This is a genomic window from Pararhizobium sp. LjRoot238 (assembly GCF_964252955.1).
Lineage (GTDB): Bacteria > Pseudomonadota > Alphaproteobacteria > Rhizobiales > Rhizobiaceae > Pararhizobium.
The window spans coordinates 2,681,098-3,132,820 of record NZ_CAXUPP020000001.1; the positions used below are offsets into that span (position 1 = coordinate 2,681,098).

Sequence of the window (451,723 nt, forward strand, 5' to 3'; positions counted from 1 at the left end):
CGTCATGCACATCGGCCTCGCTCATGCCCATGCGCAGGGCCTGGGCAACCATCCGCAGGCGGTCCGGCGTCGGCGTACCGATCGCGGCGCGGATGGCGTTGTGGTTGTCGCCATTGTCCTTTTCGAGGCCGGGGATCTCGATTTCGTCGAGGCCGGTCAAGCCCGTTTCGAGGCCGCGCAGTGCCTTCTGCAGCGATTCGGCAAAGGTGCGGCCGATCGCCATGACCTCGCCGACCGACTTCATCGCCGTCGTCAGCGTCGTACCGGCGCCCGGGAATTTCTCGAAGGCAAAACGCGGGATCTTGGTGACGACATAGTCAATCGATGGTTCGAAGGACGCGGGTGTCGCTCCGCCTGTAATGTCGTTGTCGAGTTCGTCCAGCGTATAGCCGACGGCGAGCTTGGCGGCGACCTTGGCGATCGGGAAGCCGGTTGCCTTCGAGGCAAGCGCCGACGAGCGCGACACGCGCGGGTTCATCTCGATGACGACGAGGCGGCCATTCTCGGGATTGACGGCGAACTGCACGTTCGAGCCGCCGGTCTCGACGCCGATCTCGCGCAGCACCGCGATCGAGGCGTTGCGCATGATCTGGTATTCCTTGTCGGTGAGCGTCAGAGCCGGGGCGACGGTGATCGAATCGCCGGTGTGCACGCCCATCGGATCGATGTTCTCGATCGAGCAGATGATGATGCAGTTGTCCGCCGTGTCGCGGACCACTTCCATCTCGTATTCCTTCCAGCCGAGCACCGATTCCTCAATCAGCACTTCGGTCGTCGGCGAGGCATCGAGGCCCGAATTGACGATCTCGAAGAATTCCGAGCGGTTGTAGGCGATGCCGCCGCCGGTACCGCCCATGGTGAAGGAGGGGCGGATGATCGTCGGCAGGCCGATTTCGTCGAGCGCCTGCGCGGCCACCGCCATCGCATGGCTCATATAGCGCTGCTTGCGGTCGGTCTCGCCGAGGTTCCAGTGGTTTTCGAGTTCGTCCAGCGCCTTGTCGAGTTCGGCGCCCGTAAGCTGCGCCTTCACCTTGGCGCGTTCGGCCTCGTGAACCTTGCGATCGTGATCCTTGATCTCGGTGGCGTTGGCGAGCATCGACTTCGGCGTTTCGAGCCCGATGCGCTTCATCGCCTCGCGAAACAGCGCCCGGTCTTCCGCCATGTCGATCGCGGCGGGCTTGGCGCCGATCATCTCGACATTGTAGCGGTCGAGAACGCCCATTCTTTTGAGGGAAAGCGCGGTGTTCAGCGCCGTCTGGCCGCCCATGGTCGGAAGCAGGGCGTCCGGCCGTTCCTTGGCGATGATCTTGGCAACGACCTCCGGGGTGATCGGCTCGACATAGGTCGCGTCGGCCAGGTTCGGATCGGTCATGATCGTCGCCGGATTGGAGTTGACCAGGATGACCCGGTAGCCTTCTTCCTTCAGCGCCTTGCAGGCCTGGGTGCCGGAATAGTCGAATTCGCAAGCCTGGCCGATGACGATCGGACCCGCGCCGATGATGAGGATCGATTTGATGTCTTGGCGCTTTGGCATGGTCTCTATCCGCTTTTCGGCTGCGCGAAAAACCGGCCAGGGTGGGAGATCACCGGCCGGGGCGCGCATGCTTGGTCTTTTCAGGCTAGAAGCGGCTTATAGGGAAATGTGAGCGGGAGCGGAACCCCGAAAATGTGTCAATGGACAGGAAAAGTGTTCTCCTTGCGCTGCTCCGCTTCAGCTCGATAGTATCGACGATCAGGAGGAGGCTTACATGACCAACCCCTCGGCATCCATTTCGTTGCGCATCCCCACATTCGACGATGTCCGGATCGCGCAGACGCGCATTTCCGGTGCCGCGCACCGCACGCCTGTGCTGACGTCGCGAACGGCGGATGGGATAGCGAAGGCCACTCTGTTCTTTAAAGCGGAGAATATGCAGCGGGCCGGCGCCTTCAAATTCCGTGGCGCTTACAACGCCATCGCTGCCTTGGACGCATCTTCGCGGCAAAACGGCGTCGTTGCGTACTCGTCTGGCAATCACGCGCAGGCACTCGCCTACGCTGCAAAGCTCCAGGGTGTTTCAGCGGTAATCGTCATGCCGTGGGACGCGCCGGATATTAAAGTGGCGGCTACCAAGGGGTATGGCGCCGAGGTGATCTTTTATGACCGGTACACGGACGATCGCGAAGAAATAAGCCGTCGCCTTGCCGCCGGGCGGGGGGCGGCGCTCATTCCACCTTATGACCATCCGGATGTGATCGCCGGACAAGGCACGGCCGCGCTCGAACTGATCGAGGAGGTTGGAGAGATCGATATGCTCGTCGTGCCGCTGGGCGGCGGCGGCTTGCTTGCCGGCAGTGCGCTGAGTGCTGCCGCGCTATCGCCCGGTTGCGCTATTGTCGGCGTCGAGCCGGAAGCCGGCAATGACGGTCAGCAATCATTGCGCAAAGGTGAGATCGTCCATATTCCCGTGCCGAAATCCATCGCGGACGGTGCGATCGTCACCCACATCGGTGTCCGGAACTTTGCCATCCTGAAAGACACGGTTGATCAGATCGTGACGGTTACCGATGCGCAACTGGTCGACGCCATGCGGTTCTTCGCGGAGCGCATGAAGATCATTGTCGAGCCGACCGGCTGTCTGGCCGCGGCGGCCGTCATGCATGGGGCCATCGCCTGTGCCGGCAAGCGCGTCGGCATCCTGTTGAGCGGAGGCAATGTCGATTTGAAAACGTTCAACATGCTCCTGGGCAGCGGCTGAGCGTCGGCGTTTACGGGAGGTCTACGGCACGGGAGAGCCGGCCAGCTATCGAAATGCTCTGGCCGAACAACCGCGATTGCTCACGGGATCGTAAAGATATTGATCTGGTCGGTAATGCCGCGCAGCGCCACGTTGTGCGATGTCGGCTTCACTCCGCGCTGCGTCAGGAGGTGGAAGGCGCGGGGATCGTCAAGGACGGAACCCGTGGCGAAGATCTCGCGGGACGTGGCGAGATGCTGCACCCGTGAGGCAATGTTCACGGTCTGGCCAAAATAGTCCTGTCGCTCGTTGAGGCTTACCGCGATGCATGGTCCTTCGTGGATGCCGATTTTCAGAAGCAGGTCCTCGTTGCCGTGCTCTTCATTCAGCTTGCGCATCGCATCGCGCATCCGCATCGCCGCCGCAACCGCGCGGTCGGGGGTTGGAAAGGTAGCCATCACGGCGTCGCCGATCGTCTTCACGACGGCACCCGCCTCAGCGCTGACAATCTCGTTCAAGATGCTGAAATGCGTCTTCACCAGATCGAAGGCCGCGAGGTCGCCGACCCGCTCGTAGAGTTCGGTCGAGCCGCGCAGGTCGGTGAAGAGGAAGGTGAGGCTGGTGATCTTCAGCCGCTGGTCCACGTCGATCGTGTCGGTGCGGTAGATGTCGCGGAACGTCTGGTTGGTGAGCAGGCGCTTCGCTGTCAGAAACGGGCGGCGGCGGCCAAGCAGATCGTGCAGCGCATCGTTTGCCAGGCACACGGACGGCAGCGTGCGAACCTCGGTGTGATTTTCCACCATGATCCGCACGGGGCCGGGCCGCAGCTCCAGCGTCTCGCGGTGCTGGAAGCCGCGGTCGAAGACGAGCGAAAGGCTCGTTCGTTCCTTCGTCGGTTCGCCCTTCACGTCGAGGAATTGCGCTGCATGGGTCACCGGTTCGAAGACCATCACGAACCCCTCCGGCAACTGCAGCGAGATGACGGCCTTTTCCCCCGGCGGCAGTTCGAGCGCTTCGAGAACGAACTCGTCGACCTTTGCCTCGTAACCTTCCTCAGGCATGTCGATGCCCGAGCCCCAGTAGATCTGGCGGAAATACTCGAGCGGCGGCAGTTCGTGGGGATTATGGGCTTGGATGTGACGCACGCGCGGATTGACCGTGAAGGTCACTTCGACCATCTCGTCGAGCGTCGGCTCGTAACCGGCGGCACAGAGCGCACAGGTATATTCGTCATTCTGCACCGTCTTCAGCGAGGTATTGGCATCGAGCACGCCACCACATCCGGGACAAAGCACGTTCCACGACATCTCGAACAGGCCGAGCCGCGACGCATGCAGGAACGCCTTGATCGCCTGCTCCTCGTCGAGCCCCTCACTGGCGGCGAACGCCAGCGCGTTCACACGGCCGAGCTTGCGGTCCGGCGCGTCATGGACGAGCCGCTCGATGGCATCGACGATATCTGGCCTTGCCGATTGGCGCAGCGCTGCGAACAGGGGCTGGGCTTCACTCATCCGCACAGTCTACACCAAATCCGAAGTGCGGACAGCGTTTGCTTTCGGATTGTCGCGGCTATTTGACGACGCGGTGTTCCGACGTTGGGTAGATCGAACGCGCCCGATCTCAATCCTGTGCCGTCGTTAAGCAAGTGGAGTGCGCTCCAACGAAGGCCGGCCTCCCAGCGCAGGTTCGGAACGACTGTTCTGCTTTCACCGTGTGAGCGGCACAGAAATACAACCAGCGGAAACGGACGCCGCCAAAATTCAGCGCGCCTTCGCGGGCGGCGCGTATATTAAATTCATGTTTTACCTTATAATATCATCGTTGACCGAGCAGATTGAGCGGCGGGCTTGGTGCCATTTTGGGGGAGTTGAGAAATGTCAGGTAATTTCTGGGAGAAGATCCACGCCCTGTTCATCCGCGGTGCCCACGTGGTCTATTCTGGCGATACGGCTGCTCCCGGCGCGTGACAATCCTCGGTCATTCCGAGGCAGGGTTGCGCGGGGCCAAGCTCTGCTTCACCGTTCAATGAACACACCGTCCTGTTAGCTGGTCTTCTTCAAAGGAAAACGACGTGGCGTCCGACGAGCAAGCAACCGAGCCCGCAGCGGCTGAACCAACCGGCAATCCCCTGCGCAAGGTGGCGCTGATCATCGTCCTGGTGGCGGCCTTCCTGTTCGTCCTTTCGATTTTCATGGAACGACGGACGCCGTCGTCTTCCCAGGCCCTCGTTCAGGCTTATGTCGTCGGTATCGCGTCCGAAGTGGCGGGACGGGTCGTCGAGGTCAATGTGACCGACAATTCCCGCGTCGAGCCGGATCAGGTCCTGTTCCGCATCGATCCGAGCCGCTACCAGATCGCGGTTGCCGAAGCGGAAGCTGCCCTTGCCCAGGTTGGCCAGACGATCGGCGCTTCGACTGCGACCGTCGATGCCGTTCAGGCACAGCTTGTCGAGGCGAAAGCCAACCGCGACAATCTGGGCGATATCGCGGCGCGCGCTGATACGCTGTGGAAACGCGGCGTCTATGCAAAAGCGCAGTACGACGAAGCGAAATCCGAGTTCGATCAGGCCGAAGCATCGGTCAAGGCGGCCGAGGCGGAACTCGTCCGGGCTCAGGAAGAGCTGGGTCCGGCGGGCAAGGACAATCCGCAGCTCAGGGAGGCTCTGGCCGCGCTGGAGCGGGCTCAGCTCGATCTCTTGCGGACCACCGTCCGCGCGCCCTCTGCGGGCGTCGTCACCAACCTCCAGCTATCGATCGGCAAGGTCGTCAGCGTCGGACAGGCGGCGATGACGTTCATCGATATCGGGACGGTCTGGATCGCAGCGGCGTTCAAGGAAAACAGCCTCGAGAATGTGGCAGTCGACAACAGCGCGGAAGTCCTTTTCGATGCCTTGCCCGGGAAACTGTTCCCAGCCAAGGTCGAAAGCGTCGGCCTCGGTGTATCGCAGAGCAACACCGACCCGAACACCGGCCTTCCGACGATCCGGGAGGACAGTGGCTGGATCAGGGAGCCGCAGCTTTTCCCCGTCCGTCTGATCCTCGATGACCCTCGTCCCAAGGGCGTGCGCTACGGCTCGCAGGCGACTGTCGTCATCTATACCGGCGATAATCCCGTGACGAACGCCTGGGGATACTTCTGGATTCGCGTTCTCTCGGTCCTGACCTATGCCGGCTGACGGACGCCCCGAAACGGATCACGCCGAAGCGGTAGCCGAGCAGTGGCGCAAGGGCATGCGGGTTGCCCTTGCGGTCTCGTTCGGCTTCACGGCTTCGGTGGCGCTCGGGGCGATCATCCCGTTTCTCGGGCCGCTGTTTGCCGCCCAGTTCCTGCTGTCGAGTTCCAGGCCCATGCCGCTTGGCAAGACGGTGGGAATGGCCGTGCTGATCCTCGTGGCCGGCGCGTTCTTCATGGTCGTGACGGGCTTGTTCCAGGATCGGCCGTTCACCTTTCTCATGTTGCTCGGACTGATCTATTTCTGCTGCTTCCTGGCGCAGGCAAGCGGCAAGGGCGGGCCGGCCAGCTTCCTCGTGCTGGTGGTGGCAATCATCGTGCCACTGCTTCGCGTCCTCAACATCGAACTTGCGAGTTCCATCCTGTCCATCCTCGTCACCGGCGTCCTGACCGGCGCAGGCCTGACGTGGCTTGCGCATGCGATTGTGCCGGAAACAGCGGTTGAAACACCTCAACCGCAACAGGGGAGTGCGCAGGCGCATCCCTATCTGCGCGCCCTTGCCAATGCGGCGATCCTGCTCTCGACCGTTGCGATCTGCCTGGCCAGTGATGAGTTGGGTGCCGCCATGGTCATCCCGATCACCGTGACGTCGCTGCTCGGCCAGCTTGATATCGTTTCAAGCGGCCGCGCAGCACTTGGCCTCGTCATCGTCAACCTGTTCGGCGGCATCGTGGCATCCGTCGCCTATGCCGTTTTGAATGTCCGCCCCAACCTGTTGTTCATGTTCGTCATCGTGCTTGTCGTAGCACTCCTCATCGGCGGGCGCGCAGCCGCGCGGTCGCGCGACGCAAAGATATATGCCGGCGCGCTGACGACGTTCCTCATCCTGTTCGGCCTTGGCGTGTCGCCGCTGCCGGGAAGTGCCGCGGAATCCTTTGCGACACGCATTCTCTATGTCGCCGCCGCAATCCTCTACACGTTCGTTACGGCAGGCCTGCTCTGGACGCGAGCAGAGGGAAAGCTGAGCCGTGCCCGTTGAACAGGCCCGCAATCGTTGCTGGAGACCTGTGCTCGCCACCGCCGGATCGATTTTCCCTGACGCCTGCACCTTTATCGTTTTGATCTTGTACAAAACCGCGCCCGGCGCGTTATATGGTCGCCAACAAGGCTTGACGGCCGCTTAGCAGAGACTGGGAGATCGCATCATGGAATGGAAGGGCCGCCGCCAATCGGACAATGTCGAGGACGTTCGCGGATCGAGCCCCTCCCGTGGCGGCTTGGGCAGCAATCCCTTCGGCCGCGGCGGCGGCTTTCGCATCCCGACCGGCGGTGGCGGCCGCCGCGGCGGCGGCATGAGCATCGGCACGATCATCTTCCTCGTCGTCATCTATTTCGTCTTGAAGATGATGGGCATCGACCTGCTGCAGGTGATGGAAGGCGGTTCCGTCAGCCCCTCCGGCTACGAGCAGACGGACAGTTCGTCGACGCCGCGCGGCACGGCCGAAGAGGAAGAGACCAAGGCCTTCGTCTCGACGGTGCTGGCCGAGACCGAGGACACCTGGAACGGCATCTTCCAGGCAAGCGGCGAGACCTATCAGGAGCCGAAACTGGTGCTCTTCCGCGACGGCATCAATTCGGCCTGCGGCATGGCTTCGTCCGCCAGCGGCCCGTTCTATTGCCCGGGTGACCGGAAGGTCTATCTCGACATGGCCTTTTTCGACGAACTGGCGCAGCGCTTCGAAGCGTCGGGCGATTTCGCCGAGGCCTATGTGATCGCCCACGAGGTCGGCCACCACGTCCAGAACCTGCTCGGCATCCTGCCGAAGGTCAATGCGCAGCGCCAGCGCATGAGCGAGGTCGATTCCAACCAGACGTCGATCCGCGTCGAACTGCAGGCGGATTGCTTCGCCGGCATCTGGGGCAAGTACACGGAGCAGAAAGGCCTTCTGGAGCAGGGCGACCTCGAAGAGGCGCTGAACGCCGCCACCCAGATCGGCGACGACACGCTGCAGAAGCGCACCCAGGGGTACGTCGTTCCCGAAAGCTTCAACCACGGCACCTCGGCCCAGCGCTCCAAATGGTTCAAGCGCGGCTTCGACAGCGGCAAGCTTTCGGCTTGTGATACGTTCAACAGCGATATCTGAGCGGCGGTGACAGCGGGTCTTTAGCCGGTCCCCGGGCGGGAGGAGTTCCTGCGCTCAAAAAATTGTGTTCGCGCATTGCACCTGATCGCAAAACGAGCAGGCGCGACCTATATCTCCTTCTATTGAACGGCGCGCCATGCGGATTGCCGCTGAAGGAGAATAGACATGAGGAAATTTGTCGCACTTGTATTTACCGCGGGCGCACTGGCCCTGCCGGTCGCGCCTCCCGCCGGCGCGGAATCGCTCGGCACCATTCTTTTTGGCCGGCCCCTGGAGCCCGGATTGCTCGTGATCGTCATGCGGCCAAGCTATCATGGTGACGAAGATCGTATTCCCTCGATCTATCGCTATCCCTCTCCCGAAACCGTCGCCCGCGCGCAGAATGAAATCGCATCCAATCCTGTTCTCAGGGAGGCTCTGGAACGCCGGAATATCCAGCCGCAGAACGTCGTTGCCGTTCAGACCGCTGCGAGCGGCGGCAAGATCATTTATGCGCGCTGATCGTCAAACTCCGTTCCCGCCGGCCTATGGCAATCGTACTGTCGGCAGTGACGGATACGTCCTTGCGAAACTATCAGGAGGTTTCGCGCGTATCTGGCATTGAGCCGTTCGCTCGTCCATGAGGAAACAAGGAGAAAGAGAGTGAAAAACGCCCTGCTCGTGACGCTTTCCGCCGCACTCGCAATAACCGTCGCAAGCGCCGTCATGCCCGCCTACGCCCAGCGAGCCCCCGGCATCACGATCGTCATGATCCGCGACTATTACAGTCCTGACGATTTCCAGCAGGTATCGCCGATCTACCGGCATCCTTCGCCGCAGACCCTGGCGAAAGCGCAGGAGGAGATCAGGTCGAATCCGAATATCCGCGCCCTCCTGCAAAGGAGAGGCATTTCCTTTCGAAACGTCGTCGGCGTCCAGACCGCCCTCAACGGCGGCAAGGTCGTCTATGTGAGGTGACGCGTCCGCGTCGAAACAGCAGCAGGCTTCTCGCTGACAGCGCGGCGCCCGTCATTCACGGGGGCGGAATGGCAGATTTACGCCGCCAACCCTACGCCCGAATAGGGCGCGGGGCGTCGGGAGCAAGGCTGCTTACTTCTCGCTGTCCATATGCGCGAGCATGGCTTCCGGGTAACGCCCGCCCGCTGCCGCATCCTTCGGTACGGCGGCCTCGATCGCCGCAAGATCGGCGGCGGAGAGATGCACGGCCTGCGATCCCAGCGCTTCCTCCAGCCGCTCGACCTTCCGCGCCCCGATCAGCGGAACAATGTCGCTGCCCTGCGCCGCCACCCAGGCAATGGCGATCTGCGCGACCGACACGCCCTTTGCATCGGCGATCTTGCGCAATGCCTCGACGAGCGCCAGGTTCCTGTCGACATTCTCGCCCTGGAAGCGCGGGCTGTGGCCGCGAAAATCGCCAGCGCTCGAACCCTGACCCTTTTGCCAATGACCGCTGATCAGGCCGCGCGACAGCACGCCATAGGCGGTGATGCCGATGCCCAGTTTGCGGCAGACGGGCAGGATCTTGTCCTCGATGCCGCGCGAGATCAGCGAATATTCGATCTGCAGATCGGCGATCGGATGGACGGCCGCCGCTCGGCGGATGATCTCGGCGCCGACTTCCGAAAGGCCGATATGCCGGACATACCCGGCCTCAATCATCTCAGCGATGGCGCCGACCGTTTCCTCGATCGGCACGTTCGGGTCGAGCCGGGCAGGGCGGTAGATGTCGATGTAATCGACGCCGAGCCGCTGGAGCGTATAGGCGACAAAATTTTTCAGGGCCGCTGGCCGGTTGTCCATGCCGTTAAAGCCGCCGGCGACGTCGCGCAGGGCGCCGGTCTTGACGCTGATGATCACCTTGTCGCGGGAAACACCATTCAGCGCCTCGCCGATCAGCATCTCGTTGTGGCCCATGCCGTAAAAGTCGCCGGTATCGAGGAGGTTGATGCCGGCATCGAGCGCCGCATGGATGGTGGCGATGCTTGTCCCCCGGTCGGAAGGGCCATACATGCCGGACATGCCCATGCAGCCGAGGCCGAGGGGTGCGACGGAGGGGCCGGTCCTGCCGAGTTGAACATGTTTCATGTCACTTCTCCTGTTTCTGCCGCAGCGGCGGCGTCTTGCCTGGAAGCGGTTTTATCGCGATATGCTTTGTGCGATAATCGGTATCAACGCGCACAAGCTGTTTGGAAAATCGTACAATGACCGATTTGCCGCTCGCCGATCTCGATGCTTTTACCGCCGTCGCGCGCGAGCGCAACTTTCGCGCCGCCGCCCGCAAGCGCGGCGTGTCGGCCTCCTCGCTCAGCGAGGCGCTGCGCAGGCTGGAGGAACGGCTTGGCGTTCGCCTGCTTAACCGCACGACCCGTAGCGTCACTTTGACGGAGGCGGGCGAGCGGCTGATGGAACGCCTCTCTCCAGCGCTGGGAGAGGTTGCTTCCGCACTCGACCAGGTCAGCAGTTTTCGCGACAGCGCCACCGGCACGCTGCGCCTCAATGTGGCAACCGTCGTTGCCCGCGCCGTCCTGCCGGATATCGCCGCCGACTTTCTGAAAACCTATCCCGGCATCACGCTGGAGGTCAGCGGCGACGACAGCTTCATCGACGTCCTAGCCGCCGGTTTCGATGCGGGCGTGCGCTATGGCGAAAAACTGGAAAAGGACATGATCGCCGTGCCGATCGGTCCGCGCACGCAGCGCTTCATCACCGCCGCTACCCCCGCTTACCTCGCCGCGAACGGCGAACCTCGCCATCCCCGCGACGTGCTTGACCACCCGTGCATCCGCCACCGTTTCGCCAGCGGCTCGGCTCCCGCGTGGGAGTTCGAGCGGGGCGACGAGGTGATCCGCATCTCGCCGCCCGCCCGCATAACGACAAATACCCTCGAACTGCAGATCGCCGCCGCCATAGCCGGGCTTGGCATCATCGCCACCTTCGAGGAATTCCTGGCGCCTGCCATCGCCCGCGGCGAGCTCGTGCCGATCCTGGAGGACTGGACGCCGGACTTTCCCGGCCCCTATCTCTACTATGCCAGCCGCAAGCATATGCCGCCGCCGCTCAGGGCCTTCATCGATTTCCTCAAGAGCCGGCCGCGCGGCTGAGGCGCTCCGGCACCCTCATCAATGTTCCAGCATTACCCATCAAGAACATTGAAATGTTCACGTATTGTTTCCGTCGAAAAATTTCGATAGAGACGGTGTGCCAGTTTCTGTTCGCGTTCCGTATCCGATTGCCGCCGCCAGCCAGAAGAGGTTTGTTCGATGATCGATGCCAGATCTGCGCGGCGCGGCCTGTCCCTCGTCTTCCTCATTCTGTTCCTCGATATCATGGGCATCGCCATCATCGTGCCGGTGCTGCCCAGCTATCTGAAGGAACTGACGGGCGACACTATCAGCGAAGCGGCGGTCGATGGCGGCTGGCTGCTGCTCGTTTATTCCGGCATGCAATTCATCTTCGCGCCGCTCATTGGAAACCTGTCCGACCGTTTCGGCCGCCGGCCGATCCTGCTCGCCTCGGTGCTGACATTTGCGCTCGACAACCTGATCTGCGCGCTCGCCGTCAGCTACTGGATGCTGTTCGTCGGCCGAGTGCTGGCCGGCATCAGCGGCGCCAGCTTTTCCACTGCCGCCGCCTATATCGCCGATGTCAGCGACGACACCAACCGGGCGAAGAATTTCGGCCTGATCGGCATCGCCTTCGGCACGGGGTTTGCGCTCGGACCAGTGCTTGGCGGCCTGCTTGGCGAATTCGGGCCACGTATTCCCTTCTATGGCGCGGCGGCACTCTCTTTCGTCAATTTCGCCATAGCCTTTTTCCTGCTGCCGGAGACGCTGGAAAGCCACAACCGCCGCCGCTTCGAATGGAAGCGCGCCAACCCGCTCGGCGCCCTGAAACAGATGCGCAGCTATCCCGGCATCGGCTGGGTGCTGCTCGTCTTCTTCCTGTTCTGGCAGGCGCATGCGGTCTATCCCGCCGTCTGGTCCTTCGTCGCCTCCTATCGCTACAACTGGAGCGAAGGGCAGATCGGCCTGTCGCTCGGCATTTTCGGCATTTGCGGCGCGCTCGTCATGGCGTTCGTGCTGCCGAAAGCGATCCCGCTGCTCGGCGAATGGAAGACCGGTGCAGTCGGCCTGATCTTCACCGGGCTCGGCCTCGTCGGCTACGCGCTGGCGGTCGAGGGCTGGATGATCTATGCCGTCATCCTCACCACCTGCCTCGAAGCGCTCGCCGATCCACCGCTGCGCAGCATCGCGTCCGCCAGCGTGCCACCGTCGGCGCAGGGTGAACTGCAGGGCGCGCTATCCAGCATCTCGAGCTTCACCACCATTCTCGGCCCGCTGATCTTCGCGTACATCTTCAGTGTCTTCACCGCGCCGCAAGCGCCCGTGACCTTCGCCGGCGCTCCCCATGTCCTCGCGGCCGTCTTCGTCGCCGCAGCTGTTGCGATCTATCTTCTGAGGGTGCGACCGACAGCCGTCCCGGTGGATGGAACTCAAGAGGCAGCGCAATCGGCCTGACGCCGGTTCCGCCCTCGCAGCCCGAAAAACGATCAATTTTTGTGATGTTTAGATGAAAAAATAAGCACTTTGGTGTTTGTTGCTGGTGCTTTACCGGTGGTTGATCTATTTCGGTTTCATCCGTCATGCGGCCCATACCGGCTGCGACGAAGCCAAAGGCTCAAATCTCGTCATGCTGACTTCGACCCAAAACCAAACGGGCGTCCGCACCGATAATTCATGGTCTTCGCATTATCGCGCCAGCATCGTGCTCGGCGTGCCCTTCGTCGGCGCGCAGTTGGCGCAATTCGCAATCCACGCCACGGATGTTCTGATGGTCGGCAGGCTCGGGACGACCGAGCTTGCCGCGATGGTTCTTGCCGCGCAGACCTTCTTCACCGTCTTCATCTTCGGTTCCGGCTTTGCCAATGCCGTCATCCCGATGGTGGCGCAAGCGCAAGGGCGGGGCGACCGTATCGCTGTCCGCCGCGCCGTGCGCATGGGCATGTGGGCCGTGCTCGGCTACGGCGTGCTGACCACGCCGCTGTTGTGGCATGCGGAGGCGGTCCTCAGAGCAATGGGCCAGCAGCCCGCGGTGGCGGCTCTCGCGGGCAGTTATCTGCGGGTTGCTCTCTGGGGCATATTCCCGGCGCTGTTGTTTATGGTCTTGCGCGGATTCTTGAGCTCGCTCGAACGAGCCGGTATCATCCTTTATGTGACGATCGCCGTGCTGCTCGCCAATGCGTTGCTTTGCTACGTCTTCATCTATGGCCATTTCGGCGCACCGGCTCTCGGCATCGTCGGCGCGGCCATCTCGGCGCTGGCGGTCAATACGCTGAGCTTCGTGCTGCTCTACGCCTATATCCAACTGAAACCGGAAACTCATGCTTACGAGATCTTCGTGCGCTTCTGGCGGCCCGACTGGCCGGTGCTGAAGGAGGTCGTCAAGCTCGGCCTCCCCATCGCCGTTACCATCCTTGCCGAAGTCAGCCTGTTCACCGTCGCCTCGCTGCTGATGGGCATGATCGGCACCGTCGAGCTCGCCGCCCACGGCATCGCGCTGCAATTCGCCTCGATCGCCTTCATGGTGCCGCTCGGCCTGGCGCAGGTGGCGACGGTCAGGATCGGGCTCGCCCATGGCCGCCGCGACGCCGAGGGCATCAAGCGGGCGGCGATCGCCGTTCTGATGCTCGGCTGTGCCTTCGCCCTCATCGGCAGCGTCGTCTTTTCACTCTTTTCGCATGAGTTGGCCGCCCTCTATCTCGATACGCGGCGTCCGGACGCGGCGCAGGTGCTCGCCTATGCCGGGCCGCTGATCGTCATTGCCGGCGCCTTCCAGCTCGTCGACGGCGTGCAGGCGCTGGCGGCTGGCATGCTGCGCGGCCTGAAAGATACGACCGTGCCGATGATCCTGGCGCTGGTCTCCTATTGGGCGATCGGCTTCGTCGCGGCCTATGTGCTTGCCTTCCACGCCGGTTTCGGCGGCGTCGGCGTCTGGTACGGCTTCGTCCTCGGCCTTGCCGCCGCCAGCATTTCGCTCACCTGGCGCTTCTTCCGCTTCCTGTCGCAGGAAAGGAAGACCCTGGCCTTGCCGGCATAAGGCCGGCGAGCTGGAAGAGTATCAACGGTACGAATTTTTGTTCTTGATATGTTCCATTTCCTACCGTATCACTTGCTGATCGAACGGAGGGCAAAATGAGCGCCTATGCGACTGTCGGAACACTGGATCATGCGAAATCGACAAGCTTCTACGACGCGGCTTTGGCGACGATCGGCTGGGGCGTGCACGCGGACTATCCGGGCTGGCGCGGTTACTCGCTAGGCGGCACCGGGGAGGGCTTCATCCTCTGGGTCTGCGAACCCTTCAACAACGAACCAGCCGCACCCGGCAACGGCACGATGGTCGGCTTCATGGCGAAGTACCATGCCGAGGTCGCGGCCTTCCACGCGACGGCCCTGGCGAATGGCGGCACGGATGAGGGCGCTCCCGGTGCGCGTCCCCAATACGGCCCGAACTGGTACTCCGCCTATATGCGCGATCCGGCAGGCAACAAGCTCGCCGTGGTCTTCAACGGATAAACGGACAAAACCCCGGCGCATCCTTTGGGACGGGCCGGGGCTTTGTAATTTTCTGAAGGCTTTAAAATCTCAGCGCTCGGCCAGAACCGGCTCGCCCTTCTTCTCGCGCACCAGATTGATGAAGCGGCGGAAGAGGTAGTGGCTGTCCTGCGGACCGGGCGAGGCTTCCGGGTGGTGCTGCACGGAGAAGACCGGCTTGCCGGTGACGCGCAGGCCGCAATTGGTGCCGTCGAACAGCGAAACGTGAGTCTCCTCAACGCCTTCCGGCAGCGACTTGGAGTCGACTGCGAAGCCGTGGTTCATCGAGACGATCTCGACCTTGCCCGTCGTGTGGTCCTTGACCGGATGGTTGGCGCCGTGATGGCCCTGGTGCATCTTCTCGGTCTTGGCGCCGAGCGCCAGGCCCAGCATCTGGTGGCCGAGGCAGATGCCGAACAGCGGGATATCGCTCTTGATGAGGTCCTTGATCACTGGAACCGCATATTCGCCGGTCGCCGCCGGGTCGCCCGGGCCGTTCGACAGGAAAATGCCGTCCGGCTTCTGCGCAAGGACTTCCTCGGCGCTGGTTGTTGCCGGCATGACGGTGACCTTGCAGCCGAGCCCGGCGAACAGACGCAGGATGTTGCGCTTGACGCCGAAATCGAGCGCCACGACGTGATGCGTCGTCTCGGTTTCCGCGAGCGTGCTATAGCCCTCGTTCCAGACCCAGGGCTTCTCGCTCCAGCGCGACGACTGGCCGGAGGAGGCGACCTTGGCAAGATCGAGGCCTTCGAGACCGCTCCAGGCCTTCGCTTCCGCCTTCAGTTCATCGAGGTTGAAGACGCCGTTCGGATCATGGGCGATCACCGCGTTCGGCGCGCCGTTCTCGCGGATCCAGGCGGTCAGCGCCCGCGTATCAATGCCGCAGAGCCCGATGATGCCGCGTGCCTTCAGCCAGGCGTCGAGATGTTTTGCCGCGCGGTAGCTCGACGGGTCGGTGATGTCTGCCTTGAAGATGACGCCGACCGCGCCGTGGCGGGCCGCCGGCGTCAGGTCCTCGATGTCCTCGTCATTGGCGCCGATATTGCCGATATGCGGGAAGGTGAAGGTGACGATCTGGCCGAGATAGGAAGGGTCGGTCATGATCTCTTCGTAACCGGTCAGCGCCGTGTTGAAGACCACTTCGGCCTGCACCTTGCCGGTGGCGCCGATGCCCTTGCCTTCGATGACGGTGCCGTCGGCCAGAACGAGCAGGGCGGTTGGTTTTGCGGTGGTCCAGGGCGCGGTGCCGGTCATTGTCTTCATCCCGTTCAGGCGGCGCGTGGCAGACGTTCAACGGAACGCCGACCGGCCGTTTTGGTTCGCAGGCGGGCAGATACGGGCGATGGGCGCGCGCTGTCAGGCCTGGTCACGATGTTGGTGCAGGTGACGGTAAATAGCTGCCGCTTCAAACAAGGTCAATCTTGAAGACGGACGGATGTGGCTTTTCCTTCGGCTTTTACCGGAGATTCACGCAATTCGTTTGCTCCCTGCTGTTCGGCTGGTTTATGTAGCGCCATTCAACAGGAGTAAGGACAATGATGCGCGATCAACTCGCCGCCGCCCTCAAGGATGCGATGAAATCGAAGAATGCCGAGCGGCTTTCCACCATCCGCCTGGTTCAGGCCGAGATCAAGAGCCGTGACATCGCCAATCGCGGCACCGGCAAGGGCGACGCCAGCGACGACGAAATCCTGCAGATCCTGGCAAAGATGGTCAAGCAGCGCGAGGAATCGGCGAAGATCTACGAAGAGAACGCCCGTCCCGAACTCGCTGCCAAGGAACGCGCCGAGATCGTCGTCGTGCAGGAGTTCATGCCGAAGCAACTGTCGGAAGCCGAAGTGCGGGCCAATGTCGCCGCGGCGATCGCCGAAGCCGGTGCAGGCGGCCCGAAGGACATGGGCAAGGTCATGGCGGTGCTGAAGGAGCGTTATGCCGGCCAGATGGATTTTGCCAAGGCGTCGGCCGTCCTCAAGGAACTGCTGTCAGCTCTCTGACCGGCGGCACTGACGCGGTCTCCCGATGGAAGACCGCGTCGATGATCGCGAATTTCTCGGCCTGGTAGATCAGGTATTCCTCGACGAAGCCCTGCGACAGCCAGAGCGCATTCCTGCCGGAGATGTTCTCGAAGCCAAGGCTGCCCATCTCGGCCGCCTTGCTCATCAGCCGCTTCAGATGCGTCTTCGAAATCATGTAGCGCTGGCAGATTTCCGCCGATGAAATCGGGCCAACCAGGATTCGCGGCGCTTGCGGATCGAAATCTTCGATCATGGCGATGAAGCAATCCATCACCACGCCGCCGGAATTTGCCCAGGTGAACAGGTTGAAGGTCTCGCCGGGGTTGCGCACCTGCGGGCTTTCCAGAATCCCCTGCGCTATGGCGGGCTGAAGCCGGGCAAAAAGCGCCGGCTCGACAGCCAGAGCCGCAACTCTTGCGCCGCCGTCCAGATGGTCGAGGATGGCGAGATGGGCATAGAGCCACTTCACCACCGATTGCACGGCCACATCCGTCGGCTCCAGCGGCCGCATGCGGTTGTCGGGCGGGTTGTCGCTGTAGCGGGCGAAGCGATAGGCGAGCATTTCCTGGATGAAGGCGGCGGCGGTGTTGCGGCTGGCAATGCCGTGTTCCACCGCGGCCGCGACGAAACGTCCGGCATAAAGCCCCTTGGCGGGGTCGCTCGGATCGCGCCGGTAGTGCAGCGACAGTCCAAGCTGCGCCATCAGCCAGCGCTGATGTGAGGCAAAGATCGACATCAGCCGCGGATTTTCGTCGAACATCGCCGTCAGTTCGGTGGCGAGCCGGCGCATAGCCGCGAAAAATGCGCTGCTGGAAACAAGATCATGGGCTGCGAAAGTCATCAGGCGGGTTCCGGGGAGGAAAGTTGACAATTCATGTCTTGCCTGACGTCTTCTATCAACTTTTTATTCGCGCGGTCGGTCAGTCTTTCTGCCGGCGAGTTCGCGTGCCTAGCCGTTCTTGGGCTTCTTTTGCTCGGTCATGAAATGACGCAGCACCGCGTTCATCCGGGTCTGATAGCCCTTGCCGCTCTTCTTGAAGAAATCGAGGATGTCTTCGTCCAGCCGGATGGAGACAGCCTTCTTCGCGGTGGGATAGACGATTGCCGCCTGAGACCAGTCGATATCCATGAACTCCGCCCAGTCGGGGTCGTCCCGCATGGCGGCCTTGATATCCTCGTCTGTCAGCGCATCGACACGCGCCCAGTCCGTACGATCCTCGCCTTTGGCGATTTTTTCCCGGATTTCATCCAGCGAATATCTCACGATATTTTCTTTGCCCATGTTTGTTAGCCGCACGGGCAGATATGATCCGGCACGTTTCCTCCCGCATCGTATAGACGATTGCGATTAGAACTCCTGACAACGGGCAAATTGCCAATGTACGGACTTCTCCGTTCCGGTCCGACCGACTTTCGACGTGTGGTTCGTTGAGTGCGACCGCTGCCTTCAGAAAGTCGATACCGTGTTTCTCTATATTTCTCGTACGCTTATCGTCGTCCCAATCGACGATGAAAATCGCAAATCAGAACGATCCATGGATGTTCCCAAAGGTGTATTCCTTCAGGCACATCATGCGCCTTGCTGATCTTGTGTATATAAACGTATATACACTCCGGTCTCTCGTCAACCTGTGAATTGCGGGTATGATGCGCAGCCTTGCTGGCGTGGGCCGCGATTGCCGCCTATATGGAAGCCAGCCCAGAGGTATTCATGCGTTTTTCCAACTCCTTCCTCGACGAGATCCGCGACCGCGTCCCGATATCGGACGTGATCGGCAAGCGCGTCACCTGGGATCGCAAGAAGACCAACGCCTCGCGCGGTGATTACTGGGCCTGCTGCCCCTTCCACGGTGAAAAATCCCCGAGCTTCCACTGCGAGGACCGCAAGGGCCGCTACCATTGCTTCGGCTGCGGGGTATCGGGCGATCATTTCCGCTTCCTGACCGATCTCGACGGCATGGCTTTTCCCGAAGCCGTGCAGCAGATCGCCGACCTTGCCGGCATCGCCATGCCGCAGCCGGATGTCGAGGCCGAGAAGCGCGACCGCCAGCGCACCGGCCTGCAGGACGTCATGGAAATGGCGACGCAATTCTTTGAAGGTCAATTGCAGACCGCCAATGGTGCCAAGGCGCGGGCCTATCTGCGCGACCGTGGCCTGACCGGCCGCACGATCGAAACCTTCCGGCTGGGCTACGCGCCGGAAAGCCGCAATGCGCTCAAGGAATATCTGGCCGGAAAGGGTATCCCGAAGGACCAGATCGAGGCCTGCGGCCTCGTCGTGCACGGACCCGACATCCCGGTTTCCTACGATCGCTTCCGCGACCGCATCATGTTCCCGATCCTGTCGTCGCGGGAAAAGGTCATCGCCTTTGGCGGCCGGGCCATGTCGCCGGATGCGCCGGCCAAGTATCTCAATTCCAACGAGACCGAGCTCTTCCACAAGGGCAACGTGCTCTACAATTTCGCCCGCGCGCGTAGGGCGATGTCTGGAGCCGACGGCGCGGGGACGATCATAGCCGTTGAAGGCTATATGGACGTGATCGCGCTGCATCAGGCCGGCATCGAGAATGCCGTAGCACCACTCGGCACTGCGCTCACAGAAAACCAGATGGCTCTGCTCTGGAAGCTGACGCAGCAGCCCGTCCTTTGCTTTGACGGCGACGGTGCCGGCATCCGCGCCGCCAACCGGGCGGTCGATCTGGCGCTGCCGCATCTGAAGCCCGGTTTTTCCGTGCGCTTCGCCATGCTGCCGGATGGCAAGGACCCCGACGATCTCGTCCGCCACGAGGGCCGCGCGCCCTTCGACAAGGTGCTCGCCTCGGCGCGGTCGCTGTCGGAGATGGTCTGGCTGCGCGAGGCACAGGCCGGAAACTTCGATACGCCGGAGCAGCGGGCGCAGCTGGAAGCGACGCTGAAGCAGGTGGTCTCCGTCATCGCCGACGAAAACGTCCGCCGCCACTACGGCCAGGATGTCCGCGACCGGCTCAATCAGTTCTTCCAAGGCGCCTCACGCCAGCAGAACGGCCAGCGCGGTTTCGATCGCAACCAGCGCCAGGGTGGCGGACGCAATGGCGGCCAAGGGCAGGGGCGTGGCGCGCCGCAGGGGTCTCGCACCTCCGAGCGCAGCGGCATCTCCGACCGGCTCGCCCGCTCGTCGCTCGTCAGCGGCCATCAGGCCCTGCCGCCGCTCAGAGAGAGCGTGCTGGCGCTCACCATCGTCAACCACCCGCAACTGCTGTTCGAGGAATATGACGAGATTTCCGCGATCGACTACGACAACCGCGATCTGCAGCGCTTCTGGTCGTCCGTGCTCAATGCCGCCGCTGCCAGGGGGCCGCGTTTATCGCGTGAAAACCTCGTCGAGCAGTTGGAGGCCGAAGGTTTTGGCGACATCCTGAAGTCGCTCGACCAGCAGATCCGCTTCGCCCGCCTCTGGACCGCAACGACGGCTGCAGCCCCCGAGGATGCGCGGGAAGGCTATATCCAGGCGCTGTCCCTGCACAAGCGCACCAAGGCGCTGCTCTGGCAGCGCCGCGAACTCGAAAGCGAACTCGCCTACGCCACCGAAGAAGGCGACGACGACGCTGTCAGCCAGATCCTGCGCAACCTGCAGGAGGTCCAGCTGGAGGTGACCCGGCTGGAAAACCAGGAAGCCATCATCGACGGCTTCGGCGTGTTGTCGGGACGGGTGAAGGGGCCGGCGGGGAAGTAGGCGGCAAAGAGCTGCAATGCTCAGGCGGGAGAAATGATGCTCATTGTTCTGGGCGGGCTGCCTGGTACTGGCAAGACCACGATCGCGCGCTTGCTGGCGCAAAGATTGAACGCGGTCCATCTGCGTGTCGATACGATCGAGCAAGCTTTGCGTTCCTCCGGCATGCTCAAAGCGGATGTCGGGCCGGCCGGATATATCGTCGCCTATCGCCTCGCCGAGGACAATCTGCGTCTCGGCCGAACCGTCGTCGCCGACTGTGTCAATCCGCTGGCCGTCACGCGGGACGCCTGGCTTTCGGTGGGACAATCGCATTCGACCAATATCATGGAAGTCGAAGTCATCTGCTCCGACACGACGGAACATCGCCGCCGTGTGGAAGCGCGGACAGCCGATATCGAGGGCCTGCAACAGCCCTCGTGGCAAGATGTGGTGGACCGTCACTACGAAAGCTGGAGCCGATCGCCGATAAGGATCGATACGGCGATCAGCAGCGCGGAGCAGGCGGTGGATGACCTTGTCGATTTGCTGGCCGGCCGAGGATTGCGCGCCTGAATGCGTGCCCGCCGTCTTTGGTAAAACCCACCACCCCCTTGCCACCATGCGTGACAATTGCAAAAGTCCCAGCAACAACCGGCGATGATTATTGGCCGGCCCGGAGGAGGCAATCATGACTGAAATCACTTTGCTGGCTTTTGCACTCGTCTCGTTCATCGGCATCGCCACGCCCGGCCCGACGGTGCTTCTGGCGCTGACCAACGGTTCGCGCTTCGGCGTCCGTCGCGCCCTCGTCGGCATGATCGGCGCTGTCCTGTCCGATTTCGTCCTGATCGGTGCCGTCGCCGTCGGCCTTGGGGCGCTGCTGGCCGCCTCCGAATTCTGGTTCTCCGTCGTCAAATGGATCGGTGCCGGTTATCTCGCCTTCCTCGGCATCATGCTTTTGCGCTCGAAGGGCTCGTTGAATGAGACACTGCACGGCACGGCGGAGAACGGCTCCGGAACGCCGCGCTCGATCTTCCTGAAAAGTTTCCTGGTCGCCGTCACCAATCCCAAAGGTTACCTGTTCTTCTCGGCCTTCCTGCCGCAGTTCATCGCCCCATCCGAACCGCAGGTCCCGCAATATGCCGTTCTCGCCCTCGTTTTCGCGGCGATCGATTTTCTCGTCATGTTCGGCTATGCGGCGCTCGGCTCGCAGGCCGTGCGCGTGCTGAAGACGTCCGGCGCGCTCTGGCTCGACCGCATCTGCGGCGGCGCCCTCCTGGCGCTCGCAGGTTCGCTCGCCTTCTACCGTCGCGCAACCGCCTGACGGCCCTATCTGCAAATAGCCGGGGCACAGGGTCGCGGCGAGCACTGGAACTGTGCCATACTCCCGCTCTCCCCACGAAAGCGATTCCATGCCGCAGAACCAATCCCGCATCGATCCCCAGTTCGAAGACCAAGGCGCGAAAAACCCGCTCGCTGTCCTGAAACGGGTCTACGGCTATTCCGCCTTCCGCGGAAAGCAGGCTGCCGTCGTTGAAAGGGTGGTGTCGGGCGGCGATGCCGTCGTCCTGTTTCCGACTGGTGCCGGGAAATCGCTCTGCTTCCAGATACCAGCCCTTTGCAGAGACGGCGTCGGCATCGTTGTCTCGCCGCTGATTGCGCTCATGCGCGATCAGGTGGAAGCGCTGAAACAGCTCGGCGTCAGGGCAGCCGCGCTCAACTCGTCGCTGACGCGCGAGGAATTCCTCGATGTCCGCCGGGCGATCGCGGGCGGCGATCTCGATCTTCTCTACGTGACGCCCGAACGCATCGTCACGCCGGCCTTCAAGGAGATGATCGGTACTGCGCGGATCGCCCTCTTCGCCATCGACGAAGCGCACTGCGTCTCCCAATGGGGTCATGATTTTCGCCCGGAATACCGGGAGTTGGGCCAGCTTGCCGAGCATTATCCCGGCGTGCCGCGCATGGCGCTGACGGCAACGGCCGATCCGCATACCCGCGAAGACATCATCGACAGGCTCGGCCTGCGCGGGGCTGAAGTCTTCACCACCTCGTTCGACCGCCCCAACATCGCCTATGAGATCGTCGAGCGCGACCAGCCGCGCCAGCAGCTCTTAAGGTTCCTGTCGCGCCACAAGGGCTCAAGCGGCATCGTCTATTGCCTGTCGCGCGCCAAGGTCGAGGATACGGCCGAATGGCTGAACGGGCAGGGCATCCGCTCGCTCGCCTATCATGCCGGCATGGACCGCACTGTCCGCGATGCCAATCAGGATGCGTTCCTGAAGGAGGAAGACCTCTGCCTCGTCGCCACCGTCGCCTTCGGCATGGGCATCGACAAGCCGGACGTGCGCTATGTCGCCCATCTTGACCTGCCGGGCTCGGTCGAGGCCTATTATCAGGAAACCGGCCGTGCCGGACGCGACGGCTTGGCCTCCGATGTCTGGATGGCCTATGGCATGGCGGATGTCATCCAGCGCGGCCGGATGATCGACGAGGGCGGCTCCACCGACGATATCAAGCGGGTCGAGCGCGCCAAGCTCAACGCGCTGCTTGCCATCTGCGAGACCCCGACCTGCCGAAGACAAGCCATCCTTGCCCATTTCGGCGAGGCCCATGGCGGCAATTGCGGCAATTGCGACACCTGCATCAAGCCCGTCGAGACCTGGGACGGCACGGATGCCGCCATCAAGGCTCTCGCCGCCATCTACCGCACCGGCGAACGCTTCGGCACCGGCCATCTGATCGACGTGCTCATCGGCAATATCAACGAGAAGACGACGCGCTTCGGCCATGCCGACATGCCGGTCTTCGGCGCCGGCAAGGATATCCCGTCGAAGACCTGGCAGTCGGTCTATCGGCAATTGCTCGCGGCGGGTTTCGTCAGCGTCGATCATGAGGCCTTCGGTGCCCTGAAACTGCAGGAGGAGGCCCGCGCCGTCTTCAAGCGCGAACGCGAAGTCCGCTTCCGCAAGGACCGCCCGACGACCGGCAAGGCGCAGCGCAACGGCAAATCCGCGGGCAGCACCGCTGCCCGGACGGATATGTCCGAGCGCGATCACCACCTCTTCCAGAAACTGCGGGCGCTGCGCGCCTCGATCGCCAAGGACATGAACGTCCCGCCCTACGTCATCTTTCCGGATACGACGCTGATGGCGCTCGCCAAGGAACGCCCGACAAGGGGCGACGACCTCCTCGGCATCCCCGGCATCGGCGCAACCAAGCGCGAGCGCTATGGCGACATCTTCCTCGAAGCGATCCGCAACGACGGCTGAGGCGTGTCGCCCAAAAGTGTTCTGCGGTTTTGGGATAACGACACGCGTCGCGGCGGATTCCCGTCTACATCCTGACCGTCATGCCGCCATCGACGGTCAGCACATGGCCGTTGACGAAGGAGGCGGCGTCGCTGGCGAGGAAGAGGGCCGCGCCGGCGATCTCGTCCGGCCGGCCCCAGCGCTCAACCGGGATGCGCTGGCGCACGAAGGGCATCAGATCCTCATCAGCCGCCATTGCCGCATTGGTCTCGGTGGCAAACCAGCCCGGCGCGATGGCATTGCTGGTGATGCCAAAGCGCCCGTATTCGACGGCCATCGCCCGCATCAGCCCGGTCAGCCCGTGTTTGGCGACGGGGTAGATGCCGTCGCCCGGCATCGCCACGTGTCCGTTGATCGAGGTGATCGAAATCAGCCTGCCGTGCCCCTGGCGCTTCATGATAGCGGCCGTGTCCCGCGACAGCGTCGTGGCGGCGATGAGATCGGTGCGGATCAGGTCGACGATCGCATCGTCATCGAACTCTGCCAGCGGCCGCCGGTCGCGGGCGCCGACATTGTTGACGAGGATGTCGAGCCGACCGTGACTGCGTTCGATGTCAGCGAGGGCGGCGCGCTGCGCTTGCCCGTCAGCGATGTCGAAGGCCGCGGTTTCCGCGCTGCCACCCGCAGCGCGGATCGTCTTCACCGCGTCTTCGAGCGTCGACGCCGTGCGGCCATTGATGACGACATGCGCCCCGGCCTCGGCGAGCGCCCGAGCGATCTCCAGTCCAAGCCCGCGCCCGCCGCCGGTCACAAGCGCCACCCGATTCTTCAAGGAAAATCTGTCGAATATGGTCATGACTCCCTCATCGCATTAAATACACGACCCATCGACACTAAAATAATGGACTCAGTCAAATAGTTTTTGTGGTGCCTCCGTCTCTTCGGAGCGGAAATGCGAGGGGGGCGTGTCTCCGGCCGGCATGCTCTTTTGAAACAGATTGTGTCGTGTCTGCACAAAGGTCGTCCGACCGGCCTGTCGCGTCAACGCCGCGCCCTGCCGCTGTCTTCTGCTGTCGCGCGCGCAGGAATATGATAGGTCTCCGTCACACTCGATCTCTCGTTTGGAAAGTGCAGTCATGACATCAGCGTTTATCCAGCATCTCTCGTCCGAACTCGAAGGCCTGAAATCCGCCGGTCTCTATAAATCCGAGCGGGTGATCACCTCCAAGCAGGCGGGCGAGATCGAGGTCGCATCGGGCGCCAAGGTCCTGAATTTCTGCGCCAACAACTATCTCGGCCTCGCCAACAACGAGGAACTCGCAGAAGCCGGCAAACGGGCGCTCGACCGCTACGGCTACGGCATGGCCTCCGTGCGCTTCATCTGCGGCACGCAGGAGGAGCACAAGCAGCTCGAAGCGCGCATCTCCTCGTTTCTCGGCATGGAGGACACGATCCTCTATTCCTCTTGCTTCGATGCCAATGGCGGCCTGTTCGAGACCCTGCTTGGCGAGGACGACGCGATCATCTCCGATGCGCTCAATCACGCTTCGATCATCGACGGCGTGCGCCTCTCCAAGGCTAGGCGCTTCCGCTACGCCAACAACGATATGGCCGCACTTGAAGAGGAACTGAAGAAGGCCGAGGGTTCGCGCTTCAAGCTGGTCGCCACCGACGGCGTCTTTTCGATGGACGGCATCATCGCCAATCTGGGAGGCGTGTGCGATCTCGCCGAGAAATACGGCGCCATGGTGATGGTCGATGACAGCCACGCCGTCGGCTTCGTCGGTAAGCATGGCCGCGGCTCGGCCGAATATTGCGGCGTCGAGGGCAGGGTCGATATCATCACCGGCACGCTCGGCAAGGCGCTCGGCGGTGCCTCGGGCGGCTATACCTCGGCGAAGAAAGAAGTCGTCGACTGGCTGCGCCAGCGCTCGCGCCCCTATCTGTTCTCCAACACGCTTGCCCCGGTCATCGCCAGCGCCTCGCTCAAGGTCTTCGATCTGATCGACAACGGCGACGCCCTGCGCGCGCGCCTCGAAGCCAACGCCGCGCTGTTCCGCGCCGAAATGGGCAAGCTTGGCTTCAAACTGGCCGGTGAAGGCCATCCGATCATCCCGGTCATGCTGGGCGATGCGACGCTGGCGCAGGAGATGGCGGCAAGGATGCTGGAAAAGGGCGTCTACGTCGTCGGCTTCTCCTTCCCCGTCGTCCCCAAGGGCCAGGCCCGCATCCGCACCCAGATGTCGGCGGCCCACAGCGAGGCGGATGTGCGCCGGGCGATCGCGGTGTTCGAGGAAGTCGGCAGGGAACTGGGCGTTATCGGGTAGTTCGGCGATTGCCGCGTTTACCCCCCCCTCTGTCGGCGACGCCGACATCTCCCCCTCAAGGGGGGAGATTGGCCGCGGGCTTTGTGCCCTTTTAGACTAGAGAGCTCAGGGGAAATAAATGATCTCCCCCTTGAGGGGGAGATGTCACGAAGTGACAGAGGGGGGTGAGGCGTCATTCTCCAAGGGTAACCATCTTCGAATCCAAGGAACCACCCATGACAAACATGATGAAGGCGCTCGTTAAAGCAAAACCGGAAGTCGGCCTCTGGATGGAGCATGTGCCGGTGCCGGAACCAGGCCCGAACGACGTGCTGATCAAGGTAAAGAAATCCGCCATCTGCGGCACCGACGTGCACATCTGGAACTGGGATCAGTGGGCGCAGAAGACCATTCCGGTGCCGATGGTCGTCGGTCATGAGTTCGTCGGCGAGATTGCCGAGATCGGCTCGGCGGTCACCAAGTACCATGTCGGCGAGCGGGTCTCGGGCGAGGGCCATATCGTTTGCGGCAAGTGCCGCAACTGCCGCGCGGGCAGGGGGCATCTCTGCCGCAACACGCTCGGCGTCGGCGTCCATCGTCCCGGCTCCTTCGGCGAGTTCGTCTGCATTCCGGAATACAATGTCGTGGCGATCCCCGACGAGGTTCCGGACGAGATCGCCGCGATCTTCGATCCCTTCGGCAACGCCGTGCACACCGCGCTCTCCTTCGATCTGGTCGGCGAGGATGTGCTGGTCACCGGCGCCGGCCCGATCGGCATCATGGGAGCCATGGTCGCCAAGCGCTCCGGCGCCCGCAAGGTCGTGATCACCGACATCAACCCGGTGCGGCTTGCACTCGCCGAAAAGGTCGGCATCGATTATGTCGTCGATGCCTCCAAGGAAAACCTGGCCGACGTGATGACCCGCATCGGCATGACCGAGGGTTTTGACGTCGGGCTCGAAATGTCCGGTGCAGCACCTGCCTTCAGGGACATGATCGACAAGATGAACAATGGCGGCAAGATCGCCATTCTCGGCATCGCGCCGACCGGCTTCGAGATCGACTGGAACAAGGTCATCTTCAAGATGCTCAACCTCAAGGGCATCTATGGCCGCGAGATGTTCGAGACCTGGTACAAGATGATCGCCTTCGTCCAGGGCGGGCTCGACCTCTCGCCGATCATCACCCACCGCATCGGCATCGACGATTTCCGCGATGGTTTCGAGGCGATGCGCTCGGGCAATTCCGGCAAGGTGGTGATGGACTGGTAGGATCTTGAAATCGCGTTCGGCTGCGTCATCTCCCGGAGCGGGATGAGGAAAAGTGCGATGTGAAGGCGGCTGTCGTTGGTTCAATTCGATCGGTTATCGCTCTGCGGAGATTCGCCGGACCCTTGTCTTTTTAGGAACAGCTCCTACATTTCCGGCATGGAACTGAATCTTTGAAGCGATGAGCTTGATTCAGCCTTTTTTGCCGTTTTGAACGGTTTTTCGCCGGAAATGCTTGACGGGACCGAAAATTGTGGGAATCACCATTTCTAATACAGTAGGTGAAATGGGCACGGCGGATACGATCATCATGCAAATGATGTCTAACCGGCGACGCTGTCGCAGCTGGCCGGTCTAACCTCGGTGTGACTATCGTGGTTAAGCAGGAATTAAAGGTCATCCCGTTACGTCAGGGGTAATGATTCGCGGTGGGGCGATTGACGCGCCCGAGCCTCGAAAAAGTTTTGCACCGCTCACGCGTTGAATGCTGTCCAAGGAAAGCGACGAATACATGGCAACCAAAGTCAAAGAGAACGAAGAAGCAGAAGGCGAACGCGAAGGCGCACCCGACGGCCCGCTTCTCGATCTCTCGGATGACGCGGTCAAGAAGATGATCAAGGCCGCCAAGAAGCGCGGCTACGTCACCATGGACGAACTGAATGAAGTTCTGCCGTCCGATCAGGTCGATCCCGACCGGATCGAGGACATCATGGCGATGCTCAACGAAATGGGCATCAATGTCGTCGAGGACGAGGAAACCGAAGAGGGCGCTGCGGCGGCCGAGGAGGAAGACGGCGAAGCCGACGCCGACAGCGAAGGCGGCGAACTTGCGCCGTCCGGCGGCACTGCCGTTGCGACGACGAAGAAAAAGGAACCGACCGATCGCACCGACGATCCGGTCCGCATGTACCTGCGCGAAATGGGCTCGGTCGAGCTTCTGTCGCGCGAGGGCGAAATCGCCATTGCCAAGCGCATCGAGGCTGGCCGCGAAACCATGATCGCCGGTCTCTGCGAGAGCCCGCTGACCTTCCAGGCGATCATCATCTGGCGCGACGAGCTCAACGAAGGCAACACGCTCTTGCGTGAGATCATCGATCTCGAAACCACCTATTCCGGTCCGGAAGCGAAGGCTGCCCCGCAGTTCCAGAGCCCGGAAAAGATCGAGGCCGATCGCAAGGCGGCCGAAGAGAAGGAAAAGAACCGCAGGCCGCGTGGTGGCGACGACGACATCACCAATGTCGGCGGCGAAGGCCTGCCGCCGGAGGAAGAGGAAGAGGACGACGACGAATCGAACCTCTCGCTCGCTGCCATGGAAGCGGAACTGCGCCCGCAGGTCATGGAAACCCTCGACATCATCGCCGAGACCTACAAGAAGCTCAGGAAGCTGCAGGACCAGCAGGTGGAAGCCCGTCTTGCCGCCACCGGCACGCTGTCGCCCGCCCAGGAGCGCCGCTACAAGGAGCTGAAGGACGAGCTGATCACGGCGGTCAAGTCGCTGTCGCTCAACCAGAACCGCGTCGACAGCCTCGTCGAGCAGCTTTACGACATCAACAAGCGCCTCGTGCAGAACGAAGGCCGCCTCTTGCGTCTGGCTGAATCCTACGGCGTCAAGCGTGACTCGTTCCTGGAGCAGTATTCCGGCGCCGAACTTGATCCGAACTGGATGAAGTCGATCGCCAATCTGGCGGCCAAGGGCTGGAAGGAATTCGCCAAGAACGAGAACACGATGATCCGCAACATCCGCGCCGAGATCCAGAATCTCGCCACGGAAACCGGCATCTCCATCTCCGAATTCCGCCGCATCGTGCACATGGTGCAGAAGGGCGAGCGCGAAGCGCGCATCGCAAAGAAGGAAATGGTCGAGGCAAACCTGCGCCTCGTCATCTCCATCGCCAAGAAATATACGAACCGCGGCCTGCAGTTCCTCGATCTGATCCAGGAAGGCAATATCGGCCTGATGAAGGCGGTCGACAAGTTCGAGTACCGTCGTGGCTACAAGTTCTCGACCTATGCGACCTGGTGGATCCGGCAGGCGATCACCCGCTCGATCGCCGACCAGGCGCGCACGATCCGTATTCCGGTGCACATGATCGAAACGATCAACAAGATCGTTCGTACATCGCGCCAGATGCTGCACGAGATCGGCCGCGAGCCGACGCCGGAGGAACTGGCCGAAAAGCTCGCCATGCCGCTCGAAAAGGTCCGCAAGGTCCTGAAGATCGCCAAGGAGCCGATCTCGCTCGAAACGCCGGTGGGTGACGAAGAGGATTCGCATCTCGGCGATTTCATCGAGGACAAGAACGCGCTGCTGCCGATCGACGCCGCCATCCAGGCGAACCTGCGCGAAACGACGACCCGCGTTCTCGCTTCGCTCACCCCGCGCGAAGAACGCGTGCTGCGCATGCGCTTCGGCATCGGCATGAACACCGACCACACGCTCGAAGAAGTCGGCCAGCAGTTCTCGGTCACCCGCGAACGTATCCGCCAGATCGAAGCCAAGGCGCTCAGGAAGCTCAAGCACCCGAGCCGCAGCCGCAAGCTGCGGAGCTTCCTGGACAGCTGAGTGCGGACGAAGGTCGATTGAAAAATTGAAGCCCGGTCAGCGAGAGCTGGTCGGGTTTTTTGTGGCCGGCAGGCTTATCGTGTTCGCGCCTCGTGGTCCGGTGGTTGTGCGCCGTGCGTCTAAGCGGACGCGTATTATGCAATGGGGCTTTGCCGCTCTGTTTTTAGCTCGCTGTGCCTCCTGATTGCCTCTACGCTTTCTTGTTCAGTTCGGCCGACAGGACTATACTTCGCAGCTTGCTAAAACCTCGAGCCTTTCATCGTACGCGTTCTGTTGAGTGAAATCGGCCGTCCGCTTTCTCGGATGGCCAGTCCGATGAGGGCGGGGCGGAGGCGTCAATCGCGGCGTCATCTTCAAGATTGTGCCGCATGGGAGGTGTGCTATGACCATGTACATCATGCTGATCAACTGGACGGAACAGGGTGTCAAGAATGTGCGCGAGTCGCCAAAACGTCTCGACGCGGCGAAGAAGTTGCTCGCCGACATGGGCGGCTCTTTCAAGGATTTCTATCTGACCATGGGCGAACATGACATGGTGGCGGTGTGCGAGGCGCCCGACGACGCGGTTGCCGCCCGTTTCGCTCTGTCCCTCGGTTCGGCCGGCAATGTGCGCACCCGCACGTTGAAGGCGTTCCCCGAGGCCGCCTATCGCGAGCTTATCAATTCGCTGGGCTAGGCACGTCGCCTGGATCCCGTCCGGACAAGACCACGATGACGAAGCCTTTGCCGGGTGAGGAGAACCATATGCCCGCGAAACCGATCAAAATCCCCGGTCCGGATCATCCGATCACCATCACGCGGAACCCGGGCCGCGTGGTGGTGAAGGCGGACGGAAAGACCGTTGCCGACAGCCGCAATGCCTTGACAATGCACGAATCCTCCTATCCGGCGGTGCAGTATATTCCGCGCGCCGATGTCGATATGAGGCTGCTCGAGCGGACCGATCACGCCAGCTATTGCCCCTACAAAGGCGATTGTTCCTATTTCAGCGTGCCCTCCGGCGGCGAGCGGCTGGTGAATGCCATCTGGTCCTACGAGGCGCCCTACGATGCGGTCAGCGCCATCAAGGATCATCTGGCCTTCTATGCCGGCCGGGTCGAGATATCCGAACACGAGGCTTGAGCGGGCAGGGCGACGTTGTACGTCGATGCGTTTCGCGCTCGCTAGGAACGCGTGAAGCCGCGTGGTACTGAACACCACGCCGGCCAGTCGGGCCGGCTGAATTTCGTCTTTCCATCTCCTGCCGGTCATGCTCCGGTCAGTATCCGGCCGTATCCACCAATTCATGCAGCAGAAACTGGAAAAACGGCGGGGAAGTTTTGGCGCGGGGCTTTTCGCCTCCGTCGCGCTGCATGTCGCCATCGCGGCGCTGCTCCTCTTCCGCCTGCCGCCTGCCGCGCCGGAGCCCCAGAAGGAAGAGATCGTCAAGGTCGAGATGGTGCCCGAACCCGAGAAGAAGCCCAAACCCGAGAAGAAACCGGAGCAGAAGCCGGAACCTCAGGCGAAGCCGCAGGCCGAACCAAGGCAGCAGGCCGAGATGAAGCCGGCGGAAAAACCGGTGACCCCGGCCAAGGCCGAGCAGCGCCCGGCGGAGAAGCAGGCCGAGACGCAGAAAAACCAGCCGCAGGCCTTCGAATCCGCCGTGAAAGAGGGCGGCAAGGAAGCGGGCGGCGACAGACCGGCGGAGCCGTCACTGAGGCCCGAAGTCGAGCCGCGCGCCGACCGCGCCACACCGCCGGTCGAAAGCAGAGTGACGGAGAAAGCTGAGGAGGAGATCCAAAAACCGGACGACACCTCCGATGAGACGCCGAAGGCTGCCAAACCGCCCGAACTCGATCTCCCCGAAACCGCGAATGCCAGCCAGCCCCTGAACGAAGGCGAGGCGGACATACGGACGGTGCCGAAGCCGGTGTCGAAACCCGAGCAAAAACCGACCGACGTCACGGTGGCAAACCGGGAACAATCCGCGTCGGCCGACAGCAAATCAGCCGATGCAAGGTCGCTGCTGCCGCCGTCCGATCTGCCGAAGGTCAAGGAATTGTTCACCGCCGACGCACTCTCGAACCCGCGGGCGCGTCAGGCGCTCGGCAAACTGCCGCCAAACCGGCGGATCGTACAGATTTGTAATTTTGAGGCCTTGGAGCAAATACGCCACGCACGGCCGGAAACCCTGCCTGAAGGTCTGGTTCCCTTTTCCGACGGCGGCGGCCTGATCTCCGGTCAGGTGTTGCGTGCCACCGGCGGAGCCTTTGTCAGCCGGCGGGTTTGGCGCGATATCGAGTTCGAATGTACCGTCGACGAGGAGTTTCGTAGCGTGACATCATTCCGCTTCGCGATCGGTAAGGTCGTTTCGGAGAGCGAGAGCAAGGCGCGGCAACTACCGAACGATTGACCCGCCGCCCCCCTCCAATCCGCTACTTATAGAACCCCTGGCGCAGATTGATGCCGTGCTCCAGCCAAACCTTCATGGCGCAGAGCGCCCCCGTCCAGCCTTCGCAATTGCCGTAGGATGCCTTGAGGGCGCCTTCCGTCTCGCGCCAGCCTTCCTCCGATATCGTCACCAGCGTCCGGTTGCCGTCGACCGGTTCGAAGGTCATCGTCACCGTCGTGTCGTAGCCGGCGCCCGCGTTGTCGGCCTCCATCCGGTTGGCCTCATTGGCAGCCCATTGCAGCACGATCTTCTTGTCCTTCACGACATCGACCACCTTCACCGGGAAGGCGCCGGGAAAATCGTGAAAATCCCATGTGACGGTGGCGCCGGTCTCGATCCGGCCCTTGGCGCCGCCGGTGGTGAAATAACGCGACAATTGCGCGGGGTCGATCACCGCCTCGAAAACCTCCGAGACCGGCTTGGCGATCCTGCCGGCGACCCTGAACTTCAGTTCCATGATCTTTCCTCCTGTTTTCTGCCTGATTTCTGCTTGTCCTCGGCCCCATTATGTTATAAAAATATAACATGTCAACCGACGATAAAAACGATAGAATCTTCAAGGCCTTGGCGGCCTCCAGCCGGCGCAGCATGCTCGATATGCTGAAGGATCATCCGCAGACGACGGGGGAATTGTGCACGCGGTTTCCAGCCCTTGATCGCTGCACGGTGATGCAGCATCTGAAGGTTCTGGAAGAGGCGGACCTCGTCATCGTCCGCCGCGAGGGCCGCGAGCGCTGGAACTATCTCAATCCGCTGCCGATCAAACAGATCCACGACCGCTGGATCGGCCCCTATGCCGCCCAGGCGGTGGACCTGCTCGGGCGGCTCAAAGGCGATCTGGAGGGGTGAGGCCGGTTACCGGCCCGCTGCCGCCTTCTCCAATCCGGCCACGTCGATCTTCACCATCCGCATCATCGCGTCGCGCACCCGCCCGGCCCGGGCGTGGTCCGGATCGCTCATCAGCTGCATCAGCGCATCGGGAATGATCTGCCAGCTGAGGCCGAAACGGTCGGTCAGCCAGCCGCATTGCTGCGCATGCCCGCCCTCGAGCAGCCGCTCCCAATAATAGTCCACCTCCGTTTGGTCGGTGCATTTGACGAAGAAGGAGACGGCCGGCGTGAAATGATAATGCGGCCCGCCGTTCAGCCCCATGAATTCCTGGCCTTCCAGTTCGAAGGCGGCGGTGAAGGTTTTGCCGTCCGGCCCGCGCTGGTGATAGGTCACCTTGGCATTTTTGAAAATCGACGTGTAGAACTCCAGCGCCTCGTCGAGCCGGTCGTCGAACCAGAGAAACGGCGTGATCTTTTGCATGCTCTTCTCCCTCCCTTTGAGCTATGTCCGGCGCGCCTTGGCTGAACCAGCGCAATCGCCGGTGTATGGTCTCAAGGTCCAGTCAACGCCCATTCACTCGAAAATGCCAGTCGAAAACGGCGGGTTCGTCTCTTGCTGTGTCAAAAGTTATATCGTAAGATATATCTATCGTTATGTCTTACGAAAGGAAATCCCATGCGCGGTCGACACGAAGGTTTCGGGGGGCGTCACGGGCATGATCGCCAGGAGCGTGAGCGCTCGGCTCACGAGCGCGGACGCCACGGCCATGGACGCTTCGAAGGCGGCTTTGCCTCGCCGGGCGGCTTTCGCGCCGGGCGCAAGCTCTCCTCCGGCGATCTGCAACTGCTGATCCTGGCCCTTCTCGCCCGCCAGCCGGCGCATGGATACGAGCTGATCCGCACGATCGAGGAACTGTCCGGCGGCTTCTATGTCCCGAGCCCCGGAATGATCTATCCGGCGCTCACCTACCTCGATGAAATCGGCCATGCGATGGCGCAGGCCGAGGGCAACAAGAAGCTCTTCAGCATCACCGATGCCGGCCGCGCGGCGCTCGAGGCCGACCGGGCAGGGGCAGACCGCATCCTGGAGGATCTCACCCGCATCGGCGCCAAGATGGATGCGGTGCGCGATGTCATCGAGGGACGGGGGCCGGCCTTTGGCGAGGATCCGGAAGCCCATGGCTACGATGCGCTGGAGATCGCCCGCCAGGCGATCAAGGCCGCCTTGTTCCACAAGCGGGGCTGTTCGCCGCAGGAGGCAGCCCGGCTGGCGGACATTCTTCGCCGGGCTGTCGAAGAGATCAATCGCGGTTAGCACCGCACCCGATAAAAGGATATCCCATGACCGAACGACACGCCGTCGCGCGCGTCCGCCACGAACTGCGCCGCCGCCTCCTGACCGTGAAAACGGCAGAGCGGCTGACCCCGAACATGGCGCGCGTCACCCTCACCGGCGATGACCTCGCCGGTTTCGTCAGCGCCGGCTATGACGATCACGTCAAGCTGTGCCTGCCCTTGGCCGGACAGCAGCTTCCCGTCTGGCCGGCCATCGGCCCGGACGCACTCGCTCTTCCCGAGGGAGCCGTCGCCTCGCCGATGCGCGATTTCACCCCGCGGCGTCATGATCCGGTGAGCGGTGAACTGGTGCTCGACTTTGCCATCCACGAGGCCGGTCCCGCCACCGAATGGGCCGTCGCCGCAAGACCCGGCTCCCGGCTCGGCATCGGCGGCCCGCGCGGCTCCTTCGTCGTCACCGATGATTTCGACTGGTATCTCCTGATCGGCGACGAGACGGCGCTGCCGGCAATCGGCCGGCGGCTGGAGGAACTGCGCCCCGGCGTCCTCGCCATCGTGATTGCCGCCGTTGCCGGAAGCGAGGAGGAACAGACCTTCGAAACCGAAACCGCGCTTGAAACCCATTGGCTCCATCGCCCGCTAAGCCAGGCAAGCGACCCCTCCGCACTGCTTGCCGCCGTCACCGGCCTGACCTTGCCGCAAGGCGACGGCTACATCTGGATCGCCGGCGAAAACGACACGGTCAAGCTGCTGCGCAAACATCTCGTCGAAGAGCGCGGCCACAACCGCACCTGGATCAAGGCCGCCGGCTACTGGCGCCGCGGCAGCGCCGGGTTTCACGAAAACCACAACGAGGGGTGAGGAGGCCCGCACCGCCGCGATCGACGGCGCGGGAACGCCAGCGTTCCCGCGCCGTCGTCGCCGCCGTGTCGTCCCATCGCGCGGATCATAATTCGCTGTTTTCCGCTTGCTCGTCAGCCAATGTGAGGCCATTCTCAGGTCGGCAAGGCGAGAGGTCAGGCCTTGCGGCGCACAATCTCGATCTCGGCGACATGGCGGAGGCCGAGCGCTATGTTGCCTTTGCGCAGGACGTTTGCGCCCAGTACGGGCTCGACCTCGAAGCGCTTGTCGTTCTGCCTTTTCTCGACGATCCCTGGGGCGAGGAGGTTGCCCATGTCCACGCTTACTGTCGACCATCCCTTACAACCGGGCGACCGAGTCCCGAACATTGTGCTGGATGCGATCTCACGCGAGGGGAAGATCGCACTTGATGATTTTCGCGGCCGCAGCCCGTTGCTGATCGGTTTGTTTCGAGGCCTGCATTGTCCGTTCTGCCGGCGTTATGTCGCGGCGATGGCACAACTCAACCCGGCCCTGCGCGAAAAAGGCGTCGAATCTCTGGCGGTGGTCAACACCCCGGTCGAGCGCGCGCGCCTCTATTTCCGTTACCATCCGATACCCGATCTTCTTGCCGCCTCCGATCCGGTGCGGGCTTCGCACCGCGCCTTCGGCTTGCCCATCATCGAGTTCACGCAGAATGACACCGACTGGCCATACAAGGTCGGGATGGACGAGGTCATGACCATGCGGGTCGATTGGCCGGAGGAGTTGCCTGGACCGATGGACCCGCCCACGGCAGGCGACCTTCTCAGCGAAAAGGACGGGTACGAAATCACGGAAGCCGACCAGCAGATGCGGATAGCCGGCCATATGCAGCTTGTCGGCCACTTCCTGCTCGATCGCGAAGGCGTCGTGCGCTGGAGTTTTACGGAAGTTGAAGATGAAGGCCGAAACGTCTGCCGGGCGCTCAATCCCGAAGAACTGATGTCGGCAGCTTCCCAAGTCGGATATTGATAGCGAAAACCGCGACCACTTACGCGGCGGCGGGCATAGCTGCTTGCGGCCGCTGTTCTGGTGCTCGGTGTTCGGTCGCGTCGGCGACTGCTCGTCGAGTACGTCTGACCGAGAAGCCTGCGTAAGCACGTGCCGTCAGGCACGCCGCATGTAACCCTTGAAGCTCAGGAAAGCGCCCAGCGTACCGATTATCAGCGCCGGCACGATGGTAGAGGCGCTGCCGCTATAGATGGTCGAACCCGTCGCAATTGCGACCTGCGGCAAGACGATGCGGATGATGCCACCGATTGTCATCAGCCAGCCCAGCACTGTGATGATCACGCGCCAGTCCATCTGCCATCTATTGTGCAGGTTGACGATTGCGAGGCCGGCAAGCAGCGACAGTAAACCGGACAGATAGAACAGGATGCCAAAGTGCAGCGCCTCCGCGATCATGCTCTCATACATGCCGAGATTGATCAGCATTCCGAGCGCGACCGCGACGAATGTCGGCCCCACGAGTCTGGCCAGAAATAACGATCGATCCAAGAGGCACCTCCGCCTCGCGCTGACCATCAATATGTGGGTGCAGGAGCCAGCGCGTCAAATGTGGTGAGCGCCGCCGCAGCGGAAACTTCGCTCGACCCTCCTTAAAATCCGCAGACCACCGGCTCGCGAACCTACTTCTGCCGCGCGTCTCCCTGGGTTCAACGTGCCGGGCCCAGAAGTGGATCGGCATCCGGCATCGGTGTGATGTCCCGTCGCAGCTTTGATTTAGCATCGGCCATTGGTTCAACGCCTGCCAATACATGCCGTCCCGCCGAAAGGGCGGTGATCCGATAAGCTAACCGAGTATACACCAGCTCCATTCCTGCGCGAGCCGTAAGAAAATACAAATTCTATGGCCCATGCCTCTCCTACTGCATAATTCCTTAAATCGGAATCGATATAAGGATAAAATTGTGCAGTATTTCAAAGTGTTACAGCGACCTTTGCTCGTCTGAAAAGACGCGCGGCGCGGTAGTACCGTCGATCTGAAATCCTCCCGGCGAGGAAGTGGAACGGGCGGCCGACGCCTCGTGGGCATAATTGACGAGGTCCGGATGTGGTGCAAGAGAGCCATGACGAGCTACCTTGGCGAGCGACCGCTTACCGCCCCATTTCAGTCGTTCTCTGACCCCCAAAAAATATCCCCGTTCATCCCCGCCTTCTGCGCCTGTGCCATACTCCTTTCGTCCCGCCATCGGATACACCGGAAAGCGTTGCCGGCGAGGCGGGATCGGTGCCCGGACGGTTTGGCGAAACGCGCGCGAAATCCCCGGGGCTGCGTGAAAGGCGGTTCTCCTCCGGTTCGAAAATGAACCGGGCGTGCCGGGCATGCCCCACCACGGGCGGTTCACCCCGCTGGACGGCTTTGCCGTCGAGGGGTCCAGGGCATGCCCCACCTATTGAAAGGCCTGGCGGATAAGCGGCCGGGCTGGGGCATTGGAGGCTTCTCCTCAAAAGGAGAAGCGCAGAAGAACCTGAGAAACGCGGCAAAAGACACCGAAGCGGGGCACATCGCGTGTCACCTTACTACTTTTACCTGAGGCACCCGATGTGCCCCGGCCGATCCCGCCGTGCTTCTGGCCGGCAAACTGAAGAAGATGTCAAGCCGCGGGCGAAAAACGCCGCGTGAACGAGAAGGTGTGTCCGCATGGAAGAGCAGACAAAAAAGGAAGAGCCGGTTCAGCGTAAAATCCTGTGGGGCAAGCAGATGCCGTTTCTGCAGTTCGTCGTGCTGTCGCGCATAGCCGTGAACAAGATGGAGATATCCCCCTTCTGCGGCTTGCGCCGCTGCGCCCGCAAGGGGCGCTGCGCCGGCAAGCTGATGCGGCGAAAAATCCCGCGGGTTCTCAGCAATAGCGACGATCTTACCGTCTGGCTGCCGCTTTGCATTGCCGGTGCCGACGATCAGTGGCTGGAGGGCTTCACCGCTTATTGGGAAGCTTGCCGCAACGAGTATTTCGAGCGCCCCATTCGTCCGCCGGAGGCTGAGCCCGAGATTCTGCCGCTGTGCGAGGAGTGGCCCCATGCCGATGCGTGCGAGCCGGAGACACTGCCGCCTTTTCTCTATCCCCTCGGTTGACGATCCGGCTTGCCGCGCCATTTCGCTTGGAATGGTCCCCTGTGGAGGAAACAGAAATGCCCTATGTCGATGGTTTCGTTCTCGCCGTCCCGAAGGACAATATCGAAGCCTACAAGGATATGGCCCGCACCGCCGGCGACGTCTGGAAGGAACATGGCGCGCTGTCCTTTGTCGAGTGCATCGGCGACGATGTGCCCTATGGCGAGCTCACCTCCTTCCCGCGCGCCGTCCAGGCGAAGGACGACGAGGTGGTGGTCTTTTCCTGGATCACCTATCCCTCGCGCGAGGCGCGCGATCAGATCAACGCCAAGGTCATGGCCGATCCGCGGCTTTCGCGCGACAAATGGACCATGCCCTTCGATGGCAAGCGCATGATCTACGGTGGCTTCAGGAGCTTCCTGGAGCTATGACAGCTGCCTGACGAACGAAAAACTGTGACCCTGCCTGACGAACGAAATGCGGGCAGGGCCCGGAAAAGGACGCCATGCCGCAGACGATCATCAGCCTGTCCACGCGTGGAGCCGGTCTCTACGAATTCACGAACGAGGCGCAGGCCTTCGTTCGCAAGGCGGGTCCGGAGGAGGGGCTATTGACCGTCTTCGTGCGCCACACCTCCTGTTCGCTCCTCATCCAGGAGAATGCCGACCCCGACGTCAGGCGTGATCTCGACCAGTTCTTCAAGCGCCTGGTTCCGCCCTCCGACGATCCGTCGATGCGCTGGATCATCCATACGGCGGAAGGACCGGACGACATGCCGGCCCATATCAAGGCGGCGCTGACGCAGGTGTCGATCGGCATTCCCGTCAGCGGCGGCCGCTTGACGCTCGGCACTTGGCAGGGGCTTTATTTGTTCGAACACCGCGACCGGCCGCATCGGCGCGAGATCGTTCTGCATCTCGGGCGGTGATCTTGGCTTTGTGCTGGACAAGCGGGCATCGACCGGTGCAGTCTTGGCGCTGCTTCTGTTTCACTTTCCATTCCCGGAACAAAATCAGGGCTTTGGTGTTATTTCCCGCCGGTTGCGCTTGGCAGCGCCGGTTCCACGTTAAGGGGGAAGTTCATTGACCGACGCGCAGACGATTGCCAGTCGCTTCATGGAAGCCCTGAACGAGCGGGATTTCGAAACGCTCGCCACTTTCCTCGATGAGGACGTGGCGCTCGATTCCATGACGGGACAGCGCACCATCGGCGCCGGCCCGCTGCGCATGAGCGTCATGAGTTATTTCCGGCATTTCGACGAAACCTTCAGCGATATGGTCATCATGCATGACGGCATGGGCCAGCGCGTCGCCATCGATGCAACCGCCCGTGGGCGCTACCGCGAAACCATGCCCGGTTTCCCTGCGGCCAGCGGCCAGTCCTATTCGATACCAAGCGTCTTCGTCTTCGAATTCGAAAACGGCGCCGTCACCCGGCTCAGCCACTACCGTAACATCCGGGTCTTCGAAAAAGCGCTCTCTCGCTAACCTCCACGCTCCTCTTCCCGCGATTCTTCCCTCAAACCGGCCGCCTGAACCGCCGATGAACGGCGGATTCTGGTTCCGTTCAGCCGCGCCGGCTTACCTTTCCCTCAATGCCCAGAAACGAAAACTACGGGCGGATGTCTGCAGTTTGCACCCAATACGGAGAAACACTCATGAGACAGATTTTTGCAAAACTGGCGCTCGCCGGCTTCATCGGTCTGACCGGTTTCGGCGCAACGGTTGCGCCGGCCAGCGCCGACACGCTGACTTTCGGTATCCATTCCGGCGGCGTCGTCGATGTTCACTACCGCGACCGCGACCGCGACCGTTATGGCGACGAGCGCGACTGGGAGGGTGATCGCCGGCACCGCCCGGGCCGGGGCCATGGTTGGGGTCACGAGCGCCGCGGCCGCTGCGCCCCTTGGCTCGCTGTCGACAAGGCGCGCTATTTCGGCCTGCGCCGCGCCTATGTCGCTGACGTCTCGTGGCGCCGGGTCGTCGTCGAAGGCCGTCGCCATGGCGACTACCGCCGGGTGGTGTTCGCCAATGTGCGCGGTTGCCCGATGATCGGCCGCTAACGGAAAATAGCCGCCCGACCTTGCGACCCGGCAAAGCAGGCCGGGATCGCAACGCCAAAATTCTTTCCGCCTTGTCTCCCCCGGCCGCCGGAAAGTCTCGCCCCTCGCGGTTCACCGCGGGGGCGTCTTTGTTTCGTGCCGGGCACTGGAGGAAATTTTCTTCGGAGGCGCACTTCATTTCCCTCACGACCGGCCCTGTGCCGGCAGTCCAGCCACGCGATGGACATCGCGTCAAGGAGCCTTCCGCGCCCAAGGACCTGGGCGCACTGGATACCCGCCACAAGGGACCACAAGGGCGGGCATGAGGGGAGAAAGGACGGATCCGCCTTTCGCATGCTTAAGCCCCAAACACCCTGCACCAAAAACAAAACCCCGCCGAAGCGGGGCCGAAGCGGGGTCAGTTTTTCCACGGCCGTTCGCGATCTGATATTATTGCTTGATCGCGAAGGTGACGTTGACGGTGACGTTGTAGCTGTTTTCGCCCGTCGCGATCGGCACGGCATCCGCGGCATATTCTTTTGCCATGGTGCGCATCATCGGCATCGGTTCGGGCCGGGATGAGTTCTCTGAAATCTCGACGATGCGGCCGAGCGAAACGCCGGCGGCCTCAGAAAGCACCTTTGCCTTCGATACGGCATCGGCCACCGCCTGCTTGCGGGCCTCGGTGATCGTCGCTTCCGGCTTGTCGTTGGTGAACTGGATCGAGCCGCCCTGGTTGACGCCGAGTGTCACCGACTGGTCGATGATCTCGCCGAGCTTGGCAAGATCGCGCACCTTGATGGTCAGCGAATTGGCGACCTGGTAGCCGGTGAGAACCGGCGGCCGGTTGCCGCCGTCATTGTTGTCCGGATACTGGTATTGCGGATTGACCGCAAAGCCCGAGGTCTGCAGGTCGCGCTCGGCGATGCCGCCGCTCTTCAGCGCGTTCAGCACGTCCGCCATCGCCTTGTTGTTGGCGTCGAGCGCCTCGCGGGCGGTTTTTGCATCCTTGACGACGCTGAACGACAGGATCGCCATGTCGGGGGCGGTCGCCGAGCGACCTTCGCCGAAAACGGTGATCACCGCTTCGCGCGGCGTGTTGTCCTGGGCGAAGGCAGCCGTGCCGGCGATACCCGCAAAGGCGGCCGCCAGAACGACAGTCTTGAGGCGGCGGGGGAAATAGGCTGAGGTCATGGAAGGGTTCTCTCCGGTTGTGTCTCGTCCCTGCCACCCTTCTTGATGATTGATTGTGTAGGGATTGCGGCGACGTCTTGTGGGAAAATCCGTTTTCCGCTAGAGCCAGTCCCATCCGCGGTCTGCCATTGGTCCGCGGGATACCGGATGCAACCGGGGCAGGGCCTGTAGCTCAATGGTTAGAGCCGGCGGCTCATAACCGCTTGGTTGGGGGTTCGAGTCCCTCCGGGCCCACCACTCCTATCTCGCGCATGATATTTCACGGCCCGCCGTGGCTCGATCCGGAATGCCACCTCGGGCCATCCGCATACGCGAAGTTCACCGAATGATCGTTTCGCCATGATAGCGGCGGCTTGGACGGCTTCGACACGCCAAAACCGACATCATCAGGCGCGGGAGTTTGCCGAACATCGATGACGCAGCGTTCCTTCGATAAAGTAGCGGGCTTGAGCCTGTCGCAAAAGTCCTTCGCGACAACCGGCGTTTCGCGTCCAAGATTTGCGACAGAGATCGGTGCAGGATTTCAGTCGGTCACGATGGACGTCGAAAAGTCAGGAATTTCGCGAAGCTCAAAGCTGCTTCTTTATGGTATTGGCGTTTGCAGAGCTTAACCGTCCGTGCCGCGCTGCTGGGCGATGGCCATGGCGAACACGCCATTTCCAACGCTCCAGTCCGAATAGTCGTTCTCATGCATGAAAATAAAAACGTCTTTGGGCGACACTGCTGCATTCGCTTCTAAATTGCTTGTAATGGCAGCATAGAGTGCGCGCTTCATTGCGTCGCTTCGTCCTCTGCGCATGGTGATCTCGACCACAATCAGATTGCCTGAACGGGCAATGCCGTTGAAGCTTCGGTCGAAAAAGAAATCTCCGTCCCGATATTCGGTCACGAGGTTGAACAATTCATCCTTTGGCATTCCGATGCCTTCGACCAGGGCATCGTGAATGCCCTGCACGATATTGTGCTTGCGGGTAGGTTCGGTTCCGGAGGGCAGGGCGGTTCTGACAAATGGCATGGTTCAACCTCATAAGTTGGATGATGATGCCATTTATCACAGAGGATCCACTGTATATATTGACATTCTAGCTCGTTCAATGTGACTCATGATCACATGAGAAACCGCAAAAACTTGCCTGTCGCAGCGATGCGTGCCTTTGAAGCTGCCGCTCGCCATGGCAAGCTTACGGCAGCAGCCGAAGAACTCGCCGTGACGCATGGTGCAATCAGTCGCCATGTCAGTCATCTTGAGGCGTTCATTGGTACGCCGCTTTTCGAAGGCGCTCGAAATCGCCCAACGCTGACGGCGGAAGGTCGCGTGTTCGGCTTTGCGCTGACAGCCGCGTTCGACCAGATCGAGGACGCGCTTCGGATTATAGCTAGGGGCGACGACAGCATCTTAGACGTGGCATGCCTGAGCACATTCGCGATGCGGTGGCTCATTCCGCGTCTTCACGACTTCACCGCGAAATATCCGCACTATGATGTGCGCATCGCGACCGATGATCGGCCACCGCGCACGCAGATCGATATTCAGATTTTGGTGGTCCCGCCGGATGCCCCGATCCTGGATAATTGTTCGCTTTTGTTTCGGGAGCAGTTGGGAATAATTGTTGCGCCATCCGTCGAGAAAGGAGAGCTCGATTGCGTTCGAGCCGATGTGGTCAAGTTGCCCCGACTCGAAACGCGAACGCGCCCTCACGTCTGGCGGGAATGGTCACGCCTTACGAGCGAGGATTGGCTGGATACAGCCCGTGCAACCAGAACTTTTGACCACTATCATCTCACCATTGAGGCCGCGCTGAGTGGTCTCGGTGCGGCGATAGCACCATGGCATCTGGTTGCGAGAGATGTGGCATGCGGGCGGTTGGTCGCGCCCTACGGGTTCCTAGATAGCGATTATCGATATGTTGTGAAGGTAGAGCGACCCGGGCGACGGAAGACCGAGCATTTTGTGGGATGGTTAAGGGAGGCGATCGCGGCATTTCCAGCGCCAACGCTTTGAGTGGTATCTATCCAAGGTTATCGCAATCCCGTCAGGATTCTTGTCAGTTCTAGTGCTTTTGATAGAAACCATGGGCATCCCGCGAGAATCCAGCCCGTGATGCCGGCGCCGTGTAAAACATATGTCCGCCCCGATAGAGCTTAAGCTCCACCCGGTTCGCGCCAAGATCCGGCGGCAGATGGTCGAGAACGTACTTGCTGAAACCGTAGGGTGTCAGCACGTCGCTGTATCCATGCGCCACCATCACCCGAAACTGGGGAATCACCGATAGGAGGTCGCGGATATCGGACACTGCGGTGGCGGTAATGCGGCTGTCGCCCCCCCGATCACCTTTCCATTCCCAGCGGCGGTTCACATCCTCGTTCAGCAGGGTGTAGGTCATATCGGTTTTGAAGGCGAGTTCATCACGGGCGTAAGCGGCAAAGGCAGCTCCGTAGGCCCGCGTATAGCCATCGAGCACCGGATCTTCGTTCTGGTCGGCGGCCGCTTCGGGATAGGCATCGACCACCGAATGTGCCGCGTCATAGGGGCTGACAACCCGGCGATCTCCCGCCGATTTCTTCTTGTAGGTGTCGCCGATGAAGCCGCGTGTTTGCCGGATTGCCTCCTGCGGGATACCCGTGAGTTCCGAGACGCGAGAGTAGAGCGCATCGGCTGGAGCTCCTTGGGGAGACGGACCTGCGAGCGAGGCGAGATAGTCGGTCATGGCAAAACGTTCGGCCTCCATCACGAGGTTCTGATCGAACTTATTTTTCCTCTCAAGCTCTGCAGCGGCAAGCGATGGCAAGCGCAGGGCAGCGGTGAGTGGATCGTCACTAGCGCTCCACAGAAACCGGCCCTCGATCATCGGTGAGACCATGACGATGCCTGAAACAAGCATTCCCTGGATTTCTTTAAGGGCAGAAGCGACCTTCACGGCGCGAAATCCGCCGTAACTTTCGCCAACGAGATATTTCGGAGAAGGCACGCGTCCGTTCTTCTGCGCGTAGAGGGCGATAACCTTGGCGAGGCTCTCGGCGTCCTTTCGAACCCCGTAGAAGCTTGTGGCAATATCGTTGCTGGCCGCACGGCTCCAGCCGGTCCCTACGGGATCGATCAGGACGAGATCGGTGAACGCCAGCCAGCTATCCGGATTGTCGTTGAGAGATGGCCGAGTGCCATCGTCCTGACCTTCCCCGAACTCAAGCGCGCGTGGACCGACCAGACCGAGATGAAGATAGGCCGAAGCAGCGCCTGGCCCGCCGTTGAACACGAAGGTGAGCGGGCGGTCGATAGGGCGATCCTTCGCGACGTAGGCCGTATAGTAGATTTTGGCGGAGCGTTCACCGTTCTGCCCTAACACGTCGAGGGTGCCTGCTGTCGCAGTATAGGGCAGCGTTTCAGTGCTGAGCTTCAGGCTATGCCGCGTGACAGAGTCCGGCGGAATGAGGCTGAAAATTCCGCCCGGTGCGATTTGCTCCGGCGACGGACGATCGTCCGGCCCCTGTGCCGACGCTGCCGCGACGAGAAGCGCGAACAACAGCGCGACGATTTGGGTAATGTGAAACACACGCAAGATCCAGCTCCTCCATGGTCGTGCCATGCAGAGGACTGTAATGCGGCCGGTACTGTCCGGAGAACTCAACTCATGTTGATCAGCAATAAGCCCGCCGCGTCTGGGCAGAGAAAATGGCGTCCTGCGGGACCAGGCAGTAAAGTGCTTCCAGTCGGTGGCATGGGCGCGTCTTGCGTCGCGTGTGGTTGAACTGGCAATTTCGATCTACTGCATAATTCCTTAGAGTCGGTCCGGAAAGTTATTCATTTTGAACAGAGCCTTCGCAGCATGAGGCGGATAGACGCCAGCTTGAGGAAGGCGAGCGCGTTGCGCGACAGATTTTCGAAATCCTTGGCCAGCCTGCGGCATCGACCCAGCCATGCGAACGTCCGTTCGACCACCCAGCGCCTCGGCAGAACCTCAAAACCCTTGGCGGTGTCGGAGCGCTTGACGATCGCGGTCGCAAGTCCTGGCATTGCCTTCTTTTGTCCCTTGGCGAAGACAGGCCCCTGATAGCCACCATCGGCGAACAGTTTCTTCAAGAACGGATAGCGCCCGAACAGCGTCTTCAGAACCAGCACGCCACCGTCGCGGTCCTGGATGTCGGCCGGATGAACCAGCGCATGCAGCAGAAGGCCTACCGTATCGACAAGGATATGGCGTTTCTTGCCTTTGATCTTTTTCCCCGCATCATACCCGCCCGGGTCAATGCAGCGCCCCCTTTTTCAGCGCCTTTGACGCTCTGGCTGTCCATGATTGCCGCCGTCGGACTGGCCTCGCGGCCCATCGCCTCACGGCATTTCACGTAGAGTTCCTCATGAATGCGGCCGAGCGTGCCGTCCCAGTTCCACAGGTCGAAATAGCTGAACAGCGTGCTCTTCGGCGGCAGGTCCTTCGGCACTGCCCGCCATTGGCAACCCGTGCTGAGAACATAAAGCAGGCCGTTGAGAACCTCCCGGACATCGACCTCACGCCTGCGACCGCCGTGCTTGGCAGGCGGAATCAAGGGTTCAGCCAGCGCCCATTCCGCATCCGTCAAATCGCTCGGATAGCGCAGACAATCTCGATTGTATTTCCCTCGGTTAGCCTTCGTCCACATCGCGTCCATGCCCTCATCGAATCAATTCAACTGCATGGAATCACAAACGATTCATATCATTCAACTTCTTTATGGACCGACACTTAAATCGGAATCGATTTAAGGAATTATGCAGCAGATCAAAGTGTTACAGCGTCCTTTGTGCGTCATGTTTGACGCGCGGCGCTGTAAGCGGCGCGCGGTGCGCGGTTCGAGTGGGCGGGAAGAGACCGTTCGGGCTCTGCTGACGGTCGGCCGGGACTCCAGCCCCGGAATGCAGATTTTGCACGCGGCAGGGGAGGGCTGTTCTTTGTCATGCGACCGCAATGTCCGTGCGAGAGAAATCGTCCCCCTTAAACAGCAGCGGCTCGCCACGGCTTGCAGCCAGCGCATAAGAAAAGCAGTCGCCATAGTTCAGGCCGGCCGGGTGGCGGCCCTTGCCGAATTTGCGCCAGGCCCGTCGAGCGACATCGACCTGTTCGACGTCAACGGGAACGATCTCCGCGCCGGCCTTGTACAGCCATAGATCCAATTCGGCGGCGCCTGCCTCACCGAGACGAGATTCGATGACCATGGCGAGCTCCAGCAGGGTTGCTGCGGAGAACAGGCGCAGTGGGTCGTCAACGATCTTTTGCTCGAGAGCTTCCGCTTCCGGCTCGCTAAGGACAATCGCGACAACGGCCGAGGTGTCGATGACCATCAGTTGGCAAGCCCATTCTCGTCATAGCCCAGGATCTCGTCGGCCGATCGATGGTCGAGAACGGGGAGGGCGGCAAAACGCCTGCGGCTGGCGGCGAGGTCTTCCAGGAGCGCATCACGACGCGCCATGTTTCCGAGACGCCGCAACCGGTCCTCGAGTGCGCGGCGGGTGGCCATGGTGATGGTTTCTCCGGTCTTTTCCGCGAGCGTCTTGGCGAGGCGTTCGGTTTCTGGATCTTTGATGCTGAGCGCCATGGTCGGTTCCTTAGTACCTATTTTGCCATATTCTACCTAGTTTCTGTGCGCTGACAAGCAGGCGGCATGCCGCGTGGCCTCATCTCATTGAGCAGAATGATGAGAAACGCCTCTTGGTCCGTCTGGGTATGCGGCGGTGGACCCGCAATTCGGCGCAGTGATCACTTCGATCACCGTGAAACTGCCTCGTCATGCGCGATATCTGTGAGCTGGAACCCAAAGAGGCCGAGGAGGTTCTCAGATGGGCAGCAAAGATGCTGCTTGCCGGAGCGCTCGCCGAAAATTCATAGAGACACAATGGCGCAGCGAATGATTTGTGACAGTGTCCGGTAGCGCTGCGGCCACTCACCACGGATGAAACCGCTTCCTGACAGTCGGTCCGGATGGATGCTGACGAGAGAGCGGCGGACACAAGGGATTTGCTGTCTTTGGTTGATAAAGGCGGCGTGTGAATTTCGAACAGCTCTTGTTCTGACCCCAGCACGGGATACCGCACCCGGCGACGGCCTTGGTGCTCGGAAAACTACTGCATAATTCCTTAAATCGGCATCGATTTAAGGACAAAATTATGCAGCAGATCAAAGCGTTACAGCGACCTTTGCGCGTCTGAAAAGACGCGCGGCGCTGTAATTCGGCAACACGCGTTACGACCGCCTCTCTCGCAGATTTGAGTGCACAAGAGTCATTGTTCGGAGAAGGCCCTCGACATACTGTCTGTAATTGGTTTTGCGATATAACTGAAGAAAGTTCTTTCCGTTGTCTGAATCATTACTTCGACTGGCATGCCAGGCGTTGGGGAGAAACCACGGACCCTTGCGATTTCTTCAGAGGAAATATTGATGCGAGCAAGATAGACGTCATGGTCTGCCGTGCTCGTCTTGTTGTCTTGCAGGGCGTCGGCCGAAATATAGAATACGGTTCCTTGCAGCACCGGTGTTGTTCGCTGGTTTAATGCGACCAAACGTATGGTGGCGGTCTGTCCGAGCTTCACGCTGTCGATGTCGTTGCGGGGTATCTGCGCTTCAATGATCAAAGGCACGCCCGCAGGAAGTATTTCGAGAATTGCCTTGCCGCTCTCGATTACGCCGCCGGTCGTATGGTAATAGGTGCGGACCACAGTACCGGAAACGGGCGCGTTGATAGTTGCGCGCTGGAGGACGTTTTCGGCTTCGCGCAATTGTTCGCGAACCGCATCGCGTTCACTTTGTATGGATTGCAGTTGGTCGAGAGCGTCTTCTCGGTAGACGCCTTCCGCGCGGAGGACTTCTTGTTGTCCCTTCACCAGCTGTGCTTGTGTTTCGGCTATTTCTGCCTCAAGTCGTCCGATCTGTCCCTCAGCCTCGGCAATCGCCCTTTGTATGGCCTTCACCTCATTGGCACGCACCAGTCCTTTGGCTAGCAAGCCTGTCTTGCTTTGATACTCATCCTCGAGCAGTTCCATCTGCCGTACGGTCGCATCACGTTGCCGTGTGTAACCTACCTCGCGAAATTGCAGAGCTTTGATGTTTTGCTCAATCAGCGAGAGTTCGCTGGAGAGCTTATGCTGCTGGGCTTTGAAGTTGAGTTGCTGGCTGACGAGGATCGACCAGACATCTTGGTCGGCACGATGCTCGTTCAGCAAGCTCGATATATCGAGAATCTCGTCGCGCGCAAATTGTGCCGTCAAACGCGCCGCTGTAACATCCAATCTTATGCGGCGCAGAAACAGCTCCCGCTTTTTTGCCTTCGCTGCGGTCTCATCGAGCCGTACAAGTGGCTGATTTTCCACCACCTGATCCCCCTCGCTCACGAGAAGTTGCTTGATGATGCCTCCCTCCAGGTGCTGCAAAATCTTGTTTTGGCCTGTGGCAACGAAACTGCCCTGAGTGATGACAGCTGCCGCGAGGGGGGCTGTGGACGCCCAGATGCCGAATCCACCGAATGACACACCCAACAGGACCAACCCGACCGTCGTCTGCTTCCAGATCGATCTTGGAACGTCAGCATACCATTCTATATCGTGGACCTTGGCGATGTCAGACATTTGGGCCGTCTCCTACTGCAGTTGATGACCGAAAGCACCGGACTCGATATTTATTCCACGGCTCTCCAACGCTTTCAAAACGTCTGTGCGCATGCCAAACAGCGCCACCGTTCCGTTCACCAGCAGGAGTATCTTGTCGACGCCCTTGAGAAGCGCGGGCCGCTGGGTGATGGTTATCACGGTGATCTTTTGCTCCTTCGCATGCTGGAGGGCCCGAACGAGTGCAGCATCGCCTGCGTTGTCGAGGTTCGAGTTGGGCTCATCCAGCACCACGAGATGGGGATCTCCGAAGAAAGCGCGGGCAAGGGCGATACGTTGCTTCTGGCCGCCGGAAAGGGGCGAACCGTCGGCGGCGACCACCGTCTCATACCCGTGCGGCAGGGTCGCGATCATCTCGTGAACGTCAGCCAGCATGGCTGCCCGATAGACCTGCTCATCTTCGGCGTCCATCCTCATCCGGGCAATATTGGCCTTGATTGTGCCGGGGAAGAGTTGCACGTCCTGCGGCAGGTAGCCGATATTCTCGCCGAACTGGCGCTGGTCCCAGTTGCGGAGATCCATCAGATCCAGCCTGACATTTCCAGAGGTTGGCAGGATCGACCCCACCAGCATCTTGCCAAGCGTGGTCTTTCCGGCGCCGGAATTGCCGATGACAGCAAGAGAATCCCCGGGCTGCAGGGCGAATGAGATTCCGTTGAGCACGACACGCTTCGTTCCGTGCGGCACGTAGAGCAGCCGTTCGACGTCAAGGCGTCCTTCGGGCTTGGGCAGATTGAGACGTTCGAAATTGAAAGGCGAAGCCTTCAGCAAGGCCGCTATCCGGCCATAGGCGGCGCGCGACTGGCTGAATTGATTCCATCCCTCGATTGCGCCTTCAATCGGCGCGAGTGCGCGACCGGCGATTATCGACGAGGCGATTACCATGCCGCCGGTCAATTCGCCCTCAACCGCGAGATAGGCACCCCAACCGAGCATCGTAACCTGAGTTAAAAGCCGCGTACCCCTTGAAATCGCTGATATCGCGATATTCCTGTCCTGAGCAACGACTTGCGCTTTCAGGGAGGTGGCGGTGTCCTTTCCCCAGATCTGCACGGCTTCCGGTATCATCGCCAGCGCATTGATGATCTGCGAGTTACGCGTCATCGAATCCAGGTGAAGATTGGCCTTCACCTGGGCCGTGTTTGCCTCCGCGAAGGGTGTGGCCGTCAGGCGCTGGTTTATTTGGGTGAGAATCAAAAGCAGGATTGCCGTTGTCACGACGATAAAGCCGAGATGCGGATGAATGAGGAAAACAGCGAGGAGAAAAACGGGTGCGATCGGCGCATCAAGAAATGACAGCAGCGTTCTCGATACTAGAAAGGAGCGAACCTGTTGAAGATCCCCGAGGGTTTGGTATTCCCGGCCATTGCCTTGTAGCGAAGCGCGGGCTGCGGCGCTCAGGATCGGTGCGCCAAGTTGGGCGGCAACCTCCACGGCCGTACGCATCAGCACGAAACGCCGCAATGCGTCGAAACTAGATTGCAGAATGATCGCACCGACGATCACGACCGTCAGCATGATCAGAGTGTCGATCGACCGGCTTGTCAGAACGCGATCGGAAATCTGGAACAGGTAGATCGGGATCGCCAGGACGAGCACGTTGCTCGCGATCGTGAACAACATGACGATCATCAGGTTGTGCCGCACGGCATTGATGCCTGCCTTGAGACTGGCAGTGAAATCGACCGGCCCCAGACGCTTGTGGAACGTGCCGCGCCCGTTGCCCGATCCTTTGCCGCTTCCACCGGAAAACGGCTTGCCAGCCAAAGGAGGATCGACCGTCACGGGACCGCAGTCGCCCTCTACGATCTTCATGCCATCGACTGCCTTGGCCTCCGGCACCTCGCGTGCGGACGGCCCTGGCTGGGTCTTGCCAACCGGCTCAAAGGGGGCGCGGTCTTCGCCCTGAGGTGGGGCAAAGGTGTTGCGGATCCTATGTGGCGGCTCCATCGGCTCACTCGCCATCGTGGATTGCTGGCGGGATATGCCCGCTTGTGGCGAGGGGCTGCCCGAGCTGGCGCTCAGGCATTCCTCCACAGCCCGCTCGAATTTCGCATATACGTCCTCCATATCGTCACAGGCGTTCCGCGGCGGGTTTGTGTTCTCTGTCTGGGCCTCCATCGGTCCGGTCGGGACAGGCAGGCGATCGCGGATATCAAACATTCATCCCCCTAATGTCCAAGCACGCTGTTCACCCCATCATCCGGGTGCGCATCGTATTCTGGTGCAATGTCGGGCTGGAACGCCGCCGCATCGGTCGGATCCAGCATTGAATCGTCGAGGAAAAGTACGGCCTCGGTGACGAGTGCGTCCGGGTCGGGACTGCCAAAGTCAGGCTGGCGCGATATCAGCTCGGCTTGATAGAGTGTCTCTTGAGAATATTGGTCACCGCCGACATAGGTCCTTCCGAAGGAATCGAGGTCGACAATGGCGGCATTGTTCAAGAGTGCGTTGGAACCCGTCGAGATTGACCATCCGGCATCGAGATGGGGGACTATCGCATCCATCGCGAGTGCGATCTGATCACTGTCGCCCAGAATGTTTGTCTGCTGGATGGACTGAAGTTTGATGAGGTCGCCACTGATATAGAGGACGTGCAGCCCTTCCAGGCCTGCAAACGCGGCATCCGACAGCACGTTATGGGACATATCCCCGTTACCACCCGCAAGGGCGTTGGCGGCATCCAGATACTGTTGCGGTAGCGCATCAAACCGATCCGGATTTCCGATATTGGAGATGTACGCCTGATTCCAGAGCAGGTTCGCCGACGAAGAGACAGTGGCCTGTCCGGTGGTCTGGAAACCGGACACGGCGCCCACGACGTCGTTGTCGAACAAGATGTTGATCTGGTGAATGATGTTGGCATCGTAAACCGAGCCCCCAACGATAATCAGGTCGTAGGCAAAGCCCAGTTCGAAGATGGACGTATGGTTCACGCCGAGATTGTCGCCGCTCACAACGCTTGTCGTGACACCGGACGACGAGAGAATGCCGACGTCGTTGTCGCTCATGAAGATGAACTGCTCGAGCCAGTTCACGATCATGAGGTCTCCCTCGACCTCCGTGATTGACCAGTATTTTGGATAGTCGCCGGCGCTGGCGGCGTCTGTATCTGGTTCATTGGAGGCGTCCAAACGTTCGAACGTTGCGCTGTTGAACAGTTCGTTGGCGTCAGCGTTCGTCGCGTCGCCGACCGCAGATGTGATCGCATCGACGTCCCACAATGCGTTGATCTGGACAATCGCATTCAGCTCGACATGGTCACCGACGACTGCGGTCACTGTCCCGCCGGTCCAGAAGCTCTTCAAGACGGCGTCGTTGACCAAGGTGTTTCCGCCGGCTTCGAGTTCGACCGAAGCCTCGATGGCGACTGTCCCGTCCTCCATCGTCCAGGTGTTGGACCCTAGATCGTCTTCGGATTCCTCCTCCTCGCCATCGAACGAATGGTAGTCCTCAAGCTTGGGCGCCTCGGCAACCAGTTCACCGTTGACATACACACCTTCGATGGTCTCTGCCGTAGTGAACACTTGCACAGAGTCGCCTGCACCGGATTCGGCGGCGTCAAGCTGGCTAATGCTTGTCTTGATGACCGCGATGATTTCCGCGCTCGAACCGGGTCGCTCCAGATCGCCGATGGGCGATAGCGCGGCTGTGGCTTCTGCGCCTTCAAACAACTCGGAATTGTCAATGGGGTCTGGGGAAAAGACGAGGCTGTGACCGCCAACACCAAAGTAGTCATCGTCGGAGAGGGCGATGGCCTGATTGAGATGATTGACGACCGATCCGGGGGGCTCGATCTCCGGCGGAATGAATTTCGTCGTCCCGTGTGAGGGAGCAGCGGCCTCATGTTTCGGCCAGTCGTACTCTGTATTGCCAGGGACGGGTCCATCAACGCTTTGGGGATGTGGTGTGTCCTCGAACGCTGCCGGCCGCAGATAGGGATGCCAGGGCGCGGGCCCGGGGGACCGGTAGTCGAGTCCGGGCTCGTAACCCAGCAACTGATAGGGCGCCGCGAAATCAGTATCGATGACCGGAAGCGGATCCAGTTCGGACTGGACCGGATCGAAGGAGAATTCGGGATGCGCCTCCCTGAAGCGAGCGTCTTCGACGCTGATATGGAAGACGCCAATGAAGTGGGCGATCTCTTCGGTGATCTTGTCCATGATCGTCATGACACAAAACTCCTTGCCGACGCTGGCTATTCGGAGAGCGCTCCAATTGTGCTGCTAGGAAAGTGCTCCAATCCGGAGTGAACTGCGCAGCCCGGCTGCGCAGTTCGAATGAAGGTGGTTTCGCTCAAAGTGAGCGAAACTGCTTCATGGCGTCACGCTGCGTCGTCGTCTTCGCCGACAACGGAGCTCGTCAGGTCGCCGCCGACCACGGTCATGTCGATCGCGTTCTGCTGCAGATTGGCACCCATGACGATGTTCTGGTTGAAGGCGCTGATATCGACAGCGGCATCAGCCGACGCAGAGCTCGTACCGGTGACATAACCGTCATCGCCGTTGTTCGAACCCCAGGAACCGCCGTCACCGCCGACGCCGCCATAACCGGTGATCGCCGTTCCACCGTTACCACCGGCACCGCCGTTGCCGCCATAGGCGTCTCCGCCGTAGCCATCGCCGCCGAAGCCATCGGCCCAAGCGCCACTCAGAGCGGTACCGCCTTCACCCGCGGACCAGGCGTCTCCGCCATAGCCGTCGCCCGAAGTGGCACTGCCACTGGTGGCATCACCACCATATCCTTCACCGCCGGCTGCGCCGTCACCGCCGAGGCCCGCGCCGATGCCGGCGCCAACGCCTACACCGAGACCTGCTCCAAGAGCGCCGCCGCCGTCACCGCCGTAGCCGGCATCCGATGCGTTTCCGCCGTTACCGCCAGTGCCGCCGCTTCCAGCCGAACCGCCGGCACCGCCGTTGCTGTCACCGCCATCGGCGTTTCCGCCGTCGCCGCCTTCGGTTTCGGTAATGACCGGGTCAATCAGGCCGAAGACGCCACCGACCAGGCTTCCGGCATCGCCGCCGTCCGCGTCGCCGCCTTCGCCGCCTTCATCGGCCTCACCGCCATCGGCATTGCCGCCGTCACCGCCTTCGTCGCCGTCGCCGGCCACATTGTCGCCGCCTTCGTCGCCGTCACCGGCAAATGCAAGGCCGGCACCAAGACCCAGACCAAGACCGAGGCCGATGCCGAGAGCGTCACCGCCTCTGCCACCTTCGCCACCTTCGCCTTCGCCACCTTCGGCTTCACCGGATTCGGCGTCGCCGCTCTCGCCTTCGCCGCCTTCTGCTTCGCCACCTTCACCCTCGCCGCCAAATGCCAGGCTCGCCGCGAAACCGCCGTAGCCTTCGCCGCCGTCGCCGTCGCCGCCTTCGGCTTCGCCATCACCGCCGTCGCCGCCGTCGGCATCGGCATCGTCACCGCCTTCGCCGCCCGCGCCGCCGGCGGAGATGCCGTCATCCGCTTCAGCATCGCCGCCATTGGCGTTGATGTTGAAGTTCACGGGAGCTTGGTTATAGACTTCGGCATTCTCGAGTGTGTCGTTGTCCTGAATGTTCGCGACTTGATTGAACACGTTCGCGACATCATTGCCTTCGCCCGTGAGCGCATTGTTCAGGATGTTTTCGAACTTGATGTTGAACATGCCTTCGATCGAGTTTTCGCCGTGCATGTCAATGTCGGCGAAGTCATCGTCACTGGGCAGGTAGCCTTCCAACCCAACATCGACGGTAACGCCGACGTCAACGGTCGTGGTGTTGACGTTTTCATTGACATTCTCACTGGCGTTGAAATTGCCGTTCAGGTTCCCGTTACCATTAAGATTGAGGTTCCCATTGCCGTTGAGATTGCCGTTGCCGTTAAGGTTGTAGTTTTCCGATTCACTGCTCTGCTCCTGCTCCTGCTCCTGCTCCTGCTCCTGCTCTTGCTCTTGCTCTTGTTCTTGTTCTTGTTCTTGTTCCTGGTCGTCGTAGTCGTCATAGAAATTATTCTTGAACTTGTCCGACATTGTCGTGTCCTTTGACTGGATCCGCGACAGCTTGACCGTTGTTCATCTTCTATACGGTCTTGGCCACGCAGATGTTGAAGTTGAACTATTGCTCGAAAAGCGGACGTGCATCGCAAGACCGCTCACTCCTGCTTCCATTGTGCCGTGATCTGAATGGTCCTCCCGAAAATGTTGGTGAGAGGGCTCGTCTGATTGAGGCTCACTACACTGAGCCGACGCAGCCCCATAAGCGGCCCTCTAGACGCAAGCCGCACCGCAAAGACTGTGCCTATTGCCCGGAGAAGGTAAGCTGCTAGTTAGAGCTAGTACCCGTCATGCTTGCGCTCCAGGATGGGGTGAGGCGCGATGGGGCTGCCTTACAGACGGCAACTTCCACCCAAGGGAGGTGAGAGTTGCCAGTGGCGGATAGTCGAAACGTTGAGCGTGCGCACGCACATGACGCCTTTTCCTGATCAGATACTTTAGTGTTTCGATGGATGAGGTGCCGTGCCACGATCCGCGTCCGCGATATCTTTGTCATGGATATTGGTGCGACACGGCGGTCGATGCTTTTGGTCAAGTATTTTGGAAAAGTGGTACCAAAAGAGGTGGATCATATTCCCGGCTACCTCTTAGTATGTAGATGGTCTCTGCTTCAGTCCCTCAGAATGGTGCACCAACACGTCTTGCGGGCGATTTCTGCCTCTTTTGTTCGCTTTCTCGAGGCTCGAGGCCTACTCGTGTAGCTCCTTCGGTCTATTCCCAACCGAGGCTCTTTGGTTTACGTTTTTCTAAAACAGAGGGCGGAGCGAGCACCTGTTGGCTCATTCCGCGATATCACATTCGGGGAGGCATGCTTAATGACGCATACTGCGCCTCGTTCACAAGATGTCAGCGCGGATCGAGTGGCGTCCTTGGAGGCTATGCCCTATCTGCGCACACTCTTATATGTCGGTCCTCCTGATGTCATATCTGGAGCCATGGCGGCGGCTATCGAGCGGGAATTTCCTTGTTTGAGTGTGAAGTATGCCGCCGAACTGAAATCTGCATTGGGCGAATTTGAAATACCTCTGCAGCTTTTGTTGGTCGACCTGCACCTTGCGTATGAACTGAGCAGTTGCGCTGGCGAGGTGCTGAAGCGACACCCCTCTGTCGCAGTCGTCATTGTGACTGATGGGGATCTGCGAGGAACTGCTGGATGGCTTCCTGCAATAGATACCCGCCTTGTTCGGGGTGTCCTGCCTCTTAACGTTAGCCTCGACGTCCTGCTTTCGATGTTGAGGATCATCCTGAAAGGCGGGACGTATTTTCCGTCTACCGCCTATCGCAACCAAGACAGCGTGTCCTGGGAGGGAAACAGCCCTCATCCGTTCGATGAGGTGAGATCGCACGTTGCGCGAGAAATCCAGGGCAAAACAATGGACCAATTGACGAAACGTGAGAACGAGATCTTGGCCAGAATAGCATTGGGCAATCAGAACAAGATCATCGCGGCCACCTTGGGATTGTCCGAACATACGGTGAAAATTCATATCCACAACATCATAACCAAGCTCGGCGTCCACAATCGAACAGAAGCTGTCGCGCTCTATTTCGAGCAAAAGGAAAAGGAGGCTGGCGAAGTTTCGCCAGACGACCACCTTCGTTCGAGCGATGGTCCGGTGCCAAGCGGCGATGCATAAGTTCCAGGACATCCTGCTACTGCTGGGGCAATTGAATTATACCTGGACAAATACTGAAAGCCTCTTGATTCACATGATCGCCGGGCTCGCCTTGTCGGACAAGGAGACGGCAATCGTCATCTTTCTGACGCTGAACACTCCGCGTGCGCGGATTGATCTCGTGGAGCGTCTGGCAAAGATGCAAAAAACCCCAGCTGGTTGCAGAAGCGAGATCCTGGAAGCGACAAGGCGCCTGTCCGAAGAGGCCAAACTCCGAAACAAGTATAACCACTGTATCTATTCGTTCGATCCGGACAGTGGCCGGGGGCTCACGCAGTCGATGCGGATTTTCGAGGGCAGGGACGAGATAAAATACGGCAAGATCGAAGAGCTTGATGATCAGGAAATCAACCGGATCAAGGCGAGCATAAAGTCCTTGATTGACATCAATCAATGCTTTTGGAGAATTACTGAAAAATATGGATTTCCCAAATAGAACGTGGGGAATAAACGCAAAATGAGAGCGCCGGGGCTGGCGCCTGGATGACGCCGTCCTCGTGCTTGAAAGCCCACAGCGGGTGCGTGACAATCACGCTGGCTAAGCTACGTTAATCGCCCTTCGTCTTCAGCGTCTACTGCATAACTTAAATCGGAATCGATTTAAGGATAAAATTATGCAGCATTCCAAAGCATTACAGCGACCTTTGCGCGTCTGAAAAGACGCGCGGCGCTGTAGCAGGCGGAAGCCCAGTCCGACTTCTCGACAAAAGATGCGGCGCCGGGCGGGGAGTACCGCGGGTGCACGGGTGAGCTCGTGGGTCGGCGTGCGGATGTCCATGTGGGCGTCGTGGAGGACGAGGTCTTCCCGGTAAAGGAGCTCGCCCTCGAGACCCGGCGCATCAGCCGCGTCGCGGAAGGCCGAAGCGCCTGCCGCAGTCGCGGCCCTGAAAGATGCGCTGACTGTCATAGACTGCGAGCTGGAAACGGCGATCCATCACCATTCCCACGCGATTCTTATCGGGCGTGTTCGTGCAATAACCCTTCGGGAGGAATGGAAAAACGTGAATCAAGATTCCCCGTCGGTTCTGGAAACGGTTAGCCGGTCACAGCGTTTTGGCGAGTTGGCGACAAGCGCGGACAGTAAGCGCCATGACGGTGAGTGTCGTGCCGACCGTGCCGCTGCTGCAAAACGCGCTGGCATCGGTAACGAGGAGGTTTGGTACATCCCAGCTCTGGTTCCAGCTATTGAGAACGGCACTGTCGGCGAAGGCCCCCATTCTCGCGCCGCCGCTTTCGTGAATCGCTGCACCCATGCACATGGTCTTTCGAAACCATATGCGGAACATGAAGCGGCTGAACATGTCGGCGTTGGGGAAAGCGCCGGGTCCCATTTCGGTAAGCCCTCTGGGTGAGCCTATAAATTCCATCTCGCCACCGACGGCTTGCAGCATGTCGACCAGCGTCTGCTCCATGCTGCCGAGGAGAGCCTGTTCGCGTTCATGCATGACGCAGCGGATGTGCGGGACGGGAATGCCCCAGGCGTCTTTTTGCCGCGCGTCCAGCGTGATGCGATTGTCTTCATAGGGCAGCATCTGCCCAAAACCGAAAAAGGACATACGCGACGGAGTATCGTCGTCGATCGCTGAACGGCCGACACTTCCTTGATATGTGAAAGCCTCGGACGGTGTGCCGTCCGCTGCCGCGTCGAAGCGCGCCACAAAGATACCGCCGGATGGATCATAAAACGGGTCCCTGGGTGCCGAGTCGTCGGAAAAACATCCGCGTACTTGCGGGAACGCACCAGAGGTCAGGCAGGGAAGCTGGTCCATAAAATAGCGTCCCAGTGTTCCCGAACTGTTACCAAGCCCCTGCGGATGTTTGGCGTTGGCGGAGTTTAAAAGCAGACGGACACTCTCGATCGGAGAGGCGCAGAGCACGACCGAAGCGGCGCGCACCGCGCTGCGCGCTCCCGTCAGCCGGTCGATTACCTCCGCGCCGGTCGCAAGACCAGTCGTCTCATCCGTTGTGATCCGGCAGGCGACAGCGTTGTTTCGGATCGTCAGGCGCCCGCTTGCGATCGCATCCTTCAAGGGTTGCGGCAAACGATTCTGTTCCGGTTCGGGCGCAATATAGCGCCAGGAGACCACATGCCGGTCCGGCCAGCGCGCTTCCACAGCCTCTTTGAATGTTTGTTCTGCAGGCGTCAGTTTGGCCGGGTGGGCAAACTTGCCATCCGGCATGGTCGCGACATGATCCTCGTTGCCATAAAGGCCGAGGCAGGTTTCCACCTCCTCGTAGTAGGGCGCAAGCTCATCGTAGGACACCGGCCAATCGACCCCTTCGCCCGTGCGCGATTTGACTTTGAAGTCCTCATCCGACCAGCGCAAAAGTACCCTTCCAAAACTGTGCAGCCGGCCGCCGCTTTGGTGCCCACGAATCCAGAGAAAGGGTGCATCCGACGGCGTTGTATAAGGGTTCTTCCGGTCGTTGACGAAAAAATGGCTGAACCGTTCGCTGAAAAAGGCCGCTCGCGCCTGAATGGGCTGACCCTTGAGCGTTGCCCTCACGCGTTCCCAGATATTGATCTCTTTTGATTGCGCTTTCGTGCGGGAAGGGTCGAAGTCCTTATCACTGATGGCCGGACCCGCCTCGAGCAGAAGCACGGACATGCCTTGCGCCGTCAACTCCTTCGCTGCGAAGGACCCCGCAGCACCGGATCCGATCACCAATGCATTATAGATTGTTTCAGACATGTGTTTCCCAAATCCCGGTATTTGGTCGCTTGACAGGTTTAAAGACGCGATCCGTCCGCCCCGAAAAGAGACGCTTTTGTTATATCGAAGCCCGGTTGAATGGGGTCGCCCGGCTTGACCGCCGTTTCTCCCATGAGTCTTAACGAAAAGCTTTCGCCATTGACGTCAAACCACACGACGGAATCAGCTCCCATCGGCTCGACCACTGAAACCTCACCGGCAATCACAGGCAGGCCCACTGCAATGCCGTCGAGGACCAGATGTTCCGGACGGAACCCGAGCGTGGCTGGGCCGGACTGGGGTGGAGCCGTGAAGTCATAGCCGCTCAGGCCCAGGCTCAACCCGCTGCCTGAGAACACCGGTCCGCTGGCAGTAAACGTGATCTCGCCCTCGATACGGTTCATGGACGGCGCGCCGATGAAACCGGCGACGAAGAGGTTGGCTGGTCGATGATAGATTTTCGATGGCGATGCCAGTTGCTGGATCACGCCGTCCTTCATGATGGCAATGCGGTCGGCAAGCGTCATTGCCTCGACTTGATCATGGGTCACGTAGATCATCGTATTGCCGAGTTGCTGGTGCAGCCTCTTGATTTCCACGCGCAGCTCATTGCGCAACTTTGCATCGAGGTTGGAAAGCGGCTCGTCGAAGAGAAAGACATCCACCTCACGGGTCAGGGCGCGGCCGATAGCGACGCGCTGACGCTGCCCGCCGGAAAGCTGGGCGGGCCGCCTGTCGAGCAGGTTTTCCAAATGCAGCAATGCCGCCGTCTTTTCGATGCGGCGGTCAACTTCATCCTTGGGCAGGCCGGACACGCGCAGGCCGAAAGACAGGTTCTTGCGCACAGTCATATGCGGATAGAGCGCGTAAGACTGAAACACCATGCCGATGCCGCGGTTCTTTGGCTCTTCCCAGGTGACATTGCGGCCTGAAATCCAGATTTCGCCAGCGGAGACATCGTTGAAGCCGGCAAGCGAGTTCAAAAGCGTGGACTTGCCACAGCCGGAAGGGCCGAGCAGGACCAAAAATTCTCCCGGTTCGATGTTCAGGGACAATCGATCGATGACGGTGTGATGACCATAGCCGATCTTCAGATCGCGAATGGAAATGGCAGAATCCATGGGGTTATCCTTTGACGGAGCCGGCTGTAATGCCGCGCACGAACCAGCGACCGGAGAAGAAGTAGATGGCGAGAGGTACAAGCGCCGTGAGGATCGTTGCCGCCATGTTCACATTGTAATTTTTCTCGCCCATCGTCGTGTTGACGATATTGTTGAGCTGAACCGTCATCGGCAGATTGTCGCGGCCCGCAAAAACCAGACCGAGCAGAAAGTCGTTCCAGATACCGGTGAACTGGAACAGCGATGCGACCACGATCATCGGCACCGACATCGGCAGCATGATTTCGATGAAGATGCGCCAGAATCCGGCTCCATCAATGCGTGCCGCCCGGCAGAGCTCATCGGGAATATTGACGAAATAGTTGCGGAACAGCAGCGTCACCAGCGGCAGGCCGAAGATGACATGGACGAAAATGATACCCGCAAGCGAGTTGTAAAGGCCGATATTCGCCAGAATGCGGACCAGCGGGTAAAGGAAAATCTGGTAAGGGATCAGCCCGCCCGCCATCAAAAGCGCAAAGAGCAGTTTTGAGCCCGGCGCGCGCCAGAATGACAGCGCATAACCGTTCAATGCGCCGATGAACACCGAAATGATAACGGCTGGAACCGTTATCATCACCGAGTTCAAGAAACCGGTGCGTACGCCGGTGCATTCAATGCCCATGCAGGCCCCCGACCAGGCGGTTTTCCAGGCCGTGAGATCAAAATGCAAGGGCAGGGCAAAGATTTCACCCAGCCGGATCTGGTCCATGGTTTTGAGCGAGGTTACGAGCATGACATAAAGCGGCAACAGAAAGAATGCGGCGGCCACCGTAAGAAAGGCATAAAGGCCGATGCGTCCGATTGTTAAGTGTCTGGGCTTCGGCATGTGGGGATGTGAGCCCGCCATTATTTGCCCCCTTGACGTTTTGTACGCATGTAGAGCGCATAGCGGAACGGTGCTGCCGCCGCGACGACGCTGAGAACCAGAACGGTTGCGCCCGCCGCCGCAAGACCCAGATTTTGCCGCTGGAACATATTGTCCATGATGAACTTCGCCGGCACTTCCGTGGCGTTACCCGGCCCGCCATTGGTCATGGCGACAATCAGGTCGTAGGTTCTGATGACCCCCATGGCAAGCAGCAGTCCGGCAGAGGCGAGGGCCGAACCGAGCTGTGGCAGGATGATGGACACATAAATGCGCCAGACAGGAATGCCGTCGATCTGGGCGGCCCGCCATTGTTCTTCTTCAATGCCGCGCATGCCGGCAAGTACAATCACCATGACAAGCCCCGCGCCCTGCCAGAGGCCTGCCAGAACAACGCCGTAGATTGCTGTTTCACGATGCACCAGCAGGTCAAATGTGAAGCTTTCCCAGCCAATGGCGTGCATGCTTGCCTGAATGCCGAGCGTCGGATTCATCATCCACTGCCAGATGAGACCCGTCACCACGAAGGACATTGCATAGGGATAGAGAAAAATTGTTCGAAACGCGCTTTCAAAACGGACCTTGCGGTCCAGCGCGGCTGCCAATAGCGAACCCAGAACGAGACAGCCGATAACATAAAGAACGCCCAAAACGACGACATTTTGCAGCGAAGCAAGCCATTTCGACGTCGCGAACAGCTTCTCATATTGCTCGAAACCTACGAATTTCCAGGAGGGGAAAAGCGCTGAGTTGGTGAATGACAGCGTTACAGACCACACCATCGTGCCGATATAAATCACGATGACGGCAAGCCATGTGGGGTACAACGCAACGCTTGCGGCATTTGGATAGGTTCTGTTTCGGGCCATAGGTCTGGTCGCATTCGTGTGAATTGTAACCGCCCGCCCAAGCCTGGGCGGGCGGTGGTCTGTAGAATGGACCCTTATTTAATGGTGCCGTAGAATGCGCTGACCGCCTCATCGAGGTCTGCCGGCGGATTGCTCCAGAACTCATCAACAAAATCCGACAACGCACCCTTTTGCTGCGGCGTGATGATGATGGCTGTATCGGGCACGATCTTGCCTTCGCTCATCAGTTTCAGCCCCTTTTGCGCACAAGAGTCGAGTGCGGAATTGTCGATGTCTGTGCGGATTGGGATAGAACCCTTCTTGATGCTGAACTCGACCTGGACCTTTGGATCCATGATGACTTCGGCGAGTAGTGCCTGTCCCTTGGCTTCTGCCGGATCGTTTTTCTTCGGGAAATCGAAGGAGTCGGCGATAAACACCATACCGGGTGTTTCCGGCACGAGCATGCAGCCGTATTCCTTGCCCGGCGTCATGCCTGCTACGACAAATTCACCCTTCGCCCAGTCGCCATGAAACTGCACGCCGGCCTTGCCGGTGATAAGCATGGCGGTCGCATCGTTCCAGTTGCGTCCGGGTGAACCCTCGTCGACGTAGTCGCGCATTTTGGCGAGGATTTTCAGCGACGACTTGATACCCGCCTTCAATTCGGCGCTCTCATCTTTTTTGGTATAGATCTTCATGTAGCCATCAAGGCCGACCTGCGTGACCAGAACCATGTTGAAAACAATCGCCTCCTGCCAGGACTGGCCGCCCCAGGCAATCGGCACGATGCCGGCGGCTTTCAGCTTGTCCATATCGGCAAAGAACGTGTCCCAATCCTTCGGCTCTTCCGTAATTCCGGCTTTTTCAAAAGCTGCCTTGGAATAAAAGGCCCAGCTTTCGCCATGCGCTCCGGTCGGTGCCAGATAGACTTTGCCGTCATAGGTGATGTAATTTTTCAGCATCGCGGGCATCGCATCGGCCCATTTTCCAGCCGTCGCGACTTCGTCCACCGAGTTCATGAGACCCTGTTCAATAAAGCCGGCGGGATCCAGACCGACAACAACCTGTTTGGCCGTCGGCGGATCGCCTGCAACGATACGGTTTGCGAAAGCCGCATCCGCTGCACCGAAGCCGGCGATGGAAGAATCCTTCCATTCTCCGCCGCGCTTGGTGAATTCGTCACGAATGACGTTAAGCGCCGCCGATTCCCCGCCGGAGGTCCAGGAGGTCATGACCTCGGCCTTCGGCGCGTCTTCTGCCTGAGCCATTCCGAATGCGGCAGCAAGCGCCGTACCGGCAAGAAACAGTTTCATTGCATTTCTCATTGTTCCACCTCTTCAGTTGAGCCCTCTTTACGGGGCTTGGTTCCGATGTTGAAAGTCAGCAATAGATTGGCAAAAGCGACTGCCTCACCAGTTTCAGCCCGGTCGTCAGATCGGCAACGGGATCGGGCGCGGCATCCAGTTCGAGAATGGCCCACCCCTCATAGGCGCGGTCTCTCAAAAGGCGCACCCATGCGGGCCAGTCGACGCGGCCAAGTCCAAAGCCGCAGAAATAGGCCTGATGGCGCGCATGGATATCTTCGCCGATCGGCGTATCCGCGGGCATGGGGCCGAGCGCGTCCTTCCAGTGTGCAATGATGACGCGCTCATGGTGGCGGTCTACGAGCTGGACCGGATCGGAACCGGCGACAATGATATGGGCTGTGTCCGGGCACATATGCACATAGGCGGGATCGGTGAGCAGCATGAGCAAGTCGACGTCGCGCGCAGCGGCAAAGACAGAGTGGGCCTCGGTGTGAAGCGCCAGCCGCACACCTTTGGCGTAAAGAATCGCGCCGAGCCGGTTGAGGAAATCGGCAATCTTGCGAGCGAGATCAAAATCGAAGAAGGCAACGGGCTTGGCCCCAAGGGTTTGACGCATCGGCGCACCGACAACCATGATGTCGGCACCACAAGCTTTCAGGAAATCGGCATATTTTTCCGCCTTTGCGATGAAGGCCGCCTGATCCGCCGGGTCGGTGATGTCGCCACCTGCTTCAAGCTCGGCAAAAAAACCACCGGTCAGTTGCAGGTTGCGTCTGCACAGTTCTGCCGCAAAGCCCCCGACCGAGCCAAAACTTTCGACCGCGTGCTGCCAGTTATAGGGCGCAAACGTCAGTTCAATACCGGTCAAGCCGGTCGCCTGCACGCCGTCGAGAATGCGTGTCCAAAATTCAACGGGAGAGTTCGCCGCGAACTCGGCTATCTGCGCTTCAGTTTCAACACGCCAGAATCCGGGGTGCGAAAAGGTAACAAGATCGACACCAAAGCGAAGCCTATGGTCTGAAGACATGCTCGTTCCGTCTTTGCGCATGGAGTATCGCCCGCGGGGTCAATATCCCGCGAAAATATCCCAATAATTTCAATTCATTAAAGATGGCAATCGTTTGCCATGGCTAAATAATAGCCAAGTCGATTTTTTATGCAAGCGGTTTTTGGCAATCGTTTGCTAAACGCCATCGATTGCCGTAGCATTCACACCCAGGTTGCGTGGAGAGAATAAAAAAATTGAAAAAAAACAAAAACTTGCCAACTGGAGAATCAGGTGGTCCGTTAATGGCGGATGTCGCAGCACTGGCGGGTGTGGCGATATCAACGGTCAGCCGGGCACTTGCCAATCCTGGTCGTGTGAATGAGAAGACACGTGTCAAAATCGCGGCCGCAGCCGACAAGCTCGGCTACACCCCCAATGCGATGGCCCGCAGCTTGAGGATCGGCAAATCCGATATCATTATGATCGTTCTGCCTGGATCGCTCCAATATGGCGCTTCCCAGATCATCCCGCAGGCGCTGCAAAGCATCAATCAAGCGCTGATCCAGAACGGCTACACGCTCCTGATCGCCAACCTCGATCGCGACGAAATTTCGGAACGGCACGTTCTCAATCTCGCTTTCGGCGGCTCGGTTCGCGGGACAATCATCCTGTCCTCCGAACTGCCGGAGATCGGTGGCCGGTCGCTTGCGGATGCCGGCCTGCCGATCGTCTCAATGCTTTTCGATTTGAGCAGCGCCTCCATTCCCAGCGTTGTCACCAATGATCGGCAGGCAATGAGGGAAGCGACCGGCGAACTGATCGCGCTGGGTCACCGGAGCTTTCTTTATATCGCAGGCCCGGCAGGCAATTATCACGACGTTGAACGATACAAGGGTGTTGTCGACGCGCTGCATGATGGCGGACTGACGGAACAGAACGTGGTGCGTTCCGGGGGGCGGCTCAGCTATCAACGCGGCTTTCAGATCGGTATCGAAGCGGCAGAGGATTTCGACCAGCTGACCACGAAGCCGACGGCGGTGATCGCAACCGAAGACGACATGGCCATCGCTTTCATCAGCCGTATCCGCGAAAAAAGCTGGCGTGTTCCGGAGGACTTGTCGATCATCGGCTTCGACTGTGCGCCGGTGAGCGAGTTCTGCGAGCCGCCGCTTTCAAGCATCCGGCAGCCGGTTGAAGAAATGGGTGCGCTGGCGGCCGAAAATTTGCTGCGCCGCCTGTCTGATCCTGCCTGGAATATCCCGCTAAAATCGGTTCTACCCAGCGCTTTCGTCAAGCGCCGCAGCATCGGCCCCGTGAAGGCGGCATGAAGTCGAGTTTCTGGCCCAATGGCGAAGCAAAAAAAAGTCGAGCCCTTGGTACACGGCTCAGCACCAAAGGTCGCCCTGCGGGAGATCCGCGACAACGATCTGAAGCGCCGCAAAAATTGAAAAGCAATGGGGTCGCGACCAGCGCGGGTCGTGACCCCACATCCGCGTCGAATTGCGCCTGAAAAGGGTGACAACACGCTGCGCCTCGCCGCCGACGAAGATTCTCATCGGCCGAACGGTATCGCCGATCGAACAGGTTCTACTGCGTCGCGAGGTCGTTCGCTGCCGGAGAACCGTCGTCCGCTCCCGCTTTGACAAGCCCTTCGCGGAGGTGCTCCACGTCGGATTGCTGAGCGTAGTGCAAGGTGGCGAGGAAGGATTCGACGCCGAATTTGGGGAGGAGCGTTCTAACCTTCTTCATATGCGCTGCAGCAGCGATCTCATCGCCAAGCCAGCCGTAACATGCAGCGACGAATGCGTGCTGGACGTCATCCATGACGGACAGGTGCATGAATGCTTCGATCGCCTCGCCATACTGATGCGCAGCGAAGTGTGCTTTTCCAAGATGACTCCAAAATCTTTCAGGGTGATGGGGATTCAGCCGCATTGCCTTGCGGATCCATTCGATTCCCTCTTCGGGCCGCCCCAGCCAGGTCAACAGTTCCCCTTGCTGAACCACCACAAGGTCGTAGTTGGGATTGAGGGAAAGGGCACGCTCCTGGTGATAACGCGCTGTGGTCAGCTCGTTGTTGTTCACGCTCACCGCGGCCAGAATGCGATGCACGTCGGCATCGTTGTCATCCAGCGCCAGCGCCCGATCCAGCGCAGCAACGATTTCGCTCCAGACGGCATCCTTGTCTTCGCACCAGCCGTGGACCCAGGCCTGGCCGAGAATGCACGCCCGCCAAGCATGGGCGTGGGCATAATCCGGGTCGAGCGCGACGGCCCGATCTATCAGGGACTGCGCCTGCTTATTGTCCGCAACGGTGCCTCTGTGATGCAGCACCTTGGCGGCCAGGGCGCACTCGTATGCGGCCATGTTTGCAGGTTTCGTCCGCGCAAGCTGGTCGCGCTGGGCCGCCTCGACGCGCCCGGGCAAGGTTGCGGCTATCGCCGCTGTTATTTCATCCTGGATCGCAAATATATCGTCCAACCTCCGGTCGTATCTATCTGCCCAGATATGAGCATCATTGGCCGCGTCGATGAGCTGGACCGTTACGCGCACCCTATCGCCGATCTTGCGGACGCTTCCCTCCACCAGGTATTGAGCCCCGAGTTTCTCGGCGATTTCGCGCACGTTTACGGCTCGGTTCTTGTACACGAAACTGGAGTTGCGTGAGATGACGAACAACTCGTGGCGGCGAGACAATTCGGTGAGGATGTCTTCGGTCAGACCATCCGCGAAAAACTCCTGATCGGGATCGCCGCTCATGTTGTTGAACGGCAGAACCACTATCGAGGGTTTGGAGACAGATCGCTTTGCATCGAAATCCGCCGGCTGAGCGGGCAAGGCGGAGTGCTCAACCCCGATACGAAACAGACGAACAGGACGGCTTATATTTTTCAGCGTCTTCTCCCCCAGATCCTCGATGGAGACTTCGAGACGATCGGCAACTTGTATTGCCACCGCGGCGGTGACACAGATACCGCCTACGTCGGCCAGCTGCTCAATACGAGAAGCAATATTCACACCATCGCCGAAAATGTCCTCGTCTTCGAAAATAATGTCGCCAAGATTGATGCCGATCCTGAATTCGATCCGCCGATCCTGAGGCACGTCCGCATTTCGCCGCTGCATGCGCTGCTGGATCTCCACGGCGCACTTTACTGCATCAGTCACGCTCTGGAACTCCACGAGCATGCCGTCGCCCGTCGTCTTGATGATCCGGCCCTTGTTCTTTGCGATGGCGGGATCGATCAATTCTATCCGGTGCGTTCTGAGGCGGGCGAGCGTGCCTGCTTCATCGGCCTCCATCAGCCGGCTATAGCCTGCCATATCGGCCGCTAGGACTGCTGCTAGTCTCTGTTCCATTGATTTGCCAACATAACGATAAAAAGGATGCGCCTTCTTCCGGACTGGGCGATCAAAGCGGTCCGGGACGATTCTATAGCACCCCAATGGAATCGCCTATCTAATTTAGCGCCGTCTTCTGAAAGAAGCTCGGCGCACGGTCGAGAGAGGCGGGTGCGCAATTTCGGCGATCGGGTGCCCCAACAACTCGGCGACGGTTCAAAGGGTAATGTCAGGTTAAATTCGCAGGCGCGTTTTTGGACAGATGCCTGGATCAGACGACCACGCCGGCAACGGCCTTCCAATGAGCGATCGCCCTAAGGCGATGCAGATGGACGGCGATGGCTGAGTTTTTCGAGCGAGGCGGAACGAAGAGATTTCGGACCGCCGAAAAGACGGACGAGAAGCGTTGCAGCCCGCCCGGCGACCGCGGGTTACCATGCTGTGCGGTTTTAAACAATTCTGTGGTGCAAAGCGATCTCTTGACCTAAGCTCCCCCGATGTCGAAGTCCGATTCCCAGACTGCCCCGCCAGACCGAATGCCCGTTGTTCCGGCGTGGGCGGTCCCGCGCGGACCCGTTACCAGCGACGCGGACGCCGCCTTCCTGGCAGGCGCAGCATTGAATGCTCTCGACACGCTGGTGCGGATGCAACCGGATTGGGCCGGTGTCTGGCGTCAGCGCCTGGCGCTGAAATGTGCCGTATCCGCTGTGCGGCTTGCCGGCCGATCCGAGGACGAGGCGGCCTTGCGCGATGTCTGGGTCCTGCGCGGTTCCGCCGATGATTTGGGGCCGGCCGGCCGCATCTTCGCGGCCTACAAACGGCTGGCGGCCCGGATGGCGACGATCGATACGAAGGTGCTGCGCGAACTCGCCGACCTCTTCGCTATCCGCTGGGGCGATGAACTCGCCACCATCCCGGCGATGATCGATGACGTCAATCAAGCGGGAAGGACGGCCCCCTTTGCCGCTGCCGCGATCGTCACGGAGCTTTGCACCATCCGTCCGGATGCCGAAGTGCTCGCCTGGTGGCTGGCCGACTGGATGCTGGCGCAAAGACTGCGCTGGGACCGTCCGGTCCCGCTCTTGATGGCGCAGCGTGCTTCGACCGCGTTTCGTGTTGAGACGGGCAGGGGCCGTATGCGTCCGGGCGAGCTGGGATTTGAGCGGGCGGTGTGTCTGGCTCTGGCGCAGGCGTCGGCCGAGGCGTGCCGGCTGGCCGCGGAGGTTGCCAGGCGTGCCGATCGGCTGGCGGCGGTTGCGCCGAAGCTGCGGGCCAAGGGGGCAGGCGAGGCAATCCGCCTCTTGCTCGACGAGGACGCCGTTTCCGGCGCGCTACGAACCGCAAAGCTGTCGCGCTGGGCCAGCCGCCGACTGTTCGAGCGCCTGATCGAATTCGACGCTGTGCGCGAATTGTCCGGGCGATCGACGTTCCGGATCTACGGGTTGTGAACGTGGCAAGACAAGCAAACGCGGCCAGGGTCGGACGGGCGGATCGTCAGCGTAGACGTTCGGACAACGTGCTGCTCGACACCGAGCTCGCCGACCTGCCGCCAGAATTGCGCTGGCGCGAATGGATGCAGCGCGTCGAGGCGGTCATCTTTGCTTCGGCGACGCCGGTGCGCCGCGAAACGCTGGCCGGGGTCGTCGGCCGCAATTGCAGCATTGACCTTTTGATCGACGATCTGCGTGAGGAGCTGCGCAGCCGGCCGTATGATCTGGTATCCGTCGCCGGCGGCTGGCAGCATCGTACCAAACCCGCCTATGCCGGCGTGATCCGTGCATCCGGCGCGCCAACTCGGGCAACCGCCGATCTCAGTGCTGATGAGGCGGCGGTGTTGATGGCGATCGGCTATTTACAGCCGGTGACGCGCGCAGAACTTTCGAAGATTTTCGGCAAAGAGATCAGCCGCGACCTGATCGGCAGCCTGCGTTCGCTTGAGCTCATTGTTTCGGGCCCACGCAGCCCGCTGCCAGGGGCGCCGTATACGTACGTCACGACGCCGGTATTCCTGTCCGCCTTCGGCTTCGACACCCTGCGCGATCTGCCTGATATCGAGATGCTCGAGGACGCAGGACTGCTCAGCCGTGACAGGACGATGGCCGCGGAAATCGACACGACAATGTCTGAAGAAAGTGGCGAGGAATGAGCAGACGCGGCTGCTGCATAATTCCTTAAATCGAAATCGATTTAAGGAATTATGCAGCGGATTTAAAGTGTTACAGCGTCCTTTGCGCGTCATGTTTGACGTAGCGGCGCTGCAATGCGGATTTCAGCGAGACATCCTCCTACACCGTCGGATATTCGTTCGCCGTGAAAACATGGTGATGGACGCGCCCAGAGAACATCTCAAGCAGTCCGCCGGTGACAGCGCGGCTTTCGAAACGCACGTCGGACTGCAGCGCCCTGTTGCAGGTCTCGATATCGGGATAGCGGATGGCGAGCGCCATGGCGAAGGCTGGTGCTCCCTCGTCGCGATCGGCTCCGTCCAGCACGCGCACCTCCTCGGCGCCCGGAAACCGGGTCCAGAGCGGCACGAGCCTTTCCTTCACATAGGCACGGAATTCGGCTTCCTTGCCTGGATGAATTTCCCCTTCGAAGAGGGCATAGCGAATGATCATGATACTGCTTTCGGCTGGCGGGATTTCACAAGGCTGAAGAAAAGAGGCTGAAGAAAAAGGGGCACCATTCGCGGTGCCCAGCTCCTGGGAGGTCGTCGTTACATCTTGCCCCAGATTTTCTTGTATTCGTCGCGGTAGCCATTGTCCGGGTCGAAGCTGTTCTTCGGTCCGCCGTCGAACTCGACATTATCAGCCGTGACGACGTGGAGGGGCGAGAGGTAGCCTGACCACTGTTCGCCCGCGAAGGCGCGGTTCAGCTCGTCGACGAGCTGCCAGCCCTGCAGGTTCAGCGGTTCGGCGACCGTTACCTTCTGGAACTGGCCGGCGCGGATGCGCTGATAGGCCGATTCCGAGCCGTCGCCGGCGGCGACGTTGATCGGCGCGTCCGTGCCGCCCTTGCCGGCGGCCGCGAGAGAGGGGCCCATGAAGTCGAAATAGAGATCGTTGATGGCAAGCGAGTGGGTCCACTGGTCACCGTATTTCTGCAACAGCGACGTCGTCAGCTGCGGCATGCGCTGCGAGGTTTCGGCAATCGGCGTATCCACATATTCGAGCACCGTGCCGCCGAGCGCCTCTATCTCGGCCTTCATCTTGTCGGCCTTGGCAATGGCGATGGCGTAGGTGCTGTCAGTGAAGATGATCACGCCCGGTTTGCCACCGGCATCGGTATAGGCCCAGTTGGCCGCAGCCTTGGAAACTTCCATCGCGTCCGTGCTGACATTGGCGAAGAGGCCGGTTTTTTCATCCGGGCCGATGACCGGACCCGCATGCCAGGCAACCAGCGGAATGCCCGCGGCCTTGGCCTGTTCCAGCGCCGGACCCTGCTCGACGGCATCGAAGCCGTTGATGATGATGCCGGCGGGCTTCAGCGCCATGGCCTGGCCGAAGGCTGCCGTGCGGCCGCCGATCGAGCCAGCGCCGTCGAGAACCTTGACTTCCCAGCCGATTGCTTTGGCTGCTTCCTCGACGCCGGTGGTGACCCCCAGAATGCCGCCATTCTTCAGGTCGCCGGCGAGCACGACGATCGTCTTGCCCTCCTGCGCCTTCGGGCTTGCCTTCGGGCCGTCCCAGGCCGTGACGCGGGTGGCGTATTTGTCGACCATCGCCTTGGCGTCCGCCGTGGCATCGGCCAGTGCCGGGCCGGCCAGCATCAGCGCCAGCATGGCGACCGAGCCCTGGATCAGTGTTCTGCGTTTCATGGTTCTTCCTCCCTGTGAAGATGGTGCGTTTTGCACGATCGGTGTTTCCGTCAGTTCTTTGGTGGTCTTGCTTGCAGCGGACCGGGTGCCGCCGCCTTGCCGGCGGCGCCGCGTTTGCGCTGGGCGTAGCCGGCGATGCCGATGGCAACGAGCAGGGTGACGCCATTGAAGAGGGGCTCGACGAAGAACGAGCCGCCGATCTGCTGGATGCCCGAGATGCCGACGGCCAGAATGATGACGCCGGTCATCGTGCCCCAGACATTGACGCGGCCGGGCTTGATGGTTGTGGAGCCGAGAAAGGCGCCGACGAGTGCCGGAAGCAGATATTCAAGCCCAACGCTTGCCTGGCCGATGCGCAGCTTCGAGGCGAGCAGCACGCCGGCAAGTGCCGCGAGCGTTCCGGACGAGACAAAGGCGCCAATGACGAAACGGCGGACCGGGATGCCGTTCAGCGCTGCCGCCTTGGGATTGGCGCCGATAGCATAGACGTAGCGGCCGATCGGCAGGTATTCGAGAATGATCCAGAGGGCGGCCGCCAGCAACAGCACGTAGAAGCCGGTGATCGGCAGGCCGAGGACCATGGTGCCATTGAGCGCGTAAAAACCGTCCGGCAGGACGCCGACCACCTGCCGGCCACCCGTGTGCCAGAGCGCCAGCGCATAAAGGATCGTGCCGGTGCCGAGCGTGGCGATGAAACTGTCGATCCGCGCCACCTCGACGAGAAGGCCATTCAGGAAGCCGGTGAAGGCGCCGAGGGCAAGCACGATAACGACGGCGACCGGCCACGGCACGCCGAACATGGTCTGCAGGCTGATTGCCAGAATGTGCCAGAGCACGATGCCGTAGCCGACCGTGAGGTCGATCCTACCGGACGCCATCGGGATCATCGCCGCCAGCGACAGGAGGGCGATGATCGCCTTGTCGGAAACGATCGAGCGCAGGTTGAGAAGCGTCGGGAAGGTCTGCGGCAGCAGCAGCGAGAACAGGACGATCAGAAGAACTGTCAGGATGACCAGACCGTAGACCGGGATATAGCGGGCGATCCTCTGGCCTGTGGTCAGTCCCGCCAGTTCGCTGCGCGTCGGTTCAAGCGCGGTGGATTCGATCGATTGCATGGTTCTAGGCTCCCGTGGTCTCTCAGTCTTTTCAGGCTCAGGCGGCTTCCGACGCTGAAGCGGCGGAAATGACGGCGGATGTGGTGAGGACGTCGCCCTGAAGTTCGGCGACGATGCGGCCGCGTGAAAACACCAGGGCGCGATGGCAGATATGGGCGATTTCCTCGAAGTCGGTCGAGACGACGACGACGGCAAGGCCCGCTTCGAGCGCCCGGGCGATCAGCTTATAGATCTCGGCCTTGGCGCCGATATCGACACCGGCCGTAGGGTCTTCGGCAACGAGCAGTTTGCGGCCCGTTGCCAGCCAACGGCCAACGACCACCTTTTGCTGGTTGCCGCCCGACAGCGCCTCGATCGGCAGGCTCTGGTCGTTCGGACGAAGGCCGACGGTCTCGCCGATCGTGCGGGCCTGCTCGGCTTCGCTGGCCGGAGACAGGAACGAGAACAGGCCACGGCCGGATGCGCCCGGATTGAGGAAAGTGTTTTCCCGAAGCGACAGCGACATCGCGACGGATTCCTCGGTACGATCGCGCGCGATCAGGCCGATGCCGGATTTCATCGCCGCGACGGGGTTTGCCAGATCCGGTTCTTCGCCGTTCAGGCGAATGGAACCTGCGAAGGCCTCGCAACCGAACAAGGCCCGGCCGATCAATTCCTGGCCGGCGCCGCGCAGGCCAACGAGGCCGAGAAGTTCGTTCTGGCGGACGTCGAATGATACCGGGCCGGTGCCGGTGCAGATGAGGTCGCGGGCGGCCAGAACAGCCTTGCCCGGCTTGCATGGTGCTTTCACGAAAAGCTGGTTGGCGGGACGGCCGACGATCATCTCGATCAGATCGTCCGGCCTTGTCTCGGCGACCGGGCGCTGCCCCACCAACCGGCCGTCGCGCAGCACGGCCACCCGGTCGGCAATGCGGAAGATCTCGTCCAGGCGATGCGACACATAGATCATGCCGACACCGCGTTCCTTGAGCGGGCGGATGGCATTGAAGAGCCGTTCCACCTCGTCGGCGGGCAAGCTGGCGGTCGGCTCGTCGAGCACCAACACGTCAGCTTCGACGGCGAGTGCGCGAGCAATCGCCACCAGCGATTTTTCGGTGCGGGTCAGGTCCTGAACCCGGGTGCTCGGATCGAAGTTGCAGCCGACAAGTTCGAGTGCTTCCCGGGCGCGATCTTCCGTCCGGCGCCAGTCGATCAACCGCGAACGCATCGAAAAGCCCTGCGCCAGGCCGACATTCTCGCCAACGGTCATCCATTCGACAAGACCCAGGTCCTGGTGGATGAAGGCGACCGGCTGGCGCTCATTCGGTTTGGGCGGGCGGTGACTGTAGGGCTCGCCGCGAAACAGGATCTGGCCGCCATCCGGCTTGTAGATACCGGCAAGCGTCTTGATGAGTGTCGACTTGCCGGCGCCATTTTCACCGAGAAGGGCGAGGATTTCACCGGGGAGCAGGTCGATGGAGACATTTTCGAGCGCGCGGGTGCCACCAAAGACCTTGGTAATCCCCCTGAACTCGATGAGTTTGCGATTGTCCATCCCTGCTCCTCCCAAAGCATCGATTGATGTATGTTATCGATAACATATCCGGATAGTCAAGGACCGAAGTCACTTCGGTCCGAATTTTCTCAGGCGAGGGTGCCGTCGAGCAGGCGCATCATTTCGGCGGAATCGCGCGCGCCGAGCCCCGCGGCGCAGAGCAGACGGTGGATTTCGACGACCTGGCCGGTTATCGGCAGAGGCGTCTTCGTCTTCAAAGCGAAGGCCTGCAGCGAATCCAGATCCTTCAGCATATTGTCGATCCGGCCGGTCGGCGTGTAGTCGCGGGCGGCGAACTTGCCCATGAATTCCTGCATTATACTGCTGTCGGCACGGCCGCCAGCAAGGGCGGCCGGAATGGATGCGGCATCGACGCCTCCCGCCTCGGCGAGTTTCGTCGCTTCCGCCACGGCCTGGAAGATCACCGCGCAGAAGAGTTGGTTGATGAGTTTCGTCGTCTGGCCTGCGCCGCTGCCGCCCATCAGCGTATAGTTGCGGGCGAGGTGCTGCATCACGGTACGAGCCCGCTCGAAATCGGCTTCCTCACCGCCTGCCATGATTGTCAGCCGGCCACCGAGCGCACCGGGGACGCCGCCGGACAGTGGGCAATCGACCCATTTCATGCCGGTCGCGCTTGCCAGTCTTGCAGCCATTTCCGCCGTATCGGCGGGGTCGATCGAGGACATGTCGATCAAAATCTTGGTTGCATCTGCGCCCGCGCTGACACCTTCGGCACCGAACACGACGGCGCGCACGATATTGGCGTGGTTGAGGCTAAGGATGACGAAGTCGCTGGCCCGCGTCGCCTCGTACACCGACGCGGCTGCCGACGCCCCCTTGTCCGTCAGCGCCGTGACCTTGGCCTTGTCGAGATCAAAGACGGTGACGGTCTGTCCCGTCTCGATCAATCTTGTGGCAATCGCCGACCCCATGATCCCGGCGCCGATGACGGCGACCTTGCAGGCTTGCGTGTCGGTCATGGTTCAACTCCGTTCAGGGCGGCAAGGCCTTCGAGGGCCATGACGGTAATGACATCCGGCGAGGGGGCGATATCGACGATCACAACGTGGTCCTCGCCTTCGGGGCTTTCCAGTGTCGCCAACTGGCTGTCGAGCAGCGAGGCCTTGAAAAAATGGCCCGGACGCTCGGTCGTCCGGTCCAGCAGAATGTCTCTTGTGCCCTTGAGATAGACGAAGGCTAGGGGGGCGCCTGCCGCCTGCCGCAGACGGTCGCGGTAGGCACGCTTCAACGCCGAGCAGGAAATGACAATGCCTGTCGCACGTGCTTGTTCGAGCTGATTTCCGATGATCTCCAGCCAGGGCCAGCGATCGTCATCGTCAAGAGGAATGCCGGCCGACATCTTGGCGATGTTTTCGGCCGGATGCAGGCTGTCGCCCTCGACGAAGGGCAGGCCGAGATGATCCGCCAGCCGCTCGCCGATCGACGACTTGCCGCAACCGCTGACGCCCATGACGACGATCAGGTCCTTAAAGGCAGGTGGTGATGCCGCCATCGACATAGAGCGTGTGTCCGTTCACGAAAGAGGATGCCTTGCCGGCAAGAAAGACCGCCGATCCGACCAGTTCATCGACATTGCCCCAGCGGCCCGCCGGGGTGCGCTTTTCCAGCCAGCCGGAAAATTCGGCGCTATCGACCAGCGCCTGGTTGAGCGGGGTCTTGAAATAGCCGGGGGCGATTGCGTTGATCTGCAGACCATGTTTCGCCCAGTCGGCGCACATGCCGCGCGTGAGGTTGCGCACGGCGCCCTTGGTCGCGGTATAGGGCGCGATGCCCGGCCGCGCCATTTCGCTCTGCACCGAGGCGATGTTGATGATCTTGCCGGCGCCACGGGGGATCATGTACCTTGCCACGGCCTGTCCGACATAAAAGACGCTGGAAATATTGGTGGCGAGCAGGAGTTCCCACTTGTCGGCCGGAAAGTCTTCGAGCGGTGTGCGAAACTGCATGCCGGCATTGTTGATGAGAATGTCGATCGGGCCAATGTTTGCCTCGATTGCGGCGACGCCCGCCGTCACGGACTCCTTGTTCGTCACGTCGAAGACCGCCGCATGGGTGGTGTAGCCGCCTCGGCGCAGCGTTTCGACCGCGCCTTCGACCTTTTCAGCCGAGCGGCCGTTGATGATCACCTCGGCACCATGTGCTGCCAGGCCTTCGGCGAGCGCGTAGCCGATCCCTTGGCTCGAGCCGGTAACGAGCGCCCGGTGTCCGCTCAGATCGAACAGTGGAAATCCCATGAATGAACAGCCTCCCAGCATTCCGGATCATTTTCTTTCGCGCTGACGTTTTACAGCGGCCGGTTTCTATTGACACATATGTTATCGATAACATATCAAGTCAAGCAAGAAAATTCGGGAGGAAGATATGTCGAAACCAGAGGTGCTGATGATCGGGCCCTATCCGTCCTGGGATATGGAGGACCTCGAAACCCGCTACACTATCCATCGGCTTTGGGAGGTCGAGGATCGGGAGACGTTCCTGGCTCGGCAGGGGGGCAGCATCCGTGCGGTGGCGACGCGAGGTGAGCTCGGCGCTTCGGCGGAGCTTCTGAAAAAACTACCGAAGCTGGAAATCGTCAGCTGTTACGGCGTCGGCACGGACGCGATCGAACTCAACTTCGCCCGTGAAAACGGTATTCGCGTCACCAATACGCCGGACGTCCTGACTGAGGACGTCGCCGATCTTGGCATGGCCCTGATGCTTGCCGTCGCGCGGCAACTGCCCGAGGGGGACGCCCATGTCCGTGACGGAGGCTGGTCCAAGGGTAACATGCACCTGACGACGCGGGTCTGCGGCAAGCGCGTCGGGGTTGTCGGCATGGGAAGGATCGGCGCCGCCTTTGCCCGGCGTGCGGCGGCCTTCGATTGTACCATCTCCTATTTTGCCCGGTCCCCGAAACCGAACCTTCCCTATGCCTTCGTCAGCGATCTGGTGGAGCTTGCCCGGCGATCGGATTTTCTGGTCGTAACCCTTGCCGGCGGCGAGGGCACGCGTGGTATCGTTACGGCGGAGGTGATCGAGGCGCTCGGGCCTGATGGCATCTTTATCAACATCTCGCGGGGTACGACCGTGGACGAGGCTGCGCTGCTCGATGCGCTTGAGCATGGCCGTATTCGCGGCGCAGGCCTCGACGTGTTCCTGAACGAACCCGCCATCAATCCGCGGGTTTCCCAGCTCAAAAACGTTGTTCTGCAACCGCATCACGGCAGCGGCACGGTGGAAACGCGTCAGGCGATGGGCAAACTGGTGCGCGACAATCTGGCGGCGCATTTTTCCGGCCAGCCGCTGCTGACGCCGGTTGCCTGAAAGCGGAGGGGGAGCCATGAAATCCATCGTCATCCACGCAGCCCGTGACTTGCGCATCGAGGATACCGTCACGGGAGAGGCCGGTCCCGGTCAGGTCGAGATCGCCATCGAGGCGGGCGGCATCTGCGGTTCCGATCTGCACTATTACAATCACGGCGGCTTCGGCGCGATCCGGCTGCGGGAACCGATGATCCTCGGCCACGAGGTCGCCGGCACGATCAAGGCTCTGGGCAGCGGCGTGTCGGGGCTCGCCATCGGCGACCGGGTTGCGGTTTCGCCGAGCCGGCCGTGCAATGCCTGCGACTACTGCCTGAAGGGCCAGCAGAACCATTGCCTCAACATGCGCTTTTACGGCAGCGCCATGCCGATGCCGCATATTCAGGGCGCCTTTCGCCAGCGTCTGGTCGCCGAGGGCTGGCAGTGCCACAAAGTAGCCGACGGCGTCTCCATCAACGAAGCGGCCTTTGCCGAGCCGTTCGCCGTAACGCTGCACGCCGTCAACCGGGCGGGCTCGCTTCTCGGCAAGCGCGTGCTGGTCACCGGCTGCGGTCCGATCGGGGCGCTCTGCATTCTCGCCGCCCGCGCCCATGGTGCCGAGGAGATCGTCGCCACCGACGTGATGGACGCAGTGCTTGCGAAAGCGTTGGACATCGGCGTCGATCGTACCATCAATGTCGCGACCGACGGCGACAAGCTGTCGGCCTATTCGGCCAACAAGGGGTATTTCGACGTGATGTTCGAGGCGTCCGGCAACGAGCGCGCCGTTCGCTCCGGCCTCGAAGTCTTGAAACCGCGCGGCATCCTGATGCAGCTCGGGCTTGGCGGTGACGTCTCCATTCCGCAAAACCTCGTGGTGTCGAAGGAAATCGACATGCGCGGCACCTTCCGGTTCCACGAGGAGTTCGCGCTTGCCGTCGATCTCATCAATCGCCGCCGTGTCGATGTAAAACCGCTTCTGACCGGCGTCTTCGGTCTCGACGATGCGGTGGCGGCGTTCGACATCGCCGGCGACCGCAGCCGGTCGATGAAGGTACAGATCGCGTTTTAGCAGCCTGTTCTTAGGCTTCGTATCACGTGCTCTCGCGCTCGATGACGCGAAAGCCCGTCACGGTGATGGGGTCCGGCATTCCGACCCCCTGGATGGTCTGGATCAGTTTGAGCGCCGCCAGGCGGCCGATGCCGTAGCAATCGACGTTGATGGTCGTCATGCGCGGGTGACAGCAGGCGGCGATTTCGTAGTCACCGAAACCGGCAATGGCAATGTCCTCCGGGACTTTCATGCCCCGGCGCTGACATTCCATCAGCGCGCCGAAGGCCGAAAGATCGGAAACGCAAAGGGCCACCTGCGTATCCGGCCAGCGCTCCAGCATGCTGACGACCGCCTGCGCGCCCTGTTCCATGGAGATTGGCGGGACGCCGAAGGAAATCACCCGATCGAACGGAAGGCCCAGTCTTTCCAGAGCGCGAACAAATCCTGCCCGGCGCTGGCTGCCGCGTGTATCGCGCGCCGTGGTGCCGCCGATATAGCCGAAGCGCTGGTAACCCTTGGCCGCGAGCGTTTCAACAAGCAGCTCCATCGCCTCGCCATTGGAGAAGCCCACGACCTTGTCGATCGGTTGAGCCGGCCTGTCCCAGGTCTCGATGACCGGGATGGCGGCCTGTTCGAGCATGCGCCTGCCCTTCGGCGTGTGGGAGCCGCCGGTCAGGATGATGCCCTCGGGTCGGCGTCGCAACATGGCTTCGATCAGTTCCTCTTCCCGTTCGACAGAATAATCGGTGTAGCCCAGCAGTAGCTGCAGGCCGGTTCCCTCGAGCGCATCGGTGATGCCGCGCGCCGTGTCGGAGAAGTTCGAATTGTTGATCGAAGGGATGATCGCCGCGACAAACCCCGTGCGCCGGGATGAAAGGCTGCCGGCCGACTGATCGAGAACATAGCCGAGCTCGTTGATCGCCTGCGTTATCCGCTCGCGTGTCGCCTTGGAAACATGGCTGCCTTCTTTCAGCGCGCGCGACACGGTCATCGCCGAAACGCCGGCCCGACGGGCCACATCGCTCATGGTCGGGGCTTCGGTCGTCTTGCCGTCGGGTATCTTTGTCATTGCTGTTTCCGCATGGGCGATTGCTGCAAAAAACTTGTTTGTGCATGCATATGTTATCGCTATCATCCGAAAGAAACAACGGGCCCGCGGGCAGTCGCCACGCGGCGAATTTAGCATTGGAAAGGGAGAGGACATGTTCGGGGAGATCGAGGGAACGGGGTTCGAAGTTCTGGATACGCGCTTTGCCGCGTGCTTTGTCGGTCATGCCCGTGTGGAGCGATTGTGGACAGGCGGGCGGTGGCTGGAGGGACCGGCGTGGTTTGCTCCCGGCCGTTTTCTCGTCTGGTCGGACATTCCGAACAATCGCATGATGCGGTTCGACGAAACCAGCGGTTCCGTGTCCGTCTTCCGGCAGCCTTCGAACAATTCCAATGGCAATACGGTGGACAACCAGGGTCGCTTGATAACCTGCGAACACCTGACAAGGCGGGTGACGCGCACGGACTTCGACGGAACCGTTGAGGTCATCGCCGACAGGTTTGAAGGCAAGCGCTTCAACTCGCCGAACGACGTCGTCGTCAAATCCGACGGCTCGATCTGGTTTACCGATCCATCCTACGGGATCATGCATGACTACGAAGGCGAATACGGTGAGGAAGAGATCGGCGGCTGCCACGTCTATCGCGCCGATCCGCAATCGGGCGCCGTTACAAAAGTTGCCGGCGATTTCGAGAAGCCGAACGGTCTTGCCTTCTCGCCGGACGAGCGGCTTTTCTATGTCGCCGACACCGGCGCCAGCCACCTGGAAAACGGGCCGCGCCATATCCTGCGGTTTTCGGTTTCAGATGGTGGGACGCTCTCAGGTGGTGAGGTCTTCGCAACCTGCACACGCGGGCTGTTCGATGGTTTCAGGGTCGATCGGATGGGCCGGGTCTGGGCAAGTGCTGAGGACGGCGTCCATTGCCATGATCCGGACGGAACGCTGATCGGCAAAATCCGCATTCCCGAAATCGTCTCGAACCTGACCTTCGGCGGCGCCAAACGCAACCGGCTGTTCATCACGGCGACGAGTTCGCTCTATGCCGTTTACCTGACGGCAAATGGTTGCAAACTCGGCTGAGCCGCCCGCCGGATTCCCATGGGTTTGCTTGCTCTCACCGTGACAGCCAGCCACCGTCGACCGGAATTGTCGTTGCGGTGACGTAGCCCGAAGCCGGTGAAGCCAGGAAAAGGATGGCGGTTGCAAGATCGTCCGGCGTGCCCCATCGGCCCATCGGGATACGCGCCAGAATATCGCGCGAGCGGTTCGCATCTTGCCGAAGCGCCGATGTGTTGTCGGTTGCCATGTATCCCGGCGCGATTGCATTGACCGTTATGCCATGAGCGGCCAGTTCGTTTGCCATGGCTTTCGTCAGTCCGACGATACCGTGCTTGGCTGCCGTGTATGCGACGACGCGGATACCGCCCTGATAGGAGAGCATCGAGGCGATGTTGATGATGCGGCCGCCGCGCGCCGCGCGCGCCATCTCGGCCGCGGCCGCCTGTGACAACTGAAAGACGGCGCGCAGGTTGACGGCGTTGACGGCATCCCAGTCTTCAAGGGAATAGTCGGCAAGGTCGTTGCGCCGGATAATGCCGGCATTGTTGACGAGAATGTCGATCCGGCCGAGAGTATTCGTCACCGCTTGGAGCAGTTCGGCGGCCTCGAAGGGCAATCCGAGATCCTGCTTTACCGCGAAAAATCGCCGTCCAAGGGCTGCGATCCGCTCGGCCGTTTCAGGCATCTCCTGCGACCCGATCGCGGCGATATCGGCTCCGGCCCGGGCAAGGGCGATTGCCGCAGCCTGGCCAAGCCCTGTCCGGGCGCCGGTCACGAGCGCCACCTGTCCTGTCAGGTCAAACATCGATCACCTCAGGTCCTGCGGCCGCACCATGTCCATGTCTTCGAAGACCTGGTTCTCGCCGGACATCGCCCAGATGAAGGTATAGTTACCGGTTCCGCAGCCGGAATGAATTGACCAGGGTGGCGAAATGACTGCTTCCTCATTGCGCATGACGATGTGGCGGGTTTCCTGCGGCTTTCCCATCATATGGAAAACCACCGCTTCCGGTGCCATGTCGAAATAGAAGTAGACCTCCATCCGCCGGTCATGCAGATGGGCGGGCATCGTATTCCAGTTGCTGCCGGGCGCCAGTTTGGTCAGCCCCATCAAGAGCTGGCAGGTGGGCATGACATTGGGGTGGAGATAGCGGTAGATCGTGCGCTCGTTGTTGGTCTCACGTGCGCCGAGCGTCACGGGAGAGGCTTCCTCCAGCGTCACATGTTTGTTGGGATAGTTTTTATGCGCGGGCGCGCAATTGCCGTAGAATTTCGCCGGATGCGCCGCGTCGTCGCTCGAAAACGCGATGTTCCGCGCGCCGGCGCCAATATAAAGCCCTTCCTGCGGCCCTAGTCTGAAGACATCGCCGTCAACGCTGACCTTGCCCGCCCCACCAATATTGATGATCCCCATTTCCCGGCGTTGCAGCAGGAAATCGGTGCCGGTCACGCCGGAAACGTCGTCTGGTGCCTCGACTGGTCCGGCGACCGGGCAGACACCGAACACGATCACCCGGTCATAGTGCGTATACGCCATGTTCATGGCGTCAGGCACAAAGAGGCCCGAAATGTGAAAATGGGCGCGCAGGCCGTCCGTGTCGAGCGTTCTGGCATGCTCGGGATGAATTGTGTCGCGAATGTCCATGGTCGTTCCTTGATGCTTTTCATTCGGGCGAAGCGCCATGCTGCCTTTCGGCGCACGGTGCTTAATCGTGTCGAGAATAGACGTATAGATTCGAATTGGATGCCGATTTTGAGATGCTGAAACGCAAATCGGCGCCACAGCCTGATGTGGCGCCGATCGTATCCGCCGATGCTACTTGGCGGCAGCGGCATACTTGGCAAGTTCGACATTCGCCCCGGCTGCATCGGCTGCCAACTGAGCGTAGGTCTCCTCAAGCGTCAATTCGCCGACGATCAGCTGGCTCATGCGTTGAACGATGGAGCCATAGACGGCGCTTGCCCCTTGCGTCCTTTCGATCGTCCGCGCTTCTTCCGGAACGTTGCCGACATTGCGGGCGAAGGCCTCCATCGAGGATTTGGCATTCTGGCTGTCGGACTTGTATTGCGGGTTGTCGATCTGGGCTCCAGGCAGAATCAGGAACTGCTCGGCAATGTCGCGCTGAGCCTTTTCCGAACCCAGGAATTCGATGAGCTTGGCAGCGGCTTCAGGCGCCTTGGTATGCTGGAAGGCGACGATGAAAGTCGATCCCGGCATCGGCACGCAACCGGCGTCACCGCAGGGCGGATCGATCGCCGTCCAGTCGAAAGCGTCGCCGATCTTCGTGACGAATGGATTGACCATCCAGTTTCCGGCCAGATACGTCACGACGTTGCCGCTGGCGAACTCGTCTCCCATGTTCTTGTAACGCGTTCCGCCCGCCGCACCCCACATTTCCTTGGGAAACGCGCCGGACTGGGTCCATTTATAGAGATCGGCGATATAGCGCTTGGCAGCGTGATCGGGGAATATCAGCTGTCCGTCCTTCAGGAAGTGCGCCCCATAGGAAAATGCCGGTCCGGAGAAGCGATGACCGGAGCGGTCCATCGTGAAGGGAATCTCGACGCCCGTTGCCTTGGCAACCTTGACGGATGCATCGACGATTTCAGTGAGCGTCGCCCCCTTGGCAGGTAGCGGAACGCCGGCCTGCTCGAACAGCGTCACGTTGACGAACGGCTGGTTGAGCGTCTGCGAGGCGACATAGCCGCCGATCTTGTCGGCTGCCGCACCCGGCGTGCGGATCAGTTCCAGCGACTTTCCGTGAAGCTTCGCAAAACCATCCGGATCCTTCATGTGGGGCCGCAGGTCGGCGGTGAATCGGAGAAGATCGGTGGCGGTTATCTTCGCCACATCCGGCCCCTTGCCGACCGACAGCTGAAGCGGCAGCTGCTCCATCATCTGCGCATAGCCGGCGGTGACAAAATCGACGGTGATGTCTTTGTTCTCCGCCTCGAATTGATCGACCAGCTTTTCCATCATGGCGATATAATTCGGATCGTCATCGGTGAAGGCGAAAGTGATCGTCTCGGCGAAGGCCGGCGCGGCAGCCGTGGTCAAGGCGAGTGCGAGCGCGGTAATTTTCAGCGTTTTCAAGGTCATGCATTCCTCCCGTTGTAGGCCCTTAAGGCGCCAATGAAAATATTTTCATTGATGAACCGTTCGAATTTCATTGCCTCGTGATGATTTAATGGCTATTTTTGCCCATAAGTCAAACAAAAATGAAAATTTCGAAGGTGGAGGAGACGAAAACTAATGAAAATTATTTCATTAAAGTCTCACGATGATCAAGCGGATGAGGGTGGGCCATTGGATGGGGCGACGCTATGGCCGATTGCGCCCGGCGAGGCGCTTAGCCGCTGGCATGTCAGCGAGGCGGAGGTTGAGTATTTTCCCGGAGCGGCCCGTCCAATGCCGGATGCGATCGATTACCGCTTCATCAACGGATGGGTCGCAACCGGCGATCTGCCCTGCCGCCAAGCGCTACGCGCCCGGCTTCTGATCCGCGACGTCCAGCTGCCGACGTCTATCGATTTTTCGAATATCTATCTCGGCGGGGAAGATCCCCGCGTCGATTTTTCCACCTTCTGCTTTCGCCCCCTCCTCATCCGCCGCTGGATGCGGTGCGTCGTCACGGCGGATACGGCGCAGGCCGTACGCTTTGCCGCTGAAGCCTGTGGCGGCATGCATGTGTGGCTCGATGAGACGAAGGTGTTGGCGCACGAGCCCTATGATCGCAATATCGCTCATTCGGCCACGTTTTCGGCGGATATTCCGCAGGGCGAGAGCGTCCTGACCGTGTTTCTTGAGGACCTGCACGAGCGCGACACAAGCTGTTTCTTCAAGCTGACGCTGCTGGAAGGGGAGGGCCTTGCCGCCGGTATCCAGGCTGAGATCGACAGTCATTCCATGCGCGAGGTGGAGGCAACGCTGAACGGTCTGCGGACGGACCGCCTGTTCTACGACAAAGGCACGGTGCGGGTGGTCGCCGACTATCTGCCCGATCGCCCGGTGGAGATCGAGCTCGGACCCGATTGGCATCCGTCCGAAACGGTGACGATGAACGTGCTGCCGGACGGGGTAGGCAAGACGGCGCAGCCGATCCGCTTCACGATCTCCAAGGACAACCCGACGGCCGAGTTGTTCGACATCGCGGGCCTCAGGGCCGGGTGCATTTCTCTGACATTTGTCGTTCAGGTTGGCGGCGTGCGGATCGAGCGCGGGCTTGGCACCTCCATCCTGCCGCCGCCGCTGTCGCTCAATCAGGACCACCTATCCGGCCGCAAACGGGCCGCCCTCAATGTCATGGTCGCCGGCGGCAAGAACGAGCCGTCGCGCGCCCTCGTACTGTTGGCGCTCGGTAAGGAGCCGGAGCAAGCAATACGGTTGATCGAGAGCGCGCTGCCGCCGGTCATCGAGCGCCATGATTGCGCCGATTTCTGGCTGCTGCCGCTTCTGTGGATCTATCGCGCGCATGCCTGGACCCAACTGCCGGACGAACTCTGGGAGAGGCTGCGCGGCACCATCCTCAACTTCCGTTATTGGCTGGACGAGCCGGGCGACGATGTGATGTGGTACTGGAGCGAGAACCACGTCCTCTGCTTTCATATCGCCCAATATCTGGCGGGCGACCTTTTTCCCAACGATGTCTTTCCCAACAGCGGCAAGACCGGCCTGGAGCATCGGGCGCAGGCAGAGGCGCGGCTGCACCGCTGGTTCGATGCAATCGACGAGCACGGCCTCGCGGAATGGAATTCAGCCGCCTACTACCCGATCGACTTCCTCGGCCTGTACACGCTGTTCGAAAACACCGATGATCCGCGCCTGAAGGAACGGACCGGCAAGCTGCTGGACGAGATCTTCGTCATGACCGCTCTGCATACGCTTAAAGGCGTTCCATCCGGATCGCAGGGCCGCATCTACGAAAAGGAGCTCTTTGCCGGATCGGCGACCGAACTTGCCTCGGTTGCGGCAATCGCCTTTGGCGGCAACTGGTACGCTGGTCATGATCGCGCGGCCGCTCTCTTTGCGCTGTCGGACTACGAGCCGCCGACGCTGGCAACCGACCTTGCGTTCCCGCCGAAAGGCAAGCGGCTGGCTGCCCGCTATACGCAAGGGCTGAACATGAACGCCAAGCTCTCGCTCTGGAAATGCGCGGACGCGCAATTGTCCAGCGTCGCGGAGTACAAGACAGGCGCGCTTGGCCATCAGCAGCACATGGCCGATATCCAGCTTTCCGGCCACATGCTGGCGCGTTTCTGGATCAATCATCCGGGCGACCTCAAGGTCTGGGGCGGCAGTCGGCCATCCTACTGGGCCGGCAACGGCATCAATCCGCGCGTCGCCCAATACGACAACGTGGCACTCATGCTGTTCGACCTGACGGTCCAACCCCACGCCATCCGCTTTACCCATGTTTTCGTGCCCGTCGAGCTTTGCGACGAAGTCGTCGTCGAGACACACTGGATTTTTACGCGGGTCGCGGACGGCTATGTCGGCATTTACGGATCGTCTGCGCTCGAGGCTCTCCAGCAAGGCCTGTTTGCCGGTATGGAATGGCGCATGCATGTCGAAAAAGCGGGCTGGCTGATGATTGCCGGCAGCGCGGATATGCATGGCGGGTTCTCCGCATTCCGGGAAAGCTGCCTTGCCCTTGCTCCGCATTTCGACGCGGATGCGGTGAGCCTGACGCTCGATCACCCCGACGGCAAGCTGCTGCTGCCATTCGAGGGGGATTTGCGGCGCGCCGGAACATCCCTGCCTTTCGCGCCGCTTTCCACCGTCCCGCATATCGGCGTTGATGGTGGTGTGCTTCATCCCTGGACTGAAATGAAGGAGCTTTCCGCATGATCCCGGCCGCGGACATCACATCAGCCATTTCGCAGATATCCCGAGGCTTTCGCCGTTTGAAGGGCATCGGCGACGCTGCCGACGCCGATACGGGCGAGATCATCTTCGATGAGTGGGACTGGGAGGTCGGCGTCGGGCTATACGGCTATTTTCGCGACGCCGAAGAACGCGACGATCAGGCCGCCTTCGGCAGGCTGATCCGTTGGTACGAAAATCAGCTCGCCCGCGGCCTGCCACGCCGTCAGGTCAACTCCACGTCACCCATGCTGGTATTTTCCCTGCTGACTGAGAAGTTCCAGCGCGAAGACTGGAAAGTGATCGTCAAGGACTGGGCGCAGTGGATTTTCGAAGAGATGCCCCGCACAGAGGAAGGCGGCTACCAGCATCTTGTCAAGGAGCGCGACAACGAGGGCCAGCTCTGGGACGATACGCTGTTCATGGCCGTGCTGTTCATGACGACAGCCGGCCGGCTGTGCCAGCGACCCGATTGGATCGAGGATGCGCACTACCAGTTTCTCTGCCATATCCGGTTTCTGGGCGATCCGCCGAGCGGACTGTTCTTCCATGGGTGGACCTTTCTTGGCCGGCACAATTATGCGCGCGCACTATGGGCGAGGGGCAATGCCTGGATCACCATCGCTATTCCCGAACTGTTCCGCCTCGCCCCGCCGGAAGGCGCCATTGCCCGCTATCTGAGGGAAGTCTATCGCACCCAGGTCGCAGCGCTTCAGGCGCTCCAGAACGAGCAAGGCATGTTCCATACGCTGCTCGACGATGTCGGAAGCCCCATCGAGGCCTCGGCCACCGCAGGTATCGGTTACGGTATTCTTGCCGGCATCCGGGAAGGGCTGATCGACGAAAGCTTCAGGGGCACGGCGGAACGATCGCTCAGCGCCATCTTGTCGCGGATCGACGAGACCGGCCTTTTGATGGATGTCTCGGACGGCACGCCGATGGGCGAGGATCTCGATTTCTATCGCCGGATCAAAAATCTGCCGACACCATATGGTCAGGCGCTTGGAGGGCTGTTCTTGATGGAATCGAGACGGCACGCGCGCTGACGGACGGGACGCGCCCTTGCTTCGCCTGGGTTGCGCGTCCACCACGGAGATTGGGAGGAAAACACAATGACCGCAATATCCATGAAGGATCTGCGCAAGTCCTACGGATCGCTGGAAGTCATCCACGGCATCGATATCGACGTGGAATCCGGCGAGTTCGTCGCTCTGGTCGGGCCGTCAGGCTGTGGCAAGTCCACGCTTTTGCGGATGATCTCCGGGCTCGAGCCTATCTCGGCCGGGCAAATGAGCTTCGATGACCAGCGCGTGAACGAGCTTTCGCCGGCCCAACGCCAGATCGCAATGGTGTTCCAGTCCTATGCGCTCTATCCGCATATGAGCGTGCGCAAGAACCTGTCCTTCGGGCTTGAGAACCTGCGCATGGACAGGGCGGAGATCAATCGCCGCGTCGATGCCGCCGCAAGGATGCTGGCGATCGAGGGGTATCTCGATCGAAGGCCGAAGGCGCTTTCCGGCGGCCAGCGTCAGCGGGTTGCGATCGGCCGCGCCATCGTGCGTCAACCGCGCGTCTTTCTGTTCGACGAGCCGCTCTCCAATCTCGATGCGAAGCTGAGGGTCCAGACCCGCTCGGAAATCACCAAGCTGCATAAGCAACTGAAAACGACGATGATCTACGTGACCCATGATCAGGTCGAAGCCATGACCATGGCGCAGAAGATCGTCGTTCTCAACAAGGGCAAGGTCGAGCAGATCGGCCGTCCGCTCGACCTGTTCGAACGACCCGCCAATCTCTTCGTCGCCGGCTTCATCGGCTCGCCGCGGATGAACCTTTATCCGGGCAAGGTCATTTCTACCGGCAGCGAGGGTGTGACGCTGGACAGCGCCCAGCTTGGCCGTTTCGTCGTGCCCGCTGCCGGGATCAACGTGCAGTCCGGCAATGACGTCACCATCGGTCTGCGCCCGTCGCATTTGAGGCTCGGTTCCGCTGAGGCCGGATCGGGCGGCGGCACCATGACCGTGGAACAGGTCGAGAGCATGGGTCATGAAACCTTCGTCTACGGCCGCACCGGTCAAAGCGACGAGTTGACGATCGTCCACGTGCCGGGGCATTTCGAAGCGGAGCCGGGAGCCAGCCTCGCCTTCACCTTCGATTCCGCCTTTGCTCACCTGTTTTCATCCGTGGATGGCCGGTCGCCCAAGGGAGCGCGGATATGAGCGCGCCCACGAGTGTAGCGCCTGCCGTCGTTGCGCGTGGCGAACGCATTGGCGATGGGCTTGACGCGGTGATGAGGATTGTGGAGGTGCCGATGGCCGGGCTGCAGCGGCTTTTGGGGCCTGCGCGCATGCCCTATGTCTTCATCCTGCCCAATATGCTGCTGTTTACCGTTTTCGTCTTCGTTCCGGTCGGTCTCGCCATCGCCTATGCGTTTACCGGCGGCACCAATCTCCTGATCTGGGACCGGCCTTTCGTCGGGCTTGAAAATTTCAGGGCGCTGCTCGACTGCGGCAGCTATCTGGAGCCTTCCACCTGCCGCTACAATCTCTTCTGGACCGCCGTCCACAATACCTGGTGGTATACTCTCCTCAATACGCTCGGCACCCTCTTCTTTGCGCTGGTGACGGCGCTGGTGCTCAACCGGCTGACGCGGGGACGCGGCTTTTTCCGGGCCGTCTTTTTCTATCCGGTGCTTCTGTCTCCCGTCGTCGTCGGCCTCATCTGGCAATGGTTCCTGGCGCGCGAAGGCCTGCTCAATGGCTTTCTGACGGACTGGTTCGACACGCGGATCATCTTCCTGCTGGAAGTCGGCTGGTCGCGTGCCTGGGTTGTCTATGTCTCCATCTGGTTCCACATGGGCTTCTACATGCTGATCATCCTTGCGGGGCTGCAGGCGATCCCGCGCGACATTTACGAAGCTGCCGAAATCGACGGAACCTCGCAATGGCGCCAATTCTGGTGCCTGACCTTGCCGCTGCTGATGCCCAACCTGCTGGTGGTCACGGTGCTGCTTTTGATCCGCTCCGTACAGGTCTTTGACGAGGCCTGGGTGCTGACCAATGGCGGCGGCCCCGGTACGGCGAACACCTTCATCGTCCAGTTCATCTATCAGACGGCGTTCGCGCAGGAGGTGCGGCTCTATGGCCTGGCGTCCGCCGCTTCCGTTCTGATGGGGATCGCACTGCTCATCCTTACACTCTCGCAGCTCTGGCTCGCCAAGAAAGCGGAGGTCTGACATGATTGCCTTTCTCACACGCACCCGCCATCCTGGCCGGACGGACATGACAGACTGGCTAGCCTGGGGCTGGGCCATTCTCGGCACGCTGGTCGTTGCTATCCCAATCGCCTGGGCGGTCATTTCCTCCCTGAAGACGGAAGCCGAGATCAATTCCTTTCCGCCGGCGCTCGTGCCGCGCGCCGCCCAGACGATCACCGTCGAGGGCCAGACAAAACCGTTGTCGATGTGGATACGGACGATGCCGGATGGCAGCGAGCAGACGGTGGCGCTTGTGCGCCGCATCGGGCTGTCCGCGACGGTGCTCGACCCGTCCAAGCCGGAGGAAACCTTCCGTGTTCCGGTGACTGAGTTGCGCCAGCTCAAGGAACTCCACCTGCAATGGTCGAACTACAGCGAGCCGATGAAGCAGTTCAATTTCCTGCGCTATCTCTGGAACACGGTGTTCGTCACGGTGGTTGCCACGGTCTTGACGCTGCTCTTGAATTCCATGGCGGCCTTTGCGCTGTCAAAATACCGTTTTGCCGGCCGCAACGCCATGTTCGCGCTCATCCTGTCGACCATGATGATCCCGCTTTCGGTGATCATGGTGCCGGCCTTCATGGTGATCGTCGGACTGAACCTTGCCGACAATCTGTGGGGCGTGATCCTGTCGACAGTTTCGACACCCACCGGCGTCTTTCTGCTGCGTCAATATATGCTGACCATTCCGGACGACCTGATCGAGGCGGCAAGGGTGGACGCTGCCTCGGAATTCCGGATCTACTGGCGCATCGTTCTGCCGCTCTGCGCTCCAGCGCTGGCGGTGCTCGCGATCTTCTCTGTCATCTGGCGCTGGAACGATTTCCTCTGGCCGCTGATCGTTCTGTCGAGCCCCGACAACTATACGCTGCAGATCGGGCTCAGTTCCCTGCAAGGGCAATTCAACGTGCAATGGCACTACATTCTCGCCATGACGGTCGTTACATTGCTGCCGGTAACCGTGGTATTCCTCTTCCTGCAGAAATATATCACCGAAGGTGTAGCCAGCAGCGGAGTGAAATGACCTCGTGAGCATCAAGAAGATAGCGGAACAGAGCGGCGTCTCCGTCAGCACGGTCAGCCATGTGCTGAACGGCACTGCGAAGATCTCCGAAGGCGTGCGCGACCGCGTCATGGCGATCGCGCGCGAAAGCGGCTATCTCGATTCACGCATCCGCCGGGCCATGCAGCCGACGCTTAAGTCCGTCATGCTCGTGGCCTCGGCCGACATGCTGCCTCAGAACGATACCAACTACGTCTCCTGGACCATTCTCGAAAGCCTGAGAAAGGAATGCGTAGCGCGTGGCGTCCAGATCAAGCCGCTGGTGACGGAGGGAAAGCGGCTTGTGCCCGGGCCGGTGTTGAGCCGGATCAAGGAGACGCCGTCCGATGGGATCATCGTTTATTTCGATGAGAACCCGGAACTGCTCGAGGCCGTGTCACGGCTCGACCGGCCGGCATTGCTTCTGGCCGGGCAGGATCCGACGATGCGGGTCGGTTCCGTCGGGATCGGCAACCGCTACGGCGCGCGCCTCGGCGTGCAGCACCTTCTTGATCTGGGGCATCGCAATATCGCGCTGGTCGGCTGGCCGGGGCGCTACACGATCCGCCAGCGGCAGGATGGCTATAGCGAGGCCATCCGTGACCACGAGGCGATCGGCGCGCGCGGCTCCATCATCATGATCGATAGTTTCGAGCCGGAGGAGGCGGCGCGCAGCATGCGGCGCTGGCTGGAGGACAATGGCGGGCTTGGGGACCTGACGGCAATGTTCTGTCTCGCCGACAACATCGCCATCGGCGTTATCCAGGCCCTCAAAGAACGGGGCTACCGGGTTCCGCAGGATGTCTCGGTGCTTGGTTTCGATGACATTCTGCGCGGCCAGATGATGGATCCGCCGCTTTCCACGGTCCATGCGCCGCTCGCTCAAATCGGTCGCACGGCGCTCGATGAAATGGAATACTGCCTGCGCACCCTTGGCGAGCAACTGCCCGCGCGCCGCGTCGAACTTGGCTGCACGATCGTCGAGCGGGGTTCATGCGCGCCGACGGCTCGGTAGCCAGCGAAGAGGTGATGGCGTTGGCAAGATCAGGTCAGTCCGGCGTTCGTGCAGCCCACAAGGCGCCACGTTCGAAAATCGTGCGCATTTGCGGCACCTCGAATTCGTCGGCCGTGTGTCCGAGCGCGCTATAGAAGACGCGACCCGCGCCGTACCGGCGCTTCCAGACAACCGGCATGACGACGCCTTCGATGAAGTCGAGATGTTCGCCGGTAAAGGTCGTCGTCGCCAGCACGTCGTTCGTCGGATCGACGTGCAGGTAATATTGCTCGGACCGGTAGGGGAAGCTGGCGATCCCTTCGACAATGGGATCCAGCGGCTTGGTGATGTCGATCCGGTAGTCGATGATATTGCCGGGATGGGCGACCCATTGTCCGCCCGTCATGAACTGGTATTCCGGTTCATTTCGGAAACTATCGCCCATGGTGCCGTGAAAGCCGGCGAGCCCGGTGCCATTTCGCACAGCGCGCGTCAGGTTATCGAGCTCTGGCTTCTCGATCGTCGACATCGTCACCATCGGTACGATGAGATCGAGATCGGCTATGGCTGGATCGGCAAGAGCCGAGGTGCCCTGCTCGATCCGGATCTCGAAGCCGTTGCGCGACAGGATGTCCTTGACGATATTTCCGCTTCGCTCCGGAGTGTGGCCTTCCCAGCCGCCCCAGAAGATCAGGGCCTTCTTGCTCATGTTGTGCTCCTATTCGAGAACACTGAATGGCAGGTCCGGTTGTGGGGCGTCGTGAGGTCCGGAATGATTTCGATCCTCCGGTCCGCGAGCAGCACCTCCAACGGCATGGCGCTCAGGCCATAGGCCGCAGCCTTGGCCTCCGCGGCAGAAGTGTTGACGTCGGCGACGCCGATCATGTCGAGAACCGGAAAGCCCGCGTGCAGCCTTGAGATATGCATCCGAGCTATTGCCGCAGCCAATGATGCCGATACCTATTTCCCGCATTGCCTTTTCCTAAGTCGGATTGCATCCGAATGAATATTCGAGATTGCAACGAATGTGAAACAGATGAACGCCGTCGTTTCTGCACGGCTATCCGCGCGGCGTCAAGTGGATGCCCGCAAGGGTGCAACGGACCGATCCACCGGCTCTTTCGATAGTCCGAATATCGAGTGCGACGGGCCTGGCGCTTTCTTCGATGACGCCGAGCTGATACTGGTCGAGGGCGGCAAGGGCGGTGGTCGAGAGCGCCAGGATACGGCTCTCCTTTCCTTGAAGCTCCAGAGCGTTGCCGGCGAATTGCGAAATCTGTTCGTTTGTCAGCGCGATGACGTGTCGGCCGGAGCGTTCAAGTCTTGTGACGACCTCCTGCCGTCTTGCCGGGTCGGTCATCATGTCGAGACCGATCATGGCGAAGTCTGTGGCGATGCACATCAGCACATTGGTGTGATAGATCGGAACGCCGCTTCCGTCCCGGGCATCGAACACCATCGGCTCGAAGTTGAAGTGGGTCGAGAAGCGTTCGAGCGTAATCGGGTCGGTCCGGTCGGAGCGCACCGCATAGGCGACCCTGTCGATATGGTCGAGTACCATCGCGCCTGTGCCCTCAAGAAAGAGCCCGTCAGGTTCAAGGCCGGAATAGTCGATCACTTCCTGCACCCGATAACGGGTCTTCAGCATTTCGATGACGTCGCCACGCCGCTCGCGCCGGCGGCTGACGGCCTTCATCGGATAGATCGCCACGTGACCGCCGGCATGCGTGGAGAACCAATTGTTGGGGAAGACTGAATCCGGCGTTTCCGTGCCGGTGTCCTCGAAAAGATGCACCTCTACGCCATGGCTTCTGAGCGTCTCGGCCGCCCTGGTGATTTCGTTATAAGCCGCAGACGAGAGGTCATCTCTTGTGTCCACGCTGGCCTGAAACCGGTTGTCGATCGCCGTTTCCGTGTTCACCGTGAAATGGTGCGGCCGCACCATGATCACTGCGGAGGGTGCCTGGATGGAATATGCGAAATGTCCTGGCATCGTTCTGCTCCTGTGCCTACTTCGCCCGCTGCAGCATACCAAACAGGTCGCGCGGATCGTCCGGATCGGCGATGATGTCGAGTTCCTGGTAAAGTCCAGTCCCCTCGAGTTTGTCGCGGACATACCGAAGGGCGGAAAAATCCTCGATCGCAAAGCCGACGCTGTCGAAGAGGGTGATCTGCCTGGCCTCGCGGCGGCCTGTGGCCTGACCCGTGAGAACCCGCCAGAATTCGGTGACGGGATAGTCTGGATCCATCTGCTGAATTTCGCCCTCGATGCGGGTCTGAGGCGGATATTCGACAAAAGTGTCAGCGCGCAGCAGGATATCGCGATGCAGTTCTGTCTTGCCGGGGCAGTCACCGCCGATGGCGTTGATGTGGACCCCGGCGCCAACCATGTTGTCGCTCAGGATCGTGGCATACTGCTTGTCCGCGGTGCAGGTGGTGATGATCTCGGCACCTTCAATCGCCGATTGGGACGAGGTGCAGGCGGTCACCGTCAATCCCGTGCCGGAGAGGTTGCGGGCCGTCTTTGCTGTCGCCAGCGGATCGATGTCGTAAAGCCGGAGGTGGTCGATGCCGCACACAGCTTTCATGGCGAGCGCCTGAAACTCCGCCTGCGCGCCATTGCCGATCATAGCCATCGTGCGGGCACCCTTCGGCGCGAGGTGCCGTGCAGCCATTGCCGACGTGGCCGCAGTCCGAAGCGCTGTCAGCAGTGTCATTTCCGTCAAAAGCACCGGATAGCCGGTCGAAACTTCCGCCAAAAGGCCAAAAGCGGTGACGGTCTGCAGGCCCTGCGCCATGTTTTTCGGGTGGCCGTTCACATATTTGAAGCTGTAGATCTCGCCATCCGAGGTCGGCATCAGCTCGATCACACCTTCGCGGGAATGGGAGGCCACCCGAGGCGTCTTGTCGAACCGCTCCCAGCGGCGGAAATCGGCCTCGATAACGTCGGTGAGTTCGGTCAGCATGGTTTCGATGCCAATGCGATGCACGAGGTGCATCATGTTCTCGACGCTGACGAATGGTACGAGCGCTTTTTCTGACGGAAGGGGTGACGGCATCATGGGTTCCTCCTGCATATGCTTGGTCAGGAAATGCTAGCGATCGGACATGTTGGCCGAAAGGTCAAATCTGTGCTAAATCCGGCATAAAATTGCGCAACTTGATCAGTTAATATGTACGAATTTATCACCTCGGAGGAGATAACATGGAGATCGCGAAATACTCGCCCGACCATCTCGATCGCCGCATCATCGCCCATCTTCGAGCCGACGGACGCGCCTCGCTGACGAAGCTCTCCGATGCACTCGGCGTTGCGCGCGGTACGGTGCAAAACCGGCTCGATCGCCTGATCGAGACAGGCACGCTGCTCGGGTTTACCGTACGGGTGAGGGAGGATTACGATGTCAATGCAGTGCATGCGGTGATGATGATCGAGGTCGTCGGCAAGTCGACGACGCAGGTCATCCGCAAGCTGCGCGGTCTGACGGAAATCTCCGCTTTGCACACGACCAACGGCAACTGGGATCTTGTCGCCAACATTCGGGCGGCGAGCCTCGCGGATTTCGACCGGGTTCTGCGTGAAGTGCGGGTGATCGACGGCGTCGCGAACAGCGAAACCAGCCTCCTTCTCAGCAGTGTTTGAAACCGATCAACGGGCGTTGCCGCGCTGCGCGATTACGGCGCAGCGGCCGATTTTGCTGCGATCGGACCGCGAGCATTGGCACAGGCGATCTCTGTCTCCTCAAGCCAGCGGATAATCGCTTCGAAGCCGTGCTGCGCGACCCGTTTTGCGACCCGAAGGCTTTCGCTGTTGAGATCGCAAGCCACTGCAATTTCCTTCCAGTCGAGCTTGCCGGCGTTCTGCGGCGGCCTCGCTCGCCGCGTGACGAAGCCAAGCATGTAACTGCGGAGATTTTCGTGGTCGTGGCGCGATAGCGCGCAGGCGAGACGCATATCGCAAAAGGATGAAATTTTCTGGCGAAAAACGGAAGAAGAGGCGGGGAGGCGGGGCATGTCATTTACAACTCAAATTAGCTTGCTCAGCCGGCAAGGTGCCGGGGCACGGCCAGCTAATTGAATTGCGTTAACGAAAGGTTGCGGTCGGTGCTATTGCGTTGATTTCTCTATACCCGTCATACCCGTCGACCGGTTGGCATCCCCACCAAACACCAATTCATACTCACCCGAGACCGGAGCGTCATCCGTCGGGTTGCAGGCTTTCAATCGCAGTCCGCACCCGCCGCGCTCTATGCGGCGGGCCTTGTCGTGTTAGCCCCGGCGTCCGGGCTTAGGCGTGAGCGTGGGGATGATGATGATCCCAAACTGCCCAGAGCGATACGACGGCGACGAGCAATCCAAGCACCACGTTGGTCCACATCACGTTCACATTGGCCGCAAAGCCAAGCAGCCAAGGCGACGCGGCCAGCCAGAGACCGAGCACCAGATTGACCCATTCTTCCCATTCGGCGAAGGCCGAAATCGCCGCGACCGCCAGCGCGCCGAGAATGACCCCGACGATCCACGCGTTCCAAGTTGGAACCGGTTCGGCCGCAAAGCCGATGACCCACGGCGAGATGAACACGCATACCGCCAGGACCACATTGGCCCAATCCTGCGGCTTCTTTCCTTCCATCAGAGCGTTTGGCATGTCAGACCTCCAAGTCTGAAGTTTAACTAAAGTATTATATCGCGTTAACGGCACCCATAACAATAAAAATAATTTTGAGCGGGGCGAGCCTCAAGAGATGGCGGGGGAGGAACCTCGCCGTCGCGCAGTCACGAGTTGTCTTGAACAGTTCTTTCAAATGAACAATTTTTAACATGGCGAAGATTTAAACTGGATCCTCCATGTGACGCGAGCGGCACAAGCGAAAAGGTTGTTTCATCATATCCGCTGCGCTGTCGTTCATCTGCCAGCTGAAGATCATTTGTTCTTGAAGCGCGCTGCTTCCTCGGAGCCGCCCGTCGCATTGCCTGCGCTGTAGGAGTGGGCGCCGGTGCCTGCGAGTTTTCCGCCGTCGACGATCAGGTATTCCTCGCGAATGGGCCGTCCTTCGAACCAGCATTCAAGAATTTCCCGTGTCCCGGCCGCGTAACGCGCCTGGGCGGACAAGGATGTTCCTGCAATGTGCGGTGTCATCCCGTGATGGGGCATGGTTCGCCATGGATGTTCCTTCGGTGCCGGCTGTGGAAACCAGACATCGCCCGCATACCCAGCCAACTGGCCGCTTTCCAATGCCCTGGCGACAGCATCGCGATCGCAAATCTTGCCGCGGGCAGTGTTCACCAGATAGGCGCCGTGTTTCATCTGCGAGAGCATTTTTTCGTTGAACAGGTTTTCCGTCTCTGGATGAAGCGGGCAGTTGATGGTCACGACATCGCAAACCTTGACCATATCTTCGACAGTGGCATGCCACATAACGCCCAGCTCTTTTTCGACCGCTTCGGGAAGCCGGTGCCGATCATGATAGTGAAGATGCACGTCGAAGGGTTTGAGGCGGCGCAGCACGGCAAGGCCGATACGCCCGGCGGCGACCGTTCCGACATGCATGCCCTCGACGTCATAAGAACGGGCGACGCAATCGGCGATGTTCCAGCCGCCCTTGACGACCCATTGATAAGAAGGAATGTAGTTTCTCACCAACCCCAGGATCATCATCACGACGTGTTCCGAGACGCTGATGGAATTGCAGTAGGTGACTTCTGCAACGGTCATGCCACGGTCGATCGCAGCCTGAAGATCGACGTGGTCCGATCCGATGCCCGCCGTGATCGCCAATTTGAGCCTTGGTGCCTTGGCCATTCGTTCCGCAGTCAGATATGCAGGCCAGAAGGGCTGCGAAATCACGATTTCGGCGTCCTGCAGCTCTCTTTCGAAGACGGAGTCGGGGCCATCCTTGTCGGACGTGACGACGAGCGTGTGGCCAAGCGATTCAAGATATTGTCGCAGACCGAGTTCACCCGAAACACTTCCAAGCAATATTCCAGGCTGAAAGTCGATCGCCTGTGGTGTGGGGAGCGTCTGGCCGCCTGGATAGTGGTCGATCTTTGGCAGGCCGCCGCGTGCATAGGATGTCGGATATCCATCGACCGGATCGTCATAGAGAACACAAACTATTTTGGCCATGGCCGTTTCCTTTCTGATGCTGACAACAGAAAACGCCGCTGACAAAGCCCTGAGCAAAGTCAGTGTATGGATCGTCATAGGTGAGCGAGACGTTCTCGGGTCGAGCCCGAGAGACCCCGGCTCTTTGTGTTCCCCGTCCCTGGATCGCCAGCCTTACGAAGCTGCTCTTGCGGGGCGTCGTCATTCTCTCACGATAGCTGGATGCGTACAAATCAAAGATTTGGAATGGGTGATGAGCACCTGGGCCTAGTTGCGCCTTCCACCGGGTTTATCGCAGGTAATGGCCTTGCGGCGCGCTTTCTTTGGCAGCCTACAACAGTGGACCCCTGTCAGGACGACCCTCCAGCAGGCCGCCAACGGTTTTCCTCGGCAATCCCACGACCGCGCGCTTTCCCGCAGCCGTGTGCGCTGACAACCGCCAGGCTGGCCGCGATATCACCGAATGCGCAAAAACTAAGCGTTCTGCCTGACCCACTGAAAAAATCGCCGCTCGGCGATCCGTGGTCGGCTGCGCGCATGTCTGCCTCGGAACGCTTATTGGCATATTGGGACCGAAGGCCTAGACTGCCAATGCGGCCGAAACCATGGCGGGGAGGAGCCCGGGCGCGTTTCGGATTGTTTGACAGATGTTTGCCGGGGTTTTCCGCTGGTCGCTTGTTTCTGGAACCAGGGAAAGCGGCCCGGACGCCGGACGCTCGGCTGTTCAAATTGGGGGGTACCGATGTTCTATCGATCACGCCTGCTGGTTTTTCTCTTTCTCACCCTTTCGCTTGGCGGTCTGACAGCGCCCGACGCCTATGCGCAGACACAGGCATCCGCGGACGCAACCACGCCGGACGATGCGCAGGCACCTGCACCGCTTACCGAGGACGAGCTGGAAGTGCTTGTCGCGCGGATCGCGCTTTACCCCGACGAGCTTGTGGCCGTGGTGACTTCGGCCTCGCTGTTTCCGTTGCAGATCGTCGAAGCGGCGCGCTTTCTCAACAACAAAAAGACCGACGCCAGCCTGAAGCCGAAGGACAGCTGGGATGGCAGTGTCATTTCGCTTCTGAACTATCCGGACATCGTCAAAATGATGAATGATGATCTGGAGTGGACGCAGTCGCTCGGCCAGGCGCTCGCCTACCAGCAGAAGGAAGTGCTCGTTGCGATCCAGCAGTTGCGCGAAAAGGCGGTTGCCGACGGGGTCATCAAGTCCGACGACAAGATGAAAGTCGAGACCAAGAACGACAATATCGTCATCCAGTCGGCCAGCACGGAAACGATCTACATACCGAAGTACGAGCCGCAAATGCTCTACGATCCGGCCTATGAGCCGGTACCGGTCAGCTACTATTCGGATTCCTATCCTTACTATTACTACCCGACCGCGACATTCTTTGCCGGCGCCGTCACAGGCGCGATTTTCGGCGCCGTCGTGGATTGGGACGACTGGGGCGTCTGGGGCGGGCGCTGGGACGGCGGCGACGTCGATATTGACTGCAACAAGTGCTTCAACAATGTCGATATCGACGGCAAGCTGAATTTCAAGGACGTCGACTGGAAGAATGTCGACCGCAGCAAGATCAATTTTGACAGGAACCAGTTCGCAAACATCGACCGCGACAAGCTCACCAACAATTTCAAATCGTTCAAGGACAACAATGTCGCCAACCGCGCGAAGTCGATCCGCACCGAGGGCGCCGGCGCGATCAGCGGCAAGGCCAACAAGATCTCGGTCGATGACGTGCGCAAGAGCAAGGTTGAAGCCAATCGCAAGGCTCAGGCGAACCGCGGCGATGTTCGGCCTAAACAGAACGTGAATGTCGGCGACCGTAGCAAGGCCAGCGCGTCCGCATCTAGGAAGGCGTCCAATGTCGGCAACAAGGCGCGGCCTTCCTCCAAGATCAGCAAGCCGAGACCAGGCGGCAAGGTCGAACGCCGGGGTGGGGGCAACCGCTCGGCACTCGGCAAGGTGCAGAGCGGCAAGCACACGCAGGTTCAGTCGCGCCGTGGGCAGCAGTCCCTTGGTGGTGGTCACCGCGGCGGCGGCAAAGCGCAAGTCCGCCGCGGCGGTGGTGGTGGTGGCGGCGGCGGCGGTCGCGGCGGTCGTCGTTAACTCTGGAGCGGGAGCAACATCATGTCCAAGTACATTCGTAACGTGCTTCTGAACTCGCTCCGCGGAGCGGTCCTATCGGCAGGCCTTGTTTTTCCGGCCATGGCGCAAGATGCCGCAACGGCTGTGGAAACGCCGCTTTCGGAATATGCCGCAAGCGAAGACCCGCCGATCTTTGATACACCTGAAGCGGCCGTCGATGCTTTCAAGGCCACGGTCGGGTCGGGCGACTTCGACAAGCTCGCCGCGCTGCTCGGCCTTGACGCAGCCAAGACGAAGGCGAGCGAGGGTGTCATGGACACCTACGCCGATATCCAGGCCGGCGTGAAGGAGAAGGTCGTCGTCAAGGATGTCGAGGGAAGGAAAGTGCTGGAGATCGGCGACGAACTCTGGCCGCTGCCTTTCCCGATTTCCAAGGGTGACGACGGCAAGTGGGCCTTCGACACCTATACGGGCCTAGAGGAGATCGCCAACCGCCGCGTGGGCGAGAACGAACTCCAGGCGATCGAAACCGTCAGGGCCTATGTCGATGCCCAGCGGGACTACGCATCCGAGGACCACGATGGCGACGGCGTTCTGGAATATGCCCAGAAGCTGATCAGCAGCGAGGGGCAGCAGGATGGGCTCTATTGGCCGACCGAGGAAGGCGGTGAGGAAAGCCCCGCCGGCGAGGCGCTTGCCGACGGAGAGGTGCTCGCCAAGGCCAAGGCCGGCCAAGGCTATTTCGGTTATCGCTACCGTATCCTGACGAACCAGGGCGAAAACATCGCTGGCGGCAAATATGACTACGTCATCAACGGCAACATGATCGCCGGTTACGCGCTGGTCGCCTGGCCGGTCAAATATGGCGTCAGCGGTGTCAACACCTTCGTGGTGAGCAAGGACGGCATCGTCTATCAAGCCGATCTTGGCGATGACACGGAAAAGATCGCCGCTGATATCCGGCAGTTCAATCCGAACGATAATTGGCAGACGGTCACGGACTAACAGCCTTCCAGAGCGATATGCGGCCGCGCATCCGCCGTTTCGTGCACCAGCGCGATGGGTGGTGGCGCGGTTGCGGATTCCGGAACGCACCGTTCGTCCAGCGCGGTTGCCGCATGTTCCGGGTTGATCGCCTGGCGAAACGACACGACGATGGGAACCTGCGGATAGGCGCGTACATATTGCTCGGGGGGATGATATTCGAAACGAGAGTTGTGCTGAGCTGATTCAATAAAAATCTGTTTGTTCCAGTTTTACCCTGATAAATTTTGCTCAATGTCATCTGTGTGTGTGAGTATCATTCATTATACTTCTAACATGTGTCATTTTCATTCAGAATAGATTGTTGTTTTGTTTTGGGCAGCAATCATGAATTGCTTAAATTGCAAATGCAACCTAATTTTGTTTGAATTTTATTTCGGTTAACTATTGCGCTTTACCACCGTTTAGAATTTCACGGCTATTGTCCCGCCCAACGAGTGTAAATGCGTGGGCAGTCGGCCGCGCAGTGAGGACGGGGTGGACACAGTGCGTATAGTGAAAAAACTCTTTGCGGACCGGTCTGGCAATTTTGCCATCATGGGCGCCATCGTCATCGTGCCCATTCTTGGTTGTGCCGGCATGGCCATCGACTTCGCCCGCGCCATGGAACTCAAGGCACAGCTTCAGAACGCTGCCGACGCCGCCGTGGTGGGCGCGATCGCGGAAAAATCCGCCGGTGTCGAGCAGGCGATCAACATGTCGCAGGACGGCCCGGTTCCGCTCAGCGAAGAGGAAGCCGAGGCTTTGTTCGAAGCGCAAATGGACCCGGAAAACGCCATATATGATCCAGCTGCGGCGGCGGATCTCAAGATCGACACCGTGAACGCTTCGGTCAGAAAAAGCGGCAAGGACATCAATGCCGAACTGACCTATCAGGCGACCTTGAACACGTCCTTCCTGCGCGTCATCGGCAAGGAGAGCATCACGGTCTCCGGCAAGGCCACGGCCACTTACCAGTCGCAGTCCTTCATGGACTTCTACATGCTGCTCGATAACACGCCATCCATGGGGGTTGCCGCGACGCCGACGGATGTCGACAACATGATCAAGGCGACGGCGAAAGTGTCGGACAGCGGCTCGAGAAATTGTGCCTTCGCCTGTCATATCGTTTCGGAAAAGGGCGTGATCAACACCAGCAGCAACTATTTCGTCGCCCGCAATAATGGCATCACCATCCGCATCGACGTGGTAGCAAAGGCTGTCGCGGCGCTGACGCTCGAGGCCGAGCGGACGCAGAGCTATTCCAACCAGTTCCGCATGGCTGCCTATACCTTCGGCGAAACGGCAGTGGACGTGAAGCTCTTGAAGGTCGCGGCACTGACCGCCGACCTGACGAAGGTGAAGGCCGGCACGGCGAACATCAAGCTGATGAGCATCCCCTACCAGGGATACAACAACGACCAGCAGACGAGTTTCGACAACGCGCTGACCAAGATCGACGCCGAAATCGGCACGCCGGGCAACGGCACGAGTTCGGCCAACCCGGAGAAGATTGTGTTTTTCGTTTCCGACGGCGTCGGCGACAGCAACAAGCCGAAGGGATGCACGAAGAAGCTGACGGGCACGCGCTGCCAGGAGCCGATCGATATTACCTATTGCCAGACGCTCAAGGACCGCGGGATCAAGATCGCCGTTCTCTACACCACCTATCTGCCGCTGCCGAACAACAGTTGGTACAATAGCTGGATCAAGCCCTTCCAGTCGGAAATCGGAACGCGCATGCAGGCCTGCGCTTCGCCCGGCTTCTACTTCGAAGTGAGCCCGACGGAGGGCATCGAGGCGGCCATGAAGACCCTGTTCAACAAGGTGGTGCGGTCACCACGCCTGACGAGTTAAGTTTCCAACCTCGACAGAGGCGGATAAACCCAAGCGCCGCATAGAACAGCCATGCATCCACACGATGCATCGCTGTTCTTGCATTGGGCATTTTGCCGGGCCTTGCCTTATCGGGTTTTCCCGGGCCGCCGCGTTCCGCTCTGTACAATTCGCCCCGGGCACAGTAAGACGGCGCGCATGTATTGGCCTGCGACGTGCTGGCCGCGGGGACTGCGCTCTTCCTCATCGACCGAGACGCGCACGGCATCCGAATTCCGAAAGACAAACAGATGACAGAGTTCGACAGCATCGCTCCGGCGATCGCTCAGGCGTTGACGAAGCGCGGCTATTCCGAGTTGACCCCGGTGCAGAAGGCGGTTCTTGGCGCCGAACTGGAAGGCCGCGACGCCCTCGTTTCGGCGCAGACCGGATCGGGAAAGACGGTGGCCTTTGGGCTGGCGCTCGCCTCGACCCTGCTCGACGGCAAGGAGCGCTTCGCCCAGGCCGGCGCGCCTCTGGCGCTAGCCGTGGCGCCGACCCGCGAGCTGGCCCTGCAGGTCAAGCGCGAGCTGGAATGGCTGTACGAGTTGACCGGCGCGACGGTTGCTTCCTGCGTCGGCGGCATGGACATGCGCACCGAGCGCCGCGCACTCGATCGTGGTGCCCACATTGTCGTTGGAACGCCGGGCAGGCTCTGCGATCACATCCGCCGCAATGGCCTGGATATGTCGGCGCTGAAGGCCGTCGTTCTTGACGAAGCCGACGAGATGCTTGATCTCGGCTTCCGTGAAGATCTTGAATTCATCCTCGAGGAAGCTCCGGCCGAGCGGCGCACCTTGATGTTTTCGGCGACCGTGCCGCGCTCGATTGCCAATCTTGCCAAGAGCTACCAGCGCGACGCCGTTCGTATCTCGACACAGGCCGAGCAGAAACAGCATCTCGACATCGAATACCGCGCGCTCACCGTTGCGCCGTCGGATCGGGAGAATGCGATCATCAACGTGCTGCGTTTCTACGAGGCGCGCAATGCACTGGTGTTCTGTTCGACCCGTGCGGCTGTCAACCATCTGACGGCCCGCTTCAACAATCGCGGTTTCTCGGTCGTCGCCATGTCGGGCGAGCTCAGCCAGAACGAGCGAACCCACGCGCTGCAGGCGATGCGCGACGGGCGCGCCCGGGTCTGCATCGCGACCGATGTTGCGGCGCGCGGCATCGATCTGCCCGGCCTCGAACTGGTCATCCACGCCGACCTGCCGACCAATCCCGAAACGCTGCTGCATCGCAGCGGCCGCACCGGCCGGGCCGGCCGCAAGGGCGTCAGTGCGCTGATCGTGCCGAACAGCGCCCGCCGCAAGGCCGAGCGGCTGTTGCGCGACGCCAATATCACGCCCACCTGGGCAAAACCCCCGTCGGCCGACGAGGTGACCCGCCGCGACGACGAGCGCATCCTGGCCGATCCGGCCTTCGAGGAGGCAATCCGCGAGGAAGAGCAGGATTTCGTTCGCGAGCTTCTCCAAAAACACGGTGCCGAACAGGTTGCGGCCGCTTTCGTGCGCTTGTCGCGTACCGGACGCTCGGCGCCGGAGGATCTGATGGACACGCCATCGTTCACGCCGTCAGCAGATCGCGGCGATCGGAGCGATCGTCCGGAGCGTGGTGAACCGAGGGCGCCGCGTGGCGATTTCGGCGACAGCATCTGGTTTTCGCTGTCGGCCGGCCGCAAGCAGAATGTCGAGCCGCGCTGGCTGATCCCGATGCTTTGCCGAATCGGCCGCATCACCAAGCAGGAAATCGGCGCCATCAAGATGCAGGCCGAGGAAACCTATGTCGAGATCGCCCGCGACTGGGTGGATCGTTTCGTCGAAGCGGTCGGGCCGAAGCGGGCGCTGGAAAAGGGCATCCAGGTCAGGCAGCTCGACGGCATGCCGGATCTCTCCGGCGGTTCGCGCGGTGCGCCCTATGCGGGCAAGAAGGCCGGCAAGCCCGACTGGAAGAGCGACGGCAAGCCGGACTGGAAGGGCGAAGGCAAGCCGAAGCGCAAGTTCGATGCAAAGCCGGAATTTGCCGGTGCCGACAATCGCTCATCGGAAAAGACGGATAGCAAGCCGTGGAGCAAGAAGCCCGGCAAGCCCGGTTTCGACAAGCCGAAATTCGACAAGCCGAAGTTCGACAAGCCAGGCGCCGAGGGCGCCAAGCGCAAGCCGTTCAAGAACAAGGCGAATTGAAGTTTGTCTGCCTGCTGCATAAATCATTATGCAGCAGATCAAAGTGTTACGGCGACCTTTGCGCGTCTGAACACAGTCAACGACAGCGGCCGCCTCACCCCCCTCTGCCCTGCCGGGCATCTCCCTCAAGGGGGGAGATTGGCGTGGGGTTGGCCTCTTGCTCCCCATCTCCCCCCGTGAGGGGGAGATGTCACGAAGTGACAGAGAGGGGGTATTCCCGATGCTGTCGTGTATGTCGCGTCTGAACTGACGCGCGGCGTGCAAAGGCCCGGTTGTTCACCGCGACTAACCCTTCGCCGTACCAAGCCGCTTGATCTGGCCAACGAGCGTCGAAGCCAACCGCAGGCTGGCACCACAGGCGATGGCCATCTGGGGCAGGATCATCCATTCGAGCGTCCAGGCGGAGCCTGAGCGTTCCTGCTCGTGAACCATCGATTGGTGGATACCCGAAAGCTGCACGGCGTTGAAGCGGGCAAGGGACACCAGCGCTTCGGCGGCCACCGGATTCTGCTTGTGCGGCATGGCCGAAGAGCCGCCACCGCCTGACAGCTCGATCTCGTCGCCGGTCTGCGCGAGCAGAGCAATGTCCTGGCCGAATTTTCCGAGGCTGCCGGAAATCAGCGACACGATGTGGGCGAGGTCAGCGATCGTTGTGCGCTGGCTCTGCCACTGCGGATGATCGGCGAGACCGAGATGTTCGGCAAGGGCTGCGCGGACAGTGCCGGCCTTGTCGCCCAGCTTTTCGAGCGTGCCGGCGGCGCCGCCGAACTGCAGCGGGAAAGACACGACCGCCATTCGCTCCAGCCGGTCCTCATAGCTGGCGAGCGGTGTACGCCACGCGCTGACGCGATCCGAAACCCTGATGGCAATCGCCGCCTGCATGCGCGTCTGCGCTATCAGCGAGTTTGTGCCCCATTGCCGGTTGATCTCCTCGAAAGCCGCGCGAAGCTTATCCAAGCGGCCGCACAGGAGCCTGCAAACCGATGTCAGGCGCAGCATCAGGCTGGTGTCGATGACATCCTGGCTCGTCGCGGCGAAATGCAGCTTCTCTGCGGCGTCTCCGCCGATCACCTTGCGCAATTGGCGGACAAGCTCGGGGACCACCACGCCGTCCGTTCCTGTCGCGCGGCGCAAGGCCAGAACATCCGGCAGGAAGTTGCCACAGACGTCGGCAATGCGCGCCGCCTCGTCCTTCGAAACGATGCCATGCTCCGCCTGCGCCTTCGCCAATGCGGCTTCGAAGGAGAGCATGGCGCGGATATCCACCTCCGCGGAGAAGAAGGCGGCAATTTCCTCGTCGCCCAGCAGGCCCGAGAGAAACGGATGATCGAAGACGGAGGCGGTCATGTCTGTCCCGGGGTTCCTGGACCTAAAGCGCCGATGCGCTTTAGGCCTTTGTTTTTATACATGTCACCGCCCAAAACCATTGCACACTTTTGGGCGACACGCATCAGATGTCGAGAAAGACGGTTTCCTTCTCGCCCTGCAGCTGAATGTCGAACGTATAGATAGAGCCCTCGCGCGGCGCGACCAGTGTCGCGACACGATGGCGGTGTTCGATGCGGCCGAGCAGCGGGTCTTCGGCGTTGGCTTGCGCTTCGTCGGCGAAATACATGCGGGTGTGCAGCCCGATATTGATGCCGCGCGCGACGATCCAGAAGGTGATGTGCGGTGCCATTTTCCGCCCGTCCTTGTAGGGCGCGCGTCCTGGCTTGATTGTTTCGAACGAGAAGACGCCCTCGTCCGCGCTGGTCGGGCAGCGGCCCCAGCCGGTAAAGTTGGGGTCGCCGGCGCCGCGCAATTCGGATGGGCTGTTGTAGAGGCCGGCCGCGTCGGCCTGCCAGATTTCGACGAGCGCGTCTTTGAGCGGCGTTCCGGCGCCGTCGATCACCCGGCCGCGCACGGTTATGCGTTCGCCGAGGGTCTTGTCGTTGACCATCGTCGAGCCGAGGTCCGTTTCATAGACGCCGGTGATGCCAGCGAAGTTCGGGGTGCATCCGATATGGACGTAGGGGCCGGCGGTCTGCGACGGCGATTCCTTGAGGTATCCGAGATCCTGGACCATCAGTTGCCCTCCAGCCGGTTTTCGAACAGCGTCGAACGGCGGCCCCTGAGCACGATGTCGAACTTGTAGGCGCGCGCGTCCATGGGAATGGTGTTGGCCCAGTCGAGCGGGGCGATCAGTTGCTCGATGGCCCGGCGGTCCGGAATGGTGGTTACGATCGGACATTTCCAGATCATCGGATCCCCCTCGAAATACATCTGCGTGACCAGCCGCTGGGCGAAACCGTGGCCGAAGATGGAGAAATGGATATGCGCCGGGCGCCAGTCGTTGACGCCGTTCGGCCACGGGTAGGGGCCGGGCTTGATGGTGCGGAAGCGATAGGCGCCATCCTTGTCGGTGATGGTGCGGCCGCAGCCGCCGAAATTCGGGTCGAGCGGCGCGAGGTATGTTTCCTTTTTGTGGCGATAGCGGCCGCCGGCATTGGCCTGCCAGAATTCGAGCAGCGCGCCGGGAACCGGCTTGCCCCGCTCGTCAAGGACACGGCCATGGACAATGATCCGCTCGCCGATGGCGCTCTCGCCGGGCTTGGCGAAATTGTTGATGAGATCGTTGTCGAGTTCGCCGAGGATGGAATGGCCGAAGACCGGGCCGGTGATCTCGGAAATCGTGCCGTCGAGCGAGAGCAGCGCCTTTTGCGGCGAGCGCAGCACGGAGGTTTTGTAGCCCGGCGTCAAGGCTGGCGCATGCCAGGCGCGGTCGCGCTGGAAAAAGGCACCGGTCTCGGGTTTCTTGTTGGAAAGATCGGACATTTCGCTTTTCCTCAGGCCGCCTGTTCGGCGTCCATCTGTTCGAAAACCTGCTTGGCGATCTTGATCGCGCGATTGGCTGCGGGCACGCCGGCATAGATTGCTACGTGCAACAGCGCTTCGCCGATGTCGGCGCGGCTGGCGCCGGTATTGGCGGTGGCGCGCACGTGCATCGCCACTTCTTCGTCGTGGCCAAGGGCGGCGAGAAGGGCGATCGTCACCATCGAGCGCTCGCGCTTCGTCCAGGTCGGCCGCGACCAGAGGTTGCCCCAGGCGGCTTCGGTGATCAACTCCTGAAAGGGCTGGTCGAAATCCGTGGTGGCGGACTGGGCCCGGTCGACATGACGGTCGCCCAGCACGGCACGGCGGGTGATCATGCCCTGACGGTAGCGTTCGGTCGGCGCGGTCGCGTCATTCATGGCCTTTTTCTCCAGACAGGACGATATCGATGAAGGCGCGCAGTACGGCCGTCAGCGCCTCCGGCTGTTCGACGCAGGGAATATGACCTGCGTCGCGGATCACTTCGTAGCGCGCACCGGGGACAAGCTTTGCGGTCGAGAGAACGAGATCGGGCGGTGTCGAGCCGTCCTGATCGCCGACGACGCACAGGGTGGGCACCGCGATGCGCTTTGCGGCCTCGGTGAAGTCGGCATCGCGGATTGCGGCACAGGTGCCGGTGTAACCAGTCACAGGCTGGCGCACCAGCATGTTGCGGTAGCCGTGATAGGCGTTGTTTTCCGGCCGGCGAAAAGCGGGGGTGAACCATTTCTCGAGGACGCTATCGGCGATGCTCGCGATGCCGCTCTGCTCGACGGTCGCAATGCGCGCGTCCCATGATTCCACGGTGCCGATCTTGTGGGCGGTGTCGCAGAGAATGAGCGCACGCAACAGATCCGGCCGCGCTGCATAGAGGCCCTGCGCGATCAGGCCGCCGACCGACAGGCCGCAGACGATCGCCTGCTTCACCGACAGCAGATCGAGCAGGCCGGCGAGATCCGAGACGTGCAGGTCCATTGAATACGGGACATCGCCGATGTCGGAGAGGCCGTGGCCGCGCTTGTCATAGAGGACGATGGCGAAGTCCCCGGCGAACCGCACGATCACATCCCGCCAGATGCGGAAATCGGTGCCGAGCGAATTGGCAAAGACAAGCACGGGCTTGTCATTGGCGGCACCAATGACCTGGTAGTGAAGCGTGATGTCGTTGATGCGGGCAAACTGCACTGGAATTCTCCTCCACCGCCAGATTGGCGCTTTAATCTGATTATGTAAAATTACATTTTATTGCCTATCATTAACTCATGAGTTATGAATTCTTATGATCGACGCCCGTGTAAAGTTCCGCCATTTGCAAACCTTTGTCGAGGTCGCACGCCAGAAGAGCGTGATGAAGGCGGCAGGCCTCCTGCATGTCAGCCAGCCCGCCGTGACCAAGACGATCCGTGAGCTGGAGGAGGTGCTGGGCGTCGCGGTGTTCGAGCGCGACGGCCGCGGCATCAAGATCACCCGTTACGGCGAAGCTTTCCTGCGGCATGCGGGGGCGGCATTGACGGCCATCCGGCAGGGGCTGGATTCGGTTTCGCAGGAGCGCGCCGGCGAGGGGCCTCCGGTCAGGGTGGGCGCGCTTCCGACCGTGTCGACGCGGATCATGCCGCGGGCGATGGCGCAATTCCTGAAGGAAGAGACCGGCAGCCGCATCAAGATCGTCACCGGCGAGAATGCCGTGCTGCTCGAACAGTTGCGGGTCGGCGACCTCGATCTGGTGGTCGGGCGGCTGGCGGCACCCGACAAAATGACGGGGTTTTCCTTCGAGCATCTCTATTCCGAGCAGGTTGTTTTCGTCGTGCGCAAGGGGCATCCGCTGCTTTCGGAGAAAGGATCGGTGTTCGACAATCTGGGAACCTATCCGGTGTTGATGCCGACGCGCGCCTCGATCATCCGGCCGTTTGTCGAGCGCTATCTGATCGCCAACGGCATTGCCAGCTTGCCGAACCAGATCGAGACCGTCTCCGATTCCTTTGGCCGTGCCTTCGTCAGGGCAAGCGACGCCATCTGGATCATCTCGACGGGCGTCGTCGCCGGCGATATCGAGGACGGGATGCTGGCGACGTTGCCGATCGATACCAGCGAGACGAAGGGGCCGGTCGGGTTGACGATGCGAGCCAATGCCATTCCCTCCATGCCGCTGGCAATCCTGATGCAGACGATCCGCGAGGCTGCCGCCGAAGTCTCGGGCAGGAAAATGGAAGGCGCTGGGCTGCGATAGCCGAACAGAGAGAGCGTCGCCGTTTTTCTGTACGGATTTGCGACCCGCTGATATTCTTCTTCAACTGCAAGCTTTGCGCCGTGGTTGCGCGATGCAGCGACACGATTGCCTTCCGCCCGCTCGGAGAGGCGCAGGTCAAGGGCAGGGCGACGGCACTGGAGCTTTACGAGGTTGTTGGCGAGAAGGCGCAAAGCGGCTGGCTGCCGGACTGTCCGGAACCACAGGAGGCGCGGCAGATTTAGTGATCAATCGCCGGAGTAGCGCTGCTCGCGCCAGGGATCGCCGAGCATGTGATAGCCGTTCCTTTCCCAGAAGCCGGCCTGATCGCCGATCAGGAATTCGATGCGGCGCAGCCATTTGGCGCTTTTCCAGAAATAGAGATGCGGGATGACGAGGCGCATCGGGCCGCCATGGTCGCGCGTCAGCGGCTCGCCCTCCCAGGCGGTCGCGAGAATGCCCTCCTCGGAGGCGAAATCGTCAAGCGGCAGGTTCGTGGTGTAGCCGTCATAGCTTGTCAGCATCACGAATTTCGCTTCCGGCTTCGGCATCACCAGATCAAGCAGGTCGTGGGTGGAGACGCCCTGCCAGCGATTGTCGTAGCGCGACCAGGTTGTCACGCAATGGATGTCGGACAGCCTGTTGCTTTGCGGCAGGCGGTGGAAAGCGTCCCAGTCGAGTTTCATCGGATTTTCGACGGCACCGATGATCTGCAGCGTCCATTCCGCTGTCTGGATACGCGGCCGCTGGCCGAGATCGAGAACCGGCCAGTTCTTGACCAGATGCTGGCCGGGCGGCAGGCGGTCGGTATCCGAGCGAGTGATTTTCCCCGTCAGGAACTTGCCTTCCTCGGCCCAGCGCCGTTTGGATGCGGTGAGTTTCGTTTCCGGGGTCTCATCAGTCATGAAGGGTAACTCACTGCTTACGCCAAGCCGGTGGGGAAGGAGGTAGCGAAATTACAGGTTGAATCGCCCGCGATGTCAAGCGCGGGCGAAATCGGCCCCGTCAAAGGGGATCAGAAGGGATAATGCTGGGCGGAATCCTCAATCGTGATCCAGCGCAAGTCGGTGAATTCGTTGATCGCAGCCTTGCCGCCGAAGCGGCCATAGCCGCTGCCCTTGACGCCGCCGAAGGGCATTTGCGCCTCGTCGTGGAGCGTCGGGCCGTTGATGTGGCAGATGCCGGATTCAATCCGTGCCGCAACCGCCATCGCGCGCTGGACGTTGCGGCTGAAGACGGCTGAGGACAGGCCGTATTCGGTGTCGTTGGCGACGCGGATCGCTTCTTCCTCACCGGAGACGCGGACGATCGGCTTGACCGGGCCGAAGGATTCTTCCGAATAGACGCGCATGTCGGGCGTCACATGATCGAGCAGCGTTGCCTCGACCACGGTGCCGGAGCGCTTGCCGCCGGCGACCAGCTTGGCGCCCTTCGCTGTTGCGTCGGCGATCAGTTCCTCCATTTTCCTGGCTGCATCGAGGCTGATCAGCGAGCCGAGCACAACGTGGCCACGCGGGTCGCCGGCGGGAAGCTGGTTGGCGCGGGCGGCCAATTTGGTGACGAACTGATCGGCGATCGCCTCGTCGACGATGATCCGCTCGGTCGACATGCAGATCTGGCCCTGGTTCATGAAGGCGCCGAAGATGGCGGCATTGACGGCGCCGTCGATATCGGCGTCATCGAGGATGACCAGCGGCGCCTTGCCGCCGAGTTCGAGCAAAGCGGGCTTCAGATGCTTGCCGCAGGTCTCGGCGATGATCTTGCCGACCTTGGTCGAGCCGGTGAAGTTCACACGCTTGACCGCCGGATGGGCGATCAGGGCGGCAACAATTTCGGGTGCGTCCTCCGGCGCGTTGGTGACGACGTTGATCACCCCGGCGGGCAGGCCGGCCTCAGACAGCGCGGTGGCGATCAGCCGGTGCGTGCCGGGGCATTGTTCGGATGCCTTGAGGATGACGGTGTTGCCGCAGGCGATCGGCATGGCGACGGCGCGGGTGCCAAGGATGACCGGTGCGTTCCAGGGCGCTATGGCAAGGCAGACGCCGGCCGCCTGCCGCACGCCCATGGCGAGCGTGCCCGGCTTGTCGGAGGGGATGATCTCGCCGGAAATCTGCGTCGTCATCGAGGCCGCCTCTCGCAGGATATTGGCGGCGAGCATGACGTTGAAACCGGCCCAGGGTGCGGTGGCTCCCGTCTCCTCGATCATCAGTTTCGTGAACTCGCCGACCTTGGAATCCATGATGTCGGCGGCCTTCATCAGGATCGCGCGGCGCTGGCCGGGGCCGGTCTTCGACCAGGTGGGGAAAGCGGCGGAGGCGGCATCGATGGCGGCTTCAACATCCTCCAGACCGGCGGCGGCGGCGCGGCTTGCGAGTTTTTCGGTGAAGGGGTCGATCCGGTCATAGGTCCTGCCGCTTGCCGCTGCTCGGTCTGTGCCGTTGATGAGGAGGGAAATGTTCATGGACGTCTCCAGGGGAATGAACTAGAAGCCGAGGACTTCGGCGTTGATCGAGGCTTCGAGGCCGCCATCGGCGGCAAGATTGGCGCCGTTGACCCAACGGGCGCCGTCGGAGCAGAGGAAGAGGATCGCGGGTGCGATATCGGCGGATGTGCCGGCACGGCCGACGCGGGTGATGTCGCTGTCGACCCGGGCATCGCCGAGCACCGCGCGGAACTGTCTGAGGATCGGCGTCTCGACCGGACCGGGGCTCACGGCATTGACCCGGATGCCGCGTTCCTTGAACAGCGGCTGATGGGCGGCGCGCATGGTCCAGAGCAAAAGCAGTTCCTTGGAGAGCGGGTAGCCTTCCTCGTCCCTGAGGTCGTGTTTGGCCGCAACCGCTGACACGTCCGGAAAGCCCTCGATGCCGGTCAGCGTCTTTGCCCGCTCGAGATGGGCACGCCAGCCGTAGCCGGCGATCGAGGCGACATTGACGATGGCGCCGCCTTCGCGCAGGCGCGGGGCCACGGCTTCGGACAGGGCCCGCGGGCCGTAGAAATTGACTGATAGCGTCGAGACAACGCCGGTATTACCGGAGAGGCCGGCGACATTGGCGAGCGCGTCGAGGCGCGCCGGAAGCTGCGCGACGATGTCGGCGACGCCGGCTGCGGTCGAGAGGTCGCCTTTGATGAAGGCGGCACTTCCACTGGCCGGTTCGCGGACGTCGACGCCGACGACGTCGGCGCCCATCTGGCCGGCCAGTTCGGCCGTGCGCGCGCCGATGCCGGAGGCCACGCCGGTTACCAGGATGGCTTTACCGAAAAGCATGAAGTTCACCTTTCACAAGAGAGTCCGGACTGCCGGACATGTCATTGTTTCCATTGAATTTTGGTCGGACCTGGTAGCTTCAGCCGGTAGCCGACGGGAAGCAGTTGCAGGTCGAAGCGGCGCTCGATTTCGCCCCAGAGACCACGTGGCAGATACAGCGAGAAGATCACGGCGGTTGCGCCAAGGCTGATCAGGTACCAGACGCCGAGCGCGCCGAAGAAGGTTTCGATGATGAAGAACAGCACAGCGCCGAGGATCGCGCCCTCGAACTTGCCGATGCCGCCGACCAGCACCATGAAAATCATGTAGGCCGTCCATTGAACGCTGAAATAGGTCTTCGGCTGGAAGGTCGTGGCCGAGGCCAGCCACAGCCCGCCGGCAACGGCGATGCCGAAGGCGGCGAGCACGAACAGCAGACGCTTGGTGCCGATGACATGCACGCCCACGGCGGCGGCGGCGTCCTCGTTGTCGCGGATCGCCTGGATTGCGGCGCCCGTGCGGCTGCGCAGGAGGGTAAAGAGAGCGCCGAGGAGAGCGGCCATCGAGGCGAGCGTCAGCCAGTAGATGACGGCGCGGCGGGTACCGCCGTCATAGGCGTTCAGCGAGATCAGCGAGGTGCCGGTCTCGCCCTGGATCAGCCGGTCGAGATTGACGAGCATATGGGTCAGCGCCGAGATCACCCACATGCCGATGGCGAACTCGCCGCCCTTCAGCCGCAGCATGAAGAGCGAAAGGGGCAGGGAGATTGCGCCGGTGATGAGGGCGGCGGCAAACAGCGAAAGGAACGGGTTCAGCCCGGCATCGGCAAGGCGGATGGTGAAATAGGCGCCGAGGCCGAAGAAGACCTGTTGCCCGACGGACACAAGGCCGCCGAAGCCGGCAAGCGCGTTCCACATGGCGGCGAGGATGACGTAGACGAACAGCGCCGTCATCCGGTCGACCGCACCGGCGCCGAGAACAAGCGGCGCAAGGGCGAGGAGGCAGAGGACTGCCGCCATGGTCGACAGGGCAAGGCGGGATGACCGGGTCCAGCGTTCGATGGAAATGTCGTTGGCGAGAGCTGTCATGTCTTGCTCCGAAGCGGAAGGCGGATTTTTCCGATGCTGGCCCGGCTGACGATGGGCACGCCGGTCAGGAACAGCCGCGCGAAGAGCGCCAAGAGGAAAGCGATGTGGCCGCCGATCAGGAAGCCCTGCGGGTGGAATTGCGCGCCGAGCGATTGGGCAAGGCCGAGCACGACGCCGCCGATGAGGGTGCCCCAGAGCGAGCCTGCGCCGCCGATGACCGCCGCCTCGAAGGCGAAGAGCAGTTGCGGGCCGCCGGAATAGGGATCGAAGGTCGCCCGCATGCCGAGGAAGGCACCGGCGATGCCAACCGTGACCATGGCGATCGCCGCGGCAAGTGCATTGACCTTGCGGGCGTCGATGCCAACGAGACCGGCGGTGTCGGGATCCTCCGCCGTGGCGCGGATGGCGCGGCCGAGGGCAAAACGGCTGAGGAAGAGCTGCAGGCCGCCAAGCAGGGCAATGGCTGTTGCCATCATCAGGATGGCGAGCTTGCCGACATAGATGCCGCCGGGCAGTTCCCAGCTGTCATAGGACAGGCTGCCGATGAACGGGGCCAGCGAGCGCGTGTCGGCGCCGAACTGCTCGAACAGCAGGTTGTCGATGACGATGGCGAGACCGAAGGTGGTGAGGATCGGCAGGAGCGCACCGCCGCGGGCGCTGCGCTCGAGCAGATAGCGCTGCAGCAGCCAGCCGACGGCCGCCATGAAGGGCAGCACGATCAGCAGCCCGGCAAAGGGCGGGATGCCGAACTTGGAGGCGAGCAGCCACAGACCATAGCCCGAGGCGACCGCCAGGCTGCCATGCGCGAGATTGATGATCCGCATGACGGAGAACATGAAGGATAGGCCGCAGGCGATGACCGCATAATAGCCGCCAAGCAGGATGCCCTGGATCAGGGTGTCGATCACGATGCCGTCCTCCCGGTATTCGTCCGATGTAGCCCGAAATAGGCCTCGGTGATTTGGTCGCGGGTGACGCCGCGCGTCGGCTTGTCGAGCACGATGCGGCCTTCCAGCATACAGATGACGCGGTTGGCGACCGCCATCGCGCGGCCGAGGTCCTGCTCGACCAGCACGATCGTGGTGCCGGAGGTGAGCAGGGTCTGGAGTTGGGCGTAAACGCGCTCGACGACCAGCGGCGAAAGGCCGAGCGAGACTTCGTCGAGCAGAAGAATATCGGGGTTGCTCATCAGTGCCCGGCCGATCGCCGTCGCCTGTTGCTCGCCGCCGGAGAGATGTCCGGTCTTGGCATGGCGGCGGGGGACGAGGTTGGGGAAGGCATCGAAGACGCGGTCGATGGTCCAGTCGCCCTGCCGGCCGGCGGCTTTCCCGAGCAGCAGGTTTTCCTCGACCGTCATCTGCGAGAAAAGGCGGCGGCCTTCCGGCACCAGCGCGATGCCCATGGCGATGCGCTTGTGCGAGGGGAGGGAGGCGAGGTCTTCATCGCCGAGCAGAATGCGGCCGGAGGCCGGCAGATGCGCGCCGGCGATGGAGCGCAGAAGCGTCGTCTTGCCGGCGCCGTTGGCGCCGATCAAGGCGAGGACGTCGCCCTTGGCAAGATCGAAGCTGACGTCGCGCACGGCCTGGAGCAGGCCGTGGCGGACTTCGAGATTGCGGACGGAGATGAGGCTCATGCGGGTGCGCCTCCGAGATAGGCCTTGACCACGGCGGCGTCGCTCATGACGGCTTTGGGGGCGCCATCGGCGATGATCCGGCCGGCATCCATGCAGATCAGCCGTTCGGCGACCTGCAGCAGGATATGGACGATATGCTCGATCCAGACGATGCCGATGCCGCGGCGGCGCAGTTCGAGGATCGTGCCGACCAGTTCCTGTGCCTCGCCATCGGTCAGGCCGCCACCGATCTCGTCGAGCAGCATCAGCTTCGGCCTCGTTGCCAGCGCCCGGGCAAGCTCCAGACGTTTTCGATCGAGCAGGCCGAGCGTATCGGCCTGACGGTTGGCGACGCCGCGCATGCCGCAGAGCGTCAGCGAGTCGACCGAGCGCTCATAAGCCTCGTCGCGGCTGGCCGCGCCGCCATGGGACGCGGCGACAAGGACGTTTTCGAATGCCGTCATGCCGCTGAAGGGTTTTGGAACCTGATGGGTGCGCACGAGGCCGAGGCGGCAGCGGTTCGCCGCTGTTTGCGCGGTGACGTCGCTGCCGTCGAAACGGATCGTTCCGGCGCTCGGCGGGACGGCGCCTGCGAGCACGCTCAGCAGCGTCGTCTTGCCGGCACCATTCGGACCGACAATGCCGACCGCATCGGCCTGGCCCACGGAGAAATGGACGTTATCGAGAACCACAAGCGCCCCGAAGCGCTTGTGGATGCCTGCGGCCGAGAGAAAGGCTTCTCCCGGCGGTGTCTTCCTGACTTGCTGCCGCACGGAACTGTTATCCATTGTAGGGAACAGTTTTGACCCCCACCGGCACATTCGGGTCGGTGGCATTTTCCGTAACGACGTAGTCGAGCGTGAATTTGCTGCCTTCCGGCGCCTTGACCCACTGCGCTCCGATGATAGGGCCGGGCGAGACATTGGCCACTGGTCCGCTGGTGAAATCCACCTTTCCGGCAATCGTGGTCGTCTGCAAGGTATTCAGCGCCTTGGCGACGGCTTCCTTGCTCTTCGCGTCGCTTGCCGCTTTCAGGGCGTCGAAGCCGGCGTCGAGCAGCGACAGGCTGGCGCCAAGTTGCTGCGTCCATTGCTTGCCGCTCGTCTCCTCATAACCATCGGCAAGTTCGGTGCCGGAGACACCGGTCAGCGAGGACTTGTAAGGGAACGCCTTGTGCCAATAGGCAGCGCTGCAGATGTTGAAGCCGAGATCGCCCAGCGCCTCGATGTCGGAGGGGAAGAGGCCGGTCTTGGCCACCTGGCAGATCTTGATCTGGCGGGTGAGGCCCTGCTGGGCCGCCTGACGCCAGAAGGCGGCAAAATCCGGAGGGATCGGGAAGGAGTTGAAGATCTCGACGCCTTCCTGCTTGAACAGGGCGATCTGGGCGGAGAAGTCCGTGGTGCCGGTCTCATAGGCGCCGGGGTCGACGATCGTAAAACCTTCCTTGGCGAGCAGCGGCGCCAGATTGGCGCGGATGGCGTTGCCATCGGCGTCGTTCGGATACATGACGCCGACCTTCTTGTTGGTCTCGATCAGATTCCATTGCGAGACATAGGTCTTGAAGAACTCGTGGACGCCGAAGCCGAAATGATAGGTCCATTTGAACGGCGAGGGTGCGCCCGGCTTGGCGCCGCGGCCGAAATACCAGGCCTCCCAGGGCATGACGGTGGAGAGGCAGGGGATACCGGCCGCCTCGCAGGCATCAGCCACCGGGTTGATCGTTTCCGGGGTCGAGACGGCGAGCATCAGGTCGATCGCCTGGTTGTTGATGAGGTCCTTCGCCAGTTGGCCGGCGCGGGACGGATCGGACTGGGTATCCTGATCGAGGATTTCCACCTGGAATGTCTTGCCGCCAGCCTGGAAGCCGGATGCCAGGGCCTTGCGGGCGAGGTCGAGCACGTAGCCGTCGGTCTGGCCGAAGCCGGCGAGCGGGCCGGTGCGGGGGCTGATGAAACCGACCTTCAGCGTATCGCCGCTCTGGGCGAAGGCTGTGCGACCCGAGAGTGCGAGCGCCGCGCCGCCTGCTGCGGTCGCGGCAATGAAAGAGCGGCGGGTCAAAGATGCCGGATCGAATTTTCCGTTGCGGACGTTCATGAAATTTTCCTCCCTGTTGCGGGGCCTCCCAGCCCGTTCGTGTGTTCATTCCCGCCGATCCGGTACCATCCTCCGGATGCCTAGATCGGATAGTCCCGTTTGCCGGATGCCAAGGTGATCCAGCGCAGTTCGGTGAATTCGTCGATTGCCGCCTTGCCGCCGAAGCGGCCATAGCCGCTCGACTTGACGCCGCCGAAGGGCATTTGCGGCTCGTCGGAAACCGTCGCCTCGTTGATGTGGCAGATGCCGGATTCGAGCCGCTTGGCGACGGCGAGGGCCGCATTGATGTCGCGACTGAAGACGGCCGATGAGAGGCCGTATTCATTGTCGTTGGCGACCGTCACCGCTTCATCGGCGCTGCCGACGCGGATGATGGCGGCGACCGGCCCGAAACTCTCCTCGCGATAGATGCGCATGGCCGGCGTCACGTGATCGACCACGGTCGCGTCCATCAGCGTGCCGTTGGTCGGGCTGCCGCAGACGAGGACCGCGCCTTTCTGCAATGCATCGTCGATCAGACCCTTCACCCGCCGGACGGCTTCGGCGTTGATCAGCGTGCCGAGCGGCGTATTGCCATCCTGCGGGCTGCCGGCGATGAGGGTTTCGGCCTTCGCCTGGAACTTGCCGACGAATTCGTCGGCGATCTCGTCCATGAGAATGATCCGTTCCGTCGACATGCAGATCTGGCCCTGGTTCATGAAGGCGCCGAAGGCGGCTGCGCCGACGGCCCCGTCGATATCCGCATCGGCAAGCACGATGAACGGCGCCTTGCCGCCGAGTTCGAGCAGGCAGCGCTTCAGATGCCGGGCGCAGGTTTCGGCGATGATGCGGCCGACACGGGTCGAGCCGGTGAAGTTGACGCGGCGGACGGCGGGATGGGCGATCAGCGCTTCGACCACGGCGGCCGCGTCCTTCGGCGCATTGGTGACGACATTGACGACGCCACGAGGAAAACCGGCCGCGCGCATGACGTCGCCGATCAAACTATGGGTTTTCGGGCAGAGTTCGGAGGCCTTGAGAACCACGGTGTTGCCGCAGGCGAGCGGCATGGCGATGGCACGGGTGCCAAGGATGATCGGCGCGTTCCAGGGCGCGATGCCGACGCAGACGCCGGCCGGCTGGCGCACCGCCATGGCGAGGCTGCCCGGGACGCCGGAGGGGATGATTTCGCCGGTGACTTGCGTCGTCATCGCCGCGGCTTCCCGAAGGATATCGGCGCCAAGGCCGCAGTTGATCGCGGCCCATTGCGCGGTTGCGCCGGTCTCGCCGGTCATGGCGGCGATGAAATCCGGCGTGCGGGCGGCCAGGATATCTGCGGCTGTATTCAGGAGCCTGCGCCGTTCGCCGGGGCCGGTTTCCGACCAGGCGGGGAAGGCAGCGGCTGCGGCATTGGCGGCCTTTGCCATATCGGCAATCGACCCCGCCGGGGCGATCGTCGCGACATCGCCGGTCAGCGGATCGACGCGTTCGAAGGTGGACGCATCGGACGCATCCATCGCCTCGTCGTTGATCATCAGCTTTGCCACAAACACCGTCTTCACCCATCTGCCTGCAGGCTGCGCCTGCGTTGATCTTGAAGGGAGATGCACGCACGCAAGGGCCGGGCCGAGAAGGCCGCGTGTCCTGCATGGGTCTGTTGAGGTGCCTCCTCCCAAAGGCTGATGACGGAAGACTACGCCGATGTTTAAGGGATGGAATGTGTTTTATTGGGTTAATATTGTTATTATCTGGTATTCATGGCTTCAATTGGGTGTTCGGGAGGAAGAATGCGATGGCGACAGATGGTGGCATCCATCATCACGCGCGCGGCGAGCGGCGGGAACCGTCGCTCTCGCATCGGCGCATCCGCTTTCAAAAAGGCCTTTATGCCGATTTTCATCATTTCTTCCTTTTGACCGAGGGAGAGGCCGAGCTTGATTTCGACGATGGCGAGCATCGGCGGCTACAAGGTCCGGCGCTCGCCTTCCTGCCACCGCAGGCGCAGTGCGAGGTTTCGATCGCCGCCGGAGCCGACGCCTATCTGATCGGCGCGTCGCCGCAGATCATGGTCGATGCGATCGGCGACAAGGTGGAATCCTATTCTCTACGCATTTTCATCGAGCAGCCGAAGTTGATCGAAGAACCGGACGCCGCGTCGGTCAATGAGATCAATCCGCTGATTTCCGGCTTCGTGCGGGAACTCGGCGATCCGTCCCGCGCCTCCTGGATGGTCGTGTCCGCCTATATGCGGCTGATCCTGATGGCCGTGTGGCGCACATCCGGCGGCGAGAAGGCCGAGCAGCGTGGGCGCGGTGAAAGCGGCTCGATCCTGCAGAGATACCGGCAACTGGTCGAGGTGTGGTTTCGCCAGCACCGGCCGATCAGCGACTATGCCGCGGAGCTGGGTGTCACAGCCGATCGGCTGCATTCGATCTGCCAGAGGGCGCTCGGGCGCTCGCCGATCCAGCTCCTGCACGAGCGGGTGGTGCAGGAGGCGAAGCTCAGGCTGGAGCGCTCGGCCCGCAATATCCAGGAAATCTCCGACAGCCTCGGCTTTCGTGATCCGACCTATTTCAGCCATTTCTTCAAGCGCAAGACCGGGCTTTCGCCGGCTGGTTATCGTGAAGTCGCCCGCGTTTCGGCAGGATCGGAAAACAGCGTGCTGTCCTCGGGCTACGCCGACTGGCCGTGAGACATTATTTCGGCATGTATTTATGGAGCGATATTCTGAATGGAGTGGATTTGGTGGCGCGAAGCTCCCCGCGAGCGGGGCTGCAAATCAGAGTTTGAAGGCTTCGCGAAGGTCGCTGCCCTTGTTTTCACGCATATCGAGGTCGGCCTCGATATGGTCGATGTGGTGGATCATCAGATGGCAGGCGCGGTCGAGATCGCCGCTCTCGATCGCCGTGACGATGCCCTGATGTTCCTGATGGCCGCAGCTTGAAATGGCAGACTGGCCGTAGAGGGCGATGACCAGCGATGAGCGCGCTACCAGTTCGTCCATGAATCGCTGCATGACGGCATTGCCGGTCATCGAGGCGAGCATCAGATGAAAATCGCCGGAGGCCTTGATCTCGGCGCGGCGGGCCGTCTGGCCGCGCTCTGCCATAAGCCGGCCTTCTTCCATCAGCAACTGCCGCAGGTGCTGAAGATGCGAGGGACCCATATGTTTTGCGGCTTCGCGCAGAATGCCCGGCTCGATCAGCCGGCGCGTGGCGAAGATCTGCCGCGCTTCTTCGGGCGAGGGGTAGGCAACGAAGGCGCCGCGATTTTTCTCGACACTGACGAGGCCCTCATAGGCGAGCGCCTGAAGGGCACCTCGCACCAGGGTGCGGCTGACGTTGAACAGCGCGCCGACATCCGCTTCCGACAGCTTGGTGCCCGGCGCCAGCCGGCGATCGACGATCGCATCGCGGATGGAATCACGGATAGATTGTGTGCTGACGTCGATCTGATCGTTGGCGGGAACTGCTGCGGTTTTCATCAGGCCTCATTCCGGGTTCTGCGCCGCATACTATCGTGGTTTTTGCACAAAGTGAATCGGGATTTTGTCATCATATGTATGGTCAAATTGTATACGATATTTTGCGCGTATTGCAGACAAACGCATATATTTTAAGCAAAGCCTAACGTGCGAAAATTTCGCGGCATTTTTGGATGTTCAGAATCATTGATATATTTCAATGTCCTATAATTTCATGCCCGGTTTGGCACGCTAGATGCATTGAAAACCCCGTCACAGGAGAGACTGGATGTCCAAAGCGGCAGAAATCGATATCGTATCCGTTTCCAAGGTCTATGGCAGTACAACCGCCGTACATTCTATCAGCCTGAAAATCCCCTCCGGCAGCTATTGCTGTTTCCTCGGGCCCTCCGGTTGCGGCAAGACCTCGACGCTCAGGATGATCGCCGGCCACGAGAGCATTTCGTCGGGCGACGTCCGCCTCGGCAATACCGTCGTCACCGATTTGCCGCCGGCCAAGCGCGGCACGGCGATGATGTTCCAGTCCTATGCGCTGTTTCCGCATCTCGATCTCGTCGACAACGTCGCCTTCAGCCTGAAGATGAAGGGCGTCGAGAGGCAAGAGCGCCGCGCCAAGGCGCTGGAGATGCTGAAGCTGATGCAGATGGAACCCTATGCCAACCGGCGACCGGCCCAGCTTTCCGGCGGCCAGCAGCAGCGCGTGGCGCTCGCCCGCGCGCTGATCACCGATCCGGAGGCGCTTCTTCTCGACGAGCCGCTGTCGGCGCTCGATCCGTTCCTGAAGATCCGCATGCGGGCGGAACTGAAGAAGCTGCAGAAAAGCCTCGGCATCACCTTCGTCCATGTGACCCACAGCCAGGACGAGGCGATGGCGCTGGCCGATGTCATCGTCATCATGAATGACGGGCGCATCGAGCAGGCGGCGCATCCGCGCGAAGTGTTCGAGCGCCCGGCAACCGCCTTCGTCGCCCGCTTCATGGGCGATCACAATGTTCTCACCGGCCGGGTCGTCGAAAGCGGCGATGGCAAGGTGACGCTGGAAGTGGCCGAGGGACAAAAATTCACCGTCGCAGGGCCGGCCCAGGCACTGGGATCGCCGATCGATATCGGCGTTCGCACGGACCGGGTCCGGCTCGCTGCGCCATCCGAAAAGACGCTCGGTTTCCACGGCGTCGTGTCGAACGTCGAATATCGCGGGGCTTCCGTGAAAATCACCGTTCTCGGCGCCGGCAGCGACGATTTCACCGTCATCGCCACCGATGCCGATTATTTCGAGAAACCCGTATCGGTGGGCGATGCGGTGCCACTGAGTTGGGGCCTTGAGGACGCCGTCCTCCTTGGCCGCATTGCCGCTTAATTCTTCTCAACATCAAAAAAGAGGGAACTGACATGACAACCGAAAACAAGACTCCAAAGGGAATTTCAAGGCGCGGCCTCTTGAAGACCGGTGCCGCGGCAACAGGCGCCGTCATCGGTTCCGGCCTGATCACCGGCTTCCCGACCATCTGGGCGCAGAACCCGATCACGCTGCGCCAGTTCGGCACCGGCGTCTCGAACATCAACGCCATCGCCGAGAAGTGCAAGGCCGACCTCGGCATCACGCTGGAGATGACCGCGACCGACTCGGACGCCGCTGCCCAGCGCGCCGTGACGCAGCCGGACAGTTACGACATCGCCGATATCGAATACTGGATTCTCAAGAAGGTGTTCCCGGCTGGCGTCATTCAACCGATGGATATCAAGAAACTGACGTACTACGACAAGATCGTGCCGCTGTTCAAAACCGGCAAGCTGACGCCGGACAGCGTCATCGCACAGGGCACGGCACCGCACACTGTCGGTTTCGTCGAAGCACCGGGCGACAAGACCTTTGCCAAGGGCGAAACCCAGTTCTTTACGATGGTTCCGACCATCTACAACGCCGACACGCTCGGCATTCGTCCGGACCTCGTCGGCCGCGAAATCACCACCTGGGCCGATATCATGGACCCTGCCTTCAAGGGCAAGACCTCGATCCTCAACATCCCGTCGATCGGCATCATGGACGCCGCGATGATCATGGAAGCCATGGGCAACATCAAATATGCCGACAAGGGCAACATGACAAAGGAAGAGATCGACGCGACGATCGAGTTCCTGATCAAGGCCAAGCAGGCCGGTCAGTTCCGTGCCTTCTGGAAGTCGTTCGACGAGTCGGTCAATCTGATGGCTTCCGGCGAAGTCGTGATCCAGTCGATGTGGTCGCCGGCCGTTGCCGCCGTTCGCTCGAAGGGCATCGCCTGCAAATATCAGCCGCTCAAGGAAGGCTATCGTTCGTGGGGCGGCGGTCTCGGTCTTGCTGCTCACCTCTCTGGCGCGCAGCTCGATGCGGCCTACGAGTACATCAACTGGTACACATCTGGCTGGGTCGGCGGTTATCTCAACCGTCAGGGCTACTACTCCGCAGCCATGGACACCGCCAAGGAATTCATGTCGGCCGACGAGTGGGGCTACTGGATCGAAGGCAAGCCTGCGACGGGCGACATCATGTCTCCGGAAGGCAAGGTCATGGAGAAGGCAGGCGCGGTGCGCGACGGCGGCTCGTTCGAAGAGCGCATGGGCAAGGTTGCGTGCTGGAACTCGGTCATGGACGAGGACCGCTACATGGTCAAGCGCTGGAACGAGTTCATCGCGGCCTAAGGGAATTGCCCCTCACCCTAGCCCTCTCCCCGCAGGCGGGGAGAGGGGACGACCGGGGTTGCTGCAACTCCCTTCTCCCCGCTTTGCGGGGAGAAGGTGCCCGACAGGGCGGATGAGGGGCTTTCCCCGCATCCATGACCATATTCGGACATGAACTGGAGACCCAAGACGTGACAGCAGCCCTCACGGAAGAAGAGACGCAACTCGCGGCGCCCGCCAAGCCGGCCCTCAGCGCAAGCATCGGAAAGATCGCGGCCTGTGTTGCCTCCTATCTGCAGGCCGCGCCGCTCGCCCTGATCCTCGGCTTCTTCTTCCTGCTGCCGATCCTGATGATCGCGGTCGTCAGCTTCTGGGATTACGACTTCGCCGGGCTCTACCCGGATTTTCTGGCGATGAACTACACCGATACGCTCGGTTCCTGGGTCACCTGGAAAACCTATCTGAACACGCTGAAATATACCGCGATGGTCTGGGGACTGACGCTGGTGATCGGTTTCTGGGTCGCCTATTTCCTCGCCTTCCACATCCGCACGACGACCATGCAGATGGTGCTTTTTCTCGTCTGTACCGTGCCGTTTCTTACCTCCAACATCATCCGGATGATCTCCTGGATTCCAGTGCTGGGACGGAACGGCCTCGTCAATTCGACGCTGATCGAGATGGGCATCATTCCAGCCCCGATCGAATGGCTGCTCTATTCCGATTTCGCCGTGGTGCTCGCCATGGTGCATCTCAACACGCTGTTCATGGTGACGCCGATCTTCAACACCCTGATGCGCATCGACAAGTCGTTGATCGAGGCGGCGCGCGATGCCGGAGCGAACGGTTGGCAGATCCTGTGGAACGTCATCCTGCCGCTGGCGAAACCCGGCATCGCCATCGGCTCGATCTTTGTCGTGACGCTGGTCATGGCGGATTTCTCGACGGTGCAGGTGATGTCCGGCGGGCAGAGCGCGTCCGTTGCGCTGATGATGAAGAACCAGATGTCGCTGCTGCAATATCCGGCCGCTGCCGCCAATGCCGTGGTTCTGCTGATCGTCGTGCTTCTGATGGTCGCCGCCATCCTGCGCGTCGTCGATATCCGCAAGGAGCTTTGAGCCATGTCCCACGAAAAGCGAACCCTTGAATTCTACGTGCTGGCGGTCTTTTTCGCTTTGTTCGTCTTTTTCCTCTATGGGCCGCTTTCGGCCGTTCTCATCCTGTCCTTCCAGGGGCCGGACGGGGGCCTGACCTTTCCGCTCAACGGCGTCTCGGTGCACTGGTTCTACAATCTCTTCGAACAGCAGGCCGTCGGCGATTTCGGGGCATCCTTCAAGCGGTCCTTCTCGCTCGGGCTGATGGTCATGGTGGTGAACGTGCTCGTTTCGCTGCTTGCCGGTCTTGCCTTCCGCCGCAAGTTCAAGGGCTCGACGGTGCTGTTCTACCTGACCGTCGCAAGTCTTGTCGTGCCGTCGATCATCATCTCGCTCGGCATCGGCGTCGTCTTCCAGCAGCTCGGCCTCAAACCCGCCTGGTATTCCTCGGCCTTCGGCGCGCACCTGACCTGGACGCTGCCGTTCGGCGTACTGATCATGTTTGCCGTGTTCAACCGCTTCTCGCCGTCCTATGAGGAAGCCGCCCGCGATCTCGGCGCGACCTCATGGCAGACTTTCCGGCATGTGCTCCTGCCGATGATCGCGCCGAGCCTGATCGGCGTCGGCCTGTTCGGCTTCACGCTCTCTTATGACGAATTCGCCCGCACGCTGATGACGTCCGGCACCTACAATACGCTGCCGCTCGAAATCTACGGCATGACGACGAACGTGACGACGCCGGTGCTCTATGCGCTCGGCACGGTCACCACGCTCTTTTCCTTCTCCATCATCCTCCTGGCGCTTGCGATCATCATGGTGATGCGCCGCAGGCAAGCGAAACTGGTCTGATCCCGCATGCGCATTCTTATCGTCAACCCGAACACCACCCGATCCATGACGGAAAAGGCGGCGGAAGCCGCACGGGCCGTCGCCGGACCCGGAACCGAAATCACCGCCGCCACGTCGCAGATGGGGCCGGTCTCGATCGAGGGGCACTATGACGGGGCGCTCGCCTTGCCCGGTTTGCTGGCGGAAATCAAAAAGGCCGAGGCCGCCGGTGTGCAGGCGGCGGTGATTGCCTGCTTCGACGATACCGGGCTCGATGCCGCCCGTTCGCTGGCCGGCTTTCCCGTGCTGGGGCTCTGCGAATCCGCGCTGGTAACAGCGGGGTTTCTCGCTCAGCGCTTTACCGTCGTGACGACGCTGGAGCGCTCGCGGGTGCTGCTTGAAAACCTGTCCCGCCATTACGGCTTCGGCGGCCGCGCCACTGTTCGGGCTGCCGATATTCCGGTGCTCGAACTGGAGGACGCGGCGTCCGGTGCCATCGGCAAGTTGCGTCGCCAGATCGAACTGGCGCTTGTCGAAGATGGCGCCGAAGCCATCGTTCTCGGTTGCGCCGGCATGGCCGATCTCGCCCACGCGCTGCAGGAGGACTATGGCGTTCCGGTCATCGACGGCGTCTCGGCGGCGGTAAAGCAGGCCGAGGCGCTGGTCGCTCAGCGGCTGACCACGAGCAAGCGGGGGTCCTATGCGACGCCGCTGGCGAAGGCGTATGTTGGCGGCATGCGGGAGTTTGCTCCAGACGCGGTTTGATCTCCGCCCTCAAGGGGGGCAACATATGGTGGTCGTCCGTTTCGCCTGATCTGCTATCGCCTCAACACGTTCAGGGGTGTATGCCGATGCCGACCGAATTGCGGCGGGACATGATCGCCGAATTCGAAAAGATCAAGGCGGGCCATGAGTGAATTTGATGCAGATGTGATCGTGGTCGGGGCCGGCTTTACCGGCCTTTCGGCGGCGGATGCGCTCGTTGCCGCGGGGCTCGATGTCATCGTGCTCGAAGCGAGGGATCGTGTCGGCGGACGCGTGGAGTCGGCGGCTTTTTCGGATGGTGTGCGGGTCGACACAGGCGGCCAGTTCATCTGTGACGAGATGCCGGAAATCATGGCGCTGACGCGCCGGTTTGGCAAAGCGCTTGCCGAGACGCCCATGGAGGGCGCCTTCCTGATACAGCGGCATCCCAAATCCCCGGAAACCGGTTCCACTTTTGCGGAATCGGGCCGTATCCGGGCGCGGGTAAACAGGATCGACCCGCACGATCCGAATATCGCCGGCCTGACGGCGCAGGCGTGGCTCGGCGGGCAGAGCGATCCGCCCGATGTCAAGGCTGGCTATCAGGCGATGGTTGAGGGGCTCTGGTGCCGTTCGATCGGTGAAATTCCGCTCTGGTATTTGATCGACAATGACCGGCGCGTCACGAGCCACGGCAACGAGTTGCAGTATTTCGTCGAAGGGACAATACATGCCGTTGCCGAGGCCCTGGCGGCGACGCTTGGTCCCCGCCTGCAACTCGATACCGCCGTTACAAACATTGCTAGAATGAACGGATCGGTCACGGTCACCACCGGCAATCGTGACGTGTTGAAGGCACGGCAGATTATCGTTGCCGCGCCGCCGGTCATGGCGTCGCGGATCACCCACGAGCCCGATCTACCGAAGCCGCTGATCGACGCATTTGGTGCCTGGAAAAGTGGCACCGTCATCAAGACGTTCGTGCGATACGGGCGGCCTTTCTGGCGCGACCGCGGATTGAGCGGCATGGTGATGTGGCGCGATGTCCTTGGTCTTTTCGCCTGCGATGTCAGCAGTCGTTGGGCGTCGGCGCTCGTGGTGTTTGCGGGAGGGCCGCTGGCTGCCGAATGGAGCGGGAAGGGGGCTGGGTTCATCCAGTCCGAAATCATCCGTCGCCTCGTCGCCACGCTGGGCAGCGAGGCTGGAGAGTATATGGATTTTCAGATGCGCGACTGGGTCGGCGATCGCTGGAGTGGCGGAGGCTACAGCGACGTCATCACCGACCTTTCAGCCTATGACGCGGAAGCGACCATTCGGGCCGGTGCGCCGCCCGTGCATTTTGCCGCTTCGGAACTGGCCCCGTCCTTTCCTGCCTACATCGAAGGTGCGATCGTCGCTGGCCGCGAGGCTGCCGAGCGCGTAATGGCTGCATTGCAATCAGAACATCAGCCGGCAAGCGCCACCAGCGCATCGGGGTCGTAGGCGAGCCGGATCGGTGCGCCGAAGGGAGTGTCGTCGGCACCGAAATTACTACCGGTCCAGTTCGGGATAGACCCGATCGAGGATGCTGGGGCGCAGCTTCTCGCCGATCAGGCAGTCGGTGGAGGGAGCGGCCTGGACTGGAACGACCTGTTCCGCCGGTTGCTGGCGGCTCACCTCCATGACCAGTTTTTGCCGGATCGCCACGGCGAAATCCTCCGATCGGCGAACGGGCAGCACGAACGAACCGGGGCCGCCGATGACGCAGTCAGCGTAATACTGGTCCAGCGAGCCAGCGCTGCCGGACGGGCGGATGATGATGGCGAGGCCATTGATGGTGGTGCCGCTCGCGACCGCCGCATCGCGGGCGGGGTCGACCGGCGGGCCGAGATTGTTCGGGCCGTCGCCGGACACGTCGATCACCCGGCGCATCGCATCATAGGGGTTGGCGGCGATGAGCTTCGACGCAAAGGCGATCGCGTTGGAAATCGATGTGCCCCGTCGTGTGTAAACCGGCCGGGCAGCAAGACGGTCGGCGAAAGCTGCGGCATCCTCGGCGTCGTCGATCAACTGCCAGTCGACCAACGAGGTTTCGTTGACGTTGCCTGCCCACTCGAAATAGCTGATGGCGATCCGCCCATTGAGGCCGGCGGTTGCCGCATTGATGAAATCCGCATGGCGCAGGGCTTCCACGTAACCCATACGTTGCACGCGCGCTTCCTCGATATCCATCGAACCGGACATATCGACGGCGAGCACGAGCGCGACGTCAACCTGTGGGCTGCTGGCGGCCGGGGTAACGGCAGCAACGCCCGAAAGACTTAAAAGCATCGCAAGTGTCGTGAACATCATGTCATCCAATCACTGCTGCCGGTCTTAAGAAGCAAAAAGTGTAGCACAGGTCATCCGTCAGGCGATCCTTTCGCATGGTGGCGAGTTCAACAATCGGTGATTTGCCGAAGCAGATGCCTTGTGGTGAAACTTGCGGTTGATTGGAGTGCTTGACGAAATGCTTTTGAAAAACGACACCGACGCGGTCCTTCTCGACCGGTTCCAGCAAGCGGCGTTCGGTTACTTCCTCGAATATGTCAATCCGGACAACGGGCTTATCGCCGATACGTCTCTTCCTGGCGCCCCATCCAGCATCGCAGCGACAGGTTTCGGCCTTTCCGCCTATCCGGTCGGCGTCGAGAGAGGCTGGATGAGCCGGCAGGATGCGGCGGCAAGGGCCCTGGTTACGCTGCGTTTCTTCGCCGAAAGCCCGCAGGGCCGCGACAAGAATGCGACGGGGTACAAGGGCCTCTACTACCACTTTCTCGACATGAGGACCGGACAGCGGACATGGCGCAGCGAGATCTCGCTGATCGACAGCGCGCTTTTTTTCGCCGGCGTGTTGACGGCCGCCGCCTATTTCAACCAGGAAAACGAGGTCGAGGCCGAGATACGATCCTGCGCGGCTATGCTCTATGCCCGCGCCAACTGGGCCTGGGCGCTCGACGGCAAAGGGGCATTCTGGCTCGGATGGAAACCGCGGAGCGGTTTTCTGCCGCATCGCTGGGAATCTTACAGCGAAGCGCTCATCCTCTATGTTCTGGCGCTTGCCTCTCCCTCCTACCCGATCGGCAAGGAGAGCTACGATGCCTTTACCGGGAAATTCGACTGGATGACGGTGAAGGGAAAGCCGTTTCTCTATGCCGGACCGCTGTTCATTCATCTTTTTTCGCATGCCTGGATCGATTTCCGCGGCATTCGCGACGCGGCCGTCGCGGCGAAAGACACAGATTATTTCGAAAACACCTGCCGGGCGATTGCCGTGCAGCGCGATTATGCGATCAGCAATCCCGGCGGTTTTGCCGGTTATGGTGCCGATATGTGGGGACTGACATCCTGCGACGGGCCTTTGCGGCCGCGCCGTCTGCAGGATGGCCGCCACCAGCATTTTTCCGGCTATGCGGCGCGCGGTGCGCCACTCGGACCGGATGACGGCACGATCGCGCCATGGGCGCCGCTCGCCTGCCTGCCATTTGAGCCGGAGGCCGCGATCTCGGCGACACGCCATGTCGTCTCGACCTATCCCGGGGTCATCGAAGAGGGACGGTTTCTCGGCAGCTTCAATCCGAGCGTTCCCGGCAAGGCGGCCGAAGGATGGCTCAACAATCGCAGCGTCGGTCTTGACCAGGGCATCCTGTTGATGATGATTGAAAATCATCGCACCGGCCTCATCTGGAACCTGATGCGCGAATCGCCGGCCATCCGGCGCGGCTTGAAAAGAGCGGGCTTCTCCGGCGGTTGGCTTTGAGATAAACGGGCTGCCTGCATAGAAAGAGGCGCCCTTTGGACGAGAACCCAGATACCGACGGTTGGCCGGCCTCTCCCTGGAAAGAGGATGCGCAAGCGGCCATGGCCTGGCAGGCGCAGCGATTTCCGCAGGTTGCCGCCTCACTTGCCGGCGACGACGCGGATTTTTCGTTGGTGACTGACATATGGCGCAAAGACAGTGCCGAGATCGCCGATCTCTTGGACTATCAAGGCCGGTTTGCGGCAGGAATGGATGACCGCACGAAGGGCGCTCATCTGGTCGCCTTCTGCAGCCACCAACTCAGCATCGCTGCCGGTGCCCTCTATCTGAGGACCGGGCTGGTGCCGGATCTCGATCCGGGAAGCCTCGCTATCCGTTTTGAACCGTATGCTCCGAAAAACGCGGGCGAGATTACGCTGGTCTGCCCATCCGATGCCCGCCGCTTTCATTTTCGCTTTCGCAAGTTTCGCCAAGGCCGTGACAGTGCATCCCTGTTTCACGGCAGCTTCGTTGCCAGCCTTGCGCCGGTCGTCGAAACGGTGAAGGCCCGTACCGGTTTGTCGTCGGTTGCGCAATGGCGGCTGGCTGCCGACGGCATTGCCGGCGCGTTTCTCGAAATCGGCGCGGCATCGGCGCAAGAGGAGCGAGCGATGGCTTCGGCGCTCGCTATCGTCAACACGGAAGGCTCGCCGCTCTGTTCAAGCGCATTGCGCTATCAAAAGATCGCCTCGATCGTGAGTGGCGTGCCAGTCGAGCGCATTTTTCGCCTGCGAAGCGGCTGCTGCCTGTATTACCGAACGGATGGCGGGACCTTTTGCGATGTCTGCGTGCTTCTCGACGAGGAGACACAAAAAAGCCGCCTGCGCACTCATCTCGAACGCGCAGGCGGCTGATGTTGCAAGCTGGTTCGTTATGCAGATTTCAGGAAGCGCTCGTTGAAATAACCCGAGACAAGGCCGAGCACGATCCACGAGGCAAGGGCGGTCGCCAGCGCGGCAACGGCGAATTCGGCGCCGAGAACGGCCGGAACCGGGCTCGAAATATCCGCAGGCTGCGGCGCGCCGTAGATATGCGGCGCGGCGATCGCCACAAGGCCGGCGATTTTCGCGACGATTTCGGGGCGCAGCGCAAGCAGATACAGGCCTGCTCCGGAGAGCAAGACCGTCGCCATCCACCATATCTGCCGGTCGTGCAGGTCGGCCGCCGGAAAGCCGGGCAATTCCGGCGGCAGTCCGATTGCGGGTAGCATGTGGACCGCCAGCCAACCGCAAGCGCCCCAGAGGACGCCGTTGCGAAGCGTGATTGGATAGCCGATCAGCAAGCTGATACCGGTCAGCAACAGGCTGAAACCTGTGCCGGTTACGAGATTGGCGAGCAAGGTTCCTGAAAACCGGCTCATGCCAAACATGATGCCGCCTTCGTCTTCATGCTCGCCCTCATGGGCGTAAGCCGGCGTGATCGGAGAAAATGCCGCAAGTAGTTCGCCGATCGCGGATGTCTTCTCCAGTGACGAATGCTGTTGCTGTTGATCCTCGGTGCCGGCGGGCTGTTCCGCGGCAGGCTCCTTGCCTTCATATTCTTCGGCGTGAAGGATGATCGGAACGACCCGCGCAGTCTGCGCCACCGTCGTAAAGACACCCGCAATCAGTCCAGCCACCAACGCGGCCAGAAGCGTTTTGACAATCATTTCGATACTCCCAGGTTCAAGCGGAGCGGCTGCGCGTCAGCCCTCTCCGGCTTGCTGTGTTTGAAATCCCCACGGCAAATGCCGCCCGGTGCCGCAGCACGGGCGCATGAACCGTCGAAGCGTGGTTTCATCGAAACCCGCGTTCTGCTGTCGGATCGAATGCGAAAAGCGCGCAGCTTCCCACATCAGCCGATCAATGGCAGGGGAAACCGTAGGAGTGGCGAACGTCGTGCGCGGTATCGTGCAGCACGGCGGAATTGGCGAGACCGGCGCCGAAAACCAGGAACCCGCCGATCAGAAGGGCGAGGATACCGGCGGTGATGCGGTCGTTGAGGGAGAGCGGAATGCTCGAAACTGTAGACGTAGCCATGACAACCTCCGTGATGGCGCGTGGGAAATTTCCCACCAATTGGGCACCATGCCCTTCATCAACCGGCAGGTTTCCTGGCTCGCGGCGTCAGGTGCTTGGCACCAGTGAGCCTGTCTCGCCTTCCCAAGGTGCGGGCCAAGGCCCGCGCCGCAGTGGCTTTTGCCGGATCGACCGGCATGACAAACTCTGACCGCTCTACAGTCGCGGGGTCGGCCGTGATTGAGATGCCCAGCATGGGTCCATCCGTCACGTTCCCATTTACTCCCCGGAAGCGTTCGCTTCCAAGGAACCAATTGATCCGACGATGATTATGATGTCCCCTGGCTCATGTCAATTCGACGATGCGACCCGCGATGCCGCTTTGCCGTCGCGATTGCCGAAGTTCGCTCGTAGGTCTATCCTTCTGAATTGGGGAGCAAAGTGCGCCGGTCGAGGCCGTCTACTTTAAATAACACTGAATGGTTGCTTGTATTTCTGGTTACATTTCGCGTTTTGCGAAGGAAATAGTTCTTTAGGAACCTTGCGGCAGAATACCGCGCGCGTCTATTTGCGAAGAATCATTCACAGAGAAAACAATGAAAACGGCGAGGTCCGAACAGGAATTTCAGAATATTCTTCGGAGGCTGGAGCTCGCGCTCGATGCCTCCCGGATCGGCGTATGGGAACACGATACGCAGACGGATGAAGTCGTCTGGGATAAGCAGATGCACCGGCTCTATGGAACCGGCAAGACAAACAAGCGCGTCAAGGCGGCGGTGTGGGCCAAGGCGATCCATCCTGATGACCGGGAGCAGGCAGAGGCGGATTTCGCCGATGCCATCAAAGGCAAGGGCATCTATTCGTCGGAGTATCGTATTGTTCTGCCAAACGGCAAACTTCGATATCTCCGGTCGAGGGCGCATTGCTTCGAGCAGGACGGAAATATCACGTTCATCGGCGTCGAATGGGACGTGACGGCGGACGTGCTGCTCAATCGGGAACTGCAGCGCCAGAAAGCCATTGCCGAAAAGCGCGCAGTTGCTCTCGAGGCGAGCGCCCGGCGGATCGAACATGCGGCCGAACACGACTACCTGACCGGGCTACCGAACCGCCGCTTCTTCGATCGCCGATTGGCCGAACTTTCAGAGGATGCGGGGCTCGACAAGTTGGCGATCCTCTACATCGGTCTCGACCGGTTCAAGCAGATCAACGACACGGCCGGTCACTCCGTGGGTGACAATGTGCTGAAATCCGCGGCCAGCCGGATTGTCGCCGCATTGCCAAATAGCGCCTTCGTCACCCGCATAGGCGGCGACGAATTTGCGGTTCTGATCGCCAATTTCGACTCCATCGAAGATTTGAAGACGGTCGCCGAGCGGCTGGCCCAGCAGCTGAAGCAATCGATATGGCACAATGACGAAGTGCTGCGCACCGGTGCGTCGATCGGCCTGGCGTCCGCCAGCGGTAGAAACATCGCCAATCTGCTGGCCGAAGCCGATATCGCCCTTCATCGCGCCAAGAAACTTGGCCGGGGCAGGGTGGAGGTGTTCTCGGCGCAACTCAAGGCGCAGCTCAACAACGAGCGCCGCGTTGCCAAGCAATTTGCGCGCGGCCTGGAAAAGGGAGAGTTTGTTCCCTTTTACCAGGCGCAGGTCGATGCGCGCACGCGCCGTATCGTCGGCTTGGAGGCTTTGGCGCGCTGGCGCCATCCGAAACGCGGGCTTCTGTTGCCGGGTGAATTCCTCACCGTCGCGGGAAATCTTGGCATGCTGGACGACCTGGATGCTGCAATTCTGAAAGCGGCGTTGAAAGACCGGCGCGCCTGGATGCGGCAGGGCGTGCTCGTTCCACGGATCGCGGTGAATGTCTCGGCGGCGCGGCTGTCCGATCCGCTTTTGATTGACGACTTGCAGCAACTGGACGTCGAGGCGGATACGCTGTCATTCGAGTTGCTGGAGACGATCTTTCTGGACGACAGCGAGGAAGGCGTGCTTTCCAATGTTGCTGCGCTGAAGGGTATGGGCATCGACATCGAGATCGACGACTTCGGTTCCGGACACGCCTCGATCATCGGGCTGACGAAGGTGAAACCGCGGCGGCTGAAGATCGACCGGCGGCTGGTATTTCCGATCACCACGTCGCGCGAACAGAAGCGGCTGTTGCGGTCGATCGTTGATATCGCCAAGGCGCTCGACATCGAAGTGGTGGCCGAAGGGGTCGAGACGCTGGAGCATGCCAAGCTTCTGACGCGCCTCGGCTGCGATGTTCTGCAGGGCTACGCGATCGCCTATCCGGTCTCGGGGCCCGAGATGCTGGCCAGGTTGATAGAAACGCAAAACAAGGAACTTGCCGTCCAGCTTTGATGGCATTTCTGCAGAAGGCATCTACGAAGCCAGCAGGTCCTGCATCACGCCGATAATGCGGCGGTGCTGATGCGCGTGACGCGTGCGGATGCTGGTCGCGGCATAGACTGCCTGCGGAATGGCAGGGGCATCTTCCACAGGGAAGGCAGTACCCTCTTTGGCAAGCTGCGTTGCGGTGCCGCTCATCACGTAGGCGGCGCCACCCAGCGTCTTCAGCAAATCCACGATGGCGATGTTCTGCCCCGAAGCCAGCGGTGCGGCCGACAGATGCGGCAGCGCCAGCCTGTGCGCCCGGTCGAAGGCGGGGGAGTAGACGGCCTGGATATAGGTTTCTGGCTGCAGGTCGCTGACTGTTCGCGCGATGGTGCTGACCAGTCTGTAGGTCATTTCTCCGATCCGCTCATAATGCAGGTCGGGCAGGTAGTGCGGTGTGTAGAGGATGGCGAGATCGAGGTCGCCGGCCGCCAGATCGCGATTCATCTGGTTGGAGTAGTCCGCTTCCATGTAGATCGATGTTGCCGGAAGATCGGCGCGGATGGCGGACAGCCAGCGGCCGGCAAAGGCTTCGGCCAGATCATGCTGGATACCGAGGCGCATAGAGCGCTCATAGGCGCCGGCATTCTCCACCGCCCGTGTCGCCTCGTGCCATTGGTGCTGCAGTGCCTTGGCATGATCGAGGAAGCGCAGGCCCGATGCGGTCGGCGCGGTGCCGCCCTTGTTGCGGGTGAAGAGCTTGCGGTTGAACTGCGCCTCCAGCGCCTTGACGCGGTGGGAGACGGTCGATTGCGTGATGTTCAGCCGCTCCGCCGTCCGGTTGAAGCTGCGGGTTTCCATCAGGTCGAGGAAGGTTTCGATGAGGTCGATCTGCATGGTTCTCCACCTAAGACCCCTCCCCAACCCTCCCCACGAGGGGGAGGGGGTTACCGAGAATGCGGCGCCTTTCGAGTGGAATGACCTCGGAAGGCGAACCTGGCACGATAAACTCCCTCCCCCTTGTGGGGAGGGTTGGGGAGGGGCTTCTTTCAACACCTCCAATCTAATCGAATTCTTCGATCAATAAAGCGAATTCTGACCGCTTGATGCAAGTCGGCTTCATTGCCAAAACTTCCCTCCAAACAAGGGGACAGACATGTCGAATTTGCCGTCTCATGCGCGCGTCGTGATCATCGGGGGAGGAGCGGTCGGCGCTTCTGCGCTCTACCATCTGGCCAAGGCCGGATGGAGCGATTGCGTGCTGCTGGAAAAGAACGAGCTGACGGCCGGTTCGACGTGGCATGCGGCGGGCAACGTGCCGACCTTTTCATCGTCCTGGTCGATCATGAACATGCAGCGCTATTCGGCCTCGCTTTATCGCGAGCTTGGCACGCTGGTCGGCTATCCGATGAATTACCACGTCACCGGCTCGGTCCGGCTTGGCCATTCGAAGGAGCGGCTGCAGGAGTTCAAGCGCGTCGTCGGCATGGGCCGGTATCAGGGCATGGACCTCGACATCCTGACACCCAGCCAGATCAAGTCGAAATATCCCTTCGTCGAGACGCATGACCTCACCGGCGCGCTCTACGACCCTTATGACGGCGATATCGATCCGGCGCAGCTGACACAGGCGCTGGCGAAAGGCGCGCGCGACATGGGGGCGAAGATCTTCCGTTTCTGTCCCGCCACCGGCGCTCGCCGGGAAAACGATGAGTGGATTATTTCGACGCCGCAAGGCGAGATCCGCTGCGAATATGTCGTCAATGCCGCTGGTTACTATGCCCGCGAGGTCGGCAAGTGGTTTGGCCGCGACGTGCCGATGATGGTGATGAGCCATCAGTACATGCTGTTCGAGGAAATTCCCGAGCTTGCCGCCTGGTCGAAGGAAGCCGGCCACAAGCTGCCGCTGTTGCGCGACGTGGATAGCTCCTACTACCTGCGTCAGGAAAAGACCGGGATGAACCTCGGTCCCTATGAGCGCAATTGCAAGGCGCACTGGGTGACGCCGGATGATCCGATGCCGGAGGATTTCTCCTTCCAGCTCTTCCCGGACGACCTGGAGCGGCTGGAATGGTATCTGAACGACGCCGTCGAGCGTGTACCAATCCTCGGCACCGCCGGCCTGTCGCGGATGATCAACGGGCCGATCCCCTATGCGCCGGACGGCAACCCACTGATCGGGCCGATGCCGGGCGTGCCGAATGCCTTCGAGGCCTGTGTCTTCACCTTCGGCATCTGCCAGGCCGGTGGCGCCGGCAAGGTGCTGGCCGAATGGGTCACAGAGGGTCAGACGGAGTGGGACATGTGGTCCTGCGATCCGCGCCGCTTCACCAGTTTTGCGACCCAAGACTACTGCATCGCCAAGGGCATGGAAGTCTACGGCCACGAATATGCGATGCATTTCCCGAAACACGCCTGGCCGGCCGGTCGCAACAGGAAGTTGTCTCCGATCCACGACCGGATTGCAGTGCTCGGCGCGCAGTTCAAGCCCTACAACGGCTGGGAGCGCGCCAACTGGTACGCCAAGCCGGGCGACGATACGTCCGAGGAATCAACGCAGACTTGGAACCGGGCGGGTCCGTGGGCGAAGCGGATCGAGGAGGAATGCCTGGCGGTGCGCGATGCCGCCGGCATTCTCGATCTTCCGGGCTTCTCGCGTTACCGGCTGAAGGGCGAGGGCGCGCGTGACTGGCTGCTTGGCCTCATTACCGGCAAAGTGCCGAAGCCCGGCCGCATCGGGCTTGCCTATCTCTCCGACGACAGAGGCCGCATCGTCACCGAAATGTCGGTCATGGCGCTGGAGGAGGATTTCTTCTTCCTGATCACGGCGGCGACGGCGCAATGGCATGATTTCGAGTGGCTGAAAAAGCATCTGCCGGAGGATGCGGCGTTTACGCTGGACGATGTGACTGACAATTTTACCTGCCAGATTCTTTCGGGGCCGAAGTCACGTGACATCCTCGCGGAAGTCTCGGACGCTGATCTTTCCAAGGGCTGGCTGACACATCAGAGCTGCCAGATCGCCGGACGCTGGTGCCAGCTGGTGCGGGTGTCCTTCGCCGGTGAACTCGGCTGGGAAATCCATACGAAGATCGACGATACGGCCGTGATCTTCGACGCCGTCTGGGCGGCCGGACAGAAATATGGGCTGAAACCTTTCGGCATGGAGGCGCTGGACTCGTTGCGCATCGAGAAGGGCTATCGCGCCTGGAAGGGCGACCTTTCGACAGACTACACCATTCTGCAGGGCGGGCTGGAGCGTTTCGTCGACTGGTCAAAGCCCGATTTCAAGGGCAAGGCGGCGCTGGAACGCGAGAAGCAGCTGGGTGTGACAAAGCGTTTCGTCACGCTGGTGGTGGATGCCGGTGAATGTGACGCGCCCTACATGTCGACGCTCTGGCATGACGGCAAGGTGGTCGGCGAGACGACATCCGGCAATTGGGGCTACCGGATCGGCAAATCGGTGGCGCTCGGCATGCTGCGTGCCGATCTGGCCGAGCCGGGAACGGAAATCGACGTCGAAATCTACGGCGACCGCTTCAGGGCGACGGTCCAGCCTGACCAGCCGCTGTTTGATCCCAAAAATGAAAGACTGCGCGCATGAATAGGGCCATTCCCTCCAAGGCAAGAGCCGTGATCATCGGTGGCGGCGTGTCCGGCTGCTCTGTTGCCTATCATCTGGCGAAACTCGGCTGGACGGATGTTGTGCTTTTGGAGCGCAAGCAATTGACGTCCGGCACGACCTGGCATGCCGCGGGTTTGATCGGCCAGCTGCGCGCCTCGCAGAACATGACGCGGCTCGCGAAATATTCGCGCGACCTCTACGTCAAGCTGGAGGCCGAGACCGGCATTGGCACCGGCATGAAGCAGAACGGCTCTATTACCGTGGCGCTGACCGAGGAGCGCAAGGAGGAGATCTATCGCCAGGCCTCGCTTGCCCGTGCCTTCAATGTCGATGTGCGTGAGATTACGCCTGGCGAAGTCAAGGAGATGTATCCGCATCTCAACGTCTCCGACGTGGTGGCCGCCGTGCATCTGCCGCTCGACGGCCAGTGCGATCCCGCCAATATCGCTATGGCGCTCGCCAAGGGTGCGCGACAGAACGGCGCGACGGTTCTCGAAGGCGTCAAGGTGGCGGCCGTTCACCAGAAGGACGGCAGGGTGTCTGGCGTTACCTGCGTGCAGAACGGCGAGACCTTTACGATCGAGACGGAAAACGTCGTCAATGCCGCGGGCATGTGGGGGCGCGAGCTTGCCAATCTGTCCGGCGTCACCGTGCCGCTGCATGCATGCGAACATTTCTACATCGTCACCGAACCGGTGGCAGGGCTGAAGTCGCTACCGGTGCTACGCGTGCCGGATGAGTGCGCTTACTATAAAGAGGACGCCGGCAAGATGCTGCTCGGCGCCTTCGAGCCGGTGGCGAAGCCCTGGGGCATGGACGGCATCCGCGAGGATTTCTGCTTCGACCAACTGCCGGAGGATTTCGACCACTTCGCACCCATTCTCGAAAAGGCGGTGAACCGCATGCCGATGCTGGAGACGGCCGGCATCCACACCTTTTTCAACGGCCCGGAGAGCTTCACGCCGGACGATCGCTACTATCTCGGCGAAGCGCCGGAGCTGAAGGGCTATTGGGTCGCGGCCGGCTATAATTCGATCGGCATCGTCTCCTCCGGTGGCGCCGGCATGGCACTGGCGCAGTGGATGAACGACGGCGAGCCGCCGTTTGATCTCTGGGAGGTCGATATCCGCCGGGCGCAGCCGTTCCAGAAGAACCGCGCCTACCTCAAGGAGCGCGTGACCGAGACGCTCGGCCTGCTCTATGCCGACCATTTCCCCTATCGCCAGATGGCGACTGCGCGTGGCGTGCGCCGCACGCCGCTGCACGAGCATCTGAAGGCGCGCGGCGCAGTGTTCGGCGAAGTGGCGGGCTGGGAGCGGGCCAACTGGTTTGCAAAGCCCGGCCAGGCGCGCGAGTACAAGTACAGCTGGAAGCGGCAGAACTGGTTCGAAAACCAGCGCGACGAACATCTGGCGATCCGGGGTGGCGTCGGCCTGATCGACATGACCTCTTTCGGCAAGATCCGTGTCGAGGGCCGCGATGCGCTTGCCTTCCTGCAGCGGCTCTGCGCCAACCAGATGGATGTGGCTCAGGGCCGGATCGTCTACACGCAGATGCTCAATGCCCGCGGCGGCATCGAGAGCGACCTGACGGTCACCCGTCTCTCCGAAACGGCGTTTCTGCTGGTCGTTCCCGGCGCCACCCTGCAGCGCGATCTTGCCTGGTTGCGCAGGCACATCACCGACGAATTCGTCGTCGTCACCGACGTCACCGCATCGGAATCGGTACTTTGCGTCATGGGGCCGAAGGCGCGTGCGCTGATGCAAAAGGTGAGCCCTAACGACTTTTCGAACGCGGCGCACCCCTTCGGCACGGCACGGGAAATCGAAGTCGGCATGGGCCTCGCCCGCGCCCATCGCGTCACCTATGTCGGCGAACTCGGCTGGGAACTCTATGTCTCCACCGACCAGGCGGCGCATGTGTTCGAGACATTGGAAGAGGCGGGTGCCGATGTCGGGCTGAAGCTCTGCGGCATCCATACGCTCGACAGCTGCCGCATCGAAAAAGCCTTCCGCCATTTCGGGCATGACATCACCGACGAGGACCATGTGCTGGAGGCCGGGCTCGGTTTTGCCGTCCGCCCACAGAAGGGTGATTTCATCGGCCGCGACGCGGTGTTGAGGAAACAGGAAGCGGGTCTGTCTCGCCGGCTGGTGCAGTTCAAGCTGACCGATCCGGAGCCGCTCCTGTTCCACAACGAGGCGGTGGTGCGTGACGGCAGGATCGTCGGCACGGTGACCTCGGGCAACTACGGCCACCACCTCGGCGGCGCGATTGGGCTGGGCTATGTGCCCTGCGAGGGCGAGAGCGAGGCCGAGATGCTTGGCTCATCCTACGAGATCGAGATTGCCGGAGCGCGGGCGAAGGCAGAGGCGTCGCTTGCGCCGATGTATGATCCGAAGGCGGAGCGGGTGAGGGGGTGATGCAGGACACATCAGCGTCGGCCGGGATGACCCCCCTCTGTCACTTCGTGACATCTCCCCCACAAGGGGGGAGATTGGTGGCGGCATCGGCTGCGTGCCCCATTGATTTCGCGATGTATCTGCGAGTCTTGCCGCTCACCGTTTTAGCAAAGACAATCCACTTGCTCCCGATCTCCCCCCTTGTGGGGGAGATGTCACGCAGTGACAGAGGGGGGTGCGCCACGCGCTCTTCAGCTTGGAGGAACTCCCATGCTCGCACCTGACACCAAAACCACCGCCGCACCGTCCGCCGACCGCATCGGCCAACTCGTCGCCGCCCACAAGCCGGGGCACGGCCTTACGCGTCCGTTCTACATGGACCCGGAAATCTATGAGCGCGATCTGGAGCGCGTGTTCCGCCGCCATTGGCATTGCGTCGCGCATGAGAGCGTCATTCCAAAGCCGAACGATTTCGAAGTGTTCCGTATGGCGTCCGAGCAGGTGATCGTGACGCGCCATGCGGACGGCACGGTGCATGCGCTGCTCAACGTCTGCCGTCATCGCGGCGCCGAGGTCTGCACCAAGGACAAGGGCAATGCCCGCGTCTTCGTCTGTCCTTACCATGCCTGGACCTATGGCAATGACGGGAGCTTGAAGGCCGCCCGGCTGATGCCGAAGGACTTCAGGCGGGAGGATCATGGGCTGAAGACGCTGCACGTCCACGTCGTCGAGGGGCTGATCTTCATTTCCTTTGCCGAGAACCCGCTGGATTTCACCGAGGTCGAAAACCTGTTGCATGCCACCTGCGGCCAATATGGCTGGGGTCAAGCCAAGGTGGCGCACCGGCAGAGCTATCCGGTCGAGGCCAACTGGAAGCTGGCGGTGGAGAACTATGTCGAGTGCTACCACTGCGGTCCGGCGCATCCGGAATATTCGCAAACCCATGCGCTGGAGCAGCCGCTGCCCATGATCGAGGCGCTGAACGTGGAGATGGAGGAGCGCACCTGCGCGCTCGGGATCCAGGTTGGCTCGGGCGATCACTGGCAGACCTCGGCGAATGGCAAGGAGACGATCCATGCCTTCCGCTATGCGCTCTATGATGGCGTGAAGACCGGCAGCCAGGACGGATCGCCGCTCAGCATCCTGATGGGCCGTTTCACCGCGTTCGATGGCGGCGTCACCTCCGTCCATCTCGGCGGCACCTCGTTCCTCGTCTGCTACCCTGACCATGGCATGATCTACCGCTTCATTCCGAAGGGGCCGGAAGCGTGCGAGATGGAACTGATCTGGCTCGTCAATGGCGAGGCCGAGGAGGGCAGGGATTACGATCTTGCCAAGCTGACCTGGCTCTGGACGGTGACCACCGACGAGGACAAGGCGATCATCGAACACACCTCGCGCGGCGTCCGCTCGCACTATTTCGTGCCCGGCCCGATCGCGCCGATGGAGCAGAACGAGCTGCGCTACGTCAACTGGTACCTGGACGAGATCAGCCGGGCGAGCTGACGCCCGGTTTCATGGAATGCGTCCACGAACCTCGGTGACCCGGTACGACCATTTTGGCGCGGTCGGTTCCACGCCGTAGCGATTGGGGAAGGTGAAGAAGGTTTCGAAGCTCTGGCTCCGGCCGGCGGGAATGCGCGCCAGAACGAGCGCGGTGTCCTCACCGAGCGTCCTGCATTGGTTTTTCGGGCAGTCCTCCAGCGTCACCGCCAGCCTGAAATAGTCGAGGTTGAAGCTGCTTTTGTTCACCACCGTGCCGGTCGCACGATAGCTCGTGTCTGTCCGGTTGGGCTCGAACGCCAGTCCCTCGACGGCTATATCCTCCGGCGACGGCCGGGCCTGCGGAATGCTCCGATCGGTTTCGGTATCGGACGGGTTGCCACCCTCATTGATCCAGATAACAAAAGCGACGATCAGCCCGGCTGCAACCATCAAGCTGAGGACCGGTTCGGCAAAGTGCTGGAAGCGCGACGAGCGCATGGCGAAATAGATAATCAACAGGCCTGCAAGCGCAGGAAATATCCAGATCATCAAAGTCCTCCCGCTCTTTATATAGGCGGGGCACTGGCGCGAGGGAAGCGGGGTGCGATGCCGGGTGGCGATTGTCATGCGAGGTGGAACAAAGCGCCCGCCCGCCCGTTTCCCGTCTGTCGTTCCGACGCGTCAATCACGGAAAAGGAGGAAACCCAATGGCACAGAAAGCCCTGGAAGACCTGTTCTACGACCTGCTCAAGGACGTCTATTATGCCGAGCGCAAGATTCTGAAGGCCTTGTCGAAAATGGCCAAGGGTGCCCAGAACCCCAAACTGAAGGCAGCGTTTGAAAAGCATCGCGAGGAAACCGAGGGCCAGATCGAACGCCTGCAGCAAGTATTCGAAATTTTCGGCAAACGCGCAGTCAGCAAGAACTGCCCGGCGATCGATGGCCTCATTGAGGAAGGTGAGGAAGTTCTCGAAGACTTCAGGAATTCACCGGCGCTCGATGCCGGCCTTCTGGCGGCGGCACAGGCCGTCGAACATTACGAAATCGCCCGCTACGGGGCGCTGAGGACCTGGGCAACGATGCTCGGTCTCAAGGATGCGGTCAAGCTGCTCGACGAAACGCTGCAGCAGGAAGGCAAGACTGATCACGAGCTGACGGCATTGGCGGAAGCCTCGATCAATGCGATGGCTCTCAAGAAGGCCGCGTAAAACACTCCCTGATCAAAATGGCCGGATTTGCTTCCGGCCATTTTCTCATTTCAGGCTGATCCAGTAGGAGCCGTTGAAAGGAACGGCGGCGAAGCGCGCGTTGATTTCCTTCATGCTCTTGTCCGGATCGACATCTGCAAACAGCTCCGGCCGCAGCCAGTGGGCAAAGGCTTCGGCCGCAAGAATATTCAGCGGCACGGCATTGAAGAAATTCCACAATCCATGCACGCGGCCCGTCTGTATGCCCTTGAGGTTGGCAAGAACCGGGCTTTTCACGGCTTCGCCGAGGGTCTTGCGCGCCTCGTCTGCCGTTACGCCCGGGCCGACGGAGAAGACGCTATAGGTGCCACCCGGCGAAGCCGTGGCGATGTAGACTTCCGGGTTCGCAGCAAGCAGATATTCACTGCTGACGATGCCGCCCTGGCGCGGCAGGTTCTTATTCGCGATGTTGCGGCTGCCGGTGATGGCGATGAATTCGCCAAGCCCGCCGGTGCCATAGGCGTAGCAGCAGCGATCCGGATTTGGGAAGGCGTCCATCAGCACGGTGGGGCCTAGCTCCGGATTGGCAACGACACGGTCGGTGATGCGCTTCAGGTGTTCCTCGTAGAAATCGGCGAAGGCGTTTGCCTGTTCCTCGCGCTCGAGGATCCTGCCGAGCAGGCGCATGTTGCCGGGGGTGTTCTTCAAGGGGTCGCTGTTGAAATCGACCACGAACACCGGAACGCCGGTCGTTTCCAGATAGTCGATTGCCCGCTTGCCGAGTTCGGTATCGGCCTGCCAGTTCGCCATGATGGCAAGGTCAGCCTTCAGCGACAGGATGGTCTCGAAGGACAGGCCGTCACCGGTGCCGTTGCCGATGATCGGTACGTCGGCAAGGGCCGGAAATTTCGCGACGAAGTCGTTGTAAATCTCCGGGTTGTCGCCCTTCATGTCGCCGGACCAGCCGGCGAGCAGGCTGACCGGATCCGGGTGGATCAGCGACAGCGCCACGAGATTGAAGCCGCTGCCGAGCAGGATCGCTTTCGGCTTTGCCTCGATTGCCACCTGCCGACCGATCCCGTCGGTAAGCGTCATCGGCCAACGCTCCTGTGCGTTCGATAAGGTCGAAAAGGCCAGAAACAGGCCGAGGGTCAGGAGAAAAAGGCGCTTCACACTCATTGCTTTCTTTGGGGCTTTCTTTGGGCCGGCAGTGCGCAGAGCTCGCCGCAGCTCGGAATACCGGGCAGCAGATAACGCAGGCAGCAGACTTTGCGGCGGCACACGGTCTCTCCGCCTTCGATCTCGTGGCGCAGGCAGCCGAGGAAGGGGTTGGCCGATCCATCGGGCAAATGCGGCGCGGAAAAGAGCGGCCGCGAAGCCCAGGCATCGCCGTCGCCCGCGTGTTCTCGCTCGGTCGCGTTGAAGGCGTAGTCGATGTAGACCGCCGCATTGTTCCAGGCAAGTTTCGGCGCCATGCCACCCTGCGCCTTCAGTTGCGCGACGACTTCGGCGAGATGCTGGCTGATCAGAGGCACCACGAAGGACAGGAGATCGCCGTCTTCGCCTTCGCTCCAATCTCCCACACGGGCGAGCCCCAAGGCCCGGGGCAGTCCGTCCTCGGCAAGCGCGATCGTCATGTTTTGCGCGGCGACCGGCAATGCATGATCGGCCCGGCGAGCGACGATGTAGGGGATCGTCAGGATCGAAAAATAATAGAGCGACCACATGGAGGCGACCGCGCGCCGATCGGTGCCGCCGTGCGTGGCGGCATAAGTGTCAAGCGCCGCTGAAAAGCCGCCGGAGCGGAAGAATTCATCCAATGGAACGGCGTCGTCCAGTTCCGAGGACAGCATCATCTTCTCGCCGCACCAGGCATGTTCGCCGGCAAAGACCGCCTTCAGGCTGGATGGCCCGAATGCGGTCTTGTCCTCGTGGTTGGCGGTCACCGTCAAATTCTTACCAGCTGTATTTCAACGAGCCGATCACGGCGCGGCCCTGGTCGCGGTAGCAGAAGCCTGCCGAGCAAACCGCTTCGCGCCGATCGAAGACGTTGGTGGCGTTCACCTGCAGACGCAGGCCTTCATACTTCTTGTCGAGAGCTGCGAAGTCATAGTGGGCGGCGGCATCGAACAGGACGCGAGAGGAGTTGCGCGTCGTGTTCTGGTCGTTGCCGTAGCTGGACCCGAGGAAGCGCGCGCCGGCGCCAAAGCCGAGGCCGGCGCCCACGCCATCCTCAGGCAAGGTGTAGTCCGCCCAGATCGAGGCCATGTGGCGCGGCACCGAGGAAACATAGTTGCCGACCGTATCCGCCGGGCCCTCGGTGATCTTGGCGTCGGTATAGGTATAGGACGCGACCAGCGACAGGCCGTTGTCGAGGCTGGTGTTTGCCTCGATCTCGAAGCCGCGGGACCGCACTTTGCCGCGCTGCACTTGGATGTTTTCAGGCCCCGTCGGCAGGTCTACGACCTCGTAGTAGAGGCTGTTCTTCTGGTCGATGTTGAAGAGGGCGGCGGTGATCAGGGTGTTGCTGTTCGGCAGGAGATACTTGACGCCGATTTCTTCCTGCTGGCTCTCGGTCGGTTTGAACGGCTGGTTCGTTTCCTTGTTGATGCCGGCGTTGGGCGAGAAAGCTGTGGAGTAGCTGATATAGGGCGCAAGACCGAAGTCGGTCTCATAGGTCAGGCCGATGCGGCTGGAAAATGCCTTGTCCTTCTGGGACACCGAGTCCACCGCGTCCACCGCGTCGGTGGTCAGATCGGTCGTGTCGGTGTCGGTCGAAACCCAGTCATAGCGTCCGCCGGCCGTCAGCGTCCACGCGTCGTAGCGGATCTGGTCCTGCACATAGGTGCCGAGCTGCCACTGATCCTGCTCGACGCGGCTGGTGAAGTCGATCGGATCGGTCGGGCGGCCTTCCGTCGGATTGTTGGTATCGAGCGGCGGCGTGGAGCCGGTGCCGGACAGCGAACGGAAGCGCAGCTTGGTGTAGTCGATGCCCGCAAGCAATGTGTGGTCCAGCGCGCCGGTATCGAACTGGGCTTCCAGCTGGTTGTCGATCACGAAAGCCGTCAGGCGTTCGTCGAACGTGCCGGCGCTGCTGTCGAGCAGCGTCGGATCGACGGCGTTCGGCGCATAGGCGAAGGCCCAGTCCGTGTCGATATTCAGCGTCGAGACACGCATGTTCTGGCGGAAGGTGAACGTCTCGTTGAGACGGTGCTCGAATTCGTAGCCGATGCGGGCCTGCTTTTGCACGGAATCGTTGAAATCCGGATTGCCGGCGAAAATATCCGTCACTTCGCCGGTCAATGGATCGTTGTAATACGCGGCAGTGCCGCCGGTCTTGGTGCGCGAGTATTCGCCAAGGATCGTCAGCTTCGTGTCTTCGTCCGGCTTCCAGGTGAAGGCCGGGGCAATATAGGCGCGGTCGTCGGGAACGCTCACTTGCTCGGTGTCGGCGTCACGCAGCAGGCCGGTCATGCGGTAGTAGACCGGGTCGGTTTCGTTGATCGGGCCCGAGAAATCGAACTGCCCCTGGTAACGGTTATCGGTGCCGTATTGCAGCTGCAGTTCATGCAGCGGCACTTCGGTCGGCCGCTTGGTGATCAGGTTGAAGAGACCGCCGGCGCCGGATGCGCCGTAGAGCGCCGACGAAGGGCCGCGCAGGATGGAGACACCTTCGAGACCATAGGGCTCGGTCTTGAACAGCGAGGAACTGGCGCCCGGCTGGCGCAGGTTGTCGCGGAACACGCCAGTATAGGTGACGTCGAAGCCACGCACCGTGAACGAATCGAAGCGCGGATCAAAGCCATAGGCGCCGACGCGAGAACCCGGCGTATAGGCGAGCGTGTCGAGAAGGGTCTGCGGGTTGCGGTCCTTCAACTGCTGTTCCGTTACCGACGAGATCGATTGCGGCGTCTGCAGGAAGGGCGTGTCGACCTTGGCGCCGGTGGCGCTGCTCGTGCCGACATAGCCATCGGCGGTGATGACGCCGCCGCTGCCACCGGTGACGGTCAAGGCCTCGAGCGTCGTCGCCCCGTCACTCGTCGTTGCGGCTTGCTCTGCGTCCTGCGCGAAAGCCGCCAGCGACAATGCGAGCAGCGAGGTGCCGGCGAGGGCGAAACGGACGGTGGACCGGATGGGATAACGAAGATGGGGCATGTCATGCGCTTTCTGGACAGGCAATAGCTTATAAGATGACTCCTTCTATCAAGATTATTTTCGCAAAGAAGCAAAATGTATGACTTAAATAGTCATGTTTTATAGGTGTGGGATTTGCGCAACATTTCAGTGAAACCTGCAGGATATTCCGTTGGTTAGCGCAAAACGCGGAAAGACCGCGCTTTTGAGGCGCGGTCTTTGCAGGGAAGTGAAGTGGCAAATCGCGGCGACGACCTGGTGGCGCTGGTGCGGTTACCCGTGATTGATCATCACGTGGCGCACGGCAGTGTAGTCCTCCAGCGCATAGATCGACATGTCCTTGCCATAACCCGACTGCTTGACGCCGCCATGCGGCATTTCGTTGGTCAGCATGAAGTGGGTGTTGATCCAGGTGCAGCCATATTGCAGGCGGGACGCCGCCTTCATCGCCTTGCTGATATCCTTGGTCCAGACCGAGGAGGCAAGGCCGTAGTCGCTGTCGTTCGCCCAGGTGACCGCCTGGTCGTTGGCGGCAAAGCGGGTAACGGAGACGACGGGGCCGAAGACTTCGCGGCGGACGATCTCGTCTTCCTGGGTGGCTCCCGCGACGACTGTCGGCTGGAAGAAGAAGCCATCCTTGCTGCCGAGGCCGCCGCCGGTGGTGATCTGGATATGCTTCTGTTCCGTGGCGCGCTCGACAAAGCTTGCCACCCGGTCGCGCTGGCGCTTGGAGATCAGCGGGCCGATCTCGTTTTCGGTGTCGTCGGCGAGGTTGTAGCGGATGGTCGAGACGGCGGCGGTGAGGTCGGCGACGAGCTTTTCGTAGATGCCGTTCTGCGCATAGATACGGCAGGCGGCGGTGCAGTCCTGACCGGCATTATAGTAGCCGAAGGTGCGGATGCCACTCACGACGGCTTCGAGGTCGGCGTCGTCATAGACGATGACCGGCGCCTTGCCGCCGAGTTCGAGATGGGTGCGCTTGACGGTCTTGGCGGCGGCCTGCAACACCTTCTTGCCGGTGGCGATATCGCCGGTGATCGAGACCATGCCGATCTTCGGATGGTTGATCAGGGTGTTACCCACCGTTTCGCCGCGCCCGAGGACGACGTTGACGACACCTTCCGGCAGGATATCGGCGAGCAGCCGCGCCATCTTCAGCGCCGTCAGCGGCGTCTGCTCGGATGGCTTGAAGACGACGGTATTGCCGCCGGCAACCGCCGGCGCCAATTTCCAGGCCATCATCATCAGCGGATAGTTCCATGGCGCGATCGAGCCGACTATGCCGACGGGATCGCGGCGGATCATCGAGGTATGACCGGGCAGGTATTCGCCCGCCACCGTCGCCTGCAGCGAACGGATGGCGCCGGCGAAGAAACGCCAGCAGTCGATGATCGCCGGCAATTCATCGTTGCGCACGGCATTGATCGGCTTGCCGCAGTTGAGCGCCTCGAGCGCTGCAAAGCCGTCGGCATCCTTTTCGATCGCATCGGCGATCTTCAGGAGATAGCCGGAGCGTTCGGCGGGCGTCGTCATCGACCAGCTGGTGAAAGCCCTCTCAGCCGCATCGACGGCCCGCTCGATCTGCGACTGCGAGGCTTCCGGCAGGTCGATAATCTTCTCGCCTGTCCGCGGATTGAGGATCAGTTCCTCGGCTTCGGTGCCGGCCTCGAATGTCGATCCGATCAGCAATTGCGTATCCATGTCCGTTCTCCCTTTTTCTGGCGTCTGTTTTTGTCGGAAAACCGGTGTCCACTTTTCCGAAACAGACGCGTGATTATTTGCCGGCGCCGGCGATCTGGTCGCCGTCGCGCGTGAGGTAATAGGCCGCCAGGATCGGCAGGAAGGTCACCAGCATCACCACCATGGCGACGACATTGGTGACCGGCCGCTGGCGCGGGCGAATGAGTTCTTCGAGCATCCAGATCGGCAGCGTCGACTGCTGGCCGCCGGTAAAGGTGGTGACGATGACCTCGTCGAAGGACAGCGCGAAGGCGAGCATGCCGCCGGCCAGAAGCGCCGTGCTGATGTTGGGCAGGATGACGTGGTGGAACGTCTGGAAACCGTCGGCACCGAGATCCATCGAGGCCTCGATCAGCGAACCGGAGACGCGGCGGAAGCGGGCGACGGCATTGTTGTAGACGACGACGATGCAGAAGGTCGCGTGGCCGAGCACGATGGTCCAGAAGGAAAAGGGAATATCGGCAAAAGAGAAGGCCGATCGCAGCGCAATGCCGGTGATGATGCCGGGAAGCGCGATCGGCAGGATGACGAGCAGCGAAATGGTTTCGCGGCCGAAGAAGCGCGTCTGGCTGACGGCCGCGGCGCAGAGCGTGCCGAGCACGAGGGCAATCGCCGTGGCGATCGTCGCGACCTTGACCGACAAAGTGAGTGCCGCCCAGACATCCGGCCGGTTCCAGGTGACGGCGAACCATTGCAGCGTCACCCCCGGCGGCGGGAACTGGTAGCTCTTTTCCTCCGTGGTGAAGGCGTAGAGGAAGATCAGGAGGATCGGGATGTGCAGGAAGGCGAGCCCGCCGATGGCGGCGATCTTCAGGCCAAGCGGTGCTTGAGCGGAGCGGTCAGAGCGCATCGAAGGCCCCCATGCGTTTGGCCATCCAGAGATAGAGGCCCATGATGACGATCGGGACGACGGTGAAGGCTGCCGCGAGCGGAATATTGCCGGCCGTGCCCTGCTGCGCATAGACGGCCTGACCGATGAACAGGCGCGACGAACCGATGATCTGCGGGATGATGTAATCGCCGAGCGTCAGCGAGAAGGTGAAGATCGAGCCGGCGACGATGCCCGGGAGCGCCAGCGGAAAGAGCACGTGCCGGAATGTCTGCTGCGGTGTGCCGCCGAGATCGGAGGAGGCCTCGATCAGATTGGCGGGCACGCGCTCAAGGGCTGCCTGGATCGGCAGGATCATGAAGGGCATCCAGACATAAACGAAGACGAGGAAGGTGCCGGTATAGCTGACCGAGAGCGAATTGCCGCCGATGACGGGAAGCGAGAGCCAGCCATCGAGCAGCCAGAGCAGGTTGAGCTTGGTGAAGGCCCAGGTGAGGATGCCTTCCTTGGCAAGGATCAATTTCCAGGCGTAGATCTTGACGAGATAGCTCGACCAAAGCGGCAGCATGACGCCGAGATAGAAGACGGCCTTCCATGTCCCCTTGGCATAACGCGCCGCGTAGTAGGCGATCGGGAAGGCGATCAGCGCAGAAAACAGCGTGACCGTGGCGGCCATCAGGACAGTGCGGACGATGATGTCGAAATTGGCATCCGACAGCAGTTGCCTGTAGGTCGCAAGCGTGAACTCGTAATTGATCAGCCCGGAGAAATCGTCGATCGAGAAGAAGCTCTGCAAGAGCAAGGCAAACAGCGAGCCGAGATAGATGATGCCGAGCCAGAGGACAGGCGGGCCGAGCAGCACGGCGATGAGGACGTGCGGGTGCTTCCAGAGGAAGTCCGAAATTCGTCCGGTCAGGCGAGGCCCGTTCGGCAGGATGGTTTGCGTGGAGGCGAGGGTCATGCAACCTCCATCAGATGAAGGTCGTTGCGCGAGAAGGCGAGCTGCACATGCGCGCCGATATCGGGTACGGGCATGGCGGCGGGGCTGGCAACGATGATCTTCTCTCCGTCGCAGTCGACGCTGACGCGGTTGACCGCGCCAAGGAAGCTGCAGGCCGTGACAGTGCCGGGCAGGGTGAGTTGCTCGGCCCAGGAGGTGCCGATAGCAATCGCTTCCGGGCGCAGGCTCGCGGCCGCAGCGGGTACCCCGAGCCTGGCGCAGATGGCGCTGGACAGGATGTTGGACGAACCGACGAAATCGGCGACAAAACGGGTCTGCGGCCGCTGGTAGATATCTTCCGGCGTACCGAGTTGCTGGATCTTGCCGTCGTTGAACACGGCGATGCGGTCTGCCATGGACAGGGCCTCGCCCTGGTCGTGGGTGACGAAGACGAAGGTGATGCCAAGCGATTTCTGCAGGCTCTTCAGCTCCTCCTGCATCTGCTCGCGCAGCTTGAGATCAAGCGCGCCGAGGGGTTCGTCGAGCAGCAGAACCTTGGGCTTGTTGACGAGGGCCCGGGCGAGCGCCACGCGCTGGCGCTGGCCGCCGGAGAGCTGACCCGGCCGACGCTGGCCGTAGCCCGGCAGCTTGACCATGGCGAGGGCATCTTCCGCTGCCTTGCGGCGTTCTTGCCTGCCGACGCCCTTGACCATCAGGCCATAGGCGACATTGTCGAGGATCGAGAGATGCGGGAAGAGCGCATAGTCCTGAAACACCGTATTGACGCTGCGGCGATAGGGCGGAACACCTTCGGCCGTTTCCCCGAAAATCTCAATATGGCCGCCGGTCGGCTGCTCGAAACCGGCCATCAGCCGCAGGCAAGTGGTCTTGCCGGAACCGGAGGGGCCGAGCATGGCAAAGAACTCGCCGGGCGCGATTGCAAGGTCGACCGCATCGACGGCTTTGACAGTGCCGAAGTGGCGGGATACGTTTTCGAACAGGACGGCGGCGGTCATGGGTCTTCCTTGCTCGGCAAGCTATTGATTGGGTTATCACACAGGTCGCGGTGATCTCCCCCCTTGAGGGGGAGATGTCGGCATCGCCGACAGAGGGGGGTAAGCCCGCTCCGCATGTGAGGAGAGTTTACCCCCTCTGTCACTTCGTGACATCTCCCCCTCAAGGGGGGAGATCAGATCCGAGTTCGCCGTTTACCGGCCGCCGATGACGCCGATGTAGTCGGAGACCCAGCGGTGATAGGGCACGCACTCGCCCTGGCTTTCGCATTTTGAAACCGGGGTCTTCCAGAACTTGATCTTCTCGAAGTCGTTGTAGCCGTTGGCTGCACAGCCTTCGTCGGTCAGCAGTTCATTGCCCTTGCAGGCGGCCGGTACCGAAGGAACGGTGCCGAACCAGGCCGAGACGTCGCCCTGAACCTTGGGTGACAGCGAGTGTTCCATCCACATATAGGCGCAGTTGGGGTGTTCGCTATCGGCATGCAGCATCGTCGTATCTGCCCATCCGGTCGCACCCTCCTCCGGGAAGACCGAGGCGATCGGCTGCTTTTCGGCCTTCAGGAGGTTGACCTGGAAGGGCCAGGAGCCGGAGGCGATGACACCCTCGTTCTTGAAGTCGTCGATCTGGATCATCGCGTCATGCCAGTAGCGGTTCGCCAGCGTGCGCTGGACGCGCAGAAGGTCAAGCGCCGCCTTGTATTGATCTTCATTGAGTTCGTAAGGGTTCTTGATGCCGAGTTCGGGCTTGTGGAACATCAGGTAGTTGGCGGCGTCCGCCACATGGATCGGGCCGTCATAGGCCTGGATGCGGCCCTTGTTGGACTTGCCGTCCGGCAATGTCATCTCTTCGAACACGACCTTCCAGCTCTTCGGTGCTTCGCCCTTGAAAGCCTCGGTGTTGTACATCAAGACGTTCGGACCCCAGACATAGGGCGTGCCGTAATGGGTGCCGTTCACAGTATGCCAGGGCGCATTCTGCAGACGCTCGTCGATGGTCGACCAGCTCGGGATCAGGGCGGTGTTGATCGGCTGGACGCGCTTGCCGGCAACGAGGCGCAGCGACGCGTCGCCCGAGGCGGTGACGAGGTCGAAGCCGCCTTCGTTCATCAGCGCGACCATTTCGTCCGAGGTCGCAGCCGTCTTGACGCTGACCTTGCAGCCGGTGTCTTTTTCGAAGCCGGTGACCCAGTCATAGGCCTTGTCGGTCTCGCCGCGCTCGATATAGCCGGCCCAGGCGACGATCGACAGCTCGCCTTCGCCCTTGCCGAGTTCCTTCAGCGGCTCCTGGGCAAAAGCATGGGTGGCGAAAGCGAGCGAAAGGGTGAGCGCGGTGCAGGATTTCAGAATCTGCTTCATCTTCAGTCTCCCGGTTTGGTATCCGTGTTTCACGGTCTTTGTTCCCGGAGTAAAAGGTGCCTCTATTTTGCCGCTTTCGCAAATTCATTAATCAGAATGTTGCTATCGGTTTTGCCGATATCGATCGAATTTACCGGGACCTGCCGCTGCGCAGCGCCTCTGCAACCCCGATGAAGTCCTTGGCCGATTGCGGCAACCCTGAGCCCTTGCGCCAGACCATGCCGACCTGGACCACGGGGAGAGCGCCGGAGACGTCCCGGCTTTCGATCCGGTCGCCTTCCAGCGACCAGGGCCGGTAGACGAGATCGGGCAAGAGCGCGATACCGGCGCCGGTCGCGACAAGGCTGCGCACCGCCTCGACCGAGCGGGTACGGAAGGCGACATGTGGGCGGGCGCCGAGCGCGGTCAAAAGCTTGCCAGTATTCTCCTCGATTTCGTCGACCGTCAGCATGATCAACGGCTCCTTGGCGATATCGGCAACGGAGATGATATCGGCGGAAACCAAGGGATGGCCGAGCGGCAGCCAGAGACGGTAAGGCGAGGTCTCGATGATTTCTGCCTGCAGCGCCATGCGGTCGCGCAGGTTGGAAATGACCATGACGGCGACATCGAGCTCGCCGCCGACCAGCAGATGTTCGAGATAGGAGCCATTGTCTTCGATGGCACTCACCTCGACTTCCGGGCAGGCGCGGCGATAGCGGGCAAGGAGATCAGAGAGGACGTAACCGGCAACGAGCGAGGTGACGCCGAGATTGAGCGTGCCGCCGGTGCGCGATTCCCGCTCCTGCGAAAACGAGCGGCGTGCGTCCGATACGCCGGCCAGGATCTTGGTCGCATGGCGCAGGAACTGGTGGCCGTTATGGGTGATGTGCAGGCCGCGCGGATGGCGCTCGAACAGCTCGACGCCCAAGTCCGTCTCCAATTCCTTGACGGCCTCGGTTATCGAGGATTGCGAGATCGACAGGTTCTGCGCCGCCCGGGTAATGGAGCCCTGTTCGGCGACGGCGACGAAATATTGGAGCTGACGGAGCGTGAAGGCCATGGCCTAGCTAACACGGGCAGAGGGGGGAATGGCAAGGTGGATGAGGGCGAACACATTCGCCGAGGATGCGCGGGAGGAAGCCGAGTTCTGTGTCCATCATCGACGTGATCGGCACCCGGAATCGCGAGCGCGCAGGCGTGCAAAGACATCCGCTGCCGGGACGTCGGGACGAGGATCATCCAGCGCTTCGCGGATTTTCAACCGGATGGCGTCGGCCGACTGCGCATCCGGCACGGTATGTTGCTGCTCGGAAGGTGGTTTGCCTGCGCGCATGGAGCGTTACTCCTCGCAGACAGACGAACACGGCTGCGCGACTTCGTGTGGTCTCGATGTTGGAAATTTCGAGGAGTGTCGGCCTCAGAACAGAGCTTGCCAGAATTCCGGTTATGCTCAGATAACAATCAGGACCGGCTATTCATGACAACAGATCGCCTTTTCCCCACCGAACCCGGCATTCTCGCCTTCCACAAACGCTGCGAAGAATTCTACCCGGCCGATGCCGTCGATGCGCCGATCGAGCAGCAGCGCAGATGGTACGACGCGCTGTGCGCCGAGTTCGATGCGCCGTCGCCGCAGGGACTGACGCGGCAGGATGAGAAGGTCGGCGGCCGTATTCCCGTGCGCCGGTACCGGCCGGCGGAGATCACGACGCAGACGCGGATTTTCTACATTCATGGCGGCGGTTTTGTCGTCGGCTCGCTCGAAAGCCATGATGCCATCTGCGCGGAGATCGCCCACGCAGCAAAAGCCGAACTGGTCTCCGTCGATTACCGGCTGGCGCCGGAGCATGTCTGGCCGGCGGCGTTCGAGGATTGCTTCGAAGTGCTGATCTCACTGCTTGCCGACGGCCGGCCGCTGGTCATCGCGGGTGACAGCGCCGGCGGCAATCTGGCGGCGGGGATTGTGCTGAAGGCCAAGGCGGAGGCAATCGGCGGTATCGTCGGGCAGGTGCTGATCTATCCGGGGCTTGGCGGCGACCTGGTGTCGGGCTCCTATGCCGAGATGGCCGAGGCGCCGGGGCTGTCGACGGCTGACGTCGCCTATTACCGGGATGTCTTGAAGGCACCGGCTGACAGCGCCTTCGCGCACCCGCTGAAGGCAGAGGATTTCTCCGGCCTGCCTCCAGCCTATATCACATCGGCGCATTTCGATCCTTTGCGCGACGATGCCGCGCTTTATGCCCAGCGGTTGATCGCTGCGGGTGCGAACGTCACTTATCGCGACGAGCCGCAGATGATCCATGCGTGGTTGCGCGCCCGTACCATGAGCGAGGGCGCGCGGGAAGGTTTCCGCCAGATTTGCCTGGCGGTCAGCGGTCTCGTTGGAACGCTTTAGATCTTTGTTTCATGCGTGTCGTTGCCCCAAAACCGCTGCACACTTTTGGGCGACATGCATTAGCCCTTGGCCTTTAGGACCAGAACCGGGTCGGGGCTGAATTTCGCCGGGAAGAGCGCCTTCAGGTTCTCGATCTTCGGCAAGTCATTGTAGACGATGTAGGGGTAGGTTGGATTGAGCGTCAGGAAATCCTGGTGGTATTCCTCGGCCGGATAGAAGGCGGTCATATCCGAGACCTTGGTGACAACCGGTTCGCCGAAAACCTCAGCCTTATCGAGCTGGGCGATATAGCTTTGCGCGATCGTCTTCTGCTCACCATTGGTGGTGAAGATTTCCGAACGGTATTGCGGGCCGTGGTCTGGGCCCTGATAGTTCAACTGCGTTGGATTGTGCGCCACCGAGAAGAAGATCTGCAGCAGCTGACCGTAGGTGACCTCTTTCGGATTGTAGGTGATCTCGACTGACTCTGCGTGACCCGTATTGCCGCTGCTGACGGTTTCGTAGGCAGCGGTGTCCTTCGTGCCCCCCGAATAGCCGGAGACCGCGTTCTTCACGCCCTTCACATGCTGGAAGACACCCTGCACACCCCAGAAGCAGCCGCCGGCGAAGACGGCCTTTTCGGTCGCCGCGCTGGCGGTTTCATCGATTGCAGGAGGAGGGACGATGACGGCATCTTCGGCGGCATTGCTGAAGGTCGAAGACATCGCAAAGAGCGCGGCGGCGATTGCGGTTGCGCCAAGGCCGAGCGCGAGGGAGCGTCCGGTCGTTCGCGAGGCAGTTTGTGTTTTGATGGACGGCATGGCATTCCTCCTGTTCGATCGGCGGATGCATGAGACGCACCCTTGGATCCGGCGACATGCGCCTTTGCTTGATGAGCAAAGTCTGACCTGACGCCGGTTCACGGGTCAAATCGCAAATGCGTGCGTAACGCCAAAGTGAGAGGCTGGCCGCAGCGCTACACGCTTGTGTGATGCCAGAAGGAATCGATGGAGGATGATATGACGGCTATCACCGATCTCGACGTGCTCTTGCGCGAAATGCGCCCGGACCTGCGGCCCGGAGACTATGTCTATTGCACGGTGCCGAATGATCCGGCGGGGGGCTGGCTTTCGTTATCGCCGCTCGGCTTCTTCCGCGAGGACGAAGGCCTGACGCTGATCCTTGAGCGCACAGAGGCAGACAAGGCCGGCCTGGCTTATGGCCCGGTGATGCGCTGCATCACGCTGACAGTGCATTCCGCGCTCGAGGCTGTCGGATTGACGGCGGCAGTTGCGGCGGCGCTGACGCGGCATGGCATCAGCGCCAATGTGGTCGCGGCCTATCACCACGACCACATTTTCGTGCCGGTCAAGGATGCGGAGCGGGCGCTTGACGCCTTGGCCGAGGCGCGGCCCGTCTGATCCTTTACATGAAGTCGCGGGGGAGGCGCTTCTCGAAGGTCTTTTCAAAAATCTGCGTCTCGCCTTCGTAGGCCGTGACCGAAGCCGACGTCAGCCACTCCGTTGCTGTGCAGCCGATCCGCGAGACCGAAACGGTCTTGACCGACCAGTTTTCGCGTTTGGCAACGCAGGTCCAGGTGGAGACGCCGGTCATCGACAGGGGATCGTCCGCAGCGATGGTCCAGATCTCGTTGCGAATATCCTGAGTGGCAAAGCCGGTGTCCGGATGTTCGAAAAGGCCGGTGTCCTCGAAAATATAGTAGTGCGTCTTGCCGGTCGTCATATCGCGCTCGACGCGGCGGCTGGTCTTTCCCGCCGCATGCTCGATGTATTTCGGCAGCGGATCGGGATTTGCCGGTTCAGGCACGGTGATCACCCGGTGTTCACCGATTTTCGGCAGGGCAAGGCCGAGGGAGGCGAGGTCGAGCGTCAGGCCCGGATCGGACGGGGCCGGCAGGACCATCGGCCAGTAGGATGTCGAGAGCGACAGGCGGATGCGGTGGCCGGCGCCGAAGCGGTAGCCGCAGGCGTCGAGCACCAGCCGGATTTGCGTCTTTTTACCCTTCTCCATCGGCTTCGGCTCGGCGTAACCGTCGCGGTGGGCAAGGTTGAGCACGCCGAAGGTGACGCGAGTTGCCGTGCCATCCGGATGAATATCGACGAGACGAGCGATCAAGTTTGCCCAGTCGCCGTCGCAGGCGAGTTCGACGGTCAATACCGGTTGGCCGAGATAGTCGACCGCATGGGTTAGCGGCGCCGTCTCGAAGATCAGCGAGCCCGCATCGTCGATCCGCTGGTCGCCCGCCATTTCGGCGTCCGGCTTCAGCGTGAACCATTCGCCGGCGGCGGTTCCGGTATCGAGTGGCGATCTCAGATAGGCGTTGTGGTCATGGGCGCCGGCGATCGGCATGCCCTCCTGCAGGCTTCCGAACTGATCGACATAGAAGCACTGCATTTCCGGCGGCCGCCACTGATCCTTGGCGATCCAGAAACCCGGCTCCACATTGCGGCGAAGCGCCGGCTTCGGGCCGTCAAGAATGAAGGCGCGCATCTGCGGCAGAGCCTCGACGCCCGTATCCTCGTCGCGCAGCCAGCGGTTCCACCAGGCGATGGCCTCGCCGTGGAAATCGGCGCGTGGTTTCGGCCATGCGAAATGCGGGTATTTGTGCACCCAGGGGCCGATCAGAGCCTTCACCCGGTCGCCGAGACCTTCTGCGGCCTTCATCGGCGTGTTGCGGTAGCCGTCGGCCCAGCCGGCGATGACCATGGCCGGTATCGGGAAGCCGTCGAAAACCTCGCAGATCGAGCCGTGTTTCCAGAAGTCGTCGCGGCGCTGGTGCTCCAGCCACTCCTCGATGAAGAAGGGCTCCAGCGCCAGGCGCTCCAGCCACATCTGCCTCCACATGTCACCGACCAGCGCCGGGTCGGGTGAACGGGACTGGTAGGCCAGCATGGTCGCCGCCCAGGAAAGCTGCGCGGAGAGATGCGTGCCATTCTTGTAATGGATGTCGTCATTGTAGCGATCGACGGTCGAGGCGATCGAGATCACCGCCTTCAGCGCAGGCGGTTTAAGCGCCGCCACCTGCAGGCAGTTGAAGCCGCCCCAGGAAATGCCCATCATGCCGACCTTGCCGTTCGACCAGGGCTGTGCGGCGATCCAGGCGATCAGTTCGCAACCATCGGCAAGTTCGCGCGGCGTATACTCGCCGTCGATGACGCCGTCGGATTCGCCGGAGCCGCGGATATCGACGCGAATTCCGGCGATGCCGGCTGCCGCAAACACCGGATAGGTGGATTCGTCGCGCGGACTTGTCCCGTCACGCTTGCGGTAGGGAAGGTATTCGAAAACTGCCGGCACCGGGTTCCGATCCGCGCCCTCCGGCAGCCAGATGCGCGCGGCCATTCGCGTGCCGTCCTTGAGGACGATCCATTGGTTTTCGATGACGGTGAAATTGCCTGTGGTCATGTCCTGGTCTTTTCTGCATGCTGTCGCGCCCGCATTGCTGGCGGTGTCGTGGGAGGACGAGAATGTTGAAGAGAAATGTTTCGGCGGGCATTTTGATCCTTGCCGTCGCAGTTCCCGCCGTTGCTGACGACGTGCCGCCGCTGCCGGCCTGCGCGCTGTCGGGTGCCACCAGCGTCATGATCGGCGGCCAGCCGGCGCTCCGGTTGTCCGATGTCGCTAACTGTCCGCCCGAACTCTATGAGATCGTGCCGAGCATCTTCATCGAGGGACAGCCCGTCGTGCATTTTCGCTCCGGAGCCGGCGCAAAGGGCGATTGCTCGGCGAAGGGCTATGCTTCGGTCCTGCTGGAAGGCGAGGCCGCACAGCGCACGGGCGACGTCGCCTGCACAGCGAAATGACGGCGTTCTTTGCCACGCAAAAAGCGCGGTTTCCCTGAAGACGGCTTTCATGTCGTTGGCAAACCTTCGTAGGGATTGAGGCAGGAAACCTCCATCGTTTTGAAGTGGCGGATGTTGCGCGTCAGCACGGTCAAGTCCTGCGTCATCGCCGTCGCCGCAATCGCCGCATCCTCATAACCGGGGTCGCCGCCAATTCCATTGGCCTTGTCGAGCAATCGTCCGGTTAGCCGAGCCGTGTTGAGATCGAGCGTCAAAATACGGCTGGCATAGAGATGGACGATACTGTTCAGCCATCTGGCTAGATCGTTGGCCTTTTTCGACGCACCCTGTCGCGCGGCCTTCGCAATCCCCAGTTCGACTTCCGAGATGGATATGACCGATAGAAAGAGCCTGTTGGAGGTGTCTTCGATCCATTTGCGCACCGCCGCTTCTTCCGGCGTGTGGAGACGTCTTGGGCCAATCAACGACAGGATGTTCGTGTCGAGCAGGTACATCAGAACGACTGATCGCTCAGCGCGCGCGGGGGCTTGCGGTCCGGGATGTCGCCCTCCTCCAGAGGAGAATGGGTGAGCAGCCAGCCGAAACTCGGAACGTCGGAAAGCCGGCGATATTCCTCATAGGACATGATGACGGCCTCCCTGCGACCATGTCTCGTGATGATTGACGCTTCGCCATGCAATGCCTCGTCCACGACGGACGAGAGCGTTGCCTTGGCGTCGCGCAGCTGAATTTCCTTCATGGAGCACCTTTAATGACTACTGTGGTCATTTTAGAAGTTTTCCACGTGATGGTCAAACCGCCGCGGCACGTTCAATTCCCGGCACTCTCCATGCGCCGTGTCGTCAGCACCTTCTCCAGCCAGCCGAGTTCCATTTCCGGAACGGATTTCAGAAGTAGATCGGTATAGTCGTCAAAGGGCGGCGACAGGACCTTGGACTTCGGGCCGAAGCGGACGAGCTTGCCGCGGTGCATGACGGCGACGCTATCGGCGATGGCGCGGACGATGGCGATGTCGTGGGTGATAAAGACATAGGAAACAGCGGTTTCCTCCTGAAGCTTCAGAAGCAGATTCAGGATGCCTTCGGCCACCAGCGGATCGAGCGCCGAGGTCGGTTCGTCGCAGAGGATGAGTTCCGGTTTTGCCGCCAGTGCCCGGGCGATCGCGACGCGCTGCTTCTGGCCGCCGGACAGTTCGGCCGGATAGCGATCGAGGAACCGGTCGCCCATCTCGATCTGGTCGAGCAGTTGCTTGACGCGCTCCGTCTTCTTGGCGCCGTGCAGGCCATAGTAGAAGGAGATCGGGCGGCCGATGATGTCGCGCACCGTCTGGCGGGGGTTCATCGCCGTGTCTGCCATCTGGTAGATCATCTGCACGCGGCGAAGCTCTTCCTTCGTGCGCGAACTCAGCGCCTTTGGAAGCTCCTTGCCGTCGAAAGTGATCTTGCCTTCCGACGGCGGCAGGAGGCCGGTGATGACGCGGGCCAGCGTTGATTTGCCGGACCCGCTCTCGCCGACGATCGCCAGTGTCTGGCCCTTGGGCAGATGCATGGAAACATCGTGGAGCACCTTGAAGCCGCTGGCGTAACCGGCGCTCACATGCTCGATCTTCAAGAGTGTGTTGCTCTGGTCCTTGGCTTCCTCGCGCTTGGTCTGGCGGACGCTGACGAGCGCCCGGGTATAGTCTTCGCTCGGCGCTTCGATGATATGCTTGGTCGTTCCGTATTCGATCGTCTTGCCGTGGCGTAGCACCATGATGTCGTCGGAGATCTGGGCGACGACGGCGAGGTCGTGGGTGATGTAGAGCGCTGCCGTGTGCGTCTCCTCGATGGCATGCTTGATCGCGGCCAGAACGTCGATCTGGGTGGTGACGTCGAGCGCCGTGGTCGGTTCGTCGAAGACGATCAGTTCGGGATTGGGGCAGAGCGCCATGGCGGTCATGGCCCGCTGCAGCTGGCCGCCGGAGACCTGGTGCGGATAGCGGTCTCCGAAGGTTTCCGGATTGGGCAGGCCAAGAACCCGGAAAAGGTAGAGCGCCCGTTTCTCTGCGTCGGCGCGGCTCATGATCTTGTGGCGCAGCGACGCCTCGACCACCTGTTCGCCGAGCTTGTGGGCCGGGTTGAAGGCGGCCGCCGCCGACTGGGCGACATAGCAGACCTTGCAGCCGCGGATGGTGCGGACGCCGTCGCGGCCGAGCGTCAGGATGTCCTTGCCGTTGAGCAGCACCTGGCCGCCGGTGATGGATGCGCCGCCACGGCCATAGGCGAGGGCGGAGAGGCCGATCGTCGACTTGCCGGCACCGCTTTCGCCGATCAGGCCGAGCACCTTGCCCTTCTCAAGGTCGAACGACACGTTTTCGACCAGGGTTACGGTCTTCGGCGGCTCGCCCGGCGGGTAGCTGGTGGCCTCGATTTTCAGGTTCTTGACGGAAAGCAGCCCATTCTTAGCAGATAAAGATTCAGGCATCGCCGCGCCCTCCTTTGAGGCTCGAGGTTCGCTTCATCAACCAGTCGACGACGAGGTTGACGCAGATGGCAAGACCGGCAATCGCCCCGCCCGGAACAAGGGCTGCCGAGATGCCGAAGATGATGCCGTCCTTGTTGTCCTTGACCATGCCGCCCCAGTCGGCGGCCGGCGGCTGGATGCCGAGGCCGAGGAAGGAGAGGGTGGAGAGGAAGAGGATCGAAAAGGCAAACCGCAGGCCGAATTCGGCGAGAAGCGGCGACAGCGTGTTGGGCAGGATTTCCCGGAAGATGATCCAGCTTGTGCCTTCGCCGCGAAGGCGCGCGGCCTCGACGAATTCCATTACCGCGACATCGAGCGCCACGGCGCGGCCGATGCGGAAGACGCGGGTACTGTCGAGGACCGCCATGACGAGGATCAGGATCCAGAGCTGTTGCGGCAGAACGGCAAGCACGACAAGCGCGAAGATCAGTGTCGGGATCGCCATCATCAGATCGTTGAAACGCGAGAACAACTGGTCGATGAAGCCGCCGGTGACTGCCGCAGTGAAGGACAACAGCATGCCCAGCGAAAACGAAATGAGAGTTGCCGCAAGTGCGACGAAGATCGTCGTGCGGGCACCGAAGACCAGACGCGAGAACAGGTCGCGGCCGAGATTATCGGTGCCGAGCAGGAAGTCACCGCCCATCGGCAACCAGATGTCGCCGACCACGTCGCGCTCGCCATAGGGAGCGATCCAGGGGGCGAAGATGGCGCAGATCAGGGCGAGCGTGATACCGGCGATGCCGACCCAGGCACTCAAGGGAATGGAGCTCAATCTCATCGTGGGTGCCTCAATCTTGGATTGGCGAGGATGGCAAGAATATCCGCGGCCATGTTGAGGAAAATGTAGAAGGCGGCGAAGATCAGGCCGCAGGCCTGCACCACCGGCATGTCGCGCACCGTGACGGCATCGACCATGTACTGGCCCATGCCCGGATAGACGAACACCACTTCCACGACGACGACGCCGACCACGAGATAGGCGAGGTTGAGCGCGATGACGTTGATGACCGGCGCAACGGCGTTGGGAGCGGCGTGCCGGGCAATGATGCGGAAGGCGCTGAGGCCCTTCAGTTCCGCCGTCTCGACATAGGCCGACGACATGACGTTGAGGATCGCCGCCCGGGTCATGCGCATCATATGGGCGAGAACGACGAGCACGAGTGTTGCGACCGGCAGGGCGATGGCCGAAAGCCGTTCGCCAAAGCCCATGCTGCCGTAGACGGTGGCCGGGAAGGTCGCGACGCCCAGCTGAACCGCGAAGAACAGGATCAGCAGGTAACCGACGAAGAACTCGGGGAGCGAGATCGCCGCGAGCGATATGACGTTGATGATCTTGTCCGGCAGCCGGTTTCGATATTGCACGGCGAGCATGCCGAGCGCGACGGCGAGCGGCACGGATACCAGGGCGGCGAAGAAGGCGAGGAAGAGGGAGTTTCCGAGCCGCTTGCCGATCTGTTCGCTGACGGAGTTCTTGCTGGCCCAGGACGTGCCGAAATCACCCTTGACGGCGCCGCCGAGCCAGTTGAGGTAGCGTTCGCTCAGCGGCTTGTCGAGGCCGAGGTCCTTGCGGATGTTTTCGACCGCCTGTGGCGTCGCCGACTGGCCGAGATAGGTGGTGGCGAAGTCGCCGGGCAGGGCTTCCACGCCGCCGAAGATCATCAGCGACACGGCAAAGAGGAGACCAACGCTTAGGCCCAAGCGCTGGATGATGAGGGCCGCCAAGGGGCGGCGCAGGGTGAAACGGCGCCAGAACGTGCCGGTCGCGATACCCGTCGGGGGCGTGACCAGCGTTCCGGAGACGGGTGCGGACTGCGAGAGACTTTCGCCCCCCGCAGCGGTACCCGTCGTCGGCGCCGGACCCGTGATCGGTCCGCCGCCCGTCATCAGGCGTCGAGCCAGACGCGAGTTGCGACGTAGCCGTTCGACATGTCGTTGCCGATATCGTGGACATAGCCCTTCACCTGCTTGGTCGAGGCGTTCACGAAATCGTTGAACATCGGCAGGATCAGGCCGCCTTCATCGCGCACCATCATCGCCATGGTGCGGTACATTTCCTTGCGCTTGGCTTCGTCCAGTTCGGAGCGGGCTTCAAGCAGGGTCTTATCGAAGTCCGGACGCAGGAACTTGGTGTCGTTCCAGTCGGCGGTCGACAGGTAGGCTGTCGAATACATCTGGTCCTGGGTCGGGCGGCCGCCCCAGTAGGAGGTCGAGAAGGGCTGGACGTTCCAGACGTTCGACCAGTAGCCGTCGCCGGGCTCGCGCTTGACTTCGATCTCGATGCCGGCCTTCTTGGCGCTTTCCTGGTAGAGCACGGCCGCATCAACGGCACCCGGGAAGGCGACATCCGACGTGCGCAGGAGTACCGGGCCGCTGTGGCCGGACTTCTTGTAGTGGAAAGCGGCCTTGTCCGGATCGTAGACGCGCTGTTCGATGCCTTCCGGGAAGAGCGCGTAGGTCGAGTTGATCGGGAAGTCGTTGCCGACCTTGCCGTAGCCGCCAAGAATGGTCTGCACCATGTTCTCGCGATCCATCGCGTATTTCAGCGCCATGCGCAGGTCGTTGTTGTCGAACGGTGCTGTATTGCAATGCATGATGAAGACGTAGTGACCACGGCCAGCGGTCGAGAGGATTTCGACTGTCGGCGCGCGCTTCAGAAGGGCCACGGTCTTCGGATCGATGCGGTTGATGTAGTGAACCTGACCGGAGGAAAGGGCGGCGATACGTGCGGTCGCGTCGTTCATGTTGATGATTTCAACGCTGTCGACATAGCCGCGGTTCGGGTTCCAGTCGTTCGGATTCTTTTCGAAGGTGGCGCGCACACCGGCCTCAAAGCTGGTCAGCTTGTAGGGGCCTGTGCCGATGGCGGCGTTGGGATTGTCGTAGCCGCCGCCCGGTTGGATGATCAGGTGGTAGTCGGACAGAAGCAGCGGCAGGTCGGCATTGCCTTCCGTCAGCGTCAGGACGAGATCGCCGCCCTTGTCCTCGATCGTCTTGATCGACTTCATCACGCCAAGCGCGCCCGATTCCGACTTCTCGTCGGTGTGGCGCTGCAGGGTCTTCACCACGTCTTCGATCGTCAGTTCCTTGCCGTCGTGGAACTGCACGCCCTTGCGGATCTTGAAGGTCCAGACGGCAGCATCCGGTGAAGGCTCCCAGGATTCGGCAAGAGCCGGAACGGCAGCACCCGTCAGCGGATCGGATTCGACCAAGAGGTCGCCCCAGTTGCGGCCGACGACGAAGAGCACCTGCGACAGTGCCTTGGCCGGATCGAGCGCGTCGGTGGCCGAGCCGCCTTCGAGGCCGAGCTTCAGGTGTCCGCCGCGTTTCGGTTCCTGAGCGGCCGCGCTTGATGCAAACAATGCGCTGGCGCTCGATAGCGCGACGCCGGCTGCGAGTGCCCGGCCCATGAATTCGCGTCGGTTCATTTTGCCCATCTTGACCTGATTGGCGAGGTAATTCTTGTAATCGCTCATTCCCCTGTTCCCTTTGTTTGATGGCTTTTGCCGTTCTGATTATGGGTTGCTGCTAGAATGCCTGCCGAAAGGCAGGGAGGCCAGTTACTTTTGCGGATTTGTCTGCCGCTGTCGCACCTTTCCTGAAGGCGGTTTTCCGATGCCGGAAGACCTGTTGAAATTCATGCTATCGTCCAAATGACGACCTGTATTCATACAAAAAATCTGCAGTTTTCATAAGTATGCCTTATGGCACCTTGCCGTAAGGCAGCATCGCTTGCGCTGGTCCACCGCCGGGAATTCCTGACGACTATTTTCCTTTCCAGACCGGATCGCGTTTCTCCGAAAACGCCCGCGCGCCTTCCAGCTGGTCCTCGCTCGAATAGAGGATATCGACCGTCTTGAACTGGCGCTTGGTGATCTTGTTCATTGTCGTCTGGAAGTCCTCGCCCTCTGCTGCGCGCACGACTTCCTTGATTGCTGCATAGACCAGCGGCGGGCCGCTTTCGAGCAGGCGGGCGAGTTCCCAGGCCCGTTCCATCAGCTTGCCCGCGGGCAGGATTTCGTTGACGAAACCCCAGCGATGGGCCTCGGCGGCATCGAGCCAGCGGCCGGTCAAAAGCATGTCCATGGCGATATGATAGGGGATGCGCTTCGGCAGCTTGATCGAGGCCGCGTCAGCCACCGTGCCCGAGCGGATTTCCGGCAGCGCGAAGGTCGCGTGCTCGGCCGCCAGGATGAGATCGGTGGAAAGCGCGATCTCCAGCCCGCCGCCGCAGCAGATGCCGTTGATCGCAGCGATGATCGGCTTGTTGAGGTCGCGCAGTTCCTGCATGCCGCCGAAACCGCCGACGCCGTAGTCGCCGTCAACCGCATCACCAGCAGCCGCCGCCTTCAGGTCCCATCCAGGGCAAAAGAATTTTTCTCCCTCGCCGGTGATGATCGCCACGCGCAATTGCGGGTCGTCGCGGAAGTCGCGGAAGATTTCGCCCATGATGCGGCTGGTCACCAGATCGATCGCATTGGCTTTCGGCCGGTCGATGGTGACTTCGAGAATGCCGCCTTCGCGGTGCGTTCTGATTGGTCCGGTCATAGGGTCATTTCCTTCGACGGATCAAGGCGTCGGCGGCAACGGTTCCAGACCCTTGCGGCAGCACCATGATAGGATTGATATCCAGTTCTTCGAGCTGTGCGGCGTTTGAAACGACATAGGATGCCACGGCAGCGACAGCCGCCACCAGCGCCGCGACGTCGCCTTTCGGGCCGCCACGATAGCCATCGAGCAGTTTTCTGATTTTCAGACCGGAAATTGCCTCAGCGATCGCTTCCGGCGTCGTCGGCAAGGTCAAAATCACGGAATCGTCCAGCAATTCCACCAGAATCCCGCCCGCACCGATGGTGAGCACCAGGCCGGCAACGGGATCACGCAACGCGCCGATGATGATTTCCGCGACGGGTTTTTCGATCATTTTTTCGACGAGATAGCCGGTTGCGACGTTCTTCATGGCGTCTGCCGCTTCAAGGACCGATTGCCGATCAGGCAGATTGAGCTTGACGGCGCCGGCCTCGGTCTTGTGGGCGACGCCGAGGCCCTTGAGAACAACCGGAAAGCCGAGCGTTTCGGCCGCGTCGGCGGCCTCGGCTGCGGTGATCGCAACCTTGCCCATCGGAACGACGAGGCCGAACTTTGCCAGTTCGGCCTTTGCCTCATTTTCGCTGATCGTGACGATCTCCCCATCGGAGGGGGGCGCAGACAGGAGCGGTGCCGGGGCCGCGGTCGCCCAAGCCGTGCCGATGCCGGCCGAGATTTCGGCGGCGGCCAGCGCTTCGTCGATGCCCGAGAAGGGGACGACGCCTGCTGCCATCAGCGACAGGGCCGTGTCTTCCGGCATGTTTTCGCCGAGGCTCGCCACGATGCCGGCGACGGCGCCGGTCGCCTTGGCCGAGGCGATGACGGCCTCGCAGGTGGTGTTCCAGTCCGCGGCGTCGCAGCGGTCCTGACGGGGGAAGTCGAGAACAATGAGGTTCAGCGCATAATCGCCCTTCATCATCGCGGAAAAGGCCGTCGTCTGCTTCTCCAGATTGCCCCAGACGAAGGTGTGATAGTCGAGCGGATTGGCGATGGTGACCATCTCGCCGAGACTTTCGCGCAGCGGCTGGTGCTGTTCGTTTTTCAGGGCGCGAAACACGGTCTTGCGCCTCACGCCGGCATCGGCCATCAGCGATGCCTCGCCGCCCGAACAGCTCATCGATGAAATATCGAGGTTTTTCAGTGGCGGGTGAAGGTGCAACAGTTTCAGCGTTTCGAGCAATTCCGGCAAAGTATCGACGCGGCCGATGCCGAGGCGTTCGAGCAGCGCGCCGGAGACGACATCGTTGCCGGCAAGCGAGGCCGTGTGCGAGACGGTCGCAAGCTGCGCCTGTTCCGATTTGCCAACCTTCAGCGTGACGACCGGCTTCTTGAGTTCTCGCGCTCGGGTGGCCAGCCGCTGCAGCGCCTCAATGCTGTCGAAGCCTTCGATGTGGAGGCCGACGGCGGTGACGCGTGGATCTTCCAGCGCCGCGATGGCGAGTTCCGAAAGGCCGGTTTGCGCCTGGTTTCCGGCCGTCATGATATAGGCGAGCGGCAGGCCGCGCCTCTGCATGGAGATGTTGCAGGCGATGTTCGAGGACTGGGTGAGGACGGCGACGCCCTTGTCGATACGCTGCATGCCGTGCTGATCCGGCCAGAGCAAGGCGCCATCGAGGGCGTTGATGAAGCCGTAGCAGTTCGGCCCGACGACCGGCATCCTACCTGCAGCGGCGACCAGCGCATCCTGCAGGTCGTTGCCGTCGGCAAGCTCGCTGACGGCCTCGCGGAAGCCCGAAGCGTAGCAGATGGCGCCGCCGGCGCCGCGGGCGGAGAGGTCGCGGATGATCTCGATGCTCAACTGGCGGTTGACGCCGACGAAGGACGCATCCGGCGCGGCGGGAAGTTCGGCCACGGAGCGGTAGCACCGGCGGCCGAAGATTTCGTTCTCCCGGGGGTGGACGGGCCAGATATCGCCCGTGAACCCCATCTTGTCGCATTGCTCGATGACCCGGCGTGCTTCCTTGCCACCGAAGACAGCAATGGATTTGGGCCGGATCAGTCGAGTGAGGGATCGGGCGGTCATGCGTGCCGTCCTTTTGGGAAAACCCCTCCCCAACCCCTCCCCACAAGGGGGAGGGGCTTACTCTGCCGCACGACTTCCGGCTCCCAAAAACTTATCGCGTCGATGGGAGATCGTTTGTGTTGGGCGGTTGCCACGGGCAAGTCCCTCCCCCTTGTGGGGAGGGGTTGGGGAGGGGTCTTTGTCTCGACGAATATCATCACAATCACGCCCCCAACGGCCGCAGCAGGTCGCGGCTGATGATGTGCCGCTGGATTTCAGAGGTGCCGTCCCAGATGCGCTCGACGCGGGCGTCGCGCCAGAAGCGGGCAAGCGGAAGGTCGTCCATCAGCCCCATGCCGCCATAGATCTGGATCGCTTCGTCGGTGACGCGGGCGAGCATTTCGGTGGCAAAGACCTTGGCCGAGGCGATCTCACGGTTCGACGGCAGGCCCTGGTCGAGGCGCCAGGCGGCCGACAGTGTCAAGAGGTCGGCGGCGTCGATGTCGGTGATCATGTCGGCGAGCTTGAAGGAGACGCCCTGGTTGGCGCCGATCGGCTTGCCGAACTGCTTGCGCTCGGCCGCATAGGAGAGGGCGTAGTCGAAGGCCCGCCGGGCTCGGCCGACCGAGGTCGCAGCCACCGTCAGACGCGTAGCGTAGAGCCAGTCATTGGCGATGTCGAAGCCCTTGTGGACCTCGCCGAGAATCTGCGACGAGGGCAGGCGGCAATCGTCGAAGGTCAGGATGCAATTCTTGTAGCCACGATGTGATACGGAATTGTAGCCATCGCGGATTTCAAAACCCGGTGTGCCGCGATCGACGAGGAAACAGGTGATCTTCTTTTTCGGGCCGCGCGGTGTTTCCTCTTCGCCGGTGGCGATGAAGACGATGACGAAATCGGCGATGTCGGCATGGCTGATGAAGTGCTTGGTGCCGTTGACGATCCAGTCGTCGCCATCCTGAAGGGCAAAACACTTCATGCCGCGCACGTCGGAACCGGCATCCGGCTCGGTCATCGCGAGCGCGTCGAATTTTTCGCCGGTAACGGCGGGGATCAGATATTTCTGGCGCTGCTCCTCATTGCAGGCCATCAGGATACCGGATGGGCGGCCGAAAAACACGGTGAGGGCCATCGAGCCGCGGCCGAGTTCGCGCTCGACCAGCGTGAAGGTCTGGTGATCGAGACCAGCGCCGCCGACCTCCTCGGGCATGTTGCAGGCGAAGAAGCCGAGCTCCTTGCACTTGGCCGCGATCTCCTGACCGAGTTCGCGCGGCACGAAACCGGTGCGTTCGACCTCGTTCTCGTGCGGATAGATTTCGGTTTCGACGAAGCCGCGCACGGTATCGACGATCATCTGCTGTTCTTCGGTCAGTGCGAAATCCATCTCAAATTCCTCCGTCTAATTCCTCGTGTGCGCCGTGCGGCGCCACCCCCCTCTGTCCCGATAGGGACAGAGGGGGGTAACCCTCCGTAATTTGTCGGCTTAACGCTTCTGTCCGACCGACCTTCCAACCCCCTCCGGCTTCGGCAAGCCGGCATGCGCTTCCGCAATCGCCTTCACCTTGCCAATGACTTCGGGCAGCGCCGGAACGGCCTTGCTCGCCTTCGAATCCACATGCAGCAGCATCTGCTCGGCGGTGGCGACAGGCTCGTTGGATGCCGCGTTGTAGATCGTCGAGAAGATGTGCAGGCGCTTTTCATCGTGCGACAGGATCTGGCAGGTCGAGTAAAGCGCGTCGCCAAGCTTGGCTTCACCAAGGTTCCGGATATGGGTCTCGACCGTGTAGTAGCTGTGGCCGCTCTTGACGTAGTCCAGATCGACGCCGATCAGACGGAGCAGGCCGTCGGATGTGTCGCCGAAGACCTGCAGGTAGCGGTGTTCGGTCATGTGGCCGTTATAGTCGACCCAGGCGGCATTGACCTTGGTGTCGAGGATGCGGATCGGTTGGGCGTCGCCGAGATCGGTCTGCGGCTTTTCGGCGTCGGCCCACAGGCGCTGTTCGAACTCGGCAAGCAGCTTGCCTGCACCCCAGCCCTTGCCGCCGTCGCCGCTCTTCAGCGCATGCATGATGCCGACGAGGTTTTCATCGCGGATGCGTTCCAGTTCGCGGATCGAGCGGCCTGCTGCCTGATCGTCGGACTGGTGGCCGATCTTTTCGACCAGTTCGTCGGTCAGGTCGACGACGTCGGTGAATTTCGTCCACGGCCATTTCAGGCAGGGGCCGAACTGGGCGAGGAAGTGGCGCATGCCGGCTTCGCCGCCGGCGATGCGGTAGGTTTCGAACAGGCCCATCTGCGCCCAGCGCATGCCGAAGGAATAGCGCATGACGTTGTCGAGCGTTTCGGTATCGCAAATATCGTCTTGGATCAGCCAGAGGGCTTCGCGCCACAGCGCTTCGAGCAGGCGATCGCCGACGAAGGCTTCGATCTCCTTGGCGATGACGACGCCCTTCATGCCGATCTGTTCGACGGCGACGCAGGCGCGGGCGATGGTTTCCTTCGTGGTCTTCTTGCCGCCGACGAGTTCGACCAGCGGCAAGAGGTAGACCGGGTTATAGGGATGCGCCACGAACATGCGCTCAGGGTTCTTCATCTCGACCTGCAGATCGGATGGCATCAGGCCGGAGGTGGAGGAACCGATCAGCGCGTCCGGGGAGGCGGCGGCGTCGATCTGGGTAAGAACGCCGCGCTTCAGCTCCAGCCGTTCGGGCACGCTTTCCTGAATCCATTCAGCGCCTTGCACCGCCTCTTGCAAGCTGTTGCAGAAGGTGAGCGTGCCCTTTTTCGGGAGCGGCGCCATGGTGAGCATGGCATAGGCCTTTTCTGCATTGGCCATGACTTCGCCGATGATGCGTTTTGCTTCCGGATGCGGATCGAACATGTTGACGTCGACGCCGGCCAGAATGAAACGCGCAGCCCAGGCCCCGCCGATAACGCCGCCGCCGATGCAGGCTGCCTTGGTGATTTTGGTCATGTACATTCTTTCCCGTGTTCGCGGCGAAAACCCCTCCCGGCCCTGCGGGCCACCCTCCCCACAAGGGGGAGGGGTTGGGGGCTCACGATCTGCGCATCATGTCTATTGACCGTTTCCTTTGCCGTTCCCTTACCTCCGTCATCGCAGTGGTCCTCGACAGGTTCGGCAAGTTAAGCCCTCCCCCTCGTGGGGAGGGTTGGGGGGGCCTTTATCTTTTCGTCAGCTTCAGCTTCTCTCGCACTTCCGCCGGTCCGATCACCCGCGCGCCCATGCCCTCGATGACGGTCACGGCCTTTTCGACGAGCTGGCCGTTGGTGGCGAGCTGGCCCTTGCCGATATAGAGATTGTCTTCGAGGCCGACGCGGACATTGCCGCCGGCAAGGACCGCTGCTGCCGGGTAGGCGAGTGCGTTGCGGCCGATCGAGAAGGCGGAGAAGGTCCAGTTGTTCGGCACGTTGTTGACCATCGCCATGAAGGTGTTGAGGTCGTCGGGCGCGCCCCACGGAATGCCCATGCAGAGCTGGATGAGAACCGGATCCTCGATCAGGCCTTCCTCGACGAGCTGCTTGGCGAACCAGAGATGGCCGGTGTCGAAGGCTTCGATTTCGGGCCGCACGCCAAGCGCCGTCATCTGGCGGGCCATTTCGCGCAGCATCGAGGGCGTATTGGTCATGACGTAATCGCCGAGCGAGAAGTTCATTGTGCCGCAGTCGAGCGTGCAGATTTCCGGCTGGCATTCGGCGACGTGGGCGACACGCTCGGTGGCGCCGGCCATGTCGGTGCCCTGCGGATTGAGCGGCAGCGGGCTTTCGACATTGCCGAAAATCAGGTCGCCGCCCATGCCGGCGGTGAGGTTCAGCACCACGTCGACATCGGCCGAGCGGATGCGGTCGGTCACTTCCTTGTAGAGGTCGAGGCGGCGGGCGGCAGCTCCGGTTTCCGGGTCGCGCACATGGCAATGTGCAATGGTAGCACCCGCCTTGGCTGCCTCGATCGCGGCATCGGCGATCTGCTTCGGCGTGATCGGCACATGTGATGATTTGGAAACGGTGTCGCCGGACCCGGTCACGGCACAGGTGATGAAAACGTCGCGGTTCATGCTCAGTGGCATAAAAGCCTCCCCTTGTTCTTGTCGTGCATTACGAGCCAAGAATGAGTGCGTTGCTTTCCCTTTTCGGATACATGTTATACATTTCCAGAATTAGAGCGGGGGTGAGACGAATGCTTGTGCCGAAGGACGAGACCCAGCATATCGATCTGCTCGTGTTGCCGGAGACCAATCTGATCCTCGTCGCGTCGGTGATCGAGCCCTTGCGCGCCGCAAACCGCATTGCCGGAAAGGCGCTCTACGACTGGGACATCTTCAGCCCGGACGGAAAGGCGATCGAAACCAAGAGCGGCATTCCTATCCCGGTCGCACGGCCTTTCCGGCCACAGAAGGAAACTGCACCGCTTTTTGTCCTGTCGAGCTACAACTGGCAGGCCTATACGACTTCGCATCTGCGCATGCAGCTTTCCCAGACGGCGCGTTATCGCGAGGTGATGGCCGGCATCGAATCGGGGTCCTGGATGCTCGCCGAAACCAGCCTGCTCGACAATTTTTCGGCGACCACCCACTGGGAGGATTTCGAGGATTTCACCGCCGCCTATCCGCAGATCACCATGGTGCGCGAGCGCTTCGTCATCGACGGTAAGCGTATCACCACGGGCGGGTCGCTGCCGACGCTCGACCTTATGCTGGAACTGATCCGCCGCCAGCACAGCTACTCGCTGGCGCTGGAGGTGTCGCGGCTGTTCATCTACGAGCAGGAGCGCACGCGCGGCGACCTCCTCCAAGTGCCGGCGATCGGCAATATGCGCATCCTCGACGCGCGCGTTGGCACGGCCGTCAAGCTGATGGAGGAGACGGTCGATGCGCCGCTGACGCTGACGCGCCTCGCCCGACGGGCCGGGGTCAGCGCGCGTCATCTGCAGGACCTGTTCCAGGAGACGATGGGCGTCGCCCCGCATGCACATTATCTGGCGCTGAGGCTGAATGCGGCGCGGCGCAAGGTCATCGAGACACGGGCCGATTTCGCCGATATAGCCGCCGCCACCGGCTTCAATTCGTCTTCCGCCTTTTCACGCAGCTACCGCGCCCATTATCGCGAAAGCCCGAGTGAGACACGCAGGCGGCTGAAGCTCAAGAACTGATTCAATCTGTTCATGCACCGATTCAAACTGCGATGGATTTGCGAGTCGAATCAGGGCATTGGCGAGTGGCTTGAAAATTCTGAATCAAGGGTAGGCGCCGACATCATCGTCAGCATGGCCTCGCCGGCTTGGCGCGATAGGGCATTTTTCTGCCAGGCGAGTGAGAGATTTTGCATATAGCCGGGTCCCAGCCTGCGCATCGCCGGGGCGTTTCTGACGCGCGCGGTAGAGCTTTCTGGAAGCATTGAAAGATATCCGTGGTTCATCACCAGATTGAGGATGACGGGAATGGAATCGACCTCGGTCACCGTCAGCCGGTTTCGTTCCTGCTCGCCCAAAGTTTCGCCGATGAAATGCTCCGCCTGTTGGCGAAGGCCGCTCTTCAGGCTGGGAACGGCGATCGGGTTGGCTTGAAGCAGCCCGCGGAAATCCTCGCCGTGTTTGGCGAACAGCGAGGGGTGTCCGGCCAACGCCAATGGCGTGCGGGAAACGAGTTGGCCCTCAAACTCGGTCGGGAAGGTTTCGAGGTCGAGCAGCACCACGTCGAACCGGCGGCTCTTCAAGCCGGCGATCAACTCGTCTGCGGTGGTGCTGGAGATGAAAAGCGGCTGGCGCGGGCGGGTGCGGTGCCATTCGGCGGTCAGGGCCGCCAGCATGCGGGCGATCTCGCTTTCCGGGCCGAGCGGCATGACCGAGCCGAAACGCCATGTCGCGGCCGTTCGGCGGAACCGGTCGTCGGACGCGCGCGAAAGTCGCCGCCAGATATCGAGCAGGCTTTCGGCGATCGGAATCGCCGCCAGGCCCTCTGGCGTGCAGGCGATGCCCGACGGGGAGCGGATCAACAGATCATAGCCGAGGTCACGCTCGAGATCGGCCATCTGCCGGGTCAATTGCGGCTGGCCGGTGCCCGCTATCTTCGCAGCACCACGAATGCTGCCGCTGCGCGCGACGGTGACGAAGCGATCGAGCGCGGCCAGGCTGATCGAAGGCACGACGGTCGATGGTGCGACGGTGCCAGGCGATAGAAGCCATTGCACGGCGCGGTTCGCCGCCGCGAGATCGGCCTGCCGGCTTTGTGCCTCCAGCGTCGGCACGAGATTGCCGCCTTCGCGCCTGACGAGCGGTACTGCGATGGCGGCTTCGAAACGCTTGAGCGCGGCGCTGACGCTTGCCACCGGCCGGCCACCGGCCTTCGCGGCCCGGCGAATTCCTCGCTCTTCAAGGATCGCATGAACAAGGGCAAGCGTGGCGGTATCCATGATCTCTTTCATCCTTGCAAAGGCGGAGGCGGGACAAAGATGGGATGATCCGAAATGAATATCTCGTGTTCCGTTTTTGGGATATATCACAATCGGGGAGATTGGGCATAGCATGTGCGGCATCAAACGTGGGTCAAAGCATGCATGCATCGGTGAAAACCATTGCCCTGACTGGCAATCCGCTCGACTTCTCCGCGCTGGAGAAGATCGGTTCGGGCCTCTATGTGCCGACGGTGGCCGAGCAGTCTTTCGCGCGAGTCAAGTCCGCACATACGGTTATCGCCGACCGCCTCGCCATAGGCTTGCCGGTCTATGGCGCAAACACCGGCGTTGGCTCGATGAAGGACCGTCTGTGGACGGTTGATGATCTCACGGAATTCAACGTCGCGCTCGTCAAGGCCCACCATTTCGGCACCGGCGAGCTGTTTTCTCAGCCCATCGTCCGCAAGGCCATCGCCATCCGCATCAATACCGCGCTTGGCGGCCACACCGGCTGCAGCGTCGATCTCGTCAAGGCGTTCCTTGGCCTGCTGGAGCGTGGCGTCGTGCCCGCAGTCCATCGCCACGGTTCGATCGGTTGTGCCGATATCGGCCTGATGGGGCAGGTGGCTTCCGTTTTGACCGGCACTGGCGAGGCATTTTTCCGTGGTGAGTTGCTGCCCGCCGCCGAGGCCCTGCGTCGCGCCGAGCTCGAGCCCTTCGTCATGCAGCCGCGTGACGCACTGGCTTCGCTGAGCGTCAACGCGACGGCCTTTGCCGCTGCGGCCGATGTCCTGCGCGAGGCAGCCTCCGCCGTCCGGGTTTCGATGGCGACGGGCCTGATGTCATCCTTGTCATTGGGGGCCTCCGCCGATCCATGGCGGGTCGCGGCGGCGCTCGCGACGCGTGGCGAAGCGCTGGTCGGCTCCTGGCTTTACGGCCAATCCAATGTCGTCGATTGGCCGCTCCCGACGGCGATCCACGATCCGCTCAGCTTGCGCATGACCGCGCAGGTGTTCGGTGCTGCTGTGGATACGCTTCTTGTCGCGGCCGAACGGCTGGTCGATGCGACCTATCTGTCCGACGACAATCCGGTGGTGCTCGGCGGTCAGGTCCACGCGTCGGGCGCTTCGCTGCCGCTGACGACCACGCTCTATATCGAGACGGCGCAGATCGCCTTTTCCCATGTGGCGCGCAATATGCTGAACCGCTGCATCCTGCTCTCGAACGGCGTGCGGCGAAACCTGCCGATCAATCTGGTTGCTCCCGGTGAGGTGGCGAGCGGGCTTGGGCCGCTGATGAAACTGGTGGTCGAGCTCTATATGCGCGTCCAGTCGATGGCGGTGCCGCTGTCGGCGCAGTCGATCGTCGTCGCCGGCGGTCTCGAAGAGGAAGCGACCTTCCTGCCGCTCATCGTCGAGCGCATGGAGATGCAGGTGCGTGATCTGCGCCAGATGGCGGCGATCGAGGCGCTGCTGTCGGCACAGGCGATCGATCTGCTCGGTGACAAGCCCCAAGGCGTGACGCAGATCGCCTATGAGTGCGTCCGGGCGCTGAGCCCGATCTACCTGAAGGACCGGCCGCTCTCAAAGGAGATCGAGGCTCTTCACGAAGTATTTGCATCCGAGGATTTGCTGCTCGCGCTGGTCGCTGCGGCTCCGATGCCTGAATTCGATGATTTCTTCGCGCTCGGCCAATGACGAAGGGAAGCGCAGATGTCTGATTTCGATCTGGTTCTGAAGGGCACAGTGGTTCTCCCCGATCGCCTCGTCGAGGGCGGGCATGTGGCTGTGCGCGATGGCAAGATCGCCTCTGTCGGGCAAGGCGCGATGCCTGCCGCGCGCGAACGTCATGATCTTGGGCAAGCGCTTATCCTGCCCGGTGCCATCGATGCGCAGGTGCATTCGCTCAGCCAGAAGGATCAGGAGGATTTCATCTGGTCGACGCGCTCCGCCGCCGCCGGTGGCGTCACGACGATCGTCGACATGCCCTATGACGAGGGCAACCTCGTCTGCTCGGCTGAGGCGGTGAAGCGGAAGATTGATCACGCCAGCCCGCAGGCGCGCGTCGACTTTGCACTCTACGGAACGATTGACCCGGAGGAAGGCCCGGCGAGGATCGGCGAAATGGTTGCGGCTGGCGTCGCGGCCTTCAAGTTCTCGACCTTCGGCACCGATCCAAAGCGTTTTCCGCGCATCCCGGCCGGTCTTCTCGAAGACTGTTTTCGCGCCATCGCGCCGACCGGATTGGCAGCCGGCGTCCACAACGAAGATGACGAAGCGGTGCGGGCGGCGATCGACAAGGTCAAGGCGGCAGGTATCACCGATTACCGGGCGCATGGCCTTTCGCGTCCGCCGCTGACCGAGCTGCTGGCCACCAACCAGATCTACGAGACGGGTGCAGCGACCGGCTGCCCGGCCCATGTGGTGCATTGCTCGGTCGGCCGCGGCTACGAGATCGCCGCCGCCTATCGGGCGCAAGGATACCGCGCCACCATCGAATGCTGCATCCACTATCTCGTTCTCGACGAGGAGAACGATGTAAAACGGCTCGGCGGCAAGGCGAAGATCAATCCGCCGATCCGGCCGCGCGCCGAGGTGGAAAAGCTCTGGCGGCATGTGGCTGACGGCAGCGTGACGCTGGTCTCGACCGATCACGTCAGCTGGTCGGAAAACCGCAAGACCAATCCGGACATGCTGGCCAATGCCTCCGGAGTGCCGGGGCTCGAGGTGATGATCCCGCTGTTCGTCAAGGGCGCGCTGGAGCGCGGCATTCCGCTGACCCGTGCGGCCGAACTGATGTCGCTCAATCCGGCCCGGCATTTCCGTCTCGATCACCGCAAGGGTGCGCTCGAACTCGGCAAGGACGCCGATATCGCCGTTCTGACGCCGGAGCCCTACACCTACGACGCAGCCGCAGGCGGCAACAATGTCGTCGGCTGGTCGCCCTATAACGGCATTCGGCTGCCATGGCGTGTGGCCGCCACCTACAATCGCGGCACCTGCGTTTTCGACGGAAAAACAGTGTTGGCCGGGCCGGGTGCTGGCCAGTTCGTCCGGCCGTTACCGAGCCTCCCGCTGCGCGAGGGCGTCTGATGACTGCGATCGAAACCAATCTTCCGGTGGATGCCCGCCGCATCGCCGATATCATCAAGGGGCTGGCGCGGATCACCGACCCGGACCGGCCGTATACGCGGCGAGCCTTCACGCCTCGTTTTCTGGAAGGCCGCGCCTTTCTGGAGCAGCGCTTCAAGGCCGCCGGTCTCGAAACCCGGATCGATGCGTCGGGAAACCTGATCGGCCGCCGCAAGGGTCGCAAGTCCGGTCTCGGCACGATCATGCTCGGCTCGCATTCCGACACGGTGCCGGAGGGCGGACGGTTCGATGGTATCGCCGGCGTGGCAGCAGCGCTCGAAGTTTTGCAGGCGCTGAATGATGCCGGCATCCGGCTCGATCACGATCTGGAGGTCGTCGACTTCCTGGCCGAGGAAGTGTCGATCTTCGGCGTTTCCTGCATCGGCAGCCGCGGCATGGCGGGGCTGATCCCTGATGGATGGCTCAGCCGGACTCAGGGGGAATTGACGCTGCGCCAGGGCATGATCGATGCCGGCGGCGACCCGTCTCGGCTGGCCCAGCAGAAACGATCGGACATCAAGGCCTTTCTGGAACTGCATATCGAACAGGGGCCGGTGCTCGAAGGCGAACGCTGCGATGTGGGTATCGTCACGGCGATTGCCGGGATTACCCGGATCGAAATCCTGTTCGAAGGCCAGGCCGATCATGCCGGCACGACGCCGATGGCCCGCAGACGCGACGCGCTGACGGCCGCGGCCAGAATGGTCGGCGACGTCGAGCGCCTCGGGACTGAATTTTCCAAGGGCGAGGGGCATTTCACCGCGACGGTCGGCGAATTTTCGATCGAGCCGAATGCGGCCAATGTCGTGCCCTCCCGAGCCCGGCTGCTGATCGATGCGCGGGCGGAACTGCGTCCCGACATGGAGCGCTTCATTGCCGAGATCGACCAGCTTGCCGTCGATGTCCAGCGCGATACCGGCGTGTCGATCGCCTCGCCGAAACTGATCTCCGACAATTTTCCGACGCCCGCCGATCCGCTCGTGCTGCGCAATCTGGAGGAGGCTTGTGAACGGGTCGGCGCCAAACATCGCCGCATGGCTTCCGGCGCCGGGCATGACACCGCTTGGATGGCGCGGATTTCGAAGGCGGCGATGATCTTCATCGCCTGCCGGGAAGGCCGGTCGCACACGCCGGACGAATGGGCCGACAATGACGACATCGCACTCGGCACGGCGGCGCTGTTCGAGGCCGTCAGGAAACTCGACGCGGATTTACAGGGAGAGCGCTGATGGGCCGTATACTCACCGAAAAAGACGTCGAGGCGGCGGTCAAGGGCGGCTCGGTCTATGCGGCCGGTGGCGGCGGATGGGCGCATCATGGGCGGATGCTCGGCTATGCGGCGGTGTCGATCGGCAAGCCCGAGCTGGTTTCGATCAATGAGCTCGATGCGAATGACTGGGTGGCGACAGCCGCTGCGATCGGCGCGCCGGCCTCGACCACACCCTGGGAAATGCGCGGTGTCGATTACGTCAAGGCGGTGCAACTGCTGCAGGAAGCGCTGGGCGAAAAGATCGCCGGGCTGATCGTCGGCCAGAACGGCAAGTCGTCGACGCTGAACGGCTGGCTGCCGTCGGCTATTCTCGGCACGAAGGTCGTGGATGCCGTCGGCGACATCCGCGCGCATCCGACCGGCGACATGGGCTCGATCGGCCTTGCCGGCTCGCCCGAGCCGATGATCCAGACGGCTGTCGGCGGCAACCGCGAGGAAAACCGCTACATCGAGCTTGTCGTGCGCGGCGCGACGGCCAAGGTTTCGCCGATCCTGCGTACAGCTTCGGATATGTCGGGCGGCTTCATCGCGTCGGCCCGCAATCCGGTGCGCGCATCCTACGTCAAGGCCAATGCGGCGCTCGGCGGCATCTCGCTCGCCCTGACTCTGGGGGAGGCGATCATCGCTGCGGAAGGCAGGGGTGGAGGTGCCATCGTCGACGCGATCGTCAAGACGACGAACGGCGCGATCCTCGCGGAGGGGACGATTACCGACAAATCCGTCGTCTACACCAAGGAAGCCTTCGACATCGGCACGGTGACTCTGGGGAAGGGCGATGACTCTACGGTACTCCACGTCATGAACGAATACATGGCGGTGGAGAATGCCGCCGGCGCGCGGCTTGCCACCTTTCCGGACGTGATCACGACGCTGTCGCCCGAAGGCGAGCCATTGAGCGTCGGCCAGTTGCAGGTGGGCATGAAGATCTTCGTGCTGCACGTGCCGAAGACAGTGATCCCGCTCGCCTCCAGCGTGCTTGATCCGTCGGTCTATCCGTCGGTCGAGAAGGCGATGGGGATTGACATCGCAAGCTACGCTTTGTCCGGCCGGATATAAGGAGAACGAGCCATGTCGCGCGACCTCGGTCTTGAGGAACTGATCAGGCAGGAGCTTGGTGAAAGGCCGGGGCTTTCCGAGAAGCCGATGTTCGGTGGCCTTGCCTTTCTCCTCGACGGCAATCTTCTTTGCGGCGCGCGCAACGACGGCATGCTGGTGCGCCTCGGCAAGGGCAATGATGGCTGGGCGCTGGCGCTTGCCGGCATCGAGCTCATGGTGATGGGTGACCGTCCGATGAACGGTTGGGTGCGCGCAGGCCCCGCGGCTTTCGGCGATGACGCACTGCGCAAGCGCCTGCTCGATGCGGCACTCGCCTATGTTCTCTCGCTGCCGCCGAAGTGAACGACAAACGGTGCCGTACCTCCTCCTTGCGCTAACTCGCTCTACGGGAGCGGTGCGAGGGGGGCAGGGATGCGATCGCAGATAAGAAGATGGAAAGACCACAATGCCCAAAGCCAATCCCCGTCACCCGAACTTCCCCATTCCCGGTGGCCCGGTTCTGCGCGCCAAGGGCTGGCGGCAGGAGGCGCTGCTGCGGCTCTTGGAAAACGTGCTTTCGGTCGGCGAGGACCCGGACAATCTGATCGTCTACGCTGCACTCGGCAAGGCCGCGCGCAACTGGGCCTCCCACAAGGCGATCGTCAAGGCGCTGATCGAGATGGACGAGGACCAGACGCTGCTGATCCAGTCCGGCAAGCCGGTGGGGCTCTTGAAGACCCATGCCAAGGCGCCGCTCGTGATCATGGCCAATTGCAACATTGTCGGCCAATGGGCGAAGGCCGAGGTGTTCTATGAACTGGAGAGGCAGGGGCTGATCTGCTGGGGCGGTCTGACCGCCGGCGCCTGGCAATATATCGGCAGCCAGGGCGTCATCCAGGGCACCTATGAAATCTTCATGCGGATCGCCGAAAACCGCTTTGGCGGCGATCTCGCCGGACGCTTCATCCTGACCGCCGGTCTCGGCGGCATGGGCGGGGCGCAGCCGCTCGCCGGCCGCATGGCGGGGGCTGCGATCCTCTGCATCGACATCGATCCCGTGCGCGCCGAAAAACGAAAAGACATCGGCTATCTCGAACATGTCGCGCCGGATCTCGATACGGCGCTCGCGATGATCGATCAAGCCGTCAAGGAAAAGCGCGCTACCTCCATCGGCCTCGTCGGCAATGCAGCGGCGCTCTATCCGGAAATCGCCAAGCGCGGCATCGTGCCCGATATCGTCACCGACCAGACCTCGGCCCATGACCTGGTCTATGGCTATGTACCGAAGGGCATGAGCATCGAAGAAGTGAAACGGCTGCGCGTTGAGGGGCAGGGGCAGCTGATGGCCGCCAGCCGCGCCTCGATCGTCGATCATGTCAAGGCGATGCTGGAGTTTCAGGCGAAGGGCGCAGAAGTCTTCGACAACGGCAACCTGATCCGTACCCAGGCGCGAGAGGGGGGCGTTGCCAATGCCTTCGATATCCGCATCTTCACCGAGGCCTATCTCAGGCCGCTGTTTGCCCGCGCCATCGGGCCCTTCCGCTGGATGGCGCTGTCGGGCGAGGAGAGCGACATCGCCCGCATCGACGACCTGCTGCTCACGATGTTCCCGGACAACAAGATCGTCACCAACTGGATCCGGCTGGCGCGGGAAAACGTGCCCTTTGAAGGCCTGCCCGCCCGCATCGCCTGGCTCGGCCATGGCGAACGCACCGAACTGGCACTCGCCGTCAACGCGCTGGTCGCATCCGGCGAACTCAAAGGCCCGATCGCCTTCTCGCGGGATCATCTCGATGCCGGTGCGATGGCGCATCCAAATATCATGACCGAGCGCATGAAGGACGGCTCCGACGCCATCGCCGACTGGCCGCTCATCGACGCGATGCTGCTCTGCTCCTCCATGGCCGACCTCGTCGTCGTCCACTCCGGCGGCGGCGGCTATGCCGGATATATGACGAGCTGCGGCGTGACCGTGGTGGCCGATGGCACGGAGAGCGGAGCGGAGAGGCTGAGCCACGCGCTGACGAATGATACGTCGCTGGGTGTCATCCGGTATGCGGATGCCGGGTATGAGGAGTCGATTGACGAGATCGGCAAGAAGGGCATTGGGTATGTGGCGGTGGGGTGAGGCGATGACGTGAGGGAGAGTGTTCTCATTTGAGAACTGCAAGCTTTGACGACTTCATAGGAAGTTCGAACATCGACCCTCCGCTGACGTTTAAAGCGATTGTTTCGATAGCCGGCCATAACGCGATTAGACGCTCAGCTTGCTTGAGCACCGGGGCTTTATAAAGTCCGGCAGACAAGAACATGCCGACAACTCTAGAATTCTGAAAGGCGCGCTTTTCTGCTTTGTTTCGCGTTATGCGGCGATCACCTGAAATGAAGATCCAGCCGCCCTGGCTGGTGAGTTCTGCAATTAACTCAACATCTTTAATCGTGGGGCGGAATTTGTCCTTTAATGCCACAATCTCATGTTCATCCCCCATGAGAGCTTGCAAACTTCTCGCCAGTCTTGGCGAAAGATTGTGATCGAATAGGACTTTCACGCGGCCAGCGATTCCTCGAATGCTACCGCGTCTCTGACAACGGAAATTGGCACTTCAAATAGCTGCGAAACCGCTTTTTCCGAGCCTTCGGCTTTAACTGCCTGAGCCAGCGCGACGGTTGGTACGTTATATTTTGCCGTTGTAGGTTGGCCGAAAACAAGCTCTGGATCGATTATTATTGAAGCTTTGCCCTTATGGGGCCGCCACCTGCTCACTGACTCGTTATCGGTGTCCAAGTCTTTGAATGTACGTTCAATTACGGCCTTGATGGTATATTGCTTCTTTTTTAGATCGAGAAGGTTTTCATCGCCAGACGCACTGGCACTTTCTAAAAAGATGGTTCTACCATCAGTCCTGAAGCGACGTGTCGAAAATGGCCTGTCATCATTCACGCAAGCTCTGGCGTATTCCAAGCAATGCCGGATTGTCTTGAGGCCAAGTCCGGCTTCGACGAACGCGTGCACAAAACGCAACTCGATTAAGTCACGAAATCCGAGTTCGATATGGTCGTCATAGCGGGGCAATTGTGGCTGCCACAATGGTTCTACATGCAGTGTCTCGCCTTCATGCCGATAGTTATACCCGCCGAGCCAGCGCCGCACATTGCGCACAGGAACGCTCAACAACCGGGCAGCATCGCTGGCGGAGTAGAACCCGATTCCCAAAGTTGGCGCTACGTCATCCCTCATTTGATATTCTGCTTCCTGCAGTTCGTAAGAGTGAGCAATTATCCATCGTGCAACCGCCACGTCAAAGGAATTATTTCTTAAAATAGTGGCATCTTTGCTCATTGGGAGATAGTTCGTATCAGAACGAATGGCGGCCTCCTCACACCGTCGCTGCCGTCCATCTGCTTGGTCGTCAGAGTGCGTTTAGTTGAAGTGTGTAGGCGATCATGTCGCGGTCTTGGAACTCGCCAGAGGACTGGTTACGGCGCGGCATCCGTTGCAGATGCCGCGCCGCCCGCAATCAGGCGTTTACGAGCGCCAGCTGGGCGCGCGCCTGCAGGATCTGCGAGCAGGCATTGGCGGCTTCCACGCCCTTGACGACGAAATGGTCGCGGAAGAAGCGGATATGGGCTTCCGATTCCTGGAAATTGTGCGGCGTGAGTACGGTGGACAGGACGGGCACACCGGTGTCGAGCTGCACCCGCATCATGCCGTCGAGAACCGTGCCTGCGACGAAATCGTGGCGGTAGATGCCGCCGTCGACGACGAAGGCCGAGCCGACGATAGCCGAGAAACGGCCGGTTTTGGCGAGCGTCTGCGCATGCAGCGGGATTTCGAGCGCGCCGGGCACGTCGAAAATCTCGACGTCCGAGGCCTTGCCGCCGAGCTTTTCCCAATGGGAGACGAAGGAATTGACGCATTGATCGACGATATCGGCGTGCCAGCGCGCGCGGATGATGGCGATTTTCTGGGTGGGGTGGGAAGCGATTGTCATGTCAGTCTGGCCTTTCAAGGGTTGAGCCATTTTTCAATGATCCCCTTGGGCGAACACGCAGGCGCGGTGACCCCTTGGAAAGGGGCCCCTGATCTGCTTGCTCTCTTTCATCCGGACTTTAACCGTCGGCTCCGGAATTCAACCGGATCTGCTGACCTTCATGCGCGTATACGGGCATACGTTCGTATGAAGCGCTCGCGGGCTCCGGGAATTTCTCCCCGTTACCGCCGGTGGGGAGTTTCACCCCGCCCTGAGAACGTGCGAGACCGACTATAGAGATCGGCAAACGAGCGTCAAATGCGCGATGCGACGCCCGCCAAGAAAAAGGCGACAGATTTTTCCACAAGACCTGCCGTCACCAACATATTTTTCTGGCGGGCAAGCTATTCGCGAATGATCAAAAGATCGCTCGCCGTGAAGCGCAGCGTGACGACGTCGCCGACGGCCGGCGGGTTGAGGCCTGGTGCATTGAACATGTCGAAGGAAATCACGGCCTCGCCGACCTTCATGCGGGTGCGGATGACGGAGCCGAGGAAGTTGCTGGAAACGACTTCACCGGTCAGCGCCGTGTCACCCTTTGCACCCTCGGCGATCGAGCCCGCTTCGGGCCGCAGCGCCAGCGAAACCGTGTCGCCGGCCTTGACCGGGCCGAGAGGCTCGCGCAGCGTGACGCCCTGATCGCCGATCGCGATGCGATTTGCCGCGGGATCGACGACCGTGCCTTCGATCAGGTTCAAGGTGCCGACGAAGGAGGCGACGAAGCGCGTTGCCGGCTTGTTGTAGATGTCGAACGGCGTGCCGATCTGGTCGGCGCGGCCGGCGTTCATGACGACGATGCGGTCGGAGATCGACAGGGCCTCTTCCTGGTCGTGCGTGACGAAGACGGTGGTGATGCCGAGTTGCTGCTGGATCATCCGGATTTCTTCGCGCAGGGAGACGCGGATCTTGGCGTCGAGGGCCGATAGCGGCTCGTCGAGCAAAAGCACCTGCGGTTTCGGCGCAAGGGCCCGGGCAAGCGCCACGCGCTGCTGCTGGCCGCCGGACATCTGATAGGGAAAGCGGTCGGCAAGGTGGCCGAGATGGATGAGCCCCAGCATTTCCTTGACGCGCGCGTTGACGGCCGCCTTGTCCATGCCGGCGATCTTCAGACCGAAGGCGACGTTATCGTGCACGGTCATGTTCGGGAACAGCGCATAGGCCTGGAAGACCATGCCGATATTGCGCTGGTTCGGCTTCAGTTCGTTCTGGTTGCGGTCGTTGATGACAACCGTTCCCGCCGACGGCGCTTCGAAGCCGGCGATCATTCTGAGAATTGTCGTCTTGCCGCAGCCCGACGGACCGAGAAAGGAGACGAATTCTCCCTTGTCGATCGCCATGTCGAAATCCTTGACGACCTGGACGGGACCGAAGCTCTTCTGAATGCCGGTAAGTTTGAGAAAGGACATGGACGATCAATACCTCAGGGCTTGGGAGGAGCCGATTTGTTGAAACGGGAGGCGAGCTGCAACAGCGCCATCGAGAGCCAGGTGATGGCAAAGGCGATGATCGCCAGCGCCGGCGGCTCATAGGCGCGGTTGGCGCCGATTAGCTGCAGATAGGGGCCGAAGGCCGGGCGGTTGAGCAGCGACGGCATGGTGAATTCGCCGATGACGATGGCAAAGGTAATGAAGGCGCCGGAAAGAACGCCGCTCATGACATTGGGGAAAATGCATTTGAACATGATGGTCGGCCAGGATGCGCCCAGACTCTGGGCTGCTTCCGTCAGCGTGCCGACGTCGATGGTGCGCATGGCGGTATCGACCGAGCGATACATATAGGGCAGCGACAGCGTCATGAACGAGAACATCAGAAGCGCGTCGGTGCCGCGCGCCGAGCCCGTGAAGGGGATGTAGGACGACGAATTGTAGAGCCTCAGATAGCCGAAGACGATGACGATCGCCGGGATGACCAGCGGCATCAGGGTAACGAATTCGACCACCGGCCGCATCTGCGGCAGGCGCAGGCGTACCCAGTAGGCGGTCGGTACCACCAGCAATATGCCGAAGATGATGGTGAGGATCGCCATCACGATCGAGTAGCTGAAGGATTCGCGGAACTGGACGTCCGAGAATACCGAGCGATAGGCGTCGAAGGAATATTCGCCGCGGCGCATGCGCAGTGAGAATTCGAACGTGGCGATCAAAGGGATGATGAAATAGGAGGCGCCGAAAAGGATAGCGATCCAGGCGCCGATTTTCTGTGTCTTCATTTCTGCCACCGTTCGGCGCGCATGCGGAGCCAGATATAGATGAGGTTGGAAATGCCGGTGATGACGATCATGCCGAGCGCCAGCGCATAGCCGAGGTTCGGGTTGTGCAGAACGTCGCCGCGGATCTGCGCATAGAGCTGGATCGGCACGATGTTGAAGGTCGAACCGGTCAGCGAATAGGCGGTGGCGATGGCCCCGAAGGCGTTGGCGAAGAGAAGCAGCGTCGTGCCAAGGATGCTGGGGAACAGGATCGGCAGGGCGACCTTCATCCAGTACTGGGTATTGGTCGCGCCGAGGATTTCTGCAGCTTCCCGCCATTCCTTCTTCAGGCCGTCCAGCGCCGGCGTGATGATCAGCACCATCAGCGGGATCTGGAAATACATGTAGGTGATCGTCAGGCCGATGAAACTCAACAGATTGAAGCCGGTGGCATAGAGATTGATGCCGAACCAGTCGCGAAGCAGTATGGTCACGAGACCGGTGCGGCCCAGCGTCGCCAGAAAGGCGAAGGCGAGCGGCACGCCGGCGAAATTGGAGGCGACACCGGAGAAGGTCAGAAGCGAGGAGCGGATCCAGGAGGGCACGCCGCCGAGCACGACGGCCCAGGCGAGGAAAAAGCCGATGAGCGCGCCGCCCAGGGAGGATGCCAGGCTGACCTTTATCGAAATCCAATAGGAAGCGAGAATCTTGTCGGTGAAGAGGCCTCCGATGTTGTCGAAGGTGAATTCGCCGGCCGGATTGAGGAACGCTCCGGTGACCAGATAGAGCGTCGGGGCGATCAGGAACATCACTGCAAAAAGCAGGAAAGGTGTGATGCCAAGCCAATCGATGGCCGTCTTCTTCAAATCAATGGCCTTTTTCGCTCTCATCCGGAAACCGTTTGTGAAAATTGAAAAATAGCCTTCCCGCGCAGCCGCGGGAAGGCCTTGATGCGACAGTCTTACTGCACGTTCGCGCCGACGACGGTGTCCCAGCCCTTGGTGATGACTTCCTTGTAGGCTCCCTGTTCTTCAAGCGTCGGGAACACGGCCTTTTCATAGGCAGCGGCCGGCGGCAGCTTGTCGAGCAGGTCCTGCGGGATCTTGCCGTTCTTGGCGAGATCGTTGAAGCGGATCGGGTGGCAATAGCCCTTCAGCCAGCCGAGCTGACCTTCGTCGGAATAGAGGTACTCCATCCAGAGCTTGGCAGCGTTCGGATGCGGGGCATAGGCCGAGATCGCCTGAACGTAGACACCGGCAATAACGCCGGAAGCCGGGATGACGACGTCGACCGGCGGGTTGCCGGCAAGCGTGTCACGGTCGGCAAGCGCGTTGTAGTCCCAGCGCAGGATGATCGGGGTCGTGCCCTGGGCGAGCGGAGCGGACTTGCCGATGACCGGGACGAAGTTACCCTTGGAGTTCAATTCCTTGAAGAAGCCAAGGCCAGCCTCACCAGACTTGGCGACGTCGCCGCCAGCAGCCGAAAGGCCGGCTGCGAATACGCCGGAGATGGCCTGGCTTGACGTGCGCGGATCACCGGCAAGGGCAACCATGTTGGCGAATTCCGGCTTCAAGAGGTCGGCCCAGTCCTTCGGGCTTTCCTTGACGAGGTCCTTGTTCACTTCGAAGGCCATGACGCCGTAATAGTCGCCGTACCAGTAGCCTTCAGCGTCCTTGGCGGTGTCCGGGATCGTGTCCCAGGTTTCGACCTTGTAAGGCTGGATCAACTTGTCGGCCTTGGCGGACGGGCCGAAGGAGAGCCCGACGTCGATGACGTCGGGAGCCTGGTCGCCCTTGTTGTCCTTGTTGGCCTTGATGGCTTCGATTTCATCGCCCGAACCGGCGTCCGGGTTGAGTTCGTTGACGGTCAGGCCGTACTTGGCCTTGAAGCCTGCGATAACGCCGCCGTAGCCGCACCAGTCGTGGGGCAGGGCGATCGTGGTCAGCGTGCCGTCTGCCTTGGCAGCGGCAATCAGTTCGGCGCTCGGCTCGGCAGCGGCGATGGCGGTCGATGCCATGACCATGGCGGTCGAAAGCGAAAGCAGGCGGCGCATATGTGAAATCACTGGTCTTCTCCTCTTGTGGTTATATCAGGCAGCTTCGATGGAAGCTGATACTGGGGTGCGATGAAGCTTATGTGACAGGTGGTGTCTCCTTTGCGACAAGACATTCGCAGCCAGAACACCTTCATTTTATTTTCAAAATTTGAAACCGCCTGGATGCAGGCGGCAATTATACCACTGTTGAATTGCGGTTCGCGACATCCTTCTCTAGGTCCGGCGTCGCCTCGCTGTTTGGTGCTCCTTTTAAAGCGGCTTGCGAAAAAGCCGTGTTGAATCGAACAGGCCCTCGAGTGTTTTCATCCGGTCGCGCGTCTCGTTCCAGATGGAACTCTGCACGGCCTCTATCAGCGCCTCGACGGCAAAAAGAATGACGACCGAGCTGTCCCAGGCGGACGGTGCTTCGATCTGGATGCGGAAAACACGCCGAGCCGACTTGGCAATCGGAGAGCTCCACTGGTCGGTGAAGAGAATGATTTCGACGCCGCGCTCGCGGGCGATGCGCGCCAGCGTTTCCATCTCCTGCTCGTAACGGCGGATATCGAACATGATCAGGATGTCGCCCTTTTTCATGTCGAGCACGTAGTGCGGCCAGGAACTGGAATTGGTGGCGATCTGGGTCACACCGGAGCGGATGACCTGCAGGTGCGTAAAGAAATAATCGGCCAGCGCGCCGGTGATGCGGCCGCCAACCAGATAGATATTGCGCTTGCGGTCGGCAATCATCGCGGCCGCGCCATCGAACTCTGCCGTTTCGAGCTGGGCGAGGGTGGCGCGCATGTTGTTCATCGTCGCGTCGGCGAAACGATTGAGGATATGCGTGCCCGGCGCATTTGCCGCCCAGCGGTCGTGCTTGCTGATCGGATTGGAGATCGTCGCCTCCAGTTCCTGATGAAGCCGTGACTGGAAATCGGGAAAACCGCGGAAGCCGATCTTCTGCACCATCCGGGCAACGGTCGGTGTCGACACGCCTGCGTTCTCGGCAACAGTCGTGATGCTGCCGAGTCCGGAAACCGGATAATTGTCGAGAAGCGTCGCCGCCAACTGCTTCTCCGCGCGCGTCAGCACGGAGAAATGGGCGTTGATCACATCCGACACCGTCACAGTGCCTTCAGAGCTTGTCAAAATCGATCCCCTAGCTGGTCTTTGCCAGCTTTGTGACAGAGTAAACATCGCTGTCACAATTCGAGTCAATGGGTTTTTTGAAGAGATCGTTTCAGTTTTCGATTGACATGGGTAAAATCGTGAAGAATTCTTTTCATTAACGAATGCTTGCACGCCCTTTTCCCGGGTATGGCTTTCAGTTCTGACGGCAACTGAAAAGGAAATCGCATTTGATGGGGCTTTTGACAGAGGCGGATGGTGCGCCTGTCGCAGTGGAAAATCCGGAGGCGCTGAGCCCGGTTCTGCTGGTCTGCGAGCACGCGTCGCGCCGTCTTCCGGAAAAAATGGGGACGCTCGGTCTATCGCCCGAGGCCCTTTCCAGTCACATCGCCTGGGACCCGGGTGCCCTTGCGGTGTCCCAGCTCCTGGTGAAAGGCCTTGATGCTGCGCTGATTTACCAGCGTTTTTCTCGCCTGGTGTACGATTGCAATCGCCCGCCGGAGGCGGAAGCCGCCATGCCGCCCGTTAGCGAAGTCTTCGAGATACCGGGCAATGCTGCAATTTCCGCGGCTGAACGCGTAACTAGGACGGAGGCGCTCTACGTCCCCTTCCGGGACGAACTCGCGGATTTCATCGCGGCACGCAAAGCGAACGGCCGACCGCCGGTGCTGGTCACGATGCACAGTTTCACGCCCGTTTATCACGGCAGGCAGCGCGACGTTGAAGTTGGTATCCTGCACGATACGGACAAGAGGCTGGCCGCCTGTATGCTGGCGGCGGCCGAGAAAACCAAACGCTACGATGTCCGCCGCAACGAGCCTTATGGGCCGGTCGATGGCGTGACGCATACATTGATCGAGCATGGCTTGAAGAATGGCCTGCTCAACGTAATGATTGAGATCCGCAACGATCTCGTTCGGGATGAAGTCGGCCAAAAGGTCATGGCCGATTATCTGACGGGCCTGCTGGGCGAAAGCCTGGCGTCACTGTCGTTATAAAAAGACCTGGGGAGCGGCATGTCCGCGGAGACTGGTCCATGGGCTTCCATGGAAACTTCAGCCGTCCGGCAATACCGCCGGAGGCTGGTCGATACAGGGGAAAAACATGTCAGACTATACAGAGACAGACAAAAAGCACGACGTAGGCGTGCTGCATTCCATGGGCTATGCCCAAGAGCTTGAACGGAGCATGAGCTCCTTCTCGAACTTCGCAATTTCGTTTTCGATCATCTGCATCCTGTCCGGCGGCATCAACTCACTGGCGCAGGCAACATCCGGCGTGGGCGGTGCTGCCATCGGCATCGGCTGGCCGGTCGGGTGCATCATCTCAGGTTTCTTTGCGTTGGGCATGGCTCAGATCGCCTCGGCCTATCCGACTGCCGGTGGTCTGTATCATTGGTCGTCCATTCTGGGAAACCGCTTCACCGGCTGGCTGACGGCATGGCTCAACCTCCTCGGGCTGATTACTGTTCTGGGCGCGATCAACATCGGCACGGCGCTGTTTCTCGGCGGCACCTTCGGCGCGCAACTCGGTCTGCTCGGCGAGGACGGCCTAGTTTCGCCGGGAACGCAGGTTCTGCTTGTCGCGGGCTTCACGCTCGTGCAGGTCGTGATCAACCATTTCGGCATCAGCCTCACGGCCAAGCTGACCGATTTTTCAGGCTCTCTGATCCTGGTGACGGCAGCCGTTCTGACGATCGCCTGCCTGTATTTCGCACCCACCTGGGAAATCAGCCGTCTTTGGACGTTCACCAACAATTCGGGCGAGATCGGCGGTAACGTCTGGCCGCAATCCGAAAGTATGTGGTACATTTTCGGCCTCGGGCTTCTGCTTCCGATCTACACCATCACCGGGTATGATGCTTCCGCGCATACTTCCGAGGAAACCAAGAAAGCGGCCCATTCGGTTCCGCGCTCGATGGTATCTTCGGTCGTCTGGTCGTCGCTGGCGGGCTGGATCATGCTGAGCGCCTTCGTCATCGCCATTCCGGATATGACGGAAGGTGCAAAGCAGGGCTGGAACGTGTTCTTCTATACGGTCAACACGATCATGCCTGCATGGCTGGTCACCGTCCTCTTCATCGCGATCTTCATCGCGCAGTTCCTCTGCGGCCTTGCCACGGTCACGTCGGCATCACGCATGATCTTCGCTTTCTCGCGTGACAAGGGTCTTCCGGTTGGTTCCAAGGCGCTGTCCTCGGTCAGCCCGAAGCACCGCACGCCGGTCACGGCGATCTGGACGGCTGGTATTCTCGAGGTGCTTTTCGTCTGGGGTGCGCTGTTCATCTCGGTCGGCGAGGCCAGCCTCTACGTGACGGTGGTCAACGCCACCCTGATTTTCCTGTTCCTGTCGTTCATTTTTCCGATCGTGCTCGGCATCTTCGCCTTCGGCACGTCGAAATGGCCCGCAGCAGGTCCCTGGGATTTGGGTGCTGGCGTTTACAAGCTGGTCTCCGTGCTTGCCGCCATCGGTATGCTCATCATCATTTACATCGCTATCCAGCCCCCGAATGACAAGGTGTTTGCCGTCACGCTCGGCTTCATCGTGCTGGCAGTCGTCATCTGGTTCGCCTTTGAAGCCAGGCGCTTCCAGGGACCGCCGATCGGCGACATGATCGAAAAGCGCAAGGCCGACATCCTCGTTGCCGAAAAGGCAGTGGGCGAAGCCTGATCGTTGACAGATCAAGACCTGGGCCGGCGGCTTGTCCGCCGGTCTGTTCTGCCAATCAGACGGCGCCGGGCGCCCAACACTGGATATAGATATGAGCGCGAGCTATTCGTTTGAAGAATTGAAGAAGGATGTCGCCGAAGGCCGCATCGATACGGTCCTGGCAGCCCAAGTGGACATGCAGGGACGCTTGATGGGCAAGCGTTTTCATGCGCAGTTCTTCGTCGATAGCGCCTGGGAAGAAACCCACAGCTGCAACTACCTGCTGGCGACCGACATGGAGATGGATACGGTCTCCGGCTACAGGGCGACCAGTTGGGAAGCCGGCTACGGTGACTATACGATGAAGCCCGACCTTTCGACGCTTCGCCGCATTCCCTGGCTCGAAGGCACGGCGCTGGTTCTCTGCGACGTGCTCGACCACCACACGCACAAGGAAGTGCCGCATTCGCCGCGCGCCATCCTCAAGCGCCAAATCGCTCGCCTGGAGGCCATGGGCCTGAAAGCCTACATGGCGACCGAACTCGAGTTCTTCCTGTTCGACCAGAGCTATGACGACGCGCGCGAAAGTGGCTACCGCGACCTGAAGCTCGTCAGCGGCTACAATGAGGACTACCACATCTTCCAGACGACCAAGGAAGAAGATGTCATGCGGGCGATCCGCAACGGCCTGCAGGGCGCCGGCATTCCCGTCGAAAACTCCAAGGGCGAGGCGTCCGCCGGGCAGGAGGAAATCAACGTCCGATACGCCGATGCGCTGACCATGGCCGACCGCCATGCGATCATCAAGAACGGCTGCAAGGAAATCGCCTGGTCGCGCGGCAAGGCGATCACCTTCCTCGCCAAATGGAATTATCATGCCGCAGGCTCGTCGTCACATATCCACCAGTCGCTCTGGAGCCTTGACGGCAAGACGCCGCAGTTTTTCGACAAGGAGGCCAAATACGGCATGTCGGACACGATGCGCCACTACGTCGCCGGCCTTCTGACGCATGCGAGCGAAATCACCTATTTCCTTGCGCCCTACATCAACTCCTACAAGCGCTTCATGGCGGGAACCTTCGCGCCGACCAAGGCCGTCTGGAGCAAGGACAACCGCACCGCCGGATACCGGCTCTGCGGCGAAGGCACCAAGGCGATCCGCATCGAATGCCGTGTCGGCGGCTCCGACCTCAATCCCTATCTTGCCATGGCAGCCCTGATCGCCGCCGGTATCGCTGGTATCGAGGGCAAGCTGGAACTGGAAGCCCCATTCGTCGGCGACGCCTACGGCGGAAAGAATATCCGCGAAATCCCCGGCACGCTGCGCGACGCGACGCGGGCCATGAACTCCTCGAAGATGCTGCTGGAGGCCTTCGGCGAGGAGGTCATCGAACATTATACCCGCGCTGCCGAGTGGGAGCAGGAAGAATACGACCGCCGCGTGACGGACTGGGAAGTTGCGAGAGGTTTCGAACGAGCTTGAGATTATCGCAACAACGACGGCAAGTGTTGCTTTCTTATCAACATTTTGCGATTATGGCGCGGCTTTGTTTAAGATTTCGAAGGGCGCACCATGATCGATACTGCATGGTTCAATCAGAAGCTCACTGAGAAAGGCGCGTCACCAAGCGACCTTGCCCGATTTCTCGGCATTGATCGGAGCGCTGTGTCGCGAATGCTGAAGGGGGAACGGAGAATGAGCGCCGAGGAGCAAGATCTGATCGCCGATTATCTTGGCGTTGGTCTCGGGGAAGTCGCGGCCCGGCGGCGTGGCGAGTTGGCGGGTTTTGAGGAGGGCAAACAGCAAGGGTACGTCCATGGCATGGGACGATCGAAGGAAAGGGATCCTTTGGTTAAATCGGGGCGGCGCGATGCGGCAGGCGAGGACCGCGACTCATTGCCGGTGCATCCTGCTTTCGGCTGCATGGCGGGAACGATGACGATACCGGACGATCTGGATTTGACGGCGCCGATTGATGTCGAGTGGAGCGACAAACTTTATAATGAGTGAGGGACTTCTGCTCGATACCTGCGCAATTATCTGGATGGCAAACAAGAAATGGATGTCGCAGGCATCAATGGACGCATTTAGGGCATTGTCGATCAATGGCGGGGCGCTCTGTGTGTCCGCCATGTCTGCCTGGGAAATTGGAATGTTGATATCGCGCGGCAGGTTACCGGCAACGAAAGATGCGCTGCCCTGGTTCGAGGATTTCGTGACGGCCGGCGACATAGTGGTCCATGCTGCTACACCCGCTGTCTTGATCGGCGCCGCTTACCTTCCCGAGCCACTGCACCGGGATCCCATGGATCGGATTCTCATCGCCACTGCGCGCGAGCACGATCTCACTATAATCACACGCGACCGAGCCATCCTTGAATACGGCGCGGCCGGACATGTCAGGACGCTCGCTTGCTGAGCCTTTGGAGTTGAATTTATGACCATGATCCAATGCATTTCCCCGGTGAACGGGGAGGTTTACGCGGAACGCCCCGCAGTTGACGCCGCCACCGCTTCGGCTGCCGTTGCCCGGGCACGGGCGGCTCAGAAAAGCTGGGCCAAGCGACCGGTCGAGGACCGCGTCAAGCTCGTGCTTGCCGGTGTCGCGCGGCTCAACGAGATGGTCGATGAGGTCGTGCCGGAACTCGCCTGGCAGATGGGCCGCCCGGTGCGCTACGGCGGCGAATTTCGTGGTTTCAATGAGCGTTCGAACTATGTCGCCGCCATCGCTGCGGACGCGCTGGCGCCGATCGTCGTCGAGGACAGCGCCAGCTTCGAGCGCCGCATCGAGCGTGTCGCCCACGGTGTGGTCTTCGTCATCGCGCCGTGGAACTATCCCTATATGACGGCAATCAACACGGTCGCGCCGGCGCTGATGGCGGGCAATGCGGTGATCCTCAAGCATGCGAGCCAAACGATCCGCGTCGGCGAGCGCATGGTGCGCGCGTTCGTCGAGGCCGGCGTTCCGGAGGATGTCTTCCAGAACATCTTCCTCGACCATGCCACCACCTCGGCGCTGATCGCGGTCAAGAGCTTCGATTTCATCAACTTCACCGGCTCCGTCGAAGGCGGCCGGTCGATCGAGCGGGCCGCCGCCGGTACGTTCACGGGTCTTGGCCTCGAACTCGGCGGCAAGGATCCGGGCTATGTCATGGACGATGCCGATCTGGATGCTGCCGTCGATACGCTGATGGATGGCGCGATGTTCAATTCCGGGCAGTGCTGCTGCGGCATCGAGCGCATCTACGTGAATGAGAACCTCTACGACGACTTCGTCGAAAAGGCCGTCGCCTTCGCCTCCGCCTACAAGCTCGGCAATCCGCTCGAGCAGGAAACCTCGCTCGGCCCGATGGCGCATAGGCGGTTTGCCGCAGAAGTCCGCGCCCAGACGGCCGAAGCGATTGCCAAGGGCGCCAGGGCGCTGGTCGATCCGAAGCTGTTCCCGCGGGATGATGGCGGCGCCTATCTTGCGCCGCAGGTGCTTGTCGATGTCGATCACTCCATGAAGGTGATGACGGAAGAAAGCTTCGGCCCCGTCGTCGGCATCATGAAGGTGAAGAACGACGAAGAAGCGCTGGCTTTGATGAATGACTGCAAGTACGGGCTTACCGTGTCGCTTTGGACGAAGGACCCCGAACGCGCTGCCCGTATCGGCAACGACCTCGAAACCGGCACCGTCTTCATGAACCGCGCCGATTATCTCGATCCGGCCCTGTGCTGGACCGGTGTGAAGGAAACCGGCCGTGGCGGCTCGCTCTCCGTCATCGGCTTCCAGAACCTGACCCGCCCGAAATCCTACCATCTGAAGAAAGCCTAAGCGATGACCATCACTGCCAACTGGAGCTATCCGACCGCCATCAAGTTCGGGGCGGGGCGGATCAAGGAACTTGCCGATCACTGCAAGGCGCTCGGCATCAAGAAGCCGCTTTTAGTGACTGACCGAGGCCTCGCGCCGATGCCGATCACCCAGAACGCACTCGATATCCTGGATGCCGCCGGGCTCGGCCGGGCGCTGTTCAGCGACGTCGACTCCAACCCGACTGACGTCAACCTGGCGGCCGGCGTCAAAGCCTTCAAGGAGGGCGGCCATGACGGCGTGATCGCCTTTGGCGGCGGCTCGGGGCTTGATCTCGGCAAGTGCGTCGCCTTCATGGCCGGTCAGACCCGGCCGGTCTGGGATTTCGAGGATATCGGCGACTGGTGGACGCGCGCCAGCGTCGAGGGCATCGCGCCGATCATCGCCGTTCCGACGACCGCCGGCACCGGTTCGGAAGTCGGGCGCGCCTCGGTCATCACCAATTCAGAGACGCACACGAAGAAGGTGATCTTCCATCCGAAATTCCTGCCGGCCGTGACGATCTGCGATCCGGAACTGACGGTCGGCATGCCGAAGGTCATCACTGCCGGCACCGGCATGGATGCATTCGCCCATTGCCTCGAGGCCTATTCCTCGCCGTTCTATCATCCGATGTCGGCCGGCATCGCGCTTGAAGGCCTGCGCCTGGTCAAGGAATATCTGCCGCGCGCCCACAAGGACGGAACGGATATCGAAGCCCGCGCCCATATGATGAGCGCCGCCGCCATGGGCGCCGTCGCCTTCCAGAAGGGGCTTGGCGCCATCCACTCGCTGTCGCATCCGGTTGGCGCGATCTACAACACCCACCACGGCATGACCAATGCCGTCGTCATGCCGCCGGTGTTGCGCTTCAACCGCCCGGCCATCGAGGACAAGATCGCGATGGCTGCCGCCTATCTCGGCATTTCCGGCGGTTTTGACGGCTTCTACGACTACGTGCTGAAGCTGCGCGAAGAGCTCGGCGTGCCGGACAAGCTGTCGGCGCTCGGCGTCGGCACGGATCGCATCGACGAAATGGCCGCGATGGCGATCGTCGATCCGACGGCGGGCGGCAATCCGGTCGAACTGACGCTTGAAGCGGCCAAGAAGCTGTTCAAGGAATGCATCTGACTGTGAGGCGCGGCGCGTTTTCATGAGCGCGCCGGTGATTTTCAGTCGTCTTGTGAACGGAGCGATCCTGGTGGTTGCTCCGTTTTTTTATTTCCCGGCTAACGATTTGTTTGCCCTTCGTTAACGCTGATTTGCAAGGCTGTGATGTACTGGGCGCCCTTACATGAAGGGCATGGCGACGGCAGCGGCGGCATGCTGGCGGGAACGAGATGGCTGTAATTTCAATTGCGAACGCCAAGGGTGGAGCCGGCAAGACGACGGTGGCATTGCTTCTGGCCATGGAGTTTGCGCAGAAGGGCGAGAAGGTCGTCATTTTCGATTGCGACCCTCTCGCATTTGCAACCAAATGGCATGGGTTGCCCGGCGCGGTCGACAGCATGTCCGTTGTGACCGGTGTGACATTCGCCAATCTGGGCGGCAATCTGCGGGCTCCACACGGCCAGGCAACCCATGTCATCATCGATCTTTCCGGAGCGCGCGACGCGCTGATTGCCTTGGCCGCCGGTCTTTCCGACCTCATGCTCATTCCTGTTCAGGGCTGCGCCATGGACGCGCAGGGCGCAGCGCACGTGCTCGACATCATAGGGCAGGTGGAAAACAACGCGCGTAGCCACATCAATCATGCCGTGGTCCTGACCCGTGTCAGTTCTTTCGTGACGACACGCGCCATCCGCAGCGTCAAGGCGCTCCTTGCCCGGCGCAATGTGGCGCTGCTCGACACGCCCATCATCGAGCGCAGTGCTTACCGCGACATGTTCGAACATGGTGGCACGCTCTATACGATCGACGAAACGAAGGTCAGCAATCTCGCCAAGGCCCAGCGAAACATGCAGGGACTTGCGACGGAAGTCCTGCATTTGGTGAGCGGGCAGCCGCATCTGCAATCGAGCGGTTCCCTCGCGCGTATCTGCTACAAGGCGCCAGAACGTATCCCGCAATCGGAAAATCCTGCCGGACATTCGCCAGTGGCGCGCGCCGCTGTGTCCTTCGGGCGTGGCGCGATACACGCTGATCCCTGATCACTCAAAATCTGGAAAGTTTTATCGTAAGATTGGCCTCGTTGCGGCACACGTTCACGCCTGCCTGGCCAGCAATCGTTAATTCTACTGCATAATTCCTTAAATCGGAATCGATTTAAGGATAAAATTATGCAGCAGTTTCAAAGTGCTACAGCGTCCTTTGCGCGTCATATTTGACGCGCGGCGCTGTAGCGAGGGGCGTGTTTAGATTTTCTTAACCACGATCTGAAAGGTTTGATTAACCGGGGCGCGATGGGCTTTGCGCTTTGCGAGAGCCATGCCGGGGCTCGGACGTTTTCAGACAGGGACAGCAATGCCAGTCATCACATTTGCAAATACCAAGGGCGGCGCGGGCAAGACGACCGCCGCGCTTATCCTCGCGACGGAGTTCGCGCGCAACGGCGCTCGCGTCACCATTCTCGATGCCGATCCCCAGCACTGGATCTCCCACTGGCACGAGATTTCGGGAAAAATCCGGAATATCGACGTTATTTCGAATATAACGATGGCATCGCTCCAGACGCATATTCGCGAAAACCGGGCAGGGACTGACTACTTCATCATCGATCTGGCCGGTGCCCGCAACACGCTGATGGCCACGGCGATCGGTCTGTCCGACCATGTCATGATCCCGATCCAGGGCTGCGCCATGGATGCCAAGGGCGGAGCCCAGGTGCTCGAACTGCTCTGTCACCTGCAGGAAAAGGCCGGCATCAGGATCAATCATTCCGTCGTCCTGACACGTGTGAACTCGGTGGTGACAACGCGCGCGCTACAGGTGGTGAAGCAGTTGCTGGCCGAGCGTTCCGTGCCCGTGCTCAATACGCCGATCATCGAACGTGCCGCCTTCCGCGATATCTTCGACTGTGGCGGCACGCTGCAAACGATGGACCCGGGCAAGGTCAGCAATCTCGACAAGGCCTGCGAAAACGCCCGGGCCTTCGGCGACGAAGTGCGCAAGCTCGTTCCGCTTCGGTCGATTAACCCGGTCCGCCGGGCGGCCTGATCGCACGACTGCAGTCAAAAGCCGTGCGGAGTGATCCGCGCGGCTTTTCAGGTTCAGATTTCAGAAGCGATGGTCGATGAGGTGCTTGGCCTGTGCGCCGGCGCGATAGAAGGCCGACTTGATGCCGCGCCAGGGATCGGGCGTCAGTGGCGTTTCGGCAAGCGGCAGGGCGTTCGGCTCGCCCGTCACGTGATCGGCAAGCGCCCGGCCGAAGACGGTTCCCGGGGCGATGCCGCGGCCGTTGTAGCCGCTGATCGAAAACACGTTCGGCGCCATCACATGCATCTGCGGCAGGTTGTTGGTGGTCATGCCGATGCGACCGTCCCACCAGTATTCCAACCGGACATCGCCGATCATCGGGAAAAGCTTGCGCAGCGAGCGCTTGACGTAGGCCCGGTGTGTTCCCTTCGCAACGGCGTCCAGCCGGCCGATGCTGCCGAAGATCATGCGGTTCTGCTGGTCCATGCGGAAGGACGTCATCACGAGGCCGGTATCCCAGCAGCCCTGGCGTTCCGGCAGAATGCTGCGGGCGACATTGTCGCTGAGCGGCTGGGTCGCGAACTGGAAAAAGGGCAGGATGGTCAGTTCTTCCGTATGGGCCGACCAAGGCGTCCGCTCGATGAGCTTGCCATAGGCATTGGTGGCAAGGATCACGCTTTTCGCGGTGATCGAGCCGCCCGGCATCGTCAACTTCCAGACATCGCCCTTGCGTTCGGCGGCAAGAAGCGGCGTCTCGGTGTAGATCTCGGCGCCGGCTGCGAGTGCCGCGCGGGCAAGACCGCGGGCATAGGCGAGCGGCTGGATCGTACCGGCGCGCCGGTCGAGCAGGGCGCCGGCGAACCCTTCCGCGCCGGTCAGCGCTTTGGCGTGCTCGGCGGACAGCACTTCGACGGGAGCGCCGAATTTCTTCCACTGTGCTTCCCGATCCCTGAGTTCCGCGAGGCCCTCGGTGCCGACGGCCATGTGCAACGTGCCGTTACGGACGGCCTCGCACTGGATCTGATGCTTGGCAACGAGATCGTAAACGACCGACGGTCCGTCGCCGAGTTCAGTCAGTAGACGCTTGCCCGCTTCGGCGCCAAGCGTCGCGATGAGATCGTCGGGTTTCGTCCACATGCCGGCATTGACGAGACCGACATTGCGGCCGGAACCGCCGAAGCCAATCATCTTCGCCTCTGCAACAGCGACCTTCACGCCCTTTTCGGCAAGATGCAGTGCGGCCGACAGACCAGTGAAACCGCCGCCGATCACCGCGACATCGACGGTGATGTCGCCTGCAAGCGACTGGGTTTCCGGAGCCGCGGGCGCCGAGGCATGCCAGAGGTTGGGAAGGGAGCGTTCGGCGGCCATCACGGTATTCCTCGTCTGTCGGAATTGAACTTACTTTCTTCCGACAGATAGAGCATTGCGGCAATGTTTTTTAATGACAAAAGATGATGAGGTCATGAAGCGAAGGGATGTGGGGAGAAGCCCGAAGCGGTTGGGGCCGCGGTGCTTCCAAGCTACGCACCACGGCCCCGATTTCCATCTCGCGAAAGTGTGCCCATCACTCCATTAGCCGGGCGGCAACGCCGTCCGGTGAATGTTTTCGTACTGAAAACGCCGGGCTGCGCTGCGGTGTGACTACAGGCTCCAGACACCCCTTATTTTTAACAGGTTTTGTGCGGTTTCACTCCCCCCAAATGGGGGATGTCGCGCATTTTTCTTCAGTCGAGGAATTCGACGATGGTTCCGACGCTGACCATCTTGGCAAGTTCGGTTGCGTCCCAGTTGGTCAGGCGCACGCAGCCATGGCTCTGTGTCTTGCCGATCTTTGACGGTTCCGGTGTTCCGTGAATGCCGTAGGTCGGTTTCGACAGGGCGATCCAGATTGTGCCGACGGGACCGTTCGGACCGGGCTGCAAGGTCAGCACCTTGTCATTCTCACCCTGCTTGAAGTTGATCTTCGGATTGTAGGTATAGCCGGGATCGAATGCTATACGATCGACCTGCACCGTGCCGGACGGCGACGGCGTATCGGACGAACCGATCGTCGCGGGGTAGGCGGCGATCAGCGTTCCGGCCTCATCATATGCAAAGACCTGCTTGCGGTACTTGTCGGCAACGATGCGGGCGACCTTGCCCTTCTTCATTTCACCGGGATTGATCACCTTGATGATCGTGCCGGGAACAGTGAAATCGGCGCCGGGATTCAACTCCCGCAGATAGGCTTCGTCCATGTGGAACTTTTCGCCGAGCATTTCCGTGGTCGAGGTGAAGGACAGATGCGGCAGGGCAGCCTTGTGCGCGTAGTCTTCCGGAATGGAAGCAACATAGGGGCCAGCAGCATCCACGGCCGTGATCGTATAGCTGGTGATTGGCAGCCCGCCGGAGAAGCGCAGCCGTTCCATGATGTCGTCGGTGTTGTTCGGGTCGAGCGTTTCGCCGGTCGCCTGCTGCCAGGCTTCGATCGCCTTGGTGACGTTCGAGCCGCTCCTGCCGTCGATCACGCCCGGAGAAAATCCTTCGCGATCGAGAAACACCTGCAGGGCGGTAATTTCGGCGCTGGATTTCTTCGTGATCTGCGCGGCGGCAGGCAAGGTCTGGCGTTCCTCCCGCGGCAGGGCTTCCATGTCGTTCTCGTCCGGGAGCGCCGAATACTCGTCCGGCAGTTCCTGGCGCTCGACACTTGGCGGCGTCGCATCGCGGTAATCGGGGACGGAACCGGTCACGTCGCCGGGTTCTGAAAAACCCTGGTCTGGATAGCCCTGTTCGGAAAAGCCAAAGCCTTGACCGGTGGAGTAGTCGCGGTTCATCTCGCGGCGGCGCGCTTCGTTGCGCTGCCTGCTGCTGCCCATCACGGTTGCCACCACATTGCCCCAGGCATCGACCAGCACGGTGCGGCCACGGCGGTCGCGCATCATCTGTACGTCGCCCGATTCGGGCAGATAATCGAGGATTTCGCCCTGCGGTGTGACCAGAACGGCGTCGGCCGGCAAACGGCCGAAGCTGTCCTGCGCCTTTGCCGCAGAGGCAAGTGCGAGCACGTTGACGGCAGCGAGGAGGGCTATTCCGGCTCTGGAAACGAACGTCACGATGAAACCTTTAATCTGGCGGTTGTGTTCGGGGCCTACAAATCAAATGGGACGGTAATATGAATAAACTGAATTCATCATGAACAGTTCCCTAAAATCCATTTAATTCGGTGGGTTGCGCGTTTCAAGGTGCAGATTTGGCGCTTTCCATGAGTTAGATTTCCCGGACAGATTGCCGGCGGTTCTCGCCGACTCAAACGCTGCGGAGAGATGTTCGATGCCGATCACGATATCCGGCGGGGACAGGGCCGGCGAATTCCAGATTCTGCTCGACCGCCAGTCGGCGCTCGATATCGGCGCCTTCGTCGTCGATGGCGTGGATATTTCACCGGGCGCAGCAATACCCTCGGACGGCGACCGGCGCATCGACCATGCGCTGCAGGGCTTCTTTTTCACCTGCGGTCCGGATCATATCCGCCATCCGGAGCCGATCGACGGTTTCGATGACGGGCGGAGGTTCCCCCTGCATGGTTCGCTTTGCGGCACGCCGGTGCGGCGGACAGAGATGTCCGGCCGTGACGAGCCACCCGGTTGTCTTGCCGAAACCGAGGTTCCGCTTGTCAATGGCGGAGCGGCGCTGGTGTCACGGCGCTGGGCGATCAGCCGGGATGAATCAGAGGTTCTGCTGTCCGACCGGGTTACCAACGCAGGCGCCAAACCGTTTGCCCCGATGTTGATGTATCACATGAACATCGGCGGCTGGATGCTTGGCGACGACACGCATATTGCCGGAACGATGTTCGGCAACGGGCGATGGCCGTGGCGGTTCGGCGACGGCGAAAGCGCGCACTTCTGTCTGCCGGCCGCGCCGACGGCCAGGGACGGCTGGGCACAGGTGACCCTCGGTCCGTTCGCGGCCTTGTCAGGCCGCTCTCTGATCGTCCGGTTCGAGACGGCAACCCTGCCGTTCCTCCAGATGTGGCGATGCCAACGCGGATCGGCTGATGTCATCAGCATCGAGCCGGTGTCCCACCGGATTGCCAAACGGACCGATCTTGCTGCTGCGGGTGAACTGCCGATGCTCGCTCAGGGAGAAACGGTGGATTATGCACTGGCGTTCCAGATCCGCTGAAAGCGGCTTTCCGATTGACGCCTTGCACTGCCAGTCTTACATCAGTCCGGACACCATTTTCAGGAAGGTTTTCCCATGGACATTCGCCAGATCAACGATGAATATTCGGTCACCGGACAGATTTCTGTCGAAGACCTCGATGCGATCAAGGCGATGGGGTTCAAGTCCATTGTCTGCCACCGCCCGGACTTCGAGCAGCCGGACCAGCCGCAGTTCGAAACCATCGCTGCCCGCGCCAAGCAACTCGGCCTCGACATCACCCATATCCCGGTCGGCCCGATGGGCGTGACGGCGGACGCCGTGCGCGACATGGTCGATGCGCTGGATACGTTCGAACGGCCGATGCTCGGCTATTGCCGCTCCGGCGCCCGCTCGACCAATGTGTATCAGCAGACCCAGCACATTCGCGGCTGACGCGTTTTGCGAGCGGCGCGCATTCTTTCGATTGCGCGCCGCTAGAGCCTTCATGAGACTTAGCCGTTTCTGATTTGGCTCAACGTCCGCGTCGGCGTGATCGCCTCGGGATCGAGCCTGATCTCGATGATCGACGGTTTGCCGCTCTGCCGGGCGCGCTCGAAAGCGCCGGCAAACTCCTCCGTCTTTTCCACCAGTTCGCCATGGCCGCCATAGGCGCGGGCGAAGGCTGCGAAGTCCGGATTGGTGAGATCGGTTCCGCTCACCCGGCCCGGATATTCCCGCTCCTGATGCATGCGGATGGTGCCGTAGATACCGTTGTTGATCACCAGCGTGATGATCGGCAGATTATAGCGCACGGCCGTCGCGAACTCCTGTCCATGCATCATGAAGCAGCCGTCGCCGGCAAAGCAGATCACCTCGCGCTCGGGGAAGAGATGTTTTGCAGCGACAGCCGCAGGCAGGCCGTAACCCATTGAGCCCGATGTCGGCGCCGCCTGCGTATTGAAGCGGCGGAACCGGTGGAAGCGGTGCAGCCAGGTCGCGTAGTTGCCCGCGCCATTGGTGAAGATCGTATCCTCGGCCGTATTCGCCTCGACATACCGCATGATCGGTCCCATCTGCACATCACCGGGGCCGGTTTCCGGCGGCGTGGACCAGGCGAGATAGGCCTGGTGCATTGCCGCGGTGCGATCGCTCCATGGCGGCGGCGCGGCGGGGTTCATCTCTTCCAAGGCAGCTGCGAAATCGACGGGGGCCGCCGCAATAGCCAAATCCGGCCGGTAAACGCGGCCGAGTTCGCCGGGATCTGGATGCATATGCACCAGCGTCTGGCGCGGGTAGGGCACATCGAGCAGCGTATAGCCGGACGAGGGCATTTCGGAGAAGCGGCCGCCGATCAGAAGCACAAGATCCGCCTCGCGGATTTCGCTGGCGAGCGCCGGATTGATGCCGATGCCGACATCGCCGGCATAGTTCGGATGAAGATGATTAAACAGCATCTGGCGGCGGAAGGAGCAGCCGACCGGCAGATCGAACCGTTCTGCGAAAGCCTGGAATTGCCGGACTGCTTGTTCGCTCCAGCGTGTGCCACCGAGAATGGCGATTGGCCGCTCGGCCGTTGCCAGCATGCTTTCGAACGCCTTGATCTGGCTTGCGCCGGGATGGCTCTCAACAGGCTGGTAGGGCTTGGCCGCCGGAGCCTCGGTCATTTCGGTCAGCATATCTTCCGGCAAGGTCAGCACCACCGGGCCCGGGCGGCCAGAGGTTGCGACCGAGAAAGCGCGGGTGACGAATTCCGGAATGCGCGCGGGATCATCGATTTCGCCGACCCATTTGGCGATTTCGGTGAAGGCGCGGCGGTACTCGATTTCCTGGAAGGCCTCGCGCTCGCGGGCGTTGCGCTGCACCTGACCGATGAACAGGATCATCGGTATCGAATCCTGGCGGGAGATATGCAGGCCGGCGGACGCATTCATGGCGCCCGGACCGCGCGTCACCATGCAGATGCCGGGTTCGCCGGTGAGACGGCCCCAGGCATCCGCCATCATTGCCGCGCCCCCCTCCTGGCGGCAGACCACGACCTCGATGTCCGTGTCGTAAAGCGCGTCGAGCACCGCCAGATAGCTCTCGCCCGGCACGCAGGAGATGCGTTTGACGCCGTTCGCCTTCAGCGCCTCGACGATCAGTTCCCCGCCTGTCTTCATGTCCGCTCCTCCCAAAGCTCGTGAAAACTATTTTGTCAAATTGCAGGCGATGCCGGCGCAATGCTGGCGCTCTTGTTGACCCTGCGTTACTGCCAGATGATGCAGAGGCCAGACATATCGGTCGCGCATGCCTTCGTTATGTCCGCCGTTCCACGACAGTGAGGCACCAGGCGGCAAAATCCCGCATGGCGCTGTAGCGTTCCGTTTCATTCAGCGTCTCGTGGCGCATCGTCGGGTAGACCACCGTCGTCACGCCTTTCAGCCCCACAGATTGCATCCGCCTTGCCAGCCACTTGATTTCCCGCGCGCCATTGGTAGCCGGGTCCTCGCCGCCGCCGACGAGATGGATTGGCAGCTTTTGAGGCAGTCGCTGCAGGCGATCCTGGCGCGCTCCTTGAAACGTCAGTTTGAACAGGTCGATCCACAGCGAGACGCTGGCGTCGAAGCCGCAGAGTGGGTCGTCGACATATTTTGCGACTTCGGCGGCATCGTGCGAGAGCCAATCGAACTCGGTCTTGCTGTCCTCAATAGACCGGCCCCAGGCGGCGAAGGTTAGTTTCGGCAGGAGGCCGCTTGGTACGTCGGAACCCTTCAGCATCTTTTCGGCGGCGAGAATGAACTGCGCGGCGCGGCCGGCAAGGCCCGGATTGAAGTTCGAGTTCCATACCGCCAACCCATCATAGAGGCCGGGATCGCTCTCTGCAGCGTTGAGCGCGATCAGCCCGCCCATGGAATGACCGAACAGGATAATGGGAAGGCCGGGATGATTGGCTGCTGCCATGTCGCGCATCGACCGAACGTCGGACAGCACCTTGTCGATGCCTTGCCGGTGCGCATACCGGCCGAGCGGTGCATCATCGGCTTTGGTTGCGCCATGCCCGCGATGGTCGTGCGCATAGACGTGAAAGCCGTGTCCGGCCATGAACTCGGCGAAACGGGCGTAGCGGGCGGCATGTTCGGCAAGGCCGTGGCTGACGATCAGCACGCCTTTTTCCGGCGCGGTTGCCGGCCAGTGGCGCCAGGCAAGAGCGGCTCCGCTCGGGCTTTGCAACGTTTCGACCTTGGCAAACACGCCAACCCTCCCAGGCGAAGTTCCACGACGTCCCTGCTATCAACTTGATTTGTCGGCGAAAGGCAATCTCCGCTTGGTGCCCGTTTCGCATCAGGTCAGGAAATATTGGTCGGACAAAGATTCCAGGTTGTATTTTTCCCGTTTTAGTCCATATATGATCTTGTTTTGTTCTGGTTTCAGGAGGGGCTTTCATGCAAGGGAATATCTTTATGCCATTTTTGCACCGTCTGGCCATTGCCGTGCTGGCTGCCATGGTTGCATTTCCGGTGCTGGCCGATGAAGCGGCGGCATCACCGAAAGGAAAGACGGAATATATTCTCGCCGTCAGCTGGCAGCCCGGTTTCTGCGAGATGCGGCCGAAGCGTAAGGAGTGCGCCGGGCAGACGGCGGAGCGCTATGACGCGACGCATTTTTCCCTGCATGGCCTCTGGCCGATGAAGAAGAGCTATTGTGGTGTCGCGGCGGATATTCGGGCGCGCGACAAGAAGGGCGACTGGCTGGAACTGCCGCAACTGGCAATGGCCGAAGAAACGGCCGCGAAGCTCTCGATCGCCATGCCGGGAACGCAATCGGGTCTCGACCGGCATCAATGGCTGCGCAGCGGCACCTGCCAGAGCGGCACGGCGCAGGATTATTTTGCCGTCCAGCTCCGTCTTCTCGACGAGCTCAACGGCTCGGCGGTGCGAAGCCTGTTCGCCGATCGCCTCGGACAAGAGGTGACGGAGGACGAGATCAAGCAGGCTTTCGACACGAGTTTCGGAAAGGGTGCGGGCGACCGGGTGCGGATGCGCGGCCAGAAGGCAGGCGCCCGCGGCGTCATCACAGGGTTGACGATCGGGCTTTCGGGGAATGTCTCTGCCAGCGCTGGCCTGTCGCCTCTGATCCTTGCCGCCGGAAATACCGATTTCAAATGCGATAGGGGGATCGTCGACGCCGCCGGCATTCAGTGAATGGGTGAGTTAAAGCCGGTTTCTTCATTGCTCCGCCGGGATAATTCGCCTACATAGCGGGCAAAATCCCATTCCGTCGGAGCAGTCTCTTTTATGGCACGTCAATTCATCTATCATATGTCCGGGCTGAACAAGGCCTACGGCACCAAGAAGGTGCTGGAGAATGTCAACCTCTCCTTTTACCCGGACGCCAAGATCGGTATCCTTGGCCCGAACGGCGCCGGTAAGTCGACCGTGCTGCGCATCATGGCCGGCCTCGACAAGGAATATACCGGCGAAGCCTGGGTCGCTGACGGTGCGACCGTCGGTTATCTGGCGCAGGAGCCGCAACTCGATCCGACCAAGACGGCGATGGAAAACGTCATGGAGGGCGTGGCAGACAAGACCGCCATCATCGAGCGCTACAACGAACTGATGATGAACTATTCCGACGAGACGGCGGACGAGGGCGCCAGGCTTCAGGACATCATCGACGGCCAGAACCTCTGGGATCTGGAAAACCAGGTCGAAATGGCGATGGACGCTCTGCGCTGCCCGCCCGGCGATTCCGACGTGACGAGCCTTTCGGGCGGCGAACGCCGCCGTCTGGCGCTCTGCAAGCTCTTGCTCTCCAAACCCGACCTGCTTCTGCTCGACGAACCGACGAACCATCTGGACGCCGAAACCATCGGCTGGCTGGAAAACCATCTGCGCCAGTATCCCGGCGCAGTGATGATGATCACCCACGACCGCTACTTCCTCGACAACGTGACGGGCTGGATCCTCGAACTCGACCGCGGTCGCAGCATTCCCTATGAGGGCAACTACTCGGCCTATCTGCTCGCCAAGGCCAAGCGCATGGAGCAGGAAAACCGCGAGGACGCCTCCCGCCGCAAGGTGATCAGCCGCGAGCAGGAATGGATCGCGTCCAGCCCCAAGGCCCGCCAGGCCAAGTCCAAGGCGCGTATCAAGGCCTATGACGAACTGGTCGATGCCGCTGACAAAATGCGTCTCGGCGATGCGCAGATCATCATTCCGATCGGCGAACGTCTTGGTCAGGTCGTCATTGAGGCTGAGAACATCACCAAGGGTTACGGCGATCGCGTGCTGATCGACGACCTGTCGATCAAGTTGCCGCCGGGCGGCATTGTCGGTGTCATCGGGCCGAACGGCGCCGGCAAGACGACCCTGTTCCGGATGATCACCGGTCAGGAGAAGCCGGACAGCGGCAGCTTCCGCGTCGGGGATTCCGTGAAGCTTGGCTATGTCGACCAGAGCCGCGATGCGCTGGATGGCAACAAGACCGTCTGGGAAGAGATTTCCGGCGGCGCCGAAGTCATCAGGCTCGGCAAGCTCGAAATGAACTCGCGCGCCTATTGCGGCGCCTTCAACTTCAAGGGCACGGACCAGCAGCAGAAAGTCGGCAATCTTTCCGGCGGTCAGCGCAACCGCGTTCACCTCGCCAAGATGCTGAAGGCCGGCGGCAACGTGCTGTTGCTCGACGAACCGACCAACGACCTCGATACCGAAACGCTGGCGGCGCTGGAAATTGCGCTGGAAAACTTCGCCGGCTGCGCCGTGATCATCAGCCACGACCGCATGTTCCTCGACCGTCTTGCCACGCATATCCTCGCCTTCGAAGGCGACAGCCATGTCGAATGGTTCGAGGGCAACTTCGAAGATTATGAGAAGGACAAGATCCGCCGCCTCGGCCCGGAATCGGTTAATCCGAGCCGCGTCAGCTACAAGCGTCTGACTCGCTAAAGGCCAGCCGCGCGGGGCCTTACAGGCGCCTCGTGATGCATGTAAATTGAAAGGCGGCTGGTGTGGCCGCCTTTTCCGTTTGTGGACGTTGTTCGGCACTGCGCCACATTTCATCTTGCGGCACTCGCGAAAATCACATAAACATATCTTTATGTGTTGATGAGGGTTGTGATGGCAAGAGATCAGGTGCTAGGACTGGACGCATTGGTGGACGTCCTCAAGGCAGCGGGAGAGCCGACGCGCATGCGTCTTCTCGCCCTGTTGGCTGCCGGCGACCTGACCGTCACCGATCTTACCGAAATTCTCGGTCAATCGCAGCCCCGAATTTCCCGCCACCTGAAACTGCTCGCCGAAGTCGCGCTGATCGATCGTTACCAGGAAGGTGCCTGGGCCTATTTTCGCCTGAGAGGCGAAGGGGCCGGCGTCGCGTTGGTGCGCGATCTGCTCGCCGCTTCCGACGTCTCCGATGCGGTGTTGACGCGGGATGGCGAGCGGCTGGCGGCGCTGAAGCAGGCGCGCTCGGAGAAGGCGCAGGCCTATTTCAGCCGCAATGCCGCCGAATGGGACGAATTGCGCCGCCTGCATGTCAGCGAGGCGGATGTCGAGGCTGCGCTGAAAAAGGTCGTCGGCACCGAACCGGTCGATGGGCTGCTCGATCTCGGCACCGGCACCGGCCGCATTCTGCAACTGTTCGAGGGGCTGTACCGGCGCGGCGTCGGCGTCGATGCCAGCCGTGACATGCTCGCCGTCGCCCGCGCCAATCTGGATCGGGCCGGCATCACCAAGGCATCGATCCGGCATGGCGATATCTTCAACCTGCCGCTGGATGGGCGCCAGTTCGATCTCGTGACCATCCATCAGGTTCTGCACTTCCTGCAGCAGCCGGAGGCGGCGATTGTGGAGGCTGCCCGCATGCTGTCGCCCGGCGGCCGGCTGGCGATCATCGATCTCGCTCCGCACACGCTGGAATATCTGCGCGACGAGCATGCCCATATGCGCCTCGGCTTTTCGCGCCAGACCATGGCGGAATGGCTGGAAAAGGCCGGGCTCAGTGTCGAAGAGGTCGTCGATCTCGCTCCGGAAAAGGACCGAGACCGGCAATTGACGGTTACCATATGGCTTGCCCGAGACCAGCGGCAGGCCGCCGCTGCCGATTTATCCGAGGGCGGTAAAACCCTTGCCTATGCCGGGAGGACATGACATGGCGATACACACCCTTTACCCGGCCGAACGCGGCAATCTCAGACTCTCGTTCGAATATTTCCCGCCAAAGAACGACGAGATGGAAACGCAGCTGTTCCAGACCGTCGAGGACCTCGCCGCCTTCAATCCGGCGTTCGTGACGATGACCTATGGCGCCGGCGGCTCCACCAAGGCGCGTTCCCTGACGGCCGTGCGGCGGATGATCCACGAGGCCGGCTTCCCGAACACGGCCGCGCACCTGACCTGCGTCGGCGCGGCCAAGGACGAGGTGGATGCGATCGTCAGCGAGTTCATCGACGGCGGCGTGCGGCATTTCGTGGCCTTGCGTGGCGACCCGCAGGGCGGGATCGGGGCACGCTACGAGCCCTTTCCCGGCGGTTATGAAAACGCGGCCGCGCTTGTCGCGGCGATCCGGGGCAGAGGCGATTTCGAGATTTCCGTGTCCGCCTATCCCGAAAAGCATCCCGAAAGCCCGGACGTCGCCACCGATATCGATATGCTGAAGCGCAAGGTCGACAGCGGCGCAACCCGCGCACTGACCCAGTTCTTCTTCGACAACAATGATTTCGAGCGCTATCTCGAGCGCGTCCGGCGTGCTGGTATCACCATCCCCGTCGTTCCGGGCATTCTGCCGATCAACAACCTGGCGCAGGTCAGCAAGTTTGCAGGATTGTGCGGGGCGCGGGTTCCGGAGGCGATTGTCACCCGGCTTGTCCATCTCGACGAGAGCCCGCAGGAACGCTTCAAGGAAGCGACCCATATCGCTGCCGAACAGATCGTTGATCTCGCCCGGCGCGGTATCCGCGATTTCCATGTCTACACGATGAACCGGTCGCCGCTTGTCGCCGCGGTCTGCGATCTCGTCGGATTCGAGCGGGACACGTCTGCGGCCATTCCGTCTCGTGCGGCGGGTGCCGCGGCCTGATACCAAGGATCGATGATAGGAACCCATAGGATGGCTCATGCTGGCCTTTCGGCTAGGCGCGTTTCGAAGAGCGATGCTTACGCATCGGTCGAGGGGCGCAACAACGCCAAAAGGCCAGCATGAGCCACCTGCGGTCGGCTTCTCTTCGCTTCCGGCGGCGTCGAGGCTCTTGCACGATGCATAAGCATCGTGGCTGCGAACCTCTCCTGGCCGGAAACGAAGATCGAGCCGATCCTATGGGCTCCTATCATCGATCCTTGGTATAAGCCTGACCGGATGGCGGCGCGCAACAGAAAAAGCCCTTGAGACCGGATGGTTTCAAGGGCTTTGTTTGTCTGGCAGCCTAGCTTCGCAGTGCTCGGTAGAGCGACTAACTTGCTCGATCCTGCTGCAATTGGTTTACGGTATTATAGTCCTTTTTTACCGATTGGACTGTTCGTCTGCCGTTTTCAGATGAAAAGCATGGTTGCTACGAAAACGAACGCTGCACTTATCATGAGGACATTCAACGAATGTGTAATTCCCATAATCGGCCCTCCTTGCGTTAACGCACGAAACATAGGGTGAAAATGTCACGGTTGAAAGGAAAAGTTATGCTGCGGTGCAGTAGCTGAAGCCCGAAAAATGGTTATGCACAGGTTTAACCATCTGATTAAAAGAGATTTTACGTGCTGCCACATTTTTTTCACAATGTCTTCGATCTGGTTAATGTGACGCACTGAAATGCGTTGTGAGTGGCCGAATAGACACGTTCGCGGTTCTTGCGGACAATTCCGATTCCTCTATTTTCAGGTTCGACGGCTAGGCAGGATGCGGCCGTCGAGAACGACCAGTCCGACGGCTATCAGTAGCATGCCGGCGACGTCTGTCGGTTCAAGTGTTTCCCCAAGGAACAGGAAACCGAGCAGGATTGCGCTTGGCGGCACCAGTAGCGTCACCAGCGAGGTGTTCGTTGCGCCCGCGCGGCTCATGATGTGGAAGAACAGGATATAGCCGTAGGCAGTGGACAGCAGCGCCAGGGCAAGGACGGCGAGAACCGAGGTCATCGGCGGAACCGGCAGCTGCCAGGGCGTGTCGATGATCAGGGAGAGCGGCAACATGATCAGCGTCGACGCGGTCAGCTGTCCCGCTGCGGTCACGGGCGCCGCAAGCCCCCTGAAGCGCTTGCCGTAGGTCGCCGCGAGACCATAGCTGATCGCTGCGATGACCGGGAAGAGCAGCGCCCACAAGGGAATATTGCTGCCCGATTGCATCAGCCCGGGCAGGGCGCTCGGGCCGATCAGCACGGCCGTTCCGGCAAGGCCAAGCAGGCAGCCGGCGATCTTGGAAACGCTCAATTTCTCGTCATGGGTCAGCGCATTGGCGATCAAAACGGTCCAGACCGGTGTCGTTGCGTTGAGGATGGCTGCGAGGCCGGCACCTATCTGCGTCTGGCCGAGAAAGATGAACGTATGCGGGATGGCGTTGTTGATCAGCCCGAGCAGCAGGAATTGCGGCCAGCGGGCCTTGAGTTCGCGGTAGATGTCGTAGCGTCCGAAGACATAGATGTGCAGGGCCAGCGCGGCGAGCGCCACCCGCAATAGAACGAGGGTAAAGGCCGGCACATGCTGGATGGCGATGCGCGCGAAGAAGAATGAACCGCCCCAGATCAGCCCGAGCAGCGCCAGAAGGCCCCAGGTGGCAAGTGTCATCCGATGCTGCAGACCATCCGTTTTTGCGTGCATGCGACTTGACCTTCCCCTGCCTCATTCGGAACATAACGAGGGTTATGGCTTGGCGTGGGATTCATCCACCCGATTCTTGAACTTAGCCCATCGACATGAAGGACGATCTGCTGGAGCCTCTAACGACACAATCCATCACTGCCGCCGCGCATGAGGGCCAGGGGCTTATTCCCATCGCGATCGTCGTGGCGGTCGCAGCGCTTCTGGGACTGGGCTTCCTGCGTCTGCGACAGCCGCCGCTGGTAGGCTTCATCCTGGCGGGCGTTGCCCTCGGGCCGACCGGATTCGGCTTCATCTCCTCGAGCGGCAACGTCACGCTGCTTGCCGAGATGGGCGTCGTCGTGCTGTTGTTCTTCATCGGCATGGAACTCTCGATCAAGGCCTTCGTGCTCAGCCTGCGCCAAGCGCTGCTCGTCGCAGGCGGTCAGGTTATCGCCGCCATCCTGGCCGCCGGGCTGATTGCCTTGATTACCGGGGCAAGCCTCGCAGAAGGGCTGATCCTCGGTTTCGTCATCGCCATGTCGTCCACCGTCGTTGCCATGAAGATGCTCGAGGACATGGGCGAATTGCGCAGCGAAACCGGCCGGATCGCCGTTGGCGTGCTGATTGCCCAGGACATCGCGGTCGTGCCGATGTTGATCCTGGTCTCGAGCCTGGGCGGCGAGGAGACGCGCATCGGCACGATCGCAGTCAAGATGCTGATCGCCATTGCCATTCTCGCCGCTTTGCTGTGGTGGTTCGGCCGGCACGGGAAACTCAGGATTCCCTTCAGCGAGGCGGTCGAGGACAAGGTCGAAATTCTGGCGCTGGGTGCGCTCGCCGTCTGTTTCGGCGCCGCGTCGGTTTCCGGTCTTGCCGGCATGTCGCCAGCCTATGGCGCCTTCCTGTCCGGCATCGTGATTGGCAATTCCACCCTGCGCAGCCGCGTCATCCCGGTGATCGAGCCAATCCAGAGTGTTTTGCTGGTGGTCTTCTTCCTGTCGATCGGGCTGTTGATCGACCTGACCTTCATCGGCGAGAATTTCTGGTCGGTGCTGAGTGCAGCGCTCATCGTCATCGCCGCCAAGACGGTGCTCAACATCTTCCTGCTGCGCAAGACCGGATCGACACCGCAGATCGCGCTGATCGCCGGCCTGTCGATGGCGCAGATCGGCGAATTCTCCTTCGTGCTGGCGGCTGCGGGCTTAAGCGCCGGGGTGCTGCAGTTCGATACCTACAAGGTCGCGATTGCCGTCACCGCCGTCACGCTTCTGGTATCGCCGCTGTGGGTCAGCATGATGCACCGGCTGGAGAACATCGCTTCCGAACATCTCTCGACCTACCGCAAGGCCTTTGCGATCGCCTATGCGCGTGAATTGAGCGAGGTCTCGAAAGGGGGAGCAGCGCTTGCGGACGCCCGCTGGTCGCTCAGGCTGCGGTATCGCGCCTTCCGGCTTGCCCGCCACCACCGGCGGCAGGCGCGTTTGCACGATGAGCGCGAGGCAGACGTCAAAGAGCGTTGAGAACGGCTTCCGTCGCCCAGCCGTCAGCAGGCAGGCCGAGGCGCAGCTGTTCCTTCTGCAGCGCGGCGCGCGTACCGGAACCGAGGATGCCATCGATCTTGCCGACATCGTGGCCCATGGTCTGCAGCTTCGCCTGCAGGGCCTTCATGTTTTCGTCGCTCAGACCCTGTTCAGGGGTGCGGCTCTCATAGGGCGGTGCGCCGGCAAGGCGGGTGGCGAAATAGGCGGCCGAAGTCGTGTAGATGAACGACTGGTTCCATTCGAGATAGATGTTGAAGTTCGGATAGGTCATGAAGGCGACGCCGTGGCGCCCCTGCGGGATGACGATTGACGCAGCGAGCTGAGCGAACGCGGTGCTGCCGTCGCGCGGCTTGACGCCGAGTGCGAACCAGTCGCCGGCGGTCATGCCGGACTGCAGCCCGGTCTTCTCCCAGGGCAGGTTCTCCGGCAGGATAACTTCCTGGATCCAGGGCTGGCCGGCCGTGAAACCGAGGCTCTTGATGAACTTCGCGGCCGTCAGGATCGCATCCGGCGAGCTTTGCTTGAGGTTCACATGGCCGTCGCCATCGCCGTCGACGCCCTGAGCGATGATATCTTCGGGCAGCATCTGCACCTGTCCGATTTCACCGGCCCAGGCGCCCGTGGTCGTTGCCGGATCAAGATCGCCGTGTTGGACCATCTCGATTGCGGCGATCAGCTGTGGGCGGAACATTTCCGGGCGGCGGCAGTCATGCGCCAGCGTGACGAGCGCGTTGCGGGTATTGAAATCCCCCTGAACGGCGCCGAAATCCGTCTCCATCGCCCAGAACGCCGTGATCACCGGAGCTGGAACGCCGAATTCCCTTTCCGCTTGTTCGAAGACGGCGGCATATTCCTTCATCTTCTTCGCGCCCATATCCAGACGCGCCTTGCTGACGGTGCGCTGGGAAAATTCGGTGAAGCTCTGCTTGAAGACGCCCTGCGCCCGGTCGCGGCCCAGCACCTTCTCGGAAATCGCCGCACCGGCGAGCGCGCGGTCGACTGCTTCTGCCGGGATACCCTTGGCGATCGCCTCGGTCTTGACGCCTTGAAGGAAGGAAGCGAGGTCGCCGCCGCAGGGTGCAGCAGGCGCCGCCGCTTGTTGCGCAAGGGCAGACGAGGTCAAAAGGGTGAGAAATCCGATCGAAAGAACGGAGCGCAGTGTGCCGCGTGTCATCGCAAATCCTTGTTGTCAGGCCGGAACCGGCCGGATGCGCCCGAAAAACGGGCTGCCACGGTTTGGGAGAAAGTATGAGAGTGGCTGTCGCACGGCAATGGGGCGGAAAGAAGAAAACGCCCTTTTTTAGTGGCTCAATTCTCGACCTGTTCGCGCGCTTTCGAAACGGCCGCCACCCAGTTTTTCCAGTTTTTGGGCGATCCCGCGAAGACGTTGATGTCGGCACTGCCGTCAATGCCGGGGATGACGCCCGTGCTGGTATATTGCCAGAAGGCCCAGCGGCGCTCCGGGTAGATCTCCGTCGGGTGCTTGGCGACCGAACGAACCCAGAAATGATAGTCGTTGAACTGGCCGACAAGATTGTCGCGGTGGAAATCGACCGAGGTGTAGATGATCGGGCGCTTGCCGTAATGCTGTTCCAGCCGGTCCATGAAGCGCTTCATTTCGGTCTGCACAGTCAGCGGCGAGGGCCGGTAGCGGCAGGTCTTCGATTCGCCGTTCCATTCGACATCGACAACCGGCGGCAGATAGACGGCGCTCTTCGGCACATTGGCGATGAACCAGTCGGCCTGCTGATCGGCCGTCGAGCAGAAATAGTAGAAATGATAGGGCGCATAGGGCAGGCCGGCGGCGCGCGCGCGCTGCCAGTATTCGTTGAACCGCGCGTCTACCCTATCCTTACCCTCCGTCGCCTTGATGAAGGCGAACGAAACCCCGGATCCCTTCACCTTGACCCAGTCGACGTCGCCCTGCCACTTCGAGACATCGACGCCGTGGATATTGTGATTATACGGCGTACGCGCGCCGAAATCCTGCGGATCCTTGTCCTGGAACTTGGGCGGGATCGATGCGGTGGAGACGAGGTCGTAATCTGTCGACGTACAGCCGGAAAGAAGCGTCACAATAGGCAGAAGAGCCAGGAATAGCCGGCGCATGAGGTTCCCGTTCTGAAACGATCGACGATGCTGCCCCACACGATGATATCCGCTGATGTGAATCCCCCGGGAGGCGTGAACCTCATTTTCACCATATCATCGTAAAAATTGAGTTAGTTTCAAGCTGCAATTGTCAAAGCTGCACCTCAGACCCGAAAGTAGCCACGGGGCTGTGGTCGATCCGGCTTTAGAGCGGGATCGTTACGCGGAGCTTGCGCCGGCTTAATTCGATGAGCGAGTGTAAGTGAAAAGCCAGGCATAGCCGCGGCCGATCGGCCGGAACTCGACCGTGTCGCCGAGCTGTGTGGCCTTGCCGTTGAGCACTGTTACCATCGTCTTGCGCGGCGTCACATGAAAGCGTTTCAACCAGGCCTGGAGCCCGCGCTGGAACAGGCGCGGCAGGCGTTCCTGCTGGCCGAAATCGGCGATATGGAGCGAGCCGCCGGGATTGAGCGCTGAAATCGCCGCGTCGATCGCCTTCTCCCAATCCGGGATCATCGAAAGCGCATAGGAAATGACGATGCGGTCAAAGCCGGTTTCGCCGAATTCCGAAGGCTGGAAATCAGTCGCGTCGGCGACACGCAGAACCGTCCTTGTGCGCCCGGGCCTACCCAGTTTCGCCTCGGCCGAAACGAGCATTTCAGCAGAGATGTCGAGCCCGAACAGACGCGCTTGCGGAAACCGCCGTCCGATCAGCGCCAGGTTGCGGCCGGTGCCGCAGCCAACTTCGAGCACGCTGCCGCCGGTCGGAGCATCAAGCTCCCGGATCAGCGTATCGCGGCCGAAGAGATAATACTTGCGGGTCAGATCGTAGAAATGCCGCTGCGTGCGGTACATCCGGTCCATGCGCTCGGCATGGGTGGTGTTTACGCCGGTATCGATCGCCGTCATGCCGCTTTCCCGTAGATATGGAAGCCGCCGTAAATGGCGGAGCGATCCTTGAGGTTGAGCGCCTGCGACTTGTCCGCATCGTAGTGCCACTGGCCGAGCAGGGCCTGCGATACGCGACCTTCCAGGATGCTGGCTTCGGCCGCGGTGCGGAAAATCACGACCGCACCTTCTGCCGACGTCCGGGTAATTTCGGTCCACAGATCATTGAGCTGGCGGTCGCTCATCCAATCCTGCGCATCGAGCAGAACGTAGCGATCGACAGACCCGGCCGGCTTCTTCGCCAGAAGTTCGGTGAAGCTGGCGTGGTGCACATGGACGCGCTCGGCATTGTTGCGGATCGTCTCGTGGCGGCTGGCCTGCAGGTAGACCGGCAGTTTGCCTTCATGCGGCATCGGATAGCGGCGCGCGAAAGCCTGCCAGGCGAAATAGTTTTCCTTCAGCGGGAAATGGCAGGAGAGCTTTTCCAGACGCTGGCGCAGCACGCCTGCCAGCGATTTTTCGTCGCTGAGGCTGGCAAGCTCGTCGAACTGTTGCGGCGGAATGCCAAGCCCGAACAGCGAGCTCTTGCGGCTGGTGATCCAACGAATGACCGGGCGGTCGAACAGGGGTGCCAGCCGCTCGTCGAAGAACTGGCGCTGTTCACGCATCGAGCGGGCATTGGCAAGCTCGCTCGGATCGATGCCGTGCAACCGAGCCAGGAGATGACCGAGACCGATGAAGCGGCCAAGCAGGCCGGTGCGATAGATGTTCTTGCCGAAAACCCGGATGCGGCGCTGACCCGTCAGGCCGCGGCCGTTCCAGTATTTCCGCGTCGCATTGTCGAGCTTGGGTGCGATGAACATATCGAAGGCCTGCACATTGCTGGCAATATCATGCCGGGCAAGGAAGCGGACGATGTCGGCATGGCCGGGCAGATGCCGGAAGGCAGCGAGCTTCAGTCGGTTGAGCGCGATGTGATGCGGATTGAGATCGACGACGTCGATGCGCTCGGGTGCCGCGGAGAGGTAGGCGAGCATGTTGCAGCCGCCGGAGCCGATGGTGACGATGTGGTGTTCCGGCCGGATTTGCATGGCCTCCATGTCGACAGCCGGGTCCTCCCAGATCTGCGGATAGACGAGACCGGTGAAAAGCAATCCGAAAAGCCGTTCCGACAAACCGTCGACTGTCAGTGCCTTGTGCTGGATCAGAGCGGTTTTAAGCTTGCGGTTCTTTTTGCCATAGCCTGCATCGGGGGCGAGATCGGTCATGTCAGCCTGCCATCTGTTGAAGTTGGGACGAGCTTCTAAGACGAGTCCGCTACATTTTGATGACGGACGGCCGATACAACTTCTCATCCAACTCGGAGACACCTTTGAGGTTTCGACCACGGTCGAGGGGGTCGAGACCGAGGGGCAGGTGGAATTCGTGCGGGCGCTCGGAGCCTCTGAAGCCCAGGGTTTCCTCATTTCCGGCCCGGTTTCAGCAGAGGATGCGATCGCCATTTTGCGGTGCGAACCGGCCAAGGTTGCGGCGCGATCAATAGGTTAGAAACATTTCTCGCACCAAAGTGATCGCCATAAACCCTTCCTAAAGACATGGAATCCTGTTTTTGTGGCGGTGGCGAAGCAGGGGCGATGCGTATGCGCAGAAGATTGTTATGGCTCGCGGGCGCGGTGCCCGTTGCCGTTGCGGCGATTGCCGGCTGGCTTGTGGTCATGCCGCCCGAACTGCTGCGCGTCGGCGATGGCTATGCCGCCAAGATCGTCTGCTCGAATGTTTTCATAGCCGGCCGCGACGCCGATGCGGTGCTCGCAGAAGACGTTCAGGCGCCCGGGAATCCTCTCTTGCGCCTTGTGCACATATCGGTCGATGAAACCCGCAAGGCGGTCACCGCCCGCATGTTCGGCTTTGCGGCTCCGGGCCATGCGATCTACCGCGAAGGTCTCGGATGCACCAATGTCACCGAGGGCGAGTTCGCGGCGTTTCCCGGCAACCGGCAGTTTCGCCGCAGGCCGCCGCAATCGGATGAGGGCAACCCCTGGCCCGACGGCAGCGGCACGAACGTCAATCCTGCGGTGCAGACGCTTCTGACGGATCCGCAGCTTACCGGGCCCGGCATGCGCGCCATCGTTGTCATCAAGGACGGCAGGATCATTGCGGAAAGCTATGGCGAAGGTTTCAACAGCGGGACGCCGCTGCTCGGCTGGTCGATCACCAAGTCGGTAACGGCAGCGCTGGTCGGCTTGCGAATCAGGGACGGGCAGATGGCGCTCGATCGAGCGGAACTTCTGCCGCAATGGCGAAACGATCCGCGCAACCGGATAAAGCTCGGCGATCTTCTGGCCATGCAGAGCGGTCTTCAATTTAACGAGGACTATGGCGATGTGACCGACGTCACGCGGATGCTGTTCCTCGAGGGTGACATGGCGAATTTCTCGGCCTCGAAACCGCTCGAGGCGCAGCCGGGCGAACGCTTCAGCTATTCCAGCGGCACGTCGACGATTCTTTCGCGGCTCTGGATGGATACCTTCGGCAGCATCCGCGAGGCTCTTACCTTTCCGCGCGCGGCCCTGTTCCGGCCGCTTGGCATGACGAGCGCGGTGCTGGAACCGGATGCGCACGGCACTTTCGTCGGCTCTTCCTACATGTATGCGACGGCGCGGGACTGGGCCCGGTTCGGCCTCTTCCTGCTGCAGAACGGCAGTTGGAACGGCGAGCAGATCCTGCCGCCGGACTTTGTTGCCTTCATGCGCACACCGACGAAGGCATCAAGCGGACGCTATGGGGCAGGGCATGTCTGGACGAAGTTCGGAAAGGTTGACGGCCCGCCGTTGCCTGCGGATGCCTACTGGCTGCAGGGCCATGACGGGCAGACCGTGATGCTGGTCCCGTCGCTCGACCTTGCCGTCGTTCGCCTCGGGCTCACGCCGTCAAGCTCGGGCTATGACGTGCGCATACTGGAGGCGAAAATAGTTGAGGCGGTCGATTGACCGCCCCTGAAGAAATCCGGTGATATTGGCTGACTGAGAGGCTTTATTTCATGCCCAGCGTTTCAAGCAGGCCCTTGCGCTTGGCGTGGTAATAATAGCCGCTGGCATAGAGCTTGACGGCGCCGTCGTTCTGGTTATCGGCCACCATCCAGGCGCCGGCCAGATACTTCGTCGCATATTTAAGGTTGGTCTCGGCGTCGAAGAGGCCCTCGGCCGGGCCTTCGTAGCCAAGGCCCCTGGCCGTGTTGTAGCGGATCTGCATCAGGCCGTAATTGCCGGCGTGATAGGCGCGCGGATTGTAGGTGCTTTCGCGTTTCACGACGCGATGCACCAGCTCTTCCGGAACATTGTTGAGTTTGGCGTAGTATGCGATCAGGCGATCAAGCTCAGGACGCGAGCTGGTCGGCTTTTCGGCCCCAGTCAGCGACGCCAGCATGTCCTTGGCACTGCCAAGTGCGGCCGCCGCCATCGAGGGTTTCTGCACGGGCACGATCATGCGCTTGGCGACCAAGGTCTCGAGGCCAACCGGTTCGCCGGTGTCGAAATCCGATTCCATCGCGGCCATCATCATGCCTTCGGGGATCTGTGGAGACAGGGCAGTCGCGGTCTGGCCGGCGGTCGGCGGGACCATCGCGTTCGCCGTTTGCGGCAGAGCGGCCTGTGCCGTCGCCGATGCCTGAGGGGTGACGAGCGGATTTGCCGTCGGGACGGCTACGGCTTCTTGAGCGGTAGCCGGGATACCTTCGTTGTTGGCGCCGACCGGCGTTGCCGACGGATTCTCGCCGGGCTTCATCATCGCTGTTTCGGCCGCCAGCGCTGCGGCCGTCGCGGTCGCTGCGCCATCCGGGGTCGGCAGAGCGTAAGCCGTCATTTCCGTTCCGGGCTTTGGCAGCGGCGTCACCGTCTGCACCGCCATCAACTGTTCCATCGGCGTTCGCTCGACGCTCGAACAACCGCTCGCAAGTGCCACCGAGACTAGAGCACAGGCCGTAACAGCCGGTTTTGAAACGGAAAAACGGAAATTAGCCATGCTGTCGCTTTCGTGCTGTCAGGCCCCGCAGCCCTCGCAAATCAGCAGCCAAAAGCCGCCATGTGCAAAACTTCATTAACTCATGGGGCAGGGAACCGCAAGCACGGGACGCCTTTTCAGGCGCCGGCACGCCGCAGGCCCGCCGTCAGCAGGCCTGCGCCGATCAGCAGCGAGCCGCCCGTCCGGTTGACGATGGCCTGAACCTTCGGCTTTCGAATCGTTTTGCGGGCGACTGAGGCCATCAGCGCATAGGCAGCTGCGTTGACAGTGGCGAGCACCAGAAATGTCGTTTCGAAGATCAGCATCTGGTTGAACAGCGGACGGCTGAGATCGAGGAACTGCGGCAGGAAGGCGACGAAGAAGACAATGCTTTTCGGGTTTAGCGCCGTGACGACATAGGTGTGCAGGAAAATCCGCAAAGGCCGCTCGGCCGGAGCCGCCATCGTCCCGTCCGTGGCCTCGGCCGCGATCGGCGTGCGCCACAGCTTGATGCCGAGCCAGATGAGATAGGCGGCGCCCACCCACTTCAGAACCGTGAAAATCGCAGCCGAAGTGGCGAGCAGCGCACCAAGGCCGAGCATCGAGGCGGTCATTGCCGTGAAATCGCCAAGAGCGACACCGGCAACCGTTGCGCTCGCAACCTTGCGTCCGTGCCCAAGCGCGTAGGAGATCACCAGCAGAATGGTCGGGCCGGGAATCGCAAGCAGGATGGACGAGGCGACGACGAAGGCCAGCCAATGTTCGATCGACATGAAAAAAGGCTCCGTTTGGACGTGGCGTTCCATCGAGGAAGCCATGCGCAAACGGAGCCGTCAATAGGCCTTGTCAGCAGGGAATCAGTGGGCCGGGGACCACTTCTGGCCGATAACATCCATCACGTCGCCGAACCACTTCACCGACGTATCGAAATGCTTGCCGCCGCGGATGCGCGGGAATTCGATCGTGCGGAGCTTGCCGCCCTGATCCTCGTCGTGGCCGGTGACGCCGGAGACCTTGTTCAGCGCGCTTTCGACGGCGAGATCGACCATGCCCTGGATAAGGCGCAGATCGTCCACGTTGGCAGGCGCCGAGCGGGCGTAGTAGCCGGATTTCTGCACCATCGAGCGTTCGGCGCCGAGAAGGGCTGCGAACTGTTTGGAGAACCAGCCGCCGACATTGATCGTGTCGATCTTCACATGGCCGAACGCGTCGCGCTTGACAGATTCACCAGCCGCTTCCCGTTCGGCGACGACGGCGTCGAGGCAGGCGCCTTCGCTGACGAACAGCGTCACGAAACCCGCCTTGTCCATCGTGGCGCGCAGCCGGTCGGCTTCTGCTTCGATATTGAAGGCGGTTTCGGGCAGGTAGAGGCCATCGATGTTCTTCATCTTGGCATTCATCATGAAGCCGTCGACGAATTCCTTGTCGTCGGTCATCTGGATATAGGCGCGGGCGGTTGCAGCCGTCAGCCAGCCGCAGTGACGGCCCATGACTTCATGGACGACCAGCGTGCGCGGGGCAGCGCTCTGTTCGTTGCTGACATGATCAAAGAACTTCGCGCCGTATTCGGCCGCCGTCCAGGCGCCGAGCGACTGACGAATCGGCACCACGTCGTTATCGACGGTCTTCGGCAGGCCGACGACGGTCAGGTCGTGGCCATTGGCGCCAAGATAGGCGGCGAGATCGGCTGCCGTTGTGTTGGTGTCGTCACCGCCGATCGTGTGCAGAATAGTGATTCCATCGGCAGCGAGTTGCTCGGCAGCGACCCGCAAGGGGTTCTGGCCTTCCTTGACCAGGCCGCGCTTGACGCAGTCTGCGGCGTTGGTGAGCTTCACGCGGCTGTTGCCGATCGGCGAACCGCCGTGGCGGTGCAGGATGTGGGCTTTCTCGCGCATGTCGCGGGTGATTTCGATCCGGTCGGCAAGCAGCAGGCCCTGATAGCCGGAACGATAGGCGACGAGTTCGATATCTGGAGAAATGTCGGTGTAGCGTCCGATCAGGCCACCGACGGCGGAGGACAGGCAGGGGGCGAGGCCGCCTGCGGTCAGCATTGCAACTTTCTGTTTGGGCATGAATTTCTCCTCGGGATTTCGGCAAGATCGTCGGAGGTCTCTCTAGCGCAATTCCCATGGAAGTTAAATGACACGCCGCCAGTTAGGCAACTGGACAGTTGTTATGCGATGCGCGCCTTTCGGCCGAGCCAGACGATGACGGCAACTGCAACCGCAAAGCCGACCGTCGCCGGGCTGATGACTTCGCCGAGAAGCACCGCCGATACGGTGAGCGTGACAAAGGTCTGCAGGAGTTGCACCTGGGCGACGCGGGCAATGCCGCCGAGAGCCAGGCCGGCATTCCAGAAGACGAAGCCGCCGAACATCGACATCAGGCCGAGATAGGAGAGGGCGCCGAGTTCTGCATTGGAAGGCGCGTGAATGCCGTTTGCCGTCACCAGAAGCGTCGCGACGACCGATAGCGGCGAGGTGATGACAAGCGCCCAGGAAATCACTTCCCAGCCCGGGATGATGCGCGACACCTTGGCCGATAGCACATAGCCGAGAGAGGCGGTAACGGCGGCAAGGAATAGCCAGATGTTGCCAAGCTGCAGATGAAAGCCGCTTTCACGGACGGAGAAGAAGACCACCATGGCGGCACCGGCGAGACCATAGGCCCAGAAGGCCGCCCCCGGTCGCTCGCCGTCGACAAGCGCTGCGAAGATTGAAGTCAGGAGCGGCAGAAGGCCGAGAATCACGCCGCCATGGCTTGCCGGGATCGTCTGCATCGCAGTCGAGGAAAAGATCGGAAAACCATAGACCACGCAGATGCCGGCGCCGAGCAGCATCGCGCCCTGTCCCTTCGGCCAGCGTTTGCCGAGCATGAGCAGCGTCAGGCCCGCGGCGATCGTGGCGATGACGGCGCGGCCGAAGGTGATGAAGAAGGGGGAGAAGCCGCCGAGAGCGATATGCGTCATCGGCAAGGTTGCGCCAAAAATCGTGACGCCGATCAGGCCAAGGGCCATGCCCATGGCCTGCGGGTGGGTGGAAATGCGCATGAGAACTCCGGGAATGTTCAACTTTCGCTCGCATCCCGGCAGGATCAAAGTCAAATTCATTTGCATGATCGACGGATCACCCCGATGAATGGAAAATAGTGAGGTGCCATCACAAATTCGTCATTTGGGCCGATTCGGCGGGTTGTATGCCTTGCAATCCGCGTCAACATCTGGTCATGCTGTTCCGTGAGCTGCCCGCCTATTGCGGCCGCATCGCTGTGTCTGCCTCTTTGCACCTGCGCATGGACGCCTTGCCCATGCCGCCGCCGCCCGAAAGCAATGTGGATCAGCAATCAAGGGAAAGAACGTGCCTATGTCATTCTGGGATCGCATCCTCAGCATCGTCACCGCGACGGGCAATGCGCTTGCCGGTGTGGTCGAGGCGATCAGGACGCTGTTCGAAGGCGACCCGGAGACCCGCCGCAAGGTGGCTTTCTCCGTCGCCATGATCGCGCTGTCCGCCAAGATGGCAAAAGCCGACGGCATCGTCACCGAGGCCGAGGTGTCTGCCTTCCGCGATATCTTCAAGTTTCCGGACGATCAGGCCCAGAACGTTGCACGGCTCTACAATCTCGCCCGTCAGGACGTCGCCGGTTACGAGGCCTATGCCGAGAAGATGGCATCGCTCTGCGCTTCCTGCGAGCAGAACTGCCCGGTGCTGGAAGACATCATCGACGGGCTCTTTCATATCGCCAAGTCGGATGGCGCCCTGCACGAAAAGGAGATCGGGTTCCTGACGCGTGTGGCGGAAATCTTCCACATGGAGGATGAGCGGTTTCAGGAGATCATGGCCCGCCATGTTCACACGTCCGATGCCAATCCCTACGATGTGCTCGGCGTCTCGCCAAAGGACGACTTCTCGATGATCCGCAAGCGCTACCGCGTGCTCGTATCGGAAAATCACCCCGATATGCTGGTCGCCCGCGGCGTTCCCGAAGAATTGCACGCGATCGCCAATGATCGCATGGCTGCGCTCAATGCCGCCTATGAGGCGATCGAGAAAGAACGCCGCGCCGCATGACGCACTTCGCTTGTGACTACCCGGCCGCGCGCGCCGTGCCATCGCCCAACCATGGCGAAAGGGCGGGCGGGCAGAAACCGGACATGATCATTCTGCACTATACCGGCATGGAGACGGCGCAAGCCGCGCTCGACTGGCTCTGTTGCGAGGAGAGCCAGGTTTCGAGCCACTACTTCGTCCATGAGGACGGTCGCGTCGATCAGCTCGTTGCCGAGGATCGTCGTGCGTGGCACGCGGGCAAGAGCGTCTGGAAGGGCGAAACGGATATCAATTCCCGCTCGATCGGCATCGAGATCGCCAATGCCGGCCACCTTGGCGGACTGCCGGATTTCCCCTCAGCGCAGATCGAGGCGGTCGCTGAATTGTGTCGGGACTGTGGCAAGCGCTGGTTGATTGCCCCGGAAAGGGTACTTGCGCACAGCGATGTGGCCCCCATTCGCAAGGTGGATCCGGGAGAAAAATTTCCTTGGGAACGGCTCCATTCGAGGGGCGTCGGGCACTGGGTTCCGCCAACCCCGATCGGCGGCGGACGATTTTTCCAAAGGGGCGATCGGGGCCAGCCCGTCGAAGCGGTCCAGACCATGCTGTCGCTCTACGGCTACGAAATTGAAGTGACAGGCATTTTTTGCGAGAAGACGGAGGGTGCAATTGCCGCCTTCCAGCGCCATTTCCGCCAGTTGCAGGTCGACGGCATCGCCGATATTTCAACCCTCGATACGCTCCACCGGCTCTTGTCCACATTGCCGAATTTCAACCGCTGAACGGGGTTTGCCGGGACGGTTTTTGAAGGTCGTCTGAAGCCTTCTTGTCACAAAATTTGTGCACTGCCACATGATCGTCACGATGCCGGGGTCTTTTGGGGCCGTACCGAGCTGCAGGTGATTTCGAGGTGCAACGCCTCCTCCTGCTGATGACGAAGATCGGAATGCAAGACGGCAGGGCGGGGTGCGCCCACATGCTGCTGCGCCCGAAAGTGGAGATTTCAAGCTAAATGAGATTATCGCATCTTGCTGCGACTGCGGCATGCTTCTGCATGCTTTTTTCCGGGGTTGAAACGTCGTATGCCGGGGGCATCGACAAGACCATCACTTCCTCCATCAAGCCAGTTACGAGAACCACGGGTTATCCGGCGCCGGGTGCCTCGCTGAGAACTTCTGCCTATAGCGGCCTGATCCTGACCTATGCGAAGCAATACGGCGTTCCGGTCGATCTCGCCCAAGCGATCGTCAAGATCGAAAGCAACTTCAATCCCAAGGCACGCGGCAGCGCCGGCGAAATCGGCCTGATGCAGATCAAACCGGCGACCGCCCGGATGATGGGTTATACCGGGGGCAAGGGCGGCCTGTTCGATCCCGAGACCAACATCAAGTTCGGTATGAAATATCTTGCCATGGCGCATGAACTGTCCGGCGGTTTCACCTGCGGCACGATCCTTCGCTACAATGCCGGCCACGGCGCCAAGAAGATGAATCCGGTGTCGCGCCGCTATTGCGGCAAGGTCCAGAGCATCATCAACTAAGCCGTCCGGGTGCCGGATAAGGTTTTGAGTACCGGCATTTTTCAAGTTCGCAGATGCCAGCCGGCAAATGCCATGTTATCTCCGCCGGTTTCAGAAATGGCAAGGCATGGCGAAAACATTCGATTTCATCATTGAGTTCGGATGAGATCGGGCGGCTCGGAGCGTTATTGCTCGAGAACGGCCAGTTGGATGCGCGGGAATACGAGACGGATTTTGCCGTCTGCTACCAGTAGAATCACCGGCGGCGATGCCTTATTAATATTTATCTATGGCAATTGGCGGATGCGTCGGTTATGCACCGCCTGCCAGTTGGCCGGGCAGCCGCTCTCCGCTAGGGCCGAAAGGCTGCGGGGGGAGGAAAGTCCGGGCTCCACGGAAAAACGGTGCCGGATAACGTCCGGCGGGGGCGACCCCAGGGAAAGTGCCACAGAGAGGATACCGCCTGCCTTTGGGCAGGTAAGGGTGAAAGGGTGGGGTAAGAGCCCACCGCGCGCATGGCAACATGGGTGGCAAGGCAAACCCCACCGGGAGCAAGACCGAATAGGGATGACGTGGACCGCGCAAGCGGCCCGGCCTTTTCCGGGCCAGTCATCCGGGTGGGTTGCAGGAGGCAGCGCGCAAGCGTTGTCCCAGATGAATGGCTGCCACGTTCCGGCTTTCGGGCCGGAGCCATACAGAACCCGGCTTACAGGCCAACTGGCAAATTCTCCTCTTCTTGATCCCGGCCAGCGCGAATTCAAAAATCGTGTATCCGCTTGAATGATTATTATTTTTATATTTTGCTAATATTTAAAGTAATCATTTTACCGGAGGAGGATTCGACAGTGAATCCAAAGTCTTGAGGGGTCTGTCGTAACCATTTGTTAAACTTAACGGACTATCAATATTTGCTTACGACGCGTGCTGAAATAGAGCAAATCCCATTGACGCCCATATGGTCCCATGTTATCCCATTCATGCACAGTACACGGGCTGATTGAGGCCGATTCACCGCAACTTTCGGGACCGCCCTGCGGAGGGGTTTCGAACGGGCATGTCGCCCGATGGCGAAGTGTTGTGTCTTGTTTTGAGGGTGTGCGCGGGTTGTTGGGGCTTGCGCGTTTACCGGAAACGGCAGTATCGCGTCATGAACCGCTTCCTATCGCATGCGACAAACCGGATCGATGCAAAGGGGCGGGTTTCCGTTCCTTCGATGTTTCGATCTGTTTTGTCGGTGCTCGATATCCGGGAGCTTTATTGCTTTCAGGATTTCGTCTTTCCGGCTATCAGCGCCGGCGGTCCGGAATTGTTGGATCGTTTCGAAAGGCAAATCAGTGGCGAGGATCCATTTTCGCCGCAGGCCAATCAGATGTCGCTCCTGATTCATGGGGGCGGGGTCTTCATGAAGCTCGACCAGGAAGGCCGATTGATGGTTACGGATTTCATCCGCGACTTCACCGGAATAACCACGGAAGTCACCTTCGTGGGGCGGGCGGATCATTTTCAGTTGTGGGCGCCGCAGGTGTTTCTGGAAACACAAGTGGCTGCACGGGAAGAACGCAGGTTGCGAGGTCGGCGTTCGGACTAGAGTGGAGAAGCGGAATGATGGCGGATCAAGGCGAAGGTTTACCCGATGCCGATGGCGGACCGGTCCGTCACATTCCGGTTCTTCTCCCAGAGGTTCTTGCGAGCCTCGATCTCGCCCCCGGCAAGATCATCCTCGATGGCACCTTTGGTGCCGGCGGTTATACCTTAGCCATCCTGGCGACTGGTGCCGATGTGATTGCGCTCGATCGCGATCCGGCGGCCATTCGCGCCGGGCAGCCGCTGGTCGCTGCCAGCAAAGGCCATCTCACCCTGGTGCATTCGCGCTTCTCAAACCTTGCGCAATATGCCCCGGAGGGCGGACTTGACGGCGTCGTGCTCGATATCGGCGTTTCCTCCATGCAGATCGACGAGGCCGAGCGTGGCTTCTCCTTCCAGAAGCGCGGGCCGCTCGACATGCGCATGTCGTCCGACGGTGTTTCCGCGGCAGACGTCGTCAATAGGGCCAAGGTTTCGGACCTCACCCGCATCTTCGGCTTTCTCGGCGAAGAACCGCAATCCGGCCGAATCGCCCGCGCCATCGAAAAACGCCGTCTCGAAGAGCCTTTCGTCACGACGCGCGACCTTGCGGGGCTGATCGAGATCGTCACGCCGCGCAAGGCGAAGGACAAGATTCATCCCGCCACGCGTGTCTTCCAGGCGCTGCGGATCTTTGTCAACGACGAACTGGGCGAACTCGCCCGGGCGCTGTTTGCCGCCGAGCGCGTGCTGAAGCCGGGCGGGCGGCTGACAGTCGTCACCTTCCATTCGTTGGAAGACCGGATCGTCAAGAAATTCTTCCAGGATCGCGCCGGCAAGGCCTCCGGTTCGCGTCATCTGCCGCTGGTGCACGAGCGTGCGGCAACTTTCGCACCAGTTGGCAAATCTATGGTGGCGGCCAGTGAAGAAGAAGCGTCCCGCAATCCGCGCGCCCGGTCCGCCAAGATGCGGGTCGGCGCCCGCACCGATGCCCCGCCTCAGGCAGATGATCTGTCCATCTTCGATTTGCCGAACCTCGCGAGCCTTGGAAAGATTGGGGGCTGAGACATGTTGCGCACCTTTGACATTGTCCTGATCGTCGTCATGACGGCCGCAGCGACGGTCACCTACACGATCAAGCACCAGGCGGAAAACAAGCTGGAGGAAGTGCGCAAGCTGGAGGCGGAGATCAAGCTCGAGGAAGATACGATCGACCTTCTGCGCGCCGACTGGGCGCTGCTCTCCCAGCCCAATCGCCTTGAAAAGCTCGTCACCGTCTACCAGCAGGACCTGCAGCTTACGCCCACCGCCTCGACGCAGCTCGCCCGTCCGGAAGAGCTGCCGATGCTGAAAGCCGATCTGCCGCCGCCGGAGGATGTCCTCGAGGTGATGGGCATGGCCAAGGGCAAGCCGAAAAAGCCGCTGGCAAAGACGGATAATATCGCAACAGGTTCGGTGGCACGCTGATGTCTTTTCTGTCCCGCATCATGGTCGTCAAGAGCAAGGCTCATTTCTCTGCCGGCGGCAACAACCATCCCGGCGATCTCGGAATGCCGTTCGAAGGAACGCGCAAGAAGAGCAGCAGCCAGGCGCGCAGCCGTGTTGCGATCGTCATCATCAGCTTCACCGCGGTCTATTGCGTGATTGGCGGCCGCCTCGTGCAATACGGTCTGGCGAAGCCCGACACGGTTTCCAGCATCGGCCGCGCCGACAATTTGATGGCCTCGCGCCCTGATATTCTGGACCGTAACGGTGAAATCCTCGCGACCGACATTCGCACCGTCTCGCTCTATGCCGAGCCGCACAAGATCGTCGATGCCGACGAGGCGGTCGAGCAATTGTCGACTGTCCTGCCCAATCTCAATGTCGCGGAAATCTACAACAAGCTGAAATCCAAATCGCGGTTCCAGTGGCTGCGCCGTCAACTCACGCCGAAACAGCAGAGTGAAATCCTGGCGCTCGGCATTCCCGGCATCGGCTTTCGACCAGAGAAGCGCCGCTTCTATCCGGGCGGCCGGACCGCCTCGCATGTTCTTGGGCATGTCAACATCGACAACCGTGGCATCGCCGGTATGGAGCGCTTTATCGATAGCCAGGGGCTGGCCGATCTTGCCGCGAACGGCATGACGAGCAATGCAAAACTGGAGCCCGTTCGCCTCTCGATCGACCTGCGCGTCCAGAACATCGTCCATGACGTCGTCGTCGACGCGATGATCAACTACAAGGCGCAGGCAGCTGGTGCCGTCGTGCTGAATGCCAAGACGGGTGAAATTCTCGCAATGGCATCGGTGCCCGATTACGATCCGAACCAGCCGTCACGCACATTGCCCGATGGTTCGATCGACAAGAAATATGAAGAAGGCTGGTTCAGCCGGATGAGCAACGGCACATTCGAGATGGGCTCTACCTTCAAGAGTTTCACGCTCGCCATGGGCCTTGATTCCGGCAAGATGACGCTGAAAGACAGTTTTGACGCGCGGTTTCCGATCAGGCTCGGTGGGTTCACCATCAAGGACTTCCACGGCAGGCACAGGGTGCTGACCGTTCCGGAAATATTCCAGTATTCCTCGAACATCGGCACAGCCAAGATTGCCGATCTCGTCAGCCTTGATGCGCACAAGGAATTTCTGACCCGCCTCGGCCTCCTGAGCAAGATGGATACCGAACTACCCGAGGTGGCAACCCCGAGCCAGCCGCGCGTCTGGAAGAAAATCAACTCGGTGACGATCTCTTTCGGTCACGGTGTTTCAACAACGCCTCTCCAAACGGCCATCGCCGGCGCGGCTTTGATGAATGGCGGGTACCTGATCCCGCCGACCTTCCTGCCAAGGACCGAAGAGCAGACGGCGGAACTCGCAAAGCAGGTGGTCAAGCCGACGACGAGCGCCGACATGCGGTATTTGTTCCGCTGGAACGGCATCGCCGGATCAGGACGCAGCGCGCAGGTGGCCGGCTTCAACGTCGGTGGCAAAACCGGGACGGCGGACAAGGTCATCAACGGTCGCTATTCCTCCGATCTGAACTTCAACTCCTTTATCGCCGGCTTCCCGATCGATGATCCGCAGTATGTGGTCCTGTCTATCATCGATGCGCCTCTGACAGGCGAGAGCGGCGGGCGCATCGCGGGCTACACCGCGGCACCGATGGTTCAGAAGATTATCAGCCGCTCTGCGCCACTTCTTGGTGTAGAACCGAAGTTCGGCGAAGACGGTTCTGCCTTGCTTGTGTCTTATTGACCATGGAATGACAATCTGGAGGATTCGCCGCCCGGCGGGTCGGTATAACTGAAAAGTGCATCCATGAAGATCAAAGACCTGATCGGGAAGGATTTCCCGGAAATTGCCGCGCAGTTGAACGCCGCCGCAGGCGATATCGATATTGCCGCCATCACCGCCGATAGCCGGCAGGTCGTCCCTGGCGCGCTGTTCGTGGCGCTTTCGGGAAGCAAGGCGGACGGCAAGACCTTCATTGATGACGCAATTGCGCGCGGCGCCGCAGCTGTGGTCGCGGGCGCAAAACCCTCGGAAGATGTTTCAGCGCCGGTTTTTGCCGCCTCGGCGCCCCGCCGTGTGCTTGCGCTCGCAGCCGCGAATTTCTACGGCCGCCAGCCGCAGACAATGGTGGCCGTAACAGGCACGGCCGGAAAGACTTCGGTCGCCTCGTTCACCCGCCAGATCTGGGCGCATTCCGGCCATGCAGCGGCAATGATCGGCACGACCGGCGTCATCGCGCCCGGTCGCAACGATTATGGCTCGCTGACGACGCCGGATCCGGTCTCGCTGCACAGGCTGCTCGCCGAACTGGCCGATGCCGGCGTCACCCACGCGGCGATGGAGGCTTCCAGTCACGGGCTCGACCAGAGCCGGCTGGACGGCGTCCGCTTTGCCGCCGCCGGTTTCACCAATCTCGGCCGCGATCACATGGATTACCACCCGACCGTCGAGGACTATATGGCCGCCAAGATGCGGCTGTTCGACGGCGTGTTGCCGAAGGGATCGCCGGCGGTGATCTTCGCCGACGACGCCTGGTCGGCACCGGCGATCGCTGCAGCCAGGGCAACCGGTCAGGAGGTGCTGACCGTCGGCCGCAAGGGCGACTATCTGAGCCTGAAACGCGTCGAGCATTTCCGTCACAAGCAGATCGCCGAGGTTCATGTCGGCGATGAGATTTTCGAGGTGCACGTACCGCTGGCCGGCGACTTCCAGATATCCAATGCGCTCGTCGCGGCCGGTCTCGCAATGTCCACCGGCGTCAGCGCCAAAGCGGCGATGGCGGCGCTCGAAAAGCTTCAGGGGGCTTCAGGCCGCCTCGAACTGGTCGGCCATACCAAGGACGGCGCGCTCGCCTATGTCGATTACGCCCACAAGCCGGATGCGCTGGAAAACGTCCTGACGTCCGTCCGTCCGTTCACGACCGGCCGGATCATCGTGGTCTTCGGCTGCGGCGGTGATCGCGACAAGGGCAAACGTCCGATCATGGGCGAGATCGCGACGCGGCTTGCCGACGTGGTGATCGTCACCGACGACAATCCGCGCTCGGAAGTGCCCGAAATCATTCGCAGCGAGATTATGGCGGCTGCCAAGGGCGCGACCGAAATCGGCGACCGTGCGGAAGCGATCAAGGCTGCCGTCACGATGTTGAAATCCGGCGATACGCTGATCGTCGCCGGCAAGGGGCACGAGGAGGGGCAGACGATCGGCTCCGTCACCCTGCCTTTCTCCGACCATGCCGAAGTGAGAAAAGCATTGGGAGGTCAATGATTTGAGCTTTCTCTGGACAGTAAGCGACCTGATGGCGGCCATGCATGGCCGCCCGATGGGAAACCTGCCTGAAGGCATTACCGGGATCTCGATCGACAGCCGCTCCATCGCCAAGGGCGAGGCTTTCTTCGCGATCAAGGGCGACCGGGTCGATGGCCACGATTATGCCGGCATCGCGATTGCCAACGGCGCAGCACTCCTGGTCGTCAGCGAGGCGAAACTGCCGGCGCTCGGGCGGCTGATCGCGCCGATGATCGTCGTCGATGACGTGCTTGAGGCCATGGTGCGGCTCGGCTGTGCGGCCCGTGACCGCAGCGCCGCCAGGATCATCGCCGTCACCGGTTCCGTCGGCAAGACCACCACCAAGGAGATGCTGCGCCACCTGTTGTCGCCGTCCGGCCGGGTGCATGCGTCGGTTGCCTCGTTCAACAATCATTGGGGCGTGCCGCTGACCCTGTCGCGCATGCCGGAAAATACTGATTTCGGCATCTTCGAGATCGGCATGAACCACCCTGACGAGATCCGGCCGCTGGTCAGGATGGTTCGCCCGCATGTGGCGATCATCACCACGATCGCCGCCGCCCATCTCGGCAATTTCAAGGATCTCGGCGAAATCGCCGCTGCCAAGGTGGAGATCATGGAAGGGCTCGTCGACGATGGCCATGTGATCCTCAATCGCGATAACGAGCAATTCGAAACGCTGGAAAATGCAGCAGCGGTGCTAGGCGTCGCGCATGTGCACAGCTTCGGCAGCAGCGCCAAGGCCGATTTCCGCATGGTGGAATTCGCAGGCGGCTCGGAAGGGGCTGTGCTCTGGGCGGCGATCGGCGGCAGGACGATGGAAATCCAGATGGGCGCGCCGGGCCGTCACATCGCCGAAAACGCGCTGGCTGCGCTCGGTGCCGCCGGTCTGGTTGGGGCGGACGTGGATGCAGCGGTTGCGGCCCTTGCCACCCTGGTGCCGGAGAAGGGGCGAGGCGCAAGGTACCGTCTGCCGATCGGCGCGGGTTCCTTCGTTCTGATCGATGAAAGCTACAACGCCAATCCAGCATCGATGCGGGCGGCGATCGCTCTCCTTAAGGATACCGAACTGCCCGAGGGCGGCCGGCGTGTCGCCATTCTCGGCGACATGCTGGAAATGGGCGAATTCGCGGGCAAGGTTCACGCCGGGCTTTCTGCGCCGCTGGTTGAAGCTGGTATCCGCGATGTCTGGCTCGCCGGACCGGAGATGGCGCATCTGCGCGATGCGCTTTCTGAGGATATCCGCGTCGAATATCGCGAAACGGTCGAGGAACTGAAGGAATTCGCCCTCGGTTCGATCGCGGCCGGAGATGTGGTAATGATCAAGTCGTCCAAGGGGACCGGTTGCGGCAGGATCATTGCGGCTTTGCTTGAGAAATATCCGCCGTCATCCGAGACGGGACGGGCCGAATAAGGCTGGGACAAGGCTTTCATGGCCGAAGTTCCATGCTGACACTTTTGATACCACGCAGTTATTCTTCCATTCGGTGATTCTGATGGATGACACCTGCAACGAACCTTTGGGGAAAGGTCCCTTATGCTCATCTGGCTTGTCGAACTGGCGGACCATTTTCAATTCTTCAATCTCTTCCGGTACATCACCTTCCGTACCGGCGCCGCCCTGTTCACGTCGGCAATCATCGTCTTCCTGTTCGGCCCGCGCATAATCTCGTCGCTGCGTGTCCGGCAGGGCCGTGGCCAGCCGATCCGCGCGGACGGGCCTCAGACCCATTTCAAGAAGGCCGGCACGCCGACCATGGGCGGGCTGATGATCCTTGCCGGTATCGTCGGAAGTTCGCTGCTCTGGGCCGATCTTTCCAGCGTCTACGTGGTCTCGACCCTGCTGGTGACGCTCGGTTTCGGCGCCATCGGTTTTTACGACGACTATCTCAAGGTGACGAAACAGTCGGACAAGGGCTTTTCGGGCAAGGCCCGTCTGGGGTTCGAGTTCGTCATCGCCGCCATCGCCGTCTTCTTCATGATGCGGACCGCCCAATCGGCGGGGGCAGCCGGGTCGACCTTCGGCTCGTCGCTGACATTCCCGTTCCTCAAGGATTTCACCCTCAATCTTGGCTATTTCTTCATCCTGTTCGGCGGCTTCGTCATCGTCGGCGCCGGCAATGCGGTCAACCTGACCGACGGTCTTGATGGACTTGCCATCGTGCCGGTCATGATCGCTGCCGCCTCTTTCGGTGTCATCGCCTACCTTGCCGGTAACGCGGTCTTTGCGAACTACCTGCAGATCCATTTCGTCCCCGGCACGGGTGAACTCGCCGTCATCCTCGGCGCCGTCATCGGCGCAGGTCTCGGCTTCCTCTGGTTCAACGCACCGCCGGCCGCTATCTTCATGGGCGATACCGGTTCGCTCGCTTTGGGAGGCCTGATCGGCACCGTCGCCGTCGCCACCAAGCACGAGATCGTCATGATCATCATCGGCGGCCTGTTCGTCATGGAAACCCTGTCGGTGATCATCCAGGTCTTCTGGTTCAAGCGCACCGGCAAGCGCGTCTTCCTGATGGCGCCGATCCACCATCATTTCGAAAAGAAGGGCTGGACCGAGAGCCAGGTCGTCATCCGCTTCTGGATCATCGCAGTCATCCTCGCCATGGTCGGCCTCGCGACCCTGAAGCTGCGGTAAGAGCCGATGATCCCGGTCACGACATTTCAGGGCAAGCAGGTCGCGCTCTTCGGTCTCGGCGGCTCCGGTCTGGCGACGGCCCAGGCGCTGGTTGCCGGTGGTGCGAAGGTGACGGCTTGGGACGACAATCCCGACAGCGTCGCCAAGGCGGTTTCCGAGGGCATCGGTACCGGTGATCTGCGACAGGCGGACTGGAGCGCCTTTTCCGCCTTCGTTTTGTCGCCGGGCGTTCCGCTCACGCATCCGAAGCCGCACTGGACCGTCGATCTTGCCCATGCAGCCGGTGTCGAGATCATCGGAGATGTCGAGCTTTTCGTGCGCGAGCGGCGGGCCTATGCGCCGGATTGCGCCTTCATCGCCATTACCGGCACCAATGGAAAATCCACGACGACGGCGCTGATCGCCCATATCCTCAAGACCAGCGGCCGTGACACCCAGCTTGGCGGCAACATCGGCACGGCGGTCTTGACGCTTGATCCTCCGAAGAACGGCCGCTTCTATGTGGTCGAATGCTCTTCCTACCAGATCGACCTTGCGCCGACGATCAATCCGTCCGCCGGCATCCTGCTCAACCTGACACCGGATCATCTCGATCGGCACGGGTCGATGCAGCACTACGCCGACATCAAGGAACGTCTGGTCGCCGGAAGCCGGGTTGCCGTTGTCGGCGTCGACGACAGTTTTTCGAGCCTGATCTCCGATCGCATCGAGCGCTCCGGCACCAAGGTCGTGCGTATCTCGCGGCGCCACATACTGGCTGATGGTCTCTATGCCGAGGGCAGCCGGATCGTGCAGGCCCGGGCCGGAGCAACCAGCCTGTTTGCCGATCTCGATGGCATCCAGACCCTGCGCGGCGGCCATAATGCCCAGAACGCGGCGGCAGCGATTGCCGCCTGCCTTGCCGTCGGAGTCTCGCAGGCTGACATCGTCAAAGGCCTCTCGTCTTTCCCGGGTCTGAAGCACCGCATGCAGCCGGTCGGCCGCAAGGGGCAGGTGGTTTTCGTCAACGACAGCAAAGCGACCAACGCGGATGCGGCAGCTCCCGCTTTATCGAGTTACGACCGGATCTACTGGATTGCCGGCGGCCTGCCGAAGGAGGGTGGTGTCACGACGCTGGCGCCATTCTTCCCGAAGATCGCCAAGGCTTACCTGATCGGCGAGGCGGCACCTGCTTTTGCCGCGACGTTGGGTGAGGCTGTCCCCTTCGAAATTTCCGGGACCTTGGAGCAGGCCGTTGCTCATGCCGCCGCTGATGCGGCGAAGGACACGACGGGGCCGTCGGCCGTGATGCTGTCCCCGGCTTGCGCAAGTTTCGACCAGTACAAGAATTTTGAAGTCAGGGGCGATGCCTTCGTCAGCCATGTTGCTGTGATCGAAGGCGTAACGATGCTGATATGAAGGCCGGTGGCCTTGCGTTGAGATCCGGGCGCCGGACGCGCCGTTGAAGGGGACGAAGAGATGGTAAGCCGTGCCGAGCGTGGCCCCGTGGCCGACTGGTTCTGGACGATCGACAGGTTCTTCCTGGCGACCTTCATTCTGTTGATGGGGATCGGCTTCATGCTGTCCTTCGCCGCAAGCCCGGCGGTCGCCGAACGGCTCAATCTCGACAGCTTCCACTTCGTCAAGCGACACGCGGCCTTCCTCCTGCCATCGCTCGCGGTGATGATCGGCATCTCCTTCCTCTCGCCGCGGCAGGTGCGCCGAACGGCGATGATCCTGCTTCTCGCCTCGCTTGCCTTCATGGTGCTGGCATTGTTCTTCGGCGCCGAGGTCAAGGGCTCCCGCCGCTGGATTTCGCTTGCCGGCCTGTCGGTTCAGCCTTCCGAATTCATGAAGCCGGCCTTCGTCGTCGTCTGCGCCTGGTTGTTCTCCGAGCATGCGCGCCAGCCGGAAATTCCAGGCAATCTGTTCGCCATCCTGCTTTACGGCATCGTCGTGGCGCTGCTCGTGGCGCAGCCCGACCTTGGCCAGACCATCCTGACGACGGCCGTCTGGGGCGGCATGTTCTTCATGGCCGGCATGCCGTGGCTCTGGATCATCGTTCTCGGCGGTTCGGCTGTCGGGGGGCTCGTGGTCGCTTATACGATCCTGCCGCACGTGGCCGGCCGTATCGACCGGTTCCTGACCGGCGAGGGCGATACCTTCCAGGTCGATACCGCGCGTGAGGCGATCATTCGCGGCGACTGGCTGGGGCAGGGCCCGGGCGAAGGCGTCGTCAAGCGGATTATCCCTGACAGCCACACCGACTTCATCTTCTCGGTCGCGGCGGAAGAGTTCGGCATCATCTTCTGCATGGTCATCGTGCTGATCTTCGCCTTCCTCGTCATGCGCGGTCTCTCCCACGCCTTCCGCGAGCGTAACGACTTCACCCGGTTCGCCGTTGCCGGCCTCGTGCTGCAGATCGGTATCCAGTCGATGATCAATATAGGCGTCAATCTCGAGCTTCTGCCGGCCAAGGGCATGACCCTGCCGTTGATCTCCTATGGCGGTTCATCCATGGTGGCGATCAGTGTGACGGCGGGCTTCATCCTGGCGCTGACCCGCCATCGTCCGGAAAAGCGTGCCGTCGAGCGCAGCCTGTTCCGCTCCGGCATGGGCGTTCCGGCGGAGTAAGATAGCATGGAGTCCGTGGTGAGTTACCCCCCTCTGTCCCACCGGGACATCTCCCCCTCAAGGGGGGAGATCGGCCGTCAGGCTCTCGCCTCCTTGACTTTGATTAAAGGTAGGCGAGGGAAAAGATTGATCTCCCCCCTTGAGGGGGAGATGTCACGAAGTGACAGAGGGGGGTATTCCTCTCCGCGTGCATGGACGGGCACCATATGACCAAAGGCATCATCATGCTCGCCGCCGGCGGGACCGGCGGCCATCTGTTTCCGGCCGAAGCGCTGGCGCACGAACTAAAGACACTGGGTTATTCCGTGCATCTCGTGACGGATAGCCGGGCGGAGCGCTACGCGGGAAGGTTTCCCGCCGACGAGATCCATGTCGTGCCTTCCGCGACTATCGGGTCTAAAAACCCCTTGAAAGTCGCAGGCTCGCTGTGGACGCTCTGGTCCGGCGTCCGCATTGCCCACCGCCTGATGGCGAAGGTGAGGCCAAAAGTGGTGGTTGGCTTCGGCGGCTATCCAACCATTCCACCTTTATACGCAGCGACCCGCATGGGCATTCCGTCGATGATCCATGAGCAGAATGCCGTGATGGGAAGGGCGAACAAGGCTCTGGCCAAGCGCGTCAGGGCAATTGCCGGTGGTTTTCTGCCGGAAACGGATGGCCTCTATGCGGCAAAGACCGTCACGACGGGCAACCCCGTCCGTCCGGCGGTGTTGGAAGCCGCCAAGGTGCCGTATCAGCCGTCTGGTGAAGGCGAAGAATTCCGCCTCGTCGTCTTCGGCGGCAGCCAGGGCGCGCAGTATTTTTCGAAGAGTGTGCCGACGGCAATCAGCCTGCTCGACGACAGCTTGCGGGCGCGCCTGCGCGTCACCCAGCAGGCCCGCGCCGAAGACATGCCGATGGTCGAGGGCTGCATTGCCAAGCTTGAGATGAATGCGGACATCGCGCCGTTCTTTACCGACATGGCGGAGCGTATCGCCAAGGCTCATCTGGTCATCTGCCGGTCCGGCGCCTCCACGGTCTCGGAGATCTCCGTGATCGGCCGCCCGGCCATTCTGGTTCCGTACCCTTATGCGCTCGATCATGATCAGGCCGCCAATGCGGCAGCGCTTGCCGCGACCGGTGGCGCCAAGGTGATCGCCCAGGCAGAGCTTTCCAGCGAAAAACTGAGCCGGATCCTGACCGAGGCCATGACCAACCCCACCAAGCTGGCCGGCATGGCGGCAAGTGCCAAACAGGCGGGCAAACCGGATGCAGCGCGCTTGCTTGCCGCCATGGTTGAAGCTATTGCCAGCGGTTCGACGATTGCACAGTTCAAGGAAACACGCTCATGAAGATGCCGCAGACGATCGGCCTGGTTCATTTCATCGGCATCGGTGGTATCGGCATGAGTGGTATTGCCGAAGTGCTGCACAATCTCGGCCACAGAGTACAGGGCTCCGACCAGTCCGACAGCGCCAACGTCCAGCGCCTGCGTGACAAGGGCATTGAGGTCTTCGTCGGCCACAAGGCGGAAAACATCGGCGATGCCGAAGTTGTCGTCGTCTCGACCGCGATCAAGAAGAGCAATCCGGAACTGATCGCCGCGCGTGAAAAACTGCTGCCGGTCGTGCGCCGCGCCGAAATGCTCGCCGAACTGATGCGCTTCCGCAATGCGATCGCGATCGGTGGGACCCATGGCAAGACCACGACCACGTCGATGGTCGCCTCGCTTCTCGAAGCCGGCGGGCTCGACCCGACCGTCATCAATGGCGGCATCATCAATGCCTATGGCACCAATGCCCGCATGGGCGAGGGTGAGTGGATGGTGGTCGAGGCCGACGAGTCGGACGGCACCTTCCTGAAGCTGCCCGCCGATGTCGCCGTCGTCACCAATATCGACCCCGAGCATCTCGATCACTACGGCAATTTCGACGCCGTGCGTGCCGCCTTCCGCCAGTTCGTCGAAAACGTACCCTTCTACGGCTTCGGCGTCATGTGCCTCGATCACCCGGAAGTCCAGACCATGGTCTCGAAGATCGAGGACCGCAAGGTCATCACCTATGGTGAAAACCCGCAAGCGGATGTGCGCTTTTCCAATATCCGCATGGACGGCGCAACATCGGTCTTCGACGTCGAAATCCGCCGCCGCCGAACCGGCCAGATTATCAAATTGCCGGATCTGCGACTGCCGATGCCGGGTCGTCACAACGTCTCGAACGCGACGGCCGCGATCGCGGTTGCCCAACGTCTCGGCATCAAACCGGACGCCATCGCCAAGGGGCTGGCAGCGTTCAGTGGCGTCAAGAGGCGCTTCACCTTCACCGGTGAGTGGAACGGTGCGCGCATCTATGACGACTACGGTCATCATCCCGTCGAGATCAAGGCTGTGCTGAGGGCTGCGCGCGAAGCCTGCCAGGGCCGCGTCATAGCCGTGCACCAGCCGCACCGTTTCTCGCGGCTGCACAGCCTCTTCGAGGAATTTTCCGCCTGCTTCAATGATGCCGATACAGTCCTGCTCGCGCCGGTCTATTCAGCCGGTGAGGATCCGATCGAAGGCATCAGCTCGCCGGAACTCGTCTCCCGCATCAAGGCCGGTGGCCACCGCGACGCACGTTTCATCGAAGGCCCGGAAGTGATCGCGCCGATCGTGTCTGCCATTGCGCAACCGGGTGACTTTGTGGTTCTCTTGGGGGCTGGCAGCATCACTTACTGGGCTGCCGCCCTTCCGAAGGAACTCGCAGGCATTTCAGGAAATTCCGCATGAAACAGGTTGATGGTACCAAGCTACTAGCCTCTCTTGGGGCTGGCGTGAACGAATTGCGCGGGCGTTTGACGCCGGATGCGCCAATGGACCGCGTCACCTGGTTTCGTGCCGGCGGCCTTGCGGAGTTGATGTTCCAGCCGCATGACACCGATGATCTCGTGGCCTTTTTGAAGCTGCTGCCGGCCGAAGTGCCTGTCATGGTCGCAGGCGTCGGTTCGAACCTGCTCGTGCGCGACGGCGGCATTCCGGGTGTCGTCATCCGGCTCTCGGCCAAGGGCTTCGGCGATATCGAGCTGGTTTCGGAGACCCGCGTCAAAGCGGGGGCGATCTGCCCGGACAAGAACCTTGCGGCAATGACGCTGGATCACGGCATCGGCGGCTTTCATTTCTTCTACGGCATTCCCGGCTCGATCGGCGGTGCCCTGCGCATGAACGCCGGCGCCAATGGCGGCGAGACGCGCGATCGTGTCATCGAGATTCATGCGGTTGATCGCAAGGGCAACAAGCACGTGCTCACCAATGCCGACATGGGCTACACGTACCGGCATTCCTCCGCGCCAAATGACCTGATCTTCACGCATGCCGTCTTCGAGGGCTATCCGGAAGACAAGGCGAAGATCCGCGCCGATATGGATGCGGTGCGCCAGCACCGCGAGACGGTGCAGCCGATCCGCGAGAAGACCGGCGGTTCGACCTTCAAGAACCCCGACGGTCATTCCGCCTGGAAGCTGATCGACGAGGCGGGCTGCCGCGGCCTGATGATCGGCAGCGCCCAGATGTCGCCGATGCATTGCAATTTCATGATCAATACTGGCCAGGCGAGCGGCTACGAGCTTGAATATCTCGGCGAAACCGTACGCCAGCGGGTTTATGAAACCTCGGGCATCAAGCTCGAATGGGAGATCAAGCGCATTGGCAATTTCATGCCAGGCTACGAGGTCAAGGAATTCCTTGGCCAGTTGACTGCCTGATCCTTAAAATTTACGGACAATGAAAAGCCGCGGCGGAGTGATCCACCGCGGCTTTTTCGTCCGTGTTGAACGTCGAGGCCTCAGACCTCACCGAAAGCAGGATGCAGACGAGCGTGATCAGCGCTGCCACGCCGACATAGGTCATGCCCAAGCGCAACAAATGGCAAAATTTCGGGGCCTGTTCGTCGCAAATCTGTCGCGCCCCATTGCGTCAATCGCCTCCGATATCACCAGGATGATTAAAAACGCACTGCGTGCATTTGCGGAGCTATCAGTCGCCTTCGCCGACAACCTTCCAGACGATGCCGCCGATTGCTTATCCCGCCGTCAATCGGATGCAGGGAGGCTTCGCGCAAATGCGCGGGGCCTTTCTGTTTTATCGGCCGCGTTTCCGAAAATCAGTTGCATCGGATTTAACTCTCTGATTCCAAGCGATGAATCGAGCAGGCCGTTGATTCGATAGCAAATATTTCATCCGTCCTCTGGACCGGATTAACCAAAGTAAACGGTTCATTAACCATAATGCCGTTCTAGTGGGTCTGTGCCTGAGGGATGCGACTCGTAAGCGTGAATAAGCTAGGCGCAAGCGGAATTTGTAAGACTGGCGTAATGTCGGGGGTTTTTATGAGTGGTAAGCACGTCGCTGTCCTGATGGGCGGATTTTCTTCGGAGCGGCCGGTGAGCCTGTCCTCCGGGGCTGCGTGCGCCGATGCTCTGGAAGCCGAGGGCTATCGCGTCACCCGCATCGACGTTGATCGCAACGTCGCCTCCGTTCTTGCCGATCTGAGTCCGGACGTCGCCTTCAATGCGCTGCACGGCCCCTTCGGCGAAGACGGCACGATCCAGGGCATCCTGGAATATCTCGAAATCCCCTATACCCATTCCGGTGTTCTGGCGTCTGCGCTCGCCATGGACAAGGCGCAGGCCAAGCATGTCGCAAGTGCCGCCGGTATTCCGGTTGCCGAGGCGCTGATCATGGATCGCCATGATTTCGGCTCGCAACATCCCATGAAGCCGCCTTATGTCGTCAAGCCGGTTCGCGAGGGCTCGAGCTTCGGTGTTGTCATCGTCAAGGAAGACCAGTCGCATCCGCCGCAGGTGATCACCTCCAGCGAGTGGCGTTACGGCGACCGCGTGATGGTCGAGCGTTACGTCTACGGCCGCGAACTGACCTGCGGCGTCATGGGTGATAAGGCGCTCGGTGTGACCGAGATCATTCCGCAGGGCCACGCCTTCTACGATTACGATTCAAAGTATGTAAAAGGCGGCTCAAAACACGTCATTCCGGCGGATGTTTTACCGAATATTTACCAAAAAATACAAACACTCGCAGTCAAGGCGCATCAGGCGATTGGATGCCGCGGCGTAAGCCGCTCCGACTTCCGCTTTGACGACCGTTTCTCTGAAGACGGAGAGCTCATCTGGCTGGAGGTCAACACTCAGCCCGGAATGACTCCAACCTCTCTGGTGCCTGAAATGGCGGCGCATGCCGGCCATACATTCGGTGAATTCCTCAGGTGGATGGTGGAGGACGCGTCGTGTTTGCGTTGAGAAGCAGGAAGGTAGCAAGGGTGCGTGCTCCGCTGGAGGTGGCTGATCTCGATGGTCAGCGCGTTCTGCCGCGGCCTCTGCGCCGCGTCGTGCGCTTCCTCGTCAGCCTTGGAACCGGCCGCATCCATTTCGCCCCGCACACCGGCACCGTCTCGGCGCTGGCCTTCCTGGCTGCGACCGGATTCTACGGCATGTCGCTCGGCGGCCACAGTCAGGACTTCGCGCAGACGACGACGACTGCCGTTGGTTTCGCGATCGAGGACGTCAAGGTTTCCGGCAACGAGCAGACCTCGGAAATCGATATCCTGCAGCAGCTCGGCCTCGACGGCACGACGTCGCTGGTGGCGCTCGATATCAATATCGCCCGTAAGCTGATCAGCGAAATGCCCTGGGTCGAGGATGTTGCGGTCCGCAAGGTCTATCCCGGTACCATCGAAGTCAGCCTCAAGGAGCGCAAGGCCTTCGGCATCTGGCAGCACGGCTCCGATCTTTCCCTCATCGAGGCGAGCGGCAGCGTGATTGCCCCACTCCGCGACAACAAGTTCGCGGACCTGCCGCTATTCGTCGGCCGCGATGCCGAAACGGCTGCCGCCGCGTTCTACGAGCGTTTTTCGCAGTGGCCGGAAATCTCGAAGCGCGTCAAAGCCTACGTTCGCGTTGCCGGCCGCCGCTGGGATCTGATGCTCGACAACGGCATCACCATCAAGCTGCCTGAACACGATATCGACCGCGCCATGCAGGTGCTTTCGACGATGGAGGAGGGGCAGCAGCTTTTGGAACGCGATATTGCTGCGGTTGATCTGCGGCTCGAGGATCGCACCGCGATACAGCTGACCCCTGAAGCCGCTGCCCGCCGGCAGGTGGTTCTGGAAGCGCGCACGAAAATGCTGAAGAAGCAGGAACAGGAGAACCGTATATGAGTCTTTTCGGTTCTTCGAGTTTTGGTCTGCCCCGTCTGAAGCCGCTTAATTCCAAGCGGTCTCATGTTGTATCGGTGCTGGATATCGGCTCCACCAAGGTGGTCTGCATGATCGGACGGCTGACGCCGCGTGCCGAGAGCCAGATCCTGCCGGGCCGCACCCATTCGATCGAGATCATCGGCATCGGCCATCACAAGTCCCGCGGCATGAAGAACGGCGTGATCGCCGATCTCGATGCCGCCGAAAGCGTCGTTCGTCTCGCGGTCGACGCGGCAGAGCGCATGGCAGGGCTGACGATCGACAGCCTGATCGTCAACATCTCCGCCGGCCGCCTGCAGAGCGATATCTACACCGCTTCCATCGATCTCGGTGGACAGGAAGTCGACGCCGCTGACCTCAAAAAGGTTCTCGCCGCCGCCGGCCAGCAGTCGCTGCGCCAGGACCGCGTCATCCTGCATTCGCTGCCGACCGGCTTCTCTCTCGACGGCGAGCGCGGCATCCGCGATCCGTTGGCGATGTTCGGCGATTCGCTCGGTGTCGACATGCACGTGCTGACGGCCGAACGCGCCGCACTCAAGAATCTCGAACTCTGCATCAACCGCGCGCACCTGTCGGTCGAAGGCATCGTCGCGACGCCTTATGCCAGTGGCCTCGCTGCGCTCGTGGATGATGAAGTCGAACTCGGCTGCGCCGCCATCGACATGGGCGGCGGCACGACGACGATCTCCGTTTTTGCCGAAGGCAAGCTGGTGCACGCCGACGCCGTTTCGCTCGGCGGTCATCACGTCACGACCGATCTGGCGCGTGGCCTTTCGACCCGCATCGAGGATGCCGAGCGCCTGAAGGTGGTTCATGGCTCGGCTCTGCCCAACAGTGCGGACGAACGCGACATCGTGTCGGTCGCACCGATTGGTGAGGACGAACGCGACCAGCCGACGCATGTGCCACGGGCGCTTGTCTCGCGCATCGTGCGCGCCCGCATCGAAGAGACGCTCGAACTCATCCGCGATCGTATCCAGCGTTCGGGCTTCAGCCCGATCGTCGGCAAGCGCATCGTGCTGACGGGCGGCGCCAGCCAGTTGACCGGTCTGCCGGAAGCGGCGCGCCGCATCCTCGCGCGCAACGTCCGCATCGGCCGTCCGCTTGGCGTGTCGGGCTTGCCGGCAGCGGCCAAGGGCCCGGCCTTTTCGACGGCCGTCGGCCTCATGATCTATCCGCAGGTCGCGGACATGGAAACGCACGCGACACAGGGCGGCCTGCTCTCGTCGCTCGCAGGAAACAACAGCCGTATCGCCCGGATGGGCCAATGGCTGAAGGAAAGCTTTTGAGCCCATCGGCTTCGGCTGACGGGATGCAATACGGAATTTAGTGATTTGGCCGGCTCGGCAAGGCGGCCAGAAACCAGGAAGGAACGGGTACAATGACGATCAACTTGCAAAAGCCGGATATCACCGAGCTGAAGCCTCGCATCACCGTCTTCGGTGTCGGCGGCGGCGGCGGCAACGCTGTCAACAACATGATCACCGCAGGCCTCGAAGGCGTCGATTTCGTGGTCGCCAACACCGATGCCCAGGCGCTGACCATGACCAAGGCCGAACGCATCATCCAGATGGGTGTTGCCGTGACCGAAGGCCTCGGCGCCGGCTCGCAGCCGGAAGTCGGCCGCGCTGCCGCTGAAGAATGCATCGATGAGATCATCGATCACCTGAACGGCACGCATATGTGCTTCGTCACCGCCGGCATGGGCGGCGGCACCGGTACCGGCGCTGCGCCGGTCGTCGCGCAGGCCGCCCGAAACAAGGGCATCCTGACGGTCGGCGTCGTCACCAAGCCGTTCCATTTCGAAGGCCAGCGCCGCATGCGTCTCGCCGATCAGGGCATCGCCGAACTGCAGAAGTCGGTCGATACGCTGATCGTCATTCCGAACCAGAACCTGTTCCGGATCGCAAACGACAAGACCACGTTTGCCGACGCATTTGCGATGGCCGACCAGGTTCTCTATTCCGGCGTTGCCTGCATCACCGATCTGATGGTCAAGGAAGGCCTGATCAACCTCGACTTCGCCGACGTTCGTTCGGTGATGCGCGAGATGGGCCGCGCCATGATGGGGACCGGCGAAGCATCCGGCGAAGGCCGCGCAATGGCCGCCGCCGAAGCTGCTATCGCCAACCCGCTGCTCGACGAAACCTCGATGAAGGGCGCGCAGGGCCTGCTGATCTCGATCACCGGCGGCCGCGACCTGACGCTGTTCGAAGTCGATGAAGCTGCGACCCGCATCCGCGAGGAAGTGGATCCAGACGCCAACATCATCCTCGGTGCAACGTTCGACGAAGAACTCGAAGGCCTCATCCGCGTTTCGGTCGTGGCGACGGGTATCGATCGTACGGCCGCAGAGGTGGCCGGTCGTTCTGCTGACTTTCGTCCGGTAGCAAGGCCGATCGTCCGTCCGTCGGCTGCGATCCCGGCGGCTCCCGTCCAGCAGGCCCCTGTCGCCGTTCAGCCGCAGTCGGCTCCGGTTGCCGCCCAGCCGGCTCCGGTCGTCCAGCAGACGGTCGCCCAGCCGACCCAGTCGTCCGACGATATCGCTCGTGCGATCCGCGAAGCCGAACTGGAACGTGAACTGTTCCTGTCGATGCCGCGCGGTGGAGCAGCTGCTCCGGTCCAGCAGGCGCAGGAAGAGTTCCGCCCGCAGAGCAAGCTCTTTGCTGGCGCTGCTCCGGTCGAACAGCCGATCGTTCAGGCTGCCGCTCCGGTGCAGCGGACGGTTGAAACGGTGGCCTACCAGCCGCAGCCCGCCGTTCAGGCCCCGGCTGTCCAGGTTCGTCAGGAGCCGATCGCTCCGGTGATCCGCCAGCAGGCCGAGCCGGTCCGCATGCCGAAGGTGGAAGACTTTCCGCCGATGGTGAAGGCCGAAGCCGAGCATCGTGCCCAGCCCGTGCCGCAGGAAGAACGCGGTCCGATGGGGCTGCTGAAGCGAATCACCAGTTCGCTCGGTCGCCGCGACGAGGAAGACCACAATGTCACCGCGGACATGACCGCCGGTGCGCCGACCGCCGCCTCCCAGCAGCGCCGTCCGCTGTCTCCCGAAGCAAGCGTCTACGCACCGCGCCGGGCTGCTCCTCTAGACGACCGTGCTCGCGCCGCCTCGCAGCCGCGAGTGCATGAAGATGATCAGCTCGAAATCCCGGCGTTCCTGCGCCGTCAGTCGAACTGATTTTCTACCCGCCTTCCACCTTGCCGAAATGCCCGGGTTTGCGCCCGGGCATTTTTTATGGATTATCAATTGGTTTCAGTGGTTACCTTGCGTAACAAAGCGAAAGAAACATTGATTTGGAATGACAGTCCGGCGCCCTTATCTTCACACTCGGGACTGACGGGGCTGAACCGCGATTCGATGCATCGCTGGCTTGCAGGTTGAACCGGTTGGTGGCGCTCGGCGTCGCTTTCCGACTGTATGTCTTGCTGCGTTTGAAATGCGCAGCTCCGGTCCCAGGAAAAAATTCGGCGGCAACGCCAGGAAGCATTTGAAGGCGGGAAGCATGGGACTGGGAATTGGACTGCTTGGGTTTCAGACAACGATTGCAAACTCTGTAACTCTCAGCGGCACAGGCGTTCACTCAGGCGCTGAGGTAGCAATCACGTTCCATCCGGCGGAACCCGATAGCGGCATCGTTTTTCAGCGGGTTGACGGCGAACGGACGATCAGTGAATTCAGGGCCGTATCCTCGCAGGTCGGCAACACCGATCTCTGCACCGTTCTCGGCTTTTCTCCTGCCACCTCGATCGCCACGATCGAGCATGTGATGGCTGCGATCTACGCGCTCGGCCTCGACAATCTTCTCATCGAGGTGCATGGCGCCGAAATGCCGATCATGGACGGCAGCTCGGCTCCCTTCATCGAAGCGATCGAACAGACGGGCCTCAAGGCCCTTGCCGTCAAGCGCCGCTATATCCGCATCCTCAAGCCGGTTCGCATCGAATCGGGCTCGTCCTGGTCGGAATTCACGCCGTATGACGGCATGCGTTTCGAAGTGGAGATCGATTTCGATTGCCCGCTGATCGGCCGTCAGGCGTGGAAGGGCGACATCACGCCGTCGGTCTTCAAGACCGAGCTGTCGCGTGCCCGCACCTTCGGTTTCATGCGCGATGTTGAGCGCATGTGGGCCGCCGGCCGCGGTCTGGGTTCCTCGCTTGAGAATTCGGTCGTCATCGCTGACGACAACACGGTGATCAACATCGAGGGCCTGCGCTACACGGACGAATTCGTTCGCCACAAGACGCTGGACGCGGTGGGCGACCTGGCTCTGGCCGGTGCGCCGTTCATCGGCTGCTATCGTTCCTATCGCGGTGGCCACAAGATGAACGCGAACGCGCTGAAGGCGCTGATGAGCGATCCGACGGCCTACGAAATCGTCGAGACCGCAACACGGCGCCAGCGCGTGGCCCCGCGGGAAGTCATCGCCGTCAACGCTCCGTAAGTCCGGTTCGGGGTCTTCCGGAGCCGGAAACCAGCGCTGAGTTTTGCCAAAAGCCGGTCTTTCGACCGGCTTTTTCATGATCCCGCCGCCACAAAATTGCGTTAATCGATCATCATGACGTTGCGGTCTTGTTGCATCTTGATCTAAAACGCGGTTCATAGGCGGCGGTATTCTTACCGCTGTGCGAGTTGGGATTTACGAATGGTATTTGCAGGCCAGTTTGAATTGAAGAAGATGGCACGTATTGCCGTCATCGCGCTTGCGGCTTCCGCGACCAGTGTGCTGGTGAGCGCCTGCCAGAACGATCCCGACATCGATATCACCAAGCTGACCGCGGAAACGGATCCGCCGGAAGTGCTCTACAATCAGGGGCTTGCCAACCTGAATGCCGGCAAGACGACGGAAGCGGCGCGCAAGTTCGATGCGATCGACCAACAGCATCCTTTCTCGGAATATGCCCGCAAGGCGCTGGTTATGAAATCGTTCGTCAACTACCGCAATGGCCAGTATCAGGATGCCATCAACGGCGCGAACCGCTACCTCAATCTCTACCCCGAATCCGAAGACGCGGCCTATGCGCAGTACATTGTCGGCCTTGCCTATTCGAAGCAGATCCCGGCGGTGACACAGGACCAGAAGCCTGCGATGAAAACGATCGAGGCGATGCAGGCTGTCGTTACCAAATATCCGGATTCGGACTATGTCGAGGATGCCGAGGCCAAGATCCGGTTTGCCAAGGACCAGCTGGCCGGCAAGGAAATGCAGGTCGGCCGCTACTATCTCGAGCGCAAGGAATATCTTGCTGCCGTGACGCGTTTCCGCACCGTGGTCGAACAATATCCGAACACCAACCAGGTGGAAGAAGCCTTGTCGCGGCTGGTGGAAAGCTATTTCGCCATGGGTATCACCACCGAGGCGCAGACGGCGGCGGCGGTTCTCGGCCACAACTATCCGGATAGCCAGTGGTACGCTGATTCTTACAAGCTGCTGCAGACCGGCGGCCTTGAGCCGCGCGAAAGCGGCAATTCGTGGATTTCGCGCGCGGGCAAGCAGCTTCTGGGCGCCTGATGCATGTCGCCCAAAAGTGCATAGCGGTTTTGGGACAACGACATGCATGTAAACAAAGACCTAGGCGAAGAGATTTGAACCGGGATGCTTTCACAGATTTCGATCCGCGATATCGTCCTGATCGAACGGCTTGATCTGTCCTTCGACGCCGGCTTGTCCGTGCTGACCGGGGAAACCGGTGCCGGAAAATCGATCCTGCTCGACAGTCTCTCGCTCGCACTCGGCGGGCGCGGCGACGGTTCGCTGGTCCGCCACGGCGGCGACAAAGGGCAGGTGACGGCGGTTTTTGATGTCGGTATGAGCCATCCGGCGCGCATCATGATCCGCGAAAACGGCATCGACGACGATGGCGACCTGATTTTCCGCCGGGTGCAATCGGCCGACGGCCGCACCAAGGCCTATGTCAACGACCAGCCCGTTTCCGTCCAGCTGATGCGTCAGGCGGGACAGCTGCTCGTCGAAATCCATGGCCAGCACGACGACCGCGCGCTCGTCGATACCCATGCCCACCGCACGTTGCTCGATGCCTTTGGCGGCCTTGCCGACGAGGCGGAGAACGTGGCGGGTCTCTACCGCGTCTGGAAGGATGCCGAGCGCACGCTGAAGAAGCACCGCGAGAAGGTTGAGGCCGCCGCCCGCGAAGCCGACTATTTGCGGTCGTCGGTAGATGAGCTGGAGGCTCTCTCGCCGCAGGATGGCGAGGAGGACGATCTCGCTGAGCGCCGCTCGCGCATGATGAAGGCCGAACGCATCGCCGTCGATATCAACGAGGCGAGCGAGTTCCTCAATGGCAACGCGTCGCCGGTTCCGCTGATCGCCTCGCTGGTGCGCCGGCTCGAGCGCAAGAGCCACGAGGCGCCGGGTCTTCTCGAAGAGACCGTGGAGTTTCTCGACACCGCGCTCCATCATCTCTCCGATGCGCAGATGGCGGTCGAGGCGGCGCTCAGGAAAACCGAATACGACCCGAAGGAACTGGAGCGCGTCGAGGAACGCCTGTTTGCGCTCAGGGCCGCCGCGCGCAAATATTCCGTGCCGGTCACCGCGCTTCCGGCTCTCGCTGTGAAGATGATTTCCGATCTTGCCGATCTTGACGCCGGTGAGGAGAAGCTGAAGCAACTCGACGCGCAACTTGGCATGACCAAAGGCGCCTTTCATGCCGCAGCCACTGCACTCTCCGCCAAGCGCCACAATACGGCGACGGCTCTGTCCGAGGCTGTCATGGCCGAGCTCCCGGCCCTGAAGCTGGAACGGGCGCGGTTCATGGTTCAGGTGACCTCCGATCCGGATGATGCCACGGCGGATGGTATTGATGTCGTTGAATTCCACGTTCAGACCAACCCGGGGACGCGCCCCGGCCCGATCATGAAAGTGGCTTCGGGCGGCGAGCTTTCGCGTTTCCTTCTGGCGCTGAAGGTGGCGCTTGCCGATCGCGGTTCAGCGCCGACCCTGGTTTTCGATGAAATCGATACCGGTGTCGGCGGCGCTGTCGCGGACGCCATCGGTCAGCGGCTGAAGCGCCTGTCGAAGACGGTGCAGGTGCTCTCCGTGACCCACGCCCCGCAGGTGGCGGCCCGCGCTGCGACCCATCTGCTGATATCCAAGGGACCATCGGCGGAAAAATCCGAAACCATCGCGACCCGTGTCGCCCGCATGGACGACACCGCCCGCACCGAAGAAATCGCCCGCATGCTCGCCGGCGCCTCCGTGACGGACGAGGCGAGGGCGGCCGCAGTGAGGCTGTTGGCCGGGAACGTTTAGTTTTACCCTCCCCTTGAGGGGGAGGGTCGGCACGTAGTGCCGGGGTGGGGTGATCCTTTGTACTCACCTTACAATCACCCCACCCGCGCGTTCCGCGCGACCTCCCCCTCAAGGGGAGGTGGGTTTCAGCATCTTCCCATTCTTCGAAAACTCTCTAAAACGACTTCCGAATTATGGAGTCCCAGCATGTCCACCGAATCCGTCGCCGTTGAAGATCTGACGCTCGAAGACGCCGCAGCCGAGCTGGAGCGGCTGGCAAAGGAGCTTGCGCATCACGATGCGCTCTATCACGGCAAGGATGCGCCGGAGATTTCCGATGCTGACTATGACGCGCTGAAGCGGCGCAACGAGGAGATCGAGGCACGGTTTCCGGAACTCGTCCGCGCCGACAGCCCATCGCGCAAGGTGGGTGCGGCACCTTCGGCCGTCTTCCAGCAGATCACCCATGCCCGGCCGATGCTGTCCCTCGACAACGTGTTTTCCGACGAGGACGTCCGGGATTTCATCTCCAGCGTCTATCGCTTCCTCGGCCTCCTGCCGGACAATTCGATCGTCTTCACCGCCGAGCCGAAGATCGACGGCCTGTCGATGTCGTTGCGCTACGAGAACGGCAAGCTGGTCAGCGCCGCGACACGCGGCGACGGCACGACCGGCGAGAACGTCACCGCCAACATCCGCACCATCAAGGAAATCCCGCAGGCGCTGCCATCCGATGCTCCCGCTATCGTTGAGGTCCGCGGCGAGGTCTACATGGCCAAGAGCGATTTCCTGGCGCTCAACGAGCAGATGGCGGCGGAGGGCAAGCAGACCTACGTCAACCCGCGCAACACGGCGGCGGGGTCGCTGCGCCAGCTCGACCCGACGATCACGGCCAGCCGCAAGCTGAAGTTCTTCGCCTATGCCTGGGGTGAGATTTCGGACATGCCGGCCGATACCCAGTTCGGCATGGTCGAGGTATTCAAGCGCTGGGGCTTTCCAGTCAATCCGCTGATACAGCGCCTGTCGTCGATCGAGACGATCCTCGAGCATTACAACGGCATCGGCCTCAAGCGTCCCGATCTCGACTACGATATCGATGGCGTCGTCTACAAGGTCGACCGGCTGGACCTGCAGCAGCGCCTCGGCTTCCGCTCGCGCTCGCCGCGCTGGGCAACGGCGCACAAGTTCCCGGCCGAGCAGGCTTTCACGACCGTCGAGAACATCGACATACAGGTTGGCCGTACCGGGGCGTTGACGCCGGTCGCGCGGCTGACCCCGGTCACGGTCGGCGGCGTTGTCGTCACCAATGCGACGTTGCACAACGCTGACTATATCGAGGGCATCGGCAATAGCGGCGAGCGTATTCGCGAGGAGGATCACGATATCCGCATCGGTGATACGGTGATTGTCCAGCGGGCCGGCGACGTCATTCCGCAGGTGCTCGATGTCGTCATGGAAAAGCGCCCGGCCACGGCTGAGCGCTATCAATTCCCCAAGATCTGCCCCGTCTGCGGCAGCCATGCGGTGCGCGAGAGGAACGAGAAGACCGGCAAGCTCGATTCGGTGACCCGCTGCACCGGCGGCTTCGTCTGCCGCGCCCAGGCCGTCGAGCATCTCAAGCACTTCGTCTCCCGCAATGCTTTCGACATCGAGGGGTTGGGCTCCAAGCAGATCGATTTCTTCTTCGAGGCGGAGGATCCTTCGCTGTCGATCAAGACGGCACCGGACATCTTCACGCTGGAGAAGCGGCAGAGCGAGTCGCTCACCAAGCTCGAAAACATCGACGGTTTCGGCAAGGTCAGCGTCCGCAAGCTTTACGACGCGATCAACGACCGGCGGCAGGTGGCCCTGCATCGGCTCATCTATGCGCTCGGCATCCGCCATGTCGGCGAGACGACGGCAAAGCTGCTGGCGCGCACCTATGGCAGCTACGCCGCGTTCGCGGAGGCGATGAAGGCCGCGGCGGACACGACCTCGGAGGCCTGGAGCGATTTGAACATCATCGACGGCATCGGCGAAGTGGTCGCCCGGGCGATCGTCGAATTCTACAAGGAGCCGCGTAATATCGGCGTCGTTTCGCGACTGCTCGAACAAGTGACCCCGCTCGACGCGGAAGCGCCCGTTGCGAGTTCGAGCCCGGTTGCCGGCAAGACCGTCGTGTTCACCGGCTCGCTTGAAAAAATGACGCGCGACGAGGCGAAGGCCATGGCGGAACGGTTGGGGGCCAAGGTTGCCGGTTCCGTGTCGAAGAAGACCGACCTGCTCGTCGCCGGTCCCGGCGCCGGTTCCAAGCTCGAAAAAGCCCGCGAACTCGGTGTCGAAACCACCGACGAAGACGGCTGGTTTGCCCTGATCGGCGGGTAACCGCCGCCGGTTGCTGACATCGTTGCGCGGCCGCTTAGCGGTCCGCTTCGCACGTTGACTGCTGGATGAGGCCGCCAACTGTCTGCTGTTCTATTCGGGTGATGACGCTGCCGCCAAGGCCGATGTCGCCGCCCTGATCGAACGCCTTGGTTTCTTCGGCATCGATCTCGGCGCGCGCGCCATCGGCGGCAGGCTCGTCCAGTTCCCCGGCGGCCCGCTGCCGGCACTCAACCTCGTCAAGTTCGGTTGACTGAAATTTCCAGACGGCAATGCGCGATGAAAGCGCATTGCCCCCCCGACACGGATTTCCCTTCTCAAGCGGCGTTGCAAATTCGACGCGACACCTGCTCTCAAATAGTGTCCTATGGGTGCAGGCGACCGCAGAGCCGCCGTTTTTGAACGGAACCGAGGAACACCCATCCATGAAGCTTGCTACCTTGAAGGATTCGACCCGTGACGGAAAACTCGTCGTGGTATCGAGGGATCTGACGCGCTGCTCGGAAGTCGGCCACATCGCCCGCACGCTGCAGGCGGCGTTGGACGACTGGGCCTATGTCGCCCCCCGGCTGCAACGGGTTGCGATCGGCATGGAGACCGGCTCGCAGCCGACCATGCGGTTTCACGAGAATGATGCGGCTTCGCCTTTGCCACGCGCCTTCTTCTGGGCCGGCGGCTCGGGTGGTTTTTCCGGACCGCGGGGTAGTCTTCAAGTTGCAGATGGCGCCTCCGACATCACGGTGACGGCTCAGGTCGCCGCTATCATCGATGACGTCGACGCGCAGGCGGCAAGCGCCGATGCGAAGGAGGCTGTTCTTCTCGTGCTGCTCGCCAGCGATGTTTCGGTCGGCGGAGCGGGGGCCGCATCGACGTTTTCTCCGGTCGCCGTCACGCCGGACGAATTGGGTGAAGGCTGGAATACGGGCGATCTCGCATTGCTCGTTCGCCGCAACGGCAAGGCTCTTGATGGCGGTGAGACTGGCAGGAAAGAGACGGCCGAGATTGTTGCACGAAACGCCGCAATCCGCCCGCTTGTCGCAGGCAGCATCATCGGCACAGGTCTCTGCAAGACATCCAGCGCCCTTTCCATCGGTGATACCATTCGCATCGAGATGAACGACCGGACCGGGCATTCCATCTTCGGCGCCATCGAACAGACGGTGGAAGCGCGCGGCAAATGATTGTCTCGGCACGCCGGGAACTGATTTCCCGGTAGGCAATTCTTGAATTGTCTTTTTGCACTGCACACGTTAGGGAAATCGCGCCGGATTTTGCGGGAAGCCTCGTGAAATCCGGCGAGAGCCAGCCGCCACGCCTAAGGCGGCAGCCTTGACGGATTGGAGGATCCCGGGATGGAAACGATCACCAGCATTGCAGAGCTGCGCGCGCGCCTGGCGGATCATCGCCGGGCCGGCAAGACCATCGGCCTGGTGCCGACCATGGGCTATCTGCATGTCGGCCATATGGAACTGGTCAGCCGCGCGAGGGTGGCGAACGACATCGTCGTCGTCAGCCTCTTCGTCAATCCGTTGCAGTTCGGAGTCAACGAGGACCTCGCAAAATATCCGCGCGATCTCGCCCGCGATCAGGCGATGCTTATTGAGGGTGGCGCCGATTTCCTTTTCGCGCCCGGCGTCTCCGACATGTATCCGCAGCCGATGGAAACGGTGGTCGACGTGCCGGCGCTCGGCAGCGAACTCGAAGGCTCCGTCCGGCCCGGCCATTTCGCCGGTGTCGCCACGGTCGTCACCAAGCTCTTCAACATCGTCCAGCCTGATCGCGCTTATTTCGGCGAGAAGGATTTCCAGCAACTGCAGATCATCCGCCGCATGGTCGAGGATCTAGCCCAGCCGGTCGAAGTGGTCGGCGTGGCCACCGTGCGGGAGGCCGACGGGCTCGCCTGTTCGTCCCGCAACATTTACCTGACACCAGCGGAACGTGCTGCCGCCGCGATCGTGCCGAAAGCACTCGATGAGGCCGAAAGGCTGATCGCCGGTGGATTGACCGACGTGGTAGCACTCGAAGAAGCGGTCACGGATTTCATCGCTTCGGAGCCTTTGGCAAGGCCGGAAGTGGTTGCCTTTCGCGATCCGGGAACACTGCACACAGTGACGGAAATCGGCGAAAAACCGGTTCTTCTGTTGCTTTTTGTCCGTTTCGGGAGCACGAAGCTGCTCGATAACAGGGTTTTCACGCCGAAAACCGCAAAATTTGCAAAGGTGGCGTAAGCATGAGTGTACAGGCATTGAAGCGTCGCCTGAGCCCTGGCAACATCGAGGCGCTCAAGGGCGAACGCCCCATCGTCAGCCTGACGGCCTATACCACGCCTATCGCCCGGCTGCTTGATCCGCATGTCGATTTCATGCTGGTCGGCGATTCCCTCGGTATGGTGCTTTACGGCCTCGATTCGACTGTCGGCGTCACGTTGGACATGATGATCGCCCATGGTCAGGCGGTCATGCGCGGCTCCGAGAAGGCCTGCGTCGTCGTCGATCTGCCGTTCGGCTCCTATCAGGAATCGAAGGAGCAGGCCTTCGCCACCGCCGCTCGCGTGCTGAAAGAGACCGGTTGCAGCGCGGTGAAGCTCGAGGGCGGCGCCGAGATGGCCGAGACTGTCGATTTCCTCACCCAGCGCGGCATTCCCGTGCTCGGCCATGTCGGCCTGATGCCGCAGCTCGTCAATACCATGGGCGGCTACCGGTCGGTTGGCCGCAACGACAAGGAAGCGGCAAAGATCAGGCGCGACGCCAAGGCGATCGACGATGCGGGCGCGTTTGCCATTGTCGTCGAGGGAACGATCGAGCCTTTGGCGCGCGAAATTTCGGCATCGCTCCGGGCGCCGACCATCGGCATCGGCGCGTCCCCGGCCTGCGATGGGCAGATTCTCGTGTCGGATGACATGCTGGGCATCTTCAGCGATTTCAAGCCACGTTTCGTCAAGCATTTCGCCGAGCTGGCGCCGCAGATTTCCGCGGCGTTCGAGGCCTACGCCAATGAGGTCAAGGCGCGGACGTTTCCCGGCATCGAGCACACGTTTCAGGTCAAGCGCTGAGCCGTGCAGCGGGCCGGGTACCGTCCCGGTCCGCTTCGATCAGAAATTTGGATCACTGCATCAATCTTATTGAATTGTTCCGTGGCCGGTCGCGGCCTATCTGTGCGTTCCATCTCTCGCACATCTCGGGAAAGCGTGGTTCGGCCTTGGCCGCTGCCGGTTCCGGAAAGTTTCCTTCATGACAAAAGATGATTTCTGGCAGGGTGTTCGCGGCGGCTTTCCGGTCATGGTCTCAGCATCCCCCTTCGGCGCATTGTTCGGCGCTTTGGCCGTCGATAACGGATTTTCCGTCATTGATGCGGTTTTCATGAGCGCGACGATCTATGCCGGCGCCAGCCAGATGGTTGGCATCGAGCTGTTCGGGCACAATGTCCAGCCCTGGCTGATCGTGCTCTCGGTCTTCGCCGTCAATTTCCGCCACATCCTCTATTCGGCGTCGATCGCCAAACATATCCGGCATTTTTCCGGCCTGCAGAAGGTCCTCACCTTCTTCCTGCTGGTCGATCCGCAATATGCCGAAACCGAGAAACGGGCCGAACGCGGCGCGCCGATAAGCTTCATTTGGTATCTCGGCTTTGCGATGATCATCTACGTTCCCTGGCAGATCATGACGCTGCTCGGCGCGGTCTTCGGGCAGATGATCGGCGATCCGCGCGCCATCGGCCTCGACGTGCTGTTGCCGATCTATTTCATGGGCCTGGTTCTCGGTTTCCGTAAACGCGACAACTGGCTGCCTGTCGTGGCCGCCAGTTCGCTGGCGTCCATCGCGGCCCTGCATTTCGTCGGCTCGCCCTGGCATGTCAGCATCGGCGCCATTGCCGGCATCCTGCTTGCCGCCTGCCTGCCGCTGCCGAAACGGCATGAAGAGCCGGTGACATTGGAACATGAGGTCTGATCATGGACAGCGCAGAGCACATGCACCTGATCTCAATCATCCTCGCGGCCGCCTTCGCGACGTTCCTGACCCGCATCGGCGGCTATGTGATGATCACGCAGATGAAGCGCATTCCGCCGCGCATGGAAGCGGCACTGAATTCGGTGCCCGCCGCCGTGCTCTCGACGCTGGTTGCTCCCGCCTTCGTCCATGGCGGCTGGGACGTGGCAGCGTCCATGCTCGTCGGTTTCGCTGTCGGCCTGCGTTTCTCGTCGCTCTGGATGCTAGCGGCCGGCTGGATCGTCGTCATGGCGATCCGGCATTCGATCGCGTAGACATTTGCCGCTCCCTGGGGGAGCGGGCCGATTGTCCTAACGGGTCAGCGGCGCCGTCGCCGCCTTCAGCCAGCCCAGCACTTTTTCGTCCGAGATCAACGGCGACAGCTTTTCGCGCGTCTCGGCGTGATAGGCGTTGAGCCATTCCAGTTCTTCGTCCGTCAGCAGGCCGGCGACGACGAGGCGGCGGTCGATCGGGCAGAAGGTGAGCGTTTCGAAGCCGAGCATCGGCAGGTCGCCGCCCTCGATTGAACTTGCCTCCAGCACGTGCACGAGATTTTCGATACGAATGCCGAAGGCGCCGGGCCGATAATAGCCGGGTTCGTTCGACAGGATCATGCCGGGCAGCAGTTCCTGCATGGAAGCGCGGGAAATGCGCTGCGGGCCTTCATGCACCGAGAGATAGGAGCCGACTCCGTGACCGGTGCCATGAGCAAAGTCGGCGCCGGCTTTCCAAAGCGCTATACGAGCCAGCGGATCGAGATCGACACCGCGCGAGCCTTTCGGGAAGCGGGCGACGCTGATGGCAATCATCCCCTTCAGCACTAGCGTGAAGAAACGCCGCTGTTCGTCCGGCACGGTGCCGATCGCCACCGTGCGGGTGATGTCGGTGGTGCCGTTGATATATTGGCCGCCGGAATCGATCAGGAACATCGTGCCGTCGGCGATCGCCAGATCGCTCTCCGTCGTCACCCGGTAATGCATGATCGCGGCGTGTTCGCCGGCGCCAGATATCGTGTCGAAGGAAATATCCTTGAGCGGATTCTGCATGCGCTCGCCAACGGTCGCGCGGCAGGCTTCCAGCTTTTCGACGGCGGCAATTTCAGTGACTGTTCCGGGTTGCGTCCCTTCGAGCCAGGCGAGGAACTCGACCATGGCCGCGCCGTCCTGCAGGTGCGCGCGGGCAGAGCCTTCGATTTCGGCCGCGTTCTTGCGGGCGCGGGGCAGGCGGGCGGGATCGATCGCCTCGACAACCGTGCCGCCACTGACCCGGATGCGCTCGGCGAGAGCGAAGGGCGCGTGGTCCGGATCGATCATGATCTTGACCCCGGTTGCAGCAAGCACTGCGATCCGGTCCTCGAAGGAGGAGGGCGCCTCGAGGCTTGAAAGCTGGGTCAGATAGGCTTCCTCCTCGATGCCGGTCTTGCGCTTGTCGAGGAACAGGTCGGCCCTGCCGTCGGCATGGACAATGGCACGGGCGACGGGGTGCGGTGTGTGCGGCACGTCGCTGCCGCGGATGTTGAAGGCCCACGCGATCGACGAGGGATCGGTCAGCACCACGGCATCGGCGCCCGCCTTAGCGATCTCTGCCGCCATGGTCGCAAGCTTGTCCTTGGCGAGCACGCCGGCATGATCGAGCGGCTGGATCTTGACGCGGCCGAGGGGGGCGGAGGGCCGGTCAGCCCATTGCCGGTCGAGCGGATTATGGTCGAGGAAGACAAGTGTGCCGCCTAGTCCTTCGAGTGCCTTTTGGAGTTTGCGCACCTCGGCGCCGGTATGCAGCCAGGGATCGATCCCGAGGCGGAAGCCTTTCTTGCCATGCCGCTCGAGCCAGAGATGCGGCGGTTCGCCGACAAGGTCGCCGCCTTCGAAAACGGTGCCGTCTACCTGTTCCTTGAGCTGGGTGACGTAACGGCCGTCCACAAAGACAATCGCCTGACTCTGCGTGATGAGGGCAATGCCGGCAGAGCCGGTGAAGCCGGTCAGCCACGCCAGCCGTTCGGCGGATTTCGGCACATATTCGCCCTGGAACTCGTCGGCGCGCGGCACGAGGAAACCGTCGATGTTCAGACTGGCGAAGGCGGCACGCAGCGCATTGACGTGTTCCTTGCCGAATTGCGGGGTGGAGGTGACTTCGAAAGACTGGAACATCTGATTTTCCTGCGAGGGTCCGAAGATGGAGCCGGTTGGCTGGGATCGCGCCGCGCGAAGGGGAGGCTGATTCCATAAGGGTGTGGGCACTCTAGCGGAAACAGGCGGAGCAGCGAAAGCCCGTGTTTCTTGCTGAGCCGTTGACGCAATTGAGAATGTCGTCGTGGCTCAGCCGCAGTCCTGACCATCACAATTATCATACTTATGCATCGTGCGCATGGCTCCCATGCTGCAATGCACCTAGACCCGTTTCAAAAATAGTCTATAAACCCACTCAACGAACACGGACGCAAATCTGTTGTTCACGCGAATGCCGAAAGGCAAGAGCTGCATGGTCTGAACATGGTTGGTCATCCTTCTCCTCCTCCCTCCGGGTGGCCAATTTCGGATCATGAAGAGTCCGCTTGAGCGCTCCTCCTCCTCAAGCTCGCGGACATGGCCGGCTTGCCGGTCAGCGGGCGGTGCTTCGGCATCGCCTTTGTTTCGAAAAACCCGCTTGTCCATGACGGACAGGCGGGTTTTTCATTTTCCGCTCCCGAAATATTGATCTCCATCAGGGACGGTCGAGACGGATCGTCACCCAGCCGTTGCGCCAGATGGTGCGGACATGGCGCAGATGCTGGCCGTTATAGGCGGATAGCACCTTCCAGCGCTGCGATGCGAGAATACCCGACAGGATGACCGAGCCGCCTGGCGCCAGATGGCTGGCAAGCTGCGGCGCCATCTTGATCAGCGGGCGGGCAAGGATGTTGGCAATGATCAGGTCGAACGGACCATGCGCGGCAAAGGCCGGCGAGTGAAAGCCGGCGGCGGTCACGGTGGTGATGCCGGTGGCGATGCCGTTGCGGCGGACATTCTCGGCTGCGACACGCGTTGCGATCGGGTCGATGTCGGTTGCGAGAACCGGAATGGACCTCAGCTTGCGCGCCGCGATCGCCAGCACGCCGCTGCCGGTGCCAAGATCGAGCGCATTGCGAACCTTGCGGGCGCGCATGACGGTTTCGATGACTTCGAGGCAGCCAGCCGTCGTGCCGTGGTGGCCGGTGCCGAAAGCCTGGCCGGCATCGATCTCTATGGCGATGTCATTGACGCGAACCTTGTCGCGGTCATGCGAGCCGTGGACGAGGAAACGGCCGGCGCGCACCGGCGACAGGCCCTCCAGCGACTTGGCAATCCAGTCGACATCCGGGATGACTTCCCGCTCGATCTTCGCATCCGGAAAATGTGGTGCGACGACTTCGGCGAAGCGTGCCCGCATCTCATCTTCCTCGTCGAAATCGATGTAGAGCGACGCCTCCCAGATGTCCTTCTTTTCGTCCATCTCCATGGTGGCGATGGCATAGCCGTCATCCTCGAAAGCACTTGTCATCAAGTCCATGATGACTTCAGACTGCTTTTCGGTCGTGGTGATGAACAGGCGAAGGTCGCTCAATGTCTTTGTCCTTGGTCGGCGGGCGGCTTGCGCGGCTCTAGCATGCCCGCCGATCAAAGGTAAAGCGCAGCCCCTATCTGGCGTCGGGAATCCACGGTGGCGGCGGCGTATCCTGGCCGGAAACCTTGCGCAGCGCCGCCGCCGTGAAACCGGGCATGTAGTTCAATAGCGGCATCAACAGGGTGCGCAGGCCCGTCAGGAGAGGATTCTTGAGCGTGATGAAGGTGGTGTTGCGCCGCGTATCCTTGAGTACGGTTTTGACGACGGGCATTCTAAGGCTGGAATAGTCCTGTTCCCGCTCTTCGGAAATCAGCCAGGCGAGCCAGCAGGCGTCTTCGATGCCGAGGTTCATGCCACGGGCGCCAGCCGGTGAATGCACATGGGCGGCGTCACCGGCAAGAAAGACATTGCCGCGGCTCATGGTTTCGACATGGCGGAAGCTGATGGTGAAGTCCGACTTCCATGTCCGTTCCAGTACCGTGGCCGGATGATCGATGCGAGTTTCGAAATCCTCGATCGTCGATACGTAACGCAGCGTATCTTCGCACACCGGCAGGCGTCCGAGCACGCCCGGATTGAGAAAATTCATCTGGGCGAAGCTGGTATCGACCTGCTGGGCATAGCGGTAATCGGCGAGGAAGAATTGGCTTTCGATCGCATCACCCGGAAAAGCGAAGCCGCAGGCTTTGCGCACAGCGGAATAGGCTCCATCCGCGCCGATCAGCATGTCCGGCAGCACCGTCTCTGCCCGTCCGTCCGCGTGCAGCAGCGTGACGATCGGGTTCCGGACATCGCCGGACACCGTCTGAACGTGCGTTGACCACTCAGGCCTGATGCCGACAGCCGACAGCCGTTGGAGCAACAACCGTTCCGTTTCGCCCTGCGGCAGCGCATAGATCGGGCAATAGGGGCCGCGGAATTTTTCGGTGTCGATCGTCAGCAACAGCTTGCCTGCCGAAGATATCTTGAATTTGGTCAAGCGCCGGGCCTCAGCCAGGATCAGGGCAGTGGCGCCGCAGGCTTCCAGAAGCGTCAGGGTTCTGGCGTTGATGCCGAGCGCCCGGCTTTCATTGATTGGTGCCGGTCCGGCGGCCCTTGAGACCAGACGCGGGCGGAAGCCGCGCCGCGCAAGTTCGAGCGCCAGAGCAAGTCCGGTGGGCCCCGCACCGGCAATCAGAATTGACCTTCCGGTGCGTTCCCCCATCAGCCCCTCGCGGCGATCATTATGTCTTCAGCAGATTTTCCAGCTTCTTGACCGCGGTGTCCGGATTTTCGCCGTAAGCGATCGTGCCGGTGAATTTGCCTTCGGAATCGAGAAGGAAAACGGAGGCGGTGTGGTCCATCGTATAATCGCCGTCCGGCTTCTTCTCGTCCAGCGGGATTTTCTTGGCGTACACCCTGAAACCCTTGACCATCTCCATCACCTTGTCCGGCTGACCGGAAATGCCGGTGATGCGCTTGGAAACGTTCGAGACATATTGGCCAAGGACTTCAGGCGTGTCGCGTTCCGGATCGACGCTGATGAAATAGGCCTGCAGTTTGGTGCCGTCCGGATCGACCTTCTCGAGCCAGCCGTTCAATTCGAACAGGGTCGTCGGGCAGACTTCCGGGCAGTGCGTGAAGCCGAAGAACAAGGCTGTCGGCCTGCCGGTAAAGGCCTTTTCCGAGATCGGCTGTCCGGTCTGCGAGACGAGCTGGAACGGCACGCCGAAGGGGCCGGCTGCGATCTGGTCCTTCGAGGCGGTCATTTGATAGGTCATCCAGCCAAGAGCAGCGGCAACCACGGCTACCACAGCCCAAAGAACGATGCGAAGTGCTTTCATGATGACGTCCGGTCCATTTAACCAATCTTGATGACCAGATAGACCTTCGGGCCGGACGTTGCAAACGTTCGGGCGGCCAGCGTCAATATGCGGCAGGCAGGATCAGAAGCACCAGGAAAGGCCGTTTTCGGCCATGGTCAGGAAGATCTCCGGTCCCTGGACGATCCATCCGAGAAAAGCGGCAAGGACCAAAATAAGACCGCCGCCGGCGATGGCCGTGATCATCAAGGTTTGCGGGTGCTTTTTCACATCGTCTTGCATGCCGTCATGATACCCGGCCGCGTTCAATATTGAAAGGCTGGGCCAAGCGTTTCCAACGCGGCCCGCACCTTCAGCTCGCTAGAATTCGTCGCTCATTTTAGCAAAAGTTTAATTTGTGTTTGCCATGTTCTAGGCGCGTGAAGGGGTGCGAAATCCCCTTGCCGACATGACGTCGCCGGTTTGTCCGAGTCCGGTTTCCCGCATCATCGCTCCCCTTCCTGCGCGCGCGACGCTCGCTGCCGCACTGACGAACTGGATAATGCTGTATGACGTCTGCAAAACTCGACCGTAAACTTTCCGTCAGCCAGCGGCTCGGCACCCTGGGTTTCGCCGCATTCCTTGGCATCGGTTCGATGCTGGCTGTTGGCTGGTATCAGAATTCGCATGTCAACCAGGCACTCGACAACGCCACCATCGCACAGGATGCCATCAGGAACGCCGGGGCCATGCGGCTTACCAGCGTCGAGCTGACCCTGGTGGCGATGGATACGATTGTCGATCGAGAGGAGCGCCAGGTCTCGCCGGAACGATTGAAGGCGGTCGCCGATTTCATTTCGGTGCTGGATGCCGGAAAGCCGGCGGCAATAGAATTGGCCGCATCTCTCGGTAAGCCGGAGATCATGGCAACGTTTGATGCCGACCTCGCCGAGATGACCAAGGCTATTCAGGTGGACCTGAAGAAAATGGTGGAAGAGGGCGCTCCCGCGGAGGCGTTCGGTGCTATCGACGATACGATTGATGGCGCTGGTGAGCGCATGGCTGTATCGCTTGGAAAATTGTATGACGAGGCTGGCTTGGCGCTTGGTGCGCGCGTCGCCGATGCAACCGATCGCTCGCGCGAATCCCTCCAGTTCCAGATTGCCGTTGGGCTCCTTGCCATGGCGTCGCTTCTGGGTATGCTCTATTTCCATGGCAACGTCCTTCGCCGTGGCGTTTTTGCCGTGCGCGACAGCATGCAGCGCATCCTGAAAGGCGACTACGAAACCGCCGTTGACGCGGTCACGCGCAGCGACGAGATCGGTGAAATGGCCCGTTCCGTCGAGATGTTCCGGGCAGCCGCCGTCGAAAAACGCGATCTTGAACGGTCGGCCGCGGCAAGCCGCAGCGAAAATGAAGCCGAGCGCGCAGCCAGCGAAGCAGCCCGCGCTGAAGAGGCGCGGCAGGTGCAGTCCGCAGTCGCAGCACTTGGGCAGGGTCTGAACCGCCTCTCGGAAGGCAATCTGACGGCAACGATCGACCAGCCGTTCCGCGCCGATCTCGAATCTCTGCGCCAGGACTTCAATCAAACGGTCGAAAAGCTGCAGAGCGTGCTCTCCAGCGTCCGCGAAAACAGCAGCTCAATCCAGTCCAACAGCCAACAGATGCGCGGCGCCGCCGACGATCTTGCGAAGCGCACCGAGCAGCAGGCTGCCTCCCTCGAAGAAACCTCGGCAGCGCTCGATCAGATCACGGTTACCGTACGCACCGCCACCCAGCGCGCCGAGGAAGCGAGCCAGATGGTCGGCGAGACGCGCACCAATGCGGAGGAATCCGGCCGTATCGTTCGCGAAGCGGTCGAAGCCATGGCCCGGATCGAAAACGCATCGTCCGAAATCGGCAAGATCATCAACGTGATCGACGAGATCGCCTTCCAGACCAACCTGCTTGCATTGAATGCCGGCGTCGAGGCTGCGCGTGCCGGTGAAGCCGGCAAGGGCTTTGCCGTCGTCGCTCAGGAGGTTCGCGAACTTGCCCAGCGGGCAGCGGGCGCTGCCAAGGACATCAAGGTCCTGGTCGGGCGCTCCAGCACCGAGGTCGGAACCGGCGTTCGCCTGGTGCAGGAAACCGGCGAGGCGCTCGGGCGCATCGGCACAGATGTGGTGCGCATCAACGAGCACATGACGTCGATCGTGATGGCGGCCCGCGAGCAGTCGACCGGTCTTCAGGAAATCAATACGGCCATCGGCCAGCTGGATCAGATGACCCAGCAGAATGCGGCGATGGTCGAGGAAACCAATGCCGCCAGCCATACGCTGGCACAGGATGCCGAGGGCCTGACCGCGCTGATCGGCCAGTTCCAGCTCGGCGGCGCGTCCGCCCCGCAAATCCGTCAACCGGTCCGCGTCGCCACACCGGCCACCACGCGCCCCGCGCCATCTCCCGCCAAGGCCCTGATGGGCAAGCTGGCGGGCGCCTTTAGCAGCCCCGCGTCGTCCGTGCCGAAGGCATCGGGTTCCGCCGAAAACTGGGAAGAGTTCTGATCATGTCAAACGCAATCAAGCAGTCCGGTGCCTATCTCGAAATCGTTTCGTTTCACCTGGGCGATCAGGAATTCTGCATCGATATCATGGCTATCCGCGAAATTCGCGGCTGGGCGCCGGTGACGCCGATGCCGCACACGCCGCCCTACGTTCTCGGCCTGATCAACCTGCGCGGCGCCGTCATCCCGGTCATCGACATGGCCTGCCGCCTCGGCATGAAGATGACCGAGCCGTCCGAGCGATCGGCAATCATCGTCACCGACATCGCCGGCAAGCTGGTCGGCCTCCTGGTCGAGCAGGTGTCCGACATGATGACCATCAAGAGCGAGGACCTGCAGCCGGCGCCGGAGATCATTCCTGAGGCACAGCGCGCGTTCTGCCGCGGCATCGTGGCACTGGAAAAGACCATGGTCTGCTTCCTCAACCTCGATACGGTCATTGCCGACGAACTGGCGCAGGCCGCCTAAGCCGTCATTTGCAAAAATGGCAAGCACCGTGCGGGAAACCGGACGGTGTTTTGCTGCGTTCGTGATAGATTGATCGATGGCAGAAGCCGGCTGGTTTTTCCCGCCGCTCCGTTTATTGTGCGATGCGAAATCCGGGCGCCGTTTCTCTGCCCGAACGTGCTGCAGCAATGATAGGAGACTGCCGTGACATGCCTTCTGCTCGTCGATATCCAGAATGGCTTCTGCTCCGGCGGAAACCTTGCGGTACCGCATGGTGAAGATGTGGTGCCGGTCGCCAACCGGCTGATCGCCGAAGGCAAGTATGATCTCGTCGTCGCCTCGCAGGACTGGCACCCGGCAGATCACGGCAGCTTTGCCTCGCAGCATCCCGGGAGGAAGCCTTTCGAGATGGGCACGCTGAACGGCAAGCCGCAGATGCTGTGGCCGGATCATTGCGTCCAGGGCACCCGTGACGCCCAGTTCCATCCCGGTCTGAACTTCGCAGGCATCGACCACGTGCAGCGCAAGGGGGAGAACCGTGAAGTCGACAGTTACTCCGCCTTTCGCGACAACGATCACTCCGCGTTGACAGGACTTGCGGGCTACCTCACCCGGGCGCGCATCGGCACGCTCGATATTTGCGGTCTTGCGACCGATTATTGCGTCAAGGCCTCGGCGCTTGACGCGAAGGCGATGATGCCCGGCGTTGCCGTCCGGTTTATTGCCGATGCAAGCCGCGGTATCGATCCCGCCGGCGTGCAGGCCGCAATTGCCGAAATGGCGGCGGCAGGCGTTCGCATCATGACTTCCAAGGATGTCTTCGCAGACCGGTAACGCGGCTACTTCGGCGCACCGTTCGTCCATGTCACCGGCTGGCCGAAGAGCGGAATGGTCGAGATCGACATCTTGGCGGAGCCGTCGGTCAATTCGCGCGAATGGGCGAGATAGATCAAGGTATTGTTTTTCTTGTCGTAGATCCGGTTGACGACGAGTTTCTTCCAGATCAGCGAAAGCCCCTCGCGAAAGACTTCCTCACCCTCCTGGCTAAGGTCGATATCGCCGATCGTCACCGGCCCGGTCTGGCGGCAGGCGATCGAGTTGTTGGAGGGATCCTCGAACCAGTTTCCCTTTCTCAGGCGATCGATGACGCTGCGGTCGAAATAGGTGACATGGCAGGTGACACCGGTGACCTTGGGGTCGCTGACAGCGTCGATGGTGATGTCGTTGCCGAGCCAGTCGACGCCGACCTCGCCGACGGTTTCGGCCTGCGCGGGCAGGGATGCGACGCTTGCCGCGAAAAGGGTACAAGCGCTGAGAAGACGAAGGGGAAGCGGCATTGATTGTTCTCCAGAGGCGGTATCCCTCACATAGGATGACCGCTTGGCAATGCAAGCCGCAAGGTGGGCAGAACCGCTTGCCGCGTTGATCTCAGCCAGCGTTCGACAGGGGCTGCGCTGAGGTAACCGCACTGGCAGCCGCCGCCCGCATCTGGGCAGCGGCACCTGCAAGCGCCCGGGCGCTGGCCGAGGAAGCCGCTTGAAGGCTATCGGCAATGCTCAACCGGTCGCGCCCCATCGCCTTGGCTTCGTAGAGCGCCACGTCGGCCTGCACCATGACATCCGCCAGTGTGCCGCCTTGTTCGGCGATGGCGACGCCGATGCTGACGGTCAGCGCGATGTCCGCGCCGTTGAGACTGCTGGCGGGTGTTGTCCTGACGGCGGCGCAGATCGCATCGGCGATTGCGCCCGCCTCCGGCCGCCCGATGCCTGCCAGTGCGATACCGAATTCTTCGCCGCCCAGGCGCCCGAGAATGCCGCGCCCGGCAAGCGTCTCGCGGACGGTGCTGGTGAAGTGTACAAGCGCCGCATCGCCGCCGGCGTGGCCGTGCAGATCGTTGATCTGCTTGAACCGGTCGAGATCGAGCAGCATGAACGCTGTTTGGCGACCCGATCCGGAGGCGACGTTGAACATCCGCTCGTATTCGGCCATGAAGGCCCGCCGGGACAGGGCCCCCGTCAGTTCGTCGTGTGCTATCAAGTGACGAAGATTGGCAATCATCCATCCGTGCAACAACAAAATGACGCCGAGGAAAAACAGCGGCATCATCAGTTGGCGGGCAGCCAGAAGCGCCGTTGTCCATAGTTGCGGTTCCGTGGCGATACCGAAATCCGTCGTCGCGGCAATGACGCGAATGGCGTGCAGGGCAGCGACGGCAAAGGCCGAAACGCAACAGAACAGCGTATAGGGGGCGACGGCGCGTTCCCTCGACCAGTGGCGCAGGATCGAGACACCGGTGAGGAAATAGATCATCCCCGCCAGTCCAGCGCTCGCGGCGAGGCAGGCGTCGCGGTTTTCGAACATGTCACTGAGGGCGCCAAGCACGATGACTGTGCAGGCAAGGGTTGCGACGAGCGGCCGCGATCCGAGTGGCTCTCGTCCAAGGAATTCGCGGAAACCGTTCAACGTCATCACGCCAGCGGCGACCATCAGTGTCGACCCGATCACCGTGTGGAACCAAGGGGGTGCAATCGCTGATGTGAGGCCTAATCCGGCGGAAAGCGCGGAGAGAGCGCAGGCGAGGCAGAAACTCGCAATGCCCGGGACGCTGGTCTTGCGAAGCGACAGGAGCACGGGAAACATGACAGCGAGGGAAATGACTGCGATGGCGGAAAGAAAACTCATGGGGGCGAATTTCTGCCGGGCGGCGCTTAAAATGGTTGAGTCCGTTTGCGCGGATAAGCCCGAATTCGTAGTCCCGGCGCTTTAATTTTTTCGGCCGAAATTCGCTGCAATTTTATCCAATCCGGTCACATCCCCGCGATTTCCACCGCTCTTCGCACGGCGGCGGATGGGCTGCCGCTCTCTACCACTGATTTAGGTATCGCAAGTCATCGGCAAGGCGCGCGTTTGGCGCTGCGGAGACTGCCGCACGAACCGAAAATGCGTTTGAGCGGACGCGAAACGGCGGACACTCTCCTATGTGGAATCGGACCGGAAAGCACGTCGAACAGAGGGGCCGCGCTCAAGCGGGACGATTGCAGAACGATACAGTAATGCCGAGAAAAAAACCGCCCATTTCTTCGCCTCCATAATATCGTCAAAAATAAAGGTTTTGAGACCGAACGCAGACGCGGACTGCCGAGCCTTGGGCTCGATGCAGGCGCTGACGTATGCCACATGTCCGTTGGACCACGATGTCTCGGGCGGGGAGGGCACGGCCTTCTTCGCCTTTTTGTATGCCGCAATGCTGTTCTTCCTCCTGCATCCTCCTCCTCGATATTTCGCGGAGCCAGCGTAAAGGAATTGGTTACCATACTTTGTCATTCTTCAGATCGATCGGCATGCCCAGGAAAGCGCAGCATTTGGCGCCTCTCAAGCATTGGACCGGCCTCCTCGGCAATGCGTTCCGTTGCCTTCGGATTGAGTAATGCGTTTCGGGTAACGAGTATCATGGCGTTTGCGGTCGAAAAATTCAGTCATGTCGCCTCATCCGGGAAACCGGGAGGCCGCTCGAAAAAGGCGCATTCTCTCGTCTCCGGCGCGACCGCCATAGGCGTCGGCATCGCCGCTTCGATCTGGATGATCGCGACCTTCGCGGCCATGCAAACCATGGGGCCATCGCTACCGTCAGACAAAAATCCTCGCCTGGAAGCCTCCCTGGGGCTTAACGCGATCGTGCGCGCCGCCCCACATGAGCAGCGCGTGGTGCGGCTCACCAAGTTCTCGCGGCTGACCGTCCTGCCGCGCATCCATCTGGCCTCCACGATTGTGCCACAAAAGAGCATCGCGGCTGTTGCCCTGGCGAAACCCACCGCCGACTTTATCGAAAAGACACAGGTTCTGGCGTTGGCGAAGGCGGCTGCGGCGAGGGGTGGCGACGTGATCACCGGCTCGACGCCCGTTGTGGCCAACGCGCTCGTCGAAAACGTCTCGCTCAAGGACGGCCTGGGCAAGCCCTTCAGCCTCGTGATGCAGGAGCCAGCATCGTCACTGAATGGCATGCTTCCGGATTTGGGGCCGCTGCCACTGTCGAAACCGCGGAGCATTGCCGACAGCGCCGGCAAACCTGCCGATCGCACCAAGCAGCCGGGCAACAAGGAGCTTGCCTACGCCAAGCCGGATCTTCCCATGGACGATGAGGACGAGGTTCGTCCCACCTTCCGCGGCCGCAAGGGTGTCGCCTATTTCGATCTCTCGGCCGGCGTGGTCTACATGCCGAACGGCGAGACGCTCGAGGCGCATTCCGGCATCGGCAAGATGCGCGACAATCCCGCTTACGTGCATGTGAAGATGAAGGGTCCGACGCCACCCGGCACCTACAAGGTGACGATGCGCGAATCTCTGTTCCACGGTGTCGAGGCCGTGCGCCTGACGCCGGCCAACGGCACGGCGCAGCATGGCCGCGACGGCTTTCTCGCTCACAGCTATCTGCTCAGAAACCGTGGCGATTCGCACGGCTGCGTCGCCTTCGCGAACTATCCGCGCTTCCTGAAAGCCTTCAAGCGCGGTGAAATCTCGCAGATGGTCATCGTCAACAGCATGAAGGGCGGCTTCTCCGCGCCGAAGAAGACGCTGGCTTCGCTGTTTTCGAAGGGCGTATAAGCCGGCGCTTTTTGCGGCCGGATTACCCTACGCGGATCGCGAGACATCTAAATTACATTATGCTAATGTTTCTCCTCTCGAGGAGGGGGAGATGTTTGCTCCAGATCGGGCGGTCGTCGTTGCGTTCAGTGTGTTGCTCTCCGCTGCAACGCCGTCGGTTGCTGCGCAATCGATTGGCAAAGCGATCCACATCAAGACTGCGGTGACGGGGGCGAGCGGTGAGCTCGCGGTCGACGATCCTGTGTTCCAGGACGAACGGATTCGCACGTCCCAATCCGGGCTGGGCCAGTTTGTCTTCCAGGATGGCACCAAGCTTGCCGTGGGGTGGGGCTCATCCGTGGTTATCGACAAGTTCGTCTTCGATGGATCGCGCTCGGTGAAGAAGCTCACCGTCAAAGCGGCCAAGGGCACGTTTCGCTGGATAAGCGGGAACTCCAAACACGCCGCCTATGAGATTTTGACGCCAGCCGGAACGATCGGCGTTCGCGGGACCGTCTTCGATTTCTATGTCGGTGCAGACGGCACGACCGCCATGGTGCTGTTGGGCGGGTCGGCCAGTTTCTGCGGCCCGGGCGGCTGCCGAGAATTGACTCGGCGCTGCGACTGCGTGGTTGCCGAGCGGAACGGTGACCTGACCGAAACCCGCCAGGTCGACCGCAGCATCTTCAAGACGCTCGGCAATACCAGGGCGCTGCCGTTCCTCTCGGGCAGTCAGAAGCTTTCAGCGAGTGGCGGCGGCGGCTGCGGCCTTGCGAACGTCGTGGCAATACCGCAAGACGTCGCTCCCAAGGAGAAACGCGCAGTTCCAATCAAGCCGGACAAGAAGGTCGAACCCAAGGACCCGCCCGATGAGGATGACAAGCCTGAGAAGCCGCACGATGACAAGCCCGACAAGCCGCGCGACCGCGACAGGCACCACAACCATCATGATCGCGACGGCATCAGTGTCGACGACGGCAGCCAGCATCACGGTGACCACGACGACGGCTACCATCGCGGCCGCAACAAGGACCGCAACGACAGGGGCAAGAACAGGAAATGACGGGAGGCATCGTCGCGGGCGCGGCGCCCACGATCTCCTCATCAGCTCGGATTGGTCTTACGCCGCTTAAGCGCTGCTGCAGCGTGAGGTGTTACGGTAACGCTTTCCTATCAGGAAGGACGCGCGGTGCTGCGGTGGGCCGCTGGAGAAAGTGGTCGGCCCTGCGCGAGATACGGCGATAGAATTCCGCGAGACCCACCGGCACGGCCGCCGCCTTGCGTTTTGCAACGCGCAGCACGTCGCGAACAGCCGGCGATCGCGATGCCAGGGCTTCGATCAGTTGTCCGTGAGCATGCTTCAGTGTGGCAAATTCAGGAGACATGGCGAGGCGCTCGTCGCCGATGACCGCGAAGGTGCGGGTTCGCGTGCTCTTGCCCTTGAGCGTCAACGCCCCCGCCTCGAGCAGCGCATACTGCGGCGCGAGGCTCGCAGTGCTTTCGGACACGAGAATGTCGAAACAGACTTCCTTGCAGGCACTCTCGATGCGTGCGGTCACATTGACCGTGTCTCCCACGGCCGAATAGTTGAAATGGGTCTCGGCGCCCATGTTTCCGACGCAGGCAAGGCCGGTATGGATACCGATGCCGATGCCGACGGACTTTCCTTTTCCAAATCCGAACGCGTCATCGGCATTGAGGCGGGCAAGCGTTTCCCGCATGGCCAACGCGGCGTGAACCGCCTTGGCCGCATGGTCGCTGACATCGACGGGAGCGTTCCAGAAGGCCATGATCGAGTCGCCGATGAACTTGTCGAGGGTGCCCTCGTTCTCGATGACATGGCGGCTGAGGGCGTCGAGAAAGGTGTTCAGGAATCCGACGACGGCGGTGGGCGCCAGTCGCTCGCTGATCTCGGTGAAGTTGCGGATATCCACGAACATCACCGTCAGTTCACGGTCGTCGCCGCCGAGACGCAAGGCGTCCCGGGTATGCTCGATGCGATAGAGGAGCGACGGGGAGAGGTAGTGGCCAAAGGCTGCGCGAACCTCCCGGCGTTCCCGGTCAATCACCAGAAAGCGGAACGCGGTTGCCGCGAAATGCGTGATTGATCCGCTGATGATCGGTGCCAGGGGATCAAGCAGAAGGCCGCCATAGAGGAAGGCGAGCCAGGAGGCGGCAAGAGCGAGCGCCGTGATCAGCAGCCCGCAGGCCAGCGCCATGGCGGGACTGACGAATGTGGTCAGGATGACGAGCAGGGTGCCGGCCACCGCAATAGACAGGATTTCAAGGCCGTCAGCCCAGTCGGGACGCGAGAGAAAACGCCCGGACAGGATCTGCTCGACGGTCTGGGCCTGAAGCGAAACGCCGGGGACGTTCTGCCCGAGCGCTGTCGTGCGAATATCCTGGAGGCCCGCGGCCGACGTGCCGACGAAGACGATGCTGCCTTCGAGTGCTGCGCTTGTTTCGGGCGACACACCTTTTTCTGCCAGTATCCGTCGCGCCGAAATATACCGATCTGCCCTGTCGGGGCTGACATAGAGCCAGAGCTCTCCGGCTGCCGTCACCGGGACGACGAAATCTCCGACCTTGATCAAGGTAATGGTGTCCGGCACGTCCGGAGCGTCGGCCAGCACGTAGGTGGATGCGCCCAGCGCGACGCGCAGCGCTTCGAGCGCAAGGTTGGGATAGAGCTGTTCCCCGTCGCTCAGCAACAGCGGCACGGTGCGCACCACAGCCGACGGATCGCCGGGGTTGAGGCTGATATGGCCGATGCCGGCGGCATTGGCCTCAAGCTGCGGCCGCAGTGGTGTCGCGCTGGTGATGCGGGGAGGCGCATGGAAGGGTGGTTCGCCCGTGAAGGCAAAGCCGGCCTTCACCTGAGGCCGGTAGCTGCCCTCGTTGGAGAGCGCAAAGCCGAGCACGACGGGCTTTTCGGCAATCGACCGCGCAAAAAATTCGTCATTGTCCGGCAGCCGCTCAAGGAGCGAGGGATCGACCCCGACGATATCGCGCATGACCGTGCGTGGCGAAAGGCGGTCTGGTTCCGAGAACAGGATGTCGAATGCGATCGCCGCCGCTCCCGCTTCGGAGAGCCTGTCCACCAGCATGGCCATGCGGTCCCGCGGCCATGGCCACTGGCCGAATTCCTTCAGCGACGCTTCGTCTATGTCGATCACGCGGACCGGCAGATCCTCAAATGCCCGCGGCGCGATGCGTTGATACTCGTCGAACGCCACCTCGCGGGCCTGTCGCATGAGTTGCGGGTCACTGGCTCTCAGGATCGTGAGGATCGCTACGATCACCAGACCGACAATGACGCCAACTTGCTGCGCGCGTGTCATCCCTACGCCATCCGTCCCTCTGCACAGGAGCCTAGCACAACCCGTGCCGATGGGGAAAATGGGGGACGCGGGTCTTTCCTCGCCCTTGTGGGGAGGTGGCCCAAAGGGCCGGGAGGGGTTCTTTTCCCGCGCGTTCGTGGCGTTACCCCTCCCCAACCCTCCCCACAAGGGGGAGGGGGTGGTCCGGCGTCTGCCGCCCCCAAAACGCTTCCATCCACGCGCGGAAAGCCGCCGTGGTTTGTCAAAGAGCAAGTCGGACGGGGCGCTGAAAGCTGCCTCGTAAGATTAGAATAGGTGACACCTCTCAGCGCCCCGTTCGGCGGTTTATGCCCGCAAACTCGTTCCGCTACGGCCTGTCGGCCCTCTGTGCCTTTGCACGCCCGCAGCAGCAGCATCAGCCTGCGGAGGGGAACCTTCTTGCAAACCCCGATCGCAAGGACTTCCGTCCTTTCCCTGAAACCGGCGCCGGTCCCGCCTGGCTGCCACGGCTGGCAGCGTATCCGAGGCGGAACGGGGTGAGTATGACATGGACGCCAGGGGCGGGGATGAACGGGGATGATGGCCCAAGGGCAGAGCGCCTGTCACCCGATAAAATGGCGCAAGAACCCTGCCGCCGCGACGCCGATCGTCACTGTTGGCAACATGGAAAAGCGTGTGGCGGCGGCGAGCGTCAACGCAATTGCGATCAGGTCCGCAGGGCTGTTCGACACGAAGTCGGGGGCGATCACCGAGATCAGCACGCATCCGGGGGCCGCTTCCATGACGGCCGTGGCGCGGGCGCCGAGCGTGCGGTTGCGCAGGACGAGATAGCCGCCGATGCGCGTCGCGTAGGTCACGGTCGCCATCAGGATGATGGTGAGGAATGTCAGCGGATCGATCATTTTTCACCTGTAAGGACATAGGCTGCGAGGAGGCCGGACACGGCGCCGGCGGCGACGTACCATGCACCCGGGACGAGAAGATAGGTAATGGCGGCGACCACGAGGCTGACCAGCCAGGGGCGGGCGGCATCAAAGCCCTTCCACATGCCGCGCATGAGGACGAGGAAGACCGCCGGGAACGCCATGTCGAAGCCATAGGACTCCACGTCGCCGAGGATTGGCCCAAGTGCGGCGCCGAGCGCTGTAAAGCTCACCCAGGCGGCGTAGAAGACGAGCGCCGCGCCGAGGTAGTAAGGCATGCTGAACGCGGGATGGAGGCCACGGGCGGCGCGCTCCTTGATATCCGCCAGAGCAAGCGCCCAGCTTTCGTCGGTCATGACGAAGAGCGCCGGAAGCGCTTTCCGCTTCGGCAGATGCCGCAGGAAGGGCGCCAGCGCCGCGCCCATCAGCAGGTGCCGGCTATTGACCAGAAACGTGATCGCAACGATGAGGGCGATGTGCGGCGGCGACGTCCAGAGCTGGATGGCGGCGAATTCCGAGCCGCCGGCGAAGTTCAGCCCTGTCATCAACGGCACCTCGACGAGGCTCAGGTCCTTTTGCGCCGCCTGAGCGCCGAGCACCAGCGCGTAGGGGACAATGCCAAGGAGCACGGGGACGCAGGCCGCCACGCCGCGGCGCACCTCCGCCAAGGTGCGGTTGTCGACGCGCTGTTGTGCGTTGGTATCGATTGCGCTCATCGTTTTTCACTCCCGTCGCCGGCCGGCGGCATCACTTCGGAGCGCTTTTTCTATTCCAAATCTCACGCAATTTGGTGGCGAAGATAGCGGTATTTCCATCTCGTTTGGCATCAGCTATTGTCAATTATAAGAATCTTGAAATCAGGTGCCACATGCAGCTCGATGACATCGACCGGAAGATCTTGAGAGCCCTGCAGCGTGACGGCCGGATGCAGAACATCGAACTGGCGAAAGAGGTGGGGCTGTCGCCGTCGCCCTGCCTGCGGCGGGTCAAGCTCCTGGAGGAGGCGGGCATCATCGACCGCTATGTGGCAGTCTTAAACCCGGCCAAGCTCGGAAAACGGCTGACCCTGTTTACCCGCGTATGGCTGACGGCGCAGGACGAGGACACCATCGAGTATTTCGTCGAAAAGGTCCGACGGTTTCCGCAGGTGCTGGAATGCTACCTGATGCTCGGCGACTGCGATGTCCTGCTGCGCGTCGTCGCGGAGGATATCGACGACTACAGGCGCTTCCAGTCGGAGCATCTCAGCCGCATCAAGGGGGTGCAGAACGTCAAGACCGATGTTCCGAGCCAGGTGATCAAGCAGACGTCGGAATTGCCGCTGTAGGCTGGGGGTGGTGATCGGGCGGCCTGCGGCGGGCTCGATTCTGTTGGAGACGGCCGCGGCTTGGGGGGGATCCTCGGGGCAAGCCCGAGGATGACGGCCTTTGGGAGGCGACATGGGCACTGCCTGACATCGGAGGACCGGGGGATTTGTTTGGTACGCTTGTGAGTGGATCCTCGGGTCAGGCCCGAGGATGACGACCTTGGGGGGGCAATAACAACTTCAACAACCTCCTCACATCGGCGGCTTGCGCGTTTTTGCGCCAAATCCCTCTCCGCCGTCATCCTCGGGCTTGACCCGAGGATCCACTCCCAAGCATCATTCGGCGATGGCGGGCTATGTCTATATCGTCACCAATCACAAGCGAGGAACGCTTTACATCGGCGTGACCTCCGATCTCGAACGCCGCATCTTCGAGCATCGTGAAGGCACGACGCCCGGGTTCACCGCCAAATATGGCTGCAGGCAACTCGTCTGGTACGAGGAACACGGGTCGATCGGTACGGCGATCCAGCGTGAGAAGTCTCTCAAGCGGTGGTATCGGCAGTGGAAGATCGAACTGATCGAGGCGATGAATCCGGACTGGCGGGATTTGTACTATGAGCTTTGGTAGGCTTGGGGATGGATCCTCGGGTCAAGCCCGAGGATGACGACCTTTGGGTGGCGATGGGCACTCCTGACATTGGAGGACCGGGGGATTTGTTTGGTACGCTTGTGAGTGGATCCCCGGGTCAGGCCCGAGGATGACAACCTTTGGGAGGGCGACGGGGGTATTCCCTGACATTGGAGGTATGGCGCGATTTGTGAGCTTTGGCAGGCTTGGGGGTGGATCCTCGGGGCAAGCCCGAGGATGACAGAGGGGAGGATGCTGAGGCGGAAACAGGGGCGAGGGTGCTTGTATTTGCCACTTCCCCCAAGGTCGTCATCCTCGGGCTTGACCCGAGGATCCATGCACAAGGTGCCCTCACACCCGCTCGACAAACCCGTCCAGCACCCGCTTCTGCCCGGCCCGATCAAAATCGATCGTCAGCTTGTTGCCTTCGATCCCGGCAATGTTGCCGTTGCCGAACTTGATGTGAAAAACCCGGTCGCCGACGTTGAATTTCGAGGGTTCGTCGATCTTTGACTTGGCGATGAGTTCGCCGTCGATGGTGCGGGCGCGGGGGCCGGATTCGCCGTAGCCGATGCGCTCGATGGAGACGCCGGAGCGGGTGCCCCAGTTGTCGCGGGTGGCGTCGGTCTTGTTGGCCTGGGCGCGTTTCCAGCCGGGGGTGGAATAGGAATTGGCAAACGGTTCCTGCTTGTCGAAGCGGGACTGGCCGTAGCCACCGCGGTTGTAGCCGCCATAGGATTGGTCGGTCTCGGCGACGTCGACATGGGTGACCGGCAGTTCGTCGAGGAAGCGCGAGGGCAGCGTCGATTGCCACAGGCCGTGGATGCGGCGGTTGGAGACGAACCAGATGTGACAGCGGCGTTTTGCCCGCGTCAGGCCGACATAGGCGAGGCGGCGCTCTTCCTCGAGGCCTGAGCGGCCGCCCTCGTCGAGCGCGCGCTGGTGCGGGAAGAGGCCTTCCTCCCAGCCGGGCAGGAAGACGGTTTCGAATTCCAGGCCCTTGGCGGAATGCAAGGTCATGATCGAGACGGCGTCGAGGTTCTCGTTGGTCTCGGCATCCATCACCAGCGCGATATGTTCGAGGAAGCCGCGCATGCTCTCGAACGCTTCCATCGAGCGGATGAGTTCTTTCAGGTTTTCCAGGCGCCCGGGCGCTTCGGCCGACTTGTCGTTCTTCCACATGTCCGTATAGCCGGACTCTTCGAGGATGGTTTCGGCAAGCTCGGTGTGCGGCGTGGTCTCAAGCAAGCCCTGCCAGCGCTTGAACATGGTGACGACGTCGAACAGCGATTTGCGGGGCTTGGCCTTCATCTCGTCGGTTTCGATGATGTCGGCAGCGGCCGCCAGCATCGGGATATCGCGCTTGCGGGCATAGTCGTGAAGGCTGCGCACCGTCGTGTCGCCGAGGCCGCGCTTCGGGGTGTTGACGATGCGCTCGAAGGCGAGGTCGTCGGCCGGCTGGCAGACGAGGCGGAAATAGGCGAGCGCATCGCGGATTTCCAGCCGCTCGTAGAAGCGCGGGCCGCCGATGACGCGGTAGTTCAGGCCAAGCGTGACGAAACGGTCTTCGAACTCGCGCATCTGGAAGGAGGCGCGTACCAGGATCGCCATGTCGTTCAGATTGTGCTTGTTGCGCTGCAGTTGCTCGATTTCCTCGCCGACGGCGCGGGCTTCCTCTTCGGAATCCCAGGCGGCATGGACCTGCACCTTGTCATCGTCGGGGTTGGTGCGGTCGGTGAACAGCGTCTTGCCGAGGCGGCCTTCATTATGGGCGATGAGGTGGGCGGCGGCGCCGAGGATGTGTTCGGTGGAGCGGTAGTTGCGCTCGAGCTTGATCACCTTGGCGCCGGGGAAATCCTTCTCGAAGCGCAGGATATTGTCAACTTCGGCGCCGCGCCAGCCATAGATCGACTGATCGTCGTCGCCGACGCAGCAAATGTTGACGCGGTCGCCGCCTCTGATCTCCCCCCTTGAGGGGGAGATGTCGGCGGAGCCGACAGAGGGGGGTGAGCCATTTGCCGCAGAGGCTTGCCGCCTACCCCCCTCTGTCCTGTCGGACATCTCCCCCTCAAGGGGGGAGATCGGGCTCCGCGTGCGCGGCCGCTGCGCCAAGAGCCGCAGCCACATATATTGGGCGGTGTTGGTGTCCTGGTATTCGTCGACGAGGATATAGCGGAATTTCTCGTGATATTCCTTCAGCACATCCGGATGGGCGCGGAACATGCGGATCGGGTGGAGCAAAAGATCGCCGAAATCGCAGGCGTTCAGCGTCATCAGCCGGGCCTGGTAGGCGGCGTAGAGTTCGCGGCCCTTGCCGTTGGCAAACGCGCGGGCGTCGCCTTCGGGGATCTCGGAGGGGCCGAGGCCCTTGTTCTTCCAGCCGTCGATCATCTGGGCGAACTGCTTGGCCGGCCAGCGCTTGTCGTCGATGCCCTCGGCCTGAATGATCTGCTTGATCAGCCGCACCACGTCGTCGGTGTCGAGAATGGTGAAGCTGGATTTGAGGCCGACGAGTTCGGCATGGCGGCGCATCAGCTTGACGCCGATCGAGTGGAAAGTGCCCATCCACGGCATGCCCTCGACGGCGCCGCCAACGAGAACGCCGACGCGCTCCTTCATCTCGCGGGCCGCCTTGTTGGTGAAGGTGACGGCGAGGATCTGGCTGGGGAAGGCGCGGCCGGAAGCAAGGATATGGGCGATGCGGGTGGTGAGCACGCGGGTCTTGCCGGTGCCGGCGCCGGCAAGCACCAGGACCGGGCCGTCCAGCGTTTCGACGGCCTCGCGCTGTTCCGGGTTCAGGCCGGAGAGATAATCGGGTGCCCGGTGCTGGTCCCGCGCTGCCATGGCGCGGGCGGCGATGCCACCGGCGGGGGCGGGCGGTGCCGGCTGTTGCCCGCGCGCAGGACGCGGCGTCGGCTCCTCGTCGAAGAAGGGAATATCGTCAAATCCATTGCTCATGCGGCTCAATGTAGTGATTCGGCGCCGAAAGGCCAGAATTCCGTTCTTCTTTTATTCCGTGAAGTCCAGCTTCTTTGCGCCAGCAACCGCTTTTGTGCCGCGATCAGGGCCGAATATCGGCATCGAAGACGGGATCGACGGGCACCTGCAGCGCGGTTGCCAGCTGGTTGGTCTTTGCGGCGAGCGAAATGACGCGCAGGAGATCGGCGTGCTGCTCGGCGGTCATGCCCTTGGCCTTCGCCGCGGCCGTATGCGAATGGGCGCAGTAGCCGCAGCCATTGGTGACGGAGACGGCGATGTAGAGCATTTCCTTGGTCAGCGGATCGAGCGCCGAGGGTGTTGCCATCACCGCCTTGACCTCGGCCCAGGTGGTTTCGAGGAGATCGGCATCGAAGGCGAGGTAGTGCCACATGTTGTTGATGAAGTCCGACTTGCGGGTGGCGCGGATGTCGTCGAACACCGCTTTGACGCGCGGATCGGATTCCGGGTTCTGATTTTTGGCGATGGTGCTCATGGGGCCTCCGGGCATTGTTTGACTGGCCAGCGGCCGCTCCGGACCGAAAATGGCTTTCGTTACAATTGCGTAATGATGGTATTCTGGCATTGCCCGGGCTGCGGCAAAAGGGGATAGTTGGCCTTGTTGATGGACCCCGCGCGCCGCTGTGGCCGGGAGCCGTGGATTTCAATGGAGTTCCTTGATGCGGCTTTGGAAGCAGCTGTTGATCAGCCTGGTCATTCTCGTTGTGGGTCTAGGTGTCTGGGTCCGCTTCGTGCCGGGCGCCGGCGCGATGCTTGCCAAGGCGGGCGTGCCCGAGCAGCTGCTGGTTTTTGCCGCAAAGCCGGCGGATGGGGCGGCGGACGGCCAGGGACAAGGACAAGGACAAGGACAAGGTTCGGGCCGGCGCGGGCAAGGCGGTGGTGCGCCGCTCGTTGTCACGCAGCCGGTGGATAGCGCCGTCGTCAACGACAGGTTGAACGCCATCGGCAATGGCGAGGCGATCTTGTCCGTCGCCGTGACGCCGCAGGCGACCGGCAATCTGACCGAGGTGCTGGTCCACTCCGGCGATCGGATCGAGAAGGGGCAGGTCATTGCCCGTCTCGACAGCGACGAGCAGAAGATTGCGGCGGCCCAGGCGAAAGTCGCCGTCGACAGTGCCCGCGAAAAGGTCGAGCGCAACCGCAAGCTCGGCAATGCCGTCTCGGTCGCCGTATTGCGCGAAGCGGAATTTGCCATGCAGGCGGCCGAACTTGCGCTGCAGACGGCCGAGCTTGACCTGAAGCGCCGCGACATCCTTGCGCCCTCCGGCGGCATCGTCGGCATCATCACCGTCAATCCGGGCGACTATGTCACGACCTCGACGCCGGTCGCCGTTGTCGACGACCGGTCGCAGATCCTCGTCGACTTCTGGGCGCCGGAGCGGTTTTCCACCAAGATATCCGTCGGGCAGGCGGTGACGGCCTCGGCCATCGCCCTGCCGGGTTCGGAATTTTCCGGCGTCATTCACGCCATCGACAACCGCATCGACCAGGCAAGCCGGACGCTGAGGGTCAGGGCGCGGATCGACAATCCCGACGATACGCTCAGGGCCGGCATGTCCTTCTCGGTCTCGGTCCGTTTCCCCGGCGACCAGTATCCGACGGTCAATCCGCTGGCGATCCAGTGGAGCGCCGACGGGTCCTATGTCTGGCGCGTCGATCAGGAAAAGTCGCTGAAGATTCCGGTGAAGATCATCCAGCGCAATTCCGACAAGGTGCTGGTCGAGGCGGAGCTTGCCAAGGGCGATGCCGTGGTCATGGAAGGCGTCCAGCGCCTGCGTGATGGTGGCACCGTGCGTGTGGCGAGCGACGAGCGGCAGCAGGAACAGAAGCCGCAGCAAAGCGATCAGGAACAGAAGGTCTCCGAAGCGGAGGCCACGAAATGAGCGGGGGCGGCGAGCATCACGAGGCCGGGCGCACGGCCGGTTTTACCGCATTGTTCATTCGCCGCCCGATTTTCGCGCTGGTCGTCAACACGCTGATCATCGTTGCTGGCCTAGCGGCGCTGAACGGCATCGAGATCCGGGAATTGCCGCAGGTGGACCAGCCGGTGGTGTCGGTCAACACCCAGTTCGATGGCGCTTCGCCGGAGACGGTGGACCGTGAGCTGACCTCTGTGATCGAGGGCGCCGTGTCGCGCGTCCAGGGCATCAAGGATATTTCCTCGACCTCGCAATATGCCCAGAGCCGCGTCACGCTGCAATTTTCAGACACGACCGATATCGGCCAGGCCTCCAATGATATCCGCGATGCGCTTGGCCGGGTGGCGAACCAGCTGCCGGAGGATGCCGACGAGCCGCGCATCGTCAAGGCCGATGCCGACAGCCAGCCGATCCTTCGGCTGGCGCTGACGTCCGATACGCTGTCGATGGAAGACCTGACGCTGCTTGCCGAAAACGAGATCACCGACCGGCTCGCCGCCGTCGAGGGCGTTGCCGACGTGCAGATCAACGGCGACCAGGAGAAGATCTTCCGCATCGACGTCAATCAATCGAAGCTGGCCTCGCGCGGATTGACCGTCGCCAATCTGCGCGACGCGCTGGCAACTGCCTCGCTCGATGTGCCGGCGGGATCGCTGACCAGCGCTGACCAGGACATTTCGGTGCGCGCCACCGCGGGCCTGCAGACACCGGAAGAATTCGAGAACCTGATCCTCGGCGACAATGTGCGGCTTGGCGACATCGCGACGGTGACGCTCGGCCCCGATATCGGCACGTCGTCGCTGAGGTCAAACGGGCGTCGGGGCATCGGGCTTGGCATCATCCGGCAGGCGCAGTCGAACACGCTTGATATTTCCGAGGGCGTGAAGAAGGCTGTGGCAACGATCGACGAGATATTGCCGAAGGGTACGCAGCTCAAGGTCACCAGCGACGATGCGGTGTTCATCGACGGCGCCATCCATGAGGTGGAGATCGCGCTCGCCGCTTCCGTGATCATCGTCACCCTGGTCATCTATCTCTTCCTGCTCGATTGGCGGGCGACGCTCATCCCGACGCTCACCATGCCGATCGCCCTGGTTGGCACCTGCGCGGCGATCTATCTCGCTGGTTTCTCGATCAACATCCTGACGCTGCTGGCGATCGTCTTGGCGACGGGGCTGGTGGTGGACGACGCCATCGTCGTGCTCGAAAACATCGTACGGCGACGCGGCGAAGGCATGGGGCCGCGGGCGGCGGCCGTGCTTGGCACGCTCGAGGTGTTCTTCGCGGTCGTTGCGACCACGGCAACGCTTGCGGCGGTCTTCGTGCCGCTGTCGTTCCTGCCGGGGCAGACGGGCGGGCTTTTCCGCGAATTCGGCTTCGTGCTCGCCTTCGCCATCCTGCTCTCGGCCTTCGTGTCGTTGACGCTCTGCCCGATGCTGGCCTCGCGCATGCTAAAACCCCATGGCGAGGAGCGCGGCCATACGGGCTTCATGGCCAGGATCGGCGCTTTTGCCGCCGGTTTCTACCGGCGGACGCTACGGGCCTGCCTCAATTCGCCGCTGATCGTCTTCATGGTCGCGGCAATGGTGACGGCGGCGGGCGCCAGCGCCTTCACACTGCTGAAGTCGGAACTGACGCCGACGGAGGACCGCGCGCGCATCATGCTGCGGATGCAGGCGCCGCAAGGCGTTTCGCTCGAATATACGCAGGCGCAGATGCGGCGGGTGGAGGAGGGGCTGAAGCCGCTGGTCGATAGTGGCGAGATCGCCAATGTCTTTTCCATTTCCGGCCAGGGCGGTTCGGTCAACAGCGGCTTCATGGTGCTGACGCTGGCGGCCTGGAGCGACCGGGAGCGTACCCAGCAGCAGATTTCCGCCGATATCACCAAAATGACGACGAATATCCCGTCGATCCGGGTCTTCCCGATCCAGCCGAACAGCCTTGGCATCCGCGGCGCCGGCAACGGGCTGCAGGTGGCGCTGGTCGGCAACGACTATGGCAAACTCGGCGATGCCGCTGCAAAACTCGTGCGCCAGATGGAAGACAGCGGCCGTTTCGAAAACGTTCGCCTGAACTACGAGGAGAACCAGGCGCAGCTTTCGGTGACGATCGATCGCGAACGGGCATCCGATCTCGGCATCGATATCAAGGGCCTGTCGTCGGCGCTGCAGGCGATGCTCGACGGCAACAGCGTGCTTGATGTCTATGTCGAGGGGGAGGCCTATCCGGTCAAGCTCCTGTCGACGACCAACCCGGTCAATGATCCGACCGACCTGCAGAACATCTTCCTGAAGACCGGCGACGGCAAGATCGTGCCGATGTCGTCGATCGCCACGGTCGAGGAAAAGGCCGTCGCGCCGCAATTGGCGCGGGAGCAGCAGCTGCGTTCCGTCTCGCTCTCCGCCGGCCTGACATCCGGCCTGGCGCTCGGCGACGCGCTGACGATGGTGGAGGAGATGGCCGAGCCGCTTCTGTCGCCGGGCTCACGCGTCGTGCCGCTCGCTGAAGCTGCGACGCTGGACGAGAATGCCAACGGTATGTTCGTCACCTTCGGCTTTGCGATCGTGATCATCTTCCTGGTGCTGGCGGCGCAGTTCGAAAGCCTGGTCAGCGGCCTGATCATCATGTCGACCGTGCCACTCGGGCTTGCCTGCGCCGTCTTTGCCATGCTGATGACCGGTAACACGCTGAACATCTACAGCCAGATCGGGCTGGTGCTCCTGGTCGGCATCATGGCGAAGAACGGCATCCTGATCGTCGAGTTCGCCAATCAGTTGCGCGACCGCGGCGAAGACCTGCGCTCGGCTATCGAGAACGCTGCGAATATTCGGCTGAGGCCAGTGATGATGACGATGATCGCCACCATCGTCGGCGCCCTGCCGCTGGTGCTGGCAAGCGGTGCAGGCGCCGAGGCCCGCATCGCGCTCGGCGGAGTGCTGGTCGGCGGCCTCGGCCTTGCCACGGTCGTGACGCTTTATCTGACGCCGGTCGCCTATCTGGTCATCGCCCGGTTCACCAAGCCGCATGTCGATGAAGAACGGCGGCTTCACCGCGAGCTGGAACAGGCTGAAGCACTGCAGCTGGCCGAAGCTGCAGAATAAGTGGGACCGCGCGTAGTCTCAGGGCCGTCTTCCCGGCCGGGACTTTCGCCATGTTCGGGGCAGGGCAATTGCATATGGAGCTTGTCGCAATCGCCTTCGATCCCATATGCGACAGCCCATCCGTCCGAGTGGGGCGGAAGCGTTTTAACTGTCCGCCGCTCCAGCATCGTCAGGCTCTACGGGTCAAAGCTTACCTTCTAAGAAGCAGCTTCCAATGGGAATTGTCAGGCGCTGCTTCCTCTGCCGTGGGGCGGCTCATTCGGGTGCGGCGATGCGAATGGGGCGTGTTCCGACCGGAGCGCCGGTCGCGCGGTCGATGGTGACGGGATCGATCTCCGTTCCGGTCTCGGCGTCGAAGAACCGGGTCACCTTGCCCCCGCCGCGATGCTTGCGTCCCCACGCGCCGATCGCAAACAGAACCGGCAGAAAGTCGCGGCCGGCTTCCGTCAGCACATATTCGTCCCGTGGCGGACGGTCGGAGTAGCGGCGTTTCTCCAGCAACCCCTCCTCGGTCAGGCCTGAAAGCCGCCCCGTCAGCATCGTCGGGGCGATACCGAGGCTCTTGCGGAAATCATCGAAGCGGGTCAGCCCCGCATGGGCGTCGCGCATGATCAGCATGCTCCATGCGTCTCCCACAAGCGCCAGGCTGCGAGCGATCAGGCATGGCTGGTCCGAAAGATTCTTCATGTCGATATCTTTTTAGTAGTGACTTGCTATTGATTTGATAGTAACTGATTGCTCATCGATGTTCCATGACAAAATTGAAGGCGGAAAAGATGAGCAAGACAGAACGCGGCGTTGCCCTGGTCACGGGGGCTTCCTCCGGCATCGGGCTGGTGACGGCACAAGCGCTGCGGCGCGATGGCTACCGTGTCTTCGGCACCAGCAGAAAGCCGATGCCAGACACCGCGGATGGGATCACGATGCTGGTCTGCGACGTGATCGATGACGCATCCGTGCAGAGCGTCGTCGACGAGGTTCTAAGCCGCGCGGGGCGGATCGATCTTCTGGTCAACAATGCCGGTCTCGGCCTCTTAGGGGGCGCTGAAGAATCCTCGGTCGCACAGGTGCAAGCCCTGTTCGACGTCAATCTGTTCGGCGTCATCCGCATGACCAATGCGGTGTTGCCGTCGATGCGGCGGCGCGGCAAAGGGCGCATCATCAACATCGGCTCGGTCTTGGGCCTCATACCTGCGCCGTATGCAGCTCATTATTCAGCGGCCAAACACGCAATCGAGGGCTATTCGGAATCACTGGATCACGAGGTTCGTGCCTTCAATATTCGCGTCTCAGTTATCGAGCCGGCGTTTGTCCGTACTGTCTTCGACCAGAATGGGATCAAGCCGGATTCCATATTGAATGAATATGATCGCGCTCGAGCTGACGTCGACGCGCTCCTTCGCGATGTGATGCCTAAAGCCGATCTGCCGGATGTGGTGGCCGATGTGGTCGTCAAGGCCGCGACCGATGCCCGTCCGCGACGGCGCTATACCGCTGGCAAGGCAGCGCAGCAAATCAGCCTACTGCGCCGGTTTGCCCCCGCAGAGATATTCGACAAGAGTTTGCGCAAGCAGTTCCGCTTGCCGGCCTGACGGCACTGCCGGTGCTGCCGGCTCACCACAGAAACGAAAGACACTCCGATGAAATCATTCCTGGTCGATCGTTATGCGAAAGGCGGCGCTCTGCGGCTCGGCGAAAGTCCTGTGCCGGAGTTGAAGGACAACGACGTCATGGTGGAGATTCATGCCGCCGGGGTGAACCCATTGGACAGCAAGATCAGGGACGGAGAGTTCAAGCTTATCCTGCCCTACCGCCTTCCACTGGTGCTGGGCAACGATGTCGCGGGCGTCGTCGTCCGGGTCGGGGGAAATGTCCGGCAATTCAGGCCCGGTGACGAGGTCTATGCACGTCCGGCCCAGGATCGCATCGGGACATTTGCAGAGTATATCGCCATGGACGAGGCCGATGTGGCAAGGAAGCCGAACAATCTGACCATGGAAGAGGCTGCGTCCATTCCGCTTGTCGCCCTGACGGCGTGGCAGGCGCTTGTCGAGCGGGCCAACGTGCAGAAGGGGCAGAAGGTCCTGATCCATGCCGGATCGGGCGGCGTGGGCGTGATCGCGATCCAGCTTGCCAAGCATCTCGGGGCATATGTGGCCACGACCACGAGCACGGCCAATATCGCTCTTGTGAAAGGTCTCGGCGCAGACGTCGTGGTTGATTACAAGAAGGATGACTTCGAGAAAGTGCTGCAGGGCTACGACGTCGTGCTGAACAGCCTCGGGAAGGATACGCTGGAGAAATCCCTTCGTGTGATGAAACCGGGCGGGAAGCTGATCTCGATTTCCGGTCCGCCCGATCCGGACTTCGCGAGACAGAACGGCTCCGGCTGGCTGCTTCAACAGGTCATGCGCCTGCTGAGCTCCGGCATCAGGAGAAAATCGAAACGCCGAAGGATCAGCTATTCGTTTCTCTTCATGACAGCGAACGGCGGGCAGCTCGGAAAGATCACCTCCCTGATCGAGGCGGGTGACATACGCCCGGTGATGGACCGGGTCTTCCCGTTCGCGAGGATCAACGAGGCGCTGGACTATGTCGAAACGGGTCGCGCGAAGGGGAAGGTCGTCGTCGCAGTGAAGTGACGTCTGGCCCATAGGGGCCAAAGGCATTGCCACTTGCAGCCTTGTCAACGGATTGATTCAATTGCAGAGCAAGGAGGCATTGCAACGAGTGATTTAATGCCGTTATCCCAAGCGCGAATGCGCCGAATAAAGCCGTACATTTTCGATGTCGATGGCCGCTGCATATGGATTGCGGTAGCCGTCATCTTCTGGCTCTGATTGGTGAGACATGATCCCAGGCCCTTTCTCCCCTGTGCTCCGACTGTCTCACTTCGTCGCAATTCTCTGCTAAACCCGTGATGTTCAGGACGAGGTTCTGGACAAAGTGATTCCGATTTGCACAGTAGTGCGTTGAAATCTAAGAATTTCCGCGATGTGCAGCGGCGGTTCGGGAGAGAGACATGGCGTTGAAGGCGATCAAGGCGGGCAGCCGCAATGAAACCGGCATTGCCGCTGCCCTGCGGCTGATGAGCGAGCGGTTCGGTGATCGTTTCCAGACCGGCGAGGCCATGCGGGCCCAGCATGCCCACACGACGACCTATATTCCGGCGCAATTGCCCGACGGCGTCGTCTTTCCGGAAAGTGCGGCCGAGGTCGAGGCGATCGTCGTGATCGCCAGCGAGCACGGTGTTCCGCTGATCGCCTTCGGCACGGGGTCCTCGCTCGAAGGCCATGTCAACGCGCCGCATGGCGGCATCAGCGTCGATATGAGCCGCATGGACAAGGTGCTCGAGGTCAATGCCAGCGATTTCGATTGTACCGTCCAGCCGGGGATCACCCGGGAAGCGCTGAACATCTATTTGCGCGATACCGGCCTGTTCTTCCCGATCGATCCGGGCGCCAACGCCTCGATCGGTGGCATGGCATCGACGCGGGCGTCCGGCACGAATGCGGTGCGCTACGGCACGATGAAGGACAATGTGCTGGCCGTGACCGCGGTGACGTCGGGCGGAAAGGAAATCCGCACGGCGCACCGGGCCAGGAAGTCGTCTGCGGGCTATGATCTCACCCGCCTTTTCGTCGGAGCAGAAGGCACGCTTGGCATCCTCACCTCGATCACGCTTCGGCTACAGGGCATCCCGGACATGATCGCCGGTGGCGTCTGCTCGTTTCCATCCGTAAGCGATGCCTGCAACACGGTGATCCTGACCATCCAGTCCGGCATTCCGGTGGCGCGGATCGAACTTTTGGACGCGGTACAGATGCGGGCGAGCAACGCCTATTCCAGATTGTCCTTTCCTGAAATGCCGACGCTGTTCGTCGAGTTTCACGGGAGCGCCGAGAGCGTCGCGCTGCAATCAAAGCAATTCGGCGAAATCGCCGCCGAATTCGGCAGTTCCGAATTCCTCTGGACGGCCAACACCGAGGAGCGCAACGCGCTTTGGAAGGCGCGGCACAACGCCTACTGGGCGCAGAAGAGCCTGGCGCCCGGGTTGGCCATTCTCTCCACCGACGTCTGCGTGCCGATCTCGCGGCTTGCCGATTGCGTCGAGGCGACGCATGAGGACATTCTCGCCAATGGCCTGATCGCCCCGATCGTCGGGCATGCGGGTGACGGGAACTTTCATGTCGGTCTGCTGTTCGACGACAAGGACGACGCCGACATTGCGAAGGCGGAGGCATTCGTCGCCCGCCTCAACGAGCGGGCGCTGGCGATGGATGGCACTTGCACCGGCGAGCACGGCATCGGACAGGGCAAGATGCCGTTCCTCGAGGCCGAGCTTGGCGACGCACTCGATCTGATGCGGCAGGTGAAGCGGGCGCTCGATCCGGGCAACATCTTCAATCCCGGCAAGATTTTTGCCATGTGAAAAGCCTGAAGCGGTGCTAATACCAATTATCGATGACAGGAGGCGCCGCCAAGGGCGCCGCCTTCCGCAGCAAACGGGTTAGGACTTTCAACTGGTGCTTTCGCGAATTCTGGTTTTCGTCGGTGGTCTTCTGGTCGTGGCTCTATTTGCCGCGCTGATTGCACCACTATTCGTGGACTGGACCGATTTTCGCAAGGATTTCGAGCGCGAGGCGAGCCGGATCATGGGCAAGCCCGTGGTCGTGCACGGCAGCGTCGATGCGCGGCTGATCCCGTTCCCCTCGGTCACCCTCAACGATGTCCGTGTCGGTCAGTCCGAGAGCGGCGAGCCGCTGATCCAGGTTGCGCGTTTCTCGATGGATGCGGAGCTCGCACCGTTCCTTTCCGGCGAAGCGCTGATCTTCGACATGCGGCTGGAACAGCCGAAGGCGAAGATACGGCTCCTGCCGGATGGCACGCTTGACTGGGCGCGCGGACGCAAGGCCTCCATTCCGGCAAAGATCGTGATCCTCGAAAACGTTGCGATCACCGGCGGTCAGATAGACTTCATCGACGAGCAGACCGGTCGAACCCGGCGGATCACCGGGCTCGAAGCCGATCTCTCTGCCCGTTCGCTCGCCGGGCCGTGGAAGATGGAAGGCCGCGCGGCGCTGGACGGCGAGGCGGGAAGCTTCGCCTTTACCAGCAGCGAGGCCGATGACGGGGCCGGAACGCTGGGCCTGCGCGCGCGATTGACCCCGGACAAGCGCCCGTTTGGTGTTGAATTGGACGGTGATCTGAAGATCGTCGACTTCAAGCCGGTTTATCAGGGCAAGTTCACGCTGACCGAAAACAAGCCCGCCGAGGCGCAGCCGGTGTCCGATCAATCCGGCGCCCTGCGGGTGACGGGCGGCTTCGAACTGACCAATGAGCGTATCCGCGTGCCTGAATTCCGGCTTGAGATCGGCCCGAAGGACGACCCCTATCTGGTGACCGGCGAGGCGACGCTCGATACCGGCAAGGAACAGGAATTCCTGCTTCTCGCCGATGGCCAGCAGATCGACGTCAGCCGGATCGGCAACACCGGCGAGGCGGGCAAGACCGGTCGCGACCCGGCCATCTCGATCCGTCAGAGGCTTGCTGCAATGATGGCGATCGCGGCGGATATCCCGATCCCGCAGGTGCCGGGCCGGGCGAGTTTGAAGCTGCCGGCGATCGTGATCGGCGATACGACGGTGCGCGATGTCCGCCTTGACCTGAGGCCGGACGGAGCCGGCTGGATGGTCGACAACGCGGTGGCGCAGCTTCCCGGCCGCACGCAGTTCGAGGCCAAGGGCAGGCTGCAACTGAGCGGCCAGCGCGCTTTCCGCGGCGAAATGCTCGTCGCTTCCAATCAGCCGTCGGGTCTTGCGACCTGGGTTGCAGGCTCGGTCGATCCGGCTATCCGAAAGCTGAAGACCGCCGGTTTTTCGGCCACCGTCAACCTTACCGACACGCTGCAGCAGTTCGAGCGCCTCGAAGTCGCCGCCGGGCCGGCCGTCTTGCGCGGCCGCATCGAGCGGCAGGCGCTTGACGGCGTGCCGCCGAACCTGTCGCTGCAGCTCAAGGGAAACCGCATCGATCTTGAGGCGCTGCAGGCATTGGCGGGGCTGGTGGCGGGCGATGCGTCGAACGAAACGGTGCTTTCCCACACGATCGCCGCCGATCTTTCGGCCGAGCATTTCTCCGCTTTCGATGAGGACGCCAGCGACGTGCAACTGGTGGCGACCTTGAAAAACGGTCAGCTGCAGGCCGAGCGCGTCTCGATCGGCAATCTTGCCGGAACGCAACTGGCCTTGTCGGGGCGCATGAGCGGCGACCTGGCGACACCCGTGGTTTCGGCCAAGATGAAGCTCGCCTCGCCGGATCCGACGCCTTTTCTGAAGATGATCGAGCGCCATGCAGCGGCCCATCCGGCGCTGGAGCGGCTGGTGAAAAGCGGCCCCTACTACTCGGATGCGGCGCTCGACGTGACCGTGACCTCCGGCGGCCAGGACGGCAAGGCGCCGGTGACCTTCGGCATCATCGGCACCGCGAACGGCACGAAGATCGCCGCCAATTACCAGGCGCCGAATGTCGCGCAGGCGCTCACCGGGCAGGGCATCCTCTTGGAGGCGACGATGGAGAATCCTTCGACGCCGGTGCTGCTCGGCCAGATCGGCTTTGATCCGCTGCCGTTCGACGCCGATGCCAATGCGATTTTCTCGGTCAAGCTGCAGGGCACGGACGGCCAGAAGGCCAACGGCTCGCTGACCTTTACCACCGAGCGGACGTCCTTGACGGCTAATGGCGATATCGATCTGTCGCGCGAGAATTTCCTTTCGGGCCAGTCGAAGATCACGCTGGAAAGCCGGGACTTCGAGCCATTGCTGCTGCTGCAGGGTATTGGCCTTCCGCAGATGGGAACGGGTTTGCCGCTGGCGTTGAAGGCCGATATCGCGACAACGCCGGAAGCGGTGACCCTCTCGGCAATCGAGGGCAAGGCCGACAGCAACGCGTTTTCCGGTGCCATCGCCATCGACCGGAAGACCGCCGGCAAGGCGACGGGGCAGATTGCGCTCGATGAGCTTGATCTTGGCTGGATCGGCGAAGGCATCGTCGGACCCGTCCAGGATGCGGCGAGCGGCGATCTGTCGACGTCACCCGTCGTCCGGCCGGCATGGAGCGGGCTCGACGTCGCTCTTGATTTTTCCACCAAGCGGTTCTGGCCGGGTGTCTACGGAGCAGTCTCCGACCTGACCGGCAAGCTTGTCTGGAAGGGCGACCAGATCGCGTTCGACACGCTGTCCGGCAACTGGCTGGGTGGCAAGGTCGAGGGCCGCATGTTGCTCGGCAATGGCGACGGCTCCGGCTTTTTCCAGACGCGGCTTGACCTAAAGGATGCAGACCTTGCCACGACGGCCTGGAAAACGCGCGGTGCGGCGGTTGCAGAGGGCAAGGCCGATCTGACGATTGCGATGGAGGCCTCCGGCAAGACGGTGCGGGCGATGGTTGAATCGGCCAGCGGATCCGGTACGGCGACGCTTAAGGATACCGTCGTTCATGGCCTCAATACGGCAGCGCTGCCGGATATCATGGCGGCTGCCGACCAGCTGGACGGCGATATCACGCCGGATGCGGTCAAGCCGATTGCCGAGCGCCAAGTGCTGGCGGGGCAGGCGGTGCTTGGCGCGGTGGCGGTGCCCTTCAATATTGCCGGCGGTACCCTGCGCGTGCAGAACGTGACGGCGGGCGATGCCGCGGCCAGTCTTTCTGCCGAGGCCGAAATCAGCTTTCCCGACGAACGGATGAACGCGGGCGTAACTGTCCAATTCAACCCGGGCGAGGAAGCGCTGACCGGCGCCGAGGCGCAGGTGAAGCTGGAGTACGCGGGTCTGCTTCAGTCGCCGGGCCTGACGCTCGATCCCACCGACCTGTCGAATTTCCTGTCGCTCAGGGCATTCGAGCGGGAAAGACGTCGTGTCGAGACGCTGCAGGCGAACGTGCTGGAAAAACAGCGGTTGCGGCGGGAAGTGGCGCTCTACAAGGCCAATGCCGCCGAACGCGAGGCGGCGCGGCTGAGGGCCGTGGAAGAGCAGCGGCGCCGTCAACTCGCCGTCGAAGCGGCAGCCCGGCAGAAGGCGGAAGCCGAGGCGAGGGCGCTTGCCGAGAAGAAGGCGGCGGAGGAAGCTGCTGCGGCCAAGGCCGCCGAAGACGCAGCCCGGAAGGCCGAAGAAGAGAAAAACCTGAACCTTTTGCCGTTCGATGCGACCGGCGGCCAACTGCCTGCGCCGCAGGATGGCGGCGCGACCGAGCAGCCTGCCGAGGAGCAGCCGACTGTCCAGACCCCGCCAGGGCTCGATTTCAATACGCTGCCCGGCGTTACGCCGCAGTAAGGCGTTGACCGGTCAATGGTGCCTGAAGAGGCGGCGGGCCTTTGCTCGCCTGCGACTGGTGATCGAGCATTGCCATTTGCTGGCTCTTCGCCAAAGGCAAAACGTGAGCGGCCGAATGGCGGGCAGGTGCGCGAAATCTGTCCGGCTTCAAGCCCGGTGGGCCTTGATCCAGTTCAGCACATGGACCCGGAGCGCCGAGGAGAGATTGCTGTCGGCCAAGCGTCCATCGTCAATCTCGGCGATCAGCTGTGCAAGCGCGATTTTCCGGGTGTCGGCGATCGTCTTCAATTCCAGCCAGAAGGGTTCTTCCAGCGAGAAGCTGGTGCGGTGGCCATGCAGTGTCGCGGAATGCTTGCGGATCAACGATCGTGCCTCAGGAAATGAATCAGGTCGTTTGGAGTTTGATTCCGGCAGGCCCTTTAACCCATTGATCCGGTTTGGAAATGATGACTTTGGTCGGCCCCGAAAAGCCTATGCCTGATCGTCGGTCTCAACCGGCTCCGTCTCGCGCCGGCCTTGCTCATGGGCCTTTTCAGCCTTGTCGTTCAGCGTCCTGGTCAGCTTTTTCTCGGCCTTGGTCCGGCCGAAGGAAATGCGATTCTGCTCGGCGAGCCTGTCCTTCTCCGTCCGCGCCTTCTGCTTGCGGAACTGACGGAGATTGACGACGTCGCCGGTCATGGGGGGGAACCTGTCTTAAAGAATGGCTTCAGTTCTTCTTGCGGAAGGAATCGAGCGATATGACCGAGCCGCCCTCCTTCTTGCCGTCATCGCCGGACTTCGCCGTCGTGTCGGTCTCGGAATCGGCCGTCTTCTCGGTCTGCGTGATCGGATAGGCGGTGATTTCGGCGCCTTCATCCTCCTCAGCGGCGGCAACATCGAATTCGAGCTCGAAATTGACGGAGGGGTCGTAGAAGCCGCGAATGGCGTTGAACGGAATGACCAGCTTTTCCGGGGTATCGGAGAAGGACAGGCCAATTTCGAACTGTGTCTCGGTGACCTTCAAGTCCCAGAACTGATGCTGGACGACGATCGTCATCTGCTCGGCATACTTGGCCTTGAGGTGCTGGGAGATGCGCACGCCCGGAGCACCGGTGAGGAAAGTGATGAAGAAGTGGTGATCGCCGGGAAGGTGACCTGTGGCTGCGACTTCGGTCAAGACCTTGCGAATGACGCTGCGAAGGGCGTCCTGCGCGAGAATGTCGTAGCGGATATGGTCTTGGCCCATAAGATCCCCGTCTTTCTTGTAACTCAACTCTGTCACACTCTATGCCGTCTGCTCTCTTAGCAGGAAAGTCCTCGCATACGAGTCAGTTGCATCATCTATAGACCATTTCAAGGCAGGGGAGAAGGTGAAGGCTTCTGTTGCCAGGTGCCTTCGGACCCCGCCTAAGAGTGCGACCCCTTAGGACTTGATTTGAAGTGTCACACCGCGATTAAGCAGCGAGACGAGCTTCCGCATAGTTGTCGTTTGCAACTACAATTTTAGCCCGATAACGGTGGTACAATGCCGAGCGAAAAGTCGATCTTTACACCCTTGTCGATCCTATTTCGCCCCCATCAAAAGCCGGTCTGTAAGTCATGTCTGACCGGTTTTTGGTGGAGGCGCCGGGTACCGCCCCCGGGTCCAATAGGCTTATTTCACCGCCTGTTTATCGCCATAGCCGCCCGAAGACGGCAAGTCACATATAGGTCTTAAAAGGTTCCAAGGAAAGGGGCTTCCGGAAAATACAGTGTATGCTTCCTGCCACAGGCGGGCGGATTGGCCTTGACTTGCTCGCCAAGCGTGAAAAAACTCCTGTTGCGTGACTTTCATCAGGGAAGGCTGCGGCGTAAAGCAAAACCGTGTGAGGAGACACCATGACGGACTATCTCGCAGATGTGCAGAAGTACGACAGCGGCGCTGATGAGGCCGTTGTGAACAAGATTGTCAAACATCTGGGTATAGCATTGCGCAACAAGGATTCCGCGCTCGTCTCCGCCACCGACCAGACGGAACTCGATCGCGTCAAGGAGAAATGGTGCGTCAAGAAGCTCGGCGTCACCGGCCCGGATGCGGATGCGGCCGTCGATGTCGTTGCCAAGACCATGGCCGGCGACCGGTCGAAGTCACGTGTGACGTTCTATTATCTGGTGGCGAAACACCTCGGCAAGCTCGCGACGCTCTAATCGAGAGTGCCGTTTTGACGGCCTTGGGGAAACCCGGGATTTACCGATTGGTTCGCCGCCGACTTGCGCCTATTTTAGCGCGAAACGAATCGGCGGCGGAACCAATGAAACAGTATCTCGATCTTTTGCGTCATGTGATGGAGACCGGCTCCGACCGCGGCGATCGGACGGGAACGGGCACGCGCTCTGTCTTCGGCTATCAGATGCGCTTCGACCTGTCTCACGGCTTCCCGGTCCTGACGACCAAGAGGCTGCATCTGAAGTCGATCATCCACGAACTGCTCTGGTTCCTGAAGGGTGACACCAACATCGCCTATCTCAAGGAAAACGGCGTCAACATCTGGGATGAATGGGCCGACGAGAACGGCGACCTCGGTCCCGTCTACGGCTACCAGTGGCGGTCCTGGCCGACCCAGGACGGCCGCCATCTCGACCAGATCGCGGCCCTCGTCGAGGGCCTGAAGAAGAACCAGAACTCCCGCCGTCATATCGTCTCTGCTTGGAACCCGGCTTTGGTCGACGAGATGGCACTGCCGCCCTGTCACTGCCTGTTCCAATTCTATGTTTCGGACGGCAAGCTGTCCTGCCAGCTCTACCAGCGCTCGGGAGACATCTTTCTCGGTGTGCCCTTCAACATCGCCTCCTATGCGCTGCTGACGCTGATGGTGGCGCAGGTCTGCGATCTCCAGCCCGGCGATTTCGTGCATACATTCGGGGACGTGCACATCTACAGCAACCACTTCGACCAGGTGCGCGAGCAACTGACACGAACGCCGAAGCCTTTGCCGAAGATGCACTTGAACCCGGATGTGAAGGATCTATTTTCCTTTAAATTCGAAGACTTCGAGCTGACCGGCTACGAAGCTGATTCACATATCAAGGCGCCGGTTGCCGTGTGACGCGGACAAGCGCGGCGACGTGATGACGCCGCCGGCATCCGGACGGTTTGGGAGGACCACATGCTGACACTGATCCACGCGCCCTTGTCGCGCTCGGGCCGAATCCTGTGGCTGCTGGAGGAACTGGGGGCGGAATACGATGTCCGCTATGTTTCGATCCGCCGCTGGGACGGTTCGGGCGGGCCGGACGACAACAATCCGCATCCGCACAAGCAGGTTCCCGCCCTTCTGCATAACGGCTCGCTGGTCACGGAATCGACGGCGATCGCACTGTATCTGACGGAACTCTTTCCGGATTCCGAAATGGGGCGGCCGCCGGGCCACCCCGTGCGGGGCGCCTATCTGTCCTGGCTTGCCTACTACGCCGGTGTGATCGAACCCGTGGGAACCGCCTTCATCAGCGGCTTGACGCAGACCAGTCCGGACCTTGCGAAAGGCTATCAGGATATGTGCGCGCACGTCGTCGCCACGCTTGACAAGCAGCCCTATTTGCTCGGTGCACAGATCAGCGCGGCCGATCTCATGCTTGGCGGCGCGCTTGCGTGGATGCGCAAGCTTTTGCCGGAAAGCGTCAGCGTCGATCGCTATGTGCAGACATTGACGTCTCGGCCGGCGCTTGCCCGTGCTCGCGAGATCGACAGCAAGCCGGACGGATTTCATGACTGAGGCCAAGGTTACAATCGTCGTTGCTGTTTCGGCGAACGGGGTCATCGGACGGGACGGCGGACTTCCCTGGCATTTGCCGACCGACCTCAAGCGCTTCAAGGCGCTGACGCTTGGAAAGCCGGTGATCATGGGGCGCAAGACCTGGGCGTCGATCGGAAGGCCTTTGCCGGGGCGGCCCAACATCGTCATCAGCCGCGATCCGGATTTTCGTGCCGAAGGTGCAACAGTCGTCCGCTCGCTGGAAGAAGCCGTCACACTGGCACGGCAGCAGGCAAGGGCCCTTGGGGTCGAGGAGGTCTGCGTCATCGGGGGCGGCGAAATCTACCGGCAGGCCACTGCCGCTGCCGACATCCTGCACATCACGGAAGTGGCTGCCGAGGTGGATGGCGACACGCGCTTTCCGCCGGTCGATCCCGGCGCTTTCGAAAAGATCGTCGATGAGCCGTTGCCGCAGGGTGAAAAGGACAGCCATGCCATGCGGTTCTCGACCTGGCGGCGCAAAAGCTAAGCAAAGATAACTATTTTGCCGGATTTACGGTGAAGTTGGATGCGCCGCGTTGAAAGCCGTTCTGGAGATACCTATAACGGGATCACATCACGGCCTGCGGCGTGTCCGCGGGTTGTCGATCTTAGAATTTTTTTGAGTGGAAGAGGTTTGAATGCCCTGGAGCAATCAGAACGGCGGCGGCGGCGGTCCTTGGGGCGGCGGCGGAAACAAGGGCCCCTGGGGCCAGGGGCCGAACCGCCCACGCGGTGGCCGTGGCAATGGCGGCCCGCCGGACCTGGAGGAAATCTTCCGCCGGGGGCAGGACCAGCTGAAGAATGTTGTTCCGGGCGGTTTCAACGGCGGCGTTGCCGCCATCATCGGCCTTCTCGTTGTCGGTTTCGTGCTGATCAATTCGATCTACACCGTCCAGCCCGACGAGCGCGGTGTCGAAATGCGGTTCGGCAGGCCCAAGGAAGAAATTTCAATGCCGGGCCTGCACTACCATTTCTGGCCGCTTGAAAAGGTCGAACTGGTCAAGATCACCGAGCAGCAGCAGAATATCGGTAGCAAGTCCAGCCTGGCGAGCCAGTCGTCGGCCGGCCTGATGCTCTCCGGCGACCAGAACATCGTCAACGTGCAGTTTTCCGTGCTGTTTTCCGTGACCGACCCGAAGGCCTATCTCTTCAACGTCGAGAACCCGGCAGAGACGCTGCAGCAGGTTGCCGAAAGCGCCATGCGCGAGGTGGTCGGGCGCCGTCCGGCACAGGACATTTTCCGCGATAACCGTCAGGCGATCGCGGCCGACGTGAAGACGACGATCCAGGCGACGATGGATACCTACGGCGCCGGCATTTCCGTCAACACGGTTGCCATTGAAGACGCGGCACCGCCACGGGAAGTCGCTGATGCCTTCGACGAAGTGCAACGCGCGGAACAGGACGAAGACCGGTTTGTCGAAGAGGCCAATCAGTATGCCAACCAGGTGCTCGGCAAGGCCCGCGGTCAGGCCGCCCAGCTCAGAGAAGAGGCGGCGGCCTACAAGGGCCGTGTCGTCAAGGAAGCGCAGGGTGAGGCACAACGCTTCATCTCCGTTTACGACGCCTACGCCAAGGCTCCCGATGTGACGCGCAAGCGCCTCTATCTCGAAACGATGCAGAGCGTTCTCGGCAAGTCCAAGAAGGTCATCCTCGACGAGAAGAACGGACAGGGCGTGCTGCCCTATCTTCCGCTCAATGAAATCGGCAAGCCCGCACAGTCGGGAGGGGCCCAGTAATGAACAACCGTCTCCCTTATATTCTGATCGCCCTCGCGCTTGTCCTGATGACGGCCTATTCCTCCGTCTTCATCGTCAACCAGCGCCAGCAGGCGATCGTCGTTCGTTTCGGTGAGATCAGGGACGTCAAGAGCGAGCCTGGCCTCTATTTCAAGCTTCCCTTTGCCTTCATGGATGCCGACCGCGTGCAGTATGTCGAGAAGCAGGCGCTGCGCTTCGATCTCGACAACATCCGTGTTCAGGTCTCGGGCGGCAAGTTCTATGAGGTCGATGCCTTCGTCGTCTACAAGATCGCCGATGCCCGCCGCTTCCGTGAAACGGTTTCCGGCGATCGGGAATCGGCCGAATCGCGGCTGCGCACCCGTCTCGACGCTTCGCTGCGCCGGGTTTACGGTCTTCGCGGCTTTGAATCCGCACTTTCCGAAGAGCGGGCATCGATGATGCGCGAAGTGCGCGCTGACCTGAAGACCGATGCCGAATCGCTCGGCCTCAACATCGAGGATGTCCGTATCCGCCGCACCGACCTGACGCAGGAAGTCTCGCAACAGACTTTCGAGCGCATGAAGGCCGAGCGTCTGGCGGAAGCCGAGCTGATCCGCGCCCGGGGTATCGAGAAGGGCCAGACGCGCCGCGCGGTCGCCGACCGCCAGGTGGTCGAGTTCATCGCCGAAGCGCAGCGTGATTCGGAAATCCTGCGCGGTCAGGGCGAAGCCGAGCGGACCGACGTCTTTGCCGATGCATTTTCACGCGATCCGCAGTTCTTCGAGTTCTATCGCTCGATGACGGCCTATGATCACGCGATCGGCAGCCCGGATACGACGCTTGTGCTATCGCCGGACTCGGAATTCTTCCGCTATTTCAATAGTTCGGACGGCTCAGCCGTTCCGTCCACCGCTCAGCCCGCGACAGGAAACTGATCAGCGCAATGAGCGATTTTCTGACGGGAATTGCATTTTTCCTGATCATCGAGGGGCTGGTGTACGCACTGGCCCCTTTGGTTTTGGTGGAAATGGCGAAACGATTGCCCCATATTCCGGAGCAACAGTTGCGGCTATTCGGACTTGTCTCCGTTGCCATCGGCGTGGCACTCGTCTGGATGGTTCGAGGATAGAAAATGACACATAAACTGCTGATCCGCCTGGTGGACGCCGAATATGCGATCACGAGGCTCAATATCGGGACACCGCTGCCGGATTGGTTGATGGGGCCGGGGTTCTGGACCGTATCGAGTTCGCGCGAGGAGATGACGCTGGTCTGCCGGGCAGCCCGCCTTCCCTCCAACGTCCAGTCATCCGGCGGCTGGCGCTGTCTGCGCATCGAGCAGCATTTCACCTTCGATGTTCCGGGCGTGCTCGCCTCCGTGCTGAACCCTTTGTCGGATGCGGGCGTCGGCATCTTCGCCAATTCGACCTTCAGCACCGATTATGTCTTCATTACCGGATCGGACCTCGACAAGGCCGTGGCGGCGCTGAAGGCCCATGGCCACGAGATCATGACGTGAGCCGGGTCTGCGGCCGATCATCCTTTTCTGCGCTAACGAAAAGATGACTGGACGCGTCCCAAATCCGCCTTATCTTCGAATAGATTCTAGGCCACATTGCGCGGCGAAAGCTGGCGGAGATGCGATCCCGCAGCCGCGACACGCGCCGGCGTGACGAACGATTTCCTGCCGGTCCGTCTTTCTTCGGCGTGCCATCCCAACTTGAGAGGACCCCATGGGCTTGTCCATCCGCGCTTCCTTCTTCCGGTCCGTAACCCTGGCGGCAGGTGCTGCGCTCGTGATGAATTCGGTACTGATACTGCCCACGGCGCAGGCCCAGACAACGGCACGAACGCCGACGCAGCACGGTCCGGAATCGGTTGCCGACCTCGCGGCCGGTCTGCTCGATGCCGTCGTCAACATATCGACCTCGCAGAATGTGAAGAACGACGATCAGGCACCGATGCCGCAGGTGCCGGAAGGCTCGCCATTCCAGGACTTCTTCGATGAGTTCTTCAAGGGCCAGGGCGGCGAGGGCGGCAACCGCCAGCGCACCGTCAATTCACTGGGCTCCGGCTTCGTCATCGACCCCACCGGCTTCATCGTCACCAACAACCATGTGATCGAGGGCGCCGACGACATCGAGGTCAATTTCGCCGATGGTACCAAGCTCAAGGCAAAGCTGATCGGTACCGACACGAAGACCGATCTTGCGCTGTTGAAGGTGGAGCCGAAGAGACCGTTGACCGCCGTTCCGTTCGGCGATTCCCGCCAGATGCGCATCGGCGACTGGGTGATGGCGATCGGCAACCCCTTCGGGCTTGGGGGCACGGTGACGGTCGGGATCATTTCGGCCCGCGGCCGCAACATCAACGCCGGGCCCTATGACAACTTCATCCAGACGGATGCGGCGATCAACAAGGGCAATTCCGGCGGCCCGCTGTTCAACATGAGGGGCGAGGTGATCGGCATCAACACGGCGATCATTTCTCCGAGCGGCGGCTCGATCGGCATCGGCTTTTCCGTTCCTACGGAACTGGCGCAGAACGTCATCAACCAACTCAGGGAATTCGGCGAGACCCACCGGGGCTGGCTCGGCGTGCGTATTCAGCCGGTGACGGATGAAATTGCCGAAAGCCTGAAGATGGAGACCCCGAAAGGGGCGCTTATTGCCGGCATCATCAAGGGCGGCCCGGTTGATGGCGGCACGATCAGGACGGGCGACGTGATCATCAAGTTCGACGGACGCGACGTCGTCGAAATGCGCGACCTGCCGCGTGCCGTCGCCGAAAGCCCGGTCGGCAAGGCCGTCGATGTCGTCATCATTCGCGATGGCAAGGAGATGACCGTCAAAGTGACGCTCGGCCGTCTTGAGGATGGCGAAAATCTCGCGGGTGCGGAGGCCGATCAGACCCCGCAGACCCAGGAAGGAACCGACCAGGCCGAGCCGCCGGCGGCAGACCTGCCGGCGTCCGATATCGTGCTCGGAATGAAGCTCGCCGTTCTCGATGCGCAAAGCCGCAAGACCTATGGCATTTCGGAGGATGTCGAGGGTGTCGTCATTGCCGAGGTGCAGCCGCAATCGGCAGCGGCGGAACGGCGGATCGCAGCCGGTGACGTGATCGTCGAAATCGGCCAGGAGGCGATGAAGACGCCGGAGGACGTGTCGGCGCGGGTCGAGGAACTGAAGGCCGACGGACGGCGCAACGCACTCTTGATGATTGCCAACAAGACCGGCGAACTGCGGTTCGTCACCGTGCGGATGGAATAGGCTCGGGTCCGTCGATCACGAATGAAGCTTAAAGGCGGGCTGTAAAGTCCGCCTTTATCGCGCCAACCATTCTTGGCGGCTGATTGCGTAGAGGACATGGCGCTTGAGCTGCGGCGCGGTGTCCGGAACGCGGGGATGCACGAAGTCACGTGCCGGGTCTCGCCGCATGCCAATGCGCTGCATCACCGCCGTCGAGCGTTTATTGTTTTCCACTGCGAAGGATACGATTTCCGCAAGGCCGTGCTTTTCGAAGCCATGCCGCAGCATCGCTTCCGATGCTTCCGTGACATAACCCTGCCGCCAGAAACGAACGGCCAGCCGCCAGCCGATTTCGACTGTGCCGTCTGGCAGGAATGGTTCAAGGTCCGTGCGCGCGAGGCCGAGAAATCCGATCGGCTCGTCCGTGTCCCTGAGCGCCAGTGCGAAAAAGCCGAGGCCGGTTTCACGGATCCGGCGCCGGACTTCGTCCATCAGGGCGTCGGATTCCTGCCGCGAGCGTTGGCGCGGAAAGAATTCCATCACCTTCGGGTCGGCGTTGATTTCGGCAAAGAGCGGCCTGTCTGTCTCCAGCCAGTTGCGGATGCGCGTTGTTTCCAGAACGATCACAAAACGAAATCCGTTTTCCTGTAGCCCTGGATATAGAGGAGGGAAGTCAGGTCGGCGTGGTCGATGCGGATTTTCACCTGCGACGAGACGACGGGCTTGGCATGCAGGGCTACGCCTGATCCGGCGAGATGCAGCATGCCGAGATCATTGGCGCCGTCGCCGACGGCAAGCGCTTCTGCCGTCGAGATGCCGAGCCTGGTGGAGATATCGAGGAGCGCATCGACCTTGGCCTGTTTGCCGAGGATCGGCTCGGCAACCGTGCCGGTCAGATAGCCGCCCTCTTCGAGGAGGATGTTGGCACGGTTTTCGTCGAAGCCGAGTATTTCGGCGATGGGGCCGGTGAAGACGGTGAAGCCGCCGGAGACGAGGGCGGTGTAATAGCCCTTGGCCTTCATCGTCGCGATGAGTTCCTTGCCGCCAGGCGTCAGCGTGATGCGTTTGGTGATGACATCGCCGATGACGGTGACCGGCAGGCCCTTGAGCAGGGCCACGCGCTCGATCAGCGCCGGTTCGAAGGCGATCTCGCCGTTCATGGCCCGCGCCGTAATGGCCGCGACCTTGTCCTTGAGGCCGACTGCGGCTGCAAGCTCGTCGATGCATTCCTGGCCGATCATGGTCGAATCCATGTCGGCGATCAGAAGCTTCTTGCGGCGTGTCTCGGCATCCTGGACGACGACATCGACCGGCGCATCGTCGACGACGCCGCGCAGCAGCGCTTCCTGCCATTCCGGATTGGCGCCGTCCTTCAGCGCGATGTCGCAGGCGATACCGTCGGCGAGCCAGTAGAGGCCGGAGGCGTCGACGGCGGCGGCGGCTTCTTCGGCGAGCGCCGGTGTCAGAACGGGATTTGACGGATTGGCAACAAGCGTGGCAACGAAGGCCATGATGAAAAACCTTGAGATTGGACAGGACGCGATCCTGATAACCGGGCCGACCGCCAGCGGCAAGTCCGCTTTCGCCGTGGAGATGGCGAAGCGGCATAATGGCGTGGTCATCAATGCCGACAGCATGCAGGTTTACGACACGCTGCATGTGCTGACGGCGCGGCCGTTCGAACAGGATATGCAGGGCATTCCGCATCATCTTTACGGCCATGTTCCGGCGTCGCAGCATTATTCCACCGGTGAATGGTTTCGCGATGCGGCCGGTGTTCTGGAGGCGGCGCGCGGCGAGGGGCGCATTCCGGTTTTCGTCGGCGGCACGGGGCTTTATTTCAAGGCGCTGACCGGCGGCTTGTCCGATATGCCCTCGGTTCCCACCGCCATACGCGGCGATATCCGCAAGCGACTACAGGAGGAGGGGGCCGAGGTGCTGCACGGCGTGCTTTCGCAAAAGGACCCGGAAACCGCCGCGACCCTGCGGCCGGGTGACGGCCAGCGCATTGCCCGGGCATTGGAAATCTTCGAGGCCACGGGGCAGTCCATCCGGGTCTTCCAGGCGCGGCAAGGTCCCGTCGCCATCGATCCGGAGCAGGCCCTCAAGATCGTCGTCCTGCCGGAGCGTGATTTGCTGCGCCAGCGGATCGACAGGCGCTTTGCCCAGATGCTGGATGGCGGCGCTGTCGACGAAGTCGAGGCGTTGCTATCTCTTCATCTAAAGACCGAAATGCCGGCGATGAAGGCGATCGGCGTTCCGCAGATCGCCGCCATGCTGGCCGGTACGATGACGAGGGCCGAAGTGATCGAAACCGCCTCAGCCGCCACGCGCCAATACGCCAAGCGGCAGATGACATGGTTTCGCAATCAACTGGACGAGAGCTGGCTGCGCTGGGATCCAGACGCCGGTCGTTGAGACCCTGTAGCGCTTCCCAAAACCGGGGATGATCTACTTGCGGATGATGCTGCTCAGCGGCTTCTTCAAAAGGCTTTCGCGCAGGGATGGCCGGGGCAGGTCTGATCCGGGCTGGGCAAAGCTTGGGGCGACGCGCGGCGGAGGCGCCCGGTAAGGCTCCGGTTTCGGTTGAGCCGGAAGGTCTTCCGAGAGCAATTGATTGCGGATCTGGTTGAAGCGCTCGAGTTGCGGGTTGACCGGCTCCACTTGCGGCAGCATTGCCGGGTTGTACGGTTCGATAGCCGGTGCGTAGCCTCCCGGGGGCACGGCCATGCCATTGGCTTCCCGGTCGTCGACGAACTCGTCGCCGATGGAGACGCTGTTTTGCTCGAGCCCGCCAATGCTCGCCGAATAGGCCTGCTGGAAACTGGAAATGTCGGGGCCGTTCAGGGCGCGCATCCGAGCCACCACGGAGCGCAGATCAACGGTGTCGGGTGTTTCGTCCGTTGCCTTGACGCCGACGCCATTAGCCTTCGGCAGGTTCCTTTCGTCAACGCGGGTAAAGCGCATGCGCATCGGCACGGCCACCGCCTCGCCGAAGGCGATCGCCTCGCCATTGCCGATCGACGAAATGAAGCTGGTCGTCGAAATCGACGAGTTTGGGATGGCCGAGCGGATGATTTCCTGGTCGCGATCGTTGGACAGACGCATGGCAAAGACCGTCGAACATTGCGACAGAATGGTCGGATCGAGTTCGCCGGGACGCTGTGTGATGATGCCGAGCGAGACGCCGTACTTACGGCCTTCCTTGGCGATGCGGGCAATGGCCTGTCGGGTGGGAACGAAGCCAAGGCTGGCATCGGCCGGGACGTAGCGGTGGGCCTCCTCGCAGACGACGAGCATATGGACGCCGCCATTGCTCCAGAGGCCGATTTCGAACGCCATGCGGCAAAGCACGGAGGCGACCGAATTGACCACTTCCGAGGGGATGCCGGCCAACTGGAACGTCGTCACCGGCCTGCCGTCGCCCGGAATCCGGAAGATCTTGGCGATCGTCTCGAGGATCGTGTCGGTGATGGTGTTCGACGAGAACATGAAATTATAGCGCGGGTCGTTGATAGCGCCGATCACCTTGACCTTCAGGGAGCGCAGATGCGGCTTGTCATTGCGCCCCTCCAGCCGCCCGATGCGCTCATCAATCAGCGCGAGCAGATCGGCCATGCGGTATGGAACCGGCGTATCGGCGGTGATCGAGCTTTTTTCACTGGCCCGGCGCGCAAGGCCGGATTCTGCCGAGCCCTTGAATGCCTTTTTCGCTTCCGGAATGACATCCCGAAGGATGTCGAGTTCTTCCGGAATGGCCGGCCGGCCGCGAAAAATGACTTCGGCGAATTCCTCGAGCTTCATCAGCCAGAAAGGCAGATCGAGATTGTCCGTGTCGATGACGACAGCGATATCGGGAAAGGCGGCCGCGAATTCGTTGTGCGGATCGAGAATAAGCACACGTAGTTTGGGATCCGCCGCGATTGCCTTGCGCAGCAGCAAGCTGACGGCCGTCGACTTGCCGACGCCGGTTGTGCCGACAACGGCAAAATGCTTGGACAGCATCGAGGGTACGTGAATGGTGGCGTCGAGGCTCTCATCCTGGGTCAACTGGCCGATAACGCAATTTTCGTTCTTACCGGTGTCGTAGATGCGGGCAAGGTCGGCCGAGCGGATGCGGTGGGCGATGGCGCCGAGATAGGGGTACTGGCTGATGCCGGCGGAAAACTCCTCGCGGCCGGTCGGGCCGACATGGACTTCGCCCATCAGTTCCACGTCGATGCGGAAGGTATTGTCGAGTTCCTCGCCCCATTCGTTGGTGACGGTCTGCATGGAATAGACGAGGGCGACGACGCGGTTGTCGCCGACACTGATCGAGATCAGCCTGCCGACGGACCACAGTTCGGTCAGCGAGGTCTCACCGTTTTCCGCGATAGCAGCAATCGTTGCCCGCGAACCGCTGCACGCAACGACGCGGCCGAGGAAGCGATTACCCCGTTTCAGGGTATCGCGCCGATCCTGTTCTCCGGCACTGATCGATGGGTCTCTGGTCAGCAATACAAAACCTCTGGTCAAGAGTTTGCAATATTACCGGGAGGGATTTAACAAGTTGTTTCTTGGGCTTGGGCTAATTTGTGCCGTTTTGGACCCGTGCCGGTTGTTTTCGGGAAAGCCGTTGACGGGGCTGGCATTTCTGTTTATCAATCCCGGCCATGATAACGATCGCAGCAATTCTTGTGGTGGGACGGCGCATGGGCAGGATGGTGTAACCATCCGGCGATAGCCACCCATGCGCAAACACGAGGCCCTCAAGGGGCCTTTTTTTATGCCTTCAAACACGATACTCACAGCCAAAATCGCGAAACATGGACGGAAACAGGCCAATGAGCGGCACAGAAAATCAGATGACAGGGGCGGAAATTGTTCTTCAGGCACTGAGGGACAATGGCGTGGAGCACATCTTCGGCTATCCGGGCGGAGCCGTCCTGCCGATCTATGACGAAATCTTCCAGCAGGACGACATCCAGCACATCCTCGTGCGCCATGAACAGGGCGCCGGCCACATGGCCGAAGGCTATGCCCGCTCGACCGGCAAGGTCGGCGTCATGCTGGTGACCTCCGGCCCGGGTGCGACCAATGCCGTCACGCCGCTGCAGGATGCGCTGATGGACTCGATCCCGCTCGTCTGCCTGACCGGCCAGGTGCCGACATCGCTGATCGGCTCGGATGCCTTCCAGGAATGCGACACGGTCGGCATCACGCGCCCCTGCACCAAGCACAACTGGCTGGTCAAGGACGTCAACGAACTGGCCGGCGTCATCCACGAAGCCTTTCGCATCGCCCAGTCCGGCCGTCCGGGCCCGGTCGTCGTCGATATTCCCAAGGACGTCCAGTTCGCCACCGGTACCTATACGCCCCCATCGGCCGCCAAGGTCCAGCACAGCTATCAGCCGAAGGTGCAGGGCGACATGCGCCGCATCGAGCAGGCCGTCGAACTGATGAAGGGCGCCCGCCGTCCCGTCATCTATTCAGGCGGCGGCGTCGTCAATTCCGGTCTGGAAGCGTCGCATCTGCTGCGTGAACTGGTGGAGTTGACGGGCTTTCCGATCACCTCGACGCTGATGGGGCTCGGCGCCTATCCGGCCTCTGGCAAGAACTGGCTCGGCATGCTCGGCATGCACGGCACCTACGAAGCCAATATGGCGATGCATGATTGCGACGTCATGGTCTGCATCGGCGCCCGCTTCGACGACCGCATCACCGGCCGCCTCAATGCCTTCTCGCCGAACTCGAAGAAGATCCATATCGACATCGACCCGTCGTCGATCAACAAGAATGTTCGTGTCGACGTACCGATCCTCGGCGATGTCGGCTCCGTTCTGGAGGACATGGTTCGCCTGTGGCGCGCGTCCACCGCAAAGGACGCGGACAAGGGGCGTCTCGAAGACTGGTGGACCGGCATTGCCCGCTGGCGTGCACGCAATTCGCTGGCCTACAAGATGAGCGACGAGGTCATCATGCCGCAATACGCCATCCAGCGGCTGTATGAACTGACAAAGCACCGGGATACCTACATCACCACCGAAGTCGGCCAGCACCAGATGTGGGCGGCGCAGTTCTACGGTTTCGAACATCCGAACCGCTGGATGACCTCGGGCGGCCTCGGAACCATGGGTTACGGTTTCCCGGCGGCGGTCGGCGTCCAGGTCGCGCATCCGGAAAGCCTCGTCATCGACATCGCTGGCGACGCCTCGATCCAGATGTGCATCCAGGAAATGTCCTGTGCCGTGCAGTATAACCTGCCGGTCAAGATCTTCATCCTGAACAACCAGTATATGGGCATGGTCCGCCAGTGGCAGCAGCTGCTGCACGGCAACCGCCTGTCCAACTCCTACACCGAAGCCATGCCCGACTTCGTCAAGCTCGCCGAAGCCTATGGCGGCGTTGGCATCCGCTGCGAAAAGCCAGGCGATCTCGACGCGGCGATCCAGGAGATGATCGACAGCCCGGCGCCGGTGATCTTCGACTGCCGCGTCGCCAATCTCGCCAACTGCTTCCCGATGATCCCCTCGGGCAAGGCGCATAACGAGATGCTGTTGCCGGACGAAGCCACGGACGAGGCGGTCGCCAATGCGATCGACGCCAAGGGCCGCGCGTTGGTTTGATGAATAGGAAAAGGACAAGATCATGAACGCACATCTTCAGCCGACCGGCTCCGCCTATTTCATCGCCAAGGAAACCGAAAAGGCGGAAAACCACACGCTTTCGATCCTCGTCGACAACGAGCCGGGTGTTCTCGCCCGCGTCATCGGCCTGTTTTCCGGCCGCGGCTACAACATCGAGAGCCTGACCGTCTCGGAAACCGAACACCAGACGCACCTGTCGCGCATCACCATCGTCACGCGCGGCACGCCGCATGTGCTGGAGCAGATCAAGGCACAGCTGGAGCGCATCGTGCCGGTCCACCGCGTCGTCGATCTGACGGTCAGGGCCGCCGAACTCGGCCATGACCGGCCGATCGAGCGCGAAGTGGCGCTGGTGAAGGTCAGCGGGCACGGTGAGAGCCGGGCGGAGACGCTGCGCCTTGCCGACGCTTTCCATGCCAAGGTGATCGACGCGACGCTCGAGCACTTCATTTTGGAGATCACCGGCAAGTCGTCGAAGATCGACCAGTTCATCGCCATCATGAAGCCGCTGGGCGTCATCGAAGTCTGCCGCACCGGCATTGCGGCGATGAACCGCGGCCCGCAGGGGATGTAAGGAAAAGCGGAACGCCGGCGACGTTGAGCGCCGGCGTCCCGTTCAGATCACCTCCAGCGGCACTTTTCGCCGAGGTGGCGGAAAGACCCTGTCGAGCATCACCAGATCATCGTCCGTCAGATGGACCTCCACAGCCGCCCGGTTTTCGCGCACCCGTTCCGGCATGCCGGTCTTGGGGATGACGATGATACCCGGATTGCGGATGAGGAAGGCAAGGGCGATCTGGGCGACGGTCGCCTGATGCGCCTTGGCGATGTGGATCAATTCCGGGTGGCGCAGGAGCCGGCCTTCGTCGAGTGGTGAATAGGCCGTGATCGGGATGCCGCGGGTCTGGCTGTCCTTCACGAGATCGTATTCGATGCCGCGGTGGTTGAGATTGTAGAGCACCTGATTGGTGGCCACGTTGCCGCCGTGCGGCACGGCGAACAGTTCCTCCATGTCGTCGGAATCGAAATTGGAGACGCCCCAGGCGCCGATCTTGCCCGCCTGCCGCAGCGTCTCGAAGGCTTCCACCGTTTGCGAAAGCGGGTAACGGCCGCGCCAATGCAGCAGATAGAGGTCGATGTGGTCGGTGCCGAGCCGTTTCAGGCTCGCCTCGCAGGCTTTTATGGTGCCATCGCGGCTGGCATTGGTGGGCAGAACCTTGCTGACGACGAAGGCGTCGCTGCGCCGGCCCCTGACTGCCTCGGCCACGACCCGCTCGGCGCCGCCATCCGCATACATTTCCGCCGTATCGATCAGCGTCATGCCGAGGTCGAGCCCGTGCCGCAGGGTCTTGGCCTCCTCGACGGCGCTCGCCTTGCGCTCGCCCATATGCCACGTGCCCTGGCCGATGACGGGAACAGTCCTGCCGTTGGGGAAGGTCGTGGTCGGAATGGCGTCGTGCATCGGGATCCTCTTTCGGCCGCAGGTCGGCCCAGTCGTACGAACGGTCGGTGTCTCATTTAAGGCGTATCGTGGCCGCGCAAAGACCGTGTGTCAAAACTACACCGCTGACTGTTCCTGCTTCTTGTCACGGTGACAAGTTTCGGGTGGTCCTCACCGATAGGTCAGCTAGATTGACTTAAAATTTCGGGAGGATTCCATGCAGGCCGACACGTTTCTGGCGTTGTTTCTCTTTGCTTTCACGACATCGATCACGCCGGGGCCGAACAACATGATGCTCTTCGCATCGGGGGTGAATTTCGGCTTTGCCCGCACCATCCCGCACATGTTCGGCATCGGCGCCGGCTTCCTGTCGCTGCTGATTGCCGTCGGTCTCGGCCTTGGCGCGCTCTTGCATTCCGTGCCGCTGCTTTATACCGCGCTGAAATTCGCAGGCGGCGCCTATCTCGTCTGGATCGCCTGGAAAATCGGGACGTCGCGGACCTTGTCCGAAGGGAAGGCCAACGCGGTGCCGATGACCTTCCTGCAAGCCGCCGCCTTCCAGTGGATCAATCCGAAGGCATGGGTGATGGCGGTGACGGCGATGGCGACCTATACCAGCGAGCAAAGCTATCTCGCCAGCGTGGTCTTCGTCGGCATCGTCTTCGCGATCGTCAACGTGCCGAGCGTCTCGACCTGGGCCGGTTTCGGCTCGGCACTGAGGCAATGGCTGTCCGAGCCGGTGCGATTGAAGTGGTTCAATATCACCATGGCGGTCTTGCTCGTCGTCAGCCTTTGGCCGATGTTGAAATGAACAGGATAGCGGGATCAAAGCCATGACCTCTCACTCCCACGATGACCATGACCACCACGACAATCATTTCTCCGATATGCAGGCGCGGGTAAAGGCACTGGAGACGGTGCTGACGCAGAAGGGGCTGATCGATCCGGCGGCGATCGATGCGATCGTCGAGACTTACGAGACCAAGATCGGACCGCGCAATGGTGCCCGCGTCGTCGCCAAGGCCTGGAGCGAGCCGGATTTTGCCGATTGGCTGGCCCGCGATGCGACGGCGGCGATCGAAAGCCTTGGCTACACAGGACGACAGGGCGAACATATGCGGGCGGTGTTCAATAGGCCGGAGACGCACAATCTTGTCGTCTGCACGCTGTGCTCCTGCTACCCGTGGGCGGTGCTTGGCCTCCCGCCTGTCTGGTACAAGGCGCCGCCTTACCGTTCACGCGCGGTGATCAATCCGCGCGGCGTACTTGAGGAATTCGGGCTAACCCTGCCTGAGACCAAGAAAATCCGCGTATGGGATTCGACGGCGGAGCTGCGTTACATCGTCATTCCGGAGCGGCCGGAGGGAACGGAAGGGCTCGATCAGGAGGCGCTTGCCGATCTGGTGACACGCGATTCGATGATCGGAACGGGCCTGGCGAAACAAGTGGGAGACGCACGATGAACGGCGCCCAGGATCTCGGCGGCCAGCACGGTCTCGGCCCGGTCGCGCCGGAATCTGACGAGCCCTATTTTCATGCGGAATGGGAAAAGCGCGCGCTCGGGCTGACGCTCTCCTGCGGCGCCTTCGGCGCCTGGACGATCGATGAAAGCCGGCATGCCCGCGAAAGCCTGCGGCCGGCTATCTATCTCTCTGCCAGCTACTATGAAATCTGGATTCGGGCACTGGAGACATTGCTGAAACGGCATGGTTTCGTCTCTGCCGAGGAACTGGCGCAAGGCCAAATGTTGGAAAAGGGCCGGAAGCCGAAGCGGATTTTGACGGAGGATATGGTGCCCGGCGTGCTGGCAAAGGGCGGTCCGTGCGACCGGCCCGTGGCGGATGCTCCGTTGTTCGCTGTTGGCCAGCAGGTGCGGACCAGGAATTTTAATCCTGAGACCCATACGCGGTTGCCGCGCTATGCTCGCGCCAAGACAGGGGTTGTCGAGGCAGTGCAGGGCTCGTTCGTCTTTCCAGACGACAATGCGCACGGCAAGGGCGAAAACCCGCAATGGGTCTATACGGTTGTCTTCGACGCTAGCGAAATCTGGGGCGAGGGCGCCGATCCGTCGCTGACGGTGTCGATCGATGCCTGGGAGAGTTATCTTGAACGCGCATGAACCTGCAGACCTTCTGGCGGGCTCGCCGGAAATGCCGAAGTCGCCGCAGGGCGATCCGGTCTTTGCCGAGCCATGGCAGGCCGAGGCCTTCGCCATCACCGTGCGCCTGCATGAGAAGGGCGTGTTTTCCTGGAGCGAATGGGCCGAGGTGCTGTCGCAGGAGCTTTACCGGCCGGGCCGCCAAGCGGATGGCAGCGATTATTTCGATTGCTGGGTTGCGGCCCTGTCGCGCCTGGTGACGGAGCTGTCGATCACGTCAGAGGCGCAGCTCGACCAACTGACGCAAAGCTGGCAGAGAGCGGCGGAAGCGACGCCGCACGGCCAGCCGATCCTTCTGGAAAACGATCCCGCCCGTTGAGGCGAATTTTCCCCGTTCAATCAGCAACATGTCTGTTGCAGCAAGAAACTCGCAGAAAGTGGGCTTGCCAAGGTGCTGGCTCTGCATTTATACATAACTAAATAGTTTTGGAACTGATTGGTTATTGAAATGCAAGCCACTCATCAATTGGACATGACGTTTGCTGCTCTTGCCGACCCGACACGCCGGGCCATTCTCGCGCGTCTGGCCTCCGGAGAGGCTTCGGTGCTGGAGCTTGCAGCGCCGTTTTCGATGAGCCAGCCGGCGATTTCCAAGCATCTGAAGGTGCTGGAAGGCGCCGGCCTGATTTCACGCCGCCGCGACGCGCAGCGCCGGCCATGCCGGCTGGAGGCCAAGCCGTTGTCGGAGGCGACCGCATGGCTCGAAAACTATCGTCGTTTCTGGGAAGGCCAGTTCCAGCGCCTCGACGCCTTGCTGGACGAAATGAAGGCCATTCAACCGGGCGTCGCAACGCAGGGAGAAGAGGACAAATGACACGGGTTCTGAAAATCACCGCCGATGGCGCGCGCGGCATCGTCATGACACGGTCGTTTGATGCGCCGGGCCAACTGGTCTTTGACGCCTTCACCAAGCCGGAACAGGTCAAGCGCTGGCTGAAGGGTCCGGATGGCTGGGAAATGCCGGTCTGCGAAATTGACCTGAGGGTCGGCGGACGCTTCCGCTACGTCTGGCGCCGGAATTCCGACGGTGTCGACATGGGCATGGGCGGTACCTACCGCGAGATCGACGCGCCGAGGCGCATCGTCCATACCGAGCTTTTCGACGAGGACTGGACGGGTGGCGAGGCGGATGTGACGACGACTTTCGTCGAGACGGCCGGGAAAACGACGGTCACCACGACGATCCTCTATTCGTCCGCCGCCGCCCGCGATGCCGTCCTGAAGTCGCCGATGGAATCGGGCGTCGCCGCAAGCTACGACCGCCTCGAGAAGATGCTGCCGGAGTTGAACAAGAAGGCAGCCTGAGCGGGAAGGCAGGGTGCTTCTGTATCCTGCCCTTTCCCATAGATGCTCCCGTTAAGCGATTAGCTCTCGAACTGCCGGTAGCATTCCTCGGCGATCGCCTGCAGTTTTGCGCGGGTGACTTCACCGGTGACCGCGTAGCCGATCTCGCCGTCTATCCAGTAGAATGTCTCAACGGACCCGGAGGATTCGAATCGGAAGCTGGTTTCGCCGTTTTCCGGGTTCTTGCCGAGAAGGACTGTGAGCCGCTGCCCGGTGGCGTCCTGATACATCAGCATCGCTCCGGCCCGGCCATTGACGGGCACAAGCCTGCCGCCGACAAGCGAGAAACCCTGGGAGCGGAGATCGGGCGCGACGAGTTTGTAGTCGAGGCGTCTGCCGAGCCAGGTGACCAGATGTGCCTCTTCGTCCGCGCCGACCTCGACCGGATGACGCTTTTCGCTGGCATAGACGAGAAAGGCCGTTCTCGACTGGCCGGGCAGGCTTTCGAGCGTCGAGGCAGTTTCGACCGGAGGGGGGGCACCGTAGAACCTGTCGGCATAGATACCTGCCACAGCGCCGGACAAGAAAAGCAGGAGCGATGCGGCAAGCAGGCCAGCTCTCCGCCAGAAGGGCGTCGGCATCCCGGCTTGCGCCTTGGGATCCAGGAGGGCGTGATCGTTTTGGCCGAAACGGGCATAGCTCGAAAACGCGACCTTCAGGTCCTTGGCCTGCGCCTGCCATTGCTGAACCTCGGCGGCCTCGTCCGGGTGGTCTTTCAGCCAGAGTTCGACCTGATGCCGGCGGTCATCCTCGAGACGTCCATCGACGAAGGCATGCAGTTCGGCTTCGGTGACCGGGGTGTGTTTGTCTGTCATTTCGGTCTCCGCAGCGTAACAATATTGTCCTCAGCAAGTTGCGCGGCCATCTGCCGCCGTGCCCGCGACAGGCGCGACATAACGGTGCCGATCGGGATCGACAGCAGGTCGGCGACATCCTGATAGGCATAACCCTCGACAACCACGAGCATCAGTACAGCGCGATAGTCCGGCGTCAGCGCGTTCAGCGCCTGCTGCAACCGCGTCTTTTCCAGCGGATCGCCCGAAACATCCTCCGCCATCAAACCCAGCGTCTCGTCGAGTTCGACGGATGGATGCTGATTGAAGCGGCGGTGGCGGTCTCGGTAGAGATTGGTCATGATCGTAAAAGCCCAGGCGCGAAGGTTGATGCCGCGCCACTGGCCGCGGCGGACAAGCACCTTTTCGACGCAATCCTGCAACAGGTCTTCGCCGTCGCTGTCGGATTTGGCAAGGCTGCGGGAATAGCGGCGCAGCGACGGCACCAACGACAGGACCTGGTTTTCAAACGTCTCCGCCGAAGGGGGGATACCCCCCTTCGCGCGAGAACCCTCATCAGGGGCGTGCGGCATCCCAGATGCTCCCTACGCCGTCACCGGTTGCGTCGCCCTTTTTCTTATCCTTGCCCCAGAAATAGAGCGGCATGCCTTTCAGAGCCCATTGCTTCTTGCCATCCTTGCGTTCGACCAGCGTATAGTCGCCTTCGGCCGCTGCTGATGCTTCAGCGAGGTAGGGTGGCCAGTTGGTAGCGCATTTATCATAGCAATAGGATTCGCCCTTTTCATCCTTCTTGTAGGTGTAGAGCGTCATGCCGTTTTCCGCGGCGATGACCTTGCCCTTGTCGGTTTCAACGGTCTGGACTGGGGGAGCAGCAAAGGCGGAGGCGGCGCCCACGATGGAAAAGGCTGTGACGAGCGGCAGAAATCTCATTGGATGTATCCTCTTTTGAAATCGTTCCGAACGAACCGCCGTTTTCAGCCGGTTCCAACGTAAGACCCATCCGGGCCGCTTCTTATTCCCGCCATTTCGGAAAAACTTATCGCGGCGGTGGGGCCTTTGAGGCGACAAAACGTGCGAGCGACGGGCCGACGGCCATGACGAGCAGCAGCCGCGCCGTCTGCAGCGCCATGACGAAGGACACGTCGACCTTGCTGGAAGCGGCGATGACGGCGATCGAATCCATGCCGCCTGGGCTGGTGGCAAGATAGGCGGTCAAGGGATCGATACCGACCGTCTCGACGAGGATGAAGGCGAGCAGGCCGGAAAAGCTCATCAACGCCAGGATGGAGCCTATGGTCGGCAGCAGCGCGCGGCGGGCATGAGCGAGGATCGGGCGGCTAAAGCCAAGACCGATGTTCCACCCGAGCATGGCATAGCTGATGGCAAGCAGCCATTCGGGGATTTCGATCGTCAGCACGCCGGTGACGCTGAGCACGGAGCCGAGCAGGAAGGGCAGGAGGAAGACGCCGGCCGGTACGCGCAGCCATTTGCCGAGAAAACCGCCGACAACGGCAACGGCTGCGGTTTCGAGAAAGGGTATCAGATGGATCGGTCCGAACCAGATGATCTCCGGTCCCGCCGCGTCGACCTCCGCCCAGTAGCGCGCCACCAGCGAGGCGGCGGCGGCCACGAAGACCACACGCAGATATTGCATGAAGGCGACGAGCCGGATGTCGGCGCCGTAGGCATCGGCCATGACCAGCATCGATGTCGCCGCACCCGCCGACGAGCCCCAGATCGCTGTCGTTCCCGGCAGGATCTTCAGCCGGCTCATGACGAAGCCGCTGAGCGTGCTCATGGCGATGACGGAGGCGACGATGGCGAGAAACAGCGGCCAGTTGGCGAAGAAGGTGCCCAGAATGCCGGGGCTGATGGTCTCGGCGATCATCGTGCCGATCAGCGCCTGGGCGCAAAGAAGCGCCGGGCGCGGCACGCGGATGGTGCCGCCGTTCATGCCGACGACGGCGCCGGCAGCCATCGGCCCGATCAGGAGCGCCGCGGGAATGCCGGTGAGTTCGAGGCCCCCCGCGAGAATTGCCGAGAGAAGGAGCAGAAAGCCCCATTGCAACGCGCTGCTCCAGCGGCCGATGCCCGAGGCTATGGCAGCAAACGGGTCTTCCGAGGGATCAGGCTTCACATCGTTACTTTCGGATTTCACAACAGACGGCACCCGGCGAGGATGCCGACGGTTTATTATCATGGGCGGTGTCAGTGCGATACGTGGGGCGTGTGGCAGTTTCTTGCGGTATCTGGCTGTTCGGGGTATTTTTTGCCGGGCTAGGCTGCTGCGACCCTCGGGCCGCTGCCGGAAGGCGGGCGACAGGCCGGCGCGAATCGGGCAATAGATCGGCGATGGAATTCGCACCGCAACAGGATGAGGCCCTCAAGGCCGTTTCGCGCTGGCTGAAGGAAGGGCGTTCGCCGCTCTTCCGGCTGTTCGGCTATGCCGGAACGGGCAAGACCACGCTTGCGCGCCATTTCGCCGAGCACGTCGATGGCGATGTGCTGTTTGCCGCCTTCACCGGCAAGGCCGCTCAGGTGCTGCGCTCCAAGGGGGCGACCAACGCCAGGACGATCCATTCGCTGATTTATCGGCCGCGCGGCGAGGAGGAGGTCTCCGACGAGGAGACCGGCAAGACCTCGATCGCGCCGATGTTTGCCATCAACCGGCAGTCGCCCGTTGCCAAGGCGGCGCTGATCATCGTCGACGAGTGCTCGATGGTCGACGAGGCGCTCGGCAAGGATCTGATGAGCTTTGGGACGCCGATCCTGGTGCTCGGCGATCCCGGCCAGCTTCCGCCGGTGTCCGGCGGCGGCTACTTCACCAATGAGGAGCCGGATTACCTGCTGACGGACATTCACCGCCAGGCGCGCGACAATCCGATCATCCAGCTTGCCATGCATGTGCGTGAAGGCAAGGAGATCATGCATGGCGACTATGGCACCACGGCCAAAGTGATTTCGAAGAACGAAGTGACGCAGAGCCTGGTGCTCGATGCCGACCAGGTGCTCGTCGGCACCAACAAGACGCGGCGGCGCTACAATATGCGTCTGCGCGAGCTCAAGGGGTTCTCAACCGACTATCCGCAATCCGGCGACAAGCTCGTCTGCCTGCGCAACGACCCGGCAAAAGGGCTGCTCAACGGCTCGCTCTGGCAGGTGATGACGTCGTCCAAGGAGACCGTGAAGCCCGGCATCAACCTGATGATCCGGCCGGAAGACGACGACATGGATCGCGGCGCCGCCAAGATCAAGCTCCTGAAAACCGCCTTCGAGGATGTCGAAGGGGAAATTCCGTGGTCAACGCGCAAGCGCTACGACGAGTTCGACTACGGTTATGCGCTGACGGTGCACAAGGCTCAGGGGTCGCAATGGAATGACGTCGTCCTGTTCGACGAGAGCTGGGCCTTCCGCGATACACGCGAACGCTGGCTCTATACGGCGATCACACGAGCTGCCGAAACCCTGACGATCGTGCGCTGACGGTTCACTCGGCGGAAACGAAGCCCATCAACACCGCCTTGGCGACCGCCTGAAAGCGGTGGTGGCCGTTGAATTTGCGGATGATGTCGGATTCAAGCGTCAGGACAGCGATCAGGTCCATGTCCATCAGGCTGGCGATGCGGTTTGCCGGATAACCTTCGGCCATCAAGGCAAGACACTTCGCTTCGATCGGGGACAGATGGATGGGGGCAACGGCGGCACGCCCGGTGGCATCGCCATCCGCGGCCGATTCCAGGAGTTCGCTGACCCGCTGCATCTGGCGCCGCAGGATCGATTGCTGCGCTGCCAGTTCCCGCTTGCGCGCATTGAGCGCATTCTCGAATATCCGTGCGGCCTCATCCTGGCTTTCGCAAGCCGTCAGCGCGAGCATGAGGTCCTGGATTTCGGCGATCGGCATGTCGATCTCGCGGCAGGCGTTGATGACGGCCATCCGCCGGATGTCCTCAAGGCCGTAGACCCGCATCGGCCCCATTCTGTCGGCCGTCAGCAGGCCTTTCTCCTCGTAGAAATGCAACGTGCGGTGCGTGACGCCGAAGGCGTCCGCCATGTCGGCGATGGCGACGTGGTTGTCGGGAATGGCTCCCGGCAACGGCAGATGCGGCAGGAAGCCGGAAACCGTTCGGTTGCCCGGTGCAGGATGGATGGTCTTCGACTGTTGTGGCATCGTGTGGACGGCCCCTCGCTGGTCAGCGCGGGAGAATTCCTGGAGATCGCAATCTGCCGGTTACGCATCGAAATGACGCGGCAGTTGCCCCCATGTGCCCTCCATGTCATGCACACCATCCACCGGGGATGGAAACTCGCGACTATTGTGCCTGCCTGACGAGCGACTTGGCCTTTATCCCGCTTGCCTGGTCAGAATACACGCGGGACGGGAAAATGCATAGCCCCGTAACATTAGGGATGAAATCTGGGGTTTTTGACCGAATCCGCGCGCTTCAGGCGGCTAGCGAATGAGCGTCGAGGGCAGCGCGCCGGCGCTTATGACGAAGTTCAGCTTGCGGCGATGATCGGCCGACAGTTTTTCCTGGCAGGCCTTGGCCTCATGAAAGGATTCTCGCGTCTGCAGATGCCGATAGGTGTCTGTCAGCACCATGCATTTCATCAGCGGGCTGTCGATTGCAGTACCGCTCGCATAGCGGAAGATGTGGCCGTCGGCAGCCAAAGTCTTTGCAGCAAGGGCAAGGCTTTCATACAGGATGTCCGCTTCTCCGGCGACTCGCGCCTCGTCAAGAAACCCGTCGTGCAGCGTTTCGGAGGTAGCGTCATGCGTGATCAGAATCCGCAGACCGGATGGCGATTTCTGCTCAGAGATGGAAATCGTGAACGACAGCGGGTCGCGCGCAGCCGGTCGCGGCTGTTGCCAAAGCACGGTGCCGGGCACGGCGGTGATTGTCCGGTAGTGCGACGCGGCGGTACGAAACGCATCGGCAAAGCGTGCGGCCCTGTTCGTGCGCGGCCATTGCGACTGCACGGTTATCTTTGGAAGGTCGTTGGCGAATTTGCGCTCCAGGACCGCATCGTGCAGACGCGACTGCGCCGGGATATTGACACTCATGGCGGGTGAGGACAAGGGCACGAAAATCAGGAGCGGCAGTGCGGAAAGCAGAGCCATGGGCGAGGACAGCGGAGCCGGCAGCCAGGGAACCCGGCGGGAGGCGGCCCTACGCGGCTGTACCGGCAGGCGTTCCGCTTCCGTCTGCGCGGGCGCTGCTACACACTGGCGCAGATAGTCAGGCACATAGGTGCCCTTCGGAATATCGATGCGCCACGTGTCGCCGGCGCCTTCCCCGGCATAGTAGGCCGTGAGCAGTTTTCTCAGCTTGCCTGCATGGACGCGCACAAGGGGGTCGCTATCGGCGTTGAAGGCCTGCGGCCGGTCGAAGACGTCGATGCCGATCGCATAGCCTTTCAACTGGTGGCCGTTGCCTTCGATTTCCCTTTCGACGACATATTTCAGGAAGGCGCGCAGTCGCTCCGAGCGTGCGAACTGGGCGCTCGATAGAACGCTGTGCAGGGCATGGCGGATGGCACGGTCGTTCGGCCTTTCGTGCTCGTCCGTCAACGCGTTCTCCCAAAACACACCGATGCCGGCGCTCCACTGTCCGGAGCGATAGTCGATTCGGTGATGTCGCGGCAAAAACGAAGGCTCATAGGTTCCAGCTTGGGTCTTTCCGTGGGATTTCAGCACCGCCGCTCACCAACCGGGAGCTTATAGCTTGTACTTGAGTCTGCATTAAACCGAACTTTTCCTGGTTTGTCAGGTGCTCCAATCATTAAACTTGAGTTCATATGAAATAGCCCGGCGAAGCAGGCCCGCGGTTTATTGTGACGGGTACACTTTCGGGGTTGCCGGTTTGTTGCGGGCCGAACAAGGAACCGCTAGAAACGCTACGACGCAATCTCCCATCGAAAGTGCTGAAATGCCTGCGAAACTCTCGGTAAACCTGAACGCGATCGCCATGCTTCGCAACCGGCGAGACCTTCCCTGGCCATCGGTGCCGGGGCTGGGGCAAATTGCGCTAGAGGCCGGCGCAAGCGGCCTGACGGTGCATCCGCGTCCGGATCAGCGGCATATCCGTTTCTCCGATCTCGCCCCGATCCGCGCCCTGATCGACGATCTTTATCCGCAGGCCGAATTCAACATGGAAGGTTTTCCGAACGAGGAGTTCCTGGAACTTGTCGAGCGCCATCAGCCCGAGCAGGTGACGCTGGTCCCGGACGATCCGGCGCAGGCGACGTCGGACCACGGTTGGGACTTCCGCAAGAACCACAATCTGCTCGGCAATGTCGTCGGGCGCCTGAAGAAGAATGGTTTTCGGGTGTCGCTGTTTGCCGATGGCGATCCGGACCTCGAGGCGCTGACGATCGCCAAGGAGACCGGCGCCGACCGGATCGAGCTCTACACCGGCCCCTATGGCGGCTGTTACGATGATCCTGAACGCGGTGCCGTGCTTCTGGAAGAGCTTGGGCGCACGGCTGATCTTGCAACTGAACTTGGCCTTGAGGTCAATGCCGGACACGACCTGACGGTCGCCAACCTGCCGGCGCTGGCGGCACGGATTTCGAACCTCGCCGAGGTCTCGATCGGCCACGGTTTGACAGCGGATGCCCTGGAATACGGCATGGCGGAAACCGTCCGCCGCTTTTGCCGCGCCTGCGGCCAAGATATCTGAGAGCTCGCGCGGTTACTAAAAGGGCTCCGTTCGCACGGAGCCCTTCATTCATCAGCCGAGAAGGGCCGATTTGCTGGCTTCGAGGAAGCTTTCGAGCGTCGTCAGCTTCTCGCCGGAAAGCGTGCCGACATCGCCGGTGACCATATCGATGTGGCCTTCGCGTGTATTGGTATCGAAGGAGACGATGATGGGGATGAAGAAATCCGGGAGACCGGCGGCCTTCAGCCCGCCTGCGAGCTGCTCGTCGGTGACATGCGCGACGTCAAGCGGCTTGCCGGTGACCTTCGACACGATGGCAGCGATCTCGTTCACCGTGCGCTTGGTCTCGCCGGTCAGCGTGTAGGTCGCGCTTTCAGTCGCGCCGGAGGCAAGCGCCGCGGCTGTCGCCTTGGCAATGTCGGCGCGCGCGACATGGGCAAGCTGGCCTTCGCCGGATGCGGTGTACCATTTGCCATCGGCGAGCGCGTGCGGCAGTGCCAGGAACAGGTTTTCCATGTACCAGCCATTGCGCAGGATCGTGTAAGGGATGCCTGTCGCCTTGATCGCGTTTTCGGTGCCGAGGTGGTCGGGCGCGAAGGGGATAACCGGGGTTTCCGGGTTTGGCATCGACGTGTAGAGGATATGCTTGGCGCCCGCCTTCTGCGCGGCTGCCACGGCCGTCTGGTGCTGGCGCAGGCGCTTGCCGGCTTCGTCCAGTGCGTCGGTGGAGATGATCAGGATGCGGTCGGCGCCCCTGAAGGCGGCTTCCAGCGAAGCGGCATCGTCGAAATCCGCCGAGCGGGTCTGGACGCCCTTGGCGGCATAGTCGGCGAGCTTGGCGGCATCGCGGCTGGTGGCGATGATGTTGGCCGACGAGACCTTGCCGGAGGCGAGGAGTTCATCGAGGACGAGGCGGCCGAGCTGGCCGGCGGCGCCGGTGACGAGGAGGGTTTCGGACATGATCATTCCTTTGCTTGTCAAACGGCGCCCGGTTTGTTGCCGGTGCATCCTGTTTGAGATATGGTTCCCAAATGAGACCGTCTCTTATTTCGTTATCGACAAGCGGATGTAAAGGAGGCAGTTTTTTCTGCGGTGGTTACGTGAAGGATACCGGCCCATGAACAAGATGAGCAGCAAGGCTGAGGGCGAACAGGTCATCGTCTTCGCAGGCATGGTGTTCAAGGGGCAGGATTGTCCGGTGCGCGATGTCATCGACAATATCGGCGGCAAGTGGAACACGCTGATGATCCTGGCGTTGGCCGACGGACCGATGCGCTTTTCGGCGCTGCGCCGGCTGATCCCCGATATCTCCCAGCGCATGCTGACCCAGACACTGCGCGACCTGCAGCGCGACGGCTATATCGGCCGCGAGGTCTTTCCGACCCAGCCGCCGAGCGTCGAATACCGGCTGACGCCGCTGGGACAGTCCTTCCTCGTGCTGGTCAAGGGGCTGGTCGACTGGTCGGTGAAGCATCATGATGCGATCCGGGCGGCGCGGGCGGAATATGACGCAGCCGCGTGACGATGTGACCGCGCTTGCCGCGCTTTACGGTTCGCGGCGCAGGCTGCTACAGATGTCGATGGGGACGATATCTGGAAGGCATTGATGAAACAGCTCGATATTGGCGTGGCGGGAGCCGGACCGGCAGGCCTTGCCGCGGCACTGTTCCTGTCGCGCGCCGGTCACCGCGTCGAAATCCTTGAGCGCTTCGAGGCGCCGGCACCGGTCGGATCCGGCCTGTTGATGCAGCCGACAGGCCTCACCGTTCTCGCGGCGCTCGGGCTGTTCGAAACCATCCAATCCCTCGGTAGCCGGATCGACCGGCTGCACGGTGCCGATGCCACCAGCGGGCGCACGGTGCTTGATGTGCGTTACGACGCAGCACCCGGCGGGCGATATGGTCTTGCGGTGCAGCGGGCGGCGCTCTTCAATACGCTGCACGATGCGGTCGTTGTTGACGGCATCAGGATACGCACCGGCGTGAATCTGGCGTCAGTGGAGACGCGCGGCGATCGTGCCGTGCTGAAAAATGCGGAAGGCGTGGAGGTTGGCGACTACGATCTGGTGATCGACGCCAGCGGTGCGCGCTCCGTGCTGGCTGCCAAATCCGTTACCGCGCCTGCCATTCGCGAGATGACCTATGGCGCCTTCTGGGCAACGCTCGATGGGCAGGGTGGGGCATATGATCGACGGGCTTTGTCTCAGCGTTACGACAAGGCCAAGGTGATGATCGGTCTCTTGCCGACCGGCCGGGCGCAGGTCGGCGAGCCTCATCGTGTGGCGTTTTTCTGGAGCCTGAAGGTCGGCGACGTCGACGAGGTCAAGGCGGCCGGGCTCGATCGGTGGAAAACGATCATCCGCAACTATTGGCCAGACTGCGTGTCGTTTCTCGACCAGATCGAGGATTGGGATCAGCTGACGCTGGCGCGCTACGCGCACCGGACCGCCCAGCCGCCCTTTTCGGAGCGGCTGGTCTTCATCGGCGACAGCGCCCACTCGACCAGCCCGCAATTGGGGCAGGGTGCCAATATGGCGCTGCTCGATGCGGCGGCGCTCAGCCACGCGCTGGTAAGCTGTGCCGATCTCCCGTCGGCGCTTGCGGCCTATGCCCGGGCGCGCCGCAATCACGTGCGGCTGTTCCAACTGCTGTCGCTCGCTTTCACGCCCTTCTACCAGTCGGATTCCAGCGTGATCGCCTGGGTGCGCGACCGGCTGGTTTCCACCATTGCCAAGGTGCCGCCGATGCCGGCGCTCCTCGCTTCGATCGTCGCCGGTACGCTGATCGATCCCTTTGGCCCCGCCGGCCTGACGGAACGCAAGTGGCAAGAGGACCTCAGCCTGCTCAGCGGCATGGCGTAGGATCAGCTCGGTCGCTGCGGATATTAGAGACTGAGCTGCCAGGTCTGGCCGTTCAGATCCTTTCCGAAGCTGTGATGCCTTTCCTCATGGACAAGGGCGAAACCCTCCGCCTCGTAGATCCTCCGGGCGCTGACGAGAACGTCGTTGGTCCACAGCATCAGCGTTTCGTAGCCGGCATCACGGGCAAAAGCGACGCATTGGCGAACCAGCGCCCGGCCGATGCCGAGGCCGCGGGCGAAGGGCTCGACATAGAGCAGCCGCAGTTTGGCGGTGCCGCCGCCGGCATCGACCAGAAACACCGAACCGGCGATCTCCCCGTCGGCTTCCGCGATCCAGCAGAACTCGCGGCCGGGTTTGAAATTCTGGATGAAATCGGCGGCGATCTGCATCGCCAGCCCTTCATATTCGCCGTTCCAGCCATATTCCTCGATGTAAAGCTTCGTCTGGCGGCCGAGAACCCAGCTGATGTCGCCGGGCTGGTGCGGACGAAGGATGAAGTCCTTGGCCGACGCTGTCGAAAGCAGCGTTTCGATCCGGCCCATGGCCGTGGCGATGATCTCTTGCTGTGTGGCGTTGAGGGCCGAGAGCATGGCCGCGATCTCCTGGCGGGAGCGGACGGCAAGGACGCGGGCCTCAGAAAGCCCCTCAGTGGTGAGTTCAAGCAGCTGGCTGCGCTGGTCCTGCGGGTCGGGGCGCGTGGTCAAGAGCCCGTCACCGCGGAATTTCTTCAGGATGCGGCTGAGATAGGCGGGGTCGAGATGCAGTTCCTCGATCAGCTTTTTCGCCGGCAGACCGGGCCTAGCCGCCAGCTCGTAGATGATCCGCGCTTCGGTCAGCGTAAACCGGCTGTCGAGAAAGGCGCGGCCGAGCAGGCCGAGCTGATTGGTGTAGAAGCGGTTGAAGGCTCGCACGGTCTCGATGCGGTCGGCCGGCTTCTGATCATGCAAGGTCGCGTGTGTGTTCATGGCAATCTCCCTGTTTGGAAGATTGCCATGATTTAGTTGACTTAGTCAAATAAATAGAGGCAAAGTCAGGCCGCCTGCTGGTCGCGCTGGGATACACCCGCGAGCGCGAAATCGACGGCTGCTTCGGCATGGATCGCAGTGGAATCGAAGCCCGGCAAGGGCAACTTGTGCGGGTCGAGGATCAGGCAGATCTCGGTGCAGCCGAGGATGATCGCGTCAGCGCCTTCATGTTTGGCGTGCTCGATGACCTTCATCAGTGCCTGGCGGGAGGTGTCGAGGACGGCACCGGCGCAGAGCTCGTTGAAGATGATGTCATGCACGAGGGTGCGGTCCTCGGCGTTCGGAACCATGACGTCGATGCCATGCGTCGCCATACGGCCGGTGTAGAAGCCATGCTCCATCGTGTAGCGCGTCGCCAGAAGCAGCGGGCGCTTGATGCCGGCGGCTTTCATCGATGCGGCGGTCTGGTCGATGATGTTGAGCAGCGGAACGGTGATCGACGACTGAACCTCGTCGGCGATCAGGTGCATCGTGTTGGTGCAGATCAGCACGCAGGAAGCGCCTGCAGCTTCCAGGCCCTGTGCGACCTCCGACAGGCGCTTGGCGGCATCATCCCAGCGGCCGGCCTTCTGCAGGTCGACGATTGTCTGGAAGTCGACGGAATGCAGCATGACTTCGGCGGAATGCAGACCGCCAAGGCGCTCGCGCACGGCCTCGTTGATCATCCGATAGTAGACTGCCGAGCTTTCAAAGCTCATTCCACCGATGAGGCCGATCTTGCGCATGGGGCTGTTCCTGTTCCGCCTTGTTTTCTGACGAAGGGATTGTCGCTGAGACCGCGCGGAAAGTGTTCGCTTTGTTCCGTGACATTGTGAGAGTTTGCGCGTATTTTTTGCATTGTTTTAAAACTTGGCGCAAATTTATCTTGTCTGCGTTAAGCAACAGAGGAGTGCAGGGCGTGCTGGACGAAAGAGACCGGAAGATTCTGTCGTTGTTGCAGGAGGACGCCAGCCTTTCGGTCGGCGACCTCGCTGAAAAGGTGAACCTGTCGCTCTCCGCCGGCTCGCGGCGCATTCAGCGGCTGGAGGAGGCCGGTTATGTCGCCCGCCGGATCGCGGTGCTCGATCGCGACAAAATGGGCGTGCCGACAACCGTCTTCGCCCTCATCAAGACCGCTCACCACTCCGACGACTGGATCGACATCTTCCGCAAGGTGATCGCCGACATTCCAGAGATCGTCGAGGCGCACCGGCTGACCGGCAATTACGACTACATCCTGAAAGTCGTGCTGCCGCGTGTCGAGCATTACGACGTGATCTACAAGCAGATCGTCCGCAAGGTCGAACTGTTCGACGTCTCGGCCTCGATCTCGATGGAGGTGCTGAAGAGCGGGATGGCGGTGCCGGTGGACTACGCGCGGTGAGCCGAGGAACTCACCGCCTTACCCAGTCAATTGTCACGGGATGATCCGCTGCTCCTGCATCTCACGGAAGACCGACAGGAACATCTCGTCAGTTTGCACATAGTCATGAAATCCAAGCCGGCGCGCCTTGGTGCCGTCGGCGAAGAAGTCGTAATTCCAGCTGAACACCGCGTCGCCGAAACCCCAGGACGAAACGGCTTCATAAGGATGGTCGGCGAGGCTGTATTTTTCCTTCATCTCCTTCCAGAGCCGGGCCTTGTCCGCCATGACGACGTTGAGCGACATCGGGAGAGGAGCGGCGGTTTCCATCTCGAAGAAGCGGGCTATCTTCGGCCACACCTCGTTCCAGCGGAAGAGATCGCCATTGGTGATGTTGAAGGCCTGATTGGCGCATTGCGGGTTGGTGGCGGCCCAGACGGTCGCTCTGGCAAGCAGTCCGGCATCGGTCATTTCGAGCAGCGTGTCATAGGCGCCGGGTTTGCCGGGGAAACGCAAGGGAAGGCCAAGCTCCTTCGACATGGAGGCGTAGAGACCGATCACCATCGCAAGGTTCATCGGGTTGCCGGTGGCGGTGCCGATGACGACGGAGGGGCGCAGCGCCGACCAGGTCCAGGATTTGCCTTCCTGCTGCTGGCGCTGCAGAAAGGCCTGCTGGTCCATGTTGAACTCCGGCGGCATATGGTTGTCTTCGTCTTCGCGGGCGGGAGTCTTGAAGGGCCCGAGATGGGCGCCGTAGACCTTGTAGCCCTGCATCAGGCTGACATGTTCAAGGTTCGGCGCCACGCGCTCTATAGCGGTGACGACGTTGACCAGCATGGCAAGATTGGGCTCGACCAGTTCCGCCCAGGTGGGGCGATCCTGATAGGCGGCGTAGAAAATGTGAGTCACTTCAGTGAGATCGCCAAGTTTCTTCGCGCAATCGGCAGGCTCGAGCAAGTCTACCGAGATATGCCGGATTTTCCCGGTTGAAACGCCACCGCGGCGGGACAGGCCGATGATCGACCAATCCTCCAATGTTTCGAGATGGCGGGCGAGGTTGCCGCCGATGACGCCCTTCGCGCCGACGATGAGGGCGGTTTTGTGCTGGTCACGCATGATGATCTCCTGATGCCTTGATGGACGAGATATGGACGCGGCGCGATTTCTGAACTAGACAGCGGATAAGCACAGGATTTGTGAGGTGAAGTCACAATGGCACGGCTGGACGTCAACCGCTCGGGCGAGATGGAAGTGTTCGTGCGGGTCGTCGATCTCGGCGGGTTTTCGGCCGCCGCCCGCCACTTCGCCATGACGCCGTCGGCGGTCAGCAAGCTGGTCTCGCGGCTGGAGGCGCGGCTGAATGCGCGGCTTGTCAACCGTTCGACCCGCAAACTGCAACTGACGCCGGAAGGCTGCCGCTACTATGAGCATGGCGTGCGGGTTCTGGCGAATTTGGATGAGGCCGAGAGCGCCGCCGCTCTGGGCGACAGCCCGAGCGGGCGGGTTCGTGTCAGTTGCAACATTCCCTTCGGGCGTCATATCCTGTTGCCGGTGCTTCCGGACTTCATGGCGCTTTATCCGAATGTCTCATTGGACCTGTCCCTGACCGACAGTGTCGTTGATCTCCTGGAAGACCGCACCGATGTCGCGGTTCGGGCGGGACCGCTGAAAAGCTCGGCGCTGATGGCGCGCAAGCTCGGAACGGTGAAAATGCACATCGTTGCGGCGCCCGGCTATCTCGATCGCATCGGCATGCCGCGCCATCCCGACGACCTGCAAAATCACAATCTGCTCGGACCCAATTATGTGCGCGCCACCGGCGGCTGGCCTTTCGTCGATGGCGGCGTAAACCTGACGATCAAGCCGGCCGGCAGCATCCAGGCGAGCGACGGGGAAGCATTGCGTGAGCTTGCGCTTGCCGGGGCAGGGCTGGCGCGTCTTGCCGACTTTCAGGCGCGGGAAGATTTCGCCCGCGGAGCATTGATGCCGGTGCTCGAGGCCTTCACCGCGACGGACAGCGAAGAGGTGCACGCGGTCTTTCTCGGCCAGGGCGGCCATATGCCGGCGCGGGTTCGGGTGTTTCTCGACTTCCTCGCTGCCCGCTGCCGGGTCGGCTGAGGTCTTGCGCGGCTGTCATGCGGCTGGCGACGGCGTCTTTCAACAGGGCTGCCATGCCGACAGAGCAGTTGTGCCCGGGCAACGGGGCGCAGAGATTGAGGTCGGAAATGGAGATTTGCACATGCCAGCCTCAAGCCGTCATCATCTGGTCGTCGTCGGAGGCGGATTCGGCGGCCTCCAGGTTGTCAGCGCCCTGAAAGGCGCGCCGCTCGACATTACTCTCGTCGACAAACGGAACCATCATCTTTTCCAGCCGCTTCTCTATCAGGTGGCCACGACGCTGCTCGCGACCTCGGAGATCGCATGGCCGATCCGCCGGCTATATCGCGACAGGCCGGAGGTGACGACGATTCTGGGCGAGGTTGACGACGTCGATGCGGGTGCGAAAACCATCAGGCTGACAAACGGTGGAAGTATATCTTACGACACACTGGTGCTGGCGACCGGTGCGACCCATACGTATTTCGGGAAAGACGAGTGGGAAGCGGTCGCTCCGGGTCTGAAAACGCTGGAGGATGCAACGACCATTCGAAGGCGCCTGCTGCTCGCGTTCGAGCGGGCGGAAGTCGAAACCGATCCGGCGGTGCGCCAAGCGCTTTTGACATTCACCATCATCGGCGCCGGGCCTACCGGTGTCGAACTGGCGGGTATTATCTCCGAACTCGCGCACTCCACCCTGCCGGAGGAGTTTCGGCGCATTGATACGCGCACGACGCGGGTTATCCTCGTGGAGGCCGGGCCGCGTGTGCTGCCGGGATTTTCCGAAGACCTATCGGCCTATGCGCATCGCGCGCTGGAAAAACGCGGCGTCGAAGTGCGCACCGGGCAGCGGGTAACGTCCTGCACTGAGGCCGGGGTCACGATAGATGACAATTTCATTGCGTGTCGCACGATGGTCTGGGCCGCGGGGGTTCAGGCGTCGCCGGCCGCCCGATGGCTCGGCATCGAGGCGGATCGTGCCGGCCGTGCAATCGTCGAGAAGAACCTCACCGCACCCGGGTATCCGGATATCTTCATCATCGGCGATACGGCTTCGGTCTTGCAGGAGGACGGTGCCCCGGTACCGGGTATCGCGCCGGCGGCAAAGCAGCAGGGGGCCTTCGTCGCAAAGGTCATCCGTGCCCGGTTGAATGGCCAGACGGAACCTGCCGGTTTCCGCTATCGCCACCAGGGCAGCCTGGCGACGATCGGCAAGCGGTCGGCGATCATCGATTTCGGACGCTTCAAAATGAAGGGGACACTCGCCTGGTGGATATGGGGGATCGCCCACATCTACTTCCTCATCGGCACGCGCAGCCGCTTCGCCGTTGCCTGGAGTTGGCTGTGGAGCTACCTCAGCGGCCAGCACAGCGCGCGGCTGATTACCCAAAAGGAGGCCATGCGCGATGGACCGGCGCAAGGCGGCGCCGAGCAATAGGCGCGTGCCGTGCCCTATCTGACGCGCTTGCACTCGAACTGATCGCCGCTCGCCATCGAGAGCCATTGCATCGAAGTGTCGGTCACAGCCGACAGCCCGATCTGATAACCGTCGTCGAAGGACAGGACGTAGTTGCCATCGACCTTTTCGACCTTGCGGATCGGCATCGGGCCTTCGCCCGCATCATATGCGTCGCCGGTAAAGGTGAAGGTCGAAACCTCGCAATCCCAGGTGCCGACATAGGGCGCCGTGTCGGCGGTAAAGCCTGTGGTCGCGGTAGCAAGCGCGATAACGGCCGCTGCCGCGATGAATTCCGGACGCATGGTTTTCCTCCCGAGCGGTCTCAGTTGTTGATGCCGGTCACAGCCCAATGGGATGAACTGCAATCGTCGTTGTCGCAGACGCCGCTCATCCAGACCGCGCCGTCTGCCAGCATGACGCCGTCGCTGTTGACGAAGAGCTGGTCATATTTCTGATTTGCAACGGCCTCGCGTGTCTCCGGCGTGACGAGGGCATCGAAATTTTCAATGAAATCGTTGGCGTTCTGAATGTCATAGCTCTCGCTATTGGCAGCGACCCGCAACGGGTATTCGGCGAGACCGGCGATCGTTGCCGCATCGCCGTTGCCCATCGCTTCCACCAGGCTCAACAGGGGCTCGGCAAGATCTCCGGCATTGCCATGCAGGGCTTCGATCCGGTTATAGACCTCTTCATCGGATTGAGCCTCGGCCGACACGGGCATCAGCATCAGGGCAGCGGTCAGGAGCATGGCGGCATTGTTCAGGGAAAGCATGAAAACTCCGGAAAGAGGGGGCATGTCGGCAGCCGCACAGTAGCGGAGCCGGTCTTGAAACGGAACCGGGGTGGGCGGGTGCCAGGGATCCATTTTGGGGTTTGTCTCTGGCTGCCTTCAATACGTTTGGCGGCGGCGCGATATTCGGAGAGCCGGTCTCAAATTCCTTCGCGAAGAAGAGGAGCCTTGACCGCCCTTCCGCTTTGCGGCATAAGCAGCGAACCGTACCGTACGGTACTGTGAATGGAGATGGATTTTTGCAGCTTGCCGCCCACCCGCATCAGCCGGATTATTCGCCGCGCCAGAACGCCGTTCTGGACAGCGCGTTGCGGTTGCTTGTCGATGGCGGCGAGAAGGCCTTGACGACGGCAGGCGTGGCGCGGGCGGCCAACTGTTCGAAGGAAAGCCTCTACAAATGGTTCGGTGATCGCGACGGCCTGCTTTCGGCGATGATCGGCTTCCAGGCGAGCAAGGTCCGTACGTTCGAAGATAACGCCGGGATATTGACTGCGGCGACGTTGCGGGAGCATCTGGTTCTCTTCGCGCGCGACCTGCTGGAGGTTCTGGCCGGCGACGTGTCGCTGGCGCTCAACCGGCTGGCGATCGGGCAGGCGAGCCGGGAGGGCTCCAAGCTCGGAGCGATGTTGCAGGAGCGTGGCCGGCGGCAGGTCGGCAAGCGGGCGGGGGCGTTGCTGGAAGCGGGGCGTCGTGCCGGGCTTCTCGCGTTCGAAGACCGTGACGAGGCCTATGACACGCTTTATGGCCTGATTGTTTCCGATCTGCATCTGCGCATGCTGCTCGGTGAGGATAGCGGCCGGATGGCCAAGGATTTCGGACGGAGAGCGGAGCGGGCGGTTTCGGCCTTCCTTCGCCTCTACGGCCGTGAAATGGGTTCGGTCCAGTCCTAGAGGATGGCCGGAAGTATCTGGAAGAGACAAGCAAAGGGAAGGAAATTACAATGCGCGTCTATTACGATCGTGATGCCGATCTCAACCTCATCAAGTCCAAGAACGTCGTTATCGTCGGTTATGGTTCGCAGGGCCGCGCCCATGCGCTGAACCTGAAGGACTCCGGCGCCAACAACGTCGTCATCGCGCTGAAGGCCGGTTCGGCCACCATCAAGAAGGCCGAAGCCGACGGCTTCAAGGTCATGACCGTTGCCGACGCCGCCAAGTGGGGCGACCTCATCATGATGGCGACCCCGGACGAACTGCAGGCCGACATCTACAAGGCCGAAATCGCCCCGAACATCCGCGACGGCGTTGCGATCGCTTTCGCGCACGGCCTCAACGTTCATTTCGGCCTGATCGAGCCGAAGGAAACGCTCGACGTCGTCATGATCGCGCCGAAGGGCCCGGGCCACACGGTTCGCGGCGAATACCAGAAGGGCGGCGGCGTTCCCTGCCTCGTTGCCGTTGAGAAGAACGCCTCGGGCAACGCGCTTGACCTCGCTCTCTCCTACGCCTGCGGCGTCGGCGGCGGCCGGTCGGGCATCATCGAGACCAACTTCAAGGAAGAATGCGAAACCGACCTCTTCGGCGAACAGGTCGTTCTCTGCGGTGGTCTGGTCGAACTGATCCGCGCCGGTTTCGAAACCCTGGTTGAAGGCGGTTATGCGCCGGAAATGGCCTATTTCGAATGCCTGCACGAAGTGAAGCTGATCGTCGACCTGATCTATGAAGGCGGCATCGCCAACATGAACTACTCGATCTCCAACACGGCAGAATGGGGCGAATACGTCACCGGCCCGCGCATCATCACGGCTGAGACAAAGGCTGAGATGAAGCGCGTCCTGCACGACATCCAGACCGGCAAGTTTACCTCCGACTGGATGCAGGAATACCGTTCGGGTGCTGCCCGCTTCAAGGGCATCCGCCGCATGAACGACAACCACCAGATCGAAGAAGTCGGCGCCAAGCTCCGCGGCATGATGCCATGGATCGGCAAGAATAAGCTGGTCGACAAGGCGAAGAACTAACCTTTGCTGCAAAGCAATATTAGCCTGTTGCACTTTCTCTATACTGAGCGCCGGAGAGAAATCTCCGGCGTTTCCATTTGTCGGCGGTCGTCATTCGGTAATATTTGGAACATTTAGGCTTTTGCAGTATTCTGTTTGGCGGGAGGATGCTGTGATGGAGACCTTCTTCTACCATTTCGCCTTGTTTGATGCCTTGATTCTCGGTGCTATCGTGTTGCTGCTGGCTTTGAGCATGTTTGGGCACCACGAGGCCTGATCCAATCTTCTGTAGGGCGGCGCCAAGGCGATAACGAGGCGGTCGCCGCGCGGGTCGGTGTTTGTAAATGACGGTAAGCTCCGTTGGCGCGATCAAATCGCTGTTGAACGCCGTGCCTGTCCTCATGAATTGTCATCATTTCGAATTGGCGCCATTTCGCGCACGTCCCGCATTACGCTGAGAACGACCGGGTAACCCGTCGTCGACTTGTTTTGGCCCCACCGTCAGCCGAATAAGCAGAGAAAAGGTGGCTCAACGTCGATATATAGGTCAGTATTATTGACTTAATAGGCCGGTCGTGTTGTGTTCCGGCAAAATCATAATCTGAGGAAACATCCATGCTCGATTGGGAAAAGATATTCGCGACGCGGTCTTCACGGATGCGCGCTTCGGAAATCCGCGAACTGCTGAAACTGCTGGACCGGCCAGACATCATCTCCTTTGCCGGCGGCATCCCCGATCCGGCGCTGTTTCCGGATGAGGACTTCAAGGCTGCCTATGCCGACATCTTCGGCGGACCTGCCGTCAGTGCTGCCCTGCAATATTCGGTCAGTGAAGGCTACCTGCCGCTGCGCCGGTGGCTTGCCGGTCGCATGGCTGCCATCGGCATCCCTTGCGAACCGGAAAACATCCTGATCACCTCCGGCTCGCAGCAGGCGCTCGATTATCTCGGAAAACTCTTCCTGTCGCCGAACGATACGGCGCTGGTGACCTGGCCGACCTATCTCGGCGCGCTGCAGGCCTTCAATGCCTATGAGCCCGCCTACGACCAGCTGTCGCTGTCCGGCAATCGCACGCCGCAGGCCTACCGCGACGCGGCCACTGAGGCCGGCGGCCGGGTGAAGTTCGCCTATATGTCGGCCGAGTTCGCCAACCCGACCGGTGAAACGCTCGACCTGGCTGCGCGTGAAAAGGTTCTCGAGCTTGCGGAAGAACTCGACATCGCCGTCATTGAAGATGCCGCCTATCAGTCGCTGCGTTACGACGGCGAAGCCGTTCCGCCGATCCTGGCGCTCGAGATCGCCCGCAACGGCTCGATCAACGAAACCCGCACGATCTACTGCGGCAGCTTCTCCAAGACGCTGGCGCCTGGCCTGCGCGTCGGCTGGGTCTGTGCCTCCAACACGGTCATTCGCAAGCTCGTGCTGATGAAGCAGGCGGCCGACCTGCATTCCTCGACCATCAATCAGATGGCAATCTGCCACGTTGCCGAGCGGGGCTTCGACAAACAGGTGGCCAAGCTCAAGGCCGTGTACAGCAAGCGGCGTGACGCCATGCTGGCCGCCTTGGCCAAATACATGCCGAGCGGCGTCAGCTGGACGGTGCCGGAGGGCGGCATGTTCGTCTGGCTGACCTTGCCCGCCGGCATGGATGGTGCCGACCTGCTGGCCAAATCGCTGGCGACCGCCAAGGTCGCCTTCGTGCCCGGCAAGGCATTCTTCGCCGACGGTTCCGGCGCCAACACCTGCCGCGTCAGCTTCTCCTGCGCCGACGAGGCGATGATCGAGGAGGGGATTTCCCGCCTCGGCGGGCTGATCGGCGAGGAAGCTCTGGCGGCCTAACTCTTGTCTTCGAGGCAGGCGACGGCCGCCTCGAAGATCACATCCGGGAGCACGTCGAACGCATAGGGCATGTGGACGCGCTCCCATTTCTGATGATAGTCGCGGCCCCATGGGCCGATATTGACCACCGGATAGGACAAGAGCCCGTCCGGTGCCTTGTCGACGAAGGCCGAGCACGGCGTGCTGCTGGACAGAAGCTGCGTCTGCTCCATTGCCGGACGATGCCCGAAGAAGCTCATGTCGGATATGCCGGCGAAGAACTGCTTGGCCTTGATGCTAGTCCGATGCCGTTCTGCGCATTTTTGCGTGGCGAACATCATGTTCCGTTCGAAGGTACGACCTTCCTCTCCGGCGCTGTCCAGATGGACGCGCGGATAGTGCAGGGTGGAGAAGCCAACAATGACCAGCGGGCCTTCAAGCCCGGCCTCTGCAAGCGTCGCAGCGACGATCTGGCGGGTAACCGCGAGCGGATCCTCGCCGCCTGATGGGGATTGATTGAGGGTCGTCAGCCGGTCGGCCGCAGCCTGCCCGCCATGGGTGACCGCCAGTTTATGCAATTCAGCATAGGACAATACCTGTCCCTCGAGCGCCATAGCGTGGCCAGAGCCCTGGCGCTCGAAAAAACGCCGTGCATTGTGTGTTTGCGCCTCGAGCGCCGTGCGCATGGCGGTACCGACCAGTGCGCGGAATTCGTTGAGAATATCTTCCGGCGTGCGCCGGTGCGTCAGCCAGTTGAACGACAGCCAGACATGGGCGGGTGTGGTGACCTCGTAACCGTGGCGCACATCCTTGGCTTCCAGGCAGACCGGTGCGGGTGAAAGCTCGCCATGGGCCTCGTCGCAAAGGGCGCTGTTCATCTCCATGGCGCGCATGATTTCGGCGCCGATCATATGGGCGCTGACGCCGTCGAAGGCGTAGCCGGCATGGGTCGGCCGGCCGGCGACAAAGGCGAAGGGCGAGAACTTGCCGACCGAGCCCAAATAGATGGCGCGGCCTTCCGCTCCATCACCATCGTCACCGCTGGCATCGAGGTTGATGCCGCCGATGATGTCGAGATCGAATTTTTCGGCGATGGCGGGCAGGGCGTCGCGCAGGGAGCGCATGCCGCGCGACTGGTTCTCTTCGTCCGGCGTGGCGACGAACAGGAGGTTGCCCGGTGGCTCGTCAAGTTCGGCAAACCGTTCCAGCGCGGCGATGCCGGCGGCAAGGCCGCTCTTCATGTCGAGCAAGCCGCGGCCGGCGAGGAAATCGCCGCTCAGCAGATCGGTGAGCGCCTTGTCCTCCGCCGGGTTCCGCGCCTTGTTCGACAGTTCCTCGATCAGTGCCCTGGTGAGCGCTTCCGGCTCGCAGGCAAGCGACGCCAGCGAGCCGTAGTTGGCGATCGAGACGGTATCGAAATGCCCCGCCAGCACGAGGCAGCGGCGGCCTTTGCCGCGCACCAGCGCCAGCACGTTCTGCCGGACCGGATCGCCGTGGCTGTCGAGCGCCAGCAGTTGCTCCGGGTGCTTCCTGAAATAGGCGGTCTGGCCAAGCAACGCCATCAGGCGCCCGGAAAAGGCAGCCTCGTCATTGCTCTCCGTCACACTTGGCCAACGGGTCATTTCAATGGACAATTCGCCGGCGCGCGACAGCGGATTGGGAATGGTCGAGGGGCGGTTGGATGGCATTGGGTCGGTCCTCTGGAGAGACTGGCTGGGGCCTGCATTGATGAGGCTGACGAACACTAGCGGGCCGGTCGATGAAGCGAAACGGCAATAATATGGAGATTTGCTTGATATTTCTGTCATAATGACATGAAAGATTAGCAAATTGGTAAGGGGCTAGGCTTCATGGACAATACGGACCGGCGCTTGCTGGCAATCCTCAGAACGGATGGTCGCGCTTCGATCTCGAAGCTGGCGGATCTGCTGAAAATATCGCGCGGAACGGTGCAGAACCGGATCGACCGGCTTACCGCCGATGGCATAATCGCCGGCTTCACCGTCCGCATCGCGGCGGCTGAGGATCCGCATGCGGTTCGCACCGTCATGCTGATCGAGATTACCGGCCAGAAAACAGTGTCGGCGATCAAGACTCTACGCGGTATCCCGGAAATTCGCGCGCTCCACACGACGAACGGCGCCTGGGATCTCGTCGCCGAGATCCAGACGGAGAACCTTGCCGAATTCGACCGCGTGCTGCGTCATATCCGGGCGCTGGAAGGGGTATCGAAATCGGAAACGAGTTTGCTGCTGACGACGATTTGAGGCGCCTCAGTTGCATTCAAATCACAAAATGACTAGATTGCTGACTAGTCATTTTTTGGGGCAAATCGATGCGAGAATGGCCGGTTCAGGATGCGAAAGCTCATTTCAGCGAATTTCTTGACACATGTTTGACAGAAGGGCCGCAGCTTGTATCGCGGCGAGGCGAGGCGAAAGCCGTGCTGGTACCGCTTGACGCATGGAATGACCTCAACAAACGGGCAAAACCAGGCGTGAAAGACGTCCTGCTGGCCGACGAGCCTCGATTTGTAATGGACATTCCTTCACGCAAGGAGTGGGAGTGGCGGTCGATCCCGGCTGAGGAATAGGCAGTGTATCTTCTCGATACCAATGTCGTTTCCGAGTTGCGGCGACCGAAGCCGCATGGCGCCGTACTCGCCTGGATCGCCGCGACGGATGAGCGAATGCTTGCGGTTTCTGCAATCACCATCGGGGAAATTCAGCGTGGCATCGAAGCGGCGCGCGAACAGGACAGCCAGCGCGCCGGTTCGATCGAGGCGTGGCTTGGCCAGTTGATGCAAAGCACGAGTGTTTTGCCTCTTGATGGGCAATGCATGATCGAATGGGCGAAGCTCATGCATCGGCGTGATCCGCACCTCGTTGCTGATGCCATGATCGCGGCGACGGCGATTATCCACGGCCTCACTGTCGTCACCCGGAACGTTCGGGATTTCGAGCATTTCCCGGTGAAATTGCTCAATCCCTTTGAAACCAGATAGCTTCGGCTTATACGTGCGGCCCCAGCAGCGACAAATCCGCTTCACCGAGCCGGTCCTTGGCGGTACGTAGCTGGTGCCAGTAAGGGTAGAGCACGGGCGGGACGCTGACGTCGTCGAGGCGCTGGCGTTCTTCGGCAGACAAAACGAGGTCGGCGCTCGCGAGGTTGTCCTTGAACTGGGCTTCGGTGCGGCCGCCGATGATGACGGAGGTGACGGCCTTGCGGCCGATCAGCCAGGCGAGCGCCACCTGTGCCGCAGAAATGTTGCGGCTTCCCGCGATATCGACGAGCGTGTCGACGATGGTCCAGAGGCGGTCCTCGTCGCGGATCGGCGGCTCATCCCAGCCGGCCAGCTGGCGTGAGCCCTCCGCTGTCTTGTTGCGCCGGTGCTTGCCGGAGAGAAGGCCACCGGCCAGCGGGCTCCAGACCAGAACGCCGAGGCCCTGGTCGATCGAGATCGGCAGGAGTTCATATTCGGCGTCGCGCGACTCGAGCGTGTAGTGGATCTGCTGGCTGACGAAGCGCTGGCGATGGTCGGCGGCGCTGACGCCGAGCGCCTTCATGATGTGCCAGCCGGAGAAATTCGAGCAACCGATATAGCGCACCTTGCCCTGGCGCACGAGCATGTCGAGCGCTTCCATGGTCTCCTCAAGCGGCGTCTGACCGTCCCATTCGTGCAACTGATAGAGATCGATGACATCGGTCTTCAGGCGTTTCAAACTCGCCTCGCAGGCGCGGATCAGATGGTGCCGGGAGGAACCGGCGTCGTTCGGGCCGTCGCCCATCGGAAAGCGGGCCTTGGTTGCGATCAGCACGCCGTTCTTGCGCTTGCCGCCGGTAATTTCACCGATGATTTCTTCCGACACACCTTGCGAATAGACATCCGCCGTATCGATCAGGTTGACGCCGGCATCGAGGCAGAGATCGACGAGCCTGCGCGCGTCATTGACGCCGAGGTCGCCGACGGTCTTGGCCCAGCCTTTGCCGCCAAAGGTCATGGTACCCATGGTCAGTGTCGAAACCTTGAGGCCGGAGCGACCGAGAAGACGATATTCCATGATGATATCCCACTCGATTTGAGAATGTGCAGACGCGGCGAAGTTAGAGCCGCTCAGCGAAAAGGAAAGGGGCGGCGGCTGGAAAACCGCCGCCTGTCATCACGTCGCGCCTATATTCAATCCTTGGCAAGGACGATGACACTGTCGGTTTCGCCGTAGAGCAGCTTTTCCGACTTCGCAGGATTGACGGTAACGCCGCCGAGCTTGCGCAGATCCGGACCGCCGTCGCGCTGCCGGCGATAGCCGATGGCCACTTCGCCGCGGCGCAGGGCGGCGAGGCAGATCGTGTAGAAGGTCACCGGTTCGCCGATCGCCACATAGTCGCTGACCGGGCGCATGTAGATTTCCGACCCGTCCTCGTCGAGAAGCTCATCGAAGATGGCTGCCATGGATTCATTCTCGGAGGCCTGGGCCAGCATCAGGCTCACCAGCTTGTTGCTGACGACGAAATCGTCGGCGCGGGTCACTTCCGCCAGTTCCCGGTTGCGCACGTCCGTCATCTCGCTGACGACGCTGATATGCCGGCCCGCCTGTTCGGCGATCTTGCGCAGTTGCAGCAGCGTCACCAGCGTGCGGGTATCGGCCGGCTGCGGCGCCATGTGGTCGCTGTAGCCGAGAACGAGCACATGGTCGTAGCCCGGGATGTCGAGCGCCTCGAGTTCGGCGCGGCTACTCGTGTCTATCACGTGGTAATCGACGGCCATATTGCCGTTGGCAACCTTGAGGGCTTTGATGTCGTCCTCCAGTTCCGGCGTATCGGCTGCGATCGTGAGGAGCGAGCCGGGGGCGACATAGCGCGACAGTTCGAAGGTGATGATCGGTCCGCGCCGGTTCCAGCCGAGCAGCAGCGTTCGCTCCGGGCCAGGGTCGCGTGCTTCGCCGGGCAGGATGGCGTCCTTCTCGATATGAATTTCATTGTTCCCCGATGTGATCGCGGCATCGTCCTCGGCGATGATGACGGCGCGCTCGCCCTGCTTGAAGATGCGGCCTGGCGGCGGATTGAGATGCACCTTGCCCCCTTCGTCACAAAGCCCGATCAGCGTCGAGGTCTCATAGGCCATGACGGCGGCGGCAAAGCTCTTGCCGGTGATGTCGGGCTGCTCCAGCGTGTAGATCTCGCAGCCATCGAAATCGAGCAGTTCGGAATAGACGGCGCTGAGCCCCGACTGTCGGCTGGAATGCACGACGATGCGGGAAATCAGGTCGTCGGCCAGAATGAGCTGCAATTCGCTGCCGCCGACGATGCGGGCGACATCGGCATTCCTGCTGTCGCGGATTTCGGCGGCGATCTGATAGGGCTTGCTCCGGCGGTTGGGATCATTGACGAGCGCGAGCACGCTCTTGATCACCTGCGAATCCGGATCGTCGCCCTCCGGCGAAAGCACGATGACTGAGCGGGAGGTCTGTGGATTGACGATGTTCAAATCATAGAGGTCGGTCGGATCGCCGCTGCGGCAGATGATCCTGGTGTTCTTCAGATCTGCCACCTTGGTGGCGATCTCGTCCTCCATCTCCACCTTGTCCTTGTGGGCCATGATGACGATGCGGGGCTTCCTGCGGCTGGTATTGGCGATGACCAGTTCGGAAATCACGTCGAAGATCGAGGGCGACCAGTTGAGGATGATCGTGTGGTGGTTTTCAAGCACCTGGGAGCGGCCCTTGCGCAGGTCCTCCAGCTTGTTTTCGAGGCCGGAACTCAACACGCCGATCAGTGCCGAGAAGACGAAGATGCCGGCGATCGTGACGAACAGCGACACGCCACGAAAACTCCAGCCGACGTCTCCACCCATGGCCCCGGCGTCCATGGTCCGCATCAGCGATTCCCAGGCACCTTCGAAGAAGCTCACCGGTTGACCGCCTTCCGGCGCAATCCGGGTGAGAGCGAGGAAGCCGCCGGCGACGACGATGACGATCAGGGAAATGACCGTCAACCAGCCGATCAGCGCGATCGGCCCGGCGGCCATGCTCTTGTCGAACTCATAGCGCAGCCGCGCGCCCCATGGCGTCGTACCCTTGCTCATCGATCTCCCCTGGCCCCGCACTCTGCGCCCGACTCTCGAATCGCAGATATTCCTAATATAATCAACAAGTTTAGGCGGTCGCGGGCGAATCCCCCCAGATATATTGACCTGCCCGGAACATGTCGTCGCCGATCTGCAGGGGATACTGCTGCAGGTGGAATGCTGCGTCTTTGCGGGTGAGCGTTTTGCCCTGTCGTTGCGGACGGCGGGCGGGCAAGGCCTCAAGGCCCATTCCGCGACTGCCGTTCCCTCCGGGGCTTTGCAGCCCCTGCTGTGAGCATACGCAGCTTGCTGTCAGTATCCGCCCGAACATTGCCAGCGGATCACCTCGCAGCCATAGGCATGGTTGGAGCATGCTGCTAGCGCCGCCCGTTGGGCCTGCCTGCGTCCGCCTGCCCAGTCTGCGCCCCAGCCGCCGTCCGGTCCGCGCGCCACCGCGCCGCAGGCGTTCTTGAACCAGATGGCCACGCGGCAATCGCCGGCATACTTGTAGCAATGGGACTGCGCGACCTCCTCGGCCTCCCACCGCGACGAGTAATCATGCGACCAACCCGTTGCCCCCGTCGCGGGAGAGAGCGAGATTGCGCCGAAACTGTCGGCGTGGGCCGCAGCAGCGCCCGTCCCGAGCAGAGGGATCATGATGAGCGCGGTTTTCAGTGTCGGTTTCCAATTTCGCATTTGCGGTTCCCCCTTGCTGCGCTTTTCGTGCCGTGGATCGATCTTGCGGATGAGGAACGGCTCATCAAGCCTGGCTATTCGCCGGGAACCGACCACCCCAATTTTGGTCAGGTTGTAGCCCGGTGGGGAGGTGGGAACCGTCATGGAGAAAGGCGTTGGAGAAAGGCGTTCGACTTTTGCCGGTGATTGTCTAAAGTCGCGCCGATCGCATACGGAATCGTCTGATGTCCCTTCGCCTTGCCACGTTCAATATCGAAAACCTGATGAGCAGGTTCGATTTCTCCGGCTTTCGCAATAACCTCAAGCAGGACCGTGTTCTGCGGCTTTTCGACGTGAAGAGCGAGGCGGAATATCAGCGGCTTGAGGAAGCTCGCACGATCGCCCATACCGATGATACGCGGCAGATGTCGGCGCTGGCGATCGCCGATTGTGACGCCGATATCCTCTGCCTGCAGGAAGCCGACAACATGGCGGCGCTGCAGGCCTTCGAATATGGCTACCTGTTTCGCATGGTCGGCAGCGGCTACCGGCAGAAATACCTGATCGAGGGCAATGACAGCCGCGGCATCGATGTCGCGGTGCTTGTGCGCGAGGAAACCCGCGACGGCCAGAAGATCGAATGCATCGATGTGAAATCCCACGCCGCCGTCACCTATGCCGATTTCGATCTTTTCAACGATGCGCTCGCCGCGACCAACGTGCCGGGCGACCGCGTCTTCAAACGCGATTGCCTGGAACTGGAATTCCGCATCGGCGGGCGGCCGCTGACGCTGTTCGTCGTGCATTTCAAATCGATGGGACCGGCACGCGAGGGGCTCGACGGGCGCACGGCGACGATGCCGCTGAGAATGGCCGAGGCTGCGGCTGTGCGCCGCATCATCGAGACCCGCTTTGGCGCTGACACCATGGCGGGAAAGATGTTCGCCATCTGCGGCGACATGAACGACTATCAGGAGCGGATCGACGTGCTCGGCGACCGGCGCAACGGCTATAGTTTCGTGCCGCGGCAGGAAACGCAGAGCGCGCTGGACATTCTGAGCCACGACGGCTTTGTCGAAAACACCATGCGGCGGCGGCCCGAACTCGACCGATGGACGCTGTTTCACAGCCGTGGACCGGAGGAACGACACCTCTGTCAGCTCGACTATATCTGGCTTTCACCGGCCCTTGCCGAGCGCAACCCGGCAAGCGTGCCGGAAATCATCCGTGCCGGTCAGCCCTACCGCACGATCTTCCCGAAAGGACAGGAGGTCGAGCGCTATCCGAGAACCGGATGGGACCGGCCGAAAGCCTCCGACCATTGCCCGGTTGTCATTTCCCTCAATGTGTGATTGCCATGCAGCAACTGACCAGCAATATTTCCGAGTGGCCCGATGAACGCCTGATCTTTCCTGTCAGCCGCGTCGATTTGCGCATAATGGACGGACCGCATCCCTACTACCTCGCCGAGCGGGACAAGATCGCGGTAAACTGGGCGCAGGAAATTTCCGCCAATCCCGCCCTCTATGACGGCCGCATGATACTGCCCCGCGCGGTGCAAATTCGTGACGGCGTGATCTCAGGAGAAACGCATATCGTGCCGTTCTCGACATTCCTGTTGTGGCGAAAGACACGGCCGGTGGCGGCGGCAATCCACCTGTTCGCTCTGCCGGTCATTGTTTCGTCTGATGGCGCGGTGATCGCCATTCGCATGGGCAAGCACACCTCCAATCCGGGGCGCGTCTACTGCGCGGCCGGATCGCTGGATCCCGAGGATATCCGCGATGGCATCTGCGACATGGACAGCAACATGGCGCGCGAAGTGCTGGAAGAGACCGGGCTTGCCTTGTCCGATGCCGACAGCGTGTCGGGATTTCATGCACTGCACGACAGGGGCGTCATCACGGTTTTCCGTTCCCACAGGCTTTCCGCGACGGCCGCGGAGCTGATCGGACGTATCGCCGCTCATATCGCTCAGGATCCGGAGCCGGAAATCGACGAGGCCTTGGCCATCCGCAGCGCCGATCCGGGGCTGCATCGCTATCAGCCTTTCATGTCACCGATCCTGGAATGGGTTTTCAAGAACAAGCGGTGACGCTTTTACGCTTGCCGCAGGTTCTCTGCCGTGCAAGGTCTGGCGTTAAAAGACATACAGGGAAAAGACATACAGGGAGATTACCGTGGCGCGGCGTTATGCAATTTACGACGTCTTCACTGCCAACAGGCTGGAAGGAAATCCGCTGGCCGTCGTTTTCGATGGCGACGACCTGAGCGACGCGGCGATGCAGGCGATCGCCTGCGAGTTCAACCTGTCGGAGACTGTGTTCGTCAAGCCTGCCGAAAATCCTGCACATGCCGCCCGGCTGCGGATTTTTACGCCTGGCTACGAACTGCCCTTCGCGGGCCACCCCACGGTTGGCGCGGCGGTCGCTTTGGCAGAGGCCGCGCGTGGTGCTGACGACGAGGATTATGATCTTGTTCAGATGCTTGAGGAAAATGTCGGTCCTGTGCGCTGCGCGGTGCGGCGCCGGTCCCCATCGGCAACCTTCGCGGAATTCGACGTGCCGCGGAAGTCGGTGCAACTCGACGCCAAGTTCGACCGGCAGGAGATTGCCAATGCCTTCAGCCTGAAGGCGACGCAGATCGGTTTCGAGAACCACGTGCCGACCTTCTGGAGTGCCGGCGTTCCGTTCGTGATGATCCCCGTGCATGACGTGGCGGCGGCAGGCGCCGTCGAATTCGACGCAGCACTTTGGGAGCAGATCACGCCGATGGCCGAGGGACGGCTCGCCAGCGCCTATGTCTACTGTCGCGGCGGGATCAATCATGTCGCTCGCTTCCACACCCGCATGTTCGCGCCGGCCATGGGCATCGTCGAAGACCCGGCGACCGGCGCGGCGGTTGCCGCCTTTTCCGGGACTATCCACCATTTCGACCAGTTGATCGACGGGCATCATCCGTTCCTGATCGAACAGGGCGTCGAAATGGGCCGGCCATCGCTGTTGCACCTTCATCTCGACGTTTCCGGTGGTGAAATCGCAACCGCGCGCATAGGCGGACAGGCGGTGAAGATTGCGGCCGGCGAACTTTATCTTTGAAAAACAGGCCCTAAACGGCCAATACAGATTTTTTTGAGAAATCCCGAAAGAAAATCGCTGTGGGGGTAGACAAGCCCGGCGAAGGCCATTATACGCCCCATCAGACCGCAGCAACGCGGTTCTGGACGGGTGATTAGCTCAGTTGGTAGAGCAGCTGACTCTTAATCAGCGGGTCCACGGTTCGAGCCCGTGATCACCCACCAAATATTTCTCAAAGACCTCAACAGGTTCTTCGTCAGAGGCTTTACCTGGGGGTCGAGTGTTCGAATCACTCCCCCCGCAACCACGCTTTTCCACGCTAGAACCACAAAAACTACGATCCCCTCCGATGTCATTTGCTGGGTTGCCTCATGGGAAAAATTGCTTGGTGCACGGGTTGAGGTATAATCAAGCTCCCCCGAAAGTTGCGACTGCAAAATCTATGAAACTTCTAAGCTTCGGAGTCAGGCGACGATCTGGGGCGTAAAGAATGTGCAAGGGACGGGTCGGTACAGAATAGTCTGATAGCAGCGGTGCAAGCCTTCCATCTGCGAGACAGTCTTTCACGAGTTCCAATGGTTGCAAGATGATGCCCAATCCTTCGAGGGCTGCGCAGAGCAGTGGCTCGCCATGATCGACCATAAGTCGGCTGGTTATAGGAACTACCTCCCTCCCATCAGGCCCATCGAAAGTCCAGTGTGTCCGCAGCTCCGTATGTGAGAAGCCGAGGCACTCGTGCCTTTGCAGGTCCCATGGCGATGCCAAGGGGTCGCGTTTTTCGAGGTACGCAGGCGCCGCGCACAATACGAGGCGATAGGGGGCCAGTTGTCGCGCGATCAGGCCGCTGTCCGACAGCTCTCCAACACGGAATACAGCATCGTAGCCCTCTTCGATGAGGTCGACCGCACGATTGGCCAGAGTGAGTTCGACCGACACTTCCGGATACATCTTCATGTATTCGGGTAAGCGAGGAGCAAGGGTTCGCATGCCGAAGCTGACAGGGGCATTGATCCGCAGGCGCCCGCTTGGCACAGCACGGGTTTCTGCTGCCATGCTCTCCGCCGTCTCAACCTCCGACAGGATGATCTTGGCTCTTTCGTAGAAGATGCGACCAAAGTCCGTCAGGCTTTGGCGGCGGGTGGAGCGATGAAGCAGTTGGACACCCAGGTGCTGTTCGAGTTTCTGGACATGTTTTCCGACCAGTTGGGACGACATTTGCATGACTTCACCAGCCGCACTGAATGAACCGCTTTCAACAGCTCTGACAAATACTTCCATGCCTGTCAGTCGATCCATTTGAAACACTCCGTTTCAGGTAAAGCGACGATCGCGAGATTTATCTCGTTTCATTTCATCGTCAATATGCAGGCAATAGCAAAAGAGGATAAACCAATGAAAGTCGCGGTTATCGGAACGGGAAACATGGGCTCGGGATTTGCTCGGGCGTTCGCATCGGCAGGCGTTGACCTTGTCATCGGCCATCGCGACCCGGCCAAGGCCGCAGCACTGGCTGCCGAACTCGGCGCCACTGTTGAAGGTGGTGGAATTGGCGCCGCTGTAAGGCTCGGCGATATCGTTCTGCTTGCTCTCCCGTATCAGGCCGTCGCTTCCGTTCTCAGCGAAGCTGGAGATCTGACCGGGAAGATCCTGATCGATATCAGCAACCCGATCACCGCGGACTACAAGGAGCTTCTGCTGGGTCACACGACCTCCGCAGCCGAAGAAATCCAGAAAGTTGCTGCCGGGGCGCAGGTCGTCAAGGCGTTCAACACTATTTTCGCCGGCCTGATCTCACCCGAGGCCCGCGCGTCTAAAAAACTGCAAACCTTCGTTGCGGGCGATGACGCTGATGCGACTGCGAAAATACGCGAACTTGCTGAGAAGCTCTCGTTTGAGGCCGTCAATGCAGGCCCGCTCAGCAACAGTCGTTTTCTCGAGCCGATCGGAGAGATGAACATTCACTTCGGCTTCTTCCTTGGCATGGGGCCGACGGTCGCCCCTGCCTGGGTCCGCGTTTGACGGAAAAGCCAACGATGGGCGGCGATCTTCGCCGTCCATCGACGAATGGAGAAACGTATATGAATAAGCTCATAATCAGAGCAATTTGCGCAGCCCTGCTGACGTCATTCTCGAGTCAGGTGTTGGCTACCCCTGCAATCGAGGTGCTTGGCCGCGACTTTACATTTCCGAACCATGTCGAAGGCGTTCCCGGCAAGCTTTCCGATTTCAAAGGATTGCAGATCAACAGCTTTGAGACGAACGACGGAGCGAGGCTTTGCTACTGGGAAGCTGGCGAGGGCCGGCCGATCATCTTCGTTCCGGGGTGGAGAGCCAATGGTGCTGAATACGTCAACGTCATGTTCCTGCTAAGCAAGAAGTAGCGCGTTCTCGTGCTGGATCCACGCAATCAGGGTCTGTCCGAGAACGTTGACTATGGCACTCGGATCGCCACGCGTGAGCTGGTTCAGCGGCAAGGATACGAAAGCCAAAGCTGCTGTGGCAGCCGAAATCACCGAGAGCATCGTAAAAAACACTGGCACCGATGCCAGCTACATCTACGTCCTGTTCGAGGACATTGTGCCATCGGACTGGGCCGGCGCCGGCAAACTTTTCGGAGAAGCAACCGAGAAATCGTAGCGGCCATAACCTGGAGGCGCCGCGTGGGAGGCGCTTGCGTTGCGCATAAGCCAACCCGGGGTACGGACAACAAACGCCCGTGCTCCGTCAAACTGGAGGAACATAATGAATTTGATACGCACCATACCCTTGACCGGCGGCATGCTTTTCGCCGCAGAAGGCCATTCATTCGGTGCTTCATCTTCCACTCCGACCAGCGACTTTCGCCTGTCTGGTGTTTTACTCGAACACAGTATGTATAAAGGCGAGCCCGCCTTCAGGATAACGATGCCACATGAGGCAATACAGGATCCTCAAAAGGAACAGCTCGCCGACCGGGACTTCATGGCCTGGCTGCCCTTGGATTTTGGTGACGGAGTTATAGAAGTCGAAGTGGCGAGCGAGCTCGTGACTGATGCCCCCGCCTACGCCAGAGGCTTCATTGGTCTCACTTTCCGTATCGACAAGGAGGGTCGATTTGAAAGCATCTATCTGCGGCCCACGAACAGTGTCGCCAATGATCAGGTCCGCCGTAATCACAGCGTTCAGTATGTCGCTTATCCCGACTACAAGTTCGACAGGCTCCGACGCGAATCTCCGGTGAAGTACGAAAGCTATGCGGAGCTGGACCTGGGACGGTGGATCGCCATGAAGATCGTGGTGTCCGGCCAAAAGGCGGAACTTTATCTCGACAGCAAGACGCAACCCGCGCTCATCGTGAACGACCTCAAACTCGGACCTGACCAGCGCGGTGGCGTTGGCGTGTGGCTGGAATCCGGCACTGTCGCATATTTTCGGAACCTGAAGGTGACAGCCGCGCCATGACGATGAGGCTCAAAACCGGAAGGCTGTAATGCCCCTGCAATGCGGGAAGCCCAGCTTCACCGGACCCTCAATAACCAGGTCCAGTGCAATGAGCCTCCTTAGATCCGCCCTCAGGTTTCTTGCCCGCTATCTCCAGCCCATCATCGTTCTCGCTGTGCTCCTATCCGGTCCTTTGATTATCCTTCTGATGAAATAAGAAGGATTCGGACAATCCATTGAAACGGTTATGACGACGTCCGCTGACGATAATCGGGAAGGCGAAAGTCTACAGGAGTTGCAAGACGCTGTCGGTCATACTGATCACAAGGTTTCCGACTGCAAGCAGAGCCAACGCCTTCAGATAATCGCCGGCCATGAACAGGTAAATGGTTGCTGGGAACCGCACGAGTGCCGCGCCGATCTCCGGCCGAAGCGATAGTAGCGCCATCAGAACGCCCCAGAGCAAGGCGGCCTCAATGCCGAGCAGCCAGAAGGACAAACTTCCGATCGCGGGCCTGTATCGACGCAATGATCACATTGCCTTTGACGCTGGCTTCACAACGAAGGCGAACTTCTGAGATATGATCGGTGCAGCTCTGATTGAGCTGACTTGCCTTGCTGATTGTCGCGGCCAGTTTTACCCTGCCTGCATTTTTGAGTGTACCGCTTCTCCGCTTTGTGCCTCGGGCGCTTTTGGCATAAAGCGAGCCAGACGCCGTGTGATGCTATCGATATAGGACAGGATCATGGGCACGACGATCAAGGTCAGAATGGTGGAGCTGATAAGGCCGCCGATCACCGCATGCGCCATCGGAGCGCGTTGAGCGCCACCGCCGTCGACCGCCATACCGAGCGGGATCATGCCGAAGATCATCGCTAGCGTGGTCATGACGATCGGCCGGAAGCGGATGGCACCGGCGCTGATCAGGGCGTCGTTGAGCGAAAGACCACGCTGGCGCTCTTTGTTGGCAAAGTCGACCAACAGGATGCCGTTCTTGGTTACCAGGCCCATCAGCATGATAAAACCGATCAGTGAGAACATGTTGATTGTGCTGCCGGCAACCATGAGGCCGAACAGAACTCCGATCAGCGACAGGGGCAGTGCCGCCATGATGGCGAGAGGCTGCGAAAAACTGCCGAATTGCGAGGCGAGCACGATGTAGATGAAGATCACCGCCATGGCGAGCGCCGTGACCATATGGCCCATAGTCTCCTGCATGTTCTCGGATTCACCGCCGAAGCGGATGCGATAGCCATCGGGCAGATCGCGATTGGCGATCAGCATTTGCAGTTCGCTCGTCACATCTCCGAGTGTCCGGCCGGAGACATCGGCGGAGACCAGCACTTCGCGCCGCATGTCGAAGCGGCGGATTTCGGAAGCGGCCGGGACCGCACGAATACTGGCGACCTGGTCGAGACGCACCATGATGGGCGACCCGCTTGCATCGGTACGGCCAGTCGTGATCATCAATTCGCTGATCGCAACCGTGTCGGATCGCTGCTCGGGTGGCAGCCGAACGATGACATCGTAGGTTTCCCCGCGCGTGTCGGTCCAGCTGCTCACTTCCTCACCGCCTATGAGAGGCGAGAGCGAGGCGGCAAGATCGGATCTGGCAATGCCAAGGTCACTTGCCGCCTCGCGCTTCAGGCGCACCGAAAGGATGGAGGTCACTTCCCTGGCGCTCGAATTTACATCCACCATCCCGGGGATCTTGCGCATGTCGTCTGCGAGATCGAAGGCGATTTTTTCAAGAACGGTCCGGTCGTCTCCAAGGACGCTTAACTGGATCGGGCTGTCGCCACCGCCGAGCCCTTCCTGCACAATGGCGATCTCGACGCCCGGGATGACGGACAGGCGCTCGCGGATCGGATTGGCGAGCATAACCGGCGTTCTTTTGCGCTGATCGATCGACACCAGCCTGACCAGCACGGCGGCACGATGTTTTCCGACGGAATTGCCAGTATTGATCGTCGAATAAATCGTCGCGATTTCTGGGAATTCTCGCAGGGCGTTTTCGACCTGCCGGACTTTCGTCGCTGTATAGTCCAGCGAGGAGTCGACAGGCGTCGTTACATTGATCTGGAAGCGACCCTCATCGGCATTCGGCACGAATTCTGTGCCAACCAGCGGAACCATGAACAGGCTGCTGATGAAAATGCCGACCGTGACCAGCAGTGTGGCGAGCCTATGGCGCAGCGTCCAGCCGATCACAAGCCGATATCGATCCGCAAGCGCTTCGAAGCCGTAATCGAAGCGGGCGATCAGGCGACCGACCGGTCCGCGCTTGGCATCAGGATGCGCATCCGGATCGTACCAAACACTTGATAGCATCGGGTCGAGCGTAAAGGCGACAAAGAGCGAGATGAGCACGGCCGCCGCCACCGTCACGCCGAATTCGTAGAAGAAGCGGCCGACAATGCCTTCCATGAAGGCGACAGGCAGGAAAACCGCGACGATGGTTGCCGTCGTTGCAATCACTGCAAGGCCGATCTCGTTCGTGCCGTCGAGCGCTGCCTGAAGGTGCGACTTGCCCATGTGAAGATGGCGGGCGATGTTTTCGCGCACCACTATTGCGTCATCCACCAGGATGCCGATCGACAGGGTCAATGCCAGCAGGCTCAGCGTGTTGAGCGTGAAGCCGAGGAAACTGATGACGGCGAGCGTTCCAAGCATGGCGATCGGAAACGTCAGGCCGGTAATGACGGTGCTGCGCCAGGAATTGAGAAACAGGAAGACGATGGCGACGGCGAGTGCTGCACCTTCGATCAGCGTCGCCTGCACTTGGCTGACCGACTCCTCGATAGCCATCGAGGCATCGGTGACGACACGCAGTTGGACCTTCTCGGAGGCCAGTTCGGCACTGAGCTGTTCCAGGAGCCTTCGTACATCAGCGACGACCTGCACAGTGTTGGCGTCTTGCACCTTGACGATATCGATCGCAAGCGCCGTTTCGCCATTGTAGAATGCGAGGCTTTCAGCATCAGCCGCACCATCGGAAACGGTAGCAACATCGCGGAGATAAAGCGGCCCACCACCGCGCCGAGCGACGATCATGTCAAGTAGGTCTTCGGGCTGATCGATACGGCCCTGTACCTGTATTGTGCGTTCAGAGAAATCGCTGATGACGCTTCCTGCCGGGCTGTTCTGGTTGCCGGTGCGCAGGGCGTTGATTACCTCGTTGATGCCGACGCCAAGGGCGCGCATACGGGTATCGTCTATGTTGATGTCGATCTGCCGTTTCTGGCCGCCGACCAGTGTTGCCTGGCCAACACCGGAGATGGTGGTCAATTGACGAATGACGCGCTGATCGGCAATCGTCGTGAGGGCAGGGACGTTCAATGACGTGGAACTGATGGCGACGGAAAGAATGGGCTGATCCGACGGATTGAAGCGTGACACGATCGGTTTGTCGACGTCATCGGGGAAGTCAGCTTCGATCGCGGCGACCTTGTCGCGCACATCCTGTGCCGCAGCCGCCCCCTGGGTTTCGAGCTTGAATTTGGCCGTGATCACGGAACGTCCCTCATACGAGGTCGACGTGATCTCATCAAGGCCGCTGATGGCATTCAGTGCATCCTCGACCGGGCGCGTGACCTCCGTTTCCACTGTCTCCGGCGTTGCGCCCGGATAAGTCGTCATCACGACGACATTCGGGACATCGACATTCGGATATTGATCCAGCCCCAATCGCTGGAAGGAAAAAATGCCCATCACCAGCAGCGCCACCATCATCATGGTGGTGAAGACGGGATGCGTGACGGAGATGCGCGTCAGAAACATGTCAACCTGCCGTGGTAACGTTTACGGCAACGTCGGGCCGCAGTTTGGGGAGAGGGGCGGTGACGATTGTGTCGCCCTCGTTGAGGCCGGCGGTAATCTCAAGCAGACTGCCACCGTTCCAAGCCGGTCCCACGGTCACAGGCTGGCGCTGAAGATGACCGTTCTGCAGCTTGAGCACATAGTCGCCGCTGTCGTCCTTGCGCAGTGATGTTGCCGGGACCACGAGGGCGTCGGCCTTCTCACGGACAAGGATCGAGCCGGTCGCAAACATCCCGCCCCAAAGCCGGCCACCATGGTTTGGGAGCCGAAGGTAGACCGGGACGAAGCGCGTACCGCTGTCGGCAACCGGATTGATCCGGGCGACCGTGCCTCGAATTGTCTGGCCGTCCATTCCGTCGATCTGCAATTCGGCGACCTGATCGACTCCCACACGCGCTATCTCTCGCGTCGAGACAAGAACCCTTGCCTCAAGAACGGAAGTGTCGACCACTGTCAGGAGCTCGGCGTCGGCGCTGACGCGTGAACCCGCCTCGACCGCCCGGCTTGCAACGATGCCATCAAAGGGAGCGAGGACTTCCGCGTCACGCAAGGCGACGCGGGCGATGTCCACCTGCGCCGAAAGACTTTGAACCTTTGACGTGTTCGCCGCGACATCGCTCTTTGCCTTGTCAAGTTGCTCCTTCGAGACGACGCCTTTCGCCGCAAGTTGCTCCATCCTGTTCAGAGCCTGCATCGCCAGCACCAGTTCAGCTTCCGCGGCATCACGATCACTCTCGCGCTGCAGCAGCGTCGATTGCAGGTCGTCTGTCTCCAAACGCACCAGCACTTCCCCGGCTTTTACAGCCTGTCCATCGCGCGCACTGAGATCGAGGACCTCTCCTCCGGCTTTCGCACGCATCGTTGCACGATTGACCGGTTGGAGTTCGCCGCTGACGCGCAGCCGCTCTACCATCGAGGTGGCCTCAATGCTTGCCACTTCAGCATGCGTCAGCTCGAGCGGTCGGCTGACCTGGCTTGCAGATGCCGCCTCCACTATCCCCTTAAGGCGCTCGTTCGCATCGACCGTTCCTTTAGCGGGATCGAGATACATGAAGGCAAGAGTGCAGCCGCCAAGGACGACCCCGGCCTTGGCCAATCTCACGGTCCATTTAGTTGCCATCACGAACATCCTTCTCGGTCGAACTCAACATGACCGCCGGCAGGCGGCCTCGTCGCACATCCGGCGACTTGGTTGTTCCCATCGCTAGGCTTCTACAATTGCAGCAACATTACCTGAGCGCGTCTGAGTGTCCGCAATGTTGCCGCAACTTTGGCAGTAGAAAAGGAATGCATGAAAGGGCGTTGGGCATGAGACTTCTGTTGATCGAAGATGAGAAGGAACTTGCGGACGCGTTGTCGGCGGCGCTGGGCAAGCAAGGCATCGTCACCGACCACACGATGAGCCTTGCAGACGCCTGCGAGTTGACGCGCCAGAACACTTACGATGCGATCCTCCTGGACCGGCGCCTGCCTGATGGTGAGGGGCTGACCTTCATTCCGAAGCTGAGGCGGGCGGGGGTCGAGACGCCGATCATTGTGCTCACGGCGAGAAACGAGCCGATAGAGCGGATCGAAGGTCTGGACGGAGGCGCTGACGATTACCTCGGCAAACCGTTCCTGATCGAAGAGTTGATGGCACGATTGCGTGCTGTGCTCAGGCGGCCAGTCAATCTGGTGGAACCACAGATCACGGTCGGGCGAATAGTCATCGATCCTTTGCACCTGAATGTGACCATTGACTCCACTCCACTTGAACTTCCTCGACGTGAGCTTTTGGTGCTCCTTGCGCTTGCCAAGCGCAAGGACAAGACCGTTCTTCGATCGACGCTTGAGGCGGCGGTCTATAATTACGAGGAAGAAATCCAGTCGAACGCGCTCGACGCGCATATCTCCCGGCTGCGCAAGCGCCTCCTGGATGCTTCGGCGGGGGTCACCGTTCATGCCATCCGCGGCGTCGGATATCTTCTGAAGGAGGAATGATGGCCTCGGAGACCGACTCGAACCCATCCCTCTGGTGGAAACTGAGCTGGCAGCTCAGCTTTGTCTTCGTTGCTGTCGTGGCCGCAGTGATCGTCGGTCTTTGCGTCTATGGCGCTATGATCCTGTCGCCGACTGTCGGGTTACAGGACAAGTTGACCGTCGCCCTCAATGAGGCGCTCACGCGTGATGCAAAAGGGCAGCTTGTTGTCACGGCGAGCCCGGCTCTACGCGCATTCAAGTCAGAAAATGACAGGCTCTGGTTTGTGGTTGCGACGCCTGAAGGGGTGACGACCTCATATGGTGCGGTGCCGGCGCCTTACGCCGAAATGTCGCGTTACGTTCGGCTGATGAAAGATGCCGATATACGCGGGGCTACGGATATCGATGAGGTTGCCTCGATCGACAGCATCCAGACCACGCTCGGTGAGGTCAGAGTCATGTATGGCGGAAACACAAGCAAAAGTGCGACGTTTCTGACCATGCTGACGAAGACCTATCCTATCTACTTTCCGCTGCTGGCGATCGCGCTGCCCGCCGTATTCCTCACCGTTCCCCGCGTCGTTCGTCGTGCGCTCGCCGGCCTGAATTCCGTGGTCCGAAAGGCACCGGATATCGACCCTCGGCGCGCCGGATCGCGGCTTCCGGTCGAAGAAGTGCCCCAGGAAGTTGTCCCGCTGATCGTCGCCTTCAACAGCATTCTTGGGCGTCTTGGAGAGCAGTTCCAGTCGAGACAGCGCTTTCTGATCGATGCGGCACACGAACTCAGAACCCCAATCGCTATCATGCAGACACGCATCGAAGGCATGTCGGAGGGACAGGATCGGCGGCGGTTGATGGCCGATGTCGCGCGTTTGGGCGAGACGGCCGAACAGCTTCTCGATTTCGAGCGCAGCGATCAGGCGACCGACCTGCATGAGACGGTCGATCTCGTCGAAATCGCGCGCAAGGTCGTGGCTGACCTCGCGCCGCTTGCGATTGCGGCAGGTTATGAGATTTCCTTTGAGAGCGAGGTGGACAAACTCGAGCGGGATGGCAGCCCATCTGCGTTGCCGCGCGCGATCAGCAATCTGGTGCGCAATGCGATCGACCACGGCGGAAACACCGGCACAATCTCGGTCTCCGTCTCGGGAGAGGGCCAGATTGCGGTTTCCGATGAAGGACCCGGGATACCGGCAGATCAACGAGAGCAGGTCTTCGAGCCATTTTACCGCGTTACGCCGCGAAGCAAAGGTGCTGGCCTCGGTTTAAGCCTTGTCAAGCAGATCGTCTCCAATCACCGAGGCCGGGTCACGATCGATAGCGCTTCAACCGGAACCACCTTCAAGGTCCACTTCTGAACATGGTTCTTTGGTGTCGGGCAAAATGAAGATATAATTAGGCTACGGGCTCCTGCGCCGGAACCCGATTTCATTATTCTCACAAGCTTCGCCTCAGCGGCTTCTCAAGGTGTCCAGACTGTTCGGGTTTATGCCGCCACCACGCGGGGCAGACTGACGCCTGTTGCCAATCGCTTTTCCGATCATCTTTCGCTCACGACCAACTACGCCTTCTTCAACTCATCCCTGCCGCCCAATCGCCGCGTCGACCAAATCGAATGGCCGAAGGAAGCCCGACCCTCGCTATCTTTCATCACTGTGAGCGACACCCTGTAATGTTACCGCAATGCTTCGCTCGCACTGTCCCGCGCATAGTGATCCTGGCGGAAGGTCGAATAACGTGCACAGCAATAAAATATCTGAATCTAACCTGTTGCGTTTCTGGTGACATGGTGATGCATCGCTTGAGCTTTGCAGGGGTTAGCCTGCCAGTTATTTTGATCATCTCCGGCTGCACATCCGTTCCCTTGAAAGAGGGCGGAACGCTGACGTCTTACAATCAACTCAGTCCCGCCAAGGGCAACTTCACCAAGTCGCGGACTTTCGTGGACGGCCAGGGTCTGGCAACCGTCAAGACCGTCGCGATCGTGCCGGCCACTTTTTCATTCAATGCCTCTTCACGCATCAAGACAGCGCAGGACCGCTCCCTCGTGACGAACGCTCTGGACCGCGCCGTCTGTGTCGCGCTCAGCGACAAGTTTCAACTGGTTCCTGCCGGTCAATCGGCGGACCTGACTGTTCGAACTGTTGTTTCCGACATCGTCCCGACCAACAAGACCATGGCCGGTGTTTCGACGGCCGTTTCACTCGGAACCAGCCTCGCTCTGCCGGTCGGCATTCCGCGTCTACCGGCAGGCCTCGGCGGCTTGGCGGTCGAAGCCGAGGCGATCGACCCCACTGGCGCCCAACGTGCCGCGGTCGTTTGGTCGAAAGGTGCCAATTCGATCACCAACAATGCGCGCGTCTCGGAAGTTGGTGACGCCTACAGCCTTGCGGCGAATTTCGGGAAATACTTTTCACGGATGCTTGTGACCGGCAAGGAACCGAAGGGATTGGACATCTCTCTACCTTCCGGGCAACGCATGCAGTCGGCGCTCGGGGGTAAACCGAAGTATGCAGCCTGCGATGCGTTCGGCCGATCACCCGGCCTCGCCGGCATGGTGGCGGACAAGTTCGGCGCACCCCCGCAATGGACCGACAAACAGCCGAAAGCTGCACCGTAAAAATCAGACCATCATCCCGAATCTACCCTGAGGACCCCATCTCGAACCCTGCCTGGCGTAGATTGACGATTGGGTCCTCCAGCAATCGGCCCGGGTCCCGTCGGGTCGGTAAGACGGGCCGAGTAACGGCCGAACCCCAGGCACGGCTTCGTCCGTCTCCAAATCGGGGGCACTTTCGTCTCTGTAATGTTGCGGCAATCCTTCGCTCACAGTGTGTGCTGGTGCTGCAAGTCGGCGGGTGATGTTTCAACGCAATTGGAGGGAAGGACAATATGAAATCCGATCGAATTTCTGGCCATTGCGTGGCCGCCGCCGGTTTCTTGTCGGCGGCGGCAAACGCCAAGCGCATTCAGATCCTTCAGAATCTGGTTGAGCGTGAGTTCTCCGTGAATGAACTGGCAGACCGTATCGGCCTTAGCCAGTCAGCGCTTTCGCAGCATCTTTCAAAGCTGCGCAAAAAGCATCTCATCGAAGGCCGGCGTGAAGCACAGACGATTTATTACTCAAGCTCAGCCCCTTCCGTGAAAAAGCTTCTGGCCACCCTCGAGGAGATCTGCCTGAAACCCGAGAGCGGCTCGACAAAGGCACAGGGAAATTCCCTTGAGCCAAACACCAATTGACACCCCGTCCTCGCGCTCCGTTCAGTCGATCCAGTTTTCTGCGACAGTCGTGATGGGCAAGGACGATGTGTATTCGTACACCACAACAGGAGTTAGACAGTGAACCATTGCAAAAAACGCTTTCCCCAAGCGCAACAGCACAAAAGCGCGCGGCGAGCCCTGCGCCTCACCGCATTGACGGCGACGCTGGGGGCCTTCCCGATTGCGGCCTTTGCCGCAGATCTTGAAACCGACGATGCTGTGATGGTTCCTCCACAACAGTTCGATACTTCGCGGTATGGCGATTTTCGCGACAAGCTGCATGACTGGAAAGTCACCATCGGCGCGGGCGCAATCTATATGCCGGAGTACGAGGGTTCTGATAAGTTCGATGTCAACCCGCTTCCAATCTTCTCGGCTGTGTTCGGTGACCGCGTGAGTGTCGATATCACCGGGGTCACTGTCGACCTCTACGAACGGGACGGGTTTCGTGTCGGCGTAAAGGGCGGTTATGAGCTTGGCCGAAAGGAAGACGATTCCGACTATCTGAGGGGCCTCGGCGACATCGACGCAGGTGGTGTCATTGGCGGTATCGTCAGCTACGAGCGCGGACCATTCGAGGTTTACGGAACGCTCGACAAGACGATCGGCGGCAGTGACGGCCTAACGGGCACCTTGGGAGCCAAAGCCTCCTACAAGTACGAACGTTTCATTTTCGCGGCTGACGCCTCTGGTACCTGGGCCGACGACAAACACATGGAATCTTACTTCGGCATCACATCTGCTCAATCGGCCAGCTCCGGCTTGGCGCAATATGATGCGAAGGCCGGGGTAAAGCGCGTGGATGTGAAAGGTTCGATCACTTACATGATGACCGAGAACTGGTTGGTGACAGGCGCAGCTGGCGCCGGCTTCCTATTGGGTGATGCGAAGGATAGCCCGATCGTCAAGGATGATGTGCAGCCTTTCGCAATGCTGGGGGTCGCCTACCGATTCTAACTCCCAATGACAAGCCATCGCGGCAGCTGCATAGGCAATCGCGATGGTTGGTATCCGCTGATACAACGGCAACCAATAAACACTAAGTGTCGGTCCACAAAGAAGTTGAATGATATGAATCGTTTGTGATTCCATGCAGTTGAATTGATTCGATGAGGGCATGGACGCGATGTGGACGAAGGCTAACCGAGGGAAATACAATCGAGATTGTCTGCGCTATCCGAGCGATTTGACGGATGCGGAATGGGCGCTGGCTGAACCCTTGATTCCGCCTGCCAAGCACGGCGGTCGCAGGCGTGAGGTCGATGTCCGGGAGGTTCTCAACGGCCTGCTTTATGTTCTCAGCACGGGTTGCCAATGGCGGGCAGTGCCGAAGGACCTGCCGCCGAAGAGCACGCTGTTCAGCTATTTCGACCTGTGGAACTGGGACGGCACGCTCGGCCGCATTCATGAGGAACTCTACGTGAAATGCCGTGAGGCGATGGGCCGCGAGGCCAGTCCGACGGCGGCAATCATGGACAGCCAGAGCGTCAAAGGCGCTGAAAAAGGGGGCGCTGCATTGACCCGGGCGGGTATGATGCGGGGAAAAAGATCAAAGGCAAGAAACGCCATATCCTTGTCGATACGGTAGGCCTTCTGCTGCATGCGCTGGTTCATCCGGCCGACATCCAGGACCGCGACGGTGGCGTGCTGGTTCTGAAGACGCTGTTCGGGCGCTATCCGTTCTTGAAGAAACTGTTCGCCGATGGTGGCTATCAGGGGCCTGTCTTCGCCAAGGGACAAAAGAAGGCAATGCCAGGACTTGCGACCGCGATCGTCAAGCGCTCCGACACCGCCAAGGGTTTTGAGGTTCTGCCGAGGCGCTGGGTGGTCGAACGGACGTTCGCATGGCTGGGTCGATGCCGCAGGCTGGCCAAGGATTTCGAAAATCTGTCGCGCAACGCGCTCGCCTTCCTCAAGCTGGCGTCTATCCGCCTCATGCTGCGAAGGCTCTGTTCAAAATGAATAACTTTCCGGACCGACTCTAAATAAAAGCTGTCATCATGCCGTGGAGGCGGCTGCGCAGTGCGAGATTATCTGGACGCGAAGCCGGATTTTGAGTTGACGAGGACAAAGAGACTTAAGGTTACTGGGTCCGCAATCTCAGACGAGACTAAGGCACGTATTCAGGACCTCAGGCTGCCGCCAACCTCGGTATGGCGACCTCTGCCAATCGCAGGAATCGTTGGTTGCGTGCCCCCGCAACCAACGAGGCTTGCAAATTCTGCCAAGCAAGTCGTTTAACAGAAAGCTCCTCCGCGTAGGCGTCGAGGAGCTTTTTTTGCTTCTGCTCCGTGTCAAGCTCGCCGGCTTCGAGCCGTGCAAGATAATCGTGGTCCTTCAGGAGCTTGAGGCGCGATACCAATTTGCATTTTCACGCCGGATCTCCAAAAGGTTGGTCGTTTCTGCCCTCATGGTCCAGTGCCTGCTGCGCGATGAAGGCGCGGAACGCCGGCCACTGTTGCGGCCAGTCCTTCGTCGTCACTCGATGCTTTCATTCTCGTGAAAGCGATTGAGCATATCTTCCGTTGCTGCGGCATGCTGCATCCGAATGATCGCTTCGGCGAGTTGCAAATCCTGGCGCCGTATGGCGTCGATCAACATGCGTTTTTCCCGAGCCAGTCCCCGCTGTCTTCCCTCGCCATAGCCGAAGCGGCGGCGAAACGCGCCGATAAGCTCCCAGCCGCGCAGAAACATGCGAAGCGCTTCGAAGTTGCCGCCGATTTCGACGATTTTCGCATGAAATTCGCGATTGAGCGCCAGCCCTGTTTCAAAATCCTCGCGTTCGATCGCTTCCTCGAAGGCGGTAGCAATCGCCTCGAGCGCGTCTATTTTTTCGAGCGTCATCATCCTGATGCCCCGCTTGAGAGCAAAAACGCGCAGTTCCGCGTTGATCTCGAACAGGTCTTCGACGAAATGCCGATCCAGTTGCCTGACGGTGGCTCCGCGATTGGGTTCGATCTCAATCAACCCTTCGCCTTCGAGTTTCCTCAGCGCTTCGCGCAGAGGCATGGGGCTGAAGCCGAACTGGTTAGAAAGTTCCGCGACCTTGAGCCTTTCGCCGGGGCCATACTGCCCGGACAGGATTGCTTGCCGGATCATCCCCGTTGCCTGTTCAACCGAGGTCAAGGACAGATCCTCGGCGGCGTTCTGCTCGCGGCCTCCGTTCAATTTCCCCCGACGCGCCTGAATTGCCATGGATCTCTCTCCCGGATACCTAACCGTGGCGGCGCGGGCTTCTGCTCTGCCGCATTCCCAATAATCTGCTTGCTTTCAAGCACATGTCCGAAATCGCCGCGAGCCGTCAAGCCATGACCACGGCTCGAAAAGCGATGCGGCATTTGCCTGAGTTCAGGATGCGGAAGGCCGCCTCTGAACCATCGCAGCATGCTCGGCTTCGATAACGACGAGGTTATCCTGATTAATCAGTTCCGTCTTCTCGATCACGATGCCGTGGCCGTTTTTGCTTTCGCGCTTGCTGTCGAAGACGACCCGGACGCGCAGCGTGTCTCCCGGAAATATAGCTGCCCGGAATTTCACCTTATCCCAGCCGAGCGAGGCGACTGATGTGTTTTCATAGAGCTTCAGCTCGGTTTTAAGCCCCTCGATGAGGGAAAGCCCGAACAGGCCGTGGGCAATGGGCCGTCCGAAAGCGGTCTGCCTGCAATAGTCCTCGTCGGTATGGAGCGGGTGCTGGTCCCTGGTGACCTTCCCGAAAATCAGAATATCCTCCCTCGTCACAGTATGGGTGTCGCTGGTGATTTCATCGCCGATGACCACATCTTCATAATAGAGATCGACGAATGCTTCTCTTGGTTTGGCTTGCATGGAGAACTCCGGAGTTTTCAAAGGTTTCTAAGGTGGACGGCCGCGCCGTCAGCACGGCACAAATTCCCGGAGACCGGCCAGATCGACTGCTTCGGTAATGCGCTTTGCCGTCTCGACCGGTATCGGCAGAAGCGGCGGACGAGGCCGCGCGCTCGAAATAATGCCGAGATGCTCGAGGCCGATCTTCATCCGCGTGTGCATATCGATCAGCGGCGGGGCGCCATAGATGGTGCGTACCATGGGGTAGAGCCGATCGTTGACGGAGCGCATCGCCTTCAGATCCACAGCCTTGGTGGCAGCCCACAAGTCGCAGAGCAGATGCGGGACCATGCTGGCCATACCGGAAAGAATGCCGTCCGCACCGGTTGCCATCTGCGCAAAAAGCCAATGGTAGTTCGAGGCGAGAATGGCGACGTCCGGTGCTGCCGATTTGATCTGCCTGAGATTGTCCTCGTAGATCGCTATGTCTGCGCTGCCTTCCTTGATGGCGATCACCCGCTCACGCTTGCTCAATTCGACAAGAACCGGCGTGCTGAAGCCGCTGCCTGATGCGACCGACTGCTGAAAGATCGAAACCGGAATGTTCACGGCGGCAAGAATCTGATCGACATAGTCGAGGACGTAGCGCGGATCGCCGGAGGCGCCGGCCGAAAATTGCGGCATGGGAAAGAGAACGGCCACATCGGCGCCGTGTTCCTCCGCTTCGCGCGCCTGCATCACCGCATCGGCGGTCGAATAGGCGATGACGCCGGTCAGTAGCGGCACGTCCTTGCCGATGAAGGCGCGGGTGCGCTTGATGACTTCGATGCGTTCGGCAGGGGTCAGCGTGGCGCCTTCGCCCGCATGGCCGTTTACGAAGACGGCATTGATGCCATGCGGCGTCGTGCAATAGTCAAGAAGACGGTCGTAGCTTTTCCAGTCGATGGCGAGGTTGTCGTCGAAGGAAAGCACCGTTGCGACCGTTACGCCTTCAAGGGAGATAGTGTTCATTTCGTTCCTCCGGTTTGCGTTCCGGCCAGATCGCTCCTGAGCCCCATGGGGCCGGCAACGAAGAGGCGGTGATCCATAAGTTTGAGATCGGGCGAAATCGTCGGAGTGAAGCGGAGCTGATCGAGAACGTCTTCCTGCAACCTCATGCCGGGCGCGAATTCGGTCAGCACCAGGCCTTCTCCGTCGAGTTTGAAGACCGCCCGCTCCGATACGAACGTCACGTCCTGTCCCCGGTCGCGCGCAAGGCGGCCGTTGAAGCTGATCTGGCCGACCGAGGGGACGAATTTCCTGAACTTACCTTCGCGGCGAATGGTCGGGGCACCGTTTTCTATGGCGATGTCAAGCCCGCCGCCCGTCAGCGTGCCGCTGAACACCAGGCGCCTGGCATTCTGCGTAATATCGATGAAGCCGCCGGCGCCGTCGTAGCGATCGCCGAAGCGCGTGACATTGACATTGCCCTCGCAATCTACTTCGGCGAATGACAGGAAAGCACAGGTCAACCCGCCTCCGTCATAGAAATCGAACTGATAGGGCTGGTCGATGATCGCTCTCGGATTGTAGGCCGTTCCGAATTCCCGCGCGTAACCCGGAACGCCACCAATGACGCCCGCTTCAACAGTGAGCGTCATGAAATCTTCGATGCCTTCCTCGGCCGCCACATTCGGGATCATGGCGGAAACGCCGACACCGAGATTGACGATGTCGCCGCGGCGCAACTCGAAGGATGCGCGCCGGGCGATCACCCGCTTTTCCGTCAGCGCGTCGGGCTTCAGCGCCGAGATCGGAATCTGCGTCTCGCCGCAGCGGCTCGGATCGTAGACCGTCGTATAGGTCTGCATCTGTTCCGGAGCCAGGACAAAATGGTCGATGAGGAAGCCCGGAATCTTCACCATCTGCGGATTGAGCGAGCCGCGTTTCACCTGTCTTTTCACTTGGCAGACAACCGTTCCGCCCGCATTGTGAACCGCCTGCGCTATCGACAGATCTTCGCGCGTGGTTGCCTCGTGTTCCATCGAGACATAGCCGTCCTCGTCAACGCTCGTTCCTCTCAGAAAGGCGATGTTCGGTGTCGGCGCACGGTAGAAGAGCCACTCCTTGCCGGCGAGTTCGATCAGCTCGATCATCGGCTCGACGGTCCGCTCGTTCATCCGCCCGCCGTCCTGCCGCGGGTCCACATAGGTGTGAAGGCCGACATGGGTGATGACGCCCGGCTGCTTGGCCGCCATGGCGCGAAACATTTGGGTCATGACGCCTTGTGGAAAATTGTAGCCCTCCATCCGGCCTTCCACGATCAGCTTCATGAAAGGAAGCTGGAGCCCGAAATTGCTTCCGAAGACCCGGCTGACAAGATCGGGATGGGCAAGCCGGCACAGACCCTTTTCGGTGACGGCGCCGATGCCGGTAACATGGACGAGCGTCAGCCCGTTCGGTTGCCCCTCCGAAAGGAAGCGCTTTTCCAGGCTTTCGAGGATCGCCTCGGGAACGCCGGTGCCGCCATTGCCGCCGACGGTTAGGATGTCACCATTGCGCACCAGTGCGGCGGCTTCGTCCGGGCTGATGAAACTGATCATGGCGCTATCCTCACGCGAATTCTTTTTCGAGCTGGCGGGCGATGATCATCCGCTGGATCTGGTTGGTTCCCTCATAGATCTGCGACAGCCGCACATCGCGGAAAATACGTTCGATGCGGTATTCCTTCGAATAGCCGTTGCCGCCGTGAATCTGCAGGGCATTGGAGGCATGCAGCATGGCCATGTCGGTGGTGAAGAGCTTGGCGTGGGCCGCTTCCTTGGCGATGGAATATCCCGCATCCTGCAATCTTGCGGCGTGATGAATGAGCAGTCTCGACGCTGCGATATCCTTGGACATATCGGCGAGCATGAACTGGATGGCCTGGAATTTGATGATTTCCGATCCGAACTGCTTGCGGCTTTTCGCATAGGCAATGGCATCTTCCATGGCGGCCTGCGCCATGCCGAGCGCCATCGAGGACATCATCAGGCGCGAGAAGTTGAAGTTGCCCATCGCCATCTTGAAGGCTTCGTTTTCCGGTCCGATACGGTTTTTCACCGGAACCCGGACATTGTCGAAGCTGATCTGGCAATCCTCGAGCCCGTGCATGCCGAGAAGTTCTTCCGATTTGCCGAGCGAAACACCCTTTCGGTCCGTCTCGACGAGGATGCAGCTGATGCCCTTGTGGCCCGCATCCTTGTCGGTTTTCGCAAAGACCATGATGAAATCGGCGATGCGTCCGAACGTCACCCATGCCTTGGTGCCGGTGATGACGTAGTCGTCCCCATCGCTCTGCGCGAGTGTGCGCATGGCCGCAACGTCGGAACCGCAATCCGGTTCCGTCGCCGCCGTCGCCGGAATGACGTCACCGCTCAGAATGCCGGGTATCAAGCTCTTGTGGAAGTCGTTTCCATGCTGGTGGAGAAAATGCGCGGCCTCGACGGGAATGGCGTAGGCATTGCCGAGAGCGCCGGATCCGCGCGCGATCTCTTCCATGACGATGCATGCGGTGACGGTATCGAGGCCGCTGCCGCCAGCCACTTCCGCGAGCGAGACGCCGAACAGGCCCAGATCCGCCAGCCCCTTGTAGAGCGCCCGTGGAAACTCGTCGTTGCGGTCGATCGCACTCGCTTCAGGCATGATGACGTCGCCCGCAAAGCGCCGGACGCTGTCGCGCAACATTACCTGCTCTTCAGTATAGAAATGATCCATTGCCTGCCTCTTTGCTATTTCTTGTGGTGAATATTTGATCAAATGTTGTACTACGTATCGGCCAGCTCGCCGGCATGGGAGACTTCGTCCGGTTCCCGATCGAAGAAGTAAATCACAACGGACTTCGCAGGGACGCCATAGGCCTCGACGAATGCATCCGTCAGTGAGCCGGCCGCTGTCCGACGCAACGCAACAGAGCGTCTGAATGCGTGTACTTTGACAAAAATACGTTTTATTTCAGCATCATAGCCAAATTCTCCAGCGTGCGAATAGCTGGCTTCGTTTATCGTGAAAAAGTAGGCTGAGACAATTTCCGGTGCGATGCTGTAAGCGTCGCAGAGGGATTTTGTCATCAATTTTGTCGCGGTTTTCCGAACTTCGGGCGTTGCATCGAAATCGAAAATTTCCAGAAAAGGCATGATTTCTCCTGCTGAAAATATGGGCAAATCGTGGTTTGCATGTTTTTCTTGCATTTTAGGCTGATTGGTAGTTGACAGTCGATATGATCAAATGTCAACATTCAATGCATGTTTTAGATCAATATTGGCAGCGACGACCAGTTGTCGCCGCTGCGATTGGAAGGGAAATATCCATGTCCTTGTTCCGGGGTAGCTACACGGTGATGGTGACGCCGTTCGATGAGGCCCAGCGCGTCGATGAGGCGCGCCTGCGCGATTTCGTCGAGTGGCAGATCGTAGAGGGTGTTCAGGGCCTGATCCCGCTTGGCAGTACCGGAGAGTTCCTGTCGCTGACGCGGCATGAACGCCAGCAGGTGGCGTCGATCGTGGTCGACCAGGCAAAGGGTCGGGTTCCCGTTCTAATCGGTACCGGAGCGGAATGGACCGATGAAGCCGTTTCCTTGAGCCGCGAGGCCGAAGCCCTGGGTGCTGACGGCGTCATGGTCATACCGCCTTATTATTCATCGCCGACGGAAGACGAACTGTTCGAGCACTACCGCCGCATCGGCGAGGCGATCTCCATTCCGGTAATGGTCTACAACAATCCCAACACGGCAAATGTCGACCTTCAGGCCGCATTCGTCGCGCGCCTGTCCGAGATAGACAACATTTCCTACATAAAGGAATCGAGCGGCAGCGTGTCGAGGACGACCGAGATCCTACGCCTGTGCGGCGACCGCATGACTGTCTTTGCCGGGTATCTGCCTTGGGAAAGCTATCTTGTCGGAGCGCAGGGCTACGTCTCCGTGTTTTCCAACATCGCGCCGGCCCTTTCGACCGAGCTTTTCAAGGTGACCGTGGACCAGCGCGACACTGAGGCTGGCCGGCAGGTCTATCACCGTATCCTGCCGCTGCTGCAGGCGCTGAGCGGCGATCTTTATGTGTCGGCAACCAAGGCGGCGCTTGAGATGATCGGACGCCCGACCGGTGCACCGCGTCCGCCGCGTTTGCCGCTGCCGCAAGCAAAAATGGCACCGCTGCGCCAGACGCTTTATGATCTCGGCCTAGTGGATCGTGCATCCGCCTGACCGTTATGCCCAGCATAGTCCAACGCATGCCAATCAACAAAGGGGAATAACGAAATGAGAAAATTTGCAAGAATTGCCATGTCGCTTCTGGCGATGGGTGCGTGGTCGATGCCGGTTGCGGCGGCCGAGTTCAACCTGAAAGCCAGCCATTCCGCGGCGAACACTGAACCTTACCAGACCGGGCTCCAGACCTTCGCCGACCGCGTCAGGGAGTTGAGCGGCGGCCGCGTCGAGGTGACGATCTATCCCAACAACCAGCTCGGCAACGAAAAAGAGGTCCTTGAAGGCCTGCTTCTTGGAACCGTCGATTTCGCCGTCACCGCCAACGGCGTGCTCGGCAACTTCGTGCCGTCGGTCGGCATTTTCGATCTGCCGTTCCTTTTCCGTGACCGCGAGCATCTCTACAAAGTCATGGATGGTCCCGTCGGCGATCAGCTCAAGGCCGACGTGACCGGCCCCGGTTTCCACCTGCTGGCCTTCTATGAGGCCGGTATCCGCCATCTTTTGACGAAGACCCCGGTGGAATCGATCGGCGATCTTGCGAATCTCAAGATCCGCACCATGCAGGTCCCCGCCCATATCTCCGCCTTCAAGGCGTTCGGCGCCAATCCGACGCCGATGGCCTATGGTGAACTCTACGGCGCGATCCAGTCCGGTGTCGTCGATGGCGCGGAAGCGGCCAACTCCAACTACTACGCCCAGAAATTCTTCGAGGTCGCTCCCAATTATGCGCAGATCTCCTGGACCGCGCTCGTGGCCGAGCTGTTGATGTCGGAAACCCGGCTGAAATCCTTCCCCGAGGAAATCCAGCAGGCGATCCTCCAGGCAGCGGCCGAATCCGCGAATGTCGAACGCAAGGCTTATGCCGACGCGGATGGCAGGCTGCTCAATGAACTAATCGCAAAAGGCGTGAAGGTCACCTATCCCGATGTGGCGCCGTTTCGTACCGCGTCCCAGGGTGTCTACGAAGAATTCGTGACGACGCCGGAACAGAAGCAGCAGCTGGAAACGATCCTCACGACGAAGTAATTTTCGCAACTCCTTGTCCTGATCGAGCATGCCGTGCCGGCAATCAACCGGCCGGCATGCCGGCAGCTTTCGGAAGTGAGGCCAGCATGTTTTCTTTTGTGATCTCCGCCCTGCGCGGATCTGTGAACGGTATCATCGTCTGCCTGTACGCCTTTATGTGCATTGCGATCTTCGCGCAGGTCATGGGCCGCTATTTCTTCGGGTTTTCCATCGGCGCCCTCGTCGAGAGCGCCACCTTCGCCCAGGTCTGGATGGTGATGCTCGGCGGCGGTGTCGCCATGCGCCTAAATATGCACAACAGCATGGATCTGTTTGCCCAGAGGCTGTCCAGCCCGGTTTACCGCGCCCTGATCGTTCTTTCGGCGGCAGCATGTCTCTGGTTTCTTGTCATCACCGCCATGGGTAGTCAGCCGTTGATCGCGATTGGTTCCTTCCAGTTGTCGCCCGCATTGCAGATTCCGATGTCGTTCGTCTACGCGGCCATCCCGGTCGGATGCGCTTATTTCGCCTTGGAGATACTGCTTTTCACGGCGGCGCGCTGGCGTGAAGGCCATGCGCCCGAACAGACCGTAGAGCAGGTGGAGTAAACCGATGATCACCCTTGCTATAATTGCCTTCTGCGTTCTGATGCTCATCGGAACGCCTGTCGTTTTCTGCCTGGGAATATCCGCGGCGATATCGCTGCTTGCGAGCGGTGTTCCGATGGCGATCGTCACCCAGCGCATCTATAGCGGGCTCGAAAGCTTCACCATCATGGCGATCCCGTTTTTCGTTCTGGCGGGACTGATCATGGAGAGGGGCGGCATCGCCCGGCGTTTCATTGATTTTGCCACCGCACTGGTCGGCTGGGTAACGGGCAGCCTGCTCTTCGTCTCGGTTGTCGCCTGCACCGGGTTTTCGGCGATTTCCGGTTCCGGTTCGGCCGATACTGCTGCCGTCGGGTCGATGACGCTGCCAGAAATGCGCAAGCGTGGCTACGATATCGACTTCGCGACTGCCACGCTGGCCGCTGCCGGCTGTATCGGTCCTGTCATTCCGCCGAGCATCATGATGGTGGTCATCGGCACGATCTCCAATATTTCCGTCGGCGCGCTGTTCCTCGGTGGCATCCTGCCGGGCTTGCTGATGTCGGTCGGACTGCTGATTGCCTGCCATCTGCATGCCAAGAAGGGCGGCGAGGCCTATCGCGACAGCGTGCCTTTCAGCGCCCGGCGCGTGGTGACGACAGCCGTCGCAGCCATTCCGGCGATGGGCATTGCGGTCTTTCTGGTCGGCGGCATCGTCGGCGGCATCATGACCCCGACCGAAGCCGCCGGCATGGCCGTGTTCGCCAGCATTCTCGTTGGCAAATATATCTATCGGGAACTTTCATTCTCGCAGTTGCCGGGGCTTTTGCTGCGTGCGTCGGCCATGTCGGCCGCGGTCATGATCGTGATTTCGACCGCGAATGTGTTCGCCTGGCTGATCACCAGCCAGAACGTGCCGCAGCTTCTCGCCGAGTATCTGGGCGCCGTGGCAGACAACAAGATCCTGTTCCTGCTTGCCGCGAACGTCATTCTCCTCCTGATCGGAACCTTCATGGAGGGGATATCGGCATTGCTGATCGTCATGCCGATTCTGCAGCCGATTGCCAACCAGCTCGGCATCGACCCGGTTCATTTCGGTGTCGTCGTCGTGATGAACCTGTCGGTCGGGATGCTGACGCCGCCTTACGGCAGCACCCTGTTCGTAGCCGCCACCATCGCCGACCGGAACGTCGGACAGGTCTCGAGGAAGATTGGCATGCCGATGCTTGCCTTGACGGCGGCACTTCTCGTCACGACCTATTGCCCCCCACTCGTCACCTGGCTCGCCGGAAGCCTGATGCCCTGACGCCCGGCGCGGATCTGCATCAATCGAACTTCCTGGAAAATAGAAAGCGAAAAATGTCAAAACTCATCGTCAAGGCCGGACCCTTTGAATTCAATGCCCGTTTCGAGGAAGAAAAGGCGCCGAAGACGGTTGCCGCGTTCCGCAAAGCGCTGCCGTTCATCAGCCAGATCGTCCACGTCCGCTGGAGCGGCGAAGGCGTGTGGGTGCCGCTCGGCGAGCACGACTTCGGGGTCGGGTATGAAAACCATACGAGCCATCCGGCTCCCGGGCAGATCATCCTTTATCCCGGCGGCATCAGCGAAACGGAAATCCTGCTTGCCTATGGCGGCGTTCATTTCGCAAGCAAGATGGGGCAGCTTGCCGGCAACCATTTCATCACCCTGACGTCAAATCTCGAAAAGCTGCCTGAGCTCGGTTCTTCGGTCCTGTGGAAGGGCGCCCATCCGATTTCCTTCGACGAAATCTGAACCGGAAAGCGCATATTGCTGATTGAAAACAGGTTTTCAAACCGGCTCGTTGCCAGAATGGATGACAGTGATGACAAGTGAGCTGCGCCAGACCGTTTCCGATGCATCCGGAACGATGAGTTTTGGCGCGAGGCTGCGCCAGCACGCGGCTGAGCGTGCCGATCACGTCGCCATCACCATCCTCGGCGCCGGCGACACGACCGAACATGTCAGGTGGGCCGAACTCAATGTCATGGTCGATCGTATCGCTCAGACGCTGCGGGAGCGCGGGGTTCATGAGGGGCATGTCGTCGGCATCGTTCTCTATAACGGGCTCGTCCACATTGCCGGGGTTCTGGCATGCTGGCGGCTCGGATGCACGATCATGGTCTTTGATCCAGGCCTGCCGCAACTGCAGATCGCCGCAATGCTCGACAAGGCGAATGCGGTCCTTGCGATTGTGGAGGACAAGCTGAAAACCGGCGACACCCGGCTTTTCAGTCGATCGGATCTGCTGGCGACCATGCGGGCTGCTTCCACGGAACCGGTTGTCGACCGGGTCTCAAAACCTGGAAAGATCATGTCGTCCGGCGGCTCCACCGGGACGCCGAAACTCATGGCGGACGATCTGCCGTGGACGAGCACGCCGGGGGAGGCTTGGGGAAATGTTGCGAAAAGCCTCGGCTTTCAACCGAACCAGGTCCAGCTGGTCTGTGGCGTGATGTCCCACAACGCACCCCTGACCTGGGCACATCTCGGACTTTTCGAAGGTCAACATCTCGTCGTCATGGAGCGGTTCGACGCTCTGCGCGCCTTGCGCGCGATCGACGAGCACGCGGTTCAATTTGTCATGGTGGTGCCCACCATGATGGTACGGATGCTAGATGTTCTGAAGGATGCTGCTGTTACGCTCGAAACGCTCGAGGCATTTTATCACACGGCGGCGTTGTGCCCTGCCTGGCTGAAAAGGGCGTGGATCGAGACCCTCGGGCCAGATAGGGTCTATGAGATGTACGGGTCCGGAGAAAATGTCGGGCAGACGATCATCACGGGACAGGAATGGCTCTCGCATCCCGGTTCCGTCGGCCGCCCGTTTGAGACCGACATGCGCATATTGGGTCCAAACGGCGAAGGACTCGAGTCCGGGGATGTCGGCGAACTCTTCATGCGGCGATGGTCTCAGCGGGGGAAGACGCGCTATCTCGATCCGGCCACTACCGTGCGTGCCGACCCGGACGGGTTCGTCAGTGTCGGCGACATGGCGTGGATCGATGGCGACGGGTTCGTCTATCTTGCCGGTCGCAGGGACGACGTCATCAATACCGGCGGTGTAAAGGTGCATCCGGAAAAGGTCGAAGCGGCATTGTTGTCGCATCCGTCCGTGCTCGACGCCGTCGTCGTCGGGGTGAGCGACCGCGACTGGGGGGAGCGCGTGCATGCCGTGATCGAATTGCTTGATCGCGACCGGCCGATCGACCTCGAGGACGTGAAAATTCACTGCAGCGCGCAACTGTCCGCCTATGAGGTTCCGAAGAGCATGACGATCGTCGACAAGCTTCCGCGTGACGGCTTCGGCAAGGTGAAAAGACGGGTCATACGCGAAGACTTTGCCGCAAGCGCGACTTGAGGCTCCGCTAAGGCGTCGGCTTTGTGTCAGGATCAGGGGCCGGCTACTGGATCGAGCGTGACCGAGCCCCGCCGGCTAAGCGCATCCCCCCGCGCTGGCTGCCGGGCTGTCAGGTGGATGGCGAGGCGGCTGTGCAGCATGACGAGCATGATAGTGATCACCGGCGTCTCGCGGCGGCAACGATAACGGTTCCGATCCCGATAAGCCTTGCGACGTCTGCTGATCGTATCGATCCCACGACCCGGCGAGTAAGGCCGGGGCAACAAGATAGAGGATGGTGGCGATCGTCACGACGCCAGTGAACCCGACATGCATTGCAAGCAGTGCGGCGAGGATCGCGCTCAGCACCGACGCACAGCCATTTATCCCCCATGCCCAGGGAATAAACGCCTCCGAGCGTGCGCCGACGTGGCCGAGGCCGAGGGGGAACGGCATGCCCATGAAGACGGCGAGCGGCGCTATGAGGAGGAGTGCGATCGCGATCTTCGCGGCATCCGGGAGTGCCAGCAGCCGTTCGAATATTAAGGGCAGCGCGAGCAGGTAGGTGGCAGCCAGGAATGCGATCACCACGACGGCGAAGGCAATGCCTCGCACTGCCGATCCGCGTCCGACGGCCGCCATCCACCGTGCGGCTAACGCGCTACCGAGACCGGCGAAGGCAAGGAAACCCGCAAGCACGACAGCGATAGCGTAGAGCGGATGGCCGAGGAACAGCACGAAGCGCTGGATGAAGGCGATCTCGATGAAGAGGAAGGCCAGGCCCAAGGCAAGGAAATAGAGCCCGAAGCGCAGCCGCTGTACGGCTCTCCCTGGTGCGCGCCGGCGAAGCCAGAGCGGCAGCAGGATCAGGACGGCGCTGAGGATCGCGGCCTGGACGAGCGTCGTCACCAGGATCAGGTAACCCCAGTCGAGCATCGCTGCCCCACCTTGGGTGCGCAGCATCAGGAGTTCGGGCAGGGCGCGCCAGCGGAAAAAGTCAAAGAAATAGGGCCGATTGTCAGTGGCCGGTGCAATATCGAACTTGTAGCGCTCGGTGAAGTCGGCGCGCTCAGGGCCGAGGAGCGCGAGCGCTCCCTCGTAGAGATATTCCTGGTCGAGCTGGTTGTAGCGGTTGACGTCGCTCGCGGAGATGCCCGGCGCCCACGAGATGTCAAAGAAATTCTCGGCCGCGAAGCCGCGGATGGCTGCGACGTCTTCGCCCGTGAACGGCGACTTGGCAACGAGCAGGGTTGCAGTGTTCCAGCTCCGGATCAGCGCCAGGTGCCGGCCCGACTCGGCCACGCCATCCGCTTCAAGCGCAGCGGTAGCAGTGGCGAACAGCTTGAGGATGTCGCGCGGCGGCACCCGCAGCCATCGCGTGACGGCGACGACTCCATCCGGTCTCAGCACCGCCAGGTAAGCCCTCAGTGCCTCCACGGTGTAGGTGTAGTTCTCATGCATGCTCTGCACGCCGGCCACGGCCGCGCTGAAGGAGTCAAGGAGCGGCATCTGGATCAGGTCGTAACGCTCGCCGGTAGTCGCGGCGAAGGCGCGGGCCTCGGCCAGATGCAGATGCACGTTCGGCCGGCTGAAGATACCGCCGCCGAAGTCCGCGAAGCGATTCCGAGCTAGGTCGATCATCTGCGGGTTGACCTCTACAGCATCCACGGTATCGGCTCCGGCGCGCAGCGCCAGCAGCATCTGCTCGCCACCGCCGGCACCGAGGATTAGTATTCGCGGCCGCTCAAGGATGCGGTACGGGAGCGCCGCCGTTGTCCGGTCGAGATAAGCGACCGTCGCCGGATCGCCGCCATAGGCGGTGATCGCCGTAAGACTGTCGCCATCGGTGAAGACGGCGAGTTGCGCGGGCGGCTCTTGGGTGTTGGCGAGGCTGAGGCCCGGCGCGTACCGGAAAGGTACGGTTGGGCTCTCGACGACCGTCAGCAGTCCGAGCGGGCTCGATCGCTCCTCGACCACCCGCGCGTTCGGCACTTCGAGAGCCATGCGGAGGCCCTTGTACTGCGACATGTGCGGGCCGGGGGCCGTCCAGGACAGTGGTAGCCACACCGCGATGACCGCGGCTGAAAGCCCGAGGCTACCCGCGGTGAGCCACCGATGGCGAGCCATGTCCGTCGCGGCAAGGGCAGCCGCCACGAATCCCAGCGCTGCGACGAAGCGCAGCGCTGCAGAGGGAAAGACCAGGAACAAGAGTCCGACGATGCCCAACGCACCGATCCCTGCGCCGACTAGGTCGAAGGCATAGACACGTCCGATCTGGCCAGTATGGCGGCTGAAGGCAAGGCCGATACAGGTTGCTCCGAAAAAGAACGGCAGGATCAGGAGAGCATAGCTGGCCGCCAGCCAACCGAGCTGCCCCGGGTTCCAGACGATCTCGAGCGCGTTGAACGGTAGGCGTTCGGCACCCGCGAAGCTGGCAACCGCAGTAATGCCGAACAGCGCTGCCGAGGCTGCGAAAGCGGCCGGGTACCGGTCCACCAGGGGGCGGCGGGCGAACGCAAGGAAAGTACCGCTCGCGCCGAATCCCAGGAGCGCGATGCTTATGATCATATAGGCAAAATGATGCCACTGAAGGATCGAAAAGAGCCGCATCAGCAGCACTTCGTGGGCAAGGGTCGCCGCCGATATGAGGCTGACCGGCAGCAGGCCCGCTCTCATCGGGCCTTACCTCCCCTCAGCGGCACAAAGCTCACCGGCAACAGCTGCCGGGTCATGATGCTTCCGTCCCGTCGCTTCTCGACCAGCATGAGAAACTGGGTCGCGAAGGGACCTCCCACGGGGACGACCATCCGGCCCCCCTTGGCGAGCTGCTTGACCAGCGGCGGCGGGATGTGGCTGGCAGCGGCAGTCACCACGATGCCGTCGAAAGGCGCGTGCGCAGGCCAACCATAATAACCGTCGCCTACCTTCACCTCGACATTGTCGAAGCGGAGCTCCGCGAGTCGGGCTGCCGCCCTCTTGCCCAATTCCGGTATGATCTCAATCGAGTAAACCTTCGCCGCGAGCGGCGACAAGACGGCTGCCTGATAGCCCGAGCCAGTGCCGATCTCGAGGACAACGTCACCAGGCCCGACGTTGATCAGGTCGGTCATCAGCGCGACGATGAAGGGCTGCGAGATCGTCTGACCGTATCCGATCGGCAGTGGCCGATCTCGATAGGCCGCGCCGCGCTGCTGCTCGGGCACGAAAAAGTCGCGCGGCACCTTCCCCATCGTCGTCAGCACCGCCGGATCGATGCCTTGTCCCTCGACCGCTGACGGCGCTGAGCGGGCGTGCCATTTGATCGTTTCGATCATCGCCGCACGCTCGGCGAGGCGATCCTGAGCGGGTGCGGATGTCGAAACCACGGCGGCAGCGCTCGCGAGAACCGCGGCCAGTAACGCTTGGCACTGGGTTAGTGGACGCATGAACTCTCTCCCGGCTATAACGCCGAGTATAGTGGCGGCGGCGGCAATTTTGAAGAAACCTCGCTGGGCTCTCTGCGGGTCTCCGGCTTGAGACTTCACAACAAAGCGATGGCGCTGACGGAAAGTGGTCGCGCCTACATCAAAAGTCAGAAACCACCCAATCCGGTCATGCTTGCGGCCAAACGTGAGCGGCCGCAAAGCGGAAATGATTTCCGTCAAATCGTGTTAAACGGTGGTTCAAGTTACAAGCCTCTGTGGCTTCAGGCCCCCGCAACCAAATGAGACTTGCAAATTTGCCCATGCAAGCCGTCTAACAGAAAGCTCCTCCGCACAAGCGTCGAGGAGCTTTTTTTGTTTATGCTCCGTGTCGAGTTCACCGGCTTCAATGGACGCCAGATACCCTTGACGATGATGTCGGCATGTGGCTCGAACAAGCTAACCAGCTTGTCGCCGGCCGGCACCGCCTCGCCGACCGGGACCAGCCGCTCGGTTTGGGCGATGATCCGTTCGATCAGCGGCATCTGGTTGGGATGCGTCGCCCCGGGCAAGGTAACACCGTCACCCAAGTGCCTTCTGGAGATAGGACTGGTCAAAGACGCCAGCGGCCGATGTCCGGTGACCTTCGTCCAGCAGACCGGCGCGGATCATCAGGTCGATGGTGATCTCGAGCGCCCCTGCGGGAATGGCGAGGCCTTGAGGCCACATGCCCATGTCACGCATGTAACGGAGCCCGCGGCGAGCCAGATCTGCATCGTCCGGCACGGTGATGCGCTGAAAGATCGGTAGCGTGATTTCTTCCTTCGAGGAATCGTTGGATAGTGTGCCGTCGCAGTGATTATGACGGGTTAGATTACGCCGAGAATGGGCAGTTCCTGTGGCGGGACGAGTAACTGGATGCTTCGGGCGACACCGGGCTGCCTGTCGATCAAGCCGAGCCGGTCGAGGGTGTTGAGCATCTGGTGGACTGAGGGTGCGGTGACCCTGAAGTAGCGCTGGAAGTCCGCCTCTGCCGGAGCGCGGCGATTGATCTGCGAATAGGCCCAGATGAAGGCGAGGTACTGGCCCTGTTTGGCGGTGAACCGCGCTGGGGGCTGGGGCGTCTTTTGGTGAGTTTCACGCTAGCTGATCCAGCGAGCACCCGGTTGACGGTCGCCGTCGATATCCCAGCCGCATTGGCTAGATCGCGAATGGTGGGACGTGACAAGTAAATCTCCGTTCAGCCAACGAGCAAGCGACGCTCACGTCCACATGCTTTCGGGGGTAAGGATGTCAAAAGGAACAATCCGCTGTTCGATCGACGCTGCATCTCTTCGTTCGATCAGCCGCAACATGACGTCGATGAGTTCCCGGGGCATTCTTTCCAGGGGATGGCACAGCGATGCGGTGATCAAACCCTCGCTCAGCCCTTTACGCGTTTCCGGCCCGATATCGCTACAAACGATCCGGATCTTGCGTTGCTGCTCCGGTAACAGCTCGCGCAAGGCTCTCAAAACCCCCGAAATGCCGCCGCCATTAACAAAAATGCCTCTGAGGTTCGGTTCTTCGTCTATCAACCTGCGAACGATAGCATAAGCGTTTTCTGGAACCTCGTGGGTAAGAAGTGTTTCGCTGACATGAATTTCGGGCGCATGCTCACGCATGTACGACCGGAAGCTTGCATCCGCTATGTCCTGGCACTGATAGCGATTGCTTCCGACGAGGGGAACGACGTTGCCGGGACCTTCGGTCGTCTGGCTAATGAACCAAGCGGCGGTTCGGCCCCTCTTCCAGTTGTCGGTGCCTACAAAGCCCGCCCGACTGGCTGCCGAGAGGTCGGTAACATAGGCAACCACAGGAATACCCATGGCGCGCAACTCGTCTATTGCCTGACTAACCAGCGGATGATCAGCCGTTATTACCGCAATGGCGTCGGCCGATTCACCCATCTTCAGCAGATTCATGGAGACTGCTTCGGGAGAAAGATCGTCCTCGAAGACGACTTCGGGCTTGATGACGGCATCGCTGCGGAGCATGGACGCTGACGTGATCCCTTCCGCCCACAACTGGTACAGCGGCCGATGCGACTGCTGCATTAGGAAGGCAAGCCGACGATGCGGCAGGTTCTCACGCTTGCGTTGGCGTAACGCGCCAAGCCCATAGAATCCGATTTCATCAGCGGCATCCAGAATTCGGTCAATCGTTTCCGCCCGCACTGTTCCTGTTCCGTGCAAGAGCCGGTTGAGAGTGGAAAGACTCACATTCGCAGTCTTCGCCAGATCATTCATCGTCGGTCTGTTCATCTTCCAACATCCCCATGAATGTCATTCATGAATGACATGTTTTGGAATAAAAAAGCGCATTCAAAACGAAGTAGGTTCCATTCTGACACTTCTCACGTTACACATCAATACGCATTTTGTGGAGCCATCTGATGATGGGAAATGGGAGGAAGAAATGGGACGTTTGAAGCACTTCTGTGCAGCATTACTGGCGACAACCGTGTTGGCATTTGCCGCCGGGTCGGTCTCAGCTGCAAATATCGCCGTCGTCGGCGGAAAGAACGACGACGCTTTCTGGAACATTATCAAGAAGGGTGTCGATGACGCTCGCCTGATCGTCGAGGCGAATGGCGGAACGGTGAACTACCTTCGACTTCAGAGCTACGATAACTTTGCCCCCGACGTCGTGCAGCTCATCCAGACGGCGATCAGCCAGAAGGTCGATGGGCTCGTTATTCCGAATTGGGTTCCGGAAGGGGAGGATCCGGCGATCAAGGAAGCGATCAAGGCGGGCATCAAGGTCATCCTGATGAATGCCGGTGGACATGAAAAGGCGAAGGAACTCGGCGCCATCAACTATGTCGGCTCGGATGAATACATTGCGGGTGTCGCAGGTGGCGAGTACTTCTCGAAGCAAGGCAAGAAAAACGTGCTCTGCGTGAACACTGTTCCTGGGGCCGCCAATCTGGAAGCTCGTTGCAAGGGTGTGATCGAGGGAATTACGAAGGCTGGCGGCGGCGCCAAGCAATTGCCACTGCCCGCGACGAGTTTTGGCGATGCTACGGCCGTTGCCGAAGCCATCAAAGCGACATTGCTTCAGGACGCCAGTATTGATGGTGTTATCACCATCTCCGCCGGAGATGCGGACTCGGCGGCCATTGGCGTTATGCAGGCCGGCAAGACTGAAACAGTTCTTCTCGGAACTTTCGACCTCAACCAGTCGGGTCTCGACCGTATTAAGGACGGGACGCAGGGCTTTGCAATTGACCAGCAACCCTATCTTCAGTCTTTTCTGGCGGTCACCCTTCTGTCCTCCGCGATAGACTTCGGAACCGATCTCCCAACGGCACCGGTTCTGACCGGCCCTGGTATCGTTGACAAGTCCAACATCGAAGCCACTTTGGCTGGTGTCTCGAAGGGCGCCCGATAAGCAGCTCTTCTTCGCCTCGATCCGCGCCTTTGCCGCGGATCGAGAGCCGCGCTCGCGAACTCGTGAAGCTGCAAGGGCGCTGGACGATGCTGCCCGTTCCAAGCTTCCGGACAACACTGGAGTGAAACACGTGAAAAATTTCCCTGTGGGCGATCTTCTTCGTCGCCCGGAATCTGGCGCCTTTCTTGGTCTTGTATTCGTGCTCGTCTTCTTCGTTGTCTTCGGTAGCGTCGAATTCCTGAAGCCTGCCGGCGCTGCAAGCTGGCTGAACGTTGCCGCCAATCTCGGTATCGTCGCAATCCCGGTCGGACTTCTCATGATCTCCGGCGAACTGGACATTTCAATTGGTGCGATGATCCCTGCGGGGGCTTTGACCGTCGCGATCATCTCCGGCTACTACGGCTTGCCGATTTGGCTTGGTGTGGTCGGGTCGCTTACACTCGGTTTGGTTGTCGGTCTCATCAACGGCTTCTTGGTCATACGCACAGCAGTGCCATCGTTGATCGTCACGCTCGGGACGCTTTTTGCCGTGCAAGGACTAATACTGGGCTGCTCCGTGTTTCTTACGGGAACGACCAGCGTCTCGTTGAGCCCGGCCCAATCCGGCGCTGTCGCGAAGGCCCTCTTTGGCCAATTCATTGGCGGAAGTTTCCAGGTAACCATCATCTGGTGGATGGTTCTGACAGTGATCTATGTCTTCTACGTCCACTATTCACCTTTCGGAAGCTGGCTTTTCGCCCTGGGCGGCGACAAGGTGAGTGCACGCAATGCGGGCATCCCGACAGACAAACTGACGGTGACGCTATTCGTACTATCGTCGGTGAGTGCGGCGTTTCTCGGAATGTGTCAGGCGATCCTGTTCAACGTCGCCCAAGTCTCGGCCGGCATGACATTCATCTTCAACTCGATCATCTCGGTCGTGGTTGGCGGCGTGTTGCTGACGGGCGGTTTCGGCTCGGTTATCGGCATCTTTTTGGGCACGATTACCTTCGCCATCGTTAACCAGGGCATCTATTTCACGTCCTTCGACCGCAATTGGTCGAGCCTCATCATCGGTGTCATGTTGCTGCTGGCGGTGCTGATGAACAATACGTTCCGCATTATGGCCCTGACCTATTCCCCGAAGAAGAAGTGAGGACAGACGATGACCATGCCAATCCTTGAACTGAGAAACGTCAACAAGTCTTTTGGCCCGATCGATGTCCTTCACGATATCTCGCTGAAGGTCCATGCGGGGGAGGTGCTGTGCCTCCTGGGGGACAACGGAGCAGGTAAATCCACGCTCATCAAGACGCTGGCAGGCGTCTACAAGCCCAATTCGGGTGAGGTGCTGATGGACGGAAATCCGGTCGATTTCGGCGGCCCGCGCGATGCGCAGCGCATGGGCATCTCCACCGTGCATCAGTTTGGCGGAACATTCCCGCTGATGAGCATCGGCCGCTCGTTCTTTATTGGTGCGGAGCCCACCAAGGGCTTCGGCCCCTTCAAGGTCTACGATCGCAAGAAAGCCAACGAAATTGCGGTAAAAGCAGTGCAGGGATTCGGCATCACCCGTATCGATGACGGAGACCGGCTAATTGGCGGCCTTTCGGGCGGTGAGCGGCAGTCTCTGGCGATAGCCCGCGCCGTGCATTTCGGTGCGCGCGTCCTGATCCTTGACGAGCCGACGGCAGCATTGGGCGTCAAGCAGGCATCTCACGTCCTGCGAATCGTGCTGGAGGCGAGGAGGCGAGGGATCGCCGTGATCTTCATTACCCACCAGGTCACCCATGCCATCGCGGTTGGCGACCACTTCGCAGTCCTGATCCGGGGTGCGGTCGCCGCCAATTTCCGCAAGGGCGAAAGGTCGCGCGAGGAGATCACCGATTTGATGGCCGGCGGCGAAGCTTTGGCGGATCTGGGCGCCGAGGTGGAGAGCTACATGGCGAGCCATGACGGCCATCCGCCGCCGGTGTCGTCAAAGTGAACAAAGAAAGATAACGGAGTAAGACCGATGAAGATTGCCCTCGACCCTCACATGCACCGGTTCACCAGCCTAGAGGAATTGCCGGCGAAGGTTGCCGAGCTCGGCTATGAGTGGATCGAACTGTCGCCGCGTGCGGATTTTCTTGAATGGTTCAAGGCGCCGCGTGTGTTTCCAGAACGGATCCGATCTTTCAAGAAGGCGCTCGCTGCCGAGAGCGTAAAGATCGCCTCGCTTCTGCCGATGTATCGCTGGGCGTCGAATGACGAAGCAGAGCGACAGGCCGCGGTCAAGCACTGGAAGCGTGCCATCGAAATTGCCATCGAGTTGGAAGTCGACACGATGAATTCAGAGTTCGGCCGCGGTCCGCATCCCGACAAGGGCTCCTGCTACTGCTGCCACACGGGTTCGATGATTGAGGCCTGCGAAGACGCCTGGTGGCGTTCGATGGAGGAACTCGTCCCGATCTTTGAACGCGAAGGTATTAACCTGCACGTGGAGCCGCACCCGGAGGACTGGTGCGAGACGTTACAGCCGGCGCTCGACATCATCCGGACGGTCAATTCGAAGAATGTGAAGTTCCTCTATTGTGCGCCGCATACCTTCTATTTCGGGGACGATACCAAAGCCATGCTGCGTGAGGCGAAGGATGTGCTGGCACATGTGCATGTCGGCGACACGTTCAATCACAAGGCAAGTTCCGGGCTTCGCTACATCCTGAACCCGCCTGGTACCAATGCTCGCATACACCAGCATCTGAATATCGGCCAGGGCGAAGTGCCGTGGGACGACTTCTTCGGCACGCTCGCCGAGATTGGCTTCGACGGCATCATGACCTCTTGCGTCTTCGCCTGGGAAGATCGAGCTGACGAGTCAAGTAAGTTCATGCGCAACAAAATGCAGGAGTATGTCGACCGCTACTTCAAGAAGTAATGCGCGCGCTAGCGGCGAGAACCAGAGCACACGACAGAAATCGAGAAATGTAACGGAGATGCCGCCCAAAGGGCGGCCTTCGGCAGGGTAGTTATTGCCTCAACAAGGCGCCAGCAAACGAATGGGCGCCCGGGGCTTCAATTGAAGAGGTTAACGAGATGATCAACGGAGAACGACTGATTTCGCGCCCATTGCGCTGGGGAATGGTCGGTGGCGGACGCACCGGGCAGGTGGGTTACAAGCACCGCACAGGGGCCTTGCGCGACGGCAATTATCAACTGGTGGCTGGCGCCTTCGACCTGGATGTTGAACGAGGCCAGGATTTCGGCGTCAATCTGGGCGTGGCCCTGGATCGCTGCTATCCGGATTACAAGGCGCTGATCGCAGGCGAAACCGCCCGCGAGGATGGCGTCGACGTGGTGTCGATCGCCACACCGAACTTCACCCATTATGAGATCACCAAAGCCTGCCTCGAGGCCGGGTTACATGTGATCTGCGAAAAGCCGCTTTTTTTCACCGTTGCTGAATGCGATGAGGTCGCCAAATTGGCCGAGGAGAAGGGCCTGATTGTCGGTGTTACCTACGGCTTTACCGGTCATCCGCTGGTTCACCAGATGGCGGCGATGGTCAAGAAGGGAATGCTGGGCGACATTCGTATCGTCGATATGCAATACACCCACGGCTTTAATTCCGGGGACGATGTGGGTGCCGGCGAAGCCGTCAAATGGCGCACCAATCCCAAGACCGCAGGCCCGACTTTCGTTCTCGGTGATATCGGCACGCATCTCTACTATCTTTCGGAAGTCGTGCTGCCGCACATGAAGATCGAAAAACTACTTTGCGACCGCAAGGCTTTTATCCCGACGCGTGCGCCACTCGAGGATCATGCCACCGTCCTCATGCACTACGACAACGGTGCGCGTGGGCGCCTCTGGGTCTCGTCGGTCAATGCCGGCAACATGGGTTCCCAGCGTTACCGCTTCGTGGGTTCCAAGGCGTCGATCGAGTGGTCCGACTCCCGCCCCGACCAGTTGATCTATGAGGTTCAGGGCGAACCGAACCGCACGCTGCATCATGGCATGCCCTATCTCGAAGAGGAGAGCCTTGCTGTCGATCGCATGGGGGCATTGCATACTGAAGGACTCGGCGACAGCTGGGCGAACATCTATCTCTGGATCGCCCAGGCCATCGACGCGAAGACGCGCGGGGACGAAGCTTTCCTGAAGACTCATCACTATCCGGGCATCAAGGCCGGCACGGAAGGCGTGCGCTGGTTGGAAAACTGCGTCCGTTCGGCGGATACGGGCTCGGCCTGGATCGACTTTATGTAACAGGACCGGGGGCGCGTTGGACCACCTCCCGTCCTTCTCCTGAAACGCGTCCCCACACATTCTTTGGAAAGATGACACAATGAAACTCGCGATTTGCACTGATGTGATGGCGAACCTCTCTTTCACGGATATGCTCGACAAATGCGTTAAGCTCGGCGTCGAGGGTATAGAAATGACCGGCGGCGGATGGTCGAGCGGCCCGCATTTCCGCGCCGACGAACTTCTGGCCGACAAGGGCTTGCTCCGGTCCAAGCTCAAGGAAATTGAGGCTCGCGGCCTGGAAATCGCTGCCCTCAATTGCTCCGCCAACCCGCTCGATCCCGGCGATATGGGCAAGCGCCACCGCAAGGAGATGGAAGAAACCATCCGGCTTGCGGGCGAGATCGGTGTGAAGAAGATCGTGACCATGTCCGGTTTGCCGGAGGCGGCCCCCGGCGACATGGTACCGAACTGGCTCGTCTACACCAAGAGTTGGCCGAACGAGATGCCGGAGCGTGATCGCTACCAGTGGGAAGACCGCGCGTTTCCGCTCTGGCACGATCTGGTGAGGCTTGCCAAGGAAGTTGGCGTCGAGAAATACGCGCTCGAAAACTTCTCGGCGATGCTCGTATGGAATCCCGAAACCCTGTTCCGCCTGCGCAACGAAGTTGGCCCGACAGTCGGCATGAACCTCGATCCGTCCCATTTGATGTGGATGGGGGCGGATCCCATCGCATCGGCACGCGCGCTCGGAGATGCGATTCATCACTGCCACGGCAAGGACACCCGCATCGAACGCGGACTGGCCGACGTGAACGGGCTGCTCGAACTCAAGGAGGTCACTGACGTTGCCAACCGGACCTGGAACTACGTCGCAGTAGGGGCAGGCCACGATCTGCAATGGTGGAAGGAGTTCTTCTCGGTGGTTCGTATGGTTGGCTACAATGACTGGGTTAGCCTCGAAATGGAGGATTTCACGATGTCCATCGAGGCGGGCATCCAGTCGTCCATCGACGCACTTCAAGCAACGATCAGCCGCTGACCGGTTTGGCGCGGGCTGCGATTGCGGCCCGCGCACCGCGCCTGCATGAGGACGACATGACCAACCCGATCACCATCACCACTGCCCCCTGCTGCTGGGGGGTCGATGACGTGAAGAACCCTCATCTCCCCCATTGGGAGAAGGTGCTGGACGAGGCGCAGGCCGCCGGTTTCGGGGGGCTGGAGCTTGGGCCCTATGGCTATCTGCCGCTTGACCTCGGCCTTGTTTCGGAAGCGCTGAACAAGCGTGACCTGAAGATTGTCGCTGGCACAATCTTTGACGATCTGGTTTCACCTTCAAATCGTGACAACCTCCTGCGCCAGACCGATGAGATCTGCGCGTTGATTACACGGTTGCCGAAGCCTGAAACCCATGCCGGCCAGCGCTATGCAGCACCCTATCTGACCGTTATGGACTGGGGTCACGACGAGCGTGACTATGCTGCGGGACATTCTGACCAGGCCCCGCGCCTTGATGAAACGGGGTGGAATGGGATGGTGGAAAACATCCGCAGCATCGCAACGCTTGCGCGCGACCAATATGGGGTACGCGTCACCATCCATCCCCATGCCGGCGGCTACATCGAATTCGCCGACGAACTGGAGCGTATCGTTAACGATATTCCTGCCGATCTGGCAGGTCTGTGCCTCGACACCGGGCATATGGCCTATTCAGGCATGGATCCTGTTGCCACCCTTCGCCGTTACTGGGATCGTGTCGATTACATTCATTTCAAAGACATAGATGCCAAAGTTTTCAAGGACGTAATGGGCAAGCGCATTCGTTTCTTCGATGCCTGCGCGAAGGGGGTCATGTGCCCGATCGGGCGCGGCTCGATCGATTACCCTACTGTCCGAGCCCTGCTTACCGAACTGGGCTACGGCGGATACATCACTATCGAACAAGAGCGCGACCCCCGTAACGACGGTGGCATTCTTGACGACTTGGCAGCCAGCCGGGCTTTCCTGGCGCGTACCGGCTTTTGAAGGCCTGCGAGGAGACCTGACATGAAATCACTCGACGTCATCACCATCGGCCGGTCCTCGGTCGATCTTTACGGAGCCCAGATCGGCGGCAGGCTGGAGGACATGGGCTCGTTCAATAAATACATTGGCGGTTCGCCAACCAACATCGCCTGCGGTGCGGCCCGGCTCGGTCTGAAATCCGGTTTGATCACCCGCGTTGGCGACGAGCATATGGGCCGGTTCATTCGCGAGCAGCTCAAACGCGAAGGTGTGGATGTCGACGGGGTCGCTACCGATCCGGAGCGTTTAACGGCACTCGTCCTGCTGGGCATTCGTGACGAAGAGCAGTTCCCGCTGATTTTCTATCGCGAGAATTGTGCCGATATGGCGCTCAGCGAGGACGACATTCATGAGAGTTACATCGCCTCGGGGCGTGCGCTTGTCGTGACCGGCACGCATCTGAGCCACTCGCGGACCGAGGCAGCTGTTTTGAAAGCCTTGGAGCTTGCCCGCAAGCACGGGCTGCGTACCGCGCTCGACATCGACTATCGCCCAAATTTATGGGGCGTCGCCGGCCACGGCGAAGGTGAGAACCGGTTTGTGGAAAGCGGCAAGGTGACTGCAAAGCTGCAATCGACGCTGCATCTGTTTGATTTGATCGTCGGCACGGAGGAAGAGTTCCACATTGCTGGTGGTTCGACTGAGACGATTGAGGCGTTGCGCGTAGTTCGCAAAGTGTCCAACGCTACGCTCGTATGCAAACGCGGCGCTGCCGGCGCGGCGGCCTACGTGGGCCCAATACCAGGCAGGCTGGAAGATGGAGAGACCGGTCCCGGCTTCCCGATCGAAGTGTTCAACGTGCTGGGCGCGGGCGACGGCTTCTTCGCCGGACTCCTGAAGGGGTGGCTCGAAGATGCGGACTGGCCAACGGCTCTTAAATACGCCAATGCCTGCGGCGCTTTTGCCGTTTCTCGCCACGGATGCACGCCGGCCTACCCGTCGCTCGAGGAGCTGAAGTTCTTCCTTGAACGCGGGGTCAAGCAACCTGACCTGCGCAATGACAGCGAGCTCGACCAGATCCACTGGTCTACGAACCGTCATCGCAATCACGGGGAAGACTGGCCTGAATACCGGATATTTGCGTTCGACCACCGCATGCAACTTGAGCAGATGGAGGGCTACACCCATGAAAGGGGCGGCGCGTTCAAGGAGCTTTGCCTCAAAGCGGCATTGGACGTTCAAGAGGGACGACCTGGCTACGGGATCCTGTGTGACAATCGTATCGGGCGGCGGGCGTTGCATGAAGCCTCGGGTACCGGCCTCTGGATCGGACGGCCTTGCGAATGGCCGGGTGCGCGCCCGCTGACGCTGGAGCCCGAACTGGGCAGTGATTACGGCGGCCTGGGCGAGTGGGCACGGGAAAACGTCGTCAAGGTCCTTTGTTTCTGCCATCCTGACGATGATGCTGAAATGCGTTCCGATCAGGAGGCGACGGTGAAACGCCTTTTCGAGGCATCGCGGCGCGACAACCTGGAATTCCTGCTGGAGATCATTCCCTCGAAGGTGGGACCGGTCGATGACGAAACGACGGCGACGCTGATCCAGCAGTTCTATGACATTGGCATCTTTCCCGACTGGTGGAAGCTTGAACCGATGAAAACAACCGCTGCCTGGGCGAACACCATTGCCGCGATCGAGAAGAACGACCGGTATACGCGTGGGATCGTCGTCCTGGGTCTCGATGCGCCGGAGGCCGAACTGGCGGCGAGTTTCGAGGTCGCCGCCGGTTTCGATCTTGTCAAAGGCTTTGCCGTTGGTCGGACGATTTTTGGCGATGTCGCACGCAGCTGGATGAAAAATGAAATGCAAGACGACGAAGCCGTCGGCGAAATGGCAAAGCGCTATCGACGCCTGTGTTCGGTTTGGGACAAGGCAAGGGCAGCCGCACGGGAGAAGACAGCATGACCAAGACAATCAAGCTCACCGCCGCGCAGGCGCTGGTCAAATGGCTTTCAGTGCAGATGACTGAAGACGGCGAGCGCTTCATCGAGGGCGTCTGGGCCATTTTCGGGCACGGTAATGTGGCGGGCCTGGGAGAAGCGCTGCATGGGATCGGCGACAAGCTACCGACCTGGCGTGGCCAGAACGAGCAGACTATGGCTCACGCTGCCATTGCCTATGCCAAAACGAAGCGACGCAAGCGGGCGCATGCGGTGACCAGCTCCATTGGACCCGGTGCGACCAATATGGTGACAGCGGCAGCTCTGGGGCATGTCAATCGTCTGCCGGTCTTGTTCATTCCCGGCGATATCTTCGCCAACCGCCGCCCCGACCCGGTGCTGCAGCAGATCGAGGATTTTGACGATGGCACGGTCAGTGCGAATGACGCCTTCCGACCGGTAGTCCGTTACTTTGACCGCATCGCCCGGCCGGAGCATCTGCTGACCGCGTTGCCTCGCGCGCTGTCCGTCATGACGGATCCGGCGAATTGCGGACCGGTATGCCTCGCTTTCTGCCAAGATGTGCAGGCCGATGCCTACGATTATCCGGAAAAGTTTTTTGAGCCAAAGGTCTGGCGTGTTCGCCGCCCGGAACCTGATCGCCGAGAGCTCGATGACGTGGTTGCGATGATCCGGGCGGCGAAGAGCCCGGTCGTCATTTCAGGCGGCGGTGTTCTTTATTCCGGCGCCGAGGACGTTCTCGCTGCCTTCGTGGAACAGCACAATATCCCCTTCGTCGAGACACAAGCCGGCAAGGGCGCGACCTCGTGGGAAAACGCCTACAATTTCGGCTCGCCCGGCGTTACCGGCTCGGAATGCGCCAACCGTCTTTGCGCGAAAGCCGACCTGGTGATTGGCGTCGGCACGCGCTTTCAGGATTTCACGACGGGATCCTGGGCCTTGTTCACGAACCAGGAACGGAAGCTCGTCTCCATCAACCTGCATGGCTATGATGCGACAAAGCATGGCGCAATGCCCCTCGTTGGTGATGCCAGGGTGACGCTGGAGAGGCTTTCCGCTCTGCTGGAGGATCATAGGGCGCCGTCTTTCGACGCCGAATCCCGGAACAATTGGCACCAGACGGTGAGTAAGGTCACTGCCGCGCCGGAAGTCGATTTGACCAACTATCTTCCCACCGACGCCCAGGTGATCGGCGCCGTGCAGCGGGTAGCCACGAAAAAAACCGTTGCAATGTGCGCGGCAGGCACGATGCCGGGCGCGCTTCAGGTGCTGTGGCAGTCTGCAAAAGGCGGCTACCACATGGAATACGGCTATTCCTGCATGGGGTACGAGGTAGCTGGCGCTATGGGCATCAAGCTTGCGGCGCCAGAAAAGGAAGTCATCTGCTTCGTTGGCGACGGCTCGTACATGATGGCCAACTCGGAATTGGCGACGGCAGTCATACGGCGCATTCCTTTTACCATCGTGCTGACCGACAATCGCGGCTACGGCTGCATCAACCGCTTGCAGATCGAATGCGGCGGGGCGGAGTTCAACAATATGTACAAGGACTCCAACATTGAGGTTATGCCGGAGATCGACTTTGTGGGCCACGCCCGGTCCATGGGTGCCCATGCGGAAAAGGCAGTCGATATCGCCGATCTCGAGAAGAAAATTGTCGAAGCGCGCCCCAGGAACATCCCCACGGTCATTGTAATCGACACCGACGCTGTCCCGGGACTCGATGTGGGCGGGCATTGGTGGGATGTCGCCGTGCCGCAGGCGGGGGGACCTGAACGTCTCGAGCAAGCGCGCGAGCGATACAACCGAAATGCTGCAAATCAGCGTACCTTTGATTGATCGGTGTGCCAACCGGAGGACAAGGGATGCCCGATTTGTTACGCAAGCCTTTCGGCACGCATGGCAAAGTCCACGAGATCCTGCCCCAGGCGGCGGGCTGGCGCTATGTCGGCTTTTCGCTCTATCGGCTCAGACCAGGTGAGGTTGCCGAGGAGGCAACTGGCGAGCGCGAGGTCATTCTCGTCGTTGTCGAGGGCAAGGCGGCCTTGCATGCCGCCGGGCAGGATTGGGGTATGCTGGGCGAGCGGATGAACGTCTTCGAGAAGACGCCGCCGCACTGCCTCTATGTGCCGAACGGCAAGGATTGGCGCGCTGTCGCGGACACCGAGTGCACGATTGCGGTTTGCTCCGCGCCCGGAAAAGGCGGACACGCTGCGCGGCCGATCGGTCCCGACGGGATTTCGCTGACGGCACGCGGCAAGGGAGCCAATACGCGCCATATCAACAATATCGCGATGGAGAACGAGGACTATTGCGACAGTCTTCTGGTCACAGAGGTCTTCACGCCCGCCGGCCATTGGTCGTCCTATCCAAGCCACCGCCACGACGAGGACGACTTCCCGCGTATCACCTACCTGGAGGAGACATATTACCACCGGCTAAACCCGGCGGCAGGCTTCGGCGTCCAGCGCGTCTACACCGACGATGGACTGCTCGACGAAACAATGGCCGTAAAGGATCACGACGTCGTCCTGGTGCCTCGCGGCCATCACCCCTGCGGCGCGCCTTATGGCTTTGAGATGTACTATCTCAACGTCATGGCTGGCCCCTTGCGGAAGTGGCGGTTCGTGCCCGCGCCGGAGGTGGAATGGATCATGGAGCGGGACGCGAAATGATCAGCCGGGCAATCAACCAGAAAACAGCTCGCCACCTGGCCTATGAAGCTTTTCTGGATCTGGCAAGGAATCTCGATTGCGTGGGTGTCGAGCCCCGGAACGATCTTGGCCGCCCGCTGTTCGATGGCATTTCTCCGAGCCACGCCGGTGCCATGGCGCGACAGAGGGGACTGCGACTATCGGGGCTTAGCGAAGTCTATCCCTTCAACGACTGGTCGGAGGAGCGCGCTAACGCCATTGAGACGTTGATAGCCGCGGCCGTCGAAAGCGGGGCCGAAACCATCAGCCTCATCCCACGCGTCGATGGCGGTGGAGCGGAAGATGGCGTGCGGCAGAGAGTGCTGCGCGAGGTTATGCGTGAAGTGCTGCCGATGCTGGATGGGCGTGAGATCGTAGCACTCATCGAGCCCATCGGCTTTGCCGCTTCGTCGCTCAAACACAAAGCAGAGCTGGTCGATGCCATCGAGGCAGTCGGCGGACCAACGAAATTCAAACTGGTACACGATACGTTTCAACATACGATCGCCGGTGGCGGTCCAATCTTCCCAGACTACACGGCAACGGTTCACATCTCGGGAATTGCCGATCCGCTACCACCTCTTGACGACAAGCTTGACGCTCATCGCGGCCTAGTCGAAGGCAACGATCGCTGTGGGACCATTGATCAAATCGCTGCCTTCGTCGAGGCAGGGTACCAGGGATCGTTTTCATTCGAATGTACGAGCGCTGCCGTTCAAGACAGCAAATCCCTCGAAAACGACATTCGTCGGTCTTTCGATTTCATCGAGAGGTCGCTGGCTTCGAGATGAAGGACCTGTTCGACCGTTCCCGACTGTTTCCCCCGAGGAGAGAGTGTAATGCCGCTGCTGAAGTTTCATCTCTACAAAGGCCGCTCACCTGAGGAAATAGGTTTGCTGCTGGATGCGGCTCACGAAGCTATGGTCCTATCGTTTGGGGTGCCGACCGGCGATCGTTACCAGGTCGTATCGGAATATGATGAACCGCACCGGGTTTTCCGGAGGCCGTTTGGTATAAGTTGTGCGGCCGTGGCTGGCTCGTCCAGCATGGTGTAGTAGCGTTCCTCGGCTTCGGCAGGCGGTATGTTTCCGATGGGCTCCAGAAGACGCCTGTGGTTGAACCAGTCGACCCATTCGAGCGTGGCGAATTCAACGGCTTCGAAGTTGCGCCACGGTCCGCGTCGGTGAATGACCTCAGCCTTGTAAAGGCCGTTGATCGTTTCGGCGAGAGCATTGTCATAACTATCGCCGACACTGCCGACGGACGGCTCTATTCCTGCCTCGGTGAGACGCTCGGTATAGCGGATAGAGACGTATTGAACGCCGCGATCGCTATGATGGATGAGCCCGCCACGATGAACAGGTCGCCGCTCATGCAGGGCCTGTTCAAGAGCATCGAGGACAAATCCGGCATGGGCCGTCCTGCTCACCCGCCAGCCGACGATGCGACGGGCGAAAGCGTCGATGACAAAGGCCACGTAGACGAAGCCCTGCCAGGTGGCCACATAGGTGAAATCGGAAAGCCACAGCATGTTCGGCTTCGGTGCGCGAAACTGACGGTTCACGCGGTCGAGCGGGCACGGAGCCGCCTTGTCGCTGATGGTCGTGCGGATCGGCTTGCCACGAATAATGCCTTGCAAACCCATCTCCCGCATCAGACGAGCAGACGAGCGACCGTGCAGCGGGCGATGTCGAAGCCCTCCCGCTGCAATTGCCGCCAGACCTTACGCACGCCATAGACCCGGAAGTTCTCATCGAAGACACGGCGAACCTGGATCTTCAGGGCCATATCCCGTCTGGTGCGGACCGGCAGCTTGTCCACGTCCAGGCGTTTGGCGATTTGGCCGTGGTCTCCCGACCTTCATCCATATGTGTAATCATCTGGATGTCGTCCTTGGTCAGTTGCCGTCCGCCGACCGAGTAATTGTGGATGCGGGGCGTGAAGTAAGTGATGAAGGCCTTCCGGAGATCGTGCGTCGACGGATCGATCAGGCTGCCCTCGAAAGGCCCATCTTCGCCCCGCATAAGTTCCATCATCTTCGAAGGTGTGCGCTCCGAGATGTGGCCATCCACCTCGGGGTCGGATTTCTTTTTCTTCCGGTTTTTCGGGAAGAGGTATCGAGACTTGTACCGAGCGTGATCCTTCCGGCCCCCACGAACGATGTCCTGAGCGATCGATGGCAACGGCAGGACACGCCAGGAATGTGTCTTGTCTTCCAGACGCCAGACGATGCCATAGTCCTCGCGCTCGACAAAGCTTTCGGAGATCGCGGAGCAGACATCAAGTCGGCGCTGCCCGGTTAGTAGCTGGAGAGAGAGAATAAGCCGCGACATCTCGTTCCGTACCGCGCCGACTTCCTCGAAGAACATGCCCAGTTCGATCTGATTCATGGTGCGCTCGGTCGCTCCCGAAGATGACTCGGGTCGCTCTTCTCGATCGCGAACCTTTCGCAAGTCGTCGGTCACGACGTTTGCAATGCCGATCCCGAATGTTTCAGGCTCGTTGATGAAATGGAGCCATGCGGCCTTGAGAGCGGCGACGGTGAGGTCGGCCTGCCGGATGCTTCGCCCTTTAGCTTCGCCCCGTTTGCCGCGGACATTGATGCGGTTTCGCACCATCGCCAGGTCGGCGGTCGTGATGGCGGCGATGGGGCGGCCATTGATCGGCTCGAAGCTTGGGTAGATGGTCGACTTGCAGGCGGCCCCAAGAGCGGAGCGGTAAGTTCGATAAGTGTCCTTGCTCCGGTTTTCCTTCAGCCAAACAAGGAACAGATCGCGCGCCTTCTCCCATCGCATGCCAAGACCGTCCTCGACGTCCGCAACGGCCTTCGCCTCCGTAACCGACCGGCTATCGACGAACTCCCGGAAGAGGGCCTCGACATTCCGACTATCTTTTTCGAGCTGCTTTGCTTGTTTCACCAGATTGCGCAGCGTGTCGATGTCGTCCTTTCCGAACACGTTGATGTCGGCGATCTTCACATTCGAAAGCTTCGTCTTGAACGTCCACGATGCCGACGTCTTGCCGACCCTAATCTGGAGGGCAGGGAGCTCCTCGTCCTTTCCATGCGTCTCCAGCGGCGTTGCCCTTCGCGATCTGGCCGCTCACTTTTCTCAGTGTATTTCCGTCGAAAACCTCAGTGTGGATCATTCCGTAACTCACGCAAATTCGTTGACACGGAAACGGTGACCGAGATTTCTAACTCCGGCAAGTCCTAAAGTGTAACCGGTAGGCAAAAAGTAAACTGGCTTGTAAAAATCACAAAATTTGCTCGGTGATAATGGTGACCAAACGTTGCTCGATTTGGTCACAGTCAAAAAAGTTTACAAGAACCTTGCAACCAAGGGGGGTGCTGTAATTCTTGAGAAGTGTTGACAATCAACGATGTTGATAGACGCCTGATATACCTGTGGTTTCAAAGTACAAGATCATCTAACTCTTAATCAGCGGGTCCACGGTTCGAGCCCGTGATCACCCACCAAATCTTTCAATAAGTGACGGATATCGTGAACGTGAAGCCATTGGCGTTGGCACCACATGGCTACCGCAGTGTGGCCGATGGTGTTCACTGCAGTCAGCATTGTGAAGTGCCGTTATTCCCAGCCAGACGCTTTCGTGATCGCCAACGTTCCGTGCGACGACGTCAAAGTTGCAAGGATACCTCAACCGACCGAGGCCAGCGGATCACTCTTCGTTCCGATCCAAGTCTGCAGCACGGTCCAAAGGACGGCCAGCGTCGTTGCGCCGATAAACATGCCGGTAAAGCCCCAGGCTGCCAGCCCGCCGATCACTCCGACGAACAGCACCAGCAGCGGTAGCTGGCCGCTGCGCGCGATCAGCATCGGCTTGACGAAAGTGTCTGTTCCCATGAGCAGGACAACGCCCCATACGACGGTGAAAATCGTCCACCCCGTCTGCCCCTGGGAACCAAGCCAGATTGCCACCGGCACCCAGACCAGAAGCGGCCCGATTTGGATAACGGCCAGGAAAAACGTCACTGCGGCCAAGACAATCGCACCCGGAACGCCGGCGAGTGCGAAGCCGATCCAAGCAAGCACCCCTTCGAGCAAAGCCGTTCCGATCACCCCTATCGCAACGCCCTTGATGGCCTTCGCCGCGGCATCCAGCACTACGGGCCCTCTCGGGCCGATTATACGTACGGTAATGGCGGCTACGAAACTGACCACCCGGATGCGCGAGGCATGAATCATCGCGGCTACGATGATGCCCACGAATATTTCAAGGACGGCCAGCATAAGACCTGCGCTGAAACTGAGAAGCCAGCGTCCCGCGGCGGCGAGCTGGGGTTCGTATCGTTGCAACAAGGCCAGTCCGTCGCGCTGAAGCTCCTGCCATACCGGCGTCACCTTCTTTCCGAGCAGCGGGAGACTTGAAATCCACTCGGGCAGATTGGGGATCCCGCGACTGCTGGCCTCTCTCAACCATGCCTCAGCGACATCGACATGGCCGACGACGGAAAAGCAGAGATAGATCAACGGCACGATCGTGATGGCCGCAGCGATAGCGCCGAAGCCGAACGCAGCCAGACGCCTTCCGCCCAGGAGGACAACCATTCGATCGAACAGCCCCGCCGTCGCCGTGGCGAGAATCACGGCATAGGTCAGGACACCGACAAAAGGCAGCAATACCCAGAAGGTTGCGGCCAACAGCACGGAAACAAGCAACAATGCCAGCGCGCGCTCGATGATCTGCTGTTGCTCACCAGTCTTATCGCTCACTTCCTGCATGACAGCACCTCTTGGTCAGGATCAGAAGTTGAACAGTCCCTCCGGCAGTGACCGCTGAAAGCGGAGATGTGTCAGACCGAAAGTCCTAGCTTCACGAGCGGGCGATGTTTTGAAGCGGAGCATTCCGCGAGAACCACAGTATCTCGGAGACTTTGAATAGAAATGCCGTGGTCCAGCCGAACAGCAGGATCCCGTTCACACCCTCGATGGCACTGGCAAGCCGCCATTCGCCGGACAGCGTGAGGTCGCCATAACCGATCGTCGCGAAGGTAATCGCCGAGAAATATGTGGCTTCCTCAAAGCTCTGCAATTCGCCTGCCAGCCTATAGGCAGCCGCCCACAGCATGATCTCGATCATGTGAGCCATCACGAAGCCGACGACAAAAAAGCAACTGACACCCAACCGGGAGTACGCGCGCAGTTTCTGCGGGTTCGTAACGGGTTCTCGCGCTATACGAAACAGAAGCATGACCGCCGTGCCGTGAATAGCGATGGTGGCCAGCAGCACGCCAGTTGCCGTGATGATCTGTAGTAACATCTTTCCATCCCTCAAGGAGCCAGCAACAAACGCAGTGTCATAAATCGTGCGCTCACGCGCTGCGACGGTAGTCCATCCCCGGGGCCATCGCTGGCACTCACCTGGGTTCCGCTCCGGCTCCTTGCAGTCCAGGCAGGTCAGGGTTTGTCGAGAATGCCGCCACCGCCTCCTCCAGCTCATCGAAAATCATGGCGGGACCGATTTTGGCAAGAACGCCGGAGCGTTCCAGTATCTCAAGCGGCTCGCTATGAAGTTCAACAATTGCGAATTTCATGCCCCGCTCCTCCGCCAATGCCCGTATCTCATCGAGCATGGCGGCCGCGGTGCTGTCGATCTGCGCGGACGCCCCTGCGTCGAAGATGAACCCTTTGGTATCCGGTCCCAGTTTTGCAAAAATGTCTTCAATCCGACCCTTGACGTAATCAGCATTGAAGAACAGCAGACTGCCCTGGAGAAGGTAGATCACGACGCCGGGAACTGGCTCGGCTTGTTTATGCCGATGAAGCTTGTAGAAGCCGTCGCGCCCTGGAATTCGACCCAGCAATGCGTCGCGCGGCTTCATTCCTTGCATGACGAGATAGAGTAATGTCGCAACGATCGCGACGACGACTCCCTTCAAGACGCCGAGACCGAGTGCGCCTGCAATGCTGATAAGGGCAAAGAGGAACTCGATCCGGCTGATCCGCCATACCTCTTGCAGGGTTCTCAGATCGATAAGGCCTATCGCGGCCGATGCGAGCACGGCCCCTAGTGCGGGCGCGGGCAGGAGAGCGAGCGCTTCGGTAAGGAACAGGACCGTGAGCGCAAGGGCGGCGGCTGAGAAAACAGCCGCCAATTGCGTCTTTCCACCCATAAGATCGTTGATTGCAGTGCGGGAATCCGAGGCGGTCACAGCGAAGCCGCCGAACAATCCCGAGGCAAGGTTGGCCGCCCCAAATCCGAGGAGTTCACGATTTGCATCGACAGGATATTTGTTTTTAGCGCCAAAACTGCGCGCAGTCACAATACCAGCACCGAAGCTCATGATCAGTACGGCTGCAGCGCCCAGGATGAGGTCATCAATGGAGACACCGTGCGGGATCGGTATTGATGGCGATGGTAGCTGAGAAGGGATGACGCCAACAACACGGATTCCCAAAGCCGAAAAATCAAATAGGAATGACAGGGCGGTCGCGAGCACCACGATAACAAGCGGTGCTGGGATAGCCGGACGCCATGCGGTTAGCAGCCGGAGCAGAACGAACAGTCCGATGCCCAGTCCAAGGGAGGGCCAGTGGATCAGGTCCGACTTTGAAGCGATTTCGAAAAGTGGCCCGAACAGCCCGTCACTCTCGATCTTCACGCCTGTCAGCCGGCCGATTTGGCCAACGAGGATCGACAGCGAGATACCGGTCATAAAGCCGGTCAGGATCGGACGCGAGAGGAGGTTGGCGATGAAGCCAAGCCGAAGGAAGCTTCCCAGAAAGCAAAAGAGGCCAACGATTGCGGCTATGGCGGCAGAAGCCACGACATTTTCGACAGTCGACGACAGGCCGAAAGAAACGAGGACCGCGGCGAGCACGGTGACCGTGCCTGCGTCCGGACCCACGATGAGCTGCCGCGAGGAGCCGAGCAGGGCATAGCCCAGAACCGACATGATGCTCGCATATATGCCGACTTCCGGCGGCAAGCCAGCGAGCGCAGGGTAGGCAATCGCGCTTGGCAAGCCAACCGCGGCGATGGCCAGCCCGGATGTCAGATCCTGCCGAAGCCATTCCGCCCGATAATCTCTTAGGCTTTGTATGAGAGGAAGGGCCGGCATGGCGTCGAACATCTCCAGGGTTGAGGAGCGGCACATTCTGCAGTCATGCCACGAACGCGGAATCAGTGTTCGACGTTCGCGCTGATGATCCCGAGATTGACAAGGCCGGCAACGAAAAGCTGGACGGCCACCGCGGTCAAAAGGATACCGAAGACGACCTCCGAAATCACGAGGCTGGCCGGCTTCATGCGCTTTGCCAACGCATCGATGTTGGTAAACACCAGATAATCGAATGCGGCGACGAGCAGGATCAGGCCGACAACGAGCCCGACGCTGGCGATCGAGACGACTTCGTCAGATGCAATGATGAGCACCGTAATGCCGACCGGATTGAGCATATAGGGAACAGCAAGGGGGAAGACCGCGATTTTTGCCGGGTCGACCGGCATTCCCGGGTCTTCATGGTGTTTTTCGGTCGGCCCGGCCGCCATCTTGAGCGCAAGCAGGGCAAGCACAATACCGCCGGCAATCGCAACCGCACCGCCGGTGATATGCAACAGCCGCATCAGAACAGCGCCGGTCGCAAAAATGATCAGAGCCGTTACAGTCGCCGTCAAGACCATCTGGCGGCCTATCGCCGCCTTCGTCTTCGCATCGAAGGCATGGGTCATTTCCAGGAATGGCACGAGTGCAATTTTCGGTCCCATGCCGACGAGCAGGAGCAGGAGAAGCTTTGCCACCAGGCCAACATCGATGACTGTGAAATCCATACGGAACTTTCCCCCGACAGTCGCCCAGAAGCTATCCCAAACAGATTGTCCGATTTAGGATAGCTAGACAATACCAGATTGACGTTGCATTGCCTGCAATGCGCGCCTGGCCATATCAAGCGTCCTTGGGTTTGCTCCAACCTAGGAAAAGACCGACATCGCCGGGCATTCCATGGGGCCATTCGACGATCAAGGCACTTAGGCGGTACCCGGCTGGTTTCAGTCGATCTCGCCACGCTTCGTAGGCCTGCCTCGGAACACCCGTCAGAGTGTCGGGCCAGTCGGGTTCATTGTTGTTGATCGCACGGCCTAGGTCGGTGCAGAGTTCGACAGGGAACTGAAGGACCTTTAGTTCGGTTTGCCCCTCCGCGGCCGCCTTCTTTATTCGGGAAAGAACGTTGGCCCTCATCTGCTCGGTGACGGTGACCGGCTTCGACATTTTGTCCATCAACTCCTTTCGCGCATCCTCCGCGCTACGCATGTCGCGATAAGCGGTCGATGCACGCGCGGTGTCAATCTTGTCGGCGTACGCGCGCAGTTCTTCGGCCGTCATGAACAAGCTGTCCGTACTGGCGGGCTCACCTTGGTTTTTCAGATTGGTCATTGCTCCCCCCTAGGTCGCGACGTCTCCACCATCTGCCAAAAGACCCCGGCTAGCAATGCGCCGAAACACTAGCCTTGGTTGAATTTTACTTGGGTCATATGGATTTTACCAAGAATAATGATAGCATAATTTAGTGACAAAGAAAGAACATAGCTTAGTCTAGTCAGCCGCCAACCTTTTATTCAATGCGTGAGGGGGGAGACAATGAAACTCGACGTGGACTTTGACGAGAAGCGCAAAATAGAGGTGGGGGAGAGTGGCAAGGTAAAGTTTCGAATCCGGGACATTGCGGCCGAACCGGGAAAGCCCGTGTCGCTGAAGAAGGACTTCGACCCGGATTTTACCGGCGGTTTTGACGACAAGGCCGGGGCGCTTCAACAGGTGGCCTCGAATGTCCAGCGATTGTCGGAAATGCAGGAGATGCTTTATGCGCAGGACACCTATGCCCTGCTTATCATCTTTCAAGCCATGGACGCCGCTGGAAAGGACGGGGCGATACGCCACGTCATGTCGGGGGTCAATCCTCAAGGATGCCACGTGACAAGCTTTAAGTCGCCGTCAGCCGAAGATCTGGATCACGGCTACCTGTGGCGAGCTTCCAAGGCGCTACCGGGGCGTGGCATGATCGGCATATTCAACCGCTCCTACTACGAGGAAGTCCTGGTTGTGAGGGTGCATCCCGAATTCCTGGCGAAGCAGAAGCTTCCTGAGCAGACTCGCAAAGACGATATCTGGGGAAATCGCTTCAAGGAGATTAACAACTTTGAGAGATATCTACGCCAGAACGGCACGATCATTCTGAAGTTCTTTCTCAACATTTCCAAAAACGAGCAAAAAAAACGGTTCCTCTCGCGGATCGACGAGCCCGACAAGAACTGGAAGTTCTCGGCGGCCGACTACGAGGAGCGAAAGTTCTGGGACGACTATCAAAAAGCGTTCGAGGATATGCTTGAGAATACAAGTACGGATTGGGCTCCGTGGTTTGTCATTCCGGCAGACAACAAGTGGTTTGCCCGCCTAGCCATATCCGAGGTGGTGTGTTCCGTACTCGAGCGCCTTGATCTGAGCATGCCCGTCGTCGACGACAAGCAGAAAAAGCGCCTGACGGATATCCGGGGCCAGCTTTCGGCAGAACCAGATTGATTGTCGCACCATTCAATAGCGACGTAGGCTGCTAAGCGGTTCTCGGAGGAGATGCTCATGCATAAACCAACGATTTCAGCTCCAATCGTACTATCACTGATCATGCTGCTTTCAAGTCATGTCATTTCTGCGCACGCCGAAGAGCCGACATTCACCAGACTTCAAGCTATGTGCCGAAACGAAAAGGATCCGCGGCAGCAAGGATACTGCACGGGTTTTGTCGAGGCGATCGCCTTGCGGATTGTTCGGGAGGACAAGGGCTGCGGGTTTCTCCAGGAGTATGTCGACCACGCGAACGCAGATCTTGCTCTTCCCGATTTGATTGGCGATCTGAACCCGTCTGATTATTCCCATAACGCTCTCGAAGCGGTGGAAAAGTTCTTCTATAGCAGAGGGTGCTCATAGGGGGGCATTGCCATGTTGCGGGCTGGACGTTCTTCGATCGACGGTAAGTGGCAAGCCGAGACCGTCTAATATAACAAATAGGGTAACAGCGATTTTTTCCAGTTTTAGGGCGCAAACGAATGAACCGGCCACAGCTGCAGCCGCGCCGGTTTCATGATCAGGTTTTCGCTGGCTGGCTAAGGCGCGCCTTCCTCAGTGCGTGAACGCGGCAATCAAGAGCGGGCAACCATCCATGTCCGGTTTAACGCAGAGCCTCCAGTCGACGATGCTTTGAATAGCCGCGGTCGCTGCCGCTTGCAGCTCTTCGATCGCGGCCTGCAGGCGCTCCTCAGGCGACGGAGCGGGCGCTGTGTCGGCGGCGGCCGGTGCTGGCAGGGGAACGGCAGTGGCGGCCATCCCGCCGGCTGTTGCAGCGAATCCGCCAAGCATGATTCTTCTGCTGATCTTCCTGCAGGCCGTGTCGCGCCCCTCCTGAGCAAAGCCGTCCTTATTGGCGACCGCGTACTCTCGTCCCCATTCAAGGAACAGGGTAGAAACTCCGGCACTCTCATTTTTCGGCATGGCTTCGTCAGCGGCCGGAACGATGGTGTTCGGCATTGGAAATGCTCCATTTGCTATATGTTGCATTTTTGATATAAAGTCGATCGATGCCAATGTCAATATTAAAAGTGTAAGGTTGCTTCAAAATGTCACTTTCGCCAGCCCAATGTAGGGCCGCTAGATCGCTTCTCGGATGGTCGCAAGATCAGCTCGCCTCAACGTCAAAGGTGGCGAAAGCGACGATCGCCAATTTCGAGGCAGGGAAACGGTCGCCCTATGATCGGACCTTGCTCGACATGCAGTCGGCTCTGGAGGCTGCCGGCGTTGTGTTCGTTGCCGATGGCGAGACCTCAACGGGGGGCGAAGGCGTGAGGCTCGGGAAGTGATTTAGACATTCGCGGCCCTGCTCACCCCAACTATTGCAGCCGTAGCCATCGTGAACGGCGCCAGAAGGTCGTTCTGAACCGTCAACCAGGCCGTCATTGACTACCTCACAGAGCAAGGAAACCTCGTCTCTCACAACGCCAAGGTTCGCCTTCACGAAACTTGATCAGAATCCCGGTTTATATTCGGACAGGACGTTTCTCCCGATAAGGAAAAACGCATCTACGGAACCTTGCGTGCGGGTCAGGCGTTTGGATTCACCATTCAAAGGAGAAAGAACATGCGGTGGAATTCAAAGCCCTTGCTCGTCGGTGCCATGCTGCTCTCAGGCGCAGGGCTCGCGCAAGCTGCCATGATGGCGACGACGGCGACGGATCTGACAGTCTATTCCGGGCCTGGCACGGAGTATCCGTCCGTTGGTGTCGCGACGCGCGGCAGTTCGGGAGTGCTTGATGGCTGCCTCGACGGCGATAATTGGTGCCGCATCGATGTCAACGGCATGCGTGGCTGGGTTTTCGCCCAGGAACTGACGGTGGACTATAATGGCGCGCCGGTTATCGTTCAGGAACGCCGCGTCGATCTTGGTGTCCCGGTCGTCAGCTACGAGCGGACGGGCAGCATCGCCGGACCTGCCGATCCGGCGCCGGGCGATGAATTGATCGGGCGGGTCGGCGAAACCATCGTACCGCCGCCCGAAGTGATCACCTATATCGAGCGCACGCCGATGGAGACGGTTCCTTATGACGGCGAAGTGGTGGTCGGGGCAACGCTGCCGGGCGATGTGGTGATCTCGGAGGTGCCGAACTATCAGTACAACTATGTGCGCATTAACGATCAGCCGGTACTGGTCGATCCGCAGAGCCGCCGGATCGTCTATGTTTATGAATAGACGCTGATTTCGCGAAGTCTGGTTCGGGCCGCGGAAGGCCCGACCCGGCAGGGGCATATCTCCCCGGTTCGACGGGAGTTTGTCTGGAGGAACGGACATGACCTCTCGCTCAGGCATGATCGCCGTGATCGGCTTCGTGGTCGGCTCGATTCTCAGTGTCCTTGTCGTGCAGCATTTTGCGCCGGACGAAAACACCAAGAACACCACGCCCCCGGATCCGCTTGTCGTTGCTCCGGAAAATGCCGCCGAGGAGACCAGATAGCGGATTTGCTCTCCTCTTTTGCCAATCACGCCCCGATGGCGATGTCCCGCCGCAAGGCGTTTTCGCAGGCTGCCATCAAAACAGCCAGGTCCCGTTCGCCGCTCTGGTAGAGCCGGACCATGATGCTGGCGCAAATCTCCATGTCACTGTCCGATCGTGCTCTTTGATGTGCTTCGCAAAACTGATCGAAAACGAGCCGTAGTGTGTCGATATCCTCGGCACAGAGAACGTCCATATGCATAGTGGCGTTCGCCATGGCGAACCCTCCTTTGGGTGGGGCGGTTGCAACCCGTTTTTTCTTCTAGGCCCCGACTGCCTGATGATGACCGCAGTTTAGCGCGATTTTAAGATAGCGCCATTCACTACTGCATAATTCCTTAAATCGGAGTCGATTTAAGGAATTATGCAGTAGATCAAAGTGTTACAGCGACCTTTGCGCGTCTGGACAGACGCGCGGCGCTGTAAGACATGTTCGTGGCCTCAGCGAACGTTTTATGTCAGCCAGCGTCCGAGGTTTCGTGCTTTTCCAAAACAGGGAGTTGCATGCGTTCGCAGGAAAGTATGGCAGCCTATTGCTTGACCAGCGTAGGTGCCACGTCTCGCTCCGCGATCGTTCGCACAGCCTCCAGCAGAGCCGGAACGACCAGCGCGGCGCCGGCATCCGACAGGTGATCGTCGTCGAAGTAGAAAACCCTGTCGGCATTGACGCTGTTGATGCATCGCTCCTTGATGAAGGTGCTGCAGAAGACATCGCCAGGCTTGACGCGGAAGAGATTGGGGTGGGAGATGGCGTCAAAGGCGGCGATGACCGCCTGGTTTCGCTGCAGATAGCGTTCAAAGCTGGTGCTGAACTCCAGGTTTTTGCGTCCGGTCATCGCGCTCTTCGCCACAAGTTCCGGTACGTTCCACCCTGCCTCCGGTATCGGATAGACGAGCACCACATTGCGGCCCGCATCGAGATAGTTTTGGATATCGGCCACATATTGCTTCAACACGCGGGCCTTGCGCGCCGGATCGTTCTGGCTTGTCTGCTCGCCCAGGCGATCGAAGAGATCGACATAGGTCGGTTTCAGAAGCTCGATGCCGCCCTCGCCATTGTCGAAGGGCGTGCCGTCGAGATACAGGCTCCAGCGGCTTGCCATGACAATGGTCGCCGTATCGCTCTTGCGGATGTAGTCTTCGATGCCGGTGAAAAAGGAGTTGCAGCGCAACCGGTATTTTGGGCTGGAAACGTAGAGTCCGGAAAAGCCGACACAGGCAGAATGGGTCATCACATAAAGATCGGCGTCCTTTGCATCGAAGGCGCGGAGCGCTTCTCCGGCGAGTGCGGCGGCATGAGAATCGCCGATCAGGATCGTCTTGCTGCCGGCTGAATGTTTGGTCAGGCAGTCCCGAACAGGATGGGGCAGGGATGCCTCGCCCTTGTCGAACAGACATGTGTCCATGATCGGGTCGTGACGCTCCTGGGCAAGCGCAGCCTGCGCCTCCCGCGGCAAGCGGAATTGCAGGCCGCCATCGGAAAGACCGTAAAGGCCCATTCCGATGAACAGGAAGGCTGTGACTGCGGCGGCACTTAGAATCTGGACCGGCCTTGGCAGAAGTGTTGTTTTGGCGCCCTTGCGGAACGGTGTCTCGACGAAGCGCCAGGAGAGGTAGGCAAGCGGGAAAGAGCCGAGCGCAAGCAGGCCCATCGCCAGCGCGGAAGGTTCGGTCAAGCTGCGGATGCGCGCGAAAGCGAACACCGGCTGATGCCAGAGATAGAGGCTATAGCTGATCAGGCCGATCCCGACCACGGGGCGTGTGGAGAGCAATCGTGCCGTTACCGTTTCCGTGGACCCAAACAGAATGACCAGAGCGGCGCCGAGGACCGGGACGAGCGCATAGAGGGACGGAAAGGGCGTCGCCTGATCATAGGCGAAAATCGAGAAGACGATGATCGCGAGGCCCGTCAGGGACAGGATGTTGCTTTTGTATTGTTGCCCGCCCGAGAGCGCAAAGGCGCAGAGCGAGCCGGCCAGCAGTTCCCAGGCACGCGTGTTCGGCAGATAGAAATTTGCCGTCGCAAAGTTCTGCGAGCCGTATTGGGCTAGCGCCAGACTGGCGATGGCGACCGCCGCGACGGCACCGATCAGCGCCAGGCGGCCGAAGCGCCAGGCCAGCATCACGAACAACGGAAACAGCATGTAGTACTGCTCCTCCACCGCCAGGCTCCAGGTGTGCACCAGCGGCTGCTCTTCCGAAGCCGCGGCGAAATAGCCGCCGCTTTCACTCCAGAACAGGAAATTGGAAGCGAACAGGCAGACGGCGACGACGCTTCCGGCGAAGCTCGTCATCTGGTCAGGCAGCATCCACGCCCAGGCAAACGGCAGGCAGCACAACAGCACGAAGAAGAGCACGGGAAGAATGCGGCGGGCCCGGCGCTCGTAGAATTTGAGCAGCGAAAAACTGTCTCTTTCCCGCTCCGCGATGATAATCGAGGTAATCAGGTAACCGCTGATGACGAAGAAGATATCGACACCGATAAAACCGCCGCTGAACAGCTGGAAGCCGGCGTGGAACAGCACCACCGGAACGACCGCTACCGATCTCAGCCCATCGATTTCGCGTCTATAGTTCATTCCGGCCCTGCAGAGATCAAAATAGGCGTGATAGCCCGGCAGGATGCGACGGCTTGATACCGCGGATCAAGCTGTTCCTGCGAAAACAAGTGTCAAAGCAACAGCATATTTGTGGCGAAAGAGGAAGTGCTGTGCCTCGCGGCAATGGCGGCATCGTCACCGGGGGGCCGCCCCCGGTGTGTTTTCAGCTTATCGCGGTATGGTCAGTCGCGGAACAGCTTCCAGCGGGTCGGCCTGAAGGCGAGGCGAGACCGGTCGGAGGTTGCCTTTTCCGGCGGCAATTCGATTTCGACCTTCGTACTGGCTGCGCCGATATCGAGCTCGACGTGGCGGGTGCCGGCGACGCGGCGGGTCTGGACGACGATACCGGCAATGCAGCCGCCGCCGTCGAGCAGTTCTATGTCGTGCGGGCGGAAATAGAGCTGCGCGGGACCGTCTGCCTCGCCGGGGGCACTGACACCGATCGAGCGATCATCGATCCAGAGTTGACCGTTTTCGACGCGCACCGGAAGAATGTTCGACTGACCGATGAAACCGAACACGAAGGGCGAGTTCGGCGTGTCGTAGATCTCGTCCGGCGTACCGATCTGCTCGATCTTGCCCTTGCTCATGACAACGACACGGTCGGCGAGTTCCAACGCCTCGTCCTGGTCGTGCGTCACGAAGACGGTGGTGTGGCCGGTGCGGTCGTGGATTTCGCGCAGCCAGCGGCGCAGCTCCTTGCGCACCTGCGCGTCGAGCGCGCCGAAGGGCTCGTCGAGCAGCAGCACGTTCGGCTCCACCGCCATGGCGCGGGCGAGCGCCACACGCTGGCGCTGGCCGCCGGACAGCTGCGCCGGGTAGCGCTTTTCAAGGCCGCTCAGTTGCACGAGGTCGAGCAGTTCCAGCGCGCGCTTGCGGATATCGGCTTTCGCCGGGCGGCGTCCCGCAGGGCGGATCGTCAGGCCGAAGGAGACGTTGTCGAGCACGGTCATGTGGCGGAACAGGGCGTAATGCTGGAAGACGAAGCCGATGTTGCGCTCCTGCACGGTCTTGCGCGAGGCGTCCTCGTTGCCGAAATAGACGGTGCCTTCGGTCGGGCTCTCAAGACCTGCGATCAGCCGCAGCAGCGTCGTCTTGCCGGAGCCGGACGGACCCAGCAAGGCGATCAGTTCACCTGAGCGGATATCGAGCGACACGTCGTTGAGCGCCGGAAAGCGGCTGAATTCCTTGCGTATGTTTTGAACGCGAACTTCCATGTAAACTTGACCTTTCAGTGCCGGCGGCTGGCGGCGATCTGGGCGCTGTACTTCATTTCAAGCAGCGACTTCAGAACGAGGGTAACGAGGGCCAGCAGGGCGAGAAGCGTTGCGACCGCGAAGGCGGCAACGAAATTATATTCATTGTAGAGGATTTCCACCTGGAGCGGCATGGTGTTCGTCAGGCCGCGGATATGGCCGGAGACGACGGAGACCGCGCCGAACTCGCCCATGGCGCGGGCGTTGCACAACAGGACGCCGTAGAGCAGGCCCCATTTGATGTTGGGCAACGTCACGTGCCAGAACGTCTGCCAGCCGCTTGCGCCCAAGGACAATGCGGCTTCCTCGTCGCTCGTTCCCTGCTCCTGCATCAGCGGGATGAGTTCGCGGGCGACGAAGGGGAAGGTGACGAAGACGGTCGCAAGAACGATGCCCGGCACGGCAAACAGGATCTGGATGCCGTGGGCCTGCAGCCAGGGGCCGAGCAGGCTGTGAGAGCCGAACAAGAGGACGAAGACCAGACCGGATATCACCGGCGAAACCGAGAACGGCAGGTCGATCAGGGTGGTGAGGAACGCCTTGCCCTTGAACTCGAACTTGGCGATCGCCCAGGCAGCGGCGATGCCGAATACCAGGTTGAGCGGCACGGCGATGACCGCGACCAGCAGCGTCAGCCAAATTGCGGAAAAAGTCTCCGGGTCGGATAGAACGCTGAAGAACTCTCCAGGGCCATTGCGCATGGCTTCGGTGAATACCGCCGCCAGCGGCAAGACGAGGAAGAGCGCCACGAAACAGAGCGCGGCACCGATCAGTCCGTACCGCGCCAGCCGGTGCTCGGATGTGGCGGCCCGGACCAGTTCGGTGTTTCCGGCGCCGGCATTTGAACCATCATGCGCCATAGCCGTACCTCCGTCTGCTCCAGGCTTGAATCATGTTGATGATCAACAGCATCGCGAAGGAAATGACAAGCATGACGGCGGCGATGGCGGTCGCTGCCGGATAGTTGAACTCCTCCAGGCGGATCACGATCAGCAAGGGGGCGATTTCGGATACGTAGGGCAGATTACCGGCGATGAAGATGACGGAACCATACTCGCCGACACCACGGGCAAAGGCCAGCGCGAAACCCGTCAGAACCGCGGGTGCGAGCCCTGGCAGCAACACGCGCCTGATGGTCTGGAATCGGTTGGCTCCCAGCGTTGCCGCGGCTTCCTCCACTTCCTTGTCGATTTCTTCCATGATCGGCTGCACGGTCCTGACGACGAAGGGCAGGCCGACGAAGACGAGCGCGAAAACGATGCCGAGCGGCGTGAAGGCGATCTTGATGCCGAGTGGCGTCAAGAGGCTGCCGATCCAGCCGTTCGGTGCGTAGAGCATCGTCAGCGCGATACCGGCGACGGCGGTCGGCAGCGCGAACGGAAGGTCGACCATGGCATCGATGACGCGCTTGCCGGGAAAGCGGTAGCGCACGAGAACCCAGGCAAGGACGACGCCGAAGGCGACATTGATCAGCGCGGCGAGAAAGGCCGTGCCGAAGCTGACGCGCAGCGCATTGATGGTGCGCTGGTCGGTGGCCAGTTCCCAGAAGGTTGCCCAGCCCAAGGCGCTGGACCGCCAGACGAGGCCGGAAAGAGGAATGAGAATGATGAGAGTGAGCCATGACAAAGTAACGCCGAGCGCCAATCCGAATCCTGGAATGACGCTCGGCTGTCTGATTTGCCACAGCGAAGCTGTGCTTGTGCTCATAAAGTCTTATTGTCCTGGCTTGTAGATCTGGTCAAAGAGCCCACCGTCCCCAAAATATTTTGGCTGAGCTTCCTTCCATCCGCCGAATTCGTCAATAGTCACGAGCTTAACATCGGCAAAACGTTTGATGTCCTGCGGGTCGGCGGCTTCCGGTCTGAACGGGCGATAGTAGTGTTTCGCCGCGATCTTCTGGCCGACGTCCGAATAGAGATACTGCAGATAGGCTTCCGCCACCTTGCGGGTCCCCTTGGCATCGACATTGCCATCGACCAGCGCGACCGGCGGTTCAGCCTTGATCGAGATGGACGGAGTGACGATGTCGAAATTGTCCGGGCCGAGTTCCTCGAGCGAGAGATAGGCTTCGTTTTCCCACGCGAGCAGAACGTCGCCGAGGCCGCGCTGCACGAAGGTGGTCGTCGCGCCGCGGGCACCGGTGTCGAGCACGGGAACATGCTTGAAGAGCTGACTGACATATTCCTGCGCCTTGGCATCGTCGCCGCCATTGGCCGCGCGCGCCCATGCCCAGGCGGCCAGGAAGTTCCAGCGGGCGCCGCCCGAGGTCTTCGGATTAGGCGTGATCACCTGGACATCGTCCTTCACCAGGTCGCCCCAGTCCTTGATACCCTTGGGATTGCCCTTGCGCACCAGGAACACGATGGTGGAGGTGTAAGGAGAACTGTTGTTCTCGAACTTCGTCTTCCAGTCTGCCGGAATCTTGCCGGTTCCCTTGGCGATGGCGTCGATATCGGACTCAAGCGCCAATGTCACGACGTCGGCTTCCAGCCCATCGATGACAGCGCGCGCCTGTTTGCCGGATCCCCCATGCGACCCCTGAATCGTCACCGTCTCGCCCGTATCCGCATTCCATTTCTCGGCGAAGGCCGCGTTGAAATCCTTGTAGAGTTCGCGCGTCGGGTCGTAGGAGACATTGAGAAGCGTCGTATCGGCAAATGCGAAACCAAGCCCGCCGATCTGGATGCTGCTGGCGAGAAGCGCCGCCGTAAAAAATCTCGTGAGTCGTTTCGCTCGCATGTCTACCTCCGTTGTTAGCAGGCATACTCTATCCATTAAGTGGGATATTATAACGCAGAACTTTTCCTTTCCCCGATCACCGGGAGAAAGTCCTGCCCTTGGCATGGGCCAATGCCGAAATCATTTGCCCCGCAGCGGCAGGCTCCTGATCCATTGCTAACGGACGCTACCATGCCGTGGCGCCTTGCGGAACGTCATTTCTCGGCAAGGTCGACAAAGCCGCTGTGACGGGCGATGAGTTTCAGTGACCGATCTTGCATGACCCTAAAGATTTCCTCGATCCGTTCACCCCGTGCTCGGGCGCGGGGCGATGAACCAAAGCGGGCGATTTGAGCACCCACGCCCGGAACGTCCTACAATCGGCCGCCTGGGTTCAGCGTGAACTCTATGGATCTCCGTCTTGCAATGAGCTTGAGCGAGCGATCGGGTTGTATCTGATAGGTCTCGCTCCAGCCATTTCCGGTTTGGTCGAGGAACGTGTGACTGAACGTGCTGCCGATGGGCGATTTGGTCAGCTTGGTCCGGGGCTGACCGTTATAGGTGATGCTGCCCGGTATCGGCTCGAGTTCGCTGTAGGATTGCGTTTGCGTGCAGGACGTCACGAGCAGAGCGACAAAAGCCGCAATGATTATCTTTCTCATTGCAGAACTCCCCCTGGGGATATTTTGATCCTCTCCCTCTGCGGACATAGCGTTTGCGCGGATATTTTCCAGCCCCCGGTAATGGCTTGGAACGGCCCGCCTTGCGCAAGGCTTGCAGCGTCGAATCGGGCGGCCTTGCGAATATCAGAGAATCAGCAAGAATGAATATGGGAGGTTTCACGGAGACTTGATTGTCATGAAACGGAAACTCCTTGCCTCCATCCTGCTTCTTTCCCTCTCCGGCCCAGCCTTGGCGGCAACCCTGGACGCGCGCGAAGACGTGATGGAAAAGATCGCCGACGTCGTCGCCTTCGCCCGCGTATGTCCGGCGCTGGAGATGGATACGGTTTCGGTGACCGCGATCGCCATCGGCCAGAAAATTGGAAAATCCAACCGCGACTACGATCTCATCGACGCCATGGCCAATGCCCGGGAAGGTGCAATGCGCCGCGGTAACGCGGAAATTGCATGTGAAACCGGCAGGCAGCAATATGGGCCGGGCGGGAATGCCTTGCCGGGCCTGCTGCGCGAGAGATAAATTTCCCCAAAGCAAGGCGACTTCGGGGCGGGTGGATCAGGACCTCGAAGCGCGCCATGGAAACGCGCAGACGCATTCCCATGTCTGGCCTATGTCTGGCCTATGTCTGGCCTATGTCCGTTTGGCCTCTGGCTGGCGGCCAGGAATGGTGCTGCGCGGTTCGGAATGTAGGAAAAAGGGAGGCGATTATGGCGGATGCCGCCGACGTATGCACACCGGGCGAGATCCTGTCATTCTGGTTCGATGAACTGCGTCCAGAACATTGGTTCAATCCGCCTGCGGGGCTGGACGAGCAATGCGACCGGCGGTTTCGCAAGACGCATCTGGCGCTTTCGAGAGTGGTTGGTGCCGCGTGGCGGGGGACGCCGGAGAACCGGCTTGCTGCCGTGATCGTTCTCGACCAGATACCGCGCAACATGTACCGGGCTTCGCCGCTGGCGTTTGCGACAGACGGTCTGGCACTCAGAGAGGCACGCCTTGCTGTCGATGCGGGGGCCGATCGGGAAATGACGATCGATCAGCGGGCATTCCTCTATCTTCCCTTTGAACATTCGGAAGATCTCGTCGATCAGACACGTTCGGTGAAGCTCTGCACTGACCTTGGCGACGCCGACTACCTCAATTTTGCCATGCGTCATTGCGAGATCATCCGGAAATTCGGCCGGTTCCCGCATCGCAACGCTATTTTGGGCCGCGTTTCCTCGGCAGCGGAGATCGACTTCCTGTCTCAACCGGGCTCGCGGTTCTGATGCGCGCGGAGGATCAACTGCCGCGATGCCAAAATCGTTTTTTGCATCCGGCGACGCCCCGGCCTATGCAACGCCGAACCGTCTGAACCGCGCTTCGATTCTGGTTTGCAGCGCCGGACGCCGGAAAAGGATAATGTGATTGCCGATGACGTCGAAACTCTTTGCCACCCTTCTGTCCTTGTGGATGGTTGCAGCCCCGGCGCCCGTCATGGCGCAGCAACCGGCGACAAATGTCATTCCGCGGCAGACCGAGGAGGTGGCGAGCCCGCAGGCACGTCCTGGCGAGCAACTTGAGACTGCTCGCAAGAACCTTGCGCGGCTGACAGATCTCGTGACGCAGGCGAAAAGTGACGACAACCGCCTTGCCGAGCTCAAGGTCGAGGTCGACGCGACGGCCAAGCAGATTATCGCTACCTCGGTCGCCACCCGGCCGCGCCTGGATGAAATCAAGGCGCGGCTGACGGAATTGGGCGATCCGCCGGCGGAGGGCGCGCCGCCGGAGGCCGAGGTCGTGACGCAAGAGCGCAAACGCCTTCTCGCCGAGCGGGGTGAGATCAACGCGCTGACGGGAACAGCCGAGGATCTGTCGATCCAGGCGACAAAGCTGTCCAACGGCATCACGGCGACGCGGCGCGCCCTGTTCAGCAATACGCTGCTCAAGCATACCGATATCAACCGGACTACGGTGATGGATGCGATCACCGCCATCAGCCTGGAACGCCAGACGTTCATGCGCACGGTCGGCAGCTGGCTGACGTTCGCGTGGAATTTCAAGCGTTTGCAATTGCTTTCGGCGCTGTTCTTGTCGCTTTGCGCGGCGCTCGTTTTCCTTGCGGGCACGCGCCGGCTGTTTTCGCCGTTCATCCACCGCGAGGTCCTGAACGAAGAGCCGGGCTACATCACTCGCCTGTCGGTGGCGTTCTGGTCAACGATGATACCGACGATGGCGATGGCGGCCTTCGCGACGACCAGCTACTTTTTCTTGCAGGTGTTCAATGTGCTGCGGCCCGACATTGCGCCGATCGTTTCGAACACCTTGGCTGTTTGTGTCGCCCTGCTGTTTGTCTCGACCTTGTCGAACGCCGTTCTTGCGCCCCGGCAGAGCGCCTGGCGCCTTGTGCGCGTTTCCGATGGCGGCGCGCGGTTGCTGGTGTGGTCGATCTCTGCCATGGCGGTGGTCAATGGTCTCGACTATTTGGCCGGCACGATCAGCGAAGTGATGGGATCGCCGATCGTCCTCACCGTCGTCAAAAGCCTGATCGCCTCGATCATCACCGGCCTGATCCTGATGGCCATGGCACTGATCAAGCCGATCGTTCCGGCTGGCGAAGCGTTGGATAGTCAAGGCAAGCCCTGGCCGCGCGCCGTTTGGCTGCTGTTCGTTTTGACCGGCGCTGCGCTGATCATTGCCTCGCTGTCGGGTTACGTTGGCCTTGCCCGGTTCGTTGCGACGCAGATCGTCATGACCGGTGCGATCCTGGTGACGATGTATATCGGCATCCTGACGGGCAAGGCCGTCGCCAAACAGAATGCGCTCGCCGACACGGTCGTCGGCCGCTATCTCGAAAAGCGTTTCCAGATGGAGCAGATCGGGCTCGACCAGGCAGGCCTGGTCGCCGGTCTCGGCATCTACGCGCTGGTCATCCTGTTCTTCATCCCGCTCATCCTTTTGCAGTGGGGCTTCCAGATCGCCGACATCCAGAGCTGGGCCTATCGTATCTTCACTGAAATCAAGATCGGCGGCATCACCATTTCCATTACCGGCATTCTCGCCGGGATATTGCTGTTTGCTGCGGTTTATGTCGTCACCCGCTGGTTCCAGCGTTGGCTCGACGGCAGTGTGATGGCCCGCAGTCGCGTCGATCCCGGCGTTCGCAATTCGGTGAAGACCGGGGTCGGCTATCTCGGCTTGGGGCTCGCCGGCCTGATGGCCATTTCCGCGGCGGGGCTCGATCTTTCGAACCTGGCACTGGTTGCCGGTGCCCTTTCGCTCGGTGTCGGTTTCGGTCTGCAGAACATCGTTTCCAACTTCGTTTCGGGGCTCATTCTACTGGTCGAACGGCCGTTCAAGGTCGGAGACTGGGTGGTGACGGGCACGACGGAAGGGTTCGTAAGGCGCATCTCGGTTCGCGCAACCGAGATCGAGACGTTCCAGCGCCAGACGATCATGGTGCCGAACTCGCTGTTCATCAACGCTTCCGTCGGTAACTGGACGCATCGCAACAAGCTCGGCCGGTCGGATATTCCGGTGACGGTCGGCTATGACGCGGTGCCCCGGCAGGTGATGGACACGCTGCTGAAGATTGCAGCCGCCCATCCGCTGGTGTTGAAGAACCCCGAGCCGCTAGCGGTCTTTACGACCTTCGGCGAAACGACCATGACCTTCGAATTGCGCGTCTACCTTGCCGATATCGTCAACGGCAACGGCGTGCGCAACGATCTCAGGCTGGCGATCTACGAGCGGTTCCGCGAAGAGGGGCTGGGGGCGCCGTTTCCCAAGGATGAACTTGAACCGGAGGAGCCAATGCCCGAGCTGGCGCCGGCCGCGCCGGCGCAACAGACAGCGCCCGCAGAAGCCGCTGAGCAACCGGTCGCCGACGAGCCGGTCAGGCGCAGCGGCACGCAGCGGCGGCCCCGCAGGGTTAGCGTCGAAGCGGTGGGCGACAAGGGTTGAAGCTTCGGCGATCAAGCAACGAGGGTTTCATCCAGCGAACCACTGGTCGTTCCAATCCGTGGACTGCGCGGCTCTGGTCGTACAGCATGATGATTATGTCGTAGACAGGCTCTACTCCCGACGGTACGAGCCCTAAAGTCCGCTTCCAGTATTCAATCAGGGTCCACGCAATGGCAGAATTTCCTCAAAAGGCGAAGGTCGTAATTATCGGGCTGGGCGGTATCGTCGGCGCATCGATCGCTCATCATCTGATCGAGCGGGGATGGGACGACATCGTCGGCATCGACAAGTCCGGCATCCCGACTGACATCGGCTCGACGGCGCATGCGTCCGACTTCTGCTATACGACCAGCCACGACTATCTCTCGGTCTGGACGACGCAGTATTCGATCGATTTCTACGAGAAGATGGGCCACTACGCCCGCATCGGCGGCTTGGAAGTGGCGCGCACCGGCGACGAAACCTGGATGGAAGAGATCAAGCGCAAGCTGTCTTCCGCCAAGGCCTTCGGCACCCGCGCCCATTATGTTTCGCCTTCCGAGATCAAGGCAATGTTCCCGCTGATCGAGGAAGATCAGGTTATGGGCGGCATGTTCGATCCCGACGCCGGGCTCGTCATTCCGCGCTCGCAGACGGTTGCCGGCAAGCTGGTCGATGCTGCCGAGAAGTCGGGCAAGCTTCAGATGTTCGGCAATACGCCGGCCCAGTCGCTGATCGTCGAAAATGGCCGCATCAAGGGCGTCGTCACCCATCGCGGCACGATCATGGCCGATCACGTCATCGTCTGCGCCGGTCTTTGGGGTCGCCTGATCGCTGAGATGGTTGGCGAAGACCTGCCGGTCATGCCGGTCGATCATCCGCTGACCTTCTTCGGTCCGTATAACGAGTTCGAAGGCACCGGCAAGGAAATCGGCTATCCGCTGCTGCGTGACCAGGGCAATTCCGCCTATATGCGCGACACCGGCGACCCGAAGACCACGGAAGGTGGCCAGATCGAATGGGGTTACTACGAGAAGGACAATCCGCGCATGTGCCATCCGCGCGAATTGCTCGAGAAGCACGAGGCACGCCTGTCGCCCTCGCAGCGCGACCTCGACATGGAGCAGATCATCGAGCCGCTCGAGCGCGCCATGGAACTCACGCCGATCCTCGGCGAGCTCGGCTATAACGAAGGCCACTCCTTCAACGGCCTGCTGCAGGTCTCCGCCGCCGGCGGCCCGTCCTGCGGCGAGAGCCAGAAGGTGCGCGGCCTCTGGTACTGCGTCGCGATCTGGGTCAAGGACGGCCCGGGCTACGGCAAGCTGATCGCCGATTGGATGACTGATGGCCGTACCGAGATCGACCACAACAGCATCGACTATGCGCGCTTCTATCCGCACCAATTGACGGAAGAGTTCATCGCCAACCGCTGCTACGAGGCCGCGCAGAAGATCTACTTCCCGGCCGTTCATACCCGCGAACCCTATGCCTCCAGCCGTGGCGTCAAACGTTCGCCCTTCTACGAGCGCGAGAAGGAACTCGGCGGCTACTTCATGGAACTCGGCGGCTGGGAGCGTGCGCATGGCTATGCCGCCAACGAGCACCTGCTGGAGAAGTATGGCGACCGCGTGCCGGTTCGCGAGAACGAGTGGGACAACCGCCACTTCTGGCGCGTCTCGAATGCCGAGCATCTGGCGATGAGCGAGGATTGCGGCATCGTCAACCTCTCGCATTTCCACATGGTGGACATCGAGGGACCTGACCATGTCGAGCTTCTGGAATGGCTGTGCGCTGCCAAGATCGGCGGTGATAGCAATATCGGCAAGGGCATCTACACCCACTTCCTCGACGATGAGGGCATGGTGCGCGCCGACTTCACCGTCATCCGCATGGCCGACCGCTGCCGGCTGATCAACGGCGCCGATGCCGGCCCGCGCGACTTCCACTATATGCGCCGCGTCGCCGAAGACCGGGGCCGTGACGTCACTGTCACCGACGTGACCGAGAAGTTCATCACCATCGGCATCTGGGGCCCGAATGCCCGCGAGAGGCTGAGACAAGTCGTTGCCGATCCGGCTGGGCTCGATCCCGAGAACTTCGCGTTCGCCGCGATCAAGCAGATCCAGATCGGCGGCAGACAAGTCACGGCCTTCCGCATCTCCTATGTCGGCGAGCAGGGCTGGGAACTGCACATGAAGTACGAGGACGGCCTCGCTGTCTGGGATGCGCTGCGCTCGACCGGCGTCATGGCTTTCGGTGTCGAGACCTACGCCAACTCCCGCCGCATGGAGAAGAGCCTGCGCCTGCAGAACGCGGACTTGCTTACCCAGTATAACCTCATCGAAGCGGATCTCGCCCGCCCGAAGGTCAAGGAAGCGGATTTCCGCGGCAAGGCCAAGCATCTGGAATACAAGGCCCGCGAACACCAGCCGGCCATGCTCTGCACCCTGATTATGACCGACAATGTCGACGCCAAGGGCGTGGCCCGCTATCCGGTTGGCTCGATGCCGGTCATGGACCCTGCGTCCGGCGAGACGCTGGTCGACGAACTCGGCCGCCGCTCCTACACGACCTCGGTCGCCTATGGCCCGACCATCGGCAAGAACATCGCGCTTGCCTATCTTCCCTGGTCCTATTGCCAGGAAGGTCGCAAGCTGCTGGTCGAGTATTTCGGCGAGACCTATCCGGTCGAAGTGGCCGGCGTCGGTTACAAGCCGCTCTATGACACGGCAAATCTGAAGCCACGGACCTGATATCCCAGGCGGTCCGATAGGTCAGCTGCCAACGACTTCAGCGCGCCCGTTCGAAACCGAGCGGGCGCGCTTTTTTGCGGTGTCGCCGCCGCTGGAAATCAATCGGCGGCATCTGCCGGAACGCCCGTTGCTCAGGTCGGCTCATTCAGCCCCTATTCAGCCGACCGGTAATATTTATCATGCAATTCTTCCGGCGTGAGTTACGCTGAAGCCGGGCTGAAGGGGTGTCTCGTCTCGTCCGGGTATGTTGCCCGGAACCGCGAGCTGCCAAAAGGGGCGGCGCCGTGGCGCTGATGGGCAATGAAAACATTCGTAAGTGCATGTGTTTTGACTGTCATCACGGCTCTTCCGGCATGGTCCGCCACCGTGACCAACAAGGACGGTGAGGCTGCCGTGCTTGTTGTCGTTGAAGGCGAAAGCCGCATGGAAGTGGCAATCAGTGCCGGCGGCGCGGAATCGATCTGCCCCAGCGGCTGCTTCATCACGACGCCGAGCGGCGACCGCATCGGCCTGCAAGGCGATGAAACCATCGAGATCGTCAACGGTTCGGCCGTCGTGAAGTAATACCAAGGATCGATGAGACGACCAGACGGCTTCAGGCTGCCTTTCTTTTTGCCTGAAGCTGGTCGCGTATTTCAGCAAGCAATTAACGACTGTGAAAACCTTTCTGCGTAGCTTGGGCCTCGGGGACAATCTTTTCAGATAGGCGATCTATGTCATTTTTCGGCGTGTCCGGAATGTACTATTCCGGTGAATCCTTGCAGCAGCATCGTATTGTGCTTGCAGAAGACTCCAATCTCTTCTCTGCCATGGTCTCCAAGCGGCTCAAGGAGCTTCTCGACATCGACGTGATCGTCTGCCGCGACTATGAGGATCTGCAGTTTTCGGTCGAGAACGCGTCCTTTCCGGCAACGCTTGCCATTTCCAATATCAATCTTCCCGGTGCCGAGAACGGCGAGGCATTGTCCTATCTCATCGACATGAGCGTGCCGACGATCGTCTTCACCGGCACCTTCCAGGAAAGCACGCGCGAAACGATCCTTGCCAAGGATATTGTCGACTATGTCATTAAGGACAGCGTTTTCGCCGTCGACATGCTGGCCGAATCCGTCTGCCGGTTCCTGACGAACCACCGGCATCACGTGCTGATCGTCGATGACAGCCCGACGGCACGTGCGCTGCTGACGACGCAGCTGAAGCGCTACAACTTCCGCACCAGTTCGGCCGAAAATGGGGCTGCGGCGCTTGAGCTGCTGAAGAAGCATTCAGATATCGGCCTGGTGATCACTGACTATAACATGCCCGATATCGACGGTTTCGAGCTGACACGTCGCATCCGCGCAGCCTATGGGCCGCATCAACTGCGGATCATCGGTGTTTCCTCCTCGGACAACCGGCTCCTGTCTGCGCGGTTCCTGAAGGCGGGCGGCAACGATTTCATGCTGCGCCCGTTCGTCAACGAAGAGTTCTACTGCCGCGTGAACCAGAACCTCGACACATTGACGAAAATCCAGACTTTGGGTGCAAAAATTGCCCGCAAAGCTTGAGATGGGGCGCCGAGGGTAACATTTTCTGGACGCGGGTGGCGATTTTCGCCGTTCGGCCTGAGCAATTAACGAATTTGCAATCACAAGTGGATTTGATGATGTGACGGAGCGAGAGGATGGAACGCGGCGTCAGTCCGCGCATGGCATCCATTATCGTAAAAATGATATCTGAGAGCCAGCGTTCAGCGATAGCGGCGCCTGCGGCTCATATGGGATTGGCAGGAACGTGAGCTTTCGCAAAGTGTCGGGGCTGGGAAACAGCGTGCAGAAGCATTCGGGCAGGCGAATGCTTCTCATCGAGGACTCCCGTATGTTTTCGACAGTGATCAAATACGGGCTGGAAACCGTCCACGGCCTCGCCGTCACCCATTGCTCATCGCTTTCAGCTCTTCGCAGTGCTGTGGACGGTAGCGACGGCGAATTTTCCCTCGCTGTTCTCGATCTCAATCTCCCCGATGCGCCGAACTGCGAGGCGTTGGACTATGTGATCTCCAGAAACATCGCCGCAATCGTGTTTACCGGGTCGTTCAATGACAGGACTCGGGAGACCGTCCTATCGCGAAATGTCGTGGATTGCGTCATCAAGAACCGGCCCGATTCCATCAGCCACCTCATTTCGGTTGTTGACCGGGCGCTGACCAATGCGCGCACCCATGTTCTCTTGGCCGATTCCGAGGAGGCCTCGCGCGCCGAGCTTCTGGCGCTTCTGCGGCAGCAGCAATTCAACGTGACCGAGGCTGGCAGCGGCGCGGAGGCTCTGCGCCTGCTCGACACCTGCGACGACATCGACATGGTGCTGTGCGATATCGCGCTCTGCGACATGACGGCTTACGGTCTGCTCAGCGAAATTCGTCAGCGACATGGCGAGGACGCTGTCAGCGTCGTCGCTGTTGCTGCCTCCGATGATCGTGCCCACGCCGCCAGGTTCCTGCAGAGTGGCGGCACGGAGTTCATTCAGAAGCCGCTCCTCGTCGAGGAGTTCAACGGCCGCCTGTTTCAGGTCGCCAACATCCAGAAGCGCATCCAGGCCCTGCACAGAATTGCCGCCCGGGACTATCTGACCGACATCTACAACCGCCGCTACTTTTTCCAGTACGGTCCAAGAATGGTCGATCAATGCTTGCGGCGAGGCGGGACGACCTCGATCGCCATCCTCGATATCGACCACTTCAAGCGGTTGAACGACACCTATGGCCATGAGGTCGGCGATCTTGTCCTCAAGGTGGTCGCAAAACGCCTTCGCGCGCTGACTGGAGACGAGCACCTGCTCGCCCGCCTCGGCGGCGAGGAGTTCGGCGTCCTTTTCAACGAACTCGACGTCTCCGCCGCCCATGACTTCTGCGAGACCGTGCGCCTCGATATCGCCGGAGCCAAGGTGATGGCGGATGGCGAGGAACTGTCGATCACGATATCGATCGGGCTTGCCACGATCGAGGGACCGGAAACCTTCGACAACTACCTGCACGCCGCCGACCAGTTCCTCTACATGGCGAAATATGACGGCCGCAACCGGATCGTTTCCGAACTGACCCTTCTCAAGGCCATGGTTTCCTGACCGGCGACTGGTTTCGCCGCCGTGTCATATCCGGAAATCGAGCCCTGTGTTTTATCGTGCTGCCTGCAGCGTGAGTTTGCGCTCGGCGCGCTCCTGCTGGGGTGAACGATTGTAGAGTTCGCGATAACACTTCGAAAAATGCGAGGCGGAAACGAAGCCACAGGCGACGGCCACTTCGACCACCGGCATGGCCGACTGCACGAGCAGGTGGCGGGCGCGGTCGAGACGGATTTCCAGGTAGTAGCGGGCAGGGGAGCGCCCCATTTCCTGCCGGAACAGCCGCTCGATCTGGCGCCGCGACAGGCCGGCGCCGTCGGCGATTTCGAGAAGCGACAGCGGCTCGGAGAGATTGCCTTCCATCAGCTCGATGATCGACAGAACCTTGGCGTTCTGGACGCCGAGGCGGGCGCGCAACGGCAGCCGCTGGCGGTCGTGCGGGCCGCGCACCCGGTCGGTCAGCGCCTGTTCGCAGACGCGGTTGACGAGGTTCTCGCCGAAATCCTGGTCGATCAGGTTCAGCATCATGTCGAGCGAGGCGGTGCCGCCGGCGCAGGTGTAGATGTTGCTGTCGATTTCATAGAGGTCGGCATAGACATCGACCTGCGGGAAGCTTTCGGCAAAGCCCGGCAGGTTTTCCCAGTGGATCGCACAGCGCTTGCCCGTCAGCAGACCCGCTGACGCCAGCACATGCGCGCCCGTACAGAGGCTGCCGACCGAGACGCCGCGATTGTAGACCTCGCGCAGCCAGGCATTGACGGACTTGTTGTTGAAGTCCTCGACATAGATGCCGGAACAGACGAGAACCATCGAAGGCCGATTCTCGCCGCCGAGGAACTTGCGTTCGTCGGCAAGCGAGGTGTTGACCTCAAGCCCGATGCCGCTCGACGACAGGACCTGGGTGCCGTCGGTGGAGGCGAGGCGCCACGTATAGGCCTCATAGCCCAGCATGCGATTGGCGATGCGAAGTGTTTCGATTGCCGCGGAAAACGGCAGCATGGAAAAGTTCGGTACCAGGAAGAAGACGAGAGAACGTTTTTTGGTCAATGGCTTGTTCATTGAGAGGGTCCCATGCGCCGCGGATGTCGCATTTGTCACGTGGAAAAGCGGCATCTAGCTTTTCTGAAAACGACATTGGCATGGACGCCAGCGACTGCAAAGAAATAAATGTTTGCGACATCGAGTTGTCTGGCGCGAAAATCGGCAAAAGTCCTAAAAAATACCCAGTATTTTCGCTCTTGGCGACAGAAATGTCGCATTTCCATCCTGCTCCTGCAGAGTGCAGGGAATGCCACCAATGCGCATTGTGATATGCGGTTTGCAATTTGCGACATACGTTGCGGTGGCGAAGGTGTCGGAAACAGATCATGGCGAAATGGGTGTGCCAGCGCATCGGATCGGTAGCCGGAAAATAAAAAGGGCATTTCGTCATCGTGATCGAAATGCCCTTTTTATGCGTCATTCGTATTTGTTCGACACGGAGGATCGTCACCTGCCGCTGCGGGTGTCCGATCCGTCATTTTGCCGGCGTATCCTTGCCGGCCATGTCGACGGACGGAAAGCCGATGTCCTTCAGCGTGTCATAGGAAAGGCTCTCGAGAGCCCGCTCCGCGCGGTGACGCTGCCACGATGCAACGGCGCGGGTGCGCAGGCCGGCGAGGGTCGACACAAAGGACGAATGCCTTGGATCGGGTGTATGTTCTAGACTGAAGAATGCCATGTTCTGGTTTCCTTTTGATTGGGAGGCTTCAAAAGGTCGCGACCATGAAAGAGTAATGCCGTAAGGCCATTCATCATTCAAGCGAATATAATTGATCTCATGCATCAAATATCATGATGCTTCGTGAGGCTCGAAACGCCTTTGTCAGGTTCTCGGAAACAGAGGAATAGCTTGGCTCCCGGCTCGTTCCCTTTAGAACTTTTTGGCTGATTTCGCGGAGTCTGGGCCGGTGGCAAGTGTTGCTCTTCGCCCGCCGATTGCGCCTTCATCGTCTTCTTGACCAGATCGAGGGCGTCCTGCGGCGGTGTTCCCTTCGACATCTTGGTTTGTACGCGACGCTCCAGAGTTTGAGTTGAGCGTCGCTGAAGATTGGGCAGAATGTCATTTATACTTTCTGTCCCATTTATATTACAATTAGTGCTGTGTTTCGATTTGTCAAATTGCGCGGAGATGGGTTTTTTAGTGGATCAACTGGCAATTTTCAGGGGTGAATATCTGCAGTTGAAAAGAAAAATAAACAGCAGACCATGTGGACGTTCAGTATAAACAAGGGAGAGGACCCAATGAAACAGCAACCTCATATCGTTGATCTTCTGAGCGCCGCAAAACTTCTGGCCGACAAGCAGGGCCATGTCCTGCTGAGCTACATCATCAACATGGCGATGATAGAGGCATCGACAGGAACCACCAGGAAACAGATCGAGGACGACGAAGGCAGGGCGAAAGTCGCCTGATACTTGCAGTGGTAATGGCGTTTGACACCAATAGTTTATGACTTCAGACACATTTTTGAATTTTAGGCGGATGCTCGAAAGAGCGACCTTCGTTTTTAGCAACCTCAACTGCGTCGTTGAGCGCATGGCCGGTGTGTCCAGCACGCCGGCCATGCTTACAGGTGACACCGCGGATCAATCCTCTTCCTGGAAGACCGCCTCGCGTTTGGCTTTGACCGCAGGCAGGAAGACGACGACGAGGACTGCGAGCGCGATCAACAGCAGGACGGCGCTGATCGGCCGTGTGACGAACGTCATCGGATCGCCGCGCGACAGGATCATCGCCCGCCGCAGGTTTTCCTCCACCAGCGGCCCGAGAACGAAGCCGAGCAGAAGCGGCGCCGGCTCGCAACGCAGCTTGACCAGCAGGTAACCGGCAACACCGAAGAAGGCGACGGCATAGAGGTCGTAGACGTTGGAATTGACGCTGTAGACCCCGATCGAGCAGAAGGCCATGATGATCGGGAAAAGCACGTAATAGGGGATGGTGAGCAGCTTCACCCAAAGCCCGATCAGCGGCAGGTTGAGCACGACCAGCATCAGGTTGCCGATCCACATCGAGGCGATGATGCCCCAAAACAGCGCCGGCTGTTCGACAGCCACGTTCGGGCCGGGCACGATCCCTTGAATGATCATCGCGCCGACCATCAGCGCCATGACCGGATTGGCCGGGATGCCGAGCGTCAAGAGCGGGATGAACGATGTCTGCGCACCGGCATTGTTGGCTGATTCCGGTCCAGCGACACCGGCGATCGCGCCATGGCCGAATTCTTCCGGCGTATCCGAAAGTCGCTTCTCGACCGTGTAAGAGGCGAAAGCCGCAAGGATGGCTCCGCCGCCCGGCAGGATGCCGAGCGCTGAGCCGATGACGGTCCCGCGCACGACCGGTGCCCACATCTTCCTGAAATCGTCACGTGTCGGCAACAAGCCGCTGACCTTGGCCATGAGCACGGTGCGGGTTTTCTCGCCTTCCAGGTTGCGCAGAATTTCGGCGACGCCGAAGACGCCGACGGCGACTGCGACGAAGTTCAGCCCATCGGCATATTCGCGGATGCCGAGGGTGAAGCGCGGCGTGCCGGTATAGATGTCCGTGCCGACGAGGCCGAGAAGCAGCCCGAGCGCCACCATGCCCAGTGCCTTGACGATCGAGCCATGGGCGAGCGCGACCGAGGAGACGAGGCCGACGATCATCAGCGAGAAATATTCGGCAGCACCGAACTGAAGCGCGATGCCGGTCAGCGGAATGGCGAAGATCGCCACCAGGAAGGTGGAAACGGTTCCGGCGAAGAACGAGCCGAGAGCGGCGATCGACAAGGCAGCACCAGCCCGGCCCTTGCGGGCCATCTGGTAGCCGTCGATCGCGGTTACGGCGGAGGAGGATTCGCCCGGCATGTTGATGAGAATCGCGGTGGTCGAGCCGCCATATTGCGCGCCGTAGTAGATGCCGGCGAGCATGATCAGCGAGGAGACCGGCTCGAGCTGGAAGGTGATCGGCAAAAGCATGGCGATCGTCGCCGTGGCGCCGATGCCGGGCAGAACGCCGATCAGGGTCCCGAGCAGCACGCCGATCAGGCAGAACAAAAGGTTTTCGGGCGAAGCGGCGGTGGCGAAGCCGAGTGCGAGATTGCTGAAAAGGTCCATGATGATGTCCTAGAATCTGACCCAGGGGCCGAAACGTTCGAAGGGCAGGCCGAGCGCGTAGCTGAACACGGCAACCGAAAACGCCGTCAGCGCGATCGAGAGCACGATCGCGGTCAGCGGCTTCATGCGGTGGGAGGCGAAGCAGGCGATCAGCGCCGTGAAGAACAGCGACGGCACGAAGCCTAGGCCGCGCACGGTCAGCCCGAAAAAGATCGGTGCCGGCAGGATGAACAGCATGCCGCGCCAGGCGATCGGCCCGAGCGGTTCGCCATGCACGCGCGCCGCCTGGACCAGGACGACGAAGCCGAGAAGGGTCAGGATGATGGCAAGCACCAGCGGAAAATAGCCGGGGCCCATTCTCAGCGCCGTGCCGAGCTCAAGGCCGAGGCATTGATAGGTGAAGAAGCCGCCGATGCCGATGAGGATTGCGCCGCACAGCGCATTGGTCGTGTCGAGCGATAAGGATTTCATAGTGCCTCCGTGAAATCGGCCCAGCCGTCAACGTTTATCATCTCTTGAAAGGATATCCGAGAAAAGAGAGGTAAACGGACGCCTTCCTCCCGAGAAAGGAGGAAGGCGCAAGACGTGTCAGGCCCTTGCCATGACGGGAACGGGGTCAGTCGGCGTATTGGCCGGCCGCTTCGATGACCGGCTTCCAGCGGGCGATCTCGCCTTCGAGCTTGGCCTTCAGGGCGGCTGGCGTTGCGTCGGCTTCGGAGGACGGTACCGTGCCGAGCTCGGCGAAACGGGCGGCGACGTTCGGGTCCTTCAACGCGACCTGCAGGGCCTTCGACAGGCGTTCGACGGCTTCCGTCGGCGTGCCCTTCGGCGCATAGACGCCGTGCCAGATGCCGACCTGGAAGTCTGCAAGACCGCCCTCGGCGGCCGTCGGCACGTCCGGCAGGACGGGCAGACGCGCAGGCGAGGTCACAGCATAGGCCTTGATCGTGCCGCCGAGGATCTGCTTGGTCGTGTTGGTGGTCTGGTCGCACATGATATCGACCTGACCGCCGAGCAGATCGGTCATCGCCGGGCCGGTGCCCTTGTAGGGGACGGTTACAACCGGTGTCTCTATGGCGCTCATGAACATCATGCCGCAGAGATGCGAGGCGGCACCGATGCCGGCATTGGCGACGGTCACCGTGTCCTTGTTGGCCTTGACGTAGTCGATCAGGCCCTTGAGATCCGTCGGCTCGAAATCCTTGCGAGCGACGATGGTCATCGGCACCTCGGTGACGAGGCCGACATATTCGAAGGCGTTCAGCGTGTCATAGGCGAGCTTGCGGTAAAGCGTGGCGCTGGTCGCCATGCCGATATGGTGCAAGAGCACCGTGTAGCCGTCCGGATCGGCCTGCGCGACGCGGCCGGCACCGAGCGTTCCGCCGGCGCCGCCGACGTTTTCGACGATGATCTGCTGGCCGAGATCCTTCGACATGGATTCAGCGACGAGACGGGCGACCGTATCTGTCGGTCCGCCTGCCGAGAAGGGCACGACCATGGTGATCGTCCGCTCGGGATAGGTCTGGGCATTTGCAGAAACGGAAATGAGCGAAGCGGCAGCAAGAGCCGTCATGCCAAGCATGGCTTTGAAGATTTTCATCGAAGTCCTCCCAGATGAATATGTGGCCAGGTGGCGCAGCTCCTCCCGCGCCGATTCTGGATGCGTCATTTGCGACCGATATCAGAAAGGGAGCAACGGTTTCGCCGAGGCATTCGTTCCTTTTTCTCGATGCGTGCGGTGCACCATGGGTGAGATTGGAAACAATTGCCGTTTCCGATGGGTGGATTTCCACCCAATTTCGGTCAAACGACGTAATCGTCATCCGTGATCGGCATCTTCTTGTCGAGGCCGTATCGCTGCATCTTCTCGTAAAGCGTCTTTCGCGAGATACCGAGCTGCTCGTAGACGGGCCGCAAACTGCCGCCATGGGCCGCCAGCGCGCTCGCGATAATGCCACGCTCGTAGGCTGCCACCTTGTCTGCCAACCGCTGGCGCTCTGCGGGGGCCGGCGTCTCTTCCGGTTTCGGATCGAGGCCGAGCACAAGCCGGTCTGCAGCGTTGCGCAATTCGCGAACATTGCCCGGCCAGGTTCGTTCGGCGATCTCGGTCACCAGTTCCGGCGGCACATCTATGTCGTTTCGCATGTACCGCGCCGCCGCCTCCCGCACCAGTTGGAGGAAAAGAAGCGGGATATCGGCCTTTCGCTGCGCCAGCGAGGGCACGTGGAGCGTCGCGACGTTCAGCCGGTAGAGCAGGTCGGCGCGAAATCGGCCGGCGGCGACTTCCGCCTCGAGATCGACCTTGCTGGTGGCGATGAAGCGAACGTCGAGCGGCACGGGCTCGTTCGACCCCAGGCGGGTGATCACCCGTTCCTGCAGAACGCGCAGAAACTTCGCCTGCAGGTCGAAGGGCATGGAGCCGATTTCATCGAGCAGGATGGTGCCGCCGCGGCCATGCTCGAACTTGCCATAGCGGGGGCGAAGCGCGCCGGGAAAGGCGCCGGCTTCATGGCCGAAGAGTTCGCTTTCGATCAGGTTTTCCGGAAGTGCTGCGCAGTTGATGGCGATCAGCGGCCGGTCGGCGCGGGCGCTGATATCGTGCAGGGCGCGCGCGACCACTTCCTTGCCGACGCCGGTCTCGCCGATGATCAGCGTATCGGCGTCGGTGGCGCCGATGGCACGAAGCCGGTAGCGCAGTTCGACCATGACCTGCGTCCGTCCAGGAAGCCTCGCCTCGATATCGTCGCGCTTGCCGGCCACCGCCCTCAGGCGGCGGTTTTCCAGAACGAGGCTGCGGCGGTCCATGGCGCGACGGGCGATGGCGGCCAGATGCTGGGCGGTGAAGGGCTTTTCGATGAAATCGTAGACGCCTTCGCGCATCGCCTTGACGGCAAGCTGGACGTCCCCGTGGCCCGTGACCAGGATCACCGGGATTTCCGCATCCACCTCGCGGATGCGCTGCAAAAGGGTCATGCCGTCCATGCCGTGCATGCGGATATCGCTGACCACCACACCGGAAAAACTATAACCGATCAGTTCCAACACATTCTCGGCGCTGGAAAACGTATCGACGTCAAGCCCGAACAGACCCAGCGCCTGCGCGGTGGAATGGCGCATTTCCTCTTCGTCATCGACCAGTAGGACACGGGATTCGCTCATTCGGCAGCCTCCTGCGCCACTGTGGCGGCTTCCAGTTCGATGCGAAACACGGCGCCGCCTTCGGGATGGTTCGAGACGGACAGGCTGCCGCCGAAATCCTTGATGATGTTGTAGGAGATAGAGAGGCCGAGGCCGAGGCCCTTGCCGACGCCCTTGGTCGTGAAGAAGGGGTCGAAGATGCGCTCGGCGATCGCCGCCGGCACGCCGGGGCCATGGTCGCGTATCGTCAGGATCACTCTTCCATCACCATGCTCCGCTGAAACGTGGATACGCCGGTCGGCTAAGCCTTCGACTGCGTCCGCGGCGTTGGTAATGATGTTGACGAGAACCTGCTGCAGGCGAACGGAACCAGCCTTGACCAGCGGTATATCCGCCAGATCGATCTGCAGATCGGCATCGGCAGTTTTCAAGCGTGCAGCGACGATTTCCAAAGTGTCGGCCATCACCGCATCGAGCGCCACAGGCCCAAGCTTCTCGTTCGGCTTGCGCGCGAAATTGCGCAAGTGCCGGCTGATCGAGGCCATACGGTCGATCAGGCCGGAAATACGCCGGACATTGTCGCGGGCTTCGCCGACGCGCTCGAGGTCGATCAGCATCGCGGCGCTGTCGGCATAGGTCTTGGCGGCGGCCAGCGGCTGGTTGAGTTCATGGCTCAGCGCCGCCGACATCTGGCCAAGTCCGGCGAGCTTGCCCGCCTGGATGAGATCGGCCTGGGTCTTGCGCAATTCCTGCTCGGTCAGCCGCCGCTCGGCAATCTCCTCCTCGATGCGCCGGTTGACGAGGGCGAGATCGGCTGTGCGCTCTTCCACCCGGTGCTCCAGCTCGTTGCGCGCTTCAAGCTGCATGCGCATGCGCTCCTCCAGCCGGGCTCGCCGCTGGAGGAAAATGGCAAGCGCAAGGCCTGCGAGGCAAAGAAACAGCACGATGGCGACGATGGTGGTGCGCGCCTGGGTGCGTGCAGAGGCCGTGTCCATCAGGACGTTCACCGTCCAGTCGGCTTCCGGCATATATTGCGACAGCACCAGATATTCCCGCCCGCCGGGATCGTTCGTGGTCATCAGCTGGTGGTCTTCGAGGCTGCTGCGCTTGATCGGAAGGGGTTTCAGGACCGCCTCGGCATAGCGCCGCGACGCCTGCGTCCTTTGCAGCCGTTCGGCGTTCAGCGGCAGGATGCTGGAATAGAGCCATTCCGGGCTGCCGGTCATGAAGATGATGCCTTCGGGGTCGGAGACGAAGATCTTGTATTCGCCGCCGCGCCAGGAGGCTTCGATGGAATCGATATCGACCTTGAAGACGATGACGCCGTTGATCCGGTTCTCGACAAGGATCGGCGAGGCGAAATAGTAGCCGCGTTTCAGGGAGGTTGTACCGAGCGCGTAAAACCGCGACTGGTGTCCCTTGGCCGCTTCCTGGAAATAGGGCCGATAGCTGAAATTCTGGCCGACGAAGCTTGTCGGCTGATCGTAGTTGCTGGCGGCAATCGTGCTTCCATCCATCGTCATCACGTAGATGTCGGAGGATTCGAGCAGCGTGTTGATCTCTTTCAGGTAGAGGTTCGCAGCCTCCCGCAGGGAGTTGTCGTTCGGATGCGCGATCAGGTTCTTGATGCCGTCATGATCGGCGATTAGCGCCGGCAGGGGTTCGTAGCGGCTGAGATGTCCGCTCAATGCCGAGACCGCTAGGCGCAAGGCCGAGCCCGCCTGAAGCGATGCTTCATTCATGTAGCTTCGCGTTGCCAGCGCTCCGCCCTGAAAAATCACAGCGTAGAGGAGGGCGGGAATCAGGCAAAACGCCAGGACAAGGCGATATTTCACGGACAGCAAGGCTCCTCCCTCGTTCCTTCCGGCGGCCTTCATGCAGCCGGAATAAGAGTTTAGAGGTCAATGCCGTCGTTTCCAAGAGCCGTTGTATTGGCCATCCGCTTGTGCGTCACCGGGCGCGGCTTAGCGAGCCCGGTGAAAGGGCAATGATTCTCATTCGCCATGGGGTGATCAGGACCGTCGACCTTCGCCAACAGTGCCATCGGCGAAGGCCAAGTCCTGCTGCAGGCTGGCCGGCAGGCTGGCGATCTCGCGCTCAGTTGCTCTGCGCGTTTCTTCGATCTTGCGAGCGCGGCGCCCCTCGCTTACCTGGTGAATAAGAGGCGCAAACATTTGGCGCATTGCGAATGTAAAACCGCCGGCGCGCAAGCTGACGGCATTCGTCCGGGTCGTCGTCGTGTCGTGTTGCAGGGACATGGGAAGCTCCTTTCGTCACGTCTTCGATGTTTGCAACTTGACTATCGCGCCATCATGAGGTTCAATCAAACGAAATGAAGTAATGGTATCATTCAGAAAATCTGATCCGTGAGGTTTCACCATGAACATGATGCTGCGGCATGTCCTCCCGCTTCTCGAACTGGACATCCTGAAAACCTTCGTCGCCATTGCCGAGACAGGGAACTTCACCACGGCCGCCGAGACCGTCTACCGGACGCCGTCAGCCGTTTCCATGCAGATCAAGAAACTCGAGGAAATGCTTGGCTGCGTTCTGTTTTTGCGCGATGCACGTTCCGTGTCGCTGACGCCGAAGGGCGAGGTGCTGCTCGGCTTTGCGCGGCGCATGCTGGCGCTCAACAACGAGGCCGTTTCGCGCTTCCTGCTGCCGGACATGAACGGTGTCGTGCGGGTCGGCGCGCCCGAAGATATCGGCGAGCGCATTCTGCCCGAAGTGCTGAAGCGCTTTTCCGAATCCTATCCGAATGTCACGGTGGACGTGACGATTGGCAACAGCGGTGCCTTGCGCAAGCGCGTCGACGAACACCGGATGGATATCGCCATCTTCAACAGCATGGCCGGTGAAAATACCGGCGGCGGGGAAATCCTTGTGTCCGAGAAGCTCGTCTGGGCCGGTACGAAATGCGGCACGGCGCATACGCGCGATCCCTTGCCGATCTCCATGTGGGAGGATGGCTGCGTCTGGCGCGCCGATGCGGTGGAACAGCTTTCCCGAGCCGGCCGCAAGTTCCGCATCGCCTTCCTCAGCGCCCACACGACCGGCCAGCGTGCGGCCATCCAGGCGGATCTCGCGATTGCGCCACTGCCGCGCTATCTGGTCCAGGGCGATCTGGTCGCGCTCGGCGAGGCGGAACGCTTGCCGGAGCTGGGCCACTACAATATCGGCCTGCAGGTGATCGACAACGCCTCGGCGCCGGTCCTGGCGGTCGCGGAACATGTCCGGACCGCCTTCGTCGGATTGCAATAGTTCAGCCAAGGGCGGCGCTCAGGAGCCGCCCTCCTACTCGCGGCTGCGGCGCCGGCGTCTACCGCCACCTTCGCTGCCGCCATCGTCGGCAAGCATCTTGCGTTCCGGCAAGGTGACGACCTCAGCCAGTTTCGGGAAGGAATCGACCTTGTTGGGCAGCGCCATCGCGTAGACGAAATGCTCCTGAAATTTCGATTCAAGTGCCGTCTCTATCTTCTCGATTTTCTTGATGGTTTCCTCGATCTCGCGGCGATGGTCGCGGTTGAGCAGCGCCATCAGCGCGCCGGTGCCGGCGGCGTTGCCGACGGCCTTGACCTCGGAGAGTTCGCAGTCGGGAATGAGCCCGAGAACCATCGCATATTTGGGATCGATGAAGGAGCCAAAAGCGCCGGCGAAGCGAATGGTATCGACATGATTGATATCGAGCTTTTCCATCAAGAGCTTGATGCCGGCATAGAGCGCTGCCTTGGCGAGCTGGATGGCGCGCACGTCGTTCTGCGTCACCGTGATGCGCTGTTCGCCTTGGTGGAGCAGATAGGAGAACGTGCGGCCGTTCTGGATGATGCGCGGGCTTTTTTCCGCCATCGCGCCGTCGATCACGCCGTCCTCCGAAATGATCCCCGAGAGATACATCTCCGCAACGACCTCGATGATCGCCGAGCCGCAAATGCCGGTGACGCCAACGGCTGCGGCTGCTTCCGCAAAACCCTCCTCGTCGGACCATTTGTCGACACCGATGACGCGGAATTTCGGCTCCAGCGTTTGCGGATCGATGCGCACGCGCTCGATCGCACCCGGTGCCGCGCGCTGGCCCGAGGAAATCTCTGCGCCTTCGAAGGCGGGACCGGTCGGGGACGAGGCTGCGACGACGCGATCCTTGTTGCCCAGCACGATTTCGGCATTGGTGCCGACATCGACCAAAAGCATCATCCGCTCCTGGCGATAGGGGCCTTCGGCAAGCGTGGCACCCGCCGCATCGGCGCCGACATGGCCGGCGATGCAGGGAAGCATATAGAGGCGGGCGCCGCGGTTGACGTCGATATCGATCTCATGCGCCCAATATTGCAGAGCCCCTGAAACGGCGAGCGCAAACGGCGCCTGGCCGAGCTCCGTCGGGTCGATGCCGAGGAAGAGATGGTGCATGATCGGGTTGCCGACGAAGACCATGTCGAGAATGTCGTGCCGGTCGACTTCGCCTTCCTCGCAGACCTTGCCGATCAGCGAATTGACGGCCCCGCGCACCGCCTTGGTCATCGCTTCGCGGCCGTCGGGGTTCATCATCACATAGGAGACGCGGCTCATCAGGTCCTCGCCGAAGCGGATCTGCGGGTTCGACGTGCCGGAGGAGGCGACGATGCGGCCCGACAAGAGCGAGACCAGATGCATGGCGATCGTCGTCGAGCCGATATCGCAGGCAATGCCATAGGCCTCGTTCTTCAGGCCCGGCCAGAGGCCGACGATGAAGGGGCGTGAGCTATCCATATCGCGATGGATCGCGGCCGTAACGCCCCAATTTCCCTTGCGGAGGATGCCTTGAATCTGCGGGATCAGATGCGGCGCGATGAGAAGGTCTTTCCAGCCCCAGTCCTTTTCCAGCATGACCTTCAGGCGATCGAGATCGCCGAGCGGCTTGTGCATGTCGGGTTCGTCGACCTCGACATAGCAGAGCTGGACGGCGGCATTGCGCTCGATCACCCGATCGGTTGCGGCCTTGCGCACGACCTGCGCATTGATGACCGTGTCCTGCGGCACGTCGATGACGAGATCACCGAGGATGTGCGAGGAGCAGGAAAGGCGGCGGCCATCCGGCAGGCCGCGAATGCTCTCGTAGCGCTCTTCCTTCGGCCCCTTGACGGTAATGTTTTCGAGCGAGGAGACGATCTTGTGCTTGGCAAAATTGCCTTCCTGAACCGACACCTGACAGCGCCCGCAGGTGGCACGACCGCCGCAGACGCTTTCGACGTAGACCCCGAGCGAACGCGCAGCATCAAGGATCGGCGTGCCGACGGGAAAACGGCCGCGTTTGCCGGAGGGCATGAACAGGACGAGGGGATCGCTTTTGTTTTCCTGGGCCGACACGGTCAAATCATTCCTATTTGCTGAGGCGCAGCACGTTGGCGCGGACCCGCTCGCCATATGGTTTCAGCGCCGCCACCGCAACGCGGTCGGAAGCGCCGGCCAAACCGGCGCTGGTTCCCGTCGCAAAGGCCGCAGCCGCTGTAATGCCTTCCTTCACGAGCGCCACATTCACGGCAGAGACGCTTTCCATCGCGGCCGCCAGTTTCTCGGTCACCATTCGGCCCATTTCGTTTGAACCGCCGAACAAGGAAAAATCCTGCAGGCGGCTGGACATTACGAGGGGTGCCTGGAACCACAGGACGGCGAATTCATCGAGGAGATCGGCATTCACGGGCTTGTCTCTTTCCGGGCGGTCATTCCGCCCTTGCGTTTGCACCGGCACGTCCGGCGCGTCCGCCGCGGCGGCCGCCACCGGCACCTGCCGGGGATGCTGCGGCGGCAACAGCACCACCTTCAGCCGGCTTGTGATCACGATAGGTCATGATCCAGTTGCCGCAGTTCGGATCGGTGCCGTTCAGGACGTTGGCCGCGCGAACGGCTTCCATTTCTTGTGGACGGCAGGGGTTCATGATCGCCGACGTCATGCCCGCACCGATAACCATGGGGATGAAGCCGGCATTGATGCCGTGGCGATGCGGCAGGCCGAACGAGATATTCGACAGGCCGCAGGTGGTGTTGACCTTCAGTTCGTTGCGCAGGCGGTGCAGAAGCGCGAAGACCTGGCGGCCGGCATCGCCGAGAGCGCCGATCGGCATGACGAGCGGATCGACGACGATGTCATGCGGCTTGATACCATGATCCATGGCGCGTTCGACAATTTTCTTCGCAACTGCGAAACGAACGTCCGGATCCATGGAAATACCGGTCTCGTCATTCGAGATCGCAACGACCGGAACATCGTACTTCTTGACGAGCGGCAGGATGGCTTCGAGCTTTTCCTCTTCGCCGGTCACGGAGTTGACCAGCGGCCGGCCCTTGGCAACGCGCAGGCCCGCTTCGATCGCGGCGGTGACCGAGCTATCGATCGACAGCGGCACATCGACCAGCCCTTGCACGATTTCCAGTGTCCGGACCAGCAGGCCCGGCTCGGTCTCGTTCGGATTGACGGAGGTGACGCCGGCATTGACGTCGAGCATGGTGGCGCCCGCTGCAACCTGTTCCAGCGCGTCCTTGATGACGGTCTCGAAATTGCCCACGATCATCTCGGCGGCGAGCTTCTTGCGGCCGGTCGGGTTGATGCGTTCACCGATGACGCAGAAAGGCTGGTCGAAGCCGATGATGATTTCGCGGGTGGCGGAGGCAACGATGGTGCGGGTCATACTGATCCTCTGGGTCGGTGGGCGCGTCCTCTAGTACAGCGCCGGAATGGTTTGCGATAGGCGCGGATGTCGCGACGGCTTAATTGTTCACTGGCATTGTCAATGCGGATGATGTGCGGCGATGTCGGCCATCTCTTCCTGATTTTCCGTCTTGCCGTCCTTCAACTGCTCCAGCCGCTGGGCGACCATGCTGTCGCCCGGATTTTCCTCGCGCCTCCACGGCGTGCGGCCCTTCAGCACGCCCGACTCATGGACGATCTCGGCGACATATTCCTCCTGCCGGTAGGCCATCACATGCACGCCGGAGACACCCTTGATCTCCTTCACCTCGTTGATGATGTCGATGCAGAGCTGCTTGCCTTCCTTCTTCTGGTCCGGCGCGCCTTCCAGCCGCTTGATCACGGCGTCGGGAATATGGATGCCCGGCACGTTGTTGCGGATCCAGTTGGCAGTCTTGGCCGAGGCCATCGGCCCGACGCCGACGAGGATGAAGCATTTTTCGTCGAGCCCGAGGTCGCGGACCTTCTTCATGTATTCCTTGAACATCGGAACGTCGAAGCAATACTGGCTCTGGACGAACTGTGCTCCAGCCTCGATCTTCTTGGCGAGGCGGTAGGGGCGGAAGTCGTAGGGCGGTGCGAAAGGATTGATAGCAGCGCCAAGGAAAACCTGCGGCGGCGACGTCAGCTTGCGGCCCGATAGGAATTTCGAGTTGTCGCGCATGATGCGCACGGTTTCGAGCAGCGACATGCAGTCGAGGTCGAAAACGGGCTTCGCGCCCGGCTGGTCGCCGGCCTGCACGCCGTCACCTGTCAGGCACATGATATTGGTGACGCCCATGGCGGCGGCCCCCAGCACGTCGCCCTGGATGGCAATGCGGTTCTTGTCGCGGCAGGCAATCTGCATGATCGGCGCATAGCCCATGCGGGTCAAAAGCGCGCAGATGCCGACCGACGACATATGGCAATTGGCGCCGGATGCATCGACCGCGTTGATGCCGTCGACCCAGCCTTCGAAGATTGCGGCGCGTTCGTAGACGTCTTCCGGATTGGCGCTGTCGGGCGGGTTCAGTTCGGCCGTGACGGCGAATTCGCCGCGGCGTAGCACGCGCTCGAGACGGCCGCGCGAAGAATGGCCGGGCAGGGGATCGAGCGGCAGATGGCGGCCGAGCGGGTTTTCATCGATATGGGCCATGCGTCATGCGTCCTTGCTTGCTGCCGCGGCTTCGCGGGCTTCGGCGGCCTGCGCCGTCACACGCAGCCAAGCGGAGGTTTCCCTGAGCGACTGGTTGACGGGTTTCTGCACGTTCATGATCGCGTCGCCGTTCACCATGTTGCGCGAGCCTTCCCAGGCCTTGACCCAGACGCAGGGCATGTCCGGCTCGACCTCGCAGTTGCCATTGGCGCGCACGCCGCCGCAGGGGCCGTTGCGCAGCTGCTTCGGGCAGTTCATCGGGCAGGACATGCCGGTCGAAGACAAAACGCACTGGCCGCACATGCGACAGTCGAACAGCAGGCCCTTGACGTTGCGCTCGACGAAGGTGATCGGCGTTTCCACCCGGTTATAGCCGAGCGCCTTCCACAGAGGATGAAGAAGCAGGAACATGTCGGCGAAGCGGCTGTAGAACCATTCGAGGAAACGCGAATGCCGCACCGCCCAAAGGCGGATCGTGTAGCTGCGGCGAGCGCGGCGATTGGGTGAGACGCCGGAGGGCGTATAGGCGCCGGTCGCGGCCTTCTTGGCGGGAGCGGCATTGCCGGGTTTTGGATCAGCCATTGTCTTTACCACCGGATTTGACGAGGGCGACGAGGCGCTCCTTGTCGTAGGCTGCCTCAAGCTCGGCGGCTGCCTTGTCGGCTTCCGCCTCCAGATCGTCGGAGACCGGTACCGGATCGGCCTTGCGCCATTCGGCGAGATAATCGCCGCTGTCGGCGGCGCCGGTGCGCATTGCGCACATGTCGATCGCCTCGGTAAAGCGCAGGGTGAGTTCGCGCTTGGCGCTCTTGCGGCCCTGCTTGATGATGACCTGCGCGGGAATGTCACGCCAGTAAACGATAATGCGATCTGCCATATGCCCGAATGCTCCTCTTGGCCGACAATGCGCATTTATGCGCCTCATGGCTCACCTTGGCACGACGCGCGTCATGCTCAAAAGCGACCCCGTGTCCCTGCCGAAGATATAACTACCAGATACCGCGCGTGAAGCCGTTCCAGAGCCATGTCCAGATCGGCGGATGGTACCATTGGCGGGAAGTCCCGTTTGCCGACAAGGGCTTGAGGGCGCCGGAGAGGGCGTCTTCGATCGCACGGATCACGATATCCGTCGAGGCCGCTGTCTGCAGCAGCGGGTAGGTGTGCAGCGTGTCGCTTTTCGACGGTTTCATGCGCGACTGATAGAGGATGTCGCCGGTGTCGACGCCCGCATCGACCAGATGCACGGTTGCACCGAAATTCTCCTCGTCGTTTCGAACCCGTGCCCAGTAGCCACCCATCAGGCCGCGATATTGCGGGTTGATGCCGGCATGGAAATTGACCACCGGGCAGGGCATGCGAGCCAGCGTCGAAGCCGAGAGCATGCGGCAACTGACAAGGAAAACGACGGCAGGATCGGTCTTGCGAATATGCTCTATCGCCGTTGTGCTGTTTATCGATTCGATCTCCGTAACCGGGACCGTTGGATCGACCGCGTCGCTGACGCCATAATCGCGCAGGACGTCTTCGGCGCGTTGCTCGGTGAAACGTTTTCCAAATTTCGAGATCGCCATCGTCGCGAACTGGCCAGCAGCGGTCATCCAGCCGAGTTTGCGGGCGCGGCGCTTCAGGAAGAGCTTTTTCGATTCCGGCTGTTCGAGCAGAACCGCGACATTGGCAAAACGGGCATTAAGCGCATTGATGAGGATCTGCGGGTTGCGCCCGCCAGCCGTTACGATCGCAATCGGTTTGTGTGCTGTGGCGGTCATGGTCACAACCTTGGCTTCAGAAGATGAAGGTGAGAACCGCACCGGCGGCAGCGATGACGGCGCAGGCGACCACAAGCGATGCGACGCCGATCAGCGCGCCGGCAACGAGCCCGAGGCCGTCCCGTTCCATATGGGCAAAACCGATCACGGCGAGTGCGAAGGCTGGAAGCCAGTTGCCGAAAGGGATGGGCAGGAAGATCACGATCGCGAGAGTGAGCGCCAGCAGGCCGATCAGCCGCTCGGCCAGCCGGCCGCCGAGGAACCAGCCGCGCGGCTTGATCAGGGTTTCGGCGCGTTGGAGCCAGGGAGAAATGCGGTTGACGAAGACGAAGAAGGTTGCGTTTTCAAAAGCGTAGTCACCCATGCGCTTCGGCAGCCAGATGCGGGTGCGCGGCGATGCCAGCATTTGCCAGGCGACGAAGATCAACGGCAGGCCGAGAATGAAGGTGGCGCCAGGCGGCAGCGGGATGAGATTGGGAAGGGCGAAGACCACGAGAAAAGCGCCGAACGATCGGTCTTCCATGGCAACCGCGAGATCGCGCAGCGTGATCCTCGGTCCGGCGTTGAGCGACAGGTTGCGCAGAAGCTGGGAAAGTTGTTGCGGGTGGCTGCGCGCGCCAGTCCTTGGTAGTGCCGCCGTCGCGAAAGTGTCCGTCATCCCCGTCCCCTTTTGTTGTGTTTGTTCGGGGAGTGTCGCGGGCAGCCGTTACGATGCACTTAAATCAAATGCGATCATCGCTGCAAAATTCGGCGCAGGGCTAACAGATGGTTTCCGCGAACGAAAACGTCAGGCGTGAAGCAGCGCCGGCGTCAGATCGCCATAACCGGTAAAGCGGTATTCATAGGCGAGACCGAGCGTCTCTGCCGCGGCCTTCGCTTTTTGCTGCAGCTTTTCATCCTCGACCTGCGACAGGTAGACGAGCTTCTTGTAGTGCCCGAAATACATGTCGCGCAGCTCCGGGTGGCGGTCCAGCCCAAGGGGCTCGATGACGAAGGCCTCGAACTGGCGTGCGAGGAAATCCGTGAGGAAAAAAGAGGTGAAATCGTCGTCCCAGCGAGATTCGAAGGCTGCGTTACCGGCGAAGAAGGAAAAACAGTGCGGTCCGGCAATGCGCTCGACCTTTTCCTCTTCGCAGAGCCTGTCCAGCAGGCCTCCCGTGCCGCAATCGGCATAGGCGATGAAGATGCGGCCGAATCCTTCGGCGCGCGCCTTGTCGATCGCAGCCTTTATGCCGGGGGTGATCTTTTCGGGGGTGTTGTGCCAGATCGCGGGCAGGCATATGAGGTCGATGTGGTCGAGCCCGTTTGCTTCGCACACCGCTAGGATTTCGCGGGCAATTGCGCCACAACCGATGACGTGAACTTTTTCCGCTTTCGCGCGTTGCATAGCCGAAAATGATTTCGCCATCTCGCCCACCTGTTTCAGTTCAAGGAACCCAAGCCATGACAGCAAAGACCATCGCCACCATCGGTATCGTCCTGTTTTCCATCACCACGCTCGCCTCGTGCGGCAACACGATCCGCGGCATCGGCCGGGATACCGCCAATGCGGTGGATGCAACCCAGGACGCCGGCCGTAGCGTCGGGCGTGCTGCCAACTAAGGCGCGTAGCGCTTTGGCTTTTTGTTTTATGCGTATCGTTATCCCAAAACCGCTGCGGACTTTTGGGCGATATGCATCAGGCTTGTTCCTTTATATAGCAAACCGGCCGCGCTTTTCATCAGCGCGGCCGGTTTCACATGGTCAAACTGGTATTGATCAGGCGCCGGACAGCTGGTTGTGCTTGCGCTTCATGAAGTCCTTGGCGGTTTCAACGGCGACCGCGGCATCGCGGCAATAGGCGTCGGCGCCGACGGCCTTGCCGAATTCCTCGTTGAGCGGCGCACCGCCGACGAGAACGACGTAGTCGTCGCGCATGCCCTTTTCCTTCATCGTGTCGATCACGACCTTCATATAGGGCATGGTTGTCGTCAAGAGCGCCGACATGCCGAGGATGTCCGGCTTTTCGCGCTCGATGGCGTCGAGGTAGTTTTCGACCGGGTTGTTGATGCCGAGGTCGACAACGTCGAAACCGGCACCTTCCATCATCATGCCGACGAGGTTCTTGCCGATGTCGTGGATATCGCCCTTGACGGTGCCGATGACGACCTTGCCCTGCTTCGGCGCGCCGGTGGCGGCAAGCAGCGGACGCAGGATGGTCATGCCGGCCTTCATCGCGTTGGCGGACAAGAGGACTTCGGGAACGAACAGGATGCCGTCGCGAAAGTCGATGCCGACGATGCGCATGCCTTCGACCAGTGCCTGCGTCAGGACGTCGTAGGGCACCCAGCCGCGCTTCAGAAGGATGTTGGTGCCATCCTCGATCTCTTCCTTCAACCCGTCATAGAGGTCGTCATGCATCTGCTGCACGAGCTCGTCGTCGGAGAGATCCTCGAGAATGATTTCGTCGTCTGCCATGATAGGTTTCCTCGGTTCCTGGCGCTGCCCGGCTCAACCTCCCGGACGGACGCACTATACTTAGCTTTGTTGGTTCCAAAAGCTCTTTTCGAATGCGACGTCGCAAGCGATGAAAAACGACGGCGCTCAGGTGATCCGTCCTCGCCGCCCTATGTACCTAACAAAAACAAGGTTTTATATGACAGCCCGCCGGCGATTCTGCCAGATATTGCACCTTCTGTTCATGAGGATGGGCGAAAATGCGGCACGCCCTGTCTTCGGGCGGGGAGCTCTGTTAAGACCGTGTCCGAGTTGCGCCACTTGTTGGCGCATTGAGAACCGTTCCGGTGCCGAGGCTTGGTAGCATAGGTTCGACAAGTGCGCAGGATACGCGCGGGAGAGGATATCAAATGACCGAAGTAACGGAACAGACGGAAGAAAGTGGTGGCGGCCGCCGGACGCGCGGCGAGGGCCGGGGTGCCGCGGCAAGGCGCGCCTCGCGGACCGGCGGCGGCGCAGGCCCGTCGCTTCCCTATATCACCCGCAAGATCCGCGAATACGAGGTTCTCGACGAGGAAGGCCTGCAGCTGATCGAGCGCAACGCCGATACGGTTCTCGAAGAAATCGGCATCGAATTCCGTGACGACGCCGAAGCCTTGGGGCTGTGGAAGGAAGCAGGGGGCGACGTTCGGGGCGAGCGGGTACATTTCCCGAAGGGCCTGTGCCGCGAGCTTCTGAAGTCCGCGCCGCCGGTCTTCACCTGGCATGCCCGCAATCCCGAGCGCAGCGTGCAGATCGGTGGCAAGGCCACCGTCTTCGCGCCGGTTTACGGTCCTCCCTTTGTGCGCGACCTCGAAGGCGTCCGCCGCTATGCGACGATCGAAGACTTCCGCAATTTTGTGAAGCTCGCCTATATGGCGCCGTCCATGCACTCTTCGGGTGGCACGGTGTGCGAACCGGTCGATATTCCGGTCAACAAGCGCCACCTCGACATGGTCTACAGCCATATCAAATATTCCGACAAGCCGTTCATGGGCTCGGTCACCGCACCCGAGCGCGCCGAAGACACGATCGCGATGGCAAAGCTCGTTTTCGGCGATGATTTCGTTGAGAACAATTGCGTCACGCTCAACCTGATCAACGCCAACTCGCCGATGGTATTCGATGAGACCATGGTCGGCGCCTTGAAGGTCTACGCGCGTCACAACCAGGCAACGGTGATCTCGCCGTTCATTCTTTCGGGCGCCATGAGCCCGGTGACGGTGGCCGGCACGCTGACGCAGATCCTCGCCGAGGTGCTGGCGGGAGCCTCCTTCACCCAGTTGATCCGCAAGGGCGCGCCGGTGCTGTTCGGCACCTTCGCAGCCTCGATTTCGATGCAGTCCGGTGCGCCGACCTTCGGTACGCCGGAGCCGTCGCTGGTGTCCTACGGTGCGGCCCAGCTTGCGCGACGCCTTGGTCTGCCGTTCCGCACCGGTGGTTCGCTCTGCGCCTCCAAGGTTCCGGATGCGCAGGCGGCTCACGAGTCGGCCAATACGCTCAACATGACGCTGCTTGCCGGCACGAACTTCTCGCTGCATGCCGCTGGCTGGCTCGAAGGCGGTCTGGTGTCGTCCTACGAGAAGTTCATGATCGACCAGGACCAGCTCGGCATGATGCAGAAGATGGCCGAAGGCGTTGATCTCTCCGAAAATGCGCAGGCGCTCGACGCCATCCGCGAAGTCGGTCCCGGCAGCCATTATCTCGGCTGCGCCCATACGCAGGCCAACTTCCAGACGGCGTTCTATCGCTCGGCGCTGGCCGACAACAATTCTTTCGAGCAATGGGAAATCGAAGGTGAGAAGCGGATCGAGCAGCGTGCCAACGCTTTGGCCCGAAGCTGGCTGGAACACTACGAGGCACCGTATCTCGATCCGGCGATCGACGATGCGCTCAAGGACTATATCGCTCGCAAGAAGGACTCCATGCCGGACGCCTTCACCTGAAGCGAGCCCGAGAACGCCAGGGAGCAAGGCGGCGCGGCACAGGTGGCCGACCTCATCCAGAAGGAGGTCTGGCGTCCGCACTACGACAGGCAGGGGCCGAAGCCGAAATGAGCGGCGCTCGGCCATCACCCGATGATGTCTTGAAGCAACTCCGTGCGGTCTTTGAACCGCACGGAGTTTTTTTGCGCGGTGTCGTCAATTTTGCCGAGGGAGATGCGACACCGATCCTTAAAGATGGGCAGGCGGCTGCCAGTATCGTCCTGCTCGGGAATATCGGCAGTTCCATCTGGCCGGCGTTCGAACGCTGGCGCGACGTGCCTGCGAACAAGGACGCGCAGAACCCCCTCGACACCTGGTCGAAAGCCGTGATCGAGCCGGTCGCGCGAGACGTTGGCGCGACCGCCTATTTCCCGTCCGATCCGCCGTGGCAGCCCTTCCAGCAATGGGCGATGCGCGCCGAGGATCTATATCCGTCGCCTCTCGGCATTCTCATTCATCCGGAATATGGTTTGTGGCACGGCTACCGTGGTGCGCTCGGCTTCGGCCACGCTCTTGCCGCCCCGCCGCCAGCCCCCCTTGCGCATCCCTGCGACAGCTGTTCCGACAAGCCCTGCCTTTCAGGTTGTCCGGTGGATGCTGTCCTGGCGTCGGGTTTTCAGATTGCGCCTTGTCGCGCCCATCTGAAAACGGCGGAAGGCAAGGCCAACTGCATGATTGCCGGGTGCCTTGCCCGAAATCGCTGTCCTGTCGGCACGGGCTATCGTTATCAGCCGGAACAGCTGCGTTTTCATATGGCCGCTCTGAGTTTGTAGTATTTCAAACTTCATTTTGCTTTTGTCGCGGGGCAGGGTCGGATGCGGCATGAAAAAGGTATTTAGATGTTCCGCTATTTGAGTATCGGATTGGCCATGACTGCTTTTGCTTCTTCCGCTGACGCCGCCGCTGCCGCTTGCCGTAAGGTGATGCATCTGACCCAAGCGTATGCGGTGTGCAGCTTCGACCCCGCGGTGAGCGATATCCGCGTTTTCCATCGCGGCCGCGACGGTCTGCCCTATGCCGGTTTCGAAAAGCTCTCCCGCGATCTGCGGCAGGAGGGCGAATATCTCGAATTCGCCATGAACGGCGGCATGTACGAGTCGGATCTGACGTCTGTCGGCCTGCTGGTTATCGACGGCATCGAGCGCAAGCCGATCGATCGCGACAAAAGCTGGGGCAATTTCTATCTGAAGCCGAACGGCGTGTTCTTCCTGCAGGGGGGCCGGGCAGGGGTGATGGAAACCGAGGCCTATGTCGCGGCGGGAATCAAGCCGGACTTTGCCACGCAATCCGGGCCGATGCTCGTCATCGATAGCACCTTGCATCCGGCCTTTCTGCCGCAAAGCGACAGCCTGCAGATCCGCAACGGCGTCGGTGTCGCGCGCGACGGAAAGGCGGTTTTCGTCATTTCGCTGGAACCGGTGCGCTTCCATGATTTCGCGACGCTGTTTCGCGATCAGCTTGATTGCGTCAACGCGCTTTTTCTTGACGGATCGATCTCCAGCTTGTTCGCGCCCAGCATGAACCGCTACGACAATACCCATCCGATGGGGCCGATCATCGCCGTGACGAAGAAAATTGCGGGCCTATGAAATAAATTTTGTATCGCCCCCAAGGATCGGGCATCGAGGAACGTCTCAATACCAGTTGCAACAAATCCGGGCTGATGACTTGGACGAAGAGCTGATCGAAAAGGCGCAGAGAGGCGACCGGAATGCCTTCGGCCTGCTCGTCGAAAGACACTATGAATTTGTGCATTCCGTTGCCTGGCGCTGGTCCGGCAATGTCAGCGATGCCGAGGACATCACCCAGACGGTTTGCGTGAAGCTCGCGAATACGATCCGGACCTTCCGCGGGGCGAGCCGGTTTCGAACCTGGCTCTATGCGCTGACGCTGAACGCGGCGCGCGACCATCAGCGCCGGCAGTTGCGGGAGCGGCGCAATGCGGCGAGTTTTCTCGCCGATCCAACCAGCGCTGCCGCCAATGACAATCACGATCAGGCCGAGGCGCTCTGGGAGGCTGTCAGGCAATTACCCGACAAACAGGGTGATGCGGTCCTCCTCGTCTACGGTGAGGGGCTTAGCCATTCCGCGGCGGCCGATGTCATGGGATGCTCGGAGGCGACGGTATCCTGGTATGTGCATGAGGCCCGCAAGCGCCTGAAGATCCTGCTTGGCAGGGAGACGGTATGATGAACGACGAACTGAAGAATCTCGGCCACATGACCCCGCCGGCGCCTTCCTTGGAGGCACAGGCCCGTGCGCTGTCGCTTGCGATGCGGGCGTTCGACGAGGCGGAAAATAATTCGGCCACTGCCCAAGGAACCGCCGATCATCGGCGTCAAAGCTCCATATTCAACAGGCTATGGAGCCCCGTCATGAACAGGAAATTTCTCGCAGGTTCGGCACTTGCCACGCTGCTCGTCGTGCCAGCTGCTGCCTTTCTTACGCTGGAGCTGACGCGGGGTGGGTTGCCGCAACAGGTTGAAGTGGCAGGCAAAGACATGCCGAAAGGTGCGAAAACGCAGGATGCATTGCCCGCGAAGCCGAAGTTGGACATCGCGGCGGATAAACGCCTGATGCCGGAGGCCTTGGGCGAGGCGACATCGGATACGGATGCCAGAAAGGCTCCCGGCAATCTTTTGACCGAGGCGGACGCCAACAGGTCCCGCGAAGAAGCGGAAGCAGGCAGAGCCGATGCAAATGCCAAGGCGGCAATACCTGAGGCCGAAATTGCCATGAAAAGAGAATCGGGCAGTGTGGCTAATGAGGCCTCCGGGATTGCCGGTAAGCAGGGGGCAGCCCCATTGTCGGCGGCTGAGAGCCAGTCCTTGATCGGCGGTTCCGTGATGCAGACAATGCCGGCACCTTCCATCGTCCCAGGCGACATCGTGCTTCCTCAGGAAGAAAATCGCGACCGCTTTGCTTCCGGCGATACCAACCCCGTCAAGAGCGTCGTCACCGATCCGGTTTCGACCTTTTCCGCGGACGTTGATACGGCTTCCTATTCCTTCGTCCGCAAGGCGCTGATGGCAGGTGAGATGCCGAACCCTGACAGCGTGCGCGTCGAGGAGATGATCAACTATTTCCCCTATGACTGGCCCGGTCCGGAAAGCGAGGCCGAGCCGTTCAAGGCGACCGTCACCGTTCTCCCGACGCCGTGGAATGCCAATACGCGGCTGATGCATGTGGGGATCAAGGGGTATGATGTGGTTGCGGCAACGGCGCCGCGCGCCAACCTTGTGTTCCTGATCGATGTTTCCGGCTCGATGGACGAGCCGGACAAGCTGCCGCTCCTGAAAAGCGCTTTCCGTCTTCTGGTCGACAAGCTGAAGCCGGAGGATACGGTTTCGATCGTCACCTATGCCGGCAATGCCGGCACGGTGCTCGAGCCGACCGCGATCAAGGACAAGGCAAAAATCCTTGCAGCGATCGACACGCTTCAGCCGGGCGGTTCGACGGCGGGTGCGCAGGGGCTGGAGGCGGCCTACAATCTGGCTGAGCGGGCCTTTATCAAGGGCGGCGTCAACCGGATCATGCTGGCGACCGATGGCGACTTCAATGTCGGCCCCTCCAGCGACGAGGAACTGAAAGCGACGATCGAACAGAAGCGCAAGAGCGGTATCTTCCTCTCGGTCCTCGGCTTTGGCCGCGGCAACTACAACGACGCGCTGATGCAGACGCTGGCGCAGAACGGCAATGGCACAGCGAGCTATATCGATACGCTGGCCGAAGCGCAGAAGTCTCTGGTGGAGGAGGCAGGCTCCTCGCTCTTCCCGATCGCCAAGGACGTGAAGTTCCAGGTCGAGTTCAATCCGCGTGAGATCGCCGAATACCGGCTGATCGGCTACGAGACCCGCGCCCTGAAGCGCGAGGACTTCAACAATGACAGGGTCGATGCCGGTGATATCGGCTCCGGCCATCGCGTCACCGCGATCTACGAGATCACGCCGAAGGGCAGCCCCGCGGTCTTGAACGACGATCTGCGCTACGGCGCGGCTCCGGCCGCGCAGCAGGCCGAACCGGCGGAGAAGTCGGGCGAACTGGCCTTTCTGAAAATCCGCTATAAGAAGCCGGACAGCGACACCAGCAGCCTGACCACCACCCCGGTGACGGAAGAAAACACCGTGCCGTCGCTGCAGCAGGCCGGGCAGGATGTCCGCTTTTCCATCGCGGTTGCAGCCTTCGGCCAGAAGCTGCGCGGAACGGACGCCGTATCAGCCTATCCCTACGGTTCGATCCTCGATCTGGCTGCCGGCGCCAAGGGTGACGATCCCTATGGCTACCGTGCCGAGTTCCTCAATCTGGTTCGCCTGGCAAAGAGCCTTGGCGGCGAATGAGGCAGCGAAAGGTCAGGCTTTCGGGTAGGCTCTCTCAAGGCCACCCGACCTGACCAGCCCGGTCCTGAAAGCCTGGTAAGCGGCGTGCTGACTGGAGCGCGCCGTTTCCATTAGGCGGATCTGCAGCCGGGCAGGGGCGTTCGCACCCAACCATCCGCCCAGTTTTTCGAGCTTGAGCGAATTCAGCAGACGTGCTTCCGCGGCAAGGCTTAAGTGCCGGTGCAGGCCCTCGATCAGATTTTCATCCTGTGCGGCATTTTCCATCAGCAGCAGCAGGTAGGATTGGTCGCTCTCGCCGAGGGCTGTGAATTTTTCTGCAACGGAATCGCGGCCCGGAAAAGTCGCTGCTGCCTGCATCGTTAATCGTCTCGCATAATATTCTTCTTGTGAACAGGATCAGCTTCTAAGGGATCAGGCTGGGGCAAAACTGGATTCGCCGGATCACCGGATACAACTGTTGTCATCATGGTTGGGCATGCCGGCAGAAAGCCGGCCGATATAAGGGCTCGAGAACCGTCCGATCCCCAAGCCCTCCAATGCGTTTTTGTGCTGGCGTTCAGCCCCGGCGGCGGCTGCGCTCACGTGCCGGTGCCGAAGGCACTTCATTGGCGGTCTTGTTGCGCAACGGGCCGATGCGTTCGACGATGGTTTCGACCGTCGGCCGCTCGCCCGGCACATAGGTGTCGAGCGCGACGCGCATCGCCGCCAGATGTTCGCAGGAGGTGCCGCAGCAGCCGCCGATGATCTTGGCGCCGGCATCGCGGGCAAGGCGCGCATAGTCGGCCATCAGCGGCGGAGTGCCGGAATAGTAGATTTCCGAACCGCGGAATTCCGGGATGCCGCAGTTGCCCTTGACGATGATTGCTGCCGCCGGATTGGCTTCCGTCATGTCCAGCAGTGAAGAGAGGATGTCCGAGGCGCCGACGCCGCAATTGGCACCGGTGGCGACCGGGCCGTCGCCGATATCCCCGGCTACGGCGTGAATGTCCTTCGGATGCAGGCCCATCATCGTCTTGCCTGCCGTATCGAACGATCCGGTGTAGACATAGGGAAGCCCAACCTTGACTGCAGCTTCTGCCGCGGCGCGAATTTCCTCGGGTGAGGACATCGTCTCGATCCAGGCAACTTCCGCGCCGCCGGCCTTCAGGCCCTCGATCTGCTCGACGAAGGCCGCAACGGCATCCTCATAGGTCATGGCGCCGAGCGGGACCAGCAATTCGCCGGTCGGGCCGACGGAGCCGGCGGTGATCACCTTGCGCGGCGCCTTGTCTGCAACGGCGCGGGCGATTTCCGCAGCCCGCTTGTTGAGGTCATGGACGCGGTCCTGTGCCTGGTGCAGCTTGAGCCGGTGGCGCGTGCCGCCGAACGAGTTGGTCAGAATGATATCCGCTCCGGCATCGACGAAATCCTGGTGCAGCTTGGTGATGTTTTCAGGCTTCGCCTCGTTCCAGAGCTCTGGTGCTTCGCCCGCTTCGAGGCCCATCGCAAACAGCGAAGTGCCCGTTGCGCCATCGGCAAGAAGCACGCCCTTGGCGTTGAGCAGGTCGGAAAGCGGATTGGCGTGTGCGGTCATGGCGGATTCCTGATTCAATCGAGTGTCACAAACATATAAAGATATCTTTATGTGATTGCAATGGTCTCGGCTTTGATCAGCGCGGCATGCGCACGCCCATTCGCGCCGCAATCCCCAACCCGAAAACGGCCAATGCCGCCATGAGCCACATCGGATCGGCCCGGTTGAGGAGGAAGCTCTCCATCATGCCGTTATAGGTCATGAAGATGATGACCATGATGCAGAAGTCCGCGAAATGGCGACTTGCTGCCTGCCGGGTCGCGCGCATATAGTCGTAGAACGGCTTGGCGAAAAGCAGGACGATCATCAACAGCCCGCCCGGCAAGCCGAAGGTGAGGACGGTGTCGAGATAGCTGTTGTGGCCCGAGACGATGCCGCGCACGTCCCAGTTCGCCTCGAAATTGGCTTCGAGGCCGCGGATGATCGGCGACAGCCAGAAACTCGCGTAACCATGACCGACCCACAGATGGTCGGGAATGCTTGCGCTTGCAAACTTCCAGATATCGTCGCGCCCGGTGAAGGTCGGATCGTCGAGCAGACCAGCGGTGATCGACAGGAACAGGTCCGAATAGATGGTGCCGAGCGTCAGGCAGAAGATCAGGATCGCGAAGAGGAAGTGGGCAAAGACCATCAGCCCCGGCTTGCCGACCGCACGGCCGCCGAGCACCAGCATGATCGCCAGCGGCAGGAAACCGATCGTGGTCTTCGAGCCGGTGTGAAGAACGAAATTGGCGGCGAGAACGGCGATCAGCAGGCCCCGCACGGTGGCGCCTGCCCGCAGGAAGTAGATGCCGAACATGCACAGCACGGAAAACACCGGTGCCGTGACGTTCTTGTGGATCAGATGACCTTTCCAGAAGCCGGCATGCCACGGTTCAGAACCGGTGGCGGTGTGAATGGCAATGTCGGGGGCGACGACGAGTGCTGCATAGTCGACGAGGATCAGAAAGAGGATGGTGTTTGCGCCGGCATTGACGAAATCCTTTTCGTTGCGCGGCAGGACCAGCACGCCGGCGACCAGGATCATCGCCACAAGGCTCAACATCAGGCCGCGGGCTGATGCCATCGGATCGTAGGATTGCAGGCACGAAATGAAGGCGACGGCGAAGACGATGACCCATGTCGGCGATACGATCCGTTTCAACACGCGCGTGTCGACGATCAAGAGCATTGCGAAAAGATAGATGCCGCCGAGACCGAGATAGCCCAGCTGATTGACGATATTGCCGTCCTTGACCGCAGTGGGGTCGGGGTCGTAGGTGCCCTGGAAAGGACTAAGTGTGAAGGCGATCAGGAACAGGCCGGCGCCGGACAGGAAGGCGGCCACTTTTCGCGTGATCTGCGCCGTGAAAAGGCCAGCACTCCCCCGAGGAGGGACGGCAAGGCGGTGAAAATCCCGCGAAGCTGTCGAAGCATGATCCTGCATCTGACCGGCCGGATTGAGGAAGGCGCTGTGGCGCAACTGCCCCGACGGATGAGGCGTTTCCGTTACCATGACGGTTTGTGGTTAAGCGGAGGTGAACGGCGGGTTCAATAAAAAAAGCGCCCGTTTCCAGGCGCTTTGCGGTGCTTCAATGCGGTTTGTGGTCACTCCGCGGCCTGTGGCACCTTTTCGTGGCTGATCGGCGTGACCATCGCGGAAATTATCGTGCTGAGATCGATCGATCCGACTGCTTTGCCATTGGCATCGACGACATGCGCGATGTTCTGGTTGGCGACGGTCATCATCCGGGCAGCGCTTTCGAGCACGGTGCCGACGACGACGGGGACGCCTTCCGGATTGGTGGACAGCGGCTTCATGATCGTTTCGACATTGATCACGCGGCCCCGGTTCACTTCCTTGACGAAGGCGGTGATGTATTCGTCGGCCGGCTTCAGGACGATATCCTGGCCCGTGCCCTGCTGGATCACCTTGCCGTCGCGCAGGATGGCAATCTTGTCGCCGAGCCGGAGTGCCTCGTCGAGATCGTGGGTAATGAAAACCACCGTCTTCTTCAGTTCCTTCTGCAGGTCGAGCAGCACGGACTGCATGTCGACGCGGATCAGCGGGTCGAGCGCCGAATAGGCCTCGTCCATCAACAGAATGTCGGCATCGTTGGTCAGCGCCCGGGCAAGGCCGACGCGCTGCTGCATGCCGCCCGAGAGCTGGTTGGGATAGTGGTTCTCGAACCCCTTGAGGCCGACCCGTTCGATCCAGCCCTGCGCCCGCTTGCGGCTTTCCGCATCCGGCACGCCCTGGATTTCCAGGCCGTAGATGGTGTTTTCGATGATCGTGCGATGCGGCAGAAGCGCGAACTTCTGGAACACCATCGCCGTCTTGTGGCGGCGGAATTCGCGAAGATCGGTTTCGTTCATCTTGCAGACGTCGACGCCGTCATAGAGCACTTCGCCAGCCGTCGGATCGATCAGCCGGTTGATGTGCCGGATCAGGGTCGACTTGCCCGAGCCCGACAGGCCCATGACGACCATGACGCCGCCGGCGGGCATGGAGATGTTGATGTCCTGAAGCCCGAGCACATGGCCGTGTTTTTCGTTCAGTTCGCCCTTGCCGAGGCCGGCCTTGACCTGATCGATAAAGTCGCGGCCGCGGGGCCCGAAGATCTTGTAGAGGTTCTTGACCTCGATTGCATGACTAGCCATGGATTACCTCCGAGTGCTTCTGCAGCCGCTTGCCGTAGGCTTGGCTGGTGCGGTCAAAAATGATGGCGATCGCAACGAGCGCGAAGCCATTGAAGAAGCCGACGGTGAAGAACTGGTTGTTGATCGCCTGCAGCACGTTGCGGCCGAGACCACCGACGCCGACCATCGATGCGACCACGACCATGGCAAGCGACATCATGATGGTCTGGTTGATGCCGGCCATGATGGTGGGCAGGGCGAGAGGCATCTGAACGTTCTTCAGCCTTTGCCAGGGCGACGAACCGAAGGCGTCCGCGGCTTCAAGCACTTCCTTGTCGACGAGCCGGATGCCGAGGTTAGTCAGGCGTATCATTGGCGGAACGGCATAGATGACCACGGCGATCAGGCCGGGGACCTTGCCGATGCCGAAGATCATGACAACGGGGATCAGGTAGACGAAGCTTGGCATCGTTTGCATGACGTCGAGGATCGGATTGATGATCGACTGCGCGCGCTCGGAGCGGGCCATGACGATGCCAATCGGGATACCAACGAGGATGGCAATCAGCGTACAGACCGTGACCATGGCCAGCGTGACCATCGTATCGTTCCACAGCCCGACAAGGCCGATCGCAAACATCGATACGATGGTGCCGACAGTGATGCGCATGTCGCGGCTGCCGTAATAGACGATCGCGACCATCGCGGCGAGAATGACGATCCAGGGCGAACCGACGAATAGTTTTTCGAGGTAGTTCAAGAACCATTGAAGCGGCTGGACGAGCGCATCGATGGCATTCACGTAGCTGCGGACAAGGCCTTTGAAGCCTTCGTCCACGCTCTTGCGGGCCATGCGGATTGTCGTGTCGTCGATCGCCGGAAATTTACAAAGCAGATCTGGCAAGTAAGTGCATATTGCCATGTCGTTCCCCTTTAAACCGGAAGTTTTATATATGGCCGGCTGCGTCATCGGGCCTGCTTCAGGCGCGCGCAAACTTGGGTGGTCTCTGCGGACCCCGGCATTTCGAGAATGTGACAAGTTTCGCCGCAGGCGGCTATGCCGTTTGCGACGTCCTTCGTTTCCACATTCGCATTTGGTGAAACCCGGCGGCATCTTCACGCCGCCGGGCACTGTCCGTTGTCTTCCGGTTGCCGCGATCTGCTGCGTTGCCGGATCATTCAGGTACGTCACAAGGGTGAGACAGCGAAGCTTGAGGCTTCGCTGTCCATCGCCATTCGTCCTTAGAGAGCGGCCTTGACCTTCTCTGCGACGTCAGGCGCGAGCCACTTGCTCCACATGTCAGCATAGTTTTCCAGGAAGTGCTTTGCTGCATCTTCGTTCGTGCCCTGGTTGGAATCCATCCAGGCGAGAACCTTGTTGACCGTGCCGTTGTCCCACTTGCGGACCTTGACATAGTCCATGGCAACGCCGGCCTTCTCGGAGAATGCCTTGGTCACGACGGTGTAGACATCCGAGGTCGGATAGGAATTGACCTTCGGATTCGGGCAATCCGGAACCGCGGTGCAGGAGTCCCACTCGGCCTTGTCGTTGTCCACGCCGAAGCTGAGACGCGTCATCTCGTACTTGCCGAGAATGGCGGTCGGAGCCCAGTAATAGCCGAGCCAGCCGGACTTCTTTTCAAAGGCGTTGGAGATCGAGCCGTCGAGACCGGCTGCCGAACCGGTGTCGATCAACTCGAAGCCGAGCTTTTCGGCGCCCAGCGCCTTGTAGAGGTTGGCGGAGGATACCTGGCAGTTCCAGCCCGACGGGCAGTTGTAGATCGCAGCCTTGGACGGATCCTCGGGCGCCGGGAACAGTTCCGGATGCTTCAGCGCATCCTGGACCGTCTTGATGTCGGGATTTGCGTCGGCGACGAACTTCGGAATCCACCAGCCTTCAACGCCACCTTCGCTGAGCAGCGGTGCGGCTTCGATCAGGCGGCCTTCCTTGATGGCGGCATCGAGAGGCGTGCGCACGGCATTGACCCACAATTCGGGCGCCATGTCGGGCTGGGCCTTCTCGTTCATGGAGGTGAATGTCGGCATGGTGTCGCCAGTAACGAGCGTTACCGTGCAGCCGTAGCCATTTTCAAGGATAAACTTGTCGACATGCGCGGCAACGCCGGCCGATGCCCAGTTCATTTCTGCGATGCTGACTTCGCCGCACTCTGCGGCCTGCGCCGATCCGGCCATAGCGTAAAGGCCGGCGGCGAGAATAGTGGAAGCGAGGAGCTTCTTCATGTTTAAGACCTCCCAGTCTTAATGCAGCCAAAAATCTTTGGGGCGGACCAGAATACTGCAGTCCTGGGCGCCCAATCGTTCAGGTTCAAGCAGGCCGGGGCTTTTAGGCAAAAACTAGTCTTTCATCCCCGCTGCGACGATGTTCGAGTTTTCTTGTCTGACCGCGAAACCTGTCTCCGGTCGCTTCTCTTTTTACCGTCATGGGCAGCGTAAGTATTCCTCTGGAGAAATCAACCTCCGGAATCGTTTTGCGGAACGCCAGCGACGTTTGGGCGGTCCGAAAACGCACGCGCAAGCTGTTGAATTTTATGAGCCGGGCAAGATTTTTGTGCAAATGCGTTAGTTCTTGGCGCAAAATTAGCGCTGCTTCACAAAGCCGTTTTAGAGCGTGTTTTACCGCA

At 60.9% G+C, this 451,723-nt stretch carries 422 protein-coding genes, 2 tRNA genes, 2 other RNA genes, 6 pseudogenes and 2 riboswitches (2 of these 434 running past the window's edge); of the genes and pseudogenes, 222 read left to right on the forward strand and 210 right to left on the reverse strand.

Annotated features, from left to right (window positions below):
- Window positions 1–1,534, reverse strand: the 5' portion of a protein-coding gene (gene carB, locus ACSQ3F_RS13050; protein WP_436100601.1) for a carbamoyl-phosphate synthase large subunit. Its footprint begins 1,961 nt before the window's first position; the window shows 1,534 of its 3,495 coding nt (coding positions 1–1,534); the start codon lies at window positions 1,532–1,534; its stop codon lies off the left edge, out of view.
- A gap of 214 nt (window positions 1,535–1,748) precedes the next feature.
- Between carB and ACSQ3F_RS13055 the strand changes: the two genes are divergently transcribed.
- Window positions 1,749–2,738 carry a threo-3-hydroxy-L-aspartate ammonia-lyase gene (locus ACSQ3F_RS13055; RefSeq protein ID WP_436100602.1) on the forward strand — a complete coding sequence of 330 codons (990 nt, stop codon included), beginning with the start codon at window positions 1,749–1,751 and terminating at the stop codon, window positions 2,736–2,738.
- An 80-nt stretch (window positions 2,739–2,818) separates the two neighbouring features.
- Here the strand turns inward: ACSQ3F_RS13055 and ACSQ3F_RS13060 are convergent, their stop codons facing one another.
- Window positions 2,819–4,228, reverse strand: coding sequence for an adenylate/guanylate cyclase domain-containing protein (locus ACSQ3F_RS13060; protein WP_436100603.1), 1,410 nt, complete (start codon window positions 4,226–4,228; stop codon window positions 2,819–2,821).
- A 560-nt stretch (window positions 4,229–4,788) separates the two neighbouring features.
- Between ACSQ3F_RS13060 and ACSQ3F_RS13065 the strand changes: the two genes are divergently transcribed.
- From ACSQ3F_RS13065 to ACSQ3F_RS13085, 5 genes are all read left to right on the forward strand, one after another.
- Complete coding sequence (locus ACSQ3F_RS13065) at window positions 4,789–5,892, forward strand: HlyD family secretion protein (protein WP_436100604.1); 1,104 nt, start codon at window positions 4,789–4,791, stop codon at window positions 5,890–5,892.
- Window positions 5,882–6,928, forward strand: a complete 1,047-nt coding sequence (locus tag ACSQ3F_RS13070) for a DUF2955 domain-containing protein (RefSeq protein ID WP_436100605.1) — start codon at window positions 5,882–5,884, stop codon at window positions 6,926–6,928. Before ACSQ3F_RS13065 ends, ACSQ3F_RS13070 begins: the two co-directional genes overlap by 11 nt.
- A gap of 166 nt (window positions 6,929–7,094) precedes the next feature.
- On the forward strand, window positions 7,095–8,033 hold the full coding sequence (ypfJ, locus tag ACSQ3F_RS13075) for a KPN_02809 family neutral zinc metallopeptidase (protein WP_436100606.1): 939 nt from the start codon (window positions 7,095–7,097) through the stop codon (window positions 8,031–8,033).
- Between the two features lie 165 nt (window positions 8,034–8,198).
- Window positions 8,199–8,534 carry a hypothetical protein gene (locus ACSQ3F_RS13080; protein ID WP_436100607.1) on the forward strand — a complete coding sequence of 112 codons (336 nt, stop codon included), beginning with the start codon at window positions 8,199–8,201 and terminating at the stop codon, window positions 8,532–8,534.
- 141 nt (window positions 8,535–8,675) lie between these two features.
- Window positions 8,676–8,990, forward strand: a complete 315-nt coding sequence (locus tag ACSQ3F_RS13085; protein ID WP_436100608.1) for a hypothetical protein — start codon at window positions 8,676–8,678, stop codon at window positions 8,988–8,990.
- 132 nt (window positions 8,991–9,122) lie between these two features.
- Here the strand turns inward: ACSQ3F_RS13085 and ACSQ3F_RS13090 are convergent, their stop codons facing one another.
- Window positions 9,123–10,118, reverse strand: a complete 996-nt coding sequence (locus ACSQ3F_RS13090) for an aldo/keto reductase (protein ID WP_436100609.1) — start codon at window positions 10,116–10,118, stop codon at window positions 9,123–9,125.
- Between the two features lie 116 nt (window positions 10,119–10,234).
- Between ACSQ3F_RS13090 and ACSQ3F_RS13095 the strand changes: the two genes are divergently transcribed.
- From ACSQ3F_RS13095 to ACSQ3F_RS13110, 4 genes are all read left to right on the forward strand, one after another.
- Entirely contained in the window at window positions 10,235–11,134 is a 900-nt protein-coding gene (locus ACSQ3F_RS13095) for a LysR family transcriptional regulator (RefSeq protein WP_436100610.1), read from the forward strand.
- Window positions 11,135–11,293: 159 nt separating this feature from the next.
- Entirely contained in the window at window positions 11,294–12,550 is a 1,257-nt protein-coding gene (locus tag ACSQ3F_RS13100) for a TCR/Tet family MFS transporter (RefSeq protein WP_436100611.1), read from the forward strand.
- Between the two features lie 172 nt (window positions 12,551–12,722).
- On the forward strand, window positions 12,723–14,129 hold the full coding sequence (locus ACSQ3F_RS13105; protein WP_436102141.1) for an MATE family efflux transporter: 1,407 nt from the start codon (window positions 12,723–12,725) through the stop codon (window positions 14,127–14,129).
- 95 nt (window positions 14,130–14,224) lie between these two features.
- A complete protein-coding gene (locus tag ACSQ3F_RS13110) occupies window positions 14,225–14,608 on the forward strand; it encodes a VOC family protein (RefSeq protein ID WP_436100612.1) in 384 nt (127 codons plus the stop codon).
- Window positions 14,609–14,677: 69 nt separating this feature from the next.
- On the opposite strand, the gene carA is transcribed toward ACSQ3F_RS13110, so the two are convergent.
- A complete protein-coding gene (gene carA / locus ACSQ3F_RS13115; protein ID WP_436100613.1) occupies window positions 14,678–15,883 on the reverse strand; it encodes a glutamine-hydrolyzing carbamoyl-phosphate synthase small subunit in 1,206 nt (401 codons plus the stop codon).
- Window positions 15,884–16,164: 281 nt separating this feature from the next.
- On the opposite strand from carA, the gene ACSQ3F_RS13120 reads away from it, so the two are divergent.
- Entirely contained in the window at window positions 16,165–16,623 is a 459-nt protein-coding gene (locus ACSQ3F_RS13120) for a GatB/YqeY domain-containing protein (RefSeq protein WP_436100614.1), read from the forward strand.
- Here ACSQ3F_RS13120 and ACSQ3F_RS13125 read toward each other — a convergent pair.
- The 3 genes from ACSQ3F_RS13125 to ACSQ3F_RS13135 form a co-directional block, all read right to left on the reverse strand.
- Entirely contained in the window at window positions 16,598–17,485 is an 888-nt protein-coding gene (locus ACSQ3F_RS13125) for a hypothetical protein (protein ID WP_436100615.1), read from the reverse strand. The two genes, ACSQ3F_RS13120 and ACSQ3F_RS13125, sit on opposite strands and share 26 nt — an antisense overlap.
- A 108-nt stretch (window positions 17,486–17,593) precedes the next feature.
- Window positions 17,594–17,908 carry a BrnA antitoxin family protein gene (locus ACSQ3F_RS13130; RefSeq protein WP_436100616.1) on the reverse strand — a complete coding sequence of 105 codons (315 nt, stop codon included), beginning with the start codon at window positions 17,906–17,908 and terminating at the stop codon, window positions 17,594–17,596.
- Window positions 17,889–18,161, reverse strand: coding sequence for a BrnT family toxin (locus ACSQ3F_RS13135; protein WP_436102142.1), 273 nt, complete (start codon window positions 18,159–18,161; stop codon window positions 17,889–17,891). The genes ACSQ3F_RS13130 and ACSQ3F_RS13135 overlap by 20 nt, the downstream gene beginning before the upstream one ends.
- A gap of 194 nt (window positions 18,162–18,355) precedes the next feature.
- Here ACSQ3F_RS13135 and dnaG point away from each other — a divergent pair, with 194 nt between their 5' ends.
- From dnaG to recQ, 4 genes are all read left to right on the forward strand, one after another.
- Window positions 18,356–20,356: a DNA primase gene (gene dnaG / locus ACSQ3F_RS13140; protein WP_436100617.1), complete on the forward strand. Its 2,001-nt coding sequence runs from the start codon at window positions 18,356–18,358 to the stop codon at window positions 20,354–20,356.
- Window positions 20,357–20,389: 33 nt separating this feature from the next.
- A complete protein-coding gene (locus ACSQ3F_RS13145) occupies window positions 20,390–20,908 on the forward strand; it encodes an AAA family ATPase (RefSeq protein ID WP_436100618.1) in 519 nt (172 codons plus the stop codon).
- Window positions 20,909–21,023: 115 nt separating this feature from the next.
- Window positions 21,024–21,659 (forward strand): LysE family translocator, encoded by a 636-nt coding sequence (locus ACSQ3F_RS13150; protein ID WP_436100619.1) that lies wholly within the window; start codon window positions 21,024–21,026, stop codon window positions 21,657–21,659.
- 88 nt (window positions 21,660–21,747) lie between these two features.
- The gene (gene recQ / locus ACSQ3F_RS13155; protein WP_436100620.1) at window positions 21,748–23,607 is read left to right on the forward strand and encodes a DNA helicase RecQ; all 1,860 of its coding nucleotides are present in this window, start codon (window positions 21,748–21,750) and stop codon (window positions 23,605–23,607) included.
- 64 nt (window positions 23,608–23,671) lie between these two features.
- On the opposite strand, the gene ACSQ3F_RS13160 is transcribed toward recQ, so the two are convergent.
- Complete coding sequence (locus ACSQ3F_RS13160; RefSeq protein ID WP_436100621.1) at window positions 23,672–24,442, reverse strand: SDR family oxidoreductase; 771 nt, start codon at window positions 24,440–24,442, stop codon at window positions 23,672–23,674.
- A gap of 280 nt (window positions 24,443–24,722) precedes the next feature.
- On the opposite strand from ACSQ3F_RS13160, the gene ACSQ3F_RS13165 reads away from it, so the two are divergent.
- The 6 genes from ACSQ3F_RS13165 to ACSQ3F_RS13190 all read left to right on the forward strand — a co-directional run bounded on the left by ACSQ3F_RS13165 (window position 24,723) and on the right by ACSQ3F_RS13190 (window position 32,115).
- Window positions 24,723–25,913: a glycine C-acetyltransferase gene (locus ACSQ3F_RS13165; protein ID WP_436100622.1), complete on the forward strand. Its 1,191-nt coding sequence runs from the start codon at window positions 24,723–24,725 to the stop codon at window positions 25,911–25,913.
- Between the two features lie 215 nt (window positions 25,914–26,128).
- Entirely contained in the window at window positions 26,129–27,163 is a 1,035-nt protein-coding gene (tdh, locus tag ACSQ3F_RS13170; protein WP_436100623.1) for an L-threonine 3-dehydrogenase, read from the forward strand.
- A gap of 508 nt (window positions 27,164–27,671) precedes the next feature.
- Entirely contained in the window at window positions 27,672–29,723 is a 2,052-nt protein-coding gene (gene rpoD, locus ACSQ3F_RS13175; protein WP_436100624.1) for an RNA polymerase sigma factor RpoD, read from the forward strand.
- Window positions 29,724–30,105: 382 nt separating this feature from the next.
- Complete coding sequence (locus tag ACSQ3F_RS13180) at window positions 30,106–30,399, forward strand: GYD domain-containing protein (protein ID WP_436100625.1); 294 nt, start codon at window positions 30,106–30,108, stop codon at window positions 30,397–30,399.
- 68 nt (window positions 30,400–30,467) lie between these two features.
- Window positions 30,468–30,845: a DUF427 domain-containing protein gene (locus ACSQ3F_RS13185; protein WP_436100626.1), complete on the forward strand. Its 378-nt coding sequence runs from the start codon at window positions 30,468–30,470 to the stop codon at window positions 30,843–30,845.
- Window positions 30,846–31,008: 163 nt separating this feature from the next.
- Entirely contained in the window at window positions 31,009–32,115 is a 1,107-nt protein-coding gene (locus ACSQ3F_RS13190) for a DUF930 domain-containing protein (RefSeq protein WP_436100627.1), read from the forward strand.
- 22 nt (window positions 32,116–32,137) lie between these two features.
- Here the strand turns inward: ACSQ3F_RS13190 and ACSQ3F_RS13195 are convergent, their stop codons facing one another.
- Entirely contained in the window at window positions 32,138–32,611 is a 474-nt protein-coding gene (locus ACSQ3F_RS13195; protein ID WP_436100628.1) for an SRPBCC domain-containing protein, read from the reverse strand.
- A gap of 68 nt (window positions 32,612–32,679) precedes the next feature.
- Between ACSQ3F_RS13195 and ACSQ3F_RS13200 the strand changes: the two genes are divergently transcribed.
- Window positions 32,680–33,003: an ArsR/SmtB family transcription factor gene (locus ACSQ3F_RS13200; RefSeq protein ID WP_349435049.1), complete on the forward strand. Its 324-nt coding sequence runs from the start codon at window positions 32,680–32,682 to the stop codon at window positions 33,001–33,003.
- Window positions 33,004–33,009: 6 nt separating this feature from the next.
- Here the strand turns inward: ACSQ3F_RS13200 and ACSQ3F_RS13205 are convergent, their stop codons facing one another.
- A complete protein-coding gene (locus tag ACSQ3F_RS13205) occupies window positions 33,010–33,465 on the reverse strand; it encodes a VOC family protein (RefSeq protein WP_436100629.1) in 456 nt (151 codons plus the stop codon).
- A gap of 195 nt (window positions 33,466–33,660) precedes the next feature.
- On the opposite strand from ACSQ3F_RS13205, the gene ACSQ3F_RS13210 reads away from it, so the two are divergent.
- Both ACSQ3F_RS13210 and ACSQ3F_RS13215 read left to right on the forward strand, forming a co-directional pair.
- A complete protein-coding gene (locus tag ACSQ3F_RS13210) occupies window positions 33,661–34,299 on the forward strand; it encodes a PadR family transcriptional regulator (protein WP_436100630.1) in 639 nt (212 codons plus the stop codon).
- A 26-nt stretch (window positions 34,300–34,325) separates the two neighbouring features.
- The gene (locus tag ACSQ3F_RS13215) at window positions 34,326–35,141 is read left to right on the forward strand and encodes a siderophore-interacting protein (protein ID WP_436100631.1); all 816 of its coding nucleotides are present in this window, start codon (window positions 34,326–34,328) and stop codon (window positions 35,139–35,141) included.
- Between the two features lie 155 nt (window positions 35,142–35,296).
- Here ACSQ3F_RS13215 and ACSQ3F_RS13220 read toward each other — a convergent pair whose 3' ends face one another.
- Complete coding sequence (locus ACSQ3F_RS13220) at window positions 35,297–35,455, reverse strand: hypothetical protein (RefSeq protein WP_436102213.1); 159 nt, start codon at window positions 35,453–35,455, stop codon at window positions 35,297–35,299.
- On the opposite strand from ACSQ3F_RS13220, the gene ACSQ3F_RS13225 reads away from it, so the two are divergent.
- Window positions 35,454–36,134: a redoxin family protein gene (locus ACSQ3F_RS13225; RefSeq protein ID WP_436102143.1), complete on the forward strand. Its 681-nt coding sequence runs from the start codon at window positions 35,454–35,456 to the stop codon at window positions 36,132–36,134. The two genes, ACSQ3F_RS13220 and ACSQ3F_RS13225, sit on opposite strands and share 2 nt — an antisense overlap.
- A 135-nt stretch (window positions 36,135–36,269) precedes the next feature.
- On the opposite strand, the gene ACSQ3F_RS13230 is transcribed toward ACSQ3F_RS13225, so the two are convergent.
- Complete coding sequence (locus ACSQ3F_RS13230) at window positions 36,270–36,632, reverse strand: hypothetical protein (RefSeq protein ID WP_436100632.1); 363 nt, start codon at window positions 36,630–36,632, stop codon at window positions 36,270–36,272.
- Between the two features lie 1,177 nt (window positions 36,633–37,809).
- Here ACSQ3F_RS13230 and ACSQ3F_RS13235 point away from each other — a divergent pair.
- The 5 genes from ACSQ3F_RS13235 (at window position 37,810) to ACSQ3F_RS13255 (ending at window position 40,282) form a co-directional block, all read left to right on the forward strand.
- Complete coding sequence (locus ACSQ3F_RS13235) at window positions 37,810–38,241, forward strand: hypothetical protein (RefSeq protein WP_436100633.1); 432 nt, start codon at window positions 37,810–37,812, stop codon at window positions 38,239–38,241.
- Window positions 38,242–38,297: 56 nt separating this feature from the next.
- Window positions 38,298–38,651: a DUF1428 domain-containing protein gene (locus ACSQ3F_RS13240; RefSeq protein ID WP_436100634.1), complete on the forward strand. Its 354-nt coding sequence runs from the start codon at window positions 38,298–38,300 to the stop codon at window positions 38,649–38,651.
- A gap of 74 nt (window positions 38,652–38,725) precedes the next feature.
- Entirely contained in the window at window positions 38,726–39,148 is a 423-nt protein-coding gene (locus ACSQ3F_RS13245) for a secondary thiamine-phosphate synthase enzyme YjbQ (RefSeq protein ID WP_436100635.1), read from the forward strand.
- Between the two features lie 154 nt (window positions 39,149–39,302).
- Window positions 39,303–39,707 (forward strand): ketosteroid isomerase-related protein, encoded by a 405-nt coding sequence (locus ACSQ3F_RS13250; RefSeq protein WP_436100636.1) that lies wholly within the window; start codon window positions 39,303–39,305, stop codon window positions 39,705–39,707.
- Window positions 39,708–39,877: 170 nt separating this feature from the next.
- Entirely contained in the window at window positions 39,878–40,282 is a 405-nt protein-coding gene (locus ACSQ3F_RS13255) for a hypothetical protein (protein WP_436100637.1), read from the forward strand.
- 429 nt (window positions 40,283–40,711) lie between these two features.
- On the opposite strand, the gene ACSQ3F_RS13260 is transcribed toward ACSQ3F_RS13255, so the two are convergent.
- Window positions 40,712–41,455 carry an SIMPL domain-containing protein gene (locus tag ACSQ3F_RS13260; RefSeq protein ID WP_436100638.1) on the reverse strand — a complete coding sequence of 248 codons (744 nt, stop codon included), beginning with the start codon at window positions 41,453–41,455 and terminating at the stop codon, window positions 40,712–40,714.
- Window positions 41,456–41,616: 161 nt separating this feature from the next.
- On the opposite strand from ACSQ3F_RS13260, the gene ACSQ3F_RS13265 reads away from it, so the two are divergent.
- Window positions 41,617–41,692 (forward strand) — tRNA-Ile (locus ACSQ3F_RS13265).
- 370 nt (window positions 41,693–42,062) lie between these two features.
- Here the strand turns inward: ACSQ3F_RS13265 and ACSQ3F_RS13270 are convergent.
- Window positions 42,063–42,470 carry a tautomerase family protein gene (locus tag ACSQ3F_RS13270; RefSeq protein WP_436100639.1) on the reverse strand — a complete coding sequence of 136 codons (408 nt, stop codon included), beginning with the start codon at window positions 42,468–42,470 and terminating at the stop codon, window positions 42,063–42,065.
- 96 nt (window positions 42,471–42,566) lie between these two features.
- Between ACSQ3F_RS13270 and ACSQ3F_RS13275 the strand changes: the two genes are divergently transcribed.
- Window positions 42,567–43,457 (forward strand): LysR family transcriptional regulator, encoded by an 891-nt coding sequence (locus tag ACSQ3F_RS13275; protein WP_436100640.1) that lies wholly within the window; start codon window positions 42,567–42,569, stop codon window positions 43,455–43,457.
- A gap of 49 nt (window positions 43,458–43,506) precedes the next feature.
- Here ACSQ3F_RS13275 and ACSQ3F_RS13280 read toward each other — a convergent pair whose 3' ends face one another.
- From ACSQ3F_RS13280 to ACSQ3F_RS13315, 8 genes and pseudogenes are all read right to left on the reverse strand, one after another.
- Window positions 43,507–45,039: a S10 family peptidase gene (locus ACSQ3F_RS13280; protein WP_436100641.1), complete on the reverse strand. Its 1,533-nt coding sequence runs from the start codon at window positions 45,037–45,039 to the stop codon at window positions 43,507–43,509.
- A gap of 215 nt (window positions 45,040–45,254) precedes the next feature.
- Window positions 45,255–46,099, reverse strand: a pseudogene (locus tag ACSQ3F_RS13285) (IS5 family transposase).
- 283 nt (window positions 46,100–46,382) lie between these two features.
- A complete protein-coding gene (locus ACSQ3F_RS13290) occupies window positions 46,383–46,769 on the reverse strand; it encodes a type II toxin-antitoxin system VapC family toxin (RefSeq protein WP_436100642.1) in 387 nt (128 codons plus the stop codon).
- Window positions 46,769–47,023 (reverse strand): type II toxin-antitoxin system VapB family antitoxin, encoded by a 255-nt coding sequence (locus ACSQ3F_RS13295; RefSeq protein ID WP_436100643.1) that lies wholly within the window; start codon window positions 47,021–47,023, stop codon window positions 46,769–46,771. Before ACSQ3F_RS13295 ends, ACSQ3F_RS13290 begins: the two co-directional genes overlap by 1 nt.
- 682 nt (window positions 47,024–47,705) lie before the next feature.
- On the reverse strand, window positions 47,706–49,046 hold the full coding sequence (locus tag ACSQ3F_RS13300; RefSeq protein WP_436100644.1) for an HlyD family type I secretion periplasmic adaptor subunit: 1,341 nt from the start codon (window positions 49,044–49,046) through the stop codon (window positions 47,706–47,708).
- Between the two features lie 12 nt (window positions 49,047–49,058).
- Window positions 49,059–51,206: a type I secretion system permease/ATPase gene (locus ACSQ3F_RS13305; RefSeq protein ID WP_436102144.1), complete on the reverse strand. Its 2,148-nt coding sequence runs from the start codon at window positions 51,204–51,206 to the stop codon at window positions 49,059–49,061.
- Window positions 51,207–51,256: 50 nt separating this feature from the next.
- Window positions 51,257–53,257, reverse strand: coding sequence for a hypothetical protein (locus tag ACSQ3F_RS13310; protein WP_436100645.1), 2,001 nt, complete (start codon window positions 53,255–53,257; stop codon window positions 51,257–51,259).
- Between the two features lie 152 nt (window positions 53,258–53,409).
- Window positions 53,410–55,089, reverse strand: a complete 1,680-nt coding sequence (locus tag ACSQ3F_RS13315; protein WP_436100646.1) for a hypothetical protein — start codon at window positions 55,087–55,089, stop codon at window positions 53,410–53,412.
- 839 nt (window positions 55,090–55,928) lie between these two features.
- On the opposite strand from ACSQ3F_RS13315, the gene ACSQ3F_RS13320 reads away from it, so the two are divergent.
- The 3 genes and pseudogenes from ACSQ3F_RS13320 to ACSQ3F_RS13330 form a co-directional block, all read left to right on the forward strand.
- Window positions 55,929–56,750, forward strand: a complete 822-nt coding sequence (locus tag ACSQ3F_RS13320; protein WP_436100647.1) for a helix-turn-helix domain-containing protein — start codon at window positions 55,929–55,931, stop codon at window positions 56,748–56,750.
- Window positions 56,743–57,225: a hypothetical protein gene (locus ACSQ3F_RS13325; RefSeq protein ID WP_436100648.1), complete on the forward strand. Its 483-nt coding sequence runs from the start codon at window positions 56,743–56,745 to the stop codon at window positions 57,223–57,225. The genes ACSQ3F_RS13320 and ACSQ3F_RS13325 overlap by 8 nt, the downstream gene beginning before the upstream one ends.
- Window positions 57,226–57,667: 442 nt before the next feature.
- Window positions 57,668–57,775 (forward strand): annotated as a pseudogene (locus ACSQ3F_RS13330) (flavin reductase family protein); the annotation flags it as partial.
- A gap of 57 nt (window positions 57,776–57,832) precedes the next feature.
- Here the strand turns inward: ACSQ3F_RS13330 and ACSQ3F_RS13335 are convergent.
- From ACSQ3F_RS13335 to ACSQ3F_RS13360, 6 genes are all read right to left on the reverse strand, one after another.
- Entirely contained in the window at window positions 57,833–59,482 is a 1,650-nt protein-coding gene (locus ACSQ3F_RS13335) for a GMC oxidoreductase (protein ID WP_436100649.1), read from the reverse strand.
- Window positions 59,483–59,520: 38 nt separating this feature from the next.
- Window positions 59,521–60,603, reverse strand: coding sequence for an ABC transporter ATP-binding protein (locus ACSQ3F_RS13340; RefSeq protein ID WP_436100650.1), 1,083 nt, complete (start codon window positions 60,601–60,603; stop codon window positions 59,521–59,523).
- A gap of 4 nt (window positions 60,604–60,607) precedes the next feature.
- A complete protein-coding gene (locus ACSQ3F_RS13345; RefSeq protein ID WP_436100651.1) occupies window positions 60,608–61,492 on the reverse strand; it encodes a carbohydrate ABC transporter permease in 885 nt (294 codons plus the stop codon).
- Window positions 61,492–62,379: a carbohydrate ABC transporter permease gene (locus ACSQ3F_RS13350; RefSeq protein WP_436100652.1), complete on the reverse strand. Its 888-nt coding sequence runs from the start codon at window positions 62,377–62,379 to the stop codon at window positions 61,492–61,494. Before ACSQ3F_RS13350 ends, ACSQ3F_RS13345 begins: the two co-directional genes overlap by 1 nt.
- A gap of 74 nt (window positions 62,380–62,453) precedes the next feature.
- Window positions 62,454–63,686, reverse strand: a complete 1,233-nt coding sequence (locus ACSQ3F_RS13355; RefSeq protein WP_436100653.1) for an ABC transporter substrate-binding protein — start codon at window positions 63,684–63,686, stop codon at window positions 62,454–62,456.
- A gap of 55 nt (window positions 63,687–63,741) precedes the next feature.
- Window positions 63,742–64,695: a sugar phosphate isomerase/epimerase family protein gene (locus ACSQ3F_RS13360; RefSeq protein WP_436100654.1), complete on the reverse strand. Its 954-nt coding sequence runs from the start codon at window positions 64,693–64,695 to the stop codon at window positions 63,742–63,744.
- Window positions 64,696–64,910: 215 nt separating this feature from the next.
- Between ACSQ3F_RS13360 and ACSQ3F_RS13365 the strand changes: the two genes are divergently transcribed.
- Window positions 64,911–65,984: a LacI family DNA-binding transcriptional regulator gene (locus ACSQ3F_RS13365; RefSeq protein ID WP_436100655.1), complete on the forward strand. Its 1,074-nt coding sequence runs from the start codon at window positions 64,911–64,913 to the stop codon at window positions 65,982–65,984.
- A 259-nt stretch (window positions 65,985–66,243) separates the two neighbouring features.
- On the opposite strand, the gene ACSQ3F_RS13370 is transcribed toward ACSQ3F_RS13365, so the two are convergent.
- Both ACSQ3F_RS13370 and ACSQ3F_RS13375 read right to left on the reverse strand, forming a co-directional pair.
- On the reverse strand, window positions 66,244–68,016 hold the full coding sequence (locus tag ACSQ3F_RS13370; RefSeq protein WP_436100656.1) for an adenylate/guanylate cyclase domain-containing protein: 1,773 nt from the start codon (window positions 68,014–68,016) through the stop codon (window positions 66,244–66,246).
- 253 nt (window positions 68,017–68,269) lie between these two features.
- Window positions 68,270–68,425, reverse strand: a pseudogene (locus ACSQ3F_RS13375) (IS6 family transposase); the annotation flags it as partial.
- Window positions 68,426–68,495: 70 nt separating this feature from the next.
- Between ACSQ3F_RS13375 and ACSQ3F_RS13380 the strand changes: the two are divergent.
- Both ACSQ3F_RS13380 and scpB read left to right on the forward strand, forming a co-directional pair.
- Complete coding sequence (locus ACSQ3F_RS13380; protein WP_436100657.1) at window positions 68,496–69,446, forward strand: DUF1403 family protein; 951 nt, start codon at window positions 68,496–68,498, stop codon at window positions 69,444–69,446.
- Window positions 69,447–69,514: 68 nt separating this feature from the next.
- Window positions 69,515–70,144 carry an SMC-Scp complex subunit ScpB gene (scpB, locus tag ACSQ3F_RS13385; protein ID WP_436100658.1) on the forward strand — a complete coding sequence of 210 codons (630 nt, stop codon included), beginning with the start codon at window positions 69,515–69,517 and terminating at the stop codon, window positions 70,142–70,144.
- Between the two features lie 139 nt (window positions 70,145–70,283).
- Here scpB and ACSQ3F_RS13390 read toward each other — a convergent pair whose 3' ends face one another.
- From ACSQ3F_RS13390 to ACSQ3F_RS13420, 7 genes are all read right to left on the reverse strand, one after another.
- Window positions 70,284–70,616 (reverse strand): hypothetical protein, encoded by a 333-nt coding sequence (locus ACSQ3F_RS13390; RefSeq protein WP_436100659.1) that lies wholly within the window; start codon window positions 70,614–70,616, stop codon window positions 70,284–70,286.
- Between the two features lie 98 nt (window positions 70,617–70,714).
- A complete protein-coding gene (locus ACSQ3F_RS13395) occupies window positions 70,715–71,815 on the reverse strand; it encodes an ABC transporter substrate-binding protein (protein ID WP_436100660.1) in 1,101 nt (366 codons plus the stop codon).
- 50 nt (window positions 71,816–71,865) lie between these two features.
- Window positions 71,866–72,930 (reverse strand): ABC transporter permease, encoded by a 1,065-nt coding sequence (locus tag ACSQ3F_RS13400; RefSeq protein ID WP_436100661.1) that lies wholly within the window; start codon window positions 72,928–72,930, stop codon window positions 71,866–71,868.
- A 37-nt stretch (window positions 72,931–72,967) separates the two neighbouring features.
- Window positions 72,968–74,464 carry a sugar ABC transporter ATP-binding protein gene (locus tag ACSQ3F_RS13405; RefSeq protein WP_436100662.1) on the reverse strand — a complete coding sequence of 499 codons (1,497 nt, stop codon included), beginning with the start codon at window positions 74,462–74,464 and terminating at the stop codon, window positions 72,968–72,970.
- A gap of 89 nt (window positions 74,465–74,553) precedes the next feature.
- Complete coding sequence (locus ACSQ3F_RS13410; protein ID WP_436100663.1) at window positions 74,554–75,444, reverse strand: NAD(P)-dependent oxidoreductase; 891 nt, start codon at window positions 75,442–75,444, stop codon at window positions 74,554–74,556.
- Window positions 75,441–75,983 (reverse strand): gluconokinase, encoded by a 543-nt coding sequence (locus ACSQ3F_RS13415; protein WP_436100664.1) that lies wholly within the window; start codon window positions 75,981–75,983, stop codon window positions 75,441–75,443. Before ACSQ3F_RS13415 ends, ACSQ3F_RS13410 begins: the two co-directional genes overlap by 4 nt.
- Entirely contained in the window at window positions 75,952–76,719 is a 768-nt protein-coding gene (locus ACSQ3F_RS13420; RefSeq protein WP_436100665.1) for an SDR family oxidoreductase, read from the reverse strand. Before ACSQ3F_RS13420 ends, ACSQ3F_RS13415 begins: the two co-directional genes overlap by 32 nt.
- Before the next feature lie 127 nt (window positions 76,720–76,846).
- Between ACSQ3F_RS13420 and ACSQ3F_RS13425 the strand changes: the two genes are divergently transcribed.
- Both ACSQ3F_RS13425 and ACSQ3F_RS13430 read left to right on the forward strand, forming a co-directional pair.
- Window positions 76,847–77,788, forward strand: coding sequence for a 2-hydroxyacid dehydrogenase (locus ACSQ3F_RS13425; RefSeq protein WP_436100666.1), 942 nt, complete (start codon window positions 76,847–76,849; stop codon window positions 77,786–77,788).
- A 16-nt stretch (window positions 77,789–77,804) separates the two neighbouring features.
- Window positions 77,805–78,836: an L-idonate 5-dehydrogenase gene (locus tag ACSQ3F_RS13430; protein ID WP_436100667.1), complete on the forward strand. Its 1,032-nt coding sequence runs from the start codon at window positions 77,805–77,807 to the stop codon at window positions 78,834–78,836.
- A gap of 22 nt (window positions 78,837–78,858) precedes the next feature.
- Here the strand turns inward: ACSQ3F_RS13430 and ACSQ3F_RS13435 are convergent, their stop codons facing one another.
- Complete coding sequence (locus ACSQ3F_RS13435) at window positions 78,859–79,887, reverse strand: LacI family DNA-binding transcriptional regulator (RefSeq protein WP_436100668.1); 1,029 nt, start codon at window positions 79,885–79,887, stop codon at window positions 78,859–78,861.
- Window positions 79,888–80,020: 133 nt separating this feature from the next.
- Here ACSQ3F_RS13435 and ACSQ3F_RS13440 point away from each other — a divergent pair, with 133 nt between their 5' ends.
- Window positions 80,021–80,947 carry an SMP-30/gluconolactonase/LRE family protein gene (locus ACSQ3F_RS13440; RefSeq protein WP_436100669.1) on the forward strand — a complete coding sequence of 309 codons (927 nt, stop codon included), beginning with the start codon at window positions 80,021–80,023 and terminating at the stop codon, window positions 80,945–80,947.
- A gap of 34 nt (window positions 80,948–80,981) precedes the next feature.
- Here the strand turns inward: ACSQ3F_RS13440 and kduD are convergent, their stop codons facing one another.
- The 3 genes from kduD to ACSQ3F_RS13455 form a co-directional block, all read right to left on the reverse strand.
- Window positions 80,982–81,731, reverse strand: a complete 750-nt coding sequence (kduD, locus tag ACSQ3F_RS13445; RefSeq protein WP_436100670.1) for a 2-dehydro-3-deoxy-D-gluconate 5-dehydrogenase KduD — start codon at window positions 81,729–81,731, stop codon at window positions 80,982–80,984.
- A gap of 3 nt (window positions 81,732–81,734) precedes the next feature.
- Entirely contained in the window at window positions 81,735–82,571 is an 837-nt protein-coding gene (kduI, locus tag ACSQ3F_RS13450) for a 5-dehydro-4-deoxy-D-glucuronate isomerase (RefSeq protein WP_436100671.1), read from the reverse strand.
- 171 nt (window positions 82,572–82,742) lie between these two features.
- Window positions 82,743–84,026, reverse strand: a complete 1,284-nt coding sequence (locus tag ACSQ3F_RS13455) for an ABC transporter substrate-binding protein (RefSeq protein ID WP_436100672.1) — start codon at window positions 84,024–84,026, stop codon at window positions 82,743–82,745.
- Between the two features lie 153 nt (window positions 84,027–84,179).
- Between ACSQ3F_RS13455 and ACSQ3F_RS13460 the strand changes: the two genes are divergently transcribed.
- The 6 genes from ACSQ3F_RS13460 (at window position 84,180) to ACSQ3F_RS13485 (ending at window position 92,102) form a co-directional block, all read left to right on the forward strand.
- Window positions 84,180–86,774: a hypothetical protein gene (locus tag ACSQ3F_RS13460; RefSeq protein ID WP_436100673.1), complete on the forward strand. Its 2,595-nt coding sequence runs from the start codon at window positions 84,180–84,182 to the stop codon at window positions 86,772–86,774.
- Complete coding sequence (gene bglB, locus ACSQ3F_RS13465) at window positions 86,771–87,835, forward strand: beta-galactosidase BglB (protein ID WP_436100674.1); 1,065 nt, start codon at window positions 86,771–86,773, stop codon at window positions 87,833–87,835. Before ACSQ3F_RS13460 ends, bglB begins: the two co-directional genes overlap by 4 nt.
- Before the next feature lie 66 nt (window positions 87,836–87,901).
- A complete protein-coding gene (locus tag ACSQ3F_RS13470; protein ID WP_436100675.1) occupies window positions 87,902–89,008 on the forward strand; it encodes an ABC transporter ATP-binding protein in 1,107 nt (368 codons plus the stop codon).
- Complete coding sequence (locus ACSQ3F_RS13475) at window positions 89,005–90,024, forward strand: carbohydrate ABC transporter permease (RefSeq protein WP_436100676.1); 1,020 nt, start codon at window positions 89,005–89,007, stop codon at window positions 90,022–90,024. Before ACSQ3F_RS13470 ends, ACSQ3F_RS13475 begins: the two co-directional genes overlap by 4 nt.
- Before the next feature lies 1 nt (window position 90,025).
- Window positions 90,026–91,069 carry a carbohydrate ABC transporter permease gene (locus ACSQ3F_RS13480; protein ID WP_436100677.1) on the forward strand — a complete coding sequence of 348 codons (1,044 nt, stop codon included), beginning with the start codon at window positions 90,026–90,028 and terminating at the stop codon, window positions 91,067–91,069.
- A 4-nt stretch (window positions 91,070–91,073) separates the two neighbouring features.
- Window positions 91,074–92,102 (forward strand): LacI family DNA-binding transcriptional regulator, encoded by a 1,029-nt coding sequence (locus ACSQ3F_RS13485; protein ID WP_436100678.1) that lies wholly within the window; start codon window positions 91,074–91,076, stop codon window positions 92,100–92,102.
- A gap of 34 nt (window positions 92,103–92,136) precedes the next feature.
- Here the strand turns inward: ACSQ3F_RS13485 and ACSQ3F_RS13490 are convergent, their stop codons facing one another.
- The 4 genes from ACSQ3F_RS13490 to ACSQ3F_RS13505 form a co-directional block, all read right to left on the reverse strand.
- Window positions 92,137–92,790, reverse strand: coding sequence for a ThuA domain-containing protein (locus ACSQ3F_RS13490; protein ID WP_436100679.1), 654 nt, complete (start codon window positions 92,788–92,790; stop codon window positions 92,137–92,139).
- A complete protein-coding gene (locus tag ACSQ3F_RS13495) occupies window positions 92,787–93,008 on the reverse strand; it encodes a hypothetical protein (RefSeq protein WP_436100680.1) in 222 nt (73 codons plus the stop codon). Before ACSQ3F_RS13495 ends, ACSQ3F_RS13490 begins: the two co-directional genes overlap by 4 nt.
- Window positions 93,009–93,141: 133 nt before the next feature.
- Window positions 93,142–94,074 carry a citrulline utilization hydrolase CtlX gene (gene ctlX, locus ACSQ3F_RS13500; protein WP_436100681.1) on the reverse strand — a complete coding sequence of 311 codons (933 nt, stop codon included), beginning with the start codon at window positions 94,072–94,074 and terminating at the stop codon, window positions 93,142–93,144.
- 16 nt (window positions 94,075–94,090) lie between these two features.
- Complete coding sequence (locus tag ACSQ3F_RS13505) at window positions 94,091–95,140, reverse strand: ornithine cyclodeaminase (protein WP_436102145.1); 1,050 nt, start codon at window positions 95,138–95,140, stop codon at window positions 94,091–94,093.
- A 146-nt stretch (window positions 95,141–95,286) separates the two neighbouring features.
- Here ACSQ3F_RS13505 and ACSQ3F_RS13510 point away from each other — a divergent pair, with 146 nt between their 5' ends.
- Entirely contained in the window at window positions 95,287–95,724 is a 438-nt protein-coding gene (locus ACSQ3F_RS13510) for an Lrp/AsnC family transcriptional regulator (protein ID WP_341486874.1), read from the forward strand.
- A gap of 32 nt (window positions 95,725–95,756) precedes the next feature.
- Here ACSQ3F_RS13510 and ACSQ3F_RS13515 read toward each other — a convergent pair whose 3' ends face one another.
- The 3 genes from ACSQ3F_RS13515 to ACSQ3F_RS13525 all read right to left on the reverse strand — a co-directional run bounded on the left by ACSQ3F_RS13515 (window position 95,757) and on the right by ACSQ3F_RS13525 (window position 98,208).
- Entirely contained in the window at window positions 95,757–95,981 is a 225-nt protein-coding gene (locus ACSQ3F_RS13515; protein WP_436100682.1) for a hypothetical protein, read from the reverse strand.
- A gap of 388 nt (window positions 95,982–96,369) precedes the next feature.
- Window positions 96,370–96,729 carry an SPW repeat protein gene (locus ACSQ3F_RS13520; RefSeq protein WP_436100683.1) on the reverse strand — a complete coding sequence of 120 codons (360 nt, stop codon included), beginning with the start codon at window positions 96,727–96,729 and terminating at the stop codon, window positions 96,370–96,372.
- A 276-nt stretch (window positions 96,730–97,005) separates the two neighbouring features.
- On the reverse strand, window positions 97,006–98,208 hold the full coding sequence (locus ACSQ3F_RS13525; protein ID WP_436100684.1) for an NAD-dependent formate dehydrogenase: 1,203 nt from the start codon (window positions 98,206–98,208) through the stop codon (window positions 97,006–97,008).
- A gap of 721 nt (window positions 98,209–98,929) precedes the next feature.
- Here ACSQ3F_RS13525 and ACSQ3F_RS13530 point away from each other — a divergent pair.
- Window positions 98,930–100,306 (forward strand): DUF3300 domain-containing protein, encoded by a 1,377-nt coding sequence (locus ACSQ3F_RS13530; protein WP_436100685.1) that lies wholly within the window; start codon window positions 98,930–98,932, stop codon window positions 100,304–100,306.
- A 21-nt stretch (window positions 100,307–100,327) separates the two neighbouring features.
- A complete protein-coding gene (locus ACSQ3F_RS13535; RefSeq protein ID WP_436100686.1) occupies window positions 100,328–101,290 on the forward strand; it encodes a DUF2950 family protein in 963 nt (320 codons plus the stop codon).
- On the opposite strand, the gene ACSQ3F_RS13540 is transcribed toward ACSQ3F_RS13535, so the two are convergent.
- Complete coding sequence (locus ACSQ3F_RS13540; protein ID WP_436100687.1) at window positions 101,287–101,436, reverse strand: hypothetical protein; 150 nt, start codon at window positions 101,434–101,436, stop codon at window positions 101,287–101,289. The two genes, ACSQ3F_RS13535 and ACSQ3F_RS13540, sit on opposite strands and share 4 nt — an antisense overlap.
- Window positions 101,437–101,824: 388 nt before the next feature.
- Here ACSQ3F_RS13540 and ACSQ3F_RS13545 point away from each other — a divergent pair, with 388 nt between their 5' ends.
- Together ACSQ3F_RS13545 and ACSQ3F_RS13550 are read left to right on the forward strand one after the other, a co-directional pair.
- Window positions 101,825–103,165: a TadE/TadG family type IV pilus assembly protein gene (locus ACSQ3F_RS13545; RefSeq protein ID WP_436102146.1), complete on the forward strand. Its 1,341-nt coding sequence runs from the start codon at window positions 101,825–101,827 to the stop codon at window positions 103,163–103,165.
- 269 nt (window positions 103,166–103,434) lie between these two features.
- A complete protein-coding gene (locus ACSQ3F_RS13550; protein ID WP_436100688.1) occupies window positions 103,435–105,369 on the forward strand; it encodes a DEAD/DEAH box helicase in 1,935 nt (644 codons plus the stop codon).
- A 285-nt stretch (window positions 105,370–105,654) separates the two neighbouring features.
- On the opposite strand, the gene ACSQ3F_RS13555 is transcribed toward ACSQ3F_RS13550, so the two are convergent.
- From ACSQ3F_RS13555 to pcaD, 5 genes are all read right to left on the reverse strand, one after another.
- A complete protein-coding gene (locus ACSQ3F_RS13555) occupies window positions 105,655–106,716 on the reverse strand; it encodes a 3-carboxy-cis,cis-muconate cycloisomerase (protein ID WP_436100689.1) in 1,062 nt (353 codons plus the stop codon).
- Between the two features lie 103 nt (window positions 106,717–106,819).
- The gene (gene pcaG / locus ACSQ3F_RS13560; protein WP_436100690.1) at window positions 106,820–107,434 is read right to left on the reverse strand and encodes a protocatechuate 3,4-dioxygenase subunit alpha; all 615 of its coding nucleotides are present in this window, start codon (window positions 107,432–107,434) and stop codon (window positions 106,820–106,822) included.
- Window positions 107,434–108,183 (reverse strand): protocatechuate 3,4-dioxygenase subunit beta, encoded by a 750-nt coding sequence (gene pcaH / locus ACSQ3F_RS13565; RefSeq protein ID WP_436100691.1) that lies wholly within the window; start codon window positions 108,181–108,183, stop codon window positions 107,434–107,436. Before pcaH ends, pcaG begins: the two co-directional genes overlap by 1 nt.
- Window positions 108,184–108,194: 11 nt before the next feature.
- Window positions 108,195–108,599, reverse strand: coding sequence for a 4-carboxymuconolactone decarboxylase (gene pcaC / locus ACSQ3F_RS13570; protein WP_436100692.1), 405 nt, complete (start codon window positions 108,597–108,599; stop codon window positions 108,195–108,197).
- The gene (gene pcaD / locus ACSQ3F_RS13575) at window positions 108,592–109,404 is read right to left on the reverse strand and encodes a 3-oxoadipate enol-lactonase (RefSeq protein ID WP_436100693.1); all 813 of its coding nucleotides are present in this window, start codon (window positions 109,402–109,404) and stop codon (window positions 108,592–108,594) included. Before pcaD ends, pcaC begins: the two co-directional genes overlap by 8 nt.
- Window positions 109,405–109,498: 94 nt before the next feature.
- On the opposite strand from pcaD, the gene pcaQ reads away from it, so the two are divergent.
- Together pcaQ and ACSQ3F_RS13585 are read left to right on the forward strand one after the other, a co-directional pair.
- Window positions 109,499–110,446, forward strand: a complete 948-nt coding sequence (gene pcaQ, locus ACSQ3F_RS13580; protein WP_436100694.1) for a pca operon transcription factor PcaQ — start codon at window positions 109,499–109,501, stop codon at window positions 110,444–110,446.
- An 80-nt stretch (window positions 110,447–110,526) separates the two neighbouring features.
- Window positions 110,527–110,688, forward strand: a complete 162-nt coding sequence (locus ACSQ3F_RS13585; RefSeq protein ID WP_436100695.1) for a hypothetical protein — start codon at window positions 110,527–110,529, stop codon at window positions 110,686–110,688.
- Between the two features lie 3 nt (window positions 110,689–110,691).
- On the opposite strand, the gene ACSQ3F_RS13590 is transcribed toward ACSQ3F_RS13585, so the two are convergent.
- The 9 genes from ACSQ3F_RS13590 to ACSQ3F_RS13630 form a co-directional block, all read right to left on the reverse strand.
- On the reverse strand, window positions 110,692–111,348 hold the full coding sequence (locus ACSQ3F_RS13590) for a sulfite oxidase-like oxidoreductase (protein ID WP_436100696.1): 657 nt from the start codon (window positions 111,346–111,348) through the stop codon (window positions 110,692–110,694).
- Between the two features lie 110 nt (window positions 111,349–111,458).
- On the reverse strand, window positions 111,459–112,904 hold the full coding sequence (locus ACSQ3F_RS13595; protein ID WP_436100697.1) for an aldehyde dehydrogenase: 1,446 nt from the start codon (window positions 112,902–112,904) through the stop codon (window positions 111,459–111,461).
- Window positions 112,905–112,925: 21 nt separating this feature from the next.
- A complete protein-coding gene (locus ACSQ3F_RS13600; protein ID WP_436100698.1) occupies window positions 112,926–113,711 on the reverse strand; it encodes a coniferyl-alcohol dehydrogenase in 786 nt (261 codons plus the stop codon).
- 41 nt (window positions 113,712–113,752) lie between these two features.
- Window positions 113,753–114,778: a branched-chain amino acid ABC transporter permease gene (locus ACSQ3F_RS13605; RefSeq protein WP_436100699.1), complete on the reverse strand. Its 1,026-nt coding sequence runs from the start codon at window positions 114,776–114,778 to the stop codon at window positions 113,753–113,755.
- Window positions 114,775–115,686, reverse strand: a complete 912-nt coding sequence (locus ACSQ3F_RS13610) for a branched-chain amino acid ABC transporter permease (protein WP_436100700.1) — start codon at window positions 115,684–115,686, stop codon at window positions 114,775–114,777. Before ACSQ3F_RS13610 ends, ACSQ3F_RS13605 begins: the two co-directional genes overlap by 4 nt.
- Window positions 115,683–116,411 (reverse strand): ABC transporter ATP-binding protein, encoded by a 729-nt coding sequence (locus ACSQ3F_RS13615; protein WP_436100701.1) that lies wholly within the window; start codon window positions 116,409–116,411, stop codon window positions 115,683–115,685. The genes ACSQ3F_RS13610 and ACSQ3F_RS13615 overlap by 4 nt, the downstream gene beginning before the upstream one ends.
- On the reverse strand, window positions 116,408–117,082 hold the full coding sequence (locus tag ACSQ3F_RS13620) for an ABC transporter ATP-binding protein (protein WP_436102147.1): 675 nt from the start codon (window positions 117,080–117,082) through the stop codon (window positions 116,408–116,410). The genes ACSQ3F_RS13615 and ACSQ3F_RS13620 overlap by 4 nt, the downstream gene beginning before the upstream one ends.
- Before the next feature lie 88 nt (window positions 117,083–117,170).
- Window positions 117,171–118,484 (reverse strand): ABC transporter substrate-binding protein, encoded by a 1,314-nt coding sequence (locus tag ACSQ3F_RS13625; RefSeq protein ID WP_436100702.1) that lies wholly within the window; start codon window positions 118,482–118,484, stop codon window positions 117,171–117,173.
- Between the two features lie 80 nt (window positions 118,485–118,564).
- A complete protein-coding gene (locus ACSQ3F_RS13630) occupies window positions 118,565–119,998 on the reverse strand; it encodes an aldehyde dehydrogenase (protein WP_436102148.1) in 1,434 nt (477 codons plus the stop codon).
- 257 nt (window positions 119,999–120,255) lie between these two features.
- Here ACSQ3F_RS13630 and ACSQ3F_RS13635 point away from each other — a divergent pair, with 257 nt between their 5' ends.
- A complete protein-coding gene (locus ACSQ3F_RS13635; protein ID WP_436100703.1) occupies window positions 120,256–121,155 on the forward strand; it encodes an AraC family transcriptional regulator in 900 nt (299 codons plus the stop codon).
- 87 nt (window positions 121,156–121,242) lie between these two features.
- On the opposite strand, the gene ACSQ3F_RS13640 is transcribed toward ACSQ3F_RS13635, so the two are convergent.
- A complete protein-coding gene (locus tag ACSQ3F_RS13640; RefSeq protein ID WP_436100704.1) occupies window positions 121,243–121,947 on the reverse strand; it encodes a GntR family transcriptional regulator in 705 nt (234 codons plus the stop codon).
- A 268-nt stretch (window positions 121,948–122,215) separates the two neighbouring features.
- On the opposite strand from ACSQ3F_RS13640, the gene ACSQ3F_RS13645 reads away from it, so the two are divergent.
- From ACSQ3F_RS13645 to ACSQ3F_RS13670, 6 genes are all read left to right on the forward strand, one after another.
- On the forward strand, window positions 122,216–123,304 hold the full coding sequence (locus tag ACSQ3F_RS13645; RefSeq protein WP_436100705.1) for an ABC transporter ATP-binding protein: 1,089 nt from the start codon (window positions 122,216–122,218) through the stop codon (window positions 123,302–123,304).
- Window positions 123,305–123,336: 32 nt separating this feature from the next.
- On the forward strand, window positions 123,337–124,626 hold the full coding sequence (locus tag ACSQ3F_RS13650; protein ID WP_436100706.1) for an ABC transporter substrate-binding protein: 1,290 nt from the start codon (window positions 123,337–123,339) through the stop codon (window positions 124,624–124,626).
- Between the two features lie 134 nt (window positions 124,627–124,760).
- Window positions 124,761–125,723 (forward strand): ABC transporter permease, encoded by a 963-nt coding sequence (locus tag ACSQ3F_RS13655; RefSeq protein ID WP_436100707.1) that lies wholly within the window; start codon window positions 124,761–124,763, stop codon window positions 125,721–125,723.
- Between the two features lie 3 nt (window positions 125,724–125,726).
- Window positions 125,727–126,548 carry an ABC transporter permease gene (locus ACSQ3F_RS13660; protein WP_436100708.1) on the forward strand — a complete coding sequence of 274 codons (822 nt, stop codon included), beginning with the start codon at window positions 125,727–125,729 and terminating at the stop codon, window positions 126,546–126,548.
- Window positions 126,549–126,554: 6 nt separating this feature from the next.
- Window positions 126,555–127,292: an aspartate/glutamate racemase family protein gene (locus tag ACSQ3F_RS13665; RefSeq protein ID WP_436100709.1), complete on the forward strand. Its 738-nt coding sequence runs from the start codon at window positions 126,555–126,557 to the stop codon at window positions 127,290–127,292.
- A gap of 144 nt (window positions 127,293–127,436) precedes the next feature.
- Window positions 127,437–128,753 (forward strand): flavin monoamine oxidase family protein, encoded by a 1,317-nt coding sequence (locus tag ACSQ3F_RS13670; RefSeq protein WP_436100710.1) that lies wholly within the window; start codon window positions 127,437–127,439, stop codon window positions 128,751–128,753.
- Window positions 128,754–128,801: 48 nt separating this feature from the next.
- Here the strand turns inward: ACSQ3F_RS13670 and ACSQ3F_RS13675 are convergent, their stop codons facing one another.
- A complete protein-coding gene (locus tag ACSQ3F_RS13675; RefSeq protein WP_436100711.1) occupies window positions 128,802–129,599 on the reverse strand; it encodes a DUF1194 domain-containing protein in 798 nt (265 codons plus the stop codon).
- Window positions 129,600–129,759: 160 nt separating this feature from the next.
- Between ACSQ3F_RS13675 and ACSQ3F_RS13680 the strand changes: the two genes are divergently transcribed.
- Both ACSQ3F_RS13680 and ACSQ3F_RS13685 read left to right on the forward strand, forming a co-directional pair.
- Window positions 129,760–131,049, forward strand: a complete 1,290-nt coding sequence (locus ACSQ3F_RS13680) for a glucoamylase family protein (protein ID WP_436100712.1) — start codon at window positions 129,760–129,762, stop codon at window positions 131,047–131,049.
- A 35-nt stretch (window positions 131,050–131,084) separates the two neighbouring features.
- On the forward strand, window positions 131,085–131,942 hold the full coding sequence (locus ACSQ3F_RS13685; protein WP_436100713.1) for a (2Fe-2S)-binding protein: 858 nt from the start codon (window positions 131,085–131,087) through the stop codon (window positions 131,940–131,942).
- 17 nt (window positions 131,943–131,959) lie between these two features.
- Here the strand turns inward: ACSQ3F_RS13685 and ACSQ3F_RS13690 are convergent, their stop codons facing one another.
- Both ACSQ3F_RS13690 and ACSQ3F_RS13695 read right to left on the reverse strand, forming a co-directional pair.
- The gene (locus tag ACSQ3F_RS13690) at window positions 131,960–132,736 is read right to left on the reverse strand and encodes a CbtA family protein (RefSeq protein WP_436100714.1); all 777 of its coding nucleotides are present in this window, start codon (window positions 132,734–132,736) and stop codon (window positions 131,960–131,962) included.
- A gap of 193 nt (window positions 132,737–132,929) precedes the next feature.
- Window positions 132,930–133,106 (reverse strand): CbtB domain-containing protein, encoded by a 177-nt coding sequence (locus tag ACSQ3F_RS13695; RefSeq protein WP_113005357.1) that lies wholly within the window; start codon window positions 133,104–133,106, stop codon window positions 132,930–132,932.
- Window positions 133,107–133,153: 47 nt separating this feature from the next.
- Window positions 133,154–133,415: riboswitch (cobalamin riboswitch) on the reverse strand.
- Between the two features lie 266 nt (window positions 133,416–133,681).
- Between ACSQ3F_RS13695 and ACSQ3F_RS13700 the strand changes: the two genes are divergently transcribed.
- The gene (locus ACSQ3F_RS13700) at window positions 133,682–135,448 is read left to right on the forward strand and encodes a bifunctional diguanylate cyclase/phosphodiesterase (protein ID WP_436100715.1); all 1,767 of its coding nucleotides are present in this window, start codon (window positions 133,682–133,684) and stop codon (window positions 135,446–135,448) included.
- Window positions 135,449–135,469: 21 nt separating this feature from the next.
- Here ACSQ3F_RS13700 and ACSQ3F_RS13705 read toward each other — a convergent pair whose 3' ends face one another.
- Window positions 135,470–136,318, reverse strand: a complete 849-nt coding sequence (locus ACSQ3F_RS13705) for a LysR family transcriptional regulator (protein ID WP_436100716.1) — start codon at window positions 136,316–136,318, stop codon at window positions 135,470–135,472.
- 259 nt (window positions 136,319–136,577) lie between these two features.
- Between ACSQ3F_RS13705 and ACSQ3F_RS13710 the strand changes: the two genes are divergently transcribed.
- From ACSQ3F_RS13710 to ACSQ3F_RS13720, 3 genes are all read left to right on the forward strand, one after another.
- Window positions 136,578–139,025, forward strand: a complete 2,448-nt coding sequence (locus ACSQ3F_RS13710) for a GcvT family protein (RefSeq protein WP_436100717.1) — start codon at window positions 136,578–136,580, stop codon at window positions 139,023–139,025.
- The gene (locus ACSQ3F_RS13715; RefSeq protein ID WP_436100718.1) at window positions 139,022–141,469 is read left to right on the forward strand and encodes a GcvT family protein; all 2,448 of its coding nucleotides are present in this window, start codon (window positions 139,022–139,024) and stop codon (window positions 141,467–141,469) included. The genes ACSQ3F_RS13710 and ACSQ3F_RS13715 overlap by 4 nt, the downstream gene beginning before the upstream one ends.
- Before the next feature lie 249 nt (window positions 141,470–141,718).
- A complete protein-coding gene (locus ACSQ3F_RS13720) occupies window positions 141,719–142,954 on the forward strand; it encodes an aromatic ring-hydroxylating oxygenase subunit alpha (RefSeq protein WP_436100719.1) in 1,236 nt (411 codons plus the stop codon).
- Between the two features lie 9 nt (window positions 142,955–142,963).
- Here the strand turns inward: ACSQ3F_RS13720 and ACSQ3F_RS13725 are convergent, their stop codons facing one another.
- Window positions 142,964–143,482 carry a hypothetical protein gene (locus ACSQ3F_RS13725; protein ID WP_436100720.1) on the reverse strand — a complete coding sequence of 173 codons (519 nt, stop codon included), beginning with the start codon at window positions 143,480–143,482 and terminating at the stop codon, window positions 142,964–142,966.
- 158 nt (window positions 143,483–143,640) lie between these two features.
- Here ACSQ3F_RS13725 and ACSQ3F_RS13730 point away from each other — a divergent pair, with 158 nt between their 5' ends.
- The gene (locus ACSQ3F_RS13730) at window positions 143,641–144,141 is read left to right on the forward strand and encodes a ferritin-like domain-containing protein (protein WP_436100721.1); all 501 of its coding nucleotides are present in this window, start codon (window positions 143,641–143,643) and stop codon (window positions 144,139–144,141) included.
- Between the two features lie 45 nt (window positions 144,142–144,186).
- Here ACSQ3F_RS13730 and ACSQ3F_RS13735 read toward each other — a convergent pair whose 3' ends face one another.
- From ACSQ3F_RS13735 to ACSQ3F_RS13780, 10 genes are all read right to left on the reverse strand, one after another.
- Window positions 144,187–145,299 carry an ABC transporter substrate-binding protein gene (locus ACSQ3F_RS13735; RefSeq protein ID WP_436100722.1) on the reverse strand — a complete coding sequence of 371 codons (1,113 nt, stop codon included), beginning with the start codon at window positions 145,297–145,299 and terminating at the stop codon, window positions 144,187–144,189.
- Window positions 145,296–145,976, reverse strand: a complete 681-nt coding sequence (gene fhuF, locus ACSQ3F_RS13740) for a siderophore-iron reductase FhuF (protein ID WP_436102149.1) — start codon at window positions 145,974–145,976, stop codon at window positions 145,296–145,298. Before fhuF ends, ACSQ3F_RS13735 begins: the two co-directional genes overlap by 4 nt.
- Window positions 145,977–146,076: 100 nt before the next feature.
- Window positions 146,077–148,275: a TonB-dependent siderophore receptor gene (locus tag ACSQ3F_RS13745; protein WP_436100723.1), complete on the reverse strand. Its 2,199-nt coding sequence runs from the start codon at window positions 148,273–148,275 to the stop codon at window positions 146,077–146,079.
- A 252-nt stretch (window positions 148,276–148,527) separates the two neighbouring features.
- Window positions 148,528–149,955 carry a gamma-aminobutyraldehyde dehydrogenase gene (locus ACSQ3F_RS13750; protein WP_436100724.1) on the reverse strand — a complete coding sequence of 476 codons (1,428 nt, stop codon included), beginning with the start codon at window positions 149,953–149,955 and terminating at the stop codon, window positions 148,528–148,530.
- A 73-nt stretch (window positions 149,956–150,028) separates the two neighbouring features.
- Complete coding sequence (locus ACSQ3F_RS13755) at window positions 150,029–150,844, reverse strand: ABC transporter permease (RefSeq protein ID WP_436100725.1); 816 nt, start codon at window positions 150,842–150,844, stop codon at window positions 150,029–150,031.
- A complete protein-coding gene (locus ACSQ3F_RS13760; protein WP_436100726.1) occupies window positions 150,834–151,784 on the reverse strand; it encodes an ABC transporter permease in 951 nt (316 codons plus the stop codon). Before ACSQ3F_RS13760 ends, ACSQ3F_RS13755 begins: the two co-directional genes overlap by 11 nt.
- The gene (locus tag ACSQ3F_RS13765) at window positions 151,781–152,779 is read right to left on the reverse strand and encodes an ABC transporter ATP-binding protein (protein WP_436100727.1); all 999 of its coding nucleotides are present in this window, start codon (window positions 152,777–152,779) and stop codon (window positions 151,781–151,783) included. The genes ACSQ3F_RS13760 and ACSQ3F_RS13765 overlap by 4 nt, the downstream gene beginning before the upstream one ends.
- 192 nt (window positions 152,780–152,971) lie before the next feature.
- Entirely contained in the window at window positions 152,972–154,132 is a 1,161-nt protein-coding gene (locus ACSQ3F_RS13770; RefSeq protein ID WP_436100728.1) for an ABC transporter substrate-binding protein, read from the reverse strand.
- A 130-nt stretch (window positions 154,133–154,262) separates the two neighbouring features.
- Window positions 154,263–155,174, reverse strand: a complete 912-nt coding sequence (locus ACSQ3F_RS13775) for a LysR family transcriptional regulator (RefSeq protein WP_436100729.1) — start codon at window positions 155,172–155,174, stop codon at window positions 154,263–154,265.
- A 96-nt stretch (window positions 155,175–155,270) separates the two neighbouring features.
- The gene (locus ACSQ3F_RS13780; RefSeq protein ID WP_436100730.1) at window positions 155,271–155,447 is read right to left on the reverse strand and encodes a hypothetical protein; all 177 of its coding nucleotides are present in this window, start codon (window positions 155,445–155,447) and stop codon (window positions 155,271–155,273) included.
- 144 nt (window positions 155,448–155,591) lie between these two features.
- Between ACSQ3F_RS13780 and ACSQ3F_RS13785 the strand changes: the two genes are divergently transcribed.
- Window positions 155,592–156,509, forward strand: a complete 918-nt coding sequence (locus ACSQ3F_RS13785) for an alpha/beta hydrolase (RefSeq protein WP_436100731.1) — start codon at window positions 155,592–155,594, stop codon at window positions 156,507–156,509.
- A 59-nt stretch (window positions 156,510–156,568) separates the two neighbouring features.
- Here ACSQ3F_RS13785 and msrA read toward each other — a convergent pair whose 3' ends face one another.
- Window positions 156,569–157,213 (reverse strand): peptide-methionine (S)-S-oxide reductase MsrA, encoded by a 645-nt coding sequence (gene msrA / locus ACSQ3F_RS13790; RefSeq protein ID WP_436102150.1) that lies wholly within the window; start codon window positions 157,211–157,213, stop codon window positions 156,569–156,571.
- 294 nt (window positions 157,214–157,507) lie between these two features.
- On the opposite strand from msrA, the gene ACSQ3F_RS13795 reads away from it, so the two are divergent.
- On the forward strand, window positions 157,508–157,909 hold the full coding sequence (locus tag ACSQ3F_RS13795; protein ID WP_436100732.1) for an ACT domain-containing protein: 402 nt from the start codon (window positions 157,508–157,510) through the stop codon (window positions 157,907–157,909).
- A gap of 4 nt (window positions 157,910–157,913) precedes the next feature.
- Here the strand turns inward: ACSQ3F_RS13795 and ACSQ3F_RS13800 are convergent, their stop codons facing one another.
- A complete protein-coding gene (locus ACSQ3F_RS13800) occupies window positions 157,914–159,914 on the reverse strand; it encodes a CocE/NonD family hydrolase (protein WP_436100733.1) in 2,001 nt (666 codons plus the stop codon).
- A gap of 62 nt (window positions 159,915–159,976) precedes the next feature.
- Here ACSQ3F_RS13800 and ACSQ3F_RS13805 point away from each other — a divergent pair, with 62 nt between their 5' ends.
- Window positions 159,977–160,312: a hypothetical protein gene (locus tag ACSQ3F_RS13805; protein ID WP_436100734.1), complete on the forward strand. Its 336-nt coding sequence runs from the start codon at window positions 159,977–159,979 to the stop codon at window positions 160,310–160,312.
- Window positions 160,313–160,359: 47 nt separating this feature from the next.
- Here the strand turns inward: ACSQ3F_RS13805 and ACSQ3F_RS13810 are convergent, their stop codons facing one another.
- The 11 genes from ACSQ3F_RS13810 to ACSQ3F_RS13860 all read right to left on the reverse strand — a co-directional run bounded on the left by ACSQ3F_RS13810 (window position 160,360) and on the right by ACSQ3F_RS13860 (window position 173,488).
- Window positions 160,360–160,806, reverse strand: coding sequence for a type II toxin-antitoxin system VapC family toxin (locus ACSQ3F_RS13810; RefSeq protein ID WP_436100735.1), 447 nt, complete (start codon window positions 160,804–160,806; stop codon window positions 160,360–160,362).
- Window positions 160,806–161,051 (reverse strand): type II toxin-antitoxin system Phd/YefM family antitoxin, encoded by a 246-nt coding sequence (locus tag ACSQ3F_RS13815; protein WP_436100736.1) that lies wholly within the window; start codon window positions 161,049–161,051, stop codon window positions 160,806–160,808. The genes ACSQ3F_RS13810 and ACSQ3F_RS13815 overlap by 1 nt, the downstream gene beginning before the upstream one ends.
- 71 nt (window positions 161,052–161,122) lie before the next feature.
- Complete coding sequence (locus ACSQ3F_RS13820; RefSeq protein WP_436100737.1) at window positions 161,123–162,775, reverse strand: ABC transporter ATP-binding protein; 1,653 nt, start codon at window positions 162,773–162,775, stop codon at window positions 161,123–161,125.
- Window positions 162,768–163,595: an ABC transporter permease gene (locus tag ACSQ3F_RS13825; RefSeq protein WP_436100738.1), complete on the reverse strand. Its 828-nt coding sequence runs from the start codon at window positions 163,593–163,595 to the stop codon at window positions 162,768–162,770. The genes ACSQ3F_RS13820 and ACSQ3F_RS13825 overlap by 8 nt, the downstream gene beginning before the upstream one ends.
- Window positions 163,592–164,701, reverse strand: a complete 1,110-nt coding sequence (locus ACSQ3F_RS13830; protein WP_436100739.1) for an ABC transporter permease — start codon at window positions 164,699–164,701, stop codon at window positions 163,592–163,594. Before ACSQ3F_RS13830 ends, ACSQ3F_RS13825 begins: the two co-directional genes overlap by 4 nt.
- Window positions 164,701–166,290, reverse strand: a complete 1,590-nt coding sequence (locus ACSQ3F_RS13835; RefSeq protein ID WP_436100740.1) for an ABC transporter substrate-binding protein — start codon at window positions 166,288–166,290, stop codon at window positions 164,701–164,703. The genes ACSQ3F_RS13830 and ACSQ3F_RS13835 overlap by 1 nt, the downstream gene beginning before the upstream one ends.
- 289 nt (window positions 166,291–166,579) lie before the next feature.
- The gene (locus tag ACSQ3F_RS13840) at window positions 166,580–167,362 is read right to left on the reverse strand and encodes a carnitinyl-CoA dehydratase (RefSeq protein WP_436100741.1); all 783 of its coding nucleotides are present in this window, start codon (window positions 167,360–167,362) and stop codon (window positions 166,580–166,582) included.
- A gap of 4 nt (window positions 167,363–167,366) precedes the next feature.
- Window positions 167,367–169,424, reverse strand: coding sequence for an acetate--CoA ligase family protein (locus tag ACSQ3F_RS13845; RefSeq protein WP_436100742.1), 2,058 nt, complete (start codon window positions 169,422–169,424; stop codon window positions 167,367–167,369).
- A gap of 202 nt (window positions 169,425–169,626) precedes the next feature.
- A complete protein-coding gene (locus tag ACSQ3F_RS13850; RefSeq protein ID WP_436100743.1) occupies window positions 169,627–170,787 on the reverse strand; it encodes an acyl-CoA dehydrogenase family protein in 1,161 nt (386 codons plus the stop codon).
- A 99-nt stretch (window positions 170,788–170,886) separates the two neighbouring features.
- The gene (locus tag ACSQ3F_RS13855) at window positions 170,887–172,377 is read right to left on the reverse strand and encodes a carnitine 3-dehydrogenase (protein WP_436100744.1); all 1,491 of its coding nucleotides are present in this window, start codon (window positions 172,375–172,377) and stop codon (window positions 170,887–170,889) included.
- Window positions 172,378–172,585: 208 nt separating this feature from the next.
- On the reverse strand, window positions 172,586–173,488 hold the full coding sequence (locus tag ACSQ3F_RS13860) for a 3-keto-5-aminohexanoate cleavage protein (protein ID WP_436100745.1): 903 nt from the start codon (window positions 173,486–173,488) through the stop codon (window positions 172,586–172,588).
- Between the two features lie 110 nt (window positions 173,489–173,598).
- On the opposite strand from ACSQ3F_RS13860, the gene ACSQ3F_RS13865 reads away from it, so the two are divergent.
- Entirely contained in the window at window positions 173,599–174,570 is a 972-nt protein-coding gene (locus ACSQ3F_RS13865; RefSeq protein WP_436100746.1) for a GlxA family transcriptional regulator, read from the forward strand.
- A 50-nt stretch (window positions 174,571–174,620) separates the two neighbouring features.
- Here the strand turns inward: ACSQ3F_RS13865 and ACSQ3F_RS13870 are convergent, their stop codons facing one another.
- Window positions 174,621–175,829: a LysR family transcriptional regulator gene (locus ACSQ3F_RS13870; RefSeq protein ID WP_436100747.1), complete on the reverse strand. Its 1,209-nt coding sequence runs from the start codon at window positions 175,827–175,829 to the stop codon at window positions 174,621–174,623.
- Between the two features lie 140 nt (window positions 175,830–175,969).
- On the opposite strand from ACSQ3F_RS13870, the gene ACSQ3F_RS13875 reads away from it, so the two are divergent.
- The 6 genes from ACSQ3F_RS13875 to ACSQ3F_RS13900 all read left to right on the forward strand — a co-directional run bounded on the left by ACSQ3F_RS13875 (window position 175,970) and on the right by ACSQ3F_RS13900 (window position 183,375).
- A complete protein-coding gene (locus ACSQ3F_RS13875; protein WP_436100748.1) occupies window positions 175,970–177,508 on the forward strand; it encodes an aromatic amino acid lyase in 1,539 nt (512 codons plus the stop codon).
- Between the two features lie 15 nt (window positions 177,509–177,523).
- Window positions 177,524–178,903 (forward strand): dihydroorotase, encoded by a 1,380-nt coding sequence (locus ACSQ3F_RS13880; protein ID WP_436100749.1) that lies wholly within the window; start codon window positions 177,524–177,526, stop codon window positions 178,901–178,903.
- Window positions 178,904–178,911: 8 nt separating this feature from the next.
- A complete protein-coding gene (locus tag ACSQ3F_RS13885; protein WP_436102151.1) occupies window positions 178,912–180,171 on the forward strand; it encodes a Zn-dependent hydrolase in 1,260 nt (419 codons plus the stop codon).
- On the forward strand, window positions 180,171–181,268 hold the full coding sequence (locus ACSQ3F_RS13890) for a DUF917 domain-containing protein (protein ID WP_436100750.1): 1,098 nt from the start codon (window positions 180,171–180,173) through the stop codon (window positions 181,266–181,268). Before ACSQ3F_RS13885 ends, ACSQ3F_RS13890 begins: the two co-directional genes overlap by 1 nt.
- A gap of 12 nt (window positions 181,269–181,280) precedes the next feature.
- Entirely contained in the window at window positions 181,281–181,610 is a 330-nt protein-coding gene (locus ACSQ3F_RS13895) for a TfoX/Sxy family protein (protein WP_436100751.1), read from the forward strand.
- A 103-nt stretch (window positions 181,611–181,713) separates the two neighbouring features.
- On the forward strand, window positions 181,714–183,375 hold the full coding sequence (locus tag ACSQ3F_RS13900; protein ID WP_436100752.1) for a urocanate hydratase: 1,662 nt from the start codon (window positions 181,714–181,716) through the stop codon (window positions 183,373–183,375).
- Window positions 183,376–183,400: 25 nt separating this feature from the next.
- Here the strand turns inward: ACSQ3F_RS13900 and ACSQ3F_RS13905 are convergent, their stop codons facing one another.
- The 8 genes from ACSQ3F_RS13905 to ACSQ3F_RS13940 all read right to left on the reverse strand — a co-directional run bounded on the left by ACSQ3F_RS13905 (window position 183,401) and on the right by ACSQ3F_RS13940 (window position 190,698).
- On the reverse strand, window positions 183,401–183,796 hold the full coding sequence (locus ACSQ3F_RS13905) for a hypothetical protein (protein ID WP_436100753.1): 396 nt from the start codon (window positions 183,794–183,796) through the stop codon (window positions 183,401–183,403).
- Window positions 183,793–184,587: a hypothetical protein gene (locus ACSQ3F_RS13910; RefSeq protein WP_436100754.1), complete on the reverse strand. Its 795-nt coding sequence runs from the start codon at window positions 184,585–184,587 to the stop codon at window positions 183,793–183,795. The genes ACSQ3F_RS13905 and ACSQ3F_RS13910 overlap by 4 nt, the downstream gene beginning before the upstream one ends.
- Before the next feature lie 178 nt (window positions 184,588–184,765).
- Window positions 184,766–185,239 (reverse strand): 6,7-dimethyl-8-ribityllumazine synthase, encoded by a 474-nt coding sequence (locus ACSQ3F_RS13915; protein WP_436100755.1) that lies wholly within the window; start codon window positions 185,237–185,239, stop codon window positions 184,766–184,768.
- 95 nt (window positions 185,240–185,334) lie between these two features.
- Window positions 185,335–185,501: riboswitch (FMN riboswitch) on the reverse strand.
- A gap of 121 nt (window positions 185,502–185,622) precedes the next feature.
- The gene (locus ACSQ3F_RS13920) at window positions 185,623–186,684 is read right to left on the reverse strand and encodes an ABC transporter ATP-binding protein (protein ID WP_436100756.1); all 1,062 of its coding nucleotides are present in this window, start codon (window positions 186,682–186,684) and stop codon (window positions 185,623–185,625) included.
- Between the two features lie 14 nt (window positions 186,685–186,698).
- Window positions 186,699–187,487, reverse strand: a complete 789-nt coding sequence (locus tag ACSQ3F_RS13925; RefSeq protein WP_436100757.1) for an ABC transporter permease — start codon at window positions 187,485–187,487, stop codon at window positions 186,699–186,701.
- Window positions 187,484–188,356, reverse strand: a complete 873-nt coding sequence (locus ACSQ3F_RS13930) for an ABC transporter permease (protein WP_436100758.1) — start codon at window positions 188,354–188,356, stop codon at window positions 187,484–187,486. The genes ACSQ3F_RS13925 and ACSQ3F_RS13930 overlap by 4 nt, the downstream gene beginning before the upstream one ends.
- Before the next feature lie 71 nt (window positions 188,357–188,427).
- Complete coding sequence (locus ACSQ3F_RS13935; protein WP_436100759.1) at window positions 188,428–189,531, reverse strand: ABC transporter substrate-binding protein; 1,104 nt, start codon at window positions 189,529–189,531, stop codon at window positions 188,428–188,430.
- Between the two features lie 240 nt (window positions 189,532–189,771).
- Window positions 189,772–190,698 (reverse strand): MurR/RpiR family transcriptional regulator, encoded by a 927-nt coding sequence (locus tag ACSQ3F_RS13940; RefSeq protein ID WP_436100760.1) that lies wholly within the window; start codon window positions 190,696–190,698, stop codon window positions 189,772–189,774.
- 161 nt (window positions 190,699–190,859) lie between these two features.
- On the opposite strand from ACSQ3F_RS13940, the gene ACSQ3F_RS13945 reads away from it, so the two are divergent.
- The 9 genes from ACSQ3F_RS13945 (at window position 190,860) to ACSQ3F_RS13985 (ending at window position 200,270) form a co-directional block, all read left to right on the forward strand.
- On the forward strand, window positions 190,860–191,627 hold the full coding sequence (locus ACSQ3F_RS13945) for an N-formylglutamate amidohydrolase (protein WP_436100761.1): 768 nt from the start codon (window positions 190,860–190,862) through the stop codon (window positions 191,625–191,627).
- A gap of 106 nt (window positions 191,628–191,733) precedes the next feature.
- Window positions 191,734–193,299 carry an amino acid permease gene (locus ACSQ3F_RS13950; protein ID WP_436100762.1) on the forward strand — a complete coding sequence of 522 codons (1,566 nt, stop codon included), beginning with the start codon at window positions 191,734–191,736 and terminating at the stop codon, window positions 193,297–193,299.
- A gap of 91 nt (window positions 193,300–193,390) precedes the next feature.
- Window positions 193,391–194,761, forward strand: a complete 1,371-nt coding sequence (locus ACSQ3F_RS13955; RefSeq protein ID WP_436100763.1) for a glutamine synthetase family protein — start codon at window positions 193,391–193,393, stop codon at window positions 194,759–194,761.
- Between the two features lie 90 nt (window positions 194,762–194,851).
- Window positions 194,852–195,289, forward strand: a complete 438-nt coding sequence (locus ACSQ3F_RS13960; RefSeq protein WP_436100764.1) for a helix-turn-helix domain-containing protein — start codon at window positions 194,852–194,854, stop codon at window positions 195,287–195,289.
- On the forward strand, window positions 195,282–195,698 hold the full coding sequence (locus tag ACSQ3F_RS13965; protein ID WP_436100765.1) for a type II toxin-antitoxin system VapC family toxin: 417 nt from the start codon (window positions 195,282–195,284) through the stop codon (window positions 195,696–195,698). The genes ACSQ3F_RS13960 and ACSQ3F_RS13965 overlap by 8 nt, the downstream gene beginning before the upstream one ends.
- Window positions 195,699–195,716: 18 nt before the next feature.
- On the forward strand, window positions 195,717–197,096 hold the full coding sequence (locus ACSQ3F_RS13970) for an aldehyde dehydrogenase family protein (RefSeq protein ID WP_436100766.1): 1,380 nt from the start codon (window positions 195,717–195,719) through the stop codon (window positions 197,094–197,096).
- A gap of 3 nt (window positions 197,097–197,099) precedes the next feature.
- The gene (locus ACSQ3F_RS13975; protein ID WP_436100767.1) at window positions 197,100–198,245 is read left to right on the forward strand and encodes an iron-containing alcohol dehydrogenase; all 1,146 of its coding nucleotides are present in this window, start codon (window positions 197,100–197,102) and stop codon (window positions 198,243–198,245) included.
- Between the two features lie 209 nt (window positions 198,246–198,454).
- Window positions 198,455–199,264, forward strand: coding sequence for an AAA family ATPase (locus ACSQ3F_RS13980; RefSeq protein ID WP_436100768.1), 810 nt, complete (start codon window positions 198,455–198,457; stop codon window positions 199,262–199,264).
- Between the two features lie 313 nt (window positions 199,265–199,577).
- On the forward strand, window positions 199,578–200,270 hold the full coding sequence (locus tag ACSQ3F_RS13985; protein WP_436100769.1) for an AAA family ATPase: 693 nt from the start codon (window positions 199,578–199,580) through the stop codon (window positions 200,268–200,270).
- Window positions 200,271–200,330: 60 nt separating this feature from the next.
- Here ACSQ3F_RS13985 and ACSQ3F_RS13990 read toward each other — a convergent pair whose 3' ends face one another.
- The gene (locus ACSQ3F_RS13990) at window positions 200,331–201,620 is read right to left on the reverse strand and encodes an NAD(P)/FAD-dependent oxidoreductase (protein ID WP_436100770.1); all 1,290 of its coding nucleotides are present in this window, start codon (window positions 201,618–201,620) and stop codon (window positions 200,331–200,333) included.
- 356 nt (window positions 201,621–201,976) lie between these two features.
- A complete protein-coding gene (locus ACSQ3F_RS13995) occupies window positions 201,977–203,344 on the reverse strand; it encodes a L,D-transpeptidase family protein (RefSeq protein WP_436100771.1) in 1,368 nt (455 codons plus the stop codon).
- 217 nt (window positions 203,345–203,561) lie between these two features.
- Between ACSQ3F_RS13995 and ACSQ3F_RS14000 the strand changes: the two genes are divergently transcribed.
- Together ACSQ3F_RS14000 and ACSQ3F_RS14005 are read left to right on the forward strand one after the other, a co-directional pair.
- Window positions 203,562–204,416, forward strand: a complete 855-nt coding sequence (locus ACSQ3F_RS14000) for a DUF4432 family protein (RefSeq protein ID WP_436100772.1) — start codon at window positions 203,562–203,564, stop codon at window positions 204,414–204,416.
- Window positions 204,417–204,491: 75 nt separating this feature from the next.
- A complete protein-coding gene (locus tag ACSQ3F_RS14005) occupies window positions 204,492–204,830 on the forward strand; it encodes a TIGR01244 family sulfur transferase (protein WP_436100773.1) in 339 nt (112 codons plus the stop codon).
- A 59-nt stretch (window positions 204,831–204,889) separates the two neighbouring features.
- Here the strand turns inward: ACSQ3F_RS14005 and ACSQ3F_RS14010 are convergent, their stop codons facing one another.
- Window positions 204,890–206,536 (reverse strand): thiamine pyrophosphate-binding protein, encoded by a 1,647-nt coding sequence (locus tag ACSQ3F_RS14010; protein ID WP_436100774.1) that lies wholly within the window; start codon window positions 206,534–206,536, stop codon window positions 204,890–204,892.
- Window positions 206,537–206,672: 136 nt separating this feature from the next.
- Complete coding sequence (locus ACSQ3F_RS14015) at window positions 206,673–207,608, reverse strand: lysophospholipase (protein WP_436100775.1); 936 nt, start codon at window positions 207,606–207,608, stop codon at window positions 206,673–206,675.
- Window positions 207,609–207,817: 209 nt separating this feature from the next.
- On the opposite strand from ACSQ3F_RS14015, the gene ACSQ3F_RS14020 reads away from it, so the two are divergent.
- The 4 genes from ACSQ3F_RS14020 to metF all read left to right on the forward strand — a co-directional run bounded on the left by ACSQ3F_RS14020 (window position 207,818) and on the right by metF (window position 212,429).
- Complete coding sequence (locus tag ACSQ3F_RS14020; protein ID WP_436100776.1) at window positions 207,818–208,558, forward strand: ribonuclease T2; 741 nt, start codon at window positions 207,818–207,820, stop codon at window positions 208,556–208,558.
- Window positions 208,559–208,651: 93 nt separating this feature from the next.
- Complete coding sequence (ettA, locus tag ACSQ3F_RS14025; protein WP_436100777.1) at window positions 208,652–210,301, forward strand: energy-dependent translational throttle protein EttA; 1,650 nt, start codon at window positions 208,652–208,654, stop codon at window positions 210,299–210,301.
- A gap of 171 nt (window positions 210,302–210,472) precedes the next feature.
- On the forward strand, window positions 210,473–211,501 hold the full coding sequence (locus tag ACSQ3F_RS14030) for an ArsR/SmtB family transcription factor (protein WP_436100778.1): 1,029 nt from the start codon (window positions 210,473–210,475) through the stop codon (window positions 211,499–211,501).
- A gap of 1 nt (window position 211,502) precedes the next feature.
- Window positions 211,503–212,429, forward strand: a complete 927-nt coding sequence (gene metF, locus ACSQ3F_RS14035) for a methylenetetrahydrofolate reductase [NAD(P)H] (protein WP_436100779.1) — start codon at window positions 211,503–211,505, stop codon at window positions 212,427–212,429.
- Between the two features lie 788 nt (window positions 212,430–213,217).
- Here the strand turns inward: metF and ACSQ3F_RS14040 are convergent.
- Window positions 213,218–214,153: a DMT family transporter gene (locus tag ACSQ3F_RS14040; RefSeq protein ID WP_436100780.1), complete on the reverse strand. Its 936-nt coding sequence runs from the start codon at window positions 214,151–214,153 to the stop codon at window positions 213,218–213,220.
- Window positions 214,154–214,248: 95 nt separating this feature from the next.
- On the opposite strand from ACSQ3F_RS14040, the gene ACSQ3F_RS14045 reads away from it, so the two are divergent.
- Entirely contained in the window at window positions 214,249–215,655 is a 1,407-nt protein-coding gene (locus ACSQ3F_RS14045; RefSeq protein WP_436100781.1) for a cation:proton antiporter domain-containing protein, read from the forward strand.
- Here ACSQ3F_RS14045 and ACSQ3F_RS14050 read toward each other — a convergent pair.
- The 4 genes from ACSQ3F_RS14050 to ACSQ3F_RS14065 all read right to left on the reverse strand — a co-directional run bounded on the left by ACSQ3F_RS14050 (window position 215,642) and on the right by ACSQ3F_RS14065 (window position 219,923).
- Window positions 215,642–216,850, reverse strand: coding sequence for a lytic murein transglycosylase (locus ACSQ3F_RS14050; protein ID WP_436100782.1), 1,209 nt, complete (start codon window positions 216,848–216,850; stop codon window positions 215,642–215,644). The genes ACSQ3F_RS14045 and ACSQ3F_RS14050 overlap by 14 nt on opposite strands.
- A 134-nt stretch (window positions 216,851–216,984) precedes the next feature.
- On the reverse strand, window positions 216,985–217,785 hold the full coding sequence (locus ACSQ3F_RS14055; RefSeq protein ID WP_436100783.1) for a glycoside hydrolase family 25 protein: 801 nt from the start codon (window positions 217,783–217,785) through the stop codon (window positions 216,985–216,987).
- 222 nt (window positions 217,786–218,007) lie between these two features.
- Complete coding sequence (locus tag ACSQ3F_RS14060; RefSeq protein ID WP_436100784.1) at window positions 218,008–218,676, reverse strand: class I SAM-dependent methyltransferase; 669 nt, start codon at window positions 218,674–218,676, stop codon at window positions 218,008–218,010.
- Entirely contained in the window at window positions 218,673–219,923 is a 1,251-nt protein-coding gene (locus ACSQ3F_RS14065; RefSeq protein ID WP_436100785.1) for a DUF3419 family protein, read from the reverse strand. The genes ACSQ3F_RS14060 and ACSQ3F_RS14065 overlap by 4 nt, the downstream gene beginning before the upstream one ends.
- A 372-nt stretch (window positions 219,924–220,295) precedes the next feature.
- On the opposite strand from ACSQ3F_RS14065, the gene ACSQ3F_RS14070 reads away from it, so the two are divergent.
- Window positions 220,296–221,645, forward strand: a complete 1,350-nt coding sequence (locus ACSQ3F_RS14070) for a serine hydrolase domain-containing protein (protein ID WP_436100786.1) — start codon at window positions 220,296–220,298, stop codon at window positions 221,643–221,645.
- Window positions 221,646–221,688: 43 nt separating this feature from the next.
- Here ACSQ3F_RS14070 and ACSQ3F_RS14075 read toward each other — a convergent pair whose 3' ends face one another.
- From ACSQ3F_RS14075 to ACSQ3F_RS14090, 4 genes are all read right to left on the reverse strand, one after another.
- Window positions 221,689–222,675, reverse strand: a complete 987-nt coding sequence (locus ACSQ3F_RS14075; RefSeq protein WP_436100787.1) for a transglycosylase SLT domain-containing protein — start codon at window positions 222,673–222,675, stop codon at window positions 221,689–221,691.
- Between the two features lie 116 nt (window positions 222,676–222,791).
- Window positions 222,792–223,427, reverse strand: coding sequence for a LysE family translocator (locus ACSQ3F_RS14080; protein WP_436100788.1), 636 nt, complete (start codon window positions 223,425–223,427; stop codon window positions 222,792–222,794).
- Window positions 223,428–223,511: 84 nt separating this feature from the next.
- The gene (locus ACSQ3F_RS14085) at window positions 223,512–224,726 is read right to left on the reverse strand and encodes a pyrophosphate--fructose-6-phosphate 1-phosphotransferase (RefSeq protein WP_436100789.1); all 1,215 of its coding nucleotides are present in this window, start codon (window positions 224,724–224,726) and stop codon (window positions 223,512–223,514) included.
- A 101-nt stretch (window positions 224,727–224,827) separates the two neighbouring features.
- Window positions 224,828–225,703 (reverse strand): DMT family transporter, encoded by an 876-nt coding sequence (locus tag ACSQ3F_RS14090; RefSeq protein ID WP_436100790.1) that lies wholly within the window; start codon window positions 225,701–225,703, stop codon window positions 224,828–224,830.
- Between the two features lie 313 nt (window positions 225,704–226,016).
- On the opposite strand from ACSQ3F_RS14090, the gene ACSQ3F_RS14095 reads away from it, so the two are divergent.
- From ACSQ3F_RS14095 to ACSQ3F_RS14245, 31 genes and pseudogenes are all read left to right on the forward strand, one after another.
- Window positions 226,017–226,724 (forward strand): TerB family tellurite resistance protein, encoded by a 708-nt coding sequence (locus ACSQ3F_RS14095; RefSeq protein ID WP_436102152.1) that lies wholly within the window; start codon window positions 226,017–226,019, stop codon window positions 226,722–226,724.
- On the forward strand, window positions 226,721–227,485 hold the full coding sequence (locus ACSQ3F_RS14100) for an N-acetylmuramoyl-L-alanine amidase (RefSeq protein WP_436100791.1): 765 nt from the start codon (window positions 226,721–226,723) through the stop codon (window positions 227,483–227,485). The genes ACSQ3F_RS14095 and ACSQ3F_RS14100 overlap by 4 nt, the downstream gene beginning before the upstream one ends.
- 230 nt (window positions 227,486–227,715) lie before the next feature.
- Window positions 227,716–228,243, forward strand: coding sequence for a lytic transglycosylase domain-containing protein (locus ACSQ3F_RS14105; RefSeq protein WP_436100792.1), 528 nt, complete (start codon window positions 227,716–227,718; stop codon window positions 228,241–228,243).
- Window positions 228,244–228,548: 305 nt separating this feature from the next.
- An RNA gene (gene rnpB, locus ACSQ3F_RS14110) (RNase P RNA component class A) lies at window positions 228,549–228,947 on the forward strand.
- Window positions 228,948–229,369: 422 nt separating this feature from the next.
- Complete coding sequence (gene mraZ, locus ACSQ3F_RS14115) at window positions 229,370–229,810, forward strand: division/cell wall cluster transcriptional repressor MraZ (RefSeq protein ID WP_436102153.1); 441 nt, start codon at window positions 229,370–229,372, stop codon at window positions 229,808–229,810.
- Window positions 229,811–229,824: 14 nt separating this feature from the next.
- Window positions 229,825–230,850: a 16S rRNA (cytosine(1402)-N(4))-methyltransferase RsmH gene (gene rsmH / locus ACSQ3F_RS14120; RefSeq protein WP_436100793.1), complete on the forward strand. Its 1,026-nt coding sequence runs from the start codon at window positions 229,825–229,827 to the stop codon at window positions 230,848–230,850.
- Between the two features lie 3 nt (window positions 230,851–230,853).
- Window positions 230,854–231,252: a cell division protein FtsL gene (gene ftsL / locus ACSQ3F_RS14125; RefSeq protein WP_436100794.1), complete on the forward strand. Its 399-nt coding sequence runs from the start codon at window positions 230,854–230,856 to the stop codon at window positions 231,250–231,252.
- Window positions 231,252–233,021, forward strand: a complete 1,770-nt coding sequence (locus ACSQ3F_RS14130; RefSeq protein WP_436100795.1) for a peptidoglycan D,D-transpeptidase FtsI family protein — start codon at window positions 231,252–231,254, stop codon at window positions 233,019–233,021. The genes ftsL and ACSQ3F_RS14130 overlap by 1 nt, the downstream gene beginning before the upstream one ends.
- Window positions 233,022–233,084: 63 nt before the next feature.
- Window positions 233,085–234,545: a UDP-N-acetylmuramoyl-L-alanyl-D-glutamate--2,6-diaminopimelate ligase gene (locus ACSQ3F_RS14135; RefSeq protein WP_436100796.1), complete on the forward strand. Its 1,461-nt coding sequence runs from the start codon at window positions 233,085–233,087 to the stop codon at window positions 234,543–234,545.
- Window position 234,546: 1 nt separating this feature from the next.
- Window positions 234,547–235,980: a UDP-N-acetylmuramoylalanyl-D-glutamyl-2,6-diaminopimelate--D-alanyl-D-alanine ligase gene (locus tag ACSQ3F_RS14140; protein WP_436100797.1), complete on the forward strand. Its 1,434-nt coding sequence runs from the start codon at window positions 234,547–234,549 to the stop codon at window positions 235,978–235,980.
- A 123-nt stretch (window positions 235,981–236,103) separates the two neighbouring features.
- The gene (mraY, locus tag ACSQ3F_RS14145; RefSeq protein ID WP_436100798.1) at window positions 236,104–237,204 is read left to right on the forward strand and encodes a phospho-N-acetylmuramoyl-pentapeptide-transferase; all 1,101 of its coding nucleotides are present in this window, start codon (window positions 236,104–236,106) and stop codon (window positions 237,202–237,204) included.
- Window positions 237,205–237,210: 6 nt separating this feature from the next.
- Window positions 237,211–238,602 (forward strand): UDP-N-acetylmuramoyl-L-alanine--D-glutamate ligase, encoded by a 1,392-nt coding sequence (gene murD / locus ACSQ3F_RS14150; RefSeq protein ID WP_436100799.1) that lies wholly within the window; start codon window positions 237,211–237,213, stop codon window positions 238,600–238,602.
- 60 nt (window positions 238,603–238,662) lie between these two features.
- Window positions 238,663–239,817 (forward strand): putative lipid II flippase FtsW, encoded by a 1,155-nt coding sequence (ftsW, locus tag ACSQ3F_RS14155; RefSeq protein WP_436100800.1) that lies wholly within the window; start codon window positions 238,663–238,665, stop codon window positions 239,815–239,817.
- 206 nt (window positions 239,818–240,023) lie between these two features.
- On the forward strand, window positions 240,024–241,148 hold the full coding sequence (gene murG, locus ACSQ3F_RS14160) for an undecaprenyldiphospho-muramoylpentapeptide beta-N-acetylglucosaminyltransferase (RefSeq protein WP_436100801.1): 1,125 nt from the start codon (window positions 240,024–240,026) through the stop codon (window positions 241,146–241,148).
- On the forward strand, window positions 241,145–242,560 hold the full coding sequence (gene murC, locus ACSQ3F_RS14165; protein WP_436100802.1) for a UDP-N-acetylmuramate--L-alanine ligase: 1,416 nt from the start codon (window positions 241,145–241,147) through the stop codon (window positions 242,558–242,560). Before murG ends, murC begins: the two co-directional genes overlap by 4 nt.
- Window positions 242,557–243,531, forward strand: coding sequence for a UDP-N-acetylmuramate dehydrogenase (gene murB / locus ACSQ3F_RS14170; protein WP_436100803.1), 975 nt, complete (start codon window positions 242,557–242,559; stop codon window positions 243,529–243,531). Before murC ends, murB begins: the two co-directional genes overlap by 4 nt.
- Window positions 243,532–243,550: 19 nt before the next feature.
- On the forward strand, window positions 243,551–243,994 hold the full coding sequence (locus tag ACSQ3F_RS14175; protein ID WP_436100804.1) for a hypothetical protein: 444 nt from the start codon (window positions 243,551–243,553) through the stop codon (window positions 243,992–243,994).
- A gap of 161 nt (window positions 243,995–244,155) precedes the next feature.
- Complete coding sequence (locus ACSQ3F_RS14180; protein ID WP_436100805.1) at window positions 244,156–245,082, forward strand: D-alanine--D-alanine ligase; 927 nt, start codon at window positions 244,156–244,158, stop codon at window positions 245,080–245,082.
- Window positions 245,070–246,002, forward strand: a complete 933-nt coding sequence (locus tag ACSQ3F_RS14185) for a cell division protein FtsQ/DivIB (RefSeq protein ID WP_436100806.1) — start codon at window positions 245,070–245,072, stop codon at window positions 246,000–246,002. Before ACSQ3F_RS14180 ends, ACSQ3F_RS14185 begins: the two co-directional genes overlap by 13 nt.
- Window positions 245,999–247,330 (forward strand): cell division protein FtsA, encoded by a 1,332-nt coding sequence (gene ftsA / locus ACSQ3F_RS14190; protein WP_436100807.1) that lies wholly within the window; start codon window positions 245,999–246,001, stop codon window positions 247,328–247,330. Before ACSQ3F_RS14185 ends, ftsA begins: the two co-directional genes overlap by 4 nt.
- 92 nt (window positions 247,331–247,422) lie before the next feature.
- Window positions 247,423–249,216 (forward strand): cell division protein FtsZ, encoded by a 1,794-nt coding sequence (ftsZ, locus tag ACSQ3F_RS14195; RefSeq protein WP_436100808.1) that lies wholly within the window; start codon window positions 247,423–247,425, stop codon window positions 249,214–249,216.
- Window positions 249,217–249,547: 331 nt separating this feature from the next.
- Entirely contained in the window at window positions 249,548–250,480 is a 933-nt protein-coding gene (lpxC, locus tag ACSQ3F_RS14200) for a UDP-3-O-acyl-N-acetylglucosamine deacetylase (protein ID WP_436102154.1), read from the forward strand.
- 234 nt (window positions 250,481–250,714) lie between these two features.
- Complete coding sequence (locus ACSQ3F_RS14205; RefSeq protein ID WP_436102155.1) at window positions 250,715–251,548, forward strand: outer membrane protein assembly factor BamD; 834 nt, start codon at window positions 250,715–250,717, stop codon at window positions 251,546–251,548.
- Window positions 251,549–251,632: 84 nt separating this feature from the next.
- Window positions 251,633–253,306 carry a DNA repair protein RecN gene (gene recN, locus ACSQ3F_RS14210; protein ID WP_436100809.1) on the forward strand — a complete coding sequence of 558 codons (1,674 nt, stop codon included), beginning with the start codon at window positions 251,633–251,635 and terminating at the stop codon, window positions 253,304–253,306.
- A gap of 186 nt (window positions 253,307–253,492) precedes the next feature.
- Window positions 253,493–255,649 (forward strand): NAD-dependent DNA ligase LigA, encoded by a 2,157-nt coding sequence (gene ligA, locus ACSQ3F_RS14215; protein ID WP_436100810.1) that lies wholly within the window; start codon window positions 253,493–253,495, stop codon window positions 255,647–255,649.
- A gap of 82 nt (window positions 255,650–255,731) precedes the next feature.
- Window positions 255,732–255,899, forward strand: a pseudogene (locus ACSQ3F_RS14220) (NADP oxidoreductase); the annotation flags it as partial.
- Window positions 255,900–256,071: 172 nt separating this feature from the next.
- Window positions 256,072–256,827 carry a fumarylacetoacetate hydrolase family protein gene (locus tag ACSQ3F_RS14225; protein ID WP_436100811.1) on the forward strand — a complete coding sequence of 252 codons (756 nt, stop codon included), beginning with the start codon at window positions 256,072–256,074 and terminating at the stop codon, window positions 256,825–256,827.
- Window positions 256,828–256,998: 171 nt separating this feature from the next.
- A complete protein-coding gene (gene panC / locus ACSQ3F_RS14230) occupies window positions 256,999–257,874 on the forward strand; it encodes a pantoate--beta-alanine ligase (RefSeq protein ID WP_436100812.1) in 876 nt (291 codons plus the stop codon).
- A 2-nt stretch (window positions 257,875–257,876) separates the two neighbouring features.
- Window positions 257,877–258,698, forward strand: coding sequence for a 3-methyl-2-oxobutanoate hydroxymethyltransferase (gene panB, locus ACSQ3F_RS14235; protein ID WP_436100813.1), 822 nt, complete (start codon window positions 257,877–257,879; stop codon window positions 258,696–258,698).
- 178 nt (window positions 258,699–258,876) lie between these two features.
- On the forward strand, window positions 258,877–259,593 hold the full coding sequence (locus tag ACSQ3F_RS14240) for an AzlC family ABC transporter permease (protein WP_436100814.1): 717 nt from the start codon (window positions 258,877–258,879) through the stop codon (window positions 259,591–259,593).
- 2 nt (window positions 259,594–259,595) lie between these two features.
- The gene (locus ACSQ3F_RS14245) at window positions 259,596–259,907 is read left to right on the forward strand and encodes an AzlD family protein (RefSeq protein ID WP_436100815.1); all 312 of its coding nucleotides are present in this window, start codon (window positions 259,596–259,598) and stop codon (window positions 259,905–259,907) included.
- Between the two features lie 36 nt (window positions 259,908–259,943).
- Here the strand turns inward: ACSQ3F_RS14245 and ACSQ3F_RS14250 are convergent, their stop codons facing one another.
- The 5 genes from ACSQ3F_RS14250 to ACSQ3F_RS14270 form a co-directional block, all read right to left on the reverse strand.
- Complete coding sequence (locus tag ACSQ3F_RS14250) at window positions 259,944–261,779, reverse strand: aminopeptidase P family protein (protein WP_436100816.1); 1,836 nt, start codon at window positions 261,777–261,779, stop codon at window positions 259,944–259,946.
- A gap of 553 nt (window positions 261,780–262,332) precedes the next feature.
- Complete coding sequence (locus ACSQ3F_RS14255; protein WP_436100817.1) at window positions 262,333–263,211, reverse strand: 50S ribosomal protein L11 methyltransferase; 879 nt, start codon at window positions 263,209–263,211, stop codon at window positions 262,333–262,335.
- Window positions 263,212–263,284: 73 nt separating this feature from the next.
- Complete coding sequence (locus ACSQ3F_RS14260; RefSeq protein WP_436100818.1) at window positions 263,285–264,415, reverse strand: FAD-dependent oxidoreductase; 1,131 nt, start codon at window positions 264,413–264,415, stop codon at window positions 263,285–263,287.
- A 19-nt stretch (window positions 264,416–264,434) separates the two neighbouring features.
- Window positions 264,435–265,034 (reverse strand): SCO family protein, encoded by a 600-nt coding sequence (locus ACSQ3F_RS14265; RefSeq protein ID WP_436100819.1) that lies wholly within the window; start codon window positions 265,032–265,034, stop codon window positions 264,435–264,437.
- 102 nt (window positions 265,035–265,136) lie between these two features.
- On the reverse strand, window positions 265,137–265,259 hold the full coding sequence (locus ACSQ3F_RS14270) for a hypothetical protein (protein WP_436100820.1): 123 nt from the start codon (window positions 265,257–265,259) through the stop codon (window positions 265,137–265,139).
- A gap of 302 nt (window positions 265,260–265,561) precedes the next feature.
- Here ACSQ3F_RS14270 and ACSQ3F_RS14275 point away from each other — a divergent pair, with 302 nt between their 5' ends.
- The 3 genes from ACSQ3F_RS14275 to pncA all read left to right on the forward strand — a co-directional run bounded on the left by ACSQ3F_RS14275 (window position 265,562) and on the right by pncA (window position 268,815).
- Window positions 265,562–267,535 carry a methyl-accepting chemotaxis protein gene (locus ACSQ3F_RS14275; protein ID WP_436100821.1) on the forward strand — a complete coding sequence of 658 codons (1,974 nt, stop codon included), beginning with the start codon at window positions 265,562–265,564 and terminating at the stop codon, window positions 267,533–267,535.
- 2 nt (window positions 267,536–267,537) lie between these two features.
- Window positions 267,538–268,002, forward strand: coding sequence for a chemotaxis protein CheW (locus ACSQ3F_RS14280; RefSeq protein ID WP_018326507.1), 465 nt, complete (start codon window positions 267,538–267,540; stop codon window positions 268,000–268,002).
- Between the two features lie 183 nt (window positions 268,003–268,185).
- Entirely contained in the window at window positions 268,186–268,815 is a 630-nt protein-coding gene (gene pncA / locus ACSQ3F_RS14285; RefSeq protein WP_436100822.1) for a bifunctional nicotinamidase/pyrazinamidase, read from the forward strand.
- Between the two features lie 5 nt (window positions 268,816–268,820).
- Here pncA and ACSQ3F_RS14290 read toward each other — a convergent pair whose 3' ends face one another.
- Window positions 268,821–269,318, reverse strand: a complete 498-nt coding sequence (locus tag ACSQ3F_RS14290) for a CreA family protein (protein WP_436100823.1) — start codon at window positions 269,316–269,318, stop codon at window positions 268,821–268,823.
- Window positions 269,319–269,409: 91 nt separating this feature from the next.
- The gene (locus ACSQ3F_RS14295) at window positions 269,410–270,663 is read right to left on the reverse strand and encodes a GGDEF domain-containing protein (RefSeq protein WP_436100824.1); all 1,254 of its coding nucleotides are present in this window, start codon (window positions 270,661–270,663) and stop codon (window positions 269,410–269,412) included.
- Between the two features lie 768 nt (window positions 270,664–271,431).
- Between ACSQ3F_RS14295 and ACSQ3F_RS14300 the strand changes: the two genes are divergently transcribed.
- Both ACSQ3F_RS14300 and ACSQ3F_RS14305 read left to right on the forward strand, forming a co-directional pair.
- Window positions 271,432–272,583 carry a DUF2778 domain-containing protein gene (locus ACSQ3F_RS14300; RefSeq protein WP_436100825.1) on the forward strand — a complete coding sequence of 384 codons (1,152 nt, stop codon included), beginning with the start codon at window positions 271,432–271,434 and terminating at the stop codon, window positions 272,581–272,583.
- Between the two features lie 91 nt (window positions 272,584–272,674).
- Window positions 272,675–273,625, forward strand: a complete 951-nt coding sequence (locus ACSQ3F_RS14305) for a FecR domain-containing protein (RefSeq protein ID WP_436100826.1) — start codon at window positions 272,675–272,677, stop codon at window positions 273,623–273,625.
- A 91-nt stretch (window positions 273,626–273,716) separates the two neighbouring features.
- On the opposite strand, the gene ACSQ3F_RS14310 is transcribed toward ACSQ3F_RS14305, so the two are convergent.
- The 3 genes from ACSQ3F_RS14310 to ACSQ3F_RS14320 all read right to left on the reverse strand — a co-directional run bounded on the left by ACSQ3F_RS14310 (window position 273,717) and on the right by ACSQ3F_RS14320 (window position 277,521).
- Entirely contained in the window at window positions 273,717–275,903 is a 2,187-nt protein-coding gene (locus ACSQ3F_RS14310) for a CHASE2 domain-containing protein (protein WP_436100827.1), read from the reverse strand.
- A gap of 581 nt (window positions 275,904–276,484) precedes the next feature.
- Window positions 276,485–276,784, reverse strand: coding sequence for an AzlD family protein (locus ACSQ3F_RS14315; RefSeq protein ID WP_436100828.1), 300 nt, complete (start codon window positions 276,782–276,784; stop codon window positions 276,485–276,487).
- Window positions 276,781–277,521, reverse strand: a complete 741-nt coding sequence (locus tag ACSQ3F_RS14320) for an AzlC family ABC transporter permease (protein WP_436100829.1) — start codon at window positions 277,519–277,521, stop codon at window positions 276,781–276,783. The genes ACSQ3F_RS14315 and ACSQ3F_RS14320 overlap by 4 nt, the downstream gene beginning before the upstream one ends.
- Window positions 277,522–277,673: 152 nt before the next feature.
- Here ACSQ3F_RS14320 and ACSQ3F_RS14325 point away from each other — a divergent pair, with 152 nt between their 5' ends.
- Both ACSQ3F_RS14325 and ACSQ3F_RS14330 read left to right on the forward strand, forming a co-directional pair.
- Window positions 277,674–278,132 (forward strand): Lrp/AsnC family transcriptional regulator, encoded by a 459-nt coding sequence (locus ACSQ3F_RS14325; RefSeq protein ID WP_349434857.1) that lies wholly within the window; start codon window positions 277,674–277,676, stop codon window positions 278,130–278,132.
- A 325-nt stretch (window positions 278,133–278,457) separates the two neighbouring features.
- On the forward strand, window positions 278,458–278,742 hold the full coding sequence (locus ACSQ3F_RS14330) for a GIY-YIG nuclease family protein (RefSeq protein ID WP_436084756.1): 285 nt from the start codon (window positions 278,458–278,460) through the stop codon (window positions 278,740–278,742).
- A gap of 351 nt (window positions 278,743–279,093) precedes the next feature.
- Here ACSQ3F_RS14330 and ACSQ3F_RS14335 read toward each other — a convergent pair whose 3' ends face one another.
- Both ACSQ3F_RS14335 and ACSQ3F_RS14340 read right to left on the reverse strand, forming a co-directional pair.
- Window positions 279,094–281,700 (reverse strand): ATP-dependent helicase, encoded by a 2,607-nt coding sequence (locus tag ACSQ3F_RS14335; RefSeq protein ID WP_436100830.1) that lies wholly within the window; start codon window positions 281,698–281,700, stop codon window positions 279,094–279,096.
- A 103-nt stretch (window positions 281,701–281,803) separates the two neighbouring features.
- Window positions 281,804–282,214: a carboxymuconolactone decarboxylase family protein gene (locus ACSQ3F_RS14340; protein WP_436100831.1), complete on the reverse strand. Its 411-nt coding sequence runs from the start codon at window positions 282,212–282,214 to the stop codon at window positions 281,804–281,806.
- A gap of 184 nt (window positions 282,215–282,398) precedes the next feature.
- Here ACSQ3F_RS14340 and ACSQ3F_RS14345 point away from each other — a divergent pair, with 184 nt between their 5' ends.
- Window positions 282,399–283,622 carry an efflux RND transporter periplasmic adaptor subunit gene (locus ACSQ3F_RS14345; RefSeq protein WP_436100832.1) on the forward strand — a complete coding sequence of 408 codons (1,224 nt, stop codon included), beginning with the start codon at window positions 282,399–282,401 and terminating at the stop codon, window positions 283,620–283,622.
- Entirely contained in the window at window positions 283,619–286,759 is a 3,141-nt protein-coding gene (locus ACSQ3F_RS14350; RefSeq protein WP_436100833.1) for an efflux RND transporter permease subunit, read from the forward strand. The genes ACSQ3F_RS14345 and ACSQ3F_RS14350 overlap by 4 nt, the downstream gene beginning before the upstream one ends.
- Before the next feature lie 255 nt (window positions 286,760–287,014).
- Here ACSQ3F_RS14350 and ACSQ3F_RS14355 read toward each other — a convergent pair whose 3' ends face one another.
- Window positions 287,015–287,446: a winged helix-turn-helix transcriptional regulator gene (locus ACSQ3F_RS14355; protein ID WP_112846202.1), complete on the reverse strand. Its 432-nt coding sequence runs from the start codon at window positions 287,444–287,446 to the stop codon at window positions 287,015–287,017.
- 89 nt (window positions 287,447–287,535) lie between these two features.
- Here ACSQ3F_RS14355 and ACSQ3F_RS14360 point away from each other — a divergent pair, with 89 nt between their 5' ends.
- The 4 genes from ACSQ3F_RS14360 to ACSQ3F_RS14375 all read left to right on the forward strand — a co-directional run bounded on the left by ACSQ3F_RS14360 (window position 287,536) and on the right by ACSQ3F_RS14375 (window position 295,083).
- Window positions 287,536–288,351: an oxidoreductase gene (locus ACSQ3F_RS14360; RefSeq protein WP_436102156.1), complete on the forward strand. Its 816-nt coding sequence runs from the start codon at window positions 287,536–287,538 to the stop codon at window positions 288,349–288,351.
- Between the two features lie 48 nt (window positions 288,352–288,399).
- Complete coding sequence (locus ACSQ3F_RS14365; protein ID WP_436100834.1) at window positions 288,400–289,401, forward strand: NADP-dependent oxidoreductase; 1,002 nt, start codon at window positions 288,400–288,402, stop codon at window positions 289,399–289,401.
- Between the two features lie 380 nt (window positions 289,402–289,781).
- The gene (locus ACSQ3F_RS14370) at window positions 289,782–291,191 is read left to right on the forward strand and encodes an FAD-binding oxidoreductase (RefSeq protein ID WP_436100835.1); all 1,410 of its coding nucleotides are present in this window, start codon (window positions 289,782–289,784) and stop codon (window positions 291,189–291,191) included.
- Window positions 291,192–291,285: 94 nt separating this feature from the next.
- Window positions 291,286–295,083 carry an AsmA family protein gene (locus tag ACSQ3F_RS14375; RefSeq protein WP_436100836.1) on the forward strand — a complete coding sequence of 1,266 codons (3,798 nt, stop codon included), beginning with the start codon at window positions 291,286–291,288 and terminating at the stop codon, window positions 295,081–295,083.
- A gap of 147 nt (window positions 295,084–295,230) precedes the next feature.
- On the opposite strand, the gene ACSQ3F_RS14380 is transcribed toward ACSQ3F_RS14375, so the two are convergent.
- The 4 genes from ACSQ3F_RS14380 to ssrA form a co-directional block, all read right to left on the reverse strand.
- Complete coding sequence (locus tag ACSQ3F_RS14380; protein WP_436100837.1) at window positions 295,231–295,446, reverse strand: ribbon-helix-helix domain-containing protein; 216 nt, start codon at window positions 295,444–295,446, stop codon at window positions 295,231–295,233.
- A 108-nt stretch (window positions 295,447–295,554) separates the two neighbouring features.
- Entirely contained in the window at window positions 295,555–295,761 is a 207-nt protein-coding gene (locus ACSQ3F_RS14385; RefSeq protein WP_436100838.1) for a DUF4169 family protein, read from the reverse strand.
- A gap of 28 nt (window positions 295,762–295,789) precedes the next feature.
- Window positions 295,790–296,308 (reverse strand): SspB family protein, encoded by a 519-nt coding sequence (locus tag ACSQ3F_RS14390; RefSeq protein ID WP_436100839.1) that lies wholly within the window; start codon window positions 296,306–296,308, stop codon window positions 295,790–295,792.
- A gap of 123 nt (window positions 296,309–296,431) precedes the next feature.
- Window positions 296,432–296,798: a transfer-messenger RNA gene (gene ssrA, locus ACSQ3F_RS14395) on the reverse strand.
- Between the two features lie 142 nt (window positions 296,799–296,940).
- Between ssrA and ACSQ3F_RS14400 the strand changes: the two genes are divergently transcribed.
- The 9 genes from ACSQ3F_RS14400 to ACSQ3F_RS14440 all read left to right on the forward strand — a co-directional run bounded on the left by ACSQ3F_RS14400 (window position 296,941) and on the right by ACSQ3F_RS14440 (window position 303,825).
- Window positions 296,941–297,249 (forward strand): DUF2853 family protein, encoded by a 309-nt coding sequence (locus ACSQ3F_RS14400; protein WP_436100840.1) that lies wholly within the window; start codon window positions 296,941–296,943, stop codon window positions 297,247–297,249.
- 104 nt (window positions 297,250–297,353) lie between these two features.
- Complete coding sequence (locus ACSQ3F_RS14405; RefSeq protein ID WP_436100841.1) at window positions 297,354–298,148, forward strand: thymidylate synthase; 795 nt, start codon at window positions 297,354–297,356, stop codon at window positions 298,146–298,148.
- 60 nt (window positions 298,149–298,208) lie between these two features.
- Complete coding sequence (locus ACSQ3F_RS14410) at window positions 298,209–298,814, forward strand: glutathione S-transferase family protein (RefSeq protein ID WP_436100842.1); 606 nt, start codon at window positions 298,209–298,211, stop codon at window positions 298,812–298,814.
- Window positions 298,807–299,322: a dihydrofolate reductase gene (locus ACSQ3F_RS14415; RefSeq protein ID WP_436100843.1), complete on the forward strand. Its 516-nt coding sequence runs from the start codon at window positions 298,807–298,809 to the stop codon at window positions 299,320–299,322. The genes ACSQ3F_RS14410 and ACSQ3F_RS14415 overlap by 8 nt, the downstream gene beginning before the upstream one ends.
- A gap of 151 nt (window positions 299,323–299,473) precedes the next feature.
- Window positions 299,474–300,574: an FtsH protease activity modulator HflK gene (gene hflK / locus ACSQ3F_RS14420; RefSeq protein WP_436100844.1), complete on the forward strand. Its 1,101-nt coding sequence runs from the start codon at window positions 299,474–299,476 to the stop codon at window positions 300,572–300,574.
- On the forward strand, window positions 300,574–301,491 hold the full coding sequence (gene hflC / locus ACSQ3F_RS14425) for a protease modulator HflC (RefSeq protein ID WP_436100845.1): 918 nt from the start codon (window positions 300,574–300,576) through the stop codon (window positions 301,489–301,491). The genes hflK and hflC overlap by 1 nt, the downstream gene beginning before the upstream one ends.
- 8 nt (window positions 301,492–301,499) lie before the next feature.
- Window positions 301,500–301,685, forward strand: coding sequence for a DUF2065 domain-containing protein (locus ACSQ3F_RS14430; protein ID WP_018324324.1), 186 nt, complete (start codon window positions 301,500–301,502; stop codon window positions 301,683–301,685).
- A gap of 3 nt (window positions 301,686–301,688) precedes the next feature.
- Complete coding sequence (locus tag ACSQ3F_RS14435; RefSeq protein ID WP_436100846.1) at window positions 301,689–302,075, forward strand: ACT domain-containing protein; 387 nt, start codon at window positions 301,689–301,691, stop codon at window positions 302,073–302,075.
- Window positions 302,076–302,289: 214 nt separating this feature from the next.
- Window positions 302,290–303,825, forward strand: coding sequence for a DegQ family serine endoprotease (locus ACSQ3F_RS14440; RefSeq protein WP_436100847.1), 1,536 nt, complete (start codon window positions 302,290–302,292; stop codon window positions 303,823–303,825).
- Between the two features lie 54 nt (window positions 303,826–303,879).
- Here the strand turns inward: ACSQ3F_RS14440 and ACSQ3F_RS14445 are convergent, their stop codons facing one another.
- Window positions 303,880–304,431: a GNAT family N-acetyltransferase gene (locus ACSQ3F_RS14445; RefSeq protein ID WP_436100848.1), complete on the reverse strand. Its 552-nt coding sequence runs from the start codon at window positions 304,429–304,431 to the stop codon at window positions 303,880–303,882.
- On the reverse strand, window positions 304,428–305,315 hold the full coding sequence (serB, locus tag ACSQ3F_RS14450; RefSeq protein ID WP_436100849.1) for a phosphoserine phosphatase SerB: 888 nt from the start codon (window positions 305,313–305,315) through the stop codon (window positions 304,428–304,430). Before serB ends, ACSQ3F_RS14445 begins: the two co-directional genes overlap by 4 nt.
- On the opposite strand from serB, the gene miaA reads away from it, so the two are divergent.
- Entirely contained in the window at window positions 305,314–306,222 is a 909-nt protein-coding gene (gene miaA / locus ACSQ3F_RS14455) for a tRNA (adenosine(37)-N6)-dimethylallyltransferase MiaA (RefSeq protein ID WP_436100850.1), read from the forward strand. The two genes, serB and miaA, sit on opposite strands and share 2 nt — an antisense overlap.
- Before the next feature lie 33 nt (window positions 306,223–306,255).
- Here miaA and ACSQ3F_RS14460 read toward each other — a convergent pair whose 3' ends face one another.
- Window positions 306,256–308,301: an ATP-binding protein gene (locus ACSQ3F_RS14460; protein WP_436100851.1), complete on the reverse strand. Its 2,046-nt coding sequence runs from the start codon at window positions 308,299–308,301 to the stop codon at window positions 306,256–306,258.
- Between the two features lie 326 nt (window positions 308,302–308,627).
- Between ACSQ3F_RS14460 and ACSQ3F_RS14465 the strand changes: the two genes are divergently transcribed.
- Entirely contained in the window at window positions 308,628–310,409 is a 1,782-nt protein-coding gene (locus ACSQ3F_RS14465; protein ID WP_436100852.1) for an acetolactate synthase 3 large subunit, read from the forward strand.
- A gap of 22 nt (window positions 310,410–310,431) precedes the next feature.
- Window positions 310,432–311,004 (forward strand): acetolactate synthase small subunit, encoded by a 573-nt coding sequence (ilvN, locus tag ACSQ3F_RS14470; RefSeq protein WP_037122407.1) that lies wholly within the window; start codon window positions 310,432–310,434, stop codon window positions 311,002–311,004.
- 42 nt (window positions 311,005–311,046) lie between these two features.
- Here the strand turns inward: ilvN and ACSQ3F_RS14475 are convergent, their stop codons facing one another.
- Window positions 311,047–311,892, reverse strand: a complete 846-nt coding sequence (locus tag ACSQ3F_RS14475; RefSeq protein ID WP_436100853.1) for an aldo/keto reductase — start codon at window positions 311,890–311,892, stop codon at window positions 311,047–311,049.
- 196 nt (window positions 311,893–312,088) lie between these two features.
- Here ACSQ3F_RS14475 and ACSQ3F_RS14480 point away from each other — a divergent pair, with 196 nt between their 5' ends.
- The 6 genes from ACSQ3F_RS14480 to ACSQ3F_RS14505 all read left to right on the forward strand — a co-directional run bounded on the left by ACSQ3F_RS14480 (window position 312,089) and on the right by ACSQ3F_RS14505 (window position 315,334).
- Complete coding sequence (locus tag ACSQ3F_RS14480) at window positions 312,089–312,682, forward strand: LysE family translocator (RefSeq protein ID WP_436100854.1); 594 nt, start codon at window positions 312,089–312,091, stop codon at window positions 312,680–312,682.
- 22 nt (window positions 312,683–312,704) lie between these two features.
- Window positions 312,705–313,334, forward strand: coding sequence for a nitrile hydratase subunit alpha (nthA, locus tag ACSQ3F_RS14485; protein WP_436100855.1), 630 nt, complete (start codon window positions 312,705–312,707; stop codon window positions 313,332–313,334).
- The gene (gene nthB, locus ACSQ3F_RS14490; protein ID WP_436100856.1) at window positions 313,331–313,990 is read left to right on the forward strand and encodes a nitrile hydratase subunit beta; all 660 of its coding nucleotides are present in this window, start codon (window positions 313,331–313,333) and stop codon (window positions 313,988–313,990) included. The genes nthA and nthB overlap by 4 nt, the downstream gene beginning before the upstream one ends.
- Window positions 313,959–314,348 (forward strand): nitrile hydratase accessory protein, encoded by a 390-nt coding sequence (locus tag ACSQ3F_RS14495; RefSeq protein ID WP_436100857.1) that lies wholly within the window; start codon window positions 313,959–313,961, stop codon window positions 314,346–314,348. Before nthB ends, ACSQ3F_RS14495 begins: the two co-directional genes overlap by 32 nt.
- 153 nt (window positions 314,349–314,501) lie before the next feature.
- Window positions 314,502–314,843 (forward strand): ArsR/SmtB family transcription factor, encoded by a 342-nt coding sequence (locus ACSQ3F_RS14500; protein WP_436100858.1) that lies wholly within the window; start codon window positions 314,502–314,504, stop codon window positions 314,841–314,843.
- Complete coding sequence (locus ACSQ3F_RS14505) at window positions 314,840–315,334, forward strand: SRPBCC family protein (protein WP_436100859.1); 495 nt, start codon at window positions 314,840–314,842, stop codon at window positions 315,332–315,334. The genes ACSQ3F_RS14500 and ACSQ3F_RS14505 overlap by 4 nt, the downstream gene beginning before the upstream one ends.
- Before the next feature lie 59 nt (window positions 315,335–315,393).
- Here the strand turns inward: ACSQ3F_RS14505 and ACSQ3F_RS14510 are convergent, their stop codons facing one another.
- The 4 genes from ACSQ3F_RS14510 to ACSQ3F_RS14525 form a co-directional block, all read right to left on the reverse strand.
- Complete coding sequence (locus tag ACSQ3F_RS14510) at window positions 315,394–316,188, reverse strand: anti-sigma factor family protein (protein ID WP_436100860.1); 795 nt, start codon at window positions 316,186–316,188, stop codon at window positions 315,394–315,396.
- The gene (locus ACSQ3F_RS14515; protein WP_436100861.1) at window positions 316,185–316,739 is read right to left on the reverse strand and encodes an RNA polymerase sigma factor; all 555 of its coding nucleotides are present in this window, start codon (window positions 316,737–316,739) and stop codon (window positions 316,185–316,187) included. Before ACSQ3F_RS14515 ends, ACSQ3F_RS14510 begins: the two co-directional genes overlap by 4 nt.
- Window positions 316,723–317,097 carry a COG4315 family predicted lipoprotein gene (locus ACSQ3F_RS14520; RefSeq protein WP_436100862.1) on the reverse strand — a complete coding sequence of 125 codons (375 nt, stop codon included), beginning with the start codon at window positions 317,095–317,097 and terminating at the stop codon, window positions 316,723–316,725. Before ACSQ3F_RS14520 ends, ACSQ3F_RS14515 begins: the two co-directional genes overlap by 17 nt.
- Window positions 317,098–317,203: 106 nt before the next feature.
- Window positions 317,204–318,304, reverse strand: a complete 1,101-nt coding sequence (locus ACSQ3F_RS14525; protein WP_436100863.1) for an AbrB family transcriptional regulator — start codon at window positions 318,302–318,304, stop codon at window positions 317,204–317,206.
- A gap of 215 nt (window positions 318,305–318,519) precedes the next feature.
- On the opposite strand from ACSQ3F_RS14525, the gene ACSQ3F_RS14530 reads away from it, so the two are divergent.
- Window positions 318,520–319,650 (forward strand): ATP-dependent DNA helicase, encoded by a 1,131-nt coding sequence (locus ACSQ3F_RS14530; RefSeq protein ID WP_037122384.1) that lies wholly within the window; start codon window positions 318,520–318,522, stop codon window positions 319,648–319,650.
- 4 nt (window positions 319,651–319,654) lie between these two features.
- Here ACSQ3F_RS14530 and ACSQ3F_RS14535 read toward each other — a convergent pair whose 3' ends face one another.
- Together ACSQ3F_RS14535 and ACSQ3F_RS14540 are read right to left on the reverse strand one after the other, a co-directional pair.
- Entirely contained in the window at window positions 319,655–320,335 is a 681-nt protein-coding gene (locus tag ACSQ3F_RS14535; RefSeq protein WP_436100864.1) for a MerR family transcriptional regulator, read from the reverse strand.
- A gap of 282 nt (window positions 320,336–320,617) precedes the next feature.
- Window positions 320,618–321,736 (reverse strand): hypothetical protein, encoded by a 1,119-nt coding sequence (locus tag ACSQ3F_RS14540; protein WP_436100865.1) that lies wholly within the window; start codon window positions 321,734–321,736, stop codon window positions 320,618–320,620.
- A 358-nt stretch (window positions 321,737–322,094) separates the two neighbouring features.
- On the opposite strand from ACSQ3F_RS14540, the gene ACSQ3F_RS14545 reads away from it, so the two are divergent.
- Window positions 322,095–322,847 carry a pyridoxine 5'-phosphate synthase gene (locus ACSQ3F_RS14545; RefSeq protein WP_436100866.1) on the forward strand — a complete coding sequence of 251 codons (753 nt, stop codon included), beginning with the start codon at window positions 322,095–322,097 and terminating at the stop codon, window positions 322,845–322,847.
- A gap of 51 nt (window positions 322,848–322,898) precedes the next feature.
- Here ACSQ3F_RS14545 and ACSQ3F_RS14550 read toward each other — a convergent pair whose 3' ends face one another.
- Window positions 322,899–323,786 carry an SDR family oxidoreductase gene (locus tag ACSQ3F_RS14550; RefSeq protein ID WP_436100867.1) on the reverse strand — a complete coding sequence of 296 codons (888 nt, stop codon included), beginning with the start codon at window positions 323,784–323,786 and terminating at the stop codon, window positions 322,899–322,901.
- 157 nt (window positions 323,787–323,943) lie between these two features.
- On the opposite strand from ACSQ3F_RS14550, the gene ACSQ3F_RS14555 reads away from it, so the two are divergent.
- Together ACSQ3F_RS14555 and ACSQ3F_RS14560 are read left to right on the forward strand one after the other, a co-directional pair.
- Window positions 323,944–324,348, forward strand: coding sequence for a winged helix-turn-helix transcriptional regulator (locus ACSQ3F_RS14555; RefSeq protein ID WP_436100868.1), 405 nt, complete (start codon window positions 323,944–323,946; stop codon window positions 324,346–324,348).
- An 84-nt stretch (window positions 324,349–324,432) separates the two neighbouring features.
- A complete protein-coding gene (locus tag ACSQ3F_RS14560) occupies window positions 324,433–325,686 on the forward strand; it encodes an FAD-dependent oxidoreductase (RefSeq protein ID WP_436100869.1) in 1,254 nt (417 codons plus the stop codon).
- A 23-nt stretch (window positions 325,687–325,709) separates the two neighbouring features.
- On the opposite strand, the gene ACSQ3F_RS14565 is transcribed toward ACSQ3F_RS14560, so the two are convergent.
- On the reverse strand, window positions 325,710–326,651 hold the full coding sequence (locus tag ACSQ3F_RS14565) for a bifunctional helix-turn-helix transcriptional regulator/GNAT family N-acetyltransferase (protein ID WP_436100870.1): 942 nt from the start codon (window positions 326,649–326,651) through the stop codon (window positions 325,710–325,712).
- A 65-nt stretch (window positions 326,652–326,716) separates the two neighbouring features.
- A complete protein-coding gene (locus tag ACSQ3F_RS14570; RefSeq protein WP_436100871.1) occupies window positions 326,717–327,436 on the reverse strand; it encodes an aspartate/glutamate racemase family protein in 720 nt (239 codons plus the stop codon).
- Window positions 327,437–327,609: 173 nt separating this feature from the next.
- Here ACSQ3F_RS14570 and ACSQ3F_RS14575 point away from each other — a divergent pair, with 173 nt between their 5' ends.
- Entirely contained in the window at window positions 327,610–328,074 is a 465-nt protein-coding gene (locus ACSQ3F_RS14575) for an Lrp/AsnC family transcriptional regulator (protein WP_436100872.1), read from the forward strand.
- A gap of 33 nt (window positions 328,075–328,107) precedes the next feature.
- On the opposite strand, the gene ACSQ3F_RS14580 is transcribed toward ACSQ3F_RS14575, so the two are convergent.
- Window positions 328,108–329,169: an SDR family oxidoreductase gene (locus ACSQ3F_RS14580; RefSeq protein WP_436100873.1), complete on the reverse strand. Its 1,062-nt coding sequence runs from the start codon at window positions 329,167–329,169 to the stop codon at window positions 328,108–328,110.
- A gap of 96 nt (window positions 329,170–329,265) precedes the next feature.
- Here ACSQ3F_RS14580 and ACSQ3F_RS14585 point away from each other — a divergent pair, with 96 nt between their 5' ends.
- Window positions 329,266–330,171 (forward strand): LysR family transcriptional regulator, encoded by a 906-nt coding sequence (locus tag ACSQ3F_RS14585; protein ID WP_436100874.1) that lies wholly within the window; start codon window positions 329,266–329,268, stop codon window positions 330,169–330,171.
- A 121-nt stretch (window positions 330,172–330,292) separates the two neighbouring features.
- Window positions 330,293–331,588, forward strand: a complete 1,296-nt coding sequence (locus tag ACSQ3F_RS14590; protein WP_436100875.1) for an NAD(P)/FAD-dependent oxidoreductase — start codon at window positions 330,293–330,295, stop codon at window positions 331,586–331,588.
- A 14-nt stretch (window positions 331,589–331,602) separates the two neighbouring features.
- On the opposite strand, the gene ACSQ3F_RS14595 is transcribed toward ACSQ3F_RS14590, so the two are convergent.
- Window positions 331,603–331,911 (reverse strand): hypothetical protein, encoded by a 309-nt coding sequence (locus ACSQ3F_RS14595; RefSeq protein ID WP_436100876.1) that lies wholly within the window; start codon window positions 331,909–331,911, stop codon window positions 331,603–331,605.
- Between the two features lie 20 nt (window positions 331,912–331,931).
- Entirely contained in the window at window positions 331,932–332,381 is a 450-nt protein-coding gene (locus ACSQ3F_RS14600; RefSeq protein WP_436100877.1) for a hypothetical protein, read from the reverse strand.
- Window positions 332,382–332,638: 257 nt separating this feature from the next.
- On the opposite strand from ACSQ3F_RS14600, the gene ACSQ3F_RS14605 reads away from it, so the two are divergent.
- The 3 genes from ACSQ3F_RS14605 to ACSQ3F_RS14615 all read left to right on the forward strand — a co-directional run bounded on the left by ACSQ3F_RS14605 (window position 332,639) and on the right by ACSQ3F_RS14615 (window position 336,177).
- A complete protein-coding gene (locus tag ACSQ3F_RS14605) occupies window positions 332,639–333,289 on the forward strand; it encodes a TetR/AcrR family transcriptional regulator C-terminal domain-containing protein (protein WP_436100878.1) in 651 nt (216 codons plus the stop codon).
- Between the two features lie 50 nt (window positions 333,290–333,339).
- Window positions 333,340–334,359: a ketol-acid reductoisomerase gene (gene ilvC, locus ACSQ3F_RS14610; RefSeq protein ID WP_436100879.1), complete on the forward strand. Its 1,020-nt coding sequence runs from the start codon at window positions 333,340–333,342 to the stop codon at window positions 334,357–334,359.
- Between the two features lie 594 nt (window positions 334,360–334,953).
- Window positions 334,954–336,177: a PLP-dependent aminotransferase family protein gene (locus ACSQ3F_RS14615; RefSeq protein WP_436100880.1), complete on the forward strand. Its 1,224-nt coding sequence runs from the start codon at window positions 334,954–334,956 to the stop codon at window positions 336,175–336,177.
- Here the strand turns inward: ACSQ3F_RS14615 and ACSQ3F_RS14620 are convergent.
- Entirely contained in the window at window positions 336,174–337,844 is a 1,671-nt protein-coding gene (locus tag ACSQ3F_RS14620) for a M20/M25/M40 family metallo-hydrolase (protein WP_436100881.1), read from the reverse strand. The two genes, ACSQ3F_RS14615 and ACSQ3F_RS14620, sit on opposite strands and share 4 nt — an antisense overlap.
- Before the next feature lie 162 nt (window positions 337,845–338,006).
- On the opposite strand from ACSQ3F_RS14620, the gene ACSQ3F_RS14625 reads away from it, so the two are divergent.
- From ACSQ3F_RS14625 to ACSQ3F_RS14635, 3 genes are all read left to right on the forward strand, one after another.
- Window positions 338,007–338,423, forward strand: coding sequence for an Lrp/AsnC family transcriptional regulator (locus ACSQ3F_RS14625; RefSeq protein ID WP_436100882.1), 417 nt, complete (start codon window positions 338,007–338,009; stop codon window positions 338,421–338,423).
- 68 nt (window positions 338,424–338,491) lie between these two features.
- Complete coding sequence (locus tag ACSQ3F_RS14630; RefSeq protein WP_436100883.1) at window positions 338,492–338,749, forward strand: type II toxin-antitoxin system Phd/YefM family antitoxin; 258 nt, start codon at window positions 338,492–338,494, stop codon at window positions 338,747–338,749.
- A gap of 3 nt (window positions 338,750–338,752) precedes the next feature.
- The gene (locus tag ACSQ3F_RS14635) at window positions 338,753–339,160 is read left to right on the forward strand and encodes a type II toxin-antitoxin system VapC family toxin (RefSeq protein ID WP_436100884.1); all 408 of its coding nucleotides are present in this window, start codon (window positions 338,753–338,755) and stop codon (window positions 339,158–339,160) included.
- Between the two features lie 7 nt (window positions 339,161–339,167).
- Here ACSQ3F_RS14635 and ACSQ3F_RS14640 read toward each other — a convergent pair whose 3' ends face one another.
- The 4 genes from ACSQ3F_RS14640 to ACSQ3F_RS14655 all read right to left on the reverse strand — a co-directional run bounded on the left by ACSQ3F_RS14640 (window position 339,168) and on the right by ACSQ3F_RS14655 (window position 343,060).
- The gene (locus tag ACSQ3F_RS14640) at window positions 339,168–340,217 is read right to left on the reverse strand and encodes an aldo/keto reductase (protein ID WP_436100885.1); all 1,050 of its coding nucleotides are present in this window, start codon (window positions 340,215–340,217) and stop codon (window positions 339,168–339,170) included.
- 116 nt (window positions 340,218–340,333) lie between these two features.
- Complete coding sequence (locus ACSQ3F_RS14645) at window positions 340,334–342,238, reverse strand: CASTOR/POLLUX-related putative ion channel (RefSeq protein ID WP_436100886.1); 1,905 nt, start codon at window positions 342,236–342,238, stop codon at window positions 340,334–340,336.
- Window positions 342,239–342,308: 70 nt separating this feature from the next.
- The gene (locus ACSQ3F_RS14650) at window positions 342,309–342,470 is read right to left on the reverse strand and encodes a hypothetical protein (protein WP_436100887.1); all 162 of its coding nucleotides are present in this window, start codon (window positions 342,468–342,470) and stop codon (window positions 342,309–342,311) included.
- A 62-nt stretch (window positions 342,471–342,532) separates the two neighbouring features.
- Window positions 342,533–343,060, reverse strand: coding sequence for a DUF4189 domain-containing protein (locus ACSQ3F_RS14655; protein WP_436100888.1), 528 nt, complete (start codon window positions 343,058–343,060; stop codon window positions 342,533–342,535).
- A gap of 80 nt (window positions 343,061–343,140) precedes the next feature.
- Between ACSQ3F_RS14655 and ACSQ3F_RS14660 the strand changes: the two genes are divergently transcribed.
- From ACSQ3F_RS14660 to ACSQ3F_RS14675, 4 genes are all read left to right on the forward strand, one after another.
- Entirely contained in the window at window positions 343,141–344,247 is a 1,107-nt protein-coding gene (locus ACSQ3F_RS14660) for an endonuclease/exonuclease/phosphatase family protein (RefSeq protein WP_436100889.1), read from the forward strand.
- Window positions 344,248–344,252: 5 nt separating this feature from the next.
- A complete protein-coding gene (locus ACSQ3F_RS14665; protein WP_436100890.1) occupies window positions 344,253–344,990 on the forward strand; it encodes an NUDIX hydrolase in 738 nt (245 codons plus the stop codon).
- 85 nt (window positions 344,991–345,075) lie between these two features.
- The gene (locus ACSQ3F_RS14670; RefSeq protein WP_436100891.1) at window positions 345,076–345,993 is read left to right on the forward strand and encodes a PhzF family phenazine biosynthesis protein; all 918 of its coding nucleotides are present in this window, start codon (window positions 345,076–345,078) and stop codon (window positions 345,991–345,993) included.
- A gap of 127 nt (window positions 345,994–346,120) precedes the next feature.
- Window positions 346,121–346,196 (forward strand) — tRNA-Lys (locus ACSQ3F_RS14675).
- Between the two features lie 184 nt (window positions 346,197–346,380).
- Here ACSQ3F_RS14675 and ACSQ3F_RS14680 read toward each other — a convergent pair.
- Window positions 346,381–347,268: a LysR family transcriptional regulator gene (locus ACSQ3F_RS14680; protein WP_436100892.1), complete on the reverse strand. Its 888-nt coding sequence runs from the start codon at window positions 347,266–347,268 to the stop codon at window positions 346,381–346,383.
- Between ACSQ3F_RS14680 and ACSQ3F_RS14685 the strand changes: the two genes are divergently transcribed.
- The 4 genes from ACSQ3F_RS14685 to ACSQ3F_RS14700 all read left to right on the forward strand — a co-directional run bounded on the left by ACSQ3F_RS14685 (window position 347,269) and on the right by ACSQ3F_RS14700 (window position 349,413).
- On the forward strand, window positions 347,269–347,991 hold the full coding sequence (locus ACSQ3F_RS14685) for an NADPH-dependent F420 reductase (protein ID WP_436100893.1): 723 nt from the start codon (window positions 347,269–347,271) through the stop codon (window positions 347,989–347,991).
- 14 nt (window positions 347,992–348,005) lie between these two features.
- Complete coding sequence (locus ACSQ3F_RS14690; RefSeq protein ID WP_436100894.1) at window positions 348,006–348,353, forward strand: alpha/beta fold hydrolase; 348 nt, start codon at window positions 348,006–348,008, stop codon at window positions 348,351–348,353.
- Between the two features lie 73 nt (window positions 348,354–348,426).
- A complete protein-coding gene (locus ACSQ3F_RS14695) occupies window positions 348,427–348,609 on the forward strand; it encodes a tautomerase family protein (RefSeq protein WP_436100895.1) in 183 nt (60 codons plus the stop codon).
- 105 nt (window positions 348,610–348,714) lie between these two features.
- Window positions 348,715–349,413 carry a hypothetical protein gene (locus tag ACSQ3F_RS14700; protein ID WP_436100896.1) on the forward strand — a complete coding sequence of 233 codons (699 nt, stop codon included), beginning with the start codon at window positions 348,715–348,717 and terminating at the stop codon, window positions 349,411–349,413.
- 265 nt (window positions 349,414–349,678) lie between these two features.
- Here the strand turns inward: ACSQ3F_RS14700 and ACSQ3F_RS14705 are convergent, their stop codons facing one another.
- The 3 genes from ACSQ3F_RS14705 to ACSQ3F_RS14715 form a co-directional block, all read right to left on the reverse strand.
- Window positions 349,679–349,891 (reverse strand): AI-2E family transporter, encoded by a 213-nt coding sequence (locus ACSQ3F_RS14705; RefSeq protein ID WP_436100897.1) that lies wholly within the window; start codon window positions 349,889–349,891, stop codon window positions 349,679–349,681.
- 138 nt (window positions 349,892–350,029) lie between these two features.
- Window positions 350,030–353,173: an efflux RND transporter permease subunit gene (locus ACSQ3F_RS14710; RefSeq protein ID WP_436100898.1), complete on the reverse strand. Its 3,144-nt coding sequence runs from the start codon at window positions 353,171–353,173 to the stop codon at window positions 350,030–350,032.
- Between the two features lies 1 nt (window position 353,174).
- Complete coding sequence (locus tag ACSQ3F_RS14715; RefSeq protein WP_436100899.1) at window positions 353,175–354,332, reverse strand: efflux RND transporter periplasmic adaptor subunit; 1,158 nt, start codon at window positions 354,330–354,332, stop codon at window positions 353,175–353,177.
- 188 nt (window positions 354,333–354,520) lie between these two features.
- Between ACSQ3F_RS14715 and ACSQ3F_RS14720 the strand changes: the two genes are divergently transcribed.
- The 6 genes from ACSQ3F_RS14720 to ACSQ3F_RS14745 all read left to right on the forward strand — a co-directional run bounded on the left by ACSQ3F_RS14720 (window position 354,521) and on the right by ACSQ3F_RS14745 (window position 360,394).
- Entirely contained in the window at window positions 354,521–355,192 is a 672-nt protein-coding gene (locus ACSQ3F_RS14720; protein WP_436100900.1) for a response regulator transcription factor, read from the forward strand.
- The gene (locus tag ACSQ3F_RS14725) at window positions 355,192–356,529 is read left to right on the forward strand and encodes a sensor histidine kinase (protein WP_436100901.1); all 1,338 of its coding nucleotides are present in this window, start codon (window positions 355,192–355,194) and stop codon (window positions 356,527–356,529) included. Before ACSQ3F_RS14720 ends, ACSQ3F_RS14725 begins: the two co-directional genes overlap by 1 nt.
- A gap of 428 nt (window positions 356,530–356,957) precedes the next feature.
- Entirely contained in the window at window positions 356,958–357,791 is an 834-nt protein-coding gene (locus ACSQ3F_RS14730) for a DUF3313 domain-containing protein (RefSeq protein ID WP_436102157.1), read from the forward strand.
- Window positions 357,792–358,063: 272 nt separating this feature from the next.
- The gene (locus tag ACSQ3F_RS14735) at window positions 358,064–358,411 is read left to right on the forward strand and encodes an ArsR/SmtB family transcription factor (RefSeq protein WP_436100902.1); all 348 of its coding nucleotides are present in this window, start codon (window positions 358,064–358,066) and stop codon (window positions 358,409–358,411) included.
- 99 nt (window positions 358,412–358,510) lie between these two features.
- Window positions 358,511–359,389: a MipA/OmpV family protein gene (locus tag ACSQ3F_RS14740; RefSeq protein WP_436100903.1), complete on the forward strand. Its 879-nt coding sequence runs from the start codon at window positions 358,511–358,513 to the stop codon at window positions 359,387–359,389.
- 169 nt (window positions 359,390–359,558) lie between these two features.
- A protein-coding gene (locus ACSQ3F_RS14745) for an IS5 family transposase (RefSeq protein ID WP_436101997.1) occupies window positions 359,559–360,394 on the forward strand; the annotation gives its coding sequence in 2 pieces (ribosomal slippage) (window positions 359,559–359,970 and window positions 359,970–360,394; 837 coding nt in all).
- 169 nt (window positions 360,395–360,563) lie between these two features.
- Here the strand turns inward: ACSQ3F_RS14745 and ACSQ3F_RS14750 are convergent.
- From ACSQ3F_RS14750 to ACSQ3F_RS14780, 7 genes are all read right to left on the reverse strand, one after another.
- A complete protein-coding gene (locus tag ACSQ3F_RS14750; protein ID WP_436100904.1) occupies window positions 360,564–360,794 on the reverse strand; it encodes a hypothetical protein in 231 nt (76 codons plus the stop codon).
- Between the two features lie 116 nt (window positions 360,795–360,910).
- On the reverse strand, window positions 360,911–361,627 hold the full coding sequence (locus ACSQ3F_RS14755; protein WP_436100905.1) for a GntR family transcriptional regulator: 717 nt from the start codon (window positions 361,625–361,627) through the stop codon (window positions 360,911–360,913).
- Between the two features lie 153 nt (window positions 361,628–361,780).
- Window positions 361,781–362,257, reverse strand: coding sequence for a MaoC family dehydratase (locus ACSQ3F_RS14760; RefSeq protein WP_436100906.1), 477 nt, complete (start codon window positions 362,255–362,257; stop codon window positions 361,781–361,783).
- Between the two features lie 48 nt (window positions 362,258–362,305).
- The gene (locus ACSQ3F_RS14765; RefSeq protein ID WP_436100907.1) at window positions 362,306–363,247 is read right to left on the reverse strand and encodes a dihydrodipicolinate synthase family protein; all 942 of its coding nucleotides are present in this window, start codon (window positions 363,245–363,247) and stop codon (window positions 362,306–362,308) included.
- On the reverse strand, window positions 363,244–364,818 hold the full coding sequence (locus ACSQ3F_RS14770; protein WP_436100908.1) for an acyl CoA:acetate/3-ketoacid CoA transferase: 1,575 nt from the start codon (window positions 364,816–364,818) through the stop codon (window positions 363,244–363,246). Before ACSQ3F_RS14770 ends, ACSQ3F_RS14765 begins: the two co-directional genes overlap by 4 nt.
- Window positions 364,819–364,828: 10 nt before the next feature.
- Entirely contained in the window at window positions 364,829–365,971 is a 1,143-nt protein-coding gene (locus ACSQ3F_RS14775) for an acyl-CoA dehydrogenase family protein (RefSeq protein WP_436100909.1), read from the reverse strand.
- 50 nt (window positions 365,972–366,021) lie between these two features.
- Complete coding sequence (locus ACSQ3F_RS14780; protein WP_436100910.1) at window positions 366,022–366,390, reverse strand: tautomerase family protein; 369 nt, start codon at window positions 366,388–366,390, stop codon at window positions 366,022–366,024.
- A 173-nt stretch (window positions 366,391–366,563) separates the two neighbouring features.
- On the opposite strand from ACSQ3F_RS14780, the gene dapA reads away from it, so the two are divergent.
- The 6 genes from dapA (at window position 366,564) to ACSQ3F_RS14810 (ending at window position 372,431) form a co-directional block, all read left to right on the forward strand.
- Entirely contained in the window at window positions 366,564–367,457 is an 894-nt protein-coding gene (dapA, locus tag ACSQ3F_RS14785) for a 4-hydroxy-tetrahydrodipicolinate synthase (RefSeq protein ID WP_436100911.1), read from the forward strand.
- Window positions 367,458–367,511: 54 nt separating this feature from the next.
- The gene (locus ACSQ3F_RS14790; protein ID WP_436100912.1) at window positions 367,512–368,486 is read left to right on the forward strand and encodes a TRAP transporter substrate-binding protein; all 975 of its coding nucleotides are present in this window, start codon (window positions 367,512–367,514) and stop codon (window positions 368,484–368,486) included.
- Window positions 368,487–368,572: 86 nt separating this feature from the next.
- Window positions 368,573–369,073: a TRAP transporter small permease gene (locus ACSQ3F_RS14795; protein ID WP_436100913.1), complete on the forward strand. Its 501-nt coding sequence runs from the start codon at window positions 368,573–368,575 to the stop codon at window positions 369,071–369,073.
- A gap of 4 nt (window positions 369,074–369,077) precedes the next feature.
- On the forward strand, window positions 369,078–370,358 hold the full coding sequence (locus tag ACSQ3F_RS14800) for a TRAP transporter large permease (protein ID WP_436100914.1): 1,281 nt from the start codon (window positions 369,078–369,080) through the stop codon (window positions 370,356–370,358).
- A 53-nt stretch (window positions 370,359–370,411) separates the two neighbouring features.
- Window positions 370,412–370,825, forward strand: a complete 414-nt coding sequence (locus ACSQ3F_RS14805) for a DUF3830 family protein (RefSeq protein WP_436100915.1) — start codon at window positions 370,412–370,414, stop codon at window positions 370,823–370,825.
- Between the two features lie 70 nt (window positions 370,826–370,895).
- A complete protein-coding gene (locus ACSQ3F_RS14810; protein WP_436100916.1) occupies window positions 370,896–372,431 on the forward strand; it encodes an AMP-binding protein in 1,536 nt (511 codons plus the stop codon).
- A 75-nt stretch (window positions 372,432–372,506) separates the two neighbouring features.
- Here ACSQ3F_RS14810 and ACSQ3F_RS14815 read toward each other — a convergent pair whose 3' ends face one another.
- The 6 genes and pseudogenes from ACSQ3F_RS14815 to ACSQ3F_RS14840 form a co-directional block, all read right to left on the reverse strand.
- Window positions 372,507–375,086, reverse strand: a complete 2,580-nt coding sequence (locus ACSQ3F_RS14815) for an SAM-dependent methyltransferase (RefSeq protein WP_436100917.1) — start codon at window positions 375,084–375,086, stop codon at window positions 372,507–372,509.
- Entirely contained in the window at window positions 375,083–375,835 is a 753-nt protein-coding gene (locus ACSQ3F_RS14820) for a protein-L-isoaspartate(D-aspartate) O-methyltransferase (protein WP_436100918.1), read from the reverse strand. Before ACSQ3F_RS14820 ends, ACSQ3F_RS14815 begins: the two co-directional genes overlap by 4 nt.
- A 260-nt stretch (window positions 375,836–376,095) precedes the next feature.
- Entirely contained in the window at window positions 376,096–376,401 is a 306-nt protein-coding gene (locus ACSQ3F_RS14825; RefSeq protein WP_436102214.1) for a hypothetical protein, read from the reverse strand.
- Window positions 376,394–376,597, reverse strand: a complete 204-nt coding sequence (locus ACSQ3F_RS14830) for a hypothetical protein (protein WP_436100919.1) — start codon at window positions 376,595–376,597, stop codon at window positions 376,394–376,396. The genes ACSQ3F_RS14825 and ACSQ3F_RS14830 overlap by 8 nt, the downstream gene beginning before the upstream one ends.
- An 83-nt stretch (window positions 376,598–376,680) precedes the next feature.
- Window positions 376,681–376,902, reverse strand: a pseudogene (locus tag ACSQ3F_RS14835) (LexA family protein); the annotation flags it as partial.
- A 171-nt stretch (window positions 376,903–377,073) separates the two neighbouring features.
- A complete protein-coding gene (locus ACSQ3F_RS14840) occupies window positions 377,074–378,114 on the reverse strand; it encodes a LacI family DNA-binding transcriptional regulator (protein ID WP_436088372.1) in 1,041 nt (346 codons plus the stop codon).
- A gap of 154 nt (window positions 378,115–378,268) precedes the next feature.
- Between ACSQ3F_RS14840 and ACSQ3F_RS14845 the strand changes: the two genes are divergently transcribed.
- The 12 genes from ACSQ3F_RS14845 (at window position 378,269) to ACSQ3F_RS14900 (ending at window position 391,165) form a co-directional block, all read left to right on the forward strand.
- On the forward strand, window positions 378,269–379,243 hold the full coding sequence (locus tag ACSQ3F_RS14845) for a sugar ABC transporter substrate-binding protein (RefSeq protein WP_436100920.1): 975 nt from the start codon (window positions 378,269–378,271) through the stop codon (window positions 379,241–379,243).
- A 130-nt stretch (window positions 379,244–379,373) separates the two neighbouring features.
- Complete coding sequence (locus ACSQ3F_RS14850) at window positions 379,374–380,378, forward strand: ABC transporter permease (protein ID WP_436100921.1); 1,005 nt, start codon at window positions 379,374–379,376, stop codon at window positions 380,376–380,378.
- A gap of 9 nt (window positions 380,379–380,387) precedes the next feature.
- Window positions 380,388–381,209 (forward strand): ATP-binding cassette domain-containing protein, encoded by an 822-nt coding sequence (locus ACSQ3F_RS14855; protein ID WP_436100922.1) that lies wholly within the window; start codon window positions 380,388–380,390, stop codon window positions 381,207–381,209.
- A 27-nt stretch (window positions 381,210–381,236) separates the two neighbouring features.
- A complete protein-coding gene (locus tag ACSQ3F_RS14860; protein WP_436100923.1) occupies window positions 381,237–382,139 on the forward strand; it encodes a sugar phosphate isomerase/epimerase family protein in 903 nt (300 codons plus the stop codon).
- Window positions 382,140–382,297: 158 nt separating this feature from the next.
- Window positions 382,298–383,470, forward strand: coding sequence for a Gfo/Idh/MocA family protein (locus tag ACSQ3F_RS14865; RefSeq protein ID WP_436100924.1), 1,173 nt, complete (start codon window positions 382,298–382,300; stop codon window positions 383,468–383,470).
- Window positions 383,471–383,549: 79 nt separating this feature from the next.
- On the forward strand, window positions 383,550–384,491 hold the full coding sequence (locus tag ACSQ3F_RS14870) for a sugar phosphate isomerase/epimerase family protein (RefSeq protein WP_436100925.1): 942 nt from the start codon (window positions 383,550–383,552) through the stop codon (window positions 384,489–384,491).
- A 56-nt stretch (window positions 384,492–384,547) separates the two neighbouring features.
- Entirely contained in the window at window positions 384,548–385,477 is a 930-nt protein-coding gene (locus ACSQ3F_RS14875; protein ID WP_436100926.1) for a TIM barrel protein, read from the forward strand.
- A 21-nt stretch (window positions 385,478–385,498) separates the two neighbouring features.
- Window positions 385,499–387,421: a bifunctional 5-dehydro-2-deoxygluconokinase/5-dehydro-2-deoxyphosphogluconate aldolase gene (locus ACSQ3F_RS14880; protein ID WP_436100927.1), complete on the forward strand. Its 1,923-nt coding sequence runs from the start codon at window positions 385,499–385,501 to the stop codon at window positions 387,419–387,421.
- A complete protein-coding gene (gene iolD / locus ACSQ3F_RS14885; RefSeq protein WP_436100928.1) occupies window positions 387,418–389,256 on the forward strand; it encodes a 3D-(3,5/4)-trihydroxycyclohexane-1,2-dione acylhydrolase (decyclizing) in 1,839 nt (612 codons plus the stop codon). The genes ACSQ3F_RS14880 and iolD overlap by 4 nt, the downstream gene beginning before the upstream one ends.
- A gap of 26 nt (window positions 389,257–389,282) precedes the next feature.
- On the forward strand, window positions 389,283–390,092 hold the full coding sequence (gene iolB, locus ACSQ3F_RS14890) for a 5-deoxy-glucuronate isomerase (RefSeq protein ID WP_436100929.1): 810 nt from the start codon (window positions 389,283–389,285) through the stop codon (window positions 390,090–390,092).
- Window positions 390,065–390,901, forward strand: a complete 837-nt coding sequence (locus ACSQ3F_RS14895) for a TIM barrel protein (protein WP_436100930.1) — start codon at window positions 390,065–390,067, stop codon at window positions 390,899–390,901. Before iolB ends, ACSQ3F_RS14895 begins: the two co-directional genes overlap by 28 nt.
- A gap of 48 nt (window positions 390,902–390,949) precedes the next feature.
- Window positions 390,950–391,165 carry a tautomerase family protein gene (locus ACSQ3F_RS14900; protein ID WP_436100931.1) on the forward strand — a complete coding sequence of 72 codons (216 nt, stop codon included), beginning with the start codon at window positions 390,950–390,952 and terminating at the stop codon, window positions 391,163–391,165.
- Here the strand turns inward: ACSQ3F_RS14900 and ACSQ3F_RS14905 are convergent.
- The 7 genes and pseudogenes from ACSQ3F_RS14905 to ACSQ3F_RS14935 all read right to left on the reverse strand — a co-directional run.
- Window positions 391,066–391,922, reverse strand: a pseudogene (locus tag ACSQ3F_RS14905) (IS3 family transposase); the annotation flags it as partial. The gene ACSQ3F_RS14900 and the pseudogene ACSQ3F_RS14905 sit on opposite strands and share 100 nt — an antisense overlap.
- Window positions 391,889–393,088, reverse strand: a complete 1,200-nt coding sequence (locus ACSQ3F_RS14910) for a hypothetical protein (protein ID WP_436100932.1) — start codon at window positions 393,086–393,088, stop codon at window positions 391,889–391,891. The gene ACSQ3F_RS14910 and the pseudogene ACSQ3F_RS14905, both read right to left, overlap by 34 nt.
- Before the next feature lie 681 nt (window positions 393,089–393,769).
- Entirely contained in the window at window positions 393,770–394,855 is a 1,086-nt protein-coding gene (locus ACSQ3F_RS14915) for an AI-2E family transporter (protein WP_436100933.1), read from the reverse strand.
- A gap of 91 nt (window positions 394,856–394,946) precedes the next feature.
- Window positions 394,947–395,363, reverse strand: a complete 417-nt coding sequence (locus ACSQ3F_RS14920; protein ID WP_436100934.1) for a potassium channel family protein — start codon at window positions 395,361–395,363, stop codon at window positions 394,947–394,949.
- Window positions 395,364–395,490: 127 nt separating this feature from the next.
- Window positions 395,491–397,194: a SulP family inorganic anion transporter gene (locus ACSQ3F_RS14925; RefSeq protein WP_436100935.1), complete on the reverse strand. Its 1,704-nt coding sequence runs from the start codon at window positions 397,192–397,194 to the stop codon at window positions 395,491–395,493.
- Window positions 397,195–397,256: 62 nt separating this feature from the next.
- Window positions 397,257–397,904: a MarC family protein gene (locus tag ACSQ3F_RS14930; RefSeq protein WP_436100936.1), complete on the reverse strand. Its 648-nt coding sequence runs from the start codon at window positions 397,902–397,904 to the stop codon at window positions 397,257–397,259.
- A 115-nt stretch (window positions 397,905–398,019) separates the two neighbouring features.
- The gene (locus tag ACSQ3F_RS14935; protein WP_436100937.1) at window positions 398,020–398,508 is read right to left on the reverse strand and encodes a hypothetical protein; all 489 of its coding nucleotides are present in this window, start codon (window positions 398,506–398,508) and stop codon (window positions 398,020–398,022) included.
- Between the two features lie 204 nt (window positions 398,509–398,712).
- Between ACSQ3F_RS14935 and ACSQ3F_RS14940 the strand changes: the two genes are divergently transcribed.
- Together ACSQ3F_RS14940 and ACSQ3F_RS14945 are read left to right on the forward strand one after the other, a co-directional pair.
- Window positions 398,713–399,651, forward strand: coding sequence for a polyphosphate kinase 2 family protein (locus tag ACSQ3F_RS14940; protein ID WP_436100938.1), 939 nt, complete (start codon window positions 398,713–398,715; stop codon window positions 399,649–399,651).
- A gap of 57 nt (window positions 399,652–399,708) precedes the next feature.
- Complete coding sequence (locus ACSQ3F_RS14945; RefSeq protein ID WP_436100939.1) at window positions 399,709–400,056, forward strand: hypothetical protein; 348 nt, start codon at window positions 399,709–399,711, stop codon at window positions 400,054–400,056.
- A 192-nt stretch (window positions 400,057–400,248) separates the two neighbouring features.
- Here ACSQ3F_RS14945 and ACSQ3F_RS14950 read toward each other — a convergent pair whose 3' ends face one another.
- On the reverse strand, window positions 400,249–400,653 hold the full coding sequence (locus ACSQ3F_RS14950; RefSeq protein ID WP_436100940.1) for a hypothetical protein: 405 nt from the start codon (window positions 400,651–400,653) through the stop codon (window positions 400,249–400,251).
- An 89-nt stretch (window positions 400,654–400,742) separates the two neighbouring features.
- Between ACSQ3F_RS14950 and ACSQ3F_RS14955 the strand changes: the two genes are divergently transcribed.
- From ACSQ3F_RS14955 to ACSQ3F_RS14965, 3 genes are all read left to right on the forward strand, one after another.
- Window positions 400,743–400,982 carry a helix-turn-helix domain-containing protein gene (locus ACSQ3F_RS14955; RefSeq protein ID WP_436100941.1) on the forward strand — a complete coding sequence of 80 codons (240 nt, stop codon included), beginning with the start codon at window positions 400,743–400,745 and terminating at the stop codon, window positions 400,980–400,982.
- 278 nt (window positions 400,983–401,260) lie between these two features.
- The gene (locus ACSQ3F_RS14960) at window positions 401,261–401,869 is read left to right on the forward strand and encodes a DUF1236 domain-containing protein (RefSeq protein ID WP_436100942.1); all 609 of its coding nucleotides are present in this window, start codon (window positions 401,261–401,263) and stop codon (window positions 401,867–401,869) included.
- A gap of 97 nt (window positions 401,870–401,966) precedes the next feature.
- Window positions 401,967–402,131, forward strand: a complete 165-nt coding sequence (locus ACSQ3F_RS14965; protein ID WP_436100943.1) for a hypothetical protein — start codon at window positions 401,967–401,969, stop codon at window positions 402,129–402,131.
- 25 nt (window positions 402,132–402,156) lie between these two features.
- Here the strand turns inward: ACSQ3F_RS14965 and ACSQ3F_RS14970 are convergent, their stop codons facing one another.
- The 7 genes from ACSQ3F_RS14970 to ACSQ3F_RS15000 all read right to left on the reverse strand — a co-directional run bounded on the left by ACSQ3F_RS14970 (window position 402,157) and on the right by ACSQ3F_RS15000 (window position 409,406).
- Window positions 402,157–402,387, reverse strand: a complete 231-nt coding sequence (locus ACSQ3F_RS14970) for a hypothetical protein (RefSeq protein WP_436100944.1) — start codon at window positions 402,385–402,387, stop codon at window positions 402,157–402,159.
- Between the two features lie 313 nt (window positions 402,388–402,700).
- Entirely contained in the window at window positions 402,701–404,749 is a 2,049-nt protein-coding gene (locus ACSQ3F_RS14975; protein ID WP_436100945.1) for an acyltransferase family protein, read from the reverse strand.
- Between the two features lie 203 nt (window positions 404,750–404,952).
- Window positions 404,953–405,987, reverse strand: coding sequence for a sulfate/molybdate ABC transporter ATP-binding protein (locus ACSQ3F_RS14980; RefSeq protein ID WP_436100946.1), 1,035 nt, complete (start codon window positions 405,985–405,987; stop codon window positions 404,953–404,955).
- 14 nt (window positions 405,988–406,001) lie between these two features.
- Window positions 406,002–406,886: a sulfate ABC transporter permease subunit CysW gene (cysW, locus tag ACSQ3F_RS14985; protein ID WP_436100947.1), complete on the reverse strand. Its 885-nt coding sequence runs from the start codon at window positions 406,884–406,886 to the stop codon at window positions 406,002–406,004.
- Window positions 406,876–407,733 (reverse strand): sulfate ABC transporter permease subunit CysT, encoded by an 858-nt coding sequence (gene cysT, locus ACSQ3F_RS14990; protein ID WP_436100948.1) that lies wholly within the window; start codon window positions 407,731–407,733, stop codon window positions 406,876–406,878. Before cysT ends, cysW begins: the two co-directional genes overlap by 11 nt.
- A 6-nt stretch (window positions 407,734–407,739) precedes the next feature.
- Window positions 407,740–408,765 (reverse strand): sulfate ABC transporter substrate-binding protein, encoded by a 1,026-nt coding sequence (locus ACSQ3F_RS14995; protein ID WP_436100949.1) that lies wholly within the window; start codon window positions 408,763–408,765, stop codon window positions 407,740–407,742.
- A gap of 353 nt (window positions 408,766–409,118) precedes the next feature.
- A complete protein-coding gene (locus tag ACSQ3F_RS15000) occupies window positions 409,119–409,406 on the reverse strand; it encodes a hypothetical protein (protein ID WP_436100950.1) in 288 nt (95 codons plus the stop codon).
- Window positions 409,407–409,602: 196 nt separating this feature from the next.
- Here ACSQ3F_RS15000 and ACSQ3F_RS15005 point away from each other — a divergent pair, with 196 nt between their 5' ends.
- From ACSQ3F_RS15005 to ACSQ3F_RS15035, 7 genes are all read left to right on the forward strand, one after another.
- Window positions 409,603–409,944, forward strand: coding sequence for a hypothetical protein (locus tag ACSQ3F_RS15005; protein WP_436100951.1), 342 nt, complete (start codon window positions 409,603–409,605; stop codon window positions 409,942–409,944).
- Between the two features lie 188 nt (window positions 409,945–410,132).
- Window positions 410,133–410,693, forward strand: a complete 561-nt coding sequence (locus ACSQ3F_RS15010) for a DUF924 family protein (RefSeq protein ID WP_436100952.1) — start codon at window positions 410,133–410,135, stop codon at window positions 410,691–410,693.
- Between the two features lie 145 nt (window positions 410,694–410,838).
- Window positions 410,839–413,367, forward strand: a complete 2,529-nt coding sequence (locus ACSQ3F_RS15015) for a mechanosensitive ion channel family protein (protein ID WP_436100953.1) — start codon at window positions 410,839–410,841, stop codon at window positions 413,365–413,367.
- A gap of 170 nt (window positions 413,368–413,537) precedes the next feature.
- Window positions 413,538–416,099, forward strand: a complete 2,562-nt coding sequence (locus ACSQ3F_RS15020) for a GcvT family protein (RefSeq protein ID WP_436100954.1) — start codon at window positions 413,538–413,540, stop codon at window positions 416,097–416,099.
- A 300-nt stretch (window positions 416,100–416,399) separates the two neighbouring features.
- The gene (locus ACSQ3F_RS15025) at window positions 416,400–416,663 is read left to right on the forward strand and encodes a hypothetical protein (RefSeq protein WP_436100955.1); all 264 of its coding nucleotides are present in this window, start codon (window positions 416,400–416,402) and stop codon (window positions 416,661–416,663) included.
- Between the two features lie 149 nt (window positions 416,664–416,812).
- Window positions 416,813–417,646, forward strand: coding sequence for a response regulator (locus ACSQ3F_RS15030; RefSeq protein ID WP_436100956.1), 834 nt, complete (start codon window positions 416,813–416,815; stop codon window positions 417,644–417,646).
- 310 nt (window positions 417,647–417,956) lie between these two features.
- On the forward strand, window positions 417,957–419,201 hold the full coding sequence (locus tag ACSQ3F_RS15035; protein WP_436100957.1) for a GGDEF domain-containing response regulator: 1,245 nt from the start codon (window positions 417,957–417,959) through the stop codon (window positions 419,199–419,201).
- Window positions 419,202–419,252: 51 nt separating this feature from the next.
- Here ACSQ3F_RS15035 and ACSQ3F_RS15040 read toward each other — a convergent pair whose 3' ends face one another.
- From ACSQ3F_RS15040 to ACSQ3F_RS15050, 3 genes are read right to left on the reverse strand one after another with little or no spacing between them, the layout of a single operon-like run.
- On the reverse strand, window positions 419,253–420,197 hold the full coding sequence (locus ACSQ3F_RS15040) for a GlxA family transcriptional regulator (RefSeq protein ID WP_436100958.1): 945 nt from the start codon (window positions 420,195–420,197) through the stop codon (window positions 419,253–419,255).
- Window positions 420,136–420,660, reverse strand: coding sequence for a hypothetical protein (locus ACSQ3F_RS15045; RefSeq protein WP_436100959.1), 525 nt, complete (start codon window positions 420,658–420,660; stop codon window positions 420,136–420,138). Before ACSQ3F_RS15045 ends, ACSQ3F_RS15040 begins: the two co-directional genes overlap by 62 nt.
- A 54-nt stretch (window positions 420,661–420,714) precedes the next feature.
- Window positions 420,715–420,918: a hypothetical protein gene (locus ACSQ3F_RS15050; protein ID WP_436100960.1), complete on the reverse strand. Its 204-nt coding sequence runs from the start codon at window positions 420,916–420,918 to the stop codon at window positions 420,715–420,717.
- Window positions 420,919–421,481: 563 nt separating this feature from the next.
- Here ACSQ3F_RS15050 and ACSQ3F_RS15055 point away from each other — a divergent pair.
- A complete protein-coding gene (locus ACSQ3F_RS15055) occupies window positions 421,482–421,652 on the forward strand; it encodes a hypothetical protein (protein ID WP_436100961.1) in 171 nt (56 codons plus the stop codon).
- A 174-nt stretch (window positions 421,653–421,826) separates the two neighbouring features.
- On the opposite strand, the gene ACSQ3F_RS15060 is transcribed toward ACSQ3F_RS15055, so the two are convergent.
- The 6 genes from ACSQ3F_RS15060 to ACSQ3F_RS15085 all read right to left on the reverse strand — a co-directional run bounded on the left by ACSQ3F_RS15060 (window position 421,827) and on the right by ACSQ3F_RS15085 (window position 428,728).
- The gene (locus ACSQ3F_RS15060; protein ID WP_436100962.1) at window positions 421,827–423,332 is read right to left on the reverse strand and encodes a tripartite tricarboxylate transporter permease; all 1,506 of its coding nucleotides are present in this window, start codon (window positions 423,330–423,332) and stop codon (window positions 421,827–421,829) included.
- Window positions 423,333–423,341: 9 nt separating this feature from the next.
- Window positions 423,342–423,803: a tripartite tricarboxylate transporter TctB family protein gene (locus tag ACSQ3F_RS15065; protein ID WP_436100963.1), complete on the reverse strand. Its 462-nt coding sequence runs from the start codon at window positions 423,801–423,803 to the stop codon at window positions 423,342–423,344.
- Window positions 423,804–423,948: 145 nt separating this feature from the next.
- On the reverse strand, window positions 423,949–424,932 hold the full coding sequence (locus ACSQ3F_RS15070) for a tripartite tricarboxylate transporter substrate-binding protein (protein ID WP_436100964.1): 984 nt from the start codon (window positions 424,930–424,932) through the stop codon (window positions 423,949–423,951).
- 203 nt (window positions 424,933–425,135) lie between these two features.
- The gene (locus ACSQ3F_RS15075; RefSeq protein WP_436100965.1) at window positions 425,136–426,491 is read right to left on the reverse strand and encodes a sigma-54-dependent transcriptional regulator; all 1,356 of its coding nucleotides are present in this window, start codon (window positions 426,489–426,491) and stop codon (window positions 425,136–425,138) included.
- Entirely contained in the window at window positions 426,488–428,305 is a 1,818-nt protein-coding gene (locus tag ACSQ3F_RS15080) for a sensor histidine kinase (protein ID WP_436102158.1), read from the reverse strand. Before ACSQ3F_RS15080 ends, ACSQ3F_RS15075 begins: the two co-directional genes overlap by 4 nt.
- 177 nt (window positions 428,306–428,482) lie before the next feature.
- On the reverse strand, window positions 428,483–428,728 hold the full coding sequence (locus tag ACSQ3F_RS15085; protein ID WP_436100966.1) for a hypothetical protein: 246 nt from the start codon (window positions 428,726–428,728) through the stop codon (window positions 428,483–428,485).
- Window positions 428,729–428,849: 121 nt separating this feature from the next.
- Here ACSQ3F_RS15085 and ACSQ3F_RS15090 point away from each other — a divergent pair, with 121 nt between their 5' ends.
- The gene (locus ACSQ3F_RS15090) at window positions 428,850–429,734 is read left to right on the forward strand and encodes a LysR substrate-binding domain-containing protein (RefSeq protein WP_436100967.1); all 885 of its coding nucleotides are present in this window, start codon (window positions 428,850–428,852) and stop codon (window positions 429,732–429,734) included.
- Between the two features lie 33 nt (window positions 429,735–429,767).
- On the opposite strand, the gene ACSQ3F_RS15095 is transcribed toward ACSQ3F_RS15090, so the two are convergent.
- From ACSQ3F_RS15095 to ACSQ3F_RS15135, 9 genes are all read right to left on the reverse strand, one after another.
- Window positions 429,768–431,771: an ASKHA domain-containing protein gene (locus tag ACSQ3F_RS15095; protein ID WP_436102159.1), complete on the reverse strand. Its 2,004-nt coding sequence runs from the start codon at window positions 431,769–431,771 to the stop codon at window positions 429,768–429,770.
- Between the two features lie 55 nt (window positions 431,772–431,826).
- The gene (locus ACSQ3F_RS15100) at window positions 431,827–432,144 is read right to left on the reverse strand and encodes a hypothetical protein (protein WP_436100968.1); all 318 of its coding nucleotides are present in this window, start codon (window positions 432,142–432,144) and stop codon (window positions 431,827–431,829) included.
- Between the two features lie 22 nt (window positions 432,145–432,166).
- Window positions 432,167–433,132 carry a methyltetrahydrofolate cobalamin methyltransferase gene (locus ACSQ3F_RS15105; protein ID WP_436100969.1) on the reverse strand — a complete coding sequence of 322 codons (966 nt, stop codon included), beginning with the start codon at window positions 433,130–433,132 and terminating at the stop codon, window positions 432,167–432,169.
- Window positions 433,133–433,231: 99 nt separating this feature from the next.
- Window positions 433,232–434,326: a methylenetetrahydrofolate reductase gene (locus ACSQ3F_RS15110; RefSeq protein WP_436100970.1), complete on the reverse strand. Its 1,095-nt coding sequence runs from the start codon at window positions 434,324–434,326 to the stop codon at window positions 433,232–433,234.
- Between the two features lie 3 nt (window positions 434,327–434,329).
- Window positions 434,330–434,908 (reverse strand): methylenetetrahydrofolate reductase C-terminal domain-containing protein, encoded by a 579-nt coding sequence (locus ACSQ3F_RS15115; protein ID WP_436100971.1) that lies wholly within the window; start codon window positions 434,906–434,908, stop codon window positions 434,330–434,332.
- Complete coding sequence (locus ACSQ3F_RS15120) at window positions 434,901–435,203, reverse strand: virulence factor (protein WP_112846295.1); 303 nt, start codon at window positions 435,201–435,203, stop codon at window positions 434,901–434,903. The genes ACSQ3F_RS15115 and ACSQ3F_RS15120 overlap by 8 nt, the downstream gene beginning before the upstream one ends.
- Window positions 435,204–435,315: 112 nt before the next feature.
- Complete coding sequence (locus ACSQ3F_RS15125) at window positions 435,316–436,092, reverse strand: formyl transferase (RefSeq protein WP_436100972.1); 777 nt, start codon at window positions 436,090–436,092, stop codon at window positions 435,316–435,318.
- A 16-nt stretch (window positions 436,093–436,108) separates the two neighbouring features.
- Complete coding sequence (locus ACSQ3F_RS15130) at window positions 436,109–436,750, reverse strand: exopolysaccharide biosynthesis protein (protein WP_436100973.1); 642 nt, start codon at window positions 436,748–436,750, stop codon at window positions 436,109–436,111.
- 129 nt (window positions 436,751–436,879) lie between these two features.
- Window positions 436,880–437,500 (reverse strand): DUF1638 domain-containing protein, encoded by a 621-nt coding sequence (locus ACSQ3F_RS15135; RefSeq protein ID WP_436100974.1) that lies wholly within the window; start codon window positions 437,498–437,500, stop codon window positions 436,880–436,882.
- 35 nt (window positions 437,501–437,535) lie between these two features.
- Here ACSQ3F_RS15135 and ACSQ3F_RS15140 point away from each other — a divergent pair, with 35 nt between their 5' ends.
- Complete coding sequence (locus ACSQ3F_RS15140) at window positions 437,536–437,694, forward strand: entericidin (protein WP_436100975.1); 159 nt, start codon at window positions 437,536–437,538, stop codon at window positions 437,692–437,694.
- Window positions 437,695–437,850: 156 nt separating this feature from the next.
- Here the strand turns inward: ACSQ3F_RS15140 and ACSQ3F_RS15145 are convergent, their stop codons facing one another.
- Entirely contained in the window at window positions 437,851–438,549 is a 699-nt protein-coding gene (locus ACSQ3F_RS15145; RefSeq protein ID WP_436100976.1) for a corrinoid protein, read from the reverse strand.
- Window positions 438,550–438,938: 389 nt separating this feature from the next.
- Here ACSQ3F_RS15145 and ACSQ3F_RS15150 point away from each other — a divergent pair, with 389 nt between their 5' ends.
- The 5 genes from ACSQ3F_RS15150 to ACSQ3F_RS15170 all read left to right on the forward strand — a co-directional run bounded on the left by ACSQ3F_RS15150 (window position 438,939) and on the right by ACSQ3F_RS15170 (window position 444,889).
- Window positions 438,939–440,513 carry a trimethylamine methyltransferase family protein gene (locus tag ACSQ3F_RS15150; RefSeq protein WP_436100977.1) on the forward strand — a complete coding sequence of 525 codons (1,575 nt, stop codon included), beginning with the start codon at window positions 438,939–438,941 and terminating at the stop codon, window positions 440,511–440,513.
- Between the two features lie 107 nt (window positions 440,514–440,620).
- A complete protein-coding gene (locus tag ACSQ3F_RS15155) occupies window positions 440,621–441,325 on the forward strand; it encodes a ferredoxin (RefSeq protein WP_436100978.1) in 705 nt (234 codons plus the stop codon).
- Window positions 441,326–441,391: 66 nt separating this feature from the next.
- Window positions 441,392–442,141 carry a phosphodiester glycosidase family protein gene (locus tag ACSQ3F_RS15160; RefSeq protein ID WP_436100979.1) on the forward strand — a complete coding sequence of 250 codons (750 nt, stop codon included), beginning with the start codon at window positions 441,392–441,394 and terminating at the stop codon, window positions 442,139–442,141.
- Window positions 442,142–442,220: 79 nt separating this feature from the next.
- The gene (locus ACSQ3F_RS15165) at window positions 442,221–442,742 is read left to right on the forward strand and encodes an RNA polymerase sigma factor (protein WP_436100980.1); all 522 of its coding nucleotides are present in this window, start codon (window positions 442,221–442,223) and stop codon (window positions 442,740–442,742) included.
- Window positions 442,739–444,889 (forward strand): vWA domain-containing protein, encoded by a 2,151-nt coding sequence (locus ACSQ3F_RS15170; protein WP_436100981.1) that lies wholly within the window; start codon window positions 442,739–442,741, stop codon window positions 444,887–444,889. The genes ACSQ3F_RS15165 and ACSQ3F_RS15170 overlap by 4 nt, the downstream gene beginning before the upstream one ends.
- Window positions 444,890–444,901: 12 nt before the next feature.
- On the opposite strand, the gene ACSQ3F_RS15175 is transcribed toward ACSQ3F_RS15170, so the two are convergent.
- The 7 genes from ACSQ3F_RS15175 to ACSQ3F_RS15205 all read right to left on the reverse strand — a co-directional run.
- Window positions 444,902–445,246 (reverse strand): hypothetical protein, encoded by a 345-nt coding sequence (locus ACSQ3F_RS15175; protein WP_436100982.1) that lies wholly within the window; start codon window positions 445,244–445,246, stop codon window positions 444,902–444,904.
- A 199-nt stretch (window positions 445,247–445,445) separates the two neighbouring features.
- Window positions 445,446–446,462 (reverse strand): betaine--homocysteine S-methyltransferase, encoded by a 1,017-nt coding sequence (bmt, locus tag ACSQ3F_RS15180; RefSeq protein WP_436100983.1) that lies wholly within the window; start codon window positions 446,460–446,462, stop codon window positions 445,446–445,448.
- A 76-nt stretch (window positions 446,463–446,538) separates the two neighbouring features.
- On the reverse strand, window positions 446,539–447,957 hold the full coding sequence (locus tag ACSQ3F_RS15185) for an O-antigen ligase family protein (protein WP_436100984.1): 1,419 nt from the start codon (window positions 447,955–447,957) through the stop codon (window positions 446,539–446,541).
- A 92-nt stretch (window positions 447,958–448,049) separates the two neighbouring features.
- Entirely contained in the window at window positions 448,050–449,102 is a 1,053-nt protein-coding gene (locus tag ACSQ3F_RS15190) for a quaternary amine ABC transporter ATP-binding protein (RefSeq protein ID WP_436100985.1), read from the reverse strand.
- Window positions 449,095–450,003 (reverse strand): ABC transporter permease, encoded by a 909-nt coding sequence (locus ACSQ3F_RS15195; protein ID WP_436100986.1) that lies wholly within the window; start codon window positions 450,001–450,003, stop codon window positions 449,095–449,097. The genes ACSQ3F_RS15190 and ACSQ3F_RS15195 overlap by 8 nt, the downstream gene beginning before the upstream one ends.
- Before the next feature lie 320 nt (window positions 450,004–450,323).
- Window positions 450,324–451,322 (reverse strand): ABC transporter substrate-binding protein, encoded by a 999-nt coding sequence (locus ACSQ3F_RS15200; protein WP_436100987.1) that lies wholly within the window; start codon window positions 451,320–451,322, stop codon window positions 450,324–450,326.
- A gap of 103 nt (window positions 451,323–451,425) precedes the next feature.
- A protein-coding gene (locus ACSQ3F_RS15205; protein ID WP_436100988.1) for a hypothetical protein crosses the window boundary here: on the reverse strand, window positions 451,426–451,723 show its 3' portion. Its footprint extends 104 nt past the window's final position; only the last 298 of its 402 coding nucleotides appear in the window; its start codon lies off the right edge, out of view; the stop codon is at window positions 451,426–451,428.

Bases quoted from the DNA above. Each gene is read 5' to 3' on its own strand.
- ACSQ3F_RS13055 (WP_436100602.1), top strand. From the start codon at position 1,749: ATGACCAACCCCTCGGCATCCATTTCGTTGCGCATCCCCACATTCGAC.
- ACSQ3F_RS13060 (WP_436100603.1), bottom strand. From the start codon at position 4,228: ATGAGTGAAGCCCAGCCCCTGTTCGCAGCGCTGCGCCAATCGGCAAGG.
- ACSQ3F_RS13070 (WP_436100605.1), top strand. From the start codon at position 5,882: ATGCCGGCTGACGGACGCCCCGAAACGGATCACGCCGAAGCGGTAGCC.
- ypfJ (WP_436100606.1), top strand. From the start codon at position 7,095: ATGGAATGGAAGGGCCGCCGCCAATCGGACAATGTCGAGGACGTTCGC.
- ACSQ3F_RS13080 (WP_436100607.1), top strand. From the start codon at position 8,199: ATGAGGAAATTTGTCGCACTTGTATTTACCGCGGGCGCACTGGCCCTG.
- ACSQ3F_RS13090 (WP_436100609.1), bottom strand. From the start codon at position 10,118: ATGAAACATGTTCAACTCGGCAGGACCGGCCCCTCCGTCGCACCCCTC.
- ACSQ3F_RS13095 (WP_436100610.1), top strand. From the start codon at position 10,235: ATGACCGATTTGCCGCTCGCCGATCTCGATGCTTTTACCGCCGTCGCG.
- ACSQ3F_RS13100 (WP_436100611.1), top strand. From the start codon at position 11,294: ATGATCGATGCCAGATCTGCGCGGCGCGGCCTGTCCCTCGTCTTCCTC.
- ACSQ3F_RS13105 (WP_436102141.1), top strand. From the start codon at position 12,723: ATGCTGACTTCGACCCAAAACCAAACGGGCGTCCGCACCGATAATTCA.
- ACSQ3F_RS13110 (WP_436100612.1), top strand. From the start codon at position 14,225: ATGAGCGCCTATGCGACTGTCGGAACACTGGATCATGCGAAATCGACA.
- carA (WP_436100613.1), bottom strand. From the start codon at position 15,883: ATGACCGGCACCGCGCCCTGGACCACCGCAAAACCAACCGCCCTGCTC.
- ACSQ3F_RS13120 (WP_436100614.1), top strand. From the start codon at position 16,165: ATGATGCGCGATCAACTCGCCGCCGCCCTCAAGGATGCGATGAAATCG.
- ACSQ3F_RS13125 (WP_436100615.1), bottom strand. From the start codon at position 17,485: ATGACTTTCGCAGCCCATGATCTTGTTTCCAGCAGCGCATTTTTCGCG.
- dnaG (WP_436100617.1), top strand. From the start codon at position 18,356: ATGCGTTTTTCCAACTCCTTCCTCGACGAGATCCGCGACCGCGTCCCG.
- ACSQ3F_RS13145 (WP_436100618.1), top strand. From the start codon at position 20,390: ATGATGCTCATTGTTCTGGGCGGGCTGCCTGGTACTGGCAAGACCACG.
- ACSQ3F_RS13150 (WP_436100619.1), top strand. From the start codon at position 21,024: ATGACTGAAATCACTTTGCTGGCTTTTGCACTCGTCTCGTTCATCGGC.
- recQ (WP_436100620.1), top strand. From the start codon at position 21,748: ATGCCGCAGAACCAATCCCGCATCGATCCCCAGTTCGAAGACCAAGGC.
- ACSQ3F_RS13160 (WP_436100621.1), bottom strand. From the start codon at position 24,442: ATGACCATATTCGACAGATTTTCCTTGAAGAATCGGGTGGCGCTTGTG.
- ACSQ3F_RS13165 (WP_436100622.1), top strand. From the start codon at position 24,723: ATGACATCAGCGTTTATCCAGCATCTCTCGTCCGAACTCGAAGGCCTG.
- tdh (WP_436100623.1), top strand. From the start codon at position 26,129: ATGACAAACATGATGAAGGCGCTCGTTAAAGCAAAACCGGAAGTCGGC.
- rpoD (WP_436100624.1), top strand. From the start codon at position 27,672: ATGGCAACCAAAGTCAAAGAGAACGAAGAAGCAGAAGGCGAACGCGAA.
- ACSQ3F_RS13180 (WP_436100625.1), top strand. From the start codon at position 30,106: ATGACCATGTACATCATGCTGATCAACTGGACGGAACAGGGTGTCAAG.
- ACSQ3F_RS13185 (WP_436100626.1), top strand. From the start codon at position 30,468: ATGCCCGCGAAACCGATCAAAATCCCCGGTCCGGATCATCCGATCACC.
- ACSQ3F_RS13190 (WP_436100627.1), top strand. From the start codon at position 31,009: ATGCAGCAGAAACTGGAAAAACGGCGGGGAAGTTTTGGCGCGGGGCTT.
- ACSQ3F_RS13195 (WP_436100628.1), bottom strand. From the start codon at position 32,611: ATGGAACTGAAGTTCAGGGTCGCCGGCAGGATCGCCAAGCCGGTCTCG.
- ACSQ3F_RS13200 (WP_349435049.1), top strand. From the start codon at position 32,680: ATGTCAACCGACGATAAAAACGATAGAATCTTCAAGGCCTTGGCGGCC.
- ACSQ3F_RS13205 (WP_436100629.1), bottom strand. From the start codon at position 33,465: ATGCAAAAGATCACGCCGTTTCTCTGGTTCGACGACCGGCTCGACGAG.
- ACSQ3F_RS13210 (WP_436100630.1), top strand. From the start codon at position 33,661: ATGCGCGGTCGACACGAAGGTTTCGGGGGGCGTCACGGGCATGATCGC.
- ACSQ3F_RS13215 (WP_436100631.1), top strand. From the start codon at position 34,326: ATGACCGAACGACACGCCGTCGCGCGCGTCCGCCACGAACTGCGCCGC.
- ACSQ3F_RS13225 (WP_436102143.1), top strand. From the start codon at position 35,454: ATGTCCACGCTTACTGTCGACCATCCCTTACAACCGGGCGACCGAGTC.
- ACSQ3F_RS13220 (WP_436102213.1), bottom strand. From the start codon at position 35,455: ATGGGCAACCTCCTCGCCCCAGGGATCGTCGAGAAAAGGCAGAACGAC.
- ACSQ3F_RS13235 (WP_436100633.1), top strand. From the start codon at position 37,810: ATGGAAGAGCAGACAAAAAAGGAAGAGCCGGTTCAGCGTAAAATCCTG.
- ACSQ3F_RS13240 (WP_436100634.1), top strand. From the start codon at position 38,298: ATGCCCTATGTCGATGGTTTCGTTCTCGCCGTCCCGAAGGACAATATC.
- ACSQ3F_RS13245 (WP_436100635.1), top strand. From the start codon at position 38,726: ATGCCGCAGACGATCATCAGCCTGTCCACGCGTGGAGCCGGTCTCTAC.
- ACSQ3F_RS13255 (WP_436100637.1), top strand. From the start codon at position 39,878: ATGAGACAGATTTTTGCAAAACTGGCGCTCGCCGGCTTCATCGGTCTG.
- ACSQ3F_RS13260 (WP_436100638.1), bottom strand. From the start codon at position 41,455: ATGACCTCAGCCTATTTCCCCCGCCGCCTCAAGACTGTCGTTCTGGCG.
- ACSQ3F_RS13270 (WP_436100639.1), bottom strand. From the start codon at position 42,470: ATGCCATTTGTCAGAACCGCCCTGCCCTCCGGAACCGAACCTACCCGC.
- ACSQ3F_RS13275 (WP_436100640.1), top strand. From the start codon at position 42,567: ATGAGAAACCGCAAAAACTTGCCTGTCGCAGCGATGCGTGCCTTTGAA.
- ACSQ3F_RS13280 (WP_436100641.1), bottom strand. From the start codon at position 45,039: ATGGCACGACCATGGAGGAGCTGGATCTTGCGTGTGTTTCACATTACC.
- ACSQ3F_RS13290 (WP_436100642.1), bottom strand. From the start codon at position 46,769: ATGGTCATCGACACCTCGGCCGTTGTCGCGATTGTCCTTAGCGAGCCG.
- ACSQ3F_RS13295 (WP_436100643.1), bottom strand. From the start codon at position 47,023: ATGGCGCTCAGCATCAAAGATCCAGAAACCGAACGCCTCGCCAAGACG.
- ACSQ3F_RS13300 (WP_436100644.1), bottom strand. From the start codon at position 49,046: ATGTCTGACATCGCCAAGGTCCACGATATAGAATGGTATGCTGACGTT.
- ACSQ3F_RS13305 (WP_436102144.1), bottom strand. From the start codon at position 51,206: ATGGAGGCCCAGACAGAGAACACAAACCCGCCGCGGAACGCCTGTGAC.
- ACSQ3F_RS13310 (WP_436100645.1), bottom strand. From the start codon at position 53,257: ATGACGATCATGGACAAGATCACCGAAGAGATCGCCCACTTCATTGGC.
- ACSQ3F_RS13315 (WP_436100646.1), bottom strand. From the start codon at position 55,089: ATGTCGGACAAGTTCAAGAATAATTTCTATGACGACTACGACGACCAG.
- ACSQ3F_RS13320 (WP_436100647.1), top strand. From the start codon at position 55,929: ATGACGCATACTGCGCCTCGTTCACAAGATGTCAGCGCGGATCGAGTG.
- ACSQ3F_RS13325 (WP_436100648.1), top strand. From the start codon at position 56,743: ATGCATAAGTTCCAGGACATCCTGCTACTGCTGGGGCAATTGAATTAT.
- ACSQ3F_RS13335 (WP_436100649.1), bottom strand. From the start codon at position 59,482: ATGTCTGAAACAATCTATAATGCATTGGTGATCGGATCCGGTGCTGCG.
- ACSQ3F_RS13340 (WP_436100650.1), bottom strand. From the start codon at position 60,603: ATGGATTCTGCCATTTCCATTCGCGATCTGAAGATCGGCTATGGTCAT.
- ACSQ3F_RS13345 (WP_436100651.1), bottom strand. From the start codon at position 61,492: ATGGCGGGCTCACATCCCCACATGCCGAAGCCCAGACACTTAACAATC.
- ACSQ3F_RS13350 (WP_436100652.1), bottom strand. From the start codon at position 62,379: ATGGCCCGAAACAGAACCTATCCAAATGCCGCAAGCGTTGCGTTGTAC.
- ACSQ3F_RS13355 (WP_436100653.1), bottom strand. From the start codon at position 63,686: ATGAGAAATGCAATGAAACTGTTTCTTGCCGGTACGGCGCTTGCTGCC.
- ACSQ3F_RS13360 (WP_436100654.1), bottom strand. From the start codon at position 64,695: ATGTCTTCAGACCATAGGCTTCGCTTTGGTGTCGATCTTGTTACCTTT.
- ACSQ3F_RS13370 (WP_436100656.1), bottom strand. From the start codon at position 68,016: ATGGAACAGAGACTAGCAGCAGTCCTAGCGGCCGATATGGCAGGCTAT.
- ACSQ3F_RS13380 (WP_436100657.1), top strand. From the start codon at position 68,496: ATGTCGAAGTCCGATTCCCAGACTGCCCCGCCAGACCGAATGCCCGTT.
- ACSQ3F_RS13390 (WP_436100659.1), bottom strand. From the start codon at position 70,616: ATGATCATTCGCTATGCCCTCTTCGAAGGGGAAATTCATCCAGGCAAG.
- ACSQ3F_RS13395 (WP_436100660.1), bottom strand. From the start codon at position 71,815: ATGAAACGCAGAACACTGATCCAGGGCTCGGTCGCCATGCTGGCGCTG.
- ACSQ3F_RS13400 (WP_436100661.1), bottom strand. From the start codon at position 72,930: ATGCAATCGATCGAATCCACCGCGCTTGAACCGACGCGCAGCGAACTG.
- ACSQ3F_RS13405 (WP_436100662.1), bottom strand. From the start codon at position 74,464: ATGGACAATCGCAAACTCATCGAGTTCAGGGGGATTACCAAGGTCTTT.
- ACSQ3F_RS13410 (WP_436100663.1), bottom strand. From the start codon at position 75,444: ATGACCGACACGCAAGCCTGCAAGGTCGCCGTCATCGGCGCCGGGATC.
- ACSQ3F_RS13415 (WP_436100664.1), bottom strand. From the start codon at position 75,983: ATGTCGATGGCGGCATCACCACCTGCCTTTAAGGACCTGATCGTCGTC.
- ACSQ3F_RS13420 (WP_436100665.1), bottom strand. From the start codon at position 76,719: ATGGGATTTCCACTGTTCGATCTGAGCGGACACCGGGCGCTCGTTACC.
- ACSQ3F_RS13425 (WP_436100666.1), top strand. From the start codon at position 76,847: ATGTCGAAACCAGAGGTGCTGATGATCGGGCCCTATCCGTCCTGGGAT.
- ACSQ3F_RS13430 (WP_436100667.1), top strand. From the start codon at position 77,805: ATGAAATCCATCGTCATCCACGCAGCCCGTGACTTGCGCATCGAGGAT.
- ACSQ3F_RS13435 (WP_436100668.1), bottom strand. From the start codon at position 79,887: ATGACAAAGATACCCGACGGCAAGACGACCGAAGCCCCGACCATGAGC.
- ACSQ3F_RS13440 (WP_436100669.1), top strand. From the start codon at position 80,021: ATGTTCGGGGAGATCGAGGGAACGGGGTTCGAAGTTCTGGATACGCGC.
- kduD (WP_436100670.1), bottom strand. From the start codon at position 81,731: ATGTTTGACCTGACAGGACAGGTGGCGCTCGTGACCGGCGCCCGGACA.
- kduI (WP_436100671.1), bottom strand. From the start codon at position 82,571: ATGGACATTCGCGACACAATTCATCCCGAGCATGCCAGAACGCTCGAC.
- ACSQ3F_RS13455 (WP_436100672.1), bottom strand. From the start codon at position 84,026: ATGACCTTGAAAACGCTGAAAATTACCGCGCTCGCACTCGCCTTGACC.
- ACSQ3F_RS13460 (WP_436100673.1), top strand. From the start codon at position 84,180: ATGAAAATTATTTCATTAAAGTCTCACGATGATCAAGCGGATGAGGGT.
- bglB (WP_436100674.1), top strand. From the start codon at position 86,771: ATGATCCCGGCCGCGGACATCACATCAGCCATTTCGCAGATATCCCGA.
- ACSQ3F_RS13470 (WP_436100675.1), top strand. From the start codon at position 87,902: ATGACCGCAATATCCATGAAGGATCTGCGCAAGTCCTACGGATCGCTG.
- ACSQ3F_RS13475 (WP_436100676.1), top strand. From the start codon at position 89,005: ATGAGCGCGCCCACGAGTGTAGCGCCTGCCGTCGTTGCGCGTGGCGAA.
- ACSQ3F_RS13480 (WP_436100677.1), top strand. From the start codon at position 90,026: ATGATTGCCTTTCTCACACGCACCCGCCATCCTGGCCGGACGGACATG.
- ACSQ3F_RS13490 (WP_436100679.1), bottom strand. From the start codon at position 92,790: ATGAGCAAGAAGGCCCTGATCTTCTGGGGCGGCTGGGAAGGCCACACT.
- ACSQ3F_RS13495 (WP_436100680.1), bottom strand. From the start codon at position 93,008: ATGCATATCTCAAGGCTGCACGCGGGCTTTCCGGTTCTCGACATGATC.
- ctlX (WP_436100681.1), bottom strand. From the start codon at position 94,074: ATGCCAGGACATTTCGCATATTCCATCCAGGCACCCTCCGCAGTGATC.
- ACSQ3F_RS13505 (WP_436102145.1), bottom strand. From the start codon at position 95,140: ATGCCGTCACCCCTTCCGTCAGAAAAAGCGCTCGTACCATTCGTCAGC.
- ACSQ3F_RS13510 (WP_341486874.1), top strand. From the start codon at position 95,287: ATGGAGATCGCGAAATACTCGCCCGACCATCTCGATCGCCGCATCATC.
- ACSQ3F_RS13515 (WP_436100682.1), bottom strand. From the start codon at position 95,981: ATGCTTGGCTTCGTCACGCGGCGAGCGAGGCCGCCGCAGAACGCCGGC.
- ACSQ3F_RS13520 (WP_436100683.1), bottom strand. From the start codon at position 96,729: ATGCCAAACGCTCTGATGGAAGGAAAGAAGCCGCAGGATTGGGCCAAT.
- ACSQ3F_RS13525 (WP_436100684.1), bottom strand. From the start codon at position 98,208: ATGGCCAAAATAGTTTGTGTTCTCTATGACGATCCGGTCGATGGATAT.
- ACSQ3F_RS13530 (WP_436100685.1), top strand. From the start codon at position 98,930: ATGTTCTATCGATCACGCCTGCTGGTTTTTCTCTTTCTCACCCTTTCG.
- ACSQ3F_RS13535 (WP_436100686.1), top strand. From the start codon at position 100,328: ATGTCCAAGTACATTCGTAACGTGCTTCTGAACTCGCTCCGCGGAGCG.
- ACSQ3F_RS13550 (WP_436100688.1), top strand. From the start codon at position 103,435: ATGACAGAGTTCGACAGCATCGCTCCGGCGATCGCTCAGGCGTTGACG.
- ACSQ3F_RS13555 (WP_436100689.1), bottom strand. From the start codon at position 106,716: ATGACCGCCTCCGTCTTCGATCATCCGTTTCTCTCGGGCCTGCTGGGC.
- pcaG (WP_436100690.1), bottom strand. From the start codon at position 107,434: ATGGTCCAGGATCTCGGATACCTCAAGGAATCGCCGTCGCAGACCGCC.
- pcaH (WP_436100691.1), bottom strand. From the start codon at position 108,183: ATGTCCGATCTTTCCAACAAGAAACCCGAGACCGGTGCCTTTTTCCAG.
- pcaC (WP_436100692.1), bottom strand. From the start codon at position 108,599: ATGAATGACGCGACCGCGCCGACCGAACGCTACCGTCAGGGCATGATC.
- pcaQ (WP_436100694.1), top strand. From the start codon at position 109,499: ATGATCGACGCCCGTGTAAAGTTCCGCCATTTGCAAACCTTTGTCGAG.
- ACSQ3F_RS13590 (WP_436100696.1), bottom strand. From the start codon at position 111,348: ATGACTGATGAGACCCCGGAAACGAAACTCACCGCATCCAAACGGCGC.
- ACSQ3F_RS13595 (WP_436100697.1), bottom strand. From the start codon at position 112,904: ATGAACATTTCCCTCCTCATCAACGGCACAGACCGAGCAGCGGCAAGC.
- ACSQ3F_RS13600 (WP_436100698.1), bottom strand. From the start codon at position 113,711: ATGCTTTTCGGTAAAGCCATCCTGGTAACCGGCGTGGCCTCCGGCATC.
- ACSQ3F_RS13605 (WP_436100699.1), bottom strand. From the start codon at position 114,778: ATGACAGCTCTCGCCAACGACATTTCCATCGAACGCTGGACCCGGTCA.
- ACSQ3F_RS13615 (WP_436100701.1), bottom strand. From the start codon at position 116,411: ATGAGCCTCATCTCCGTCCGCAATCTCGAAGTCCGCCACGGCCTGCTC.
- ACSQ3F_RS13625 (WP_436100702.1), bottom strand. From the start codon at position 118,484: ATGAACGTCCGCAACGGAAAATTCGATCCGGCATCTTTGACCCGCCGC.
- ACSQ3F_RS13630 (WP_436102148.1), bottom strand. From the start codon at position 119,998: ATGATCAACGACGAGGCGATGGATGCGTCCGATGCGTCCACCTTCGAA.
- ACSQ3F_RS13635 (WP_436100703.1), top strand. From the start codon at position 120,256: ATGGCGACAGATGGTGGCATCCATCATCACGCGCGCGGCGAGCGGCGG.
- ACSQ3F_RS13640 (WP_436100704.1), bottom strand. From the start codon at position 121,947: ATGAAAACCGCAGCAGTTCCCGCCAACGATCAGATCGACGTCAGCACA.
- ACSQ3F_RS13645 (WP_436100705.1), top strand. From the start codon at position 122,216: ATGTCCAAAGCGGCAGAAATCGATATCGTATCCGTTTCCAAGGTCTAT.
- ACSQ3F_RS13650 (WP_436100706.1), top strand. From the start codon at position 123,337: ATGACAACCGAAAACAAGACTCCAAAGGGAATTTCAAGGCGCGGCCTC.
- ACSQ3F_RS13655 (WP_436100707.1), top strand. From the start codon at position 124,761: ATGACCATATTCGGACATGAACTGGAGACCCAAGACGTGACAGCAGCC.
- ACSQ3F_RS13660 (WP_436100708.1), top strand. From the start codon at position 125,727: ATGTCCCACGAAAAGCGAACCCTTGAATTCTACGTGCTGGCGGTCTTT.
- ACSQ3F_RS13665 (WP_436100709.1), top strand. From the start codon at position 126,555: ATGCGCATTCTTATCGTCAACCCGAACACCACCCGATCCATGACGGAA.
- ACSQ3F_RS13670 (WP_436100710.1), top strand. From the start codon at position 127,437: ATGAGTGAATTTGATGCAGATGTGATCGTGGTCGGGGCCGGCTTTACC.
- ACSQ3F_RS13675 (WP_436100711.1), bottom strand. From the start codon at position 129,599: ATGTTCACGACACTTGCGATGCTTTTAAGTCTTTCGGGCGTTGCTGCC.
- ACSQ3F_RS13680 (WP_436100712.1), top strand. From the start codon at position 129,760: ATGCTTTTGAAAAACGACACCGACGCGGTCCTTCTCGACCGGTTCCAG.
- ACSQ3F_RS13690 (WP_436100714.1), bottom strand. From the start codon at position 132,736: ATGATTGTCAAAACGCTTCTGGCCGCGTTGGTGGCTGGACTGATTGCG.
- ACSQ3F_RS13695 (WP_113005357.1), bottom strand. From the start codon at position 133,106: ATGGCTACGTCTACAGTTTCGAGCATTCCGCTCTCCCTCAACGACCGC.
- ACSQ3F_RS13700 (WP_436100715.1), top strand. From the start codon at position 133,682: ATGAAAACGGCGAGGTCCGAACAGGAATTTCAGAATATTCTTCGGAGG.
- ACSQ3F_RS13705 (WP_436100716.1), bottom strand. From the start codon at position 136,318: ATGCAGATCGACCTCATCGAAACCTTCCTCGACCTGATGGAAACCCGC.
- ACSQ3F_RS13710 (WP_436100717.1), top strand. From the start codon at position 136,578: ATGTCGAATTTGCCGTCTCATGCGCGCGTCGTGATCATCGGGGGAGGA.
- ACSQ3F_RS13715 (WP_436100718.1), top strand. From the start codon at position 139,022: ATGAATAGGGCCATTCCCTCCAAGGCAAGAGCCGTGATCATCGGTGGC.
- ACSQ3F_RS13720 (WP_436100719.1), top strand. From the start codon at position 141,719: ATGCTCGCACCTGACACCAAAACCACCGCCGCACCGTCCGCCGACCGC.
- ACSQ3F_RS13725 (WP_436100720.1), bottom strand. From the start codon at position 143,482: ATGATCTGGATATTTCCTGCGCTTGCAGGCCTGTTGATTATCTATTTC.
- ACSQ3F_RS13730 (WP_436100721.1), top strand. From the start codon at position 143,641: ATGGCACAGAAAGCCCTGGAAGACCTGTTCTACGACCTGCTCAAGGAC.
- ACSQ3F_RS13735 (WP_436100722.1), bottom strand. From the start codon at position 145,299: ATGAGTGTGAAGCGCCTTTTTCTCCTGACCCTCGGCCTGTTTCTGGCC.
- fhuF (WP_436102149.1), bottom strand. From the start codon at position 145,976: ATGATGCTGTCCTCGGAACTGGACGACGCCGTTCCATTGGATGAATTC.
- ACSQ3F_RS13745 (WP_436100723.1), bottom strand. From the start codon at position 148,275: ATGCCCCATCTTCGTTATCCCATCCGGTCCACCGTCCGTTTCGCCCTC.
- ACSQ3F_RS13750 (WP_436100724.1), bottom strand. From the start codon at position 149,955: ATGGATACGCAATTGCTGATCGGATCGACATTCGAGGCCGGCACCGAA.
- ACSQ3F_RS13755 (WP_436100725.1), bottom strand. From the start codon at position 150,844: ATGCGCTCTGACCGCTCCGCTCAAGCACCGCTTGGCCTGAAGATCGCC.
- ACSQ3F_RS13760 (WP_436100726.1), bottom strand. From the start codon at position 151,784: ATGACCCTCGCCTCCACGCAAACCATCCTGCCGAACGGGCCTCGCCTG.
- ACSQ3F_RS13765 (WP_436100727.1), bottom strand. From the start codon at position 152,779: ATGACCGCCGCCGTCCTGTTCGAAAACGTATCCCGCCACTTCGGCACT.
- ACSQ3F_RS13770 (WP_436100728.1), bottom strand. From the start codon at position 154,132: ATGAAGCAGATTCTGAAATCCTGCACCGCGCTCACCCTTTCGCTCGCT.
- ACSQ3F_RS13775 (WP_436100729.1), bottom strand. From the start codon at position 155,174: ATGGCCTTCACGCTCCGTCAGCTCCAATATTTCGTCGCCGTCGCCGAA.
- ACSQ3F_RS13780 (WP_436100730.1), bottom strand. From the start codon at position 155,447: ATGCGCGCAGGCAAACCACCTTCCGAGCAGCAACATACCGTGCCGGAT.
- ACSQ3F_RS13785 (WP_436100731.1), top strand. From the start codon at position 155,592: ATGACAACAGATCGCCTTTTCCCCACCGAACCCGGCATTCTCGCCTTC.
- msrA (WP_436102150.1), bottom strand. From the start codon at position 157,213: ATGTCTTCGACCTTCAGCAATGCCGCCGAAGATGCCGTCATCGTCCCT.
- ACSQ3F_RS13795 (WP_436100732.1), top strand. From the start codon at position 157,508: ATGACGGCTATCACCGATCTCGACGTGCTCTTGCGCGAAATGCGCCCG.
- ACSQ3F_RS13800 (WP_436100733.1), bottom strand. From the start codon at position 159,914: ATGACCACAGGCAATTTCACCGTCATCGAAAACCAATGGATCGTCCTC.
- ACSQ3F_RS13805 (WP_436100734.1), top strand. From the start codon at position 159,977: ATGTTGAAGAGAAATGTTTCGGCGGGCATTTTGATCCTTGCCGTCGCA.
- ACSQ3F_RS13810 (WP_436100735.1), bottom strand. From the start codon at position 160,806: ATGTACCTGCTCGACACGAACATCCTGTCGTTGATTGGCCCAAGACGT.
- ACSQ3F_RS13815 (WP_436100736.1), bottom strand. From the start codon at position 161,051: ATGAAGGAAATTCAGCTGCGCGACGCCAAGGCAACGCTCTCGTCCGTC.
- ACSQ3F_RS13820 (WP_436100737.1), bottom strand. From the start codon at position 162,775: ATGCCTGAATCTTTATCTGCTAAGAATGGGCTGCTTTCCGTCAAGAAC.
- ACSQ3F_RS13825 (WP_436100738.1), bottom strand. From the start codon at position 163,595: ATGAGATTGAGCTCCATTCCCTTGAGTGCCTGGGTCGGCATCGCCGGT.
- ACSQ3F_RS13830 (WP_436100739.1), bottom strand. From the start codon at position 164,701: ATGACGGGCGGCGGACCGATCACGGGTCCGGCGCCGACGACGGGTACC.
- ACSQ3F_RS13835 (WP_436100740.1), bottom strand. From the start codon at position 166,290: ATGAGCGATTACAAGAATTACCTCGCCAATCAGGTCAAGATGGGCAAA.
- ACSQ3F_RS13840 (WP_436100741.1), bottom strand. From the start codon at position 167,362: ATGACCGGACCAATCAGAACGCACCGCGAAGGCGGCATTCTCGAAGTC.
- ACSQ3F_RS13845 (WP_436100742.1), bottom strand. From the start codon at position 169,424: ATGACCGCCCGATCCCTCACTCGACTGATCCGGCCCAAATCCATTGCT.
- ACSQ3F_RS13850 (WP_436100743.1), bottom strand. From the start codon at position 170,787: ATGGATTTCGCACTGACCGAAGAACAGCAGATGATCGTCGATACCGTG.
- ACSQ3F_RS13855 (WP_436100744.1), bottom strand. From the start codon at position 172,377: ATGACCAAAATCACCAAGGCAGCCTGCATCGGCGGCGGCGTTATCGGC.
- ACSQ3F_RS13860 (WP_436100745.1), bottom strand. From the start codon at position 173,488: ATGCCACTGAGCATGAACCGCGACGTTTTCATCACCTGTGCCGTGACC.
- ACSQ3F_RS13865 (WP_436100746.1), top strand. From the start codon at position 173,599: ATGCTTGTGCCGAAGGACGAGACCCAGCATATCGATCTGCTCGTGTTG.
- ACSQ3F_RS13870 (WP_436100747.1), bottom strand. From the start codon at position 175,829: ATGGATACCGCCACGCTTGCCCTTGTTCATGCGATCCTTGAAGAGCGA.
- ACSQ3F_RS13875 (WP_436100748.1), top strand. From the start codon at position 175,970: ATGCATGCATCGGTGAAAACCATTGCCCTGACTGGCAATCCGCTCGAC.
- ACSQ3F_RS13880 (WP_436100749.1), top strand. From the start codon at position 177,524: ATGTCTGATTTCGATCTGGTTCTGAAGGGCACAGTGGTTCTCCCCGAT.
- ACSQ3F_RS13890 (WP_436100750.1), top strand. From the start codon at position 180,171: ATGGGCCGTATACTCACCGAAAAAGACGTCGAGGCGGCGGTCAAGGGC.
- ACSQ3F_RS13895 (WP_436100751.1), top strand. From the start codon at position 181,281: ATGTCGCGCGACCTCGGTCTTGAGGAACTGATCAGGCAGGAGCTTGGT.
- ACSQ3F_RS13900 (WP_436100752.1), top strand. From the start codon at position 181,714: ATGCCCAAAGCCAATCCCCGTCACCCGAACTTCCCCATTCCCGGTGGC.
- ACSQ3F_RS13910 (WP_436100754.1), bottom strand. From the start codon at position 184,587: ATGAGCAAAGATGCCACTATTTTAAGAAATAATTCCTTTGACGTGGCG.
- ACSQ3F_RS13915 (WP_436100755.1), bottom strand. From the start codon at position 185,239: ATGACAATCGCTTCCCACCCCACCCAGAAAATCGCCATCATCCGCGCG.
- ACSQ3F_RS13920 (WP_436100756.1), bottom strand. From the start codon at position 186,684: ATGTCCTTTCTCAAACTTACCGGCATTCAGAAGAGCTTCGGTCCCGTC.
- ACSQ3F_RS13925 (WP_436100757.1), bottom strand. From the start codon at position 187,487: ATGAAGACACAGAAAATCGGCGCCTGGATCGCTATCCTTTTCGGCGCC.
- ACSQ3F_RS13930 (WP_436100758.1), bottom strand. From the start codon at position 188,356: ATGAGAGCGAAAAAGGCCATTGATTTGAAGAAGACGGCCATCGATTGG.
- ACSQ3F_RS13940 (WP_436100760.1), bottom strand. From the start codon at position 190,698: ATGTTTACTCTGTCACAAAGCTGGCAAAGACCAGCTAGGGGATCGATT.
- ACSQ3F_RS13950 (WP_436100762.1), top strand. From the start codon at position 191,734: ATGTCAGACTATACAGAGACAGACAAAAAGCACGACGTAGGCGTGCTG.
- ACSQ3F_RS13955 (WP_436100763.1), top strand. From the start codon at position 193,391: ATGAGCGCGAGCTATTCGTTTGAAGAATTGAAGAAGGATGTCGCCGAA.
- ACSQ3F_RS13960 (WP_436100764.1), top strand. From the start codon at position 194,852: ATGATCGATACTGCATGGTTCAATCAGAAGCTCACTGAGAAAGGCGCG.
- ACSQ3F_RS13965 (WP_436100765.1), top strand. From the start codon at position 195,282: ATGAGTGAGGGACTTCTGCTCGATACCTGCGCAATTATCTGGATGGCA.
- ACSQ3F_RS13970 (WP_436100766.1), top strand. From the start codon at position 195,717: ATGACCATGATCCAATGCATTTCCCCGGTGAACGGGGAGGTTTACGCG.
- ACSQ3F_RS13975 (WP_436100767.1), top strand. From the start codon at position 197,100: ATGACCATCACTGCCAACTGGAGCTATCCGACCGCCATCAAGTTCGGG.
- ACSQ3F_RS13980 (WP_436100768.1), top strand. From the start codon at position 198,455: ATGGCTGTAATTTCAATTGCGAACGCCAAGGGTGGAGCCGGCAAGACG.
- ACSQ3F_RS13985 (WP_436100769.1), top strand. From the start codon at position 199,578: ATGCCAGTCATCACATTTGCAAATACCAAGGGCGGCGCGGGCAAGACG.
- ACSQ3F_RS13990 (WP_436100770.1), bottom strand. From the start codon at position 201,620: ATGGCCGCCGAACGCTCCCTTCCCAACCTCTGGCATGCCTCGGCGCCC.
- ACSQ3F_RS14000 (WP_436100772.1), top strand. From the start codon at position 203,562: ATGCCGATCACGATATCCGGCGGGGACAGGGCCGGCGAATTCCAGATT.
- ACSQ3F_RS14005 (WP_436100773.1), top strand. From the start codon at position 204,492: ATGGACATTCGCCAGATCAACGATGAATATTCGGTCACCGGACAGATT.
- ACSQ3F_RS14010 (WP_436100774.1), bottom strand. From the start codon at position 206,536: ATGAAGACAGGCGGGGAACTGATCGTCGAGGCGCTGAAGGCGAACGGC.
- ACSQ3F_RS14020 (WP_436100776.1), top strand. From the start codon at position 207,818: ATGCCATTTTTGCACCGTCTGGCCATTGCCGTGCTGGCTGCCATGGTT.
- ettA (WP_436100777.1), top strand. From the start codon at position 208,652: ATGGCACGTCAATTCATCTATCATATGTCCGGGCTGAACAAGGCCTAC.
- ACSQ3F_RS14030 (WP_436100778.1), top strand. From the start codon at position 210,473: ATGGCAAGAGATCAGGTGCTAGGACTGGACGCATTGGTGGACGTCCTC.
- metF (WP_436100779.1), top strand. From the start codon at position 211,503: ATGGCGATACACACCCTTTACCCGGCCGAACGCGGCAATCTCAGACTC.
- ACSQ3F_RS14040 (WP_436100780.1), bottom strand. From the start codon at position 214,153: ATGCACGCAAAAACGGATGGTCTGCAGCATCGGATGACACTTGCCACC.
- ACSQ3F_RS14045 (WP_436100781.1), top strand. From the start codon at position 214,249: ATGAAGGACGATCTGCTGGAGCCTCTAACGACACAATCCATCACTGCC.
- ACSQ3F_RS14050 (WP_436100782.1), bottom strand. From the start codon at position 216,850: ATGACACGCGGCACACTGCGCTCCGTTCTTTCGATCGGATTTCTCACC.
- ACSQ3F_RS14055 (WP_436100783.1), bottom strand. From the start codon at position 217,785: ATGCGCCGGCTATTCCTGGCTCTTCTGCCTATTGTGACGCTTCTTTCC.
- ACSQ3F_RS14060 (WP_436100784.1), bottom strand. From the start codon at position 218,676: ATGACGGCGATCGATACCGGCGTAAACACCACCCATGCCGAGCGCATG.
- ACSQ3F_RS14065 (WP_436100785.1), bottom strand. From the start codon at position 219,923: ATGACCGATCTCGCCCCCGATGCAGGCTATGGCAAAAAGAACCGCAAG.
- ACSQ3F_RS14070 (WP_436100786.1), top strand. From the start codon at position 220,296: ATGCGCAGAAGATTGTTATGGCTCGCGGGCGCGGTGCCCGTTGCCGTT.
- ACSQ3F_RS14075 (WP_436100787.1), bottom strand. From the start codon at position 222,675: ATGGCTAATTTCCGTTTTTCCGTTTCAAAACCGGCTGTTACGGCCTGT.
- ACSQ3F_RS14080 (WP_436100788.1), bottom strand. From the start codon at position 223,427: ATGTCGATCGAACATTGGCTGGCCTTCGTCGTCGCCTCGTCCATCCTG.
- ACSQ3F_RS14085 (WP_436100789.1), bottom strand. From the start codon at position 224,726: ATGCCCAAACAGAAAGTTGCAATGCTGACCGCAGGCGGCCTCGCCCCC.
- ACSQ3F_RS14090 (WP_436100790.1), bottom strand. From the start codon at position 225,703: ATGCGCATTTCCACCCACCCGCAGGCCATGGGCATGGCCCTTGGCCTG.
- ACSQ3F_RS14095 (WP_436102152.1), top strand. From the start codon at position 226,017: ATGTCATTCTGGGATCGCATCCTCAGCATCGTCACCGCGACGGGCAAT.
- ACSQ3F_RS14100 (WP_436100791.1), top strand. From the start codon at position 226,721: ATGACGCACTTCGCTTGTGACTACCCGGCCGCGCGCGCCGTGCCATCG.
- ACSQ3F_RS14105 (WP_436100792.1), top strand. From the start codon at position 227,716: ATGAGATTATCGCATCTTGCTGCGACTGCGGCATGCTTCTGCATGCTT.
- mraZ (WP_436102153.1), top strand. From the start codon at position 229,370: ATGAACCGCTTCCTATCGCATGCGACAAACCGGATCGATGCAAAGGGG.
- rsmH (WP_436100793.1), top strand. From the start codon at position 229,825: ATGATGGCGGATCAAGGCGAAGGTTTACCCGATGCCGATGGCGGACCG.
- ftsL (WP_436100794.1), top strand. From the start codon at position 230,854: ATGTTGCGCACCTTTGACATTGTCCTGATCGTCGTCATGACGGCCGCA.
- ACSQ3F_RS14130 (WP_436100795.1), top strand. From the start codon at position 231,252: ATGTCTTTTCTGTCCCGCATCATGGTCGTCAAGAGCAAGGCTCATTTC.
- ACSQ3F_RS14135 (WP_436100796.1), top strand. From the start codon at position 233,085: ATGAAGATCAAAGACCTGATCGGGAAGGATTTCCCGGAAATTGCCGCG.
- mraY (WP_436100798.1), top strand. From the start codon at position 236,104: ATGCTCATCTGGCTTGTCGAACTGGCGGACCATTTTCAATTCTTCAAT.
- murD (WP_436100799.1), top strand. From the start codon at position 237,211: ATGATCCCGGTCACGACATTTCAGGGCAAGCAGGTCGCGCTCTTCGGT.
- ftsW (WP_436100800.1), top strand. From the start codon at position 238,663: ATGGTAAGCCGTGCCGAGCGTGGCCCCGTGGCCGACTGGTTCTGGACG.
- murG (WP_436100801.1), top strand. From the start codon at position 240,024: ATGACCAAAGGCATCATCATGCTCGCCGCCGGCGGGACCGGCGGCCAT.
- murC (WP_436100802.1), top strand. From the start codon at position 241,145: ATGAAGATGCCGCAGACGATCGGCCTGGTTCATTTCATCGGCATCGGT.
- murB (WP_436100803.1), top strand. From the start codon at position 242,557: ATGAAACAGGTTGATGGTACCAAGCTACTAGCCTCTCTTGGGGCTGGC.
- ACSQ3F_RS14175 (WP_436100804.1), top strand. From the start codon at position 243,551: ATGAAAAGCCGCGGCGGAGTGATCCACCGCGGCTTTTTCGTCCGTGTT.
- ACSQ3F_RS14180 (WP_436100805.1), top strand. From the start codon at position 244,156: ATGAGTGGTAAGCACGTCGCTGTCCTGATGGGCGGATTTTCTTCGGAG.
- ftsA (WP_436100807.1), top strand. From the start codon at position 245,999: ATGAGTCTTTTCGGTTCTTCGAGTTTTGGTCTGCCCCGTCTGAAGCCG.
- ftsZ (WP_436100808.1), top strand. From the start codon at position 247,423: ATGACGATCAACTTGCAAAAGCCGGATATCACCGAGCTGAAGCCTCGC.
- ACSQ3F_RS14205 (WP_436102155.1), top strand. From the start codon at position 250,715: ATGGCACGTATTGCCGTCATCGCGCTTGCGGCTTCCGCGACCAGTGTG.
- recN (WP_436100809.1), top strand. From the start codon at position 251,633: ATGCTTTCACAGATTTCGATCCGCGATATCGTCCTGATCGAACGGCTT.
- ligA (WP_436100810.1), top strand. From the start codon at position 253,493: ATGTCCACCGAATCCGTCGCCGTTGAAGATCTGACGCTCGAAGACGCC.
- ACSQ3F_RS14225 (WP_436100811.1), top strand. From the start codon at position 256,072: ATGAAGCTTGCTACCTTGAAGGATTCGACCCGTGACGGAAAACTCGTC.
- panC (WP_436100812.1), top strand. From the start codon at position 256,999: ATGGAAACGATCACCAGCATTGCAGAGCTGCGCGCGCGCCTGGCGGAT.
- panB (WP_436100813.1), top strand. From the start codon at position 257,877: ATGAGTGTACAGGCATTGAAGCGTCGCCTGAGCCCTGGCAACATCGAG.
- ACSQ3F_RS14240 (WP_436100814.1), top strand. From the start codon at position 258,877: ATGACAAAAGATGATTTCTGGCAGGGTGTTCGCGGCGGCTTTCCGGTC.
- ACSQ3F_RS14245 (WP_436100815.1), top strand. From the start codon at position 259,596: ATGGACAGCGCAGAGCACATGCACCTGATCTCAATCATCCTCGCGGCC.
- ACSQ3F_RS14250 (WP_436100816.1), bottom strand. From the start codon at position 261,779: ATGTTCCAGTCTTTCGAAGTCACCTCCACCCCGCAATTCGGCAAGGAA.
- ACSQ3F_RS14260 (WP_436100818.1), bottom strand. From the start codon at position 264,415: ATGGGGGAACGCACCGGAAGGTCAATTCTGATTGCCGGTGCGGGGCCC.
- ACSQ3F_RS14265 (WP_436100819.1), bottom strand. From the start codon at position 265,034: ATGAAAGCACTTCGCATCGTTCTTTGGGCTGTGGTAGCCGTGGTTGCC.
- ACSQ3F_RS14270 (WP_436100820.1), bottom strand. From the start codon at position 265,259: ATGATCACGGCCATCGCCGGCGGCGGTCTTATTTTGGTCCTTGCCGCT.
- ACSQ3F_RS14275 (WP_436100821.1), top strand. From the start codon at position 265,562: ATGACGTCTGCAAAACTCGACCGTAAACTTTCCGTCAGCCAGCGGCTC.
- ACSQ3F_RS14280 (WP_018326507.1), top strand. From the start codon at position 267,538: ATGTCAAACGCAATCAAGCAGTCCGGTGCCTATCTCGAAATCGTTTCG.
- ACSQ3F_RS14290 (WP_436100823.1), bottom strand. From the start codon at position 269,318: ATGCCGCTTCCCCTTCGTCTTCTCAGCGCTTGTACCCTTTTCGCGGCA.
- ACSQ3F_RS14295 (WP_436100824.1), bottom strand. From the start codon at position 270,663: ATGAGTTTTCTTTCCGCCATCGCAGTCATTTCCCTCGCTGTCATGTTT.
- ACSQ3F_RS14300 (WP_436100825.1), top strand. From the start codon at position 271,432: ATGGCGTTTGCGGTCGAAAAATTCAGTCATGTCGCCTCATCCGGGAAA.
- ACSQ3F_RS14305 (WP_436100826.1), top strand. From the start codon at position 272,675: ATGTTTGCTCCAGATCGGGCGGTCGTCGTTGCGTTCAGTGTGTTGCTC.
- ACSQ3F_RS14310 (WP_436100827.1), bottom strand. From the start codon at position 275,903: ATGACACGCGCGCAGCAAGTTGGCGTCATTGTCGGTCTGGTGATCGTA.
- ACSQ3F_RS14315 (WP_436100828.1), bottom strand. From the start codon at position 276,784: ATGATCGATCCGCTGACATTCCTCACCATCATCCTGATGGCGACCGTG.
- ACSQ3F_RS14320 (WP_436100829.1), bottom strand. From the start codon at position 277,521: ATGAGCGCAATCGATACCAACGCACAACAGCGCGTCGACAACCGCACC.
- ACSQ3F_RS14325 (WP_349434857.1), top strand. From the start codon at position 277,674: ATGCAGCTCGATGACATCGACCGGAAGATCTTGAGAGCCCTGCAGCGT.
- ACSQ3F_RS14330 (WP_436084756.1), top strand. From the start codon at position 278,458: ATGGCGGGCTATGTCTATATCGTCACCAATCACAAGCGAGGAACGCTT.
- ACSQ3F_RS14335 (WP_436100830.1), bottom strand. From the start codon at position 281,700: ATGAGCAATGGATTTGACGATATTCCCTTCTTCGACGAGGAGCCGACG.
- ACSQ3F_RS14340 (WP_436100831.1), bottom strand. From the start codon at position 282,214: ATGAGCACCATCGCCAAAAATCAGAACCCGGAATCCGATCCGCGCGTC.
- ACSQ3F_RS14345 (WP_436100832.1), top strand. From the start codon at position 282,399: ATGCGGCTTTGGAAGCAGCTGTTGATCAGCCTGGTCATTCTCGTTGTG.
- ACSQ3F_RS14350 (WP_436100833.1), top strand. From the start codon at position 283,619: ATGAGCGGGGGCGGCGAGCATCACGAGGCCGGGCGCACGGCCGGTTTT.
- ACSQ3F_RS14355 (WP_112846202.1), bottom strand. From the start codon at position 287,446: ATGAAGAATCTTTCGGACCAGCCATGCCTGATCGCTCGCAGCCTGGCG.
- ACSQ3F_RS14360 (WP_436102156.1), top strand. From the start codon at position 287,536: ATGAGCAAGACAGAACGCGGCGTTGCCCTGGTCACGGGGGCTTCCTCC.
- ACSQ3F_RS14365 (WP_436100834.1), top strand. From the start codon at position 288,400: ATGAAATCATTCCTGGTCGATCGTTATGCGAAAGGCGGCGCTCTGCGG.
- ACSQ3F_RS14370 (WP_436100835.1), top strand. From the start codon at position 289,782: ATGGCGTTGAAGGCGATCAAGGCGGGCAGCCGCAATGAAACCGGCATT.
- ACSQ3F_RS14385 (WP_436100838.1), bottom strand. From the start codon at position 295,761: ATGACCGGCGACGTCGTCAATCTCCGTCAGTTCCGCAAGCAGAAGGCG.
- ACSQ3F_RS14390 (WP_436100839.1), bottom strand. From the start codon at position 296,308: ATGGGCCAAGACCATATCCGCTACGACATTCTCGCGCAGGACGCCCTT.
- ACSQ3F_RS14400 (WP_436100840.1), top strand. From the start codon at position 296,941: ATGACGGACTATCTCGCAGATGTGCAGAAGTACGACAGCGGCGCTGAT.
- ACSQ3F_RS14405 (WP_436100841.1), top strand. From the start codon at position 297,354: ATGAAACAGTATCTCGATCTTTTGCGTCATGTGATGGAGACCGGCTCC.
- ACSQ3F_RS14410 (WP_436100842.1), top strand. From the start codon at position 298,209: ATGCTGACACTGATCCACGCGCCCTTGTCGCGCTCGGGCCGAATCCTG.
- ACSQ3F_RS14415 (WP_436100843.1), top strand. From the start codon at position 298,807: ATGACTGAGGCCAAGGTTACAATCGTCGTTGCTGTTTCGGCGAACGGG.
- hflK (WP_436100844.1), top strand. From the start codon at position 299,474: ATGCCCTGGAGCAATCAGAACGGCGGCGGCGGCGGTCCTTGGGGCGGC.
- hflC (WP_436100845.1), top strand. From the start codon at position 300,574: ATGAACAACCGTCTCCCTTATATTCTGATCGCCCTCGCGCTTGTCCTG.
- ACSQ3F_RS14430 (WP_018324324.1), top strand. From the start codon at position 301,500: ATGAGCGATTTTCTGACGGGAATTGCATTTTTCCTGATCATCGAGGGG.
- ACSQ3F_RS14435 (WP_436100846.1), top strand. From the start codon at position 301,689: ATGACACATAAACTGCTGATCCGCCTGGTGGACGCCGAATATGCGATC.
- ACSQ3F_RS14440 (WP_436100847.1), top strand. From the start codon at position 302,290: ATGGGCTTGTCCATCCGCGCTTCCTTCTTCCGGTCCGTAACCCTGGCG.
- miaA (WP_436100850.1), top strand. From the start codon at position 305,314: ATGATGAAAAACCTTGAGATTGGACAGGACGCGATCCTGATAACCGGG.
- serB (WP_436100849.1), bottom strand. From the start codon at position 305,315: ATGGCCTTCGTTGCCACGCTTGTTGCCAATCCGTCAAATCCCGTTCTG.
- ACSQ3F_RS14465 (WP_436100852.1), top strand. From the start codon at position 308,628: ATGAGCGGCACAGAAAATCAGATGACAGGGGCGGAAATTGTTCTTCAG.
- ilvN (WP_037122407.1), top strand. From the start codon at position 310,432: ATGAACGCACATCTTCAGCCGACCGGCTCCGCCTATTTCATCGCCAAG.
- ACSQ3F_RS14475 (WP_436100853.1), bottom strand. From the start codon at position 311,892: ATGCACGACGCCATTCCGACCACGACCTTCCCCAACGGCAGGACTGTT.
- ACSQ3F_RS14480 (WP_436100854.1), top strand. From the start codon at position 312,089: ATGCAGGCCGACACGTTTCTGGCGTTGTTTCTCTTTGCTTTCACGACA.
- nthA (WP_436100855.1), top strand. From the start codon at position 312,705: ATGACCTCTCACTCCCACGATGACCATGACCACCACGACAATCATTTC.
- nthB (WP_436100856.1), top strand. From the start codon at position 313,331: ATGAACGGCGCCCAGGATCTCGGCGGCCAGCACGGTCTCGGCCCGGTC.
- ACSQ3F_RS14495 (WP_436100857.1), top strand. From the start codon at position 313,959: ATGCCTGGGAGAGTTATCTTGAACGCGCATGAACCTGCAGACCTTCTG.
- ACSQ3F_RS14500 (WP_436100858.1), top strand. From the start codon at position 314,502: ATGACGTTTGCTGCTCTTGCCGACCCGACACGCCGGGCCATTCTCGCG.
- ACSQ3F_RS14505 (WP_436100859.1), top strand. From the start codon at position 314,840: ATGACACGGGTTCTGAAAATCACCGCCGATGGCGCGCGCGGCATCGTC.
- ACSQ3F_RS14510 (WP_436100860.1), bottom strand. From the start codon at position 316,188: ATGACAGACAAACACACCCCGGTCACCGAAGCCGAACTGCATGCCTTC.
- ACSQ3F_RS14515 (WP_436100861.1), bottom strand. From the start codon at position 316,739: ATGCCGCACGCCCCTGATGAGGGTTCTCGCGCGAAGGGGGGTATCCCC.
- ACSQ3F_RS14520 (WP_436100862.1), bottom strand. From the start codon at position 317,097: ATGAGATTTCTGCCGCTCGTCACAGCCTTTTCCATCGTGGGCGCCGCC.
- ACSQ3F_RS14530 (WP_037122384.1), top strand. From the start codon at position 318,520: ATGGAATTCGCACCGCAACAGGATGAGGCCCTCAAGGCCGTTTCGCGC.
- ACSQ3F_RS14535 (WP_436100864.1), bottom strand. From the start codon at position 320,335: ATGCCACAACAGTCGAAGACCATCCATCCTGCACCGGGCAACCGAACG.
- ACSQ3F_RS14545 (WP_436100866.1), top strand. From the start codon at position 322,095: ATGCCTGCGAAACTCTCGGTAAACCTGAACGCGATCGCCATGCTTCGC.
- ACSQ3F_RS14550 (WP_436100867.1), bottom strand. From the start codon at position 323,786: ATGTCCGAAACCCTCCTCGTCACCGGCGCCGCCGGCCAGCTCGGCCGC.
- ACSQ3F_RS14555 (WP_436100868.1), top strand. From the start codon at position 323,944: ATGAACAAGATGAGCAGCAAGGCTGAGGGCGAACAGGTCATCGTCTTC.
- ACSQ3F_RS14560 (WP_436100869.1), top strand. From the start codon at position 324,433: ATGAAACAGCTCGATATTGGCGTGGCGGGAGCCGGACCGGCAGGCCTT.
- ACSQ3F_RS14565 (WP_436100870.1), bottom strand. From the start codon at position 326,651: ATGAACACACACGCGACCTTGCATGATCAGAAGCCGGCCGACCGCATC.
- ACSQ3F_RS14570 (WP_436100871.1), bottom strand. From the start codon at position 327,436: ATGCGCAAGATCGGCCTCATCGGTGGAATGAGCTTTGAAAGCTCGGCA.
- ACSQ3F_RS14580 (WP_436100873.1), bottom strand. From the start codon at position 329,169: ATGCGTGACCAGCACAAAACCGCCCTCATCGTCGGCGCGAAGGGCGTC.
- ACSQ3F_RS14585 (WP_436100874.1), top strand. From the start codon at position 329,266: ATGGCACGGCTGGACGTCAACCGCTCGGGCGAGATGGAAGTGTTCGTG.
- ACSQ3F_RS14590 (WP_436100875.1), top strand. From the start codon at position 330,293: ATGCCAGCCTCAAGCCGTCATCATCTGGTCGTCGTCGGAGGCGGATTC.
- ACSQ3F_RS14595 (WP_436100876.1), bottom strand. From the start codon at position 331,911: ATGCGTCCGGAATTCATCGCGGCAGCGGCCGTTATCGCGCTTGCTACC.
- ACSQ3F_RS14600 (WP_436100877.1), bottom strand. From the start codon at position 332,381: ATGCTTTCCCTGAACAATGCCGCCATGCTCCTGACCGCTGCCCTGATG.
- ilvC (WP_436100879.1), top strand. From the start codon at position 333,340: ATGCGCGTCTATTACGATCGTGATGCCGATCTCAACCTCATCAAGTCC.
- ACSQ3F_RS14615 (WP_436100880.1), top strand. From the start codon at position 334,954: ATGCTCGATTGGGAAAAGATATTCGCGACGCGGTCTTCACGGATGCGC.
- ACSQ3F_RS14620 (WP_436100881.1), bottom strand. From the start codon at position 337,844: ATGCCATCCAACCGCCCCTCGACCATTCCCAATCCGCTGTCGCGCGCC.
- ACSQ3F_RS14625 (WP_436100882.1), top strand. From the start codon at position 338,007: ATGGACAATACGGACCGGCGCTTGCTGGCAATCCTCAGAACGGATGGT.
- ACSQ3F_RS14630 (WP_436100883.1), top strand. From the start codon at position 338,492: ATGCGAGAATGGCCGGTTCAGGATGCGAAAGCTCATTTCAGCGAATTT.
- ACSQ3F_RS14640 (WP_436100885.1), bottom strand. From the start codon at position 340,217: ATGGAATATCGTCTTCTCGGTCGCTCCGGCCTCAAGGTTTCGACACTG.
- ACSQ3F_RS14645 (WP_436100886.1), bottom strand. From the start codon at position 342,238: ATGAGCAAGGGTACGACGCCATGGGGCGCGCGGCTGCGCTATGAGTTC.
- ACSQ3F_RS14650 (WP_436100887.1), bottom strand. From the start codon at position 342,470: ATGGGCCTTGAGGCCTTGCCCGCCCGCCGTCCGCAACGACAGGGCAAA.
- ACSQ3F_RS14655 (WP_436100888.1), bottom strand. From the start codon at position 343,060: ATGACGGTTCCCACCTCCCCACCGGGCTACAACCTGACCAAAATTGGG.
- ACSQ3F_RS14660 (WP_436100889.1), top strand. From the start codon at position 343,141: ATGTCCCTTCGCCTTGCCACGTTCAATATCGAAAACCTGATGAGCAGG.
- ACSQ3F_RS14665 (WP_436100890.1), top strand. From the start codon at position 344,253: ATGCAGCAACTGACCAGCAATATTTCCGAGTGGCCCGATGAACGCCTG.
- ACSQ3F_RS14680 (WP_436100892.1), bottom strand. From the start codon at position 347,268: ATGGATCGACTGACAGGCATGGAAGTATTTGTCAGAGCTGTTGAAAGC.
- ACSQ3F_RS14690 (WP_436100894.1), top strand. From the start codon at position 348,006: ATGGGCGGCGATCTTCGCCGTCCATCGACGAATGGAGAAACGTATATG.
- ACSQ3F_RS14700 (WP_436100896.1), top strand. From the start codon at position 348,715: ATGAATTTGATACGCACCATACCCTTGACCGGCGGCATGCTTTTCGCC.
- ACSQ3F_RS14710 (WP_436100898.1), bottom strand. From the start codon at position 353,173: ATGTTTCTGACGCGCATCTCCGTCACGCATCCCGTCTTCACCACCATG.
- ACSQ3F_RS14715 (WP_436100899.1), bottom strand. From the start codon at position 354,332: ATGGCAACTAAATGGACCGTGAGATTGGCCAAGGCCGGGGTCGTCCTT.
- ACSQ3F_RS14720 (WP_436100900.1), top strand. From the start codon at position 354,521: ATGAGACTTCTGTTGATCGAAGATGAGAAGGAACTTGCGGACGCGTTG.
- ACSQ3F_RS14725 (WP_436100901.1), top strand. From the start codon at position 355,192: ATGGCCTCGGAGACCGACTCGAACCCATCCCTCTGGTGGAAACTGAGC.
- ACSQ3F_RS14730 (WP_436102157.1), top strand. From the start codon at position 356,958: ATGGTGATGCATCGCTTGAGCTTTGCAGGGGTTAGCCTGCCAGTTATT.
- ACSQ3F_RS14735 (WP_436100902.1), top strand. From the start codon at position 358,064: ATGAAATCCGATCGAATTTCTGGCCATTGCGTGGCCGCCGCCGGTTTC.
- ACSQ3F_RS14755 (WP_436100905.1), bottom strand. From the start codon at position 361,627: ATGGCAATTCAGGCGCGTCGGGGGAAATTGAACGGAGGCCGCGAGCAG.
- ACSQ3F_RS14760 (WP_436100906.1), bottom strand. From the start codon at position 362,257: ATGCAAGCCAAACCAAGAGAAGCATTCGTCGATCTCTATTATGAAGAT.
- ACSQ3F_RS14765 (WP_436100907.1), bottom strand. From the start codon at position 363,247: ATGAACACTATCTCCCTTGAAGGCGTAACGGTCGCAACGGTGCTTTCC.
- ACSQ3F_RS14770 (WP_436100908.1), bottom strand. From the start codon at position 364,818: ATGATCAGTTTCATCAGCCCGGACGAAGCCGCCGCACTGGTGCGCAAT.
- ACSQ3F_RS14775 (WP_436100909.1), bottom strand. From the start codon at position 365,971: ATGGATCATTTCTATACTGAAGAGCAGGTAATGTTGCGCGACAGCGTC.
- ACSQ3F_RS14780 (WP_436100910.1), bottom strand. From the start codon at position 366,390: ATGCCTTTTCTGGAAATTTTCGATTTCGATGCAACGCCCGAAGTTCGG.
- dapA (WP_436100911.1), top strand. From the start codon at position 366,564: ATGTCCTTGTTCCGGGGTAGCTACACGGTGATGGTGACGCCGTTCGAT.
- ACSQ3F_RS14790 (WP_436100912.1), top strand. From the start codon at position 367,512: ATGAGAAAATTTGCAAGAATTGCCATGTCGCTTCTGGCGATGGGTGCG.
- ACSQ3F_RS14795 (WP_436100913.1), top strand. From the start codon at position 368,573: ATGTTTTCTTTTGTGATCTCCGCCCTGCGCGGATCTGTGAACGGTATC.
- ACSQ3F_RS14800 (WP_436100914.1), top strand. From the start codon at position 369,078: ATGATCACCCTTGCTATAATTGCCTTCTGCGTTCTGATGCTCATCGGA.
- ACSQ3F_RS14805 (WP_436100915.1), top strand. From the start codon at position 370,412: ATGTCAAAACTCATCGTCAAGGCCGGACCCTTTGAATTCAATGCCCGT.
- ACSQ3F_RS14810 (WP_436100916.1), top strand. From the start codon at position 370,896: ATGACAAGTGAGCTGCGCCAGACCGTTTCCGATGCATCCGGAACGATG.
- ACSQ3F_RS14815 (WP_436100917.1), bottom strand. From the start codon at position 375,086: ATGAGAGCGGGCCTGCTGCCGGTCAGCCTCATATCGGCGGCGACCCTT.
- ACSQ3F_RS14820 (WP_436100918.1), bottom strand. From the start codon at position 375,835: ATGCGTCCACTAACCCAGTGCCAAGCGTTACTGGCCGCGGTTCTCGCG.
- ACSQ3F_RS14840 (WP_436088372.1), bottom strand. From the start codon at position 378,114: ATGAACAGACCGACGATGAATGATCTGGCGAAGACTGCGAATGTGAGT.
- ACSQ3F_RS14845 (WP_436100920.1), top strand. From the start codon at position 378,269: ATGGGACGTTTGAAGCACTTCTGTGCAGCATTACTGGCGACAACCGTG.
- ACSQ3F_RS14855 (WP_436100922.1), top strand. From the start codon at position 380,388: ATGACCATGCCAATCCTTGAACTGAGAAACGTCAACAAGTCTTTTGGC.
- ACSQ3F_RS14860 (WP_436100923.1), top strand. From the start codon at position 381,237: ATGAAGATTGCCCTCGACCCTCACATGCACCGGTTCACCAGCCTAGAG.
- ACSQ3F_RS14865 (WP_436100924.1), top strand. From the start codon at position 382,298: ATGATCAACGGAGAACGACTGATTTCGCGCCCATTGCGCTGGGGAATG.
- ACSQ3F_RS14870 (WP_436100925.1), top strand. From the start codon at position 383,550: ATGAAACTCGCGATTTGCACTGATGTGATGGCGAACCTCTCTTTCACG.
- ACSQ3F_RS14875 (WP_436100926.1), top strand. From the start codon at position 384,548: ATGACCAACCCGATCACCATCACCACTGCCCCCTGCTGCTGGGGGGTC.
- ACSQ3F_RS14880 (WP_436100927.1), top strand. From the start codon at position 385,499: ATGAAATCACTCGACGTCATCACCATCGGCCGGTCCTCGGTCGATCTT.
- iolD (WP_436100928.1), top strand. From the start codon at position 387,418: ATGACCAAGACAATCAAGCTCACCGCCGCGCAGGCGCTGGTCAAATGG.
- iolB (WP_436100929.1), top strand. From the start codon at position 389,283: ATGCCCGATTTGTTACGCAAGCCTTTCGGCACGCATGGCAAAGTCCAC.
- ACSQ3F_RS14895 (WP_436100930.1), top strand. From the start codon at position 390,065: ATGGATCATGGAGCGGGACGCGAAATGATCAGCCGGGCAATCAACCAG.
- ACSQ3F_RS14900 (WP_436100931.1), top strand. From the start codon at position 390,950: ATGCCGCTGCTGAAGTTTCATCTCTACAAAGGCCGCTCACCTGAGGAA.
- ACSQ3F_RS14915 (WP_436100933.1), bottom strand. From the start codon at position 394,855: ATGCAGGAAGTGAGCGATAAGACTGGTGAGCAACAGCAGATCATCGAG.
- ACSQ3F_RS14925 (WP_436100935.1), bottom strand. From the start codon at position 397,194: ATGCCGGCCCTTCCTCTCATACAAAGCCTAAGAGATTATCGGGCGGAA.
- ACSQ3F_RS14930 (WP_436100936.1), bottom strand. From the start codon at position 397,904: ATGGATTTCACAGTCATCGATGTTGGCCTGGTGGCAAAGCTTCTCCTG.
- ACSQ3F_RS14935 (WP_436100937.1), bottom strand. From the start codon at position 398,508: ATGACCAATCTGAAAAACCAAGGTGAGCCCGCCAGTACGGACAGCTTG.
- ACSQ3F_RS14940 (WP_436100938.1), top strand. From the start codon at position 398,713: ATGAAACTCGACGTGGACTTTGACGAGAAGCGCAAAATAGAGGTGGGG.
- ACSQ3F_RS14945 (WP_436100939.1), top strand. From the start codon at position 399,709: ATGCATAAACCAACGATTTCAGCTCCAATCGTACTATCACTGATCATG.
- ACSQ3F_RS14950 (WP_436100940.1), bottom strand. From the start codon at position 400,653: ATGCCGAACACCATCGTTCCGGCCGCTGACGAAGCCATGCCGAAAAAT.
- ACSQ3F_RS14955 (WP_436100941.1), top strand. From the start codon at position 400,743: ATGTCACTTTCGCCAGCCCAATGTAGGGCCGCTAGATCGCTTCTCGGA.
- ACSQ3F_RS14960 (WP_436100942.1), top strand. From the start codon at position 401,261: ATGCGGTGGAATTCAAAGCCCTTGCTCGTCGGTGCCATGCTGCTCTCA.
- ACSQ3F_RS14965 (WP_436100943.1), top strand. From the start codon at position 401,967: ATGACCTCTCGCTCAGGCATGATCGCCGTGATCGGCTTCGTGGTCGGC.
- ACSQ3F_RS14970 (WP_436100944.1), bottom strand. From the start codon at position 402,387: ATGGCGAACGCCACTATGCATATGGACGTTCTCTGTGCCGAGGATATC.
- ACSQ3F_RS14975 (WP_436100945.1), bottom strand. From the start codon at position 404,749: ATGAACTATAGACGCGAAATCGATGGGCTGAGATCGGTAGCGGTCGTT.
- ACSQ3F_RS14980 (WP_436100946.1), bottom strand. From the start codon at position 405,987: ATGGAAGTTCGCGTTCAAAACATACGCAAGGAATTCAGCCGCTTTCCG.
- cysW (WP_436100947.1), bottom strand. From the start codon at position 406,886: ATGGCGCATGATGGTTCAAATGCCGGCGCCGGAAACACCGAACTGGTC.
- cysT (WP_436100948.1), bottom strand. From the start codon at position 407,733: ATGAGCACAAGCACAGCTTCGCTGTGGCAAATCAGACAGCCGAGCGTC.
- ACSQ3F_RS14995 (WP_436100949.1), bottom strand. From the start codon at position 408,765: ATGCGAGCGAAACGACTCACGAGATTTTTTACGGCGGCGCTTCTCGCC.
- ACSQ3F_RS15000 (WP_436100950.1), bottom strand. From the start codon at position 409,406: ATGAGAAAGATAATCATTGCGGCTTTTGTCGCTCTGCTCGTGACGTCC.
- ACSQ3F_RS15005 (WP_436100951.1), top strand. From the start codon at position 409,603: ATGAAACGGAAACTCCTTGCCTCCATCCTGCTTCTTTCCCTCTCCGGC.
- ACSQ3F_RS15010 (WP_436100952.1), top strand. From the start codon at position 410,133: ATGGCGGATGCCGCCGACGTATGCACACCGGGCGAGATCCTGTCATTC.
- ACSQ3F_RS15015 (WP_436100953.1), top strand. From the start codon at position 410,839: ATGACGTCGAAACTCTTTGCCACCCTTCTGTCCTTGTGGATGGTTGCA.
- ACSQ3F_RS15020 (WP_436100954.1), top strand. From the start codon at position 413,538: ATGGCAGAATTTCCTCAAAAGGCGAAGGTCGTAATTATCGGGCTGGGC.
- ACSQ3F_RS15025 (WP_436100955.1), top strand. From the start codon at position 416,400: ATGAAAACATTCGTAAGTGCATGTGTTTTGACTGTCATCACGGCTCTT.
- ACSQ3F_RS15030 (WP_436100956.1), top strand. From the start codon at position 416,813: ATGTCATTTTTCGGCGTGTCCGGAATGTACTATTCCGGTGAATCCTTG.
- ACSQ3F_RS15035 (WP_436100957.1), top strand. From the start codon at position 417,957: ATGTTTTCGACAGTGATCAAATACGGGCTGGAAACCGTCCACGGCCTC.
- ACSQ3F_RS15040 (WP_436100958.1), bottom strand. From the start codon at position 420,197: ATGCTGCCGTTTTCCGCGGCAATCGAAACACTTCGCATCGCCAATCGC.
- ACSQ3F_RS15045 (WP_436100959.1), bottom strand. From the start codon at position 420,660: ATGACGCATAAAAAGGGCATTTCGATCACGATGACGAAATGCCCTTTT.
- ACSQ3F_RS15050 (WP_436100960.1), bottom strand. From the start codon at position 420,918: ATGGCATTCTTCAGTCTAGAACATACACCCGATCCAAGGCATTCGTCC.
- ACSQ3F_RS15055 (WP_436100961.1), top strand. From the start codon at position 421,482: ATGAAACAGCAACCTCATATCGTTGATCTTCTGAGCGCCGCAAAACTT.
- ACSQ3F_RS15060 (WP_436100962.1), bottom strand. From the start codon at position 423,332: ATGGACCTTTTCAGCAATCTCGCACTCGGCTTCGCCACCGCCGCTTCG.
- ACSQ3F_RS15065 (WP_436100963.1), bottom strand. From the start codon at position 423,803: ATGAAATCCTTATCGCTCGACACGACCAATGCGCTGTGCGGCGCAATC.
- ACSQ3F_RS15070 (WP_436100964.1), bottom strand. From the start codon at position 424,932: ATGAAAATCTTCAAAGCCATGCTTGGCATGACGGCTCTTGCTGCCGCT.
- ACSQ3F_RS15075 (WP_436100965.1), bottom strand. From the start codon at position 426,491: ATGAGCGAATCCCGTGTCCTACTGGTCGATGACGAAGAGGAAATGCGC.
- ACSQ3F_RS15085 (WP_436100966.1), bottom strand. From the start codon at position 428,728: ATGTCCCTGCAACACGACACGACGACGACCCGGACGAATGCCGTCAGC.
- ACSQ3F_RS15090 (WP_436100967.1), top strand. From the start codon at position 428,850: ATGAACATGATGCTGCGGCATGTCCTCCCGCTTCTCGAACTGGACATC.
- ACSQ3F_RS15095 (WP_436102159.1), bottom strand. From the start codon at position 431,771: ATGCCCTCCGGCAAACGCGGCCGTTTTCCCGTCGGCACGCCGATCCTT.
- ACSQ3F_RS15105 (WP_436100969.1), bottom strand. From the start codon at position 433,132: ATGACCCGCACCATCGTTGCCTCCGCCACCCGCGAAATCATCATCGGC.
- ACSQ3F_RS15110 (WP_436100970.1), bottom strand. From the start codon at position 434,326: ATGGCCCATATCGATGAAAACCCGCTCGGCCGCCATCTGCCGCTCGAT.
- ACSQ3F_RS15115 (WP_436100971.1), bottom strand. From the start codon at position 434,908: ATGGCTGATCCAAAACCCGGCAATGCCGCTCCCGCCAAGAAGGCCGCG.
- ACSQ3F_RS15120 (WP_112846295.1), bottom strand. From the start codon at position 435,203: ATGGCAGATCGCATTATCGTTTACTGGCGTGACATTCCCGCGCAGGTC.
- ACSQ3F_RS15125 (WP_436100972.1), bottom strand. From the start codon at position 436,092: ATGACCGCCACAGCACACAAACCGATTGCGATCGTAACGGCTGGCGGG.
- ACSQ3F_RS15130 (WP_436100973.1), bottom strand. From the start codon at position 436,750: ATGACGGACACTTTCGCGACGGCGGCACTACCAAGGACTGGCGCGCGC.
- ACSQ3F_RS15135 (WP_436100974.1), bottom strand. From the start codon at position 437,500: ATGGCGAAATCATTTTCGGCTATGCAACGCGCGAAAGCGGAAAAAGTT.
- ACSQ3F_RS15140 (WP_436100975.1), top strand. From the start codon at position 437,536: ATGACAGCAAAGACCATCGCCACCATCGGTATCGTCCTGTTTTCCATC.
- ACSQ3F_RS15145 (WP_436100976.1), bottom strand. From the start codon at position 438,549: ATGGCAGACGACGAAATCATTCTCGAGGATCTCTCCGACGACGAGCTC.
- ACSQ3F_RS15150 (WP_436100977.1), top strand. From the start codon at position 438,939: ATGACCGAAGTAACGGAACAGACGGAAGAAAGTGGTGGCGGCCGCCGG.
- ACSQ3F_RS15155 (WP_436100978.1), top strand. From the start codon at position 440,621: ATGAGCGGCGCTCGGCCATCACCCGATGATGTCTTGAAGCAACTCCGT.
- ACSQ3F_RS15160 (WP_436100979.1), top strand. From the start codon at position 441,392: ATGTTCCGCTATTTGAGTATCGGATTGGCCATGACTGCTTTTGCTTCT.
- ACSQ3F_RS15170 (WP_436100981.1), top strand. From the start codon at position 442,739: ATGATGAACGACGAACTGAAGAATCTCGGCCACATGACCCCGCCGGCG.
- ACSQ3F_RS15175 (WP_436100982.1), bottom strand. From the start codon at position 445,246: ATGCAGGCAGCAGCGACTTTTCCGGGCCGCGATTCCGTTGCAGAAAAA.
- bmt (WP_436100983.1), bottom strand. From the start codon at position 446,462: ATGACCGCACACGCCAATCCGCTTTCCGACCTGCTCAACGCCAAGGGC.
- ACSQ3F_RS15185 (WP_436100984.1), bottom strand. From the start codon at position 447,957: ATGGTAACGGAAACGCCTCATCCGTCGGGGCAGTTGCGCCACAGCGCC.
- ACSQ3F_RS15190 (WP_436100985.1), bottom strand. From the start codon at position 449,102: ATGGCTAGTCATGCAATCGAGGTCAAGAACCTCTACAAGATCTTCGGG.
- ACSQ3F_RS15195 (WP_436100986.1), bottom strand. From the start codon at position 450,003: ATGGCAATATGCACTTACTTGCCAGATCTGCTTTGTAAATTTCCGGCG.
- ACSQ3F_RS15200 (WP_436100987.1), bottom strand. From the start codon at position 451,322: ATGAAGAAGCTCCTCGCTTCCACTATTCTCGCCGCCGGCCTTTACGCT.